Annotated in this window: 407 protein-coding genes and 2 tRNA genes (2 of these 409 running past the window's edge); 173 read left to right on the top strand and 236 right to left on the bottom strand. The window is 71.4% G+C overall.

Annotated elements, in window-relative coordinates; translation table 11 throughout:
• The 5 genes from OHA30_RS25005 to OHA30_RS24985 form a co-directional block, all read right to left on the bottom strand.
• Positions 1-1,227, bottom strand: the 5' portion of a protein-coding gene (locus OHA30_RS25005) for a glycosyl hydrolase 2 galactose-binding domain-containing protein (protein ID WP_328916119.1). It extends 1,332 nt beyond the left edge of the window; 1,227 of the gene's 2,559 nt are visible here — the first part of the coding sequence; it begins with the start codon at positions 1,225-1,227; its stop codon lies off the left edge, out of view.
• Positions 1,224-2,129 (bottom strand): carbohydrate ABC transporter permease, encoded by a 906-nt coding sequence (locus OHA30_RS25000; RefSeq protein ID WP_328916118.1) that lies wholly within the window; start codon positions 2,127-2,129, stop codon positions 1,224-1,226. Before OHA30_RS25000 ends, OHA30_RS25005 begins: the two co-directional genes overlap by 4 nt.
• Positions 2,126-3,088 carry a carbohydrate ABC transporter permease gene (locus tag OHA30_RS24995; protein ID WP_328916117.1) on the bottom strand — a complete coding sequence of 321 codons (963 nt, stop codon included), beginning with the start codon at positions 3,086-3,088 and terminating at the stop codon, positions 2,126-2,128. Before OHA30_RS24995 ends, OHA30_RS25000 begins: the two co-directional genes overlap by 4 nt.
• A gap of 166 nt (positions 3,089-3,254) precedes the next feature.
• Entirely contained in the window at positions 3,255-4,568 is a 1,314-nt protein-coding gene (locus OHA30_RS24990) for an ABC transporter substrate-binding protein (protein WP_328916116.1), read from the bottom strand.
• Positions 4,569-4,796: 228 nt separating this feature from the next.
• Positions 4,797-5,663, bottom strand: coding sequence for a LacI family DNA-binding transcriptional regulator (locus OHA30_RS24985; protein WP_328916115.1), 867 nt, complete (start codon positions 5,661-5,663; stop codon positions 4,797-4,799).
• Positions 5,664-5,741: 78 nt separating this feature from the next.
• On the opposite strand from OHA30_RS24985, the gene OHA30_RS24980 reads away from it, so the two are divergent.
• The 9 genes from OHA30_RS24980 to OHA30_RS24940 all read left to right on the top strand — a co-directional run bounded on the left by OHA30_RS24980 (position 5,742) and on the right by OHA30_RS24940 (position 21,448).
• Positions 5,742-6,968, top strand: a complete 1,227-nt coding sequence (locus tag OHA30_RS24980) for an ROK family transcriptional regulator (RefSeq protein WP_328916114.1) — start codon at positions 5,742-5,744, stop codon at positions 6,966-6,968.
• A gap of 478 nt (positions 6,969-7,446) precedes the next feature.
• On the top strand, positions 7,447-10,377 hold the full coding sequence (locus OHA30_RS24975; protein ID WP_328916113.1) for a discoidin domain-containing protein: 2,931 nt from the start codon (positions 7,447-7,449) through the stop codon (positions 10,375-10,377).
• 43 nt (positions 10,378-10,420) lie between these two features.
• Positions 10,421-13,756 (top strand): glycosyl hydrolase family 95 catalytic domain-containing protein, encoded by a 3,336-nt coding sequence (locus tag OHA30_RS24970; RefSeq protein ID WP_328916112.1) that lies wholly within the window; start codon positions 10,421-10,423, stop codon positions 13,754-13,756.
• Positions 13,757-14,137: 381 nt separating this feature from the next.
• On the top strand, positions 14,138-14,311 hold the full coding sequence (locus tag OHA30_RS24965; RefSeq protein WP_328916111.1) for a hypothetical protein: 174 nt from the start codon (positions 14,138-14,140) through the stop codon (positions 14,309-14,311).
• A 175-nt stretch (positions 14,312-14,486) separates the two neighbouring features.
• Complete coding sequence (locus tag OHA30_RS24960) at positions 14,487-17,324, top strand: class III lanthionine synthetase LanKC N-terminal domain-containing protein (protein WP_328916110.1); 2,838 nt, start codon at positions 14,487-14,489, stop codon at positions 17,322-17,324.
• The gene (locus tag OHA30_RS24955; protein ID WP_328916109.1) at positions 17,321-18,685 is read left to right on the top strand and encodes an MFS transporter; all 1,365 of its coding nucleotides are present in this window, start codon (positions 17,321-17,323) and stop codon (positions 18,683-18,685) included. The genes OHA30_RS24960 and OHA30_RS24955 overlap by 4 nt, the downstream gene beginning before the upstream one ends.
• Positions 18,682-19,749, top strand: coding sequence for an MsnO8 family LLM class oxidoreductase (locus OHA30_RS24950; RefSeq protein ID WP_328916108.1), 1,068 nt, complete (start codon positions 18,682-18,684; stop codon positions 19,747-19,749). Before OHA30_RS24955 ends, OHA30_RS24950 begins: the two co-directional genes overlap by 4 nt.
• Positions 19,746-20,255, top strand: a complete 510-nt coding sequence (locus OHA30_RS24945; RefSeq protein WP_328916107.1) for a flavin reductase family protein — start codon at positions 19,746-19,748, stop codon at positions 20,253-20,255. The genes OHA30_RS24950 and OHA30_RS24945 overlap by 4 nt, the downstream gene beginning before the upstream one ends.
• Before the next feature lie 89 nt (positions 20,256-20,344).
• Complete coding sequence (locus tag OHA30_RS24940; protein ID WP_328917983.1) at positions 20,345-21,448, top strand: MsnO8 family LLM class oxidoreductase; 1,104 nt, start codon at positions 20,345-20,347, stop codon at positions 21,446-21,448.
• An 83-nt stretch (positions 21,449-21,531) separates the two neighbouring features.
• On the opposite strand, the gene OHA30_RS24935 is transcribed toward OHA30_RS24940, so the two are convergent.
• Together OHA30_RS24935 and OHA30_RS24930 are read right to left on the bottom strand one after the other, a co-directional pair.
• Entirely contained in the window at positions 21,532-22,551 is a 1,020-nt protein-coding gene (locus OHA30_RS24935; protein ID WP_328916106.1) for an HNH endonuclease, read from the bottom strand.
• Positions 22,548-23,189 (bottom strand): class I SAM-dependent methyltransferase, encoded by a 642-nt coding sequence (locus OHA30_RS24930; protein ID WP_328916105.1) that lies wholly within the window; start codon positions 23,187-23,189, stop codon positions 22,548-22,550. Before OHA30_RS24930 ends, OHA30_RS24935 begins: the two co-directional genes overlap by 4 nt.
• A 437-nt stretch (positions 23,190-23,626) precedes the next feature.
• Here OHA30_RS24930 and OHA30_RS24925 point away from each other — a divergent pair, with 437 nt between their 5' ends.
• Positions 23,627-25,453, top strand: coding sequence for an ABC transporter ATP-binding protein (locus tag OHA30_RS24925; RefSeq protein ID WP_328917982.1), 1,827 nt, complete (start codon positions 23,627-23,629; stop codon positions 25,451-25,453).
• Positions 25,454-25,486: 33 nt separating this feature from the next.
• Here the strand turns inward: OHA30_RS24925 and OHA30_RS24920 are convergent, their stop codons facing one another.
• Complete coding sequence (locus OHA30_RS24920) at positions 25,487-26,140, bottom strand: NADPH-dependent F420 reductase (RefSeq protein ID WP_328916104.1); 654 nt, start codon at positions 26,138-26,140, stop codon at positions 25,487-25,489.
• Positions 26,137-26,580 carry a MerR family transcriptional regulator gene (locus tag OHA30_RS24915; protein ID WP_328916103.1) on the bottom strand — a complete coding sequence of 148 codons (444 nt, stop codon included), beginning with the start codon at positions 26,578-26,580 and terminating at the stop codon, positions 26,137-26,139. Before OHA30_RS24915 ends, OHA30_RS24920 begins: the two co-directional genes overlap by 4 nt.
• A gap of 65 nt (positions 26,581-26,645) precedes the next feature.
• Here OHA30_RS24915 and OHA30_RS24910 point away from each other — a divergent pair, with 65 nt between their 5' ends.
• Both OHA30_RS24910 and OHA30_RS24905 read left to right on the top strand, forming a co-directional pair.
• Positions 26,646-27,854, top strand: a complete 1,209-nt coding sequence (locus tag OHA30_RS24910) for an MFS transporter (protein ID WP_328916102.1) — start codon at positions 26,646-26,648, stop codon at positions 27,852-27,854.
• Between the two features lie 172 nt (positions 27,855-28,026).
• On the top strand, positions 28,027-28,728 hold the full coding sequence (locus tag OHA30_RS24905; RefSeq protein WP_328916101.1) for an HAD family hydrolase: 702 nt from the start codon (positions 28,027-28,029) through the stop codon (positions 28,726-28,728).
• Positions 28,729-28,836: 108 nt separating this feature from the next.
• Here the strand turns inward: OHA30_RS24905 and OHA30_RS24900 are convergent, their stop codons facing one another.
• The 8 genes from OHA30_RS24900 to OHA30_RS24865 form a co-directional block, all read right to left on the bottom strand.
• Positions 28,837-29,796 carry a tyrosinase family protein gene (locus OHA30_RS24900; protein ID WP_328916100.1) on the bottom strand — a complete coding sequence of 320 codons (960 nt, stop codon included), beginning with the start codon at positions 29,794-29,796 and terminating at the stop codon, positions 28,837-28,839.
• Positions 29,793-30,188, bottom strand: a complete 396-nt coding sequence (locus OHA30_RS24895) for a tyrosinase family oxidase copper chaperone (RefSeq protein WP_328916099.1) — start codon at positions 30,186-30,188, stop codon at positions 29,793-29,795. Before OHA30_RS24895 ends, OHA30_RS24900 begins: the two co-directional genes overlap by 4 nt.
• Before the next feature lie 46 nt (positions 30,189-30,234).
• A complete protein-coding gene (locus tag OHA30_RS24890) occupies positions 30,235-31,665 on the bottom strand; it encodes an aldehyde dehydrogenase family protein (RefSeq protein ID WP_328916098.1) in 1,431 nt (476 codons plus the stop codon).
• Entirely contained in the window at positions 31,665-32,711 is a 1,047-nt protein-coding gene (locus OHA30_RS24885; protein WP_328916097.1) for a phenazine biosynthesis protein, read from the bottom strand. Before OHA30_RS24885 ends, OHA30_RS24890 begins: the two co-directional genes overlap by 1 nt.
• Before the next feature lie 999 nt (positions 32,712-33,710).
• Complete coding sequence (locus OHA30_RS24880; RefSeq protein WP_328916096.1) at positions 33,711-35,087, bottom strand: MFS transporter; 1,377 nt, start codon at positions 35,085-35,087, stop codon at positions 33,711-33,713.
• A complete protein-coding gene (locus OHA30_RS24875; RefSeq protein ID WP_328916095.1) occupies positions 35,077-36,432 on the bottom strand; it encodes an FAD-binding oxidoreductase in 1,356 nt (451 codons plus the stop codon). Before OHA30_RS24875 ends, OHA30_RS24880 begins: the two co-directional genes overlap by 11 nt.
• 316 nt (positions 36,433-36,748) lie before the next feature.
• Positions 36,749-37,651, bottom strand: coding sequence for an AfsR/SARP family transcriptional regulator (locus tag OHA30_RS24870; RefSeq protein ID WP_328916094.1), 903 nt, complete (start codon positions 37,649-37,651; stop codon positions 36,749-36,751).
• 112 nt (positions 37,652-37,763) lie between these two features.
• Complete coding sequence (locus OHA30_RS24865) at positions 37,764-38,414, bottom strand: NADPH-dependent F420 reductase (RefSeq protein WP_328916093.1); 651 nt, start codon at positions 38,412-38,414, stop codon at positions 37,764-37,766.
• Between the two features lie 270 nt (positions 38,415-38,684).
• Here OHA30_RS24865 and OHA30_RS24860 point away from each other — a divergent pair, with 270 nt between their 5' ends.
• The 8 genes from OHA30_RS24860 (at position 38,685) to OHA30_RS24825 (ending at position 48,090) form a co-directional block, all read left to right on the top strand.
• Complete coding sequence (locus OHA30_RS24860; RefSeq protein WP_405786056.1) at positions 38,685-39,731, top strand: LuxR C-terminal-related transcriptional regulator; 1,047 nt, start codon at positions 38,685-38,687, stop codon at positions 39,729-39,731.
• Positions 39,732-39,897: 166 nt separating this feature from the next.
• A complete protein-coding gene (locus OHA30_RS24855; RefSeq protein ID WP_328916091.1) occupies positions 39,898-41,172 on the top strand; it encodes an aspartate kinase in 1,275 nt (424 codons plus the stop codon).
• A gap of 40 nt (positions 41,173-41,212) precedes the next feature.
• Positions 41,213-42,010, top strand: a complete 798-nt coding sequence (locus tag OHA30_RS24850) for a 2-amino-3,7-dideoxy-D-threo-hept-6-ulosonate synthase (RefSeq protein ID WP_328916090.1) — start codon at positions 41,213-41,215, stop codon at positions 42,008-42,010.
• Between the two features lie 195 nt (positions 42,011-42,205).
• Positions 42,206-43,309 (top strand): 3-amino-4-hydroxybenzoic acid synthase, encoded by a 1,104-nt coding sequence (gene griH / locus OHA30_RS24845; RefSeq protein ID WP_328916089.1) that lies wholly within the window; start codon positions 42,206-42,208, stop codon positions 43,307-43,309.
• 257 nt (positions 43,310-43,566) lie between these two features.
• A complete protein-coding gene (locus OHA30_RS24840; protein WP_328916088.1) occupies positions 43,567-43,929 on the top strand; it encodes a hypothetical protein in 363 nt (120 codons plus the stop codon).
• A 240-nt stretch (positions 43,930-44,169) separates the two neighbouring features.
• The gene (locus tag OHA30_RS24835; RefSeq protein WP_328916087.1) at positions 44,170-45,411 is read left to right on the top strand and encodes a DUF4032 domain-containing protein; all 1,242 of its coding nucleotides are present in this window, start codon (positions 44,170-44,172) and stop codon (positions 45,409-45,411) included.
• A gap of 303 nt (positions 45,412-45,714) precedes the next feature.
• Positions 45,715-46,818 (top strand): Gfo/Idh/MocA family protein, encoded by a 1,104-nt coding sequence (locus OHA30_RS24830; protein ID WP_328916086.1) that lies wholly within the window; start codon positions 45,715-45,717, stop codon positions 46,816-46,818.
• 132 nt (positions 46,819-46,950) lie between these two features.
• The gene (locus tag OHA30_RS24825; protein ID WP_328916085.1) at positions 46,951-48,090 is read left to right on the top strand and encodes an LLM class flavin-dependent oxidoreductase; all 1,140 of its coding nucleotides are present in this window, start codon (positions 46,951-46,953) and stop codon (positions 48,088-48,090) included.
• A 45-nt stretch (positions 48,091-48,135) separates the two neighbouring features.
• On the opposite strand, the gene OHA30_RS24820 is transcribed toward OHA30_RS24825, so the two are convergent.
• The 10 genes from OHA30_RS24820 to OHA30_RS24775 all read right to left on the bottom strand — a co-directional run bounded on the left by OHA30_RS24820 (position 48,136) and on the right by OHA30_RS24775 (position 57,794).
• On the bottom strand, positions 48,136-48,900 hold the full coding sequence (locus OHA30_RS24820; RefSeq protein ID WP_328916084.1) for a thioesterase II family protein: 765 nt from the start codon (positions 48,898-48,900) through the stop codon (positions 48,136-48,138).
• Between the two features lie 47 nt (positions 48,901-48,947).
• Positions 48,948-49,994: an AvrD family protein gene (locus OHA30_RS24815; protein WP_328916083.1), complete on the bottom strand. Its 1,047-nt coding sequence runs from the start codon at positions 49,992-49,994 to the stop codon at positions 48,948-48,950.
• 3 nt (positions 49,995-49,997) lie between these two features.
• Positions 49,998-50,261, bottom strand: coding sequence for a phosphopantetheine-binding protein (locus tag OHA30_RS24810; RefSeq protein WP_328916082.1), 264 nt, complete (start codon positions 50,259-50,261; stop codon positions 49,998-50,000).
• Positions 50,255-51,190, bottom strand: a complete 936-nt coding sequence (locus tag OHA30_RS24805) for an SDR family NAD(P)-dependent oxidoreductase (protein ID WP_328916081.1) — start codon at positions 51,188-51,190, stop codon at positions 50,255-50,257. The genes OHA30_RS24810 and OHA30_RS24805 overlap by 7 nt, the downstream gene beginning before the upstream one ends.
• Complete coding sequence (locus OHA30_RS24800) at positions 51,187-52,530, bottom strand: class I adenylate-forming enzyme family protein (protein WP_328916080.1); 1,344 nt, start codon at positions 52,528-52,530, stop codon at positions 51,187-51,189. Before OHA30_RS24800 ends, OHA30_RS24805 begins: the two co-directional genes overlap by 4 nt.
• Positions 52,531-52,550: 20 nt before the next feature.
• The gene (locus OHA30_RS24795) at positions 52,551-53,303 is read right to left on the bottom strand and encodes an HAD family hydrolase (protein WP_328916079.1); all 753 of its coding nucleotides are present in this window, start codon (positions 53,301-53,303) and stop codon (positions 52,551-52,553) included.
• 167 nt (positions 53,304-53,470) lie between these two features.
• Positions 53,471-54,265 carry an AAA family ATPase gene (locus OHA30_RS24790; protein WP_328916078.1) on the bottom strand — a complete coding sequence of 265 codons (795 nt, stop codon included), beginning with the start codon at positions 54,263-54,265 and terminating at the stop codon, positions 53,471-53,473.
• Positions 54,266-54,430: 165 nt separating this feature from the next.
• On the bottom strand, positions 54,431-55,078 hold the full coding sequence (locus OHA30_RS24785; protein WP_328916077.1) for an AAA family ATPase: 648 nt from the start codon (positions 55,076-55,078) through the stop codon (positions 54,431-54,433).
• A 189-nt stretch (positions 55,079-55,267) separates the two neighbouring features.
• Positions 55,268-56,125 carry an MBL fold metallo-hydrolase gene (locus OHA30_RS24780; RefSeq protein WP_328916076.1) on the bottom strand — a complete coding sequence of 286 codons (858 nt, stop codon included), beginning with the start codon at positions 56,123-56,125 and terminating at the stop codon, positions 55,268-55,270.
• A 223-nt stretch (positions 56,126-56,348) separates the two neighbouring features.
• Positions 56,349-57,794 carry an MFS transporter gene (locus OHA30_RS24775; protein WP_328916075.1) on the bottom strand — a complete coding sequence of 482 codons (1,446 nt, stop codon included), beginning with the start codon at positions 57,792-57,794 and terminating at the stop codon, positions 56,349-56,351.
• Positions 57,795-58,012: 218 nt separating this feature from the next.
• On the opposite strand from OHA30_RS24775, the gene OHA30_RS24770 reads away from it, so the two are divergent.
• Positions 58,013-58,435 carry a MarR family winged helix-turn-helix transcriptional regulator gene (locus OHA30_RS24770; protein ID WP_328916074.1) on the top strand — a complete coding sequence of 141 codons (423 nt, stop codon included), beginning with the start codon at positions 58,013-58,015 and terminating at the stop codon, positions 58,433-58,435.
• Positions 58,436-58,504: 69 nt separating this feature from the next.
• On the opposite strand, the gene OHA30_RS24765 is transcribed toward OHA30_RS24770, so the two are convergent.
• Positions 58,505-59,371, bottom strand: coding sequence for a helix-turn-helix transcriptional regulator (locus OHA30_RS24765; RefSeq protein WP_328916073.1), 867 nt, complete (start codon positions 59,369-59,371; stop codon positions 58,505-58,507).
• A gap of 702 nt (positions 59,372-60,073) precedes the next feature.
• Here OHA30_RS24765 and OHA30_RS24760 point away from each other — a divergent pair.
• Positions 60,074-60,691 (top strand): TetR family transcriptional regulator, encoded by a 618-nt coding sequence (locus tag OHA30_RS24760; RefSeq protein WP_328916072.1) that lies wholly within the window; start codon positions 60,074-60,076, stop codon positions 60,689-60,691.
• 69 nt (positions 60,692-60,760) lie between these two features.
• Here the strand turns inward: OHA30_RS24760 and OHA30_RS24755 are convergent, their stop codons facing one another.
• Together OHA30_RS24755 and OHA30_RS24750 are read right to left on the bottom strand one after the other, a co-directional pair.
• Complete coding sequence (locus tag OHA30_RS24755) at positions 60,761-61,735, bottom strand: NAD-dependent epimerase/dehydratase family protein (RefSeq protein WP_328916071.1); 975 nt, start codon at positions 61,733-61,735, stop codon at positions 60,761-60,763.
• 76 nt (positions 61,736-61,811) lie between these two features.
• Entirely contained in the window at positions 61,812-62,435 is a 624-nt protein-coding gene (locus OHA30_RS24750; RefSeq protein WP_328916070.1) for a ScbR family autoregulator-binding transcription factor, read from the bottom strand.
• A 247-nt stretch (positions 62,436-62,682) separates the two neighbouring features.
• Here OHA30_RS24750 and OHA30_RS24745 point away from each other — a divergent pair, with 247 nt between their 5' ends.
• Positions 62,683-63,609 carry a ScbA/BarX family gamma-butyrolactone biosynthesis protein gene (locus OHA30_RS24745; protein ID WP_328916069.1) on the top strand — a complete coding sequence of 309 codons (927 nt, stop codon included), beginning with the start codon at positions 62,683-62,685 and terminating at the stop codon, positions 63,607-63,609.
• Between the two features lie 84 nt (positions 63,610-63,693).
• Here the strand turns inward: OHA30_RS24745 and OHA30_RS24740 are convergent, their stop codons facing one another.
• The 4 genes from OHA30_RS24740 to OHA30_RS24725 all read right to left on the bottom strand — a co-directional run bounded on the left by OHA30_RS24740 (position 63,694) and on the right by OHA30_RS24725 (position 69,579).
• Complete coding sequence (locus OHA30_RS24740; RefSeq protein WP_328916068.1) at positions 63,694-67,137, bottom strand: glycoside hydrolase family 3 C-terminal domain-containing protein; 3,444 nt, start codon at positions 67,135-67,137, stop codon at positions 63,694-63,696.
• A gap of 198 nt (positions 67,138-67,335) precedes the next feature.
• Complete coding sequence (locus tag OHA30_RS24735) at positions 67,336-68,103, bottom strand: carbohydrate-binding domain-containing protein (protein WP_328916067.1); 768 nt, start codon at positions 68,101-68,103, stop codon at positions 67,336-67,338.
• 363 nt (positions 68,104-68,466) lie between these two features.
• Positions 68,467-69,036 carry an isochorismatase family protein gene (locus OHA30_RS24730; RefSeq protein ID WP_328916066.1) on the bottom strand — a complete coding sequence of 190 codons (570 nt, stop codon included), beginning with the start codon at positions 69,034-69,036 and terminating at the stop codon, positions 68,467-68,469.
• A gap of 105 nt (positions 69,037-69,141) precedes the next feature.
• Positions 69,142-69,579: a MarR family winged helix-turn-helix transcriptional regulator gene (locus OHA30_RS24725; protein ID WP_328916065.1), complete on the bottom strand. Its 438-nt coding sequence runs from the start codon at positions 69,577-69,579 to the stop codon at positions 69,142-69,144.
• Positions 69,580-70,241: 662 nt separating this feature from the next.
• On the opposite strand from OHA30_RS24725, the gene OHA30_RS24720 reads away from it, so the two are divergent.
• The gene (locus OHA30_RS24720) at positions 70,242-72,155 is read left to right on the top strand and encodes a M1 family aminopeptidase (RefSeq protein ID WP_328916064.1); all 1,914 of its coding nucleotides are present in this window, start codon (positions 70,242-70,244) and stop codon (positions 72,153-72,155) included.
• A 125-nt stretch (positions 72,156-72,280) separates the two neighbouring features.
• Positions 72,281-74,719, top strand: coding sequence for a helix-turn-helix transcriptional regulator (locus tag OHA30_RS24715; protein WP_328916063.1), 2,439 nt, complete (start codon positions 72,281-72,283; stop codon positions 74,717-74,719).
• A 54-nt stretch (positions 74,720-74,773) separates the two neighbouring features.
• Here OHA30_RS24715 and OHA30_RS24710 read toward each other — a convergent pair whose 3' ends face one another.
• Positions 74,774-75,904: an endo-1,4-beta-xylanase gene (locus OHA30_RS24710; protein ID WP_328916062.1), complete on the bottom strand. Its 1,131-nt coding sequence runs from the start codon at positions 75,902-75,904 to the stop codon at positions 74,774-74,776.
• Positions 75,905-76,138: 234 nt separating this feature from the next.
• Here OHA30_RS24710 and OHA30_RS24705 point away from each other — a divergent pair, with 234 nt between their 5' ends.
• Positions 76,139-77,182, top strand: a complete 1,044-nt coding sequence (locus tag OHA30_RS24705; protein ID WP_328916061.1) for a DUF3626 domain-containing protein — start codon at positions 76,139-76,141, stop codon at positions 77,180-77,182.
• A 24-nt stretch (positions 77,183-77,206) separates the two neighbouring features.
• Here the strand turns inward: OHA30_RS24705 and OHA30_RS24700 are convergent, their stop codons facing one another.
• Positions 77,207-78,049, bottom strand: a complete 843-nt coding sequence (locus OHA30_RS24700) for a PhzF family phenazine biosynthesis protein (protein ID WP_328916060.1) — start codon at positions 78,047-78,049, stop codon at positions 77,207-77,209.
• Between the two features lie 269 nt (positions 78,050-78,318).
• On the opposite strand from OHA30_RS24700, the gene OHA30_RS24695 reads away from it, so the two are divergent.
• The gene (locus tag OHA30_RS24695; RefSeq protein ID WP_328916059.1) at positions 78,319-81,261 is read left to right on the top strand and encodes a P-loop NTPase fold protein; all 2,943 of its coding nucleotides are present in this window, start codon (positions 78,319-78,321) and stop codon (positions 81,259-81,261) included.
• A gap of 48 nt (positions 81,262-81,309) precedes the next feature.
• On the opposite strand, the gene OHA30_RS24690 is transcribed toward OHA30_RS24695, so the two are convergent.
• The 4 genes from OHA30_RS24690 to OHA30_RS24675 all read right to left on the bottom strand — a co-directional run bounded on the left by OHA30_RS24690 (position 81,310) and on the right by OHA30_RS24675 (position 84,610).
• The gene (locus OHA30_RS24690; RefSeq protein WP_328916058.1) at positions 81,310-82,239 is read right to left on the bottom strand and encodes an aminoglycoside phosphotransferase family protein; all 930 of its coding nucleotides are present in this window, start codon (positions 82,237-82,239) and stop codon (positions 81,310-81,312) included.
• A 172-nt stretch (positions 82,240-82,411) separates the two neighbouring features.
• Positions 82,412-82,831 carry a hypothetical protein gene (locus OHA30_RS24685; protein ID WP_328916057.1) on the bottom strand — a complete coding sequence of 140 codons (420 nt, stop codon included), beginning with the start codon at positions 82,829-82,831 and terminating at the stop codon, positions 82,412-82,414.
• A 186-nt stretch (positions 82,832-83,017) separates the two neighbouring features.
• The gene (locus OHA30_RS24680; RefSeq protein ID WP_328916056.1) at positions 83,018-83,257 is read right to left on the bottom strand and encodes a hypothetical protein; all 240 of its coding nucleotides are present in this window, start codon (positions 83,255-83,257) and stop codon (positions 83,018-83,020) included.
• 222 nt (positions 83,258-83,479) lie between these two features.
• Positions 83,480-84,610, bottom strand: a complete 1,131-nt coding sequence (locus OHA30_RS24675; RefSeq protein WP_328916055.1) for a Gfo/Idh/MocA family protein — start codon at positions 84,608-84,610, stop codon at positions 83,480-83,482.
• 405 nt (positions 84,611-85,015) lie between these two features.
• On the opposite strand from OHA30_RS24675, the gene OHA30_RS24670 reads away from it, so the two are divergent.
• Positions 85,016-86,023 (top strand): helix-turn-helix transcriptional regulator, encoded by a 1,008-nt coding sequence (locus OHA30_RS24670; protein WP_328916054.1) that lies wholly within the window; start codon positions 85,016-85,018, stop codon positions 86,021-86,023.
• A gap of 785 nt (positions 86,024-86,808) precedes the next feature.
• Here OHA30_RS24670 and OHA30_RS24665 read toward each other — a convergent pair.
• The 3 genes from OHA30_RS24665 to OHA30_RS24655 all read right to left on the bottom strand — a co-directional run bounded on the left by OHA30_RS24665 (position 86,809) and on the right by OHA30_RS24655 (position 88,814).
• Positions 86,809-87,252, bottom strand: a complete 444-nt coding sequence (locus OHA30_RS24665) for a hypothetical protein (RefSeq protein ID WP_328916053.1) — start codon at positions 87,250-87,252, stop codon at positions 86,809-86,811.
• 331 nt (positions 87,253-87,583) lie between these two features.
• Positions 87,584-88,075 carry a glutathione peroxidase gene (locus tag OHA30_RS24660; RefSeq protein WP_328916052.1) on the bottom strand — a complete coding sequence of 164 codons (492 nt, stop codon included), beginning with the start codon at positions 88,073-88,075 and terminating at the stop codon, positions 87,584-87,586.
• An 82-nt stretch (positions 88,076-88,157) separates the two neighbouring features.
• A complete protein-coding gene (locus OHA30_RS24655; protein WP_328916051.1) occupies positions 88,158-88,814 on the bottom strand; it encodes a pentapeptide repeat-containing protein in 657 nt (218 codons plus the stop codon).
• A 118-nt stretch (positions 88,815-88,932) separates the two neighbouring features.
• Between OHA30_RS24655 and OHA30_RS24650 the strand changes: the two genes are divergently transcribed.
• Both OHA30_RS24650 and OHA30_RS24645 read left to right on the top strand, forming a co-directional pair.
• On the top strand, positions 88,933-90,315 hold the full coding sequence (locus OHA30_RS24650; protein WP_328916050.1) for an FtsW/RodA/SpoVE family cell cycle protein: 1,383 nt from the start codon (positions 88,933-88,935) through the stop codon (positions 90,313-90,315).
• The gene (locus OHA30_RS24645; protein WP_328916049.1) at positions 90,312-91,781 is read left to right on the top strand and encodes a penicillin-binding transpeptidase domain-containing protein; all 1,470 of its coding nucleotides are present in this window, start codon (positions 90,312-90,314) and stop codon (positions 91,779-91,781) included. The genes OHA30_RS24650 and OHA30_RS24645 overlap by 4 nt, the downstream gene beginning before the upstream one ends.
• Positions 91,782-91,910: 129 nt before the next feature.
• Here the strand turns inward: OHA30_RS24645 and OHA30_RS24640 are convergent, their stop codons facing one another.
• The 3 genes from OHA30_RS24640 to OHA30_RS24630 all read right to left on the bottom strand — a co-directional run bounded on the left by OHA30_RS24640 (position 91,911) and on the right by OHA30_RS24630 (position 95,347).
• Positions 91,911-92,708 carry a polysaccharide deacetylase family protein gene (locus tag OHA30_RS24640; RefSeq protein ID WP_405786058.1) on the bottom strand — a complete coding sequence of 266 codons (798 nt, stop codon included), beginning with the start codon at positions 92,706-92,708 and terminating at the stop codon, positions 91,911-91,913.
• A gap of 219 nt (positions 92,709-92,927) precedes the next feature.
• A complete protein-coding gene (locus tag OHA30_RS24635; protein ID WP_328916047.1) occupies positions 92,928-94,112 on the bottom strand; it encodes a CapA family protein in 1,185 nt (394 codons plus the stop codon).
• Positions 94,113-94,237: 125 nt separating this feature from the next.
• A complete protein-coding gene (locus OHA30_RS24630; protein WP_328916046.1) occupies positions 94,238-95,347 on the bottom strand; it encodes a ferritin-like domain-containing protein in 1,110 nt (369 codons plus the stop codon).
• Positions 95,348-95,497: 150 nt separating this feature from the next.
• Here OHA30_RS24630 and OHA30_RS24625 point away from each other — a divergent pair, with 150 nt between their 5' ends.
• Both OHA30_RS24625 and OHA30_RS24620 read left to right on the top strand, forming a co-directional pair.
• The gene (locus OHA30_RS24625) at positions 95,498-96,388 is read left to right on the top strand and encodes an AurF N-oxygenase family protein (protein ID WP_328916045.1); all 891 of its coding nucleotides are present in this window, start codon (positions 95,498-95,500) and stop codon (positions 96,386-96,388) included.
• Between the two features lie 105 nt (positions 96,389-96,493).
• Positions 96,494-97,210, top strand: coding sequence for a DUF6000 family protein (locus OHA30_RS24620; RefSeq protein WP_328916044.1), 717 nt, complete (start codon positions 96,494-96,496; stop codon positions 97,208-97,210).
• A gap of 41 nt (positions 97,211-97,251) precedes the next feature.
• Here OHA30_RS24620 and OHA30_RS24615 read toward each other — a convergent pair whose 3' ends face one another.
• The 3 genes from OHA30_RS24615 to OHA30_RS24605 all read right to left on the bottom strand — a co-directional run bounded on the left by OHA30_RS24615 (position 97,252) and on the right by OHA30_RS24605 (position 98,760).
• Positions 97,252-97,479, bottom strand: coding sequence for a DUF397 domain-containing protein (locus tag OHA30_RS24615; protein WP_328916043.1), 228 nt, complete (start codon positions 97,477-97,479; stop codon positions 97,252-97,254).
• 266 nt (positions 97,480-97,745) lie between these two features.
• Complete coding sequence (locus OHA30_RS24610; protein WP_328916042.1) at positions 97,746-97,973, bottom strand: DUF397 domain-containing protein; 228 nt, start codon at positions 97,971-97,973, stop codon at positions 97,746-97,748.
• A complete protein-coding gene (locus tag OHA30_RS24605) occupies positions 97,960-98,760 on the bottom strand; it encodes a helix-turn-helix domain-containing protein (RefSeq protein ID WP_328916041.1) in 801 nt (266 codons plus the stop codon). Before OHA30_RS24605 ends, OHA30_RS24610 begins: the two co-directional genes overlap by 14 nt.
• Positions 98,761-98,891: 131 nt before the next feature.
• On the opposite strand from OHA30_RS24605, the gene OHA30_RS24600 reads away from it, so the two are divergent.
• The 8 genes from OHA30_RS24600 (at position 98,892) to tmk (ending at position 104,251) form a co-directional block, all read left to right on the top strand.
• Positions 98,892-99,329, top strand: a complete 438-nt coding sequence (locus OHA30_RS24600) for an ATP-binding protein (protein ID WP_328916040.1) — start codon at positions 98,892-98,894, stop codon at positions 99,327-99,329.
• Complete coding sequence (locus OHA30_RS24595; RefSeq protein ID WP_328916039.1) at positions 99,322-99,708, top strand: hypothetical protein; 387 nt, start codon at positions 99,322-99,324, stop codon at positions 99,706-99,708. The genes OHA30_RS24600 and OHA30_RS24595 overlap by 8 nt, the downstream gene beginning before the upstream one ends.
• Positions 99,709-100,128: 420 nt before the next feature.
• Positions 100,129-100,365, top strand: coding sequence for a hypothetical protein (locus tag OHA30_RS24590; protein ID WP_328916038.1), 237 nt, complete (start codon positions 100,129-100,131; stop codon positions 100,363-100,365).
• Positions 100,366-100,370: 5 nt separating this feature from the next.
• Entirely contained in the window at positions 100,371-100,880 is a 510-nt protein-coding gene (locus OHA30_RS24585; protein ID WP_328916037.1) for a DUF6879 family protein, read from the top strand.
• Entirely contained in the window at positions 100,831-101,748 is a 918-nt protein-coding gene (locus tag OHA30_RS24580; protein ID WP_328916036.1) for a helix-turn-helix domain-containing protein, read from the top strand. The genes OHA30_RS24585 and OHA30_RS24580 overlap by 50 nt, the downstream gene beginning before the upstream one ends.
• Positions 101,749-101,897: 149 nt before the next feature.
• Positions 101,898-103,055 carry a radical SAM protein gene (locus OHA30_RS24575; RefSeq protein WP_328916035.1) on the top strand — a complete coding sequence of 386 codons (1,158 nt, stop codon included), beginning with the start codon at positions 101,898-101,900 and terminating at the stop codon, positions 103,053-103,055.
• Positions 103,048-103,632 carry a 3'-5' exonuclease gene (locus OHA30_RS24570; RefSeq protein WP_328916034.1) on the top strand — a complete coding sequence of 195 codons (585 nt, stop codon included), beginning with the start codon at positions 103,048-103,050 and terminating at the stop codon, positions 103,630-103,632. Before OHA30_RS24575 ends, OHA30_RS24570 begins: the two co-directional genes overlap by 8 nt.
• Positions 103,610-104,251, top strand: a complete 642-nt coding sequence (gene tmk, locus OHA30_RS24565) for a dTMP kinase (protein WP_328916033.1) — start codon at positions 103,610-103,612, stop codon at positions 104,249-104,251. Before OHA30_RS24570 ends, tmk begins: the two co-directional genes overlap by 23 nt.
• A gap of 24 nt (positions 104,252-104,275) precedes the next feature.
• Here the strand turns inward: tmk and OHA30_RS24560 are convergent, their stop codons facing one another.
• Positions 104,276-104,980 carry a TetR/AcrR family transcriptional regulator gene (locus OHA30_RS24560; RefSeq protein ID WP_328916032.1) on the bottom strand — a complete coding sequence of 235 codons (705 nt, stop codon included), beginning with the start codon at positions 104,978-104,980 and terminating at the stop codon, positions 104,276-104,278.
• A gap of 97 nt (positions 104,981-105,077) precedes the next feature.
• Between OHA30_RS24560 and OHA30_RS24555 the strand changes: the two genes are divergently transcribed.
• From OHA30_RS24555 to OHA30_RS24545, 3 genes are all read left to right on the top strand, one after another.
• The gene (locus tag OHA30_RS24555; protein ID WP_328916031.1) at positions 105,078-105,344 is read left to right on the top strand and encodes a hypothetical protein; all 267 of its coding nucleotides are present in this window, start codon (positions 105,078-105,080) and stop codon (positions 105,342-105,344) included.
• Between the two features lie 96 nt (positions 105,345-105,440).
• Entirely contained in the window at positions 105,441-107,123 is a 1,683-nt protein-coding gene (locus tag OHA30_RS24550) for a chitinase (protein ID WP_328916030.1), read from the top strand.
• 307 nt (positions 107,124-107,430) lie between these two features.
• Complete coding sequence (locus OHA30_RS24545; RefSeq protein WP_328916029.1) at positions 107,431-108,825, top strand: C40 family peptidase; 1,395 nt, start codon at positions 107,431-107,433, stop codon at positions 108,823-108,825.
• Here the strand turns inward: OHA30_RS24545 and OHA30_RS24540 are convergent.
• The 5 genes from OHA30_RS24540 to OHA30_RS24520 form a co-directional block, all read right to left on the bottom strand.
• On the bottom strand, positions 108,816-110,060 hold the full coding sequence (locus tag OHA30_RS24540; protein WP_328916028.1) for a styrene monooxygenase/indole monooxygenase family protein: 1,245 nt from the start codon (positions 110,058-110,060) through the stop codon (positions 108,816-108,818). The genes OHA30_RS24545 and OHA30_RS24540 overlap by 10 nt on opposite strands.
• Before the next feature lie 70 nt (positions 110,061-110,130).
• On the bottom strand, positions 110,131-110,739 hold the full coding sequence (locus OHA30_RS24535; protein ID WP_328916027.1) for a GTP-binding protein: 609 nt from the start codon (positions 110,737-110,739) through the stop codon (positions 110,131-110,133).
• The gene (locus tag OHA30_RS24530; RefSeq protein ID WP_328916026.1) at positions 110,720-111,115 is read right to left on the bottom strand and encodes a DUF742 domain-containing protein; all 396 of its coding nucleotides are present in this window, start codon (positions 111,113-111,115) and stop codon (positions 110,720-110,722) included. The genes OHA30_RS24535 and OHA30_RS24530 overlap by 20 nt, the downstream gene beginning before the upstream one ends.
• The gene (locus tag OHA30_RS24525; RefSeq protein WP_328916025.1) at positions 111,112-111,606 is read right to left on the bottom strand and encodes a roadblock/LC7 domain-containing protein; all 495 of its coding nucleotides are present in this window, start codon (positions 111,604-111,606) and stop codon (positions 111,112-111,114) included. The genes OHA30_RS24530 and OHA30_RS24525 overlap by 4 nt, the downstream gene beginning before the upstream one ends.
• Entirely contained in the window at positions 111,603-114,593 is a 2,991-nt protein-coding gene (locus tag OHA30_RS24520) for a nitrate- and nitrite sensing domain-containing protein (RefSeq protein ID WP_328916024.1), read from the bottom strand. The genes OHA30_RS24525 and OHA30_RS24520 overlap by 4 nt, the downstream gene beginning before the upstream one ends.
• Before the next feature lie 366 nt (positions 114,594-114,959).
• Between OHA30_RS24520 and OHA30_RS24515 the strand changes: the two genes are divergently transcribed.
• Entirely contained in the window at positions 114,960-115,733 is a 774-nt protein-coding gene (locus tag OHA30_RS24515) for a hypothetical protein (RefSeq protein WP_328916023.1), read from the top strand.
• A 46-nt stretch (positions 115,734-115,779) separates the two neighbouring features.
• Here OHA30_RS24515 and OHA30_RS24510 read toward each other — a convergent pair whose 3' ends face one another.
• Positions 115,780-116,223 (bottom strand): MarR family winged helix-turn-helix transcriptional regulator, encoded by a 444-nt coding sequence (locus OHA30_RS24510; protein ID WP_328916022.1) that lies wholly within the window; start codon positions 116,221-116,223, stop codon positions 115,780-115,782.
• A 291-nt stretch (positions 116,224-116,514) separates the two neighbouring features.
• On the opposite strand from OHA30_RS24510, the gene OHA30_RS24505 reads away from it, so the two are divergent.
• Complete coding sequence (locus OHA30_RS24505; protein WP_405785331.1) at positions 116,515-117,429, top strand: lysozyme; 915 nt, start codon at positions 116,515-116,517, stop codon at positions 117,427-117,429.
• An 80-nt stretch (positions 117,430-117,509) separates the two neighbouring features.
• On the opposite strand, the gene lon is transcribed toward OHA30_RS24505, so the two are convergent.
• A complete protein-coding gene (lon, locus tag OHA30_RS24500; RefSeq protein ID WP_405785332.1) occupies positions 117,510-119,954 on the bottom strand; it encodes an endopeptidase La in 2,445 nt (814 codons plus the stop codon).
• Between the two features lie 103 nt (positions 119,955-120,057).
• Positions 120,058-121,551 (bottom strand): hypothetical protein, encoded by a 1,494-nt coding sequence (locus OHA30_RS24495; RefSeq protein ID WP_328916020.1) that lies wholly within the window; start codon positions 121,549-121,551, stop codon positions 120,058-120,060.
• A gap of 544 nt (positions 121,552-122,095) precedes the next feature.
• On the opposite strand from OHA30_RS24495, the gene OHA30_RS24490 reads away from it, so the two are divergent.
• The 4 genes from OHA30_RS24490 to OHA30_RS24475 all read left to right on the top strand — a co-directional run bounded on the left by OHA30_RS24490 (position 122,096) and on the right by OHA30_RS24475 (position 128,888).
• Complete coding sequence (locus tag OHA30_RS24490; RefSeq protein ID WP_328916019.1) at positions 122,096-122,806, top strand: spermidine synthase; 711 nt, start codon at positions 122,096-122,098, stop codon at positions 122,804-122,806.
• 69 nt (positions 122,807-122,875) lie between these two features.
• Positions 122,876-123,589, top strand: coding sequence for a response regulator transcription factor (locus OHA30_RS24485; RefSeq protein ID WP_328916018.1), 714 nt, complete (start codon positions 122,876-122,878; stop codon positions 123,587-123,589).
• A gap of 153 nt (positions 123,590-123,742) precedes the next feature.
• The gene (locus tag OHA30_RS24480; RefSeq protein ID WP_328917980.1) at positions 123,743-124,771 is read left to right on the top strand and encodes a HAMP domain-containing sensor histidine kinase; all 1,029 of its coding nucleotides are present in this window, start codon (positions 123,743-123,745) and stop codon (positions 124,769-124,771) included.
• A gap of 262 nt (positions 124,772-125,033) precedes the next feature.
• On the top strand, positions 125,034-128,888 hold the full coding sequence (locus tag OHA30_RS24475; RefSeq protein ID WP_328916017.1) for a multifunctional oxoglutarate decarboxylase/oxoglutarate dehydrogenase thiamine pyrophosphate-binding subunit/dihydrolipoyllysine-residue succinyltransferase subunit: 3,855 nt from the start codon (positions 125,034-125,036) through the stop codon (positions 128,886-128,888).
• Between the two features lie 115 nt (positions 128,889-129,003).
• Here the strand turns inward: OHA30_RS24475 and fxsT are convergent, their stop codons facing one another.
• From fxsT to OHA30_RS24440, 7 genes are all read right to left on the bottom strand, one after another.
• Entirely contained in the window at positions 129,004-132,012 is a 3,009-nt protein-coding gene (gene fxsT / locus OHA30_RS24470) for an FxSxx-COOH system tetratricopeptide repeat protein (protein WP_328916016.1), read from the bottom strand.
• Positions 132,013-132,139: 127 nt separating this feature from the next.
• Positions 132,140-133,537 carry an aKG-HExxH-type peptide beta-hydroxylase gene (locus OHA30_RS24465; RefSeq protein WP_328916015.1) on the bottom strand — a complete coding sequence of 466 codons (1,398 nt, stop codon included), beginning with the start codon at positions 133,535-133,537 and terminating at the stop codon, positions 132,140-132,142.
• Entirely contained in the window at positions 133,534-134,697 is a 1,164-nt protein-coding gene (locus OHA30_RS24460; RefSeq protein ID WP_328916014.1) for an FxsB family cyclophane-forming radical SAM/SPASM peptide maturase, read from the bottom strand. Before OHA30_RS24460 ends, OHA30_RS24465 begins: the two co-directional genes overlap by 4 nt.
• 1,081 nt (positions 134,698-135,778) lie before the next feature.
• On the bottom strand, positions 135,779-135,967 hold the full coding sequence (fxsA, locus tag OHA30_RS24455) for an FxSxx-COOH cyclophane-containing RiPP peptide (RefSeq protein WP_328916013.1): 189 nt from the start codon (positions 135,965-135,967) through the stop codon (positions 135,779-135,781).
• Between the two features lie 109 nt (positions 135,968-136,076).
• Positions 136,077-139,550: an SAV_2336 N-terminal domain-related protein gene (locus OHA30_RS24450; RefSeq protein ID WP_328916012.1), complete on the bottom strand. Its 3,474-nt coding sequence runs from the start codon at positions 139,548-139,550 to the stop codon at positions 136,077-136,079.
• A gap of 7 nt (positions 139,551-139,557) precedes the next feature.
• On the bottom strand, positions 139,558-140,571 hold the full coding sequence (locus OHA30_RS24445; RefSeq protein WP_328916011.1) for an AAA family ATPase: 1,014 nt from the start codon (positions 140,569-140,571) through the stop codon (positions 139,558-139,560).
• 76 nt (positions 140,572-140,647) lie between these two features.
• Positions 140,648-142,669: a VMAP-C domain-containing protein gene (locus tag OHA30_RS24440; RefSeq protein ID WP_328916010.1), complete on the bottom strand. Its 2,022-nt coding sequence runs from the start codon at positions 142,667-142,669 to the stop codon at positions 140,648-140,650.
• Positions 142,670-142,910: 241 nt separating this feature from the next.
• On the opposite strand from OHA30_RS24440, the gene OHA30_RS24435 reads away from it, so the two are divergent.
• From OHA30_RS24435 to OHA30_RS24425, 3 genes are all read left to right on the top strand, one after another.
• Positions 142,911-143,093, top strand: a complete 183-nt coding sequence (locus OHA30_RS24435; RefSeq protein ID WP_328916009.1) for a DUF6104 family protein — start codon at positions 142,911-142,913, stop codon at positions 143,091-143,093.
• 193 nt (positions 143,094-143,286) lie between these two features.
• Positions 143,287-144,225, top strand: a complete 939-nt coding sequence (locus OHA30_RS24430) for a DUF4097 family beta strand repeat-containing protein (RefSeq protein WP_328916008.1) — start codon at positions 143,287-143,289, stop codon at positions 144,223-144,225.
• Between the two features lies 1 nt (position 144,226).
• Entirely contained in the window at positions 144,227-145,198 is a 972-nt protein-coding gene (locus tag OHA30_RS24425; protein WP_328916007.1) for a PadR family transcriptional regulator, read from the top strand.
• Positions 145,199-145,395: 197 nt separating this feature from the next.
• On the opposite strand, the gene OHA30_RS24420 is transcribed toward OHA30_RS24425, so the two are convergent.
• The gene (locus tag OHA30_RS24420) at positions 145,396-146,358 is read right to left on the bottom strand and encodes a zinc-binding dehydrogenase (RefSeq protein WP_328916006.1); all 963 of its coding nucleotides are present in this window, start codon (positions 146,356-146,358) and stop codon (positions 145,396-145,398) included.
• A gap of 131 nt (positions 146,359-146,489) precedes the next feature.
• The gene (gene sodN, locus OHA30_RS24415) at positions 146,490-146,885 is read right to left on the bottom strand and encodes a superoxide dismutase, Ni (protein WP_328916005.1); all 396 of its coding nucleotides are present in this window, start codon (positions 146,883-146,885) and stop codon (positions 146,490-146,492) included.
• Between the two features lie 135 nt (positions 146,886-147,020).
• Here sodN and sodX point away from each other — a divergent pair, with 135 nt between their 5' ends.
• Positions 147,021-147,446 (top strand): nickel-type superoxide dismutase maturation protease, encoded by a 426-nt coding sequence (gene sodX, locus OHA30_RS24410; protein WP_328916004.1) that lies wholly within the window; start codon positions 147,021-147,023, stop codon positions 147,444-147,446.
• Here sodX and OHA30_RS24405 read toward each other — a convergent pair.
• From OHA30_RS24405 to OHA30_RS24390, 4 genes are all read right to left on the bottom strand, one after another.
• Positions 147,350-147,979: a CGNR zinc finger domain-containing protein gene (locus OHA30_RS24405; protein WP_328916003.1), complete on the bottom strand. Its 630-nt coding sequence runs from the start codon at positions 147,977-147,979 to the stop codon at positions 147,350-147,352. The two genes, sodX and OHA30_RS24405, sit on opposite strands and share 97 nt — an antisense overlap.
• 173 nt (positions 147,980-148,152) lie before the next feature.
• A complete protein-coding gene (locus OHA30_RS24400; RefSeq protein WP_328916002.1) occupies positions 148,153-148,920 on the bottom strand; it encodes an amino acid ABC transporter ATP-binding protein in 768 nt (255 codons plus the stop codon).
• A complete protein-coding gene (locus OHA30_RS24395) occupies positions 148,920-149,912 on the bottom strand; it encodes an amino acid ABC transporter permease (RefSeq protein ID WP_405785337.1) in 993 nt (330 codons plus the stop codon). Before OHA30_RS24395 ends, OHA30_RS24400 begins: the two co-directional genes overlap by 1 nt.
• A gap of 30 nt (positions 149,913-149,942) precedes the next feature.
• Positions 149,943-150,920, bottom strand: coding sequence for an ABC transporter substrate-binding protein (locus OHA30_RS24390; RefSeq protein WP_328916001.1), 978 nt, complete (start codon positions 150,918-150,920; stop codon positions 149,943-149,945).
• Between the two features lie 410 nt (positions 150,921-151,330).
• Here OHA30_RS24390 and OHA30_RS24385 point away from each other — a divergent pair, with 410 nt between their 5' ends.
• Both OHA30_RS24385 and OHA30_RS24380 read left to right on the top strand, forming a co-directional pair.
• On the top strand, positions 151,331-152,533 hold the full coding sequence (locus OHA30_RS24385) for an NAD(P)-dependent malic enzyme (RefSeq protein WP_328916000.1): 1,203 nt from the start codon (positions 151,331-151,333) through the stop codon (positions 152,531-152,533).
• 148 nt (positions 152,534-152,681) lie between these two features.
• On the top strand, positions 152,682-153,236 hold the full coding sequence (locus OHA30_RS24380; protein ID WP_328915999.1) for a Uma2 family endonuclease: 555 nt from the start codon (positions 152,682-152,684) through the stop codon (positions 153,234-153,236).
• 12 nt (positions 153,237-153,248) lie between these two features.
• On the opposite strand, the gene trxA is transcribed toward OHA30_RS24380, so the two are convergent.
• Entirely contained in the window at positions 153,249-153,596 is a 348-nt protein-coding gene (gene trxA / locus OHA30_RS24375) for a thioredoxin (protein WP_328915998.1), read from the bottom strand.
• Positions 153,593-154,045, bottom strand: coding sequence for a MerR family transcriptional regulator (locus OHA30_RS24370; RefSeq protein WP_328915997.1), 453 nt, complete (start codon positions 154,043-154,045; stop codon positions 153,593-153,595). The genes trxA and OHA30_RS24370 overlap by 4 nt, the downstream gene beginning before the upstream one ends.
• Positions 154,046-154,223: 178 nt before the next feature.
• Between OHA30_RS24370 and OHA30_RS24365 the strand changes: the two genes are divergently transcribed.
• Positions 154,224-156,248, top strand: coding sequence for an N-acetylmuramoyl-L-alanine amidase (locus tag OHA30_RS24365; RefSeq protein ID WP_328915996.1), 2,025 nt, complete (start codon positions 154,224-154,226; stop codon positions 156,246-156,248).
• 58 nt (positions 156,249-156,306) lie between these two features.
• Here the strand turns inward: OHA30_RS24365 and OHA30_RS24360 are convergent, their stop codons facing one another.
• Positions 156,307-157,224: a MurR/RpiR family transcriptional regulator gene (locus OHA30_RS24360; RefSeq protein WP_328915995.1), complete on the bottom strand. Its 918-nt coding sequence runs from the start codon at positions 157,222-157,224 to the stop codon at positions 156,307-156,309.
• 162 nt (positions 157,225-157,386) lie between these two features.
• On the opposite strand from OHA30_RS24360, the gene OHA30_RS24355 reads away from it, so the two are divergent.
• The 4 genes from OHA30_RS24355 to OHA30_RS24340 all read left to right on the top strand — a co-directional run bounded on the left by OHA30_RS24355 (position 157,387) and on the right by OHA30_RS24340 (position 160,637).
• Positions 157,387-158,271, top strand: a complete 885-nt coding sequence (locus tag OHA30_RS24355) for a 1-aminocyclopropane-1-carboxylate deaminase/D-cysteine desulfhydrase (RefSeq protein ID WP_328915994.1) — start codon at positions 157,387-157,389, stop codon at positions 158,269-158,271.
• Between the two features lie 77 nt (positions 158,272-158,348).
• Positions 158,349-158,885, top strand: a complete 537-nt coding sequence (locus tag OHA30_RS24350) for a GNAT family N-acetyltransferase (protein ID WP_328915993.1) — start codon at positions 158,349-158,351, stop codon at positions 158,883-158,885.
• Between the two features lie 155 nt (positions 158,886-159,040).
• Positions 159,041-159,454, top strand: coding sequence for an anti-sigma regulatory factor (locus OHA30_RS24345; RefSeq protein WP_093740726.1), 414 nt, complete (start codon positions 159,041-159,043; stop codon positions 159,452-159,454).
• Between the two features lie 184 nt (positions 159,455-159,638).
• A complete protein-coding gene (locus OHA30_RS24340) occupies positions 159,639-160,637 on the top strand; it encodes an RNA polymerase sigma factor SigF (protein ID WP_328915992.1) in 999 nt (332 codons plus the stop codon).
• A gap of 65 nt (positions 160,638-160,702) precedes the next feature.
• On the opposite strand, the gene OHA30_RS24335 is transcribed toward OHA30_RS24340, so the two are convergent.
• Entirely contained in the window at positions 160,703-161,197 is a 495-nt protein-coding gene (locus tag OHA30_RS24335; RefSeq protein ID WP_405785341.1) for a hypothetical protein, read from the bottom strand.
• Between the two features lie 48 nt (positions 161,198-161,245).
• Here OHA30_RS24335 and OHA30_RS24330 point away from each other — a divergent pair, with 48 nt between their 5' ends.
• Complete coding sequence (locus OHA30_RS24330) at positions 161,246-162,214, top strand: diacylglycerol/lipid kinase family protein (protein WP_328915991.1); 969 nt, start codon at positions 161,246-161,248, stop codon at positions 162,212-162,214.
• A gap of 319 nt (positions 162,215-162,533) precedes the next feature.
• Positions 162,534-162,791 (top strand): WhiB family transcriptional regulator, encoded by a 258-nt coding sequence (locus OHA30_RS24325; protein ID WP_037913060.1) that lies wholly within the window; start codon positions 162,534-162,536, stop codon positions 162,789-162,791.
• A 193-nt stretch (positions 162,792-162,984) separates the two neighbouring features.
• On the opposite strand, the gene OHA30_RS24320 is transcribed toward OHA30_RS24325, so the two are convergent.
• On the bottom strand, positions 162,985-164,433 hold the full coding sequence (locus OHA30_RS24320; RefSeq protein ID WP_328917977.1) for a sensor histidine kinase: 1,449 nt from the start codon (positions 164,431-164,433) through the stop codon (positions 162,985-162,987).
• A 578-nt stretch (positions 164,434-165,011) separates the two neighbouring features.
• Between OHA30_RS24320 and nagB the strand changes: the two genes are divergently transcribed.
• Positions 165,012-165,797, top strand: a complete 786-nt coding sequence (gene nagB / locus OHA30_RS24315) for a glucosamine-6-phosphate deaminase (RefSeq protein ID WP_328915990.1) — start codon at positions 165,012-165,014, stop codon at positions 165,795-165,797.
• 161 nt (positions 165,798-165,958) lie between these two features.
• On the opposite strand, the gene OHA30_RS24310 is transcribed toward nagB, so the two are convergent.
• The 4 genes from OHA30_RS24310 to OHA30_RS24295 all read right to left on the bottom strand — a co-directional run bounded on the left by OHA30_RS24310 (position 165,959) and on the right by OHA30_RS24295 (position 170,757).
• Positions 165,959-167,494: a glycoside hydrolase family 3 protein gene (locus tag OHA30_RS24310; protein ID WP_328915989.1), complete on the bottom strand. Its 1,536-nt coding sequence runs from the start codon at positions 167,492-167,494 to the stop codon at positions 165,959-165,961.
• Positions 167,491-168,363 (bottom strand): carbohydrate ABC transporter permease, encoded by an 873-nt coding sequence (locus OHA30_RS24305; protein WP_328915988.1) that lies wholly within the window; start codon positions 168,361-168,363, stop codon positions 167,491-167,493. The genes OHA30_RS24310 and OHA30_RS24305 overlap by 4 nt, the downstream gene beginning before the upstream one ends.
• A complete protein-coding gene (locus OHA30_RS24300; protein ID WP_328915987.1) occupies positions 168,360-169,367 on the bottom strand; it encodes a carbohydrate ABC transporter permease in 1,008 nt (335 codons plus the stop codon). The genes OHA30_RS24305 and OHA30_RS24300 overlap by 4 nt, the downstream gene beginning before the upstream one ends.
• A 91-nt stretch (positions 169,368-169,458) precedes the next feature.
• On the bottom strand, positions 169,459-170,757 hold the full coding sequence (locus OHA30_RS24295) for an extracellular solute-binding protein (protein ID WP_328915986.1): 1,299 nt from the start codon (positions 170,755-170,757) through the stop codon (positions 169,459-169,461).
• A 317-nt stretch (positions 170,758-171,074) separates the two neighbouring features.
• Between OHA30_RS24295 and OHA30_RS24290 the strand changes: the two genes are divergently transcribed.
• From OHA30_RS24290 to mctP, 3 genes are all read left to right on the top strand, one after another.
• Complete coding sequence (locus OHA30_RS24290) at positions 171,075-171,845, top strand: GntR family transcriptional regulator (protein WP_328917976.1); 771 nt, start codon at positions 171,075-171,077, stop codon at positions 171,843-171,845.
• Positions 171,846-172,007: 162 nt separating this feature from the next.
• On the top strand, positions 172,008-172,265 hold the full coding sequence (locus OHA30_RS24285; RefSeq protein ID WP_328915985.1) for a DUF3311 domain-containing protein: 258 nt from the start codon (positions 172,008-172,010) through the stop codon (positions 172,263-172,265).
• Entirely contained in the window at positions 172,262-173,893 is a 1,632-nt protein-coding gene (mctP, locus tag OHA30_RS24280) for a monocarboxylate uptake permease MctP (RefSeq protein ID WP_328915984.1), read from the top strand. Before OHA30_RS24285 ends, mctP begins: the two co-directional genes overlap by 4 nt.
• On the opposite strand, the gene OHA30_RS24275 is transcribed toward mctP, so the two are convergent.
• Positions 173,830-174,915, bottom strand: a complete 1,086-nt coding sequence (locus OHA30_RS24275) for a GlxA family transcriptional regulator (RefSeq protein ID WP_328917975.1) — start codon at positions 174,913-174,915, stop codon at positions 173,830-173,832. The genes mctP and OHA30_RS24275 overlap by 64 nt on opposite strands.
• 673 nt (positions 174,916-175,588) lie before the next feature.
• Between OHA30_RS24275 and OHA30_RS24270 the strand changes: the two genes are divergently transcribed.
• Together OHA30_RS24270 and OHA30_RS24265 are read left to right on the top strand one after the other, a co-directional pair.
• Positions 175,589-178,015, top strand: coding sequence for a ribonucleoside-diphosphate reductase subunit alpha (locus OHA30_RS24270; protein WP_328915983.1), 2,427 nt, complete (start codon positions 175,589-175,591; stop codon positions 178,013-178,015).
• Positions 178,015-179,067 (top strand): ribonucleotide-diphosphate reductase subunit beta, encoded by a 1,053-nt coding sequence (locus tag OHA30_RS24265; RefSeq protein WP_328915982.1) that lies wholly within the window; start codon positions 178,015-178,017, stop codon positions 179,065-179,067. Before OHA30_RS24270 ends, OHA30_RS24265 begins: the two co-directional genes overlap by 1 nt.
• A gap of 94 nt (positions 179,068-179,161) precedes the next feature.
• Here OHA30_RS24265 and def read toward each other — a convergent pair whose 3' ends face one another.
• The 6 genes from def to OHA30_RS24235 all read right to left on the bottom strand — a co-directional run bounded on the left by def (position 179,162) and on the right by OHA30_RS24235 (position 184,223).
• Positions 179,162-179,785, bottom strand: a complete 624-nt coding sequence (gene def / locus OHA30_RS24260; protein WP_328915981.1) for a peptide deformylase — start codon at positions 179,783-179,785, stop codon at positions 179,162-179,164.
• 137 nt (positions 179,786-179,922) lie between these two features.
• Positions 179,923-180,918, bottom strand: a complete 996-nt coding sequence (locus tag OHA30_RS24255) for a tetratricopeptide repeat protein (protein ID WP_328915980.1) — start codon at positions 180,916-180,918, stop codon at positions 179,923-179,925.
• Between the two features lie 381 nt (positions 180,919-181,299).
• Positions 181,300-181,629, bottom strand: a complete 330-nt coding sequence (gene rsrA / locus OHA30_RS24250) for a mycothiol system anti-sigma-R factor (protein WP_328915979.1) — start codon at positions 181,627-181,629, stop codon at positions 181,300-181,302.
• Positions 181,626-182,291, bottom strand: coding sequence for a sigma-70 family RNA polymerase sigma factor (locus OHA30_RS24245; protein ID WP_405786061.1), 666 nt, complete (start codon positions 182,289-182,291; stop codon positions 181,626-181,628). Before OHA30_RS24245 ends, rsrA begins: the two co-directional genes overlap by 4 nt.
• 380 nt (positions 182,292-182,671) lie before the next feature.
• Positions 182,672-183,346 carry an alpha/beta hydrolase family protein gene (locus OHA30_RS24240; protein ID WP_328915978.1) on the bottom strand — a complete coding sequence of 225 codons (675 nt, stop codon included), beginning with the start codon at positions 183,344-183,346 and terminating at the stop codon, positions 182,672-182,674.
• Positions 183,347-183,407: 61 nt separating this feature from the next.
• A complete protein-coding gene (locus OHA30_RS24235; protein ID WP_328915977.1) occupies positions 183,408-184,223 on the bottom strand; it encodes an SOS response-associated peptidase in 816 nt (271 codons plus the stop codon).
• Between the two features lie 62 nt (positions 184,224-184,285).
• Here OHA30_RS24235 and OHA30_RS24230 point away from each other — a divergent pair, with 62 nt between their 5' ends.
• The 4 genes from OHA30_RS24230 (at position 184,286) to OHA30_RS24215 (ending at position 187,969) form a co-directional block, all read left to right on the top strand.
• A complete protein-coding gene (locus OHA30_RS24230) occupies positions 184,286-184,999 on the top strand; it encodes a M50 family metallopeptidase (RefSeq protein WP_328915976.1) in 714 nt (237 codons plus the stop codon).
• A 174-nt stretch (positions 185,000-185,173) separates the two neighbouring features.
• On the top strand, positions 185,174-186,544 hold the full coding sequence (aroA, locus tag OHA30_RS24225; protein WP_328915975.1) for a 3-phosphoshikimate 1-carboxyvinyltransferase: 1,371 nt from the start codon (positions 185,174-185,176) through the stop codon (positions 186,542-186,544).
• A gap of 9 nt (positions 186,545-186,553) precedes the next feature.
• Positions 186,554-187,555, top strand: coding sequence for a ribosome small subunit-dependent GTPase A (gene rsgA / locus OHA30_RS24220; protein ID WP_328915974.1), 1,002 nt, complete (start codon positions 186,554-186,556; stop codon positions 187,553-187,555).
• 90 nt (positions 187,556-187,645) lie between these two features.
• Entirely contained in the window at positions 187,646-187,969 is a 324-nt protein-coding gene (locus OHA30_RS24215) for a DMT family transporter (protein ID WP_328915973.1), read from the top strand.
• Between the two features lie 72 nt (positions 187,970-188,041).
• Here OHA30_RS24215 and OHA30_RS24210 read toward each other — a convergent pair whose 3' ends face one another.
• Entirely contained in the window at positions 188,042-188,524 is a 483-nt protein-coding gene (locus OHA30_RS24210; RefSeq protein ID WP_328915972.1) for a TetR/AcrR family transcriptional regulator, read from the bottom strand.
• A gap of 279 nt (positions 188,525-188,803) precedes the next feature.
• Here OHA30_RS24210 and hisN point away from each other — a divergent pair, with 279 nt between their 5' ends.
• Entirely contained in the window at positions 188,804-189,601 is a 798-nt protein-coding gene (hisN, locus tag OHA30_RS24205) for a histidinol-phosphatase (protein ID WP_328915971.1), read from the top strand.
• A 149-nt stretch (positions 189,602-189,750) separates the two neighbouring features.
• Positions 189,751-190,143, top strand: coding sequence for a CBS domain-containing protein (locus OHA30_RS24200; RefSeq protein WP_328915970.1), 393 nt, complete (start codon positions 189,751-189,753; stop codon positions 190,141-190,143).
• Between the two features lie 77 nt (positions 190,144-190,220).
• On the opposite strand, the gene OHA30_RS24195 is transcribed toward OHA30_RS24200, so the two are convergent.
• Entirely contained in the window at positions 190,221-191,681 is a 1,461-nt protein-coding gene (locus tag OHA30_RS24195) for a catalase (protein ID WP_328915969.1), read from the bottom strand.
• Positions 191,682-191,817: 136 nt separating this feature from the next.
• On the opposite strand from OHA30_RS24195, the gene OHA30_RS24190 reads away from it, so the two are divergent.
• Complete coding sequence (locus OHA30_RS24190; protein ID WP_328915968.1) at positions 191,818-192,228, top strand: Fur family transcriptional regulator; 411 nt, start codon at positions 191,818-191,820, stop codon at positions 192,226-192,228.
• Here OHA30_RS24190 and OHA30_RS24185 read toward each other — a convergent pair.
• The 5 genes from OHA30_RS24185 to OHA30_RS24165 all read right to left on the bottom strand — a co-directional run bounded on the left by OHA30_RS24185 (position 192,198) and on the right by OHA30_RS24165 (position 199,637).
• On the bottom strand, positions 192,198-193,412 hold the full coding sequence (locus OHA30_RS24185) for a HEAT repeat domain-containing protein (RefSeq protein WP_328915967.1): 1,215 nt from the start codon (positions 193,410-193,412) through the stop codon (positions 192,198-192,200). The genes OHA30_RS24190 and OHA30_RS24185 overlap by 31 nt on opposite strands.
• 148 nt (positions 193,413-193,560) lie before the next feature.
• Positions 193,561-193,637, bottom strand: a tRNA-Met gene (locus tag OHA30_RS24180).
• 906 nt (positions 193,638-194,543) lie between these two features.
• Positions 194,544-196,436 carry a tetratricopeptide repeat protein gene (locus OHA30_RS24175; protein ID WP_405785344.1) on the bottom strand — a complete coding sequence of 631 codons (1,893 nt, stop codon included), beginning with the start codon at positions 196,434-196,436 and terminating at the stop codon, positions 194,544-194,546.
• 167 nt (positions 196,437-196,603) lie between these two features.
• A tRNA-Met gene (locus tag OHA30_RS24170) sits at positions 196,604-196,677 on the bottom strand.
• 53 nt (positions 196,678-196,730) lie between these two features.
• Positions 196,731-199,637 carry a UPF0182 family membrane protein gene (locus OHA30_RS24165; protein WP_328917972.1) on the bottom strand — a complete coding sequence of 969 codons (2,907 nt, stop codon included), beginning with the start codon at positions 199,635-199,637 and terminating at the stop codon, positions 196,731-196,733.
• Positions 199,638-199,770: 133 nt separating this feature from the next.
• On the opposite strand from OHA30_RS24165, the gene OHA30_RS24160 reads away from it, so the two are divergent.
• A complete protein-coding gene (locus OHA30_RS24160) occupies positions 199,771-200,325 on the top strand; it encodes a PPA1309 family protein (protein WP_328915966.1) in 555 nt (184 codons plus the stop codon).
• A 63-nt stretch (positions 200,326-200,388) separates the two neighbouring features.
• Here OHA30_RS24160 and OHA30_RS24155 read toward each other — a convergent pair whose 3' ends face one another.
• The 4 genes from OHA30_RS24155 to OHA30_RS24140 form a co-directional block, all read right to left on the bottom strand.
• A complete protein-coding gene (locus OHA30_RS24155) occupies positions 200,389-201,465 on the bottom strand; it encodes a YlbL family protein (RefSeq protein WP_328915965.1) in 1,077 nt (358 codons plus the stop codon).
• A gap of 9 nt (positions 201,466-201,474) precedes the next feature.
• Positions 201,475-201,822 (bottom strand): hypothetical protein, encoded by a 348-nt coding sequence (locus tag OHA30_RS24150; RefSeq protein ID WP_328915964.1) that lies wholly within the window; start codon positions 201,820-201,822, stop codon positions 201,475-201,477.
• A gap of 333 nt (positions 201,823-202,155) precedes the next feature.
• Positions 202,156-202,614: a molybdenum cofactor biosynthesis protein MoaE gene (locus tag OHA30_RS24145; protein WP_405785346.1), complete on the bottom strand. Its 459-nt coding sequence runs from the start codon at positions 202,612-202,614 to the stop codon at positions 202,156-202,158.
• A 107-nt stretch (positions 202,615-202,721) separates the two neighbouring features.
• The gene (locus OHA30_RS24140) at positions 202,722-203,825 is read right to left on the bottom strand and encodes an SDR family oxidoreductase (RefSeq protein WP_328915962.1); all 1,104 of its coding nucleotides are present in this window, start codon (positions 203,823-203,825) and stop codon (positions 202,722-202,724) included.
• A 180-nt stretch (positions 203,826-204,005) separates the two neighbouring features.
• Between OHA30_RS24140 and OHA30_RS24135 the strand changes: the two genes are divergently transcribed.
• Together OHA30_RS24135 and OHA30_RS24130 are read left to right on the top strand one after the other, a co-directional pair.
• A complete protein-coding gene (locus tag OHA30_RS24135; RefSeq protein ID WP_328915961.1) occupies positions 204,006-205,535 on the top strand; it encodes a zinc-dependent metalloprotease in 1,530 nt (509 codons plus the stop codon).
• Complete coding sequence (locus OHA30_RS24130) at positions 205,532-206,062, top strand: NUDIX hydrolase (RefSeq protein ID WP_405785349.1); 531 nt, start codon at positions 205,532-205,534, stop codon at positions 206,060-206,062. The genes OHA30_RS24135 and OHA30_RS24130 overlap by 4 nt, the downstream gene beginning before the upstream one ends.
• Positions 206,063-206,168: 106 nt before the next feature.
• On the opposite strand, the gene OHA30_RS24125 is transcribed toward OHA30_RS24130, so the two are convergent.
• From OHA30_RS24125 to OHA30_RS24110, 4 genes are all read right to left on the bottom strand, one after another.
• Entirely contained in the window at positions 206,169-206,930 is a 762-nt protein-coding gene (locus OHA30_RS24125; protein ID WP_328915960.1) for an AIM24 family protein, read from the bottom strand.
• 16 nt (positions 206,931-206,946) lie between these two features.
• On the bottom strand, positions 206,947-207,630 hold the full coding sequence (locus OHA30_RS24120; RefSeq protein ID WP_328915959.1) for an AIM24 family protein: 684 nt from the start codon (positions 207,628-207,630) through the stop codon (positions 206,947-206,949).
• Positions 207,631-207,636: 6 nt separating this feature from the next.
• Positions 207,637-209,358 carry a TerD family protein gene (locus OHA30_RS24115; protein ID WP_328915958.1) on the bottom strand — a complete coding sequence of 574 codons (1,722 nt, stop codon included), beginning with the start codon at positions 209,356-209,358 and terminating at the stop codon, positions 207,637-207,639.
• A 139-nt stretch (positions 209,359-209,497) separates the two neighbouring features.
• Positions 209,498-210,079: a M48 metallopeptidase family protein gene (locus tag OHA30_RS24110; protein ID WP_328915957.1), complete on the bottom strand. Its 582-nt coding sequence runs from the start codon at positions 210,077-210,079 to the stop codon at positions 209,498-209,500.
• A gap of 221 nt (positions 210,080-210,300) precedes the next feature.
• On the opposite strand from OHA30_RS24110, the gene OHA30_RS24105 reads away from it, so the two are divergent.
• Together OHA30_RS24105 and OHA30_RS24100 are read left to right on the top strand one after the other, a co-directional pair.
• Complete coding sequence (locus OHA30_RS24105; protein ID WP_328915956.1) at positions 210,301-211,539, top strand: ThiF family adenylyltransferase; 1,239 nt, start codon at positions 210,301-210,303, stop codon at positions 211,537-211,539.
• Between the two features lie 21 nt (positions 211,540-211,560).
• On the top strand, positions 211,561-212,910 hold the full coding sequence (locus OHA30_RS24100) for an ABC1 kinase family protein (protein WP_328915955.1): 1,350 nt from the start codon (positions 211,561-211,563) through the stop codon (positions 212,908-212,910).
• A gap of 43 nt (positions 212,911-212,953) precedes the next feature.
• Here OHA30_RS24100 and OHA30_RS24095 read toward each other — a convergent pair whose 3' ends face one another.
• From OHA30_RS24095 to OHA30_RS24075, 5 genes are all read right to left on the bottom strand, one after another.
• Complete coding sequence (locus OHA30_RS24095; RefSeq protein WP_328915954.1) at positions 212,954-213,133, bottom strand: hypothetical protein; 180 nt, start codon at positions 213,131-213,133, stop codon at positions 212,954-212,956.
• A 156-nt stretch (positions 213,134-213,289) separates the two neighbouring features.
• Entirely contained in the window at positions 213,290-213,625 is a 336-nt protein-coding gene (locus OHA30_RS24090) for a hypothetical protein (RefSeq protein WP_328915953.1), read from the bottom strand.
• Positions 213,622-213,981, bottom strand: coding sequence for a WhiB family transcriptional regulator (locus OHA30_RS24085; RefSeq protein WP_405785353.1), 360 nt, complete (start codon positions 213,979-213,981; stop codon positions 213,622-213,624). Before OHA30_RS24085 ends, OHA30_RS24090 begins: the two co-directional genes overlap by 4 nt.
• 134 nt (positions 213,982-214,115) lie before the next feature.
• The gene (locus OHA30_RS24080; RefSeq protein WP_328915952.1) at positions 214,116-214,454 is read right to left on the bottom strand and encodes a hypothetical protein; all 339 of its coding nucleotides are present in this window, start codon (positions 214,452-214,454) and stop codon (positions 214,116-214,118) included.
• A 137-nt stretch (positions 214,455-214,591) separates the two neighbouring features.
• A complete protein-coding gene (locus OHA30_RS24075; RefSeq protein WP_328915951.1) occupies positions 214,592-216,805 on the bottom strand; it encodes an ATP-dependent DNA helicase UvrD2 in 2,214 nt (737 codons plus the stop codon).
• A gap of 182 nt (positions 216,806-216,987) precedes the next feature.
• On the opposite strand from OHA30_RS24075, the gene OHA30_RS24070 reads away from it, so the two are divergent.
• A complete protein-coding gene (locus OHA30_RS24070) occupies positions 216,988-217,245 on the top strand; it encodes a mycoredoxin (protein WP_328915950.1) in 258 nt (85 codons plus the stop codon).
• Between the two features lie 84 nt (positions 217,246-217,329).
• Here the strand turns inward: OHA30_RS24070 and OHA30_RS24065 are convergent, their stop codons facing one another.
• The 7 genes from OHA30_RS24065 to OHA30_RS24035 form a co-directional block, all read right to left on the bottom strand.
• Positions 217,330-218,565, bottom strand: coding sequence for an IS30 family transposase (locus tag OHA30_RS24065; protein ID WP_443045123.1), 1,236 nt, complete (start codon positions 218,563-218,565; stop codon positions 217,330-217,332).
• A gap of 403 nt (positions 218,566-218,968) precedes the next feature.
• A complete protein-coding gene (gene nudC, locus OHA30_RS24060; RefSeq protein WP_328915949.1) occupies positions 218,969-219,907 on the bottom strand; it encodes an NAD(+) diphosphatase in 939 nt (312 codons plus the stop codon).
• Positions 219,904-221,400 (bottom strand): M20/M25/M40 family metallo-hydrolase, encoded by a 1,497-nt coding sequence (locus OHA30_RS24055; RefSeq protein ID WP_328915948.1) that lies wholly within the window; start codon positions 221,398-221,400, stop codon positions 219,904-219,906. Before OHA30_RS24055 ends, nudC begins: the two co-directional genes overlap by 4 nt.
• 76 nt (positions 221,401-221,476) lie before the next feature.
• Entirely contained in the window at positions 221,477-224,845 is a 3,369-nt protein-coding gene (locus OHA30_RS24050) for an ATP-dependent DNA helicase (RefSeq protein WP_328915947.1), read from the bottom strand.
• A 302-nt stretch (positions 224,846-225,147) separates the two neighbouring features.
• On the bottom strand, positions 225,148-225,939 hold the full coding sequence (locus OHA30_RS24045; RefSeq protein WP_328915946.1) for a hypothetical protein: 792 nt from the start codon (positions 225,937-225,939) through the stop codon (positions 225,148-225,150).
• A gap of 156 nt (positions 225,940-226,095) precedes the next feature.
• Positions 226,096-230,241: a UvrD-helicase domain-containing protein gene (locus OHA30_RS24040; protein ID WP_328917969.1), complete on the bottom strand. Its 4,146-nt coding sequence runs from the start codon at positions 230,239-230,241 to the stop codon at positions 226,096-226,098.
• A 337-nt stretch (positions 230,242-230,578) separates the two neighbouring features.
• Positions 230,579-230,980, bottom strand: coding sequence for an MGMT family protein (locus tag OHA30_RS24035; protein WP_328915945.1), 402 nt, complete (start codon positions 230,978-230,980; stop codon positions 230,579-230,581).
• 89 nt (positions 230,981-231,069) lie between these two features.
• Between OHA30_RS24035 and OHA30_RS24030 the strand changes: the two genes are divergently transcribed.
• The 3 genes from OHA30_RS24030 (at position 231,070) to OHA30_RS24020 (ending at position 235,938) form a co-directional block, all read left to right on the top strand.
• Positions 231,070-233,967: a lysylphosphatidylglycerol synthase domain-containing protein gene (locus OHA30_RS24030; protein ID WP_405785355.1), complete on the top strand. Its 2,898-nt coding sequence runs from the start codon at positions 231,070-231,072 to the stop codon at positions 233,965-233,967.
• A gap of 217 nt (positions 233,968-234,184) precedes the next feature.
• Complete coding sequence (locus tag OHA30_RS24025) at positions 234,185-234,859, top strand: hypothetical protein (RefSeq protein WP_328915944.1); 675 nt, start codon at positions 234,185-234,187, stop codon at positions 234,857-234,859.
• Complete coding sequence (locus OHA30_RS24020) at positions 234,847-235,938, top strand: hypothetical protein (protein ID WP_328915943.1); 1,092 nt, start codon at positions 234,847-234,849, stop codon at positions 235,936-235,938. The genes OHA30_RS24025 and OHA30_RS24020 overlap by 13 nt, the downstream gene beginning before the upstream one ends.
• Before the next feature lie 98 nt (positions 235,939-236,036).
• On the opposite strand, the gene moeZ is transcribed toward OHA30_RS24020, so the two are convergent.
• From moeZ to OHA30_RS24000, 4 genes are all read right to left on the bottom strand, one after another.
• Positions 236,037-237,215, bottom strand: a complete 1,179-nt coding sequence (gene moeZ / locus OHA30_RS24015; protein WP_328915942.1) for an adenylyltransferase/sulfurtransferase MoeZ — start codon at positions 237,213-237,215, stop codon at positions 236,037-236,039.
• A 135-nt stretch (positions 237,216-237,350) separates the two neighbouring features.
• Positions 237,351-238,277 carry a spherulation-specific family 4 protein gene (locus tag OHA30_RS24010; protein WP_328915941.1) on the bottom strand — a complete coding sequence of 309 codons (927 nt, stop codon included), beginning with the start codon at positions 238,275-238,277 and terminating at the stop codon, positions 237,351-237,353.
• Positions 238,265-239,176 (bottom strand): NAD-dependent epimerase/dehydratase family protein, encoded by a 912-nt coding sequence (locus tag OHA30_RS24005; protein WP_328915940.1) that lies wholly within the window; start codon positions 239,174-239,176, stop codon positions 238,265-238,267. The genes OHA30_RS24010 and OHA30_RS24005 overlap by 13 nt, the downstream gene beginning before the upstream one ends.
• Before the next feature lie 93 nt (positions 239,177-239,269).
• The gene (locus OHA30_RS24000; RefSeq protein WP_328915939.1) at positions 239,270-240,208 is read right to left on the bottom strand and encodes a hypothetical protein; all 939 of its coding nucleotides are present in this window, start codon (positions 240,206-240,208) and stop codon (positions 239,270-239,272) included.
• Between the two features lie 6 nt (positions 240,209-240,214).
• Between OHA30_RS24000 and OHA30_RS23995 the strand changes: the two genes are divergently transcribed.
• Complete coding sequence (locus OHA30_RS23995) at positions 240,215-240,502, top strand: hypothetical protein (protein ID WP_328915938.1); 288 nt, start codon at positions 240,215-240,217, stop codon at positions 240,500-240,502.
• A gap of 518 nt (positions 240,503-241,020) precedes the next feature.
• Here OHA30_RS23995 and OHA30_RS23990 read toward each other — a convergent pair.
• The 3 genes from OHA30_RS23990 to OHA30_RS23980 form a co-directional block, all read right to left on the bottom strand.
• A complete protein-coding gene (locus tag OHA30_RS23990) occupies positions 241,021-242,718 on the bottom strand; it encodes a DUF3492 domain-containing protein (RefSeq protein WP_328915937.1) in 1,698 nt (565 codons plus the stop codon).
• A gap of 269 nt (positions 242,719-242,987) precedes the next feature.
• The gene (locus tag OHA30_RS23985; RefSeq protein WP_328915936.1) at positions 242,988-244,301 is read right to left on the bottom strand and encodes a DUF3152 domain-containing protein; all 1,314 of its coding nucleotides are present in this window, start codon (positions 244,299-244,301) and stop codon (positions 242,988-242,990) included.
• A gap of 8 nt (positions 244,302-244,309) precedes the next feature.
• Entirely contained in the window at positions 244,310-245,350 is a 1,041-nt protein-coding gene (locus OHA30_RS23980; RefSeq protein WP_328915935.1) for an alpha/beta fold hydrolase, read from the bottom strand.
• A gap of 168 nt (positions 245,351-245,518) precedes the next feature.
• Between OHA30_RS23980 and OHA30_RS23975 the strand changes: the two genes are divergently transcribed.
• The 4 genes from OHA30_RS23975 (at position 245,519) to OHA30_RS23960 (ending at position 247,336) form a co-directional block, all read left to right on the top strand.
• On the top strand, positions 245,519-245,773 hold the full coding sequence (locus OHA30_RS23975; protein ID WP_328915934.1) for a hypothetical protein: 255 nt from the start codon (positions 245,519-245,521) through the stop codon (positions 245,771-245,773).
• 133 nt (positions 245,774-245,906) lie between these two features.
• Positions 245,907-246,548, top strand: a complete 642-nt coding sequence (locus OHA30_RS23970) for a TetR/AcrR family transcriptional regulator (RefSeq protein WP_328915933.1) — start codon at positions 245,907-245,909, stop codon at positions 246,546-246,548.
• A 133-nt stretch (positions 246,549-246,681) separates the two neighbouring features.
• The gene (locus tag OHA30_RS23965) at positions 246,682-246,912 is read left to right on the top strand and encodes a DUF3107 domain-containing protein (protein WP_328915932.1); all 231 of its coding nucleotides are present in this window, start codon (positions 246,682-246,684) and stop codon (positions 246,910-246,912) included.
• Between the two features lie 145 nt (positions 246,913-247,057).
• Entirely contained in the window at positions 247,058-247,336 is a 279-nt protein-coding gene (locus OHA30_RS23960; RefSeq protein WP_328915931.1) for a hypothetical protein, read from the top strand.
• A gap of 263 nt (positions 247,337-247,599) precedes the next feature.
• Here the strand turns inward: OHA30_RS23960 and OHA30_RS23955 are convergent, their stop codons facing one another.
• Positions 247,600-248,328 (bottom strand): ferritin-like fold-containing protein, encoded by a 729-nt coding sequence (locus OHA30_RS23955; protein WP_328915930.1) that lies wholly within the window; start codon positions 248,326-248,328, stop codon positions 247,600-247,602.
• A 368-nt stretch (positions 248,329-248,696) separates the two neighbouring features.
• Between OHA30_RS23955 and OHA30_RS23950 the strand changes: the two genes are divergently transcribed.
• The 3 genes from OHA30_RS23950 (at position 248,697) to OHA30_RS23940 (ending at position 252,117) form a co-directional block, all read left to right on the top strand.
• Positions 248,697-250,748 carry a DEAD/DEAH box helicase gene (locus OHA30_RS23950; RefSeq protein ID WP_328915929.1) on the top strand — a complete coding sequence of 684 codons (2,052 nt, stop codon included), beginning with the start codon at positions 248,697-248,699 and terminating at the stop codon, positions 250,746-250,748.
• 139 nt (positions 250,749-250,887) lie between these two features.
• A complete protein-coding gene (locus OHA30_RS23945; RefSeq protein ID WP_328915928.1) occupies positions 250,888-251,883 on the top strand; it encodes an alpha/beta fold hydrolase in 996 nt (331 codons plus the stop codon).
• Positions 251,884-251,976: 93 nt separating this feature from the next.
• Positions 251,977-252,117 carry a hypothetical protein gene (locus tag OHA30_RS23940; RefSeq protein ID WP_328915927.1) on the top strand — a complete coding sequence of 47 codons (141 nt, stop codon included), beginning with the start codon at positions 251,977-251,979 and terminating at the stop codon, positions 252,115-252,117.
• Between the two features lie 91 nt (positions 252,118-252,208).
• On the opposite strand, the gene OHA30_RS23935 is transcribed toward OHA30_RS23940, so the two are convergent.
• From OHA30_RS23935 to OHA30_RS23925, 3 genes are all read right to left on the bottom strand, one after another.
• Positions 252,209-252,817, bottom strand: coding sequence for a MarC family protein (locus OHA30_RS23935; protein ID WP_328915926.1), 609 nt, complete (start codon positions 252,815-252,817; stop codon positions 252,209-252,211).
• 124 nt (positions 252,818-252,941) lie between these two features.
• Positions 252,942-253,829, bottom strand: a complete 888-nt coding sequence (locus OHA30_RS23930) for a PHP domain-containing protein (RefSeq protein WP_328915925.1) — start codon at positions 253,827-253,829, stop codon at positions 252,942-252,944.
• 256 nt (positions 253,830-254,085) lie between these two features.
• A complete protein-coding gene (locus tag OHA30_RS23925; protein ID WP_328915924.1) occupies positions 254,086-254,724 on the bottom strand; it encodes a DUF6758 family protein in 639 nt (212 codons plus the stop codon).
• Between the two features lie 150 nt (positions 254,725-254,874).
• Between OHA30_RS23925 and OHA30_RS23920 the strand changes: the two genes are divergently transcribed.
• Positions 254,875-256,167, top strand: a complete 1,293-nt coding sequence (locus OHA30_RS23920) for an MFS transporter (protein ID WP_328915923.1) — start codon at positions 254,875-254,877, stop codon at positions 256,165-256,167.
• Between the two features lie 47 nt (positions 256,168-256,214).
• Here OHA30_RS23920 and OHA30_RS23915 read toward each other — a convergent pair whose 3' ends face one another.
• On the bottom strand, positions 256,215-256,811 hold the full coding sequence (locus OHA30_RS23915; RefSeq protein WP_328915922.1) for a suppressor of fused domain protein: 597 nt from the start codon (positions 256,809-256,811) through the stop codon (positions 256,215-256,217).
• A 401-nt stretch (positions 256,812-257,212) separates the two neighbouring features.
• Here OHA30_RS23915 and OHA30_RS23910 point away from each other — a divergent pair, with 401 nt between their 5' ends.
• Entirely contained in the window at positions 257,213-258,355 is a 1,143-nt protein-coding gene (locus OHA30_RS23910) for a magnesium and cobalt transport protein CorA (RefSeq protein WP_328915921.1), read from the top strand.
• A gap of 57 nt (positions 258,356-258,412) precedes the next feature.
• Here the strand turns inward: OHA30_RS23910 and OHA30_RS23905 are convergent, their stop codons facing one another.
• Positions 258,413-259,318: a DMT family transporter gene (locus tag OHA30_RS23905; RefSeq protein ID WP_328917967.1), complete on the bottom strand. Its 906-nt coding sequence runs from the start codon at positions 259,316-259,318 to the stop codon at positions 258,413-258,415.
• Between the two features lie 285 nt (positions 259,319-259,603).
• On the opposite strand from OHA30_RS23905, the gene OHA30_RS23900 reads away from it, so the two are divergent.
• Positions 259,604-260,119: a hypothetical protein gene (locus OHA30_RS23900; RefSeq protein ID WP_328915920.1), complete on the top strand. Its 516-nt coding sequence runs from the start codon at positions 259,604-259,606 to the stop codon at positions 260,117-260,119.
• Positions 260,120-260,150: 31 nt separating this feature from the next.
• On the opposite strand, the gene OHA30_RS23895 is transcribed toward OHA30_RS23900, so the two are convergent.
• Positions 260,151-260,873 (bottom strand): hypothetical protein, encoded by a 723-nt coding sequence (locus tag OHA30_RS23895; RefSeq protein WP_328915919.1) that lies wholly within the window; start codon positions 260,871-260,873, stop codon positions 260,151-260,153.
• Between the two features lie 176 nt (positions 260,874-261,049).
• On the opposite strand from OHA30_RS23895, the gene OHA30_RS23890 reads away from it, so the two are divergent.
• From OHA30_RS23890 to OHA30_RS23880, 3 genes are read left to right on the top strand one after another with little or no spacing between them, the layout of a single operon-like run.
• Entirely contained in the window at positions 261,050-262,393 is a 1,344-nt protein-coding gene (locus OHA30_RS23890; protein WP_328915918.1) for a magnesium transporter MgtE N-terminal domain-containing protein, read from the top strand.
• On the top strand, positions 262,383-262,943 hold the full coding sequence (locus OHA30_RS23885) for a DUF1003 domain-containing protein (RefSeq protein ID WP_328915917.1): 561 nt from the start codon (positions 262,383-262,385) through the stop codon (positions 262,941-262,943). The genes OHA30_RS23890 and OHA30_RS23885 overlap by 11 nt, the downstream gene beginning before the upstream one ends.
• A gap of 32 nt (positions 262,944-262,975) precedes the next feature.
• The gene (locus OHA30_RS23880; RefSeq protein ID WP_328915916.1) at positions 262,976-264,142 is read left to right on the top strand and encodes an Mrp/NBP35 family ATP-binding protein; all 1,167 of its coding nucleotides are present in this window, start codon (positions 262,976-262,978) and stop codon (positions 264,140-264,142) included.
• Between the two features lie 236 nt (positions 264,143-264,378).
• Here OHA30_RS23880 and OHA30_RS23875 read toward each other — a convergent pair whose 3' ends face one another.
• The 4 genes from OHA30_RS23875 to sigE form a co-directional block, all read right to left on the bottom strand.
• Positions 264,379-264,993, bottom strand: coding sequence for a hypothetical protein (locus OHA30_RS23875; RefSeq protein ID WP_328915915.1), 615 nt, complete (start codon positions 264,991-264,993; stop codon positions 264,379-264,381).
• Positions 264,994-265,138: 145 nt separating this feature from the next.
• Positions 265,139-265,606: a sec-independent translocase gene (locus tag OHA30_RS23870; RefSeq protein ID WP_328915914.1), complete on the bottom strand. Its 468-nt coding sequence runs from the start codon at positions 265,604-265,606 to the stop codon at positions 265,139-265,141.
• A 140-nt stretch (positions 265,607-265,746) separates the two neighbouring features.
• The gene (locus tag OHA30_RS23865) at positions 265,747-266,763 is read right to left on the bottom strand and encodes an anti-sigma factor family protein (protein WP_328915913.1); all 1,017 of its coding nucleotides are present in this window, start codon (positions 266,761-266,763) and stop codon (positions 265,747-265,749) included.
• Positions 266,760-267,524 (bottom strand): RNA polymerase sigma factor SigE, encoded by a 765-nt coding sequence (gene sigE, locus OHA30_RS23860; protein ID WP_328915912.1) that lies wholly within the window; start codon positions 267,522-267,524, stop codon positions 266,760-266,762. Before sigE ends, OHA30_RS23865 begins: the two co-directional genes overlap by 4 nt.
• Before the next feature lie 173 nt (positions 267,525-267,697).
• Between sigE and OHA30_RS23855 the strand changes: the two genes are divergently transcribed.
• A complete protein-coding gene (locus tag OHA30_RS23855) occupies positions 267,698-268,390 on the top strand; it encodes an O-methyltransferase (RefSeq protein ID WP_328917966.1) in 693 nt (230 codons plus the stop codon).
• Between the two features lie 174 nt (positions 268,391-268,564).
• On the opposite strand, the gene OHA30_RS23850 is transcribed toward OHA30_RS23855, so the two are convergent.
• On the bottom strand, positions 268,565-268,732 hold the full coding sequence (locus tag OHA30_RS23850) for a DUF3117 domain-containing protein (RefSeq protein ID WP_069464762.1): 168 nt from the start codon (positions 268,730-268,732) through the stop codon (positions 268,565-268,567).
• Positions 268,733-268,977: 245 nt separating this feature from the next.
• Between OHA30_RS23850 and OHA30_RS23845 the strand changes: the two genes are divergently transcribed.
• Positions 268,978-269,760: an enoyl-CoA hydratase/isomerase family protein gene (locus tag OHA30_RS23845; RefSeq protein ID WP_328915911.1), complete on the top strand. Its 783-nt coding sequence runs from the start codon at positions 268,978-268,980 to the stop codon at positions 269,758-269,760.
• Between the two features lie 191 nt (positions 269,761-269,951).
• Here OHA30_RS23845 and OHA30_RS23840 read toward each other — a convergent pair whose 3' ends face one another.
• Both OHA30_RS23840 and OHA30_RS23835 read right to left on the bottom strand, forming a co-directional pair.
• Positions 269,952-270,539 carry a DNA-3-methyladenine glycosylase I gene (locus OHA30_RS23840; protein ID WP_328915910.1) on the bottom strand — a complete coding sequence of 196 codons (588 nt, stop codon included), beginning with the start codon at positions 270,537-270,539 and terminating at the stop codon, positions 269,952-269,954.
• Entirely contained in the window at positions 270,532-270,966 is a 435-nt protein-coding gene (locus OHA30_RS23835; RefSeq protein WP_328915909.1) for a DivIVA domain-containing protein, read from the bottom strand. The genes OHA30_RS23840 and OHA30_RS23835 overlap by 8 nt, the downstream gene beginning before the upstream one ends.
• Positions 270,967-271,095: 129 nt before the next feature.
• Between OHA30_RS23835 and folP the strand changes: the two genes are divergently transcribed.
• Positions 271,096-271,908 (top strand): dihydropteroate synthase, encoded by an 813-nt coding sequence (folP, locus tag OHA30_RS23830; RefSeq protein WP_328917965.1) that lies wholly within the window; start codon positions 271,096-271,098, stop codon positions 271,906-271,908.
• 30 nt (positions 271,909-271,938) lie between these two features.
• Here the strand turns inward: folP and OHA30_RS23825 are convergent, their stop codons facing one another.
• The 3 genes from OHA30_RS23825 to dapE form a co-directional block, all read right to left on the bottom strand.
• The gene (locus OHA30_RS23825; protein ID WP_328915908.1) at positions 271,939-272,757 is read right to left on the bottom strand and encodes a TIGR00730 family Rossman fold protein; all 819 of its coding nucleotides are present in this window, start codon (positions 272,755-272,757) and stop codon (positions 271,939-271,941) included.
• Positions 272,758-272,773: 16 nt separating this feature from the next.
• Positions 272,774-273,850 carry an alpha/beta hydrolase gene (locus tag OHA30_RS23820; RefSeq protein ID WP_328915907.1) on the bottom strand — a complete coding sequence of 359 codons (1,077 nt, stop codon included), beginning with the start codon at positions 273,848-273,850 and terminating at the stop codon, positions 272,774-272,776.
• 117 nt (positions 273,851-273,967) lie between these two features.
• Positions 273,968-275,035: a succinyl-diaminopimelate desuccinylase gene (gene dapE, locus OHA30_RS23815; RefSeq protein WP_328915906.1), complete on the bottom strand. Its 1,068-nt coding sequence runs from the start codon at positions 275,033-275,035 to the stop codon at positions 273,968-273,970.
• A 249-nt stretch (positions 275,036-275,284) separates the two neighbouring features.
• On the opposite strand from dapE, the gene OHA30_RS23810 reads away from it, so the two are divergent.
• Together OHA30_RS23810 and OHA30_RS23805 are read left to right on the top strand one after the other, a co-directional pair.
• The gene (locus OHA30_RS23810) at positions 275,285-276,226 is read left to right on the top strand and encodes a heavy metal transporter (protein WP_328915905.1); all 942 of its coding nucleotides are present in this window, start codon (positions 275,285-275,287) and stop codon (positions 276,224-276,226) included.
• 259 nt (positions 276,227-276,485) lie between these two features.
• Positions 276,486-276,959, top strand: a complete 474-nt coding sequence (locus OHA30_RS23805; protein WP_328915904.1) for an ATP-binding protein — start codon at positions 276,486-276,488, stop codon at positions 276,957-276,959.
• Positions 276,960-277,413: 454 nt separating this feature from the next.
• Here OHA30_RS23805 and dapC read toward each other — a convergent pair whose 3' ends face one another.
• Together dapC and fdxA are read right to left on the bottom strand one after the other, a co-directional pair.
• Positions 277,414-278,541, bottom strand: a complete 1,128-nt coding sequence (dapC, locus tag OHA30_RS23800; protein WP_328915903.1) for a succinyldiaminopimelate transaminase — start codon at positions 278,539-278,541, stop codon at positions 277,414-277,416.
• A gap of 115 nt (positions 278,542-278,656) precedes the next feature.
• Positions 278,657-278,977, bottom strand: a complete 321-nt coding sequence (gene fdxA / locus OHA30_RS23795) for a ferredoxin (protein ID WP_033319951.1) — start codon at positions 278,975-278,977, stop codon at positions 278,657-278,659.
• 108 nt (positions 278,978-279,085) lie between these two features.
• Between fdxA and OHA30_RS23790 the strand changes: the two genes are divergently transcribed.
• On the top strand, positions 279,086-280,057 hold the full coding sequence (locus tag OHA30_RS23790) for a GNAT family N-acetyltransferase (protein ID WP_328915902.1): 972 nt from the start codon (positions 279,086-279,088) through the stop codon (positions 280,055-280,057).
• Positions 280,054-280,932, top strand: a complete 879-nt coding sequence (locus tag OHA30_RS23785) for a transglutaminase-like domain-containing protein (protein WP_328915901.1) — start codon at positions 280,054-280,056, stop codon at positions 280,930-280,932. Before OHA30_RS23790 ends, OHA30_RS23785 begins: the two co-directional genes overlap by 4 nt.
• A gap of 396 nt (positions 280,933-281,328) precedes the next feature.
• Here OHA30_RS23785 and OHA30_RS23780 read toward each other — a convergent pair whose 3' ends face one another.
• The 3 genes from OHA30_RS23780 to OHA30_RS23770 all read right to left on the bottom strand — a co-directional run bounded on the left by OHA30_RS23780 (position 281,329) and on the right by OHA30_RS23770 (position 282,999).
• Positions 281,329-281,958, bottom strand: a complete 630-nt coding sequence (locus OHA30_RS23780; protein ID WP_328915900.1) for a hypothetical protein — start codon at positions 281,956-281,958, stop codon at positions 281,329-281,331.
• A 229-nt stretch (positions 281,959-282,187) separates the two neighbouring features.
• A complete protein-coding gene (locus OHA30_RS23775) occupies positions 282,188-282,571 on the bottom strand; it encodes a hypothetical protein (RefSeq protein ID WP_328915899.1) in 384 nt (127 codons plus the stop codon).
• Positions 282,568-282,999: an ATP-binding protein gene (locus OHA30_RS23770; RefSeq protein WP_328915898.1), complete on the bottom strand. Its 432-nt coding sequence runs from the start codon at positions 282,997-282,999 to the stop codon at positions 282,568-282,570. Before OHA30_RS23770 ends, OHA30_RS23775 begins: the two co-directional genes overlap by 4 nt.
• A gap of 235 nt (positions 283,000-283,234) precedes the next feature.
• Here OHA30_RS23770 and OHA30_RS23765 point away from each other — a divergent pair, with 235 nt between their 5' ends.
• Both OHA30_RS23765 and OHA30_RS23760 read left to right on the top strand, forming a co-directional pair.
• The gene (locus tag OHA30_RS23765) at positions 283,235-284,074 is read left to right on the top strand and encodes a helix-turn-helix domain-containing protein (RefSeq protein ID WP_328915897.1); all 840 of its coding nucleotides are present in this window, start codon (positions 283,235-283,237) and stop codon (positions 284,072-284,074) included.
• Entirely contained in the window at positions 284,050-284,268 is a 219-nt protein-coding gene (locus tag OHA30_RS23760; protein WP_328915896.1) for a DUF397 domain-containing protein, read from the top strand. The genes OHA30_RS23765 and OHA30_RS23760 overlap by 25 nt, the downstream gene beginning before the upstream one ends.
• A gap of 435 nt (positions 284,269-284,703) precedes the next feature.
• Here the strand turns inward: OHA30_RS23760 and OHA30_RS23755 are convergent, their stop codons facing one another.
• Positions 284,704-284,940, bottom strand: a complete 237-nt coding sequence (locus OHA30_RS23755) for a hypothetical protein (protein WP_328915895.1) — start codon at positions 284,938-284,940, stop codon at positions 284,704-284,706.
• Positions 284,941-285,826: 886 nt separating this feature from the next.
• The gene (locus OHA30_RS23750; RefSeq protein WP_328915894.1) at positions 285,827-286,102 is read right to left on the bottom strand and encodes a hypothetical protein; all 276 of its coding nucleotides are present in this window, start codon (positions 286,100-286,102) and stop codon (positions 285,827-285,829) included.
• 140 nt (positions 286,103-286,242) lie between these two features.
• Here OHA30_RS23750 and murJ point away from each other — a divergent pair, with 140 nt between their 5' ends.
• Complete coding sequence (murJ, locus tag OHA30_RS23745; protein ID WP_328915893.1) at positions 286,243-288,363, top strand: murein biosynthesis integral membrane protein MurJ; 2,121 nt, start codon at positions 286,243-286,245, stop codon at positions 288,361-288,363.
• Between the two features lie 87 nt (positions 288,364-288,450).
• On the opposite strand, the gene OHA30_RS23740 is transcribed toward murJ, so the two are convergent.
• Positions 288,451-289,413, bottom strand: a complete 963-nt coding sequence (locus tag OHA30_RS23740) for a zinc-dependent alcohol dehydrogenase family protein (RefSeq protein WP_328915892.1) — start codon at positions 289,411-289,413, stop codon at positions 288,451-288,453.
• 118 nt (positions 289,414-289,531) lie between these two features.
• Between OHA30_RS23740 and OHA30_RS23735 the strand changes: the two genes are divergently transcribed.
• Both OHA30_RS23735 and OHA30_RS23730 read left to right on the top strand, forming a co-directional pair.
• Complete coding sequence (locus OHA30_RS23735) at positions 289,532-290,176, top strand: TetR/AcrR family transcriptional regulator (protein ID WP_328915891.1); 645 nt, start codon at positions 289,532-289,534, stop codon at positions 290,174-290,176.
• A gap of 114 nt (positions 290,177-290,290) precedes the next feature.
• Positions 290,291-290,452, top strand: coding sequence for a hypothetical protein (locus tag OHA30_RS23730; protein ID WP_328915890.1), 162 nt, complete (start codon positions 290,291-290,293; stop codon positions 290,450-290,452).
• A gap of 67 nt (positions 290,453-290,519) precedes the next feature.
• Here OHA30_RS23730 and OHA30_RS23725 read toward each other — a convergent pair whose 3' ends face one another.
• The 5 genes from OHA30_RS23725 to OHA30_RS23705 form a co-directional block, all read right to left on the bottom strand.
• Positions 290,520-290,756 (bottom strand): helix-turn-helix domain-containing protein, encoded by a 237-nt coding sequence (locus tag OHA30_RS23725; RefSeq protein ID WP_328915889.1) that lies wholly within the window; start codon positions 290,754-290,756, stop codon positions 290,520-290,522.
• A 14-nt stretch (positions 290,757-290,770) separates the two neighbouring features.
• The gene (locus OHA30_RS23720; protein WP_328915888.1) at positions 290,771-291,109 is read right to left on the bottom strand and encodes a helix-turn-helix domain-containing protein; all 339 of its coding nucleotides are present in this window, start codon (positions 291,107-291,109) and stop codon (positions 290,771-290,773) included.
• Entirely contained in the window at positions 291,106-291,489 is a 384-nt protein-coding gene (locus tag OHA30_RS23715; RefSeq protein WP_328915887.1) for a type II toxin-antitoxin system RelE/ParE family toxin, read from the bottom strand. Before OHA30_RS23715 ends, OHA30_RS23720 begins: the two co-directional genes overlap by 4 nt.
• Before the next feature lie 310 nt (positions 291,490-291,799).
• Positions 291,800-292,012, bottom strand: a complete 213-nt coding sequence (locus OHA30_RS23710) for a type II toxin-antitoxin system HicB family antitoxin (RefSeq protein WP_328915886.1) — start codon at positions 292,010-292,012, stop codon at positions 291,800-291,802.
• Positions 292,013-292,138: 126 nt separating this feature from the next.
• The gene (locus tag OHA30_RS23705) at positions 292,139-292,702 is read right to left on the bottom strand and encodes a GNAT family N-acetyltransferase (RefSeq protein WP_328915885.1); all 564 of its coding nucleotides are present in this window, start codon (positions 292,700-292,702) and stop codon (positions 292,139-292,141) included.
• A gap of 70 nt (positions 292,703-292,772) precedes the next feature.
• On the opposite strand from OHA30_RS23705, the gene OHA30_RS23700 reads away from it, so the two are divergent.
• Entirely contained in the window at positions 292,773-293,363 is a 591-nt protein-coding gene (locus OHA30_RS23700; protein ID WP_328915884.1) for a TetR/AcrR family transcriptional regulator, read from the top strand.
• Positions 293,364-293,513: 150 nt separating this feature from the next.
• Positions 293,514-293,750: a hypothetical protein gene (locus OHA30_RS23695; protein WP_328915883.1), complete on the top strand. Its 237-nt coding sequence runs from the start codon at positions 293,514-293,516 to the stop codon at positions 293,748-293,750.
• A 103-nt stretch (positions 293,751-293,853) separates the two neighbouring features.
• On the opposite strand, the gene OHA30_RS23690 is transcribed toward OHA30_RS23695, so the two are convergent.
• From OHA30_RS23690 to OHA30_RS23680, 3 genes are all read right to left on the bottom strand, one after another.
• Positions 293,854-294,234, bottom strand: coding sequence for a hypothetical protein (locus OHA30_RS23690; RefSeq protein ID WP_328915882.1), 381 nt, complete (start codon positions 294,232-294,234; stop codon positions 293,854-293,856).
• A 643-nt stretch (positions 294,235-294,877) separates the two neighbouring features.
• The gene (locus OHA30_RS23685) at positions 294,878-295,204 is read right to left on the bottom strand and encodes a nuclear transport factor 2 family protein (RefSeq protein WP_328915881.1); all 327 of its coding nucleotides are present in this window, start codon (positions 295,202-295,204) and stop codon (positions 294,878-294,880) included.
• Positions 295,205-295,274: 70 nt separating this feature from the next.
• Positions 295,275-296,243 (bottom strand): alpha/beta fold hydrolase, encoded by a 969-nt coding sequence (locus tag OHA30_RS23680; protein WP_328915880.1) that lies wholly within the window; start codon positions 296,241-296,243, stop codon positions 295,275-295,277.
• A gap of 298 nt (positions 296,244-296,541) precedes the next feature.
• Between OHA30_RS23680 and OHA30_RS23675 the strand changes: the two genes are divergently transcribed.
• Positions 296,542-297,882, top strand: coding sequence for an AAA family ATPase (locus OHA30_RS23675; RefSeq protein ID WP_405785370.1), 1,341 nt, complete (start codon positions 296,542-296,544; stop codon positions 297,880-297,882).
• On the top strand, positions 297,879-298,595 hold the full coding sequence (locus OHA30_RS23670) for a hypothetical protein (RefSeq protein ID WP_328915878.1): 717 nt from the start codon (positions 297,879-297,881) through the stop codon (positions 298,593-298,595). Before OHA30_RS23675 ends, OHA30_RS23670 begins: the two co-directional genes overlap by 4 nt.
• A gap of 41 nt (positions 298,596-298,636) precedes the next feature.
• Here OHA30_RS23670 and OHA30_RS23665 read toward each other — a convergent pair whose 3' ends face one another.
• From OHA30_RS23665 to OHA30_RS23645, 5 genes are all read right to left on the bottom strand, one after another.
• Positions 298,637-299,506 carry a hypothetical protein gene (locus OHA30_RS23665; protein WP_328915877.1) on the bottom strand — a complete coding sequence of 290 codons (870 nt, stop codon included), beginning with the start codon at positions 299,504-299,506 and terminating at the stop codon, positions 298,637-298,639.
• 236 nt (positions 299,507-299,742) lie between these two features.
• Positions 299,743-301,923, bottom strand: a complete 2,181-nt coding sequence (locus OHA30_RS23660; RefSeq protein WP_328915876.1) for a hypothetical protein — start codon at positions 301,921-301,923, stop codon at positions 299,743-299,745.
• Between the two features lie 152 nt (positions 301,924-302,075).
• Positions 302,076-302,438, bottom strand: coding sequence for a DUF6113 family protein (locus tag OHA30_RS23655; RefSeq protein ID WP_328915875.1), 363 nt, complete (start codon positions 302,436-302,438; stop codon positions 302,076-302,078).
• A complete protein-coding gene (gene mshB / locus OHA30_RS23650) occupies positions 302,435-303,316 on the bottom strand; it encodes an N-acetyl-1-D-myo-inositol-2-amino-2-deoxy-alpha-D-glucopyranoside deacetylase (protein ID WP_328915874.1) in 882 nt (293 codons plus the stop codon). Before mshB ends, OHA30_RS23655 begins: the two co-directional genes overlap by 4 nt.
• Positions 303,317-303,347: 31 nt before the next feature.
• Positions 303,348-303,542, bottom strand: coding sequence for a hypothetical protein (locus OHA30_RS23645; protein WP_328915873.1), 195 nt, complete (start codon positions 303,540-303,542; stop codon positions 303,348-303,350).
• A gap of 682 nt (positions 303,543-304,224) precedes the next feature.
• Between OHA30_RS23645 and OHA30_RS23640 the strand changes: the two genes are divergently transcribed.
• From OHA30_RS23640 to OHA30_RS23620, 5 genes are all read left to right on the top strand, one after another.
• On the top strand, positions 304,225-305,256 hold the full coding sequence (locus tag OHA30_RS23640) for an ABC transporter permease (protein ID WP_328915872.1): 1,032 nt from the start codon (positions 304,225-304,227) through the stop codon (positions 305,254-305,256).
• Between the two features lie 129 nt (positions 305,257-305,385).
• Positions 305,386-307,167 carry an ABC transporter substrate-binding protein gene (locus OHA30_RS23635; RefSeq protein ID WP_328915871.1) on the top strand — a complete coding sequence of 594 codons (1,782 nt, stop codon included), beginning with the start codon at positions 305,386-305,388 and terminating at the stop codon, positions 307,165-307,167.
• 102 nt (positions 307,168-307,269) lie between these two features.
• Positions 307,270-308,253: an ABC transporter permease gene (locus tag OHA30_RS23630; protein ID WP_328915870.1), complete on the top strand. Its 984-nt coding sequence runs from the start codon at positions 307,270-307,272 to the stop codon at positions 308,251-308,253.
• Between the two features lie 56 nt (positions 308,254-308,309).
• Positions 308,310-309,374 (top strand): ABC transporter ATP-binding protein, encoded by a 1,065-nt coding sequence (locus OHA30_RS23625; protein ID WP_328915869.1) that lies wholly within the window; start codon positions 308,310-308,312, stop codon positions 309,372-309,374.
• Positions 309,375-309,396: 22 nt separating this feature from the next.
• On the top strand, positions 309,397-310,512 hold the full coding sequence (locus OHA30_RS23620; RefSeq protein ID WP_328915868.1) for an ABC transporter ATP-binding protein: 1,116 nt from the start codon (positions 309,397-309,399) through the stop codon (positions 310,510-310,512).
• 163 nt (positions 310,513-310,675) lie between these two features.
• On the opposite strand, the gene OHA30_RS23615 is transcribed toward OHA30_RS23620, so the two are convergent.
• The 12 genes from OHA30_RS23615 to OHA30_RS23560 all read right to left on the bottom strand — a co-directional run bounded on the left by OHA30_RS23615 (position 310,676) and on the right by OHA30_RS23560 (position 326,655).
• Positions 310,676-311,752: an ABC transporter ATP-binding protein gene (locus OHA30_RS23615; protein ID WP_328915867.1), complete on the bottom strand. Its 1,077-nt coding sequence runs from the start codon at positions 311,750-311,752 to the stop codon at positions 310,676-310,678.
• Positions 311,727-312,779 (bottom strand): ABC transporter ATP-binding protein, encoded by a 1,053-nt coding sequence (locus OHA30_RS23610; protein WP_328915866.1) that lies wholly within the window; start codon positions 312,777-312,779, stop codon positions 311,727-311,729. Before OHA30_RS23610 ends, OHA30_RS23615 begins: the two co-directional genes overlap by 26 nt.
• 11 nt (positions 312,780-312,790) lie before the next feature.
• The gene (locus OHA30_RS23605) at positions 312,791-313,783 is read right to left on the bottom strand and encodes an ABC transporter permease (protein ID WP_328915865.1); all 993 of its coding nucleotides are present in this window, start codon (positions 313,781-313,783) and stop codon (positions 312,791-312,793) included.
• Entirely contained in the window at positions 313,776-314,699 is a 924-nt protein-coding gene (locus tag OHA30_RS23600; protein WP_328915864.1) for an ABC transporter permease, read from the bottom strand. The genes OHA30_RS23605 and OHA30_RS23600 overlap by 8 nt, the downstream gene beginning before the upstream one ends.
• A 76-nt stretch (positions 314,700-314,775) precedes the next feature.
• Positions 314,776-316,419, bottom strand: a complete 1,644-nt coding sequence (locus tag OHA30_RS23595) for a peptide ABC transporter substrate-binding protein (RefSeq protein ID WP_328915863.1) — start codon at positions 316,417-316,419, stop codon at positions 314,776-314,778.
• A 255-nt stretch (positions 316,420-316,674) separates the two neighbouring features.
• Entirely contained in the window at positions 316,675-317,748 is a 1,074-nt protein-coding gene (locus tag OHA30_RS23590) for an ABC transporter ATP-binding protein (RefSeq protein WP_328915862.1), read from the bottom strand.
• On the bottom strand, positions 317,741-318,769 hold the full coding sequence (locus OHA30_RS23585) for an ABC transporter ATP-binding protein (protein WP_328915861.1): 1,029 nt from the start codon (positions 318,767-318,769) through the stop codon (positions 317,741-317,743). Before OHA30_RS23585 ends, OHA30_RS23590 begins: the two co-directional genes overlap by 8 nt.
• Before the next feature lie 11 nt (positions 318,770-318,780).
• Complete coding sequence (locus OHA30_RS23580) at positions 318,781-319,707, bottom strand: ABC transporter permease (RefSeq protein ID WP_328915860.1); 927 nt, start codon at positions 319,705-319,707, stop codon at positions 318,781-318,783.
• On the bottom strand, positions 319,700-320,623 hold the full coding sequence (locus OHA30_RS23575; protein ID WP_328915859.1) for an ABC transporter permease: 924 nt from the start codon (positions 320,621-320,623) through the stop codon (positions 319,700-319,702). Before OHA30_RS23575 ends, OHA30_RS23580 begins: the two co-directional genes overlap by 8 nt.
• A 143-nt stretch (positions 320,624-320,766) precedes the next feature.
• Positions 320,767-322,413, bottom strand: a complete 1,647-nt coding sequence (locus tag OHA30_RS23570) for a peptide ABC transporter substrate-binding protein (RefSeq protein WP_328915858.1) — start codon at positions 322,411-322,413, stop codon at positions 320,767-320,769.
• 387 nt (positions 322,414-322,800) lie between these two features.
• Positions 322,801-324,666, bottom strand: a complete 1,866-nt coding sequence (gene typA / locus OHA30_RS23565; RefSeq protein WP_328915857.1) for a translational GTPase TypA — start codon at positions 324,664-324,666, stop codon at positions 322,801-322,803.
• 198 nt (positions 324,667-324,864) lie between these two features.
• Positions 324,865-326,655: an ABC transporter family substrate-binding protein gene (locus OHA30_RS23560; RefSeq protein WP_328915856.1), complete on the bottom strand. Its 1,791-nt coding sequence runs from the start codon at positions 326,653-326,655 to the stop codon at positions 324,865-324,867.
• Positions 326,656-326,995: 340 nt separating this feature from the next.
• On the opposite strand from OHA30_RS23560, the gene OHA30_RS23555 reads away from it, so the two are divergent.
• The 6 genes from OHA30_RS23555 to OHA30_RS23530 all read left to right on the top strand — a co-directional run bounded on the left by OHA30_RS23555 (position 326,996) and on the right by OHA30_RS23530 (position 333,571).
• Complete coding sequence (locus tag OHA30_RS23555; protein WP_328915855.1) at positions 326,996-327,283, top strand: hypothetical protein; 288 nt, start codon at positions 326,996-326,998, stop codon at positions 327,281-327,283.
• A gap of 104 nt (positions 327,284-327,387) precedes the next feature.
• Positions 327,388-328,218 (top strand): hypothetical protein, encoded by an 831-nt coding sequence (locus OHA30_RS23550; RefSeq protein ID WP_328915854.1) that lies wholly within the window; start codon positions 327,388-327,390, stop codon positions 328,216-328,218.
• Position 328,219: 1 nt separating this feature from the next.
• A complete protein-coding gene (locus tag OHA30_RS23545) occupies positions 328,220-330,145 on the top strand; it encodes a fumarate reductase/succinate dehydrogenase flavoprotein subunit (protein ID WP_328915853.1) in 1,926 nt (641 codons plus the stop codon).
• Positions 330,142-330,912: a succinate dehydrogenase/fumarate reductase iron-sulfur subunit gene (locus OHA30_RS23540; protein ID WP_328915852.1), complete on the top strand. Its 771-nt coding sequence runs from the start codon at positions 330,142-330,144 to the stop codon at positions 330,910-330,912. The genes OHA30_RS23545 and OHA30_RS23540 overlap by 4 nt, the downstream gene beginning before the upstream one ends.
• Before the next feature lie 141 nt (positions 330,913-331,053).
• Positions 331,054-332,742, top strand: coding sequence for a TPM domain-containing protein (locus OHA30_RS23535; protein WP_328915851.1), 1,689 nt, complete (start codon positions 331,054-331,056; stop codon positions 332,740-332,742).
• Positions 332,743-332,824: 82 nt separating this feature from the next.
• A complete protein-coding gene (locus OHA30_RS23530; RefSeq protein ID WP_328915850.1) occupies positions 332,825-333,571 on the top strand; it encodes a PspA/IM30 family protein in 747 nt (248 codons plus the stop codon).
• A gap of 91 nt (positions 333,572-333,662) precedes the next feature.
• Here OHA30_RS23530 and OHA30_RS23525 read toward each other — a convergent pair whose 3' ends face one another.
• From OHA30_RS23525 to OHA30_RS23500, 6 genes are all read right to left on the bottom strand, one after another.
• Complete coding sequence (locus tag OHA30_RS23525; RefSeq protein WP_405785377.1) at positions 333,663-336,212, bottom strand: SpoIIE family protein phosphatase; 2,550 nt, start codon at positions 336,210-336,212, stop codon at positions 333,663-333,665.
• A 251-nt stretch (positions 336,213-336,463) separates the two neighbouring features.
• The gene (locus tag OHA30_RS23520; RefSeq protein ID WP_328915849.1) at positions 336,464-339,157 is read right to left on the bottom strand and encodes a SpoIIE family protein phosphatase; all 2,694 of its coding nucleotides are present in this window, start codon (positions 339,155-339,157) and stop codon (positions 336,464-336,466) included.
• Between the two features lie 235 nt (positions 339,158-339,392).
• Positions 339,393-339,782 carry a (deoxy)nucleoside triphosphate pyrophosphohydrolase gene (locus tag OHA30_RS23515; protein WP_328915848.1) on the bottom strand — a complete coding sequence of 130 codons (390 nt, stop codon included), beginning with the start codon at positions 339,780-339,782 and terminating at the stop codon, positions 339,393-339,395.
• A gap of 4 nt (positions 339,783-339,786) precedes the next feature.
• Positions 339,787-339,975, bottom strand: a complete 189-nt coding sequence (locus OHA30_RS23510; protein WP_328915847.1) for an SPOR domain-containing protein — start codon at positions 339,973-339,975, stop codon at positions 339,787-339,789.
• Between the two features lie 186 nt (positions 339,976-340,161).
• Positions 340,162-340,914 (bottom strand): GntR family transcriptional regulator, encoded by a 753-nt coding sequence (locus OHA30_RS23505; protein WP_328915846.1) that lies wholly within the window; start codon positions 340,912-340,914, stop codon positions 340,162-340,164.
• A gap of 106 nt (positions 340,915-341,020) precedes the next feature.
• On the bottom strand, positions 341,021-342,058 hold the full coding sequence (locus OHA30_RS23500; protein WP_328915845.1) for a DUF4190 domain-containing protein: 1,038 nt from the start codon (positions 342,056-342,058) through the stop codon (positions 341,021-341,023).
• Positions 342,059-342,159: 101 nt separating this feature from the next.
• On the opposite strand from OHA30_RS23500, the gene OHA30_RS23495 reads away from it, so the two are divergent.
• The 4 genes from OHA30_RS23495 to OHA30_RS23480 all read left to right on the top strand — a co-directional run bounded on the left by OHA30_RS23495 (position 342,160) and on the right by OHA30_RS23480 (position 345,114).
• Entirely contained in the window at positions 342,160-343,563 is a 1,404-nt protein-coding gene (locus OHA30_RS23495) for a glycoside hydrolase family 18 protein (RefSeq protein ID WP_328915844.1), read from the top strand.
• Positions 343,564-343,807: 244 nt separating this feature from the next.
• Complete coding sequence (locus OHA30_RS23490; RefSeq protein ID WP_328915843.1) at positions 343,808-344,395, top strand: Uma2 family endonuclease; 588 nt, start codon at positions 343,808-343,810, stop codon at positions 344,393-344,395.
• A gap of 75 nt (positions 344,396-344,470) precedes the next feature.
• Positions 344,471-344,722, top strand: coding sequence for a hypothetical protein (locus tag OHA30_RS23485; RefSeq protein ID WP_328915842.1), 252 nt, complete (start codon positions 344,471-344,473; stop codon positions 344,720-344,722).
• Positions 344,722-345,114, top strand: coding sequence for a DNA-binding protein (locus OHA30_RS23480; protein WP_328915841.1), 393 nt, complete (start codon positions 344,722-344,724; stop codon positions 345,112-345,114). Before OHA30_RS23485 ends, OHA30_RS23480 begins: the two co-directional genes overlap by 1 nt.
• Positions 345,115-345,216: 102 nt before the next feature.
• Here OHA30_RS23480 and OHA30_RS23475 read toward each other — a convergent pair whose 3' ends face one another.
• From OHA30_RS23475 to ychF, 6 genes are all read right to left on the bottom strand, one after another.
• Positions 345,217-346,365: an HTTM domain-containing protein gene (locus OHA30_RS23475; RefSeq protein ID WP_405785380.1), complete on the bottom strand. Its 1,149-nt coding sequence runs from the start codon at positions 346,363-346,365 to the stop codon at positions 345,217-345,219.
• Positions 346,355-347,131, bottom strand: a complete 777-nt coding sequence (locus OHA30_RS23470) for a DUF5819 family protein (protein ID WP_328915840.1) — start codon at positions 347,129-347,131, stop codon at positions 346,355-346,357. The genes OHA30_RS23475 and OHA30_RS23470 overlap by 11 nt, the downstream gene beginning before the upstream one ends.
• Before the next feature lie 141 nt (positions 347,132-347,272).
• Positions 347,273-348,562, bottom strand: a complete 1,290-nt coding sequence (locus OHA30_RS23465; RefSeq protein WP_328915839.1) for an ice-binding family protein — start codon at positions 348,560-348,562, stop codon at positions 347,273-347,275.
• 620 nt (positions 348,563-349,182) lie between these two features.
• The gene (locus OHA30_RS23460; RefSeq protein ID WP_328915838.1) at positions 349,183-349,650 is read right to left on the bottom strand and encodes a hypothetical protein; all 468 of its coding nucleotides are present in this window, start codon (positions 349,648-349,650) and stop codon (positions 349,183-349,185) included.
• Positions 349,647-350,237 carry an ArsR family transcriptional regulator gene (locus tag OHA30_RS23455; RefSeq protein ID WP_328915837.1) on the bottom strand — a complete coding sequence of 197 codons (591 nt, stop codon included), beginning with the start codon at positions 350,235-350,237 and terminating at the stop codon, positions 349,647-349,649. The genes OHA30_RS23460 and OHA30_RS23455 overlap by 4 nt, the downstream gene beginning before the upstream one ends.
• Positions 350,238-350,439: 202 nt before the next feature.
• Complete coding sequence (ychF, locus tag OHA30_RS23450) at positions 350,440-351,528, bottom strand: redox-regulated ATPase YchF (RefSeq protein ID WP_328915836.1); 1,089 nt, start codon at positions 351,526-351,528, stop codon at positions 350,440-350,442.
• Positions 351,529-351,746: 218 nt separating this feature from the next.
• Between ychF and OHA30_RS23445 the strand changes: the two genes are divergently transcribed.
• Positions 351,747-352,433 carry a DUF6542 domain-containing protein gene (locus OHA30_RS23445; protein WP_328915835.1) on the top strand — a complete coding sequence of 229 codons (687 nt, stop codon included), beginning with the start codon at positions 351,747-351,749 and terminating at the stop codon, positions 352,431-352,433.
• On the opposite strand, the gene ppgK is transcribed toward OHA30_RS23445, so the two are convergent.
• Both ppgK and OHA30_RS23435 read right to left on the bottom strand, forming a co-directional pair.
• Complete coding sequence (gene ppgK, locus OHA30_RS23440) at positions 352,354-353,091, bottom strand: polyphosphate--glucose phosphotransferase (RefSeq protein WP_328915834.1); 738 nt, start codon at positions 353,089-353,091, stop codon at positions 352,354-352,356. The genes OHA30_RS23445 and ppgK overlap by 80 nt on opposite strands.
• Before the next feature lie 149 nt (positions 353,092-353,240).
• Entirely contained in the window at positions 353,241-354,233 is a 993-nt protein-coding gene (locus tag OHA30_RS23435; RefSeq protein ID WP_328915833.1) for a 4-hydroxy-3-methylbut-2-enyl diphosphate reductase, read from the bottom strand.
• Positions 354,234-354,300: 67 nt separating this feature from the next.
• On the opposite strand from OHA30_RS23435, the gene xseA reads away from it, so the two are divergent.
• The gene (gene xseA, locus OHA30_RS23430; RefSeq protein WP_328915832.1) at positions 354,301-355,530 is read left to right on the top strand and encodes an exodeoxyribonuclease VII large subunit; all 1,230 of its coding nucleotides are present in this window, start codon (positions 354,301-354,303) and stop codon (positions 355,528-355,530) included.
• A gap of 85 nt (positions 355,531-355,615) precedes the next feature.
• Positions 355,616-355,855 carry an exodeoxyribonuclease VII small subunit gene (locus OHA30_RS23425; protein ID WP_328915831.1) on the top strand — a complete coding sequence of 80 codons (240 nt, stop codon included), beginning with the start codon at positions 355,616-355,618 and terminating at the stop codon, positions 355,853-355,855.
• 29 nt (positions 355,856-355,884) lie between these two features.
• On the opposite strand, the gene OHA30_RS23420 is transcribed toward OHA30_RS23425, so the two are convergent.
• Positions 355,885-356,427 (bottom strand): DUF4245 domain-containing protein, encoded by a 543-nt coding sequence (locus OHA30_RS23420; protein WP_328915830.1) that lies wholly within the window; start codon positions 356,425-356,427, stop codon positions 355,885-355,887.
• Positions 356,428-356,594: 167 nt separating this feature from the next.
• Between OHA30_RS23420 and glpX the strand changes: the two genes are divergently transcribed.
• The gene (gene glpX / locus OHA30_RS23415) at positions 356,595-357,626 is read left to right on the top strand and encodes a class II fructose-bisphosphatase (protein WP_328915829.1); all 1,032 of its coding nucleotides are present in this window, start codon (positions 356,595-356,597) and stop codon (positions 357,624-357,626) included.
• A 240-nt stretch (positions 357,627-357,866) separates the two neighbouring features.
• Here the strand turns inward: glpX and OHA30_RS23410 are convergent, their stop codons facing one another.
• Complete coding sequence (locus tag OHA30_RS23410) at positions 357,867-358,220, bottom strand: WhiB family transcriptional regulator (RefSeq protein WP_405785385.1); 354 nt, start codon at positions 358,218-358,220, stop codon at positions 357,867-357,869.
• A gap of 463 nt (positions 358,221-358,683) precedes the next feature.
• On the bottom strand, positions 358,684-359,379 hold the full coding sequence (locus OHA30_RS23405; RefSeq protein ID WP_328915828.1) for a DUF1707 SHOCT-like domain-containing protein: 696 nt from the start codon (positions 359,377-359,379) through the stop codon (positions 358,684-358,686).
• Positions 359,380-359,590: 211 nt separating this feature from the next.
• On the opposite strand from OHA30_RS23405, the gene OHA30_RS23400 reads away from it, so the two are divergent.
• From OHA30_RS23400 to OHA30_RS23310, 19 genes are all read left to right on the top strand, one after another.
• Positions 359,591-361,246, top strand: coding sequence for a fumarate hydratase (locus tag OHA30_RS23400; protein WP_328915827.1), 1,656 nt, complete (start codon positions 359,591-359,593; stop codon positions 361,244-361,246).
• A gap of 261 nt (positions 361,247-361,507) precedes the next feature.
• The gene (locus OHA30_RS23395; RefSeq protein ID WP_328915826.1) at positions 361,508-361,720 is read left to right on the top strand and encodes a hypothetical protein; all 213 of its coding nucleotides are present in this window, start codon (positions 361,508-361,510) and stop codon (positions 361,718-361,720) included.
• Complete coding sequence (locus OHA30_RS23390) at positions 361,704-362,225, top strand: DUF6879 family protein (RefSeq protein ID WP_328915825.1); 522 nt, start codon at positions 361,704-361,706, stop codon at positions 362,223-362,225. Before OHA30_RS23395 ends, OHA30_RS23390 begins: the two co-directional genes overlap by 17 nt.
• Positions 362,226-362,389: 164 nt before the next feature.
• Positions 362,390-362,521 carry a hypothetical protein gene (locus tag OHA30_RS23385; RefSeq protein ID WP_328915824.1) on the top strand — a complete coding sequence of 44 codons (132 nt, stop codon included), beginning with the start codon at positions 362,390-362,392 and terminating at the stop codon, positions 362,519-362,521.
• Between the two features lie 5 nt (positions 362,522-362,526).
• A complete protein-coding gene (locus OHA30_RS23380; protein WP_328915823.1) occupies positions 362,527-363,654 on the top strand; it encodes a protein-L-isoaspartate(D-aspartate) O-methyltransferase in 1,128 nt (375 codons plus the stop codon).
• A gap of 206 nt (positions 363,655-363,860) precedes the next feature.
• Positions 363,861-364,682: a helix-turn-helix domain-containing protein gene (locus OHA30_RS23375; RefSeq protein WP_328915822.1), complete on the top strand. Its 822-nt coding sequence runs from the start codon at positions 363,861-363,863 to the stop codon at positions 364,680-364,682.
• A complete protein-coding gene (locus tag OHA30_RS23370) occupies positions 364,679-364,909 on the top strand; it encodes a DUF397 domain-containing protein (RefSeq protein ID WP_328915821.1) in 231 nt (76 codons plus the stop codon). The genes OHA30_RS23375 and OHA30_RS23370 overlap by 4 nt, the downstream gene beginning before the upstream one ends.
• 141 nt (positions 364,910-365,050) lie before the next feature.
• Complete coding sequence (locus OHA30_RS23365; protein WP_328915820.1) at positions 365,051-365,254, top strand: hypothetical protein; 204 nt, start codon at positions 365,051-365,053, stop codon at positions 365,252-365,254.
• Positions 365,238-365,753, top strand: coding sequence for a DUF6879 family protein (locus OHA30_RS23360; protein WP_328915819.1), 516 nt, complete (start codon positions 365,238-365,240; stop codon positions 365,751-365,753). The genes OHA30_RS23365 and OHA30_RS23360 overlap by 17 nt, the downstream gene beginning before the upstream one ends.
• Positions 365,750-366,589 carry a helix-turn-helix domain-containing protein gene (locus OHA30_RS23355; protein WP_328915818.1) on the top strand — a complete coding sequence of 280 codons (840 nt, stop codon included), beginning with the start codon at positions 365,750-365,752 and terminating at the stop codon, positions 366,587-366,589. The genes OHA30_RS23360 and OHA30_RS23355 overlap by 4 nt, the downstream gene beginning before the upstream one ends.
• Before the next feature lie 282 nt (positions 366,590-366,871).
• Positions 366,872-368,038: a methyltransferase domain-containing protein gene (locus OHA30_RS23350; RefSeq protein WP_328915817.1), complete on the top strand. Its 1,167-nt coding sequence runs from the start codon at positions 366,872-366,874 to the stop codon at positions 368,036-368,038.
• A gap of 313 nt (positions 368,039-368,351) precedes the next feature.
• The gene (locus OHA30_RS23345; protein ID WP_328915816.1) at positions 368,352-369,737 is read left to right on the top strand and encodes a class II fumarate hydratase; all 1,386 of its coding nucleotides are present in this window, start codon (positions 368,352-368,354) and stop codon (positions 369,735-369,737) included.
• Positions 369,738-369,760: 23 nt separating this feature from the next.
• Entirely contained in the window at positions 369,761-370,450 is a 690-nt protein-coding gene (gene fomD, locus OHA30_RS23340; protein ID WP_328915815.1) for a cytidylyl-2-hydroxypropylphosphonate hydrolase, read from the top strand.
• Positions 370,451-370,658: 208 nt separating this feature from the next.
• A complete protein-coding gene (locus OHA30_RS23335) occupies positions 370,659-371,348 on the top strand; it encodes a class I SAM-dependent DNA methyltransferase (RefSeq protein WP_328915814.1) in 690 nt (229 codons plus the stop codon).
• A 141-nt stretch (positions 371,349-371,489) separates the two neighbouring features.
• Complete coding sequence (locus OHA30_RS23330; RefSeq protein WP_405786063.1) at positions 371,490-373,628, top strand: ATP-binding SpoIIE family protein phosphatase; 2,139 nt, start codon at positions 371,490-371,492, stop codon at positions 373,626-373,628.
• 323 nt (positions 373,629-373,951) lie between these two features.
• The gene (locus OHA30_RS23325) at positions 373,952-375,409 is read left to right on the top strand and encodes a catalase (protein WP_328915813.1); all 1,458 of its coding nucleotides are present in this window, start codon (positions 373,952-373,954) and stop codon (positions 375,407-375,409) included.
• Positions 375,410-375,565: 156 nt separating this feature from the next.
• Positions 375,566-376,090, top strand: a complete 525-nt coding sequence (locus OHA30_RS23320) for a PadR family transcriptional regulator (protein ID WP_328915812.1) — start codon at positions 375,566-375,568, stop codon at positions 376,088-376,090.
• Between the two features lie 8 nt (positions 376,091-376,098).
• Positions 376,099-376,788, top strand: coding sequence for an ABC transporter ATP-binding protein (locus OHA30_RS23315; RefSeq protein ID WP_328917960.1), 690 nt, complete (start codon positions 376,099-376,101; stop codon positions 376,786-376,788).
• Entirely contained in the window at positions 376,785-379,232 is a 2,448-nt protein-coding gene (locus OHA30_RS23310; RefSeq protein WP_328915811.1) for an FtsX-like permease family protein, read from the top strand. Before OHA30_RS23315 ends, OHA30_RS23310 begins: the two co-directional genes overlap by 4 nt.
• 123 nt (positions 379,233-379,355) lie before the next feature.
• Here OHA30_RS23310 and OHA30_RS23305 read toward each other — a convergent pair whose 3' ends face one another.
• The 4 genes from OHA30_RS23305 to OHA30_RS23290 form a co-directional block, all read right to left on the bottom strand.
• Entirely contained in the window at positions 379,356-380,849 is a 1,494-nt protein-coding gene (locus OHA30_RS23305; RefSeq protein ID WP_328915810.1) for an AI-2E family transporter, read from the bottom strand.
• Between the two features lie 115 nt (positions 380,850-380,964).
• Positions 380,965-381,633 (bottom strand): transglycosylase SLT domain-containing protein, encoded by a 669-nt coding sequence (locus OHA30_RS23300; protein WP_328915809.1) that lies wholly within the window; start codon positions 381,631-381,633, stop codon positions 380,965-380,967.
• A 453-nt stretch (positions 381,634-382,086) separates the two neighbouring features.
• The gene (locus OHA30_RS23295) at positions 382,087-383,406 is read right to left on the bottom strand and encodes a PhoH family protein (protein WP_328915808.1); all 1,320 of its coding nucleotides are present in this window, start codon (positions 383,404-383,406) and stop codon (positions 382,087-382,089) included.
• A gap of 222 nt (positions 383,407-383,628) precedes the next feature.
• Positions 383,629-384,390: an isoprenyl transferase gene (locus OHA30_RS23290; protein ID WP_328915807.1), complete on the bottom strand. Its 762-nt coding sequence runs from the start codon at positions 384,388-384,390 to the stop codon at positions 383,629-383,631.
• A 135-nt stretch (positions 384,391-384,525) separates the two neighbouring features.
• Here OHA30_RS23290 and mgrA point away from each other — a divergent pair, with 135 nt between their 5' ends.
• Positions 384,526-385,569: an L-glyceraldehyde 3-phosphate reductase gene (gene mgrA / locus OHA30_RS23285; RefSeq protein WP_328915806.1), complete on the top strand. Its 1,044-nt coding sequence runs from the start codon at positions 384,526-384,528 to the stop codon at positions 385,567-385,569.
• A 196-nt stretch (positions 385,570-385,765) separates the two neighbouring features.
• Here the strand turns inward: mgrA and OHA30_RS23280 are convergent, their stop codons facing one another.
• Positions 385,766-386,491, bottom strand: coding sequence for a prepilin peptidase (locus OHA30_RS23280; protein WP_328915805.1), 726 nt, complete (start codon positions 386,489-386,491; stop codon positions 385,766-385,768).
• 41 nt (positions 386,492-386,532) lie between these two features.
• Between OHA30_RS23280 and OHA30_RS23275 the strand changes: the two genes are divergently transcribed.
• The gene (locus OHA30_RS23275) at positions 386,533-386,907 is read left to right on the top strand and encodes a DUF192 domain-containing protein (protein WP_328915804.1); all 375 of its coding nucleotides are present in this window, start codon (positions 386,533-386,535) and stop codon (positions 386,905-386,907) included.
• A gap of 105 nt (positions 386,908-387,012) precedes the next feature.
• Here the strand turns inward: OHA30_RS23275 and OHA30_RS23270 are convergent, their stop codons facing one another.
• The 11 genes from OHA30_RS23270 to OHA30_RS23220 form a co-directional block, all read right to left on the bottom strand.
• Positions 387,013-387,717: an OmpA family protein gene (locus OHA30_RS23270; RefSeq protein WP_405786064.1), complete on the bottom strand. Its 705-nt coding sequence runs from the start codon at positions 387,715-387,717 to the stop codon at positions 387,013-387,015.
• Between the two features lie 70 nt (positions 387,718-387,787).
• Positions 387,788-388,381 (bottom strand): hypothetical protein, encoded by a 594-nt coding sequence (locus OHA30_RS23265; protein WP_328915802.1) that lies wholly within the window; start codon positions 388,379-388,381, stop codon positions 387,788-387,790.
• A 32-nt stretch (positions 388,382-388,413) separates the two neighbouring features.
• Positions 388,414-389,085: a pilus assembly protein TadG-related protein gene (locus OHA30_RS23260; protein ID WP_328915801.1), complete on the bottom strand. Its 672-nt coding sequence runs from the start codon at positions 389,083-389,085 to the stop codon at positions 388,414-388,416.
• Positions 389,082-389,342 carry a hypothetical protein gene (locus OHA30_RS23255; RefSeq protein WP_328915800.1) on the bottom strand — a complete coding sequence of 87 codons (261 nt, stop codon included), beginning with the start codon at positions 389,340-389,342 and terminating at the stop codon, positions 389,082-389,084. Before OHA30_RS23255 ends, OHA30_RS23260 begins: the two co-directional genes overlap by 4 nt.
• Positions 389,343-389,625: 283 nt before the next feature.
• Complete coding sequence (locus OHA30_RS23250; RefSeq protein ID WP_328917959.1) at positions 389,626-390,516, bottom strand: DUF5936 domain-containing protein; 891 nt, start codon at positions 390,514-390,516, stop codon at positions 389,626-389,628.
• A gap of 19 nt (positions 390,517-390,535) precedes the next feature.
• Complete coding sequence (locus OHA30_RS23245) at positions 390,536-391,453, bottom strand: type II secretion system F family protein (RefSeq protein ID WP_405786065.1); 918 nt, start codon at positions 391,451-391,453, stop codon at positions 390,536-390,538.
• A 140-nt stretch (positions 391,454-391,593) separates the two neighbouring features.
• Positions 391,594-392,928: a CpaF family protein gene (locus OHA30_RS23240; RefSeq protein WP_328915799.1), complete on the bottom strand. Its 1,335-nt coding sequence runs from the start codon at positions 392,926-392,928 to the stop codon at positions 391,594-391,596.
• Entirely contained in the window at positions 392,925-393,275 is a 351-nt protein-coding gene (locus OHA30_RS23235; RefSeq protein WP_328915798.1) for a TadE/TadG family type IV pilus assembly protein, read from the bottom strand. Before OHA30_RS23235 ends, OHA30_RS23240 begins: the two co-directional genes overlap by 4 nt.
• Before the next feature lie 50 nt (positions 393,276-393,325).
• Entirely contained in the window at positions 393,326-394,903 is a 1,578-nt protein-coding gene (locus OHA30_RS23230; RefSeq protein WP_328915797.1) for an AAA family ATPase, read from the bottom strand.
• Positions 394,900-395,625: a Flp pilus assembly protein CpaB gene (cpaB, locus tag OHA30_RS23225; protein ID WP_328915796.1), complete on the bottom strand. Its 726-nt coding sequence runs from the start codon at positions 395,623-395,625 to the stop codon at positions 394,900-394,902. Before cpaB ends, OHA30_RS23230 begins: the two co-directional genes overlap by 4 nt.
• 12 nt (positions 395,626-395,637) lie before the next feature.
• The gene (locus tag OHA30_RS23220; protein ID WP_328915795.1) at positions 395,638-396,489 is read right to left on the bottom strand and encodes a hypothetical protein; all 852 of its coding nucleotides are present in this window, start codon (positions 396,487-396,489) and stop codon (positions 395,638-395,640) included.
• Positions 396,490-396,836: 347 nt separating this feature from the next.
• On the opposite strand from OHA30_RS23220, the gene OHA30_RS23215 reads away from it, so the two are divergent.
• The gene (locus OHA30_RS23215) at positions 396,837-398,324 is read left to right on the top strand and encodes a chitinase (RefSeq protein WP_328915794.1); all 1,488 of its coding nucleotides are present in this window, start codon (positions 396,837-396,839) and stop codon (positions 398,322-398,324) included.
• 70 nt (positions 398,325-398,394) lie between these two features.
• Here OHA30_RS23215 and OHA30_RS23210 read toward each other — a convergent pair whose 3' ends face one another.
• From OHA30_RS23210 to OHA30_RS23200, 3 genes are read right to left on the bottom strand one after another with little or no spacing between them, the layout of a single operon-like run.
• A complete protein-coding gene (locus OHA30_RS23210) occupies positions 398,395-398,829 on the bottom strand; it encodes a RidA family protein (RefSeq protein ID WP_328915793.1) in 435 nt (144 codons plus the stop codon).
• Positions 398,826-399,632, bottom strand: a complete 807-nt coding sequence (locus tag OHA30_RS23205) for an IclR family transcriptional regulator (RefSeq protein WP_328915792.1) — start codon at positions 399,630-399,632, stop codon at positions 398,826-398,828. Before OHA30_RS23205 ends, OHA30_RS23210 begins: the two co-directional genes overlap by 4 nt.
• On the bottom strand, positions 399,629-400,672 hold the full coding sequence (locus OHA30_RS23200; RefSeq protein WP_328915791.1) for a sugar kinase: 1,044 nt from the start codon (positions 400,670-400,672) through the stop codon (positions 399,629-399,631). The genes OHA30_RS23205 and OHA30_RS23200 overlap by 4 nt, the downstream gene beginning before the upstream one ends.
• A 123-nt stretch (positions 400,673-400,795) precedes the next feature.
• On the opposite strand from OHA30_RS23200, the gene OHA30_RS23195 reads away from it, so the two are divergent.
• The 3 genes from OHA30_RS23195 to OHA30_RS23185 all read left to right on the top strand — a co-directional run bounded on the left by OHA30_RS23195 (position 400,796) and on the right by OHA30_RS23185 (position 405,358).
• Entirely contained in the window at positions 400,796-402,082 is a 1,287-nt protein-coding gene (locus tag OHA30_RS23195) for an alanine racemase (RefSeq protein ID WP_328915790.1), read from the top strand.
• Positions 402,083-402,431: 349 nt separating this feature from the next.
• On the top strand, positions 402,432-404,102 hold the full coding sequence (locus OHA30_RS23190; RefSeq protein ID WP_328915789.1) for an N-acyl-D-amino-acid deacylase family protein: 1,671 nt from the start codon (positions 402,432-402,434) through the stop codon (positions 404,100-404,102).
• A gap of 44 nt (positions 404,103-404,146) precedes the next feature.
• Positions 404,147-405,358 (top strand): pyridoxal phosphate-dependent aminotransferase, encoded by a 1,212-nt coding sequence (locus tag OHA30_RS23185; RefSeq protein ID WP_328915788.1) that lies wholly within the window; start codon positions 404,147-404,149, stop codon positions 405,356-405,358.
• Between the two features lie 68 nt (positions 405,359-405,426).
• Here OHA30_RS23185 and OHA30_RS23180 read toward each other — a convergent pair whose 3' ends face one another.
• Positions 405,427-407,256 carry a phosphoenolpyruvate carboxykinase (GTP) gene (locus OHA30_RS23180; protein WP_328915787.1) on the bottom strand — a complete coding sequence of 610 codons (1,830 nt, stop codon included), beginning with the start codon at positions 407,254-407,256 and terminating at the stop codon, positions 405,427-405,429.
• A gap of 262 nt (positions 407,257-407,518) precedes the next feature.
• Between OHA30_RS23180 and trhA the strand changes: the two genes are divergently transcribed.
• From trhA to OHA30_RS23165, 3 genes are all read left to right on the top strand, one after another.
• Positions 407,519-408,217, top strand: a complete 699-nt coding sequence (trhA, locus tag OHA30_RS23175) for a PAQR family membrane homeostasis protein TrhA (protein ID WP_328915786.1) — start codon at positions 407,519-407,521, stop codon at positions 408,215-408,217.
• 150 nt (positions 408,218-408,367) lie between these two features.
• Positions 408,368-409,957 carry an MFS transporter gene (locus OHA30_RS23170; protein WP_328915785.1) on the top strand — a complete coding sequence of 530 codons (1,590 nt, stop codon included), beginning with the start codon at positions 408,368-408,370 and terminating at the stop codon, positions 409,955-409,957.
• Positions 409,958-409,961: 4 nt separating this feature from the next.
• Complete coding sequence (locus tag OHA30_RS23165) at positions 409,962-410,579, top strand: TetR/AcrR family transcriptional regulator (RefSeq protein ID WP_328915784.1); 618 nt, start codon at positions 409,962-409,964, stop codon at positions 410,577-410,579.
• A gap of 247 nt (positions 410,580-410,826) precedes the next feature.
• Here the strand turns inward: OHA30_RS23165 and OHA30_RS23160 are convergent, their stop codons facing one another.
• The 14 genes from OHA30_RS23160 to OHA30_RS23095 all read right to left on the bottom strand — a co-directional run bounded on the left by OHA30_RS23160 (position 410,827) and on the right by OHA30_RS23095 (position 432,193).
• Positions 410,827-412,881 (bottom strand): thioredoxin domain-containing protein, encoded by a 2,055-nt coding sequence (locus OHA30_RS23160; protein WP_328915783.1) that lies wholly within the window; start codon positions 412,879-412,881, stop codon positions 410,827-410,829.
• A gap of 382 nt (positions 412,882-413,263) precedes the next feature.
• Positions 413,264-418,624 carry a LamG-like jellyroll fold domain-containing protein gene (locus tag OHA30_RS23155; protein ID WP_328915782.1) on the bottom strand — a complete coding sequence of 1,787 codons (5,361 nt, stop codon included), beginning with the start codon at positions 418,622-418,624 and terminating at the stop codon, positions 413,264-413,266.
• A gap of 71 nt (positions 418,625-418,695) precedes the next feature.
• Positions 418,696-420,837 (bottom strand): alkaline phosphatase family protein, encoded by a 2,142-nt coding sequence (locus tag OHA30_RS23150; RefSeq protein WP_328915781.1) that lies wholly within the window; start codon positions 420,835-420,837, stop codon positions 418,696-418,698.
• A gap of 150 nt (positions 420,838-420,987) precedes the next feature.
• Positions 420,988-421,743, bottom strand: a complete 756-nt coding sequence (locus tag OHA30_RS23145; protein WP_328915780.1) for a GntR family transcriptional regulator — start codon at positions 421,741-421,743, stop codon at positions 420,988-420,990.
• 287 nt (positions 421,744-422,030) lie between these two features.
• Positions 422,031-423,116 (bottom strand): 2-aminoethylphosphonate ABC transporter substrate-binding protein, encoded by a 1,086-nt coding sequence (locus tag OHA30_RS23140; protein WP_328915779.1) that lies wholly within the window; start codon positions 423,114-423,116, stop codon positions 422,031-422,033.
• Between the two features lie 103 nt (positions 423,117-423,219).
• On the bottom strand, positions 423,220-424,017 hold the full coding sequence (locus OHA30_RS23135) for an ABC transporter permease (RefSeq protein ID WP_328915778.1): 798 nt from the start codon (positions 424,015-424,017) through the stop codon (positions 423,220-423,222).
• Positions 424,001-424,966 carry a 2-aminoethylphosphonate ABC transporter permease subunit gene (locus tag OHA30_RS23130; protein WP_328915777.1) on the bottom strand — a complete coding sequence of 322 codons (966 nt, stop codon included), beginning with the start codon at positions 424,964-424,966 and terminating at the stop codon, positions 424,001-424,003. The genes OHA30_RS23135 and OHA30_RS23130 overlap by 17 nt, the downstream gene beginning before the upstream one ends.
• Positions 424,959-426,149, bottom strand: coding sequence for an ABC transporter ATP-binding protein (locus tag OHA30_RS23125; RefSeq protein WP_328915776.1), 1,191 nt, complete (start codon positions 426,147-426,149; stop codon positions 424,959-424,961). The genes OHA30_RS23130 and OHA30_RS23125 overlap by 8 nt, the downstream gene beginning before the upstream one ends.
• Entirely contained in the window at positions 426,146-426,877 is a 732-nt protein-coding gene (locus OHA30_RS23120; RefSeq protein ID WP_328915775.1) for a phosphonatase-like hydrolase, read from the bottom strand. Before OHA30_RS23120 ends, OHA30_RS23125 begins: the two co-directional genes overlap by 4 nt.
• A gap of 5 nt (positions 426,878-426,882) precedes the next feature.
• Positions 426,883-428,001: a TIGR03364 family FAD-dependent oxidoreductase gene (locus OHA30_RS23115; protein WP_328915774.1), complete on the bottom strand. Its 1,119-nt coding sequence runs from the start codon at positions 427,999-428,001 to the stop codon at positions 426,883-426,885.
• Between the two features lie 192 nt (positions 428,002-428,193).
• The gene (locus OHA30_RS23110) at positions 428,194-428,952 is read right to left on the bottom strand and encodes a GntR family transcriptional regulator (RefSeq protein ID WP_328915773.1); all 759 of its coding nucleotides are present in this window, start codon (positions 428,950-428,952) and stop codon (positions 428,194-428,196) included.
• Between the two features lie 26 nt (positions 428,953-428,978).
• Complete coding sequence (locus OHA30_RS23105; protein ID WP_328915772.1) at positions 428,979-429,689, bottom strand: HD domain-containing protein; 711 nt, start codon at positions 429,687-429,689, stop codon at positions 428,979-428,981.
• 320 nt (positions 429,690-430,009) lie between these two features.
• The gene (locus tag OHA30_RS23100) at positions 430,010-431,254 is read right to left on the bottom strand and encodes a DUF6716 putative glycosyltransferase (RefSeq protein ID WP_328915771.1); all 1,245 of its coding nucleotides are present in this window, start codon (positions 431,252-431,254) and stop codon (positions 430,010-430,012) included.
• 372 nt (positions 431,255-431,626) lie between these two features.
• Positions 431,627-432,193, bottom strand: coding sequence for a Uma2 family endonuclease (locus OHA30_RS23095; RefSeq protein ID WP_328915770.1), 567 nt, complete (start codon positions 432,191-432,193; stop codon positions 431,627-431,629).
• Between the two features lie 491 nt (positions 432,194-432,684).
• Between OHA30_RS23095 and OHA30_RS23090 the strand changes: the two genes are divergently transcribed.
• Positions 432,685-436,026, top strand: coding sequence for a tetratricopeptide repeat protein (locus OHA30_RS23090; protein ID WP_328915769.1), 3,342 nt, complete (start codon positions 432,685-432,687; stop codon positions 436,024-436,026).
• 158 nt (positions 436,027-436,184) lie between these two features.
• Here OHA30_RS23090 and OHA30_RS23085 read toward each other — a convergent pair whose 3' ends face one another.
• Both OHA30_RS23085 and mca read right to left on the bottom strand, forming a co-directional pair.
• Positions 436,185-436,406 carry a hypothetical protein gene (locus OHA30_RS23085; protein WP_328915768.1) on the bottom strand — a complete coding sequence of 74 codons (222 nt, stop codon included), beginning with the start codon at positions 436,404-436,406 and terminating at the stop codon, positions 436,185-436,187.
• A gap of 14 nt (positions 436,407-436,420) precedes the next feature.
• Entirely contained in the window at positions 436,421-437,293 is an 873-nt protein-coding gene (gene mca / locus OHA30_RS23080; protein ID WP_328915767.1) for a mycothiol conjugate amidase Mca, read from the bottom strand.
• Positions 437,294-437,412: 119 nt separating this feature from the next.
• Here mca and OHA30_RS23075 point away from each other — a divergent pair, with 119 nt between their 5' ends.
• Entirely contained in the window at positions 437,413-437,856 is a 444-nt protein-coding gene (locus tag OHA30_RS23075) for a DUF4307 domain-containing protein (RefSeq protein ID WP_328915766.1), read from the top strand.
• A gap of 235 nt (positions 437,857-438,091) precedes the next feature.
• A complete protein-coding gene (gene greA, locus OHA30_RS23070) occupies positions 438,092-438,589 on the top strand; it encodes a transcription elongation factor GreA (RefSeq protein ID WP_328915765.1) in 498 nt (165 codons plus the stop codon).
• Positions 438,590-438,672: 83 nt separating this feature from the next.
• On the opposite strand, the gene OHA30_RS23065 is transcribed toward greA, so the two are convergent.
• From OHA30_RS23065 to OHA30_RS23025, 9 genes are all read right to left on the bottom strand, one after another.
• Complete coding sequence (locus OHA30_RS23065) at positions 438,673-439,527, bottom strand: ABC transporter permease (protein WP_328915764.1); 855 nt, start codon at positions 439,525-439,527, stop codon at positions 438,673-438,675.
• Positions 439,524-440,528: an ATP-binding cassette domain-containing protein gene (locus OHA30_RS23060; RefSeq protein ID WP_328915763.1), complete on the bottom strand. Its 1,005-nt coding sequence runs from the start codon at positions 440,526-440,528 to the stop codon at positions 439,524-439,526. Before OHA30_RS23060 ends, OHA30_RS23065 begins: the two co-directional genes overlap by 4 nt.
• Before the next feature lie 238 nt (positions 440,529-440,766).
• Positions 440,767-442,044 (bottom strand): Nramp family divalent metal transporter, encoded by a 1,278-nt coding sequence (locus OHA30_RS23055; protein WP_328915762.1) that lies wholly within the window; start codon positions 442,042-442,044, stop codon positions 440,767-440,769.
• Positions 442,037-442,285: a hypothetical protein gene (locus tag OHA30_RS23050; RefSeq protein WP_328915761.1), complete on the bottom strand. Its 249-nt coding sequence runs from the start codon at positions 442,283-442,285 to the stop codon at positions 442,037-442,039. Before OHA30_RS23050 ends, OHA30_RS23055 begins: the two co-directional genes overlap by 8 nt.
• A gap of 101 nt (positions 442,286-442,386) precedes the next feature.
• Positions 442,387-443,379: a VOC family protein gene (locus tag OHA30_RS23045; protein ID WP_328915760.1), complete on the bottom strand. Its 993-nt coding sequence runs from the start codon at positions 443,377-443,379 to the stop codon at positions 442,387-442,389.
• Between the two features lie 90 nt (positions 443,380-443,469).
• Positions 443,470-443,679 carry a tautomerase family protein gene (locus OHA30_RS23040; protein ID WP_328915759.1) on the bottom strand — a complete coding sequence of 70 codons (210 nt, stop codon included), beginning with the start codon at positions 443,677-443,679 and terminating at the stop codon, positions 443,470-443,472.
• Between the two features lie 2 nt (positions 443,680-443,681).
• Positions 443,682-444,482 (bottom strand): 2-keto-4-pentenoate hydratase, encoded by an 801-nt coding sequence (locus OHA30_RS23035; RefSeq protein ID WP_328915758.1) that lies wholly within the window; start codon positions 444,480-444,482, stop codon positions 443,682-443,684.
• A 252-nt stretch (positions 444,483-444,734) separates the two neighbouring features.
• Complete coding sequence (locus tag OHA30_RS23030; protein ID WP_328915757.1) at positions 444,735-445,520, bottom strand: 2-keto-4-pentenoate hydratase; 786 nt, start codon at positions 445,518-445,520, stop codon at positions 444,735-444,737.
• 34 nt (positions 445,521-445,554) lie between these two features.
• Positions 445,555-447,033, bottom strand: a complete 1,479-nt coding sequence (locus OHA30_RS23025; RefSeq protein WP_328915756.1) for an aldehyde dehydrogenase — start codon at positions 447,031-447,033, stop codon at positions 445,555-445,557.
• Between the two features lie 724 nt (positions 447,034-447,757).
• Here OHA30_RS23025 and OHA30_RS23020 point away from each other — a divergent pair.
• The 8 genes from OHA30_RS23020 (at position 447,758) to OHA30_RS22985 (ending at position 458,025) form a co-directional block, all read left to right on the top strand.
• The gene (locus OHA30_RS23020; RefSeq protein ID WP_328915755.1) at positions 447,758-449,287 is read left to right on the top strand and encodes an FAD/NAD(P)-binding protein; all 1,530 of its coding nucleotides are present in this window, start codon (positions 447,758-447,760) and stop codon (positions 449,285-449,287) included.
• A 61-nt stretch (positions 449,288-449,348) separates the two neighbouring features.
• Entirely contained in the window at positions 449,349-450,914 is a 1,566-nt protein-coding gene (locus OHA30_RS23015; protein ID WP_328915754.1) for a 4-hydroxyphenylacetate 3-hydroxylase N-terminal domain-containing protein, read from the top strand.
• Positions 450,915-450,956: 42 nt separating this feature from the next.
• Positions 450,957-451,502 (top strand): flavin reductase family protein, encoded by a 546-nt coding sequence (locus OHA30_RS23010; RefSeq protein ID WP_328915753.1) that lies wholly within the window; start codon positions 450,957-450,959, stop codon positions 451,500-451,502.
• Complete coding sequence (locus OHA30_RS23005; RefSeq protein WP_328915752.1) at positions 451,492-452,718, top strand: aminotransferase-like domain-containing protein; 1,227 nt, start codon at positions 451,492-451,494, stop codon at positions 452,716-452,718. The genes OHA30_RS23010 and OHA30_RS23005 overlap by 11 nt, the downstream gene beginning before the upstream one ends.
• Before the next feature lie 65 nt (positions 452,719-452,783).
• Entirely contained in the window at positions 452,784-453,461 is a 678-nt protein-coding gene (locus OHA30_RS23000) for an RraA family protein (protein WP_328915751.1), read from the top strand.
• A gap of 264 nt (positions 453,462-453,725) precedes the next feature.
• Complete coding sequence (gene ahcY / locus OHA30_RS22995) at positions 453,726-455,195, top strand: adenosylhomocysteinase (protein ID WP_328915750.1); 1,470 nt, start codon at positions 453,726-453,728, stop codon at positions 455,193-455,195.
• 147 nt (positions 455,196-455,342) lie between these two features.
• Positions 455,343-456,710: an ATP-grasp domain-containing protein gene (locus tag OHA30_RS22990; protein WP_328915749.1), complete on the top strand. Its 1,368-nt coding sequence runs from the start codon at positions 455,343-455,345 to the stop codon at positions 456,708-456,710.
• Between the two features lie 67 nt (positions 456,711-456,777).
• Positions 456,778-458,025, top strand: coding sequence for an MFS transporter (locus tag OHA30_RS22985; protein WP_328915748.1), 1,248 nt, complete (start codon positions 456,778-456,780; stop codon positions 458,023-458,025).
• Positions 458,026-458,206: 181 nt separating this feature from the next.
• Here the strand turns inward: OHA30_RS22985 and OHA30_RS22980 are convergent, their stop codons facing one another.
• From OHA30_RS22980 to ilvA, 3 genes are all read right to left on the bottom strand, one after another.
• A complete protein-coding gene (locus OHA30_RS22980) occupies positions 458,207-458,515 on the bottom strand; it encodes an AzlD domain-containing protein (RefSeq protein WP_328915747.1) in 309 nt (102 codons plus the stop codon).
• Positions 458,515-459,273, bottom strand: coding sequence for an AzlC family ABC transporter permease (locus tag OHA30_RS22975; RefSeq protein ID WP_328915746.1), 759 nt, complete (start codon positions 459,271-459,273; stop codon positions 458,515-458,517). Before OHA30_RS22975 ends, OHA30_RS22980 begins: the two co-directional genes overlap by 1 nt.
• A 215-nt stretch (positions 459,274-459,488) precedes the next feature.
• Positions 459,489-460,709, bottom strand: coding sequence for a threonine ammonia-lyase (ilvA, locus tag OHA30_RS22970; RefSeq protein WP_328915745.1), 1,221 nt, complete (start codon positions 460,707-460,709; stop codon positions 459,489-459,491).
• A 261-nt stretch (positions 460,710-460,970) separates the two neighbouring features.
• On the opposite strand from ilvA, the gene OHA30_RS22965 reads away from it, so the two are divergent.
• Positions 460,971-461,373, top strand: partial view of a MarR family winged helix-turn-helix transcriptional regulator gene (locus OHA30_RS22965; RefSeq protein ID WP_328915744.1) — the 5' portion only. The gene runs 146 nt beyond the window's last position; the window shows 403 of its 549 coding nt (coding positions 1-403); the start codon lies at positions 460,971-460,973; its stop codon lies off the right edge, out of view.

Here is a 461,373-nt window from a genome sequence, read left to right as displayed (position 1 = left end):
CGTCTCGTCGTCCTCGCAGTAGGCGGCGCACGCGAAGAGGAAGTCGTGCCAGACGAGAACCCCGCGTTCGTCGCAGGCGTCGAGGAACTCCTCGGTCGCGAAGTGGCCGCCGCCCCAGACCCGCAGGAGGTTGGCGTTTCCCGCGACGGCCTGGTCGATCCGCCGGGTGACGCGTTCGGGCGTCGCGCGGCTGGCGAGAGTGTCGTCCGGGATCCAGTTGTAGCCGCGTACGCGTACGGTCCGGCCGTTGACGACCAGCGCCCAGCGGGTGCCGAGCGGGTCCGGGGCCTCCTCGACCGCCACCGAGCGCAGCCCGGGCCGGACGGCGGCGGTGTCGAGTACGCCGTCGCCGTGGACGAGTTCGGCCCGCAGTCCGTAGCGGGGCTGCTCGCCGAGGCCGATCGGCCACCACAGGTCGGGGTCGTCGACGGTGAGCGCGAGGGCCGCCTCGCCGTCGGTGACCGGGCCCGTCGCCGATCCGGCGGGCCGCCCGGCCGGATCGGTCAGCTCGACCCGGACATGGGAGCCGGCCGGGGCGTCGACGCGCACATGGGCCGTGAGGTGGGCCACGCTGTGGTCGGGGGTGAGCCGGACGAGCGGCCGTACATGCTCGATCCGCCCGGTGTACGTCTCCAGCCGGATGTCGCGCCAGATGCCCGCGGTGACGTAGTGCGGCCCCCAGTCCCAGCCGAAGTTCGCCGCGGCCTTGCGCACGTGCGCGTACGGCTCGTCGTACGGGCTGGGCAGCGGGCCGTGCGCGCGTTCATGGGCGTGGGCGGCTTCCCAGGCCGAGGCGAAGCGCACCTCGACGAGGTTGTCGCCCGGCCGCATGGCGTCGTCCGCCCGCCACCGGTAGGCCAGGTGCTGGTCCCGCGCGGCGCCGATGTGCTGCCCGTTGACGTACACCTCGGCGACGGTGTCGAGGCCGTCGGCGACGAGGTCGGTGCGGGTGCCGGGGGTCGGTGACCAGGAGAAGTGGCGGCGGTAGGTCCATTGGGAGTGGCCGACCCAGGTCTGTGCCAGTTCGCCCCACCCGGCGTCGGGATCGGCGAGCAGGCCGGCGGCGAGCAGGGCCGTGTGCACCTCGCCGGGCACCTGGGCGCGCACAGCCGCCGTCCGGATGGCGTCGGGGGCGTCGTGCGGGCCGCCCGACCAGGTCAGTTCCCATTCGCCGCCGAGGTCGAGCCGGGTGGCGGCGGGCGTGGTCGTTTGCGTGGTGAGTGTCATCCCTTGACCGCCCCCGCGGTGAGTGCTTCCTGCATACGGCGGCTCGCCAGCGAATAGGCGACGTACACCGGCAGCAGGGTCAGTACCGTGCCGGCGGTGAGCACACCGAAGTCGGTCGAGTCGGAGATCAGCGTGGGCAGTGCCACTTGGACGGTGCGGACATCGGGTCCGGTGCCGGTGATGGTCAGTGAGAAGAGGTACTCGTTCCAGAACGTGAGCAGTTGCAGGATCGCCACGCTCACCACGCCGGGCATGGCGATGGGGATGAACACATTGACCAGCAGCCGCCAGTTGCCCGCGCCGTCGAGCGCCGCGGACTCCACCAGGGCCGTCGGCACGGTCCGCATGAACTGGGTGAGCAGGAGCACCGACAGCGGCAGCGCGCTGGCCGGCAGGAAGAGCATCTGGAACTCACGCGTGTAGAACATGTCCATTTTGATCGCCAGGATGACCGTGGGGATCAGCGCCGCGAACGGCGGGATCAGGAAGCCCACCGAGAAGGCCCCGGTGACCAGCCGCGAGAGCCGGTTGTCCAGCCGGGCGAGCGCGAAGGCCGCGGGCAGCGCGAGACCGAGGGTCAGCACGATCGCGACCGCGGAGATCAGCAGCGAGTTCAGCAGGGCCTGCCCGAGGTCCGCGGTCTGCCAGGAGGTGCGGAAGTTGTGCCACAGCCAGTGCTCGGGCAACGCGAAGGGGTGGTTGAAGATCTCGATGTTGGTCTTGAGGGCGCTGACCACGAGGTAGTAGAGCGGCACCGCGAGCACCAGCGCGTACAGCCAGGACAGCGGAATGGCGAGCAGTCCCGCGCCGCGCCGCCGGGAGCGCCGTACGAGGCGGGCGCGTTGGGGGCTCCGCACGGGGGCGCGGGAGGGCGAGGGGGGCGAGGGGGTGCGGACGGTCATCGGATCTTCTCCAAGGGGCTGCGCATCAGCGCGCGGATCAGCAGCATCCCGGCCACCCCGACCAGCAGCAGGACGACGCCGACGACCTGGCTGTAGCCGAGGTCGCTCTGCGAGAACGCCTTCTCGTACACCAGGTAGGACAAGGTGGTGGACGAGGTGCCGGGACCGCCCTTGGTGAGCAGCAGGATCAGTGCGGCGGAGGTGAACAGCGTCCACAGGAACTGCAGCATCGTCAGAGTGCGGACGTAGTCCTTGACCATCGGGAACGTGATCTGCCACATGATGCGGAAGCGTCCGGCGCCGTCGATCCTGGCCGCCTCGATCACCTCGCCGGGGACGCTCGCCAGTCGGGAGGCGAACAGCACGGCGGTCCAGCCGACGCCGCGCCACAGGTCGATGGCGATCAGGCTGGGCAGGGCGGTGCTGGGATCGGCGAGCCAGGAGCGGGCGAGCGAGTCCAGACCCATCGCGTTCAGCAGGCCGTTGGTACCGCCGTTCGGCGACAGCACCCCGTAGAAGATCATGCCGGTGATGGAGATGGAGATCAGGCCCGGCGAGAAGTACAGCACGGACAGCAGCCGGTAGCCGCGCGGTTTGGTGCTCAGGTGGTAGCCGAGCATGAAGGCCAGCGGGATCATCACCGGGATGACGACGGCGACCTGCACCGCGCTGTTGCGCAGTGCGTCGTGGAAGAGCGGGTCGCCGAAGACATGCCGGATGTTGTCGGTGCCGACATAGGCGGGGTCGTAGATGAGGCCCTTCCACCGCATGGTGGCGATGACGAACATCGCCACCAGCGGCCCTACCGAGAAGACGGCGAACCACACCAGGGACGGGACCGTCAGCCAGAGCAGACGGGGGGTGTTCAGGCCGCCGCGGCGCCGTCCGCGGCGGCGGGCGGCCGGCGGCGCGGGCTCAGGCGCGGCGCGGGTGGCGGCCGGCGTGCTGGTCAATGACATGGAACTGTTTCTTTCGGCCGGAGAAGGACTGGCGGTGCGGGAGAGCGCGGGACGGGCGGGTGCCGGACCGGTGCCGGAGCGGTGCCGGAGCGGTGCTACGGGCACGGGCCGTGCGGGGGCCGCCGTGGTGCGGCGGCCTCCGCACGGGAGCTGCGCGGTCGGCCGCTCAGCTCTTGGTGGCGTCGTCGAGGCCCTTGCAGATCTTGTCGGCGGAGGACTTTCCGTACGCCCCGGTCAGGACCTGGATGATCGGGTCGGACGCGGAGCCGATCCACACGTCGGGCACCACGGCGTAGTCCACCGTGCCGTCGAGCTTGATCGACTGGGACAGCAGCGGGTCTGTGGCGTACTGCGAGAAGTCGCCGGCGGTGGGCGGCAGGATGCTCGCGTCCTTCACGAAGTCACCGACGGCCGCGTCCTTGTAGAAGGAGGTGATGAGCTTGCGCACGTTGTCGATACGGTCCTTCGACGCACCGCGCTTGGTGATCATGAAGCCGACACCGGTGAAGCCCTGGAAGGCGGTGGGGTTCTTGTAGACCGAGCCGGCGGGCAGCGGCAGCCCGCCGAGCGTGGTGTGCGTCTCGACGCCGGTGCCGGACTTCTTGGCGTCGGTGTAGGCCCAGGAGCCCGCGGACATGATCGCGGCCTTGCCGGAGTAGTAGGCCGCGTACATCGCGTCGGCGTTCAGGCCGGCCGCGCTGTCGGCGAAGACCTTGGCGTCACGCAGCTGGGTGAAGAGCTCGATGCCCTGCATCACGGACGGGGTGGCGCAGTAGCCGCCGCTCTGCATGACCTTCTCCATGGTCGCGGCGTCCGTGAAGGACTCGGCGATCTGGTAGAAGAGCTTCTGGCCGGTCCAGTCGTTGCCGCCGACCGTGAGCGGCTGGACGCCCTTGGCGCGCAGCTTCTTGGCGGCGTCGATCAGCTCGTCGGTGGTGGTCGGGATCTTGTCGACGCCGGCCTGCTCGAGCAGGTCGGTGTTGTACCAGAGCGGCCAGCTGAACCCGGAGAACGGCAGGCCCTGGAGCTTGCCGTCGGGCTTGCCGCCGACCCGCCACTCATTGAGCGCGGCGGGCTTCACCTTGTCGGCGAGGCCCCACTCCTTGAGGTAGTCGTCGACCGGGACGGTGACACCGGCGTCCAGCCAGCCGAGCGTCTTGTCGTAGAGGTTGACGATCACCAGGTCGGGGGACTTGCCGGCCGCCACGGCGTTCTCCACCTGGTCGTCGATGGTCTCCAGGCCGTCGGTGGAGTTGACCTTGACGCCGGTCTCCGTGGTGAACGCCTTGAAGACGCCCGCCTGCGCCGCCGCCGCGGTGTTGCCGGCCGACCAGCGGGTGACGACATCGATCGAGTTGCTGCTGCCGGTGCCGTTCGCCGAGTCGCCGCTCGTGCCGCAGCCGCCTACGGCGAGGGCGAGGGCGCTGACGACGGACGCGGCCACTACGCGCACGGCCCGTGACCTGGTGCGGTGGTCCATGGTTTTTCCTTTGTTCTGCTGCTTCGGGGCAGGACGAGGTGACAGCGCGTCGATCTCGACGATCGGCCTGTGGCGGTGTGGGGAACGACGAGCTGAAACGCGCCGGGGAGGGTGTCCCGGGCGGTTGCCGATGGCACACCGGTGTACGTGGGTACGTGGTGCTCGGCACACAGCGTCTACGACGCCAACCCCGAAGTCAATAACAAAGATTAGTAATCTATGAAAGCGCTACCGGACGACAAGCCGGGCGGGCGCGGCCTTGACCGTACGGGGTCCGGCCGGGACCGCGGTGTCCTCCGCCAGGGCCTCGGCCAGTACGTTCCCGGCCAGCTCGCCCAGCTCCTGGACATCGTGGCTGACGGCGCTGAGCGGGGGAACGGCCAGTTGGCACAGCGCCGAGTCGTCCCAGGCGACGAGGAAGAGATCGGCCGGGACCGCCAGCCCGAGGCGGCCCGCCTCGTGCTGGGCGCCGAGCGCCATGACGTCGTTGTCGAAGACCAGCGCGGTCGGCCGGTCCGCCAGCTCCGCGAGGGCGCCGAGGGCGCGCACGCCCGCCGCCTCGGAGTAGTCGCCGTCGAAGGTCGCCGTGCGGACGCCGAGTTCCGCCGCGACCTCCTCGAAGGTGCGGCGCCGGATGATCGTGTGCGCCATCTGCGCCGGGCCGGCGACATGGCCGAGGTGGGTGTGGCCCGCGGCGGCCAGTTCGGTGACGACATCGCGCATGGCGACCTCGTCCTGCGTCCACACCGCCGGCAGCCCGCCCGCGGTGACCGGGTCCCCGATGACGACGGTCGGCATGCCCAACCGCTTGACCAGCTCGACGCGTTCGTCACCGGGGAGCAGATCGATCAGGATCATGCCCTGCACCTGGCCGCGCTGCGCCCAGGCCCGCATCCGGTCGCTCGCCTGCCGTACCGTGGCGACGACCTGGAGCAGCACCGGCACACCGAGCGGCGCGAGCACGCGTTCCATACCCGCGATGAACTCGTGGAAGAAGGGCTCGGTACCGAGGACCTCCGCGTCCCGGACGAGGGCGAGACCGACCGGCGTCCCCTCCTGCGGGCGTGGCGCCGTACGGGTCGGTGCCGCGGCCATGGTGTCCTCCTCGTCGATTAACCTCGTCCCGTGACGTAGTCGTGCGACAGCGTACGGCGAGACGAGAGGTGGTCGAGCGTGGCCCGACGGGAGTCTGCGGCCGCCGGGCCCGGGAGCCGGGCGCTCATCGTGGACCTCATCCGGTCTTCCGGACCGATCAGCCGGGTGGAGCTGGTCAAGGTCACCGGGCTCACCCAGCCGACGATCTCCAACATCGTCCGCCGGCTGATCGACGACGGGGTCGTCCGCGAGACCGGCGACACGGTCGCGACCCGCGGCAAGCCCCGGGCCATGCTGATCATCAACTCCCGCGCGGCGTACGGCGTGGGCATCCATGTGGGCGCGGACACCCTGACCTGCGTGGTGACCGACACCCGGGGCGGTACCGTCGGCCGCCAGCTCGTCGCCGGGACCGCCGACAGCCGGCCGGCGGGCGTGGTGGCGCGGCTCGCCGCGCTCTACCGGGATGTCACCGACGGCCTCGGGCTGCCGCCGCAGAGCGTGGCCGGGATGGCGGTCGTCGGGCCGGGACCGGTCGACATCGCCCGGGGCGGGTTCCTCGCGCCGCCGGGCCTGCGGCAGTGGGCCGGACTCGACCTGGCCCGGGCCCTGACCGGCCGGCTTGACGTGCCGGTGCTCGTGGACAGCGACGCCTCGGCGGCCGCCGTCGGGGAGTTCTGGGGGCGGCGGGTGTCCCGGGAGCGCGTCTTCGGGTGCCTGTACATGAACTCCGGCATCGGTTCCGGCGTGGTGCTGGACGGCGCACTCCACCGCGGCGCCAGTTCGAACGCGGGGAAGATCGGCCATGTCACGGTGGTCCGCGACGGCGAGCGCTGCCACTGCGGCAATCGGGGCTGCCTGGAGCAGTACGCCGCTCCGCGGGTGCTCGTCGCCCGGGCCCGGGCCGTTCCCGGTCTGGCCGACCGGCTGCGGATACGTCCCGACGACCCCGACGCGCGGGCCTTCGACGTGCTCGCGCGCGCCGCGATCTACGGCGACGCGGAGGCCCGCGCGCTTGTCGACGAGTCGGCGGCGCTGCTCGCGGAGGGCGCGGTCACGCTCGCGAACCTGTGGGATCTCGACACACTCGTGCTCGCCGGGCCCGGCTTCGCCGTCGCCGGGTCGATCTACGTCACCGAGATCCGCCGCCGGCTCGCGGAGCGGGCGTTCACCCGGGATGTGCACGGCGTGCGGGTCGATCTGTCGAGCAATCCGCGGGACGCCGCGGCGATCGGCGGGGCGGCCCTGGTGCTCCAGGGTTCGGTCGCGCCGGGCCACGGACCGCAGGTCACGGCCCGCGCCTAGCGCGCCGACCGCGCACGTCTCCCCCTGTCACCCGCGCTCCGGCGCGCAGACGGATTCGCGCACGTCTCTTGATGCGGGCGCGGGGCGCCGGTACGTTACGCGGACCGCCCGGCTCCCGACCGGTTGACGCCAAGGAGTTACATGCATAGATTAATAATGTAACTTACTCGCAAATAGTTGGGTGTTGAGCGGAAGGCCGTCCGGACGTCCCGTCCCGGCGGTGTCCCACCGGTACGCGAGTCCCCGTACCGGCCACGCACGGCGCACCGCGTCCTGAACCGCCCCTCGCACCAAGGGACTTGAGCACCATGGCCGTGCCGCCGGGCCCGGCGGCACGCACTCCTCCGCGCCCTCGCGCGGTGTTTCGGCGTCCGGATCCAGCCGCCCGGCGCCGCCTCGCTCCGATCAACCGCGCCCCGTCGATGCCGGCTGCGACCGGCGCCCACGTCGGGGATCCGCCTCCGCAAAGGAACCCCCCATGAGACATGACAGAACCCGCCGGGCCTCGCGCATCGGCGCCCGGCTCAAAGCGCTCTGCGCCCTCATCGGCGTCGCCGCGCTGATGTCGGTCGCCCTGCCCGCGCTCACGGCGCAGGCGGCCGCCCCTCGCGTCCTTCACGTCGCCAAGAACGGCAATGACGCCAACTCCGGTACGCAGGCGTCCCCTTATCTGTCCGTCAACCGCGCGGCGCAGGAGGCGCAGCCCGGCGACACGGTGATGGTGCACGCCGGGCTCTACCGGGAAACGGTCAAGCCGGCCCGGGGCGGCACCGACGAGTCGCACCGCATCACGTACACCAACGCCGGTGACGGCGAGGTCGTCATCAAGGGCTCGGAGGAGATCAACTCCTGGGTGAAGTCCAGCGGCAACGTCTGGAGCGTCACCCTGCCCAACAGCTGGTTCGGCAGCTGGAACCCGTACGCCCAGGGACAGCCGAACGGCGGTGGCGGAGGCACCTTCGCCGGCTACAACGCCGGTGACGTCTACCTCGACGAGACCGCGTACAACGAGAAGCCCGCGCTCAGCAATGTGCAGAGCACGGCGAACACCTGGTACTCCGAGGTCGGTTCGTCCAACACCACCATCTGGGCCAACTTCAGCGGGGCCGACCCCAACGCCCGGCTCGGCGAGATCAACGTCCGCCGACAGATCTTCGCGCCCGACGTGTGGGGCCTCGGCTACATCACCGTCAACGGCTTCACGATCAAGCACGCGGCCAACACGTACTCCGACTTCCCCGACAGCCCCGACCGCCGGCAGGCCGGCGCGATCAGCGTCTACGGCGGGCTGAAGTGGATCATCCAGAACAACATCGTCGTCAACGCCAGGACGATCGGCATCGACATCGGCCTGAGCAACGACACCTGGGCCGGAAACCGCCCGGGCACACCGCGCACCGACTTCCACGACACGAGCAAGTACGGCTCGCACATCGTCCGCAACAACTACATCGCCAAGTGCGGCCAGTCGGGGATCGCCGGTGTCTTCTCCTGGCACTCGCAGATCCTCTACAACATGATCGAGGACACCAACTACCGCAATGAGTTCAGCGGTGCGGAGACGGCCCCGATCAAGGTCCACTACATGAACGAAGGGCTCATCAAGGGCAATTACGTCAAGAACTCGAAGGGCGGCAACTCCGCAGGTATCTGGACCGACTGGGGCAACCAGAATGTCCGCATCACGGGCAACATCGTGATGAACAGCCCGTGGGGCTACTACGCCGAGGCCGTCCACGGACCCATTCTCGTGGACAACAACGTCTTCATCGGCAACAGCGACATCCGGACCCTGGACGCCACCGGCATCGTCTTCGCCAACAACCTGTTCCTCGACAACGGCCGCGTCAACACGGACGGCTCCGGCAGGGACGCGTACTACTTCCAGCCGGGCACGATGAACGAGACCACCGCGCTCACCTCCCCGCAGAAGTTCTTCTGGTACAACAACCTGGTCCAGGGCACGACTCTTCCCGACAGCGCGACGGACAAGACGCAGGTCAAGGAAGGGAACTTCAGCAACGTCATCTCCAACGCCCGTTACACGGCGACCAATACGCAGATGTCGCTGAGCTTCGATCTGGACGCGTCCGGCATCAAGGGACTGACCCCGGTGACACAGTCCCGGGTGGGCGTCATTCCGCGTGCCAACCAGAGCATCGCGGCCGATGTGACCACCGACTTCTTCGGTGCGGCGGTCAACACCGGCAGTGTCATGGCGGGTCCGTTCGCGGGCGCGCACAACGGCACCAACTCGTTCGCGCTGTGGCCGCCGGCCGGCCAGACCGTGCCGAAGCCGCCGGAGCCTCCGGCGGGCACGCCGGTGAATCTGTCGCTGAACGCCAACGCCAAGGCGACCGCCTCCTACCAGGACGGCACGCTGACCGCCGCCAACGCCATCGACGGCAACCCCTCCACCCGCTGGTCAAGCGACCACAGCAACGACAACAACGCCTGGATCCAGATCGACCTCGGCAGCACGTACACCCTCTCCACGGCCGTACTGTCCTGGGAAGCCGCCTACGCCAAGGGCTACAAGATCCAGGTCTCCGACGACGCCACCCACTGGACCGACGCCTACTCCACCACCACCGGCCAGGGCGGCACCGAAACCGTCACCGTCAACAAATCCGGCCGCTACGTCCGTATGCAGGGCGTCACCCCCGCCACTCAATACGGCTACTCGCTCTACGAGTTCGAGATCTACGGCACCCCGGCCGGCGCCACCGGCAGCGGTCCGACCTTCTACGGCGACGCCAACTACGGCGGCACGGCCGTGACGCTGGGCGCGGGCAACTACGACCTGCCGCAGTTGCAGGCCGCGGGCATCGCCAACGACAGCATCTCCTCGATCAAGGTCCCCGCCGGATACACCGTCACCGCCTACGCCGACGGCGGCTTCACCGGCACCCAGTGGACCTTCACCGCCGACAACCCCAACCTCACCACCACCGGCAACAACGACGCCATCTCCTCCCTGCGCGTCACCGGCGGCGGAACCGGCGGCACGGCCGGCCCGGGCGACAGCGGCGGCAGCGCCCTGCGGTCACGGGCGAACAGCCTCTATGTCACCGCGGGGTCGTCACCGCTGGTCGCCAACGCGAGCACACTGACCGCGGCCCAGCGCTTCGACCTCGTCCATCTCGACACTGACAACGTTGCCATCCGCGCGCACGCCAACAACCAGTACGTCAGCGCCGACAACGCCGGAGCGGCCGCCCTCATCGCCAACCGCCCCACCGCAGGCGCCTGGGAGACCTTCCACCTGGTCACCAACCCGAACGGGACCGTGAGCCTGCAAGCGGCCGTCAACGGCAAGTACGTCACGGCCGAGAACGGCGGCGCGCAGCCGCTCATCGCCAACCGCGACTCGATCGGGCCGTGGGAGCAGTTCGACCTGACCGCGTAGCCCCGACCGTCCCCCCACCGTCCCCCCACCACAAGGGAATCCGATGACACAGGGCATGTTCCGCCCGATATCGCGCTCCGCGCTCGGCAGACGGCTGCTCGCCGTCGCCCTGCCCCTCCTGCTGCTGCTCTCGGCCGCACTCCAGTCAGGCACCGCGCGGGCGGCCGGCACGCCGGTGAATCTGTCGCTGAACGCCAACGCCAGGGCCACCGCCTCCTACCAGGACGGCACGCTGACCGCCGCCAACGCCGTCGACGGCAACCCCTCCACCCGCTGGTCCAGCGACCACAGCAACGACAACAACGCCTGGCTCCAGGTCGACCTCGCCGGCCAGTACAACGTGACCACCGCCGTACTGTCCTGGGAAGCCGCCTACGCCAAGGGCTACAAGATCCAGGTCTCCGACGACGCCACCCACTGGACCGACATCTACTCCACCACCACCGGCCAGGGCGGCACCGAAACCGTCACCGTCAACAGAACCACCCGCTACGTCCGGATGCAGGGCGTCACGCCCGCCACTCAATACGGCTACTCCCTCTGGGAGTTCGCGGTCTACGGCACCGCGGCCGACGGCACGGGCGGCACAGGCGGGACGGGGGCCGGGACCATCGGCTCCGCGACGACGGCACCGTCGACCAGCTATCCGCAGTCGTACGGCGACTGGCAGAACGGCCTTCTCGCCGGCAACGGCAAGCAGGGCATCATCGTCTTCGGCAATCCGCGCAACGACACCGTCGTCTTCGACGACAAGGACTTCTTCATGGCCCGGTCGGAGGCCCATCCGCACCGGACCTTCAACACGGTCAGCCAGGACAACATCAACAAGGTCCGCGACGAGCTGATCGCGGGCCAGTACCAGCAGGCCAACCAGCTCGCCGCCGACGTGCAGGGCTACCAGGGCGGAGGCGAGGGCAGCAAGCACCCCGGCTACAAGATGACCATCGCGATGCCGGACGCCGGAGCGATCAGCAACTACGTCCGTTCCACCGACTACTCGGCGGGCGTCGTCGCGGTCAACTGGACGGACAGCAAGGGCTCATGGGAGCGGGACTCGTTCGTCTCCCGGACCGACGGCGCCACCGTCCAGTACCAGGCGGCGCCCGCGGGCCAGAAGGAGACCATGACCCTGGGCCTGTCCATCGACCCGGGCATGAACCTCCTCAACAAGGGCGTCACCACCACCAACAACTCGACCACCGACTATCTGAATCTGCGCGCCAAGTACCCCAACGGCAGCTACAACGCCGGGTACGAGGGTGTCACCCGCATCGTCACCGACGGCACCAAGAGCCTCAGCAACGGCCAGGTCACCGTCTCCAACGCCAGCTATGTGCTGCTGCTTTCGCTGACCCAGCGCTACAACGGCACCTACAACGGCGGTGTCCCCGCCGAGCAGGAGTGGAACAAGAACCTGCTCCAGCAGAAGCTCGCCGCCCTCAGCGGCGACTACCGGACGCTGCTCAACCGGCACACCGGCGCGCACAGTTCGATCTTCAACCGGGTCTCCCTCGACCTGGGCGCGTCGGCGCAGGACCGCGCCAAGTCCACCGAACAGCTCCTCGCCGAGCAGAAGACGACCTCGACACCGATCCCCGCCCTGTACGAGCGGATGTTCTACGCGGGCCGCTACCACTTGCTCGGCTCCAGCGGGCCCACCCAGGCCCCGGACCTGCTCGGCAACTGGACGGGCGACAGCAATGTCGGCTGGGACGGCTACTACCACCTGGACGCGAATCTCAATCTCCAGATCTCCGGCGGCAACGTCGGCAACATGCCGGAGGCCATGGCCGGCTACTTCTACCTGAACAAGCAGTGGCAGAAGGACTTCGAGACCAACGCCAAGAAGCTGCTCGGCACGAGAGGCATGCTGACCGGAGGCAACACGCCCAACGGCGAAGGGCTGATCTCCAACATCAACTTCGACTACCCGTACCAGTACGTCACCGGCGGGGAGTCCTGGCTGCTCTACCCGTTCTGGGAGTACTACGAGGTCACCGGGGACACCACGTTCCTGGCCGACAAGTACTACCCGCTGATCCGCGACATGGGCGACTTCTACGAGGACTTCCTCACCAAGAAGGACGGCAACGGCAAGTACATCTTCGCGGGCTCCATCTCGCCGGAGAACACCCCGCCGGGCGGTGTGCCGCTGGCCGTCAACTCGGTGTACGACATCTCCGGTGCCAAGTTCGCCCTGACGACGCTGATCCAGACCGCGAAGACCCTCGGCCGTGACGCCGACAAGATCCCGGTCTGGCAGGAGAAGCTGGACCATCTGCCCCCGTACATCATCAACAACGACGGCGCGCTGGCCGAGTGGGCGTGGCCCGACCTGGCGAACAAGAACAACTACCAGCACCGGCACTCCAGCGGGCTGCTGCCCGTCTGGCCCTACCGCGAGATCACCCCGGAGACCAACCCGGCGCAGTACAAGGCCGCCCAGGTGTTCCTGCAGAAGAAGGACACCGGCAACTACGAGAACGCCGGCCACGGTCTGCTGCACGCGGCCCTGATCGCCGCCGACCTGAACAACGCCGACTCGGTGGCCGCGAAGCTGCTGCGGTTCGCCCAGGACGGCTACTACTACAACAGCATGGCCACGTCCCACTACAACAACCACAACACGTTCGCCACGGACGTGGTCAACTCCGTGCCCACGATCATGATGGAGATGCTGGCCGCCACGCAGCCGGGCACGCTGGAGCTGCTGCCCGCCGTGCCGAAGGGCCTGAAGAAGGGGTCCGTCTCCGGGATGCTCGGCAAGGGCCGGTTCACCATCGACAATCTGAGCTGGGACACCGACAACCGCAAGGTCAAGGTGACGCTCACCTCGGGCATCGACCAGAACCTGACGCTGATCCAGCGCAACGGCATCGAGTCGATCACCGGTGACGGTGTCTCGATCCAGAGTTCACCGCTCGGCGGCATCGCGCGTGTCCTGTCGCTCCAGAAGGGCAGGACGGTCACCCTCGACCTGACGCTCAGCGCGGCGAAGTCCAACCTGGCCCAGGGCAAGGCCGCTTCGGCGTCCTCCGAGTCGAACAGCGACCAGAGCGCGGCGAAGGCGTTCGACGGCGATCCGTCCACCCGTTGGAGCGCCGGCCCCGCCGCCGACAGCTGGCTCCAGGTCGACCTCGGCGGCACGTACAACCTGCGGGAGGTCGACCTCCAGTGGGAGGCGTCGTACGCCAAGGGGTACAAGCTCCAGGGCTCCACCGACGGGTCCACGTGGCGGGACCTGTACACCACGGCGAACGGCTCGGGCGGCACCGAGAAAATCCCCGTCGGCGGAACGGCCCGATACGTTCGTATGCAAGGCACAGAGAAATCCGGACAATGGGGCTACTCGCTCTACGAGATGGGGGTGTTCGGCTGACCGACGGGAATCTCCCGCCGGTTTACCGGTTGATGACAGTCTGACCTGCGACACGTAAGGGTGCCGATGCCACTCCACCGCGAGTGGCATCGGCACCCTTCTCGTCGTGAATAAGGCGTGTCACCGGCCCGAGCTGCGGAAATATGGCCGATTCCGATATCAAGAATGGCCGTTCCCGATCGGTCCGCCATTACTTCACAACCGGTAAAACCCCTGATCACAGCAGCTTTCTGCGATCCTCCGACATGCTTTTCATGGGCGTTATCTACGCGCATACCATCCGCATACCAGCGATTCACCGTTTTCCAATGCGCGCTGCCTAGCGTCGGGCCCGTCCATCGGCGACCGCCGGTGGATCGCTGGGAGCGAAGGAGGATCACCATGGCCGACGAAAACGAGCCCGTCACCGAGGAGACCGCGGAGCAGCCGGAAGTCGAGGCGCACGCCGCGGCGGAGGTGCTGGACCTTCAGGGGATCAGCGTCAACGCGACGGAGGCCTTGGACGGTCGTATTCCGGGGAGCTGCAGCTCCTGCGTGGGCTCCTTCTGCATGTGATCCGGATGCGCTAGCGCGCCGGCCGGGCCGGTGGTCATTCCACCGGCCCGGCCGGCCCGTATCCCGGTCGTTCGAGGAAGCCACGACAAGACGAGACAACACCGGTCGACACCGGACGAGACCAGTCGAGACCGGACCAGACCGGACCAGAGCAGTCGAGAGAGGAGCCGACGGCATGGTGCTGACATGGGAGACGATGCTGCGCTACCTGACGTACCACCCCCGGTGGTACGAGGACATCAGCCGGCGCCAACCGGACAGCACCCACCTCGCCGAGTACCGCGCGGCGATGCCGGGAAGCTGGCGGCTGCGGCGGCACAGCTACTGGCTGATCGCGGACCCGCCCGGCGCGGCGGAACTCGGCCAGGGCTGGAAGCTGCATGTCTCCGCCACCTCGCGGACCAGCGCCGACACCCTGCGCCGATGCCTGCCGGTGCTGCGTGACGCGGGCGTGCGGTTCAAGTTCCTGATCGACACCACCGCGATGCGGGAGCTGAACAGCAAGTCCTTCTCCCGTTCGGCGAGCGGGAAGTTCATCACCGTCTACCCGCCGGACGAGCAGTCCTTCCACAGCGTCGCCCGCGCGCTGACCGAAGCGCTCGAAGGGTTCGACGGGCCCTATGTCCTGTCGGACCGCCGCTATCCCGGCTCCCGTGTCGTCTCCTACCGGTACGGCGGCTTCACCAGCAAGTTCCGGCTGCACTCCACCGGTCTGCGGGAGCTGCTGATCGAGGCCCCCGACGGCACGCCGGTGCCCGACGAGCGCACCCCGTACTGGACCGTGCCGGACTGGGCGACCGATCCCGTGACCGGCGAGGGCCGCCGGCCCGCCACCGCGCCGGCGTCCCCGGACAGCACGAAGCCGACGCGGGGCGCCAACTCCTCGCCCGACGCGAAGGCGTCCCCGGACACCGGGCCCGCCCCCGACGCCCAGCCATCACCCCGCCCCAAACCCCTGCTGGACGGCCGTTACGAGGTCACCAGCGCCCTGATGTTCAGCAACCGCGGCGGGATCTACCGCGGTGTCGACACCGTCACCGGGGCGGACGTCGTGCTGCGCGAGGCCCGCCCCGGCGTCGAGGTCGGACCGCACGGCGTCGACGCGGTGGAACTGCTGCGCCACGAGCACCGGCTGCTCACGGAGCTGGCCGACAGCGGACTGTTCGTCCGTCCGCTGTCCTTCTTCACCCGGTGGGAACACTCCTACCTGGTCGAGGAGTTCGTGGAGGGGACGCACTTCGGCACCCTGAGCACCAGCCTCAATCCGCTGTACGAACTCGAACTGACGCCCGGGCACCTGGCCGACTACTACCAGCGCTTCCAGCGGCTGTGGCTCCAGATCGCGGACGCGATCGCCTTCTGCCACGCACGCGGCATCGTCCTCGGCGACCTGTCCATGACCAACATCATGGTGACCCCGGACGACCGGATCCGCATCATCGACCTGGAGTCGGCCTTCCACGAGGACATCGACCGGGGAGCCGGACTCAGCACCCCCGGCATGGTCACCCGCCGCGCGGTCGCCGCCAGGCACGGGGACCGCCGTACCGACTACTACGCGCTGGGCGGCGTGCTGCTGGCCACCGTGCTGGCCTGTCAGCAGAACGACGTGATCGAACACGCCCTGCCGCTGCGGCTGCTGAGCGAGGCTGCCGCGGACCTCGCGCTGCCGGCCGATCTGGTCGCGCTGATCACCGACCTCTACGACGAGGACGCGCCGCTGCCCGACCCCGCGGCCCTGCGCCGGCGGATCGCCGAGCTGCCGTTCGCCACCGCCTGGCTCCAACCGCCGCCGCTGGCCCGGTCCGTGGCGCCCGAGCCCGACCGCAGCGCCCAACTGCACGACCGTATCGCCGCGGTGGTCGAGGGCGTGGTCGACTACATGGAGGGCACGGCGGACACCGCCCGGCAGGACCGCCTCTTCCCCGCCGACGTCCTGGTCTTCGAGACCAACCCCCTGTCGCTGGCCCACGGCGCCTACGGCTGTCTGTACACGATGAGCTGCCTGGACCGGGAGGTCCCCGACGCCTTCCTCGCCTGGGCGCTGCGCGGGTCCACCTCGTACGAGGCGATGCCGCCCGGCCTCTACTACGGCTCGGCGGGCGCGGCCTGGGCGCTGTCCGCCCTCGGCCACCGCGACCAGGCGGTACGGCTGCTGCGCGAGGCCGGCGGCCACCCGCTGCTGTACGACGAGCCCGGGGTGCTGACCGGCGCGGCCGGCCACGGCATGGCCTGTCTGCGGCTGTGGCGGGACAGCGGGCTGCCCGAATTCCTCGACCGCGCCCGCGAGATCGGCGACCGGCTGGCGGCGACCGCCCAGTGGGAGGACGGCCGGGCGCACTGGCCGGACTCGTCGGGCGCGGTCCCGGTCGGCTACGGCAACGGCGCCTCGGGCGTCGCGATGTTCCTGCTCGCGCTGCACGCGGTCACCGGCGACAAGGGCCCGCTCGATCTGGGCCGGGCCGCCGTGGAGTTCGACCTCTCGTGCGTCATCTACTCGACCAGTGGGCTGGCCCAGTTCCCGGCGTTCGTCGCGGGTGACGGCCCCCTGGTCCGGCGCAGCTACTGGGACGAGGGCACAGCCGGCATCCTGACCACCCTGCTGCGCTACGCGGACGTCACCGGCGAGGACGCGCTGCGCAAGCACGTGGAGCGCCTGCTGCCGGACGTGCGCCGCAAGTACACCGCCTTCCCCCAGCTCTTCCACGGGATCAGCGGCATCGGCAACGCCCTGCTGGACGCGTACGAGTTCCTGGGCGACCCGGAGCTGCTCGGCGACGCGGAACGGGCGGCGGAGGCCGTGCTGTGCAGCGCGGTACGGCGGCCCGAGGGCATCGTCTTCCCCGGCGAGCAGACCCTGCGGGAGAGCTGCGACCTGGCGACCGGGTCGGCCGGCGCGGCGCTGTTCCTCGACCGGATCCGGCGCGCCGCCCCGGGCCTGCGCACCAACCGGAACTTCGTACTCGACGACCTGCTGTCCGGCGCGCGGTCCATCCCGGGTGACCGGACGTGACCACCGCGACCCTGGCGACCGAGCGCCGGGCGTCGATGCTGCGCCACAACCGGCAGTTCCGGCTCCTGTGGATGGGCCAGGCGCTGTCGCGCTTCGGCTCCTCGATGTCCGGCGTGGCGTTGCCGCTCGTCCTGCTGACGCAGGGCTATCTCACGACCGATGTCGCGGTCGTCAGCACGGCGGTGGCGATCTCCGGGCTGACGGTCCGGATTCCGGCCGGGCTGCTGGCCGACCGCTACGACCAGCGCGGACTGCTGATCGGCAGCGACCTGGTCCGTCTGGTGGTCGTCGGGGCGGTGGCCCTGTGGGTCGCGGTACGGCCGCTGCCGCTGTGGCTGGCGATCGCCGCGGTCGTGGTGTCGGCGGGTGCGAGCGAGGTGTTCGCGCCGTCCCAGTTCCGGTTGGTCCGGAAGGTCGTCAGCGCCGAGCAGATCCCCGCGGCGATGTCGCTGAACCAGGCGCGCACCTACGCGGCCGACATGGCAGGGCCGGCGGCGGCGGGACTGCTCATCGGTGTGCTCCCGGCGCTGCCGTTCGCGGTGGACGCGCTCACCTTCCTGCTGTCCGCGGTGTGCGTGGCGGCGACGGTACGGGGGTTCCGGGCGGGGGCCGGTGAGACGTCCTCGCGCAAGGATCGGGCCGTACGCGCGGATCGGGCCGTGCGGGCGGATCAGGCCGTGCCGCCGCGGGCCCGTCCGGCCGGGCGCGCGAAACGGTGGGGTCCCCCGCCCGGTTTCTGGGGTCAGGTCACCGCGGGCCTGCGCCACCTGGCGCGCGATCCGTTCCTCCGCCGGTCCACCGTCTTCTTCAGCGGTCTGACCGTGGTCTTCACCATGTTCGGCTCCGCCCTGCTGCTCGGCGTCGGACGGCAGCCCGGCGGCGCGCAGGCCGTCGGCTGGGCGCTGAGCACCGCCGCCCTTGCCGGACTGCTCGGCTCCCTGGCCGCTCCCTACCTCCAGCGTCTGATGCCGCTGGCCGTCCTCGTCGCCACCGGCCCCGCGGTCGCCGCCGGGCTGCTGCTGCTGGCGTGGCTCACCGGCGACACCCTCGCCTTCGTCGCCGCTTTCTCGGCGATGTGTCTGCTCGTCCCGGCGATCAACGCCGCCGTCGTCGCCGTCATGGCGACCTCGATCCCGGAGGAGATCTACGGCCGGGTCACCACGGCCAACGACTTCGCCGTCCAACTGCTGCAACCGTGCGCGCCGCTGGCCGCCGGGGTGCTGCTGGTCAGCTGCTCGCTGCCGACGACCGCCCTGGTCCTGGCGGCCTGCCTCGCGGCGCTGGCGCTCCTGGCCCTGACCCTGCCCACGCCGGCGCCCGCCCGTACCGGCCGTCCAGAACCCTCCCGGAGTGACGCATGACCACCATCTCGGAGACCGCGCAGCCCGTCGGCCCTCCCCCGCTGTCCATCCCCCTGTCGGTGCTCGAACGCGGCGGCCACTCCGCGGAGACGAGCGGCGAACAGGCCCTCCAGGACGTGGTCGAGACGGCCAGGACCGCCGACGCGTACGGCTACCACCGCTTCTGGATCGCCGAGCACCACGCGGCGCAGAAGAGCGCCAGCAGTTTCCCGGCCGTGCTGATCGCGCACATCGCGGCGCTGACCGAGCGGATACGGGTCGGCTCGGGCGGCGTCATGCTGCCCAACCACCCTCCGTTCACGGTCGCCGAGCAGTTCGCCACCCTCCAGGCGCTGCACCCCGGGCGGATCGACCTCGGCATCGGCCGTTCCTCGGGCGGCACCACGGCCGCCCACCGTCTGCTGGAGGCGGCGCTGCGGCGCGACCCCCGCGCGGTCACCGAATTCCCGGCCCAGATCGACGAGTTGCTGGGCTTCCTGCACCACAGGGGACCGGACAGGAACCGCTTCCACGCCCTGCCGCTGACCCCGCACACCGCCACGCCGCCCGAGGTCCATGTCCTGGGCGCGAGCGCGAACAGCGGCCGGATCGCCGCGGAGCGGAGCCTGCCCTTCGTCTACGGCCACCATCTCAGCCGTACGGTGTGCCGCCCGGAGGCCGTGGAACGTTACCGGTCCGCCTTCGAGCCCGGCCCGGACGGCGCACAGCCGTATGTCATCGTCTCCGTCCAGGTGGTCTGCGCCGAGAGCGACGAGCGGGCCGAGTCGCTGGCGCTGGAGACCGCCGTCTATCTGATCGCCCACTCCGGGGACACCGCCCCGGACGCCCCGCTGTCCCCGGTCCGGGAGAAGTACCTGGCGGAGCGGGCGTTGGAGGAGTACCAGGTGGTCCGCGGGGCGCCGGCGACGGTGGCCGCCGAACTGGACCGCCTCGCGGCCGAACTCGGGGCGGACGAACTCATGATCGTCCCCTACGAGCTCAGCGGAGCCGCGCGCGGCCGGACCCTGCGGCTGGCGGCAGGCGCCCCTCGCACCCAGTCCCCGAGAAGGGCCGCCCGCTCATGACGATCGCACCCCAGTCGCTGAACGCACATACCGCCGGGCGCGACAGCCTGCGGACGGTCCTCGGCCGGTTCGCGACCGGGGTGACCGTACTGACCGCGGGACGGGAGGCGCCCCGGGGGATGACGGCGAACTCCTTCACCTCGGTCTCCCTGGACCCGCCGCTCGTCCTCGTCTGCGTGGCGCGCACGGCCTCCGCGCACGGCATGATCCTCGCGGAGGGCCGGTTCGCGGTCTCCATCCTCTCCGCCGAGCAGGCGCACCTGGCCCGGCACTTCGCCGACCACCGACGAGCCGGTGGACGCGGCGAGTTCGACACGGTCGACACATTCGGCGGCCGCGTCACCGGGGCTCCGCTGATCAGCGGGGCGCTGGCCTGGCTCGAATGCGCGGTCGCCGCCGTGTACGACGGAGGCGACCACTCCATCGTGCTCGGCTCGGTGCTCGATCTCTCGTGCGGGGCGGCGGACGAACCGCTGCTGTACTTCCGCGGCGGCTTCCGCTCCTGACCGGCCGCCGGACCGACCTCTGACCGGCTCCCGAGCCTCGTACCACCCCGACTCCCCACTCCCGTATCGCCCCGGAGCGCATCGTGACCATGACTCAGCAGACCGCGCCGAACGCCGTCGACCCCTCCACGCCGTCCTTCCCGGTCTCCGTGCTCGAACTCGGTGCCCGTCTTCTGGAAACCGGTGCCGAACAGGCCCTCCAGGACGTGGTGGAGACGGCCAGGACCGCCGACGCGTACGGCTACCACCGCTTCTGGACCGCCGAGCACCACTCCTCGCGCAAGACCGCGAGCGGCTTTCCCGCCGTACTGATCGCGCACATCGCCGCGCTGACCGAGCGGATACGGGTCGGCTCGGGCGGCGTCATGCTGCCCAACCACGCCCCCTTCACCGTCGCCGAGCAGTTCGCCACCCTCCAGGCGCTGCACCCCGGCCGGATCGACCTCGGCCTCGGCCGCTCGGCCGGCGGAACGGCGGCGACGAACGCGCTGCTTGAGGCGGCGCTGCGCCGCGATCCCCGAGGGGCCGTCGAGTTTCCGGGGCTGATCGACGAACTCATGGGCTTCCTGCACCACCGGGGTCCGGATCAACATCGCTTCCACGCGCTGCCGTTGACCCCGCACGCCGCCACGCCGCCCGAGGTCCATGTCCTCGGTGCGAGCGAGAACAGCGCCCGGATCGCGGCGGACCGGGGACTGCCCTTCGCCTACGGCTACCACCAGGGCAGCTCCAAGTGCCGCCCGGAGGCCGTGGAACGCTACCGCTCCGCCTTCGACCCCGGGCCCGGTGACGCGCGGCCGCATCTCATCGTCGCCGTCAACGTGGTCTGCGCCGAGACCGACGAGGAAGCCGAGGCCGAGGCCCTGCGCACCTCCGCGTACCTGGCCGCGCACCCGGAGGAGAACCCCCTGACCGGCCCGCTCTCCCCGGCCCGCGAGAGGTACTTGGCCCAACGGGCGCTGGAGGAGAACCAGGTCGTTCACGGCACACCGCCGAAGGTGGCCGCCGAACTGGCCCGGCTGCGGGCCTCACTTGGCGCGGACGAGATCATGATCGTCCCGTACGAGCTCACCGGAGCCGCGCGCAGCCGCACGCTGCGGCTGGCGGCGAGTGCCCGGCGCGCTCAGCCGCGCGGGCAGCACCCGGAACCGGCCGCGGAGGTGGCCGCGGAGGTGGCCGGGCCCCGGCGTTGACCCGGGCGGGCGCGTCGTCGGCGGTGCGGTCCTCCGGCGCGCGCGGCGGTCGTCGGCGTCGGCGCACGGCCGTCGTACGCGCCTCAGACCACCGTCTGCACGGCCCTCAGGAACTCCGGCCACGAGGGAACGCGCCGGCCGGGAAGAGCACTGCGCAGGCTGAGCTGCAAGGTGCGGCGCAGCGGGTGGGGCGACTGCATGATCGCCTCGTTGCGGTCGGCGAGGCGCGCGAGTTGGGCCGGGACGGGCAGCCGGTCGCTCTTGGCCCCGTTGCAAGTGGCGTGCGCGGAGGCGAGGTTCCACAGGACGTCCAGATCCGGGCCGTTCCAGGAGCCGACACTCCTGAGCCGGTCCATCAGGGAGTACGGGAAGACATGGTCGACGGCCACGGCCTGGCCCGCGGTCAGGACCTCGCCGCAGATCACACAACGCCCGTGCTGGAAGCCGACCGTGGCCTCGTGCAGTCCGGTCACCGAGCGGCGGCGGCGCTTGTCGGTGATCCTCAGGGTCTCCCGGTCGACCACGACGCCCTCCTCGATCAGGCTGCGGCCGACACCCGCGGCGAAGGAGCTCTCCACGATGCTCCAGCGCGCGTCCAACTCGCCCGCCAGGCCCGCGGCCTGCTCCGACCGTGCCAGCCCGAGCAGGTCGGAGGTCAGCCGTACGACACGCTGCCGTCCGGTCCCGGCCAGCTCGTAGAAGGTGTGGGGGACGGCGCTGTCGCCGCGCAGGTGGTGGAACTTCCGCATCACCATCGCCGGCATCGAGCGCACCGCGGCGGCCAGCAACTGTTCTGAGGGATGCCCGGCGGCCAGCGTGGCGGCGCTCTCCCGGGCGGCGACGGCGAGAAAGTCGTTCTCGCCCAGGTCCGCGGTCTGCGGCGCCTGCGGGCCGAGCGCCAAGTGCCGTACCACGCCCAGGCTGTAGGCGGCGGCGAACTCCGCGAGGGGTACGGCGTCCCGTCCGTCCCGCCCGAACTCCAGCAGGGTCTGACCGAGTGCGAACTTGTACGTACGCGTGTTGGCGCCCATCAGCACGGCCAGCCGCCACGACGCGCGCGCCGAGGCGTCCTGGGCGTAGAACTCCCGTCCCCGCTCGCTCACTTGTCCTCCTTGCGCAGGGCGACGGTCTGCCACCACACGTCGTCGCGGCCGAGCCGGTCGGCGCCCCGCTCCACCAGCCGGACCAGCCGCAGCCCCGCGCGCCCGCCGTCGCGCGCGACCTCCTCGGCCGGCACGTCGAACATCACGCGGTCCGCCGGCGGGGTGCCGCGGCGCAACGAGATCACGAGGAGTCCCGCCGGAGCGAGCAGGGCGGCCAGCCGCTCCATCGCCGCCGGGCGTACGGCCGACGGCAGGTGCATCCACACCGCCGACAGCAGTGCCAGTTCGAACAGCCCTTCCAGCCGGGGCAGTTCGGGCAGGGAGTCCGCCAGCCAGGCGATGTCGTCGCTCACGGGCGGGCGCCGTGCGACCTCGCGCAGTTCGCGCACGGGCTCGACGGCCAGCACCTCGTACCCGCGCCGGGCCAGGGCTTCGGCGTCCCGCCCGGTGCCGGCCCCGATGTCCACGGCCCTCGCCGGGGGCGACGGCAGCAGATCCAGCACTCCGTCGTGCACCTCCTCGAAGGTGAGGCTCCCGTACCGCCGCGCGAGAAGTTCTGCGTTGCGCGCGTAATACGGCGAGCCGCCCGCGGGCGGCTCGCCGAGCCGAGTGAAGTCGTCGTCGCCCCTGCCTGCCATGCGCCCACGCTACGACACCCCTATGACAACGCCCGCGCCCATCCCCGCGCGGGCGGGGAGGCATGCCCGCGTCGGCGGGGAGCGTGCACGCCGGGGAACCCGGCGCGCCCGGGGGCGCGAAGGCCGGCGGCCGCGCCACACTCGCGCTTGTCCAGGAAATTGGCCGGTTCATGCCCGGGGTGAACCGTTACGGTGCCCTGCACCGACCCGTTGTCCCAGGTACCTGTCCGGAACCACCACCGCCCGGGAGGACCCTTGTTGATCATGCCGTTACCCGCCGGCCGCCCGCCCACCGCGTCCCGCTCCCCCAGGGCGCGCGCCGCCCGTCACACGCCGGAGGCGGTACGGTGACCGCCCCGGCCTCCTCCGTCCCCGCCGGCGCCGGGGCCACCGCCACCGACGACGGCGAGCAGCCGCCCCCGCCCCCGCCCGCCGAGATCACCTTCACCGGGCACTGGGGCAAGAACCCCCTCGGCGGCGTCTCGTTCTGGGCCCTGTGCGCCCGGCTGCCCTCCGTACTCGGCAAGACCGCCCGCATGACCTGGCTGATCGATCGCCGCGCGGTCACCCTGCTGCTGTCCTGTCAGATCCTCACCGGCCTCGCCTCCGGCCTGCTGCTGACGGCCACCGCCCACGCCATGCGACCCCTGGTCGGCACCGCGCCCGTCGCCGACCGGCTGCACTCCGCGCTGCCCGCCCTGATCGTGGCCGCGCTGTCGTCCACCGGGGTCCGTATCGCCTCGGCATTCGCCTCCTACGCCGACGACCGGATCACCCCGGGCCTGACCACGGCGGCCGACGCCGCGCTCGTCGAGGCCGTCTGCCGGGTGGAGGCGACCGCCTACGGCGAGGACGGTTTCGCCGACCGTCACGAGGCCGCCGAAATGGGCGTCATCCGGACCCAGATGATGGTGCAGGACGCCCGGACCTTCACCGCCGCCCTGATCCGGATGGTCGCCGCGGCGGGAGTGCTGACCGTGCTCAAGCCGCTGATGCTGCCGCTGCTGCTGCTCGCCGTACTGCCGGCCGGTCTCGGCGCGGTGCTCTCCGCGCGGGTCGACTACGCCACCCACTACGCCAACGTCGGCGACCGCAACGTCCGCGGCATGATGCGCTGGTGGTCCACCGAGGCCCGTTACGGCGACGAGGTCCGCGCCAACGGTATGACCGAGTACCTCCTGTACTGGTACCGCGCGCTGTCCGAGCGCATCGACCGCCGTTCCCTGGCCGTCGCCCCGCGCAAACTCCGTATCGCCCTGGCCTCCTCGGCGCTCGGCGGGTTCTTCCTCGTGGCGACCTGGACGACCCTGGGCTGGCTCGCCGTCTCCGGACGCGTCGAACTCGCCCTCGTCGCCACCGCGATCGTCGCCGTGCAGACCGTACTGGCCGCCCTGTCACAGGTCGTCGTCAGCGGTGCCGCGATGTTCCACAGCAGCCTCTACCTCGCCGACATGCAGTCCTTCCTCGACATGGCCGCCGACCGCGCGCCCGAGCGCGGCGAACTCACCGTCAGCGGGCCGGTGCGCGAAATCCGCCTGGACGACGTGGTCTTCCAGTACCCCGGCAAGGACGAACCCGCAGTCGACCATCTGTCCCTGACCCTGCGCCGCGGCGAGATCGTCGCGATCGTCGGCGAGAACGGCTCGGGCAAGTCCACCTTGAGCCGGCTGGTCACCGGGATCTACCTCTCCGACAAGGGACATGTCACCTGGGACGGGACCGACCTGGCCGACGCCGACCCCCACGACGTGTGGAGCAGATGCGGACTGGTCCCGCAGATCTTCGCCCAGTGGCCGCTGCGCGTCCGCGAGAACGTCACCCTCGGCCAGCCCCGCACCCGCGACGACGAAGCCGTCTGGGCGGCGGTCGACGCGGTCGGCATGCGCGAGGCGATCGAGAAGCTGCCCGGACGTCTGGACGCCCTGCTGGCCCGTGAACTGTGGGGCGGCGCCGAGTTGTCCGGCGGCCAGTGGCAGCGGCTGGCCTGCTCCCGCGCCCTGTACCGCCGCCCCGACCTGCTCATCCTCGACGAACCCACCTCGCAGATGGACGCCCGCGGCGAACACCAGATCTTCGAGGAGCTGAAAGCCGTCTCGGGCGACCGGATCACCCTGGTCGTCACCCATCAGCTGGAGAACACCCGCGTCGCCGACCGGATCGTCGTCATGGACCACGGCCGGATCACCGAGCAGGGCACCTACGACGAACTCGCCGCCGGCAACGGCATCTTCGCCGAACTCCTCGCCCTGTCCAAGGACCGTTGAGCCCGCGCGCAGAGCCGACCGGGGGGTGTCCGCTCAGCGGGCGATCTTGAAGCCGAAGACATCCGTGCCCAGGGCCGCGCTGACGTCCATCCAGGCCCGCAGCATCATCTCGGTGGCCCGGGCGGTACGGATGCCGCCGAGGTCGATGACGTCCCGCCAGCCGAGCGCCCGGAGCAGGTCCGTCACGACCTGCTTGGCCGACGGGTCGTCGCCGCTGACGAACACCGAGTGGTCGCCTCCCGCGACGCTGCCCGGCGCGGTCATCACATAAGCGGCCAGGGTGTTCAGCGTCTTCACGACCCGCGCGCCGGGCAGTGCCCGCTGAAGCTGCTCGCCCAGGCTGTCGGTGTTGACCGGCTCCAGTACGGCGTCCTCGGCGGCGAAGTCGAACGGGCTGGAGACGTCCATGACGACGGCGCCGCGCAGCCGGTCCGCGAGCGGGGCGAGCGCGGCGACGCAGAAGGGCCCGGACACCGCGTTGACCACGAGGTCGGCGCCCTCGACGGCGTCGGCGAACCGTACCGGCCCGGCTCCCGGACGGTCCGCCAGCAGCCGTACGAGCTCCGGGTTGCCCGCCGTCGTCACGGCCGGGTCGCGAGTGCCGACCACCACCTCGTGGCCGAGCCCGGCGAACGCCGGAAGCAGCACCCGGCACACAGCGCCGGTGCCCAGCATCGCGATCCTCATCGAAGGGTTCCTCTCACTCGATCCCGGTCGGCGGCGGAAGTCGGGTCCGGGGCCGGGGCCGGGACGGCCAGGGCGGTCGGGGCGGCGCGGAGTACGGCGTCCAGGTAGCGGGCGATGGCGTCCCTGTTGCGGACCAGGAAGTGGATGCGCTCGGTCATCCGGTCCCGCTCGTGCTCCAGCGTCGCGATCGTCTCCGGTGTGGCGTCCGAGACGTAGAGGGCCCCGGGTCCGTTGAGGCAGGGGAGGATCTGTCTGATGATCCTGGTGGGCAGCCCGGCGTCGAGCAACCCCCTGATCTGGAGCACCCGTTCGACATAGCGCTCGTCGTACTCCCGGTACCCGTTCGGGGCGCGGTCGGAGACGAGCAGCCCCTGCTCCTCGTAGTAGCGCAGCAGCCGGCGGGACGTGCCGGTGCGCTCGGACAGCTGCCCGATCCGCATGTGGCCCACCTCACTTCGGACGACCTTGACCTTCACATCGGTGTGAAGGTCTGAGCATACAAGTCATGACCACTTCTCACCCGGAGACACGGACCGACGCCGGAGCGGCACCGGACGACCGGCAACTCCCCTGGAACGCACTGCTGGCACTGGCCACGGCCGCCTTCATCGCGATCCTCACCGAGGCACTGCCCGCGGGGATGCTGCCCGACATGGGCCGCGGCCTGTCGGTCGGCGACTCCGCGATGGGCCAGGCCCTGACGGTCTACGCCATCGCCTCCGCGATCACGGCCATCCCGCTCTCCGTGGCCACGGCGACCTGGCGGCGCAAACCGCTGCTGATGGCGGCCGTGGCGGCAATCGCCCTCTCCAACACGGTCACCGCCGTCTCCGGCGACTACGCGCTGACCATGGTCTTCCGGTTCGTCGCCGGTGTGGCCGCGGGCTTCATCTGGGCGCTGCTGGTCGAGTACGCCCGCAGGCTGGCCCCCGCCCACCTCCAGGGCCGGGCCATCGCGATCACCATGACCGGCGTACCGCTCGCCCTGTCGCTGGGCATCCCGCTCGGCACCTTCCTGAGCGGGGTCCTCGGCTGGCGGCCGACGTTCTTCCTCGTGACCGTGCTCGGTGTCCTGCTGCTGGGCTGGATTCTGGTGTCGGTGCCCGATCTGACGGGCCACCGGCCGGAGCACCGGGAGCCGGTCCTGCGGGCCTTCGCCCGGCCCGGCGTGGCGGCGGTGCTGTTCGTGGTCGCCGCCTACGTCCTGGCCCACAACATCCTCTACACCTATATCGCCACCTTCCTCGACGCCTACCGTATGAAGGGCTCGACCGACCGGGTGCTGCTGGTCTTCGGTGTCGCGTCCCTGGTGAGCATCTGGGTCGTCGGCGCCCATGTCGACCGGCGGCTGCGCCTGTTGACCCTCGCCAGCACCGTGCTGTTCGCGGCGGGCGCGGTGCTGCTGGCGCTGATGGCGGGCACCGGGCTCGTCGTCTACCTCGCGATGGTGCTGTGGGGGCTCGGCTGGGGAGGTGTCACCACCCTTCTCCAGACCGCAGTGACCGACGCGGGCGGCGCCCCCGGACAGGCCCTGCTGGTCACCGTGTGGAACGCGTTCATGTCGGCCGGCGGGGCCGCCGGCGGAGTCCTGCTCGACACGCTCGGCGCCAAGTCCTTCCCGTGGAGCGTCCTCGCCCTGCTGGGACCGGTGCTGGTGGTCGTAGCGCTGTCCCGTACCCACGGATTCCCGGCCAGACGCGCGGGGACGGTCTGAGTCGGCACCGGCCGGGGCGCCGGTGACACCGGGGGACGTTCACGGCATAGTGGCGGCGACGGTCGGCGGTCACGACGCGGCTCCGGGCCGCGGGAACGGAAAGCGTTGCGATGACACGGGACTTCCCCGAGTGCCCACGAGGCCGGGCAGGCGCGCCCGGCCGGAGCCGGCCGTGACCCGGCTCCACGTGTTCGACATGGACGGCACCCTGCTGCGCGGCACCACCGCCGGTCTGGAGATCGCCCGCCGGCTCGACTGTCTGCCCGAACTGGTCGCGCTGGAGGGGGCCTTCGCGGCGGGGACCCTGGACACCCGCGGTTTCGCGGCGGCGGTGTCCACGCTGTGGCGGGCGCTCACACCCGCGCTCGTGGCGGAGACCTTCGCCGGGAGCCCCTGGATCGGCGGTATGCCCGAGGTCTTCGCGGACATCCGCCGCCGCGGGGAGCGTTCGGTCGTGGTGACCATGTCGCCCGACTTCTTCGCGGACCTGCTGGTCGGTGCCGGCGCGGACGAGGTGATCGCCTCGCGCTTCCCCCCGCTGCCGCTCGCCGGCCCGCCGGACCCCGCGGGCATCCTCGTACCCGAGGACAAGGTGGGCGCGGTGGACCGGCTCCGCGCGGCCCTCGCCCTCGGCCGCGACTCGTGCGTGGCGTACGGCGACTCCGGCTCGGATCTCCCGCTGTTCCGTACGCTGCGGCACACCGTGGCGGTCAACGCCGGGTCCGCTCTGCGTGACCTCGCCCGCTACCGGTACGACGGCGACGACCTGCGGGCCGCGTACCAGCTCGCCCGCGCCGGAATGCGCGAGCGGGACGCACCGACCGCGCGCCCGGGCAACGTACCGCTCCGGCCGGCGGACACCACATCCCGCTGACGAGCGCGGAGACGGCCGCCCGTCATGCCCAGGACCGCCGGCACGGGGGTGCGGCGGTCCTGGGAGTGCGGGCTCCGGCCCGGGCGTCAGGCCGCCCGGGCCGGGGGCTCAGTGGTGCGGCGCGTCGTAGTAGTACCAAGGCGAGTGGTCGATCAGGTCGCCCGGCGTGTGGGTGAACCACGGCGCGAGCTTGGTGTGGATGTCCGGGACATCCGTCGTCGGCACGGTCGGCAGGTAGTGCGGCACGTGCGGGTGCAGCTTCTGCCAGGTGGACCAGCACCGGTCGATGAAGGCGTGGTGGAGGAAGAAGACCGGGTCGTTGGGCGACCCGATGTACATCATGTGGCCGCCGACCCACACGTGACCGGCGCCGTGCAGCTTGCCCAGGGCCGGCTCCCAGGGGAACTTCGCGTACCCCTCCAGGTGGTTGCGGAAGCTGGCGAAGGGCGAGTCGCTGCCCGAGGTGTGGTTCCACGGGTAGGAGTCGTACACCGTCAGCGCGAGGGTGTCCGAAAGCTCCTTGGGGGTCGGCAGGTTGGGCGTCAGGGTGCCCATGTCGCGGACCAGGTAGTCACGGTCGTCCGTGGTGTAGTGGCCGTTGACCGGCGCGGGCTCGGAACCGTCCGACACCACGCTGATGTTGATGACCCAGCCGTTGTCGCGGGCGAACGGCCCGGTCGTCACCCGGCGGTCGCCCTCACGGCCGTTGCCGCCCATGAAGTTCTCGTCCCACAGCGGGGAGTCCACGCCCTGGTCGATCGTCCAGTCCCAGTACGGCAGGGTGACCCGCGGGTCGATCTTCTGGAGCTCCTGCTCGAAGTGGATCAGGTACTGGCGGTGCCACGGGAAGAGGCCGGGGTTGACATGGCCGAGCCGCTTGCCGCCCAGCTTGTTCAGATAGTCCGAGGAGTTCACCTGTATATGCAGGGCCACGAACTTGTCGTAGATACCCCGCCGCTTGATCTCCTTGACCGCGTGGACGAAGCGCGCCTTCTCGGCGGCCGTCATGTCCAGGTGGTTCTTGCGTACGCCGGGCACGTGTCGTCGGTCCTCTCGCCGCGCGCTCATGCGCTGTGGTGGTGTACGGCGGCCGTTCCGGCCGGCACGGGGGTGGTCAGCAGGTTGGCGCCGCGCAGCTCGTCGACGGCCCGGCGGGCCGCGGCCAGCGGGGACTTCTCCAGCCCGTAGTGGCAGAGCGAACTGAGGTAGGCGCCCTCGCCCAGCTTCATGACGTGCAGCGGGCGGTCGTCGATGTAGACCACCTGGTGGTCGCCCTCGGGCTCGGAGACCCTGATGCTGCGGCCCTTGTACGTCTCGGCGTGCGCGTCCTGGGCGGCGGCCTGCGTGCTGTGCCCGCCCGGCAGCAGCTTGTCCTTCAGCGCCTCCGCGCCGATCGCGGCGGGCAGCGCGGTGGCAGCGGCGACGCCCGCCGCGGCCTGGATCATCTGACGACGCTTCATCGCAACTCGTTTCTCTTTTCGCAGGTGGAGTGCTTGATGAGGAGCATCATCCGGCCAGGTCGTGTTGTGCCGATTTCAGATCGATATCACCGGCCGAGGTGCCCACGATGCCCTTGGGCTCCAGCAGGAACTGCGTGTAGTTGTCGTCGTGCGGGATGCCGGGGACCGCGGTCCACGGCAGTACGGTGCCGCGGGTGATCTTCCGTACGGTCGGCTCGCGCAGCGCCCGGTCCACGACCTCCTCGTTCTCGGTGAGCAGGTTGAGCACGAGGGAGTGACGCAGCGGGGCGGTGCCGTCCTGCGGCGTCCAGGGGGCCACGATGACGAAGGGGAACGGGAGTTCGGTGCCGACCGCCGGGTCGTGCGCGCTGTCGGCGGAGAGCACCAGCGGGCGCGGCAGGAACGATCCGTCGGGCAGCTCCACGAGTGGCCCGTTCTCGTCGTACGCGGCCGAGTGGTCGGTGAGCGAGGCGCGCAGCGCGTCGGTCTGGCGGCGCAGCTGGTCGGCCCGCTCTGCGTCGACCACGAGCAGGGACGCCTCGGGGGCGTCGGCCGGGAGCACCGGGAGCGTGCTCAGCCGGCGGGCCAGCGCGTCGGCGACCTCGGCGGGCGGGCGGGTGGTGAGCACCGCGGAGAGGTTGGTGCAGCGGGTGCCGCCGTCGAAGGAGGCCGAGGCGACCAGGTGGTCGAGCAGCCGGTCGTCGAGGTCGGCGTCGAGCAGCGCCTTGGTGCTGCCGGGGCCGCGTACCGCGACCGACTCGTCGCGCTGCCAGGTCTCGACGGCCTTGCGGCCGCCGTAGATGATGCCGCGGTCGGCCTCCCGCAGCAGGAATTCGCCGACCGGGCGCTCGCTGGGCAGGAAGGCGATCCGCTCGGGGTCGAGGCCGGCCCGCAGCAGCGCCGCCACCAGCCGCCGGGCGGTGAACGGGTCACGGCTGCCGGGCCGCACCAGCACGCTGTAGCCGTGGAAGACCGCCTGCACCCAAGTGGCGTTGGGTACGGGGTGGTTGCTGGCCATGACCGCGGCGAAGGTCCGCCCGCGCGGCACCCACCGGGTACGGAATCCGGCGCCGAAGTCGGTGACCGGCAGTTCGGCGGCGGTCGTCTCGGGCAGCGCCTCGATCTCGGCGACGAGGTCGGTGACGGCGAGCCGTCCGGTGGCCGCGGTCAGGCCGGTGGCCTGGGTGACCCGGGCGACGTACTGTCCGACGCTCTCGCCGTCCAGTTCCTCGGTGGCGAAGATCCGGGCCGCGGCGCGGAAGATCGCGGGGGACGGCGGGAGGCCGTCGGCCGCCGCGCGCATCCGGTTCAGGGCGGCCTGGGCGAGCAGCCGCGGGGCCAGGCCGATGTCGGCCAGGTCCGCGCCGTGGACGCCCACGAGGGTGGTGCGGTCCGAACTGGGCACGAGCCGGCCGGAGACGACCGGGTCGACGCGTATCGGCCCGGCGGCCGGTGTGCTGGGGTCCGCGGCGGCCATCAGTAGACCCCTTCTATGACGGCGACGTCGCCGATCCGGGTGTAGGTCTGCACATCGGCGACCCCGTCGGGGCCGCCGGCGACGGCGGGCGCGATCCGTACGGCGCTGTCCCGTTCCAGGATGTTGGGCAGGAACATCTCGTCGGAGACCAGGTGCAGCCGGACCCGGCCGCGCTCGCCGTACTCGACGAGATCGCCCTGCTCGTCGACGAGTTCGAGCCTGGTGGTCGCCGGGAAGGGCTCGAAGACGCAGGGGAAGGTGTCGTCGGCCAGGGACGGGCGCTGCGGGGCCACGCCCATCAGGCTGTTGCCGTAGATCCCGATCACCGCGGTGCCGTCGAAGAAGACCTCCTTGAGCATCCGCAGGCTCTCGGCGCTGATGGAGGTGCCGGCCCAGATGATGGCCCGGACCTTGGTGCGTACGAGGTCGTACAGCTCGCTGCGGGCGCAGATCGCTTCGAGCAGCGGCGGGGTGGTGCTCAGTACGGCGACGTCCTGGCTGCGCAGGACGGTCTCGGCCTGGTCGAGCAGGTGCTGTACGTATTCGTCGGCGAGGTCGCCGCGGCCGGTGGCCAGCAGGCGCTTGACCCAGCGCGGGTCGAGGTCGACGGTGTAGAAGATGCCTTCGCCCAGGGCGGCGTAGCGGGAGACGTCGAAGCCGATGACATGGGGGCCGGTCGGTCCGAGGTGGAGCCAGTTGCCGGTCTCGGGCACGCCCTGGGCGACCAGGCGCCGCTGGGCCCACTCCAGCATCCGTGAACGGTAGGCGCTGTCGACGACGCGCTTGGGCGCGCCCGTCGTGCCGCCCGAGTCGTAGACCCGGAAGGTCCGGTCGGACAGCCCGCGCGGGATCAGCTGCTGGGCGGGTACGTCACGCAACTCCGCGCTGACGTCGGGGAAGCGGCGCAGGTCGTTCGCGTCCCGGATGTCGTTGAGCGGGTCGAAGCCGAGGCTGTCCCGTTTGGCCAGCCAGAACGGGGAGCCGGTCGCGGCGTCGAAGTGCCAGGCGACCAGTTCCCTGACGTGGTTGTCGAATTCTGTCGTCATCACCAACTCCAGGAAAGCGGGGACGGAGCATTGTTGGGCGAAGCGCGTATCGACGGCCTATCGCCCGGATATCCGCCGCCCCGCGGTGCCGGGCGCCCGGCAGCGTCCCCCCACCCCGCGCGGTGCCGGGCGGGGAGACGCCGCCGGGCGGTGCCGGGCGCCTGCCCACGCCGGTCCGTGCCGGGCGCCCGCCCACGCCGAGCCTGCGCGGCCCGGAAGCCGAGGACTCGGCGCGCAAGCGCGCGAGGCCGGGACGAGCGCGCCCCGCGCCCGCTCGGGGTCCCGTGGCCGGAAACCCCTTACGGTCGCCAGGAGTTGGGGCCCACCGCGCCGACCGCAGCCGCCGCCCGCACCCGGCCATGAGGCCGAAGCGCCAGATCTCCACGCCTGGCCCCAGGGGTCGCAGAGCCGGGGACGACCACCTGCTGGCGTCTCCCCCTGCCCACCCCAGGCCCGCCCACAACCGGGCTCGGGGCCGGCGGCCGGAGCTCTCGGGGCCACGCGCGAGAGTTCCGCCGCACGGGCGCATGGGCGGGGAGCGGGGGGGCGCGAGGGCTGCGCCCGGGTCGCGGCCGAGGGGCTATACGGACACGTGCCGGCGCAGAACAGGAGGGTCAGAGTCGGCGTGCTCGTGCCCGGCACCCAAAGGCGGAGGGACCGGCTTCCGGAGAACGCCCCTGCACGGTGCAGGCGCACGCCCGAGTGCGGCCGTGGCATCGGCCACGCGCCGGCCCGGGCAGCGGCCCGCGCCCGCGCGTATACGGGAGAACCAGGGTCGGGCGCCCCCTGCTCGGCTCCGGGGCAGCGGGCCACCTGCCGGGAGTCCCGGAGCCGGGGGTTGGTGAACGCGCGTGCCCGCGCGGGGTTTTCGGGGCCGAGGCCCCGGCGTTGGCGCACGCCCGCGCGTCCGCGCGCCCGCAGACAGGTCCGGGGCAGTCCCCGGGACGGGGGCCTCACCCCCGCGCGCGGGACGCGTGAACGTGGGAGCAGGGCGCGCGCCTAGGCGGCCGGCTTCTGGCGGCCGTTGGACAGCACGAGGGCCAACAGGCCCGAGACCAGCGGCAGCACGGCGACCAGCCCCAACGCACTGGTCAGCTCCATGGACTTCGCCAGCGCGCCCGCCGCGCCCGACCCCATGCCGCCGCCGACGAAGAACGTCAGGTTGAGCAGGCCCATCGCGCCACCCCGCCGCTGCGGAGGGATCCGGACGGACATCAGCCCCGTCGTCACCACCTGCGTGACCGCGAAGGCCGCGAAGCCCAGCGACGCCCCGCTGACCAGCAGCCACGCGCCGCCACCGTTGATGCCCGCGATACCGATCAGCACCGCGGAGGCGACGGCCGCCCCGGCGAGCAGGATGTTCCCGCCCTTGCCGGAGGTCAGCTTGCCCGCGAGCCGGGAGACGATCGCGCCGATCGCCGCGCCGGGCAGCAGCGCGAAGCCGATCTGGAAGACACTCCAGCCGTAGGACTTGACCAGGATCTGCGGCACGGCGTACATCGCGGCGAACAGCCCCGCGTACACCCCGATACCGATCGCGCCCGCCAGCAGGAAGGTCCCGTCGGTGGCGAGCGAGCGCTGCACGAAGCCCTCGGGGCTCTGCCGTACGCGGGCGGTCAGCCCGGCCGCGGCCACGACCACGATCGCGACCAGGGTGAGCACGACCGGCGTGGACAGCGAGAGCGTCGGCGACTGGATCAGTACGAGCAGCGCGCTGACCGTGGCGGTGAGCAGCGCGGCACCGGGGACGTCGATGGACTTGCGCGAGCCGGGCCGGGTGGCCAGCGGCAGGCAGAACGGCACGGCGAGCAGCGACAGCACGGGCAGCACGACGGTGAGCCGCCACGTCATCCACTGGGTGACCACGCCGCCCATCAGGGTGGCGCTCGCCGAGAAGACGGCCATGGTGCCGCCGAATCCGGCGAGCACCTTGGGCCGTTGGGCCGGATCACCCGAGGCGGCCAGCGTCAGCGCGCCGGAGGTCATGGCGCCGGAGCCGGCGGCCAGTACGAAGCGGCCCGCGACCAGCGTGCCGAGGTTGGGCGCCGAGACGCAGATGCCGGTGCCGAGCAGCAGCACCAGCGAGCCGACCAGCAGCGTGGCGCGGACACCGAGCGCGTCGCCGAGCCGGCCGAACAGGGCGGTGCCGACACCGAGTGCGAGCGCGTGCGCGGTGAGCACCCACGCGGCCTGCGCGGGGGTCGCGTGCAGGGCGACCGAGACCTTGGGCAGGGCGACACCCGCGGCGGTGACGCCGAAGACGGCCGGGCCGAACAGCGCGCCGATCCGCATCCCGGCGGACCGGGCGCTGAACGGTGGTGACTCGGCGACGGCCGGGCTGGGAAGCGAATGGACGACGGGCTGTTCAGTGGTCATGACGGATTCCTCGATCGGGGGTGGGCAGGATGTTGTGGTTCGCCCGGAACAGGTTCTGCGGGTCGTAGGCGCGCTTGAGCGCGGTGAGCCGGGCGTGGGTCTCCGGCGGCCAGCAGGCGCGGACCCACTCCTCGTCGGCGGTGTCGGGGCCGCTGAGGAAGTTCAGATAGCGGCCGCCGGTGCCCCACTCGGCCAGCGCGTCCAGCACCCGGGTGGGCCCGGGGGCGAGGGTGGCCAGGGTGAAGGCGGCGTCACGGTTGCCGACGGCGTTCGGTACGGGCGAGGGCCTGCCCAACGCGCCGCCCAGCAGCCGCAGTTCGACCATCAGGTCATCCGCGTCGGCGCCCGGCCCGGCGACCGCGAGCAGCCGGTCGACCGCGGCCTCGTCCAACTCCCGCAGGGTGATGCAGCGTTCGTTGTACGGCATCGGGTCGACCGGGTCGCGGTGGATGTCGGCGACGGAGGTGTACGGCATCTCGCCGACCTCGTCCAGCACGACCGGCGCGGCCGCGCGCATCGGGCGCAGCAGCTCCTCGCCCTCCTCCGCGCTGCCGAGGTGGGCGACCCGGACATGGACCATCAGCCGCGCGCGCAGGAACTCCGGGACCTGGGGCAGGTCGGGCAGACGCAGCAGCGCGATGGAGGTGACCAGTTCCTCGGGGACGTCCGCGGCCCAGCGGCGCCAGGCGTGCAGCACCTCGGCGGCGTCGGCGCCGTCGTAGTACAGGCCGCCGCCGTAGAGCCGGGTGACCGGGACGAGTTCGAACTCCATGGCCGTCACGACGCCGAAGTTGCCCTTGCCGCCGAGCAGTCCCCAGAACAGCTCGGGCAGGTGCTTCTCGGTGACCGACAGCAGCCGGCCGTCGGCGGTGACCACGGCGATCCGGGTGACATGGTCGGCCGCGTAGCCGTACTTCCTGGCCAGCAGGCCCATGCCGCCGCCCAGGGTGTAGCCGACGACGCCGACCAGCGGGGAGGAGCCGTTGAGCGGGGCGAGGCCGTGGGCGGCGGCCGCGGTGATGACCTGCTCCCAGCGGGCGCCGGCCGCCACCCGCGCGGTACGGGCGACCGGGTCGACCGTGACGTGGTCCATCCGCCGGGTGCTGATCAGGACTCCGCCCAGGGTGGGTGCGGCGATGCCGTGGCCGGTGGCCTGGACGGCGACGGGCAGACCGTAGTCGGCGGCGAAGGTGACCGCGGCCCGTACGTCGGCGGCGCCGGCCGCGGCGACGATGAGGGCCGGCTGGTGCTGGGCGACGCGGTTGAAGCCCGCGCGCTCGGCGGCGTAGTCCTCGTCCCAGGGGAGCAGAACGTCGCCGTCGACCTCGGCCGCCAGCGCCGCCACGGCTCCGGGGGGTATGGGCGGAGGGTTCGGCGCACCCCGGGGTCGTTGCAGAGAGTGCGTGGCTTCGGGCATTCCGTCTTCCTTCAGGGTCTGTTCGGTGTCCACAGCGCCAGTGTTGGCCTCGCGGTGGACACGTCCCATCCCTTGAATGAGGGAAGTGCCGCGGGCCCGTATCCCCTGTTCTGGGGGGGTACGGGCCCGCGGTGTGCCGAAGGGCCGGGGTAACCGGCCGGGGGTACGGGGTGATACAGGGCGATTCAGGGTGGTATGCGGTGCTACTGAGGGCTCCGACGCCCGCTGGGGGATCTCGCCCCCGTCAGGAGGTCTCCCCCTCCCACGTGGTCATCCAGAAGGACATCACCCGCTTGAAGACGAGGTGTTCGGCCTTCAGCTCGGCGTTCTCCTGCTCCAGCTTCGCGAGCCGGTCCTCCGTGCGCAGCGCGTCCGTCGCCTGTTCCGGCAGCAGCCGGGGGAAGTTGATGGTGAACCGGAGGTCGTCGGCGGTGTTCCGGCCGTTCGACGGGATCTCGACCCGTCCGGAGTCGCTGGTCAGTATCGCGTACTCCAGGTCGCGCAGCGCGGCTGCCGGTCTTATCCCCAGTTCGTCGTCCAGCCGCGCCCGTAACTTGCGGAAGAACTCCAGGGCCTCGACCTTCCGCCCCGACCTGAAGAGCGCCAGCATGAACTGCGCGGCCAGCCGTTCCCTGAACGGGTGCTCGGTGACCTGCGCGGCCAGTTCGCCGACGATCTGCCGCTCCCGGCCCAGCTTCAGCTCCAGGTCGAAACAGTCCTCGAGCACCGTCAGCCGGGTCTCCTGGAACTTCGCGGAGACCGACTCCAGGATCTTGCTGTCCAGCCCCGCTCCTATCGGACCGAGCCAGACCCCGAGCGCCGACCGGTAGAGGGTCACCGCCTCGACGGTCGACCCGGCCTCGGCCGCCGCGCGGCCCAGGATGCTGTACTCCTCGAACGCCGCCAGGTCCAGTTCCCCCGGGGCCACCTTCAGCAGATAGCCGGCCGGGTGCGTCTCGATCCTGCCGGTGATCCCGTGGTCCGCGAAGAGCCTGCGCAAGCCCGAGACGCAGATGCGCACTTGGCTCTTCGCGGACGCTGGTGGCGCCTCGTTCCATATCACGTCGACCAGCCGCTCCAGCGGGACCACGTGATCGGCCTCCAGCAGCAGCGCGGTGAGCAGGGCCTGCTGCCGTGGACTGCCCAAGCGTACGGTTCTGTCCGAGCCCGTCACCGTCAGTGGTCCGAGGACGCGATACCGGTATCTGTCCGTCATGTGCGCTTCCCCCTCTAGGGTGGTGTCCGCTTGTGATGCTTTTTCACCAGCGAGGCAGGAAGGTAAAACCGGCTTGAACAGTCAGCCCAAGCCGGTCCCGCAGCTCATGTGACAGAGCCGCCAGACTCTCCAACCCCCGTGCATTGCGAAGCCGTCCCATGTCGAATCCTCTCAGGCCCGAGCGGTTCACCAACTCGATTACGGCCAGCTTCGCGTCATCGTCATCCGACGCCACGAAAACATCGACAGGTATACCGTCCAACTCCCCGGCGTACAGAACGGGAGCGAAGGCGGTGTTGAATGCCTTGACCACGATGGACTCCGGAGCCGCCGCGGCCAGTCGTTCGGCCGCGCTCACTCCCCCGGAAGGCGATATTCCGAATTCTTGATCTTCCAGCGAATTCGCCACGTCCACGACCACCTTTCCGGCGAGCGGCCGGTCGGCGGACAGGGCGAGCGCCAGGCAGTCGCGGTGGGCGAGCGCCAGCACCGTCATGTCCACGTTGGCGTCCAAGGCGGCGGACAGGTCGGCGGGCAGGACGATTCCGGGTGCCGCCTCGGCGCTGACCTCGGCCGCGGCCCGCCATGCCTTGGCGGTGTCCCGGTCGGTCAGCAGGACGGTCTCGCCGGCCAGCGCCAGCCGCCGGGCGACCGCCCGGCCCATCGCACCCGCCCCGATGACACTGCACCTCATGCGGTTCTCCTCAATTCCTGCTGCCGTCCGCCGCCGGGAGTGTTGCCGGTGCGGACAGGGGAATCAATCCCGCGTTCAGGGGGTTGGAAGCTGTGCGAGGTCCGGCCCGCGTCCGATTGTCCGGAAGCCGTCTCTCCCCCCAATTGAGGGATGTGTCGGCCGGGTGATGTCCCGGAGGATGACAAGGTGACGAAGCCGACCGCCGTTCAGATCACCCAGAGCCGGGAAGAGCTCCTGGCCCGGGCGGGACACGCGCCCGACGCTTTGACGATGTTCGCCGAGGCCTCCGCGCAGCTGCGCCGGCTCGTGCCGTACGACGCGGCGGTGTGGCGGGCGACCGACCCGGTCACCGGGCTGATGACCTCGCCGATCAGGACCGAGAACCTGGACGACGAGGGCTGCGCGGTCTACTGGGGCTGCGAGCTCTTCACCGAGAACGTCAACCTCTTCCGCGACCTGGCCCGGGCTCCTGTCCCGGTGGTGAGCCTGCGGCAGGCGACCGACGACTCCCCCGCCCGCAGCACGCTGTACCACGACTTCATGCGCCCGCGTGGATTCGGCGACGAGATGCGCGCGGTAATGCGCGTCGCCGGCCGGCCGCGCGGGCACATCAGCCTTTTCCGGGCCCGCGGCCGCGCGGCTTTCGATCAGCGAGAGAACAAAATCGTTGAATCAGTGACCATTCCGCTCGCCCGACGACTGCGGTCTTTCGACGAACCGCGGTCCGAGCCGCTGCCGGACGCCGAACACGGCCCGGGGCTCCTGCTCTTCGACGCCCAGGACCGTCTGCTTTCGGTCAACGACGACGCCCGCAGCTTCCTCGACGAACTGCCCACGGGCCCGGGCGTGGTGACCGCGCTCGGGGTCCGGGTGCCGGCCTGGATCCACAGCACCGCCGCCCAGGCCAGGGCCGTCGCCCAGGACCGCGGCCGCGGTACGGCCAGGGTCCGCGCCCGCACCCGGGCCGGCCGGTGGCTGGTGTGCCACGCGTCCTGCCTGCGCGACGCGAGCGGCATGCTGGGCGCCGCCGCGGTGGTGATCGAGCCCGCGAAGACCTCGGAGATCGTGCCGCTGGTGATGGACGCCTATGAGTTGTCCGAGCGCGAGGTGCAGGTCACCCAGTACATCGCCCGCGGACTGTCCACGGCGGAAATCGCCAAGCAGCTCTTCCTGTCGCCGCACACGGTCAGGGACCACATCAAGGCCATCTTCGAGAAGGTCGGTGTGTCCAGCCGCGGTGAACTTGTGGGACGCATATTCACCCACTTCTACGCGCCCCTCGCCGACGAAAAGATCACACGCGTCCAGGACAGTTGATTCAGGCCACATCCACCTCGGGAGAACGGCCGAAAAAGCACCGCAGGAAAACAGCCCCCGCCAAACACCTGGCGGGGGTTGTTCCGTTTGCGTGTGGCTTTGCGTGTACTTTACCGTAATATCCAACTGAAACGCGTCCGATAGCGTGTTCGCACACGCTTCAAACATGCCGAATGAGATCTTCCAGCGCGAAGTGCTCGTGCAGAAGTACGGCGGGAGCTCGGTGGCTTCCCTGGCTCAGATGCGTGCGGTGGCGGAGCGGGTCGCCGCCCAGCACCGGGCGGGACGGCGGGTCATCGTGGTCGTCTCCGCCAGAGGCGACACGACCGACGAACTTCTCTCATTGGCTCGGGAGTTCAGTGCCTCCCCCGAGAGCCGCGAACTCGATCAGCTGCTGGCCACCGGTGAGACCGCCTCCTCCGCGCTGCTCGCCATGGCGCTGCAGACCGCCGGCGTCCCGGCGGCCGCGCTGAACGGCGCGAAGAGCGGAATCCTGGCCGGCGGCCGGCACGGCGCCGGCGTCATCGCCGCCGTCGACACCGAGCTGATGCTGCGGCTGCTCGACGACGGCAAGGTCGTCGTGGTCGCCGGGTTCCAGGGGACGAACGAGGACGGCGACATCGTCACCCTCGGCCGCGGCGGCTCCGACACCACCGCGGTGGCCGTCGCCGCCGAACTGGGCGCCACCCGCTGCGAGATCTACACCGACGTCGACGGCGTGTACACCGCGGACCCCCGGGTCGTGCCCAGGGCCCGGCGGATGCCCGAGATCGATCTCGCGGTCATGACGGAGATGTCCTTCGCGGGAGCCCGGGTCATGCACTCCCGGGCGGTCGAACTCGCCGCGCTCTGCGGTGTCGACATTCATGTCAAGCATTCGTCGGCGGACGGGCCTGGGACGGTCATCCGCGGAGAGGTCGGAGGAGACATGCTTGAAGGAAGCACCGCGGTCAGTGCGGTGGTGCACGACGCGGACGTGGCCAGAGTGGCCATGCGCGTGGAGCGCATCGACCGCGACTCGGTCGCCGATGTGTTCCGCTTCCTGGCCCGGACGTCGATATCCGTCGACATGGCCAACCTCTCGGAGGGCGACGAGGGCGGCTTCTCGGTGGGCATGACCGTACGCCGGCCCGACGTCCCGGCCGTCCGGCGCTCGATGCGGGAGATGGCCGCCAAGTGGGGCGGCTGGGCCGAGGTGAACGAGGAGGTCGGGATGCTCTCCGTGGTCGGCACCGGCCTGCTCAGCCGTCCCGAGTACGCCGCCCGTATGCTCTCGGCGCTCAGCGGCGCCGCCATCGCCACCAGCGCGGTCTCGGCCTCCCAACTGCGGATCTCGGTGACCGTGCCCGAGACCGAGGTGCTGCGCGGAGTCGGCGTCCTGCACAGCGAGTTCGGCCTCGACGCGCCGACCGGCTCCCGGGAACCGGCGCGCCAGTTCTGATCCGGACCGGATCGAATCGCATCGGAGAAAAGGGCTTCCCATGGTGTACAACAGCTCATTCGCCCGGCGGTTACGACTGCAACGCCTCTACCGGCACGCGCAGCAGCGGCTGTTCATCGTGCCGCTCGACCACTCGATCACCGACGGCCCGGTCACCGGCGGCCGCGCGGTCGACCCGCTGATCGGCCGGCTGGCGGCCAACTCGGTCGACGCGGTGGTGCTCCACAAGGGCAGCCTGCGCTATGTCGACCCCGACTGGTTCACCCGGATCTCGCTCATCGTGCATCTGAGCGCCAGCACGGTGCACGCCCCCGACCCCAACGCCAAGTACCTGGTCGCCAGCGTCGAGGAGAGCCTGCGGCTGGGCGCCGACGCGGTCAGCGTGCACGTCAACCTCGGCTCCGACGAGGAGCGCCGGCAGATCGCCGACATGGCCGCGGTCTCGGACGCCTGCGACCGGTGGAACGTCCCGCTGATGGCGATGGTCTACCCGCGCGGCCCGAAGATCACCCGCCCCAACGACCCGGGCCTGATCGCCCACGCGGTCACCCTCGCCGCCGACCTCGGCGCGGACCTGGTGAAGACGCCCTACGCCGGTTCGGTGGCGGAGATGGCCGACATCACGCGCGAGGCGCCGGTGCCGGTGGTGGTCGTCGGCGGTCCGCGCAACGAGGACGAGGGCCAGGTGCTCGCCTACGTGGAGGACGCGCTGCGCGGTGGGGCCGCGGGGGTCGCCATGGGCCGCAATGTCTTCCAGTCGCCCGACCCGGGTGTGCTGGCCGCCAAGGTCGCCGAGATCGTGCACGGCTACCAGGCACCGGGCCGCGCCGCGGCCTGACCGACCGTACGACCGGCTCACGTCACGGCCGCCGGACCCTACCCGGCTCGCGTCACGGCCGCCGGACCGTACGCCCTGGTCCCGGACCGTACGACCGGCCACCCGATCCCTTCGACCGTCCGACCGTTCCACCACCGCGTCTGCAGGCTTTCCCCTTTCACCTGAACCATCCCTAAGCGATGAGGAGTTCATCTCATGAAGCTCAGCTGGCTGGACATCCGGACTACGGGCTCCGCCAAGCAGGCCATCGTCGAAGAGGCCATCCACGCCAGGGTGGACGGCATCCTCGCCGATGACATCGCGGACCTGGCGGGCCTCCCGCCGACTGTCAAGAAGGTCCTCTTCCCTCAGGGCAAAGCGCTGCCCGAGGACTTCGGCGCGGCCGATGTCGTCATCGTGGACCCGGCCAAGCACGGCGAGCCCGCCGAACTGGCCCTGCTGCACCCGCAGATCGAGTTCGGCCGGTTCGTCGAGATCATCGACGCGGCGACGCTGGAGGACGCGTGCCAGTCGGGGCGCACCGAGAAGTGGAGCCTGCTGCTCTTCCGCGACCCCACGAAGATCCCGCTGGAGATCGTGATCGCGGCGGCCGCCCGTGCCAAGGGCTCGCTGATCACCATCGCGCAGGACGTCGAGGAGGCCGAGATCATCTTCGGTGTGCTCGAACTCGGCTCCGACGGCGTGCTGATGGCGCCGGCCCGGGTCGGTGACGCCACCGCGCTCAAGCTGTCGGCCGAGGCCGGTGTGCCCAACCTCCAGCTCACCGAGCTGACGGTGACCGGGACCGCGCACGTCGGCATGGGCGAGCGGGCCTGCGTGGACACCGCCACACACTTCGGCAAGGACGAGGGCATCCTGGTCGGCTCGCACTCCAAGGGCCTGATCCTGTGCGTCAGCGAGACCCACCCGCTGCCGTACATGCCGACGCGGCCGTTCCGGGTCAACGCGGGCGCGATCCACTCGTACACCATCGGTGCCAACGAACGCACCAACTACCTCAGCGAGTTGAAGGCCGGCTCCAAGGTCACCGCGGTCGACATCCACGGCAACACCCGGCTGGTGACCGTCGGCCGGGTCAAGATCGAGACGCGTCCGCTGCTGTCGATCGACGCGGTGGCGCCCGACGGACGTACCGCCAACCTGATCCTTCAGGACGACTGGCACGTCCGGGTGCTCGGCCCCGGCGGCACGGTGCTCAACAGCACGGAGCTGAAGCCGGGCGACATCGTCCTCGGCTACCTGCCGACCGAGGACCGGCACGTCGGCTACCCGATCAACGAGTTCTGCCTGGAGAAGTAGCCCCGGCATCCCCCACACCCGTCCGGCCCGGGCGAGCCCCCCTCCGCCCGGGCCGGACGTTCCATGTCCGGGGACAGAACGGCCAACACGCCTTGTTGCAGGTGTGGTTACGTAATTTTCTTGCTTTCACTCGCATTATTGCGGGCCTGTGTCGGTGACCCTACGATCAGTGCGCGCGGTGACCCCCGCACCCCCGCCGTACGGCAGCTGCTCCTTGCTCGTCACGACCCTCCTCCTTCCCGAAGGGACAACGACCTGTGAGAAAGCTCCGTCTGCTCGCCGCGTCAAGTGCCGCCGCCCTGGCGGCCGTTCTGATCCCCGGTGCGGCCACCGCGGTCGCCGGCACCGCGGACCTGCCGGGCTCGTGCACGTACTACACGGACTTCGACTTCATCGGCAACCAGCTGTCGATCTACGACACCAAGGTCTGCAACGGCGTCACCCAGCCCGGGTACGCCGTGATCGAGAAGGTCGGCGCCGGCGGCTCGGTGACCGCGGTCGCCTACGGCCTGGGCATCGTGCGCTACACCTGTCAGGGCACGGCGGTGAACACCTACCGCTTCGACGGCGACATCAACCGCCAGGTCACCCTGACCCCGGGCGCGATCCCCTGCGGCTGACCCCACCGGCCGCCCCCCAAGGGGGCGGCCCCCATCCGAACACCCCGCCCCTCCCCCGCGCCCCGCTCACCTCCGGACCCCACGTCCGCCCGGCCGCCATGTCCGGGCCGGCGGACGTCGGGGCGGTGTGAGCGGGCTCATGACGCCGGGGCGGGGGCGCATGGCAGCATCGGGGGCGGGACGGGCCGAGGGGATCGGGCGGCCGACCGCACACCGTACGAGCGAGAACCGAGGCGCGCCATGCCGCTGCAGATCAGGGCCACCGACGCGGAGCACCCGTCGGATCTTCTCGACCTGGAGTGGCACCTGCCGCTCGAACAGTGGCCGGATTCCTCCCTCGTCGCCCTGCCGCGCGGCATCTCCCGGCACGTGGTCCGCTTCGCCAGGGCCGGTGACGAGGTCGTGGCGATCAAGGAGGTCAGCGAGTGGGCGGCGGCCCGCGAGTACGAGCTGCTGCGCGACCTCGACCGGCTGGCGATACCCTCCGTGGACCCGATGGCGGTGGTCACCGGGCGGGTCGCCGCGGACGGTACGCCGCTGGAGCCCGCGCTGATCACCCGCCATCTCAACGGCTCGCTGCCGTACCGTTCGATGTTCGAGACGACGATGCGGCCGGGCACGGTGAACCGCCTCCTGGACGCGCTGGCCGTCCTGCTCGTACGGCTGCATCTGGTCGGCTTCGCGTGGGGCGACTGCTCGCTGTCCAACACGCTCTTCCGCCGGGACGCGGGCGCGTACGCCGCCTATCTGGTGGACGCCGAGACCGGACAGATCCAGCCGGAGCTCACCCGCGGGCAGCGGGAGTACGACATCGACCTGGCCCGGGTGAACATCGCCGGGGAGCTGATGGACCTGGAGGCCGGCGGCTCGCTGCACCCCTCGGTGGACCCGATCACCTTCGGCGAGGCGATCGTCGAGCGGTACGCCGACCTGTGGCACGAGCTGACCCGCGAGTCGGTCTACCCCGCGAGCAAGCGGCACTACATCGACCGGCGCATCCGCAGGCTCAACGACCTGGGCTTCGACGTGGCCGAGATGCAGATCCAGCGCTCCCCCGCCGGGGACGCGGTGACCTTCGTGCCGAAGGTCGTGGACGCGGGCCACCACCAGCGCCAGCTGCTGCGGCTGACCGGTCTGGACACCGAGGAGAACCAGGCGCGCAGCCTCCTCAACGACCTGGAGAGCTGGATGACCACCCAGGACGACTACGCGCCGGGCGATCCGGTCGGCGCGCGGCCGGAGGTGCTGGCGCACCGCTGGGTACGGCAGGTCTTCCGGCCGGCGGTACGGGCGGTGCCGCTGGAGATGCGCGGCAAGATGGACGCGGCGCAGCTCTACCACGAGCTGCTGGAGCACCGCTGGTACCTGTCCGAGCGGGCGCAGCGGGACGTGGGCCTGGAGGCGACCGTGGAAAGCTACATCACCGAGGTGCTCCCGCACATTCCCGACCCGTCGGCCCTCCCCGTCGAAGAAGAGGAATAGCCCCCGGACCGCTGGGCCCCCGGACCGCCGAGCCCCCGGCCGCCGGGCCCCTCAGCGCCGGCCGGCCCACAGCCAGGGATGACGCCCGCCGGGCCGCCGACACCGGGCTCGGCGCCGGCCTGCCGCGCGGCGCCGACTCCCGCCCTTCTCAAGGGCGATCACCCGAACACATGATCGCTGTTGGCACGACCAATAGTGTGAGCAGGCACTTGTTGCCCAGGGACGCCGGGGCCGAACATGGACGCGGGCACGCCTTTCGCCGCTGCCCGACCCCCCGCACCCACTGGAAAAGGAACGTCCTTCGTGACTCTCAGCACCGGACCTGTGAAGACTCTCGGAGTGGGAATCGTCGGGCTCAGCGCCGACGGCGGCTGGGGAGCACGCGGTCATCTGCCCGCGCTGCGCGCCGTGGAGGGCTTCGAGGTACGCGGCCTGACGGCGTCCTCGCCGCAGACGGCCGAGAAGTCGGCCGCCGCCCACGGGATCGCCAAGACCTACCCCGGCGTCGCCGAACTCGCCGCGGACGACGACATCGACCTCGTGGTCGTCACCGTCCGGGTGGCGCGCCACCGCGAGCTGATCATCCCCGCTCTGGAGGCCGGAAAGGCCGTCCTCAGCGAGTGGCCGCTGGCCAACGGCCTCGCGGAGGCGGAGGAGCTGGCGGCGCTCGCCGAGCGGTACGACGTGCGTACGGCGGTCGGTCTGCAAGCCCGCTCGGCGCCGCCGGTCCGCTACCTTCACGACCTGATCGCCGAGGGCTACGTGGGCGAAGTGCTCTCCACGACCCTGGTGGCCTCGGGCGGCGGCTGGGGCCCTGTGGTGCCGGACCGTACCGCGTACACCATCGACAAGAGCAACGGCGCCACCCTGCTGACCGTGCCCTTCGGGCACACCGTGGACGCGCTGACCCTGGTGCTGTCCGACTTCGAGACGCTCAACGCGACCACCGCCACCCGGCGTCCGCAGGTGCGGCACGCCGACACCGGGGCGCTGCTGACGCAGACCGCGGAGGACCAGATCGCGGTGACCGGACGGCTGGAGAGCGGCGCCGTCGCCTCCGTGCACTACCGCGGCGGCTCCACCCGCTCCACCAACCTGCTGTGGGAGATCAACGGCACCGAGGGCGACCTCGTGGTGACCGGCGACAGCGGCCATCTCCAGTTCGGCCAGTTCACCCTGCGCGGCGCCCGCGGCGGGGACACGCTCACCGAGCTGCCGGTGCCCGAACGCTACACCGAGGTCCCCGGGTTGACCGGTCCCGGCACACCGGTCGCGTACGCCTACGCCCAGTTGCGGGCCGACATCGAGAACGGCACCACGACCGTCCCCGACTTCGCGCACGGCGCCCGCCACCACCGGCTGCTCGACCGTATCCAGAAGTCCGCGGAGTCCGGCACCCGCCAGTAGTCCCGAAGGGGCCCCGGCCGGCACGCCGTACGGCCCCACCGCAAGAGCACCCCCACCGCGCCAGGAGGTCACCGCACCGCGCCCTCGACTCCCTCCCCCCTGCTGGACCAGGTCCACACTCAAGGAGACCCCATGCACACCGGCTTCGGCGCCTTCATCTCCCCTCTGCACGCACCCGGTCAGGACCCCCATCTGACCATCAGGCGCGACCTCCAACTGGTCGAGCATCTGGATGAGTTGAACTACGACGAGGCCTGGTTCGGCGAGCACCACTCGCTGGCGTGGCCCTCGATCGGCGCGCCGGAGACGCTGATCGCCGCGGCGGCCGAGCGGACCCGGCAGATCAAGCTGGCCAACGGGGTGGTCACCCTGCCGTTCCACCACCCCTTCAACGTCGCCACCCGCGCGTTACTCCTCGATCACCTCACCCGGGGCCGTTACATCCTGGGCATCGGCCCCGGGGCAACTCCGAACGACGCCCATATGCTCGGGCTGGACCTGGGCGAGCTCAAGCGCATGACGAGCGAGGCGCTGCCCACGATCATCGAGCTGATCAACGGCGAGAACCGGGTGAGCCAGAAGACGGACTGGTACACCCTCCAGGACGCCAAGATGCAGCTCCCGCGCTACAGCAAGCCGGGCATCGAGCTGGCCATCTCCAGCATCGGTACGCCCAACAGCCCCCAGGTCGCGGGCCGTTACGGACTCAGCCTGCTCTCCTTCGGCGCCCCGCCGCCCGGCTTCCCCGCGGTGGACCTGGCCCGGCAGTGGAGTTACGCCGAGGAGTCGGCCGAGGAGCACGGACAGCGGGTGGACCGCGCCAAGTGGCGGATCACCGTACCGCTGCACATCGCCGAGACCCGCGAGCAGGCGTACCGGGACGTACGCGAGGGCTACTCCCGCTGGCTGCACGGCTATTGGGGCGAGGCGGCCGGTTTCGACGTCGCCCAGGACGGCGTCAAGCCGTCGCAGGAACTGGAGGCCGGGATCGAGCAGGGCCTGGCGATCGTCGGGTCCGCCGAGGACGCGGTGGCCGCGATCACCCACCTCCAGGAGCGGTCCGGCGGCTTCGGCACCTTCCTCAACTACTCGGTGAACTGGGCCTCGTTCGACCGGGTCAAGCGCAGCTATGAACTGCTGGCCGAGCAGGTCGTCCCGCACTTCTCCGGGTCCACGGCACGCGGTGACGAGTCCATCCGGTGGAGCGTGGACAACCGGCATGTCTTCCCGCACACCGAACCGCTGCGGGCCCGCGCCGCCCGGGCGGTCTGAGCACGCCGGGGCCGGTGCCGCCCGGGCCGAGCGGCACCGGCCCCCTCAGCCGACCGACTGACCCACGCCGCGCCGGGTGGCCACCAGCCGGGCGCAGACCTCGGCGGCGCGGTCGAAGAGGTAGAAGTGGCCGCCCGGCAGCGTGTGGAAGGCGACCGCGCCCCGCGTGTGCCGCGCCCACCCCGGCATCCGGTCGGCCGGCGCCAGCGGATCGGCGTCGCCGCCGTAGACCTCGATCGCCGTGCGCAGCGGCGGCCGGTCCACGGGCCGGCCGCCGTAGTCGTCCACGATCGCCAGGTCGTTCCGCAGGGTCCGCAGCACCAGTTCCGACAGGCGCGGGTGGTGCCACAACTGCTCCGGCACACCGCCCAGTTCGCGGGCGAACGCGTGCAGCCGCTCGGCCGGCCAGTCGGTACGCCGATCCGCCGCGCCACGGGCCCCGGCCCGGTGGGGCGCGGGGCTCGCGGACACGGCGAGCCAGGACGGCGGGTGCGGAGACGCCTCAAGGACGCGGACCAGCTCGTAACCGAGCAGGGCGCCCATGCTGTGGCCGAAGACGGCGTAGGGGCCGCGCAGTTGGGGCCGCAGCACGGTGTGCAGATGGTCGACGGCCTGCGGGACCGTACGGCACACCGGTCCGGCCGGGGTGGGCAGCCGGCCCGGCAGGTCCACGCCCAACAGCCGCCAGTCGGAGGGGAGATGACCGGCCCAGGGCAGATAGCCGCGGGCCGATCCGCCCGCGTGGTGCAGGACGACCAGGGTGAAGGAGGCATCGGACCCGGGCCGGGAGGTCAGGTCGTACAGGCTCATGGCGGCGGGCACTTCTCTCAGGAGGGCCGGACCCGGGGGCGGCCGGTTCAGCCGACCGCGTGGGCGGCGGCCTCGGCGGGCAGTTCGTGAGCGAAGGAGCTACGCAGCGAGATCCCGGCGAAGTTACCGTCGATCTCGACGCTGCGCCAGATCCCGCCGCGCAGCGGCAGCAGTCGTTTGCTCGCGAGCGCGGTCTCCGCGACCAGCGGCGCCTGCGGGTGCGACGGCAGCGACCTCGGTACGGCCGCGGCCTCCAGTACGGTCCGCATCATCCACAGCGTGTTGCTGGCGGCCCGCGGCACCGCGTCCAGCTCGTACATCAGCACCTGGGCCAGTTGGAGGCTGACCACGAAGGCGTCCACCAGGGAGACCGACGGCTGGAGGGCGCCGTCGATGCCGTCACCGGTGTACGGGCCCGCGCCGTCGGCGGGGAAGTGCACATCGGCCCGCGCGGTGAGCGCGTCCATGTCGACCCGGACATTCCCGATCGCGTGCCGCCGTGCCTTGAACCCATCGCCGTAGAACCGCTGTTCGGCCGGGCCGAGGGCTTCGTCGAAGCTGGCGTAGCGGCGGGTCCCGGTCTCCCGGTCGCTGATGTCGTGCTCGATCCCGCAGCGCAGCCGCAGACTGCCGACGACACAGTCGTACGTGCTCAGACGGCGGCGCGGGGCGCCGGGGACGGGCGGCTCGCTCCTGACCGGCCGGGCCGACAGCGGAATGTCCCGCAGGTCCTCCTGGGGCTCGCCGCCGGCCCGCAGCACGACCTTGCGCAGCCGCATCCGGCGCTGGGCGGAGACGGAGAGCCGGTGGGCGTGGGTCAGATGGAGCTGGGCGAGCTGGACGCCGAGGACCAGGGCGTCGATGGTGCTCAGATGCGGCCGCAGATCGCCGTCGTCGTCCTTGCGCGACCAGTTGGCCGGGTAGTCGACGTCGACCACGGCGTGCGCGCCCGGTTCGGGGCCGTCGGCGGGACCGGCCTCGATGTCGCGGACCCGGTAGACCGCGCGCTGGTAGCCGCGGGCGAAGAAACGGGTCCGGCCGGGACCGAGGTAGTCGTCGATCGAGGGCAGCAGCAACTGCCGGCGGATCGGCATCGCTCACACCCCCGCCGCGGCCGCGAGAGCCCGCTCGTAGACGTCGACCAGGTCGCCGACCGTGCGCACATCGGCGATGGAGAGCGCTCCGGCGAAGGGGTCGACGCCGAGTTCGGCCTCCAGTTGCAGCAGCAACTGGGCGAGCATCAGGGAGTTCAGGCCGCTGTCGAGCAGTGCGTCCTGCGGTGAGATCGGCTCGTCGTCGCTGAGCAGGACCGCGCGGATCTCGCGCTCGACGACCTCCTGGACGTTCTTGCCCTCTAGCATGTGATGCCTCCGTCGATGACGAGTGACTGTCCGGTGATGAAGCGTGCGGCGGGCGAGGCGAGGTAGAGGACCGCGTCGGCCACCTCCTCCGCGGTTCCCAGCCGGCCCAGCGGCGTACGGCGCTGAATCCGCTCGCGGTTGTGCGCGGTGACGGTCGCCGTCATGTCGCTGTCGAAGAAGCCGGGCGTCAGGGTGTTGACGCGGATGTTCATCGGGCCCAGCTCCCTGGCCAGGGTGCGGCTGAGCCCTTCCAGGCCGGCCTTGGCGGCCGCGTAGGGGGCCACCCCCCGGTAGCTGCGGATGGCGTTGATGGACGAGATGTTGACGATGACGCCGCCACCGCCGCGCATCATCAGCCGCGCGCAGGTCTGGCACAGGTGCAGCGGCGCGAGGAGGTTGCTGGCGATCAGGTCGTTGATGCGCTGGGGAGCGGTGGTCAGGAAGAGTTCCTGGTGGAGCACGCCCGCGTTGTTGATCAGCAGGTCGACCCGGCCGAAGGCGCGGTCGACGGAGGCGGCGAACGCCCGTACGGCGTGCACGTCGTTCAGGTCCACGGCGGACCAGTGGAAGGCGTCGGGGTGGGCCGCGGCGGCCGCCTCGGTGAAGTCGTTGGCGGTCCGGCTGAAGGTCGCCACCCGCCAGCCCTGGGCCAGCAGCCGTTCGGTCAGCACCCGGCCGAGGCCGCGGCTGCCGCCGCTGATGACGGCGACCCGGCCGGCGCCGGCGGCCTCCTGGACCGAGCCGCCCACGCCCTCGTGGACCGACCCGCCCGCGCCCTCCTGAACCGAGCCGGGAACCTCCCGGACAGCGCCACCGGAAGCCTCGCGCACCTCACCGCCGCCGACGGCCTCGTGAGCCGTCGGACCGGCGGCGTCCTCGGCGGCCGGGGCCGTGGTACGGCCCGGGCCGGGTTGTGCCGCGGTCGTCATGCGGCGCTCCTGATCTTCTTGAAGCGGTCGGAGTGCTGGTCGTCCTCGGAGATCTCGACCACGACCGGCACCTTGAAGGGCTCAAGACGGCTCCGGCAGTAGGCCCGTACCTGCCGGGCCACCTCGCGCGCGTCGGCGGGCCCGGCGGACCCGTCGGCGGGCGGCTGGAGTTTGAGGGTGGCCATGACGACCTGCCCGGTGACATGGCTGGGCCGGCCGGCGACGGTGACGTCCGCGACGAAGGGCAGTTCGAGCAGGACGTTCTCGACCTCGCTGGGGTAGACCTTCTCCCCCGCGACGTTGATGATCTCGGAGGTACGGCCGAGGATGCGGACCCAGTCGCCGTCGGTCTCCACCTGGTCCTGGGTGTTGAAGTAGCCCTTGTCGTCGAAGGGCGCGGGCGCGTTGAGATAGCCGAGCATCGCCATGTCGGAGCGGATCCACAGGATGCCGTCGCGGATCTCGTAGTCGAAGCCCGCGCCGCCGAGCTTGACCCACAGGCTGTCGTTGTCACGGGACTTGGTGGGCAGGATGCCCAACTCGGAGAGTCCGTAGGTCTGCTTGAGCCGCACCTCGGGCAATTCGGTACTCAGCCGCTGGAGTATCCGCTGCGGCATGGGCTCGGTGCCGTAGGTGACCAGTCGCAGCGAACTGAGGTCGTGGCGGCGGTGGGCGCCCGAGATCAGCAGCATGTTGAGGAAGGTGGGCGTGGTGGGCAGCACCTCGACCCGGTGCCGGGCGACGGCCGCGCACACCGTGTCGGGGGTGCGCTCGGCGAGGGTGATCAGGGCGCCGCCCTGGCTGAAGGTGTGCAGCAGGGTGTTGATGCCGCCGATGTGGTCGAGGTTGAGGAAGCCCGCGGTGCGCCGGGGGCGGCTGGCGGGACCGTAACCGGCCAGAATCCGGGTGAAGTCCAGCACCGTGGCCTTGCTGCGGCCGGTCGTGCCGGAGCTGAAGAGCACCAGGCCGGGGGTTCCGCGCGAGCGCAGGGCGGCGTAGTGCGGGTGTTCTGCGGTACGGCCGGTGGTGGTGAGGGAACGTTCCTGCGTGTCGGTGTCGATGGTGATCACCGTCTCGACCTCGGCCACCTCGTGGAACTCGGCGCGCTTGGCGGCGGGCAGCGGGGTCAGCGGGACGGCGATCGCCGCCCGGCCGATCAGGGCCAGCAGCCCGGCGCAGGCGTCGACGCTGCTCACCCCCTCCAGAGCCACCACCTGGCCGGGGCCCACCTGGTGACGGTCGAGGAAACCCGTCCACCGGGCGGTGCGTTCCAGCAGATCGGCGTAGCTGTAGCCGGTGCCGTTGAAGACGATCGCGTCGGCCGCACCGAAACCGTGCATGCGGTCAAAGAACCAGGCGGTCATGCGCTCTCCGGGACCTCGTCGGGGACAGATCGGAACGAGCTGGGACGACCCCGGTGCGGCAGGGGCAGTGCGGGCGGGGGCGGCAGCACGCCGGGCAGTTGTCGCCAGCCGTGCATCCGCGCCATGGCGCGCAGGGTGGCGTCCCCGCCGACCACCACGGCCGAGCCGGTCGTCTTGAGCATGGGCAGATCGGAGATGTGGTCGCCGTAGGAGACGCAACTGTCGAGGGCGGCCCCGCGCTCCGCGGCGACACCGCGTACGGCGTCGGCCTTCGCGTCGCCGATCATCGGGGGGCCGGTGAGCCGACCGGTGTAGCGGCCGTGCGTGACCTCCGGTTCGGAGCACCACACCTCGTCCACGCCCAGGTCGGCGGCGATCAGATGCAGCGGGGCCGGGAAGGACCCGGACACCAGTACGGTGTGGTCGCCGTCGGCCCGGTGCCGGCGCAGCGCGGCCAGCGCGGGCTCGTGATAGAAGCCGCGGGTGCTCAGCTCCGCGGCGAACCACTGGCCGGCCAGCGCGGCCACCAACCCGGCGGGGGCTCCGGCGAGTTGGGCGTAGTACGCGCGGTTGGTGGTCTCGCGGGAGCAGCCCAGGGCCGTCATCGCCTTGAGCAGCTGCCGCTGTTCCTCGTACTCGCGCGGCGGCCGGCCGGTGGCGGCGAGGTAGTAGCGCAGAAAGCGGAACATGCTCGCCGAGGTGGTCAGGGTGCCGTCCACGTCGAAGAACGCCACACGGGTGCGGTTCATCCGGATACCTCCCGGGCGGATACGGGGATGCGGGCGGCGGTGCGGGGCTGTACGAACAGCGGGCGCACGAGCGGGCCGTACGAACAGCGGCCGTACGAGCGGGCCCTACGAACAGCGGCCGGTTGCCCAGGCGTACGCGCCCTGGGCAACCCGCCGTGCCCGCCCGGTCAGTAGCGCAGCGCGTAGGCCAGCCGCTTGCTGAAGGACTTCTTGCGCCGGGCCTCGTGATAGGCGAGGTTGCTCTGAAGGTCCTCGATGTCGGCCTTGACCCGCCGCTCCGCCTCGGCGATGGCCTCGGGGATGGGGACGACCAGCGGCAGGTCGAAGATCTTGACGATCTGCTCGATCCGGTCGGGGACGGAGCCGCCGACGACGCGGTAGGGGACCTTCATGTCCTCCAGCGCCCCGATGATCAGCTCGTCCGACAGCCGGCGGAACTCCTCGGAGACCGGGCGGTGTCCGTCCCGGTCCATGTCGAACTCGACCGGCAGATGCACATAGGTGTCGTACGTCCGGGCCGCGCGGCTGCGGGTGATCTCGCCCAGGGTGTCGGTGTAGCGCTGGTAGAAGTGCTTGACCGGCAGGCCCATGGCCTTCTTGACCTGCTGGAACCACCACGGCATACCGGGGTTGATGCCGACCCGCATCCGGGCCTCGAAGTAGACCCACTCGTGGAACACGCCGCCGTCGGAGATGAAGGCGCCGCTGCCGGACTCGTTGTGGACGCGCTCCTCGAAGCGGCGCAGACCGAGCTTGACCAGTTCCATCGCGTTGAGCTCCATGACCGTCTTGCCGGGGACGAGGTCGATGAGCAGCTCACGGGAGGTCTTCGCGTGCGTCCGGGGGATGCCCGTCGCGATCGAGAGGGACTCGGTCGTGGTCGACTTCCCCGACGAGTACGTGCCGAGTATGGCCAGCTTCAGGTCGGGCTTGTCACTGAACTTGGGAACTTCCAGTTGCATGGACCTCACCCTTCTGTGCGGCGGCGCTCCGCCGTCTGTGGTCGTGCCTCTTGGCGTGCTTCGGTGCAGCCGATCAGCGTCTTCGGTGCTCGGCTCGTACGTGCGGTCGGCCTCGCGCGGCCGGCCTCGCGCGGTCGGCGGGATGGCGCCGGCCCGGTGCGCCGCTCAGCCCTTGAACGCCGCCGCGACAGCCTTGTCGACGTCGGTGACGGCCGGCAGTCCGGAAATCGCCAGGATCTTTTCCAGCCGCTCTTCCGGCGTCCCGATCACGGTGTGGAAGGGCACTCCGGTTTCCTCGAGTGCCGGGATCAGCACTTCGTCGGAGAGCTTGCGGAAGTTCTCGTTGATCGGCCGGTTGTTCTCGGCCAGGTCGAACTCGATCGGCACGTAGTAGAAAGCGCTGTACGTGTTCTTCGCGTGGTGTTTCGCGAGCCGGCCGATGTTGTCCGCGACGTCTTCGGCGACCAGCGTGGCCTCGCTGCGGAAACGACTGTCGACGGACTGGTCGGTGGCCGGATTCGGCCCCGTCACCAGCCGCAGCTTGGCGAATATCCACTCGTGGATGATGGAGCCGTCGGAGATGAATCCGTCCGGGTGGGCGGCCTCGTTGAGGACCCGCTCGGCGTAGCGCTTGACGGTCAACTGGAGCAGTTCGCCCGCAGTCCAGTCCCAGATGGGCTTGTCCTCGCCTCCGATCGGATTGCGCATGGCCGTTCCCTGCGTGTACGGAAGGCCGGTCAATTCGGAGAGCGCCCTGGAAAGGACGGTCTTCCCTGATCCGTAGGCGCCGACGATGGCGATGTTCTGACTCATGGGGAAAGCATCACAGACTCTGCCGTATTTCCCCAGACTCCGCTGTCACCGCCGTCGGCGGCCCCATCGCCGGGAATACTATTGCTGTCACCACCAAGCGGATGTCCGCGAGGGAAAAGGAAATAGTCCGGCTCCCTGGTTTCGGGGCCGGACCATTTCCTGTTCGATATTCAACCACACGGGCCGAGGTTATGGGGTGGTGTCGAGCGGTTCCCATACGGCGTCGGGCCCCTGCCCGGTGACGCGGCCGAAGTGGACGTCCGCGAAGTGGTTGGCGAAGGCCCAGGTGTCCGGGCGGGTCAGCTCCTCCAGCGTCCGCCGCCGGGCGGCGACGGCCTGCTCGGGCAGCGCGTCGACCGACACCGGCCAGTCGGGGTGGGCGAGTTGGGCCGGGCTGTGGAAGACGTCGCCGAACGCGATGAGCCGTTGACCTCCCGAGGAGAGCACATAGGAGGTGTGCCCGTGGGTGTGTCCCGGGGTGACCCACGCGGTGACGCCGGGGAAGATCTCCTCGCCGGTGGCCGCCCGTACGGTGGGCACGGTGAAGCCGGGCGGCCGGGTCCAGCCGGCCCACTCCTCGCCGGAGGCCACAAAGGTCGCCCCGGTGAACGGGGTGGCCTTGTCCGGGCCCGCGCCGAAGGCCCAGCCGACATGGTCGTCGTGGAGATGGGTGAAGGCGACGGTGTCGATGCTGGAGGGTTCGCGCCCGGCCTCCTTGAGCGAGGTCAGCAGCCGTCCCCCGGTCAGATCGCCGATCGGCGGGATCGTACGGGCGGCGGGGATGTGCTGCGGCCCGAAGCCGGCGTCGATCAGCAGGGCCCGGTCGCCGTGCTCCACGAGCAGGGCGGACACCGATGTGGCGAGGAAGCCTTGACTGTCGAGCAGCGCGCCGCCCTCACCGGTCCAGTGCTCGGGCGGGGAGCCGGGCAGCCACAGGTTCGGGTCGAGCTGGACGGTTCCGTCGGGGATCACGGTGAGGGTGAGGTCCCCGAGCCGCAGGGATCGCGGCGAGGTGGCGGGGGTGTTGAACCGCGTGGCAGGCGGCATGACGTCCTTTCGAGGTCCGGTGGAGCGTACGCGGCGGCGGTCCGGCCGCCACCGCGGGTCGTACGGTCGGGCGCGGGTCGTACGCGCGCCCCCGGGTCACGCCCGGGTCGTACGGTCGGGCGCGGGTCGTACGGGCACGCCCACCCGCCCGTACGGGAAGGCACCGGCGCGGCCCGCGTGGGAGGAACACGGGCCGCGCCGGGGTCGTTCGGTCAGCCGGGGGTCACGCGTCGGACCCGACCGCCGGGACCGGCACCGCTTCCGCCGCGGGGACCGATTCGAGCCGGGCCTTGGGCTGCTTGGGCAGCGCGAGCGCCAGCACGATGGTGAGCAGGATCAGCCCGGCCGAGGTGTACGTGGCCGCCTGGAGGCCGTCCGAGAACTTGACCTTCCCGGAGCCGCCTGCCGAGTTGACCACCGCGACCAGTACTGCGAGGCCGACCGCCGCGCCGACCTGCTGGCCGCTGGTGGCGAGTCCGGAGGCCAGACCCTGGAACTCCGCGTCGACGCCCGCGGTCGCGGCCGCGTACATCGCGGTGAAGACCACGCCCTGGGCGAGGCTGAAGACGATGATGCCGGGGCTCATCTGGAGGAAGCTGTTGTCGCTGTTGAGGAAGAGGGCGAACAGCACGGTGCCCGCGGAGCCCACCACCAGGGAGATGACCAGGGTGGCGCGCACCCCTATGGCGGTGGACATCTTGCCGCCGATGATGACGCCGATCAGCACGCAGGAGCAGGGCAGGATGAACGCCAGACCGGTGGACAGCGCGTCCCAGCCGCGGACCTTCTGGAGCGCCAGGGTGAGGAAGTAGGCGCTCGAACCGAAGGTGGCCATGAACATGAAGGTGACCAGGCTGCCGAAGCGCAGGCTGCGGTAGGAGAAGACACGCAGCGGGACCAGCGGGTCGGGGTTGCGCGACTCGGCGAAGACGAACAGGCCGATCAGCACCACCGCGGCCGCGAAGGCGAGCAGTGTCTCCGCCGAGGTCCAGCCCGAGTCCGGGCCCTGGACCAGGCCGAAGACCAGCAGCAGCGCGCCGCCGGTGACGGTGACCGCGCCCGGCAGGTCGAACCCGCGGCGGCGCTCGGTCGGCTGGTCGGCCGGGACCATGCGCAGCGCGAGCAGGCCGACGCCGACCGCGAGCGGCACGTTGACGAAGAAGATCGCGGCCCAGCCGAACGCCTGGGTCAGCACACCGCCGAGCAGGGAGCCGAGCACCATGCCGCTGCTGCCCGCCGCGCCCCAGACGCTCAGCGCGCGGTTGCGCTCGCGTCCCTCGGCGAACATCGTCGTGATCAGCGACAGTGTCGCCGGGGCGAGGATCGCGCCGCCCAGGCCCTGGACCGCGCGGGCCGCCACCAGCAGCCCGGGGCTCTGCGCAAGACCGCCGGCCACCGACGCGACCGCGTACAGGGCGAGGCCGGACAGGAAGAGCCGGCGGCGGCCGAGCAGGTCGGACAACCGGCCGCCCAGCAGCAGGAATCCGCCGAACGAGACGGCGTAGGCGCCGATCACCCACTGGAGCTGCTGGTCGGAGAAGCCCACGTCACGCCCGATGTCGGGCAGCGCGACGAAGACGATGCTGTAGTCCAGGGCGATGATCAGCTGCGCTAACGCCAGTGCGGCCAGGGTGAGGCCGGGATGGCGTGCGGAACCCGACGATGTCATGGCTGTCCTCTTTCGGATACGACGACGAGGGGTGGGGCCGACCCGGCAACCCGGCCTCGTGGTCCCACACCACTAGCTCACATATTACTAGCTCGAACTATCGGAATCGACGCTAGCGCCTACTGGGACCGGCATGCAAGAGAGGCACGAGTTCGAATATTATGAGTTGATACAAATCTGAACGGCCCCTGCCGTCGACAGCGCAGTAGCATGGCTGTATGGCGCACTCGAACCCCCCGGCGAAGCTGGCAGACGGCGAGGTATGCGGACTGGTCAACGCGCTGTCGCAGGCGATCGACCGGCACACGCGACGCGTCGCGGACCAGTTCGACCTCACGGCGGCTCAGGCGATCGCCCTGCGCGAGCTGCCCCGCCCCCGCACCCTGGGCGAGCTGGCCAAGCAGATGTCCTGCGAGGCACCGAACGCGACCTTCGTCGCCGACCGGCTCGAAGCCCTCGGTCTGCTCGAACGCAGACCGCACCCCACCGACCGGCGGGCCAAGCTGCTGCATCTGACCCCCCAGGGGGCCGCCGTGCGCAAGGAGCTGGTCAAACACCTCACCATCGACTCCCCGCTGGGGAAGCTCACGCAGGAGGAGCAGTTCGCGCTGCGCGACCTGCTGGCCCGCGCCACGGAATGAGCCCGTACGTGCGCACCACGCGAGGCGTACGCACGGCGGGGCGGCCGGGCCGGGCACCGCACACCGGTGTCAGCTCACCAGGGCGGTACGGCAGGCCGGTCGGGCGGTGCGCCGAGGGCGGGCACACTCCGCGGACGCGGCGGCCCAGCGGCTGAGCTTCTCCGCCGCGCACGCCGACTGGGGGCTGAGCAGGACCAGTTGCATACCGGAGCGCGGTGCGAAGTCCAGCGCGACCCGGGTCAGCGACAGCCGCCCCACCTCCGGGTGACACAGCACCTGGCCGACGCTCGACCCGTCGCTGACGTGGTGCTGGTCCCACAGTTGGGCGAAGACCGCGCTGAGATCCCGCAACTCGCCGATCAGCGCCTGGAGTCGGCGGTCCTCCAGGAACTCGCCGGTGGTCGCGCGGAATCGGGCCACCGCGTCGGCTGCCTCCTGGCGCCAGTACGGGAAGCGGTCGGCGGCGTCGGGCTGACCGAAGAGCGCCCTGAGGTAGTTCGGCCGGGCCCCGCCGAGGCCGAGCAGCCGTACCGCGGTGCTGTTGGCCGCGGCGATGTCCCAGTAACGGTCCAGGAAGTAGGCCGGGTTGGGCAGATAGTCCTCGACGATCCGCGAACCGAGCCGGAGGTCGTCCTCCAGCGGGAGACTCGGCCCGCACTGCGCCGCGTACCCGGCCAGCCGCATGACGTACAGCCGCTGGGCGTCGTCGAGGTCGAGCACCCCGGCGATGGCGGTGAGGATCTCCGGGGAGACGTTCTTCGCCCGGCCCTGCTCGATCCACGTGTACCAGGAGGCGCCGATACCCGCGAGCATCGCCACCTCCTCGCGGCGCAGCCCGGACAGCCGGCGCGAGCCGCCGCCGGGCAGCCCGACCTGCTGCGGGGTGACCTCGGCGCGTCGGGCGGCCAGAAAGCTGCCCAGCTCGGCGAACCTCAAGTCGGCGGGCTTCGGGGGCCGTTCCGTGGCCCCCGAAACCACTCTTCGCGCGGGGGATCCTGTGGCCACGCGGCTCTCCCCGCTCTTGTCGATCGACGGTAATGCGACGTCAGACACCGGAGTTCCCGTACCAGTCATCATGGTGCTCCTCCTCCGCGGCCGGCCGAGCGCCGCCCTGCCGGGCGCTGCTCATCGGCCAGCATAGAGAGCGTTCTCTTTTTTTTGAACCCGATAGAGAGTGATCACTATGTTTTTAACGCGGTGTTCACCGCCCGCGTACCTGGGCCGCCGCCCCTGAGCGCCGGCGGTGAACACCCGGGTGCGCACGCGCGAGTCGGCTCGGATACGCTCCCGGGCCAGCACCCGGCGCGCACCTCCGGGGGCTCCCGGAGCAACTGCCCGCCCGAAACCGCCGGTTCACGGCCGGAGCGCCGTTTCGCACCCGTCCGCGCGCCCGCGCGTGCGGAGAGTCGGCGAAACGCCTCAGCTCAACTGTGTACAACGATCGGATCGCGCTAAATAATAGCGAGCACTCTCTTTGTTTAATAGGGTCGAGCGGGTTCCGGTTCCCGCTCCTGGTCCCACCATGCCCGCCGGTCAGGAAGGTCAGAGCGTCTTGTCACATCTGCGCCACACCCCGGAGACACTGCGGGAGAGGCCGCCGCTTCGGCGCCTCTTCCGCATACGCGCGGTGGCGAGGAGGTGCTTTCGCTGAGCCAGGAACGAGCCGAGCGCACCCGGCACCGCCTTGTGCAGGCGGCCGCCACGGAGTTCTCCTGCCACGGCTACCAGGGCACCTCACTCGTCCGCATCAGCAAGGCGGCCGGGGTCACCATGGGGGCGCTGACCTTTCACTTCCCGGCCAAGGTGGATCTGGCGGACGCGGTGTACGCGGACGCCACGACGGCCGCGCGCGCCGCGGTCGAGCACGCCCACGCGAGCGGTGAACCGCCCTTGCAGACCGTCGTCAACATCACCCACGCGCTGTCCCGGCTGTTGCGCGAACAGGACACCGTACGGGCCGCCGTGCGCCTCGGCCGGGAGAACCGGCCGACCAAGGCCGATCTGAGCGACCTGTGGATGCCCCGGGTCCGCGGGCTGCTGCACCAGGCGCACGCGGACAAGGAGTTGCATCCGCACGCCACGCCCGACGTCGTGCTGGCGATGGTCGGCGCGCTCATCGCCGCTTTCGAACTGCTGGACTGCCCGCACCAGGTGGAGGGGTCGAACGGTCCGCCGCTGAGCGACGTGTGGAATCTGCTGATGCCGGCGGTGAGCGCGGGGGGTCACACCGTCCACCCGTACAGCACCACGCCGTAGGGGTGTCGGGCCGCCGCGCCGACGGCCCCCTCCCTCGACTGCCGTTGCCCAGGCGGCCGACGCGGCGCCTCAGTCGTCGTCGCCCGCGCGGCCGTGGACGAACTCCCGGTACCAGTCGGCCGCTTCCGCCACCCGCCGCAGCGCGGAGGGTCCCGGGTCGCACCGCGCGGCCCGCCACACGTCCTCGCTGCGGTACCAGTGGTCGCGGGCCAGGAGCGAGAACTGACGCTCGCTCACCACGCCCGGATTGGCGCGCAGTTGCTCCAGACACCGGTCCCACGGCAGGTCCCCCTCCGTGGGCAGGTCCCCCTCCGTGGGCGGGAGCACCCCGTGCGCCGCAAGCACGTCGAGCAGGTCGCCGGTGCTCACCGGTACGGGGTGGCTCGCGTGGTGCACCCCGGCGACCGGCTCGGCGGAGGTGGCGACGGCCGCGATCAGCCGGGCCAGGTCGTCGACGGCCACCACCGAGTGCAGCCCGGCGCCGCCCTCCCAGCGCGCGGGGACCCGCGCGACCAGCTCGGCCAGCGCCGGGACTACCCACCGGTCCCCGCGCCCGAGGACCAGCCCCGGCCGCAGCACGGTGCCGCCCGCCGCGCGGAACTCCCCCTCGGCCGCCAGCCGGCTGCGGCTGACCGCCGACACGGGCGCGGGCGCCACCTCGTCCACCTCGATACCGCGGTGCGGCCCCTCGCCGTAGACCGCCGCCGTGGAGAGCAGCACCAGCCGCCCGACGCCCGCCTCGGCGGCCTCGCGGACCAGCCGGGCGCTGCCGAGCTGATTGACCGTCCGGCAGCGCTCCTCGTCAGGGCCGATGTACGTGGCCGCGTGCACGACGACGTCCGCGCCCGCGCACACCCCGGCCAGCGAACCGGGCTCGGCCAGGTCGGCGGGTACGAACTCCACGGGCGCGGCGCCCTGTTGGGCGGGCGGTTCGGTACGGCCCACCACCCGTACCCGCAGCTCCGGCCGGGCGGTCAGCTCGCGCAGCACCGCCGAGCCGACGAAGCCGGTCGCGCCCGTCAGCACCACCGGACGCGCGCTCACTCCGCCACCACCGGGCGCGTAGCCGTCCCGGTCCCCGTCCGGCGTTCGCTCACGCCGGTCACGGTCCGGCCCCCGCTCATGTGGTCGCCTTGGGTCCCGCGGTCTCCAGGTCGAGGCGGGAGATCGCCTCGGGTTCCGCTATTCCGGGCAGTACGAACCGCCAGAGCGCGGCGACCTGTTCGGGCAGGTCCTCCCGCCCGGTCATGATCTGCGAGAGCAACTGCGTACCGCTGTAGGCGCCGACCAGCATCCGGGCGCAGGCCGCCTCGTCCACCTGCGGCAGCAGGTCGCCCTGTTCGCGCGCGGCCGTCAACTGCTCGGTGAAGCGGTCGATCCACCACTGGTAGGCCGTGCCGTCCTGCATGCCGAAGGCGCCCTGCTCCACCGCGAGACGTACCCCTGCTCGCAGTAAAACGTCGGTGCGCAGCTGGTGGGCCACGTCCATCGAGATCTCCACCAGCCGCTGGAGGCCGTCGCGGCCGGGCTCGAAGATCATGTCGGCCGCCTGGTCCGCCATGACGGCCTGGGCGAGGGCTTCCTTGGACGGGAAGTGGAAGTACATCGCGCCCATCGTCGTGCCCGCCCGCTGAATGATCTTGCTGATGCTGGCTCCCGCGAACCCGCACTCGTCGAACACCTCAGCCGCCGCACGAACGATCGCCGCCCGCGTCTTGATCGCACGCTCCTGCCGCCGCGCCATCCAGCCTCTCCGACTCTCCCCGGAAACCAAAACCAAACAGAACCCTCTCTACTCTATTGATCCGGCCTCATCACGCCAGGGACCGCACGGAACCGGCCGACGGCGCGGTCTTGACGCTTTACAAAAAAAACGAACACTCTCTATTTTATGAGGGCCGGGTTCTGGCCAGGTCGCAGCACCCGGGTCGCCACCGCACTGAGCACGTCCCCTTGCGCGTCATCCCACGACGTCTTACGGAGACACTCATATGGCTCTCTTCGCTCCTGACCTTCCCGCCGCCCTCCCCGTCGCGGCCGGGCACACCCACAAGGCCGCCCCGGGTGAGATTCTTCTCACCGGCTGGTGCCCGCTCGGCGAGGACACCTTCACCGTGACCGCCCGGTGGCCCGCCGAGCACGCCTACTACGTCAACCGCCGTGGCGCGCACGACCCGTTGCTGGTCGCCGAGACCGTACGCCAGTGCATCCTGCTGCTCTCCCACGCCGCCTACGGCGTCCCCCTCGACCACCGGCAGATCTGGGACCGGCTGTCCCTCACCACCCACCCCGCGGCGCTGGCCGCCGACGGCCGGCCGGCCGTACTGCGGCTGCGGATCGTCTGCCGGGACGTCAGGCGCACCGGCGGCGTACTGCGCTCCGCCGCCCTGCACGCCGAGGCCGTCCGCGTACTCGACGGGTCCGAACAGCGTCTGGCCACCGCGCACACCCGCTTCACCAGCCACTCCCCCACCGTCTACCGGCGGCTGCGCGGCCCCTACGCCGATCTCGGCCCGGCGCTGGAGCGCGCGCTCCCGGTCCCGCTGCCGCTCGCGCCCGTACTCGTCGCCCGCGCCCGGCCCGACGACGTGGTGCTGGCCCCCACCCCCGTGCACCGGCGCTGGCAGCTGCGCTGCGACACCGCCCACCCGGTGCTCTTCGACCACCCGGTCGACCACGTGCCCGGGATGCTGCTGCTCGAAGCCGCCCGGCAGGCCGCGCACGCCTTCACCGGCGCGGCCGCGGCCCCGACCCGTATCGAGTGCGCCTTCGCCCGCTTCACCGAACTCGACACGCCCGCCTGGATCACCGCGGCCCGCCACCCGGACACCGACCGGACCCACCACGTCACCCGGGTCGCCGCCGGGCAGTTCGGCACGGACGTCGTGACCGCGACCGTCGTGAACCCCGCCGCCTGAGCGCTCCCCGGAAGACACGGAAGGGCCGCCGCCGCTCCCGCGCGAGGCGGGAACGGCGGCGGCCCCCTGGGGGTGTACGGGCGCTCAGCCCACGGACAGCGCGAACACGTGGAACCCGCTGTTGACCGGCAGCGTCACCGTGGCGACCGTCCTGGTCGGGTCGAGCGCGCCGCCGGTGGTGTAGAGGCTGACGGCGTGGTTGCCGAGCGTGTCACCGGGCGGACGGTTCCAGTTGGCGGTGGTGACCGCCAACTGGGCGTTGCCGCTGGCCTTGTTGCTGTACCAGTCGGGCAGGTCGACCGTGAGCCGCGCGGTGGTGCCGTCGGTGTACGTCACCGTGACGGTCCCCGACTGCGCGGCCCCGATGCCCGTGCCCAGCAGCCCGAGCCGGGAGCCCTGCCCATGGACGCGGATCACCTGCCCTGCGGCCGCGATGTTGTCCGGGTCGCCGGGCCGGGTGTCGGGCCAGAGGTACGGCAGCCCGTTCGCGGTCACCGTGGCGCCCGGGGTGTAGCCGACCGCCGCGAGCTGCGTCGCGGACAGGCTGTAGCCGCCCGGGTCCAGCTTCCCGGTGGACGGGTCGCTGTCGGCGCTGATGCCCGTGTTGTTGTACGCGGCCGCCGTGGTCGCGTACGGCACGGTGGTCGTCGCGTCGGCGGTACGGCTCTGCCGCCCGTCGAGGACGTAGTCCGCCCGCGCGGTCAGCGTGGCGTCGCCCGCCGGGGCGGACGCGGGGGCCTTGACGGTCCACGACGCGCCGACCGACGTGTGCGCCTTGACGCTCGTGACGGTGGTCCTGCTCCCCGGCGCGGGCGCCGCCGTCCAGCCCTTGGGCACGGTCAGCCCGAGCCGCAGCCCGGTGACGGTGTGGTCGCCGGTGTTGGTGAAGGTGGTCTTCACGGTCTGGGTCGTGCCCGCGTCCGTGGTCGCCGCGGCGGACAGGGCGACGTACTGCGCGCCGACCGTCTTCGTCACGGTCACCGACCCGGCGAGCGCGGTGTCGGCGGCCGACCGGCCGACATAGACGGGGTAACGGCCCTTGAGGACCGTCCAGTCGTGGGCGTCGGTGTCCCACACCCGCAGGTCGTCCTGGGTCAGGGTGAGCCGTACGGTCCTGGTGCGGCCGGGGGCCAACTCCACCTTGGCGAACGCCTTGAGCGCCTTGGGCGGTTCGCCCGAGCCGGCCGGGTGGCCGAGGTAGACCTGCACCACGTCCGTGCCGGTGCGCCGGCCGGTGTTGGTCACGTCGACCGACACGGTGACCTTGGCGCTTCCGCGAGTGGTCGCGTCGATCCGCTCCGGGCTCACCTTGAGGTGGGACTGCCGGAAGGTGGTGTACGACAGGCCGTAGCCGAAGGGGAACAGCGGGGTCTGCCCCTCCTGGTCGTACCAGCGGTAGCCGACGTCCAGGCCCTCGCTGTAGTCGTAGACGCCGTTCACGGCCGGGTAGCGGCCGGGGGCAGCCGCGGTCGCGGTCTGGGTGTCGCTCGCGGGGAAGCTGACCGGCAGCCGGCCGCCCGGTTCCGCGTCCCCGGTGAGCAGGGCGGCGAGCGCGTTGCCGTCCTCCTGGCCCGGGTACCACATGTCGAGCACCGCGGGGACCTGGGAGAGCCACGGCATGAGCACGGGGGCCCCCGCGCGGACCACGACGACGGTCCGGGGGTTGGCCGCGGCGACCGCGCCGATCAGGGCGTCCTCGTTGCCCGGCAGCGCCAGCGTCGTACGGTCCGAGCCCTCGCTCGACGAGTCGCCCACCACGACGACCGCGACATCGGCCTTGGCCGCGGCCTCGGCGGCCGCCGTCAGGCTCGGGTCGGGCACGCCCGGGGCGGTCCAGCCCACGCTGACCGAGGCGTTCTGCGCGTTGTCGTAGAACTCCACCCGCAGGGCGTGCGGTTGGCCTGCGGTCAGCTGGACCGGGGTGCTCTTGACCGTCGAGGCGGCGTGGTCGGACCAGTTGTCGACGATCAGCTTGTCGTCGAGGTAGATCCGGCTGCCGTCGTCACTGGTCGCGGAGAAGGTGTAGGCGGCCGTGGCCGGGGCGGTGACCGTACCGGTCCAGCGCGCCGAGAAGCCGTCCACGGGGATGCTCGGGTCCGGGGAGCCGAGCACCCAGTCGAAGTCGATGTCCGGGTCGTCACGGGTGAGCGCGGGGGTGCCGGAGAGCGTCTTGTTGGCGAAGTACTCGCCCTTGAGACCGCTCAGCGCGGAGGCCGGGATCGCCGGGAAGCCGCTGCCCTGACCGGCCTTGACCGAGGTGACGGCGACCTTGCCGCCCAGCCGGGCCCTGAGCCCCGCCACCGGGTCGACCGTCGTGTACGGGGTGACGGCGGAGCTGCCCCCGCCGCCGGTCACGGCCGTGTCGGCGTTGGGGCCGATGACGGCGACCGAGGTCAGCTTCTTGGTGTCGAGCGGGAGCAGCGACCTGTCGTTCTTGAGCAGGACGCTGCCGTCCTCGGCCGCCTCGCGGGCGAAGGCGCTGTCCTTGCCGTAGTCGGCGGTGTGCGCGGTCCTCGGGTCGAACTGGCCGGTGCGGAACTCCAGTCGGAGGATACGGCGGGCCGCGTCGTCCAGTACGGACTGCGGGACCTGTCCGGCGGCGACCGCGGCAGGGAGTTGCTGGAAGTACGTCGTGCCGCTGAACTCCTGGTCGAGGCCCGCCAGCGCGGAGGCGACCGTGCTGTGGTTGGCGGGGTAGTCGGTGTCGACCACTCCGTCGAACTTCCAGGTGTCGATGAGCACGTCCCGCAGGATCTGCGCGTTCTCGCACGCGTAGGTGCCGTTGACCTTGTTGTACGCGCACATCACGGACCACACGCCGGCGTCCTTGACCGCGGCCTCGAAGGCGGGCAGATAGATCTCGTGCAGGGTCCGCTCGTCGATGTCCGAACTGGACGTCATCCGGGCGTTCTCCTGGTTGTTGCCCGCGTAGTGCTTGACCTGCGCGGCGACTCCCTGGGCCTGGATGCCCCTGATCTCCGAGGCGCCGATCTCCCCGGCCAGCGCCGGGTCCTCGCCGAGCGTCTCGAAGTCGCGGCCGCCCAGCGGGGTGCGCACGATGTTCACCATGGGGCCGTAGACGACCTGGTAGCCGCGGGACCTGGCCTCGGTGCCCAGCACCGTGCCGTAGCGGCGGGCGAGTTCGGTGTCGAAGGACGCGGCCAGCGAGACCGGCGAGGGCAGTGCGGTGGCGGGCTCGCCGTCCCGTACGCCGCCGGGTCCGTCGGTGAAGGCCAGCCCCGGTACGCCGAGCCGGTCGATCCCGGGTATCCAGCCGGTGGCGTGCGAGCCGCTGGGCCGGTCCACCGACGTCATGAGCGACGCCTTCTCGGGGTTGGTCAGCTGCTTGAGCAGCAGGTCGACCCGTTTCTCCAGCGGCAGTCGGGTGTTGAGCCAGGGCCGGGCGGCGGAGCCGCCGCCGTCGCCGCCGGGACTTCCGGAAACGATTCCGGCGGCTGCCGGAACTGCCAGGGGTACGGCCAGAGCGGCGGCTGCGGCCGCGGCGACCGCGAGGCGGGCCATGCGCATACGGGGTTCTCCCATGGGGGTGCGGATGCGGGCGGGACCGAGGAGACGCGGAGGATCTTCTGCGAACAGCGTCTGGCAGTCTCCGCCCGCCCCTCCCGACCGTCAACCACCCGCACACATCGGTCACGGCTGATCCGCGGGTACGGGTGGCCCCGCGCGGCGGACGGCGGGGCCACCTTCGGTCGAGATGACGTGGCGTCAGATCGCCGGGACCTGCACCCAGAAGCGGGTGTCGTTCGTGAGGTTGGCGGAGTTGTTGTTGATCTGGGTCTGAATCCAGTAGACGGCGTTCTTGTAGTTGTTGATGTCGGTCGTGTTCGGGTTGCTCAGGCCCGAGGAGCCGTTGCGGTGACCGGCGAACCAGGTGTTGATGCCGTAGTGGTTCTGGCTCTGGTGGAGGCAGTTGACGTCCGAGCTGAGGTTGCTGTTGAGGGCGGCGCCGTTGTTCCACTGGCTCGCGCTCTGACCGGAGAACTGGCTGCACGCGGCCCGCAGCATCATCCAGTTCTGCTTGAAGATGCCGAAGTTGGCGGCGTCGCCGGTCTTGTTGTCGCCGTAGGCGTAGTTGCTGTTCATGGTGTCGGTCTCCAGCATGGCGACGGCGAGGTCGAGCGAGTTGCCGCCCGCGTTGCGCACCTGCTGCTTGCGGGAGCCGAGGCCGCTGACGGTGTACGAGCCGCAGGTCGCGCCGGAGGGACATGCCGTGGTGCCGCCCGAACCACCGGTCGTGCCACCGGAGTTGGAGCCACCCGTACTGGAGCCGGTGTCCGCGCGGCCGCCGCGTACGACGCAGGACTGGTTGTTCTCCCAGCCCCAGCCGTCCCCGTCGGGGTCACTGGCGCTGCCGTTCGCACAGTACGGGTAGCCGTTCGGCGCGTTCGCCGCGCTGGCCGTCGGGGCGTGCACCAGGGCGGCACCGATGAAGGCGAGCAGTGCGGACATCGCGAACATGAGCAGACGTTTCATGCTGCGGGTTCCCTTCGCGTGGGGGGAGGAACCGGAACACGGCGCGGCAGAATCCGGGCAGGGGCATGACAACGTTGTCGCAAGACTGTCGCCTGGCCCCTGCCCGGATTCCCCACCGCTGCCGTGCGTCGATGGAAGCACTGATCCGGTTCAGTGGTCAACGGTTTCCACACGACTCACCTCCACCACACACCCGCACCCACTCAAGTTAATCGGTTAACTTCCCGCCCCTCACCCGCCGACCCCCGGAGCGGTCAGGCGGGCGGGGTCGGCCGGGGTCGCGGCCGGCGGGACCGTACCGCCGGCCGCCTCGACGGCCCACGGGCCGCCCGTCGGCGACGCGCGGCCCGAACCGGCCCCGGGTCAGCGGGACTTGACGAGAGCGTCGAGGAGTTCCCGGGTCGTGGTGGTCTCGCCGAGCTTCGGGAAGATCCGGTCGACGCTGTTGGCGTGCGCGTCGGCGTCCGTGTCGGTCATCGCGTCCGTGGCCAGCACGACGTGGTAGCCGTGCTCGTACGCCGCGCGGGCGGTGGTCTCGACGCCGACGCTGGTCGAGACCCCGGCCAGCACCACCTGGGTGACGCCGAGTTCGCGCAGCCGCTCGTCCAGCGGCGTGCCGTGGAAGGCACCCCAGCGCTGCTTGGTCACCAGGATGTCGTCGGCCTGGGTGTCCAGTTCGTCGACGAGGTCGGCGAAGTCCGCCGGCGGGGTCTGCCCGGCGGGCCGGGCCCTGCCGGCCTCCGTACGGCCGGGGGCCCCGCCCGTGACGTTGACGAGCACAACGGGCAGCCCGTGCTCGCGGAACGCCCGGGCCAGGCTCGCCGCCTGCGCTACGACACCGTCGAAGGGGTGCACGGTCGGGTAGCCGCGCAGCCCCTTCTGCAGGTCGATGACGACGAGCGCGGGCTTCGGGTCGATCGTGGACAGGGTCATGGTGTGGGTGCCTCATTCTCTGGAACGTCGGAAACATCGGAACATCGGGAACGTGAAAGTCATGAAAGCCGGGACACCCGCGGGAACTTCGGGAGCCCGTGAGGGTCAGACGCTCCGGGCCAGCCGCTCGATCAGCGGTGCGGCCGCCGCCAGCCGGCCCAGCTCCTCGGGCGTGAAGCCGTCGGCCAGCGCCTCGGCCAGCTTCTCCACCCGGGCGTTCCGCCTGGTCCGCAGCACCTCGCGGCCCGCGTCGGTGACCGACAGGACCACCCGTCTGCCGTCCTGGGGATCGGGTTGCCGCGCCACCAGGCCGCGTGCCTCCAGCGCGGCGAACGTCGCCCCCATCGACTGCGGGCTGATCTGCTCAAGCTTCGCCAGCGCGCTCGACGTGGTCGGCCCCGACCGGTCCAGCCGCGCCAGCGCCGAGCTCTCGGGCATGGTCAGCCCGCCCTCGCCCTGCGTCTGCCGCACACGTCGGACCAGCTGCCTGATGCCCTCCAGCAGCAGTTGGGCGACGTCGTCCGGGTCGGGATCTTCGCTCATTTGCTAAGGCTATCTGATAAGGCTGCCTTAATATATCCCGACCCGCCGCCCAGCGGACGGCACCCGGCTCCGGCTCCGGTCCCGCAAGGGCCGCGCCCACCAGCGGGAGGCGACCCTTCTCCTGAACTCGCCTGCCGCAAAAGGGCGTTGAGGAGGTCCGCAGAACTTCCCGCGACCCCTCCGCGCGTTCCGCGCCGTTTCAGCCAGGATGAATGGGTGCCACTGGCTTGTTCACTTCTGTTGACGAACCCGCTGTGCACCCTCCACGATGAAGCACGTCCAACCCGTGGGCCCGCAGCGGCGGGGCCCCCACCGACCGGCCGGGTCGGGTGACCTCCCCCGTGGTCCTCGACCCGGCCGCTCCACGTCCGGACCACGCCCGGACCGCGCTCGCGCCACGCGCCCCCACGCCCAAGCCGCGCCCGGACCGGGGGCACTCCCCCTGCCGCCCCCGAGCACTCCCACCGCACACTCCCGTGTGAGCGAAACAGCCGACCCCGGTGACCGGAGTGACCGTAGGGATTCCCCTACGCCCGGCCGCCGACTCTTACCCCCGTGCCCCGCACGCCGCAGACTCCTGTCGCGTCCGGGACGTACGGCCCGGCGACCGCTCGTCGCCACACCCCGGTGACCGAGCGGGCCCCGACCTCCGAGAGGTTCCGATGAGAAACAGACTTCTCTCCCTGATCGCCGGCGCCGGCGTGGCCGGGCTGATCGTCACGGCGGCCGTCGCGGGCGCGGCACAGGCCGAGAGCTCGGCCCCGGACCAGGTCCGGGCGGCCGGCTGCACCCCCGCCCAGGCCGTGGGCAACGGCGGCTTCGAGAGCGGAAGTTCGCCCTGGACGGCGTCCAGCGGGGTGATCACCAGCGGCGGCGGGCAGAGCGCGCACTCGGGCAGCAGGTTCGCCTGGCTGGACGGATACGGCACGACACACACCGACACCCTCGCGCAGACCGTGACCGTACCGGCCGGGTGCACGGCGGCCACGCTCACCGTATGGCTGCACATCGACACCGCCGAGACGACGGCCTCCACGGCGTACGACAAGCTGACGGCGAAGCTCGGCAGTACGACGCTGGCCACGTACTCGAACCTGGACGCGGCGACCGGATACGTCCAACGGACCTTGGACGTCTCGTCGTTCATCGGGCAGAGCGCGAGCCTGTCCTTCGGCGCGACGGAGGACGCGGGGCTCCAGACGAGCTTCGTCATCGACGACGTGGCCCTGAACACCTCGGGGGACGGTACGACGACGCCGCCCACCACGCCGCCCACGACTCCCCCCACCACGCCGCCGACCACTCCCCCGGCCTCGGACGCGACCCGTACGCCCGCCTCGCCCGGCTACACCGTCTCGCTGACCAGCGACGCGACGGGCGCGACGTGGAACGGGCACGAGAGCGTGACCTTCACCAACGCCTCCGCGGCCCCGCTCGGCGACGTGTATCTGCGGCTGTGGGACAACTACCACGGCAGCTGCCCGAGCACGCCGATCACTGTCACCAACGTCAGCGGCGGCACCCCGTCCGCGCTCTCCGTCGGCTGCACGGCGCTGGACATCACGCTGCCCACACCGCTCCAGCAGGGGCAGAGCGGCACGGTCGGGTTCGACCTCAAGATCGTGGTGCCCAGCGGCGCCGACCGGTTCGGGCGCGACGGGCAGTTCAACTTCATCGGCAACGCACTGCCGCTGCTGGCGATCCGGGACGCGGCCGGCTGGCACCTGGACCCGTACACGAACAACGGCGAGTCCTTCTACTCGCTGGCCGCGGACTTCCAGGTGACCCTGGACCACCCGTCGAGCCTGCTGGTGCCCGCGACCGGCACCTCCGTGGACACCCCGGGCACCTCGGGCCGTACGGTGACCACGGCCACGGCGGGCAAGGTACGGGACTTCGCGTGGGCGGCCGGGCCGTTCAGCAAGGTCTCGGGCACCTCGCCCGGCGGCGTGAAGGTGAATGTGTACGCGGTCAGCGGGATCAGCTCGGCCAACTCCCAGTCGATGCTGACCACTTCGGAATCCGCGCTGGACGCCCACGCGCAGCGCTTCGGCGCCTACCCGTACGGCGAGGCGGACGCCGTGCTCGACAACAACTTCTGGTTCGGCGGCATGGAGTACCCCGGCTTCGTCCTCGACCTGGTCGACTCCACCGCGCTCACCCATGAGTTCGGCCACCAGTGGTGGTACGGGATCGTGGGCGACGACGAGTACAACAGCCCCTGGCTGGACGAGGCGTTCACCGACTACGCGACCGATCTCGCCCAGAACAAGACCGGTTCGAACTGCTGGAACAGCGTCTCCTGGGCGTCCTCCGCCGAGAAGATCACCAACTCCATGGCGTACTGGGACGCGCACTCCTCGCGCTACTCCACCGTGGTCTACGGCTACGGCAAGTGCGCGCTGCACGACCTGCGTCGGCTCATCGGCGACAGCGCGATGACCACGCTGCTGCGGACCTACGCGCAGGCGCACTGGTACGGCGTCTCCACCACCGCGGAGTTCAAGGCGGCGGCGCAGGCGGCGACGTCGACCGATCTGACGTCCTTCTGGAGCCAGCACCGCATCGACGGCTGACGGCTCCCCCTGGTACGGCCCCGCCCGGGGAACGTCCCCACGGACCCGGGCGGGGCTCCCCCACGCACGCGGTCCGGAAGCGGGCGGTGTTGACCCCGATGGGTTGTCAGGTTCACGATCGGCTCGTGGGTGTCGACCGCGAAGCGCTCCTCGCCACGGCCCGGGACGCGTTGCTCTCGGGTACGAGCGTGCAGCTCATGGGCGAGCCGGGGGCCGGCCGCTCCACGTTCCTGGCCGAGCTGGCCGCGGAACGGTCCCGCGACGGCTGGCGGGTACTGCGCTGCGCCCCGGCGGAGGCAGATCAACTCCTGCCGCTGTGCGGGCTGTTCGACCTGCTGTCGGGCGTGGAGGACGAGGTCTTCGCCACGCTCGCCCCGCACGAACGGACGCTGCTCCGGGCGGCGTTGCACCGGGCCCCACCAACGTCCCAGCCGGGCCACGCGGTACTGGCCCTGCGGGTCGCGGTCCTCAAAACCCTCACAGCCTTGTGCGCGCACAGCCCGGTCCTGATAGCGGTGGACGACGCCCAATGGCTCGACACCCCCACATCCGAGGCGCTCACCTTCACAACGCGCCGAACTTCCCACCTCCCCCTCACGACTCTGACCACGTACCGCACGCCGCCGACGGCGGAAGCCTCAACCGCGGACGGGCAGCCGCCGACGGCGGGAAGCCCCCACAGGGAGACGGAAAGCCGCCCAACGCCCCGCACGGACCGGCAGCCGCCGACGGCGGGAAGTCCCCACAGGGGAACGGAAGGCGGACAACGAACTGTCACGGGTGGTGCGGGCGGGAACACGCCGCGCCGCCAGGCGCGGCCACCCCGCACGGACGTGCACCCGGAAACGGCGGAAGCGACCCTCGGCGGCAGCCGACCGCGCACGGACGTGCACCCGGCGACGACGCCAACGCCCAACGGCGCAAGCCGAACCCGCACGGACGTGCACCCACCCACGTCGCAAGCAACCGGCCGCAGCCACCCCGTACGGACACTCACCCTCCCCCCACCCGCCAGCGCAGCGACCCCCGCCGAAGCCGCCGTCGAATCCGGCGACTACGCCCTGGCCAGAACCCTCGCCCACGCCCTCCTCCGCGACCCCGCCGCCCGCCCGGCGGACCGCGTCCGCGCCTGGCTCGTCGTGGTCGACTCCTGCGGCCAGGCGCTGGCCGAGATCGCCGACGTCTTCCCGCAGGCGCTCGAAGACGCCAGGGACGACCCGGCGTCCCTGGCCCGGCTGCATCTGCGGATGGCCTGGCGCGCCTGGATCGTCGAGGGTTCGGCCCCCAAGGCCCATACGCACGCGACCCGTTCGGCCGTCCTGGCCCACCGCGCCGCCGACCGCCGTACCGAACTGCTCGCGCTCACCCAACAGGCCGCGCTGGAGTTCTACCTGGGCCGTACCGAGGCCGAACGCACCCTCGTACGGGCCCTGGCCGCCCCGCAGGACCCGCGCGTGCTGTTCGACCACAACGGCCCGGTCTTCCTCAAGCACCGCCGTCACCTTCTGCACGACCGGCTGGACGACGCCCGTACCGAACTGCGCGCGCTGGTCCACACCGTGCGCCACCGGGGCTCGGCCGAGAGCCTGTGCCAGTGTCTGTCCGGGCTCGCGCAGGTCGAGATCCACCGAGGGCGGTGCGAACGGGCGCTCGAACTGGCCCACCAGAGCCTGCGGGTCACCGAGCAGGCTGGGCTGAGCCAGGGCCCGGCCTGGTACGCGGTCGCGCTCGCGGAGGCGGCCGGCGGCAGTGCGGACCGGGCGCTGACGGCGGCCGAGCGGGCCACCCGGCACAGCGAGGACGACAACGATCTGCTCTTCCTGCCGCGCGCGCTGCACGCCGAGGGCCATGTCCGGCTGCTGCGCGGGGAGTCGGCGGCGGCGCTGCACGCGCTGCAACGGGTGCGGCTGCTCGAACTCGGCCAGGGCCAGGGCGATCCGGCGATGCGGCGCTGGCAGGCCGACCTCGCCGAGGCGCTGGTGGCGGCGGGCCGTCCGGCGGAGGCAGCCGAACTCCTCGCGGAGACCCGGGCGCAGGCCGTACGGCTGGGCAGGCGCGGGGTCCTGGCCGTACTGGAACGCGCGTCGGCCCTGGTCACCGAGGAGCGCGGCGACCCGGAGGCGGCCGCGCACCGGCTCGCCCGCGCGGTGGAACGGCTGACGGAGCTGCCGTACCGGCTGGAGGAGGGCCGGACCCGGCTGGCACTCGGCCGGGTGCACGCCCGGCGCGGCGACCACCGGGCGGCCCGTACGGCGCTCGCCCAGGCGGCCCGGCTCTTCACAAGGATCGGCGCGCGGCCGTGGCTCGCCCTGGCCACGGCCGAGTTGGACCGGCTGGAGGTGAACGCGCCCGTCCCCGCGGGTACGGATCTGGCCGCGCTCAGCACCACCGAACGCCGGGTCGCCCTCCTGGTCGCGCAGGGCGCCACCAACCAGGAGACGGCCTCCACCCTGACCGTGAGCGTCAAGACGGTGGAGGCCGCTCTCACCCGCGCCTACCGCAAACTCGGCGTGCGTTCCCGGGTCTCCCTGACCCGCCTGATCCTGTCCCGCGCCCCGGACTGACCACCGGGACCGTACGACCGGGCCAAGGAGCCCGTACGGTCAGCAGGCGTACAATCAGCGACCGGCCAGCTTCAGGTCCTGGCTGAGCGCGGTGTACGCGGTCTTGGGCTGGTAGTTCTCGTCGAAGATGTTCGCCTGTCCCTCGCCCGTGAAGACGCCCGGTACCCACGAGTACTTGTCGGTGAAGCCCCACACCGTGAAGTCGGTGCAGTGCGCGGTGAGCAGGCACCCTTCCAGCAGCACCTGGTACGCCTCGTTCTGCGCCTCGACCTCGGTGTTGTCGGCGGGCAGCGGGATGCGGACGTCGGCCTCGGTGATCGCCGTCTCGACGCCCAGCTTGTCGAACCTGGCCATGTTGTCGGCGATGTCGTGCGGCGCCGGGTACTGCACGTCCAAGTGGCCCTGGATGCCCACGCCCTGGATCGGCACGCCCTGCTTGCGCAGCTTGGCGACCAGGTTGTAGAGGGCGGTGCTCTTCGCGTTGACGCCCTCGATGTTGTAGTCGTTGATGTACAGCTTCGCCTTGGGGTCGGCCTCGTGGGCCCAGCGGAAGGCGTCGGCGATGTAGTCCGGGCCGAGCTTCTGCAGCCAGATGTCGTCGCGCAGCGTCCCGTCGTCGTTGAACGCCTCGTTCACCACGTCCCACTGCCAGATCTGGCCCTTGAAGTGCGAGACCTCGGCGTTGATGTGCTTGTGCAGGATGTCCTTCAACTGGGCCGAGCTGTAGTTGCCGTCGCTGACCCAGGAGGGCAACTGGCTGTGCCAGACCAGGTTGTGGCCGCGGACGAGCTGTCCGTGCGCCTTGGCGAACTTCACCAGGGCGTCGGCCTGGGTGAACTTGAAGGTGCCTTGGGAAGGCTCGATCGTGTCCCACTTCATCACGTTCTCGGGCGTCACCGAGCTGAACTCGTCGGCGACCTTGGCCGTGTAGGCGGGCTCGGCGGCGAGCGCGTCGGAGTTCACCGCGGTCCCGAACCGGATGCCGGCCTTCTTGGCGAGCGCGCCCAGGCTCTGGCTGCCCGGCTTCGCCTTCCCGTGCGGAGCGGCGCCGGGCAGGGCGTTCCCGTGCCCCGCGTGGCCGCTCCCGTGCGGCGTACCGGCGATCGCGGACGGCACGACGAAGGCGGAGACGATCAGCGCTGTGGCCGCCGCGCCCACGGTGGCGGCGCGAGTCACCTTGATCATGAACTGTCCCTTCAGTGGGGGGAGCGGAGGGATCGTTTCGAAACTTTCGAGACACCATCCGCAAGTTGCGGGAAACCTAGGCCCTGCTCTGCGAGAGGTCAACACTTCGCGCACAGAAGCCGATTCGGGGACTTGCGACGCCCTGACGCACGCTCGGTGACGGGCGCTCGCCGACCGCGGCCGGGCGCCGAAATCCCCGCGACCCGCGGTGGGTACGGACGGCAGACTGCGGGGATGAGCGGTGAGGGGCAGGAGGCGTACCCGCAGCGGGCACCGCGCGCCGGGCGGCCACCGCACGCTGATCAACTGCCGTACGCCAAAAGGCCGGTACGGGCCGAGCAGGTGCCGCACCTGACGCCGTCCGCCGCCCGGTCACCCCACGCCGAGCAGGTGCCGTACACCTCGCCGTACGCCTCGCGGTCCCCGTACGCCTCGCCGTCCCCGTACGCCGACCGGGCGCTGCGGCATGTCGGGAGCCTGTCGGCCGGCGGCCCGCTCGACCCTCGGCTGCGGGTGACGCTGAACTTCCACCCGGACCGTACGGCGGGCGGCAGGACGGTCCTGCGCGCGCTGGCCGAGGACGGCACGTACCACTCGCAGTTCGTCACGGGAACGAGCAACGGCGGGCTCACCGCCCACCCCGGCGGCGACCGCTGGGCGTGGGAGAGCCGGATCTTCGCCGGTGCCTACGACGACGCGCCCGCCCACGCCCGACCGGTGTACGGCGCGCTGAACTTCCGGGGCAGGCCGACCGGTGGCGCGCCGCGCTTCGGCTCCGCGCACTTCCGGCTGACCGCCGCCGTACTTCCCCGGGCCACCTTCTGCTACCCCGACAGCTTCTTCGAGCCGTCGGACTTCGGCGTCGCGGCCGCGATGTCCCTGATCGAACTCGCCCTGGCCGACGGCAAGGACGCCCTCGACGACTACATCGAGGCGCAGGTGCACGGGCCGGTCGCCGTCGACCGCCACCATGTGGAGGCCCTGGTCCTCGACCCCGGCTATCGCGGTACGGAGGTGGAGGCCGACGCCCGGCGCCTCGGCTGCCCGGTGGAGTGGCATCCCGGATTCCGGCTGTCCGTGGAGGAGTTGCGGCGCCATCCGGAGTACCGGGGGCCGGAGTTCGTCGCGTTGGGAGCGGAGATCGCAGTCGACGGGCACCTCGACCCGCGGGTGATCGGCGACGCGGCCCGTACCGGGCGCCACTACGAGCAGGCGCTCAAGCGGGTGTGGCACTGCGTGGCCCGTTACGGGGCTCCGCCGGACCCGGTCTCCGCGTGACGCCGTGCACGTCCCCGGCTGGTCTCAGAGCGGTACGGCCGTCCCGGTGACCGCGATGCCGCTGTCCGCCCCGGCCGGGATCGTCACCGTGATGACGCTCGGACGGCCCATGTCGTCGCCCTGGCGTACGGTGACCGTCGCGGGCGGCGAGACCATGCCGAGTTCGCGCAGGTAGCCGCCCAGTGCCGCGGCGGCCGCGCCCGTGGCGGGGTCCTCCACGACGCCGCCGGGCGGGAAGGGGTTGCGGACGTGGAAGACCGACGCCGACTCCCGCCACACCAGGTCGATCGTGGTCCAGTCGCGCCGCCGCATGAGGTCGGCCAGCGCGTCCATGCCGTAGTCCAGGTCGGCGAGCCGGGCCCGGCTCGCGGCGGCGATCACCGGGTGCCAGGCCCCGGCGTAGGCGGCCCTCGGGGGCAGCGCCGGGTCCAGATCGTCGGCCGACCAGCGCAGCGCGGCGAGGAGTTCCGCCAGGTCGGCGTCCGCGAGCGGCACCGAGCGGGGCGGCACGCTCACCAGCGTGGCCGTCACAGAGCCGTCCTCGGCCGCGCTGGTCGACACCGCGACCGGGCCGGCCTGGGTGTGGAAGGTCAGCTCGCCCACGCCGTGCCGCTCGGCGTACGCGACCGCCGTCGCAATGGTCGCGTGGCCGCAGAAGGGCACCTCGGCCCGCGGGCTGAAATACCGCAGGTCCAGATCGCCGTCGGCCCGCGGCGCCGCGAACGCCGTTTCGGAGTAGCCCACTTCGGCCGCTGTGGCCGACATCACGGTTTCGTCGGCGCCTGTGGCGTCGAGCACCACGCCCGCCGGATTGCCGCCTTCCGGATCGGTGCTGAACGCGACATAACGCAGTACTTCGCTCACCATCCGACCAACCTAGCGCCGCTCCCGCCGCCGCCGCGAGGGCGGGTCGGAGCGGCAATCCGGAATTCCGCCCCGCCGAGTGGGCCACGTTCGCCACGTACGCGCCTCCGCACGCGTAACGTAGGGGGTGCGTGGCGGCCCCCCACCCCCCCCGGGGGCCGCCACCACTTACGTGTGCCCCCTCATGGGGCTGGTTCGTACGAGCCGCTGGCGGCTGTCGCGGCGGGCACGTGGGTGCCGGGTCCTGGCTGCCCCGGCCGGGGGGAGTGACGATGCACATACCTGATCCGGACGCGTCACGGCTTGTGGTGATCGGCGCGGGCCTCACCGACGACCCCTCGCTTCCCGAGCTGCCCTCGGTACGCCGGGGCGCCGTCGCCCTGCACGGGCTGCTGACCGACTCGCCGGTCGCGCTGTTCCATGCCGACCGGACGGGATCGCTGCTCATCGACCCGGACGACACCGCCGTGCTCAACGCCATCACCGACGCGTCGGCCAGGGCCACCGACACCCTGATCGTCTACTACGCGGGCCACGGCATCCGCGTCGAGGACGAACTGCGGCTGGCCACACGGTCGGCCGGTCCCGGGACCGGCTCCGCCGACGGGCTGGTCCCGTGGCGTTCCGTCGTGAACATCCTGGCCAGGAGCCGGGCCCGCTACAAGGCCGTGATTCTCGACTGCGCATACGGCCGACGGGCGTTCATCGAGAGCGACTGGGCCGAGGCAGTCACCGGCAGGGGCCGGCTCAGTTCGACGCTCGGTCTCACGACGACGTCGGAGGACTATTGGACCATCGCTCCGGTCGGGGCGGAGTTCCCTGTCCTCACCGGCGGACTTGTCTCCCTGCTGCGCGAGGGCCGGGCCGATGCTCCGGGGTATTTCGTCTTCGACGGGACGCTCCGCCGCAACCTCCGAGACCCCGAGGCGTCCCACGAGAATTCGGCCGTCACGTTCGACACGGGTGGCACATCGATGGAGCTGGCCTTCGCCAGGAACATCGCCCACGAAGGCCCGCCGTCCGATCGGGCCGCGCCCCCACCCATCCGGCGCCCCCGCGTGCCGCAGTGGACCGTGCCGGGGTTCGCCGGTGAGGTCTCGACCGGGCCGGATCTGCTGGGAATATCCGAGGACACGCTCGCCCTGGCCGTGCTGATCTCCTCGCGGGCGCTGCAACCGCCGCTCGCGCTGGGCCTGTTCGGCGACTGGGGCAGCGGCAAGACCTTCTTCATGCGCCGGCTGGAGAGCGACATCCGCCGGCTCACCTCGGGGACGGTCGTCCACCGGTACGGCCCGGCCGGGGAGCCCCTGGAGCCGGCCTTCTGCCGCCGGGTGGTCAGCGTGTGGTTCAACGCCTGGCACTACGCCGAGGCCAATCTGTGGGCCAGCCTCATCCACCACATCTTCGACTCGCTCAACGGCCACGCCGACGCGCCCGAGCAGCTGCTCGAAGAGGCGATGGAGCAGATCCACGGCATCCAGGAGACCAGGGCGGCGGCCGTGGCGGACACACGCACCGCCGAACACCTCGCCGAAGAGGCCCGGTTGGCGGTCGTAAGGATCAGCGACGAGCACCGCGAGGCGCGGGAGGCCGCGGCCGGTCTGCGGGCACGGGACCTGCTGTCCGGCCTGCGGGTGGACGGGCCGGCGCTGGCCGCCTTCAACGAGGCGTCCCGGGCCGTGGGCCTAGCCCCCGTCGGCGCGGGCGCCCAGGAGGTGGCCGCGGCGGTCACGGAGACCCGTGAACTGGCCGACAGCACACGCCGCTTGTCCACGGCCGGGCCGTGGTACCGGACACCGCTCTTCCTCGGGCTCGGCACCGCGGCCGTGCTCACGACCGGCGGTTTCCTCGCGAGCGCGCTGATCGACTGGTCCACGGGCTGGGCCGCCGCCGCGACGGCCGCGGGCGCGCAGGCGGTGGGCCTGTGCTCGGGTGCGGTGGCCTGGGTACGCCGACAGACCGGCCTCGCCCGTACGCTGCTCGGCCCGGCCACCGCGCTGCAACGGCAACTCGACGCGCGGCTGGCCGAATTGTCGGCCGCCCAGGAACGGGAGGCCGGCGCCGCGCAGGAACGCCTCGACCTCGCGACGGCCGAACTCGCTTCAGCCCGCGAAGCGTTGACCCGGGCCAGGGAGCGGGAACGGGCCGCGCGGGACGCCCTCGCCCGGCTCACCGGGGAACGGCTGCTGGAGCGCTATCTCGCCGACCGGGTCGCCAGCGCGGACTACGGCCGCTATCTCGGCGTGGTCGCGCTGGCCCACCGCGATCTGCGGGACCTGGAGAGCTTCCTCCGTAAAGCGGCCGCCGAGGACGGTGGGGGCATCGACCGTATCGTCCTGTACATCGACGACCTGGACCGCTGTCCGCCGAAGGTGGTGGCGACCGTGCTGGAGGCGGTCCATCTGCTGCTGGCGCTGCCGCTGTTCGTGGTCGTCGTGGGGGTCGACTCGCGGTGGCTGAGCCGTTCGCTGCTCCATCAGCATCCGCTGCTGCTGAGCGGGACCGACCCGCAGGGGGGCGCCGATCCGCAGGGCGGCCCCGGCGGCCACGCCGACCCCGCGGACTACCTCGACAAGATCTTCCAGCTCAGCTACACCCTGCCCGCGATGACCCGGGAGAGCTCGGTCGAACTGCTCCGGCAGACGGCGCTCGCGGGTCAGCCGGACGACACAGCGGCGGCGGAGCCCGCGTCTGTCGGCCCCGCCGCCGCTGTGTCGCCGTCGTCCGACGCGGCTCGGGGTGCCGTCGCGGCCCCGGCGCAGGCCGACTTCCGAGGCTTCGCGGAGGTCACCCTCGCGGCCGCGTCCCTCGCCCTCACGCCCGAGGACCTGCGGCTGCTCGAAGTGGTCGCCCCGCTGGTCGGCAGCTCGCCGCAGCGGGCCAAGCGGTTCCTCAATCTGTACCGGGTGATGAAGGCCAGGTCCGTGGGGGAGGCCGCGCCCCACGACCCCGCACTCATGGTGGTGACCGCGCTGGTCGTCGGCTTCCCGACCGTCGTCCCCGCCGCTCTGGCCGCGGCGGAGGAGGCCACGCCGATACGCGAGTGGCTGGAGACAGCGGTGCGCGGGCAGGCCGATCCGGCAAGGGTCGACGGCTTCCTGGCGGGACTCACGGGGGTGCCGGACGTCGGAACGCTCACCGTCGCCGCCCTGCGGCAGCACTTGCCCCTGGTCCGCCGCTTCGCCTGGCCCGTCCCCACCCTCCCCTCGCCATGACGCCCATAACGCGAGCCCGGCCGGGCCGGCGGGATGCGGACGTGTAGGTCAGCGTTCCGTGGTGTCCGCCACGATCGCGGCGAGTCGGCGCAGGGCCAGGGCGATTCGTTCGGGGTGGTCATGGAAGTACGGGTCCGACGGTGCCGGGAGGGCAGAGGCCAGGGCCCAGCCGCGGCCCCTCGCCCACGTCGCGTCGTCCACCCCGAGGGCGGAACGGAAGACCTCCCGGCCGGGCGCGTCCAGCAGGCCCCACGCCGGGAGCAGGTCCACCGCCGGGTCCCCCACCGCGACCGTGCCGAAGTCGATGACCGCGCTCAGCCGGCCCTCCCTCGTCAGCATGTTCGCCGGCGCGAGGTCGCCGTGGACCCACACCGGGTCCCCGGCCCACGGGGGAGCCGCGAGCGCCGCCTCCCAGGCCGCCGTCACGGCCCCGGTGTCGATCAGCCCGGAGAGATCCGCGATCTTCGGCCGGACCCGCGCCTCGGTGGCGATCGAGTCGCGTTCGTCCCCGAGCGGCACGCCGCGGAACGCGTTGCTCCACTGCGGCGCGGGCCCGCCGGCCGGGTCGATCCGCTGGAGGGCGCGGACGAACTCGGCGAGATCCCGCGCGGTCCGCACGTCATCGGTGAAACCGTCCGCCGTACCGGGTGTTCCGTCGATCCAGCGGTAGACCGACCACGGGTACGGGTACCCCTCCCCCGGCTCGCCCTTGGCCAGGGGGACCGGGATCGGCAGCGGCAGGTGCGGGGCCAGCCGAGGCAGCCACTCGTGCTCGCGCTCGACCTGACCCACCCACCGCGGGAAGCGCGGCAGCCGTACGGACATGGCCCCGCCGAGCCGGAACGTGGCGTTGTCCACTCCCGGCAACGGAACCAGTGAGATCGGCAGTTCGGCCCACTGCGGGAACTGCGCGGCCAACAGCCGCCGTACGAGGGCCTCGTCGATCGGCGGCGGACCGTTCGTACCTGCGTCGGACACGCGTACTCCTCGGGGTGGGCGTGTGTTCATCCCACCGCGAGGAGTCCCGCGTGTCCAAAGGTTTTCACCGCGAACGGTCCGGCCCCGAGTCCGGACCGTGGCTCCGACGCGATGCCGGGCCCGAGTCGGGCACGACCCACGCACGGGCCGGTCACGGCCTTCGCCTGGTGGCCTAGTGGCCGAACAGGTGCGGCGTGTGGTGCCTTCGCGGCTTGTCCGCGCGTGCGGAGCCCGTCGCTCCGGCGTAACCTCGGTCCCCGGCACCCTCACCGGTGGTCCTACGGTCGTCGTCCACTCGGGCGGCCAGCGAGTCGCGCTCCCTCGCGTTGACGGCCGCGTCGCGCCGAGCCGAGTGCAGCATGTGGCTCTTGCGACGGTGCATCGCCAGGCCGGTCATCGCCAGCATGGCCGAGAGGCCGAACAGCAGCGCCAGCCCGAGTCCGGCGCAGAAGATCGCCAGCGAGTTCATGGTCGCGATGTGGTTGCCGAGTATGGTCACGTGGTAGTCCGGGCCGCCCGACACGTTGTCGGCGAGGGCCAGACCGGTGAACGCCGCTATACAAGCAAGGAGCAGCAGTCCCAGGATCAGCATTCCGGTCACCTCCGTAAGATGGGCTCCTTGCCTCGCGGCTACCCACCCGCACAGCTCACACACAATGTCGCCCTCGGATCCGACAGGCCGTCCAGGACTGCCCAGGACTGCCCCACGACCGGGCCCCGCCGCCCGCGCCGGAGCGGCGGACGACGGGGCCCGGGACGACGAGCGGGCGGTCACCCGTCAGTGCATCCAGAGGGCGTACAGCCCGTTGGTGAGCGGCTCACAGATGTAGACCGGGCCGTGGACCGGGTAGTTCGCCTGCGCCGCGTCGACGCACTGCGCCTCGGTGCGGAAGTACCCCAGCACGAAGAACCCGGAGCCGGGCGGGGGCGAGGCTTGCGCCGAGGACGAGAGCACTCCCATGCCGAGCAGGGCGGTGCCGAGGACCAAGCCGGTACGGGCCATGAAGCGTGTGGCCATGGTGCACAACTCCTTTCCGGGGCAGGCCGGAGGGCCCGCCGGGTGGGGGAAGGTGGTGCCTGGCTGCGCGCGCAGCTAGAAGTTAGCGGGCGAGTACACACAGCAGCAATAGGTCTAGGCCAATATGTGACGCAGGGCGACTCCCGGCCCTGATGGGTCGGGTGGGGCTCAACCGAACAGGCCGCAGCCCACGCACCGCCGAGCCGGCCGAAAGCCGCTCGCTCAGCCCAGCCGCAGCGCGGCCTCCCGCACCACCCCGGCGTCCCGCCGCACCTCCGCCAGCCCCGGCAGCGGCCCGGCCGCCGCCACGCCCGCCCCGGCCCCGACGCCCGCCCCCAGACTCCGCGCCCACGCGACCAGTTGCCCCCGGAACCCGGTCCGCCCCGGCTCCGCCGTATGGATCCGCCGCGTCCCGACCCCCGTCCGCGCGTCCCATGTCTCGACGTTCAGCGTCGCCGACTCGTCACGGGCGTACGGCGAGGGCAGCGTCAGCGTGGCCACACCGTCCTCGGCGGTGAATTCGAGGACTTCCCGGTAACGGCGGTGCGCGGGCAGCCGCGCGTGGGTGAGGTCGACCGCGAAGCCGTCGTCCGGCCGCCACCGGCAGCTCACCGCGCTCCCGCCCGCCCACTGGTCGGCGTGCAGCAGCTTCCCGTACAGCCCCGGGCCGCCGTCCGCGAGCACCGCGTGCACCAGATTGACCTGGTGGATCAGCGAACCGCCGAGCCCCCGCGCGTACACCTCACGCCGCAGGTCGCCGGCCCCCTCCCCCAGCGCCCGGACCAGGGCGGCCACCGCGGGCGGGGGCTGGGGGCCGTACGGCGGCGGGTCGTACGGCAGCAGGTGCGCGACCTGGTGGGGCGCGTTGGGGTCGTGGATGTCGGCGGTGAACCGGCGGGCGACGGCCAGGCGCTCCCGGCAGTGGTCGAGGAAGAGGCGCACCACCGGGTCGTGGCGCTTCATGTACCCGGCGGCGACCGGCACCCCGGCCGCGCGCTCGGCCGCGATCAGCTCGTCGATCTCGGCGAGGTCCAGGCTCACCGGCTTCTCGCACAGCACGGGCAGCCCGAGCTCCAGGCAGGCGAGCACGATCTCGCGGTGCGTCCACCAGGGTGTGCAGCACAGCGCGGCGCGCGCCCCCGCCCGTACGGCCTCGTCGAGCGTCGCGCACGCGGCGGCGTCCGGGAAACCGGCGGCCCGTACGGCGGCGAGGCGGCCGGGGTCGCTCTCCACGACGGCCACGAGCCGCAGGGCGTGCGGAAGGTCGCGGATCTCCCGCAGGTGCGCCGCGTGGGCCACCTTGCCCGCGCCGATCAGTACGACCGGCAGGGGCGCCGCGTCCAGCGGTCCCATCGGCTCACCTCACCGCCCCTCGCGCCCCTCGCACACCACCACTGCCCCGATCCGGCCCCCGGAGCACCCCCGGACCGACCCCTCACAGGCCCCGCACAGCTCCCCGCACCCCCGTACCGACCCGGAATCGGACCGAAATCGGCGCCGGACCAGAGCGGAACCGGACCAGAACCGGAGGATATCCGGAGCCCCTACCCGGCCCCCGGAGCGTGTACGCACAGTGAGAACCGCTGCGTGGCACGGGTGATCCACACCACACCGGCCCAGGCCCGGGGCCGCTCGCCTGGCAAGGTCGGACTTCACCCGATGGCACGGGGACGATCCATTGCTAGAGTCACATCGGGTGCAGTCGCCACGTCGTGCAGGAACCGCACGTTCGGCACGCGGTGATGAAAGGGGGATACCGTGGCCAATTCCGTTCGCAGCGGTGGACCGGATGCCGGTGACATCGGTCTCGCCCTTTACCAGACGCTGCGCGTCAATGGCTCTTCCGTTCCGGCGAAGGCCGCGGCCGGCATCGGGCTGACCGACGCCGAGGCCGCCGCCGGCTGGTCGGAGCTGCGGGAGCTGGGGCTGATACGCGCCGGGCGGATGCCCGAGGAGGTCGACCCGGTCGAGCCGGACACCGCGCTGATCGAACTGCTCGCGCGGCAGCGGGAGGCGCTTCGCACGCAGCGCGACGAGCTGTCGGCGATCGTCCGGGCCGCGGAGTCCCTGATGGACCGCTACCGGCCCGCCGTGATGCGCGAGACCGCGGAGATCGAGGTCGAGCTGGTGACGCGGGACAGCCGCGGTCGGCAGTTCGTCCGTGACTTCGGCGCCGCGATCAGCGAGTCGGTGGGCTCCATGCACCCCGGCCCACTGCCGCCGAGCGAAGTTCTCGCGAGTTCTCTGGCGACGGACAGCGCGATGATCGCGCGCGGGGTGAAAGTCCGGGCCATTTATGGCCAGAGTATTAATTCCGCACCACGTCAGCGGAAATACCTCGCGGATCTCGCGGCGACCGGTGCGGAAGTCCGGCTGACCGGACAGGTTCCTTTCGATCTGATTGTCGCGGATTCGCATTCCGCAATGGTTTCCACCGACCCGGACGACCCCCGCGGCCCCGCCGTCATCGTCCGCGGGCCGGCTCTGGTCCGGTCGTACGTGGCGCTGTACGAGGACTGCTGGCTCCGGTCCACCCCTTACTCTGCGAAACCGGCCGACACCCTTGAAACCGACGGGGAGTTGACGGACCAACACCGCACCGCGCTACGACTTTTGGCGAACGGGCTGACAGACGAGCGGATCGCCCGCAAACTAGGGGTGTCCCTGCGCACGGTGAGCCGCCTGGTGTCTGAGATCATGAGATATCTTCAGGCGGACAGTCGGTTCCAGGCGGGCGTACTCGCCGCGACCCACGGGCTTATTTGAGACGCCTCTGAGCTGCGTACTTACGCAATGGCGCGAGTACGCAGTACCGGAATCTGGCCTTCTACTGTCTGATTTTGGCACCATTGGCAGAGTTACGTGTACCTGTACACGTTATAGCGAGTGCCCCGCCCTCCTGCCTCGAAGGATGCCACAACGATGTCGCGTAACCGGCACACGATACGCACTACCACTGTCGCGGCTTTGGTGCTCGTTCTGACGTCAGCGGCCGGCTCAGCCGTCGCGGTCACGGACGGTGACTCCGGTCCTTCCGTACCCAACCGCCCCACCGCCCCGGGCGACCCGCTCGGCCCCACCATCTGGTGGCCCGAGAAGGTTCAGACCACCACGGTCTCACCCGCGATCTGGTGGCCGGGAGCGATTAAGGCCGCTCCTGCCACGACCGCCCCTGCCGCTCCCGCGATCTGGTGGCCGGAGACGATCAGAAGCGTCACCCTTTCTCCTGCCATCTGGTGGCCGGAAACGGTATCGGTGCCCGTGCAGGCCCCCACCGTCACTGTGTAATTCACTGTCTCTCTCGCACCGTCGCTGTCGCTTTTCGTTTTTGTCCACAGTTGTTTGTCGCCCCTGACGCTGTACGGCCCGTGATGATTCGCGGGCCGTACAGCGTTTGTGCGGTGTGGGGGGAAATCAGGGGCCCGGCGGGGTGCGGCCGGAGGTCTCGGTGTGGGGGGACCGGGGGTTCCGGGTAGGGGTGTTCCGGGTGGGGGGTCGTGGGGGTCCGGTGGCGGTGGGTGGGGGGAGAGTCCGGTGAGTGGGGTTCAGGTTCAGCAGATGTTCTCGAAGTGGTCGCGGCCCAGGGTCTCCAGGACGTCCTCCTGGGCGTAGTAGACCTGACGGCCGTCCCCGCGACGGCGCCACTGGTGTTCGTCGGCGAGCCTCTGGACCCGGCCCGCCGGAATACGCCAGGCGCAGGAGATCTGCTTGGCGCTCAGAATCCGCCGCTCGGGGCGCGGCCGGGCGATCTCCAGGCACCGCCGCAGCAGTGCGTCGATCTCCGTCGCCGCGTCGTCGGCGGCCGGGTGTACGGCCAGCCAGGCGAGGTGACGCCGGAGGAAGGCTGCGAGGGCCGGCACCGTCCGCAGGGGGAGGCGGACGGTGCGGCCCTCGACAATCAGATCGGCCCAGGAGGCGAGAGTGCCTCGTATCTCGGCGCGCGCCTCGACAGCCGGCCCGTTCAGGGGGATGCCGGGCCGGGCAGTGCCGGTCACTCGGTCGCCGGAGTTCGGCGCCGTTACGAGCGCAACCTCCAACTCGCCGTATACCCGGGGAAGCAAGGCGAGTTGCCGATCCAACCGCTCCTGGCAAGGAACGCACAGGGCAGGGTCCGTGTCGACACAAAGGTGTCCGCTACGGAACTCGATGTCCTGCACTGCCACTGTCCCTTCCTCGCTGAGGCGGTAAGAAGAGCCAACCAGCAGGGGGAGATCCGGACAATGTCCACCGATCGTCCGGATTCTGCCATGGCGCATTCGCGCATCTAGGGCAGTGCCGCCGACCGTCCCCCGTGCCGCCCCGGGCGTCCCGCGACCCCCTTGTCGATCATCGCGGCAGCTGCGCCTCGATCGCCCCAATGACCTCGTCGGCCTCGGGCTGAACGGTGGGCCGGAACCGTCCGACGACCTCGCCCGTGGCGCTGACCAGGAACTTCTCAAAGTTCCAGGTCACGTCACCGGCCTCGCCCGCCGTGTCGGCGACCTGGGTCAGCTCGGCGTAGAGCGGGTGCCGGTCCGGACCGTTGACGTCCGCTTTCGCCAGCAGCGGGAAGCTGACGCCGTAGGTGGTGGAGCAGAAGGTGCTGATCTCCTCGGCGGTGCCGGGCTCCTGGCCGCCGAACTGGTTGCAGGGCATGCCGAGCACGGTGAAGCCCCGGTCGGCGTACTTCTCCTGGAGCCGCTCCAGGCCCTCGTACTGCGGGGTGAGGCCGCACTTGGAGGCCACGTTCACCACCAGGAGGGCCTTGCCGCGGTGCTCGCCGAGGGTGGTGGGCGTGCCGTCGAGGGTGTGCAGCGCGATGTCGTAGAGGGTGCTCACGGATGTCTCCTGATCAAGAGGGTCGAGGATGGAAGAGGACTGTTGCGTACAGGCGCCAGGCCGTTGAGGAACGTCGGCGGAGTCAGCGGTCCAGGACCGTGATGCCGAGGGTCTGCGCCAGCGCCGGGGCCAGGTCGAGCAGTTGGCTGGAGCTGATGACCGCGCCGCGCAGCGACTCGTAGCCGTCGGCGAGGTCGATGGCGACCGCGCCGCGCAGATCGGCCTTCTTCAGCGTCGCGCGGCCGAAGCGGGCCCGCTCGATCCGGCTGCCGGGGAAGGTCACGCCGTCGAGCTTGGCCTCGGCGAAGTCCACTTCACGCAGCACGCAGTCCTCGAAGGCCACGTCGTACAGCGCCGCCGAGCGCAGATTCACCGAGTCCAGCTTGCAGCGGCGGAAGACCACCCGGCGCAGGACGGAACCGAAGGCTTCGACGCCGGCCAGCGAGCAGCCGGTCAGCGAGGAGTCCAGCCAGTCGCTCTCGGCCAGGGTGACGCCGGTGAAGCGGGTGCCGGACACCCACAGGTCGTTGATCCGCGTGCGGCGCAGATTCGTCCCCGACAGCACGCAGTCGGTGACCGCCGATTCGAGGAAGCGCGCGCCGTTGGCACGGTCGCCGTCCTCGAAGGCGAGCCGGTCGAAGTGCACGGTGTCGTAGTCGCCCTCGGACTCCAGGGGTCCGGTGTGCGGGCGCAGCAGATCGGCGTACGGGAGGTCGGCGAGTTCGTCGGGCACGGTCACACCGTTCACCCTACGCGCGGCCACTGACAGCCCGGGGGCCCCGCACGGCCCAATCAGGGGCCGGGCCGAGCGCTCACCTAACGGACATAACGCCCGTCGATTGCTAGCGTGACCGCCCATGAGCGCAACGTCGGCGACCGCGCCCACCCTTGCTCCCCCGTCGGCCCCGGCGGCGCCCGCCCGCCGCGGTGTCGAACTCTCGCTGATCGTCGCCGCCGTCGGGATCTGCGTGTACGGCTACGCGGAGGTCGGCCTCGCCAGGAGCGGCGCGGTCCCGCCGGACGCGGGGGCGTACGGCGCCGGCCTCGGCCTGCTCGCGCTGCTCGCCCACCTCGCGGTCCGGGCCCGCGCCCGGTACGCCGATCCGCTGCTGCTGCCCATCGCGGTGCTGCTCAACGGGATCGGTCTGGTGCTGATCTACCGGCTGGACCTGGAACCGTCGCTGGGCCCGCGGGCCGCCCCCGCGCAGATGCTGTGGTCGGCGGTCGGCGTCGCGCTGTTCGTCGCGGTGGTGCTCGTGCTGCCCGACCACCGGGTGCTGGCCCGCTATGTGTACGTCAGCGGTACGGCCGCGCTGGCGCTGATGGTGGTGCCGATCTTCTTCCCCGCGGTCAACGGCGCCCGGATCTGGATCAGGGCGGCCGGATTCTCCTTCCAGCCCGGCGAGTTCGCGAAGGTACTGCTGGCGGTGTTCTTCGCCGGTTACCTGTCGGCGAACCGCGCGGCGCTGGCGTACACCGGCCGCCGGGTGCCGGGGCTGCGACGGCTGCAACTGCCCACCGGCCGGGTGCTCGGCCCGGTGCTGGTGATCTGGCTCACGAGCGCCGGGATGCTGGTGCTCGAACACGACCTGGGCACCTCGCTGCTGTTCTTCTGCCTGTTCGTGGTGATGCTCTACGTGGCCACCGGCCGCCGGGGCTGGACCGCCGTGGGGCTGCTGATGGCCGCCGCGGGCGCCACCGCCGCGAGCCGGACCGAGCCGTATGTGCACGGCAGGGTGCAGGACTGGCTGCACCCGTTCGCGACGGCCGACGCCGGGCTCGGGCCCGGCCAGCTCGCCCAGTCGCTCTACGCGTTCGCCGACGGCGGTCTGCTCGGCACCGGGCTCGGCCAGGGCTATTCGTATCTGATCGGCTTCGCCACCAAGTCGGACTTCGTGCTGGCCACCGTGGGCGAGGAGTGCGGACTCGCCGGGCTGTGCGGGCTCTTCGGGCTGTACGCGCTGCTGGCCTGCTGCGGTTTCCGGGCGGCGCTGGCGACCCGCGACCCGTTCGGGCGGCTGCTCGCGGTGGGCCTGACCTCGATCCTGGCGCTTCAGGTGTTCGTGATCGCGGGCGGGGTGATGGACCTGATCCCGCTGACCGGTCTGGCGATGCCGTTCCTGGCGCAGGGCGGCTCGTCGGTCGTCACCAACTGGATCATCGTGGCCCTGCTGATCCGGATCAGCGACCGGGCCCGCCGCCCGGAACCGGCTGTCGAGCCCCTGGAGGCGATCGCGTGAACAGGTGCGTCCGGCACGCCGCCGCCTTCTGCGCCCTGCTGCTGGCCGCCCTGCTGCTCAACGCGGGCCGGGTGCAGCTCGTACGGGCGAGCGCCTTTGACGCGAGCCCGGCCAACCGCCGCACCCTGGTGGCCCTTTACGCCCAGCCGCGCGGCGACATCCTGGTCGCCGGGGTGCCGGTCACCGGATCGCGGGCCACCGGCGGCCAGTTGCGGTACGTGCGTACGTACGCCGAAGGCCCGCTGTACGCGCCGGTGACCGGCTTCGCCTCGCAGACGTACGGCGCGACCCTGCTGGAGGGCACCGAGGACGGTCTGCTGGACGGCTCCGACCCGGCGCTCCACGAGACCCCGCTGTGGAGCGAGATCACCGGGGCCCGGCCGCGCGGCGGCGCGGTGTTCACCACCGTCGACCCGGCGGCGCAGCGGGCCGCGTACGACGGGCTGGCCGGGCGCAGGGGGGCGGTGGCCGCGCTCGACCCGGTCACCGGCCGCATCCTGGCGCTGGTCTCCTCGCCGTCCTACGACCCGGCTCTGGTGGCCGGCACCGGCCGGGCGGCGACCGAGGCGTGGACCCGCCTGACCGCCGACGGCGAGCAGCCGATGCTGGACCGGGCGATCCGGCAGACGTACCCGCCGGGTTCGACGTTCAAGGTGGTCACGGCCGCGGCGGCGCTGGAGAGCGGGATGGTGACGGATCTGCGGGCGCGTACCGACTCCCCGGACCCGTACCGGCTGCCGGGCACGACCGTGGACCTGGCCAACGAGGGCGACGAGGAGTGCCGTGACGCCAGTGTCTACGACGCCTTCCGGGTCTCGTGCAACACGGTCTTCGCCAAGCTGGGCGCGGATCTGGGGCCGAGCGGGGTGCTGACGCAGGCCGAGCGGTTCGGCTTCAACGACACCCGGCTGCGGATTCCGCCGAGCGTCGCCAAGAGCAATGTGGACACCCTGATGGGCCGGGACCAGGTGGCGCTGTCCTCGATCGGGCAGTTCGACACGACCGCGACCCCGCTCCAGATGGCGATGGTCGCGGCGGCGGTCGGCAACGGCGGCCGGCTGATGACGCCGTATCTCGTGGACCGGGTCACCAACCACAGCGGCGTCACCGTCGCCACCACCCGGCCGCGTCTGCTCCACCAGGCGGTCAGCGCCCGGACGGCCGCGCGGCTCCAGGAGCTGATGGAGGCGGTGGTGACCCGGGGCACCGGCACGAACGCGGCCCTCCCGGACGCGGTCGTCGGCGGCAAGACCGGCACCGCGCAGCACGGCCTCGCCAACACCGGCACGCCCTACGCCTGGTTCATCTCCTACGCCAAGCCCGCCGGCTCCACGCGCGCCTCGGTGGCAGTGGCCGTGGTCGTGGAGGACGCCGACGCCGTCCGCGCGGACATCTCCGGCGGCGGCAACGCGGCCCCGATCGCCCGCGCGGTCATGCGGGCAGTTCTGACCCCACCCGACAACTGAGCGCACCCAAGCCCGCGCGGCGCTTGAGCGCAAAAAAGCCCGCCCGGCGCTTGAGGGCAGAAGCGTTCACGAAGCCACGCGCGTCACCCACCCCAGCCCGCCCGGCGTTTGAGGGCACAGGCGTCACCATTACTCGACCTCCGGAAAGCTGAACGCGTACCCCTGCTGCGCCAGCCAACTCAGCGTCTGGCCAAGCGCCGCGACCGTCTGAGAACGGTCACCCCCACCGTCGTGGAAGAGAATCGTCGGCCCGTTGGATATCTCGTACTTGACCGTGTGCACGATGGTGGCGACACCCGGCCGCGAGAAGTCCTTCGTGTCGACGTTCCACCCGAGCGGCCGCATCCCGTGCTGCGCGGCCACCGCCCGGCTGCCGGGCGTGAAAGCGCCGCCGGGCGCGCGGTAGTAGTAGACGCGGGCGCCGCCGGACGCGTCCTCGATCATCGCGAGCGCGTCCAGGATCTCCGACTGCTGGTACGCCAACGACTTGTGGTCCATCGACTCGTCGTGGTGGACGGTGTGGTCGCACAGCCGGTGCCCCTCGGCGACGACCCGCCGTACGAGGTCCGGGTGGGCCTGCGCCTGCGGGCCGATCATGCAGAAGGTGGCGTGCGCGTGGTGCTGCTTGAGCAGTTCCAGGATCTGCGGGGTCCACCGCGGGTCGGGGCCGTCGTCGATGGTGATGTTGACGGCCTTGCCGGGGGCCTCGGCCGCGTGCTGGATCGACTCGGGCACGACAGGGTACGTCCTGCCGGTCGGCGGGTGGGACGTCGGGCGCTTCGCCGGCTGGGAGGGGGCGCCCGGACTCGCCGGGGCCTGGCTGCCGCCCTTGGCGTCGTCCCTGCCGCTCCTGCCGCCCTTGCCGCCGGCCGTCAGGACCGCCGAGACCACCGCCGCGATCACCACCACCAGGACCGCCACCGTGATGGCCGCCACCGGCGCCGACCTCAGCCGTTCCGGAGAGAATCGCCGTCCTGTCATGGTGTGTACCCACCCGCCTCTTCGTCGCTCGGTGCCCGACACGAAAAACCGGCCGTTTTTCGTATCTGTGCACGAATCTGCGCACGAATAGATGCCTCCGTCCGGGCTCCGGTTCCCGCCCGGTGGCCCGGGCGGCGTGCCGTTACAGAATCCGGACGCACAGGTCTACGGGGCCTCGGTCAGTCCGGTGCACTGGTGCAACTGCCCGTAACGGTCGGTGATCTGCCGGGCCGCCGCGCCCGACTGCGGTTCGGGTATGCCCTGGCCGTCCACCACGGCAGGGGTGAAGACGGCGTGCGCGACCTTGCCGTGGGTGACGGTGAGGGTGGTCACCCCGGTCTCGTCGGAGTGCGGATAGGGCGAGGTGCCGTACCAGAGGAAGTTGCCGAAGCCGTAGCCGACATAGGTCGGGCCGAGCATGCCGGAGCCGAGCATCACATGGGCGTGGGTGCCGACCACGGCGGTCGCGCCGGCCGCGGACAGGTCGGCGGCGATGGACTTCTGGTCGGCGGTCGGGCAGCTCTCGCCCTCGATCCCCCAGTGCAGATAGACGACGACCACATCGGCCTCGGTCTTGGCCTGCCGCACGACGGACAGGAGCTTGGCGCGGTCGAGCGCGGAGGCTATGCCCGGACGGCCGGGGCCGGCCCGGAAGTTCGCGTTGGTGAGGTCGTAGATCTGGCTGGCCCCGACGACCGCGAGCCGCACCCCGTTGATCTTCGTGGTGTACGGGCGGTACGCCTCGGTGTCGTCGGCGCCGATGCCGACCACGGGGATGGGCGAGGCGCGCTTGGCGGCGATGCTGTCGGCCAGGCCCTGCGGGCCGTAGTCCACGGAGTGGTTGTTGGCCATGGTGACGGCGTCGATGCCCGAGTGCTGGAGGGCGGTGAGAGCGGCCGGGGTGGTGCGGAAGTGGTAGAGCTTCGCCTCCTCGGTGCCGCGGGTGGTGATCGCGGACTCCAGGTTGACCATGGCGAAGTCGGCGGCGGACAGCGTCTTGGCCATCGGGCCGAGCGCGGGGTCGGCGGTGAGGCGTCCGGCGGTACGGCCGGTGAAGTGGACGTCACCGGCGAAGGCGAGGGTGAGGGTGCCGGAGGGCTCGGCGGGCGCGGTGCTGCGGACCGGCTTCTTCGGCTGGTCCGACGCATGGCCGGCGGCTGCCGGGCCGGTCGCCGTCGGGTGCGCGGGACCGGCCGCGTCGGCCGCCGAACCGCCGCGGCCGTAGACCACGTAGAGCGAGCCCGCGACGGCCAGCAGCACCACCGTGACGCTCAGCACGGCGGTTCTGCGGCGGCGGCGCGCCCGGGCACGGCGGACGGCACGCCGCTGCGATCTCGCTCCCTCGTTCATCGGACAAGCGTACGAGCTGTGCGTCCGCGATCATGCAGAGGGTCCGTATTATCCGAAAATCGCCCTGGCGAAGGGCTGGTGAGGGGATCGCTCGCCGTGCCTCAGGCGCCGTCGCGGGTCGGCTCTCAGCTGCCGCCCGCCGCGATGGCCTCCTCCACCTCCGCGACCCGGGCGTTCTCCTCGGCGGCGAAGCGCTGCGCGTCCAGGCGTTCGGCGATCTCCTCGTCCTGGGTCATCAGCTGGTCGAGGTTGGAGTCACCGAGTTCGAGCACGCCCATGTCGACATACGCCTGCTGGAGCCGCGGCCCCCACAGCCCGATGTCCTTCACACACGGCACGATCCGGCTGAAGAGCAGCTTCCGGAACAGATGCAGAAAGGGCGAGCGCTCGGTGAACTCGGCGGCCTCCTTCGCGGGCACGCCGAAGTTCTCCAGCACCTCCACCCCGCCCAGGCGGTTGCGCATCAGATAGCAGCCCTCGATCACGAACTCCTCGCGCTCGCGCAGTTCGGCGTCCGTGAGCTGCTTGTAGTAGTCGCGCAGCGCCATCCGCCCGAAGGCGACATGCCGGGCCTCGTCCTGCATGACGTAGGCGAGGATCTGCTGCGGCAGCGGCTTGGTGGCGGTGTCGCGGATCAGCCCGAAGGCGGCCAGCGCCAGCCCCTCGATGAGCACCTGCATCCCGAGGTACGGCATGTCCCAGCGCGAGTCCCGCAGGGTGTCGCCCAGCAGCGCCTGGAGGTTGTCGTTGACCGGGTAGAGCATCCCGATCTTCTCCTGGAGGAACCGGCCGTAGATCTCCGCGTGCCGGGCCTCGTCCATGGTCTGGGTGGCCGAGTAGAACTTCGCGTCCAAATCGGGCGCGGACTCCACGATCCGGGCCGCGCACACCATCGCGCCCTGCTCGCCGTGCAGGAACTGGCTGAACTGCCAGGCGGTGGAGTGCTGTCGCAGCACCCCCCGGTCGCGCTCGCTCATCGCGTCCCAGTAACGGGTGCCGTACAGCGCCAACGCCTCGTCGGGCGTGCCCAGCGGGTCGAACGGGTCGACGGGCAGCCCCCAGTCGATCCGCCTGACCGCGTCCCACTGCTTGTCCTTGCCCTTCTGGTACAGCGCGAGCAGCCGGGCGCGGCCGTCGCCGTAGTCCCAGGAGAAACGGGCGGCGCCCTGGGCCGGCACCTGCCAGCTCCACTCGCTGGGAGGCTGCGTGTAGAGCTTGCGGCCTTCCGTCGACATCGGCGGCTCCTTCGTGCGCGAGGTCTTGACGGCCTTGTTGACACAGAGTCTCATAACACCTGTACCGCAGGTAACCCCTCATGTTCCGGAGGCCGTTCACCCATGGACACACCTATCGACACACGCATGGGCACACGTATGGACACGCGCATGGACACGCGCATGTCCGACCGCGAGAGGACAGCGGAGCGGCTGCTCGCGGCGTCCGCGAAGCACTCGTTCGACCCCGACACCGAGCTGGACTGGGACGCGCCCTTCGAGGAGGGCATGTGGTTCTGGCCGCCGGAGCTGGTCTCGCTCTACGACACGGAGTTGTGGCGGCGGATGCCGCAGGAGCAGCGGATCGAGCTGTCGCGGCACGAGGTCGCCTCGCTCTGCTCGATCGGGATCTGGTTCGAGACGATCCTGATGCAGTTGCTGCTGCGGCACACCTACGACCTCGACCCGACCAGCGGGCACGTCCGTTACGCGCTCACCGAGATAGCCGACGAGTGCCGGCACTCCAAGATGTTCGCCCGCGCGGTGACGAAGATGGGTACGCCGGCGTACCGGCCGAGCCGTACGGACCACGCGCTGGGCCGCGTGCTCAAGACCGTCTCCACGACGCCGGGCGCGTTCACCGGCACGCTGCTGGCCGAGGAGATCCTCGACTGGATGCAGCGGCTGACCTTCCCCGACGAGCGGGTGCAGCCGCTGATACGCGGGGTCACGCGGATCCACGTCGTGGAGGAGTCGCGCCACATCCGGTACGCCCGCGAGGAGTTGCGGCGGCAGATGGAGACCGCGCCGCGGTGGGAGGTGGGGCTGACCCGGGTCACTTCCGCGGAGGCCGCGCGGGTGATCGCGCGGTCGCTGATCAGTCCTCGCGTGTACGCGGAGGTGGGGCTCGATCCGGTCCGCGCGGTGGAGGAGGCGCGGAACAGTCCGCACCGGCGGGACGTGCTGCGGCAGTCCGCGAAGCGGTTGATGGACTTCTTCGAGGAGGTCGACCTGCTGCGCGGCGCCACGGCCCCCCTCTGGCGCAGCTCCGGCCTCCTCTGAGACGTTCCCTCCGGGGTTGGCCCCGCGTACCGTTGCTCGACGCAGCGACGTCATCGCGTACGCCTCGGGGGGTCCCGCGTCCTGCGGCGGGGGAGGCAGGGGCCGATGAGCTGGAGATCCATCCGCAAGGACGTCGGCGTGGGGCGAGCGGAGGGCGATCCTTCCGACGCGCGGCTGAATCGCCTGACCAGGCGCTGGGTCACTCCCGGTCGGCGCTACGACAAGCTGATGGGTCGCGCGTTCCTGATGCCGCGCCCGCAACAGCGGTGGTTCCAGTGGCGTTTGCGTCGAGCGGCACGGCGGGCTCCCGCCGAGGATCTTGTCCTGCTGCTGGACAGCGGCGGATGGCGGCAATGCCTGGCGGTGACCTGGATCATCGCGGCGGGGCGCCGGGCCGATCTGCGCGAGCGGATCGAGCGGGACCTGCTCGGCGGCACTGTCGGGGGCTACCGGTGGAGCTACTGTCCCGCTCTGGCCCGGCTGGGCACGGAACGGGACGCCCAACTCCTCAGCGCGTTCCTGGACCGGGCGCTGGCCCTGCCTCCGGATCCGGACGACGAATACCGCGAAGCCTGGTGGCCGCACGCCATGGCGACCCTCCTGTACCTCGACGGCCGGCTCGGCACCGACCACGCCCGCCGACTGCTCGCCTCGAACGGCCCGTGGTCCCACTGGCCAGGCTCCACGAGCGCGTCCTTGGACGCGCTGAAGCAAGCCATCACCGAGGACGTCGCCTTCGCGTCGGGCCACAACCCCGGCCTCCGCCGCACCCTCCGCCAGCACCGCCGCGCCTCGAACTCACCCTCCGGTCGGCGCGCCTAGCGCCCGGGGGCTCCGAAGGCGGCCCGTACGCGGGCGCGGGGTCAGGTTGTCGGGAAAAGGTCGGCCTTCACGGCGGTGATGAACGCGGACCAACTCGACGCCGGGAAGGACAGCGCGGGGCCGTGCGGGTCCTTCGAATCCCGGACGGGAACAACCCCGTACCCGTCCGCGACCTCCACACAACTGCCCTCGTCCGAGCCGCTGTAACTGGACTTCCGCCACCCAACGAGCGCGGAAGCCACCGGGATTACGGTCTCAGTCGTCTTCATGCCCGAAGTCTCGCGCCGTCGCCCGCAGCAAAACAAGCAGCCCCGCCAGAGCAACCTGTCGCCCGACGGCCGGTCCCGAAGGTGGCGATCACTCCAGATCGCCGAAGCGCTCGCGCATACGCTCGCGAACGTGGTCGTCGTGCCGCTCGCCCAGGTCCGCTGGGCCGTCGATACTGCCGGTCAGGGCCAGCGGCCCGTCGGGAACCGCCTCGCGCGCGGGCGAAGCGGCTGCGGGCCGCGACTGGCAACGTGCGGTGGGCGCGGGGTCAGGTTGTCGGGAAATGGTCGGCCTTCACGGCGGTGATGAACGCGGACCAGCTTGACACCGGGAAGGCCAGCGCGGGGCCGTGCGGGTCCTTCGAGTCCCGGACGGGCACGATCCCGTACCCGTCCGCGACCTCGACACAACTGCCCTCGTCCGGGCCGCTGTAACTGGACTTCCGCCACCCAACGAGCGCGGAAGCCACCGGGATTACGGTCTCAGTCGTCTTCATGCCCGAAGTCTTGCGCCGTCGCCCGCAGCATGGCAAGTGACTCCCTCAGCGGCAACGCATCGCCCAACGCCAGGTCGTAGGCGCCCTGGAAGCGTTCCACGAGCTCCGGCGAGTCGTGCAGACGGCCCGTGTGCAGCCCCTCGACGTAGGCGACGGGCGGCTGGTCCTCGAACCACATGAGGGTCAGCATGTTCTGCAACAGCGGGTGTGCTCCCACCGCGAACGGCACCACGTGGACGCGGATGCGCTCGCACTCCACCAGGTCCGCCAGGTGCGTCAGTTGCTCGGCCATGGCGGCCGGCCCGCCGATCGGCCGCCGCAGTACGGCCTCGTCGAGCATCGCCCACACCATCGGCGTCGCGGGGTCGTCCAGCAGGAGGGAGCGCTCAAGCCGAGTGACCGCCGCTTGGTCACGCTCCTTCTCTCCCAGTGGCGGGAATCCGACTTTCAGCACCGCGTTCGCGTAGGACTTCGTCTGGAGAATTCCGGGCACGTACGAGAGTGCGAATTCACGCAGCATGCAAGCCTGCTGTTCGAGCTGACGAGCCGCCTCGAAGTGGCTGCCGACCGGCCGACCGTGCGTGGCCGGCAAGAAGCTGGACAGCACGTTTCCCGTGTTCAGCGCGATGTCCAGCCGCTTCGCGTCGTCCTCCGAGGGCCAGCGTCGGCCCGCCTCAATGTGGGCGATGTGCGAACGCGTCATGATCGCCGAGTTCGCCAACTCCTGCTGCGTGAGGCCCTGCCTCTTCCGCTGCTCCCGGAGCCATTCACCGTATGCCATGGCCATGCTGCAACTCCCTTTTGTGCTTTGCCGTACGTCACTTGCCACCCCCTTTTGATCGTAGGACTACGCGCGCAGTCTTGTGAACAGAACGTCAGAACCCGACTACGGCGTGGTACCAAGGAAAGGCCCGGCCCATGGAAACACCAGTAGTGACAACGCCCCCGGAACCGCTGGTGGCCTCGTACTGGGCGAGCACGCCTCGCTCGGTGAGCCGGTCGCGGCACTGCCTGCGGGCGGTGCTGTGGAAGTGGGGTCTGAGCGACCTCGCCGAGGTGGCCGAACTCGTCCTGACCGAGCTGGTGACCAACAGCGTCCAGCACGCCCGGGTACGGGGCCGGCTGATCGAGACCAGGTTCGTACGCGAGGGCGACGGCGTACGGCTTGAGGTGCACGACGCCAGTTCCCGGCAGCCGGAGGTCCACCGGGCGGGCGCCGACGACGAGCGGGGGCGCGGCCTCGCGCTGGTGGACGCGCTGGTCGGGCCGGGGAGTTGGGGCGTGAGCGAGCGCGACGGCGTCGGCAAGCTGATCTGGGCGCATGTGTCGCCGCCGCGCGGTAACGACTGTGAATAGCGCGGACCTCCACTGGCACACGGCGGTGGTCACGGGGATGGCGGTGCCGGTCGGGCTGGTGGGCGGGTCGCCGCTGGTCGTAAAGGAGTGGCGGTTCGCGCCGCGGAGCGTGCTGGCGGCGACGTTCGGGCACCCGGAGGACGCGTTGGCCTGGCTGGAGGGCACGTTGTGCAACGCCCCTACCGGGCCCGGCGACTTGGGGCCGGTGGAACGGATCACGCACGTCAGGGAACGGCTGGCCCAGTACCCGCCGGACGGCATCCCCCGCTATGCCGCGAGCGGCTATCTGGTGCAGGACCTGATCAGCTGCCGTACGGCCCACGGGCCGGTCATCAACTCCTCACCGCGGCGGGAACCGAGGTTCGCCCCGCCGCGGTGAGGCGGGCTGCTCCGGCTTGACGCGGCGTACGCGCCCCCGCGTACGCCGTGCGGACCAGCCCCGCCCGGGCCCGCGCGTCCTCCCCCGACGCCCGGGCCCGGGTCGTACATCCCCCGCCCGCGGCAGCGTCGAGAGCTTCGTTCATCGGCCACCAGGTGAGCGTGAAGTCCTGCCCGGTGGGGGTGAGTTCCGGGGAACCACAGGTGAGGCCCCGGGCCCCGTAGAGGTGCACGCGAGCGGGCCAGCCGAGAGTGATCGCGTACAACCCGAGCAGCCGAAACTAGCGCGCACCAGCGCACCTTCACGGACACACGCCACATTCCCCACCCGCGGCTGCTCATCCCGTCTGTTGACGTCCCCCGTTCTCTGCAGCACGATGACCGAGAATGGTTCGCCAAGTTCCTCGCAATGGAGGGCACCATGCGCGCACAGTTCCTCGGCAAGGACCCGAAGTCACAGGAGGGGCAGTCCCCCACCCTGTTCGCCACCGACCGCACGGACCGCGTGACCTACATCGCGCAGGGCTGGAAGGTCACGGACCCGCAGGCGCTCGCCGACGTCGGTGAGGTGCCCGACCACGAGACCCTGATCGAGATCCCGGAAGACGTGCTCAGGATGTACGCCCGCCGCTACCTGGACCAGGAGGGCCGGAGCTGAGCCGCATGATCGAACCCGGCCCCGAGTTCGGCAGGCTCTTCCACAGCTTCGAGCACACGGCGTTCCGGCTGGAGACGCGTGACCACTACCGGTCAGCGAACGAGTCCGAGGCGCTTCGTCAGTTCGTCGCGGGCGAGCCCGTGGACATGGGCTGGTTCCAGAACTGGCTGACCATGATTCGTGGGGCAACGGCCGAGGGCCGCCGTTTCTCGCGTGTGCGGGTCGTGACGGTCCCGCTCACGGACTACAGCCGCTTCGGCGTCTTCTGTTCGGCGCACACCAACGCCGCGGGCGAGGACATTCGCTATCTCGCCCGTCATGACGCGGTCGGCCTGCCGGACTACGACTACTGGTTGTTCGACTCGGCCAAGCTCGTACGGATGCATTTCGACGACGACGAGAACTTCCTGGGCGGCGAACTCGTCGACGACCCCGCTGCGATCGTGGCGCACAACCACTGGCGAGATGCCGCCTGGCACCGCGCCGTACGACGGGACGACTTTGCCATCGAATAGAACGACCGGCGTCACCAGCGTGCACGAGGCTCGTGACGCACTGGGCAAAAGGCTCCGCGAGCTACGCACGGCCGCAGGACTCAGCGGCCGCGCGCTCGCGGAGTCTTTGTCGTGGCCACCTTCCAAGGTGTCCAAGCTGGAGAACAGCCGGCAGACGCCCACCGACGACGACATTCGCGGCTGGACGCGGGCAACCGCCGGCGAGGACGAGACAGAAGCGCTCCTCGCCTCTCTGCACACGCTCGAAATTCAGCACGCCGAGTGGCGGCGGCAACTCAAGGTGGGGTTGAAGCCTCACCAACAGGAGATAGCCGGCCTGGACGCCAGGACACGGCTCTTTCGGGCCTTCGAGTCGACGTTCATCCCCGGTCTGCTCCAGACCGCCCAGTACGCCCGCTTCCGCTTCGCCCAGAGCATCACCGTGTTCAAGGTGAGGAACGACATCGACGAAGCCGTGGCAGCACGGGTGCGACGCCAGGACATCCTGTACCAGCCGGAAAAACGCTTCCATTTCGTTCTCACGGAAGCGGCCTTGCGCTACCGGCTGTGTCCGCCCGAGATCATGTTGGGGCAACTCGACCGGCTGATCTCGTTCTCAGCACTGCCGAATGTCAGGCTCGGCATCATCGGATTCGAGACAGCGTACGTGGTCGCACCCGCTCATGGATTCTGGCTCCTCGACAGCGACCGCGTCATGGTCGAGACCTTCTCGGCGGAGTTGAACCTCGCCCAGCCGCAGGAGGTGGCCCTGTACACGGGAGTCTTCGACTCACTGGCGGCCACGGCCGGTTACGGCCGGAGCGCACGAGCGATCATCAACCGGGTCATCGACGATCTCGCCTCGGGAAGGGCGGACGAGAGCGAGTAAGCGTGGAGTCCCGGATTTTCCCGCACCCTCACTCATTCTTGAGATTGCGAGAAATCTCAAGAAATATTCTTCTCACTGCCGTTCCTTCTCCCTACTCTCTCGTCAGGGACGCCGAATCGCGTCCGTTCTCAAGGGACTTGGGAGTTGAGGTGGCCACCCGCGTAATCCTGCTGAGCGGGAATCAGATCGACAAGCTGCCGGAACGTGCACGGGAGGTTGTCGAGTACCGCAAGAGCGGTCTCAGTCTGAACCACATCCAGGGGTGCCCCCTGGACTGCGCGTACTGCATCCGCCACACCTACGGCTTATGGGATCAACGGGTACCGCGTGCGCTCATGTCCGACGCCGAGGCGGTGGAGGAACTGGTCAACCACCGTTACTTCCAGCCGCACGTAACCCCCGTGCAGGTGTTCAACCGGGCCACCGACCCGTTCCTCCCGGTCGTCCGGCCGCACACCTTCGCCGTGCTGGAGAACCTGGACGAGCGCGGGTTGACCAATCACGTCCTGGTCATCACACGCCACCGGATGAAGCCCGAGGACATCGAACGGCTCAACGCGCTCGAACACCTGAAGGTGACACTGCTGTTCACCTACTCCGGCATCGACAACAAGGACATCGAGCCCTATCCGTCGAGTGTGGCCGCCGCGTCGCTGAAGCTCATGAGCGCGCCGCAGCGCCGGAAGTACCGCACCATCCTCTACTGGCGTCCGCTGGTACCGGGCCTGAACGACTCGGAAGATCACCTCGACCGGGCGTACCGGCTGGCTCAGCACGCCGACGCCACAGTGTTCACCGGCCTGTTCTACCGCGGCGAGATCGCGGCGTACTACAGGGCCAACGGACTGCCCGAGCCGTACGACGAATCGGCCCGCCGGAAGATCGTGCCCGAGACGCTGGAGCAGCGCGTCCTGACCGCGTTCGACAACTCCACGCCGCTGTTCCGCAAGACCTCCTGCGCTGTCGCCCACGCTCATGGCCTGCCCGACTACAACGGTCACTACGGTATCCCCGAGCTGTGCGACATCTGCCCGTTGAGTCAGCTCGCACTGTGCGCGGGAGCACACAAGGTGCCGTCGTCCGATCGGCTGCGGGAGATCGCCGGTGCTCTGCCGGAAACGCGTGGTCTCGTGGTCGTGGACATCACCGACCGCGCGGCCGTGGTGTCCGGCCTGGAGACCGAGCAACCGCGCTACTACCTGCAACACGCGCTCGGCTTCCAAGTGCACGACGTACGGCACCCGCACGTCGAGCGGCGGCATGGGCGGGCCGGCATCGGGTGGAAGGGCGAGAAGCGGGATGACTGACTGGACGAGTCTGAACTTCGTGGTCGTCGACGTGGAGGGCAACGGTCAGCAGCCGCCCGACCTTGTCGAGTTGGCCGCCGTCCCGATCGTCGACGGCATCATCGGGGAGCCGCTGAGCTGGCTGGTGAAGCCCGAGACGCCCATCAAGCACTTCGCCACCCGCATTCACGGTCTGACCAACAAGGACGTGGCCGGCTGCCCGTCGTTCGGCGACGTCAAGGCCGACGTGCTGCGGGTGTTGTCGCGCCCTGCCTTGGTCGCCCACAACGCGCACGTGGATGTCCGCGCTCTGGAGCGCAAGCTCCCCGGCTGGGAGTGCCCCGAGGTGTTCGACACGCTGAGTCTCGCTCGCCGGTTGGTGCCGGGCCAGGGCAGCTATCGGCTGGGCAGCCTGGTCGAAGCCTTCCACCTGGCCGAGGGGCTGCCGGACGGGCTCTCGCCGCACCGCGCGACGTATGACGCGCTGGTGGAGGCCCGGCTGTTCGTGATGCTGGCGAACAAGGCGAGCACCAGCCTCGAAGACCTCCGCGGCGAACCGCCGAAGGGGGGCGCGTATGAGACTCCGGCCCTCTTCTGACCGCAAGCGCGGCTTGTTCGTCAGCGTCGACGGGCCGAGTGGCGCCGGTAAGTCGACCGTCGTCCACCACCTGGCGCAACTGCTCGTCGCCTCCGGCGAAGACGTCCATATGACAGCCGAGCCGTCCTCCGGCCCGATCGGGGCGTTGTGCCGCGAGCTGACCGAGACGACCACCGGGCACGCGCTGGCCTGCCTGTACGCCGCGGACCGCTATCACCACCTCGAGGTGGAGGTTCGTCCCAACACCGAGGCCGGCCGGGTGGTGCTGTCCGATCGCTACATCCCGTCGGGTCTGGTGATGCAGCGCTTCGACGGCGTCACCCCCGCCTTCCTCTGGCACCTCAACGCCCAGGCCGACCGGCCCGACCTGGCCGTCATTCTGGAAGCCGACCCCGAGGTCGTCGCGGAGCGGCTGCGTGAGCGCGGGCCGCACAACCGCTTCCAGCTCTCGCCCGGCAGCAGTCACGCCGAAGTGCGCTTCTACAGGCAGGCCGCCGAGCGGTTGGTCCAAGCGGGCTTCGCCGTGCTGCGGGTGGACGTGAACCACCGCCCGCCTGAGCAGGCCGCCGTGCTGATTCGGGACTCGCTGCCGGGCTTCTTCGCGGCGGGGGCCGGGTGAACGGGGCCGGGTCCGGGCCTGGCCCTACGGGAGGAGGGGGGTGAGGCGGGAGGCGAGGCGGGCGGCCGGGCCGTTGGGGGATTCCAGCGCGAGGACGCGCCCCAGCGCCTCGCCGCCCTGCGCGTCCCCCACCCCCGTCACCACCAGCAACGCGACAAAGTGATCCACCAGCCACCCCCGCAGCTCCGCCCTCGGCGGCTCCTTCCCCTCGTCCAGCCAGATCAGCGACACCGCCTCGACGCACGCGATCCACGACCGCACCATCAGCGACAGCCGCGGCCCCGGCTCGGCCACCCCGAGGTGCCGCATCACCTGTTCGGCGGCCCGCCGCCGCACCTCGTCGACGATCGCCTCGGTCCGGCTCGTACCGGCCACGCTCCCGCCGCGCAGCAGCGCCCCGTACGCGGCGTCGTGCTCGTCGACGTACGCGAGGTACCCGTCGAGCGCGGCGGCCAGCCGCTGCGTGGGCGGGCCCTCGGTCGGTACGGCGAACCGCCCGGTCAGCTCGGCCGCGGCGCCCCGCACCGCGGCCTCGTACAGCTGCGCCTTGCCCCCGGGGAAGTAGCGGTAGACCAGCGGCCGGGAGACGCCCGCCGCCGCGGCCACGTCGTCGATCGACACGTCCTCGGGCCGCCGGTGCCCGAAGAGGTCCACCGCCGCAGCGAGCAACTGCCCGCGCCGCTGTTCGACGCTCATCCTGCGGTACGCGGGCACCGCGCCACCGGTCATACGAGCACCGCGCTGCTGGTCGGTCGGCTCATACGGCTCATTCGGCCACCGCGCTGCTGGTCATACCGTCAGCCTATCCGCGTGCCATCCTGAGCAGGTGAGACATGAGGACGCGGAATTCGTCGGAGGGCCGCTGGACGGCCGGGTGCTGTCGGTGGTGACCGGGGCGACCGGCCAGCCGCCGCGCGTCTACCGCGTACCGGTGCCGCGGCCGGAGGGCGGCCCGGAGACGGTGTACGTCTACCACCGCGAGCCGAGTCCGGGGCCGCGCGGCTCCCGCCGTACCCGATGGGTGTTCGTGTACGACCCCGAGGGCCGTCCGCACCCCGACCGGCCCAAGTGGCCGTGGTCCAAAGGCGCCTGAAGCGGACGAATATTGGTCCGGACCATTGACACGATTGGTCTAAACCTGTTTGCTGCGCGGTGACATGCGCCTCCCTGAACGAAGGAGCATCCCCCCATGCTCACCTCCTCGCGCAAGAGATCCGCACTGCGCACACGATCGTTCGTCGCCGCCTCCACCGCCCTCGCGGGCGCCCTGGCCGTCGGCGGCCTGGTCGCGCTCGCCCCGACGGCCAGCGCCGGCGAGTTCCTGACCAACGGCGGCTTCGAGAACGGCCTGTCCGGCTGGACCTGCGACGCGGGCAGCACCGTGGTCAACGGGCAGGCGCACAGCGGTACGTACGCCCTCCAGGGCGTGCCGAGCGCGAGCGTGACCGGCCAGTGCAAGCAGACCGTCGCCGTCGCGCCCAACACCACGTACACCCTGACCGCCCAGGTCAAGGGCTCGTACGTGTACATCGGTGTGGACGCCGGCGCCAGCACCTGGACGCCCGCCACGGGCAGCGGCTACGCGCAGCTGAGCGTGTCCTTCACCACCGGCGCGAGCCAGACCAGCGCGGCCGTCTACGTGCACGGCTGGTACGGGCAGCCCACGTACTACGCGGACGACATCTCGCTCCAGGGCCCCGGCGGCGGCACCACGACCCCGCCCACCACCCCGCCGACCACTCCCCCGACCACCAAGCCCCCCACCACACCACCGACGACGCCGCCGACCACTCCCCCGACGACGCCGCCCACGACGCCTCCGACCACACCGCCGACCAGCCCGCCGCCCTCCCAGGGGCTGCCCACCCACGCCCTGGTCGGCTACCTGCACGAGACCTTCGCCAACGGCTCCGGCTACACCAAGCTCGCCGACGTCCCCGACAGCTGGGACATCATCGACCTGGCCTTCGGCGAGACCGACTCCCCGACCTCGGGCAACATCCACTTCAACCGCTGCTCGGTCAGCGAGTGCCCGTCCGTGGAGTCCGACGCCGACTTCAAGGCCGCGATCAAGGCCAAGCAGGCCAAGGGCAAGAAGGTGCTGCTGTCCATCGGCGGCGCCAACGGCGAGGTGCAGCTGACCACCGCCGCGGCCCGCGACACCTTCGTCTCCACCGTGACCGGCATCATCGACAAGTGGGGCCTGGACGGCGTCGACATCGACTTCGAGGGCCACTCGCTGTCGCTGAACACCGGTGACACCGACTTCAAGAACCCGACCACCCCGGTGATCGTCAATCTGATCTCGGCGCTGAAGACCCTCAAGGCGCACTACGGCAGCGGCTTCGTGCTGACCATGGCCCCGGAGACGTTCTTCGTGCAGATGGGCTACCAGTACTACGGCACGGGCCAGTGGGGCGGCCAGGACCCGCGCTGCGGCGCCTACCTGCCGGTGATCTACGCCCTGCGCAACGACCTCACCCTGCTGCACGTCCAGGACTACAACTCCGGGTCGATCATGGGCCTGGACAACCAGTACCACTCGATGGGCGGCGCGGACTTCCACATCGCGATGACCGACATGCTGCTCACCGGCTTCCCGGTCGCGGGCAACACGGCCAATGTCTTCCCGGCCCTGGCGCCCTCCCAGGTGGCCATCGGCCTGCCCGCCTCGACCAACGCGGGCAACGGCTACACCTCGCCCTCCCAGGTGAACCAGGCGCTGGACTGCCTGACCAAGAAGACCAACTGCGGCTCCTACGCCACCCACGGCACCTGGCCCGCGCTGCGCGGTCTGATGACGTGGTCGGTCAACTGGGACAAGTTCAGCAACTGGGAGTTCTCCAAGAACTTCCACAGCTACTTCGGCTGAGCCCGGCCCCTGAACGCAGGGGTCCCCCATACGCGTACGGCCTGGTCTCCGAGGGCGGTGACCGGGTCGTACGCTTTTTCGCGCGCGCGGCAACCCGCTTTTTCGCGTGCGGCGTCCCCGCCCGCCGGACGCGCCCCCGCACGTACCCCCGGCCCGGGCCCGCACCCCGCCCCCGACGCGCCGCAGCGCCACCCCACCGGGTGACCGCCTTGAGCGAAATCGCCCAGTCCCCCTGTCGAAGATATGACTTGACGTGACAACATCCTGAGCGAACGCCTGTTAACTCCGGTCTAGGGGAGATGTACGGATGTCAGTGGCCCGAAGGCACGCAGGCTGGTTCCGTTCCGCTGTGGTGTGCGGCACGCTGCTCGCCGCGGCGGCGCTCTCGCTGCCCGCCGCCCAGCGGGCCGCCGCCCGGCCGTACGACGATCCGGCCACCCCCACCGTGCCGCTGTCCGACATGCTCACCCAGCTGCACACGCTCTACCTGGGCACCGAGACGGCCACCGAGGCGTACAACCAGGCCAAGGAGACCGCCGGCAAGCAGCGGGCGCAGGCCGAGCGGATCGACCGGCAGCTCGCCGACCAGCGGGCCGCCGTCGCCGCGAGCAAGGACCAGCTCGGGGTGATGGCCCGCCAGATGTACCGGGACGGCGGTGTGTCGCCGTATCTGTCGCTGCTCTCCGGGCAGACCCCGCAGGACTTCTTCGGGCAGCGGCACGTCCTGGGCATGCTCGCCGGGCACCAGAAGGACCTGGTCGGCGAGCTGAGCAGCGGCGAGACCCGGCTCGACGAGCTCAACACACAGGCGCAGCGGGCGCTGGACCGGGCCCAGCACGCGCAGAACGTGGCCGCCGCCCACAAGAAGGACGTCGAGACGCGTCTGCGGGACGTCGAGGCCATGCTCGCCGGGCTGACCGGGGTGCAGATCGCCGAGTTGCAGTCGCTGGAGCAGAAGGACGCCGACCAGGCGCAGAAGGACTTCCTCGACTCCAAGGCGCTCGGCTCCGACCCCGCCCTGCGCGCGCCCTCCACGGTCGGCGACCGGGCCATCGAGTACGCCTTCCAGCAGCTCGGCAAGCCGTACGTGTGGGGTGCCCAGGGGCCCGGCTCGTTCGACTGCTCCGGGCTGACCTCGCAGGCGTGGGCGCACGCCGGGGTGACCGTGCCGCGCACCAGCCAGGAGCAGTGGGCGCGGCTGCCGCACGTACCGCTGTCGCTGCTGCGCCCGGGTGACCTGGTGGTGTACTTCTCCGGCGCCACCCATGTGGCGATCTACATCGGCGACGGGCTGGTCATCCAGGCGCCGCGCCCCGGCTCGTACGTCAAGGTCTCGCCCATCGCGGCGAACCCGATCCTCGGCGCGGTCCGGCCGGACCTCGGACAGCAGGCGCTGAGCGACTACCAGCCGAGGCCCGTGCCGAAGCAGGCGCAGGCCCCGACCCCGATCGGGGTGGAGGTGCAGGCGCCCGCCGACGGGAAGGCCGCCAAGGGCGCGAAGGCCGGGGACGACGCCAAGGACGCGAAGGACGCCGAGGGCAAGGACGACGCCAAGGGCGCGAAGTCCCCCGGGAAAACGCCCGGCAAGCCCCCCGGCAAGACGCCCGGCAAAGAGCCCGGCAAGCCGCCTGCGAAGGACGACGCGCCCAAGGACCCGACGTCCACCCCGACCCCCGAGGAGTCCGGCGCCGGTCAGCCCTGACCGGCGGCCCGCACCTCGGCGAGATAGTCCCCCGCGGCCTGCGGCTCGTAGAACCACGGCTCGAAGTCGGCCGGGTCGTCGAAGCCGTTGGCGATCCGGTCGGCGACCGCCGGAAGCGCGCCGCCCGCGCCGATCAGACCGAGTACGTGCTCGGGCGGCGGGGCGAGCATCGCGTTGGTCCACTTGGTGACGGGCTCGGCGACCGTCCAGTAGCGGTCGAAGGCGCTCCGCATCCAGGCCGCGTCGAAAGGCTCGCCGCCGCGCTCCACGATGCTCGCCAGGTACGAGGCCGCGCACTTGGACGCGTTGTTGGAACCCTGGCCGGTGATCGGGTCGTTGGCGACCACCACATCGGCGACGCCCAGCACCAGCCCGCCCGACGGCAGTTCGGCGACGGGCTCGCGCACGGTCGGCGCGAACCGCCCGGCGAGCGTGCCGCCCGCGTCCGTCAGCTCCACGGCGCCGGCCCGGTCCGCCTCCCAGGGGGTGAAGCGCCGCATCAGCTCCAGGGTGAGCCGCAGATGCTCGGCGGGGTCCTTGACGCCGTGGAAGACATCCAGCGGGCCGCCGGGAACGCCCTCCCAGAAGAGGATGTCGCAGGGCCCGGTGGTGGTCAGCGCGGGGATGACGATCAGCTCGCCGACGCCCGGCACCAGATTGCAGCGCACGGCCCGCAGATCGGGGTGCTCGGGGCGCGGCCCGAGGCCGTTGACATAGGCGACGGCCAGCGCGCGCTGCGGGGCGTCGTAGGGCGAACGGGCGGCGTCCCGGCGGAACATGGAGACGATCTCGCCCTTGCCCGCGGCGACCAGCGTGAGGTCGTAGGCCCGCGAGAAGTAGTCCAGGTCGGAGACGGCCACGCCGTGCACGACGACCTTGCCGCCGCGCTCGGCGAAGGTCTCCAGCCAGCCGGCCATCTTCACCCGCTGGTCGACGGACTGGGCGTGGCCGCGCAGCCGGCCGAGCCAGTCGATCGGCCGGGAGGCGTCCGGCGCGGCGACGGAGACCCCGAGCCCGCCGATGTCGGGGGTCTGCTCCTCCCAAAAGTTCAGCCCGAGATCGCGCTCGTGGCCGAGCGCGAGGGCGAACATGCACTGGGTGGACATCACCCGGCCGCCGCGTATCTCGTCGGCCGTGCGGTTGGTCATCACGGTCACGTCGTAGCCCTGGGACTGGAGTCCCAGGGCGAGTTGGAGACCGGCCTGACCGGCTCCCACGATGAGTATCTTGCGCACAGCGGCTCGCTTCTCACGGACGTAAGGGCGTAAGGGACGGGCCGTAACCTATCGGGCCCAACTGCCGCTGTTACAGGGGCTGTTCGGTCATCGCGTGGGAGACGAGCGAGAGCAGCGCCTCTATCACCGAATACCGTTTGCGGGCATCGATGACCAGCACCGGGATGTGCGAGGGGACGGCGAGCGCGTCGCGCACGTCGTCCGCGGTGTACTCCGGTGTGCCCTCGAACTGGTTGACCGCCACCGTGTACGGCAGGCCGGTGCTCTCGAAGTAGTCGAGCGCGGGAAAGCACTCGGCCAGCCGACGGGTGTCGGCGAGTACGACCGCGCCTATCGCGCCGCGTACCAGGTCGTCCCACATGAACCAGAACCGCTGCTGGCCCGGCGTGCCGAACACATAGAGCACCAGGTCCTGTTCGAGCGTGATGCGCCCGAAGTCCATGGCGACCGTGGTGGTCGTCTTCTCCGGGGTGGCCGCGAGGTCGTCCAGCGCCTCACTGGCCTGCGTCATCACCGCTTCCGTGGTCAGCGGAGTGATCTCCGACACCGCACCCACGAATGTGGTCTTGCCCACACCGAAGCCGCCGGCCACGACGATCTTCGTGGAGACCGGCGCGCGTCCGCGTTCGGTCTGCCAGTCCTGCAGGCCGTCCTGCTGGTCAAAGCCTGCGAAGTCCACTGAGCACCCTTTCGAGCAGCGCGCGGTCGGGGCTGCCGGGCCCGTGCCCGGTGCCGTACACGCGAATTCTTCCCTGGTCGGCCAGGTCGCTGACAAGGACCCGGACGACACCGAGCGGAATGCGCAGCAACGCGGAGATCTCGGCCACCGACCGCAGTCTGCGGCACAGTTCGACGATCGCCCGCAGCTCGGGCATGACGCGCTCGGCCCAACTCCCCCTGGTGAGGGCGAGATGTTCCTCCGGACGGTCGATCGTAGCCACGAACGTCTCGACCAGCAGCACGTGTCCGAATTGCGTTCGGCCACCGGTCAGGGCGTACGGGCGTACGCGCAGAGTCTTGCGGTCCGCGCCGCGATGGGGAAGCGACCGCGTCAACGGGCACTCTCCATCGCCTGGCGCAGCTCGCCCCGGAGCGCGGGCGTCAGGACGTGTCCGGCCCTGCCGACGAACATCGCCATGTGGTAGGCGATCACGCTCACATCGCACTCGGCGGTGGCGTGCACGCCCAGCAGCGAACCGTCGCTGATCGACATCACGAAGAGCATGCCCTCGGCCATCGCGACCGTGGTCTGCCGCACCTTGCCGCCGTCCATCAGCTTGGCGGCCCCGACGGTGAGCGAGGCCACACCCGAGACGACCGCCGCCAGGTCCATCCGGGCCTCGGCGGGCCGGGCGGGGACGCCGAACTCGGCGTCCGACGGCTTCTGTTCGGCCGCGGGCTGCGAGGTGAGCAGCAGCAGACCGTCCGAGGAGACGACGGCGACCGAGCGGACGCCGGGCACCTCCTCGACGAAATTCCGCAGCAACCACTGGAGGTTGCGGGCCTCGTGGCTCAGATCACCGGTATGTGTGCGGACCGCGTTCAACGGGGTGCCTCCTCGGCGGTTGCTGCTGGCTGTGCGGCTGCGTTCCCTGTGTCCCCCTGGGTCCCCGGTATCCCCTGCGATCCCTGCGGTCCCTGTGTTTCGCCTGCTTGCCGTGCCCGGTGCTGGTCGTGCGTGTCGTACATGAGGTGTGGGTCGTACGTGCTCTGCGGGTCGTGCGCCTCGTACGTCGCCGGCAGCGGCGTCTGGTCCTGCGGGTCGTACGTGACGTCCGGACCGTACGTGCCCTGAGACCCGTACGTGCGCTGCGGCTCGTGCGCGCCCCGCGCGTCGGACGCCCCGGGCGTCTCCCGCAGCGGTGTCCGGTCCCGCGGGTAGGCGGCGCCGGGCGCGCGGTGGGTGCCGGGCGGGACGGCGCCCGCGCCGATCTCGGCGGCGGAGTCCCGGCGGCCGGCCAGCAGCCCCCGCTGCAACCCGTCCAGCCTGCGCCGCAGTTCCCGCGCGTCGACGCCTCCGCCGCCGTCCTGTCCCCGCTCACGGGCGGCGGGCTCCCCGGACAGCCCGGTGGCCCGGGGGACGCGCTGCGGCAGCCCCTTGACCGTGATGCCCTCACCGGGCCGCGCCACGGGCACGGCGGGCGCGACCCCGCGTGCGGACGGCGGCGGTCCGGCCGGGGTCCCCGGCGACTGCGCCCCCGGCGGCGCGGGCTCCCCGACCGGCGGCACGGGCTCGGCCCGCGCGTGCTCCGGCGGTACGGGATCGGCGGAGAGGTACTCGGGTGGCACGGCGTCAACGGGCCCATACCCGGGCGGCACGGCCCCCGGCGGTACGGCGTCGGCGGGCCGGTACTCCCCCGATACGGCGTCGGCGGGCACAGGCTCCACCGGCCCGAGCCCGTCCGGCAGGGGCTCAGTCAGCCCGTACCCATCCGGTACGGGCCCGTCCGGTACGGGCTCGGCCGGTGTGCGGTGATCCCGTCCGTACCGCTCCGGTACGCGCCCGTTGGGTACGGCCGGCGCCGGTACCTGCCCGGCTCCCGCGTACGGCGACCCCTCGCGCTGCGCGGGCAGCACCGCCGTGGTAGCGGCCGCCGCCGGGTCGCCCGCCAGGGCGGCCTCCAGCGGCGTCACCGGCGGCTCCTCGGGGTGCACGGCGGGCAGCAGCAGCTGCGGCAGCACGACGACCGCCGTGGTGCCGCCGGACTGCTTCGGGCGCAACTGCACCCGTACGCCGTGCCGGTGGGCCAGCCGCGCGACCACGTACAGGCCCATGCCGGAGACGGCGCCGGGCGGCGCGGGGTCGGGGTCGGCGAGCAACGCGTTGAGTTCTTCGAGGCGTTGGGGCGCCACCCCGATGCCGGTGTCCTCGACCGAGAGCATCACCTCGCCGGTCTCCAGCAGCCAGCCCGAGAGCAGGATCTCGTCGGTGGGCGAGGAGAACCCGGCGGCGTTGTCCAGGAGTTCGGCCACCAGGTGGCTGATGTCGTCGGCCGCCCGGCCGGCCACCCGCGCGTCGGGGACGGACTCGATCCGTACCCGCTCGTACCGCTCGATCTCGGAGATCGCGGCGCGGGCCACGTCGATCAGCGGGACGGGACGGGCGTTGGCGCCGTGGCTGTGCTCGGTGCCCGCGAGGACCAGCAGATTCTCGCTGTTGCGGCGCATCCGGGTGGCGAGGTGGTCGAGCTTGAAGAGGGTCTCCAGATGGTCCGGGTCCTCCTCGCGGTCCTCCAGGCCCTCGATGAGGGCGAGTTGGCGCTCGACCAGGCCCAGCGTGCGCAGCCCGAGGTTCACATAGGTCAGGTGTGCGGCGTTGCGGACGGTGGCCTCGGTGAGCCGGCCGGCCAGTTCGTCGCGGGAGCGAAGCAGGTCGTCCTGGGTCCGCAGCAGATCGCTCTGGGTGCGCAGCAGGGCCTCGCGCTCGGCGGCCATGGCGCTCTGGGCACCGAGCGAGGTGGTGCGCTCGGCGGCGAGTTCCTGGGAACGGGTGCGCAGCGCCTGGGCCTCGTGGGTGAGGGCGTTGACCCTGCGGGCGACGGCGGCGAACTCGTCGTGGCCGATCACCCGGGCGCCCTGGCCGCTCTCGGGGTCGGCGCGCGACCACAGGTGGAGTGCGGCCAGCGGGCGGGTGAGACCGCGGAAGTGGGTGACGAGCACGCCGACCAGCAGCAGGAGGCACAACGCGGCGAAGGCGGCCCGCAGTTCGAGGACGGTGACCTCGTGGTCGCGGTGGTCGGCGGCGGCCTGGGCCTCGTCGGTGGCCGCGGACGCCTCGACGCTGCGCATGAGCCCGATCCTGGCGGTCAGCGCGGACTTGACCGGATTCGCGCCCAGTTGGCGGTCCGTGTCGGTGAGTTGGGGCCCGGCGAGCAGTTCGGCGAGGTCGCGGTCGGCCTGCGCGGTGTCGGCTCCGGTGACAGTGGCGTCGTAGCCGTCGCGCAGGTCGGCGGGGGCGGCGGACCGGAAGTCGGCGAGCGCGGCCTGCTCCTGGACGTGGGCGGCCTGCGCGGCGGCCAGCAGGTCGGGCTGGGGGCCGTCCGCGGTGAGCGCGCCGACCAGCAGACCACGCTGCACGGCCGCGGCGCCCACCGCCCGGCCCAGGGGCGCGGTGACCGGTCCCGAGACGCGGCCGAGCGTGTCGATCAGCGGCTGGTACACGGCGACGACGGCCCGCGGGCCGCCCTTCGCGGCGAGCGCGGTCCGCCGTACGCCGGGCAGACCGGCCAGCGCGGTGCGCAGCCCGGCGGGCGCGGCGGCGCTGACGTCCTGGGCCTGGCGGTCGGTGCGGGCGCGGTCGGCGGCGGGCAGCGCGGACGCGGGCAGCCCGTCGGCGGCGGTGGGCGCCGCGGCGGCCGCGGCGAGGTCGTCGCGCTCGTCGGCGAGGTCATGGGCCAGCAGGGTGGCGGCGGTGGCGAGGCGGGCGGTGTCGGCCCGGTGCTGGGCGGCGGACAGATCGCGCACGGCGAGCGCGACGCCGGGCGCGGCGGCGGCGAGGACGGTGACGGCGCAGATCAGCAGGGTGGCGAACATGCGCCGCCTGACCCGCCGTTCGCGGCGCGGGTGACGTCGTTCACGCAATGTCGGTGCTCGCAATCACGTATCGCCTGGGCCCGGAGTGTCCCCCGGGAATATGCAGAAGCCTCTCGACCCTTGCAGTCCTGTCCGGGAGGGGGCCAGACGTCCCTCCCTCGGACACCCGAACGAGTGAATCGCACAGGTGAGTTGACCGACAAGTCGGGCACGGAGGGACAGGCTCCGCTCGTTTTGGACACCCCCTGGCGTCACCGTGCGGGCTTTGGGAGGATGCCCGCCCGCACATGGGCGATCTTCCGGTACGGACCAATCGGGGCGGTCGGCGCTGGTCGGGGGCTCGGACCGGTGTTGCACACTGGCCCCATGCGTATCGAGACGGCGAGCGAGCCGGGCACCGCGGACGTACCGAACGAGGACTTCGTGTCGGTGGCGCTGCCCGCTTCCGGTACAGGTGGCGTGGTGGTACTCCTTGACGGGGTGACTCCTCCGCCGGACAACGGCGGGTGCGCGCACTCGGTGCCGTGGTTCACCGCGCGGCTCGGCGGCGCCCTGCTCGAACTGTCCGTTTCACGACCGGACATGCCGCTTACGGCGTGTCTGTCCGCCGCCATCACCCGAACGGCCGACACGCACAGGAACACCTGTGATCTTTCTCACCCACTGACCCCACAGGCCACGGTGGTCGTCGCGCGCTGGGACACGGCGACCGTCGAGCATCTGGTGCTCTCCGACTCGGCGCTGCTGCTCGAAGGTCCGGGCGGCGCGGTGACCGCGGTGCTCGACGACCGGATCGACCGGCTGCGGGCCCGGGGCCTGCGGGTGGCGCCGCTGCGCAACGTGGAGGGCGGCTTCTTCACGGCGGCGGCCGACCCGGCGGTGGCCGCGCGGGCGGTCACCGGCCGGGTGCCGCGCGCGGAGGTACGGGCGCTGGCCGCGCTCACCGACGGGGCCGCCCGGGGCGTCGAGGTCTTCGGGGCGGACGACTGGACCGAGACCTTCGCGCTACTGCGCAAGGCCGGACCCGAGGCGCTGATCGCCCGCGTGCGGGGCCTGGAGGCCGCGGCCGCCGCGACGCCGGGCGAGCGGGCGTACGGGAAGGCGTACGACGACGCCACGGCCGTCCTGGTGGAGTTCTAGGGCCCGCGCACACGCCGGCCCCCGACCGGGACGCGGGGAAGGGCCGTCAGGGGCCGCTGTCGCCGCCCTGGAGCTCGTTGAAGCGGTGCAGCAGCCGGGACAGCTCGGCCACCTCCCCGCGGTCCCACGCCTGGAGCTGACGCAGATACAGCTCACGGCGGGCGGTCCGCACCCGCGAGAAGCGCTCCCGGCCCTCCCCGGTGAGCCGCATCAGAAAGGCCCGCCCGTCGGCGGGGTCCGACTCGCGGGCGACCAGGCCCAGCTCCTCCAGGGCCCGCAGCTGACGGCTCATGGTCGCCTTGCCGACCCCGAAGTACCCGGCCAGCTCGGTAGCCCGTTCGGGTTCGACCTCCGCCAGCCGGACCAGCAGCCCGTACGCCGCCGGCTCCAGCTCCGGGTGCACCGCCCGGGCCAACTCGCCGGAAACGGCCCGCGCCCGCCGGAACAGCACCGACAGCTCCCGCTCCAGCGCGTCGGTCTCACCCGTCACATCAGCAGCTCCGCGCGCGTCGCTCACACCATTCCCGCTTTCAACGCCTGAAACTTTTCTTCACCCACGGTGGTTTCCGCAGCACGTCAAGTATTTCGCAGGCGTAGACCAACGGCGGTTCCTGGCCCCTCTATCCACGCGCGTAGCGCCCGACGTACCGTCAGATCTGTCATGACCATCCCAAGTGTCATGCCGACTCCCCCACCTGCTCAATGACCTGATCACCCATCCGGTCCCCCTTCTCTCCCCCTGGTTCCACTTGGTTCCATCCGCTCCCCACTGGAGGCACGCATGTCCCACGGAGTTCACTCCGTCGTGCAAGGCGCCCGATCGGCCCGCACCCGGCTCGCCCTGACGGCGGGTCTGTTCGTCACCTCTCTCGCCCTCGTCTTCGCCCTGCCCGGCTCGGCCCTCGCGGCCTGCCCGGACGGCGGCGCGGCCGCCCCCGGCGATGTGTCCGGCGCCTCGGCCGGCCGTACCCACGTGAGCCACCCCGAGCTGGACTGGATGGGCTCCACCATCCGGGCGCACGAGGGCTCCGGCCGCTCCGGCGCCCCCGGTACGGTCACCCCGCTGGTCACCCAGACCCCCGGCCTCGATGTCTCCGGCTACCAGGGCAACGTCGACTGGGGCACGGTCTGGGCCAACGGAGCGAAATTCGCCTACGTCAAGGCCACCGAGGGCACCACGTACACCAACCCCTACTTCACCCAGCAGTACAACGGTTCCTACAACGCCGGCCTGATCCGCGGCTCCTACCACTTCGCGCTCCCCGACGTGTCGACCGGCTCGGCGCAGGCGGACTACTTCATCGCCCACGGCGGCGGCTGGTCGGCCGACGGCAAGACCCTGCCGGGCGCGCTCGACATCGAGTACAACCCTTACGGCGCCACCTGCTACGGGCTGAGCGCGAGCGGGATGGTCAGCTGGATCCAGTCGTTCTCGAGCGAGTACCAGGCGCGGACCGGCCGCTACCCGACCATCTACACCTCGACCACCTGGTGGTCTCAGTGCACCGGCAACAGCAGCGCCTTCGGCACGACCAACGCGCTGTGGATCGCCCGCTACAACACCTCGGTCGGCGACCTGCCGGCCGGCTGGGGCGTGCAGACCTTCTGGCAGTTCTCCGACTCCGGCACCTTCCCGGGTGACCAGGACCGCTTCAACGGCGCGCTGGACCGCGTCCAGGCGTACGCCAAGGGCTGACCGCGCGCCGACGGCCCCCTTCCCACGGGGGAAGGGGGCCGTTCGCCGTACCGTGCCGTTCGCCGCTGCGGCTGCCGGTCTCACGCCGCCAGCGGCACCCGCTCCGCGTCCGAGGCGTCCGTCGCGTCCGCGGCGTCTGCGGACGCCGGTTCCAGCGCCAGCGCCAGCACCTGGCGGACGTCGCCGACCGGGTGCACGTCCAGCGCGTCCAGGATCTCGGCCGGGACGTCGTCCAGATCCGGTTCGTTCCGCTTCGGGATCACGATCGTGGTGATCCCGGCCTGGTGCGCGGCCAGCAGCTTCTGCTTGACGCCGCCGATGGGCAGCACCCGCCCGGTCAGCGACACCTCGCCGGTCATCGCCACATCGGTGCGCACCCGGCGGCCGGACAGCAGCGAGGCCAGCGCGGTCGTCATCGTCACACCGGCGCTCGGGCCGTCCTTGGGCACCGCGCCCGCGGGGACGTGGATGTGCACCCCGCGCTCGTTGAGATCGCCGACCGGCAGCTCCAGCTCGGCGCCGTGCGACCGCAGGAAGGACAGCGCGATCTGCGCCGACTCCTTCATCACGTCACCCAGCTGACCGGTGAGCTGGAGCCCCGAGCCCCCGGTCTCCGGATCGGCCAGCGACGCCTCGATATAGAGGACGTCACCGCCCGCGCCGGTGACCGCGAGCCCGGTGGCCACGCCCGGCACCGCCGTACGCCGCTCCTCCGGGTCCTGCGCGGACTCCGGTACGTGGTGCGGCCGGCCGATCAGCGCGCGCAGATCGCCCGCGCCGACGGTGAACGGCAGCTCCTGGTCGCCCAGCTCGTGCCGGGCCGCGATCTTCCGCAGGATCCTGGCGATGGTCCGCTCCAGGGTCCGCACGCCCGCCTCCCGGGTGTACTCCCCGGACAGCTTGCGCAGCGCGTCCTCCTCCAGGCCCACCTCGTCCGTGTTCAGCCCCGCGCGCTCCAGCTGGCGCGGCAGCAGGTGGTCACGGGCGATGACGACCTTCTCGTCCTGGGTGTAGCCGTCCAGCGTGACCAGCTCCATCCGGTCGAGCAACGGCTCGGGGATGGCCTCCAGCACGTTGGCGGTGGCCAGGAACACCACGTCGGACAGATCGAGCTCGACTTCCAGATAGTGGTCGCGGAAGGTGTGGTTCTGCGCCGGGTCGAGGACTTCGAGCAGCGCGGCGGCCGGGTCGCCCCGGTAGTCCGAGCCGACCTTGTCGACCTCGTCGAGCAGCACCACCGGGTTCATGGACCCGGCCTCCTTGATCGCCCGCACGATCCGGCCGGGCAGCGCGCCCACGTACGTCCTGCGGTGGCCGCGGATCTCCGCCTCGTCCCGGACACCGCCGAGCGCCACGCGGACGAACTTGCGGCCCATCGCGCGCGCCACGGACTCGCCGAGCGAGGTCTTGCCGACGCCGGGCGGGCCGACGAGGGCGAGTACGGCGCCACCGCGGCGGCCGCCGACGACGCCCAGGCCGCGATCGGCCCGGCGCTTGCGCACGGCCAGGTACTCGGTGATGCGCTCCTTCACGTCGTCCAGGCCCGCGTGGTCGGCGTCCAGCACCGCCCGCGCGCCCGCCACGTCGTAGGTGTCCTCGGTCGTGGTGTTCCACGGCAGTTCGAGCACGGTGTCCAGCCAGGTGCGGATCCAGCTGCCCTCCGGGGAGGCGTCCGAGGAGCGCTCCAGCTTCTCGACCTCCTTCAGGGCGGCCTCCCTGACCTTCTCCGGCAGGTCGGCGGCCTCCACCCGGGCCCGGTAGTCACCGGCTTCGTCCTCCGGGTCGCCGTTCAGCTCCGCCAGCTCCTTGCGCACGGCTTCGAGCTGCTGGCGCAGCAGGAACTCCCGCTGCTGCTTCTCCATGCCCTCCTGGACGTCCTTGCGGATGGTGTCCGCCACGTCCTGCTCGGCGAGGTGGTCGCGCAGCCGCTGGATGGACAGCTTCAGCCGGGCCACCGGGTCGGCGGTCTCCAGCAGCTCGATCCGCTGCTCGGTGGTCAGGAAGGGGGAATAGCCGGAGTTGTCGGCGAGCTGACTCAGGTCGTCGATCTGCTGGACCCGGTCCACCACCTGCCAGGCGCCGCGCTTGCGCAGCCAGGCCGTGGCCAGTGCCTTGTACTCCTTCATCAGCTCCGCGACCGTGCCCGGCGACTCGGCCGGGGTGGGCTCCTCCACCACGGTGCCCTCGACCCACAGCGCCGCGCCGGGGCCGGTGGTGCCCGCGCCGATCCGCACCCGGGAACGGCCCCGGATGACGGCTCCGGGGTCGCCGTCCGACAGCCGGCCGACCTGCTCGACGGTGCCGAGCGTGCCCACCGCGGCGTAGTTCCCGTCCACCCTGGGCACCAGCAGCACCTGCGGCTTGCCGGTCCCCGTGCCCGGGTGCGCGGCCTGCGCGGCTTCCACCGCGCCCCTGGCCTCGGCGTCGGTCAGGTCGAGCGGGACGACCATGCCGGGCAGCACCACTTCGTCGTCGAGCGGCAGCACGGGCAGAGTGAGATGGGAAGTCTGGGGCTCAATCGCCATGATCTCTCCCTAGGCAAGCAAGTTGAGTACACCCCACTCAATGCACGAAGGGTCCCCGGTGTTCCCGGCGCCGTGTTCGCCCTGAGCGATCACCTCGCGCCCCTCAAAGGACCTGGTCGGACACCCCCACGCCGGCGGCCGGGACGATCAGTACGTCGTCGGGCGCCACGCCGGGGCCGGTCGTGGTGATCCCGCCCGCCGGGGTGATCACCGTGAGGGAACCCCGCTCGGCGCCTGTGTCGCCGTTCACGTTCACCACGTACGCCCAGCCCGCGTTCGGGCCGCCCGCCGGCGCGACCGTGATGCCCGTCTTGCCGTCGGGCAGATCGACCACGCTGCCCCCGCCCGACGGCGGGATCACGTGCACCCGCATCCCGTTCGCCGCATAGGCGACGACATAGAGCGTGCCCGCGCCCGGGGTGCCCGCGGGGGCCACCTCGACCTCAAGGGTGTCGACGCCGTCCACCTGCGCGATCAGCGTTTGGGTCGCCCCCGAGGGGGCCACCGCGACCAGCTTGTCGTGCGTGGCGTCCACGTTCTGCTCGACATACAGCGTCCCGGCGGCCGGGGTGCCCGCGGGCGCGACCGCCTTGACGTAACCGGCCACCAGGGTGCGGATCTTCCCCGTGGGGCCATAGGCGACGACAGGCGGTGCGGACCCGGCGGAGGGCGTGCCCGAGACGTACACCGTGCCGGCGTCCGGGGTGCCCGCCGGGGCGACGAGCGCCAGCAGGGGTGCGGCAGGAAGCGGCACGGTCGCCGTCGTGCCGTCCGGGCGCAGTACGGTCATCACCCGGTCGGCGGTTTCCTCGCCGGTGAGGAGCGCGTACACGGTCCCGGCGTTCGGTGTGCCCGCAGGGGCGACCACCAGCGCGCCGACGGACTGCCCGGCCGCCGGGAGCTGCCGTACGGTCCCCTGCGGGGTGATGACGGTGAAGGAGCCGCCGGTCCTCGTCTCCGGGTGGTCGACCGTCGGCGTGCCGCAGTTGGTGACGTACACCGTGCCCGCGTTCGGCGCGCCCGCCGGGGCGACGACCACCGAGCAGGGCTCCACGCCGGCGTCGTACTTCCGTACCGTCCCGTCCGGTCCGACCGCCTCGATCCACCCGGGCTCGCCGGGGCCGGGCCGCACCCCCGCGTAGAGCGTGCCGGCGCCGGGGGCATCGGCGGGCGCGACGGCCGCGGTGGTCACGGCGCCCGGCATCGGGATGTCGGCCAGCTCCCCCGCGGGGGTGATCCGGCTGACCTTGTGCTCGTCCGCGGGCTCGATCCCGGGCTGGGCGAAGCCGGGCAGCACGTAGACGGTGCCGGCGCCCCGCGCGCCCGCGGGGACCGTGTACATGGCCCCGGGCCACGCGGACAACCGGACCGTGGCCGTCGTACCGTCCGGGTGGGTGATCGTCACGGACTTGTCGTCGCTCCCCACGACGACGTCCCCCACGTTCGGGGGCGGGGCCGCAGCCTTGGCCGGGGCGGACGCCGACCCCCCGGCCCCGCGTCCCCCGGCCTTGGGCACGTCCCCCGTCCCGCCGCCCGAGCCGGACGTCGCCACGACCGCGGCGACCACCCCCGCGGCCACCACCACCGCGACGCCCACCCCGATCGCCAGTCCCTTCCGCCGCCGGGGCCGCACACCCGTGGCGGCCGGCGGCCCGGCAGGTACGAGCGGCGCCGCGAACCCGGGCGCCCCCGGAGCCCCTATGGTCGGCGCGGCCGACGGAGGCGGGGGCGGCGCGGCAGGCGCGTCCCCCTCGGCGGCCCGGGCCGGAGGCGCCGAGGGCACCGGCGGCGGCGCGGGCACGGGGGCCTGCGGGGTGCCGCACTTCGTGCAGGACGGCGTGCCGTCCACCTCTTGCCCACAGTTCGTACAGCGCTTCACCCGGACCCCGACTCTCGTGTCACCTGCGTGTGCCCACACCCGCGGCCGGATCGCCCAACGCCGTACGCCCGGCCGGCCCGCACGTCCCCCTGCGCGCGCCGCCGTCCCCCGAGTGGCCTCAGCCAACGGGACACCGCCGCCCGACCTCGTGGTTCCCTCCCGGCGGCACCGATGTCAACCCGATGCCAACCGGCCCGGGGACGGCGGACCCCACACACCCCAGTGGCGTTCACCGGTCGCGCCGGAAAACTAGGCTGGCCGCATGCTCCAGCCGCACGCCCACCGGGAAGCCGTCACCGTCGACCGCCGCGAGGGCCCCTACGGGGAGATCGTCCTGCGCCGCCGCGACACGCACTTCGAGATCATCGCCAACGGCACCTTCCTCATGGACACCTCGGACGGCCGGTCCGAGCGCTTACTCGTGGACGCCGCCCTCCAGGCCCTCGACCCGGCGATCGCCGCCCCGCATCTGCTGATCGGCGGCCTCGGCGTCGGCTTCTCGCTGGCCCGGGCGGCCGCCCGGCCGCGCTGGCACCGGATCAGCGTCGTCGAGCGCGACCCCGCCGTCGTGGACTGGCACCGGCAGGGCCACCTCGCGCCGTACTCCGAAGGCGCCCTGGACGACCCGCGGGTGGCCCTCGTCGCGGAAGACCTCGTCGCCCACCTCCTGCGGACGGCGGACACGCCCGGGAGCGGGCCGGCGCCGGAGCCGTACGACGCGCTGTGCCTGGACATCGACAACGGGCCGGACTGGACAGTCACCGAGAACAACGGCAGTCTCTACAGTCCCAGCGGCCTGGCCGCCTGCCGGGGCCGGCTGAACCCGGGCGGTGTCCTCGCCGTATGGTCGGCGCAGCCTTCGGCGGCGTTCGAGACGGCGCTGCGGGACGCGGGGTTCACCCGGGTGTGCACGCTGGAGGTTCCGGTGAGGCGCGGGGTGCCGGACGTGGTGCATGTAGCTGTCAAGGCGTAAAGGCGTCATAGTCAGGGCGACGGCCCGCCCCGTAGTCTGCCGGTATCAGGACGACGTTGTGGGGCGGAAGTGGACAGCACGCAGACGACGGGCACGCAGCGCCGGGTGCTGGTGGTCGAGGACGACCAGACGATCACGCAGGCGATCGCGGCCCGGCTGCAGGCGGAGGGGTTTCAGGTACGCACCGCGGGTGACGGCCCTTCGGCTGTGGACGCGGCGCACTCCTGGCAGCCCGATCTGCTGGTGCTGGACGTGATGCTGCCCGGATACGACGGGCTGGAGGTCTGCCGGCGGGTGCAGGCCGACCGGCCGGTGTCCGTACTCATGCTGACCGCGCGCGACGACGAGACCGACATGCTGGTCGGTCTGGGCGTCGGGGCCGACGACTACATGACCAAGCCGTTCTCGATGCGCGAGCTGGCCGCCCGGGTGCACGTACTGCTGCGCAGGGTCGAGCGGGCCGCGACGGCCGCGCAGAGCGCCCGCGGCGCCAGCATCCACCTCGGCGACCTGGAGATCGACCACGCGCAGCGGCGGGTCCGGGTGCGCGGCGGGGACGTGCACCTGACGCCGACCGAGTTCGAGCTGCTGGTGTGCCTGGCGCAGCAGCCGCGCGCGGTGCTCTCCCGGGAGCAGTTGCTCGCCGAGGTGTGGGACTGGGCCGACGCGTCCGGCACCCGTACCGTCGACAGCCATGTCAAGGCGCTGCGCCGGAAGATCGGCGCCGAGCGCATCCGTACGGTCCACGGCGTGGGCTACGCGCTGGAGACCCCCGTCTCATGATCCGGAGCGCGCACTCCCGGCGCCCCAGGACCGTGAGCGCGGTGGCCCGGCGTCCGCGGACCGCGCACCCTAAGCCCGCGCCGTGAGGCCCGCGTGAGACGCCTGGCCCGGCTCGGCCGCCGGGTGTGGGCCGCGCTGCGCCCCTGGGACCCGATGCGGTCGATCAAGGCCGCCCTGCAAGGGCTCGTCCTGCTCTCCGTGGGTATCACCACGCTGCTGGTGATCGTCGCCATCCACTCGGCGACCGAGATCCGGGTGATCACGATCTTCTCGATCATCGCCTCGCTGCTGATCACCCAGATCATGGCCACCGGGCTGACCGCGCCGCTGCGCGAGATGACGGCGGTGGCCCGGGCGATGGCGGCGGGCGACTACAGCCGCCGGGTGGCCCGGGTGCGCAGGGACGAGGTCGGTGAACTGGCCGAGACCTTCAACCGGATGGCCGCCGACCTGGCCGCGGCCGACCGCCACCGCAAGGAACTCGTGGCAAATGTCTCACATGAGCTGCGGACCCCGATCGCCGCGCTGCGGGCGGTGCTGGAGAACGTGGTGGACGGGGTGTCCGCCGCCGACCCCGAGACCATGCGCCTGGCCCTCCAGCAGACGGAACGGCTCGGCAAGCTGGTCAGCCAGCTGCTCGACCTGTCCCGGCTGGACAGCGGGGCCGTACGGCTCGACACCAAGCGGTTCGAGGTCTGGCCGTATCTCTCGGCGGTGATCAGGACCGCGAGCCTGGGCATGGAGAGCACCAAGGCCACCGGCTCCCGCTCCCGGCCGCGCGCCGACGTCCATCTGCATCTGGACGTCTCCCCGCCGGAGCTGATCGCCTACGCCGACGGCGAGCGGCTGCACCAGGTGGTGGCCAATCTGGTCGACAACGCCGTCAAGCACAGCCCTCCGGGCGGCCGGGTCACCGTACGGGCCCGCTCCGGCCCCACGCCCGGCAGCCTGGATCTGGAGGTGCGCGACGAGGGCCCCGGCATCCCCGAGGCCGACCGGGTACGGGTCTTCGACCGCTTCCACCGCGGCTCGCACCCGGGCGGCGACGGCGGTACGGGGCTGGGTCTGGCCATCGCGCGCTGGGCGGTGGATCTGCACGGCGGACGAATAGAAGTGGCCGAATCTCCGCGTGGCTGCCGCATTCACGTCACTCTTCCGGGTGCCGCGGCGGCCGCACGTTGACGCCGCCCGAACGGCGGCGGCCCGAGACGGCGGCTGCCGGTGGCCTCCAGCGCGTCGCGGACCGTACCCGTACGGCTACGCGGAGGGTTTGCCCACAACCCTCAAGAGGGACCGCTTTCCCGCCAGGAACCGCTCCGAAACCAGACTTCGGGTGTGACTTGCACGACGAGTGGGCCCCGCGACTGCAAGAGACCTCCCGGTAGGCGTAGCCTTAATTTCCGCTGTCCACCATCTTGTGAAGCGGAAGAGGGCGGTTGCCGCCGTGTCGCCACAGTCCCCCAATAGCTCTAGTGTCTCGACCGACCACGAAGCGCAGGGCGATGGCCCAGCTGCGAGTTTCGGGCCGAACGAGTGGCTTGTCGATGAGATTTACCAGCAGTACCTCCAGGACCCGAACTCGGTAGACCGAGCCTGGTGGGACTTCTTTGCCGACTACAAGCCGGACGGCTCCGCCGCTTCGGCCGCGCCCGCCGGGCAGGGTGGTGCCTCCGGCGCCGCCGCGCGCGCCACCGACGTCGCTCCCGCGGCGCCCGTGCCACCGGCCCCGGTCGCACCCGCCGCACCGGCGAGTTCCGGCCAGGCCGCGGCGGCTGCCGCCGCGACCGCCCCGGCCACCCCGGCGCCGCAGGCCGTCCCGCCGGTGGCGCCCGCCCCGCCTGCCCAGCCCGCCGCCCCGCGGCCGGCGGCCACGCCCACCCCGCGGCCGATCGCCCCGGCGGCCAAGGCCGCCGAGAACGGCGCCCCGGCGTCCGCGATCGAGTACGTCACGCTGCGCGGCCCCTCCGCCGCCGTCGCGAAGAACATGCACGCGTCGCTGGAGCTGCCGACCGCCACCTCGGTCCGCGCCCTGCCGGTGAAGCTGCTCTTCGACAACCGCATCGTCATCAACAACCACCTCAAGCGCGCCCGCGGCGGCAAGGTCTCCTTCACGCACCTGATCGGGTACGCGATGGTGCAGGCGCTCAAGGCGATGCCGTCGATGAACTGGTCCTACGCGGAGCGGGACGGCAAGCCGACGCTGGTCAAGCCGGACCACGTCAACCTGGGTCTGGCCATCGACCTGGTGAAGTCCAACGGCGACCGTCAGCTCGTCGTCGCGGCCATCAAGAAGGCCGAGACGCTGAACTTCTTCGAGTTCTGGCAGGCCTACGAGGACATCGTCCGCCGGGCCCGCACCGGCAAGCTGACGATGGACGACTTCACCGGCGTCACCGCCTCGCTGACCAACCCCGGCGGCCTGGGCACCGTGCACTCCGTGCCGCGGCTGATGCCCGGTCAGAGCATGATCCTCGGCGTCGGCTCGATGGACTACCCGGCCGAGTTCCAGGGCACCTCCCAGGACACCCTGAACAAGCTGGGCATCTCCAAGGTCATGACGCTGACCAGCACCTACGACCACCGGGTGATCCAGGGCGCCGCCTCCGGCGAGTTCCTGCGCATCATGAACCAACTGCTGCTGGGCGAGAACGACTTCTACGACGACGTCTTCGCCGCGCTGCGCATCCCGTACGAGCCGGTCCGCTGGCGCACCGACATCGACACCGGTCACGACGACGACGTCACCAAGGCCGCCCGGGTCTTCGAGCTGATCCACTCCTACCGGGTCCGCGGCCATGTGATGGCCGACACCGACCCGTTGGAGTACCGCCAGCGCAAGCACCCCGACCTGGACGTGCTGGAGCACGGGCTGACGCTGTGGGACCTGGAGCGCGAGTTCGCGGTCGGCGGTTTCGCGGGCAAGTCCGTGATGAAGCTGCGCGACATCCTCGGGGTGCTGCGCGACTCCTACTGCCGCACGGTCGGCGTGGAGTTCATGCACATCCAGGACCCCAAGCAGCGCAAGTGGATCCAGGACCGCATCGAGCGCCCGGCGGCCAAGCCCGAGCGCGAGGAGCAGCTGCGCATCCTGCGCCGGCTGAACGCGGCCGAGGCGTTCGAGACCTTCCTGCAGACCAAGTACGTCGGCCAGAAGCGCTTCTCGCTGGAGGGCGGCGAGTCCGTCATCCCGCTGCTGGACGCGGTCATCGACGCCGCCGCCGAGTCGCGCCTGGACGAGGCCGTGATCGGCATGTCCCACCGCGGCCGGCTGAATGTGCTGGCGAACATCGTCGGCAAGTCGTACGCCCAGATCTTCCGGGAGTTCGAGGGCAACCTCGACCCGAAGTCGATGCACGGCTCCGGCGACGTGAAGTACCACCTGGGCGCCAACGGCACCTTCGAGGGGCTGGACGGCGAGCAGATCAAGGTCTCGCTGGCCGCGAACCCCTCGCACCTGGAGGCGGTCGACCCGGTCCTTGAGGGCATCGCCCGGGCCAAGCAGGACATCATCAACAAGGCGGGCACCGACTTCACCGTGCTGCCGATCGCGCTGCACGGCGACGCGGCCTTCGCGGGCCAGGGCGTGGTCGCGGAGACGCTCAACATGTCGCAGCTGCGCGGCTACCGCACCGGCGGCACCGTGCACGTGGTGATCAACAACCAGGTCGGCTTCACCGCCGCCCCCGAGTCCGCGCGCTCGTCGATGTACTGCACCGACGTGGCCCGGATGATCGAGGCGCCGATCTTCCACGTCAACGGCGACGACCCGGAGGCCGTGGTCCGGGTGGCCCGGCTGGCCTTCGAGTTCCGGCAGGTGTTCAACAAGGACGTCGTGATCGACCTGATCTGCTACCGCCGCCGCGGTCACAACGAGTCGGACAACCCGGCCTTCACCCAGCCGCTGATGTACGACCTGATCGACAAGAAGCGCTCGGTGCGCAAGCTCTACACCGAGTCGCTGATCGGCCGGGGCGACATCACCCTGGAAGAGGCCGAGCAGGCGCTCCAGGACTACCAGGGGCAGCTGGAGAAGGTCTTCACCGAGGTCCGCGAGGCGGCCGCGGCTCCGTCGCCCTCCCACCAGGGCGACAACCAGTCGGAGTTCCCGGTGGCCGTGCCGACCGCGGTGTCCGCCGAGGTCGTCAAGCGGATCGCCGCCTCCCAGGTCAACATCCCCGAGCACGTCACCGTGCACCCCCGGCTGCTGCCGCAGCTCCAGCGGCGCGCGGTGATGGTCGAGGACGGCACGATCGACTGGGGCATGGGCGAGACGCTGGCCATCGGTTCGCTGCTGCTCGAAGGCACCCCGGTCCGGCTGGCCGGCCAGGACTCGCGCCGCGGCACCTTCGGCCAGCGGCACGCGGTGCTCATCGACCGGGAGACCGGCGAGGACTACACCCCGCTGCTCTACCTGTCCGAGGACCAGGCCCGTTACAACGTCTACGACTCGCTGCTGAGCGAGTACGCGGCGATGGGCTTCGAGTACGGCTACTCGCTGGCCCGCCCGGACGCGCTGGTGCTGTGGGAGGCGCAGTTCGGCGACTTCTCCAACGGCGCCGCGACGATCATCGACGAGTTCATCTCGTCGGCCGAGCAGAAGTGGGGCCAGACCTCTGGCGTCACCCTGCTGCTGCCGCACGGCTACGAGGGCCAGGGCCCGGACCACTCCTCGGCCCGGATCGAGCGCTTCCTCCAGCTGTGCGCGCAGAACAACATGACGGTCGCGCTGCCGACGACCCCGGCCAACTACTTCCACCTGCTGCGCTGGCAGGTGCACAACCCGCACCACAAGCCGCTGATCGTCTTCACCCCGAAGTCGATGCTCCGGCTCAAGGCGGCGGCGTCGAAGGCCGAGGACTTCACCGACGGCGTCTTCCAGCCGGTGATCGGCGACAGCTCGGTGGAGCCCGAGGCGGTCCGCAAGGTCGTCTTCTGCTCCGGCAAGGTCTACTACGACCTGATCGCCGAGCGGGACCGGCGCGGGGTGACCGACATCGCGTTCATCCGCATCGAGCGGCTGTACCCGCTGCCGGGCGCCGAACTCCAGGAGGCCATGGCGCCGTACACCAAGGCGCAGAAGTTCGTGTGGGCGCAGGACGAGCCCGCGAACCAGGGTGCCTGGCCGTTCATCGCGCTCAACCTGATCGACCACCTGGATCTGGTCCTGGGCGCGGCCCCGGACAACGCGGACCGGCTGCGCCGGGTGTCCCGCCCGGCGTCGTCCTCGCCGGCGGTGGGCTCTGCCAAGCGGCACCAGGCCCAGCAGGAGGAGCTGATCAACGAGGTCTTCGAGATCTGACGGTCCCGATGGCTTCCCGTGCCTGACGGCACGGCGAACGGCCGGGTCCCCGTACCGCGCAGGTACGGGGACCCGGCCGTTCGCCGTTCACGTGTTCTTCGTCCGCGACCGCGGCTCAGGAGCTGAACGGCTCGAAGTCCCAGTACGGCCGGGTGCGGGAGCGGGCCGAGACCGTGTGGTGGTGCTGCGGGCCGAGTGTCCTGGTGAGCGCGGACAGCGCCTCTTCCTCGATCTTGTCCGCCTCCTGACGTCTGCGCAGATTGCGCAGGTCGGTGGCGAGCGCGATCCGGCAGGACAGGGTGAGCGGATGGTTTCTGCCGAGCCGCGCGGCCGCCCGGTCGGCGGTGGTCCGGCTCAGCTCGGCGGCGCTCTCCGGGTCGCCCCCGAGGTTGCGGGCGGCGGCGACATTGAGCGCGCAGGCCAGCGTCCAGGGGTGGAGCTCGCCCACCGCCCTGGTCATCGCGATCAGGGCGTCCTCGGCCTCGATCTGCGACTGCTGCCGCTCGCCCGCCGACCGCAGCAGCAGCGCGTGGTTGGCGAGCGTGCCCGCGGTGTACGGGTGCTGCTCGCCCAACTGCTCGCGGTAGTGCCGCAGCGAGGACTCGCCCAGCTCACGGGCCCGGTCGAGGTCGCCGTGCTCCCGCTCGAAGGTGGAGTAGGTGACCGCGACCCGCAGCGTCAGCGGCTCGCGGTCGCCGATCACCCGCTCGCTGCGTTCCAGCAGCCGGGCCATCAGATTGGCCGCGCGGGGGCGGTCGCCGCCGCGGTAGTAGCACAGCGCCAGATTGTGCTCGGCCCGCAGGGTCTGCGGGTTGTCGGCGCCGAGCACGCTGCGGTGGATCTCGGCGTTGCGTTCCTGCACCGAGGTGGCCTGCTCGTAGCGGCCGAGCAGCCGCAGGTCGGTGGCGTAGGAATTCTCCGAGGAGAGCGTCCAGTTGTGGCGGTCGCGCAACTGCTCGCGCAGCGCCTCCATGGTCTCCTGGTCGAGGTTGAGCGCGTCCTCGTAGCGGCCGAGCAGCCGGTAGGTGAGGGCGATGTTGTTCTGGGCGATCAGGGTGCGGGAGTCGTCGGGCCCGACGAGCGCGCGGTAGCCGTCGCCGACGTACCGGGACAGCTCCAGTGCCTCGTCGTAGTGGCCGAGGTTGCGCACATCGGCCGCGAGACCGCTGGCGGCCCGCAGGGTGAGCAGGTCGTCCGGGCCCCGCTCGGCCTTCAGTTCCTCGTACGCCCGCCGGTCGATGGCCTCGGTCTCGGCGTTGGCGCCGGTGGCCCGCATCAGGTTGGACTGGTGGTGGATCAGCTCCCACAGCCGGGGGTGGCCGGGCTCCAGGACGTTCGGCCAGCGCTCGTGGGTGAGCTGGGCGATCCGCAGCCCGACCCGGTACTCACCGGAAAGGTAGAGATAGCGCAGGCAGTTGAGGACCATCTGCTGGATCTCGGGGTTGGTGCTGTCCAGCGCGCCGGACGCCCGCAGATGCGGGACGATCTCGGCGTAGCGCGGCCACAGCCGGGTGTCGGCGGGCCGGGCGGGGTCGGCGGCGGCCAGGATCTTGCGGACCACCCGGGAGTAGGTGTCCTGCTCCTCCTCGGGCATGTCGGCGCGCACGGCCTGGTAGACCAGCCGGTGCATCTGGATGACCTCGGTGGAGCCGACCGACTCCTCGGCGCCGGTCTCCTGCGGATCGGACTGGATGACCGACCACTGGGCCAGCTTGCTGATCGCGGAGTTCCACAGCAGCGGGTCCTCCATCAGCCCGGTCAGCTGCTCGGGCAGATCGCGGACGGTGAGGTCGCGCAGCAGCCGTACCGGGATCGGGCCCGGTGCGAAGAACACACACAGCCGCAGCAGGTCGACCGCTTCCGGTTTGTCCTCGCGGAGCCGGTTGAGCAGTATCGAGAAGGCCGTGTAGTAGGTCATCTGGAAGTCGGCGGCGACCTTGAGGCCGGGTTCGACGTCGGCGCCGTGCCGCAGCAGGTCCAGATACTCGTCGACCTGCATGGTGGAGTCGTTGAGCGCGCCCGCGTTCTGGTCCAGGGCGAGCGCGAGGTCGCCGAGGGCGTCGGCGAGGCGGTCGGCGTCGGCGTCGTCGAGCCGGGGGGCGCGGCGGCGGACGAACGCGACCGACTCCCCCCGGTCGTAGACCGGCACCTCGATCAGGGCGCTGTTGTGCTCGCCCCACTCGCGGTTCTGCGAGGTGATCAGGACATGGCCGGGGCCGCTGGGCACCAGGTCGTGGATCTCCTCGGGCTGGTCGGCGCCGTCCAGCACCACCAGCCAGCGGAAGTACGGGTCGCCGCGGCGCAGCGCGTCGCGCACCGCGCGCAGCCGCTCGCCGTACTCACGGCCGGTGACCAGGCCGAGGGCGGGGGCGAGGCCGGCCAGTTTCTCGCGCAGGGTGCCGCGTTCGCTGGCCCTCACCCACCACACCACGTCGTACTCGGGGCCGAAGCGGTAGACGTACTCCGTGGCGATGTGCGTCTTCCCGACGCCGGACAGGCCGTGCAGGGTGGCGACGGCGGCGCCGGGTTCGGCCTGGCTGAGCTGCTGGTGGAGTTCGTAGAGCAGTTGCTCGCGGCCGGTGAAGCGGGTGTTGCGGCGCGGTACGCCGCCCCAGACGGCGGGCTGTTCCAGCGGGAAGCGGGGGCCGTTGGAGCCGCCGAGGGTGTCGCCGACGGAGCCGCGGGAGGGGGTGATGCCCAGGCGGGCGAGCAGCCGGCGCTCGGCCTCGGCGGCGCCCAGGCCCCACAGGTCGGCGGCGCCGAGCGAGGCGACCGCGCCGGGCAGTGCGGCGGAGGTGACCGCGACGGCGGCGAAGCGGTCGCCGTGCGGCGGGACGACGGCGCGCAGCGCGGTGTTCCACTCGTCGTGGGTGCGCGGCCCGAGCCGGAAGTACCACTCGCTGAGCACGATCAGCACACGGCCCTCGGACAGCAGCAGATCGCGTAACCCCTGCTCGATGGAGTCACCGGGGTTGATGTTCCAGCGCTGCATCACCACCTGCTGGCCGTGCCGCTCCAGCCGGCTCGCGATCCACGCCGCCCAGGCCCGGTTGTACCCCGCGAAGCTGATCGTGACGGGCTTGCGCCCGACCGCAGCTGAGGCGGTGTGCCGCACTCCGGTCATACGACCGACTCCCTCGTTGTACGTGCGTAGTGTTCTGACGGGCCATGAGGTTGGCTGAGCCAGAAACTACACTGAATACTCCCCCGTTGACCGGTACTCATACCGTTTCGTACCCGTTCCTGACGGTTCATGCGCGTTGGCGGCGCCAGATGACCCGGGTTGTCTCCACGTAGGCGGCCGCGCGGGCCAGATGGTCGTCCGGCGGCGCGTGTTCTTTCAGCCGAGTGTGATGCGCCGCCATGGCGTTGACCAGGGTGCGTCCCTGGGGGGTCAGCGCCCGCGAACCGAGGAGTTGCGGAAGGGCCGCCTCCACCTGCTGGCGGCAGCGGCAGTGGTCGGCCCAGGCCGTGTCGCGGCGGGCCGGGGAGGTGAGGGTGAGCGCCAGCCGCAGATGGAAGTCGGCGAGCGCGAGGTGTGCGAACGCGCCCTGGAACAAGCCCTCGAAGGGCCGCGAATCGGTCCGCCAGGGAGCCCAGTAGCGCGGGGTGCCGTCCGCGGTGTGCAGCACGGTCAGCTGGGACAGGGCGAGCAGCTTGGTGTGCTGGAGTTCATGGACGAGGGTGGCGGCGAGTTCCAGGCCGCCGTGCGGGGTGCTGCTGAGCAGCGCGCCGAACGCCTCGCCGCGGGTGGCGCTGCACTGGGCGCCGGTGCCGCCGGCCAGCGGCACGAAACAGTCGAGCAGCGCGTCCACTTCGCGGGCCCGGCTGCCGTCGCCCAGCCGCAGCCAGGGCTGGGCCTCCCGCCACGCGGCCCGCCACCTGGCGTGCTCGTCGGTGGTCAGTTCGTCGGTGGCGTCCAGGCCGTAGGGATTGGTACGGCGCTCCTCGTCGCGGTACGGGTCCACGTCGTCGATCAGCACCGGGCGGCCGTGGGCCGAGTGCAGCGCGCGCAGCGGGCGCCAACCGGGCGCCGGGGAGCGCCAGATGCCGTCGTGGCCTCGGTGCACCTCGACGGTGTCAACGTCGCCGTACCCTCTCCCATCGCCGGGGGCCGCCAGGCGCAGCAGGAGCCGGTCGCCGTCGCCCTCCACCCGGGCGGTGGCGGCCTGGTCCTTCGGTACGTGGTGGCCGCCGAGGGTCGGCAGGGTCAGCACACCGTCGGTGACCGGCACTTCGGCGGTGAAGCGCAGACCCGCGCGGGCGGCGGCGGCCGCGGCGAGGGCGCCCAGGTGGGGCAGATCGGCGGCGGCGGGCGTACGGTCCCGGCGGTTCAGGGCGCGCAGGGTGCGTTCGGCCCAGGCGCCGGTGAGCGGGTAGTGCACGATCCGGCGGGCGGCGGCCGGGTCGGCGCGTTCGGCGGCCTCCAGCAGCCGCCAGTCGCGCAGCGTCCGCTCGGCGGCGCCCTCCGGCAGGCTCCCGGCGGGGGCGGTCCGCACGCTGTCGAGCAGTCCGCGCAGCAGGAGCAGCCGGGTGCCGCGCTGGTGGGCGACGAGCGTGTCGAGGGCGGCCGGGTCGCTGCCGGTCGTGCCGAGGGCGGGCAGCAGCGTGTCGGGGTCGGGCACGAACGTGGGGCGGGGCTGGTTCACCGTACGTTCTCCCGGGGTGCGGCGGCGCGGCCCGGTCCGGTGCCGGCCGCCGCGGCGAGCCGGGTGCCGATGTGACGGATGAGCAGGGCGAGGTCGGCACAGTACACCGACGGGTGGCGGAAGCCGGAGGGCGCGCGGTAGCGGTGGGCGTAGTGGCCGCCGCCGCACACGGTCACCAGTGGGCAGGCCCGGCAGGTGTCGCTCAGCGCGGCGAGCCCGGCCTGCCGGGCGGCGACGCCGGGGTGGGCGAGAGCGTCGTCGAAGCTGTGCCGGAAGACGTCGAGGCCGGTGGCGGCGGCGCCCTCGTAGGCGGACTTGAGCGAGTCGACCTGTTCGATGCTGCCGTCGGTCTCCACCACGACGGCGGTGAACGGCTGGAGGCCGAGCCGTTCGCCCGCGGCGGGCAGGCCGAGCAGCAGCGCGACGCACTCCTCGAAGAGCCGCACCCGGGTACGGCGGCGGTCGGCGTCCCACCAGCGGTCGAACACGGCGGTCAGCCAACGGCCGTACGGCGCCGGGTCGCCGGCCGGCGCGGGCAGTCCGGGGGGCGGGGAGGTCCAGTTGCCGTGCGGCAGCAGCAGGTCGATGGCCGGCGGCCGGAAGGAGAGCAGCGAGTCGTACACCTCGACAGGGTCCTGCCGCAGGTCGACGACGCAGAGCACTCCGGCGTACGTGTCGGGCGCGGTGTCGGCGAGGCGGCGCAGTCCGGCCGCGGCGGCGGGCCAGGAGGGGCGGCCGGCGTGGTCGACGCGTTCGCGGTTGTGCGCGGGCAGGCCGCCGTCGAGGCTGACGCCGATCCGGATGCCGGCGTCGCGCAGGGCGGCGATCCGGTCGTGGGTGAGGAGGGTGCCGTTGGTCTGGACGCTCGCGTGGACGGTGCAGCCCGGGGGGACCAGGCGCCTGATCCGCTCGGCGTCGGCGGCGAGGCCGGCGGCGCCGTGAAGCAGCGGCTCGCCGCCGTGGAAGACGACGGAGAGGTCGGAGAGGCGGTGGGCGGCGGCGTGTTCGGCGATGCGGTGCGCGGTGCGGAGCGCCACGGCGTCGGTGGGCGCGCGCGGCCGGTCCCGCCAGCCCTGGTCGGGCCCGGCGTAGAGATAGCAATACGTGCACGCGAGATTGCACCGACTGTGCGCCTTGACCACGAACTGCCGCACGGCCACGCCCGGTTCCGCCCGCGGCCTTGGCAACTCGCCGTCCCCGCGCCGGGCGGCCGCGGCGGGCGCGCGGACCCCCGCGCCGACAGCCCCGGGCGCGGGCAACGCGGAGTTCTCCGGACCGGCAGGTCCAGGCGCGGGCAACGCAGCGTCCCCCGCCTCCGGCGCCCCGAACGCGGGCTGCGCCGCGGTGCCGGGGCCGTCCGGCAACCGTGGTACAGAAACGGGCTGTTCTGCTCCAGGGCCGTCGGACCCGGCAGTCGCGGGTAGCGCCGAGGTTTCGGGCCCCAAGGACCCGCGCGCCGCCGCGCGTTCCGAACCGGGCGCCCCGGAAAGCAACCGCCGTATCGGCAGCGGCTGTTCCGGCTCCGGGCCGGCGAAGGCGGCCGACGCGGGTGGTGGCGGGGATTCCGGCCCTCCGGGAGGAGGTGGCGCCGGGCGCGCCGAGCCCAGTGGGCCGTCCGGCAACCGCCTTATCCGCACCGGCTGTTCCGGCTCGGGGTCGTCGGACACAGCGGGTCCGGGCCCCGGGGGCGGCGCGGGGGTTTCCACCTTGGCAGGTCCAGGCGCGGGCAACGCGGAGTTTCCCACCTCCGGCGCCCCAATCGCGGGTGACGCGGCGGGGCCGGGGCCGTCTGGCAACCGCCCTATCGGAACCGGCTGTTCCGGCCCCGGGCCGGCGGGCATGGCAGACCCGGGGGCCGGAGGCCCTGAGGCATCCCATCCGCCAGGCGCGGGCGCCGCCGCACGGACCGGTTCGGGCGGCCCGGACGGCAATCGTCGTATCGGCAGCGGCTGTTCCGGGTCGGGGCTGGCGGACACAGTGGGGGCGGGGGGTTCCGGGTGGGCAGGGCCGGGCGGGGGCGGGGCGGAGGGGTTGGGCCGCGAGGCCCGGGGGTGGGTGGTGTCCGGGCGCAGCCCTGTCCCTTTCGGCTGCTGTACCACGTGGCCTCCCCCGTTCCGGCCGCCTCGCCAGCCCCAGGGTTGTTCCCGCCCGCGGCCACGGAGCAAACGCCGCAGGTGGGGATTGGCCGTATCCCCCCGGGCGCGCGGCCAAAAGAAAACCGGCGCGCTCAGGGGCTCACTCTCACATACTGTTGTCGAAGCCCCACAGCGCCTCCGCACCCGGCGCGGTGACACGTTCGCGCAGGTCACTGACCAGCGCGGCCAGCACCGGGTGATCCGCGGTACGCAGCGACTCCAGGTCCATGCCGAGCAGGTCGAGGTCCTGCCCGCCCGGGCTGTCGCCCGCGCCGCCGTGCGGTTGCTCTGCCATCACGCGCCTCCGGTCTCGTACGGTCGGGCCCTGCCCGGGCCCCACTCACTTCGTGCTCGCTCCGGCCCCGGCGGGGGCCCGTAACACCAACCCCCCGCGGAGCGGCCCCTCACCCCTCCCCCGTCAACGCCTCCAGCCGCGCCGCCGTCAGCCGCGCGGCCTCCCCGCCCTCCTCCGGCAGCCGCCGCCACCCGGCCAGCGCCGCCCGGTACGCCTCCGCGGCTGCCCGGGGCCGGCGCGCGGACTCGTAGACGACGCCCCGCCGGTGGTGGGCCTGGGCCGCCAGCCGGATCATCGGCCCGGGCTCCGGCAGATCGCGGGCCGCGGTCGTCGCGGCGTCGGCCGCCCTGCGGTAGGCGTCGGCGGCCTGGTCGAGGCGTTCCGACCGGCCCGCGTGCTGATGGCCGAGCCAGTGCGACTCCCCCAGCTCGAACCAGATCCTGGCCACCTGCCCGGGGTCCTCCGCGGGCTGCGCGGCCAGCCCCAGGACGTATTCGGCCTCGCGCAGGTCGACCAGGTCGCGTTCCGCCTTGTAGCGCAGCACCAGCGCGCTGCCGAGCATCAACAGCCGCTCGGGCAGCTGCGGATCGCTCTCGGGCGTCTCCATCCGGCAGTCGCGCAGCACCAACACGGCACGGTTGACGAAGAGTTCACCGCCGACCAGCGCGGATCGGTCGAGCAGGGCGGCGCCCCACTCGGCCACCAGGTCCCGGTACTCGACCCGGTCGCGCGGGGTGAGCCGGCACGCCTCCTCGAACCGGCCCGCCGCGGCCTCCAGTTCACCGGGCGGGCCGCCCTCCGCGTGCCGGGCCACCCTGATCCGCCCCGCCCGCACCAGAATGCCGGCCCGCAGCAGCCGGTCCCGGGTCTCGGCCAGCGCCCGGTCCACCAGCCGCTGGGCCTCGACCAGCCGCCCGCCGACCAGGAGTTGGGCGTCGACCAGGGCGAGGGCGGCGTCCGTACGCGCCTCCGGCCCGGCCCCCTCCCGCTCCAGCGCGGCCAGCCCGGCGGTGAAGGAGGCGGCGGCCTGCTCGGCGTAGACCTGCTCGCGCTCCCGCTCGCGGGCCGCGCCCGACAGCCGCAGCAGCGCCCGGCCGTGGGCCATCGGCAGCGCGCTGGGGCGCCGGGCCGTCGGCGGCCAGGAGTCGGAGAACGCCTCCAGCATGCCGACGGTCTCCTGGAGCAGCCCGGCGTCGCCGCTCAACTCCCACTGGACCTCCAGCACTTGGACGCGCTCCAGGGTCGCGCCGAGGACCTGCTGCGTGTCGAGGCCGGGCGCGGCGCACACCGCGGTGAACTCCCGGTCGGCGCGGCGCAGCAGTTCGAGCGCGCCCCGGGTGTCGCCGACCGCCGCCCGGTCCTCCGCGGCCGCCTGGAACACCCGGGCCCGTACCGCGCGGGCCGGTACGGAACCGGGGTGCGCGACGGCGGTCTCGGCCGCCTCCTGCGCCTCGCGCAGCAGATCGGCGCCGCCGCGCAGCCGCCACAACGTGATGAGCTGCTGGGCCAGTTCGCTCCACAGCTCCGGGTCCAGGCCGCGCACCCGCTCCTGTTCCGCGGCCCGGCGCAGCAACTGCACGGCGTCCAGCAGGTTCTGGACCATGCCGTCATCGGCGAACAGGGCGGCGAGGTCACGGGCCCGCTGCACGACTGTCGAGGGCCGGGCGGCGGCCGCGGCCGCGAGTGCCGCGCGCGTACCGTCCTCGGGCAGCGGCATGAAGCGCTCCAGCACCCGGGCGGCGACCTCGGCGAAGGGCTGCGGCGACTCCGCGGCCAGCGACGCCGGGTCGTCGTAGCGCCCGAAGTCGCGGCCCGCCGAGGCCCGCGCCGCCTCCTGGACGGCGGTGCGCACGGCCGCGTCCGCTATCAGGTCGCCGGGGCCCTGGGTGAGCTGGGTTATGGCCAGGGCGGGGAAGTTGGGGCCGCTCTTGCCGAAGCGCTGCTCGACGTACTCCGAACAGTGCTTGAGCACCAGCAGCGCCTCGTCCCGGCCGAGCGGCCCGAGCAGCGCGTCCCGTACCCCGTCGGCGAACTCGTACCAGCGGTGGTCGTCGCCCTGGGCGCGGACCACCAGGCCGCTGAGCAGGACCTCGGCCAGTTCGGCGGGGCCGGAGTCGGGCAGCATCGTGCGCTGGACGAGCTGCATCACGGGCAGGAAGAGCGGCGCCGCGGCGAGGTAGACGGCGAGCTGGGCAGCCGCGGGCGAGGCGGCGGCCCGGAAGCGGCCGACGAGCGCGGGAACCGGCACGGTGGTGTGCCGGGGCGGCACATGGGTGGCGGGCTGGTCGGCCCGCACCCAGCCGACGGCCGCCGGTACCTGCCCGGCGCCCATCCCGGCCAGCAGCCGCGCCCAGGCCCCCAACGCCTCGGCGGTGGGCGGCAGTACGGGCACCGGCAGCGCGTCGGGCGCGGCGGCGGCCCCGGTGGCGCCGGCCGAGAAGCGCAGCGGCGAGGAGAGCACGAGCCCTTCGGCGCGGTGCAGTGTCCCGTACGACACGGGCAGCCGGGTGCGCGCCCACAGCCGGGCGGGCAGCGGCTGGAGTACGGCCACGGGTCCGTGCCTGGCCAGCCGGTGCAGCAGCCGGTGCGCCCGGCCGGACCGCCACAGGGGTCCCACGCAGTCGCTGACCAGCAGGGTGATCCGGCGTCCCGTGGGGTCGCTGAGCTGTTCGGCGGAGCGCAGCCCGGCCGGTTCCGGGTCGAAGCGGCCGCTGACCGCGAGGTTGCCGTCGGGGGTGCCGTGCAGATAGCGGACCAGCACCTCGTGGAAGGCGCCGAGCCGTTCGAAGACCCCGCTGAGTTCGCGGAGCATCCGGTCCCACACGTACATCGAGGAGGAGGCGTCCATCAGCAGCTGCATGGAGGCGTCGCCGCGCGAGACCGGGCGGAAGACGGGCAGCAACAAGCCTGCCGCGCGCGCGGTGCGTTCGGCGGTGGCGGTCTCGTCGAGGACCTGGCGCAACGGACGGGCCGGGCTGCGGTAGCGCTGCAACGGCCGCAGCGCGGATTGGAGTTCGAGGAGTCGGGGGAGGGCGGCGGCCTCGGGGATGGCGACACCGAGCGCCGCGGCGCCGGGCAGCAGCCGGCCGCCGCCCCGGACGCCGTCGCCCGGGTAGAGGCTGACCATCCGGTCGTCGGGCAGTTCCTTCGGCGGCGGAACCAGCCGGTTGCCGGTGCCGTCCGTACTGTCGGAGCGGGCCGGGCGGGCGTAGTCGGGGACGGGCGCGGTGCGGCCGCCGTCCCCGGCGGAGCCGTCGGCCGGGCCGGGCTCCTCGGGGAGGGGCACGGTCGGGCGGGACCAGCGGGCGAGCCAGAGGGCGTCGGCGAGTTCGGTGTCGGCGGGGTCGAGTCCGGCCCGGCTCAGCGCGCCGACGACCTCCGCGAGCAGGTCGGGAGGCGGCTCGGCGGCCAACGACGGCTCCACGGGCGACGGCTCGGCGGCCGGCGACGGCTCCACAGGCGGCGGTGGCGGCTCGGCGGCCGGTGGGGACGCGGCAGGGGCCGCCGGTGGGCCCAGGCCGGTGCCGGGTCCCTGGTCCGGCGGGTCCGCCGCGGAACGCGGACCGGGGATCTGCTCGGCCATGACCGCCTCACCTGGGCCGGTCGAGCCGCTGGATGAGCATCTCGGCCAGCCGGGTACGGGACGGCGGAGCCGCGTGGTGGGTCAGATAGATCGCGTTCAACAGCTGGTCCGTGGCGAGGAGTTCGCTGCGCGACCGTTCCAGGAACCGCTTCACCAGGTCGTCGCCGACGGTCGCCGCCTCGTCGCCGAGGTGCGCCCGTACCACCGTGGACAGCCGCTTGTGGTCGGGGCGGCCCAGCTCCAGGTGGATACAGCGGCGCAGCAGCGGCGGCGGGAAGTCCCGCTCCCCGTTGCTGGTGAGGATGACGAACGGGAAGGCCCGGCAGCGGATCCGGCCGTCCTGGAGGGTGACCCGGGCGCCGTCGTCCGTCAACACCTCGACCTGCGGCTCGCGTTCGGCCAGCCGCTCCAGCTCGGGGATGCCGAACTCGCCCTCCTCCATCACGTTCAGCAGGTCGTTGGGGAGGTCTATGTCGCTCTTGTCCAGCTCGTCGATGAGCAGCACCCGGGGCTTGGCGGTGGGCAGCAGCGCGGTGCCCAGCGGGCCCAGCCGGATGTAGCTGCCGATGCCGCCGGGCGGGGCGGTGCCGGAGTTCGCGGCGATCTGGGTGTCCTGGAGACGGGCGATGGCGTCGTAGCGGTAGAGGCCGTCCTGCAGGGCGCTGCGGCTGACGATCGGCCAGTGCAGTACCCGGCCGAGGCCGAGTTCGTACGCGACCGCGTGGGCCAGCGTGCTCTTGCCCGTGCCGGGGCTGCCGGTGACCAGCAGCGGGCGGCGCAGATAGAGCGCCGCGTTGACCATCTCCAGCTCCTCCGGGCTGGGCCGGTGCATCTCGGCCATGTGCCGGTAGGCGCCCAGCCGGCGGGCCGAGGAGCTGTCGGGGCCCGGGCCCTGCTCGACCAGCGGGCCGCCGTCGAAGTCCCGCCAGGGCGGGGGCTCGGGCAGTCCGTCCATCCCGGTGTGGGGCTCCCCGGTGCCGCGGTAGATGAGCCATTCGCCGTCCGGGGCGGGTTCGGTCACATCACTCACCTCGATACCTCGTCGTCCCTCGTCACGGACGTCACGCAGGGCAGTAACAGCACGGACGTCTCGGACGTCATGGGGTCTCCAGCAGCTCGTCGGAACCCGGCAGCGGACGGGTCGGGTCGTCGTACAGCAGCGTGAGGCCGCTGGACCAGTACGCCTCCGGTACGCCGTCGGCCACCGCCGCGCGCAACCGCGCCAGCGCGCCCGGCAGCCCGGCGGCGGTGCGCGCGTCCCGTACGGTCCGGACCGTGCCGCGGTGGAAGTCCGCGCAGACGTGCTCGGCGGCGACCGGCTCGCGGCGCCACAGCGCGACCGCGTACCCGCTGCGGGTCAGCCGGTGCAGCGCCTCGGGGGCTGCCGGGCCGCTGCGGCACAGCACGGGCAGTGTCTCGCGCGGCAGGGCCCGCAGCTCCTCCTCGGCCGGGACCGGATTCTCGGCCGCCTCGTCGCAGTCCAGGACGACCGGGGCGGGCGGACGGTGGTGGAGGGTGCGCCAGCGGCCGTGCCGCTCCTCGGCGAGGTCGGGGTCCTCGTCGGGCGGCGGGTCGGTACGGCGGACCGCCATCGGGCGCGCGGCGCCCAGCGCACGGGCTCCGGTCCCCAGGTACCAGCCGTCGGCGGCGAACGCCACCAGGGCCCCGGGGACGGCGAGTTGGAGCGCCGCGACATAGCCCGGCTCGTCGCAGCGGCGGAACGCCTCGGCCAGCGGTTCGGCCAGCCGCCGCGGCAGGTCGGCCAGGCCGGTGCCGTGGAAGTCCTCCTCCACGCAGTCCACTTCGCCGTTCTCCGGCACGACGCAGACCCGCCAGTCGTAGCGCCCGGGCTCCCAGCCGCGCGGGATGATCTCCAACTGCGCCTCGGCCCTGGGCCGCGGGGCGGCCGCGGCGCCGGCCGGGACCGACAGCGCGACCGGGGAGATCAGCCGGCGGGCCCGCAGCCGGGCCCGGCTCTGGGTGTCCAGGCTGTTGCGGAACATCCGGTTGAGGCTCTCGGCCGCGGCGGCGGTCTGCCGGGCCCAGTCGGTCAGCGCCCGCTCCACCTGCTCCTCGGCGCCGTCGGCCCGGTCGGCGATCGCGGCCAGTACGGCGTACCGCAGCACCGCCTCCAGCTCGACGGTGCCGCGCCGCAGGTCGTAGAGCAGTCCGAGGCCGTCGCGCCAGGCGCGGGGGGCGAGCGGGAGGCCCTGGGCGGGGCTGCCGCGCACCTCGGTGACGACGTCCAGCAGGCCGCGGGTGCCGGCCGGGGGCGGCAACTGGGCCAGCATGCCGAGCAGATGGGTGCGCTGGCCGGGGGTGAGCGCGCGGCCGGTGGCGGCGCCGATCTCGCTGTGCGCGTCGGTCCAGGTGAACTCGTGGTTGGGGACCAGCCGGTGGCGGTCCGCGTGGTGGAGGTCGTGGGCGGTCATCACCCGGTGGTAGAGGTCGCCGGCCGGGCCGGGATCGGCCGGCAGCCGCCGTAACTGCTGGATGGCGACCGCGAGTCCGCCGTCCCGCGCCGGACGCCTGGCCTTGAGCACGCCGATCACCTCGCCGCGCACCAGGTCCACCACGGGCCCGCCGGACATGCCCTGGGGCATCTCGTCGTCGTTGCTCAGCCGCAGTATCCCGCCGCTGCCGACGCCGAGCTGGCCGCTGACCGTGCAGTGGCCGTTGTACGGCACGACCTGGCCCTCGCCCGCCACCCAGCCGAAGTACACCACCTGATTGGTGGAGTACGCCTTGGCGGTGCGCTCGGTGAGCCACACACAGGGGTGGTCGACGTGGTCGAGCAGCCGGATCAGGGCCAGATCGGGGGCCGGCCAGTTGCCGGTGACCGCGCGCGCGGCGGGCTCCGCCCACTCCACGACGCCCTTGAGCAGCTTCTCGCCGTAGCCGACCGACACCCTGCGGGCCGCCGCCTCCACGGGCTCCTCCCCTTCGGCCAGGACCACATGGGCGCAGGTGAGCACCCAGTTGGGAGCGACGAAGAAGCCGCTGCCCAGGAAAGGATTCCCGGCTTCCACCCCGTGAATGCGTACCGTCGCCTCGGCGACCAGGGGCACCAGGATCTCGGTGGCGTCGACGTGCTCCTCCTGTGCGCCCCCGGGGATCACAGCGCACCGCCCGGGCGCGCGGTGGCGGGGAACGCTCCGGTTGCCGCCGTCCGCACGCCGATCGTCCCCCCACTGGCCAGGTCGTCTCCGAAGGCTAGCGCCCTCCCGCTCCGGCGCGGGGCGCTTCCCGGACACTGCCTATCCTTGCCGTGTACGTCCGTCCGACCCCGCGTTTCTGCGCTGTTTCTGCCCGTCCGTTCCCTGTCCCATCCCTGTCCCATCCCTGTTTCCGGAGCAGATCTTGTACTTCACCGACCGCGGCATCGAGGAGCTGGCCGACCGGCGAGGCGAGGAGGAGGTCAGCTTCGACTGGCTCTCCGACCGGCTGCGTGAATTCGTCGACCTCAACCCGGAGTTCGAGATTCCGGTCGAGCGGCTGGCCACCTGGCTGGCCCGGCTGGACGACGAGGACGAAGAGGAGTGAGCGGAGGGTGACCGCGAGGGGTGGCGCTCGGGAGCGGCGGGGATCGGGAGCAGCGGGGGTCGGGAGCGGCGGGGGGCGGGAGCGGCGGGGGGCGGGAGCCGTACCGACCGCTTGACTTCCCCGGTACGCGATATATCGTGTCTTCTGGAAGACGCGATATGTTGCGTTGCTGGCGCACCCGAGGAGGGGCACGATGAGCGACACGTCGGAGCGGACGGTCACACAGCCGGAGAAGTTCGTCTTCGACGAGCGGGTGGACGCCCTGAGCGTGCGGATCGTCGGCGGCGCGGTCAATGTCGTCGGCATCGAGGAGGGCCCCTCCCGGGTCGAGATCACCGAGTTGGAGGGACCGCCGCTCAAGGTCCAGCTGCACGGCTCCACCCTCACCGTCACCTATGACGACCTGCCGTGGAAGGGCCTGCTGAAATGGCTCGACCGCAAGGGCTGGAAGCGGCACGCGGTGGTCTCCCTCGCGGTGCCGCAGGGCACCTCGGTGGAGGTCGGCGTGGTCGGCGCGGGCGCGGTGATCTCCGGCATCTCCGGGCCCACCAGCGTCCAGGGCGTCAACGGCGACACCACCCTGGTCGGCCTCACCGGCTCGGTGAAGGCATCCACCGTGGCGGGCAACGTGGAGGCGCAGTCCGTCTCGGGCGATCTGCGGGTCAACACCGTCTCCGGTGATCTGACCGTCGTGGAGGGCAGCGGATCGCACGTCAAGGCCGACTCGGTGAGCGGCAGCATCGTGCTCGACCTGGACCCCTCGGCGGGCGCCGACGTCCGGCTGACCACGGTCTCCGGCGAGATCGCCATCCGTATCCCCGAGCCCGGCGACGCCCGGGTGGAGGCCAGCACCACCAGCGGCCCGGTCTCCTGCGCCTTCGACGAACTCCAGGTCGGCGGCCAGTGGGGCGCCAAGCGCATCACCGGCCGGATCGGCCGCGGCGGCGCCCGGCTGAAGGCCACCACCGTCTCGGGCGGCATCGCGCTGCTGCGCAGGCCGCCGCTGGACGACATGCGGGGGGACACCGCTGAGGACGCTGCGGACGTGCCCGAAGGCCCCCGGGGGGAAGCGCAGGGGGACACGCCGGGGGGCTCGCCGGGGGACACGCCCTCGTTCCGGAAGGACATCTGACATGGCGCCCGTCTTCGCCCACGGCCGGCTGCGGCTCTACCTGCTCAAGCTGCTCGACGAGGCGCCGCGCCACGGCTACGAGGTGATCCGCCTGCTGGAGGAGCGCTTCCAGGGGCTGTACGCGCCCTCGGCCGGCACGGTCTACCCGCGGCTGGCCAAGCTGGAGAAGGAGGGGCTGGTCAGCCACTCCACCGAGGGCGGCCGCAAGATCTACTCCCTCACCGACGACGGCCGGGCCGAACTCGCCTCCCGCGCCGACGAGATCGCCGGGCTCGAAGCGGAGATCCGCGAGTCCGTCTCCACGCTGGCCGCCGAGATCCGCGAGGACGTGCGCGGCGCCGCGGGCGATCTGCGCCGCGAGGTGCGCGCCGCGGCCCAGCAGGCCCGTACGCCCACGGGCGACGGCCAGGACGCCCGGCAGGAGTGGAGGGAACAGGCCAAGCAGGCCAAGGAGGAGAGCCGCCGGGCGAAGGAGGAGGCCCGCGACGCGCGACGCCAGGCCAAGGCGGCCCACGAGGCCATGGACAGCGCGCGGGACGAGGTGCAGCGGATCGCCCGGCAGGTGCAGGAGCAGGTCCAGTCGCGGGCCAGGACCGGCGACTGGCAGGCCGGGCTGCGCGAGGGCCTGGCCGAACTCACCCGGGAGCTGGGCCAGTTCGGCTCGCCCTCGAAGTCCGGCCCGTTCGGCACACCCGGCCCCTTCGGCGGCGGGGCGGACACGCCGGCCGGCACCCCGTGGGGGTACGCGACGACGCCCGCCGGTGACGGCGGCCCGGCTCCCGACGACGGTGTCCCGCCCTCCGCGGACCCCTTCCGCGACCTGGAACGGCTGCTCGACCGCTTCCGCGACGACATCCGCGACGCGGCCCGCGACCAGGGCGTGGACGACGCCCGGCTGCGCGAGGTGCGCCGCCATCTGTCCTCGGCGGCGGCCGCGATCGTGGCGGCGCTGCACGGCCCGGCCAAGCCGTAGGGCGGGCCCGCGCGCGGCGGGCCCGGCCGGATGTCGGCCGCTCCGGCACTCGGCGGCGGGCCGGGCGGGCGGCCGCCGGACGCGGGCCCGCGCGGGGGCGGGTACGTGCCGGTGCCGTACGTGCGGTCGCGTACCGGCCCCGTACGCACCGGGCGGCCCAGGCCGCCCGAGCCGCCCGAGCCGCCCCTGCGGCGCCGCTACGCGGTCAGCACGATCTTGCCGAACGCCTCGCCCGCCGCGAGGCGTTCGAAGCCCTCACGGGCCCGGTCCAGCGGCAGCACCGAGTCGATCACCGGCCGTACTCCGGTCGCCGCGCAGAAGCCGAGCAGGTCCTCCAGCTCGTCCTTGGAGCCCATCGTGGAGCCGACGACCTTGAGTTCGAGGAAGAAGATCCGGTTCAGCTCGGTGGCCGGCGGGTTGACGCCGCTGGTGGCACCGGAGATCACCAGGGTGCCGCCGGGCCGCAGCGACTTGATCGAGTGCGACCAGGTGGCCGCGCCCACGGTCTCGATCACCGCGTCGACCCGCTCGGGCAGCCGGGCGCCCGGCTCGAACACCCCGTGCGCGCCCAGCTCTTCGGCCCGCTTGCGCTTCCCCGCGTCCCGGCTGGTCGCGTAGACCCGCAGCCCGGCGGCCTTCGCCAGCACGATCACGGCCGTCGCGACCCCGCCGCCCGCGCCCTGCACCAGCACCGAGTCCCCGGGCCGGACGCCGGAGTTGGTGAAGAGCATCCGATAGGCCGTCAGCCACGCGGTGGGCAGGCAGGCGGCCTCCTCGAAGGACAGCTCCTTCGGCTTCGGCAGGACATTCCACGCCGGTACGGTCACCCGCTCGGCGAACGTCCCCTGGTACACCTCGGTGAGGATCGAGCGGCGTTCCTTGGGGCTCACCCCGTAACCGGTCTGGCCGATCACCGAGTGCACCACCACCTCGTTGCCGTCCTCGTCCACCCCGGCCGCGTCGCAGCCGAGGATCATCGGCAGGCTCTCCTGCCCGAGGCCGACCCCCTTGAGCGACCACAGGTCGTGGTGGTTCAGCGAGGCGGCCCTGACCCGGATCGTGGTCCACCCGGCCCGCTGCTCCGGCTCGGGTCGCTCCCCCAGCTCAAGCCCGCCCAGCGGCTGTTCGGCGTCGATACGCGCGGCATACACAGCAAACATGGCTCGACCCTAGGCCCGTGCCGCCCGTTCAGGAACCGCCCCGCGGTGTGACACGGACCGCTCGGGCCGGACACGACCGTGCCCGGCGGGCCGGGATCGGCACGCCGGGCACGGGGGTGACCCGGAAGGGGTCAGGCCTGCTTGGTCTCCCAGAAGATCTTGTCGATCTCCGCGATCAGGTCAAGGGCCTTCTGGCCCGTGGCCGGGTCGTTGGAGGCCTTGGCGGCACTCAGGGCCTTGAGGGTGTCGTTCACCAGCTGGTGCAGCTGCGGGTACTTCTCGAAGTGCGGAGGCTTGAAGTAGTCGCTCCACAGCACCGAGACGTGGTGCTTGGCGAGCTCCGCGCGCTGCTCCTTGATGATGATGGCACGCGTACGGAAGTCCGCGTCCTCGTTGGCCTGGTACTTGTCCTGGACCGCCTTGACGGACTCGGCCTCGATACGGGCCTGGGCCGGGTCATAGACACCGCAGGGCAGGTCGCAGTGGGCGCTGACCTTCACCTTGGGCGCGAACAGGCGAGTGAACATGGCTGTCCTTCCTCGTGATCGTCTTTCAGGTGGGACATTACTCCCTGGAGGACTCGTTTTCTCGGCTGCCCCGGGTGGCTTAGGACAAAAGTCTGGTGTCACTCTGGGAGCGGGAAACGAACCAGGAGGCGGAGGATGCGGGAGCAGGGGGCCAGGCTGTCATGGCAGCTGGTCGAGGTCACTGGTCCGTCGATGGCACCCACGCTGCTGCACGGGGACTGGCTGCTGATCCAGAAGATCCGCAGCGGCGCCGAGCTGGTGCGCGCGGGAGATGTGGTGGTGCTCCGGCACCCACTGCAACAGGATCTGCTGATCGTCAAACGGGCCGTGGAACGCCGCGAGGGCGGCTGGTGGGTGCTGGGCGACAACACGTTCGTGGAGAACGACAGCCGGGAGTTCGGCACCGTGCCGGACGAGATGGTGCTGGCCCGGGCGAGAGGGCGGTTCCGGCCACCGCGTGAGCTTCAGCGCTCGGTGACGGGGGTGGCCTCCTGGGCGGCCTCCTGCGTACGGCCGCTGCGCGCGGACCGGTCGTTCTCCAGGCGCTTGCGCGCCCGGTAGGCCGCCACGTTCGCTCGCGTGGCACAGCGGTCGGAGCAGTACCGGCGTGAACGGTTTGTCGATGTGTCGACGTACGCGTTGCGGCAGGGGGCGGCCTCGCAGATGCCGAGGCGGTCCGCGCCCAGGCTGGTGAGCTGGAAGGCCAGGCCCATGCAGGCGGTGGCCGAGAAGCCCGCGCCCGCGTTCGCCGCCTGGTCGGCGAGATGCATGTGCCAGTCGGGGCGCCCGGTGGCGGCCGGCAGGTCGTGTCCGGAGATCTGCGGGCTGACCGGGAACTCCAGCATCAGCGCGTTGAGCAGGTCCACCGCCCTGACCTCGTCGCCCTCGTCGGCGGCCTCGAAGACACCGCGCAGCCGGGTGCGTACGGCACGCAGCCGCGCCACGTCCGCGTCGACCACCCGGGTGCCGGACTGTCCACCGGCGCCGATGAGTTCCCGTACCGCCTCGACGGAGGTCAGTGTGTCGGTGCCGCGCTTGGGCTCCTCGCTGTTGACGAGGCGCACCGCGTAGTCCGAGTAATAAGCCAGTTCCACTTGTGGTCCTTACTAGGCGCGGTCCGGGAGCGGGGACAGCCGAATCGGTAATGACCAAACAAGCTATCAGGGTATTACAGTTCGCGGACCGGTGGAACCCCAAGGCGGCCGGACGCCCCGGGGCACGGGCAGCGCACCCGTGCCCCAGGGCGGAGGGCGAAGCGTCCGAGGTGTCACAGCACCTTGGAAAGGAACGCCTTCGTACGGTCGTGCCGGGGGTTGCCCAGCACATCGCGCGGATGGCCCGACTCCACGACCACACCGTCGTCCATGAAGACCAGCGCGTCGCCCACCTCCCGGGCGAAGCCCATCTCATGGGTGACCACGATCATGGTCATGCCGTCCTCGGCGAGCCCGCGCATGACGTCGAGCACATCGCCGACCAGCTCGGGGTCGAGCGCCGAGGTCGGCTCGTCGAAGAGCATCAGCTTGGGCTCCATGGCCAGCGCCCGGGCGATGGCCACCCGCTGCTGCTGCCCGCCGGACAGCTGCGCGGGGTAGTGGGCCGCCTTGTCGGCCAGCCCCACCCGGTCGAGCAGCCGCCCGGCGCGCTCCCTGGCCACCGCCCTGGCCTCCCGCTTGACCTGGACCGGCCCCTCCATGACGTTCTCCAGCGCGGTCATGTGCGGGAAGAGGTTGAAGCGCTGGAAGACCATCCCGATGTCACGGCGCTTGGCGGCGACCTCACGGTCCTTCAGCTCGTGCAGCTTGTCGCCGCGCTGCCGGTAGCCGACCAGTTCGCCGTCGACCCACAGCCGGCCGGCGTTGATCTGCTCCAGGTGGTTGATGCACCGCAGGAAGGTCGACTTGCCCGACCCCGAGGGGCCGATCAGGCAGAACACCTCGCGCGGCGCGACCTCCAGATCGATGCCCTTGAGGATGTGCGCGGCCCCGAAGGACTTGTGGACGGCCTCGGCCCGCACCATCGGTTCGACACTCATCAGGCCACCTTCGGTCGGCGCAGGGTGGTCAGATTGGACTTGACCTTCTGCCACGGGGTCAGCGGCAGCGACCGCAGCGAACCGCGGGCGTAACGGCGCTCCAGATAGAACTGGCCGACGCTGAACACACTGGTCAGCGCCAGATACCAGATGGACGCGACAAAGAGCATCTCCATCACCGCGGTGGTGTCGCTGCCGATGTCGGAGGTCGCCCGCAACAGCTCCTGGTACTGGACCACCGACACCAGCGAGGACGTCTTGAGCATGTTGATGAACTCGTTGCCGGTCGGCGGGATGATCACCCGCATCGCCTGCGGGAGAACGATCCGCCGCATGGTCCGGGCGCCGGTCATGCCCAGCGCCTGCGACGCCTCGGTCTGCCCCTCGTCCACCGACTGGATGCCGGCCCGGACGATCTCCGCCATGTAGGCGCCCTCGTTGAGGCCCAGGCCCAGCAGGGCGGCCACGAAGGGGGTCATGATGGCGACGGTGTCGTTCTTGTACAGCGGCATCAGGTTGATCACGGGGAAGATCAACGAGAGGTTGAACCACATCAGCAGCTGCACGTACACCGGGGTGCCGCGGAAGAACCAGATGTACAGCCAGGCGACCCCGCCGGTGACCGGGTTCTTCGACAGCCGCATCACCGCGAAGAGCACACCGAGCACCAGGCCGAGCGCCATCGAGCAGACCGAGATCAGCACGGTGTGCCAGGCGCCCTTGACCACGGTGTCGTCGAGGAGCTTGCCGCGCACCGCGCCCCAGAGGATGTCGCCCTGGGAGAAGGCGTAGGCCAGCCACGCCAGCAGGGCGAGCACCACGACCGCGCTGACCCAGCGGCCGTAGTGCCGTACCGGTATCGCCCGGATCGGCTCGTACGGCACCGCGGCCGGCCCCTCCGGCAGGACGGCGGCCGCGGGGTCGGCGGGCGGGTCGGCGGGCGGGTCCGCGGGCGGGGTGTCCGCGGGCCCCTTGTCCAGCTTGTCAGTCACGCCGACCGCCCTTCATCCGTCGGGGCACGGTCAGGAACCGCCGTTGACGGCCGCCTGGCTGATGGCACCGGTCGCCGCGTTCCACTTCTCCAGCACCTTGGCGTAGGAGCCGTCCGCGATGATCGCGTCCACGGCCTCCTTGAGCACGTCCCGCAGCTGGCTGTTGCTCTTGTCCAGCGCGATGCCGAAGGGGCCCGCGTCGGCCGGGGAGCCGGCGATCTCGAAATCGTTGCCGTTGCCGGACTTCTGGGCGATGTACGCGGCCACCGGGGTGTCGTTGAGGTCGGCGACCGCGCCGCCGGCCTTGACCCGGGTCTGCGCCTCGGCGTCGGTGTCGAAGGGCTGGATGGTCAGGCCCTTGCTGCCGCAGGCGGTCTTCTGCGCCTTGAACGCGTCCTGGTAGATCGTGCCGCGCTGGACGGCGACGGTCTGGCCGCACAGATCGGCCAGGGACTTGATGCCCTTGGGGTTGCCCTTCTTCACGAGCAGCGACGAACCCGAGGTGTAGTAGTCGACGAAGTCGACGCCCTTGCCGGTCTTCTTGCCCTTGTCGTCCAGGCCCTCCTGGCGGGCCTTGGTGTCGCTCATAGCGGACATCACGACGTCGGAACGGCCGGTGTAGAGCGAAGTGATCAGGCCGTCGAACTTGCCGTTGGTGAACTCGAACCTCACGCCCAGCTGCTGGGACAGCGCGTCCGCCAGATCGGGGTCGATACCGACGATCTTGCCGTTCTCGGTCTGTTCCATCGGCGCGTACGACGCGTCCGTGCCGACCTTGATGACGCCGCTGTCCTGGTATTTCTGGGGCAGCTTGGCGAAGAGCGGCGCGGCGGAGGTACTGGTCGCCGCCGGTTTGCCGGTGTCATTGCCCTTGGGGTTGCCCGAGGAATCGTCCTTCTTGGTCTGGTCGCCGCACCCGGTGATCACCAGGGTGCCGGCGACCGCGAGTGCGGCGACCGCGGTGAAACGTGAAAGGACGGCCGTGCGCCTGGCAGTGCCTGCGGTCATCGCTGTGTCCTCCTGCGAGGTGATGGAGATCCTCCGGAGCGGTGGCACACGCCTTCGAGTACCGCCACCCTGTGTGATCTGTGCATCTTGCCATCCGGACAGCCCCGCCCAGGGTGCCCGTTGTGTCAAAATCGGATAACGGGCGATCCCCGGGCGCCCATCGGGCCGGTACACCAAGGCCGGACCGCGATGGGGCCGTGCCGATCAATTTGTACTCGTCACCGGAATCGGCTTCCGGTAGAACGGGTCATCACCCCTCATCCGGGGCCTTTGGCACGCGTGCGGCGTGCCGGGCGTCGTCATGCCTCCACAGCTCACTCGTTCGTGGCGGCAATCGACGCCGAGCCCGACTCCCCCGTGCACTGTCCGGGCGGAGCACTCTCCCTCAACATTCGACAAAGGGGTCACAAGTGGCAGCGGAGATCGTTAATCCCCCGGCCGGCACCGATACGGAGGACTTCCCTATCGATCCGGTCTTCGCCCTGCACCGGGGCGGCAAGATGGCGGTGACCTCCACCGTGCCGATGCGCGACGCCGACGACCTGTCGCTCGCCTACACACCGGGCGTCGCCGAGGTCTGCACGGCCATCGCCAACACACCGGAGCTGGTGCACGACTACACGTGGAAGTCCCAGGTGGTCGCCGTCGTCACGGACGGCACGGCGGTGCTCGGACTCGGTGACATCGGTCCCGAGGCGTCGCTGCCGGTGATGGAGGGCAAGGCGATCCTCTTCAAGCAGTTCGGCGGGGTGGACGCGGTCCCGATCGCCCTCGCCTGCACCGACGTGGACGAGATCGTGGAGACCGTGGTCCGGCTCGCGCCGTCCTTCGGTGGGGTGAATCTTGAGGACATCTCCGCGCCGCGCTGCTTCGAGATCGAGCGGCGGCTCCAGGAGCGGCTGGACATCCCGGTCTTCCACGACGACCAGCACGGCACCGCCGTGGTGACACTGGCCGCGCTGCGCAATGCCGCGAAGCTCACCGGGCGTTCGCTGGGCGAGCTGCGGGCGGTGGTCTCCGGGGCCGGGGCCGCCGGGGTCGCCATCGCGAAGATCCTGGTCGGGGCGGGCATCGGCGATGTCGCGGTGACCGACCGCAAGGGCGTGGTGCACGCCGGCCGGGACGACCTCAACCCGGTCAAGCGGGAGCTGGCGTCGTATACGAACAAGGCCGGACGCACCGGTTCGCTGGAGTCGGCGCTCGACGGCGCCGATGTCTTCATCGGGGTGTCCGGCGGTACGGTCCCGGAGTCCGCGGTGGCCACGATGGCGAAGGGGGCGTTCATCTTCGCGATGGCCAACCCGACGCCGGAGATCCACCCGGAGGTCGCCCGCGCGTACGCGGCGGTCGTGGCGACCGGGCGCAGCGACTTCCCGAACCAGATCAACAATGTGCTGGCCTTCCCGGGGATCTTCGCCGGGGCCCTCCAGGTGCGGGCCTCGGCCATCACCGAGGGGATGAAGCTCGCCGCCGCGGACGCCCTCGCCGCGGTCGTCGCCGATGAGCTGTCCGCCGAGTGCGTGATCCCGTCCCCCTTCGACCCCCGGGTGGCCCCGGCGGTCACCGCCGCCGTCGCCGCGGCCGCCCGCGCCGAAGGCGTCGCCCGCCGCTGACGCCTTCCCGCCGCGCCACGCGCCCCTGCCCCTGTGGGGCAGGGGCGCGTTCGACCCCGGATGAGTGAATCGGGTGAGTGGGCGCGGCCGACCGGGTGGTGGATGCGGTAGACCGGAGGCAGTCGTCGTCAGTCCGCAGGGAGGACCGTTGAGCGCGCAGCCGCACTCGTACGCAGCCGGCGACCCGGAGGCCGCGTTGAAGTACGCGATCCAGCACATCCGGGGGGACCGGGTGCAGATCATCGAGGGTGTGATCGAACCGGTGTCACCGAGCTGGGACCACGAAGCCGTGGCCGACTCCGTACGGGAGCAGATCGCACCCGTGCTGCGACGGCTGGAGTGCGTGGCGGGGTCGGGCAATCTGGACCTGCCGGGGAGCAGCAACTGGTACGTGCCCGATGTCGCCGTGGTGCCGAGGGCCCTGGCGAAGGGGGCCGGGGCACTGCTGCCCGACCAGACGCTGCTGGTGGTGGAGGTCACCTCCGAGTCGAACGGCAACACGGATCGCACCGTCAAGCGCAGGCGCTACGCGGAGTACGGCGCGCCGCTTTACCTACTGATCGACCGGCGGGAGCGCACCTGCACGCTCTTCGCCGAGCCGGGGCCGCTCGGCTACACGGAGGTGCACGGCCCGCACCCGTTCGGGACCCCGGTGCGGCTGCCGGCTCCGTTCGACACGGAGTTGGCGACCGACGGATTCTGAGCAGCGGCCTCGTCAGAGCGCGTCCGCGAGGTCCTGGAGGAGGCGGCGCTTGGGGCGGGCGCCGACCAGGGCCCTGACCGGCTCCCCCGCACGGAAAAGCATCAGCGTCGGCATCGACAGCACCCCGTAGGCCGCCGGGGTGGCCGGCTGCGCGTCCACGTCCAGCTCCACGATCCGCAGCCGCCCGGCCTCCTCCGCGGCGATCTCCGCGAGCACCGGCGCGATCATCCGGCACGGCCCGCACCACGAAGCGGTGAACTCCACCAGCACGGGCAGCTCGGACTCCAGCACCTGTGCGGCGAAGGTCTCGTCCGTCACGACGGTGACACGTCCGTCGGCGGCAATGGTCTCGGTGGTCATGGTGAGGGTTTCCTCTCGGTCGGTCCGTCGGCGGAAGCAGCGGCGCCCGCCCCCGCGGACGCCAGCTCGCACATCGGCTCGGCGGGCCCGGCCGCCGCCAGCTCCGCGCGGGCCAGTTGGCCCGCGACCTGGTCCCGTACCAACCGCAGCCGGTCGACGCAGGCGTCCAGCTCCGCGAGCTTGCGGCGGTAGACCGCGAGCGAGGCCGCGCAGGTGTCCCCGGCCGGATGGCCGGCCCGCAGGCAGTCCACGAACGGGCGGGTCTCCTCCAGCCCGAAGCCGAAGTCCTGGAGCGTGCGGATCTGTTCGAGCAGCCGCACATGCTCGTCGCCGTAGGAGCGATAGCCGTTGCCCGTACGGTCGGCGGGCGGCAGCAGTCCCAGGGACTCGTAGTAGCGGAGGGTACGGGTCGTGGTGCCGGCCCGTTCCGCGAGTTCGCCGATGCGCATACGGACGACCGTAGACCTTGACGTGCGCGTCAACGCCAGCCGCTTTTCACGAGCGCCGACCGCCGACCGCTGGCAAAAAGTTCCAGGATTTACGTCCGGGTGGTTGCTTGTTGCCATCCGCACTCGACAGGCTGCCCTCCAGCAACATCCCCGCACACCCGCCACGTGAGGAGCCTGGATGCACCGCCCCCTCAGATCCCGCCGCCCCTTCGGCCCCCGCCGTACGCTCACCCTCGCCACCGTCGTGTCCCTGCTGGCCGGCCTCTCCCTGACCGCCGTCACCACGACCGCCGCGCGCGCGGGCGACCCGCAGTCCGCGCGGCAGGCCGAATTCACCGCGGCGGCCCACGAGTTCGGCGTACCGCTGCCCGTACTCGAAGCGGTGTCGTACTACGAGACCCGGTGGGAGGCGCACGCCGGGCAGGAGAACGCCGAGGCGGGCTACGGCCCGATGAACCTCACCGATCTGACGGCCAGGGAGCTGGACGCCGACGGGCTGACGACCCGGTCCCCGCGCTACGCCGACCTGTTGACGGCCCCCGCCGAGCACACCGCGGCAGCCGCCGCCGCGCTCCTGGGCACGGACACCGCGTCGGTGCTCGCCGACGAGACGCGGAACATCCGCGGCGGCGCCGCGCTGCTCGCCTCGTACGCGAAGAGCTACGGCCACGGGAAGCTGCCCAGGACCACCGACGGCTGGTACGCGGCCGCCGCCCGCTACAGCCAGTCGACCGAGGAGAAGGTCGCCCAGACCTTCGCCGACGGCGTGTGGGACACCCTGCGCTCGGGCGTGACCCGCACCACGCAGGACGGCCAGCGGATCGTGCTCGCCCCGGTCAAGCGTCTGCGTCCGGACCGCGGCGACGTCCGCAAGCTCGGTCTGAAAGAGGTCACCCCGCCGAAGAGCGACCGCAAGCCCGAGTGCCCCAAGTCGCTGGACTGCGACTTCATACCGGGCGCGTACACCCTGCTCAACCCGTCGAACCTCGCGGACTACGGCAGCCACGACCTCGCCGACCGCCCCCACGGCGACCTCGACATCCGCTACATCACGCTGCACACCACCGACGAGACCTACGACGGCACCCTCGACCTCTTCCGCGACCCGACCTACGCGGCGGGCGCGCACTACGTCGTACGGTCGCAGGACGGCCATGTCACCCAGATGATCCCGACCAAGGACATCGCCTGGGACAGCGCCAACCGCTCCTTCTACCAGCACTCGATCGGCATCGAGCAGGAGGGCTGGGCGACCCACGGCGGCGCCTGGTTCAGCGAGAACCTCTACCGTTCGACGGCCGGACTGGTCCGCTACCTGGCCGCGAAGTACGACATCCCGCTGGACCGCGCCCACATCCTCGGGCACGACAACGTCCCCGGCGGCACCGAGAGCGGCGTCGCCACCCAGCACTGGGACCCCGGACCCGGCTGGGACTGGGAGCACTTCTTCGACCTGCTGGGCGCCCCCATTCACGCCACGGCCGGCAAGGGCAGCGCGGTCGTCGCGATCAAGCCGGGCTTCGCGCGCAACGAGCAGACCACGACGTACTGCGACGACGTCCAGGGCTACAAGCAGTTCCCCGGCCCCTACCGCAGCTTCGACTGCCCGGTGACCTCCGCGGCCGCGCCGTCGAGCTTCGTACCGCTGTACACCGCGCCGAGCACCACCGCGCCGCTGCTCGCCGACCCGTATCTGCACCCGTCGGGCGCCGGGACCACCGCGATGAACGACTGGGGCGACAAGGCGCCGACCGGTGAGCAGTACGTGGTCGCCGAGCGGCAACCGGGCTGGACGGCCGTCTGGTTCGGCGGTCAGAAGGCGTGGCTCCAGGACACGGCCAGGCACCCGGCGACCGTCCCGGTCACGGCGTCCCGGATCGTGCCGAAGGCGGGGAGGACCTCGATCCCCGTCTACACCACGGCCTACCCGGAGGCGTCCGTCTACCCGGCGGACTTCATCGCCTTCGAGGGCGGCGCCCCGCGCGCCCAGCTCGCCCGCGCCAAGTACACGATCCCGGCCGGGCAGTCGTACGTGGCGGCGGGCCCGGCGGTGCCCACGGACTCGTACTTCGCGATCTACTACGACGGCTCGGCGCCTTACGACCAGCACGACTTCGTCGGGCAGACCAAGGTGTACGAGATCGTCTACAACCACCGGATGGCGTTCGTGAACGCGGCCGACGTCGACGTGCTGCCGCGCTGACGGCCGCCGGTACGCGCCGGCGGCCGCCGCGCGTACCGGCCTGACCGCCTAGGTACGGTCAGCGCGGCCGGTCGCTCTCCAGCGCCTGGTGGGTGATCCGCAGCGCACGGCTCGACAGGTCGAACGTGCGCTGCGCCACGCACACGAACAGACAGTCCACCACGACCAGTTGACTGATCCGGCTGGCCATCGCGCCCGGCCGGAAGGTGGTCTCCCGGCCCGCCGACACCAGGACGAAGTCGGCGAGCCGGGCGGCCGTGGACATCGGGTGGTTGGTGATCACCACGGTGGTCGCGCCCTCGGCGGCGGCCCGGCGCAGCGGTTCGAGCACGTCCCGGCTCTCGCCGGAGTGCGAGACGGCGAGGAACACATCGCCGGGGCCCAGCAGGACGGCGCTGGTCAGCGCGGACTGCGAGTCGCCGTGCGCGTGGCAGGGACGGCCGATCCTGGCCAGCTTCTGCTGGAGGTCCTGGGCGACAAGCCCGGACGCGCCGACCCCGGCGATGTGCAACTGCCCGCCGCCGCAGACCGCCTTGACCGCGCCGGTCAGCTGCTCGGGGTCGAGCTGGGTCGCGGTCTCCCGTACCGCCTGGGCCTCGGTGTGCACCAGCTTGGCGATGACCTCGCCCGCCGAGTCGTCCTGGGTGATGCCCGAGGTCAGGGTGGAGCGGGGCTCCTGGCGGGCGGCGGAGGCGGCGAGCGCGAGCCGCAGCTCCGGATAGCCCGCGAAGCCCAGCGCCCGGGCGGTACGGACGATGGAGGACTCGCTGGTGCCGGCCAGCACGCTCAGTTCGGAGATCGTGCTGCGGGCCACCTGGGCGGGGTCCTGCACGATGAGGGTGGCGATCCGGGCGGCGGCCGGGGTGAGGGAGGGCAGCAGTCCGCGCACGGTGGCGGTGAGCGCGTCTCCCGCGTCACTGGCCGCAGTGGCGTTCGCTGCTCTGGACCCTCGGGGTCTCGGGGCGTTTTCGTGCACGGGAGAAGGATGCACCGTGAATCCTCCTCATGGGACCCGGTGCGACCGATAATCCCGTCGCAGGTCCGGCAGCCGCGCGCCCGCGTCGACTGTCACCCGTGCGGGTGACAATGTGCGCGGACGGCGGGCCCTCGGACGCGGGCGGCGGGGGAGAATGCCGGAGTGGACGAGATACGGACCGCGGCCGCGCTGCCGACCCCGCTGCTCGCGGTCGAGGACGCGGAACTGGCCCGGTACGGGGTGCGGCTGCTGCTCAAGCGCGACGACCTGATCCACCCCGAGCTGCCGGGCAACAAGTACCGCAAGCTGCGGCTCAATCTGGCGGCCGCGGCCGACGCGGGCCACGACACGCTGCTGACCTTCGGCGGCGCCTGGTCCAACCATCTGCGGGCCACCGCCGCCGCGGGCCGGCTGCTCGGCCTGCGCACGGTCGGTGTCGTCCGCGGCGACGAACTCGCCCACCGCCCGCTGAACCCGTCCCTGGCCAGGGCCGCCGCCGACGGCATGCGGCTGGAGTTCATGGACCGGGCCACGTACCGCCGCAAGGACGAGCCGGACGTGCTCGCGGCCCTGCTGGAGCGGCACGGCCCGGCCTTCGTCCTCCCGGAGGGCGGCTCCAACGCGCTGGCCGCGCGCGGCTGCGCGGACCTCGGCCGGGAGATCGGCGACGCGGCGGACGTGGTGGTGGTCGCCTGCGGCACCGGCGGCACCCTGGCCGGGCTCGCGGCAGGACTGCCGCCCTCGGCCGAGGCGATCGGCGTCGCGGTGCTGCGCGGCGGCGGCTTCCTCACCGAGGACGTACGGCGGCTCCAGAGCGAGGCGTTCGGCGGCCCGCGCGGCCGCTGGCGGGTCGAGGACCGCTTCCACCACGGCGGTTACGCCCGTACGACCCCGCGGCTCGACGCCTTCGCCGACGACTTCGCCGCACGTCACGGCCTCGCGCTCGACCGCGTGTACGTCGCCAAGACGCTGTACGCGGTCCACGCGCTCGCCGCCGAGGGCGCCTTCGCGGCCGGCGCCCGGGTGGCCGCCGTGATCACCGGGTGAACCGGCCGCCGGCCGTGGCGGCCACGACCGAGGAGCGCCCTTACGCCGGTCACATCGGACACCCGTAATCTGGTCGCATGATCCGTACAGCGACGGCCGCCGACATCCCGGTCATCCACGCCATGATCCGTGAACTCGCCGAGTACGAGCGCGCGCTGGATCAGGCGGAGGCGACCGAGGAGCAGCTGCACGAGGCGCTGTTCGGCCCCGAGGCAGTCGCCCACGCGCTGATGGCGGAGGACGATCCGGAGCCCGCCGGCCCGGGTGGGACCCCGGCTGGGTCCCCCGGTGAGGTCGCCGGATTCGCGCTGTGGTTCCGCAACTTCTCCACCTGGACCGGCACCCCCGGGCTGTATCTGGAGGATCTCTACGTACGGCCGGAGCGGCGCGGCGCCGGTCACGGCAAGGCGCTGCTGGCCGCGCTGGCGGAGATCTGCGTCGAGCGCGGATACCGCCGTTTCGAGTGGTCGGTGCTGGACTGGAACGAGAAGGCGCTGGACGTCTACCGTTCGATCGGCGCGCTGCCGCAGGACGAGTGGACCGTGCAGCGGCTGTCCGGTGACGCCCTGCGGGCCCTGGCCGCACAGAACCGGACCGGCGCCCATGCGAATTGAGATCTCGTATCACGACCCACGGTCCGTACCCGTGTGCTTACCATGGGTGACAGGGACAGCGGTGCCCGTGGTCCGTCCGGGCGACAGCCGGGTACGGATCGCGGTAGCGTCGCTGCGAACCAGAGCAATCACTGTGTGCCACCTTGGAGGTGTGGGTGTCCCAGATCGCAGGCGAGCCCGGGTCGAAGGACTTCGTCGAGGTCCGGTTGCCCGCTGCGGGGGCGTATCTGTCGGTGTTGCGTACGGCCACGGCCGGACTCGCGGCGCGGCTGGACTTCACCCTCGACGAGATCGAGGATCTGCGGATCGCCGTGGACGAGGCGTGCGCGATCCTCTTGCAACAGGCCGTGCCGGGATCGGTGCTGAGCTGCGTCTTCCGCCTGGTCGGGGATTCGCTGTGGGTCACCGTCTCGGCGCCGACCACCGACGGCCGGGCCCCGGAGCGCGACACCTTCGCGTGGACCGTGCTGTCCGCGCTGGCCGGCGAGGTGGACTCGACGGTCGCGGAGGACCGGACGGTCAGCATCAGTCTGCACAAGAAGCGCGGCGCCGTACCAGGTCTGTCGTGAGGCAGCCGTCGTGAGGCCGGGAGAGCAGCCCGTCCCGCCCGCGGAGCACGATGTGCCCGCGGCGCGCGGTCGCGCCTCCGTCCCGGCACAGCAGCCGGACCCCGTCGGGTCCGGGCCCACCGGGAGCGGGGACGCGGCACGGCCGCATCCCGACCCTGGCGGGACGGCCCTTGGGGAGGTCGGTATGGAACTGTTGGACGCGTCGGAGCGGGCGGAGCAGGCGGACCCGATGGATCAGCACGAGCACCCGGCGCGGCCGGGCGCCGAGGAGGAGGCTCCGGCCGGCGCGGTATCTCCACAGGCGGCGCCCGCGCCGGAGGGCCCGGAGACACCGGAGGGCGCGGGGGACGTGCCGCTGCCCTCGCCCGCGCCTTCGGCGGAGGGCCCGCTGCCGCAGGCCGCCGCCGGGCCGCCGCAGCGGCCCGACCCGCACGACCGTTCCGGGGCGCGCGCGCTCTTCGTGGAGCTGAACAAGCTGCCCGAGGGCTCCCCCGAGCGTGCCGAGCTGCGCAATCAGCTCGTACGGATGCATCTGCCGCTGGTCGAGCACCTGGCCCGGCGGTTCCGCAACCGCGGCGAGCCGCTGGACGATCTCACCCAGGTCGCCACGATCGGGCTGATCAAGTCGGTCGACCGGTTCGACGTCGACCGCGGGGTGGAGTTCTCCACCTACGCGACGCCGACGGTGGTCGGCGAGATCAAGCGGCACTTCCGGGACAAGGGCTGGGCGGTACGGGTGCCGCGCCGCCTCCAGGAGCTGCGGCTCGCGCTCACCTCCGCGACGGGCGAGCTGTCCCAGCGGTACGGGCGGGCGCCGACCGTGCACGAGCTGGCCGAGCACCTCAAGATCTCCGAGGAGGAGGTGCTGGAGGGCCTGGAGTCGGCCAACGCGTACAGCACGCTCTCGCTGGACGTGCCCGACACCGACGACGAGTCCCCGGCGGTCGCCGACACGCTCGGCTCGGAGGACGAGGCGCTGGAGGGCGTGGAGTACCGCGAATCGCTCAAGCCGCTGCTGGAGCAACTGCCGCCACGTGAGAAGACGATTCTGCTGCTGCGGTTCTTCGGCAACATGACCCAGTCCCAGATCGCCCAGGAGGTCGGCATCTCCCAGATGCACGTCTCCCGGCTGCTGGCCCGCACCCTGGCCCAGCTCCGGGACAAGCTGCTGATCGAGGAGTAGCCGGCGCCCACGGAGCCGTCACAAGGGCCCTCACGGGCGCGCGGACGGCTCCCTGCGGCTCCCCCTCAGGAGGACGCCGTCCTGTTGATCCCCAGCGCGTCGGTGGTCGCCGGGTGCACCAGCAGGACGACAGCGGTGAGGGCGAGCGCGCCCAGCACCGCCCCGCCCGCGATCACCGCGGCGATGTCGCTGTGCAGCATCGTCCAGGCGACCGGCAGCGACAGCAGCTGCATGATCAGCGCCGGGCCCCGGCTCCAGCGGCGGACGGCGCGCAGCCCGTGCGCGGCGGCCAGCGGCAGCGCGGCGAACACCAGCAGGAGCAGCCCGGCAAGTACGGCGTTGTCGCCGCCGGTGAAGCACATCGCGACGCCCCAGAAGGCGACGGTGAGCCCTTCGAGGGCCGCGATGGCGGCGGCCGCGGTCAGCCGCAGGGGGCGCGGTACGGGGGTCTCGGCGGGACCGGCCGCGGATTTCTCGGCGGCGGCTTCCGCACGGCCGCCACGGGCCTTGGGGCCACTGGTCTGCCCGGTCTGCTGCCGGCGCTCAGGCGTCTTGCTCACACCGGTCAGCGTAGCCCGGCGTGAAAATCCGTAGGTACGCTGTCGAGCATGCGTGCTCTCCTCGTGGTCAACCCCGCCGCCACCACCACCAGCGCGCGGGTCCGCGATGTGATCAGCACCGCGCTGTCCAGCGATCTCAAGCTGGAGGTGGCGACCACGGAGTACCGCGGGCACGCCCGGGACCTGGCGCGGAAGGCGGCGGAGAGCGGCGAGGTGGAGCTGGTGGTGTCGCTCGGCGGCGACGGCACCGTCAACGAGATCGTCAACGGACTGCTGCACCACGGCCCCGACCCGGAGGCACTGCCGAAGCTCGCGGTGGTCCCCGGCGGCTCCACGAATGTCTTCGCGCGCGCCCTGGGGCTGCCCAACGACGCGGTGGAGGCCACCGGCGCCCTGCTGGACGCGCTGCGCGCGGGCACCTCGCGCACGGTCGGTCTCGGTCTGGTGAGCGGCACCCGGGGAACCGAGGACGAGGGCGTGCCGGCCCGGTGGTTCACCTTCTGCGCGGGAATGGGCTTCGACGCGGGGGTGGTCGGACGGGTCGAACAACAGCGGGAGTTGGGCAAACGTTCGACACACGCGCTCTATCTGCGGCAAGTGGCACGGCAGTTCATGGCCGATCCGCACCGAAGGCACGGAACGATCACTCTGGAACGCCCGGACGAGAATCCCGTCCCCGGACTGACCACGGCGATAATCTGCAACACCGCGCCTTGGACGTATCTCGGCAACAAGCCGGTGTACGCCTCTCCGGAAGCGTCCTTCGACACCGCCCTTGACCTGCTCGGTGTCACGAAGATGTCCACCGTCGCGGGGGCGCGTTACGCGGCGCAACTGCTCCGTTCCACGCCGGAGCGCGGGCCCCGGGGCAAGTACGCGGTGGCGCTGCACGATCTGACGGACTTCACCTTGCATTCGCAGGCGCCACTGCCCTTCCAGGTGGACGGTGACCACCTGGGACTGCGAACGAGTGCGACCTTCACAGGCGTACGCCGTGCACTGCGCGTGATTGTGTAAGTCGAAGAGCCTAAAGTCCTTTTACTCGAACGTTTAGGCTGCCCCACACCCCATGGAAGTACGGCTGTGATGGAGGCGACACCGAGGAATCCAAAAAAACTTTCCTGAAGGGGTTGTATCTCCAGCCGAGGTTTGCGAGTCTCTTACTGGCGATCGGGACGGCCGAGCAAGCGGCCCCCTTGAGAGCCCGAATCCTCTACCTCACACCTGCGGGCCCAACCGGCGAAGGCCGGGTGGCGTCCCGTTGCCTGTGAGGGGATTCGTGAAAGCGTTCACATTCACAAGCAACGTGCTTGTCACACAAGGAGTTGGAGCAGCCATGGACTGGCGTCACCGCGCCGTTTGCCGCGAGGAAGACCCCGAGCTCTTCTTCCCCATCGGCAACACCGGTCCTGCGCTGCTGCAGATCGAGGAAGCCAAGGCCGTCTGCCGCCGCTGCCCCGTCATGGACCAGTGTCTGCAGTGGGCCCTTGAGAGCGGCCAGGACGCCGGTGTATGGGGTGGCCTCAGCGAGGACGAGCGCCGTGCGATGAAGCGCCGCGCCGCTCGCAACCGGGCCCGTAACGCCAGCGCCTGACGAACCGCCTTCCCCCCGAGCCGCAGCGCGCAGCACCTGTACACACGCGCAGCACACAGCATCGAGAAGGGCCCCGTACCAACGACGGTACGGGGCCCTTCTCTTTGTCTTTTCCGGGGCTCCGGGTTTCCGGTCCCTGGTCTCCGCGGTCCCTGGTCTCCGCGATCTCTGCGTCTCTGGACGCGGTGAACTCTCAGCCGTCCAGGGGGAGTTCAAGAACCACCCGGGTGCCGCGCCCGGGAGCCGGGACCATGTCGAACGTGCCGCCCAACTCCCCCACCACCAGGGTGCGGACGATCTGGAGGCCGAGGTTGCCGGCGAGTTGGGCGTCGAAGCCCTCCGGCAGTCCGCGCCCGTCGTCCTGCACGGCGACGGTGATCAACTCCCGCCCCCGGGTGACCGTGACATCGACCGTCCCCGACTCCGTGGGCCCGAAGCCGTGTTCGAGGGCGTTCTGCACGAGTTCGGTGAGCACCATGGACAGCGGGGTGGCCGTCTCGGCGGTGAGGATGCCGAACTTGCCGTTTCTGCGGGTGGCGACCCGGCCGGGCGAGATCTCCGCGACCATCGCCAGCACCCGGTCGGCGATCTCGTCGAACTCGACCCGCTCGTCCAGGGTCTGGGAGAGCGTCTCGTGCACGATGGCGATCGACCCGACCCGGCGGACCGCCTCCTCCAGGGCCTCCCTGGCGCTCTGGGAGTCCATCCGGCGGGCCTGGAGCCGCAGCAGCGCGGCGACCGTCTGGAGGTTGTTCTTCACCCGGTGGTGGATCTCCCGGATGGTGGCGTCCTTGGTGATCAGCTCCCGCTCGCGGCGGCGCAGTTCCGTGACGTCCCGGAGCAGGACCAGGGAACCGGTGTGCACGCCCTTGGGTTTGAGCGGAATGGCCCGCAGCTGGATGACACCGTCGCCGGCCTCGACCTCGAACTCCCGGGGCGCCCAGCCGCTCGCCAGCTTGACCAGGGCCTCGTCCACCGGGCCGCGCTCCGGGGCGAGTTCGGCGGTGGCCTTGCCGAGGTGGTGGCCGACCAGATCGGCGGCCAGGCCCAGCCGGTGGTAGGCCGACAGCGCGTTCGGGCTGGCGTACTGGACGATGCCGTCGGCGTCCAGCCGGATCAGCCCGTCCCCGGCCCGCGGCGAGGCGTCCATGTCGACCTGCTCGGCCGGGAACGGGAAGGACCCGGCGGCGATCATCTGCGCGAGGTCGGACGCGCTCTGGAGGTAAGTGAGTTCGAGCCGGCTGGGGGTGCGTACGGTCAGCAGGTTGGTGTTGCGGGCGATCACCCCGAGCACCCGGCCGTCCCGCCGTACCGGAATGGACTCGACCCGCACCGGCACCTCCTCGCGCCACTCCGGGTCGCCCTCCCGGACGATCCGGCCCTCGTCGAGCGCCGCGTCCAGCAGCGGGCGCCGGCCGCGGGGAACGAGATGGCCCACCATGTCGTCCTGGTAGGAGGTGGGGCCGGTGTTCGGCCGCATCTGGGCGACGGAGACATAGCGGGTGCCGTCGCGGGTGGGGACCCACAGCACGAGGTCGGCGAAGGACAGGTCGGAGAGCAGCTGCCACTCCGAGACAAGCAGATGAAGCCATTCGAGGTCGGAGTCGTCGAGGGCGGTCTGCTCGCGCACGAGGTCGTTCATGGAGGGCACGTCTGCGAGCGTACCGCCCGGCGGGAGCGGCGCACGGCGGGGCGTTCGGCGAGGTGGCCGGGGGTGCGACGCGGATGTTGACGGAGGGGTGCCCGGGGACGCCCGCCGGAGAACGGGTGCATGCCCCGGCGGAACGTTTGGCCGGGCCGCGTACGGGGAATTCACCGACGGAATCCGTGGCACGCCCATGGACAAGGGCCAATGGTCTAGTCCACAATTGCGGATGACAGACCTCCGCCCTCCCCGCACAGGAGAGCGGACGAGGCAAGGCGTTCTCTGCCCTGACTACGCCCTGGCCTCCAGGTCGGCCCTATCGGGCCGGAGGGGACCGCACACCCCGCCGGCCACGGCGCCGACAGCAGCTCCGGGCTGCGGTGCTGGAGAGGTTGAGGGTCCTCTCCCGGCACCGCGGCCCGAAGTGCTTTCCGGGCCCGGCCGGCGCCCCCGGACCTCCGTGTCCCCGGCAGCCGCCCCCGGCTTTCACCGGCCCCCGCGAACCGCCGGGGCGGGGCCCGCTCTGGTAGATTGGTCTATACCACACTTATCCTCTCCAGAACGGCAGGCCCAGCGTGGAAGTTGTCATCGTCCCCGACGCCGCGACAGGCGGCGAACTCATCGCGGAGGCCATGGCCGCCCTGCTTCGCCGCAAGCCCGACGCCCTGCTCGGCGTGGCGACCGGCTCCACCCCGCTGCCCATCTACCAGGCGCTGGCCGCCAAGGTGCGGTCCGGCGCGGTGGACGCCTCGCGGGCCCGGGTGTGCCAGCTCGACGAGTACGTGGGGCTGCCCGCCGGGCACCCGGAGTCGTACCGCTCGGTGGTGCTGCGGGAGGTCGTGGAGCCGCTCGGGCTGTCCGCCGACTCCTTCATGGGACCCGACGGCACGGCCGAGGACGTCCAGGCCGCCTGCGAGGCGTACGACGCCGCTCTGGCCAAGGCGGGCGGGGTGGACCTCCAGCTGCTCGGCATCGGCACGGACGGCCACATAGGGTTCAACGAGCCGTGTTCCTCGCTCGCGTCCCGGACCCGGATCAAGACGCTGACGGAGCAGACGCGGGTGGACAACGCGCGATTCTTCGACGGCGAGATCGAGGCCGTGCCGAACCACGTGATCACCCAAGGGATCGGCACGATCCTGGAGGCCCGCCACCTGGTGCTGCTCGCCACCGGCGAGGGCAAGGCCGAAGCGGTCGCCCAAACCGTCGAAGGCCCGGTCGCGGCCGTCGTCCCGGCCTCGGCCCTCCAGCTCCACCCCCACGCCACCGTCGTGGTCGACGAGGCCGCAGCCTCCAAACTCAAACTGGCCCCGTACTTCCGCGCCACATACTCGGCGAAGCCCGCCTGGCAAGGCATCTGACCACAGCGTCTGAGGGCAGCCCGCCCGGACGTTACGTATCCCCAGCCCGCCCGGCGTTTGAGGGCAGATACGCCAACGCCGGGCGAGCGCGGACCACATCCGAGCCCGCCCGGCGATTGAGGGCAGATCAAGCCCGCCCGGCGATTGAGGGCAGCGGCAACTCAACTCGACGCGGCAGAGCGCAGCGTCACCGCGGAGGTCAACGCCTCAGCCGCGGCCTCGCCGCAAACACGGGCGGCCCCGTGCGTGGCCACGTGCAGCGCCCCCACAGGCGCGGCCTGTGGAACCCCCATCTCGACCACCACAGTGTCCGGCCTCGCCGCGAGCAACGCGCCCAACGCCTCCCCCATCCACCCGTGCCGATGCACATCCCGCACAACCGCCACCACCCGCCGCTCCCCTGCGGCGGCCAGTATTTCCGTGACGTCCGCGGAGCGATACGTCCCGGTGAGCGTCCCCGGCAGCAGCCGCTCCAGCTCCGCCGCCACCCCCCACGGCGTGTCGGAACCGACCGCGATGTTCGCCACCGGCGTGAACGCGGCCACGTACGGCGCCTCGTCGAGCGGTGAGAAACCCTCCGTACGGGTGATCCGCAGGGCCCGCCTGGCGGCCTCAAGGCCGATGTCCGAGGCCCCTGCCGGGGCCCCCTCGGCCTCGGCCGCCCGCTCCCGCGCCCACGCGGCCAGCGCCCGTACCCGGGTCGCCGCGTCCGCCAGCCGCTCGGCCGGCAGCGAGCCGTCCCGTACGGCGGCGACGATCGCGTCCCGCAGGGTCAGTACGGTCTGCTCGTCGGAGAGCCCGCCGCCCACGCAGATCGCGTCCGCGCCCGCCGCCAGCGCCATGACGGAGCCGCGCTCGATGCCGTACGTGGCCGCGATCGCCTCCATCTCGATGCCGTCGGTGACGATCAGCCCGTCGTAGCCGAGGCCGCCCTGCTCGCGCGGGGCGCGCAGCAGGCCGGTGAGCACGGCCGGGCTGAGGGTCGCGGGCAGCTCGGGGTCGAGCGAGGGCACCAGGATGTGCGCGCTCATCACGACCTTGCTGCCGGCGGCGAGCGCGGCCCGGAAGGGCACCAGCTCACGGGCCTCAAGCGTCGCGCGGTCGACGTCTATCCGCGGCATCGCCAGGTGCGAGTCGGTCGCGGTGTCGCCGTGCCCGGGGAAGTGCTTGACACAGGCGGCCACTCCGGCCGACTGGAGCCCTTCGACATAGGCGGCGGTGTTGCGGGCCACCAGCTCCGGGTCCGCGCCGAAGGACCGTACGCCGATCACCGGGTTGCCCGGGTCGGAGTTGACGTCGGCCGAGGGCGCCCAGTTGAAGTTGACCCCGCAGGCGGCCAGCCGCCGGCCCAGCTCGGCGGCGACCGCGCGGGTCAGCTTGAGGTCGTCCACCGCGCCGAGCGCGAGGTTGCCGGGGAAGGAGGAGCCGCCGCGCGCTTCGAGCCGGGTGACGTCGCCGCCCTCCTCGTCGGCGGCGACCAGCACCTCCGGCCGTACGGCACGCAGCTGCGCGGTGAGCGCGGCCAGCTGTTCGGGCGACTCGATGTTGCGGGCGAACAGCCCCACCGAGCCCAGCCCTTCGCCGAGCAGCCGCAGCAGCCACTCGGGGGCGGTGGTGCCGACGAAGCCCGGCTGGAGGACGGTGAGCGCGTCGCGGGTCAGGACATCCGCAGGCATGTCGATGGAAATGACGGTCATCCCTTCACCGCCCCGGCCGTCAGGCCGGAGGCAACCTTGCGCTGAACGAACAGGAAGAAGATCACCACGGGCAGGGCGATGAGGATCGAGCCGGCCATCAGGGCGCCGTAGTCCGTACCGCGCTGCGTGGTGAAGTCCAGCAGCCAGACGCTCAGGGTGTACTTGTCGTTGTCCTGGAGGAGGACATAGGCGAACAGGTACTCGTTCCAGGCGGTCATCAGCGCGTAGATCGACGCGGCGACCAGGCCGGGGGCGAGCAGCGGCAGGATGACCCGGCGGAAGGCGGTCATCTGGCTGCAGCCGTCGACCATGGCCGACTCCTCCAGCTCCTTGGGGATGTTGATGATGAAGCCGCGCAGCATCCACACCGAGAACGGCAGGGTGGTGGCCGCGTAGACGACGATGACACCCCAGTACTCGTTCAGGCCGCCCGCCTTGTTGAGCTGGATGTAGATCGGGATCAGCATCGAGGTGGCGGGGATCAGCTGGATCACCAGCAGGGCGATGATCAGCCCGCGGCGGCCCCAGAACCGGAACCGGCCGATGGCGTACGCGGCGAGCAGTCCGATACCGATGGCGATGATCACACTGAACGCCGAGATGATCACGCTGCTCTTGACGTTGTCCCAGAAGTTGGGCATGTCCATCGCGCGCTTGAACTGGTTCAGGGTGACCGAGCTGGGATAGAGCTTCTGGTGGTAGCTGAGGATCTCCTGGCTCGGCCGGAGCGCGGTGATGATCATCCAGTACACCGGGAAGCCCATGATCACGACGGTGATCCCGCCGAGTATGTTCCAGCCCGCGCGGCGCTTCTTCGGGGTGTGGTAGGTGACTCCGGCAGCGGAGCCGGGCTTGACCGCGGCGCTCACTCGACCTCTCCGATCTTCAGCAGCTGACGCAGGTAGTAGACGGAGACGCCGGACAGCAGCAGCACGGTGATGACCGAGATGGCCGCGCCGCGGCTGAAGGAGTTGACGGTGAACGCCTGGGTGTACGAGTAGAGGCCGAGCACCTGGTAGTCCTGCTCCGGGTGGCCGTTGCGCATCAGCAGGATCTGGCCGAGCACACCGAAGTCCCAGATCACCGACAGGGTGCTGGTCATCACGAACACCGGCTTGATCACCGGGAAGGTCACGAAGCGGAAGATCCCGATACCCCGGGCGCCGTCGATCCGCGCGGCCTCCTCCAGCTCCTTGGGCACCTGGGTGAGGGCCGCGTGGAGGCTGATGGCGATGAAGGGGATGGCACCCCAGATCACCAGGCCGGCGATGATCGCCATGCCGGAGGTCCCGTTGAGGAACCAGTTGTGGCGGGTGTAGTCGACGCCGGGCAGCCGGGTGAGCAGCTGGTTCACCAGGCCGTAGTCCGAGTCGAACATAAACTTGAAGACCGAGGTGGCGACCAGCAGCGGCATCGCCCACACGGCGATCATCACGCTGCTCATGGTGATCCGCATCCAGTTGGACACCCGCTGCATCAGCAGGGCGAGCAGCAGGCCGAGCGACATCGTCAGAAGCACACAGACCACGACGAAGACCACCGTGCGGACGACCACGCCCCAGAACTCGCCGTCGCCGAGCACCGAGGTGTACTGGTCGAGGCCCACCCATGGCGGGGCGGTGCCCGACCAGAGGTTGTTGCGGCGCTCGTCCTGGAAGGACAGCACGATGGTGTCGACGAGCGGATAGCCGAGCACGCCCGCCATGATCAGCAGCGCCGGGGTGATCAGCAGATAGGGCAGGGTTCTGCTCTGCCGGTTCCGGGGGGTGGTACGGCCGGAGCCTTTGGTGGCTGACCGGTGCGAGGCGGGCGGCGGCCCGATCGGGCGTCCTCCCGTCACCTGCCCGGAGGCATGCGTGTCGGCGGCACTCATCTGCGCTGACCTTTCTTCGGTGTCCATGCCGGGATACCGGGGCGGGCGGCCCGCATCGGCGGACCGCCCACCCCTGTTGCCAACCTCTGGGTCAGGAGGCGTTGTTGATCAGCGAGTTGATCTTGTCGTCGGCGGTCTTGGTGGCATCCGCGACGCTCTTGCCCTTGATGATGTCGAGCAGCATCGTCTTGAGGATGCCCTGCTTCTCGATCGCGGCCCAGCCGGGGGCGATCGGGGTGAACCAGGCGTCCGGCACCGCGTTGGCGGCGGCGGCCGTGGCCGGGTCGGCCTTCATCGGCTCAAGCTGCTTGGTGTTGTTCGGGAGGGTCTGCTTCGAGACCAGGATGGCCTCGTTCTTCTCGCTGGTGAAGTCGGCGATCCACTCCTTGGCCAGGTCCTGGACCTTGGACTTGCTGATCACCGCGAGGTCCGAGCCGCCGATGAAGGACGGCAGTGCCTTGCCGTTCGGGCCGGGCATGGTGGCCGTCTTGATGGCGTCCTTGAGCTTGGCGTTGCCGTTCGGCGGGGTGATGACGCTGCCCGCCTCCCAGCCGTTGCCGTAGATCAGGCCGGCCTTCTCGTGGGCCATGACGTTGGCGTGGTCCGCCTCGTCCTTGGTCTGGTCGCCGTGGTTGTACTTCTTCACCAGGTCGATGAAGTGCTGGATGCCCTGCTGGGCCGCCGGGCTCTCCAGGTCGGCGGTCCACGTGGTGCCGTCGGTCTTGGCGATCTGACCGCCGTACGCGGCGACGTACGACATGGCGGCGTACCAGTACTGGCCGGGCAGGTACAGCGGCGAGTAGGTCTTGTCGCTGCCCTTCTTCGCCTCGATCTTGTCCAGGGCGGCGGTCAGCGCGTCCTCGGTGGCCGGCAGGTCGGCGGAGCCGGTGGCGGCCTTGAAGTCGTCGGAGTTGTAGATCGCCACGCGGGCACCGGCGTAGTAGGGCACGCAGTAGAGCTTGCCCTGGTAGGAGCAGGTGTCCTCAAGACCCTTGATCCAGGTGTCCGAGTTCGCGAACTGCTTCTTGTCCACATCGGCGAGTGCGCCGTTGAGGATGTACGTCTGCGTCTCGGTGTTGCCCAGTTCCACGATGTCCGGCGCGCTGGAGCCGGAGAGCGCGGCGTCCAGCTTCTGGATCTTGTCGCTCCACTGCTGGTACTGGACCTTGACCTTGACGTTCGGGTACTTCGCGGCGAAGGCGTCGTTGGCGTTCTTCACGGCGTCGGGCCAGGTGCTCTGGGCCTCCGACATGAGCCAGACCGTCACGGTGCCGGAGCGGTCGGCCGGCTTGGCGGCCGCCTTGTCGTCCTTCTTGTCCGAACCGCCACACGCCGCGACACCAGCGATCATGGTTGCGACGCCGACCGCCGCGATGAGCTTGCGCTTCATGCCACCCTCCTCAGGATGCCCGAAACTCCCCCCACCGCCCGAAATGCCGGCTGTCGCGAGACACGCTGCAGCCGCGTCCTGCTCGTGGGTCTGGGATTGGTGATGAATGGTTTAGACCAGTAACGGGAGCTTGGCCTAGACCTTTAGGGGTGTCAAGGGTGTATAAGAACACCCGTCGGGTCTGTTATCGGACCGACACCTGGGAGAGATCCAGCCACCACCGCCTCCCTTCGCGGGGGGCGCTCGTGCCACCATGTGAGCCGCGATCAACGGAGGAGCCGGTGACGGCAGCACGACAGCAGTCGGGAGTAGACCTCATGCAGAGCGACGCGGGCACCAGCGCGGACACCACGGGGAACGGCACCGCGGGCCGCACCGCCCGTGTGCCCAAGTACTACCGGCTCAAGCGCCATCTCCTGGACATCACCCAGACGATGCCGCCGGGCACCCCGGTGCCCCCGGAACGCACCCTGGCCACCGAGTTCGACACCTCCCGCACGACCGTGCGGCAGGCACTCCAGGAACTCGTGGTCGAGGGCAGGCTCGAACGCATCCAGGGCAAGGGCACCTTCGTCGCCAAGCCCAAGGTCTCCCAGGCGCTCCAGCTGACCTCCTACACCGAGGACATGCGGGCCCAGGGTCTGGAGCCGACCTCCCAACTGCTCGACATCGGTTACATCACGGCCGACGACCGGCTGGCCGGACTGCTGGACATGAAGACCGGCGGCCGGGTGCTCCGGATCGAGCGACTGCGCCTGGCCAACAGCGAGCCGATGGCGATCGAGACCACCCACCTGTCCGCGAAGCGCTTCCCCGCGCTGCGCCGCAGCCTGGCGAAGTACACCTCGCTCTACACCGCCCTGGCCGAGGTCTACGACGTCCGGCTGGCCGAGGCCGAGGAGACCATCGAGACCTCGCTCGCCACCCCGCGCGAAGCCGGACTGCTCAGCACCGACGTCGGTCTGCCGATGCTGATGCTCTCCCGGCACTCGATCGACACCACCGGGGAGCCGGTCGAGTGGGTCCGTTCGGTCTACCGAGGCGACCGCTACAAGTTCGTCGCCCGCCTCAAACGTCCGACGGACTGAACCTTACCCGATAGTGGCCGCAACCGGACAAATGGTCGGCCGTTCACCCCCGTTAGTGACAGAAATGAACTGGAGTGGTGACGGCCGTCACTCGCCTCCCATAGATTCCCCTAGGTTTTCACGACGCCTCACAGGTCGCTCTAGGGGACGGGAGCAACACCCATGTCGGACGAACAACCCGAGACACCGCCGCCCGTCATCAGCCGGTTACGGGTGCTGGCCGGTCTCTGCCTGGCCATTCCGCTCGTCGCGCTGCTGTGGGTGGACTCCTACGCGCGGCTGACGCCCGCCTTCATCGGGATTCCGTTCTTCTACTGGTACCAGATGGCCTGGGTGCCGGTGGCGGCCCTGCTGACGTACGCCGCGTACGTGCTGGTCCGCCGTGAGGAGCGGGCGCGCAAGGGGGGTGCGGCCAAGTGAAGGACGGTGTGAACGGCGTCGCACTCGGCGTCTTCATCTTCTTCTTCGTCGCCGTCACGGTGCTCGGCTTCCTCGCCGCCCGCTGGCGACGCGCGGAGAACGCCCTCCACCTCGACGAATGGGGCCTGGGCGGCCGGAGCTTCGGCACCTGGGTCACCTGGTTCCTGCTGGGCGGCGACCTCTACACCGCGTACACCTTCATCGCCGTCCCGGCGGCGATCTACGGCGCGGGCGCGGCCGGCTTCTTCGCCGTGCCGTACACGATCATCACCTACCCGCTGGTCTTCCTCTTCCTGCCGCGGCTGTGGTCGGTCTCGCACAAGCACGGCTACGTCACCTCGTCGGACTTCATCCGCGGGCGGTTCGGCTCCAAGAGCCTGTCGGTGGCGATGGCGCTCACCGGCATCCTGGCGACCATGCCGTACATCGCGCTCCAGCTGGTCGGCATCCAGGCCGTGCTGGACGTGATGGGCGTGGGCGGCGGCGACTCGACCAACTGGTTCGTCAAGGACCTCCCGCTGCTGATCGCGTTCGGTGTGCTGGCCGCGTACACGTACTCCTCCGGGCTGCGGGCGCCCGCGCTGATCGCCTTCGTCAAGGACGCGCTGATCTACATCGTGATAGTGGTGGCGATCATCTACATCCCGTACAAGCTGGGCGGCTTCGACGACATCTTCGGCAAGGCGAGCCAGGCGTACGCGGTGAAGAACCCGGTCACCGGGGCGCCGCGCGGCTCGCTGGTGACCGGGCCGCAGGCGCAGTGGGCGTACGCCACGCTCGCGCTGGGCTCGGCGATGGCGCTCTTCCTGTACCCGCACTCGGTGACGGCCGTGCTCTCCGGCAAGAGCCGTGACGTGATACGGCGCAACACCGCGATCCTGCCGCTGTACTCGCTGATGCTGGGCCTGCTGGCGCTGCTCGGCTTCATGGCCCTCGCGGACGGCGTCGGCAAGGGCGTCAAGGGCTACAACGCCCAGCTGGCCATCCCGCAGCTCTTCGAGAACATGTTCCCGTCCTGGTTCGCGGGGGTGGCCTTCGCGGCGGTCGGCATCGGCGCGCTGGTCCCGGCGGCGATCATGTCCATCGCGGCGGCGAACCTCTTCACCCGCAACATCTACAAGGACCTGATCCGGCCGGACGCCACCCCCGAGGAGGAGACCCGGGTCTCCAAGCTGGCCTCGCTGGTGGTCAAGGTCGGCGCGCTGGCCTTCGTGCTGACCATGGACAAGACCGTCGCGATCAACTTCCAGCTGCTCGGCGGGATCTGGATCCTCCAGACCGTGCCCACCATCGTCAGCGGACTGTTCACCCGCTGGTTCCACCGCTGGGCACTGCTCGCGGGCTGGCTGGCCGGCATGGGATACGGCACCTGGAAGGCGTACGAGCAGTCCAGCCCCGCCCAGGCGCACTTCGGCGGCAGCTCGGACATGATCCCGGCGATCGGCGAGAAGGGCTACATCGGGCTGACCGCCATCGTGCTCAACGTGGGGGTCGCGGTCGTGCTCACCTTCGTGCTGCGCGCGCTCAAGGCGCCCGCGGGCTCCGACGAGACCACCCGGTCCGACTACACCGCCGAGGCCGGGGAGCGCGATGTGACGCCCGAACTGCCCGCCCCCGCGGGAGCCTGACCCCCGGCTCCTTCCGCCGCGTCCTGGGCCCCCTGGGCGGCCCGCGCGGACCCGCCTTCCGCGACCCTGTCGGGGTCGCGGAAGGTGCGGCGGTAGGACTGCGGGGTGGTGCCCGTCCAGCGGCTGAAGTGGTGCCGCATCGTGGCCGCGTTGCCGAACCCGGCGCGGGCCGCCACCGCGTCCACCGTGTCGTCGGTGCCCTCCAGCAGCTCCCTGGCCAGCAGCACCCGCTGGCCCAGCAGCCAGCGGTACGGCGTGGTGCCGGTCTCCTGCTGGAAGCGGCGGGCGAAGGTGCGCGGCGACATATGGGCCCTGGCCGCCAACTCCTCGACCGTCACCTCGCGGTCGAGATGCCGCTCCATCCACGACAGCACCCCGGTCACCGTGTCGCTGGTGGCCCTGGGCAGCGGCCGGTCGACGTACTGCGCCTGGCCGCCCTCCCGGTGCGGCGGCACGACCATCCGGCGGGCGATGCCGTTGGCCACCGCGCTGCCCTGCTCCTTGCGCACCAGGTGCAGACAGGCGTCGATCCCGGCCGCCGTGCCCGCCGAGGTGATCACCCCGGAGTCGTCCACGTACAGCACGTCCGGCTCGACCCGGGCCTCGGGGTAGCGGCCGGCCAGCAGTTCGGTGTGCCGCCAGTGCGCGGCGCAGCGCCGGCCGTCGAGCAGCCCGGCCGCGCCCAGCACGAAGACGCCCGAGCAGACGCTGAGCACCTTCGCGCCGCGCTCCACCGCCCGGCCCAGCGCCCGCAGCAGCTCGGGCGGGAAGCCGCGCCGGGCGTAGGCGTCGCCGGAGGGTACGGCGATCAGATCGGCCTCCTCCAGCCGGTCCAGGTCGACCGAGGTGACGAGGCCGAACCCGGCGTGCGTGCCCAGCAGCGGGCCTTCGGCCGAGACGACCGCGAAGTCGTACACCGGCAGCCCGTCGTCACGCCGGTCCAGGCCGAAGACCTCGCAGACCACCCCGAGTTCGAAGGGGTGGACGCCGTCCAGGAGCGCGACCGCCACATTCTTGAGCATGGCGTCGAGCATGCCACGTGGCAGGATGTTGTGGGAGTACGTCAGTGCTGCCACTGTCCGCGGGTAAGCGGTCAAGCCACGCTTGACCCATGACCGTACTCCTGGATGTCGCCGCCCTGTTCTTCCTGCTCTTCGTCCTCTCCCTCGTCCCCGTCCTCGGCCTCCGCCACGAATCCCGCATCACCCGCGCCCTCCGCGCCGCCTCGGCCGAGCCCCCAAACCCAGCCCGCCCGGCGCCTGAGGACAGCCCGCCCGCCCGGCCGAATCCAGCCCGTCCGGCGTTTGAGGACCGCCCGCGCGAGCGAGCAAATCCAGCCCGTCCGGCGTTTGAGGACTAGCCCGAGCGGCAATGAGCGCACCGACGCCGACACAACATGTGGGCCTGCCTGATACCCACGCCACAACATGTATGCTCAACTCCGCTGCCCGCAGGGGAAGCCGGTGCGAATCCGGCGCTGCCCCGCAACGGTGAGCGGCCGCGCGCCCAAGCGCCCCGCACAGCCCGATCGCCTGCCGGCCGCCGCGCTCGCCCGTCCGCGGGCGCGTTCTGTCCGGGCCTCGCGGATTGGGCCGGCGGACACGGTTCGGCATGCCCGCCCCCGCACGGCGACGCACGCCCCCGTCGCCGTCAACTCCCCGCGCGGCCGCCGCCGTACGAGGGAGAACAGCCACCGTGACCATCGCCCCCGCAGATCCCGCCACAGCCGACCTCGGCATCGCGCGCCCCCGGGCGCCGCACTCCGACGACGGCCCCGGCGCCGAACTGCTCCGTCACCTCGTACGGCTCACCGCCGATCTCCCCGACACCGACCCCGGCCGGGTCGCCGCGTCCGCGCTGCGCGGCCGCAACGCCGCCTCCGACGCGGCCGAGCTGCGCTCCCTGGCCACCGAGGCCGCCGCCGGGCTGATCTCCGAGGACCCGGCGTACTCCCGGCTGGCCGCCCGGCTGCTGACCGAGACCATCGCCGAGGAGGCGGCCGGCCAGGGCGCGGTGTCCTTCTCCGCCTCGATCGCCGTCGGCCACCGCGAGGGCCTGATCGCCGACCGCACGGCCGACTTCGTCACCCTGCACGCGGCCCGGCTCGACGCCCTGGTGGACGACGCGCTCGACGCGGGCGCCGACGACCGCTTCGGCTACTTCGGCCTGCGCACCCTGCACAGCCGCTATCTGCTGCGCCACCCGATCACCCGGCAGGTCATCGAGACCCCGCAGCACTTCATGCTCCGGGTCGCGGCCGGTCTCGCCGAGGACGACACCTCCCGCGCGCTGGACGAGGTCGCCGCGCTCTACCGGCTGATGAGCGCCCTGGACTACCTGCCCAGCTCCCCCACCCTCTTCAACTCCGGCACCCGGCACCCGCAGATGTCCTCGTGCTATCTGCTGGACTCCCCGCTGGACGAGCTGGACTCGATCTACGACCGCTACCACCAGGTGGCCCGGCTCTCCAAGCACGCGGGCGGCATCGGCCTGCCCTACTCCCGGGTCCGCTCGCGCGGTTCGCTGATCCGCGGCACCAACGGGCACTCCAACGGCATCGTGCCCTTCCTCAAGACGCTGGACGCCTCGGTCGCGGCGGTCAACCAGGGCGGCCGCCGCAAGGGCGCGGCCGCGGTCTACCTGGAGACCTGGCACTCCGACATCGAGGAGTTCCTCGAACTGCGGGACAACACCGGCGAGGACGCCCGCCGCACCCACAACCTCAACCTCGCGCACTGGGTGCCGGACGAGTTCATGCGCCGGGTCGAGGCGGACGGCCCCTGGTCGCTCTTCTCGCCGGCCGACGTGCCCGAGCTGGTCGACCTGTGGGGCGACGACTTCGACGCCGCCTACCGGGCCGCCGAGGCCGCCGGACTGGCCCAGCGCACGGTCCAGGCCCGCGAGCTGTACGGACGGATGATGCGCACCCTGGCGCAGACCGGCCAGGGCTGGATGACCTTCAAGGACGCCTCGAACCGTACGGCCAACCAGACCGCGCTGCCCGGCCGTACCGTGCACTCCTCGAATCTGTGCACCGAGATCCTGGAGGTCACCGACGACTCCGAGACGGCCGTCTGCAACCTCGGCTCGGTCAGTCTGAGCGCCTTCGTCACGCGGGAGGGGGCACCGGACGAGGCCGGGGACCGGATCGACTGGGCGCGGCTGGACGCGACCGTGCGCACCGCGGTGACCTTCCTCGACCGTGTGGTGGACATCAACTTCTACCCGACCGAGCAGGCCGGCCGCTCCAACTCCCGCTGGCGTCCGGTGGGTCTGGGCGTGATGGGCCTCCAGGACGTGTTCTTCAAGCTGGGGCTGCCCTTCGACTCCCCCGAGGCGAAGGCGCTGTCCACCCGGATCGCCGAGCGGATCATGCTCGCCGCGTACGAGGCGTCGGCCGACCTCGCCGAGCGCGGCGGCCCGCTGCCCGCGTGGCAGGAGACCCGCGCGGCCGCCGGGGTGCTGCACCCCGACCACTACGGCGTGGAGTTCCACTGGCCGGAGCGCTGGGCGGCGCTGCGCGCCCGGATCGCGGCCACCGGTATGCGCAACTCGCTGCTGCTGGCCATCGCCCCGACCGCGACCATCGCGTCCATCGCGGGCGTCTACGAGTGCATCGAGCCGCAGGTCTCCAACCTCTTCAAGCGCGAGACGCTGTCCGGTGAGTTCCTCCAGGTCAACTCCTACCTGGTGGCCGAGCTGAAGCGGCTGGGCGTGTGGGACGCGCAGTCCCGGGAGGCGCTGCGCGACGCCAACGGCTCGGTGCAGGGCTTCAGCTGGATTCCGGCGGAGGTGCGGGCGCTGTACCGCACGGCGTGGGAGATCCCGCAGCGCGGCCTGATCGACATGGCGGCGGCCCGCACCCCGTATCTCGACCAGAGCCAGTCGCTGAACCTGTTCCTGGAGACGCCGACGATCGGCAAGCTCAGCTCGATGTACGCCTACGCGTGGAAGCAGGGCCTCAAGACCACATACTACCTGCGGTCACGACCCGCGACCCGGATCGCCCGCGCGGCCCAGGCGCAGACCGCGCCCGCCAAGACCCCCGTACCCGTGATCGCCGACCCCGACGCGGTCGCGTGCTCTCTCGAAAACCCCGAGTCCTGCGAGGCCTGCCAGTAATGTCCACCGTCACCCCCGCCACACCGGCCGAACCGGCGGCAGCCGCCGTCACCAAGAACCTGCTCGACCCGGGCTTCGAACTCACCCTGCGTCCGATGCGCTACCCGGACTTCTACGAGCGCTACCGCGACGCGATCAAGAACACCTGGACCGTCGAGGAGGTCGACCTCCACTCCGACGTCACCGACCTGGCCAAGCTGAGCCCGGCCGAGCAGCATCTGATCGGCCGCCTGGTGGCGTTCTTCGCCACGGGCGACTCGATCGTCTCCAACAACCTGGTGCTGACCCTCTACAAGCACATCAACTCCCCGGAGGCGCGGCTGTATCTGAGCCGTCAGCTCTTCGAGGAGGCCGTGCACGTCCAGTTCTATCTGACCCTGCTCGACACCTATCTGCCCGACCACGAGGACCGCAACGCGGCCTTCGCGGCGGTCGAGAACATCCCGTCGATCCGTGAGAAGGCGCAGTTCTGCTTCCGCTGGATGGACTCGGTGGAGAAGATCGACCGCCTGGAGTCGCAGGCCGACCGGCGCCGCTTCCTGCTCAATCTGATCTGCTTCGCGGCGTGCATCGAGGGCCTGTTCTTCTACGGCGCCTTCGCGTACGTCTACTGGTTCCGCTCCCGAGGGCTGCTGCACGGCCTGGCGACGGGCACCAACTGGGTGTTCCGTGACGAGACGATGCACATGAGCTTCGCCTTCGACGTGGTGGACACCGTGCGCAAGGAGGAGCCGGAGCTCTTCGACGACGCCCTCCAGCAGCAGGTCACCGACATGCTGCGGGAAGCGGTCGAGGCGGAGCTGCAGTTCGGCAAGGACTTGTGCGGGGACGGGCTGCCGGGTATGAACACCGAGTCGATGCGCGAGTATCTGGAGTGCGTGGCCGACCAGCGGCTCACCCGGCTCGGCTTCGCGCCCGTCTACGGCTCGGCGAACCCGTTCTCCTTCATGGAGTTGCAGGGTGTGCAGGAGCTGACGAACTTCTTCGAGCGGCGCCCGTCGGCGTACCAGATCGCCGTCGAGGGCACGGTGGACCTGGACGAGGACTTCTGAGTCCGGTTCTGACATCCGGCTCTGACATCTGAACCAGCACTGAGCTGAGGGGTTCCGTCCCGGGCCGGCCGCGCGCCGCCCGGGACGGGGCCCTTCAGTCGTTGGGGACGGTCTCGAACCTCGGGGTGGCCTCGGCCATCTGCCGCAGGGCGTCCTTGCGGTCGCGCTTGGAGAGGCGGTCGAGGTAGAGGCGGCCGTAGACGTGGTCGGTCTCGTGCTGGAGGCAGCGGGCGAAGTAGCCGCGGCCGTGCACCCGCACCGGGTTGCCCTGGATGTCCTGGCCGCGCACGATCGCGTAGTCCGGGCGCGGCACCTCCATGTAGGCGCCGGGGACGGACAGGCAGCCCTCGTTGGAGTCGTCCAGCCGGCGGCTGTCCGCGGGCAGTTCCTCCAGCACCGGGTTGCACACCGCGCCGACGTGCCGGTCGCCGTCGTCGTCGGGGCAGTCGTAGACGAAGAGCTTGAGGTCGACGCCGATCTGGTTGGCGGCCAGGCCCACGCCCTCGGCGGCGCGCTGGCTGGCGAACATGTCGTCGACGAGCGCGGCCAGCTCCTCGTCGAAGGAGGTGACGTCCTGGCACTCGCGGTGCAGCACCGGGTTGCCGACCACGGTGATCGGACGGACGGCGCCGCGCTCCCGGTACGCCTGCTCGCGCGCCTCGGCGTCCGTCACGTCGTCGACGAATTCGAGGTCTTGCTCAGTGTGCTGCTGGGACATCTCCGACGTACGCCTTCCCGGAACCCTGTGGCTGACCCGTCAAGGGTACGGGGCCGCGGCGGCGGCCGTCCCGGGTATCCCGGCGCTCCGGGCCGGTACGCGGCGGCGCAGCGGCCCGTGGGGGGCCGTACCGGGCCTCAGCAGACCTCTTCCAGGTCCCGCCAGTCGCGGGTGTCCGGGCTGTCGGCGACCCAGCTCTCCAGCAGTCCGCGGACCAGGTCGGCGGGCGCGGCGATCCCGCACTCGCGCTCGGGGGTCCACCGCAGGCCCTCGCTGTGCTGGCTGAGATGGCTGAGGTGGCCCGGGTGTCCTGGTTCGCCGTGGTCGTGCGGGTCGCGGGTGGCCGAGGAGCCGTCGTCGGTGGGCATCCGGCTCTCCGAGCAGGTGCGGCACAGCAGGCGTACGGACGCCGACCAGTCCTCCGCCGCGTAACCGGCCTCGGCGGCCAGCCGTTCCAGGGCGTCGCGGTCGGACTCGGTGGCCGCCTCCAGCAGGACCAGCCAGGTCGGCACCGGGGACGGCGCCCACAGCTCGATCTCGTCGAAGACCGGGTAGACCGCGCCCGCGGCGGTGGTCCGCTCGCCGTGCGGCACACCGTCGTGAAGTACGACCTCGCCCCAGCGGCGGCCGGAGGACGGCAGCGGGATGGAGAGCACCTCGATGCGCGCCGGGTCGAGCCTTCGGCCCCACACCACCTCGGCCTCGCCCTCGGGCGACAGCCGTACGGCGGCGCTGCCCAGCGGCAGGCGCACCGACTCCTCACCGGTGCGGTCGGCGGTGCCCGCGGGCATCCGCAGCCCGTACGCCTGCCAGGCGCGGCGGGCCAGCGGCCAGTCCTGGAGGGCGGTGGCGGCGATGCCGAGGTTCCACCAGTCGGGGGCGCCGACCGAGCGGTCGAGCAGCGCGACGGCCCGCAGCCCGGCGATCCGGGCCTGCGCCCAGTCGTGCCGGAACTTGTGCAGCAGCGCGAGGTTGTACCAGGACTCCGAGAGCCACGGCTCCAGGTCGGCGGCCCGGGTGAGGAGAGCGCCCGCGTCCTCGTAGCGGCCGTCGTCGATCAGCGTGAACGCCCGGTCGGTGGCCTGGCGCCACGTGGGCGACGGCCGGTGCCGCACTCTGCCGAAGATCTTCAACGTCGTTTCCCGCCTGCCCGCTCAGTCCGTCGCTGCCAGGACGTCGCCTTCCCGCACCACGTTCACGTCCCCCCGTACGACACCAACCTTGCACATTTTGGCCGTGGTCTCAGCCCGACCCCGGACGGTCCGCCGCTCACCGTTGAGCGGGCGTCCTCACCCGACCTCCTTGCCATCCGCACCGGCATCCAACCATGCGCAGGTCGCGGGCGTGCGGGCAGCCCGGACGGGCGGGTGCTCCGGGGCACAAAGCGCGGCGGAGGGCGAACAGCGGAACAAGCAGACGCCCTGTGTCATCCGTACGGGTGACACAGGGCGTCGCGAGTGGACATGAGGCGGGACTGTACGGCCGTCCGGGCAGCCGGACGGCTCAAGGACGGCTCAGGCGGAGGACGCCTCGGCGGCCCCGGCCCCGGTCTCGGCGGAGGTGATGACCTCCGGGTCGGCGTCGACCTCGCCGGTACGGATCAGCTCGATCCGCATCATCACCTTCGAGCGCAGATCGGCCGGTACGTCGTCCGATCCGCAGCAGCGTTTCACCAGTTTCTTCACGGCCTGTTCGAGCCCGTACTTCTCCAGGCACGGGTGGCACTCCTCGAAGTGCTCCCGGAACTTGGCGCAGGAGTCGGCGGACATCTCGTCGTCGAGATACTCGTAGAGGTGGTCCAGCACCTCGGAGCAGTCCGTCTCGTGTGCGTGGCCACAGCTCATGACTCCGCGCCCTTCTCATCCGCCGCGCCCGCGGGAACGAGCCCGCGGTCCCGGGCGTAGTCCTCCAGCAGTTCGCGCAACTGGCGACGTCCGCGGTGCAGTCGGGACATCACCGTGCCGATGGGTGTTCCCATGATGTCCGCGATCTCCTTGTAGGCAAAGCCCTCGACATCCGCGAGGTAGACCGCGATGCGGAACTCCTCGGGGATGGTCTGGAGCGCCGACTTCACATCGGAGTCGGGCAGATGGTCGAGCGCCTGTGCCTCGGCGGACCGCAGACCGGTCGACATGTGCGACTCGGCCCTGGCCAGCTGCCAGTCCTCGATCTCCTCCGAGCCGCTGCGCAGCGGTTCACGCTGCTTCTTGCGGTAGGAGTTGATGAAGCTGTTGGTGAGAATGCGGTAGAGCCATGCCTTGAGGTTGGTGCCCTCACGGAACTGGTGGAAGGACGCGTACGCCTTCGCGTACGTCTCCTGCACCAGGTCCTCCGCGTCGGCCGGATTGCGGGTCATCCGCAGCGCGGCCGAGTACATCTGGTCGAGGAAGCCCAGGGCGTCCCGCTCGAAGCGCTCGCTGCGCTCGGCGTCGCTCTCGTGTGCCGCCTGACCGGACGCACCCGCGGTTTCCGCCGTGCTGTCGTCGGTGCCGGTGACCGGACCCACCTCCTCAGAAACTCCAGCGCGCCCGAGAGTGGACACGCTCGTTTCGGAGGATATTGCACGGGGCATCGACGTGCCGGGTCCGCCCTTGCCGTCGTCCTTGGGGGACCACTCGCTCCAGTTCAGGTACGGCGCGGTGAGATCCGGCTGTGGAGTGGCGTGCCCGGCCGCCTCGGCGGTGGCCTGCGCTGTCGCCTGCTCGCGTGGCCGGCATGCGGCTGAAACCATGCGGCTGCTGCCTCTCTCACCGTGCTCCGAGACCGCTCTCGCGGCCCTGTCGCCTGGCACAACACCGTCACCACTGTCGTCATTCCCGGGGACGAGAAGGGCGCACGGGCCGTGGCCGGGCGCCCGCGCGCGGACCGGGGGGTGCGAGCGGGCGGTCAGCTCCCGCCGGAGCGCGCGCGGGCGTGTCCGAGCCCGGTGAGCCAATCGGTGACGGCCGAGGTCAGAACGGCCAGCGCCGCCTCCTGGGTGAGCGCGGCCCGCTTGGGCACCGCGAAGCCGTGGTCGCCGTACGGCACCTCCACCGGGGTGTGTCCCCCGGGGAACTCGTCGGGCCGCCCGAAGGGGTCGTTGCCGCCCTGCACGGTGAGCAGCGGCAGTACGCCGGCCGCGCCGGTCAGCTCCTCGGCCCGGCTCCGCTCCGGCCGGCCCGGCGGGTGCAGCGGGAAGGCCAGCGCGAGTACGGCCGCGGCGCCCAGCTCCCCTGCCGTACGGCAGGCCACCCGCGCTCCGGCGCTGCGCCCGCCCGCGACGACCGGCGGTCCGGGCGCGGTGAGCGCGGGCCACAGCGCGGCCCACGCGGCGTCCAGTGTCTTCGGGGCGGGCGCGAGCTTCTTGCCCGCCACCCGCCAGGGCTGCTCGACCAGCGCCACGGTCACCCCGTGCGGAGGCAGGGCGGCGGCCAGCGCCACCAGGTCGCGCGCCTCGACCCCGCCGCCGGCGCCGTGCCCGAGCGCCAGGACCGCGCGGGGGCGTACGGCCGGGTGCCAGATGATCCGGGCGTCGCGGTGCGGGGTGGGGACGAGGGCGGCGGTCCGTTCGGGTCGTGCCATCAGGGTCGTTCCGCCAGTCGTTCCGCCGGTCGCTCTGTCAGTCGCTCTGTCAGTCGTGCCATCAGAAAAGCGTCTCTTCCTCCGGCGCCGGCAGTTCGTCCACCAGCTCGGGGCCGTTGTTCTGCACGCTGCTGACCGCCGTGCCCACCGGGTAGGCCCGGACGAGTCCGGGCGGGGGCGGGGTCAGCAGCGGGAGCAGGTCGTCGGGTTCGGTGCGGGCCGGGTCGAGCCAGGCGTCCCAGCGGTCGGGCGTCAGCATCAGCGGCATCCGGGGGTGGATGTCGGAGAGCGAGCGCGGGCCGCTGCCCTCGTACCCGGCCAGCGGGTTGCTCTCGGCGTCGGTGGTGAGCACCGTGCAGGTAACCCACCAGGCGCGCGGGTGGTCGTCGGGCAGGGTGCGGTCGCGCCAGAACTCGTAGAGCCCGGCCAGCGCCATCACCGAGCCGTCCGCGGGCGTCACGAAGTACGGCTGCTTGCGGGTCCGCTTCTTCTTGCCCTGCTCCTCCAACTGCCGTTCCTGCGCGCCCGTCAGCCACTCGAAGTAGCCGTCGGCGGGTATCAGGCAGCGCCGGGCGCTCAGGGCCCGGCTGAAGGACGGCTTCTCGTGGGCGGTCTCGGCCCGCGCGTTGATCATCCGGGCGGCGCCGTCCGGGGTCTTGGCCCAGGAGGGGACCAGGCCCCAGCGCAGCACCCGCAGTTGTCTGACCGGCTCACGGGAACCGGAGTCCCGCACCGGACGGTCGAGTACGGCATAGACGTCTTTCGTCGGCGCGACGTTCCAGTCGGGTGCCAGGGACTCGGTGGGGTCCCACTGGCGGACCTCGAAGAGGCCCACGAGATCCTCGGGTTTCCGGCTCGCGGCGTATCGACCACACATAACTGCCACACTGCCACGACCGCGGCCCGAACCGCCAAGGACCGTAAAGGAATGAGCGCCCCATGAACGTCGCGAGCATCACCGAGATGTGGGACCGGCTGACCGGCACCCAGCCCGACCCGTCGCGCTGGCTGGTCGGGGCGACGGCGCTGCTCGCGCTCGCCGCGGTGCTGACGCGTGGCGTGTGGCACATCACCCGCAACGCCGTGACCATCGCGCACGAGGGCGGCCACGGACTGCTCGCGCTGCTGACCGGCCGCCGGCTGGACGGCATACGACTGCACTCCGACACCTCGGGCCTGACCGTCTCGCGGGGCAAGCCGCACGGTCTCGGCATGGTGCTGACGGCCGCCGCCGGCTACACCGCGCCCCCGCTGCTCGGCCTGGCCGGTGCGGCGCTGCTGGCGGCCGGGCACATCACCGCGCTGCTGTGGGGGGCGACCGCGCTGCTGCTGGCGATGCTGGTGATGATCCGCAACGCGTACGGCGCCCTGACCGTGGTGGTCACCGGCGCGCTCTTCCTGCTGGTGTCCTGGCTGACCGGGGCGCAGGTGCAGGCCGCCTTCGCCTATCTCGTGGTGTGGTTCCTGCTGGTCGGGGGCGTCCGCCCGGTCGCCGAACTCCAGCGCACCCGCCGCCGGGACCGCCGCGGCTCCTCCGACGCCGACCAGCTCGCCCGGCTCACCCGCACCCCGGCGGCGCTGTGGCTGCTCCTCTTCTACGCGGTCGCGCTGTGCTCGCTGATCGGCGGCGCCCGCTGGCTGCTGCTGCGGTGATTCGCGGGGTACGGCGGCGGCCCCTGCGGTGAGCATTCCGGCCCGTCAACACACGGCCGTGACTGTAGGCCCGGCCCAGGGGGCAGGTTCGCGGTCGGAGCGGCCCGTTAACAGTGGGTTTCGCCGCATACGTCGACTTATCTCCCCGTACCCGAGCCACTACGCTTGGGCCCCATGACCGACAGCACCGCGCAGACCGACCTGTGGCCGGCCCCGACCGCGCCCGGTGCCGTGCACGCGACCGTCACGGTGCCGGGCTCGAAGTCGGTGACCAATCGCGCCCTGGTGCTGGCCGCGCACTCCAGTGAACCCGGATGGGTGCGCCGCCCGCTGCGCAGCCGCGACACCGTGCTGATGGCAGAGGCGCTGCGCGCGATGGGCGTGCAGATCGACGAGACGGTGAATCCGGACGGCGGCGAGGCGTGGCGGATCATCCCCGCCGGGCTGCACGGCCCGGCCACGGTCGACGTCGGCAACGCGGGCACGGTGATGCGCTTCCTGCCCCCGGTGGCCGCGCTCGCCGACGGCCCCGTCCGCTTCGAGGGCGACGCGCGGGCGTACGAGCGGCCGCTGCACGGGGTGATCGACGCGCTGCGCACACTGGGCGCCCGGGTCGACGACGAGGGCCGCGGCTCGCTGCCGCTGACCGTGTTGGGCGCCGGGTCGCTGACCGGCGGCGCGGTGGACGTGGACGCGTCGTCCTCGTCGCAGTTCGTCAGCGCCCTGCTGCTGTCGGGGCCGCGCTTCAACAAGGGCCTCGAACTGCGGCACACCGGCCGTACGCTGCCCTCGCTGCCGCACATCCGGATGACCGTGGACATGCTGCGCAAGGCCGGCGCCAGGGTCGACACCCCGCAGGACGGCGGCGCCCGGGACGTCTGGCGGGTCGCGGCGGGCGCGCTGCTCGGCCGGGATCTGACCGTCGAGCCCGACCTGTCGAACGCGGCGCCCTTCCTGGCCGCCGCCGTGGTGACCGGCGGCCGGGTCACCGTCCCCGACTGGCCGGCCCGTACCACCCAGCCGGGCGACGCGCTGCGGGAGATCTTCACCCGGATGGGCGGGTCGTATGAACTGACCGACCGCGGGCTGACGTTCACCGGCAGCGGCCGGGTCCGGGGCATCACCGTAGATCTGCACGACGTCGGCGAGCTGACCCCGGTGATCGCCGCGGTCGCCGCGCTGGCCGAGGAGGAGTCCGTACTGTCCGGTATCGCCCATCTGAGGCTGCACGAGACCGACCGGCTGGCCGCGCTGGCCGCCGAGATCAACGCCCTGGGCGGTGATGTCACCGACACCGGGGACGGGCTGCGCATCCGCCCGCGGCCGCTGCGCGGCGGGCCCTTCCGCACCTACGAGGACCACCGGCTGGCGACCGCCGCGGCCGTTCTGGGCCTGGTGGTGCCGGGCATCGAGGTGGAGAACGTGGCGACGACCGCCAAGACGCTGCCGGACTTCCCCGAACTGTGGGCGGCGATGCTCGGCGGCATCGGCGGCCGGGCGGCCGGCGACGCCGTCGCCGACTCCTCCGGTCCGGGACGGGGCTGAGGGTCCGCCATGCGCCGCTACGGAAAGAACCCCGACGAGGACGACATCCGCGTCCGCCCCAACACCAAGGGCAACCGCCCGCGTACCAGCATCCGCCCCAAGCACGAGGACGCCTCCGAGGGCATGGTCCTCACCGTCGACCGGGGCCGCCTCACCGTTCTGGTCGAGGACCGCGAGATCACCGCGATGAAGGCCCGTGAGCTGGGCCGCAAGTCCGCGGTGGTCGGCGACCGGGTGGCCGTCGTCGGCGACCTGTCCGGCGTCAAGGACACCCTCGCCCGCATAGTGCGGGTCGAGGAGCGCACCTCGGTGCTGCGCCGTACGGCCGACGACGACGACCCGTACGAACGGGTGGTCGTCGCCAACGCCGACCAGCTGGCCATCGTCACCGCGCTGGCCGACCCCGAGCCGCGCCCGCGCATGATCGACCGCTGTCTGGTCGCCGCCTACGACGCCGGGCTCACCCCGCTGCTGGTGCTCACCAAGTCCGACCTGGCACCCGCGGAACCGCTGCTGGAGACCTACGGCGCCCTGGACGTGCCCTATGTGGTCACCAACCGGGACGACTTCCTGACCGGCGGCGTGGACCAGATCCGCGCGCGGCTCGAAGGCAAGGTCACCGCCTTCGTCGGCCACAGCGGCGTCGGCAAGACCACGCTGGTGAACGCGCTGGTCACCCGGCAGCGGACCACCGGCCGGGTCAACGCCGTCACCGGCCGCGGCCGCCACACCACCACCTCGGCGCTCGCCCTGCCACTGCCCGGCGACGGGGGCTGGGTGATCGACACCCCCGGGGTGCGCTCCTTCGGGCTCCACCACATCGACCCCTCGCGCGTCCTGCACGCCTTCCCCGACCTGGAACCGGGCACCGAGGAGTGCCCGCGCGGGTGCTCGCACGACGAGCCGGAGTGCGCGCTGGACGCCTGGGTGGCCGCCGGCCACGCGGAGCCCGCGCGGCTGGACTCGCTGCGGCGACTGCTGGCCACCCGGGAGCGGCGCGAAGGCGACTGACGCCAGTCCGCCCCCTTACCGGGCATGCTGTGTGATGATCGACAGCGCACAGCGCGGCGGACGCGGAACGAACGAAAACGGAGGCACCCGATGGCCTGGCTTCTCGTGGTGGTCGCGGGGTTCTTCGAAACCGGGTTCGCGGTCTGCCTCAAGCTCTCGCACGGCTTCACCCGGCTGTGGCCGACCATCGCCTTCTGCCTCTTCGCCCTCGGCTCCTTCGGCCTGCTCACCCTGTCGCTGAAGAAGCTCGACGTCGGCCCCGCGTACGCCGTCTGGACCGGCATCGGCGCGGCGGGCACGGCGATCTACGGCATGGCCTTCCTCGGCGACATCGTCTCGGCGCTCAAACTGGCGTCGATCTCGTTCGTCATCATCGGTGTGATCGGTCTGCAGATCTCCGGCTCCTCGCACTGACCGCCCCCGGCGCGGCGGACACACCGTCAGCCGGGGAACGGTCGGGCCGTCACCCGGAGGACCGACGGACCGTCACCCGGAGGGCCACGACAGCAGGCTGCGGACCAGCTGCGCCACCCGTAGACAGGCGTCCTCATCGCTGGGCGCCGGGGCGATGACGTAGGACAGGGTCAGCCGCAGCGCGGCCTCGCAGGCCCACACGATGTCCTCGGGATGCAGCCGGGGGAAGCCGCGGACCAGCGCGTCGACCGTCCGCAGATGCAGCCCGTTGACCAGGTCGACCGGCGGCGGGCGGTCGCCGCGCCCGCCACTGATCAGCCCGGCCCGTACCAGCGGGCTGCGACGGGCGCTGCGCAGCGTCCAGCCGGCCGCCGCGGCGAAGCACTCCCCCGCGTCGCAGCCCCCGCGCTCGGCGTGCGCCAGCACGCGTTCCACGCCGAGGAGGTACGCGTCGGTCTCGCGCCGGAACAGCGCGCGGGCCAGCCCCTCCTTGCTGCTGAACTCGTTGTAGAGGGTCTGTCGTGACACCCCGGCCGCCGCGGCCACTTCGACCATGCGAACGGCCGTCCAGGGTCGGTCTCCGAGTGCGGCGAAAGCCGCTTCCAGTAGCGATTCCCGTGCGGTAGGCATCATTGCCTCCCCAACACCGCATATGACGCGGACAGGCCGTGTCCGAAAGAATCGACGCGGGCACAGGACACTGTCAAGGTCCCGCGCAAGGACCGGGCGGGCCCGTGGGCCGTCTCGGCAGGTCCGGGCGGGCGCGGGCACCGACGGCCGCCCGGCGGGGGGCGTGAATGGTCGCGCGGAGGCCGGGTCGCTACTGTTCGCGTCATGCCCGACTACAACGACGACCTGCGTCTGGCCCATGTACTGGCCGACGCCGCCGACGCCGCGACCATGGCCCGCTTCAAGGCGCTCGACCTGAAGGTCGAGACCAAGCCCGATCTGACCCCGGTCACCGAGGCGGACCGGGCCGCGGAGGAGCTGATCCGCGGTCAGCTCAGCCGGGCCAGGCCGCGGGACGCGGTGCTGGGCGAGGAGTACGGCAGCCAGGGCGGCGGGCCGCGGCGCTGGATCGTCGACCCGATCGACGGCACCAAGAACTATGTGCGCGGGGTGCCGGTCTGGGCCACGCTGATCGCCCTGATGGTGCGGGGCGAGGGCGGCGACGAGGGCGTGGTCGGCGTGGTCTCCGCGCCCGCGCTCGGCCGGCGCTGGTGGGCGGCGAAGGGCGGCGGCGCGTACACCGGCCGCAGTCTGTCCTCGGCGACCCGGCTGCACGTGTCGCGGGTGAGCCGGCTGGAGGACTCGTCCTTCGCGTACTCCTCGCTGAGCGGCTGGGAGGAGCAGGGACGGCTCGACGGCTTTCTGCACCTGTCCCGCAACTGCTGGCGGACCCGCGGCTACGGCGACTTCTGGCCGTACATGATGGTCGCCGAGGGGTCGGTGGACATCTGCGCGGAGCCCGAGCTGAGCATGTGGGACATGGCGGCGAACGATGTGATCGTCCGCGAGGCGGGCGGCCGCTTCACCTCGCTGGAGGGCGAGCCGGGGCCGTTCGGCGGGAACGCGGCGGCGTCCAACGGACTGCTGCACGAGGAACTGCTGGGGTACCTCGGCCGGGCGTAGTGCGTCCGAGTGCACCTTCACGCGCCGGTCGGTTACTGTGCGCGCCCCCTTGCATTGACGGTGGTGAGCATGTGAACATGAGAAAACCCCCGCTTGTGCACTTGTGAACCCGTTCACGGACGGGTTCACCAAGGAGGTGCCACGTTCCCATGCTGGTCAGCGACGCGATGAGCACGGTGGTTCTCACCATCGGCCCCGCACACACCCTCCGTCAGGCCGCCCGGCTGATGTCCGCCCGCCGGGTGGGCGCGGCGATCGTCTTCGACCCCGACACCTTCGGCCTCGGAATCCTCACCGAGCGTGATGTTCTCGACGCCATCGGTGCGGGTCTCGATCCCGACCACGAATGCGCCCACGACCACACCACGACCGATGTCGTCTTCGCCGCCCCGCAGTGGACCCTGGAGGACGCGGCGGCCGCCATGCTGCGCGGCAGCTTCCGCCACCTCATCGTGCTGGACGGCCACGACCCGGCCGGGGTCGTCTCCGTCCGCGACATCCTGCGCTGCTGGGCGCCGGTGAAGACCGCGGTCTCCGTCTAGGAGCCGCCTGACACCAGGACGAAGGGACCGGAGCCCAGTGGCGTCCGGTCCCTTCGGCCTTACGGTCAAGCGGCGGGTCAGGCGCGGAGGGCCTGGACCGCGACCTCCAGCCGCTTGCCGTAGTCGGCGTCCGCCTGGCGGAAGTTGTCGATCGCGCGCTCCACGATGTCCTCGCGCGTGACCTGGGCGATGAAGCCCGCGAGGTTGTCGACCAGGCGCGCCTTCTCGCTCTCCGACATCAGCCGGTAGAGGTCGCCGGCCTGCACGAAGTCGTTGTCCTCGGCGTGCGAGGGCGCCTCGCTGTAGCCGGTCGCGCCGGTCACCGCGACGGACTCCCACAGCGGACGGCCGATCTCGTTCGGGCCGCCGAAGCTGTTGGGCTCGTAGTTCTTCGCGCCCTTGTGCCGGCCGTCGTACAGGAAGCCGTCACGGGAGTGGGTGCGCGCCTCGGTGGCGTGCGGGCGGTTCACCGGCAGGTGGTCGGCGTTGATGCCGACGCGGTAGCGGTGGGCGTCGCCGTAGGCGAAGAGCCGGCCCTGGAGCATCTTGTCCGGGGACGGGCCGATGCCGGGCACGAAGTGCGCCGGGGAGAAGATGGACTGCTCGACCTCGGCGAAGATGTTCTCCGGGTTGCGGTTGAGCTCCAGCTTGCCGATCTCGTGCAGCGGGTAGTCCGCGTGCGGCCACACCTTGGTGAGGTCGAACGGGTTGAAGCGGTAGGTCGCCGCCTCGGCCACCGGCATCACCTGCACCGACACCGTCCAGCTCGGGAAGTCACCGCCCTCGATGGCCTGGCGCAGGTCGCGCTGGTGCGAGTCCGGGTCGGTGCCGGCCAGCAGCGCGGCCTCCTCGGAGGTCAGGTTCCTGATGCCCTGGTCGGTCGAGAAGTGGTACTTGACCCAGAACGCCTCGCCCGCCTCGTTGCTCCACTGGTACGTGTGCGAGCCGAAGCCGTGCATGTGGCGGTAGGACGCGGGGATGCCGCGGTCGCCGAACAGCCAGGTGACCTGGTGGGTCGCCTCGGGGCTCAGGCCCCAGAAGTCCCAGACGTTGTCGGCCTCCTGCGAGCCGGTGTACGGGTCGCGCTTCTGGGTGTGGATGAAGTCGGGGAACTTCAGGGCGTCCTTGATGAAGAACACCGGGGTGTTGTTGCCGACGAGGTCGTAATTGCCCTCCTCGGTGTAGAACTTGAGCGCGAAACCGCGGGGGTCGCGCACCGCGTCGGCCGAGCCGAGGTTGCCCGCCACCGTGGAGAAACGCGCGAACGTCTCGGTCTCCTTGCCGACCTGCGAGAGGAACTTCGCCCGGGTCCACCGCGACACGTCGTGCGTGACGGTGAACGTGCCGTACGCACCGGCGCCGCGGGCGTGCACGATGCGCTCCGGGATGCGCTCACGGTTGAAGTGGGCGAGCTTCTCCAGCAGGTGCTGGCTCTGAACGAGAACCGGACCGCCGAGCCCAGCTGTCTCGCTGTTCTGGTTGTCCGCGACCGGCGCGCCGGCCTCCGTCGTCAGCGGACCCGTTTCCTGAACAGTCACGTGCTTCTCCCTGGGATTCGACCTGACCCTTGGCTGTCGCCAGACTCGATCCTACGATAGACAGTGTCTAAGTCAAGAAGAGAGCCATACACGGACTTATTCCTGTGCCGGACCCCCCACTGTTAGGCTGGTACACATGAGCGACCTGCTGGAACGACTGCGCGGACGAGGCTGGCGACTGACCGCCCAGCGACGTGTCGTGGCCGAGGTCCTCGACGGCGACCATGTACATCTCACCGCCGACGAGGTGCATGCGCGAGCCATCGAACGGCTCCCGGAGATCTCCCGGGCGACCGTGTACAACACCCTGGGCGAGATGGTCACCATCGGGGAGATCATCGAGGTCGCCACCGACGGCCGCGCCAAGCGGTACGACCCCAACGCCCATCATCCGCACCAGCACTTGGTCTGCTCCCGCTGCGGCACGATCCGCGATGTGCACCCGCACGGGGACCCGCTGGCCGCGCTCCCGCCGGGCGAGCGGTTCGGCTTCTCCGTCTCCGCGGTGGAGGTCACCTACCGCGGTCTGTGCCCGGACTGTACGTAGTCCCGCGGCCCCCGCGCCCGGGACAGTGCCTCGATCACCTCACGGGCCACGCCCCGGTCCGGGTCGCCCGCCAACGGGCCGAGCAGCGCGGCCAGTTCCTCCGGCCGCGCCAGCCGGCCCACCGCGCGGGCGGCCGCCCGGCGCACCTCCGTACACGGATCGCGCAGCAGCCGGGCCAGCAGCGCCGTATCGGCCGCGTCACCGCACTCCCCCAGCCCCACCGCCAGCCCGGCCAGTAATCGGGGCGGTACGGCCCGGCCCTTGCGTATCTGCCTGCGGTAGACCTCGGCGGGCGGCTCGGCCCGCTCGTACAGCTTCCAACGGGCCTGCGCCCGTACCATCCTGGCCCGGTCGGCGAGCGGGCCGACCAGCCGGGTGGCGGGCACATCCCTGGGCAGGGCCGAGACCGCCAGCTCCCGTATGCCCGCGCCGCGCGCCCGCAGCAGTCCGGCCGCCTGGCCCGGGTCCAGTTCGAGCAGCCGTTCCGCGCATAGCCGCCGGCATACCTGGTCGCGGTCGCACAGCGCGGCCCGCAGCAGATCACCGGGGGCGTACACGCCCAGGTCCAGGGCGAGTTGGACCCCGAAGCGGCGGGTGGCCGGATCGTCGGCGGCAGCCAGCGCCCGTACGGTGCGGCGGTACGGGGGCGCGCCCAGTACGGCCCGGTACGAGGCGAGCAGGCCACCGGCCCGGCTGCGGCCGGTGAGCCGGAGCAGTACGCCGACGGCGACGGCCGCCTCGTCCGGGGCGCGGCGGGCCAGCAGCGCGGCGGCGGCCTTGACGCGGACCGGGTGCACCCGGTCGACGGTACGCAGCGCCAGCGCGGCGGCGGCGAGCGGCCCGGGGCGGGCGGCCAGGCCCTCGACGGCGGCTTCGCGGACCCGGCCGTCGGGGTCGAGGGAGGCGAGGAGCAGCCGCAGGGGGTCGCGCTGCCTGCCGCGCGCCGGAGCGGGTGAGGCGCCCGGCTGCCGGGCGTGGCGGTCCAGGAGCAGCAGCAGCGGGGCGGGGGCGCGTCCCAGGGCTGCCAGGGCGGCGGCCCGTTCGTACGGGGGTCCGGCGTCGCGGGCCGCGCGGAGCCTGGCGAGCAGGGTGAGGGCGTCCTCCCGGCGGTTGCCTTCGTACGCGGCGGCACACCATTCGGTCCAGCGTGCCGTGGTCTGCCGATTTCGCCGTCCGCGCAGCAAGCCGGTCTCCCCTCGCCGATCTTCCTTTTCTCAGGATCGCGCGGGGGCCGGCGGCGGGCGGCGGGCATCGCCCGATCTTCGCCCGATCTTTGCCGGAACAAGAAGAAGGCCCGGAAGCGTGCGCTTCCGGGCCTTACTCCGTTTTACGTGGTAGCGGGGACAGGATTTGAACCTGCGACCTCTGGGTTATGAGCCCAGCGAGCTACCGAGCTGCTCCACCCCGCGTCGTTGTGATCCCCACTGTATCCCACCCCCCACCCCCCACCAAATCGCTTCCAGCGCGGGCCCCCCACAATCCCCCGCTGCAACGGCGGGACGCGAAACGCCGCACCCCGGCGGCGCCAAACCGAGCGGCCCCGCCGCCGGGCGAGCCGCGCAGCCTCACGGAACGCCCGCCGTGACGCGAGACGTGCCGCGCCCAGCGCGGACGGCTGGCGCCTGCCAAAACGGGCCGAGGGCAACGCCCCAACCAAATCCCGCCGCGACGGCGAGACGCGGAACGAAGCAGTCCGGCGGTGCCAAACCGCCCCGGCCCCGCCGCCAGGCGAGCCGCGCGGCGCCGCCTCACGGAACGCCCGCTGTCAGGCGGGCGCGCGTCAAAACAGACCCGGGCCGACGCCCGAACCAAATCCCGCCGCGACGGTGGGACGCGAAACGACGCGGACCGGCGTGCCAAACCGCCCCCGGCCCCGCCGCCAGGCGAGACGTGCCGCGCCCAGCGCGGACCTCTGGCGCCTGCCAAAACGGGCCGGGGCAGCACCCCCCAACCAAATCCCGCCGCGACGGCGAGACGCGGGACGACGCGGACCGGCGGTGCCAAACTGAGCGCACCCACGCCGCCAGGCGGACATGTCGGCCCCGGCACGGCGCAGCGCGCAGCGCCTGAACGGCCGACGCACGTCAAACAGGCCGAGGGGGCCAACGCCCCCAGAAAAAACCCGCCGCCGCGGCGGGACGCGGGACGACGCGGACCGGCGGTGCCAAACCGCGTCCGGCGCACGGCTGGCGCGTGTCAGGACGGGCCCGGGGCAACGTTCCGGAAACCCTCCGTCGCGGCGGGACGCGGGCCCGACGTCAAGGCGAGCCGCGCGCAGCGGGGCCTCAGGGAACGTCAGCCGTAAACCCAACGCCTCACGCAGTGAGCTCGTGGGAGACCGCCGCCGTAAGCCGCGCGGCCCGCTCCGCGACCTCCGCGGGCCCGCACGAGATGGCCCGCGCACACCACGACTGCGCCGACGGCAGATCACCCCGCCGGGCCGACAGCAACGCCATCCGCAGCGCCGCCCGCCCGTGCCCCGCGTCAGCGGCCCGCGTCCACCACAGCGCGGCCTCCGGCTCACTGCCCTCGCGCGCGAGCAGCAGCCCGAGGTTGAACGCCCCGTTCCGCGACCCCGCCTCCGCGGCCAGCCGGTACCAGTGCGCCGCGTCCACGACGTCCCCCCGCTTGGCCGCGCACATACCGAGCCGCACCTGCGCCCGCCGGTGCCCCTGGTGGGCGGCCCGCTCGTACCACTCCTCCGCCTCGTCGCAGACGGCCTCGCCGTCCTCCCGGTCCCGCCGGTCCAGCAGCGCCCCGAGCCGGAAGGCCGCCTCGGGGCTGCCGCCGCCCGCGGCGCACCGCAGGTGCCGCTCGGCGCCGTGCACGTCCCCCTCCTGCTGGAGGGCGATCGCCACCTGGAGCGCCGCCTCCGAGTGCCCGGCCGCGGCGGCCCGCTCGTACCACCGCCGCGCGATGTCCGCGTCGCCGCGCCCGGCGTACAGGATGCCGAGATTGAAGGCCGCGTCGATGCTGCCTGCCTCGGCCGCCTTGGAGAACCAGGGCTCCGCGCCCGCCGCGTCCCCCCGCTGGAGCAGCAGGACGGCGACCGCGTTCGCGGCCTCGCGGTGCCCGGCGTACGCGGCCTTGCGGTACCACTGCTCGGCCTGCGGCGTACGCCCCTGGCCGGCGCAGAGCAGCCCGAGGTTGTACGCCCCGTTGACGTCCCCGGCCTCCATGGCCGTGCGGTACCAGCGCTCGGCCGTCTGCGTCTCGCCCTCCTGGGCGTGCAGCGCGCCGAGCGCGTTGGCGGCGTTGCCGTCGCCGGCCTGGGCGGCCCGCCGCCACCACGTGGCGGCCTGGTCGATGTCACCGGCGTCCCGCAGCAGAAAGGCCAGCGCGCAGGCGGCCCGCGCCTCGCCGTCCCGCGCGGCCGTCAGATACCAGTGCCCGGCCTCCTTGGTCTCGCCGCGCTCCTCGAGCAGCGTGCCGAGGCGCAGCGCGGCCCGGCGGTGGCGGCGGGCCGCGGCCTGCCGGTACCACTGCTCGGCCTCGTGGTCCTCGCCGCGCCCCGCGCAGATCCGGGCCAGCCGGTACGACGCCTCTCGGTGCCCGTGTTCGGCGGCGGCGCGGAACCACCGCTCGGCCCCGACGTCCCGCCGGTGGTCGAGCAGGTCGGCCAGCGCGTAGGCGCCCAGCGTGTGCCCGGACTCGGCGGCCTGCCGCAGCCAGTATTCGGCGCCGGGCTCGTCACCGCGCTCCCGGAAGTGCCGGCCGAGCGCGTGCGCGGCGGGCGCGGACCCGGCGACGGCCGCGATCCGCCACCAGCCGGCCGCCTCGTCGGCGTACCCGCGCTGGTGGAGCAGCAGCGCCAGATTGTTCGCGGCGGCCCGGTCCCCGTGCTGCACGGCCTGCCGCAGAAACGGCTCCGCGCCGTCGAGGTCCCCGCGCCGCAGCAGCAGCGTGCCGAGCGCGCTCATCGCCCCCGGGTCGCCCTGCTCGGCGGCCCGGCGGTGCCGCGCCTCGATCTCCGCTTCCTCGCGCAGCGCGAGGGTGTCCTCGTCGGGCAGCTCGGTGAGCAGCGCCGGTACGGCGACCGGTTCGGCGGAGTCCCCGTGTCCGGCCCGCGGCCCGGGCAGCAACGCCGCCACGCTGACGGCCGCGGCCCCGGAGGCGTCCGCACGCGCGGCCGACTCCCCCGTCGGCCCACCTTGTCCATGGATCTGACGAGTATTCAGCAGTCTTGCACCATCCCCCATGAGCACCATCGTCGCACCACCCGCTACCGGCGTACACCTGGTATACCGCAACCCGATTGGTCACTACAGCGTTTTGTCGACTTCCCGATAAGGCGTCACCCAAACGCCTCAAACCGGGGGTACCTCAAACGAGTGAAGAGGCCCGAAGTCACTTGACTTCGAGCCTCTTCATCGAGTAGCGGGGACAGGATTTGAACCTGCGACCTCTGGGTTATGAGCCCAGCGAGCTACCGAGCTGCTCCACCCCGCGTCGTTGTGTCTTAACCGTACCACGACGCGGGGTGTCGCCCGATCAGCCCTCGATCACCCGGTCTTCGCCCCCTTCTTCCCCTTCTCGGCGTCCTGCGCCTGCTGGAGCGCGGCGGCCAGCCGGTCCTGCGCCTCGCCGTACGCCTTCCAGTCGCCGTTCTTGAGCGCGGTCTGCCCGTCGTCGAGGGCCTTCTGCGCGTTCGCGAGGGCCTTGTCGAGCGTCGGGTTGTCCGTGGTGCCCGTCGTCGGCGGCGGCTCGGTCGTCGTACCGCCACCGGTCCCGGTTCCGGTCCCGCCGTCGGCCGGCGGTGGCGCCGCCTCCCCGCCGAAGACCTCGGACAGCGCCTCCCCGAGGGTGTCCCGGAAGGCCATCGTGCCGCCGAAGTTCACCAGCACCTTGCGCAGCAGCGGGTAGTTGGTGTCCGCGCCGCGCACGTACACCGGCTCCACGTACAGCAGACCGCCGTCCAGCGGGAAGGTGAGCAGGTTGCCGTACTCGACCGTGGAGTCGCCCTTCTTCAACAGGTTGAGGTCGGTGGCGAAGCCCGGATAGGAGTTGAACTTGCTCTGCACCTGCTGCGGTCCGTCGACCTGGGCGTCGGGCGGCAGTTTGAGCAGCCGCATCTTGCCGTAGTCCGGACTCGTCGCGTTCGCGTCCACCGCCATGAAGGCCGAGAGGTTGTCACGTTTGGTGGGCGTGAAGGTCGTGGTGAGCGAGAACTCCTGGCTGTTCTGGTCGGGCATCTGCATGCTCAGGTAGTACGGCGGCACCGCCTTGCCCGACTTCGACGCCGGGTCGTCCGGCACCTGCCACACCTCGCTGCCGCTGTAGAACTGCGCGGCCTTGGTGACGTGGTACTTGGTGAGCAGCTGCCGCTGGACCTTGAACAGGTCCTGCGGATACCGCAGGTGCGTCATCAGGTCCTTCGAGATCGCGCTCTTGGGCTGCACGGTGTGCGGGAACGCCTTCATCCAGGTCTTGAGCACCGGGTCCTGGGTGTCCCACTGGTAGAGCGTGACCGTGCCGTCGTACGCGTCCACGGTCGCCTTGACCGAGTTGCGGATGTAGTTGACCCGGTTCTGCTGCGCGACCACCGAACGCTGGTCGTCGGTCAGCGAGTCCGCGGTGGTGTCACCGAGCGTCGTGCTGGAGGCGTACGGATAGCCGTTGGTGGTCGTGTACGCGTCCACGATCCACTGCACATGGCCGTCCACCACCGCCGGGTACGGGTCGCCGTCGATGGTCAGCCAGGGCGCGACCGCCTCCACCCGCTCCTTGGGGGTGCGGTTGTAGAGGATCTTCGAACCGTCGCCGATCGCCCCGGAGTAGAGGATCTGCGGCTCCCCGAAGGACACCGCGTACGCGGCCCGGGTCACCGGGTTGCTCAGGCTGACCCCGCCCTTGCCCTGGTACGAGGACGACTTCTCCCCGGTCTTGTCGGCGTAGTCCAGCTCCTTGGTGGGGCCGCCGACGATCGAGTACTGCTTGGTCTGCTCGCCGAAGTAGATCTCCTGCCGGTAGTCGCCGATGTCACCGACGGTCGGCAGGTTCTTCTCGGTGTAGACCGGCTGGCCCTTGGGGTCGGTGTCGGTCGCCGTGGTGCCCTTGGCGGCGATGAGCCCGTAGCCGTGGGTGTACTTGAAGTGGTCGTTGATCCAGTTGTTCTCGGGGATGCCCTTGATGTTCAGCTCGCGCAGCCCCACCACGGTGTCCTGCTCCTTGCCGTCGATCGTGTACCGGTCGACGTCGAGCGTGGAGGGGAAGGAGTAGTAGCTGCGGGACTGCTGCATCTGCTGGAAGGTCGGCGAGACCACGTTCGGGTCCAGGACACGTATGGAGGCCGCGGTGGCGGTGTCGGCGAGCAGCTTGGCATTGGACTCCGTGCTCGTCCCCGCGTACTCCGAGACCTCGCTGTCCGCGATGCCGTACGCCGCCCGTGTCGCGTCGATGTTCCGCTGGATGTACGGCGCCTCCTTGGCCGCCTCGTTCGGCTGCACCTGGAACTTCTGCACGATCGCCGGGTAGAGCCCGCCGATGAGGATCGCCGAGAGCACCATCAGCCCGAAGCCGATGGTCGGCAGCGACCACGTACGCCGCCACAGCGTCGCGAAGAACAGCAGCGCGCAGATGACCGCGATGCAGAACAGGATCGTTTTGGCAGGCAGATACGCGTTGGCGTCGACGTACCGCAGACCCGTCCAGTTCTCGGTGGCCTTGAAGCCGCTGGACTTGACCGCGAGACCGTAACGGTCCAGCCAGTACGCGACCGCCTTGAGCGACACGAACAGGCCCAGCAGCACCGACAGATGGCCGGTGGCCGCCGCGGTGGCCCGGCCGCCGGGCGAGGTGATCCGCAGCCCGCCGTACAGGTAGTGCACCAGCGCGGCGGCGATCAGCGAGAGCACCACGGTGGCGAAGCCGAAGCTCAGCAGGAAGCGGTACCAGGGCAGGTCGAAGGCGTAGAAGGACACGTCCTTGTGGAACTGCGGGTCCTTGACGTGGAAGGGCGTGGCGTTGGTGGTGAGCAGCCACAGCCGCCATTGACCCGAGGCCGATCCGCCGGCGATGAGCCCGACCACCGCGCAGATCCCGAGCAGCACCCACTTCTTGTACGGCGCGATCCCCATCCGGTACCGGTCGAGGCTCTGCTGCTCCGTCGACATCGCGCTCAGCGGCGGACGCAGCCGGTGCGCCAGGTAGATGTTCACCCCGACCGCGAGGGCCATCAACAGGCCGAAGACGCAGAAGAGGCCGACCTTGGTCCACAGCGTGGTGGTGAAGACCGACGAGTAGTGAACCGACCGATACCAGAGCAAATCCGTCCAGAACCCGGCGAACATCACGAACGCGATCATCAGGACGGCGAGCACGCCGATCGTGATGAGCAGGGTTCGGGTCCGCCGGGACGGACGGCCCATTCTGATCCGGGCTCCCGACGGCCCTCCGCCGCGGTCCGGCATCTGGAATACCAAGGTGCGCACCTCGAAATGTCAGTGTTTCGCGGGTGTCCCGGGTCGGACCCCCCACAGGTGCAACTTACTCACGCTTTGGCCGGTTCCCGATTCCGGGCGGGGAAGAGGCAGGATACTGACCATGTCCAACATTGCGACCGATGGTGCACCGCTCGCGGGGAATCCGCTGACCCGTGCCGTGCTGGAGATCGACACCTATGCCTCGGGCCTCGGCTGGGACCAGCCCGCGCGGCTCTTCGCCCTCGTCGACACCGTTCAACTGCGGTCCCAGGAGCCCGGCCTGGCCGAGCAGCTGGGGCTCGGTGAGGAGACCGCCGGGGGCCTGACCCCCATCGAGCAGGACGAGTTGCCGGCCGGGCAGCAGCTGGACGAGTTCCTGGCCACCATCGCCTGGCCCGAGGTGATCGCGGGCTGCGCGCTCACCGTGGAGCGGCTGATGCTGCCGCCGTCCGCGGAGGCCGCGATCCCCGAGGACCTGGACGACGCCGCGCTCGCCGCATGGGTCGCCGCGCACCCCGAGCGGCAGGAGGTACGGATGACGGTCGGGGTCCTGCGGGACGGCGCGCGCGAGTCGGCGCTGCGGCTGCGGTCCAAGGACTCGCCGACCGAGGTGCTCACCGGGTCGGAGCTGGTGCCGGGGCTGGCCGAGGCGCTGGCGGCGACCTTCGAGGCGTGATTCGAAGCCTGGGCGGCCGACTGCTGCTCGGCCGCCGGCTCGGCCCTCGGCTCAGCTATCGGCTCAGCTCTTGGAGCAGCTGGGCAGCGCCGAGGTCTTGCCGGCCTTGATGTTCGCCAGGGCCGCCATGGCGTCGTCCAGCGTCTTCACCTTGACCAGGGTGAGGCCGTGGGGGATGTCCTTGGCGGCTTCCCCGCAGTTGTCGGCCGGGGTGAGGAAGTACTGCGCGCCCTTGTCGCGGGCGCCGATCGTCTTGAGACCGATGCCGCCGATCGGGCCGACGTTCCCGCTGTCGTCTATGGTGCCGGTGCCCGCGACGAAGTGCCCGCCGGTCAGATTGCCCGGGGTGAGCTTGTCCACGATGCCCAGGGCGAACATCATGCCCGCGCTCGGGCCGCCCACGTCCGCGAGCCGGATGTCGATGGTGAACGGGAAGATGTGCTCGATGCCCGCCTGAATCCCGACGACCGCGCGCTTGGGGCCGGTGTCGTCGGAGGCCCGGGTGGTGATCGTCACGTCGTGGGTCACCGTGGACTTCTTCTTGGCGTCGGCGGCCTTGATGACGGTGAAGACGACCGGCTGGCCCGGCTTGTGCTCGGTGACGAGCTTGGCGACGTCGTCGGCCTGCTTGACCTCGGTGCCGTCCACCGCCTTGATGACGTCGCCCGCGTGCAGCAGCCCCTGGGAGGCGCCGCCCTTGACCACGGCGGAAACGATCACCCGGGACGGGACGGGGATGTGCAGCACCTTGAGCGCGGCGACCTTGGCGCTGTCCTGGGACTGGCTGAACTCCTCGGCGTTCTCCTGGTCGGCCTCCTGCGCGCTCTGCCCGTTCGGGTAGAGCGTGTCGTGCTCGACCACCCGGTCGTCGTGCTGGGCCCAGCCGAACATGGCCTCGATCAGGTTCATCGAGTAGTCGGCGCCCGTGACCCGGACCGTGGTCATGTTCAGATGCCCGTCGGCCGGGTACGTCTTGCGGCCGGTGATCTGGATGACCTGCTCGCCCTGGTAGTCCCCGAGGGTGTTCACGGTCGGCCCCGGCGACATCTCCGAGTACGGCGTCGGCGCCAGGAGGGCCACGCACAGCAGCACGATCAGCGTCAGTGTCGAAGCGAGCAGCGTCGCGGTGCGGCGTGGCATGCCCCGACCCTACGGGACCGGTCCGACAACCGGTCCGCGGGGTGAGTCCTCTTCGCCGGGGGCGTTCGCGGGGGCCGTACCGAGGCCGCGTGCCGCGTTCTTCCCGGCGCCCGCACCGGCGGTACGGGCGGCCCTGCGGCCCTTGTCACGGGCCGTCCCGGCGGCGGGTCCGGCGACCGGCGCGCGCTCCCGGGAGGCGTCCACCGGGGCCACCCGCTGCATCGCCTGGCGGAAGCGTTCGTAGTCGGCGAGCGAGGCACCGTCCCCGGTCGTACGTCGCCGCGCGGCCCACCGGGCCCAGCAGGCGGCGACGACCGCGGCGGCCAGCGGAATGAGCAACCATACGAGTGCTGCCACTGCGAACTCCCCGAGACCCTGTGCGCCAAATCGGACCTATGAGCAGATTAACCACTCATCGGGTCAAACGCTGGGCAGGGGCACGGGGTTCCGGCGGGAATTCCGCCGGAGTCCCACGAACGGAGGGTGGGCGCGGTACGGGCGGCGCGGGTCGACGCCTGTCGACGCCTTGGGAGACGAGGGCGCGAGGACGGCGCCCAGGACGCGAGGAGGCGGCGCATGAGGAGGCGCGGGATCGCCGCCCAGGACGCGAGGGCGCGGACGCCGGGTCTGTTGTCCAGGGCGCCTGTACGCGGGCCTTCGGTCGGCACCCAGGGTGCGAAAACGCACGGGTCAGTGCGCGCCCACCCACTCCTCCGTACCGTCCGTGAACGTCTGATGCTTCCAGATCGGCACCTGGCTCTTGAGTTCGTCGATCAGACGGCGGCTCGCCTCGAACGCCTCGCCTCGGTGGGGGCAGGCGACCGCCACGACCACCGCGATGTCGCCCACCCTCAGGTCGCCGACGCGGTGGACGGCCGCGAGCGCCCGTACCGGGAAGTCCGCGGCGACCTTCTCCGCGACCCGGCGCAGTTCCCGCTCCGCCAGGGGGTGCGCGGAGTACGACAGACCGGTCACCTCCGCGTCCGGCCGCCCGTCGTGGTCGCGCACGGTGCCGACGAAGAGCGCCGTGCCACCGGCCGCGTCGTCACCGACCGCGGCGAAGACCTCGTCCACGGACAGCGGGGTGTCGCGGATCGCCAGCAGCCGGATCGGGTCGTCGCGGTCGTCCGTCCGTGCCATGCCGCCCATGCTCCCTCGCCTGCCCGGAATACCGAAAGAAGATCCTGTCATCGCACCGGCACGTCACCGCGCGTCGTCGCGCGCCCCGGGCGCTTCCCGGTGCTTACCCGATGGGCTCAGAGGCCCCGGCGCTTGCGGGCCCTGCGCACCACGGCGGCCGCGCCGACCAGGGCGACCGTGGCCCCGGCCGCGCCGAGGGTGGTCGCGTCCTTGCGGCCCAGGCGGCGCCCGGCGACGGAGTTGCGGCCCTCGACCTCTTCCAGGAGCACGGCCAGCACCTCCTCGTTCGACCACTTCGGCCGCCAGCCCGCTTCGTAGAGCTTGCTGCCGCTGACCACCCAGGGGTGCATGGTGTAGGCGAGGTCGCCGGCGGGTGAGGGCGTCAGACCGAGGCGGTGCAGCCGGGAGGCGGCGCCGAAGGCGATGGCGGGCGGCAGTTCCATCCGCCGGATGCCCGAAAGCTCCTCGACCTCTTCCTGCTCCAGCCAGCCGTCACAGCCGACGGCGATCTCGCCGTCGACCTTCTCCAGCACGGCGAACTCCAGCGCCGAGACCAGGTCCTCCACATGGCAGAACTGCCAGCAGGGCCGGCTGCCCGCCACGACCAGCAGCCGCGGCGACTCGAAGTACCTGGTCAGCGCGGTGTCCGTACCCCCGACCAGGACGGCGGGGCGCAGGATCGTCACATTGAGGCCGGGATGGGCCCGCGGGGCGCGGCGGCCGAGTCGTTCGATCTCCAGCAGGTCGTCCACGAAGCTGGCCTCGGAGGTGGCCCGCAGCGGCGCGTCCTCGGCGAGGGGCACGTCGTTGTCCGCCTGGGCGCCGTAGACCATCGCCGAGGTGCACAGCACGACCCGGTGCACTCCGGCGGCTGCGGCCGCGGTGAGCACGGTCTGCGTACCGCGGACGTTGAAAGCCGAACGGGCCTTCGCGTCGGACTCCAGATCGAGGTCGAGCGCGAGATGCACGACCACGTCCGCGCCACGCAGTTTCTCGGCGATCGCGGGGTCGCGTACGTCCAGCACCCGCCAGGTCGCCCCGGGCACGTCACCGCGCCGCTCGTCGATCGCCACGACCTTCCTGACCTGGTCGGACTCGACGAGCCGCAGCGCCAGCGCGTGGCCGACGCCCGTCGCCGCGCCGGTGATCGCCACCACCGGACCGGCGGCCCCCCGAGTGGGGCTCCGCTCTGGGCGAACGTGTGCTTCTGGGGAACTCACCGGGTGTCTCCCACGGTTGTCTCAGATACGTACGCAGCCATCCTGCCGGACACGTGTCTAGGCTGGAGGTACAGCTCATCACAGTGAGTCGTACGCGACACAGGCTCACCTCCGCACAATCGGCCCGCGCGGCCGCCTCACCACCAGCCAGCCCATCACGACACAGAGCCGAGGAATCCCGTGAGTGACATCCCATTCGGATTCGGCGTCCCTCCCGAGGAGCCCGACGACGGGGGCGAGGGAAATGAGGGCAAGGGAGGCGGCGGCCAGGGCGGCGGCCAGCCGCCGAACCCGTTCGGCTTCGGCGGGGGCGGTCCCTTCGGCGGGGGCGGCGACAACCCGTTCGCGGCGATGTTCGGCTCCCTGAACCCCAATGACCTCGGCGCCGCCTTCCAGCAGCTCGGCCAGATGCTCTCCTACGAGGGCGGGCCGGTGAACTGGGACATGGCCAAGGACATCGCCCGCCAGACCGTCGCCCAGGGCACCCCGGACGGCGTCAAGGACACGAGCGTGGGCCGTTCTGACACCGCATGGGTCCAGGAGGCGGTCCGGCTGGCCGACCTGTGGCTCGACGGCGTCACCTCGCTGCCTTCGGGCGCGAACACCGCGGTGGCGTGGAGCCGCGCGGAGTGGGTCGAGGCGACCCTGCCGGTGTGGAAGGACCTGGTCGACCCGGTCGCCGAGCGGGTGGCCGGGGCGATGGGCGATGTGCTGCCCGAGGAGATGCAGGCCATGACCGGGCCGCTGCTCGGCATGATGCGGTCCATGGGCGGCGCGATGTTCGGCTCCCAGATCGGGCAGGCGCTCGGCACCCTGGCGGGCGAGGTGGTGGGCTCCACCGACGTCGGGCTGCCGCTCGGCCCGTCCGGCAAGGCCGCGCTGCTCCCGGCGAACATCACGGCCTTCGGCGAGGGCCTGGGCGTGCCGCAGGAGGAGGTGCGGCTGTATCTGGCGCTGCGCGAGGCCGCCCACCAGCGGCTCTTCGCTCATGTGCCGTGGCTGCGGGCCCACCTGTTCGGCACTGTCGAGGGATACGCGCGCGGGATCAAGGTGGACACCACACGTCTGGAGGAGGCTGTCGGGCAGCTCGACCCTTCGCAGCCCGAGCAGCTTCAGGAAGCGTTGCAGCAGGGCATGTTCCAGCCCGAGGACACGCCGGAGCAGAAGGCGGCGCTGGCCCGGCTGGAGACCGCGCTCGCGCTGGTCGAGGGCTGGGTCGACGCGGTCGTGCACGAGGCCGCGGCCCCGCATCTGCCGTCGGCGGGCGCGCTGCGGGAGACACTGCGCCGCCGCCGGGCGACCGGTGGGCCGGCCGAGCAGACCTTCGCGACCCTGATCGGCCTTGAGCTGCGGCCGAGGCGACTGCGGGACGCCGCCCGGCTGTGGGCGTCGCTGACCGACGCGCGCGGGGTGGACGGCCGGGACGGGGTGTGGGCGCACCCGGACATGCTGCCGACGGCCGCGGACCTGGACGACCCGGACGGCTTTGTGCACCGCGAGTCCTTCGACTTCTCCGAGCTGGACAAGCTGCTGGGCGAGGCCGCGAACGGCGGCCCGGGCGGTGCCGAAGGGGACGCGGGCCCGGACCTCACGAAGGGCCCGGACCTCACGAAGGGTGCGGGCGACGCGAAGGGTGCGGGCGACGCGAAGCCCGAGCCCGGCGCGGACCCTGAGGGCGACGGCGGCGAGGACGGCGACTCCGAGAAGTGAGCACACTGCACGCGGACGCCGTGCGCGTCCTTGAGAACTGGCACACCCCCGACCCGGAGCAGGACAAGCTCCGCGGCGAGTATCTGGCCCATCTGGCCGCGCACCCGGACGGGGTGTGGAAACCGTGCAAGGCCGGGCACATCACGGCGAGCGTGCTGGTGCTCGACCCGCCGCGAGAACGTGTCCTGCTCACCTTGCACGCCAAGCTGAAAATGTGGCTACAGACCGGCGGCCACTGCGAACCCGAGGACACGGCGCTCGACGCCTCGGCGCTGCGCGAGGGCACCGAGGAGTCCGGGATCGCGGGGCTGCGGCTGCTGGTGCCCGGGCCGGTCCAGTTGGACCGGCATCTGACCCCGTGCGCCTGGCATCTCGACGTGCAGTACGCCGCTGTGGCGCCCGAGGGCGCGGTCGAGTCGATCAGCGACGAATCACTCGACCTGCGCTGGTTCACCTTCGACGAGGCCGTCGCGGTCTCGGACAGCTCGGTGGCGAGCCTGGTGACCAGGACCCGCACACTGCTGTGAGCGCGCGGCCGCCGGAGCGCTTGTGACCGCGCGGCCGGTGCGGCCGGCAGGGCCGCCGGGGTGCGGGCGTCGACCGCCCGCACCCCGGCGGTAGTTCACGCGTGGGCTACCGCCCCGACCAGGCGTTGCCCTGGTTCTGGCCGTGCCCGCCCGCTCCCAGGCCGTACTGCCCGCGCAGGCCCTGGAGCACCACGTTCTGCGGCGGCATCAGCTCGCTGGGCTGGACCAGGACATAGCCCTGCCCGACGAAGTTCAGCTCCCAGCCCTCGCCGGTGTTTCCGCGCCTGCGGAAGACCGACGAGCTGCTGGTCTGCGCCTGCATCTGGACCCGCAGGCTGCTGGACCAGGCGACGACCGCGTCCGCGTCACAGGAGACGTACTTGTCCGGGGTCACCGGCATCATCAGCGGCTTGCCCGAGGTCATCAGGGCGACCTTGCCGTTGCCCGCGATGTTCAGGTTGTACGCGCCGGTGCCGGACAGGCCGAACTCGCTGTCGACGGCGATCACGTCCCAGTGCAGCCCCGAGTCAAGGGCGAGCACATAGGCGCTGTCAACGGTCAGCCCGTCGTGGTCCACGTCGAGGATGTGGATCTGCTGGGCGAGATTGGCAAGGTAGACGGTGCCCTGACCCGAGCAGCGCATCAGGTCCAGGCCCTCACCGGTCTGCCGGCGGGCCCTGCCCTGGTGGTGGGACTGGTACTCGCCGTCGAATTCGATCATGCCCTGATAGGCGACCATCGAACCCTTCTTGGCCAGACAGTCCGGGCCGGTGTTCCCGTCCAGGCGGACCCGGAGCAGATAGGAGTTCTGCAGGGTGTAGTGGTCCTCGTTCTGGACCTCGGTGAATGCGAAAAGCGGGCTCTGCATGATGTGTCGCTCCCCCTCAGCCCCGGGCCCGGAGCCGGTCAGTGCTGTCCTCGCTGGGCTGTACGACCACGAAGCCCTGCCCCGAGAAGGCGATCTGGAAGGCTTCGCCGCTGCCGCGCCCGATCAGCGCCGACGCCTTGAAGCTCCGCTTCGCCTTCATCTTCAGCCCCGACGACCAGGCGACGAGCGCGTCCGGGTCGACATAGGTCTCGTCCGCGCCGCTGCCGCAGTCGACGACGATCGGCGTGCCGCGTGAGGTGACGGCCACCCAGCCGGTGCCGGACACCGCCACGTTGAACAGGCCCTGCCCGGCGAACTTGGCGAGGCCCTTGACCCGCTCGACGCCCCACTGGAGGTGCGCGTCGAAGGCGAGCAGATTCGTGCCGTTGACGGACACCGACTCGTTGTTGAGGTTCAGGCACACCACGTCGGCGCCGTAGTCGGCGAGGTAGAGCAGGCCGTCACCGCTGCACTTCATGAGAGGCGTGCTCTCGCCGGTCAGCCAGGCCGAGGCCATCTGCCGTACGGCGGGCGGGTTCGGCTCGTACTGCACAAAGCCCTCGTAGGCGACCATGGAGCCGCTGCGGGCGAAGAGGTCCTGGCCGGTCTGCATGGCGACCTTGAGCATGGCCGACCCGTGGTTCTCCATCCGGGCGGCCACCGGGGTGGGTGCGTAGCCCGCGATCATCTGCTGGTCCATGGCGGGTCACACCTCGTAGGGCTGAACGACGATGAAGTTGCCGGGAGCGCCGCGGAACTGGAGGTTCACGGTCTCGCCGCTGTGGCCGGGGAAGGCGGTCCTGCGCAGCCTGACCTGGCTGGAGACGATCACCTGGGCGGCGGCCGACCAGGCGACGATCGCGTTGCTGTCCGCGTACGTGGTGGGGGTGACCGGGAGGACCACGGGGGTACCGTGCGTCTTGACGATCACGGTCCCGGTGCCGTGGAACTGCATGGTGTAGAGGGCGCCGCCGGGGATGCCGTGGCCCTCGATGCGCCGCACCTCGTGCTGAAGGGTCTCGTCGAAGGCGAGCACGTTCTCGGCGGAGACGCAGATGGCGTCGCCCTGGAGCTCAATGGGGTGCAGATAGGCCGCGTTCTCGGCGAAGAAGACCTGGCCGCCGCCCGTACAGCGCATCAGCTGCATCTCCTGGCCGGTGACGTTGCCGACGATCCGGCCGGTGAATCCGGCGCCTTTGTAGCCGAAGTCGACTTTCCCCTGGTAGAGCACCATGCTGCCCTGGCGGGCGAGCACGGGCTGGCCGCCGGCCTGGCTGAGGTCGGCGCGCATCATCTTCGGGTTCTGCTGCGTCCAGCGCTGACCGGTGGGCAGTTCGCGGTACTTCTGCATGGCGACGGCGAGCCCGGCGCCCTGGGCGGGTACGGCGGGGTGGCCGTAACCGGCCGCGGGGCCGCCCGCGGGCTGGGCGCCGAAGGCGGGCTGCGGGAAGGGCGGCGGGACCGGCTGGCCGGGGATCTGCCCGGGAGGCGCGACGGGCGGCGGGACCTGCCCGAAGGGCGGCGGACCGGGTGGAGCCTGGCCGGGCGGGGCGGCCAGCGGCGCGATCATCGTGGGCGCCTGATGCACCGACGGGTCGCCCGGCGGGGTGAACCCCTGGCCCTGCGCGTACTGCGGCGGTGGGCCGGGCTGCGCGAACTGCTGCGCGGCGGCGGGCTGCGGAGGGCCGGCGGGGGCGCCGAAGGAGGGAGCCGGGAGCGGCGGGGGAACGGGAGCGGGCGGCGGGACCGGCGGTGCGCCGAAGGAGGGAGCCGGGGCGGGGGGTGCGGGCGGTGGTCCGCCGGGCGGCGGGGCGAAGCCGGGCACGGGGGCGGGCGCCTGGCCGCCAGGAGGCGGGGCGAAGCCGGGGACCGCGGCCTGCTGCGGAGGCTCGGGCTCCTCCTCGGCGACCTCTCCGCCGAAGTTCTCCAGCAGCGCGGCGAGTCCTCCGTCGAAGCCCTGGCCGACGGCGGCGAACCGCCATACGTCCTTGAGGTAGATGTCGGCGAGCATCACCGCGCGCTCGGTGCTGAACTCCGAGCCGCTGAACGCGTACCGCGCGACCTCCTCGCCACCGGCCACGACCCGGATGTAGCCGGGCGAGATATGCGACATCCGCCCGTCGCCGTCAATGGTCGCGGTGAACGACAGCTTGCGAATGGCCGCCGGAATGCGCTCAAGGGTGACACGGAAGGACTCGGTGTCACCGGCCTGCGCGCCGAGCAGCTGAATGGACTCCTCGGGCGACTTCGGCTGGTTGAAAAAGATGAAGTAACGGTCGTCCGACAGCTGTTCCTTGTCGTCGAGCCCGAAACAACTGATGTCGAACGTCAGCCCGGGAGCGTTGATCTGCACGCCGATGTACAGGTCCGTCCCGGGTGTCAGATCACTGATCTTGGCCTTGTGGCCACGCTGGAATTCCCTGGCCATACTGCGACCGTCCCCCATCCCCTCGTTGCGCTTCGCTGCGTTGCGACAGGCTAACCGCTCCGTCCCACAGCGGCCATCTCCGGCCTGTACCGGACCTGCTACAACTCGCGGGCGCGCAGCGTCTGCCGACGACGGGCGGCTATGCCTCGCGGGAGCCGGGCGGGTGGGGCAGTCGGTCGGCCGCGACCACGCCCTCCAGGAAACCGCGGGCGCGCTCGGTGCGCGGATAGCCCTCAAGCAGCTTCCAGAAGCTCGGACCGTGCCCGGGGACGAGAAGGTGGGCGAGCTCGTGCAGCAGGACGTAGTCGATGACGTACTCGGGCATGCCCTGGAGCCGGTGGGAGAGGCGGATGCTGCCCTCGGCGGGGGTGCAGGAGCCCCACCGGGCGTTCTGGTTGGTGACCCAGCGGACCGTGTCGGGGACGGCCCGGCCGAGCAGATATTGTTCCGCCAGCCGTTCGGCGCGCGTGGCCAGCTCGTCGTCGCCGGGCATCCGGCGGCTCTCCTGCGCGGCGAGCTTGTCGAGCATCACCGTCACCCAGCGTTGCTCCTCGGCCGCGGACATCCGGGCCGGGATCAGCACGACCGTGCGATCCCCGTCCCGGTACGCGGACACGGTTCGCCGCCGGCGGGCGCTGCGACGCACTTCGACAGCGCTCGTCCGGAGGCCGCGAGCGGGCTCGGGCCGGCTGGTGAGGTTACGCGCGGGATCGGCGGACACATTTCGACGTTACCCGCTGCGCCTGTGGGAAGTCCCGTCTCCGGGCCGGATGCCGTGTGAATCACCTCGCTTCATACGCATATTGAACGACTATCCCCCACAGCCTGTGGATAACTTTCCGTGCGGGCACTGGCCTATCGGGCATTCTGGCGCTATCGCTCACACAGAGTGATGAATCGGCGGCCCGATGGTGGCGGGCGGGAAAAGAAAGGAGCGGAGTGATGCGTCCGATGCTGAAAGGTGCCCTGCGGCGCAGCTGGCGGGACCGGGAAAGCGTGCAGTTCGGAGTCGATCCGGTACACGCGGTGGTGCTGGAGCCGGTGGACGGACCGGCGGCCGGCTTTCTCGATTTGCTGGACGGCACGCGCAGTACGGAAACGGTGACGCGGGACGCGGCCGCACTGGGGCTGACGCCCGACCGGGTCAGACGGCTGCTGGGGCTGCTCGCGGAGGGCGGGGTGCTGGACGACGCGTCGGCCCACGCGGCGCTGTCGGGGGCCCTGCGGCACCGCACCGCCGTGCTGGACCGGCTCCGCCCCGATCTGGCCGCGCTGTCGGTGGTGCACCCGGAAGCGGGCGGGGCGGCGGCCCGGATACGGCACCGCACGGCCTCGCGGGTGCGGGTGCACGGAGCGGGCCGGGTGGGCGCCGCGCTGGCGGCGGTGCTGTCGGCGGCCGGCGTGGGCGCGGTGGACCTGGTCGACGCCGGGCGGGTCGAGCCGTGGGACGTGGGGCCCGCGGGCATCCCGGCCGAGCACATCGGCGACCGTCGGGACGCCGCAGGTCGCGGTGCGGTGCGGCGGGCGGGTCCGGGGGTGAGTCCCCGGTACGGTCCCGGGGAGCGGGCCGCGCCCGGGACGTCCGTGGTGGTGCTCGCGCCCCGGGACGGGCTGCTCGCCTACGCGCCGGACCCGGACGAGGCCCGCGAGCTGGTCGCGGCGGCCGTGCCGCACCTCTATACGGGCGTACTGGAGGGCACGGGCCTGGTGGGCCCGCTGGTGCTGCCCGGACGGACGGCCTGCGGGGAGTGCCTGGGGCTGCTGCTGGCCGACGGCGACCCGGCGTGGCCGCGGATGCTGGCGCAGCTCGGATCGGGTCGGCAGTCGGCGGTCCCGGCCTGCGACATCGCGCTGGCCACCGCCGTCGCCGGGCTGGCGGCGGCCCATGTGCTGGCGCTGCTGGACGGGCGGCTGCCGCCGAGCGCGGGAGCGCGGGTGGAGCTGTCGCTCGGCCGGCTCTCCACCCGGGTGCGGCCGCTGCCGGGGGACGGGCGCTGCGGGTGCGGCGCGAGGGCCCGGCCCGGGCGGCGGGACCTGCGGGAGTCGGTGGTACGTCCGGGCGCGGGCCGTGGGGGCGCGGGGACGGGTGGGGTCGCGGGGGCGGCCAAAGTGCGGGAGCCGGCGACTACCGGCGCTCTGCTCCACGGGCCGCGGGTGGGGAGGGGCACAATGGCCATGTGACCGACGGGAAATGAGGGGCGCATGTCTGATCTTCCGCGCAAGGCGGTGACCCGGACCGCGAAGCTGGCCGCGCTCCCGCTGGGATTCGCCGGGCGGGCCACGCTCGGGCTCGGCAAGCGGCTCGGCGGCCGTCCCGCCGACGAGGTCGCCTCCGAGTTGCAGGAGCGCACCGCGGAACAGCTCTTCAAGGTGCTCGGGGAGCTGAAGGGCGGCGCGATGAAGTTCGGGCAGGCCCTGTCGGTCTTCGAATCCGCGCTGCCGGAGGACGTGGCCGGGCCCTACCGGGCCGCGCTCACCAAACTCCAGGAGGCCGCCCCGCCGCTGCCGGCCCGCACCGTCCACCGGGTGCTGTCCGAGCGGATGGGCAAGGACTGGCGCTCGCTGTTCGCCGAGTTCGACGACACCCCGGCCGCGGCGGCGTCGATCGGGCAGGTGCACCGGGCGGTGTGGAGCGACGGGCGCAAGGTCGCGGTGAAGGTCCAGTATCCGGGGGCCGGGGACGCGCTCCTGTCCGACCTGTCCCAACTGGGCCGGGTGGCACGGATGTTCGGTCCGCTGGTGCCCGGGATGGACGTCAAGCCGCTGCTGGCCGAGCTGCGCGAGCGCGTCGCGGAGGAGCTGGACTACGCCCTGGAGGCGCGGGCCCAGCATGTCCACGCCGTGGAGTTCGCCGGGGACCCGGACATCGAGGTGCCGGACGTGGTGCACCAGGCGGACCAGGTGCTGGTCACCGAGTGGATGGACGGGGTGCCGCTGTCCGAGGTGATCTCGGGCGGCAGCCAGGAGATGCGCGACCGGGCCGGGCAGTTGCTGTCACACTTCCTATTCGCCGGGCCGGCCCGCACCGGGCTGCTGCACGCCGACCCGCACCCGGGCAACTTCCGGCTGCTGACGGACGACGGACCGGCCTCGGGGTGGCGGCTGGGCGTGCTGGACTTCGGCACGGTCGACCGGCTACCCGAGGGTCTGCCGCTGCCGATCGGCACCGCGCTGCGGCTCGCCCTGGAGGACGACGCCGATCAGGTCTACGCGATGCTCCGCAAGGAGGGCTTCGTCAAGCCGACGATTAACCTTGACGCGGAGGCCGTGCTCGACTATCTGCGGCCGATCATCGAACCGGCCGGGCGGGAGGAGTTCCCCTTCGACCGGGCGTGGATGCGGGCGCAGGCGGCCCGGATCGCCGATCCGCGGTCACCCGCCCACCAGTTGGGCAAGCAGTTGAACCTGCCGCCGTCCTATCTGCTGATTCACCGGGTGACGCTGAGCACCGTCGGTGTGCTGTGCCAGCTGGGCGCGACCGTGCGGCTGCGCGACGAGCTGCGCGCGTGGCTGCCCGGTTTCGACCCGGAGGGCACGGCGGAGTCCGCGTAGGGCGTCCGGGCCGGAACCGGACGGCTGTCGTGGGGTCCGGCCGCTACCACCAGTCGGAGTCCAGGCGGCCTTCGATGCTGCGCAGATGCTCGCGCGCGCACGTGTCGCAGAAATAGACGCGCCGGCCGTTCTCGACGGAGCAGGTCCACGTCAGCGGCAGACCTTCGTGAACGGCTCCGCAACGGGCACACGTGGTCGTGGTCTGAGAGGTCTTCTGATCCACTGGGTGACGATACCTCCGCCGACGCCGGGTTTGTCGTCCAACGCACCGCGGGACCGGCCCTTCCGGACCGGTCCCGCGAGATCGTACGAGGTCAGTGGCGCCGAGCGGTTTTCTGTTCGCACCGGATCATATGGGTGACACGGGTGAGCCTTTCGGCTACTGCATCACGGCCATGGCCAGTGCGCGCCGGGCGCGCAGCGAGGCCCTTTCCGCACGGCGCTGGAGCCGACGGGCGGCGAGCAGACGCACGGACCTTCGTTCGTGTTCGGCCTCGCGCAGTCGCTGTTGCATTTGGGCACGGGCCAGGGCTTCTGGCATGAGTTGCATTTCAAGGGTCCTGTTCTGGGACGACGCGCAGGCGTCGGAAGCACGTGCGGGCAGCTCGTTGAGGGTGGGTGTCATCGGGGCCTGATTCTTGGGGTCGTGATTCCTGGGGTCGTGCGTCAGTGGGCGGTCGAGGGTGCCGGGCGTCCGGATCTTCCTGGTGTTCATGCCGCGACAGCGTTCTTGCGCGGACGGCCACGCGGCCGCTTGCGGGGCACCACGACCCCCTGGATGAACAGCTCGCCGCCCCAGACACCCCAGGGCTCGCGGCGGTCCTTGGCACCGGCGAGGCAGGCCTCGCGGACCGGACAGGTCTGGCACAGGGACTTGGCGTACTCCACGTCGGCCGGGGACTCCGCGAAGAAGACCTCCGGGTCGAAGGTCCGGCAGGGGACGGGTACGCCGAGTCGCTCGATCTCGTCGTCAAGCTCGGTCAGGGGAAGCAAGGTGGTCTCCGGGGGCTCAGCCGGCGGGCGGTTCAGGTCGGGCTTGGGTACGGACGATGCGTGCGGGGCGGTATGCACGGTGAGTTCGTTCCTCGTCTGTCGGTCCGGCCGGTGAGCCGGTCTTCGGTTGTGTCTGTCTGGAGGGAAAACAAAAGGGCCGCGGATTCCCGGTGTGGGATTCCGCGGCCCTGAGGTGCCGACCTGATGCGCTATCAGGCTGGATCACTCCAGGGTTCGAGCCCGCGGAAGGCCCACTTCATGCCGTGCTGCGTCTTCTGCCGTCCATTCGCGTGACCATTGGCGGCTGTCGCGCCCTTGGCGGTACCAGCGCCGGCGCCGTAGGCCGCCGCCGCAAAGGCATAGGCCTGCGCCTGTGCCGCTGCTGCCGCTACCGCGGGCGCCTGGGTCGGTCGCTCATCGCGCTCACTGACCGGCATGACCGGAAGGAGAGCGGACAGAACGGACAGACCCGTGCCACGCAGCGAAATGCCGAATGCAGAGGCGGCGATCACCGAACGATCGGTCAGTTTGGTGTTCATCAGGCTGGTCATTGGGCTCGCCTCCTCTCGGCGTCTCGTAAGGGCAGTGGAACGGACTTGCCTAGTACATCACAGTCCTGGCGGCTCTTGGAAGACCCGCTCCCGACCGTGCTCACGCAGGCTATGAGGACTTCCTCGCGATGCGCAAACTATTTTTCGGCTTCTTCTTGAGAAGATTCCCCGAGGTCTTCCGGGGCCTCAACCGGAGCCCCTGGTTCCTCCCCCGCGCACAGCGCCAGCACATCCGCGCCGAACTTGTCGAGCTTGCGCGCGCCCACCCCCGCGATCGAGGTCAGCTCCCCCTCCCCCGACGGCCTGACCTCGGCGATCGCCAGCAGAGTCTTGTCGGTGAACACGCAATACGCGGGCTGTCCCAGCGCCTTGGCCTGCTCGGCGCGCCAGGCGCGCAACCGCTCGTACAGCGCCTCGTCGAGATCCGAGGGGCAGTCCTCGCACCGCATCAGTTTGATCTCGCCGGCCTCGGACAGTGTGCGCCCGCACACCCGGCACAGCACAGGACCGCGCCGCTTGCGCCCTCCCGAGCCGCGCTCGCCACCTCCCGCGCCCCCCGCGCCCGCGCCCCGGGCGCCGCGGGCCGCGGAACCCGGCCGCAGCCCGTCCAGGAAGCGCGAGGGCCGCCGGCCGCCGCGCCCGCCCGGCGAGCGCGACAGCGCCCACGACAGCGCCAGATGGAAACGGGCCCGGGTCACCCCGACGTACAGCAGCCGCCGCTCCTCCTCGACCTGTTCGTCGGTCTTGGCGTAGGTGATCGGCAGCGTGCCCTCGGTCAGGCCCACGAGGAACACCGCGTCCCACTCCAGGCCCTTCGCCGCGTGCAGCGAGGCCAGGGTGACGCCCTCGACGGTCGGGGCGTGCTGGGCGTTGGCCCGCTCGTCGAGCTCCGCCACGAAGTCCCCGAGGTCCGCCTCCGGCCGGGCCGCCGCGAAGTCCTCCGACAGCCGTACGAGCGCCGCCAGCGACTCCCACCGGTCCCGGACCGCCCCCGAGCCCGCGGGCGGCTCCGAGGCCCAGCCGCGCGAGCTGAGCACCGCGCGCACCTGATGCGGGATCGTGCCGTCGCCCTCCTCGTCCGAGGAACCGCCCGCCCGCGCCGCGCCGCGCAGCAGCAGCCCGGCCTCACGCACCTCGGGCCGCTCGAAGAACCGCTCGGCGCCGCGCAGCTGATACGGCACCCCGGCGTCGGCCAGCGCCTGCTCGTACACCTCAGACTGGGCGTTGATCCGGTACAGCACCGCGATCTCGCTCGGCCGCACCCCGGAGGCGATCAGTTCCTTGATCCGCCGCGCGGCGCCCTCGGCCTCGGCCGGCTCGTCCGGGTACTCCGTGTACGTCGGCTCGGGCCCCGGCTCTCGCTGCGAGATCAGCTCCAGCCGGTGCGCGGCGGCCTGGCCGCGGGCCTTGCCCAGCAGTCCGTTGGCCAGCCCGACGACCTGCGGGGTCGACCGGTAGTCGCGGACCAGCTTCACCACGGTGGCGTCCGGGTGGCGGCTGCGGAAGCCCAGCAGGAAGTCCGGGGTGGCGCCGGTGAAGGAGTAGATCGTCTGCGAGGCGTCGCCGACCACGCACAGATTCTCCCGGCCGCCGAGCCACAGCTCCAGCAGCCGCTGCTGCAACGGGCTGACGTCCTGATACTCGTCCACCACGAAGTGCTGATACTGCGAGCGCACGGTCTCGGCCACGTCCGGCCGGTCCTGGAGCACACCGACGGTCAGCAGCAGCACGTCCTCGAAGTCGATCACCTCGCGGTCCCGCTTGAGCTGCTCGTACGTGGTGTAGATCTTCGCGATCTCGGCCGGGTCGCGCGGCACGTCACGCCCGGTCTTGGCGGCCGCCGCCGCGTACTCCTCCGGCACGGTCTGGGTGACCTTGCACCACTCGATCTCCCCCGTGACGTCCCGCAGCTCATTGCGGTCCAGCCGGATACGGCAGCGCGCGCCCGCCTCCGCGACCAGCTGCACCTTGCGCTCCACCAGCCGCGGGATTTCGCCGCCGATCGCCCGCGGCCAGAAGTACTGCAACTGCCGCAGGGCCGCGGAGTGGAACGTACGGGCCTGCACCCCGCCCGCGCCCAGCTGGCGCAGCCTGCCGCGCATCTCGCCCGCCGCCCGCGCGGTGAAGGTGACCGCGAGCACGCTCGCGGGCGGCAGTATCCCCGCGCGCACCCCGTAGGCGATCCGGTGGGTGATCGCGCGGGTCTTGCCGGTGCCGGCCCCGGCCAGTACGCACACCGGACCGTGCAGGGCCGTGGCGACGGCGCGCTGCTCGGGGTCGAGGCCGGCGAGCACCGCGTCCGGCGAGTCGGGCACCGCGGGGAAGAGCGAGTCGTGGGTTGTCGCAGTCACCCCGCCACTCTGCCAGGTCCGGCCGACAGCCCGGAGAAGTTATCCACAGCCCGGGCGGAACGCCCGCCCCGCCGCGCTTCGACCGGGCCGGAATTCCGACCCCGGCTGTGACGTTCTCCAGGTGCAGCACCCCCAGACCCCCTGCCTCGGGCGGGGACCCCAGCGACGAGGAGCGAACACCGATGTCGGGCACCGTGACCATGTACAGCACCACCTGGTGCGGCTACTGCCGCCGGTTGAAGACGCAGCTTGACCGCGAGGGCATCGCCTACAACGAGATCAACATCGAGGAGGACCCGGCCTCCGCGGAGTTCGTCGAGAAGGCCAACGGCGGCAACCAGACGGTGCCGACCGTCCTGGTGGTCCCCGTCAGCGGCAACGGCGAGGTCGTCATGACGAACCCGAGCCTCGCCCAGGTCAAGCAGGCCCTCAGCGCCTGAGCCCGCCCCGGACGAGCCCGCCCGGCGAAGAAGGCCCCTGTCTTTCCTCTTGGGTTCATGGGGTCGTCGCAACACCGCCTGGTTTCAGGTGGTGAGTAGATCACGTAGGCGCTCGGCTGGGGTATCCCAGTCGAGTGTCTTGCGTGGGCGGCCGTTGAGTTCCTGGGCGACGTGTTCGAGGTCTTCGGGGCTGTGGATGCTGAGGTCGGTTCCCTTCGGGAAGTACTGGCGGAGCAGGCCGTTGGTGTTTTCGTTGGAGCCGCGTTGCCAGGGTGAGGCGGGGTCGCAGAAGTAGACGGGCATGCCTGTGGCCATGGTGAACTGCTGGTGGCGTGCCATCTCGCTGCCCTGGTCCCAGGTGAGGGAGCCGCGCAGGTGGGCGGGCAGGGTCTGGATCGTGGCGACGAGGCCGTCGCGGACGGTTTCGGCGTCGTGGGCTGCGCCGGGCAGGTGGACCAGCATGGTGTAGCGGGTGGTCCGCTCGACCAGGGTGGCGATCGCGGAGCGCCCGCCCGCGCCGATGATCAGATCGCCTTCCCAGTGGCCGGGCACCGCCCGGTCCTCGATATCGGCGGGGCGGTCGCTGATCATCACCATCGGGTCGGTGAACCGTGGTGTGCGCCGCTGCGGGTCGCGGCGTGGTTTGCGGCGGGTCCGGCCGGAACGGACGGCGGCCTGCACTTCCCGCCTCAGGCCGCCACGGGCCTGGAAGTACAGTGCCTGGTAGATCGTTTCCACGCTCACCCGCATGCTCCGGTCGTCGGGATGCTCCTTGAACAGAGCGTGGCAGATCTGCTCCGGTGACCACCGCCTGCGCAGTCCGTCCTGGACGAAGCGGCGCAGCCGTCCCTCGCGCAGTAGTTTGCGGTCCTTGGGCCGGGGCCTGCGCGCGGCAGCGGCGCGGTGGGCGGCGTAGGGCTGGTAGCCCCCGGTGCCGGAGTTCGTGTCGATCTCCCGCTTGACCGTGCTCGCCGGCCGCCCCAGGGCACGCCCGATCGCCCGCAGCGACCAGCCCAGCGCACGCAGATCGCGGATCTGTTCGCGCTCGGCCAGTGTCAGAAATCGCGGATGCAGTTGCTTTTCCAGGGCTGGCAGGCCCACCGGTACTGTGGTCACACCGCCCATCGTGACGGTCCCGGTGGTGTAGTCGACACGGCGGCCGTCGGCATAGGTGCGTGTGGTGCCGCTCTTCTTGACGCCCCAGTCCCAGTCCTTGGCCGTGCGCTCGTTCACACCGACCTGCCGGGCCGCCACCCGGCGTGCGACACCGGCGGCCCGAAGCCGCTCGTACTCATCCCGCCCGGGATGCCGCCGCGGCAGGCGCACCGAGCCCTGTCCGGCCTTCCGGGCCCAGCCGAAAGCAGTGTTCCGGTTCACCCCCAGCTCACGGGCCACCACCGTCACGTTCCCCACAGCATCCAGCCGCGCAAGGAAACGCTCCCGCAACCCCACACGATCCCCACACTCAACGCCCACAGTCCCCGCAACTCCCACAGATCGCAGGTGTTGCGAGGACCGTTAGAACCCAAGCCTGGCAGGGGCCTTCCGTATGCCGCCGGCGGTTCACCCTCGGCCGATTTCCATCGACGAAGCCCCGGAAAAGGATTCCGCCGAATCGCGCCGGCCCAATAAGGCTTGGGAAGGACACGTCACCGCCGTCGAAACCGGCCGCTTCCCCGTCCGAGCCGCACCAGGGGCCCCGGGTCAACCCCGGGCCCGGGTCTTACGGGTTCGCGCCCTGGCGTGGGAGGGGTTCGCCGTACCAGAGTTCGATGAGGCGGGCCGCGATCGAGATGCCGAACGGGGGCAGCACCTCGCCTGAGGCGAACGCCGCCCGCAGGTCGTCGCGCGAGAACCAGCGGGCCTCGTGGATCTCCTCGCCGTCGACGTTGATCTCGGACGACGTGGCCTGTGCGTTGAAGCCCAGCATCAGGCTGGACGGGAACGGCCACGGCTGGCTCGCCACGTACTGGACGTCGCCGATCACGACGCCGGCCTCCTCCAGCACCTCACGCCGTACCGACTGCTCGATCGACTCGCCGGGCTCGACAAAGCCCGCGAGCGTCGAGAAACGGCCCTCGGGCCAGTGCACCTGGCGGCCGAGCAGCGCGCGGTCCTTGTCGTCGGTGACCAGCATGATCACCGCCGGGTCGGTCCGCGGATAGTGCTCGGCGCCGCAGGCCGGGCAGCGGCGGATGTGGCCCGCGGCGGCGATGACGGTACGTTCGCCGCAGCGGGAGCAGAAGCGGTGCATACGCTGCCAGTTCTCCAGCGCCACCGCGTGCACCATCAGCCCGGCCTCAAGGGGGGACAGCAGCCCGCCGACCTCGCGCAGCCCGGCCGGCCGCGCCTCCTCGTCCATCCGTCCGGGCAGCGCGTCCTTCTGGAGCGCGAAGTAGCGCACGCCGTCGGGGTCGATGCCCAGGAAGTAGCGGTGCGTCTCGGTCTCGGGCGCGTCGAAGGCCGGGGTCATGACGAGTTCCGTACGGCCTTCGGGCGTGTCCTCGACCAGCACCTGCCCGCCGGAGACCACGAACACCCTGGTCGTCGGGTGGCTCCAGGCCGCGGCCAACCACGCCTCGTCCAGGCGGTGGTGCGCGGCGCGGTCCACGCCCTCGTACGTGAGGGCCAGCGGGCGCGATGTCGTGTCGAGTCCGGTCAAAGCTGCTTCCCACTCCCCGTAGCTGTCTTCGCTGAAGTCGTCGTCGAGGCCGGCGTCGAGGTCGCCGGCGTCGCCGTGGTGCGCTGCCAGGATTCCGTACGCCAGTCCGCGGCGAGGTCTTCCCACAGATAGGCGGCGGTCTCCACTCCCTTGAAGAGAAGGTCCAGATCGACCTTCTCGTTCACCGAGTGCCAACCGTCGGACGGCACGGAAATTCCCAGGAACAGCACGGGAACCCCCAGCACGTCCTGGAGATCGGCGGCCGGCCCCGAACCACCCTCGCGGGTGTAGCGGATCTCCTGGCCGAACGCCCGGCCCATCGCCCGTACGAGCGAACGCAGCGCGGGGTGGTCGAGCGGGGTCAGACACGGCCGGGTGCCGCCGCCCCAGAAGGAGATCTCATGCCGGATACCGGCGGGCAGCCGCTCGGCGACCCAGTCGGTGAACAGTCGCTGAATCCTCGCCGTGTCCTGCCCCGCGACCAGCCGGAAGGAGAACTTCAGCTGCGCGGTCGACGGCACGATGGTCTTGCCGCCGGGGCCGCCGTAACCGCTGTGGATGCCGTTGACCTCGGCGGTCGGCCGGGCCCAGATACGTTCCAGCGTGGAGTGGCCGCTCTCGCCGAGGGCGGCGTGCGACCTGGCCGTACGCAGCCAGGCCGCTTCGTCGAACGGCAGCTCGGCGAGGAGGGCTCGTTCACGGTCGGTGAGCTCGACGACGCCGTCGTAGAAGCCGGGGATCGTCACCCGGCGGTCGTCGTCGTGCAGCGCGGCCGCCAGGCGGGCGACCTCCGTGGCGGGGTTGGGGACGGCGCCGCCGAAGGAGCCGGAGTGGATGTCCTGGTCGGGGCCGTACAGGTCGATCTGGCCGTCGACCAGGCCGCGCATGCCCGTGCAGACGGTCGGGGTGTCCTCGGACCACATGCCGGTGTCCGAGACGATCACCGTGTCGCAGGCCAGAGCCTCCGCGCGGGCGCGGATCAGCTCGGGGAAGTGCGGGGAGCCGGACTCCTCCTCGCCCTCGATCAGGAGCTTGACGTTCACCGCCGGGGCGCTACGGCCGGTCGCGGCGAGGTGGGCGCGCAGGCCGAGGGTGTGCAGGAAGACCTGGCCCTTGTCGTCCGCGGCGCCGCGGGCGTACAGCCGGCCGTCCTTCTCGACGGGTTCGAACGGTTCGGTGTCCCAGCCGTCCGCCGCGGCCGCGGGCTGGACGTCGTGGTGGCCGTAGACCAGCACGGTCGGGGCGTCGGGCTCACCGCTGGGCCACTCCGCGAAGACGGCGGGGGCGCCGGGCGTCTCCCACACCTCGGCCACCGGGAAGCCGGTGTCCTTGAGCGCGGCGACCAGCCAGGCGGCGCTGCGGTGGAGGTCGGGCGCGCGGTCCGGGTCCGCGGAGACCGAGGGGATACGCAGCCACTCCGTGAGGGCGGTGAGGAAGGGTTCGCGGTGGGTCTGGAGGTACGTGCGGACGTCGTTGTCCGAGGTGGAGCTCATGGCTTGCAGCCTAGGCCCTCCCGGCGGGCCGCGTTCGAGTGGGCCCGGCGGCCCCGGGACGTCAGCTGCGGCACGCTCAGTTCTCCGCCGTCTCGCCGCTCAGCAGGCGTTCCAGTGCCTCGCGGCCCGGGAGGTCGCGGGGGCGGACGATGTCGCCCGTGCGGACGTACAGGAAGGCGGCCCGGACGGCGCTCAGCGGGACGCCCTGCTGCTCGGCCCAGGCCAGCCGGTAGATGGCCAGTTGGAGCGGGTCCGCGCCAAAGGTGGTGGACGCCGGGTGCCCGGTCTTCCAGTCGAGGATCTCGTAGGTGCCGCCGTCCCGGTAGACCGCGTCGATCCGCCCCCGGATGAGCCGCCCGGCGAGCGTGAGGTGGAAGGCCGCCTCGACCCGGTACGGCGGCCGGTCCGCGTACGGCGTACGGAGGAACGCGTCCTTGAGCGCCGCGAGATCCGCCTCGTCGGCGATGTCGTTCTCGTCGCCCGGATCGGTGCCCGGCAGGTCTTCCGGGCCGAACAGCGGTCGTACGTCGAAGCGCGACTCGACCCAGGCGTGGAACCGTGTGCCCCGGCGCGCGGCGGGCGCCGGCGGGCGCGGCAGGGGGCGGGCGAGGTCACGGGCGAGGCCGTCGGGGTCGGCTGCGAGCCGCATGAGCTGTGTCGCCGTGAGGGAGACCGGCAGCGGCACGTCCCGTACGGTCGCCCGGGCCCGGCGCAGTTCGCCCGTGAGGGCGTCCAGGTCGCGGTCCCAGGAGGCGACCAGCCGCGTCTCCTCGGGCACGAGGCCGTCGGAGCCCCCGTGGCCGTCGAAAGCCCCGGTCCTGTCCGAGCCCCCGGGCTCGCCGTCCCCCTCCGGATCCCCAGGCCCGCCGTCCTCGTCCACGTGCGCCAGCACGGACTTCGCGGCCTGGCGGCGCCACGCCAGAGCCGTCGGGTCCAGCGGCAGCGGCCACGGCAGCTCGGGCGACTCCGCCAGCGACGGATTCTGCGCGTCCGGCTCGGGCGGCTCGGCCCACGCCTCGATCTCGCCGTGGCCCGCCTCGCAGTGCTCCCGCAGCGCGTCGAGGAAGGCGGAGGGTCCGAAGGGCTTCTTCTGCGTCGGGCCCCACCAGTGGCCCGAGCCGAGCAGCAGGGAGCGGGGTCGGGTGAAGGTGACGTAGCCGAGGCGGAGTTCCTCGATCCGCTGGTGCTCCTTCATCGCGTCACGGAAGCCGTCCAGCCCGGCGCGGGTCCATTCGGCCACGTCCGGGAGGGTCGCCGCGTCGCCGCGCAGCCCGTGCGGCAGCACCTTGGCGTTGGCAGGCCACAGTTCGCGGCCGCGTTCGCTGGGGAAACCCTTGGCGACGAGGCCGGGTACGGCCACCACGTCCCACTCCAGGCCCTTGGACTTGTGGGCGGTGAGCACCTTGACCGTGTTCTCGCCTCCTGGAAGCGAACTGTCCAGCCCCTTCTCGTACTGCGCCGCGGTGTGCAGAAAGCCCAGGAAGGCCAGCAGGGTGACTTCGCCGTCCAAGGACGCGAAGCCCGCCGCGATGTCGAGGAAGGCGTGCAGGGTCTCGCGGCGGCGGGCGGCGAGCGCGTGCGGGGACGCGGCGAGTTCGACTTCGAGCCCGGTGACGGCCAGCACCCGGTGCAGTACGTCCATCAGCGGGTCGGCCAGCGCCCGCCGCAGATCCCGTATCTCGGCGGCGAGCCGGGCGAAACGGACCCGGGCCTCGGGCGAGAACGGCAGGTCGTCGCCCGGATCGGCGTCGAGGAAGGTCTCCAGGGCGTCGGCCAGCGAGACGACCTCGGCCGGGTCGACGCCCTCGACGGCCGCCGCGAGCCGGTCCGCGCCCTCGGCGTGCGCCCCGGGCCCGTACCGGACGAGCAGGCGGGCGCGGCGGCCGAGCAGGGCCAGGTCACGGGGGCCGATCCGCCAGCGCGGGCCGGTGAGGACACGGACCAGCGAGGCGTTCGCGGTGGGGTCGTGCAGCACCTCGCAGACCGCGACCAGGTCGGCGACCTCGGGCAGGTGCAGCAGCCCGGACAGGCCGACGACCTCCACGGGCACGTCGCGGGCGACCAGCGCGGCGTGGATCTCGGCGAAGTGCGCGGCCGTACGGCACAGGACGGCGATCTCGCCGGGCGGGGTGCCGGTGCGGACCAGGTGGGCGAGGGAGTCGGCCAGCCACGCGGTCTCGTCGTCCTGGGTGGGCAGCAGGGCGCAGCGCACCAGGCCGTCGTGCTCGGCGCCAGGGGCGGGACGCAGGGCCTCGACGCCTTGGTGACGAGCCCGCAGTTCGGCGGCGAGGGTGTTGGCGAGGTCGAGCAGCCGGCCGCCCGAGCGGCGGTTCTCGCTGAGCGCGTAACGGTCGGCGGGCCGCCCGTCGGCGTACGGGAAGTGCCGGGGGAAGTCGTCCAGGTTGGCCACCGAGGCGCCGCGCCAGCCGTAGATCGCCTGACAGGGGTCGCCGACGGCGGTGACGGGGTGCCCGGTGCCGCCGCCGAAGAGCCCGGCGAGCAGCAGCCGCTGGGCGACGGAGGTGTCCTGGTACTCGTCGAGCAGCACCACCCGGTACTGGTCGCGCAGGATCGCGCCGACCTCGGGTCTGCTCTGCGCGAGGGTCGCGGACATCGCGATCTGGTCGCCGAAGTCCAGCAGGTCGCGGCCCGCCTTCTCCTGGCGGTACGCGGCGGCCAGCCCGGCCAGGTCACGGCGGGCGGCCACGGTCTGCGCCACGTCCCTGACCCACGCGAAGCCGCGCTTGGCCGGGTCGAGTCCGGCCAGTTCCTCGGCGAGCCGCGCGTCGTGGGCCCGCAGACGTTCGGCGGGCACCAGGTGCTCGGACAGCTCGCCGGACAGCGCGAGAAGGTCGCCGACGAGGGTGGGCAGGCCCTTGGTCAGCGCCGGGTACGGGCCCGGCGCGGCCCGCAGCACCTTCGCGGCCAGCTGATAGCGGGTGGCGTCGGCGAGCAGCCGGGCGGTGGGCTCCAGGCCGATCCGCATGCCGTGGTCCTTGAGCAGTTGCCCGGCGAAGGCGTGGTAGGTCGAGATCTGCGGGTCGCCGTCGGCGAGGGCGGCGCCGGGCTCGTACGGGTCGCGGTCCCGGTCCTGGTCCCGGTCGCGGGGGTCGCCCGGGCTGCGGCCGGCACCGTCGTACGGGTCCCGGTCGGCCGGGTCCGTGCCGGTGATGCCCGCCTGGACCAGCGCTCTGCGGACCCGCTCGGACAGCTCCCCGGCCGCCTTGTTGGTGAACGTCAGCCCCAGTACCTGTTCGGGCGCGACCTGCCCGGTGCCGACCAGCCACACCACGCGCGCGGCCATCACCGTCGTCTTGCCCGACCCGGCTCCGGCCACGATCACGCCCGGCGCGAGGGGTGCGGTGACGCACGCCAGCTGCTCCGGGGTGAAGGGGATGCCCAGCAGCTCTTTCAGCTGCTCGGGTCGGGTGATGCGGGGGGCCACCCTGGTGAGGCTATCCCCCCGGCCGACAGGTGTCGGCGGGGCCCGGCCCGCGCCGAGCTCCAGGAGGCGACGGCGCCACCCCAAACCCCGCCGCGACGGCGGGACGCGGGTCGTACCGTCTCGGCGGTGCCGAACGACCGCACGCTCCCCACCCCCGGCCGGGGCGGGTCTGACACCGCCGGTCCGCCCGAGTCCGCTTCCCGCCGCTGCGGCGGAGGATAGTTCGGCGCCCGCCCCGAACCCCGGCCGGGAATTCGGCGAGGGTCACACCGGGGCCCTGGTCGCGCCGAGGCGCGCCCGCGTCAGACGCCGAGTTTGCTCGCGTCCACGGTCTGGGAGGCGGGCGGGGCGACCGCGTTCAGCGGCTTGTCGAAGTCGGTGAAGGTCACGCTCCCCGCGTCGTCACCGGTGTGCTTGACCTTGAGGACGTACGGCGCGCCCTGCGCGGCGACGTACATCGTGGTGGTGCCACCGTCCTCGGAGCCGGAAATCGGCACGGCCTGCTGACCGGCCACCTCCACGGGGCTGCCCTGGGTCTTCTTCCCCCCGCTGCCCTCGGTGAAGGACTTCGTGAAGGTGTTCAGGTCGCAGAAAGCCTTGAAGCTCTCCTCCTGTTGCGACCCCGCGGGCATCTTCAGCCAGCGGCCCTTGAGCACGTCGTTGATCGCGGCGCCGTCGCCCCCGCTCTGCACGTCCCAGAACTTCGTGTCGCCCTTGGCGTACATCTCCTTGCCCACGCCGATGAGCTCCAGGTTGCCGCCGCTGAGCACGATGTGGCTGACGCACTTGCCGTCGTTGGTCAACGCCGCCCGTATCCGCATCGTCTCGCCGCTGTCCTTGCCGTTGAAGTCGACGGTGACGGACGACAGACCCTTCATGGCTTCGACGGCCTTGTCCGAGATCTGCTGCGGGGTCAGACCGGCGAAGGGCGCCGCGGACGGGGGCGCGGCGGTGGTCGTCGCAGACGCGGTGGGGGTGGCCGGCTTGTCGTCGGCCTTCGTGTCCTTGTCCTTGCTGACGCCGCAGCCGGTCAGTACGCCGGCCGCGGTGACGCAGATCAGGGCGGCGGTCCGTACGGTCCGCTTGGCTGCCACGGGAGATTCCTCTCGTTGTCGGTCCCATGAGCATATGAATCTTCTGTGCGCCGCCTATGCCCGGGGGTCTCCGCTCACCGACGCGGGCTCGGCATCGGCCCAGCTCAGGCTGCGGATCAGAGGGAGAAGCCGTCCCCGCCGGAGAACGGGCCGCTCCTACTCCACGACGTGGCGGCCCTCCGGGCGGGCCGTGCACGAGGAGCGGAAGGCGCAGTGGGTGCAGTGCTGGCCCGTGGCGGGGGTGAAGCGTTCGTCCAGCACCCGGCCCGCCGCCTCGGCCAGCAACTCCTCGGCCCACTCCCCCGCCAGCGGTTCCTGGCGCTGTACGGCGGGCAGCGCGTCGCCGCCTTCCTTCTTCGCCGCTCCCAACCGCAGCTGGACGAGTTCGGCGCCGCCGGCCGCCGGGGGACGGCCGCCGAAGAGGGCGTCGACGGCGCCTTCGCGTACGGCCAGCTGGTAGACGGCGAGCTGCGGGTGATGGGCGACCTCGGCGGCGGTCGGCTTGTTGCGGCCGGTCTTGAAGTCGACGACGTACGCGCGGCCCTCGGCGTCGGTCTCGACGCGGTCCATGCTGCCGCGGATCCGCACCCTGGCGTCGCCCGCCTCCAGGGTCACGTCGAAGTCGTGCTCGGTCGCCACGGCGGTGCGGCCGCGTTCGATGACGTGCCAGCGCAGGAAGCGTTCCAGGGCGGCGCGGGCGTTCTCCTTCTCCTGACGGGACTTCCAGGGCGCGTCGAAGGCGAGCGCGTCCCATACGGAGTCCAGGCGGGCCATGAGCACGTCGAGGTCGGCGGGCGCGCGGCCCGAGGCGACCTCGTCGGCGAGTACGTGCACGACGTTGCCGAAACCCTGGGCGGCGGTGGACGGGGGCTCGGCCTTGACCTCGCGGCCGAGGAACCACTGAAGGGCGCAGGTGCGCGCGAGCTGGTCGAGCGCGCTGCCGGACAGTGCGACCGGCTGGTCGCGGTCGCGCAGCGGCGTGGCGGAACGGGTCGGCTCGTACAGGCCCCACCACCGGTCGGGGTGTGCGGCCGGGATCAGCGGGTGGCCCTCGTCGGTGAGCGCCGCCATCCGGGCCAGCCGCCGGGCGGCGGCCTCGCGCAGGGCCGGGGAGGCGGCCGGGTCCACGGTGGTCGCCCGCAGTTCGGCGACCAGCGCGGCCACGGCCAGCGGGCGGCGCGGGCGATGGGTGACGTCCTGCGGTTCGACACCGAGTTCGGTGAGGAAACGGGAGGGCTGGTCGCCGTCGTCGGCCGCGGCCTTGACCGCGGTGACCAGGAGGCGTTCGCGGGCGCGGGTCACCGCCACGTAGAACAGCCGGCGTTCCTCCGCGAGCAGCGCGCCCGGGGTGAGCGGCGGGGCGAGGCCGTCGCGCCCGATCCGGTCCGCCTCCAGCAGGGAGCCGCGGCGGCGCAGGTCGGGCCAGGCGCCCTCCTGGACCCCGGCGACCACGACGAGCCGCCACTCCAGGCCCTTGGCGCGGTGGGCGGTCATCAGGCGTACGGCGTCGGGCCGTACGGTGCGGCCGCCGAGGGTGTCGGCGGCGATGTCGTAGCCGGACAGCTCCTCGATGAGGTTGAGGGCGCCGCGGCCGCCGGTGCGTTCCTCCGCGCGGGCGGCGGTCTCGAACAGCGCGCAGACCGCGTCGAGGTCGCGGTCGGCGTTACGGCCCGCGGGGCCGCCGCGCAGCGCCGCGCGTTCCAGCCGGGCGGGCCAGGGGGAGCCGTCCCACAGGCTCCACAGGGCGGCTTCGGCGGTGCCGCCCGTCGCGAGGATGTCGCGGGCGCGGGCAAGGAGCCGGCCCAGCCGGAGGGCGCCGCGCGCGTACGCGGGGTCGTGCGCGACCAGGCGCTCCGGCTCGGCGAGGGCTTCGGCGATCAGTACATCGGAGGGGCGCGGTACGGGGTGGCCTGCGGCCCGCTCCTCCTCCCTCAACGCGCGCCCCAGCCGCCTCATATCGGCGGCGTCCAGCCCCCCGAGCGGAGACGCGAGCAACGCGACAGCGTCTTCGACGCTGACAACAACCTTCCCCCGCCCCCCCGCCGCGGCGTGCTCGAATCCCGGCCGCCCGGAAGCCTCCGGCGCCGCCGACTCGGCGGGAGCCCCACCGGCTGAGGGCTTGGGGTCCGGGTGGCCGGCCCGCGCCGAAGCCTCCGACGACGCCGAGTCCTCGGACCCGTCCAGCGCGGACGAGACGCGCGGCGACCCGCCTTGCCGCGCCACCGAGCCCACGCCCACGCGAGGGGCCCCGGCGACCGAAGGACCGGACGGTACGGAAGCCTCCGGCGAAGCCGCACCCCCGGGGGACGCGGGGCTCTCCGCCGAGGCCGACTCGGCGGGAGACCCACCGGCCGGGGGCTTGGGGTCCGGCCGATCGGACCTCGCCAAAGCCTCCGGCGACACCGAGTCCTCGGACGCGTCAAGCGCGGACAAGACGCGCGGCGACCCGCCTTGCCGCGCCACCGAGCCCACGCCCACGCGAGGGGTCTCAGGGTGCGGCTCGGCGGGAGCCCCACCAGCTGAGGGCTTGGGGTCCGGCCGATCGGACCTCGCCGAAGCCTCCGGCGACGCCGAGTCCTCGGACCCGTCCAGCGCGGACGAGACGCGCGGCGATGCGCTTTGCCGCGCCGCCGAGGCCGAACCCGCGCGAAGGGGCTCGGGGTCCGAAGGACCGGACGGTACGGAAGCCTCGGCCGAGGCCGCACCCCCGGGGGCTTCGGGGGACGCGGAACTTTCCGGCGAGGCCGGCTCGGCGGGAGCGCCTGCGGTCAGGAGGTCGGGCGGAGGCGGAAGGTGCCGTGTGGGGGTGTCCGCGGCGAGTGGGACCTCCGGCGAGGGGGCATCTGCCCGGGTCGGGGCCGAGGCGGGCCCGTCCAGGTCCGCGGCACGCGGGGAGGCGTTCGCCCCACGAGGGGCCGGATCCGCGTCGGGCGCGGCCGCCGGAGATACGGCAAGCGGGGAAGCGACTGCCCGAGGGGGAGCCGATTCCGCGGAGACGCGCAGGGCGAGGAGGAGGGGGGCGACCGCGGGCTCCGCGTGGAGGGGGAGGTCGGCCGTGTCGAGGTCCACGGGGACCCCCGCGCTCGTGAAGGCCCGCCGCAGCGCCGGCAGCGGTGTCGCCGAGCGGACCAGCACCGCCATGTCCCGCCACGCGATCCCCTCCTCCAGGTGGGCCCGCCGCAGCGTGTCCGCGATGGAGTCGAGCTCCGCCCCCGGCGTGGGGTACGTGCGTACGGCGACCGCGCCGCCCCCCCGCGCGGCCCGCAGCGACCGGTGCGCGCGGGCCGCCGCCGAGGGCAGCCGGGGCAGCGGCATCCGCTCGGTGAACCGCCGGGTCGCCGCCAGCAGCACCGCCCCCGCCCGCCGCGACTCCGTCAGGACCCGCACGGGCGCGGGCCCCCCGTCACGGCTCGGGAACTGGCGCGGGAAGTCCAGGATGCCGTTCACGTCGGCCCCCCGGAACGCGTAGATCGACTGGTCCGGATCGCCGAAGGCGACCAGCGTCCTGCCCTGCCCGGCCAGCGCGCCCAGCAGCCGTACCTGCGCCGCGTCGGTGTCCTGGTACTCGTCCACGAACACCGCGTCGTACCGCCCCGCCAGCTCCGCGTGGACCTCCGGCCGCCGCACGAGCCGTACGGCGCGGTGGACCAGTTCGGCGTAGTCGATGACGCCCTGGAGGTCGGTGACGTCGAGGTACTCCTCCAGGAAGGCCGCCGCCGCGAGCCAGTCGGGGCGCCCGATCCGGCGGGCGAAGTCGCCGAGGGCGCGCGGCCCGAGGCCCAGTTCGCGGCTGCGCGCGAGCACCGCGCGGACCTCGTCGGCGAAGCCCCTCGTGGTGAGCGCGGCCCGCAGGTCGTCGGGCCAGCGCACCCGGGCCCGCCCCTCGCGGGCCAGTTCGCCCTGCCCGGCGAGCAGTTCGCGTACGACGAGGTCCTGCTCGGGGCCCGACATCAGCCGGATCGGCTCGGCGAAGAGCTCGGGCTCCTGGTGGGCCCGGACCAGCGCGTAGCAGAAGGAGTGGAACGTGGCGGCCTGCGGGCTGCCGTGCGCCGTGCCGGCCGCGCGGGCGGCCATCCGGTCGCGCAGTTCGGCGGCGGCCTTGCGGCTGAAGGTCAGTACGAGGATCCGCTCGGGCGCGGTGCCCGCCCGCACCCGGGCGAGTACGGCCTCGACCAGCGTGGTCGTCTTCCCCGTACCGGGCCCGGCCAGCACGAGCAGCGGTCCGTCCCTGTGCTCAACCACCGCCCGCTGTGTCGCGTCCAGGTCAGGGGGCGCGGCGGATACGACGGGCGTGCGTACCAGCCGGTAGCCTCCGACGCCCGGGCTCGTTCGGTACGCCGGACTGTGCGCCGGCGTGCGCTCCGGGGCGCGCGGAGGCGTGACCTGGGCGCGGATGTCCTGGGCACGGACGTCCGCGGAACGCGGCACGTCCGCCGAGCGCGACGCGTCCGCCGAGCGCGACGCGTCCGAGGCACGCGGCACATCCGAGGCGCGCGCCGCGTCAGGAGAGCGGGAAGAAGGAGAGGGGTTCACGTGGTTCGCCGGTTTCGTGAGGAAAAGGGAATGTACTCCGTGCGGCCGGCCGTCGGCGTGGCCGGCCCCCGGATGGCGGAAGCTGGTTGACATGACCTTCCGGCCGTCACCCGTCGCCGCCGGCGGCGCCACCCCCTTCGGCGCTGTCGCCCTCCGGCGCGCCCGGCGTGCGCCCGTCCCAGCGGGCCCGGCGCATGTCGACCCGCGGGACGTGCCCCTCGGTGGCCCGGCCGGCCTCCCGCAGCGGCGTCCCCTCGGCCCGGTACGCGTCCAGGGCGCGCAGCTCGTGCCCGGACAGCAGCACCCCGTCGGACCGTACGACCCGCCACCACGGCACCCCGCCGCCGTACAGCGCCAGCACCCGGCCGACCTGCCGGGGGCCGCCCTCGCCCAGCCACTCGGCGATGTCGCCGTACGTCATGACCCGCCCGGCCGGGATCAGGTCCACCGTGTCGAGCACCCGTTCCGCGTACGGGCTCGGCTCGCCCGGGTCGTACTCCTCGCTCATTCGGCCAATCCTGCCCCAGACCGCCGACACCGGGGGGTTCCGGTGCCATCCGCCCGTCGCTCATGCCACCATCGTCCGGGCGGTGACTGGTGATACGAGATCAAGAAGAGACAACAGGGGACGAGACGGGCGTCGGGGAGGCCGGAGAGGCCGCCCGCGCCCGCGGAGCACTGCGCGGGTCCGGTGCCACCCGCGTCCCCGACCCGAACGACCCCAAGACTCCCCAGACCTCAAAGCAGACCCCCGAGACCTCAAAGCACCCCGAATCACCCGAGCACCCCGACCAGCACCCCGACCAGCACCCCGCCCGCCCGGCGTCCGGCGGCGCCCACCTCGCCCCTGACGACATCCCCGCCGAGTGCGCCGAGCCGGGCGGCGCCACCCGCGTCCCCGTCTCCGTCGACGAACCGCTGCTCGCCGCCCGCGTGCACCGCCCCGCCGACCTGGTCCGCTTCTTCCTCGGCCTGCTCGGCATCGCGGTCGTCCTGGCCATCGCCGGTTTCGCGCACGCGACCACCAACGGCCTGGACACCGACATCACCAAGGGCGCCGACCACGCGCCCGACTTCCTGTCCTCCTTCGCGGGCCTGACCGCGAGCGTCGCCGTCCTGATCGTCCCGGTCGCCTTCGCCGTCGAGCGGCTGATCAAGCGCGACGGTCTGCGGATCGCCGACGGCGTCCTGGCCGCCGTGCTCGCCCACGGCGCCGCGCTCGCCACCGACCTGTGGGTGACCAGCTCCGCGCCCGGCCCGATCCGTGAGGCGCTCTCCCACCACGCGCCCACGGGCTCGGGCATGACCGACCCGGTGCACGGCTATCTCGCCCCCGTCATCGCCTACGTCACGGCGGTCGGCATGGCCCGCAGGCCGCGCTGGCGGGTGGCGGTGTGGATTGTGCTGCTGCTCGACGGCTTCGCGGTGCTGGTCGGCGGCTACACCACGCCGTTCTCGATCGCGCTGACCGTACTGATCGGCTGGACGGTCGCCTACGGCACGCTCTACGCCGTCGGCTCGCCGAACGTCCGCCCCACCGGCCGGCAGCTGCTCGCGGGCCTGCGCCGGGTCGGCTTCGCGCCGCTGACCGCCCGCCGGGTCCAGGAGAACGGCCCGGAGAGCGCCGACGCCGACCGCGGCCGGGGCTATCTCGTCACCTTGGAGGACGGACCACCACTGGACGTCACGGTGGTGGACCGCGAACAGCAGGCGCACGGCTTCTTCTACCGCACCTGGCGGCGGCTCGCCCTGGTCGGCGGGATCACCCAGCGCCGCAGCCTGCTCTCACTGCGGCAGGCGCTGGAGCAGGAGGCGCTGCTGGCCTACGCGGCCATCGCGGCGGGCGCCAACGCGCCGAAGCTGATCGCCACCTCGGAGCTGGGCCCCGACGCGGTGATGCTGGTCTACGAGCACATCGGCGGCCGCCGCCTCGACGCCCTCGCCGACGAGGAGATCACCGACGCGCTGATGCGCGAGACCTGGACCCAGGTACGCGCCCTTCAATCGCGGCGACTGGCCCACCGGCGGCTGGTCGGCCAGTCGCTGCTGGTGGACCGGGGCAGCCGGGTCTTCCTGACCGATCTGCGCGGCGGCGAGATCGCGGCGGGCGACATCGTGCTGCGGATGGACATCGCCCAGCTGCTGACCACGCTGGCGCTGCGGATCGGCCCCGAGCGCGCGGTGGCCTCCGCCCTCTCCGTGCTCGGCCCCGACGCGGTCGCCGACTCGCTGCCGCTGCTCCAGCCGATCGCGCTGAGCCGCGCCACCCGGGGACAGCTCAAGCTGCTCGCCCGGGCCCGCGCCCAGCGGGAACGCGAGGCCGTGCTCGCCGCGTCGGCCGCCGAGAAGGAGGCCCGCGAGCAGAAGCGGGCGCAGGAGGCGCGGGACGCCCTCGACCCGGCGGCCCGGGTCAAGATCCTGACGAAGGCCGAGCGGAAGGCGGAGGACAAGGCGGAGAAGCGGGCGATGGAGAACGCGCTCGACGTGGTCCGCGAGGAGGACCTGCTCTCCCGTATCCGCCAGCAGGTGCTGCTGATCCGCCCGCAGGCCCCGGTCGAGCCGGTCAGGCTGGAACGCATCAAGCCGCGCACCCTCATCACCGTGATCGCGGGCGCCTTCGCCGCGTACTTCCTGCTGACCCAGCTCAGTTCGGTGCCGTTCGGCTACGCCATTTCCAACGCCGACTGGCGGTGGGCGTTGGTCGCGGTGATCGGTTCTGCGGCCAGTTACTTCGCCGCGGCGGGCGCGCTCTCCGGCTTCGTACCGGAACGGCTGTCGCTGGTGCGTACCGTGCAGGCGCAGGTCGCCGGGTCCTTCGTGAAGCTGGTGGCGCCGGCCGCGGTGGGCGGGGTGGCGCTCAACACCCGCTATCTGCAGAAGGCCGGGGTACGGCCGGGGCTCGCAGTGGCGAGCGTCGGCGCCTCGCAACTGGTGGGCCTGGGCTCGCACATCGTGCTGCTGATGACGTTCGGCTTCATCACGGGCACGGAGAAGACGCCGTCGCTCTCGCCGTCCCGTACGGTCATGGCGGGCCTGCTGACCGCGGGTGTGCTGGTGCTGGTCGTCACGGCGGTGCCGGCGCTGCGGAAGTTCGTCTCGACCCGGGTACGGGCGCTGTTCGCGGGCGTCGTACCGCGCATGCTGGACGTGCTCCAGCGGCCCGCGAAGCTGCTCACCGGCATCGGCGGCACCCTGATGGTGACGGTCACCTTCGTGGTCTGCCTGGACGGCTGCGTAAGGGCCTTCGGCGGGCACCTGAGCTACGCGGCCATCGCCGTGGTCTTCCTCGCGGGCAACGCGCTGGGCTCGGCGGCGCCCACCCCCGGCGGCGTCGGCGCGGTCGAACTGGCCCTGACCGGCGGTCTGATCGCGGCCGGGCTGCCCAAGGAGATCGCCACGCCCGCGGTGCTCTTCTTCCGGCTGCTGACCTTCTGGCTGCCGGTGCTGCCGGGCTGGCTGTACTTCACCCATCTGACCCGCAAGGGCGCGCTGTGACGGCACGTCAGCCCGGGCGGCGGGCTGCCCGCGTATGACACGCACGCCGCCCCGCGTGTGACATGTCCGTGACCAAACGCGCACAGAACGGGCCTCGGCGGCCATAGGCGCCTTCGGTAGGGTGGAAGTCTGGATACGGGGACCAGGGTTGGGTGTACGGCATGCGTGGACGCGGCCCGATCGGTGCCCTCTGACGACCGATCGGGAGCCTTTCACGATGCGAGCCCGCACCGCAGTGACCGCCGCCGCGCTGGCGGCGAGCGCCGCTCTGACCCTGACGGCTTGCGGTGGCGGCGGTTCGGGGGACGGCGACAAGATCTCGGCTCCGCCGACCGTGACGGGGGCGGCGGCGCCGAGCGCGTCCCCCACGACGGCCGCGCCGACGGGCGCGGCCCTGCGGATCGACCCGTCCCTGGCGCTGCCGGCCGACCTGACCCTGACCTTCGACTGGCCCCTCCCACCGGACCACACGAAGGCGGTGGCCCTGACCGCGGCCGCCAATTTCATTCAGGCCATGAACCATGCCGTGGTGAAGCAGACCACCGAGGACCCGGGCCTGACGACCTACGCGGCCGGTGACGCCCTTGCCTTCGGGCGGAGTTACGTCCAGCAGTACGTCTCTCACAGCTGGACGCTCACGGGAGCCGACCGCTTCTACGGGCCGAAGGTCGAGATCTCCTCCGACAAGGCTTCGGGTCAGGTCACCTTCTGCGAGAACCAGTCCAAGGTGTACGGCAAGGAAGTCAAGACCGGAAAGGTCCTCACCACCCAGGAGAGCGACAACAGTTACGTGTCCTACGAGATCGTCCTCGCCAAGCTTCCGACACAGACGGAGGTGTGGCAGGCGCAGTCGATCACGGTCAAGGAGAAGGCGTCGCAATGCAAGCAATGATCAGCGGGGCTCTGTTGCGCCGGGGACTCGGACTCGCGGCGGTCGTCGTTCTGGCCTCGGCGGGCCCCGGCTTCGCCGACAGACCGGTCACCAACCCGCCACCGACCACGTCGACGGAGCAGCAGGGCACCAACGACAACGGCGATCTGGGCGCGGTCGCCAAGGGTGTCACCCTCACCTATCCGTCCGGTAGCCCCGGTTCGTCCTCCAAGCGCATCACGTCCGTCGATGTGAGCTGGACTCCGCCGCCGTGCTGGATCGGCCCCGTCATGGACCCTGAGACGTTCAAGAAGAACGTGCTCGCGGCTGTGGACGCCACCGACGTGCCCGGGCAGCCGAGCTACGCCATGCAGGCCATGGACGAGTACCGGCGCCACTACGAGGAGGGGTACACCTGGAACGGCTCCGGGGACGGGTACAAGGACTTCAACGTCGACCAGCAGGGTAAGGGCATGTTCTGGGGCGCGGTGGTCAACCCCGAGTCCACCGACTACCACCGCTTCGACTGCAACTCCACCATCCCGTTCTACGTACCGAACGGTGAACTCCCACCCCCCGGAACACCCCACGTCATCACGCCCGAGATGCTCTCGAAGCTCGCCTACGCCCATACCCAAGTGCCCGGCGTCACCATAGAGACCAATCCCAGGGGCACGCAGACCGTCAACCTGCCCACCTGGGTGACGTTGCGTCAGACGTACACCCCCGTACGGGTGCGCGCGTCGGTCGACCTCGGGGGCGGGCGGGAGATCTGGGCCGAGACCCTGGCGAAGCCGACCAGCGTGCACATCGAGCCCGGCACCCCGGAGGCGACCGTCCACCCGGCCTCGGGCGAGTGCCCGATCGCCGCGGACGGCACGGTCGGCGCCGACTACAACGGCGACCCGAAGGCCGACCCGCCGTGCGGGGTGACGTACCGCAGGTCGACGCTGAACACCGGGCCGTTCCGGCTGAACGTCACGGCCACCTGGTCCGTGAGCTGGACCGGTTCGAACGGCGGGCCGTTCGCCCTGCCCGACGGCACGGTCGACGACCCGCACCCGGTCACCGTCCAGGAGTACCAGTCCGTCAACCGCTGACACAGGGCCCCGGCCGCCCGGGGCACGCGTAAGGGGCGGCACCCTGAGGTGCCGCCCCTTACCGCACGCGGAAGATCACCCGCCGAAGATCAGCGGAATCAGTAGATCGGCTTGTCGGGCTCGATCGTGTTGACCCACCCGATCACACCGCCGCCGACGTGGACCGCGTCGGCGAAGCCCGCCGACTTCAGCACGGCCAGCACCTCGGCGCTGCGGACGCCGGTCTTGCAGTGCAGCACGATCCGCTTGTCCTGCGGGAGCGAGGACAGGGCGTTGCCCATGATGAACTCGTTCTTCGGGATGAGCTTCGCGCCCGGGATGGACACGATCTCGTACTCGTTCGGCTCGCGGACATCGATGATCTCGATGTTCTCGCCGTCGTCGATCCACTCCTTGAGCTGCTTGGGAGTGATCGTGGAGCCGGCCGCCGCCTCCTGGGCCTCCTCGGACACGACGCCGCAGAAGGCCTCGTAGTCGATCAGCTCGGTGACGGTCGGGTGCTCACCGCAGACCGCGCAGTCCGGGTCCTTGCGGACCTTGACCGTGCGGTACTGCATCTCCAGGGCGTCGTAGATCATCAGCCGGCCGAGCAGCGGCTCGCCGATGCCCGCGAGGAGCTTGATGGCCTCGTTGACCTGGATGGCCCCGATGGAGCCGCACAGCACGCCGAGGACGCCGCCCTCGGCGCAGGAGGGGACCATGCCCGGCGGCGGGGGCTCCGGGTACAGGCAGCGGTAGCAGGGACCGTGCTCGGACCAGAAGACCGACGCCTGGCCGTCGAAACGGTAGATGGAGCCCCAGACGTACGGCTTGTTCAGGAAGACACACGCGTCGTTGACGAGATAGCGGGTGGCGAAGTTGTCCGTGCCGTCCACGATCAGGTCGTACTGCGCGAAGATGTCCAGCACGTTCTCGGCTTCGAGCCGCTCCTCGTGCAGGACGACCTTCACCAGCGGGTTGATCCCCAGGATCGAGTCCCGCGCGGACGCGGCCTTCGAGCGGCCGATGTCGGCCTGGCTGTGGATGATCTGACGCTGCAGGTTCGACTCGTCGACCTCGTCGAACTCCACGATGCCGAGCGTGCCGACACCGGCGGCGGCCAGGTACATCAGGGCCGGCGAGCCGAGGCCGCCGGCGCCGACACACAGCACCTTGGCGTTCTTCAGCCGCTTCTGCCCGTCCATGCCCACATCGGGGATGATCAGGTGACGCGAGTACCTGCGGACCTCGTCAACGGTGAGCTCGGCGGCCGGCTCGACCAGGGGTGGCAGCGACACAGGGACCTCAGCAATACGGTTGGTCGGTCATCAGACAGTTCATACGGACAGGTGTCCGCACACGCTGTCCCTGCAACACTGCCACGCCCGTCTTCATTCCAAGACACCCGGTCCGAGGACCGAGACACCGACCGGTCACATGCTGGGCGACGGCTGTCCGCACACCTTCCGTACCGCTTCGTGCCAATAGGAGGGCAGGCCCGCCCACGGATCGGCGCCGTCCCGGTCGGTGCGGTCGGTCGGGCACACCGTGGCAGCGCCCTGCCAGCGGGCGATCCGCAGGGCCGTGTCCAGGTGCGGGGCGGCCAGTCCGTGCACCAGGTGCGCGAAGCGGGTGGGCGGATAACCGGCCGTCCACTGCGGCGCCTCCGACCAGCGGTAACGGGTCCACGGGCCGTGGAAGACGACGAGCTGGTCGGCGAACTCGGCGTAGCCGGGGTGCGGGTGCGCGCCGGGCGCCAGGACGACCGTCCCGGCACCGTCCAGCTGCGCCCGCAGCGCGGCGACCGTACGGCGGCACTCGGCGGTCTCGGCCCCCAGGGTCGGCGGCCGGTCCAGGTAGAAGCCGTCGACCCGGTACCAGTCGCGGTAGCGGGCCGCCTCGGCGAGCAGTTCGCCGCGCGGCCGGGTGCCGTGGACGGCGTCCAGCCGTCCGAGCAGCGGGACGCCGTTCTCACGCACCCGGGCGACGGCCTCACCGTAGAGCGGATCGGGCCGCGCGCCGGGACCACGGGCGACATCGAAGGCCACCCAGTCCAGCGGCGCCCCCGGCCGGGCCAGTTCGGCCCACTCGGCGGGCGCGACCAGCGGGTGCGCGAAGGCCGGCACGCCGAAGCCGGTACGGGCGGCCCCGTCCGCGCCCCCGCGCGCGGACGGCGGCGTACCGGAGGACGTACGGGCCGAGGTCCGGGACGGGGTACGGGACGAGGTGGCGGTGGGCTCGCGCGACCCCTCACGGGCGGTGTCGCGCGAGCCCGTACAGGACTCCTCGGACGAGCCCTCGCGGGCGGCGTCGGCCCGGCGGGCGCGCGAGCGGATGCGCAACGGAATCAGACGCGGCATGCCGCCTCCATCCACACGTCGGCCAGCGACTCCTCAAGGCCGATCCGCGGCCGCCAGCCGAGCCGGTCCCTCGCGGTACGGACGTCCGCCTGCTGCCACTGCCCGCAGCCGTCGGGGTACGGCGGCTGGGCGGCGCCCGTCACCTGTTCGTCGACCTCGCGCAGCACACCGTCGAAGCCGGCGACGTGTGCAAGGGCGGCGGCCATGTCCCGCATGCGTACCGCCCGGCCGCTGCCGATGTTCACCACGCCCTGCGCGGCCGACAGCGACGCGGCGTGCACGGCCCTGGCCACGTCCCGCACGTCGATGAAGTCGCGGTGCACACCCAGGCCGCCGAGTTTCAGCTCGCCGTCGCCGTGCTGCATCGCGCGGCGCAGCGTCTCGGCGATCCTGCCGAGCGGCGCTCCGGTGGGTGTGCCGGGCCCGACCGGGCTGAACACCCGCAGCACGACGGCGTCCAGGCCCGAGCCCAGTACGAGTTCGCTGGCGGCGAGCTTGCTGACGCCGTACGGGTTGCCCGGGCGCGGGGGCGCGTCCTCGCCGGTGGAGGCGCCCGCCGGGGAGGGGCCGTACTCCGCGCCGCAGCCCACCTGGACCAGGCGCGCGCCGACCGCGCTGCGGCGCATCGCCTCGCAGACGGTGGCGACGGCGACGGTGTTCTGCCGGGTCAGATCGCGGGCGTTGCCTCGGGTGGCGCCCGCGCAGTTGACGACGACGCCGGGGTGCACGGCGTTCACGAACCGGGCCAGCACGCCCGGCGCGCCGGTCGCGAGGTCGAACCGGACGTCCGCGTCGTCGTTCCTCCCCAGCGCGGTGAGCTGGACGGCGGGGTCGGCGAGGAGCCGTTCCGCGACGTGCCGTCCGATGAATCCGTCGGCTCCGAGCAGCAGGACTCTCATCGGGAGCCTCCTCGCGCGAGGCGGGCGGTGGGTGACGTGCGGTGCGTGTTCATGGGTCTTTCTCCTGGGTTGTCGCGTGCGGAAGGTCGGTCGTCAGGTACGGCGGTGCGCCGAGGCGCGGGGCAGGACGCGGAAGGCCCGCGTGGTGAGGACGAGGGCGGCGCAGCCGCAGATCGCCGCTTCGGCGGTGGCGCCGTCGAGGGCGAGGCCCGCGAGGGCCGCTGCGAGGTACAGCGCCTCGGCGGCGCAGGCCGCGGCGAGGCCGCCGGCGGCGGTACGTCCCCGGCCGTGCACGGCCAGCAGCCGCGCGGTGAACAGCAGCAGGCCGAGCGCGGCCGGGCCCGCGACGGGCTCGTCGCCGACGACCGCGCCGGTCGCGGCCAGCAGGGCGAGCAGCGCGGCGGCGTAACCGGCGAGGGCGGCGGCCAGCCGGGGGCGTACGGCGTCGGCGAAGTCGGACAGGCCGTGGCTCGGCGCGAGTTGGGCGCGGGCGCCGACCGCGAACCAGCGGGCGCAGTACGCGGCGGGCAGCAGGCTCAGCGCGAGCGCGGTGAAGGCGCCGGTGCTCGCGACCGGGTCGAAGGGGCCGTCCCCGGCCAGGGCGGCGCCGGCCTGGGGGCCGTAGAGCGCGAAGCCGAGCAGTCCGTACGACCAGGTGGCGCCGGTTTCGTGGCCTGCCGCCCGCAGTGGGCCCTGGCGCAGCGCGGCCCAGGTCGCGGCGGCGGCGAGTACGGCGAGCAGCGCGCCGAGCAGGGGCAGGTGGACGGGCCTGGCCGTGGCGACGGCGAGGGCGCAGCCCGCGCCGGGGAGCAGGTGCAGGGCCGCGCTCCGCGCGGGGAGCCGTACGGGTTCGCGTCCCGCGGTGGGGACGGCCGGGGCGTGGCGGGGGATGGACCTCGGCACCCTCGCGCGCAGCTCCTCGGCGAGGCCGAAGACGTCACGGTGCCGCAGCCTGCGGGCGTCGGCGTCGGTGACGCCGCGTGCCTCCAGGCCGGCGGCGATCTCCCACACGTCGACGGACCCGGCGATCATCGCCTGATGCCGCTGCGCAACCCCCCGCAACGGATCTCCCACCCCCCGCCCTGCGGCCACCGCCCCAACCCCGCCGACGGACGGCCCCCCGAGCCCCACAACGCCGGGCTGATCACGCCTCGCCACCACACCGACAGCGGCCGGGTCGACCCCTCTGCGGCCAGGCCCACCGCCCGCCCCTCCGCCCGAGTCAGCGCCCGACACCACGCCGACCCCGCCGAGCACGGAGGGGCCGCTCCCCCGCCCCCCGACCCCAAGCCCGTCCGCTGGGACAACAGGCGCGCCCGTTCCTGACAACACGTCGAAGCCATCACCCCAACGCTCCGAGGGCTCCCCACCGGCGGCGGAGTTGGCCTCGTCCTCGGACGGCCCTCCAGGGACGGCCGAGCGGGTGCCCCGGCCGGTGGACCAAGCGCCGTCCCCGAACTCGCCGAGCGCATCGGCGGCCGGCGGCGAGGCGCTCGCAGCGGCGGCAGGCTCGTAGCTGGTCACACGTGTGGCCGGGCCTCCGGGCAGGCCGGGGTTGTCCCCGGGACCACCGGTACCGGCCGAGGGCATCTCGCCCACGACGAGGGCCGGGCCGGCGGACGGGTCGGCAGCGGTGTCGGGGGCGGCCGCGCCAGGGACGGAGCCGGTACCGGCCGAGGACACCTCACCCGCGACGGGGGCCGGGCCGGCGGACGGGTCGGCGCCGTCGGCAGGGGCGGCCGCGTCGGGGTCGGGCGACGGGGGGGCCATATGCCCGTGGCAAATCGATTCCGCAGGCAGAGGCGGTCGCGGCGCCGGGGAATCGCTGCCGGGCGGGACGGAATTCATCGGCGCGGACCTCCCGGCACCGCGGGCGTCGGGGACAGCCGCGCGGGCGCGAGCGACTCCGCGGGCGTGGTGAACGGCCGCGGCCGCCCCGCCGCGTCCCGCAGCGGCTCGCGCCGCGCGGGATACCGCGCGACCACGTCGAGATAGCTCTCGCGGAAGGCCCCCACACACGTCTCGACCGTGAACCGCCCCAGCGCCCGTTCCCGCGCGGCGGCCCCGAGCCGCGCGGCCCGTTCCGGCCCGCGCAGCAGGACGAGCGCCGCTTCGGCCAGCGCGCGCGGATTGCGCGGCGGCACGACAAGGCCCGTACCGCCGACGACCTCCCGCACCGCCCCCACGTCCGTGGACACCGTGGGCCGCCCGCAGAGCATCGCCTCGACCAGGCTCAGCGGAAAGCCCTCCGCACCGCTGCTGAGCAGGACGACGTCCCCGGCGGCGTACGCGTCCGCCAGCTCAGGGACGCCCGGAGCGCCGATCTCCTCGAAGGTGACCCCGCCGACGGGCGCGTCGTCCCCCGGGAAGAGCCGAGCGGCGAGCGCCCGGCAGTGGCCGAGATAGGCCGCCGCCCGCTCCCCCGTGGCCGGCGGGTGGAAGATCCGCAGCCGCGCCCGCGGCTCACCCGCGCGTATCGCGCGGAAGGCGTGCAGCAGCGCGACGAGATCCTTCGCGGGGTCGACCCGGCCGACCCACACGACCGTCGGGTCGACGCGTGCGACGGGCAGCGCGAGCACGGAAGCCCCCGCCGCCTCCGACGCCGCGCGGGCGAACCGCGCCGCGTCGATCCCCGGGTACACCGTCCGCATCCGCTCCGGCCGGGCCCCGCACCGCTCCTGCCAGCGCCGCACATGCGCGGAACCGGGTGTGATCAGCGCGGCCCGGCGGTAGCTCTCCCCGGCGAGCAGCCGGTGGTAGTCGCCGAGCAGCGCCCGTACGGCCGGGGGCAGCCCGGCCGCCCGGTGCACGAGCAGCGCCTCCCGCGCCCGGACCGTGTACTCGGTGACGATGAGCGGTGTCCCGCAGAACCGTTTGGCCAGCAGCCCCGGAAGCGCGGCCGGACCCCCGGAGACCGCGTGGCACAGATCGGCGGCGCCCAGCTCCCCGGGCCCGTACCAGGGCAGCGACAGCGGCCGCAGCTGGTGTTCGAGCAGCGCGACCACGGCGAGGAGTTCGGTGACGACGATGTCCTTGAGCAGGGGGCGTACGCCGGGCGCGTGACAGGCCGCCTCCAGTGCGCCGAGCGCATCCTCGCCGCGTAACAGCTCCGGCAGGCCCCCGTGGTCGACGGCGACCTCGGCGAGACCGTAGAGCCCGGCGGCGAAACGATCCGCCCGCTCATGGGGTTCCAGCGTGCTCCCGCCGGCCAGCGCGGCGGCCAAATCCGCGAAGTGACCGCGGAAGGCGACGCGTCCGGCCCGCCCCCCGCCGGCCCGCCGGGCGGCCGCCCGGCCCGGACCGAACCGCCCGATCTGCCGAGCGGCCCGGTCCGGCGGCTCGCCGTACAGACGCGCGGTCAGCACCCGGCGCACATGCGCCGGCGGAGGAACCCTCCCCCCGGCGTCCGTGCGGGGCGAACGGCTCAGCGCGTACACCTCGAACTCGTGCTGAGTGAGCCCGCGCACAAGCCGGTCGGTCCACGCGCCCCCCTCACCTCGCGCGTACGGATAGCCACCCTCGGTGAGTAGTGCGATGCGCACGGGTGCGCCCCCTCTCGGCATGCCGGGCTTTCGGTCAGTGCCGGGACGGGGTGGGTGTCGCGGTGGTGCGACGCCGCTGCGTCCGCCCGGCGCGAAGACGGTATGCCGGTATACCGGTGGCGCGACGGACGGTTGTCCGTCGCGCCACCAAAAGGGGTGAAGCGGCGTAACTTATCCCGCCGCCGCGCGTTGAAGGGACCTGAAGTGCCGTTGTGACGGCCGGCGGAAGGTCCGGAGGACGCCCGCCGGAGGGTCCGCGCGGCCTGGCGCTACGGGAACGGCCAGGCGTTGGGCTTGCAGGTCGGACCGCCGTCCAGGGACAGGAACTTGGTCTGCTGCATCATCACCGGAGCGGGCATCCCCTCCTTGGGACAGCCCACATGGTTGTGCCCGAGCCGGTGCCCGACCTCGTGGTTGATCAGCATCTGCCGGTACTCGTGCATCCGCGTCGGGCCGTAGGTCACGGCCCCCTGTGCCCACCGGTAGGCGTTGATCATCGTACGAGGGGTGGACGCCGAGTCGCAGGAGACATTCTCGATCGAGGTGTCGAGACCGGACTTCGCGCACCACTTGTCGGTGGTCCCGGGGCTGGCGAGCGTGATGACGATGTCGGCGGGGCCGCTGGAGACCCGCTCGAAGGTCATCGTGCCGCCGTGGCCCCAACTGCGGGGGTCGTTGAGGGTCCGGAACACCGTCTCGGTGAAGAGGTCCGCGTCCAGCGGCAGACCCTTCTCCACGTCGATCCGGTACTTCATGACCTTGCCCTTGCCGGGCGCCGCCTGGTGCCCGGGCACCGTCTCGAAGGCGCCGGACAGGCTCAGCTTCGCCGCGAGCGGATACTGCTTCGCCATCAGCTCGTCGTACGTGGGGACCGCGGGGGTGTTCGCCACAGCCGCCGGAGCCGCGGACGGACGGGGCTGCGAGCGCGACGCCTCGTCGGCGGCGGACCGCTTGCCGGTGTCCGTGGCACGCTCCTCGTCGAGCTTCTTGTCGTGCGCGACCTGCCCGCTCACCACCACGGCGAGCACGGCGACCACGGCCGCCGCCGCGACGCCGCTGAGCGTGCGGCCCTTGCCGCCGCTCCGCTTCTCCGCCTCGGGCGCGGGCTCCTCGGGGGTCTCGGGCGCCACCGGCTGCGGCGGCGCGGGAGGCGCGTCGAAGGCGTCGACGAAATCCTGCCGCGGATGCGGGATCAGCCGCTCCTGGGTCTGTGTGTGCCGCGGCAGCGCGGCCCCGGAGACCGGCGAGCTGAGCGCGGAGGCCGTGTCGTACGGCGCCCAGTCCGCGGCCCACTCCTCCACCGGGTCCATCGGCAGGTCCCGGGACCGCCCGGGCGGCGCGGGCCAGCCGCCCGCGCCCCAGGCCGCGTGCTCGCGGTGCTCGGGGTGGGTCGGCGGCGGGCCGTCCAGGTCCTGCGGGCGGATCGCCGTGAAGTAGCCGCTCTCCTCGGCCGGGCCGCGCCGCCGCCGGCCGGTGCCGGGCGCGGCAGGGGGCACCGGCCGGCCGGCGAAGACCCCTTCGGTGCCGCCGTGTATCCGGTTCTCGCGGCCGTCCTGGCCGTCCGTCGCGCTGTGTCTGCCCACGCCCTCGATCAGCTCCCGCTCGCCGCAGCGCTCGTCGGACTCGTATCCGTCCCCGTACCTGTGTCCTGGCCCGTGTCGGCGCCCGTACGGCCCTCGACCTCGTACAGCAGGTCGCGGAAGGCCCGGTTCACCAGCTCCGGGTGTTCCATCATCGCCACATGGCCGCTGTCGGGGACGATCAGCAGCCGGTTGTCCCGGAATGCCCGGGCCGCCCGGCGGGCCCTCTTCACCGACACCAGCTTGTCCCGCCCTCCGTACACCAGCAGCGTCGGCGCCAGCACCCGCTCGGCCTGCCGCCACAGCGCGTGCTGCCCGCCGAGGGTGTACGCGTTCACGATGCCGCGGGTGGAACGGATCATCGCATCCCAGAAGTACGGCAGCTCCATCCGGCGCCGGTACTCGGCCACCGCCTCGGCGCGCGCCGGCGCGCCGATGACCGACGGGTCGCCGTAGCAGAGCGTGAACAGCTCCTGGGCGCGGCGCTCGACCGGCCAGTCCCGGGTGGCGCGCAGATAGAGCCGGGGCAGACCCGGGACGGAGGCGAGCGCCGTGGGCAGGGCGGTGCGCTGGGGCGGCACCTCGGGCAGCGCCGGCGAGACCAGGGTGAGGGTACGGACCAGGTCGGGCCGGGCCGCCGCGACCTTCACGGTGACCGCGCCGCCCATGGAATTGCCGAAGAGGTGGACGGGCCCCCGGGGCCGCGCGTCCAGCAGCCGGATCACCGCCCTGGCGTGCCCGGCGATCGAGTAGTCGCCGTCGTCCGGCGGCGGTGAATGGCCGAAACCCGGCAGGTCCAGGGCCTCCCCCGCCACCCGGTCGGCGAGCCGGTCCATCAGCGCGGTCCAGTTCTGCGAGGAGCCGCCGAGGCCGTGCACGAACAGCGCGGGCTCGCCTTCCGCCCGCTCCGCGCCCCCGTCGTGCGCCCGCACCACCAGAGTGAGCCCCGAAAGCTCGACCGTACGCACCGATTCCCCGTCCGCGGGCACCGGTCCCGCCGGGGGCACGGACGCCGGTGCGACGGCCGCGTGAGGAGAGTCGGTCGAGGGCATGGGTTGATGTTACGAGAGGATCACGTCCGCCCTGGTGTGTTCGGCGCCACAAACGGTCAGAAGAGTCGGTGAAGGGTCCGGAAGCCGCCACCCGCGCCGCGCCGCCGATCGCCTGGGCCTACGCTCGGACAGGAGCGGGGGCGTGGGGGCGCGAGGAAAGAAGGCGTCATGTCCCAGGAGATCGACGACATCGACCGCTTCGAGCGGGAAGCCGACCGGTCCGACGACGAGGCCGGGACCGAGCCGGACGCGGATCTGGATCTGGAGACCCCCGAGGCCGACGCCGCCGAGCAGCACGTCGAACTGCTCCAGCACGACGACGAACCGGTCACCGGGCGCCCGGCCGAGGACAGCGAGGCCGACCCCGCCGACGCCGCCGAGCAGCGGCGGGTGGTCGATCTGGACGAGGACGACTACCGCTGAACCGTCGTCCGACTGTCGCCGGCGGGTCTTACCACGTGAGAATGTCCGTCCGCACAGCGCACAGTGTCGTTACTGAAAAGTACGATGGGCATCGCAGTGTTCGTTCGTTCCTTCACCAGAACTGGGAGGCGGCGTGACAGCCATCGAGCAGACTCAGGCCCGGCCGCGCGGCACCCGCCTGCCCCGCAGGGCCCGACGTGAACAACTGCTGGGGGCGGCCCAGGAGGTGTTCGTCGCCCAGGGCTACCACTCGGCGGCGATGGACGACATCGCCGAGCGCGCCGGGGTCAGCAAGCCCGTGCTCTACCAGCACTTTCCCGGCAAGCTGGAGCTCTATCTGGCGCTGCTCGACCAGCACTGCGAGTCACTGCTGCATTCGGTGCGCACCGCGCTGGCGTCCACCACGGACAACAAGCTGCGCGTCGAGGCCACGATGGACGCGTACTTCGCCTACGTCGAGGACGAGGGCGGCGCCTTCCGGCTGGTCTTCGAGTCCGACCTGACGAACGAGCCCGCCGTCCGCGAGCGGGTCGACAAGGTCTCCCTCCAGTGCGCCGAGGCGATCAGCGAGGTCATCGCCGAGGACACCGGCCTGGCCCGCGAGCAGTCGATGCTGCTGGCCGTCGGCCTCGGCGGCGTCTCCCAGGTGGTGGCCCGCTACTGGCTGGCCAGCCGCAGCGAGGTGCCGAGGGACACGGCGGTGCAGTTGCTCACCTCCCTGGCCTGGCGCGGCATCGCGGGCTTCCCGCTGCACGGCGCCGAGGGCCACCACTGACGGCACGCCGCCCGCGCTGTTCGCTCACGGCGTTCCCCGACTACGGATTGCCGCCGGTCGTGCCGGGCTAGTCTTTGCTGCGTACGGCGCGAATCGACCGCGCACCCCGTGGACCATCGGAGGTATCCAAGCCGTGGAGGTCAAGATCGGCGTGCAGCACGCGCCGCGCGAGATCAACATCGAGAGCGCGCAGTCGGCGGCCGAGGTGGAGAAGGCCGTGGCCGAGGCTCTTTCCGGTGAGGCGAAGCTGCTGAGCCTGGTGGACGAGCACGGCCGCAAGGTCCTGATCCCCGCCGACCGTCTCGCCTACGTCGAGATCGGTGAGCCGGCCGCCCGCCGGGTCGGGTTCGGCGCCGCGCTCTGAGAGCACCAAGGGGTGGCAACCGGTCGTGACCGGTTGCCACCCCTCTGTTTTGGCCGACGCCGTTTTGTCCGGCTGCCTCCTGGGGTAGGACCCCCGTACTGACCGGTCCGTACGCCCGTACCGCCTGTCCACGGGAGGACTCACGATGCTGTGGGAAGCCGTCGCCTACGCCCTGCTCGGGCTGCTCGCCGCCGTCTCGGTGAGCCGGCTGCTCCCGCAGCGCTTCCCGCCCGGCCCGCTGCTGCTGGCCACGGGTCCGGTCGCCTCGCTCACCGGCGGCCTCGTCACGTACACGGTCTTCGGCGGCGGCCACCTCGAAGCGACCTTCCCGGCCGCGCTCCTCACCTCGGCCGCCCTCCTCAGCCTCCTCGCCCGCCCCGCACGCCCACCCCGCCACGCCAAAACCCCCGCCCCCGACGCCTGAGGGCTGCGCCAGCCGGGGCGTCTGAGGGCGGCGAAGCCCGCCCAGCCACACCCAAGCCCGCCCGGCGCTTGAGGGCAGCGAAGCCCGCCCGGCGTTTGAGGGCAGAGGCGTGACGAGGGCGAGAAGGTCGGCCAAACCCAGCCCGCCCGGCGTTTGAGGGCAAAGGGAAGCCCGGCCGGCGCTTGAGGCCAGAGCCGGCCCGGCGCGGAGGGCAAGTCAGCCCGGGGCGAGCCCACCGCGCCAAAGCCCGCGCGGCACGAGCGCTACGCGGCCAACCCCAGCGCAGCCATCCGCTTCGTATGCGCCTCCGTGATCCGCGAGAACATCCGCCCGACCTCCGCGAGGTCGAACCCGTCCGCCACACCCCCCACCAGCATCGTGGACAGCGCGTCCCGATCGGCCACCACCCGCTGCGCCTGCGACAGCGCCTCCCCCATCAGCCGCCGCGCCCACAGCGCCAGCCGCCCCCCGACCCGCGGCTCCGCCGCGATCGCGGCCCGTACCTTCTCCACCGCGAAGCTCGCGTGCCCGGTGTCGTCCAGCACGGCCAGCACCAGCGTCCGCGTGTCGGAGTCGAGCCGTACCGCGACCTCGCGGTAGAAGTCGGACGCGATCGAGTCGCCGACGTACGCCTTGACCAGGCCCTCCAGCCAGTCCGAGGGAGCGGTCAGCCGGTGGAACTCGTCCAGCGCCGCGCCGAAGGGCGCCATCGCCCCGTTCGGCGCCTCGCCGATCTCGGAGAGCCGGTCCCGCAGCCGCTCGAAGTGATGGAACTCGGCTGCCGCCATCGCCGCCAGCTCCGCCTTGTCCTCCAGCGTCGGCGCGAGCTTCGCGTCGTCCGCGAGCCGCTCGAAGGCGGCCAGCTCGCCGTAGGCCAGCGCGCCGAGCAGGTCGACGACGGCGGCCCGGTACTGCGGGGCGGCCGACGCGGCGGCCCAGTCCTGGGCGGCGATTCCGGTGGCGGGCGGGATGGTCTCGTCAGGCGTCTCCATGCTGCGCACAATAGCCAAGTCGGGACCTCCCGTAGGACGCGTGACCACCCGCCCGCGCACCCGTGCGGTCCCGAACGAAACATTTGATCGGGTGCAGCTACGTGTTTCCGGGGTAGAGTGGTATTGCACCCGTCGGCAGTCGGCTCACTTTCCCGACGTCCGGCGGGCGACGTACGCAACACCAGGATGCCCGGTCGGTGGCCCGATCGGCTCCGAACCGACCGCCTTCCCGACATCGGGAGGGGCCCACTCGCGGCTTGAGCGAGGGCAGCGGTCCCGCGCTTCACGGCCGCCTGTGGCCGTATGACACCTCTGCGCGGTCAGTGACCGGCACTGTGCGATTCCGTGTGCCGGCTGCTCGACCCCCCTTGCCGCACAGTGCCGCGTCTCACAGAAGAGGCAACATCCTGACCACCACCACTTTCCGCAGCCTCGGCATTCTCGCCGAGACCGCCGAGGCCCTTGAGGCCGTCGGCATCATGACTCCCTTCCCCATCCAGGAGATGACGCTCCCGGTCGCCCTCGCGGGCAACGACGTCATCGGCCAGGCGAAGACCGGTACGGGCAAGACCCTCGGTTTCGGACTGCCGCTGCTGGAGCGCGTCACCGTCCCCGCCGATGTCGAGGCGGGCCGCGCGACCCCCGAGCAGCTCACCGACGCGCCGCAGGCGCTCGTCGTCGTACCGACCCGTGAGCTGTGCCAGCAGGTCACCAACGATCTGCTGACCGCCGGCAAGGTCCGTGCCGTCCGGGTCCTGGCGATCTACGGCGGCCGTGCCTACGAGCCGCAGGTCGAGGCCCTCAAGAAGGGCGTCGACGTGATCGTCGGTACCCCGGGCCGTCTGCTGGACCTGGCGGGACAGAAGAAGCTCGACCTCAAGCACGTCCGGGCGCTTGTGCTCGACGAGGCCGACGAGATGCTCGACCTGGGCTTCCTGCCCGACGTCGAGAAGATCATGGGCATGCTGCCGGCCAAGCGCCAGACCATGCTGTTCTCGGCCACCATGCCGGGCGCGGTCATCAATCTGGCCCGCCGCTACATGTCGCAGCCCACGCACATCAGCGCCACCTCGCCCGACGACGAGAACGCGACGGTGGCCAACACCACCCAGCACGTCTTCCGGGCCCACTCGCTGGACAAGGTCGAGCTGGTCTCGCGCATCCTCCAGGCCGACGGCCGGGGTCTCGCGATGATCTTCTGCCGGACCAAGCGGACGGCGGCCGATGTCGCCGAGCAGTTGGAGAAGCGCGGCTTCGCCTCCGGCGCGGTCCACGGCGACCTCGGCCAGGGCGCCCGCGAGCAGGCGCTGCGCGCGTTCCGCAACGGCAAGGTCGACGTCCTGGTCTGCACCGACGTGGCCGCCCGCGGTATCGACGTCGAGGGCGTCACGCACGTCGTCAACTACCAGACGCCCGAGGACGAGAAGACGTATCTGCACCGCATCGGCCGCACCGGCCGCGCGGGCGCCTCGGGTACGGCGATCACGCTGGTCGACTGGGACGACATCCCGCGCTGGCAGCTGATCAACAAGGCGCTCGACCTGTCCTTCAACGACCCGGAGGAGACCTACTCCACCTCCGCGCACCTCTACGAGCTGCTGGGGATTCCCGAGGGCACCAAGGGAATACTGCCCCGGGCCGAGCGCACCCGCGCGGGTCTGGACGCGGAAGAGGTCGAGGACCTGGGCGAGACGGGCGGCCGCGGAGCGCGCGGCCGGCGTCCCGCCGGCGGTTCGGGCTCCGGCCGTCAGGCCGCCGCTCCCGTCGAGGAGCGTCCCGCCCGCACCCGCACCCCGCGTCAGCGGCGGCGCACCCGTGGCGGGGAGACACTGACCGCCGAGCAGAGCGCCGCGGCCGAGTCTGCGGTCGCGGTCTCGGCCCCCGCCGAGGCGGCCGAGGGCGAGCAGGGTGTACGCACCCCGCGCCGCCGTCGCCGTACCCGCACGTCGGCGGCGGTCACGCCGGAGACGGTCACGCCGGAAGCCGTGACCGAAGCCGTCGTGGAAGCGGCGGCCCCGGCTCCGGTCGCGCCCGTGGACGAGGCACCGAAGGCGCCCCGCCGCAGGACCCGCAAGAGCGCGGCGGCCGCACCGGCCGACGCGCCTGTGACGCCGGTCGCGGACGTGAAGCCGGTCGCCGACGAGGCCCCGGCCGTGGAGGAGTCGCCCAAGCGCCGCCGTACCCGCAAGGCCGCGGCCCCGGTGGAGACCGTCGAGGCGGCTGTCCCGGCCCCGGCCGTCCCCGCGGACACCGAGGAGGCCCCCAAGGCTCCCCGGCGCAGGACCCGCAAGGCCGCCGCCGAGGTGCCCGCCCCGGCCGCCGAGCCCGTCGCCGAAGCGGCCGCCGAGGCCGCTCCCAAGACGCCTCGCCGCCGCACCCGCAAGGTCGCCGCTCCGGCGGAGACCGTGGACGCGGGCTGAGCCCCGCGCCTACCGGATTCGTACCGATGAACGCCCCCGGCCCCGCAGCCGGGGGCGTTCTTTCGGTCGCGGGGAACGCCGGGCGGCCGGAACAGCGGTGTGCAACGTCAACGACATACGCGACGCGTAATCTCGGTTCATGAGCCGACCGACCACCCTTGACCTGCCGGAGAACGTGTCCGCCCGTCGGCTGGAGACGGACCGCGGGTCGTTCGCGGTGCTGGACGCCGCCCCCGACCGTGACGCTCCCGCGCGGGGCACCGCGCTGCTGGTACCCGGGTTCACCGGCAGCAAGGAGGACTTCCTCAATCTGCTGGTCCCGCTGACGGCCGCCGGTTTCCGCGCGGTCTGCGTGGACGGCCGCGGGCAGTACGAGTCCGGTGGTCCGAGCGGCGAGGAGGCGTACGCCCAGCGCGAGTTGGCGGCCGACGTGATCGCGCAGCGCGACGCGCTCGCGGCGGCGTACGGGGCCGAACGGGTGCATGTGCTGGGACACTCGATGGGCGGCCATGTCGTACGGGCCGCGGTGCTGGCCACCGGCGCCGGACCCTGGGCGTCGCTGACGCTGATGAGTTCGGGCCCGGCGGCGATCAGCGATGAACTGCGGCCCCGTACGCAGCTGCTGATCGACTTCCTGCCGACCACCGACATGGAGACGGCCTGGCAGGCGATGCGCGCGACGGACGCGGAGAACAGCGTGCGGGCGGACACCCCGGCCTGGCTCGACGAGTTTCTGCACCGACGCTGGGTGACCACCGTCCCCGGCCAACTCATCGCCACAGCACGTCAGTTGATGAGCGAAACCGATCGCGTGGACGAACTGGCCGCCGTACGGTTGCCCAAGCTCGTCCTGTCCGGCGAGGTGGACTACGCCTGGCCGGTGCCGTGGCTGGACGCGATGGCCGTACGGCTGGACGCCAGGCGTGTGGTGATCAAGGGCGCCGAGCACTCCCCCAACGCGGAGCGGCCGGCCGAGACGGCGGCGGCGCTCATCGGATTCTGGACGACCGGCGCGGCCGACGACGCGACCGGCATCGGCGTCGGCACGGGCGACGCCGGCAGTGGGCACGACGGCAATCGGCACGGCGGCAGGGCCGGACAGGGAAGCGACGTGAACTCCCTCACCGGCGAGTAGTTCGGTCCGGAAAGTTTTTCATTAGCCTGAGGAATGTTTCGAAGGGGGTGTTCGTTGACCACACATGTAACGCGCGACGAAGGGAGAAGCCCCATGCGCTTTGAGATCATGCGACTCGACGACAGTAACGGCGACGCCGTGGACAGCACCGTCGTGGACGCCGACAGCGTCGACAAGATCGTGCAGCAGGCTGCTGCTCTCGGGCAACGCATCTACATCCGCCCCGCGGACTGATCGCAGGCCCACCGCAACAGCGCCCCGTACACATGTACGGGGCGCTTTGGCATCTCCGGGCACACTCGCCCGGCCCGGCCGCGTACGGCGCTCAGCCCTCGCCGTGGATGAAGCCGAAGATGCCGTTCGCCACCGACTGCACGGCGATCGCCGACAGCAGCATTCCGGACAGCCGGGTCACCAGCACGACCCCGCCCTCCTTGATCAGCCGGATGATCGCGAGCGAGTAGCGCATGGTCAGCCACAGCACGACGTGCATCGCCACGATGGCCAGCCACACCGACGCCTGAGCGCCGAAGCCGTCCGCGTGCTGCACGGCGAGGATCACCGTGACGATCGCTCCGGGCCCGGCGAGCAGCGGCATGCCCAGCGGTACGAGGGCGACATTGACGTCCTTGGTCTGCGTCGGCTCGTCGGCCTTGCCGGTGAGCAGGTCGAGCGCGATGAGCAGGAGCAGCAGTCCGCCGGCCACCCGCAGCGCGGGCACCGAGACATGCAGATAGTCGAGGATCTGCTGCCCGCAGATACCGAAGACGGTGATGACGCCGAGTGCGACGGAGGTGGCCTGCCAGGCCATTCTGCGCTGCACCTTGCCGGCGCGGCCGGAGGTCAGGGCGAGGAAGATCGGGGTGATTCCGGGCGGGTCCATGATCACGAAGAGCGTGACAAAGACCGACCCGAACAGGGTGACGTCGAACATGGCGGAGCTTTCGGCTGGTGTGCGTGGGGGCGGCCCGGGACAGAACACGGGCCCGCCCGGAGTACGGGGGCAGGTTGGGGGGTTGCGGAGTGGCCCCGGTCGGGGCGGAGGTGCGGCGGCCTTGCTAGACGGCGCTGATCGGCACCGCGCCCGTCGCCCTGCGGGCGATCTCCCGGTAGACCTCGGGGTCGGTGGTGTACTCGCCCAGGACACAGGTCTTGCGGCTGCCGTGGTAGTCGCTCGATCCGGTGGCGAGCAGCCCGTGTTCGGCGGCGAAGGTGCGCAGCCTGGCCCGGGTCGGGACGTCGTGGTCCATGTGGTCGACCTCGATGCCGTCGAGTCCGGCGGCGGCGAGCCGGGCGATCACGCCGTCGGGCACGGTCCGGCCGCGCTTGTGCGCGCCGGGGTGCGCGAAGACCGTGACACCGCCGGCCGCCTTGACCAGCCGTACGGCGTCGAAGGGGTCGAGTTCGTGCTTGGCCACGTAGGCGCGGCCGCCGTCGGCGAGCCACTGGTCGGTGAACGCGTCGGAGACGCTGTCCACGACCCCCAGCTCCACCATCGCGGCGGCGACATGCGGCCGCCCGACGGAGACTCCCCCGGGCGGACCGGGCGTGTCCTCCGCGACGCCGGCGATCCGCGCGACCTGCTCCCAGGTCACGGGCACGCCGAGCTCCTGGAGCTTGGCGACCATGCCGCGGGCCCTGGGCACGCGGTCGTCGCGTACGAGTTCGCGCTCGCGGTACAGCTCGGGCTCGTCGGGGTCGAAGAGGTACGCCAGCATGTGCATGCTGATGCCGTCGACCCGGCAGGACAGCTCGGCGCCGGGCACGAGGGTCAGCGGGGTGTCGAGCGCGCGCAGTGCGGCGCCGGCCTCGGCGTGGCCGCTGACGGTGTCGTGGTCGGTGAGGGCGACGACGTCGAGCCCGGAGGCGGCGGCGTTGCGTATGAGGTCGGCGGGGGTGTCCGTACCGTCGGAGGCGGCGGAGTGGGTGTGCAGGTCGATTCGCACGACGCGCTCCGCGGGGACGTAGGGACGGGGTGGGCGCGAGGCTTTGGCCTTGCGCCCACTCAGCATAACGTGCGTCCGCACGGGCTTGATTTGGTCGACCTTCTCGCCCACGTCACGCCGCTGCCCTCAAACGCCGGGCGGGCTCTCTGCGCTCAAACGCCGCGCGGGCTTGGTTGGACGTAGCGTCCCGGCGGGCTTGGAATCGTAACGTCCGGGCGGGCTGCCTGCGCTCAAACGCCGGGCGGGCTGGAATTGCTCAGGAGAGGAGGCGGGGGGAGAGGGCGCCGCAGGGGAGGAGGTCGACCTCGGCGCCCGCGTCGCGCAGGTCGGTCAGGACGAGCTCGTCGTACATCAGCAGCCCGGTCTCCTCGGGCCAGACGATGGCCCACAGCCACAGCCCGAGGGCCTCGCCCGCGAAGACGACGCGGTCCTCGGGCGCACCCGAGACGTGCCACAGCGCGGTGGGCCGCCCGGCGGCGAGCACCTTGGCGTGGGCGGGCCGGTCGACGCACATGTTGGGGCCGGGGTCGGGGCCGGGGATACCGGCGTAACGCGCGCCGAGGCCGACCCCCAGCTCCTCGGCGATCAGCATCAGCTCGCCGGGGCCGCCGAGCGGTCCGGGGCCGGAGCAGGTCACAGCGGTGGCCCGGCCGCCGCTGCGGTCGTCACCGGCGGCGGCGATCCCGGAGAACAGCCACCCCACGGGCAGCGGCCACGGCATCCACACCGGCACATGGGCGTGGTGCACGACAACGCCGAGCGCCTCGACGCTGGGCGGTACGACCGGTTGCAGTGGGTACACGGTCCCGTGCACATCGCACTGCCAGGAGTCGGCGAAGAGGCCGGGCGCTCTGACCCTGCCACCGCACTTCGGGCAACTGGGTTCGCCCCTCATAAAGTCCCACGGTCCTCCTGGCCTGTGCCCGCGTCAAGGACGATCACCCGTCCGGGCCCGGTGGAGCGCGTCGGAATGTAGGTGCATCTTGCATTAGTTGCTATAGCCAACCTAATATGTGTATATACCAACTAGAAGGGAGCGGTGGGTATGCACACCCCTCAGGAGGCCGGCACGACGCCGCAACGGACGACCGCCGAGCCGCACGGAACCACGGCGGGGCCGCACGGGACCCGGGCGAAGCCGGCCGGCATCCTGCGTCAGCCGACCGCCGTCTGGGCCACGGCGGGCGCGGCCGTCGTCGCCTTCATGGGCATCGGACTGGTCGACCCGATCCTGCCGTCCATCGCCAAGGGCCTGGACGCCACTCCGAGTCAGGTCTCCCTGCTGTTCACCAGCTATTTCCTGATCACCGCCGTGGCGATGCTGGTCACCGGCTTCGTCTCCAGCCGGATCGGCGGCCGCAAGACGCTGCTGGCCGGCCTCGCGCTCGTCGTGGTCTTCGCCGGTCTGGCCGGCACCTCGGACTCCGTCTCCCAGCTCGTCGGCTTCCGGGCCGGCTGGGGCCTGGGCAACGCGCTGTTCGTCTCCACCTCGCTCGCCGTCATCGTCGGCGCGGCCAGCGGCGGCGCGGCGTCCGCGATCCTGCTCTACGAGTCGGCGCTCGGCCTCGGCATGGCCTGCGGCCCGCTGCTGGGCGCGGTGCTCGGCGACATGAAGTGGCGCTACCCGTTCTTCGGCACGGCCGTGCTGATGGCGATCGGCTTCCTGGCGATCTCGCTCTTCCTCAAGGAGCAGCCGAGGCCCGCCCGCCGCACCTCGCTGCTCGACCCGATCAAGGCGCTCGGCCACGGCGGTCTCGCCTCGGTCGCGGCCTCGGCGTTCTTCTACAACTACGCGTTCTTCACGGTGCTGGCCTTCACACCGTTCGTGCTGAACATGTCGCCGTACCGCTCGGGCGCGGTCTTCTTCGCCTGGGGTCTGCTGCTCGCGGTCTTCTCCGTGCTGGTCGCGCCCCGGCTCCAGGCCCGGCTGGGCTCGCTGAGGGTGCTCGGCGGCTCGCTGGTGCTGCTCGCCGCCGACCTGGTGATCCTCGGGTACGGCGACCACACCACGGCGATCGCCTGCACGATCGCGTCGGGCGCGCTGATCGGTCTGAACAACACCGTCTACACCGAACTGGCGCTGGGCGTCTCGGACGCGCCGCGCCCGGTGGCGAGCGCGGGCTACAACTTCGTCCGCTGGTTCGCGGCGGCCGCGGCCCCGTATCTCGCGCCGAAGATCGAGGAGTGGACGGACATCCGGATGCCGTTCGTGGTCGCCGCGCTGGCCGCTCTCGCGGGCGCCGGTGTGATCGCGGTACGGCGCCGCCATCTGACCGTGGTCCACGGCGAGGACGTCATCGCCGAGGCCGGGCCGGTGCCCGCGGCGCAGCCCGCCTGACCGACGCCGGGACCGTACGCCGATCAGCCGGTCAGCCGGCCAGCCGGTCAGTCGGTCAGCGGGACCGGGCCGCGCAGCGGGTCGCGCAGGTCGGTGCCGCGCGCGAGCCAGCGTTCCTGGAGGGCGGCGGCGCCGTGGACCCGCTTCCAGGCCGCCTCATTGGCCGTCATCGGCAGCAGGGGGAAGAAACGCACCGGGTCGAGGGGCTCGTCGAGGTCGAGATCCTCGACGAGCCCGCCGCCCTCGGCGACCAGCACCGCGGAGAAGGGCGCGCCGGGCCAGAGCGGTTCGCCCACGTCGAGTGAGTTGCCGGGCGCCACGATCACGCCCTCGACCTGCGGCGACGCCGCCAGGACGGCCAGCGGGCGCAGCACCTTGTCGGTGTCGGCGACGCCGGCCCGGACCGAGAGCACGAGTTCGGCGCGCGGGCCGCGTACCGGATCGGCGACGGTGGCCAGCGGGTCGTTCATCGGCCGGGCGGACATACCGAGCGTGACGTAGCGCAGCAGACCGTCGTCGGAGAAACGCAGCACCTCGATGCGATCCGTACCGAGAAAAGTGACCGCCGCGCGCGCGTCCGGCGGGCCGAAACGGGAGTGCAGCCGAGCCTCCACCAACGCTGTGACGTCCGCTTCCTTGCCCATACGCCGAGCATAGGGCCCGTCCGAATCCGGCTCGCGGGTCGGCCCCGGCAGCGCCCCCGGAGGGCTCGAAGCCGACGGGTGTGACCTCGAAGTCATCCGGGCTTGCTAAGGTGGAGCGTTCGCGTACGTCATCCCCCAGCGGGGAACGGCCGGAGGAGGTGGGACTGACATGGATCCTAGTCGACCGTGCAGTACCGGCAGCTCTTCCACGTGCCGTCCCGCGATCTGAGCCTCCGCGTTCCTTACCCGGCCTTTCGGCCGTGAAACGCGTGATTGCCCGGCCTCCCGTGGGTTCTGCCCGTGCCGGAAGAGCGCCCTGAACTGCTTTTCGATCATCCAGCCCTGATCTGCATTTCAGTGCGGCGCCTTGTGCCGTCGGCCAGTCCGTGAAGGAGCTTGCCATGTCGATGATCCGTGATCTGCGCGCAGTCGTTCGCCCCGCTCTGCGCAAGCCCGCAGCCGGTTACGACTACGGCCCGGCCACGCGTACGCCGGACCCCACGGCCACCAGCGCGGTGGTGGACTGCGCCGTCTACCGCGACGGGGTGCGGTGCAGCGACGCCATCGGGCTGCGCGACGCGCTCGACGCCGTGCGCGACGGCCGGCCCGGCGACCAGTGCGACGGCAGCAACGGCTTCGTCTGGATCGGGCTGCACGAGCCGACCCAGCAGGAGTTCGCCGGTATCGCCGAGGAGTTCGGGCTGCACCCGCTGGCCGTGGAGGACGCGGTCCACGCCCACCAGCGGCCCAAGCTGGAGCGCTACGACAACTCGCTGTTCACCGTCTTCAAGACCATCCGCTATGTCGAGCACGCCGAACTCACCGCCACCAGCGAGGTCGTGGAGAGCGGCGAGGTGATGGTCTTCACCGGCCAGTACTTCGTCATCACGGTCCGGCACGGCGGCCACGGCTCGCTGCGCGCCCTGCGGCTCCGCCTTGAGGGCGACCCCGAACTGCTCGCCAAAGGGCCCTCGGCCGTGCTGCACGCCATCGCCGACCAGGTGGTGGACGACTATCTGGCCGTCTCGGAGGCCGTGCAGGACGACATCGACGAGGTCGAGATCGATGTCTTCTCGGCGGGCAACGGCAAGACCTCGCGCGGCGGCGACGCGGGCCGGATCTACCAGCTCAAGCGCGAGGTGCTGGAGTTCAAGCGGGCGGTCTCCCCGCTGCTGCGGCCGATGCAGACGCTCGGCGAACGGCCCATGCGGCTGATCGACCCGGAGATCCAGAAGTACTTCCGGGACGTCGCCGACCATGTCGCCCGGGTCCACGAGCAGGTCGTGGGCTTCGACGACCTGCTCAACTCCATCCTTCAGGCCAATCTCGCGCAGGCCACCGTGGTGCAGAACGAGGACATGCGCAAGATCACCGCCTGGGCGGCGATCCTGGCGGTGCCCACGATGATCACGGGTGTCTACGGGATGAACTTCGACGTCATGCCCGAGCTGCGCTGGAAGTTCGGCTACCCGACGGTGATCGTGGCGATGGTGGCGGTCTGTTTCATGATCCACCGCGGCTTCCGGCGCAACGGCTGGCTCTGACCCCTCCCGCACGGCTCCCCGTACGGCTTCCGTGCGGGGGTCAGGGGGCAGGGGAGGTCAGGCCGTCGCCACCGGTACGGGCTTGCGGCGGTCGGCGAGGATCACCAGGGCCAGGCCCGCGAGGATCACCACGAGCGCCGGATACGCGGCGGCCGGCGGCGTCTGACCGAGCCACAGCGCGGCGATCAGCGCCGCGCCCGGGGTCTCCAGCAGGATCGCCGTCGAGGTCGTGGACGGACCCAGCCCGCGAACCACCCGGTTGAACAGCGAGTGCCCGAGCAGCTGCGCGGCCACCGTCAGGACGACGATCTTCAGCCACGTACGGCCGTCGTAGCCGCCGAGCGCCGAGCCGGACACCAGGCACGTGAGGAGCAGCACCACGGAGGTCGTCGAGTAGCAGACATAGGTGTACGCGGTCGTCGTCGCCGTCCGCCGCACCTCCGAGCCCAGCAGCATGTACACGGCGGCGGCCAGACCCGCGGCCAGTGCCAGCGCGTCGCCCGCAAGCGCCCGGGTGTCGGCGGACAGGTCGATGCCGGTGAGGATGAGCACACCGACCACCGCGAGCGCCGTACCCGCCCACACCAGGCCGGGCGGGCGGTGACCGCGCATCCGCAGAATGATCGTGGTCCAGATCGGGGTCGTGGTGACCAGCGCGGTCGAGGTGGCGACCGAGGTCATGTTCAGGCTCGGCAGCCACAGCCCGAAGTGCAGCGCGAGCACGACCCCGGAGAGCGCGGACAGCGACAGCGCCCTGCGGCCCATCCGGCGCAGCTCGCCGCGGTGCCGCCACAGCGCGACCGGGCTGAGCACACCGACCGCCATGGCGTTGCGCCAGAAGGCGATGGCCAGGGCGGGGGCCGCGGTCGAGGCGATCAGCGGCGCGGACAGCGAGACGCCCGCGATGGCGACACCGAGCAGCGTGAAGTCCAGGCCCCGCCCAGCGGTGGCACCGGCCGCCAGGTCCGCGGGGGTACGGGGCTCGCCCGGCGGCAGGGCCGTCCCCGCGTCCGCGGTGACGGCGGCGGGGCGTTGCGGGGCGGTCACGGGACTCCTCGGTCGTACGGGTGCGGGCCGGCACCCAGCGTAAGGCCCATGGCAGGGCTGAGCACCTGTCATTCCGGCGGGCGGACACCCGTGGAGACGCGGCGGAACGCCTGGGATACGTGCGTCCGGTGGGCCCGCCTGCCCGCCGCCGGGCGGCTGAGCGCCCGGGGCCGGGCCGTACGGAGAAGTTAGGGTGTGCGCATGACGACTCCTGCCGACGCCGCCGAGCTGACCGCCCTCGTCGAGGAGGCCACGAAGAAGTCGGGGCTGGTCTGGGTCGACGGCCGGGCGCTGTGGCACGCGTGGGTGGACGGCGCGATGTGTCTCGTCGGCGGGCCCGGCGAGCAGCCGCTGCCGTCCGGCGCGGTGGACGGCGGGACGGTGACGGTGGTCGTCCGCAGCAAGGACAAGTGGGGACGGCTGGTGACCTGGACCGGCCGGGTCTCGCTGCTCGCGCCGCACGGCGAGGAGTGGACGGCGGCGGTGGGCGAGCTGAAGGGCAAGCGGCTCAACTCCGTCGACGGCGAAGGCGTGGCCGAGCGGTGGGCGCGGGAGTGCCAGATCTTCCGGGTCGTGCCCGAGGGCGGTCCTGCCGAGTACCCGGGGGCCATGCCGGACGCCTCCGGCGCCGCGGTCCCCGCCGTGAGCCCGGCCACGACCCGCCACCCGATGCCCGCGGGCCTCCCCCGCCTCCTCGCCCGCCGCCGCAAGGTCTGACCCGCGGCCCCTGCGGCAGTACGGCTCGGGGCTACTTCGGGGCCACCACCGTGCCGTAGTCGACCACTTCGGACTTGGCGGGCGCGGCCAGCGTGAAGTCCTCCGACCAGTCGGAGAGGGTGAGGGTGCCCGCGTCGCCCGCGCGCTGGTAGCGCAGCGGGTACGGCTTGCCCTTGAGGGAGATGTCGAGAGAGCCGCCCTTGGAGCCGTTGAGGGCGATCGTCCTGACCCCGTCGACCTTGCGGTGGTCGCCGACGGCGAGCGTGCCGCTGAGCACGAAGAGGTCGGCGATCAGTACCTTCTTGTCGGTGAACCCGCTGAACTGCTGATACGCCGGATCGCCGCTGGGCACCTTGACGTACTTCCCGTTGAGCTTGGCGGCCGCCGCCCTGCTCTCCTTGTCGTCGCCCGCGTCGCCGTAGAAGGCCGCGCCCGCCTTGAGGTAGAGGGCGTCGTCGACCCGGAGCAGTTGGAAGGTGTCACCCTTGGTGGTGACCTCGCCGACCCCGCCGTTGTCGCGCAGCCGCATGTCCAGGCGGTACGTCCGCCCGTCGCTGACCACCGTGCCGGCCAGCCGTACGGTCGGGGCGGCCGCGGCGGCGTCCTTGGCCTGCTGGGCGATGGTCCCCGGGGGGAGCTTGGCCACGCCGTTGGTGCCCGAGTCGGGGTCCTCGCCGAAGCCGAGGCACCCGCTGAGCAGGCCCCCCGCGCAGAGCACTCCGAGGACGGCGGCGGTCCGGCGGCCGGCATACACGTGTTCTCGTCCTCCTGCGGGCGGTGCTGCGTGCGGTTGCTGGGGGCGTGGCAGAAGCTACCGCACCGTACCCCCGGGGAGCACCCCGGACGGCGGGCAAGATCCACCCGGAGTAGCCTGGCGACGGACGACGAGTGGACCGGAGCAGCCCTCCGCGGACCGGCAGGAGGCCCCGCATGGCCGCAGGCGCCCCCCGGGTCTTCGTCTCGCATCTGTCGGGCGTGGCCGTCTTCGACCCCAACGGCGACCAGGTGGGCCGGGTCCGCGACGTCGTGGTGATGCTGCGGGTCGGCGGACGTCCGCCGCGGGTGCTGGGCCTGGTCGTGGAGGTGGTCAGCCGCCGCCGGATCTTCCTGCCGATGACCCGGGTGACCGGTGTCGAGTCCGGCCAGGTGATCACCACCGGCGTGGTCAACATGCGGCGCTTCGAGCAGCGGCCGACCGAGACCCTGGTCCTCGGCGAACTGCTCGACCGCCGGGTCCGGCTGGTCTCCGCCCAGAGGCGCGAGGAGCCGGGCGCGGCCGGCGGGGAGGCCGCCGTCGGCGAAGAGGTCACCGTGCTCGACGTGTCCATGGTCCAGTTGACCGCGCGCAGGGACTGGGAGATCGACAAGGTCTTCGTCCGCCGCGGCAAGGCCGGGGCGCTGCGCCGCAAGGGCGCGACGCTGACCGTCGACTGGTCGGCGGTGACCGGCTTCCGGCTGGCCGAGGACAGCCAGGGCGCCGAGAATCTGGTGGCGACCTTCGAGCAGCTGCGCCCGGCCGACCTGGCGAACGTCCTGCACCATCTGTCGCCCAAGCGCCGCGGCGAGGTCGCCGCCGCCCTGGACGACGACCGGCTCGCCGACGTCCTGGAGGAGCTGCCGGACGACGACCAGGTGGAGATCATCGGCAACCTCAAGAAGGAGCGGGCCGCCGACGTCCTGGAGGCGATGGACCCCGACGACGCCGCCGACCTGCTGGCCGAGCTGCCGGTCGAGGAGCAGGAACGTCTCCTCACCCTGATGCGCCCCCAGGAGGCCGCGGGCGTACGGCGGCTGCTGTCGTACGAGGAACGGACCGCGGGCGGGCTGATGACCACCGAGCCGATCGTGCTGCGCCCCGACGCGACCGTCGCCGACGCGCTCGCCCGGATCCGCAACCCCGATCTGTCGCCCGCGCTGGCCGCCCAGGTGTACGTGTGCCGGCCGCCCGACGAGACGCCGACCGGCAAGTACCTGGGCCTGGTGCACTTCCAGCGGCTGCTGCGCGACCCGCCGTTCACCCTGCTCGGCGCGATCGTGGACACCGACCTCCAGCCGCTGGCGCCCGACACCGCGCTGCCGTCGGTGACCAGCTTCCTGGCCACGTACAACATGATCTCCGCGCCCGTGGTGGACGAGAGCGGCTCGCTGCTCGGGGCGGTCACCGTGGACGACGTGCTGGACCATCTGCTGCCCGACGACTGGCGGGAGACCGAACTGCACGGTGCGGTCGGCACCCACGCCCACCAGGCGACGGAGGCCGCGGATGACCGCTGACGAGCGCCACGTCCGCCACCCGGCCGGGGCGACCGCCACCTCGCGCAACAGGCCCCGGCTCGACCAGCCGAAGCCGCCGCGGCGCAATCTGCTGCCCACCTACGACCCGGAGGCGTTCGGGAACTTCTCCGAGCGGATCGCACGCTTCCTGGGCACCGGGCGGTTCATCGTATGGATGACCGTCCTGATCATCCTGTGGGTGCTCTGGAACGTCTTCGCTCCCCGGCAGATGCAGTTCGACCACTACCCCTTCATCTTCCTGACGCTGATGCTCTCGCTCCAGGCGTCGTACGCGGCCCCGCTGATCCTGCTCGCGCAGAACCGGCAGGACGACCGGGACCGGGTCAACCTCGAACAGGACCGCAAGATGGGCGAGCGCAGCATCGCCGACACCGAGTACCTGACCCGCGAGATCGCCTCGCTGCGGGTCAATCTCGGCGAGGTCGCCACCCGCGACTGGATGCGCTCGGAACTGCAGGACCTGCTCAAGGAGATCGACGACCGGCGGCGCGCGCACCGTGGTGACAAAGGCGACGGCCGGGGCCGCTGAAGCCGCGCGCGGGACCGCCGTACCATCGTCCTATGGCTACCGCTACGTACGGCACCACGCCGACCACACCGACCGACGACGCCGTCCGCGCCGCGCTCGCCACGGTGAACGACCCGGAGATCCACAAACCGATCACCGAACTCGGCATGGTGAAGTCCGTCGACATCGCCGCCGACGGCGCGGTCGCCGTGACCGTCTACCTCACCGTCTCCGGCTGCCCGATGCGGGACGAGATCACCAGCCTGGTCACCGACGCGGTGGGCCGGGTCCCCGGGGTCACCTCGGTACGGGTCACGCTCGACGTGATGAGCGACGAGCAGCGGCGCGACCTGGCGTCGTCGCTGCGCGGCGGGCAGGCGGAGCGCGAGATCCCGTTCGCGCAACCGGGCTCGCTCACCCGGGTGTACGCGGTCGCGTCCGGCAAGGGCGGCGTCGGCAAGTCCTCCGTGACGGTGAACCTGGCCGCCGCGATGGCCGCCGACGGGCTCAAGGTCGGCGTCGTGGACGCGGACATCTACGGCCACAGCGTGCCCCGCATGCTGGGCGTCGAAGGGCGACCCACCCAGGTCGAGAACATGATCATGCCGCCCGCGGCCAACGGGGTGAAGGTCATCTCGATCGGGATGTTCACCCCGGGGAACGCGCCGGTCGTGTGGCGCGGGCCGATGCTGCACCGGGCGCTCCAGCAGTTCCTGGCGGACGTGTACTGGGGTGACCTGGACGTGCTGCTGCTCGACCTGCCGCCCGGCACCGGGGACATCGCGATCTCCGTGGCGCAGCTCGTGCCCAACGCGGAGATCCTGGTGGTCACCACCCCGCAGCAGGCCGCCGCGGAGGTCGCGGAGCGGGCCGGGTCGATCGCCGTGCAGACGCATCAGAAGATCGTCGGCGTGGTGGAGAACATGGCGGGCATGCCGTGCCCGCACTGCGACGAGGTCGTCGAGGTCTTCGGCAGCGGCGGCGGCGACCGGGTCGCGGAGGGCCTGTCCCGTACGACCGGGACGACCGTGCCGGTGCTCGGGCGCATCCCCATCGACGTACGCCTGCGCGAGGGCGGCGACGACGGCCGCCCGGTCGCCGTGGCCCACCCCGACTCCCCCGCGGGCATCGCGCTGCGCTCCATCGCCACCGCCCTGGGCACCCGCGCCCGCGGCCTCGCCGGCCTCTCCCTGGGCATCACCCCACGCAACAAGTTCTGACCACCCCAAACGCCGGGCGAGCCCAAGCCCGCCCGGCGTTTGAGCGCACAATCAGCCCGCCTGAGGGTCAAACCCAGCCCGCCCGGCGTTTGAGGGCAGAAAAGCCCGCGCGGCGTCTGAGCGCACAATCAGCCCGCGCGGCGTCTGAGCGCAGAGCCCGCCCGGCGCCTGAGGGCACAATCAGCCCGGCCGGCGTCTGAGGCCAGAAGCCCGCCCGGCGCTTGAGGGCAGCGCGCCTACTCCTCGTAAGCCGTCAGGCTAGGAATCACGGCCAGCCCAAGCCCATACGGACTCATCCCCCGCCCGTACGCCCCAAGGTGAACCCCCCGCGCCGACCCGGCCATCACCCACCCGTACTCCGACTCACGGTAGTGAAACGGCGTCGGCTCCCCGTCCACGGGAAGCGTCAGCGCCGACCACCCGGGCCCGGCCAGATCGTCCGCCAGCTCCCACGCCGCGGCCGTCTGCTGGTCCATCCACTCCTGCCGCAGCACCCGCTCCATATGCGTCGGCCATGTGCACGACAGCAGTCCGGAGCCGGCCAGCCAGGCCGCCGACGACACCGAGGTCGCCTCCAGCACGCCCGTACCGTCCGCGCTGCGCCGCCCGGGCCGCCGGGCCACGGTCACCACGACCGCGAACCGCAACGCGTCCGCGTCGGCCGGGTCCGCCTTGAGCGACGGCTCGTCCCCGTGCCCTGTCGAGCCGTGCTCGACCGTTCCGTCCGCGCTGGCCCCCACCGAGCCGAGCCATCGGCTCCCGGTGAATGCCTCGTCGAGCCCGTACCACGGGAAATCGGCGAGCAGATAAGCGTCTACCGCCCCCTGCGCCGTGCCGGTCCTCGTCTCCATACGGTCGCGCCTCCTCATTGCCCTTCTGGGCAACTCGCCATCTTGCCCGACCTTGGGTGGGTCCGGGTGCTGAAACAGCGCGGGGTGACGGCGAACACACGACGAAAAGCCACTCGATGGGGTGAAACCGTGACGCCGTGCTGACTCAGGTGGCGTCGGAGTCGAAGGGCGGCGGCTCACCCGGGTCGAGGCGGTCGCGCTTGCGCAGCCGGTCCGGTGTGGCGGAGGAGGCGTCACCGGCGGCGGCGCTCGCGGCGGAGGACCTGGCGATCGGCTCGACGCCGTTGACCGCGTCGGTCACCTCGACCATTTCCTTGCGGAGGTCGAAGCTGTCGCGCAGGTCCTTGAGCTCGCTCAGCCCGTAGTCGTCGTCGCCGTTCATCAGGTTCTTGCGGATGAACGTCTTCGGGTTGAGATCCTCGAACTCGAAGTCCTTGAACTCCGGCCCCAGCTCCCTGCGGATGTCGTCCTTCGCACTGTCGGAGAACTCCCGCACCTTCCGGATGAAGGCCATCGTGTCCTGAATGACCTTCGGGAGTTTGTCCGGGCCGAAGACGAGCACGGCAAGGACTACGATCGCGACCAGCTCCAGCGGGCCTATGTCGAAGAACACCTTGCAGCTCCTTGGGACGTCCAGAGCCGGTTGGGCAGGGTCCGGCGGACTTACGGTACCCGCCCTCGCCCGCGATACGGGAGTGCGGCTCCGGACAACCCTACGTCCCGGCAAGGCAAACGGTCAGTCTCCGCCACCCCTCAGTGGCGCGCGGCGGGGGCCTTCGCCGAGAGGATGAACGGGTTCGCGGTCGGCGCAGGGGTCACGGCGGCCGTCACCAGCGGTACGGCGCCGGGGCCCAGCATCGGCCGGGTCACCGCGATCAGGCCGGCCGAGGCCGATCCGGGTGACCGCAGCAACTGCCGCTCCTCGGCGTCGAGTACACCCCTGGGGGTGACCCCCCTGGTGTCGGAGACCGAGTTGGCGCCGAGCGGGCTCACCGCGGGTCCGTCGTCCGGCCGGGCGCCGCCGTCGACCGCGGCCTCCATCGGCAGGGCGCTGCCCAGCGCTATGGCGGCCAGCGAGAAGGCACCGGCGGCGGCGAAGGCGAACCGCCGACCGCGCGAGGCGCCCGAGCCCGGACCGGCCGGGGGGACGGCGGCCGCGGCCGGTGCGACCACGCTCGGCGGCTGCTCGACCGGCCCCGGCCGCTCGGGGTTCGCGGACTGCCCACGCGTCCCGGACTGATCGTTTATCCGGGGCTGCTCGTGTATGCGGAAACCGCGCGAGCGCGAGCCGAGCGGCGCCAGCAGATCGCGGGCCGGGCCGAGATACGAGAACTCCTCGTGTCTCGCGGACGCGGAGCCGAACACCCCTGACCCCGCCGACCCCGGTCCCAGCAGCCCGCCGTCGAACGGCCCACGCCTCGCCTCACGGCTCAGGGACTCCACCGGGTCCTCGCCCTCGCCGGGGCCGCCGGGACCCCCGGAGAAGCCGTCCCTGCCGTCTCCGCCGCCCATGCCGGGCAGCCCTTGCAGCCTGGCCAGCAGCCCGGCCGATATGGCGGGCAGCTCCGAGGCCGCGACCACGCTCTTGAGCCGACGCTGCTCGGCGGCGGCGGTCTTGCACTGCGGACACGTCGCCAGGTGCGCCAGCACCCGGTCACGGCCGTCGTCGGTCAGCTCTCCGTCGACGAACGCCGACAGCCGGTCGCCGAGGTGCTGCTCGGCGGGCGCCGCACGGTGGGGACGCTGCTCGCCAGAACCGGTACTGCTCACGCTCTCCCGCCCTCCAGGCCAGGTTTGGGTGCGGTGGCAGCGAGCGCGGGGGCCGGCCGGACGCCGGGCGCCCGGTGTTCCAGAGCCTTGCGCAGGTGGGAGCGGCCGCGGTGGATCCTGCTCCGTACCGTGCCCAGCTTCACGCCCAGCGTCGCCGCGATCTCCTCGTACGACAGCCCCTCGATGTCGCAGAGCACCACGGCGGCGCGGAACTCCGGGGCGAGGGTGTCCAGCGCCTGCTGGACGTCCGCGTCGAAGTGCGTGTCGTTGAAGTGCTGCGCCGGGGACGGCTCGCGGCTGGGCAGCCGCTCCGCCGCGTCGTCGCCGAGAGCGTCGAAGCGGATGCGCTGACGGCGGCGGACCATGTCCAGGAAGAGATTCGTGGTGATGCGGTGCAGCCAGCCCTCGAAGGTGCCGGGCGTGTACGTGGACAGGGAGCGGAAGACCCGCACGAAGACCTCCTGGGTGAGGTCTTCCGCGTCGTGCTGGTTGCCGGTCAGCCGATAGGCCAGCCGGTACACCCGCGCACTGTGCGTACTGACGATCTCCTCCCAGGAAGGAGGCGTCCACGTCTGAGCATCCCCGTCGGTGGCGAAGGTCGCGGTGGCGGAGTCGTTTGCGCGTGAACGGTCATCAGCGGTGTTGGTCACGGATTTCGGCTGTCCGGCCGACCTGCGAAAGCGCGTGAGCACTCCCCGGTCACCGGCCGCAGCCGCACCTCCCCTGTCGGCTCTGGTGGTGTCCAGTAGAGCCCCTACCATATCCACCTCGCCCGTTAGCTCCGGATAAGTGCGCTGTTGCCAAGGGCGGGAGGGCTTCCGTCCTCTCGCCCGTCGCCGTTCACCTACATCGTTCACATCGTTCATCCACACCGTTCTTCACGGTTCTTCCTGACTAACGCCCGGTCCCATCCGCGGGTTCCCGGGCCCAGCGGATACAGTCGCCGGGCAGGAAGTACCGCCGAGGAGCACGCGGGACCAGGGAGAGGGCCATTACCGGCAACCGGCAGGCGAGCTGGGCGTTCGCCGACGCGTTCGTCGCCGAGGACGATGCCGTCATACGCGCTCGCGCCCGTTCCCGGCTGGCGGGGGTGCGACCGGTCTCCCCCGGCACCGGCGCGGCCCTGCGGCTGCTGGCCGCGGCGGGCGACGCGAAGTCCGTGGTCGAGGTCGGTACGGGCACCGGGGTCTCCGGCATCCACCTGCTGCGCGGCATGCGGCCCGACGGCGTACTGACCACCGTCGACACCGAGCCGGACCGCCAGCAGCTGGCCCGTGAGGCGTACCGCGAGGCCGGCTTCGCCGCGAACCGCGCGCGCTTCATCTGCGGCCGCGCGCTGGACGTACTGCCCCGGCTCACCGACGGCGGCTACGACCTGGTGCTGTGCGACGCCGACCGGCTGGAGTACATGGACTACCTCGACGAGGCGCTGCGGCTGCTGCGGCCGGGCGGTGTGGTCTGCTTCGAGGGCGCCTTCGCCCGGGGCCGGGCGCTGGACGCGGCCCACCAGGACCAGGAGTCGCTGCGGCTGCGCGAGCTGATGCGCGAGGTCCGCGACGACCCGGGACTGGCCCCCGTGCTGCTCCCCACCGACGACGGGCTGCTCTGCGCGGTACGGCTCCGCTGAGGGCCCGTCGGCGTCGGGCCCCCCGGCGTCGGGCCCGCCCATCGGGCTTTGGGCGCCGGGCGCCGGGTGCCGGGAAATCCGAACGACCGGCTTCGGGGGCTCGGCAATACACGCAGCGCGGCCACGTACAGCGTGCTGTACGTGGCCGCGACGACTTTCTGGGGACCGCTGGTTTCAGGCGATGGCCTTCTTCAGCGCATCGCCGAGGGCATCCGCCTCGTCCGGGGTCAGCTCGACAACAAGCCGCCCGCCGCCCTCAAGCGGAACGCGCATAATGATGCTCCGCCCCTCCTTGGTCACCTCGAGCGGGCCGTCACCCGTCCGCGGCTTCATGGCCGCCATGCTCGTTCCCCTTCCTGAAACCAGCTCGGACTCGAACACATTGGTTCTCGGCCATTATCCCGCATCCCGCGACCCGATGACCAACATCAGGGTCATGGGGTTACCCAATCGGCACCCGCAAACCAGGCCAATTCGCCGAGTGGGGTGCCAGGGAAGGGTTCGGGCTTTGACATTCGTCACATGCGCGCCGGTGTTCGGGTCCGGCATTCTGGCCAGGACACTTGCCGCGACGAAGGGGTTCTGGCATGGCCGACAGCGTGCTGTACGAGGTTGCCGAGGGGCTGGCGACCGTCACCTTGAACCGGCCCGAGGCGATGAACGCGCTCGACACCGCGACCAAGAACGCGTTGCGCGACGCGTTGGGCGCGGCGGGCGCCGACCCCGCGGTACGGGCGGTGCTGCTGGCCGCGAACGGGCGGGCCTTCTGCGTCGGCCAGGACCTCAAGGAGCATGTACGGGTGCTCGCCGAGGGCGGTGGGATGACCACGGTGGCCGAGCACTACAACCCGATCGCGACGGCCATCGCGACCATGCCCAAGCCGGTCGTGGCCGCCGTCAACGGGCCCGCCGCCGGCGCGGGCGCGGGCTTCGCCTTCGCGGCGGACTACCGGATCGCGGCGGACACGGCGTCGTTCAACACGTCGTTCGCCGCGGTGGCGCTCTCCGCGGACTCGGGGATGTCCTGGACGCTGTCCCGGCTGGCCGGCTACGGGAAGGCCGCCGACCTGCTGCTCTTCCCTCGGTCGGTGCCTGCGGACGAGGCGCTGGCGCTGGGGCTCGTACATCGTGTCGTGCCGACGGCCGAGCTGGCCGGGGAGGCGCTGGGGGTCGCGCGGCGGTTGGCCGCCGGGCCGACGGTCGCCTACGCGGCGATCAAGGAGTCGCTGGCGTTCGGGGCGGAGCATTCGCTTGTGGCGACGCTGGGCAAGGAGGACGAGCTTCAGGCTCGGGCCGGGGGTTCTGAGGACCACCGGATCGCGGTGGACGCGTTTCTCCGCAAGGAGGCGCCGAGGTACGTGGGGCGCTGACGCTGCCCTCAGTCGCCGGGCGGGCTCTGGCCTCAAGCGCCGGCCGGGCTGATTTGTGCCCTCGAACGCCGGGCGGGCGCTCTGCGCTCAAACGCCGCGCGGGCTGACTGTGCCCTCAGACGCCGGGCGGGCTGAATTCTGCCCTCAAGCGCCGGGCGGGCTGGGAGTGCTCGCCCGGCGTTTTGGGGGGGTCAGCGGGCGGTGCAGTCGGCGAGGTGGTCGTTGACCAGGCCGCACGCCTGCATGAGCGCGTAGGCCGTCGTGGGCCCGACGAAGCGGAAGCCCCGCTTCTTGAGGTCCTTGGCCAGCGCGGTCGACTCCGGTGTCGTGGCGGGCACGTCCCCGAGCGCGCGCGGCACCGGGCGGGTCGCGGCGTCCGGGGCGAAGGACCAGATCAGCCCGTCCAGACCCCCGTCGTACGTCTCCCTGACCTCCCGCGCCGCGACGGCGTTGAGCACCGAGGCGTCGATCTTGGCGCGGTTGCGGATGATCCCGGCGTCGCCGAGCAGCCGTTCCCGGTCCGCCGCAGTGAACGCGGCCACCGCGTCGATCTTGAAGCCGTCGAACGCGGTCCTGAAGCTCTCCCGCCGCCGCAGGATCGTCAGCCAGGAAAGCCCGGACTGGAACGCCTCCAGGCAGATCCGCTCGAAGAGCGCGTCGTCGCCGTGGACCGGCCGCCCCCACTCCTCGTCGTGGTAGGCGACGTACTCCGGCGCGGACAGCCCCCACGGACAGCGGGCGGGGCCGTCCTCGCCGATGACGACACCGGACTCACTCACCCGGGTCGCCGTCCTCCTGCGCGGGCGCGGGGGCCTGCGACGGCGGCGGGACCGGTGCGGCGGACTCGACCGGGGTCGGGATCTCGGCCTGCGCCGGGGTCCCCTCCTCCTTGACCAGCGACGCGCCTCCCGCGTACGCGTGCTCCCCGGCCGGCGACGCCTCCAGCTCGGCGATCCGCGCGTCCCGCTCGGACAGCTCCGCGCCGAGCCGGTCGAGCACCTCGTCGACGTCGACCATGCGGTAGCCGCGTACGGCGACCGGCAGCCGCAGCGCGTCGATGTCGGAGCGGATCAGCGGGCGGTCCGGGGGCAGCCGGTACTGGAGGCGGTCGGGGTCGGAGTCCTTGAGCGCTCCGCCGTCGCCGAGCACGGCCATTGCCACGGCGGCGACCACCGCGACGAGCGCGATGAGCATGAACCAGAACAAGTCGATCTCCCGAAGGTGCGGCCTACATGACAGGCACGATCGTGCCACGATCGCATGAGTCTGAGATGAGGAGCGGCAGTGGTACTTCGGCTGGGCACCCGGGAATTCGGTGAGCGGGAACCGGTGATCATGGCGATCGTGAACCGTACGCCGGATTCGTTCTACGACCAGGGCGCCACGTTCACGGACGAACCGGCCCTGGAACGGGTCGCGGCGGCGGTGGCGGACGGCGCCGCGATCGTGGACATCGGCGGGGTGAAGGCGGGCCCCGGCGAGGAGGTGACGGCGGCCGAGGAGATCCGCCGTACGGTCGCCTTCGTCGCCGAGGTGCGCCGCCGTCACCCGGACGTGGTGATCAGCGTCGACACCTGGCGGCACGAGGTCGGGGAGGAGGTCTGCGCGGCCGGCGCCGACCTGCTCAACGACGCGTGGGGCGGGGTGGACCCCAAGCTCGCGGAGGTCGCCGCCCGCCACGGCGTGGGCCTGGTCTGCACCCACGCGGGCGGTGCCCAGCCGCGTACCCGCCCGCACCGGGTCGGCTACGACGACGTGATGGCCGACATTCTGCGGGTGACCGTCGGCCTGGCCGAGCGGGCGGTGGAGCTGGGGGTACGGCGGGACGCGATCCTGATCGACCCCGGGCACGACTTCGGCAAGAACACCCGGCATTCGCTGGAGGCGACCCGGCGGCTGCCGGAGATGACGGAGACCGGGTGGCCGGTGCTGGTCTCCCTGTCCAACAAGGACTTCGTCGGCGAGACGCTGGACCTGCCGGTGAAGGAGCGGCTGATCGGCACGCTGGCCACCACCGCGGTGTCGGCGTGGCTGGGGGCGCGGGTGTACCGGGTGCACGAGGTGGCCGAGACCCGGCAGGTCCTGGAGATGGTGGCGGCCATCTCCGGGGACCGGCCGCCGCGGGTGGCCCGGCGCGGGCTGGCGTAGGCCGTTCCGCGCCACCGTGGCCTTCAGCGGCTACGCGCTCTCCTTGGTGACGCGCTCCACCGCGTCGTCCACGTCGTCCGTGATGTGGAACAGCTCCAGGTCGGCCGGGGACGCCTTGCCCTCGGCGACCAGGGTCTGGCGCACCCAGGAGGCCAGCCCGCCCCAGTACTCGGTGCCGAACAGGACGATCGGGAAGCGGGTGACCTTCTTGGTCTGGACGAGGGTCAGCGCCTCGAAGAGCTCGTCGAGCGTGCCGAATCCGCCGGGAAGCACCACGAACCCGCGCGCATACTTCACAAACATTGTTTTTCGGACAAAGAAGTAACGGAAGTTGACGCCGATGTCGACATAGGGGTTCAGGCCCTGTTCGAAGGGCAGCTCGATGCCGAGTCCGACCGAGACGCCGCCGGCCTCCAGGGCGCCCTTGTTGGCCGCTTCCATCACGCCGGGGCCGCCGCCGGTGATCACCGCGAAGCCCGCGTCCGCGAGCGCGCGGCCGATCCGTACCCCCGCCGCGTACTCGGGCGAGTCCACCGGGGTGCGGGCCGAGCCGAAGACGCTGACGGCCGGGCCGAGTTCGGCGAGCGCGCCGAAGCCCTCCACGAACTCCGACTGGATGCGCAGCACCCGCCAGGGGTCGCCGTGCACCCACTCCGACGGGCCCCGGCTGTCCAGCAGCCGCTGATCGGTCGTGCCCGACTGCACCTGCCCGCGCCGCCGGATCACCGGTCCGGTGTGCCGCTCGGGCCAGCCTTTGCCCTGCGGTACGGCTTCGGCCGCCTCGTTGGCCGCCGCGGCCGCCTCCTGCCGCCTGTCGGCGTGCTCACCTGTGTCTTTCGCGTCAGTCATACCGGAAGCCTACGCATCAGGGAGCCGCCGAAGGGGCCAACGGGACGGCTCGCGGCGCCTCTATTCGCCCGCTCACCCAGGTGAACGCGTCGGGGAACATCCGGCCCCAGGTCTTCCAGTTGTGCCCGCCGTTGCTGAGCTGGAGCGTGGTCACCGTGCCGGGCGGCCGTACGGCGCCGGTGATCTGGTCGGCGTACCGCGGCGGACTCTCCGGGTCCTGAAGGCTGGACTCGACGAGCAGCTGGACATCCGGCCGGGTGTTGCGGGCCAGCCACAGCGGGGACCGTACGCCCCGCGCCGGGTCGTCGGGGGCCAGGGCGGCGCCCGCGGCGAAGGTGTCGGGGTACTCCAGCGCGAGGCGGGCCGCGCAGTAGCCGCCGGTGGAGATGCCCATCACGGCCCAGCCCCGGGGGGCGGGCAGGGTACGGAAGTTGGCGGAGATGGTCTTGACGACGTCCTGGGAGAGCCAGGTACCGACCCTGCTCTTGCCCGGCACGTCCGCGCAGCCGGTGTTGACCCGGTCAGGGGTGATCGTCGGCAGGACGAGAATGGCGGGTTCGGCGCGGCCGGCGGTGATCTGCTCCTGCATGATCTGGCCGAGCCGCATGCCGCGCAGAAAGCTGTGCGGGGTGCCGGGTATGCCGTGCAGCACCTCGATCACCGGGAACCGGGTGTGCGCGAATTCGCTCTTGTCGTACTGCGGCGGCAGCCAGACGATCACATCGCCCTTCGTCCCCGACTTCCAGCCGTGCACGGTGGCCCGGCGGAAGCCTTGTGAGTACGAGGTGAAATTCACGTGATAATCCGGTGTCGTGGGGGTCGGGGTGTCCTCCGGGTCCGCTACGGTCTTCCCCCCGGAGTTGGCGCTCCCGAGCAGATCGTCCCAGGAGGCGTAGAAGCCGTACTCATTGTTCACGGCGACCATCACCAGGACTATCGCGGTGACCTGGCAGAGCACGATCATCCCGACCCGCGCTACTGTGCGGACCGGGCGCGGGCCTCTGACCCGTTGCCAGAGGACCAGTGCGGCCGCGATCGCGGCCAGCGCCGAGACGAAGAGCAGTATCGCGAACCATTTACTGGTCAGTCCCACGACGCGCCTTCCCCCATCCCGGACCGGACGTGCCCGATGACACCATGCCGGGAAGGGAGACCTTCGCGCACCCCGATTCGGTTGCTCCGGGGTGCTGTGACGTACGTCGTCGAACCGTCAGGCGGTCAGCCAGCGGCGCAGCTTCTCTTCCGCCTCCAGGACGGCGGCGACCGCCACGTTCTCCTCGCGGGTGTGCGCGAGAGTCGGGTCGCCGGGGCCGTAGTTCACCGCGGGGACACCGAGCGCGGAGAAGCGCGCCACGTCTGTCCAGGCTTCCTTCGCCGCGGGGGGAGTTCCGATCGCCTCGACGAAGGAGGCGGCGGCCGGGTGGGAGAGCCCGGGCAGCGCGCCCGGGGCGCTGTCGGTGAGCACGACCTCGAAGCCTTCGAAGACCGACTCCACCCGGGCCAGGGCTTCCGCTTCGCTCTGGTCGGGTGAGAAGCGGTAGTTGACGGTGACCGCGCACGTGTCGGGAATCACATTGCCCGCGTGGCCGCCCTCGATCAGCACGGCGTTCAGACCCTCGGGGTAGACCAGCCCGTCGATCTCGACCCGCCGGGGCTCGTACGACGCCAGGCGGGCGAGGATCGGCGCGGCCTTGTGGATGGCGTTCTCACCGAGCCAGCTGCGGGCGGAGTGCGCGCGGCGCCCGGTGGTCTGGACGCGGACCCGCAGGGTGCCCTGGCAGCCGCCGTCGACCCGGCCGTTGGTGGGTTCGAGGAGTACGGCGAAGTCACCGGCCAGCCACTCGGGGTGGTGCTCGACCAGGCGCTTGAGGCCGTTGAACTCGGCGGCGATCTCCTCGGCGTCGTAGAAGACGAAGGTCAGGTCGCGGGCGGGATCGGTGAGGTGGGCGGCGAGCCTGAGCTGAACAGCCACGCCGGACTTCATGTCCGTGGTGCCGCAGCCCCACAGCAGCCCGTCGTCGTCGAGCCTGGACGGCAGGTTGTCGGCGATCGGCACGGTGTCCAGATGCCCGGCGAGCACGACCCGCTCACGCCGGCCCAGATTCGTCCGCGCGACCACGGCGTCCCCGTCCCGGTCCACACTCAAATGCGGCAACCCCCGCAGCGCCTCCTCCACCAGATCCGCGAGCACTTTCTCCTCCCGGCTGACCGACGGCACATCCACCAGCTGCGCGGTAACCCCGGCGGCGTCCTGACTGAGATCAAGTACGGTACCCATACGCCGACCTTATGCCGGGTGGCGCCTCCTCTAAGCCCGCGCGGCGTTTGAGCGCAGTTTCGTTGCCAAGACCGCACGCGCACCAAACCCAGCCCGCCCGGCGTTTGAGCGCAGGAAGCCCGCGCGGCGTTTGAGCGCAGAACCAGCCCGCCCGGCGTTTGAGGGCAGGGAAGCCCGGCCGGCGTTTGAGGCCAAAGCCCGCCCGGCGAGGGCAGAAGCGGGCGCGCCCGATTTCGATAGGGTGCGCACGTGCCCACCTCATCCAGCCCACCCAGGAAGACCCGCGGCTGCGGACTCCGCTTCATCGCCGCCACCCTCTTCCTCCTCGGCGGAGCCGGATACCTCACGTACCACTTCACCGGCCATGGCCCACCCATGGCCGGCTGCACCGTCACCGCCGACGGCGACACCCTGGACCTCAACCCGGAACAGGCGTCCAACGCCGCCACGATCGCCGCCGTCGCCACTTCCCGCGGCCTGCCCGAGCGCGCGCTGACGATAGCGCTGGCCACCTCCCTCCAGGAGTCCCGGCTGGAGAACCTGGACCACGGCGACCGCGACTCCCTCGGCCTGTTCCAGCAGCGCCCGTCCCAGGGCTGGGGCACCGCGCGGCAGATCCTCGACCCGGTCTACTCGTCCAACGAGTTCTTCGACAGCCTGGTGAAGATCGACGGCTACACCCGCCTGCCGCTGACCGTCGCCGCCCAGAAGGTGCAGAAGAGCGGCTACCCGCAGGCGTACGCCAAGCACGAGGCCGACGCCACCCTGCTCTCCTCGGCCCTGACCGGCCGCAAAGCGGGGGCGCTGAGCTGTACGACGGGGGCGAACACCCCGTACAGCGCGGGCGGCAAACTGGGCGACACCACCAAGGTGACGTCCCGGCTGACCCGGGAGTTCGGCAAGCAGGTACGGCCGCGCGAGGACGGGGAGCCGCGTACGGTCGCGGTCCCGGCGGCGCTCTCGGGCGGCGCGGCGGAGGGCGACGGGCGGCGGCGCGGCTGGGAGTTGGCCCAGTGGGCGGTCGCGCACGCGCACGATCTCAAGGTCGAGCAGGTGTCCTTCGACGGCATGCGCTGGGAGGCCGCGCGGTCCGGCAAGGGCTGGCAGAAGCAGAAGCCGGCCGACGCGAAGGGCACGTCGGGGAAGGGCTCCGATGCGGCCGCCCTCGTACGGATCACCGTCGCCCGGTAAACGCGCCGATTTTTCCGCGGCTTCACTCGTCCGGGCCTTTTCCCGCCATGGCGTCCGTCGCACGCACGGCCTATCCGGTGGGCGTCAATTCCCTTGTGCCGTCAGGGATATGACGTTCTCTCACCGCCATTGTGACACCGACTGATTATGCGACGCATTACCCACTCTTTGCCCTGGGCACCCGCAACCTTCGCGCGGGTTCACGCGGTAGTCACGGCGTCCTCGCCATGAAATCCGTGGAACCTGTAAAAGGAGCGTCATGTCCCTCCCCCTCTCGCGCCGGATCGCCCGGGCCGCGCTGCTGCTCGGCGCCGCCGCCGCTCCCCTGATCGGGGCCGGAGCCGCGCACGCCGCTGTCCTGCCCCAGCGGGGCACGGGCGCGCTGACCAACCTCGAAGGCGCCGACTTCGGCGACGCGGTCGACAGCATGTCGCACCAGACGACCGTACTGGTCGCCGAGGCCGGCACCGACGCGATGAAGGCCACGCTGCCGACGACCGACCACATCCTCGGCACGGCGGGGACCAAGGGCCTGCCCGCCGTGCAGAAGGCCGCGGGCCGGGGGGTGGACACGGCCGGGCGTTTCGTCGGAGGGGCCGCGGAGTCCGCGAGCGGTTCGCTGCCCGGCGCGGAGGCGCTGCCGAACGCGGGCGCGCTCCCCGTGGCGAGCGCGCTCCCGACCACGGGCGTGGTCACGGAACGCCTCCCGCTGAAGGGCATCCCCGTAACCTGACCCGCCGGGCCCGCCGGGCGGGGCCGACCGGGAGGGCGGGCCCTGGCCCGGGGGCCGACCGGGGTTGCCGGGGCAAAGCCCGAAGGCGGGGCCCCAACTGCCCCGCAACCTCCTGGGCGAGAGCCCAGAACCGCCCGGGGCCAACCCGACCACCACCGGGCAAAGGCCCGAGCAGGCCCGGGGCCGACCGCAGGGCCCCAATTGCCCCGAAACCCCCGGGCGAGAGCCCGGGGCCGACCCGGGGCCCGAGCCCGCGGTCCGGGCGGTCGGAGACGGAGGGGTTCGGCGGGGTGTGCGTCCGACCGCCGGGCCCCTCCTTCCGCGTCGCGCGGGGGCGTACGCGGGCGCGCTCGCCCGGCTCGACCGCCGTACCGGCGCGGCATCCCCCGAACCCCGCGCCCGGCGCGCGGCCGCCGGACCGGAACTCCTCCGCAGCCGCGCCGGCTCGCGGGCGTCAGTCCGCGAGACGCCGGACCGCCGCCTCGACGCGCTCGTCGGTCGCCGTGAACGCGATCCGGACGAACCGCTCGCCCGCCGCGCCGTAGAACTCGCCAGGCGCCACGAGGATGCCGCGCTTGGACAGGTCGCCGACCGTCTCCCAGCAGTCCTCGCCACGGGTCGCCCACAGATAGAGGCTCGCCTCGCTGTGCTCGATCCGGAAGCCCGCGCCCTCGAAGGCGGCGCGCAGGGCCGCGCGCCGGCGCGCGTACCGCTCCTTCTGTTCCACCGCGTGCGCGCGGTCGCCCAGCGCGGCGACCATCGCGGCCTGGACGGGCTGCGGCACGATCATGCCCGCGTGCTTGCGTACGGCGAGCAGTTCGGCGACGACCGCCGGATCGCCGGCCAGGAACGCGCCGCGGTAGCCCGCGAAGTTGGAGCGCTTGGAGAGCGAGTGGACGGCGATCAGCCCGTCGTGGCTGTCCCCGCAGACGTCCGGGTGCAGCACCGAGACCGGCTCGGCGCCCTCCCAGCCCAGCTCGATGTAGCACTCGTCGGACACCACGAGAATCCCGTGTGCCCGCGCCCAGTCCACGATCCGCCGCAGCTCGGCGGCCGGGAGCACCCGACCGGTGGGGTTGGAGGGGCTGTTGAGCCAGAGCAGCTTGGTCGCCGCCGGGTCGAGGTCCGCGACCGGGTCGTCGTACGTCACCGGCTGCGCGCGGGCGATCAGCGCGCCGACCTCGTAGGTCGGGTAGGCGAGCTGCGGGTAGCCGATCAGGTCACCCTCGCGCAGGTCGAGCAGGGTGGGCAGCCAGGCGACGAGTTCCTTGGAGCCGATCAGCGCCAGTACGTGCGCCGGGTCGGCCCCGGTGACGCCGTGCCACTGGCGCAGATAGCCGGCGGCGGCCTCGCGCAGGGCGGCGGTGCCGTAGGTCAGCGGGTAGCCCGGACTGTCGGCGGCGGCGGTGAGCGCCTGGCGGATCACGGCCGGGACCGGGTCCACCGGGGTGCCCACCGAGAGGTCGACCACGCCGTCGGGGTGTGCGGTGGCCGCGGCCTTGTACGGCTCCAGGCGGTCCCAGGGGAACACCGGGAGGCGGGCGGAGATGCTCACGTGCTCACTCTCGCTTGCTTCGGTCATGGGTACGCCGCGGCCCCGTACGGCGGTGAAGGCCGTACGGGGCCCGGCGGAGTGCGCCCTTGCAGGTCTCGCGTCGGCGAGACGCCCTCTCAACCGTGAGAGGCTCTAACTTCCGCTACTGGTTCTGCGGAGGCAGCTCGGCGATGAAGGGGTGGTCGCGCTCGATGAGTCCGAGCTTCGAGGCGCCGCCGGGCGAGCCCAGCTCGTCGAAGAACTCCACGTTCGCCTTGTAGTAGTCCTTCCACTCCTCCGGGGTGTCGTCCTCGTAGAAGATGGCCTCGACCGGGCAGACCGGCTCACACGCGCCGCAGTCGACACACTCGTCCGGGTGGATGTACAAGGACCGTGAGCCCTCGTAGATGCAGTCGACCGGGCACTCTTCGATGCACGCCTTGTCCTTGACGTCGACACAAGGCTGCGCGATGACGTAGGTCACGCTGTCGTTCCTCCTCGATAGGGCTCATCTCGCGCGGGAGCGCGGCGTCGTCGATGCCCGCACCTAGTATCTCCGTTCCGGGGCACGATCCGAACAGGAGGGGCACGCATGCCAGGGGAATTCTCGTCCGGCGCTCGGCTGGAAATCCGGATCACCCCCGCTGACGTGGGAAAACGCGTGTCGGTGCGGCAGTTGGTCGAGATCACCGACGGGCATCCTACGTTCACCGATACGGTCGGTCTTCTCGCATCCTGGGATGCGGGCGTGGTCTGCGTCACGCGTCGGAACGGGGAGAGCGTCCGGATCGTGGAATCCGTACTGGTGGCGGGGAAGGTGGTACCGCCCGCGCCTGTGAGGCGTGGGGCCGGTGTGCCGGTGGTGACGGCCGAGGAACTTGAGCGGATCGCGTCGCGTTCGTGGCCCGCCACGGAGACGGCTTCGCTGGGCGGATGGACGCTGCGGGCCTCCGGGGGGTTCACTCGGCGGGCCAACTCGGTGCTGGTGGGCGGCGATCCGGAGTTGCCTTTGCTAGAGGCTGTAACGTACGTGAAGCGGTGGTACGAAGAGAGGAACCTCTCACCTCAGTTTCAGGTTCCCGACGGCTCACCGTACTCCGCGCGGCTGGCCGAACTCGGCTGGACGCGCGAGTCGGACACGCTGACCCGTACGGCCCCACTAGCCCCGCTCACCTCCCTCCCGGGCGAGGGCGTCGAGCTGTCCCGTACGCCCGGCCCCGGCTGGCTCTCGTCATACGGTCGTACCGGCGACTTCGCCGACGCCGCGCTCAAGGTGGTCAGCGGCGGCCCCTCCGTCTGGTTCGCCACCACGCCGGGCGCCATCGGCCGGGTCGCGGTGGACGGCCCCTGGGCCCTGTTCGGCGCGGTCGAGGTCGCACCGGCCCACCGGCGTCAGGGGCTCGCGACGGCGGTCATGGCCGCCCTCGCCCGCCAGGCGTACGCCGAAGGAGCCACCGCCGCGTACCTCCAGGTCGGCGTCGACAACTCCGCGGCCCGCGCGCTCTACGACCGGCTCGGATTTGTGGACCACCACGGCTGCCACTACCGTCGCTCCTCGGCATGACGGATTCCGTACGCGAGCGTTTCGGGGCCGCGGCCCGCGAGGAGCGGCCCGACCTCGCCGAACTGTGCCTGCTCATCGGCGCCGAGGCCGATCCCGCGCTGGACGGCGTACCGACCGACCTCGCGCAGATCGAGCTGGACCGCCTCGCGGGGCTGCTCCCGTACGGCCTGGTGACCCCCGCACAGTGGGCGCAGGGGCTGCGGCGCGTGCTGGGAACGCCGGAGGCGGACGAGTCGGGGCCGGACGGCCCGGCGGCCGGCGGCTCGGGCGCCCACGCCGGTTTCCACGGCTCGCCAGGGGACTACCAGCGGCTGACCTCCTCCCTCCTCCAGGAGGTGCTGCGGCGCCGCCGAGGGCTGCCGATCCTGCTGTCGGTGGTCTGGATCGAGGTCGCCCGCCGGGCCGGCGCGCCGGTCTACGGGGTCGCGCTGCCCGGCCACTTCGTCGTCGGCTTCGGCGATCCGGAGGGCGAACACGTCCTGGTCGACCCCTTCGCCGGGGGCCGCGTACTGACCCCGGAGGACACCGAACTCCTCGTCACGAGCACCACGGGGACCGCGCTCGCGCCCGGCATGCTCACCCCGGCCGACCCCCTCGACATCGTCCAGCGCATCCTGAACAACATCCGCGCCTGGGCCTCTCCGCGCCCCGAACGTCGGCCCGTTCAGCTCTGGGCCCTCGATCTGACCCTGCTGCTCCCCCGCCACCCCGCGAAGTTGCGCTACGAGCGCGCCCAACTCCTCGTCCAGATGGGTGACTTCCTCGGCGGCGCGGCGGAACTGGAGGAGTACGCCAAGGTGATCGCGGCCTTCGACCCCGAGTCGGCGGAGCCGATCCGGCGGCAGGCACGGGCGGCACGGGCACTGCTGAACTGAGGCGGCGGACGCCTGCGGGACGGCTCCGCCGGGGGGCGGACGGTCACGGGGGGCGCGGCCGACGCGGACGCGATCCGTACGGCGGCGCGGGCCGGCATGGACGCCATCCGTACGGCGCGCGCCTCCGAGCCCGGCCCCGTACGGCGGCCCGTGACGCGAGATCCCCGGCAGCGCCACGTCCAGGGCGTGCGCCCGTGCCGCGGCCATGACCTCGTCCCCTCGCACGGCGGCGTCGGCAGCGCTCGCGGCGCGCGGGGGCTTCGCGGAGCCGTACGGCCGGGAACCGCCGAGTTCGGCGCACACGATCACGAACTCGGCGGTCCACGCACAGGTGTGGGAGTGGAGGAACGTCAGGCCCACGGTTGCGCCCGTCCGCGAGCCGCGGCGGCGGGGCTGCTACTCGTGGTACTCGAAACGCCAGGTCTGGCCCTGGTTGGTGGGCTCGATCGGCCGCAGGGCGGTGCGCGGCGGGTAGATCAGCAGCAGGCTGAGGTCGAGGACCAGTTCGACGCCGTCGACCGGGCCGCCGGGGACCACCACGTGGAACGCGAAGGGCACCGCGCTCTGCCGCAGGGCCCACTCGGTGGGCGTGCGCCGGCCGATGACCGGCCTGTTGGGGTAGGGGTCGCCCTCGTAGCCCGCGAACGTGCCCTCCCGGAGGTTCCGGAGGGTGACGTTGCCGTTGGGGAGGGAACGGACCTCCCATTCCTGGACGCCCGGCTGTCCGACGGGCGGCAGGACGATGACGGGGCCGTCCGGATTGTCCAGGGTGAGGAGTTGGTCGCGGGGCCTGGTGATCGCGTAGACGCCCGAGGGGACGGCCGCGCGCTGGGCGGAGGCGGAACGGGTGGCCTCGGCCGTACCCGTCTTGGCGGCCCCGGCCGCTTCCGTCGTCGTGGACCCGGTCGTCGCGGACCTGGTCATTCCCGCGGTCGCGGCCTTGGCCGTGCCCGCTGTGAAGAGGGCCGCGGCACCGGCTGCCGCGACCGTGCCGAGCGCTTTGCGTCGGCTCAGAGGTTCAGTCATAGAAGAATTGTGTGCGTATGCACCCCTCGTCCAGAATAGCCGATCGGGCATTTCACTCGCTTGAGTGACGGTGTGTCAGAAACCGACGTGCCCCCGGCCCCGCTCGCACGGAAAGCGGGGCCGGGGAGTGTCGTCGGGAGCCGCACGTCCGGACGGGCGGCTCCCGCGGGTCTGTCCGCAATGCGTCTCTCAGTCGACGAGCGCAGAGTCAAGCCGGAATCAGACCCCCTCACCCGTGCGGGGCGAACCTCTTCTCCCGCACCGGCAAGGAACTTCGAAAGACCTCGTGGTCCACCCGGCACGCCACCAGGTCCTGTACGAGATAGCCGCTCGCGGAGTACGCGGGGTCGGCCTGTGCCGGGTGGACGGCGAGGTGTTCGCGGGCGTACGCGACCCGGTCGTCCGGCGACAGATCCCCCGGCATGGGCGCGATGCCGTCAAGCGTCACCCCCAGCCACGACAACGCGTCCTCCGGCCGGTCGAACGTCCCCGCGTACACACCCCGCGGCCGGAACACCCACTCCCGCGCCACCAGCGCCGACGCCACCGACACCCCCACCGGCCATGCCGCCCCCGTCATCACCGCCGTGTGCCAGTGCACGTCCGGGCTCACGTACCGCCACCGCCCAGGGCCACGTACGCCCAGACCAGCTTGCCCACCCCGTCGCGCTCGCTCACACCCCAACTCCCCGACCCGACCAGCGCGTCCACCAACGCCAGCCCCCGCCCCCGCTCGTCCTCCGCACCCGCCCGGTGGACCTCCGGCCGCCGGGAACTCGCGTCGTGCACCTCAAGCCGTACGCCCTCCCCCTCGCGTACGAACCGCGTCTCGATCAGCCGGCCACGCACCCGCGCGTGCTGCACGCTGTTCGTCACCAGCTCGGTCAGGACGAGTTCGGCGACCTCAGCGAGATCACCCAGACCCCACTTCCACAACGTTTCGCGCAACGAGTGCCGCGACCGGCTCACCGAACGAGGCGTACACGCCCAGTACGAAGCCACCAGCGGTTCGGGAGGCATGGTCACTGCCGGTGCTTCCATGGGCCGGACCTTTCCTTGGTATCACGCCGTAATCGAGTTCTGACCTTCTGCACACAAGACTGCGCGCGTAGTCCTACGATGAAAAGGGGATGGCCCCTGCCGCTCGACCTGGGCAAGAGGACAGGCTGAGCGAGAGCGGTTACCCATGGAAACGTGCAGGTAGGTGCGCTCAACTGCCCTATGCGGAGGGGCCGCTGCCTGCCAGTGAGGCAAGCGGAAAGGCACGGATGATCTGATGATCGACAACGGCGACGGCGAACTCTCGGCACGCGGAGTACTGCGGGCCGAGCTGACGAGACAGCGCGAGCAGACGGGGTGGACCCTCGCGGAACTCGCCGACCGTTCCAGGTACGACGCCTCCTATCTCCAACGCCTGGAGAAGGGCGACCGACTCGGCTCCCTCGACGCCATCGGCGTCCTGGACCGCGTGTACGAGACGGGCGAGCACCTGAGCGATCTGTGGCGGTTGGCCAAGAAGGAGGACAAACAGAACCGCTTTCAGGGCTTTGCCGACCTGGAAACCGAGGCGACGGGCATCGAGCAGTTCAGCATCAGTACGGTGCCGGGCCTGTTGCAGACCGAGCGGTACGCCGAGGAGTTGCTGCGCACGTACGCGCCGGACAGCGAAGAAGTGCTCGCGGAACAGGTGCGCGCGCGCATCAACCGCCAGGACCGCCTGACAAGACCCAAAGCCCTGCGCTACCGGGGGTTGCTGGACGAGTCGGTACTCCGCCGCAAGGCGCTGGACCCGGACGTGTGGACCGAGCAGTTGGAGCGGTTGATCTCGGCGGCTCAGGAGCCGAACATCAGCCTCCAGGTGGTGCCGTTCGGGGTCGGCCTGCACACTCTGCTGGGCAATTCGTTGCAGTTGCTGTGGCTCCCCAGCGGGCGGACCGTGGCGTACGTGGAAAGCACGTGGAGTGGCCAACTCGTGGCGGAAACCGAGGAGATGGAGCATCTCCGGTTCGCCTACGATCGACTCAGGGACGCCGCGCTGTCACCATCGAAGTCCCTCGAACTGCTGCGAACCGTGCTGGAGGACCACACATCATGTCGAACCCCAGGCCAGACCTGAGCGCTGCCACGTGGCGCAAGTCGTCGTACAGCGACAACGCGAACCCCGACAGCTGTGTCGAGGTCGCCGACGGCTTCGAGGGCGTGCTGCCGGTCCGCGACTCCAAGGACCCGCAGATCCCGGCCCTGGTCTTCCCGACGCCGAGTTGGACCGCCTTCGTCACCGCCGTAAAGTCCGGCCACTTCACCCCCTGATCCGGGTACGACCGCTGACCCGCCCCCGGGAACCGGCCTTTGAGGGCCCCGGCGGGCGGGACAGGGCGTGGTGAAGGTCCTCACGACTGGACCAGATCAGGGCTGCCGTGCGGCCAGGGCAAGGGAGGGGACTGCGAAGCCTGCTCGCGTGCCGCCCGGACCTTCGTACGCCAGCGGGGTGTGTCGGCGGTACCGCCCATAAGCCGGTCCGGTGAGCAGGCTTGCGCGCACTCCGCCTGGCCGGAGAGCGTCTCGTCAAAGCCAACCACGCCCTCCTGCACGCCCTGCCGTAACCAGCCTCTTTGGCAGGACGTGCAGGCGGCAGGCGGTGCAGGCATGGCTATCCGTTGAAGGCCGGCGCCTTTTGCGGACTCCTGCCCGCACGGCGGGGCTCAAGCGCCGCCATGCGCCAATGCATCCGCAGAGAACAGGCTCTCAGCATCCTTCGGTGATGCCCGTCACCCCGGCATTGAAGATCGCGCTGGACTTGCCTGTCGGGGTGAGCCAACACGAACTGGACGAGCCGACGTGCACCCTGACGTAAATCCCGCTGGCGCAGTGGTTGTTGTAGTAGATCGTGGTGGAGGTGATTCCGTCGCCGTACGAGTAGTTGGCGTAGTTCCCCTGCGGCAAGGTGCAAGCGAAGCTGTAGCGCACCACTAGGGGGCTCACGACTTCCTTGTGGGTTACGGAGCCGGTGGGCGTTGCTGCCCCGCTGACACCTGTCCCGAGTGCGAGCACGAAACCTGTCGCTGCGATTGTTGTCATTAATCGACGCACTTGTTGTCCTCTCGTGGAGAGACGGTTCGCTTGGGCTGATCTCGCGTGCAGTCGCCCACTATCCACGGTGTGTACAAGGACTTCGAGAGAGCGTTTTCGGCTAAGACGGCCAAGAATTGGCCAGAGCCGATTTTTCGACCCTGCCTTTCATTCACAGTTGTCGCAATAAAAATGGACATATACGACGGAAGATCAAGTGCGACAACGAGAAGGACGGGGTGATTTGTATAAATTTGGCGGTCGCTCGCGCCGGACCTGCAATTCAGGCCATAGCAAAAATCATCAGAATGTCACCTTTGGGGATCTTCGCCGCAAATATCGCCATGGCAAAGCATCCAGGGCTCGGTGAGCCGGCCAGGGGTGCGGCGGCAGGGCGGTTTCAAGTTCGGGTGTCGTGCGGCGACCGGAAGATGACCGGTTGAGGCGCTTAACAGGGCAGGCACAGGGCCGACGCCGGTCAGTACCGCCTTCGCCCGGGTCCCGTTGCACGAGCACCGCAACCAACTGCTCGTCACTCGCCGCCATGGCCTCCGCCGCCGGCTCGTCATCCGGTATCTGCTCGATGGGCGTGTCTCTCATCTGGCGTCTCCTTGATCATCGGATCCGCCGATCTTGAACACTCCCGGGGAGGGTAGGCTCTTCGAATGGTCTTATGCGCGGAGGGCGCCGCCGACGCCCCGTCAGCAAGAGCGTGGTGTCGTCGCCCTGGTGAAGGGGCTCCCCGTACGTCTCGCAGGGCTGTCGGCACGGCCGGCTCAAGGCCCATTGTCGCGCGGGGTCATGCATGCCCCCAGCGTCCTCGCTCTTTCTGCTGCCGGAGCGGGCCGGCCTGATGCATGAGAATCGCCCCGAGGAACAGCGGAAAGTTCGCCAACTGGCCCGCGAGATAGCTGAACTGAAGCTGGAAGTGGCGCTGCACAACCCCCCAGCGGATCTGCGACGCCACCTCGCCGTCCTGGAAGCACGTTATCGAAACAGCGCACTTGACATCCGACGGCGCAAGCGGCTTGAGAAGGAGATGCTCCTCGACCAGCGAAGCCGTCACCGTGAGCACCCGGAAGCCCCATGGCTCAAATGCACGTGCGCGACGTGCCGTGTGTTTGAACTTGCCACTGTTACCATCGAGCGGGCGCGAAAGCTCTTCGGTGGTGTGCGCAGGATATTCGGTTGAGCAGGGCAGGACAGGGGAACACCGTGGAATATCCCGATGATTGGAACAATCGCTCAGCCGAACAAGACGGATCGTCGCGCCCCTGGGGGGGATATCCGTCCGAACACGGGAATTACAAAGACAACGCGGAATCCCCTGAGCAGGCGGACAGCCAATTCACGTACGACACCGGCACGCTGTGGTGGTACGACTCGGCCGCCGCTGCCGCGCCGCCCCCGGATACGACGCTGTTCAGGGAGGGCGAATACGGTACCGGTTACGGTGCCCAGCCCGGCTACGGGTCAGCGGAGACGCCCCCGGCGTCGGGCACCGCGGAAGCCGCCTACGACCATGGCGGGCAGTGGCCGGAGGGCGGGGAGAGTGCCGGCAACGCGCCTGGCTACGCGACCGGTTACAGTTCTGCGGCGACCACCGCAGAGCCGGTGTCCGGACTCGGCGCCAACGACCCCCCGGCGCCCGGCCCACCGGCTGCGCCCGCCCGCCCGCGCGGGAAAGTCGACCGGCGGAAACCCAAGGGCCTGGCCCGTTCGGGCGCGCTCATGGCAGCCGGTACCCTCGCTTCCCGCATCACCGGATTCCTGCGCAGCGTCATCATCGCCGCCGCCATCGGAATGAGCGGACTCGGAGACGCGTACCAGGTCGCCAACACCATTCCGACCATGGTCTACATCCTGGTCGGCGGAGGTGCGCTCAACGCCGTGTTCCTTCCGCAACTCGTCCAGTCGATGCGCAACGACGACGACGGCGGGGAGGCGTATGCCAACCGGTTGATCACACTGGTGGTCTGCGGCCTGGGCGCCATCACCCTTCTCGCCGTCCTCGGCGCACCCCTGCTGGTACGGGCGATGTCGACCTCCCTGACGTCGAACCCGGAATCGGCCCGGGCCACCGTCGAACTCGCCCGCTACTGTCTCCCCACCATTTTCTTCTCGGGCGTATTCGTCGTTTTCGGTCAAATCCTCAACGCGCGTGAGCTTTTCGGCGCGATGATGTGGACGCCGGTTCTCAACAACATCATTATCATTTTCACTTTTGGCTGCTACATTTACGTCTTCGGAACGTTCCGCACATCGGGAGTGTCCGCGACAACCGTCGATCACCAGGGCATCCGGCTCCTCGGCGTAGGCACCCTGCTCGGTCTCGTGGTGCAAGCGGGTTCCATGGTTCCGTATCTGCGGGCCACCGGATTCCGATTCCGCCTGCGATTCGACTGGCGGGGGCACGGGCTCGGCAAAGCGGCCAGCCTCGCCAAATGGACCTTCCTGTTCGTCCTGGCCAACCAGGCGGGACTGATCGTGGTGACCCAGCTCGCCACCGCTGCGGGCGCGCACGCCGAGCGCGCCGGCGTACAGGGCGCCGGCATCAACACCTACCTGAACGCCCAGCTCATCTGGGGCCTCCCACAGGCCGTCATCACCGTCTCGATCATCACGGCGATCCTCCCCAGGATGGCGCGAGCCGCAGCCGAGCACGACCGGCGAACCATTGTCCAGGACCTCTCCTACGGCCTGCGCACCACAGCCGTGGCCATCGTTCCCGCAGCCTTCCTCTTCCTCGCGCTGGGAAGGGATATCGGCGTGGTCCTCTTCGGCATCGGTGTCGGCGCCGGCGGAGGCGCGGTCATGGTCGGCAACATGCTGATGGCCTTCTCCCTGGGGCTCATCCCGTTCTCCGTGCAGTACGTCCTGCTGCGCGTCTTCTACGCGTTCGAAGACACCCGTACGCCGTTCCTCAACACGCTATGGGTCGCCGGATCCTCAGCGCTCCTGTCGCTGCTGTGCTACAAAACGCTGCCGGCCCGCTGGGCGGTCGTCGGCATGGCGGCGTGCTACGGCGTTTCCTACGCAGTCGGAACCGTCGTCGCCCTCCGTCGGCTAAAGCAAAGGCTCGGCTCCCTCGACGGCGGCCGGATCGTCAAGACGTACACGAGGCTGGTCCTGGCCGGCGGCGTCTCGGCGGTCGCCGGCTACGCCACCAGCCATGTCCTCCACAGCTTCCTCGGCCACGGCATCGGCGCGGCTTCAGCCGCCGGCATCCTGGGCTGCCTGGTCCTGCTCGGCGTCTTCTTCACCTGCGCCACGCTGCTGCGGGTCCAGGAGGTGACCACGCTTCTGGGGGGCTTGCGCGGGCGCCTGGGTGGGTGACCTTCATTTCTGCTGCTGGCTCCCGGCTGCCGCCAGGCTCGTGGCGGCAGGCGTCACCCCCTCGGCCGTACTGGCCCCCTGCCTGGTTCAGGGGGTCAGTACGACCCTGCCGAACACCGTGCCCGCGTCCATCTCGTCGTGGGCCAACGCCGCCTGGTCCAGCGGCAGTACGTCGTGCACGACCGTACGCAGGTCCCCGCGTGCGGCGTCGGCGAACTGCGACGCCCGTACGGCCTGCCTGTCGGGGCCGGGCACGGTGTCGGAGCTGAAAGTGGTAAACGACAGCGACTTGCGGAAAGCGTCCATCAGCCGCGTGCCGAAGTCCGCCGGCGGCTGCCCGCCGACGACGCCGACGGCCACGTACCGCCCGTTGGCGTTCAACCTGTCCAGGAACAGGGGGAGTTCGGGACCCCCGACGATGTCGATCACCACGTCGTAGCCCGATGGCGTATCCGCTTCGCCCTCGCCGGAGCGGTCGAGGACGTGGGTCGCGCCCAAGTCTCGTAGCCGGGAGCCGCGTTCCGCCGACGAGGTGGTGACCGCCACCGCGCCCGCGCCGCCCCTGGCCGCCAGTTGGACCGCCGTGATCCCGATGCTGCCCGCCGCGCCGCGCAGAAGCACCGTCTCGCCGGGCGCGAACCGGGCGCGTTCCAGGGCGAAGTGGGCGACCACGCCGGAGCCGCCGAGGGTCACCGCGTCGGCGGCGGTCAGACCGTCGGGCAGCGGCAGGATGTCCTCAACCGAGGCGACGGCCTGCTCGGCGTACCCGCCGGACAGGCCGGTGAAGGCCCACACCCGCTGCCCTGTCCACGAGTTGTCCACGCCCTCTCCCACCGTGGTGATTCTTCCGGCGACTTCGCTGCCGAGGAGATGGCCCTCGCGGAATCCGTAGGCGGCGAGCGCGCCCCGGCGGATCACGGCGTCCACGCCGCCCACGCCGATCGCCTCGGTGGCGATCCGCACCTGCCCCGGCGCGGGGACGGGCACGGGCAGGTCGACGACCTCCAGGCCGTCGGGGCTTCCGAACGTCCTGATCACAACAGCTTTCATCTCGGCTCCTCGGGTCCGTGGCGGGCGGGAAGGCGCCGCCGTCCGTGGGCGGGCGGGAAGCGCCCCTGCCGTCGGACCGTAACGGACGCACCCGTCCGTTTGGCTAAAGTGAGAAGCGATGACCAGCCATTTGCCTCACCTCACGCGCTCCGATGCCCGCGACAACCGGGCCCGCATCCTGGACGCCGCCTTCGCGGTGTTCGGCGAGGAGGGCCTGAGCGCGCCCATGCGGGAGGTCGCCCGGCACGCGGGCATCGGCCCCGCCACGCTGTACCGCCACTTTCCGACCAAGCGGGACCTGGTCGTGGAGACCTTCGCGGAGCAGCGGCGAGCCTGTCACGCCATCGTCCGTGACGCGCTGGCGGACGCGGACCCGTGGCACGGGTTCCGGAGCCTGGTCGAGCAGATCTGCGAGCTTCACGCCTGTAGCCGGGGGTTCGCCGACGCCTTCATGACGGCCTTCCCCGAGGCCGTGGACTTCGCCGCCGACCGTGAGCGGACTCTGCGCGCGGTCGCCGAGCTGGCCCGCCGCGCCCAGGAGGCCGGCCGGCTGCGGCCCGGCTTCGTGGTCGACGATCTGATCCTGATGCTCATGGCCCACCGCGGCGTCCAGGACGCCCCGCGCGCCGCCCGACTCGCGGCCTCCCGCCGCTTCGCCGCGTACGTGATCGAAGCATTCCGCGCGGCCCCGGAGCCCACGACGCCGAAGCCCTTCCCCCCACCCCCACCCCTCCACCTCGCGCCCACCCCAATGACGCCGTAACCCTGGCCGTCCGCCCCTACACGGGCCGGAGAACGGGATCAATCCCGCCCAACATCCCGACCAGCCCCAAGTCCCTCAGCACCCCGCGCCGCACCCGCGATCCGCTCTTTCGTGGTGGCGGTAGCACTCGACGTCACCGCCACCGTCCACGTCAGGCTCCGCCTCCAGCGAGACGCCCTCGGCGCCCTCGGCCCTGCGCTCGCCTGCCTGGCGACCGCCGAGACGCCCAGTGCGCCCGGTGATGAACCGCCGTCCTGCACGGTCCTCGTCCGCTGACGTTGCCGTCACTACTGCCGCCAACGGTCTAGATCACTCAGGGAACTCTTGGGATTTGAGATCCACGTCAAGCGGCCTTGTCGTGCGGAGTGAGACTGATGCTCAAGTCGGCTCCAAGGGCGCGGGCCAGGCGGCGCAGCATCGGAAGGGTGGGCATCGTTCCGCCGGCTTCGAAGCGGGAGATCTGCGGCTGTTTCATTCCGCATCGCTCAGCCAGGTCGGCCTGGGACAGTCCGAGTTCAGTGCGCCGGTCGTGGACGAGTCTGCCCAGCTCGCGGGCGAGTGCTGTGGAGGCGTCGTGCATGGCTTCTCCCGGGTTCAGGCGGCCGGGGTGACGATGGTGACGGTGGGCTCGTCCCCGGGGGCGAGGTGCATGTCGACGGTGAGGTCCAGGGCGCGGGCCAGGCGCATGATGACAGCGATGGGCGGCAGTTCGGTGGCTGTCTCGATGCCTTCGATCTCGTCGGTGGTGGTGTGCAGGCGCTCGGCCAGGTCGGCCTCGCTCAGCCCGAGTTGCTTGCGTCGGTCGTAGACGGCCTTGCCCAGTGTCATGGCGAGGCTGGCTTCTTCGTAGACGCGGTCGTACTCGGGGTCGGCGTCGAGGTGTTCACCGACCATCTGGCGGTGGCGGCGGGTCCTCCATTCGCTGTGATTCATCGGTCCTCCTTGAGGTCACGGCTGTAGAGGTCGTGTTCAGCGGCTGCCTGGTGCTCGGCTTCGCACAGCCGTTGAGCGGCGTGCGCGCGGTCCACTTCGGCCTGCTCGCGCATCTTGCTCTTGCGGAACACGGTGAGCAGCACGATACGACGGTCGGGTGCGAGCCAGTAGGTAATGCGCTGATGGGCGTCGCCGAGGCGGAAGCGCAGCTCGCGGAGCTTGCCGCCCAGGTGGCGGGAGTGCGGTTCGTCGAGCGTGGTGGGCTGCTCGGCGAGCAGGTCGGCGACGCGTTCGGCCTGCTTGTAGTGATGGGCGGGAATGTTCTCCAGCCACAGCCGCACCTCCGGCTCGATCTCGATCGAGTACCGCCCACTGTCCATAGCATCGATGATATACGGCACGGGGTGCGAGAGCGCGACTTCGTAGCTCAGGTCCTGTGCCATCGCCGCGACCGCCGCCACTCCAACGTCGCACACCCCAATACTCCCCCCTTGGTCCTGATGCCACGGAGCCGCCGCAAACCAGCGGCAACCGGCCGAAGCGCGGGCACCTATTCGCCGCGAAGCTCGACGGGATCCGGTGCGGACCCGTGCGATTACTTGAGATGTTCGGTGAGGTCGTCCACCGTCCAGTCGGCCTGGCGGAGGATGGAGCGCAGGGTGCCGGACAGGCCGTTGGGGACAGCGGGGCTCATGCGACGCGGACCTCGACCGGTGCCGTGATCATGTCGGTGACCTCGAGGGCGGGGGCGTCCTCGAAGTACAGCTCCAGTGCCTCACGGAGGTTGGACAGGGCCTCCTCGACGGTCTCCCCCTGGCTGGCGACCTCGGCCGGGAGGCAGCGGGCCACGTACCACTCGCCCTCGTGGGTGACCGCGGCGGTCAGATGCGGTGCGTGCGTCATGGGCAAAGCCTTGCACGCCCCCGGCGGCCCGGGGACGCCTTGTCAATGGGCCCCGGTGGGCGGACGCCCGGACGCGGCGGCCGCTGGCCGACGCCGGAGAACGCCGCGTCGGTCGGGGCGACGGGCTCAGGGGTGGCGGGGGATGGTGGTCCATTCGTCGGCGAGGAGGGACCAGACCTCCTTGTCGTGGCGGACGCCGTTGTGCGGGAAGTACGAGCGCAGCACCCCGTCGAGGGTCATGCCAAGCCGTTCGGCCACCGCCCGGCTGCGGGCGTTGCGCGTGCTGGTGAGCCATTCGACGCGCTGGAGCCCGCGCTCCACCAGCGCGTACTCGACGAGGTGCCGTACCGCCGCCGTCACCAGGCCGCGGCCCTCGCCCGCCGACTCCGTCCAGACGCCGATCTCGCAGTTGCCGAAGGCCACGTCGAAGTGCACGAACATCACGCCGCCGACGAGCGTCCCGTCGAGCCAGATCCCGTAGATACGGCCCGCGTCGGCCGCCTGCTTGTCGGCGTAGCCCTGGAGCGTCGCGCGGGCCGAGTCGAGGTCCGTGGAGCGGGAGGCCCACGGTATCCAGGGGTCGGTGTTGGGGCGGGCGCGGTCGATGTGGGCCAGGAACTCGGCCGCCTGCCAGGGCTCCAGCGGGCGGAGTTCGGCGGACGGGGAGTCGGAGAGCGGGACGGCGTACACGGGTTCCTCCGGGGTCGCTGCGGCGGCGGGCGCCTATACATAACAAACGTTTGGTAGGTACCATAACCCCATGCCGCCCGCCCGTGGAGACCATGACGCCCGCCGCCGAGACGTCTCCGAGGCGGTCTGGCGGGTACTCGTCGCGCGCGGCTTCGGCGGCCTGACGCTACGGGCGGTCGCGGCCGAGATGGGCGCGTCGACCGGGCTGCTCACCCACTACTTCCCGAGCAAGCGCGCGCTGCTGCGGTCCGCGCTCGACGTACTGGCGCAGCGCTCGGACGAACGGCCGCGCCGTACCGCGCCCGCCGAGGGGCTGCCGGCGCTACGGGCCGCGCTGCTCGACATCCTGCCGCTGACCGAGGAGAGCGCCGCCGCCAACCGGATCTGGGTCGCCTCCTGGGACGTCGCCCTCGCGGACCCCGAACTCGCCGCCGAGCACAACGCGCGCTACCGGCGGTCGCGCGAGAAGCTGGCCGCGCATGTCGCCGCCGCGCAGGCGCTCGGCGAGCTGCCGGCCGACCGCTCGGCGGACGAACTGGGCGCGGCGGCGCTGTCGTTCGCACTCGGGCTGGTCGTCCAGGCGCTCTTCGCACCGGACGAGTTCCCGGCGGAACGCCAAGTGGCCGTCCTGGACGGGTGGTTGCTGGGGTGGGGCGGGTAGGGCCCGAGCCGTACGGGGGCCGGTCAGGGGTGACGAGGCCGGGCCCGCGGAGGGCCAGGCGCGCGCGGAACCGCCCCCACCGCCGCCCCTACGTCCACCGCAAGGGTGACGCACCGTAACTCTCAGCACCGCCCCGTCGTTGGACCGTGCATGAAGAAGCGAATGATGATGGCCGTCGCCACGATGGCCGTCGGGACCGTGACCGCCCTCGTCACCCCCAGCGCGCACGCCGCGACGCTCGACGGAAGCCTCGACAACGCCCACCTGCTGTCGAACGTCTCCGCGCTCATGACCGCCGTCAGCAGCAACGCTCAGCAGGCGCTGCCGGACAACGCCAACTCCCGTGCCGACAACGCCGGTCACAACGCCACGACCCACCACCGCTGAGCCGAGCGCCGCCCGCCCACCCCGGGCCCCACGCCGAGGCCGCGCCGACGCGCACCGAGTCAACGCGCACCGAGCCGACGCGAGCCCCGCCGGCCCGGCTGCCTCACTCCCGGCGCGTGCCCGCCACCGCCGGGAACAGCGTCCAGCCGTCGACCTCCTCCGCCGCGTCTCCGCCGACCCGGCCGCCGCGAGCCCTCACCGCGTCGAGCAGCGCCCGCGCCGAGCCGGGCTCGTGGAGGTTCAGCCAGGCGCCGTCCGGCGTACCGACCGCGCCCGAGGAGGCGTGACCGTCGGGGAGGAGATGGCCCGGGCCCCTTTCGAAGACGACCGTCAGGCGCCCCAACGCGCCCGGGCGCCTGAACGTGAGGACCTCCCGGCAGCCCTCGTACCGACCCTGCTCGCCATGGTGCTCGTGCCGCACCGACCAGAGAAACGTCTCACCGTCGACGACAAGCCGCCGCGGGGTTCTGCTGCTGCGGGTCATTCATCGATGCTAGGGCCGCTCCGCGGCGGGGTGGGCGGGCCAAACCGGCCAGGCTGCCGGGGGTTGAGCGCGGCCCCGGCCGCCCCCGTAACCGCCCACCGGGCGGACACCAGGCATCGCCCGTACCGTCCAGAGCCCGCGCCGGGCCGGCCCGCGTACGGAAACCACCCCCACCGCCGCCGGACGGACGCCGGGCCACCGCCCGTACGGTCCCAGGCCCGGCCCGCGCCCGACAGGCGGAACCCACCCGGCTCACACCCCCCGCCGGACGGACGCCAGGCACCGCCCATACGGTCCCAGGCCCGGCCCACGCCCGACAGGCGGAACCCACCCGGCTCACACCCACCACCGGACGGACGCCAGGCACCGCCCATACGGTCCCAGGCCCGGCCCACGCCCGACAGGCGGAACCCACCCGGCTCACACCCACCACCGGACGGACGCCAGGCACCGCCCGTACCGCCCCAGGCCCGGCCCACGCCGGACAGGCGCGCACGGAAACCACCCGGCGCACACCCACCGCCGCCGGACGGACGCCGGGCCACCGCCCGTACGGTCCCAGGCCCGGCCCGCGTACGGAAACCCGGGGCGCACCCGCGCGTGCGACCCCCGCCGACCCGCCGGCCCGTCGCTCGCCCCCGGTTCAGCCGGTGATCCGCATGAGCGCGATGTGCTCGCCCGCGACCGTGAAGACGAAGTCCGACGGGCCGTTGAAGCCGTTGCCGCCGACCTCCGCGCTGACCGTGGTCGTGTCGCCCTGCGTACGGTAGCCGGTGACCCGGAGCGTCACCTGCTTGCCGATGAACTCCCCGTCGCTCCACTCCCGGATGGCCTCGTGCCCGCGGAACACCCGTCCCCAGTCGTCGACGGCGCCGTCCTCCGCGAAGGTCGCGAGGAAGTCCTCGATGGCCCAGGCGCTGGCCGCTTCCAGCGCGGCGGCGACGGGGATGGGCATCGGAGAGCTCAGCATGCCTGCTCCAACGACCCGCCCACCCCCGGGTCACGCTCGGGGGCCGAACGCGCCCACCACCGTACGGGCGCTACCGCAGCCAGTCAGTCAGGAGTTCGTTCAGCTCGGCGGGCCGTTCCTGCTGGAGCCAGTGGCCGCAGCCCTTGAGGATGTGGGACCCGGTCAGGCCGGGGAGGGTGACCGGGTAGGCGTCGATCGCCTCGGCCATCCAGGTGGTGGAGGGGTCGAGTTCACCGCCGACGAAGAGCGAACGCTGAGTGATCGAAGCCCCGTCCCAGGCCGCGAGATCCGCCCAGTCGCGGTCGACGTTGCGGTAACGGTTGAGCGCGCCGGTCAGCCCCGTCCGCTCGAACTCCCCCGCGTAGAAGTCGAGATCGGCCTCGCTCAGCCAGCCGGGCAGCGCGCCGCCGGGGACGAAGCGGTCGGAGAGCTTTCCGCCCCGGGGGATGAAGTGCAGCGTGGGGGCGCCGGGCGGCGGCATCGTGTCGGCCGACAGCCCGCCGTACACACCGGCGAGCCAGCCCCGTACATCGGGCTCGATCTCCGCCTCCGCGCGGCCGGGGGTCTGGAAGTAGCTGACGTAGAACTCCTCCTCGCCGCCGATCCGGGCGAAGGCATCGGTCGGCCGCAAGCCGTTGCGGGGCGCGTACGGGACGCTCAGCAGCGCGACGGCCGTGAAGACGTCCGGCCTGAGCAGGGCGCTGTTCGCGGCGATGGGCGAGCCCCAGTCGTGGCCGACGACCGTCGCGGTCTCCTCACCGAGGGCCCGCACGACGGCGACGTTGTCGGCGACATGCGCGAGCATCCCGTACGCCTCCACCTCGCGCGGCTTGGCCGAACGCCCGTAGCCGCGTACGTCGATGGCGACCGCGCGGTAACCGGCGGCGGCGAGCACGGGCAACTGGTGGCGCCAGGAGTACCAGGACTCGGGGAAGCCGTGGACCAGCAGGACGAGGGGGCCGCGGCCCTGCTCCACGAGGTGGATACGGCCGGCCGGGCCGTCCACGAGCCGGTGCGTGAGGGGGGCGGGCTGCGGCATGTCTCCTCCAGGCGACGAGCGGAATACGCGTCCCCCGCCGACGGGCGGACACGCGGCTCCCCCGATCATCCGACCCCCCACCCACCCCCGCACCCTTCCTTGCCGTTCCGGCAAACCCGGCCCCGGCCGCAGAACGGCCTGTCGCCCGGGCAACCCGACGCCCTGCGGCCACCGTGTCCGCCGCCCCGCTCATGAGAAGCTGAGTCCCCGGGGCGGCACCCCGTTCGGCGGTCCCGGACAGCGGGACGCAGAGCCGGACAGCGGCCGGCAGAGGAACACGAAGGGAAGTCGGGCACGGGTGTACGTCGCAAAAGTCGAGCTCTCGGGCATTCGGGGCTTCGTCGGAAAGCGTTCCGTGAACCTCACGCTGCCCGCGCGCGGCAGCTGGACCGTCCTGGCGGGCCGCAACGGCTCGGGCAAGACCACGCTGCTTCAGGCGCTCGCGCTGACCCTCGCCGGCCCCTCGGTGGCCCGCAGCCTGGTGGCCGACTTCGGCGGTTGGCTCACCTCCCGCGCCTCCTCAGGCTGGGTGGCAGCCGAAGCACACCGCGACGAGACGGCGGATGTCTTCTCCGGCCCCGGCCGAACGCCGCAGGGCCCTGTCCTGCTCGGTCTGGAGTGGCAGCGGCCTCCAGTCCAGAGCGGTGCGACGCCGGAGACCCAGCGGCCCTCGATGGTGACCTTCGGGGAGGGACTGGGCCCGGAGCGCGGCCCGTGGGCCGAGAACCCGCGCGGGTGGTTCTGCGCCGGGTACGGGCCCTTCCGGCGGCTGGTCGGCGGGTCGGGAGAGGCCCAGCGGCTGATGCTCGCGGCCGGCCCCGCCGGGCGGCTGGCGACGCTCTTCCACGAGGACGCCTCGCTGGCGGAAGGCGTGTCCTGGCTGACCGACCTGCATCTGCGGCGACTGGAGAGGCGCCCGGGCGCCGCCGCCCTGCTCAAGGCGGTCACCGCCCTGCTGTCCGACGGTCTGCTGCCGGACGGCTTCGAGGCCCGGCGGGTGGACTCGCAGGGGCTCTGGGTGGCGAAGAAGGGCCTCAAACGGACCTATCCGCTGCGGGAGATGAGCGACGGCTACCGTACGGTCGCCGCCCTGGTGCTGGACCTGGCCCGGCAGATCCAGGGCGCCTACGGCTCGCTCACCACGGCGCCGACCGATGACGGCGGAGTCGCCGTCACCGCGCCCGGTGTCGTACTGATCGACGAGGTGGACGCCCATCTGCATGTCACCTGGCAGCGGAACATCGGCGGCTGGCTGCGGCGGCACTTCCCGAACGTGCAGTTCATCGTGTCCAGCCACAGCCCGTACATCTGTCAGGCCGCCGACCCCGGCGGCCTGATCAGACTGCCGGGACCCGACGAGCAGCGGCCGCCGGAGGTCGTGGACGACGAGCTGTACCAGCGCATCGTGTACGGCACCGGGGACGACGCGGCGCTGTCCGCGCTGTTCGGGCTGGAGACGCCGTACTCCGAACGGGGCGAGCAGAAGCGGCAGCGCCTTGTGGAGCTGGAGCGGAAGGTCTACGCGGGGACGGCGAGCGAGGCCGAGGCCGCCGAGTACGGGAAGCTGAGCGCGCTGCTGGCCAGTTCGCTGGAGACCCGGGTGACCGAGGTGGCGGCCCGGCTGGGCGGCGAGGGTTGATTCCGGTCCAGCGGATCGCCGCACCGGCCGCGACCCAACGGCTGCTCACCCGGCGTCTCGACAACGTCAGGGATCAGGGCGGCACCGCGGCCGCGGCCCGCGACGAGTGGGGTCGCGCCCGCGCGGCCAAGCAGCATGTACAGGAGCTGCTCCACCGGATGGCCCACGGCGTACGGCGGTGCATGTACTGCGAGGACAGCCTCGGCACGGACATCGACCACTTCCAGCCGATCGCGACGGCCCCTTTGCGCGCCTTCGACTGGCCCAACCACCTGCTGGCCTGCTCCCACTGCAACAGCAACCAGAAACGGGACACGTTCCCCTGCGACGCGGACGGGAACTGTCTGCTGGTGGACCCCAGCGCCGAGGACCCCGCGGATCATCTGACCCTGCTGCTCGCGTCCGGCACGTACCTGGCCAGGACGCCCAAGGGCGAGGAGACGATCCGGGTGTTCGCGCTCAACCGGGCCGACCTCGTCCAGGGCCGCAGAGCCGCCTTCCGTATGGCGTGCGCCGCGCTGTGCCAGTGGCGGCTGCTCGGCGGAAACGGCGAGTCCGCCGAGGCCGGGCAGTTGGCCGACGCGCTCCGTGTGTCCCCGTTCTCCGGTGTCATGCGGTCCATGGCCCTGCTCCCGGACACCGTCGCCCTCGGCGTCCTGGGCGCGACGACAGCCGAGGCGCTTGACGCATGGCTCCGCGCCCACGGGACCTGACGGTCAGCGGCGGCAGTCTCGCGGCTACGGACGCTGGAGGGCTACGGGCGCTGGGGGCGCTGCCACCAGTGGCGTTTGCGGGGCGGGGCCAGGGCGTGGATCGCCGGGCGGAGGGTGTCGAAGGTGACGACGGTCGCGGGGTCGCCCGGGAGGGCCACGCCGAGGCAGAGCAGTTTGAGCTGGTCGTCGTCCATCGGGAGGGCCGCGAAGACGGGGGCGCCCTCGAAGCCGAGCGGGAGCGGGCCGGTCCATTGCAGGGGCGCGTCCGGGCCCGAGCGGGTGACCGTACCGGTCAGCAGACGCTGCGGACGGTCCACCTGGCCCCCGCTCCCCTCCACGACCTCGTGGCCGAGGACGTACGCGGTCAGTTCGGCGCCGACGGGCCCGGAAGCCTCTGCGGCACCTTCCGAATCGTCGGACCCCTCAGCCCCGTCAGCCCCGCCGGACTCGTCGGACTCCTCCGCCCCCGCCGGAGCCGGGCCGATCGCCGCGATGTCCGCCGACTGGGCCGCCAGCCCGGAGGTGATCTCCTGCGTGGCCCAGCTCCACCCCTTCTTCTCGGCGTGCAGATGCAGCTCGACCGTCGGCATCACCGCGACCCCGAGGTCCCCCAGCGCGGTCCACATCTTGGCGAAGCCCGCCATGACCAGCTCGTCGGCGGGCAGCTCGGCCTCGACCAGTTCCTCGCGCAGCGTCCACTGGCCGATCTCGTAGCGCGTGCGGGGCTGCGACGCGATCAGATACTGCCGGATGATCTCGCGGCCGGGGGTGACGTCGATGAGGTCGTTGTACCAGAAGGCCGTACCGAAGCTCCGGTCCGCGCGGGCCGCCTGGAACGGCAGGGTCGCACGGCCGGCGAGTTCCAGTACGGCGTCGGTGATCAGCGCGTCGGGCGCGGGAGTCTCGGGCACAGCCCGGACCCTACTACCCGCGGGACCGCGCCCCGCGCCCGGACCGCCCCACGCGCCGCGTCCGGCGGTCGCACAAGCCGGGCCGCAAGCCCGGCCCGGCCCCACCCACCGGCCCCACGCGCCGCGTCCACCCGCCGCACCCGCACCCGGACACGCACCCGCACCCGCACCCGCACCCGGATACGACGCGGGCCCCGGCTCAGGAAAGAGCGGGGCCCGGCGTCGGTGGCGCGTCCTCAGGGTGTGACGCCCGGGATCAGCACCGTACGGTCGGTCGCGGCGGCCCCCTTGAGCGCCGTGATCAGCGAGTTCGCCACGTCCTGCGCGGTGATCGCGGTCTTGGAGCCGTCGGCCCGCTTGATCAGCACGCCGTCGAAGGTGCCGCCGTACAGGCCCTGGAGCACCTTGAGGTCGATGTGCGGCGCGAGCCGCCCGTCGTCGCCCGCGACCATCGTCAGGAACTTCGGCACCGAGGTGTACGGGCCGAAGGTGATGCTGTGGAACGTGTTGGCCCGCACGGTGACGAAGCCGGACATAGCCGTCTTGCCGAAGCCGTTGACGGCCGCGTCGAGGTCGGTCCTGCTGACCTTCGGCGGGACGACGGTGACCCGCAGCCCGATCGGCTGGTTCACACCGGTCGCCGCGCGGGTGCGGTAGGCGGCGGCGACCTGGGTCGCGGCGGCGTCCACGTCGAAGGACTGGCCGGGCTTGCCCGGGACCGCGATGGCCTTGCCCTGCGAGAAGCGGACCATGCCCTCGCTGCCCGAACTGTTCTTGCCCGCGACCGTCTTGAGTGCGGCCTTGAGCTTGTCCGAGTCCACGAGTATCACCGGGTCGGCCTTGCGGGTGCCGCCGAGGAGCGTGCCGATCACGGAGACCGGGTTGTAGTCGGTGTGCGCGACCTTGCGGACCGTGGCGTCGGTGTCGATGGACAGCCCCGCCACGGACGGCTTGAGGGTCTGCTTGCGGTCGCCGAAGGTGAGGGTCAGCTCGGCGGTCTCCCGGTTGCCGAGCGCCTTGTCGAGCGTCTTGACCGCCTGGGTCTGGGTCTGGTTGCCGATGTCGACGCCGAGCACGGTGGTGCCCTTGGGTACGTCGGCGTGGTTCATCAGCAGCCCGGCGCCGTACGCGACGACGGCCACGAAGCCGGCGGCGACCACGAGCAGGGCGAGTTTGGAACGGCCCTTCTTCGGCGCGCTCTTCGCCGGGGCGGGAGCGCTCTTCGCCGGTCCCGGCGCCGGAGTCGATGTCGGTGCCGGTGTCGGTACGGGACGCGGCCCCGTCACGGGCCCCTGGGCGCCGGCCGGACGCGGCGGGCGGGCCTCGGAGGACGGGACGGCCGGGATGCCGCCGACCAGCGTGTCGGCGAAGACCCGGTCGTCCGGCGGCGTGGGCGGGCCCTGTGCCGAAGGTGGCCGAAAACCGCCGGAGGTGGTGGAGCCGTCGACCGGGGGAATTGGCATGTCCCCGGTGACGGGCCCGGTGGTGGGGGCCGACGGCGACTGATAGCCCGCGAACGGGTCGTCGGGGCGCGGCGCGTGCAGGTCGTCGAAGGGCGCGGTGGCGTCGAAGGGGTCGATCGGGCCGGGGAAGGGCTCGGCGGGACGCGGGACGCCGGGCGGGAAGTCCTCGGTGCCGAACGGGCGGGGCGCGTCGCCGCCGGGGCCGGAGCCGCCGAAGGGGGCCGGGAAGCCGCCCGCCGGGGTGCCGTGCGCGCCCGGGGCAGCCGGGCCGCCGTCGATCGGGGTGCCGCCCGCCGTGGGGTGGAAGGGGCCGGGGGCCGAACCGGTGTCGGTGAAGGGGTCGACGTACGCGCCCGCGAAGGGGTCGCCCGCGTCGGCCGGCGCGGTCGGTTGTATGGGACCGCCGCCTGTACGGCCGGGCGCCGCAGGAGCGCCGCCCACCGGGCCGGGGCCCGGGAAACCGCCGCCCGTGGGAGCGCTCTGCGGCCCGGCGCCCTGAGGGCCGCCCTCGCCGCCCTGCGGCCCCACCGGCTTGCGCGGCGCGAACCAGTCGCTCGCCTTCTTTTCCTTCTTCTCCGGCTCCGCCTCGGGCGGCGCCGCGGCCGCGAGTTCGGCCGCCGACTCCTCCGCCGCCTTGGCCGCGGCCTCGGCGGCCGCCGCGGCGGCGTTCTCGTCGACCGGGGTGCGGACGACCACGGGCGGGATCGGCCGGGACCCGGGGATGTTGATCCGGATCCGGGTGGTCAGCGTCGTCTCCGTCTTCGGCTCGTCGGCCGAAGGTACGGCGGCGGGGTCGGGCTCCGTGGCAGGCTCGGGAGCGCCTTCGGGCCGCTGCCGCTCCTGCGGATGCAGTGAGGGGAACGGGCGCGTGCCGTAGGGCTGGGTCCCCGACGGGTACGCGGCACCGCCACGTCCCTGGGAACCGGAGGACGAACTGTCAGTTTCACGAGTCAAAGCAGGCTCTCCCGGATAGCTACGCCGTCCGTCACGTCTCTTGGCGGGCGGCTCGCCGGCGCGACCACCTTACCGACCTGCGCGCAGCGGCGGCCCTGGTCCGGCGGAACGCTCGCGCTCACCCAACCACGACCCGGCCCCTGCTCGCCAAGTCAGGCGGCATTCGCCCTGGATACGGGCAGTTGGGGCAGAGTGGCACAGATCACCGCGGACATGGCGCCGCCCAGCAGATAGATGTACGGCCCGACGCCCGCCGCGAAGAGAAAATCGCCCTCGGGGCGCGCGGAGCTGAGCAGTATGACGCCGATGACCCACACCACGCCGGGCACGACTGCCCCGAGCCGGGTGCCGGTGGCCTTGGCGCCCCCGTAGAAGAGCGCCACGCACCCGGCCAGTGCCAGCAGCAGCCCGCCGGGGAACCAGCCGGCCTGCACCAGCGCTCCGGCGCACGCGACGAGGACGGCGAGCACGGCGAGCAGGACATAGACCAGGAGGCGGGTGCGCTGGGAGGTCATCGCGCGTCCTCCCCGTACGGGGGCTCGGCGCCGAACAGGTCGCCGTCGCATCCCTCGGGCAGGGCGTCGCCGCGTACCTGCCGGTAGTACTCGGTGGAGAAGAAGGGCTGCCCCAGGTCGTTGGACAGCGCGAAGAAGGGGCCGTCCACGGCGATCTGGCTGGCGTGCGCGCGCATCGCGGCCGTCTTGTGGTCGGCGTAGTCGCTGCCGTCGATGGTGACGGTGACCAGGGAGTCGTCCAGCACGCCGGGGACGTCGTCCACGCTCGCGATGCCTTCGAAGGGGAAGTCCTTGCCCGCCGCGGCCAGCCGCTCGAAGCCCGCCTCGACGACCGAGCGCGGGGTGCAGATCTCGTAGACCCGGGCGATCCGGTGGCCCTGGTCGGCGGCGAGTTCATACCCGCGCAGGGCGACCCGGTGGGCCTGGATGTGATCGGGGTGGCCGTAGCCGCCGTTGCTGTCATAGGTGACCAGCGCCTGCGGGCGTACGTCGAGGATGACCTCGGCCAGATGGCCGGCCGCCTCGTCCAGGTCGGCCTGCCAGAAGCAGCCGGGCTCCTCGTTCTGCGCGACGCCCATCATTCCGGAGTCGCGGAAGCGGCCGGGGCCGCCGAGGAAACGGTGGTCGGTGACGCCGAGCTCGGCCATGGCGGAAGCCAGTTCGCCGATCCGGTACTGGCCGAGCGTGTTGTCCCGGTCGGCCGCCAGGTGGGACAGCCCGGCCGGGATGACTTCACCCTCCTCGCCGAGGGTGCAGGTGACGAGGGTGACGAGCGCGCCCTCGGCCGCATACTTGGCCATGGTCGCGCCGTTGTTGATCGTCTCGTCGTCCGGGTGGGCGTGGACGAGCAGCAGACGCCTGGCGGGTAGATCGCTCATGGAGGAAGCCTAAGGCTCCCGTCGTGGCCGGTCAGAACTTGATGTCCGAGATCATCCCCGCGACATTGCTCGTGAACTCGCTGATCGTCGGCGCGACGGTGGAACTGGCCAGGTAGAAACCCAGCAGCGTGCACGCCACGGCGTGTCCGGCTTTGAGCCCGGACCGACGGATCAGCAGGACCACGACGACCAGCAGCAGCAGCACCGCCGAAATCGAGAGTGCCACAGCGGCTCACCTCCCAAGGTACGCAGGGTTCATGTCAGTTGCCACATGGTTATTACCCACCCACGGCTACGGATCATAACCTTCCGTGGCTCCGCATATCTCGGGGCACGGAAGCACGCGGGGGCGCATGAGGGTTTCCGGCCACACAACGCGCAGTGTTGACGCGTTTCCTGCAGGTCACACTATGACGCAGGTCACTCCCGACGGCCGGGAACGAGCGCCTCGGGGGTACGTATGTATACGGCCATCCCGCTCACCGGACGGACCGCCTCCACCGACCCCTTCCGCCCGGTATGCGACGCGGCGATCAGGGGGACACAGGAGACGAGCGGGGGACGCGGGACGGCCGGCCGGGGCCCTGTGTGCCCCGGCCGGCCCAACGGCACCCGCACGGCCGTACGTTGTTCAGACTGCCCGGTCCGTATATCGGAGTTGCGACAGCCAAGTTGCACGCAGGTAAACGCGATTCGTACCTTGGTATCCGCTATGCCCGTTACAAATGATCATTGTCAAGCACGTAAGGAGGACGATCTGCAAAATCTTCGCTCAAGATGCCATACAACAAGGTTTCTTCCCTCCTTCCCCCCTTGACTGGAAGTTGATTCCATTGCGAAAGTCCGCTCAACCCGCGACGCGCGTCACGCGTCGCAACGCACGCTCTCGGTCCCGGGGGATGTAACCAATGACGAGTCCAAGCCAGGCTGCCGCTGACGGCGACAGCCTCACCCTCGAGCCCGAGGGCGGGTCCGGCACGCCGGGCGCCAAGGGCACCCCGGAGCTCGCCGGACGTACGCCCAGACAGCTCGCCTGGCTCCGCTTCAAACGCGACCGGACGGGCGTCGTCTGCGCGGGCGTCGTGATCTTCTTCATCGTCATCGCGCTCGCCGCTCCCCTGATCTCCAAGCTGTACGGGAAGAACGCGTACGACCTCTACGGCCAGGACGACGGGCTGCTCAACAGCTACGCCCTGCCGATCGGGGCCAACGGCGGTATGAGCGCCGCCCACTGGTTCGGTGTCGAACCCCAGCTGGGCCGCGATGTGTTCATGCTGCTGATCTACGGCATCAGGACGTCGCTGCTGATCGCGCTGGCGGTCACCGTGATCTCGGTGGCCACCGGGGTGCTGTTCGGCCTCACCCAGGGCTATCTGGCCGGGAAGACGGACTACTTCATGGGCCGGCTCTCGGACTTCATGCTGTCCTTCCCCCAGCAGCTCTTCTTCATCGCCTTCTCCCCGGTCGCCATCTCGCTGTTCGTCGGTGTCGGCGACGCGGAGCCCTGGTGGGTGCGCCCGCTGGTGCTGATCGGCGTGCAGTTCCTGCTCGGCTGGATGAGCATCGGCCGACTGGTCCGCGCCCAGGTGCTGTCGCTGCGGGAACGCGAGTTCGTGGAGGCGGCCAGGATCAGCGGCGCCTCGTCCTGGCGGATCATCCGCAAGGAGCTGCTGCCGAACATCTGGAGCACCATCCTGGTGCAGTCCACCCTCATGCTGCCGGTCTTCGTGACGGCCGAGGCCGGTCTGTCCTACCTCGGCGTCGGCATCCTCCCGCCGACCCCGGACTGGGGTCTGATGTTCCAGACCGGTGCCACGTTCTACAAGAGCGACATCACCTTCATGTTCTTCCCCGGTATCGCGATGGTGATCTTCGTGGTCGCCTTCAACCTGCTCGGGGACTCGGTCAGGGACGCTCTCGACCCCAAGACCCTTCGCTAGCCGGGCAGTTCCGCTCGTACCAGTACGCTCGTCCGTTTAAGTTGTCCAGGTCGTCGGACCGGTTTTCGCCCACCCGCGGGCACCGGGCGTCGGCATCAGTGGCAGTTCAGTCCAGACAGGCAGGATTTCATGAGACACAGCAAAGCTCGCTTGGCGGCCGCCATCGTGGCCGCCGGGGCGCTGTCGCTGACCGCCGCGTGCAGCAGCGGCGGCGGCACGACCACGGGTACGAAGAACACCACGAAGTCCACCCCGCCGCCGGTCCCGAACTACGGTCTCGGCACCGCCGCCGACTCCAACGGCCCCGCCCCGGCCGTGCCGGGCGCGGTCAAGGGCGGTACCGTCCAGGACCTGGACCAGGCCGGCTTCGACTACCTGGACCCCGCCCAGCAGTATGTGAGCGACCAGCTGTCGGTCTCGGTTCTCTACGCGCGTACGCTCACCGGGTACAAGATCGACCCGACCTCCGGGAAGACCGTCCTGGTCGGCGACCTGGCCACCGACACCGGCAAGATCTCGGACGGCGGCGCGACCTGGACGTACACCCTCAAGGACGGCCTGAAGTTCGAGGACGGCACGCCGATCACCTCGAAGGACATCAAGTACAGCATCGAGCGGCTCTACGCCGACTACGAGACCCAGGGCCCGCAGTACATCCAGAGCTGGCTCTACGGCCCGGACTACCGCAAGCTCTACAAGGGCCCGTACACCGGCCAGGAGATCCCGGACGACATCCTGGCGACCCCGGACGACAAGACCATCGTCTTCCACTTCAAGGAGGCGCACCCGGACGCGCCTTACGCGATGGCCATGCCGGTCACCGCCCCGGTCGAGAAGTCCAAGGACGACAAGGCCGCGTACAACAACCACCCGGTCTCCTCCGGCCCGTACAAGATCGCCTCGTACAAGCCCGGCAAGTCGCTGGTCTTCGAGCGCAACCAGTACTGGGACCCGAAGACCGACCCGATCCGGAACGCGTACCCGGACTCGTGGAACTTCCAGCTGGGCATCCAGCAGCCGAACCTGACCCAGCGCCTGATGGCCGAGTCGGGCACGGACAAGAACGGCATCGACCTGTCCGGTGTCTCCGACCCGTCGCAGATGCAGTCCCTGGTCACCGACCCGCAGTACAAGTCGCGGACGGTCAACGAGTACCAGCCGTACGTCGAGACCCTGGACATCAACACCAAGCGCATCACGGACCCGAAGGTCCGCCAGGCGATCGCCTACGCCTTCCCGATGAGCCAGGTGCAGCAGGCGTTCGGCGGCGCGGCCCAGGGTGACCTCGGCACCACGCTGCTCAGCCCGACCATCGCGGGCTGGAAGTCCTTCGACCCGTTCGGCAAGCTCGCCAAGCCGACCGGTGACATCGACAAGGCCAAGGAGCTGCTGAAGGAGGCCGGCCAGGAGCACCCGAAGCTGGTCTACGCGTACGCCAACACCCCGCGCTGGCAGAACATCTCGCTGACCGTCGCCAACGCGCTGGAGAAGGCGGGCTTCCAGGTCGTCCGCAAGGCGATCGACCCGACCTCGTACTACACGGTCGTCGGCAAGGTGAACAACCAGTACGACATCTACCGCACCGGCTGGGGCGCCGACTGGCCGAACGCCTCGACCGTGGTCCCGCCGACCATGGACGGCCGCGACCTGAGCGACGGAACGAACAACTACTCGTTCCTGAACGACGACCACATCAACTCCGAGATCGACCGCATCAAGAAGATCACCGACCTGACCAAGCAGGCCGATGAGTGGCGGACCCTCTCGGAGTACTCGCTGCAGCACGACACCGCCCAGGTGCCGTTCCTGTTCGACAAGTTCTTCGGTGTCCACGGTTCCGGGCTGGGTGGTGTCACCTACAACTCGGTCATCGGCACGATCAACGCAAGCACTGTGTTCGTCAAGCAGTAGTCCGAGCGCAGGGCGGTCGGCCCCGGGCACCACGCCGGGGCCGGCCGCCCCCGGATCTGACCGCGCGGCCGCCGCCCGCGCCCCCACGGAAGAGCCTCACCGATGCTCCGTTTCCTCGCACGACGCGTTCTGGGCGCGATCGTCATCGTCCTGGCCATCAGCGCCGTCACGTACTTCCTATTCTTCGTGCTGCCGTCGGATCCGGCAAAGCTTGCGTGTGGCAAGAACTGCTCCAACGTCGACCTTGTCGCCGCCATTCACCACCGCATGGGTCTCGACCAGCCCGTCTACGCCCAGTACTGGCACTACATGACGGGCATCTTCACCGGCCGCACCATGCCGGATGGCCAGAACTGCCCGGCCCCCTGCTTCGGCTTCTCCTTCGTCAACGACCAGCCGATCTGGCCGACGCTCGCCGACCGCTACCCGACCACGCTCTCGCTGGCCATCGGCGGTTCCGCGGTCTTCCTGGTCATCGGTGTCACCCTGGGCATGCTCTCGGCCTGGCAGCAGGGCAAGACCTTCGACCGCGTCGCCAGCTCCATCTCGCTGATCGGCAACTCGGTCCAGATCTACTTCATCGGCCCGCTGGCCATCGCGCTGTTCGTCGACAACCTCGGCTGGCTCGACGGCAGCCACGACCCGACCTGGAGCTCCGATCCCGCCGGCTCGTTCGCCGGCCTGGTGCTGCCCTGTCTGGTGATGTCGGTCATCTTCTGGTCGAACTACAGCCGGCAGACCCGCTCGCTGATGGTCGAGCAGCTGTCCGAGGACCACATCCGTACCGCCCGGGCCAAGGGCATGGGCTCGAAGTACGTGTTCTACCGGTACGCGCTGCGCGGCGCCGCCGCCTCCATCATCACCATCTTCGGCATCGACCTCGGCAGTGTCTTCGGCGGCGCGATCATCACCGAGGCCACCTTCAGCCTGCACGGTCTCGGTACGCTCGCCGTCAACTCGGTGCAGACCGTGGACCTGCCGATGGAGATGGCCGTCATGCTCATCAGCGCCAGCGCGATCGTCCTCTTCAACATCGTCGTCGACGCCGCCTACGCCCTCATCGACCCGCGGATTCGGCTCGCGTGAGCGCGGCACCGCACCCCCGCCGCGAACAGCGCACCACCCGGTAGGAGAACCCGCCCGTGACCACTCTGACGAAGCCCGAGGCCGAGCCCACGCCTCAGGGATCCGAGCACTTCCTCTCCGTGCGCGACCTGTATGTCCAGTTCGCCACCGAGGACGGCACCGTGAAGGCCGTCGACGGGCTTTCCTTCGACCTCGACCGGGGGAAGACCCTGGGCATCGTGGGCGAGTCCGGGTCCGGCAAGTCGGTCACCAACCTGGCGATTCTGGGCCTGCACAACCCCCGCAACACCACCATCAGCGGTGAGATCACCCTCGACGGCCAGAAGCTGACCGGCGCGAGCCCCCGCACGCTGGAGCGGCTGCGCGGCAAGAAGATGTCCATGGTCTTCCAGGACTCGCTGACCGCCCTGTCGCCGTACTACACGGTCGGGCGGCAGATCGCCGAGCCGTATGTGAAGCACATGGGCGCCTCCAAGAAGGAGGGCCGCGCGCGGGCGATCGAGATGCTGGGCAAGGTCGGCATCCCGCAGCCGCACACCCGGGTGGACGACTACCCGCACCAGTTCTCCGGCGGTATGCGGCAGCGCGCGATGATCGCGATGGCACTGGTCTGCGACCCCGACCTGGTGATCGCGGACGAGCCGACCACCGCGCTCGACGTCACCGTGCAGGCCCAGATCCTGGACCTGCTCAAGGACCTCCAGCAGGAGACCGGCACCGCGATCATCCTGATCACCCACGACCTCGGCGTGATCGCCAACACCGCCGACGACGTGGTCGTGATGTACGCCGGCCGGGCCGTCGAGCGCGGTACGGTCCGGGACATCCTCAAGAAGCCCGAGCACCCCTACGCCTGGGGCCTGCTGGGCTCCATTCCGCGGCTGACGGCGGCGGTGGACGTACCCCTGCTGCCGATCCCGGGATCGCCGCCCAGCCTGCTGAACCCGCCGTCGGGCTGCCCGTTCCACACACGCTGCGCCTTCACCGACCAGGTGGAAGGGGAGGACCGTTGCAGCACCGAACGGCCTCACCTGCCGTCCGGGCGCGGTTCGGCCTGTCACCTGACGGCGGACCAGAAGCGTGACATCTTCATCGAGCAGATCCAGCCGCGGCTGCGCTGACCAGGAGTCGAGGGAACCAGCAATGAGTGAACAGCAGACCCTGGACCAGGTCCCGGCACCTCGTCCCGACTCGGCAGACAAGCTCCTCGAGGTCTCGGGGTTGCAGAAGTACTTCCCGATCAACGGCGGCTTCGTCTTCCAGCGGCGCGTGGGGGACGTCCGGGCGGTCGACGGGATCGACTTCCACATCAACTCCGGCGAGGCGCTGGGCATGGTCGGCGAGTCCGGCTGCGGCAAGTCCACCACCGGCCGGCTGGTGACGCGGCTGCTGGAGCCGACCGCCGGGCAGGTCACGTACGCCGGGCAGGACATCACGCACCTGAGCCGCAAGCAGCTGGCCCCGGTCAGGTCCGAGATCCAGATGATCTTCCAGGACCCCTATGCCTCGCTGAACCCGCGGCAGACGGTCGGCTCGATCATCTCCGCCCCCATGGAGATCAACAACGTCATTCCGCAGGGCGGCCAGGAGCGGCGGGTCCGCGAGCTGCTGGAGATCGTCGGTCTCAACCCCGAGCACTACAACCGCTTCCCGCACGAGTTCTCCGGCGGCCAGCGGCAGCGCATCGGGGTGGCCAGGGCGCTGGCGCTCAACCCGAAGCTGATCGTCGCCGACGAGCCGGTCTCGGCGCTGGACGTGTCGATCCAGGCGCAGGTCGTCAACCTGTTGCAGAAGGTCCAGCGCGAGCTGGGCATCGCGTTCCTGTTCATCGCGCACGACCTGGCGATCGTGCGGCACTTCTCGCAGCGCGTCGCGGTCATGTACCTGGGCAAGATCGTGGAGATCGGCGACCGCGACTCGATCTACAACGGGCCCCGGCACCCGTACACCCACGCGCTGCTCAGCGCGGCGCCGGAGGCCGACCCGGACAACGGCGGCTCCCAGCGCATCCGGCTGGCCGGTGACGTGCCCTCGCCGATCAACCCGCCCTCGGGCTGCCGCTTCCGCACCCGGTGCTGGAAGGCACAGGACAAGTGCGCCACGGAGGAACCGCCGCTGGTGCAGATCCAGGGGAACGCGCAGGGCCATCTGACGGCCTGCCACTTCCCCGAGGAGCCGACGACCGCGGGCCGGGCAGAGGACATCGTCCTCGACCCGGCGCTGGCCGCGATCGAGGAGGCAGCCGACAAGACCCTTTGACCCGGGCTCGGTCCACCCTCCGCTCGGAAACGGCCCGTACCCGGGCACCCCAGATCCACTCCGGGTACGGGCCGTCTGACATACCGGAGGGACCGTCAGGGGCCCGCGGGAGCCGCCCTCACATCCGCCCTCACGCGGGCCTCACGTCCGCCCTCGCGCCCGCTCAGTCGTTCGGCACGACCTGCTTCTCCTCCGCGAAGTGGCACGCCGAGGGGTGCTCGGCCGACCCCGCGGTACCGCGGAAGTACGGCGGCACGGTCAGCAGCGGCTCCTCGACCACACAGCGCTCCTGCGCCTTCCAGCAGCGCGTGCGGAAGCGGCAGCCCGACGGCGGATGGGCCGGCGAGGGCACGTCCCCGGTGAGGATGATCCGCTCCCGGTGCTCCCGCGCGGTGGGATCGGGCACGGGCACTGCCGACAGCAGCGCCTGGGTGTACGGATGCGTGGGGTGCTCGTAGATCGCCTCGTCCGGGCCGATCTCCACGATCTTGCCCAGGTACATCACGCCGACCCGGTCCGAGATGTGCCGGACGATCGACAGGTCGTGCGCGATGATCATGTACGACAGCCCGAACTCGTTCTGGAGCCGCTCCAGCAGGTTGACCACCTGCGCCTGCACGGACACGTCAAGCGCGGAGACCGGTTCGTCGGCGACGATCACCTCGGGCCGCAGGGCGAGCCCCCGGGCGATGCCGATGCGCTGCCGTTGGCCGCCGGAGAACTGGTGCGGATACCGGTTGATGTACTCCGGGTTGAGCCCGACGACGTCCAGCAGCTCCTGCACCCGCTTGCGCCGGTCGCCCTTGGGCGCGACCTCCGGATGGATCTCGTACGGCTCCCCGATGATGTCGCCGACCGTCATCCTCGGATTGAGCGAGGTGTACGGGTCCTGGAAGACCATCTGGATATTGCGCCGCACGGCCTTCAGCGCCCGCCCGGAGAGCTTGGTGACGTCCTCGCCCCGGTAGAGGATCTCGCCGGACGTGGGCTGCTCCAGATTGACCATCAGCCGGGCCACGGTGGACTTCCCGCAGCCGGACTCGCCGACGATGCCCAGCGTCTCGCCCGCGAAGAGGTCGAAGGTGACCCCGTCGACCGCCTGGACCGCGCCGACCTGCTTTCTGAAGACGATGCCCCGGGTGAGCGGGAAGTGCTTGACCAGGTTGCGGACCTGGAGGATCGGCTCCCGCTCACGGGCCCCGGGCCCGGCTGCCTCAGGCACGATCGGCGGGTACGTCATCGAGCGTCTCCTTCCAGAAGTGGCAGGCGCTCGCCCGGTCCCGGCTGACCCGGTACAGCGGGGGCACATCGGTACGGCAGACGTCCTGGGCGCGCGGGCAGCGGGGGTTGAAGGCGCAGCCGGGCGGGATGTGCAGCAGGTTCGGCGGCAGCCCCTTGATCGCGTAGAGCTCCCGGCCCTTCTGGTCCAGCCGCGGAATGGAGTCCAGCAGGCCCTTGGTGTACGGGTGGGCCGGGGCGCGGTAGATGTCGTGGACCGGTGAGGTCTCGACGATCCGGCCGGCGTACATCACGGCGATCTTGTCGGCCACGTCGGCGACCACCCCGAGGTCGTGGGTGATCAGGATCAGACCCATGTTGAACTCGCGCTGGAGTTCCGCGAGCAGATCCATCACCTGCGCCTGCACGGTCACGTCCAGCGCGGTGGTCGGTTCGTCGGCGATGATCAGATCGGGTTCGAGCGCCATCGCCATGGCGATCATCACGCGCTGCCGCATACCGCCGGAGAACTGGTGCGGATACTGCTTGATCCGCTCGCGGGCGGCCGGGATACGGACCCGTTCCATCAGCTCGATCGCCTGGGCGCGGGCCTGCTTGCGCGACATGCCGCGGTGCACGGTGAACATCTCGCCGAGCTGTTCGCCCACGCTGAGCACGGGGTTGAGGGACGACAAAGCGTCCTGGAAGATCATCGCCATCTTCGCGCCGCGCACCTTGCGGCGCTCCTCGCCGGACAGCGTGAGCAGGTCCCGGCCCTGGAAGACGACCTGACCGCCGGTGACGAACCCGGGCGGGGAGTCCAGGATGCCCATGACCGCCTGGGCGGTGACGGACTTGCCGGACCCGGACTCGCCGAGCACCGCCAGCGTCTGTCCGGCGTCCACGGAGTACGCGACGCCGTTCACCGCGCGGGCCACGCCCTCGCGGGTGCGGAACTCGACGTGCAGATCGCGTACGTCGAGCAGCGGTACGCCGTCGGCACCTTCCGGGGACGGGGGGACGTCGGTCGGCTCCAGGCTCGTGGCCATCGGCGGGCTCCTCAGCGCAGCTTGGGGTCGAGGGCGTCGCGTACGGCGTCGCCGAGCATGATGAACGCCAGCACGGTCAGGCTGAGCGCGCCGGCCGGCCACAGCAGCATGTGCGGGGCGTTGCGGATCTGGTTGGACGCGTCGGAGATGTCGATGCCCCAGGAGACGGTGGGCGGTTTGAGGCCGACCCCGAGGTACGACAGGGTCGCCTCCAGGGCGATGTACGTGCCCAGCGCGATGGTGCCGACGACGATGACGGGCGCGACCGCGTTGGGCGTGATGTGCCGCAGCAGCATCCGGGAGTTGCCGGCGCCGAGCGCCCGGGCGGCCTGGACGTAGTCGTTTTGCCGGGCGGTGATCACCGAGCCGCGGGCGATACGGGCGATCTGCGGCCAGCCGAGCAGCACCATGAAGCCGACCACCGGCCAGACCGTGCTGTTGGTGACCACGGACAGGAAGACCAGGCCGCCGAGGATGACCGGGATGCCGAAGAAGACATCGCTGATCCGGGAGAGGATCGCGTCCCACCAGCCGCCGAAGAAGCCGGCGAGGCCGCCCAGGACGCTGCCGAGGATGACCACTCCGGCGGTCGCGCACACGCCGACGGTGACCGAGGCGCGGGCGCCGTAGACGACCCGGGTGTAGACGTCGCGGCCCTGGTTGTCGAAGCCGAAGGGATGGCCGGGCTCCGGACCCGCCTGGGACTTGGAGAGATCGGCCTTGAGCGGATTGCCGCTGGCGATGGTGCCGGGCCAGATCGAGATGAAGACCAGGAAGAGGATGATCAGCGCGGAGACGATGAAGACGGGGTTGCGCCGCAGATCGCGCCAGGCGTCGGACCACAGGCTGCGCGGTTTGCCGGTCGGCCCGCCGGGCGACTGGCCGGTGCCCGGGCCCTTCTCCAACTCCCCGGCCTCCGCGGCGGCCAGGTCCATGCCGCCGCCGTAGCCGCCGCCGGCCGCGATCGCCTGGTCCGGGTCCATCGGGTCGCTGGGTTCAGGCATAACGAATCCTCGGGTCAAGGACCGCGTAGAGCAGGTCGACGAGCAGATTGGCGATCAGGAAGACCAGCACCAGGATGGTGACGAAGCCGACCACGGTCGGCGAGTTGTTGCGGAGGATGCCCTGGTAGAGCTGGTATCCGACGCCGTGGATGTTGAAGATCCGCTCGGTGACGATGGCGCCTCCCATCAGCGCGCCGATGTCGGTGCCGATGAAGGTCACCACGGGGATCAGGGAGTTGCGCAGCAGATGCCGGACGATGACCCGGCGCCGCGGCAGGCCCTTGGCGACGGCGGTGCGTACGTAGTCGGCGCGGGTGTTCTCGGCGATGGAGGTACGGGTCAGCCGGGTGACGTACGCCAGCGAGACCAGGGCGAGCACCAGGCCCGGCAGGATCAGCTCGTTGAAGGGCGCCGCCGGGGAGACCGAGGGGCTGACCCATCCCAGCTGGACGCCGAAGACGTACTGGAGCACATAGCCGGTGACGAAGGTCGGCACGGAGATGACCACCAGGGTCAGCAGCAGCACCCCGGTGTCGACGGGCTTGCCGCGCTTCATACCGGTGATCACCCCGAGGATGATGCCGATGATGATCTCGAAGATGATGGCGACGACGGTGAGCCGGATGGTCACCGGGAAGGCGCTGCCCATCAGGTCGGTGACCTTCTGACCGTTGAAGGCGGTGCCGAAGTCCCCGGTGAAGATGTTCTTCATGTAGATCAGGTATTGCTTCCACAGCGGGTCGTCGAGGTGGAGGTCGTGTCTGATCTGGGCGGCGGTGGCCGGGTCGGGCGCGCGGTCCCCGAAGAGCGCGGCGACCGGGTCGCCGAGCGCGTAGACCATGAAGAAGATCAGGAATGTGCTGCCGATGAACACCGGGATCATCTGGAGCAGCCGCCGGATCACATAACGTCCCATGCGGAGCCTTCCCGTGGAGTGCGGAGCGGCCGTCGAAGGCCGCACCGGATGTGCCCGGTGCGGCCTCCAGGGGGTGTCACTTCACCTTGATCTCGTTGTAGACCGGGACGCTGAAGGGGTTGAGGGCCACATCGGTGATCCGGTCCGAGTAGCCCGCGCTGCCGTTCTGGTACCACAGCGGGATCGCCGGCATATCGGTGACCAGCAGCTTCTCGGCGTCCTGGAACTTGGCGACGGCGGCCGGGGTGCTGGTCTCGGCGTTGGCCTCGTTGACCAGCTTGTCGAACTGCGGGTTGCTGTAGTGCGAGTCGTTGGACGACGCGTCGGTGTAGTACAGCGGCTGAAGGAAGTCCTGGATCAGCGGGTAGTCCATCTGCCAGCCGGACCGGAACGGGTTGTCCATCTGCTTGCTGGTGATCTTGTTCCGGAAGTCGGCGAAGGTGCCGGTGGGGGCGCCGACGCAGGCGGTGTTGTTGCCCAGCACGTTGTTGATGCTGTTGCAGACCGCGTCCACCCACTCCTTGTGGGAGCCGGTGTCGGCGTTGTACCCGATGGTCATCTTGCCGCCCGGGATGCCGCCGCCCTCCTGGATCAGCTTCTTGGCCTTGGCCGGGTCGTAGGTGCACTCGGCGCCGCACAGCCCGGCCTTGTAGCCGCCCGCGTCGCCGAGCACCGGCGAGGTCCAGTCGGTGGCGGGGGTGCGGGTCTTCTGGAAGATCTGCTCGGTGATCTGCTTGCGGTTGATCGCCATCGACAGGCCCTGCCGGACCTTCGCGGACTGCGCGGACGACCACCGCTTGTTGTACAGCGGGAAGGAGATGGTCTGGATGATGCCGGCCGGCTCGTTGATGTAGCGGCTGCCGAGGTCGGACTTGACGTTCTTGAGCTGCGAGGCGGGGATGTCGTCGACGAGGTCGAGGTTGCCTGCCTGCAGATCGGTGTACGCGGTGTTGTTGTCGGTGTAGACCCGCAGGTCCACGCCCTTGTTCTGGGCCGGGTCCGGGCCCTTGTAGCCGTCCCACTTGCGCAGGCTCATCTTGGAGCCCTTGGTGTACGACTGGATCGCGTACGGCCCGTTGCCGATGGGCTTGTTCAGCCAGGCGGCGTGGTTGCTGAAGAACGCCTTGGGCAGCGGGTAGAAGGCCGCGTAGCCCAGGGTGTCCGGCCACAGCGAGAACTTCTGGTTGAGCTTGACCTTGAACTCGGTGTCGGAGACCTTCTTCAGCCCGGACATCGTGGTGGCGGAGGACTTGGCGCCCGTGGCGTCGGGGTGCACCTTGGAGTAGCCGTCGATGTAGCTGAAGAAGGACGCGTTGAGCTGGGCGTTCTTCAGCAGCGCGTCGTAGTTCCAGGCGTTGATGAAGGAGTCGGCGTCGACCGGCTCGCCGTTGCTGAAGGTCCAGCCCGGCTTGAGCTTGATGTCGAAGTTCTGCGAGTCGCCGCTGGTGATCGAGGAGGCGATCATGTTCTCGGCCTTGGCGGTCTTCGGGTTGTACTTCTTCAGACCGCGGAAGATCATGTCGAGGACCTTGCCGCCCTGCACCTCATTGGTGTTCGCCGGCTCCAGCGGGTTCTGCGGGTCACCCCAGGAGGCGCGGACGACGCCGCCACTGCCGCTTCCGCTGCCGCCGCCGTTGTCGCTGCTGCTGCCGCAGGCTGCGGCAGTCAGAGCGACCGCCGTCACGCCGACGGCCCACTTCACGCGCGTGGCTCCGCGCATCGCGTGCCTCCTCATGGGTAACAAATGACACTTGACTCCCCATGACACATCAATACCGGCAAACCCGCACTTATTATCCCTCGTGTCGCAGCCCCCAATGTGTTGGCCACGACTGGACACGGCGTCAGAAACCGATCCCCGCGTGGGCGTACACAGCGGCGTCCGGCCGATGGTCGTACAAAAAGGGGCGCCCCTCGCCCGGCGGTGCCGGATCGGGGAGCGCCCCTTTTTGTACGACAGGTGTGCGACGGTGTGTCAGGCGGCGCCGACCACGTCCCGCTCTGCGGCGAAGTGGCACGCCGACTCGTGCGCGGCCGGGGTGCCGGCGTCCGCGTACCGCGCCGGGACCGCCAGCAGCGGGATCTCCTCGGCGCACCGGGCCTCCGCCTTCCAGCAGCGGGTCCGGAAGCGGCAGCCCGACGGCGGGTTCGCCGGCGAGGGCACGTCCCCGGTGAGGATGATCCGCTCCCGGTGCTCCCGCGCGGTGGGGTCGGGCACGGGCACGGCCGACAGCAGCGCCTGGGTGTACGGGTGGGTGGGGTGCTCGTAGATCTCGGCGTCGGTGCCGATCTCCGCCATCTTGCCCAGGTACATCACGCCGACCCGGTCCGAGATGTGCCGGACGATCGACAGGTCGTGCGCGATGAAGAGGTAGGACAGGCCGAACTCGTCCTGGAGCTTCCCCATCAGATTGACGACCTGCGCCTGCACCGACACGTCCAGCGCCGAGACCGGCTCGTCGCAGATGATGATCTCCGGGTTGAGCGCGAGACCGCGGGCGATGCCGATGCGCTGGCGCTGGCCGCCGGAGAACTGGTGCGGATACCGGTTGATGTACTCCGGGTTGAGCCCGACGACGTCCAGCAGTTCCTGGACCCGCTTGCGCCGGTCGCCCTTGGGCGCGACCTCCGGATGGATGTCGTACGGCTCCCCGATGATGTCGCCGACCGTCATCCTCGGGTTGAGCGAGGTGTACGGGTCCTGGAAGACCATCTGGATATTGCGCCGCACGGCCTTCAGCGCCCGCCCGGTCAGCCGGGTGATGTCCTCGCCCTTGTAGAACACCTCGCCGGAGGTGGCCTGTTCGAGGTTCATCAGCAGCTTGGCGACCGTGGACTTGCCGCAGCCGGACTCGCCGACGATGCCCAGCGTCTCGCCCGGGTACAGGTCGAAGGAGATGTCGTCGACGGCCTTGACCGCGCCGATCTGCTTCCTGAAGACGATGCCCTGGGTGAGCGGGAAGTGCTTGACCAGATTGCGGACCCGCAGGATCGGCTCGCGCGCGGAGTCCGCGGCCCCGCCCGACTTGGAGAGGTTCAGCTCACTCACCGAGGGTCTCCTTCCAGAAGTGGCAGGCGCTGCCGCGTCCCGCGCCGACCGTGTGCAGCGGCGGCTCGTCGGTGCGGCAGATGTCCCGCGCCATCGGGCAGCGCGGGTTGAAGGCGCAGCCCGAGGGGACGTGCAGCAGGTTCGGCGGCAGCCCCTTGATCGCGTACAGCTCCTGGCCCTTCTGGTCCAGCCGCGGGATCGACTGGAGCAGGCCCTTGGTGTACGGGTGGGCGGGCGAGCGGTAGATCTCGTGCACGGGCGCGGTCTCGACGATCCGGCCGGCGTACATCACGGCGATCTTGTCGGCCACGTCGGCGACCACCCCGAGGTCGTGGGTGATCAGGATCAGGCCCATGTTGAACTCGCGCTGGAGTTCGGCGAGCAGATCCATCACCTGCGCCTGCACGGTCACGTCGAGGGCCGTGGTCGGCTCGTCGGCGATGATCAGATCGGGTTCGAGGGCGAGCGCCATCGCGATCATGATGCGCTGGCGCATACCGCCGGAGAACTGGTGCGGGTAGTCGCTCACCCGCTGGGCGGCGGCCGGGATGCGCACCCGGTCCATCAGCTCGATGGACTTGGCCTTGGCCGCCTTGCGGGACAGCCCCTCGTGCACCCGGAACATCTCGCCGAGCTGGTAGCCGACCGAGAGCACCGGGTTGAGCGAGGAGAGCGCGTCCTGGAAGATCATGGCGATCTTCCGGCCGCGGATCTTCCGGCGCTCCTCGCCGGACATCTTGAGCATGTCCCGGCCCTGGAAAAGGATCTCGCCGTGCGGGATACGGCCGGGCGGCATGTCGAGGATGCCCATGACCGCCTGCGCGGTGACGGACTTGCCGGACCCGGACTCACCGAGCACCGCCAGCGTCTCCCCGGCGTTCACCGAGTAGTTCACGCCGTTCACGGCACGGGCCACACCGTCACGGGTGTGGAACTCGACGTGCAGATCCCGTACGTCCAGCAGCGGAGCGGTGTGCGATGCGGGCGCGGAGGCGCCCGCGGTCTCGTCGATGACAGTCAACGTACGCCCTCCTAGCGCAGCTTGGGGTCGAGGGCGTCGCGTACCGCGTCGCCCAGCATGATGAACGCCAGCACGGTCAGGCTGAGCGCTCCCGCGGGCCACAGCAGCATGTGCGGGGCGTTGCGGATCTGGTTGGACGCCTGCGAGATGTCGATGCCCCAGGAGACCGCCGGCGGCTTGAGCCCGACGCCGAGGAACGACAGCGTCGCCTCAAGGGAGATGTACGTGCCCAGCGCGATCGTGGCGACCACGATGATCGGGGCGAGCGCGTTGGGCGCGATGTGCCGCAGCAGCATCCGGGCGTTGCCGGCGCCGAGCGCCCGCGCGGCCTGCACGTAGTCCTGCTCCTTGGCGGTGATCACCGCGCCGCGGGCGATACGGGCGATCTGTGGCCAGCCCAGCAGCACCATGAAGGTGGTGACGGTGGTGATCGAGCCGCCCTTGACGACGGAGAGGAAGACCACGCCGCCGAGCAGGATCGGGATGCCGAAGAAGATGTTGCTCAGCATCGAGATGAGGGTGTCCCACACCCCGCCGAAGAACCCGGCCAGACCGCCGAGGAACGAGCCGATGAGGGTCGCGCCCAGCGTGGTGAGGATGCCGACGCTGACCGAGGCGCGGGCGCCGTACACCGTGCGGGTGTAGACGTCGCAGCCCTGGGTGTCGTAGCCGAAGGGATGGCCGCCGGTCGGGCCCATCTGCGACTTGGCCAGGTTGCAGGACAGCGGGTTGCCGCTGGCGATCACGCTCGGCCAGATCGAGATGACGATCAGGAAGAGGATCAGCAGCCCGGCGATGTAGAACATCGGCTTGCGGCTGAGGTCGTGCCAGGCGTCGCCCGCCAGGCTGCGGGCCTTCTCGCGCCGCACCGCGTCGGCCGGACCCGCGGGCCTGGCCGCGGACGCCTCCACGGGGCCATTGTCGGTCAGTTCAGGCATAGCGAATCCTCGGGTCCAGGACCGCGTAGAGCAGGTCGACGAGCAGGTTGGCGGCCAGGAAGATGATCACGAGGATCGTCACGAAGCCGACCACGGTCGGCGGGTTCTGCCGCAGGATGCCCTGGTAGAGCTGGTATCCGACGCCGTGGATGTTGAAGATCCGCTCGGTGACGACGGCGCCGGCCATCAGGCCGCCGATGTCCGTGCCGAGGAAGGTGACCACGGGTATCAGCGAGTTGCGCAGCAGGTGGACGGTGACCACCCGGCGCCGGGGCAGGCCCTTGGCGACGGCCGTGCGCAGATAGTCCGCGCGGGAGTTCTCCGCGACGGAGGTACGGGTCAGCCGGGCCACATAGGCGAGCGAGACGCCCGCGAGCACCACGGCGGGCATGATCAGGTCACCGAAGGGCGCGCCCTCGGCGACCGCCGGATTGGCCACGTGCCACTTGACGCCCAGGAAGTACTGGAGCAGATAGCCGGTGACGAAGGTGGGGATGGCGACGACGAGCAGGGTGAAGGCGAGCACGCTGCTGTCGGCGAACCGGCCGCGCCGCAGGCCCGCGAGCAGGCCCAGACCGATGCCGACGACGGCCTCGATCGCGAAGGCCACCATGGTCAGCCGCAGGGTGACCGGGAAGGCGGTGCCCATGAGTTCGGTGACCGGCTGTCCGGTGGCGGCGGTCCCGAAGTTCCCGGTGAAGATCTGCCCCATGTAGTGGATGTACTGGGCGACCAGCGAGTGATCGAGATACAGGTCGTGCCTGATCTGGGCCGCGGTGGCCGGGTCGGGGGCCCGGTCGCCGAACATGGCGGCCACGGGGTCGCCGAGCGCGTAGACCATGACGAAGATCAAAAACGTGGTGCCGATGAACACCGGAACCATCTGGAGCAGTCGCCTGATGACGTAGCGCCCCATGTGTCCTCCAGGGATCGGGGCAGACGTCGGCCGGGGCTCGTGGCCCCGGCCGACACCCACACCGCGAGCGGTTGCTGTCAGTTCCCCCCTGCGGCGCCCGTCCCGGCCGTGGTACGGCGGGGACGGGCGCTTACGGCATCAGGTCAGCTGTTGTTGACCGTGATGTCGGTGTAGACGGGGTAGCTGAAGGCGTTCTCCGTCACGTGGGACACACGCGAGGACCAGCCGGCCATGCCGTTCTGGTACCAGAGCGGGATGACGGGCATGTCCTTGAAGAGCAGCTTCTCCGCGTCCTGGTACAGCGCCGTCGCCTTGGCGGTGTCCGGCTCCGCGTTCGCCTGCTTGATCAGCGAGTCGAACTTCGGGTTGCTGTAGTGCGAGTCGTTCGAGCTGCCGCCGGTCGCGTAGAGCGGCGTCAGGAAGTCGTCGATCAGCGGGTAGTCCATCTGCCAGCCGGAGCGGAACGGCTGGGTCATCTCACCCTTGGTGATCTGGTTGCGGAAGTCCGCGAAGGTGCCGGTGGGGGCGCCCACGCAGGCCTTGTCGTTGCCCAGCACGTTGTTGATGCTGTTGCAGACCGCGTCGACCCACTGCTTGTGCGAGCCGGAGTCGGCGTTGTAGCCGATGGTCAGCCGGCCGCCGGGGATGCCGCCGCCCTCCTGGATCAGCTGCTTGGCCTTCGTCGGGTTGTACGCGACGGACTCGCCCGCGATGGAGTTGCTGTAGCCGCCGGCCTCGCCCAGCACCGGGGAGGTGAGGTCGTTGGCCGGGGTACGGGTGCCCTGGAAGATCTTCTCGGTGATGGTCTTCCGGTCGATCGCCATCGACAGGCCGAGCCGGACCTTGTCCATGCCGGGCTTGCTCCACGCCTTCTGGTTCAGCGGGAAGGAGACCGTCTGGATGATGCCGGCCGGCTGGTTGAGGAAGCGGCCGTCCAGGTCGGACTTGACGTGGCTGAGCTGCTCGGCCGGAACGTCGTCCAGCACGTCCAGGTTGCCCGCCTGCAGGTCGGCGTACGCGGTGTTGGAGTCCGTGTAGACCTTGAGCAGCACGCCCTTGTTCTTCGGCTTGCTCGGGCCGGTGTAGTACTCGTTCGGGACCAGCTTCATGCTGCTGCCCTTGGTGTACGACACGATCTTGTACGGGCCGTCGCCGACCGGCTTGTTCAGGTACGCCGCGTGGTCGGTGAAGAACGACTTCGGCAGCGGCGCGAACGCCTTGTAGCCGAGCCGGTCCGGCCAGGTGGAGAACTTCTGGTTGAGCTTGACCGTGAAGGTGCTGTCGTCGACGACCTTGAGACCGGACATGGTCTTGGCGGTCGGCGCGGCGCCCTCGGCGTCCGGGTGGACGGCGTCGTAGCCGTCGATGTCGGCGAAGAAGTACGCGTTCAGCTGCTTGTTGGTGAGCAGCGCGCCGTAGTTCCAGGCGTCCACGAAGGAGTCGGCGGTCACCGGGGTGCCGTCGGAGAACTTCAGCCCGGACTTCAGCTTGATGGTGAAGTTCTGCTGGTCGGTGGTGGTGATCGAGTCGGCCGCCTCAAGGTTGGCCTTACCCGTCTGGGGGTCGTACTCCTTGAGGTTCATGAAGATCATGTCCAGGACCTTGCCGCCCTGCACCTCATTGGTGTTCGCCGGCTCCAGCGGGTTCTGGGGGTCGCCCCACCACGCCCGGACTATGCCGTCGTTCGATCCGCCCGCCTTGGTGTCCGAACTGTTCGAACCGCAGGCGGTTGCCGCGAGGGCGACGACTGCCGCACCTATGACCCACTTGGCGCTCTTGGCACCGCGCATGGGTTTGCCTCCTCAGGAGTCACTGTCGCTACGTGAAAGGAAGGCCAAACGCCTGCTGACACCCCTGACAGCGGCTGCGGCCTTCCGTGCTCGTGAGTCGCGCTCCCATTCAGCGCGTGACCCATTGACCCGAGCTCAACTCATTCCACTATCCGACACGATCGAGGTCGGAATGAACGCTCCGTGGTCACACTTGGGTCACGCCAGCCCCAGAACAGTCCTGAAATTCGGACATTCCGGAACGTAGACAGACAGGATCGAATCGGACGATGTGAGCTATCCAACACCGGATACAGATCAGGCCGTCCGAATATCGGACGGCCCGAGTCCATGAGGAAGGGGTCCGAGGACACCCCCCGGACCCCTTTCGTCACACAGCGTGCACGGTCAGCGCTTGGCGCGCGAGGCGGCGCGGCCGCGCTCGCGCTGGTCGAGCACCACCTTGCGGATGCGAACCGTCTCCGGGGTCACCTCGATGCACTCGTCGTCGCGGCAGAACTCCAGCGACTGCTCCAGGGAGAGCTTGCGCGGCGGCACGATCGACTCGGCGACGTCGGCGTTCGACGACCGCATGTTGGTGAGCTTCTTCTCCTTGGTGATGTTCACGTCCATGTCGTCGGCGCGGGAGTTCTCGCCGACGATCATGCCCTCGTAGACCTCGGTGCCCGGGTCGCAGAAGAGCACCCCGCGCTCCTGGAGGTTGGTCATCGCGAAGGCGGTGACGGCCCCGGAGCGGTCCGCGACCAGCGAGCCGTTGTTACGGGTGCGCAGCTCGCCGAACCACGGCTCGTGGCCCTCGAAGATCGAGTGCGCGATGCCGGTGCCGCGGGTCTGGGTCAGGAACTCCGTCCGGAATCCGATCAGACCGCGCGACGGCACGATCCACTCCATCCGGATCCAGCCGGAGCCGTGGTTGGTCATGGTCTCCATCCGGCCCTTGCGGGAGGCCATCAGCTGGGTGATCGCGCCCAGGTGCTCCTCGGGCGAGTCGATCGTCATCCGCTCGATCGGCTCGTGCACCTTGCCGTTGATCTCCTTGGTGACCACCTCGGGCTTGCCGACGGTCAGCTCGAAGCCCTCCCGGCGCATGGTCTCCACCAGGATGGCGAGCGCCAGCTCACCGCGGCCCTGCACCTCCCAGGTGTCGGGACGCTCGGTCGGCAGCACCCGCAGCGACACGTTGCCGACCAGCTCGCGCTCCAGCCGGGTCTGCACCAGCCGGGCGGTGACCTTGTGGCCCTTGCCGCCCTTGCCGACCAGCGGCGAGGTGTTCGTACCGATGGTCATCGAGATCGCGGGCTCGTCCACGGTGATCAGCGGCAGCGCGATCGGGTTCTCCGGGTCGGCCAGCGTCTCGCCGATCATGATGTCCGGGATGCCGGCCACCGCGCAGATGTCGCCGGGACCGGCGCTCTCGGCGGGCTTGCGGGTCAGCGCCTCGGTCATCATCAGCTCGCTGATCCGGACGCTGGAGACCGTGCCGTCGCGCTTGATCCAGGCGACGGTCTGCCCCTTCTTCAGGTGGCCCTGCTCGACCCGCAGCAGTGCGATACGGCCGAGGAAGTTGTCCGCGTCCAGGTTGGTGACATGCGCCTGGAGGGGGGCGTCCTCGTCGTAGGTCGGAGCCGGGACGGTCGACAGGATCGTCGAGAAGAACGGCTCCAGGCTGTCGCTGTCCGCGGGGACCGTGCCGTTCTCCGGCTTGGTCAGCGAGGCGATGCCGTCACGGGCGCAGGCGTAGACGATCGGGAACTCGATCTGGTCCTCGTCCGCGTCCAGGTCCAGGAACAGGTCGTAGGTCTCGTTGACGACCTCGTCGATCCTGGAGTCGGGGCGGTCGGTCTTGTTGATGCACAGGATCACCGGCAGCCGGGCGGTCAGCGCCTTGCGCAGCACGAACCGGGTCTGCGGCAGCGGGCCCTCGGAGGCGTCCACCAGCAGCACCACCGCGTCCACCATCGACAGGCCGCGCTCGACCTCACCGCCGAAGTCGGCGTGGCCGGGGGTGTCGATGATGTTGATCGTGACGGGCTCGCCGCCGTCCTTCGGGTGGTACTTGACCGCGGTGTTCTTCGCGAGAATGGTGATGCCCTTCTCGCGCTCCAGGTCGTTGGAGTCCATCATCCGGTCGTCGAGGTGCTGGTGGGCGGCGAAGGCACCGGCCTGCTTCAGCATGGCGTCGACGAGGGTCGTCTTGCCGTGGTCGACGTGGGCGACGATGGCTACGTTACGAATATCGTGGCGCGTGGACATGCGGCGGCGCTTCTCCCGGAATCGTGGATGGCGTCGCGTTCCTCGTTGACGCGCTCGCCTGCCGGGCAAGGTCACGCCGCGGCCTTACCCCATGGTACGGGCCCCGGCGCTCCCCGCCCGCCCGCCGGGGCCCGTATGGGCCCGGCGCACGGCGCGGCGGAGGGATCGGCGGGGCCCGCGGAGGGGTCGGGGCGGCGGTTACTTGCGGAAGCCGAGGTTCTGGTAGACGGGCGTCTGGAAGCCGAAGGCGCCCGCGTTGGCGACCGTGCCGCGCAGCGCGACGACCTCCGGGCGCTGGTAGAGCGGGATGGACCCGGCGGCGGCCCAGATCCGCGCGTCGGCCTGCGCGGTCAGGGAGCGGGCCTGCGCGGAGTCCAGCTCGGAGCCGGCCCTGGCCAGCAGCTGGTCGATCTCGTCGGTGCCGACCCGGGTGTAGTTCTGGGCGACGGTCAGCGAGCCGTCGGGGGCCGGGACGGGCTTGGCGTAGATCGGGGTGTCGTCGGTGGCGGGGTAGGCGCTGCCCGGCCACGAGTAGAGCGCCAGGTCGAAGTCGCCGGAGGCGATGTGGTCCTGGAAGTAGCTGCTGCCGTCGACCTTGCTGATCTCCGTGCGGATGCCGATCCCCGAGAGCATGTGGGCGATCCGGTCGCCGACGTCGTCCAGCGTCGGGGAGTCGGCGGGGAGCACGAACCGCAGCGTGAGGGCCTTGCCGTTCTTGGCCACGGCCTTGTCCGGCTCGACCACGGTGAGCGCGCCGGAGGCGACCGTACGGCCGGGCCCGGCGGCCTTCTCACCGGTCTTCACCGTCGACCGCTGCCAGCCGGCGTCGCCGAGCAGCAGCTGTGCCTGCTGCACATCGGTCCTGCCGAGCGCGGAGCTGTGGTCGGCGTAGCCGTTCTGGGACGGCAGCACCAGGTGGTTGCCGAGCGGCACGGCGGGCAGTCCGAGCGGCCCGAGCACCGCCTCGGCGATCTTCTTGCGGTCGACGGCCCGGGCCACCGCGTGCCGCACCCGCTCGTCGGCCAGCGGTCCCGAGCTGCCGTTGAGGGCGAGCTGCGCGTAGGCGGCGTCCGGGGCCTTGCGCACGGTCAGGCCCGAGGTGCGCTTGACCGCGGCCAGCGAGGCGGGCTCGATCTCGGCGACGTCCAGCTTGTCCGCGGCCAGCTCGGCGGCCCGCTTGCCGGTCGGCGCGGCGGTCAGCACCAGCTGGTCGAGCTTGGCCCGGTCCCCCCACCAGGAGGGATTGCGGACCAGGGTGACCGTACCGGCCTTGGCGTCGACCGCCTTGACCGCGAACGGGCCCGCGACGACCGGCAGCGAGGTGCGCACCCCGTCGTTGAAGGTGTCGGCGCTGCCCGTGACGGACTTGGGGTAGAGCGGGGTGAACAGCGAGCGCCAGTCCGCGTACGGGGTGGCGAAGGTGACCTTGACCTGCTGCGGGGTCGCGCCCTGGGAGATGGACGAGATCCGGTCGTACCCGGCGTTGCGGGCCGTCCAGTAGGCGGAGTCGTTGCCGCCGAGCGCCTTCCACTGCGAGATGAAGTCCGCGGCGCCGACCGCGCGGCCGTCGCTCCACTTGGCCGCCGGGTTCAGGTCGTAGGTGACGACCTGGCGGGGGGCCTGGGAGGTGACGGCGGCCTTGGTGAGGAAGTCCGGGTCGATGTGCGGGGTGCCGTGCCGGTCGAGGCGGAACATCGTCGGCAGGGTGGCGCCCGCCACGGTCGCGGTCCCGGCGTCGGCGTCGGCCTGGAAGTCGTTCAGGGTGGGCGGCGTCTCGTCGACGGCCCAGCGCAGGGTGCCGCCGTCGCGCATCCCGGCCCTGGCGACGTTCGCCAGGTCGGTGGCGGCGGCGGCCGAGGCGTGCGCCCCGCCGTCGGAGGAGCAGCCGGTGAGGGTGAGCGCGGCCCCCGCCGTGAGGGCCGCGGCGGCGCGCACCGCGCGACACCGGGACACCGGGGGGACAGCGGTCGGATTCGCGCTGCGGTTCATGGGTCGGACACCTCCGCGACCTCGACGGCCGCCGCTCGTCCGGCAGGGGCCGGAGACGTACTCGCTTGAGCTGGGTCTGCGGGTGATCGGGCTCCACTCCAGACGAACCGCGGGCCGTTGCGGCGGCGACACGGCGGCCGGGGGCCGCGGATCACCCGCCCGGCCCACCTGGCACGGGACCGGCCGGCGGCAGGTCCGCGGCGACGAGCCGCCCTACCACCGGTGGCGGCAATCCATGCAGCCGTCTTCACAAGGGGCGGTGTGACGCGCAACACTCGCAGCGCGGCAGCGAGTCCACCGCGTCACCCACCGCACGGCGGCAGATGGTGAGGGCACCTCCATGTCCCTGCACGACGACCTGACCTCGGTCCAACGACGACTCGACGACCTGATGCGCTGCGTGGCCCGGCTCGACGAGCACGCGGGCGACAGCCTGGACATGCGCCGGGTCCGCGCCGACGCCGGTCACCTGCGCGAAAGCCTCGGCCTGCTCCAGGACGCGGTGCCGGCCGCCGCGAGCAGCCGGCCGGTCGACATGGTCACGGTCCCGGACACCCCGTACGACCGGGGGCTGTGGGCGGACGCGGACGACGAGGGCCTGGGTTCGCCGCGCCGGCACGCGCCCTGAGCCAGGGGCGTCCGCCCGTTCCCGCCCGTCACCCACAGCGGCGTCCGTCCCGTCCCGACCCGTCGTCCGCCGCGACCCCTCGACCCGCTCCTTCGGAGTCCCCTTTGGCCACCGGAACCACTCCCACCACGCCACCGAAAGCCGCGCGCGGCGTCCGTACGCCCGGCCGCGCCGCGATCTCCGTCCCGCATCTGCGGACCGACCGGTGGTGGGTGCCACCGCTGGTCACCGCGCTCGGCCTGGCCGCCTTCGTCGTCTACTCGACCTGGCGGGCCTTCGCCAACACCCACTACTACGCGGCGCCTTATGTCTCGCCGTTCTACTCGCCCTGTCTGGCGGCCAACTGCGCCGACATGAAGGGCGGCGCCGACTGGGCGCTCTTCGGCGGCTGGTGGACCCTGTCCCCCGCGCTGCTGGTGCTGATCTTCCCGCTCGGCTTCCGGCTGACCTGCTACTACTACCGCAAGGCCTACTACCGGGGCTTCTGGGCGTCCCCGCCGGCCTGCGCGGTCGCCGAGCCGCACGCGAAGTACACCGGTGAGACCCGGCTGCCGCTGATCCTGCAGAACGCGCACCGGTACTTCTTCTATCTCGCGCTCCCGGTGGCGGGCATCCTCACGTACGACACCGCGCTCGGCTTCCGCGACCGGAACGGCCACTGGGGCCACGCCGGGCTCGGCACCCTGGTGCTGCTGGTGAACATCGCGCTGATCTGGGCGTACACCCTGTCCTGCCACTCCTGCCGGCATGTCATCGGCGGCAAGCTCCGGCACTTCTCCGCCCACCCGGTGCGCTACCGGCTGTGGGGCTGGGTCGGGGTGCTCAACGCCCGCCACATGCTGCTCGCCTGGTCCTCGCTGATCAGCGTGGGCGTCGCGGACTTCTATGTGTACCTGGTGTCCAGCGGCGTATTCGACGATCCGAGGTTCTTCTGAGATGACGAATGTGGAACGGCACGCGTACGACGTGGTCGTGGTCGGCGCGGGCGGCGCGGGGCTGCGGGCCGCGATCGAGGCCCGGGAGCGGGGCATGCGGACCGCGGTGATCTGCAAGTCCCTCTTCGGCAAAGCCCATACGGTGATGGCCGAGGGCGGCATCGCGGCCAGCATGGGCAATGTCAACTCCGGCGACAACTGGCAGGTGCACTTCCGCGACACCATGCGCGGCGGGAAGTTCCTCAACCAGTGGCGGATGGCCGAGCTGCACGCCAAGGAGGCGCCCGACCGGGTGTGGGAGCTGGAGACCTGGGGCGCGCTGTTCGACCGCACCCCGGACGGCCGGATATCCCAGCGCAACTTCGGCGGCCACGAGTTCCCCCGGCTCGCGCACGTCGGCGACCGTACCGGCCTTGAGCTGATCCGCACCCTCCAGCAGAAGATCGTCTCGCTCCAGCAGGAGGACTTCGCCGAGACCGGCGACTACGAGGCCCGGCTGAAGGTCTTCCAGGAGTGCACGGTCACCCGGGTCCTCAAGGACGACGGTGGCCGGGTCGCGGGCGTCTTCGGATACGTACGCGAGTCCGGCCGGCTGTTCGTGATCGACACGCCCGCGGTGGTGCTGGCCACCGGCGGCATCGGCAAGTCCTTCAAGGTGACCTCCAACTCGTGGGAGTACACCGGCGACGGGCACGCGCTGGCGCTGCTGGCCGGGGCGCCGCTGATCAACATGGAGTTCATCCAGTTCCACCCCACCGGGATGGTCTGGCCGCCGTCGGTCAAGGGCATCCTCGTCACCGAGTCGGTGCGCGGCGACGGCGGGGTGCTGCGCAACAGCGACGGCGAGCGCTTCATGTTCGGCTACGTGCCGGAGGTGTTCAAGGCGCAGTACGCGCAGAGCGAGGAGGAGGCCGACGGCTGGTACACCGACCCGGAGCACCACCGCCGCCCGCCGGAGCTGCTGCCCCGCGACGAGGTGGCCCGCGCGATCAACTCCGAGGTCAAGGCCGGGCGCGGCACCCCGCACGGCGGGGTCTTCCTGGACGTCTCCACCCGGCTGAGCGCCGAGGAGATCCGGCGGCGGCTGCCGTCGATGCACCACCAGTTCAAGGAACTCGCCGACGTCGACATCACCGCCGAGGCGATGGAGGTCGGCCCGACCTGCCACTACATGATGGGCGGCGTCGACGTGGAGCCGGACACCGCGGCGGCCCGCGGAGTGCCCGGTCTGTTCGCGGCGGGCGAGGTCGCGGGCGGGATGCACGGCTCCAACCGGCTCGGCGGCAACTCCCTGTCCGACCTGCTGGTCTTCGGCCGCCGGGCCGGGCTGTCCGCGGCGCGATACGCGGCCGGGCTCGGCGAGGCGCGGCCTGCCGTGGACGACGGGCAGGTCGACGCGGCCGCCGAGGAGGCGCTGCGCCCGTTCGCCGCCGGCGAGGGGACCACCGACGAGGGGCCGGCCGAGAACCCGTACACCCTCCACCAGGAGCTCCAGCAGGTGATGAACGACCTGGTGGGGATCATCCGGCGCGGCCCGGAGATGGAACAGGCGCTCGGGCGGCTGGACGCGCTGCGGGAGCGGGCGCGGCGGGTGGGGGTCGAGGGACACCGGCAGTTCAACCCGGGCTGGCACCTGGCGATCGACCTGCGGAACATGCTGCTGGTCAGCGAGTGCGTGGCCCGTGCCGCGCTGGAACGCACCGAGAGCCGCGGCGGCCACACCCGCGACGACCACCCCGGCATGGACCGCGTCTGGCGGCAGGTCAATCTGGTGTGCGAGCTGCCCGACGCCGGGGACGCCGCTTCGGCGCCGGGGCCGGTGGCGCTGCGCCGCCGCCCGACCGACCCGATCCGGGCCGATCTGCTCGCCCTGTTCGAACGGGACGAACTGCTCAAATACCTGACGGACGAGGAGCTCGACGGGTGAGTACCTACACGGCGCATTTCCGGGTCTGGCGCGGTGACGCGGACGGCGGTGAGCTGCGCGACTACGACGTCGAGGTCAACGACGGCGAGGTCGTGCTCGACATCATCCACCGCCTCCAGGCCACCCAGGCGTCCGACCTCGCGGTCCGCTGGAACTGCAAGGCGGGCAAGTGCGGTTCGTGCGGCGCGGAGGTCAACGGCAGACCGCGGCTGATGTGCATGACCCGGATGTCGGTCTTCGGCCCGGACGAGACGGTCACGGTCACCCCGATGCGGGCCTTCCCGGTGGTGCGGGACCTGGTGACGGATGTGTCCTTCAACTACGACAAGGCCCGGGAGATCCCGGCGTTCGCCCCGCCGAAGGGGGTGGCCGCGGGCGAGTACCGGATGGCGCAGGTGGACGTGGAGCGGTCGCAGGAGTTCCGCAAGTGCATCGAGTGCTTTCTGTGTCAGGACACCTGTCATGTGGTGCGGGACCACGAGGAGAACAAGCCGTCGTTCGCCGGCCCGCGCTTTCTGATGCGGATCGCCGAGCTCGACATGCACCCGCTGGACGCGGCGGCCGAGGGCGGCGTCACCCGGGCGCAGGCGGCCCAGGAGGAGCACGGGCTCGGGCTCTGCAACATCACCAAGTGCTGCACCGAGGTGTGCCCCGAGCACATCCGGATCACGGACAACGCGCTCATCCCGCTCAAGGAGCGGGCCGCCGACCGCAAGTACGACCCGCTGGTCTGGCTGGGCAGCAAGATCCGCCGCCGCACCCCGTAGCCCCCGCTCCCGGCCCGCCCCGGTCGGCGGGGGCGGGCCGGGAGCGGGCCGGCCGTCCCGGTCGCGGGGCGGGCGGAGGCGGCATAGCCTCCGGGGGGAGCCACGCTTAGGGCCGTGGCCCGGAGAGCGGGAGGCGGCACGGTGCGCAGAAGACGTCGTACGGCCGCTGCCGTGCTCGCCGCCGCCATCGCCGCACTGGCGCTCTGCGCCGCCGCCCGGCCGGTCGCCGGCCCGGCCGGGGACGGGGCCGGCGAGCTGTGGATCCCGGTGGTCGCGGTCCTCGCCGCCGCCGGAGTCGCCCTCCTCGCGTTCCGCGGCCGCCGCCCCCAGCGGCAGCCCGTGCGCACCTCGGCGGGGCGCGGCGCCACCACCTGGCCGGGTAAGCCCAAACAGCCGACCCCCCTCACCCCGCTGCCGGAACTGGACGCCCAGGCCGGGCGGCTGCTGGCCGAGACCGACGACGCCGTGCGCACCAGCCGGGAGGACGTCGGCTTCGCGGCGGCCCAGGTGGGCGACGAGGCCGCGAAACCGTTCGGGGAGGCCGTCGAGTACGCCAGGAGCGAGCTGACCTCGGCCTTCCGGCTGCGGCAGAAGCTGGACGACGCCTACCCCGAGGACGACGAGACCCGCCGCCAGATGCTCGACGAGATCCTGTCGCGCTGCACGCAGGCCAACCGGCGGCTGGACGCCGAGTCGGAGGCGTTCGACCGGCTGCGGGCACTGGAGGCCGACACGGCGCGCGTACTGGAGTCGGCCGAGGCCACGGCGGCGGCGCTGCCCGGCCGGATCGGCGCCGCCGAGAACGCCCTCACCCTCATGGCCCAGCGGTACGCGCAGGTCGCGCTCGAACCCGTCGCGGATCACCCGGCCGAGGCCCGTGACCGGCTGCTGTTCGCCCGGACCTGCCTGGACCGGGCCCGCGCGGCGATCGGCTCGGACCACGGCAGGGCCGCCGTCTGCGTACGGGCGGCCGAGGGCGCGCTCGACCAGGCGGCGATCCTCGCGGACTCCGTCACCCGCAGGGAGCGCGAGCTGCGGGCGGCCGACGCCGCCCTGCCGGTGGCGCTCGCGGAGGCCGAGGCCGACCTCGCCGAGGCCCGCGGGCGGCTGGCCGAGGGAGCGTCCGAGGCCACCGACGCGCAGGCCGGTACGCGGCCCGCCGCGGAGGGCGCCGCGGACGGCGCCGTCGACACCGAGGCGGTCGACCTGCGGGCCCGGATCGCCCACGCCGACACGGAGCTGGCCGCCGTACGCGAGCAGCTGGCCGTGGGCCGGCCCGACCCGGTGGCCGCGCTGCGCCGGGTGCGGGAGGCGGGCTCGGCCCTGGACGCCTCGCCGGAGGAGGCCGAGGGGCAGCGGGCCCGCGCCCGGCTCGACCAGACGCTGCTGGTGGCCCGCAGCGAGGTCGCGGCGGCCGGGGACGTGGTGACCACCCACCGGGGCGCGATCGGCAGCCGGGCCCGTACCCGGCTGACCGAGGCCGAGCGCCGGCTGCGGCAGGCCGAGTCCCGGGCCGCGACGGACCTGCCCGCCGCGCTGGCGCACGCCCGTGAGGCGGACCGGCTGGCCCGTGAGTCGCTGGAGTACGCCCGCCAGGACGTCCGCGTCTTCGAAGGCCACGCGCCGGCCACGGACAGCGGTACGGACGGCGGTACGGACGGCGCGGTGCTCGGCGGCATCATCTTCGGCGAGCTGCTGGGCGGCGGCCCGAACGGCGGCTACGGCTTCGGCGGCTACGGCGGCGGCCTGGGAGGCGGGGACCTCGGCGGCGGCCCTGGCAGCTTCGGGGGCGGCGAGACCCGGGGCCGGATGGGCGGCGGCCGGTCGTAGCGCCGCCGCCCCGGACGCGGGCGACGGCGGGCACAGGGAATCCAGGCAGACCGGGCGGATCGAGCGGACCGAGGGAGTACGGATGACCAAGCAGACCATCGTCGGCCGGGTGGCGCAGCTCGCCAAGGCGGACATCGACGCGCTCCTGGACCAGGCCGAGGACCCGCAGAAGACGGTCGACCAGCTGATCCACGACTACACCGGCCATATCTCCGAGGCCGAGGACGTGGTGGAGGGCATGGTCCGCGATCTGCGGCTGCTGGAACAGGACCACGCCCAGGACGCGGGCGCGGTGGCCGAGTGGGGCGGCTGGGCGCTGTCGGCCAGCCGGAGCGCGGAGGCGCTGCGGGCCGCGGGCGACCGCCCGACGGAGGCCGAACGGTTCGACACCCTCGCCCGGATCGCGCTCGGCCATCAGTGGGAGTCCGAGCAGGAGGCCGCCTTCATGGAGCCGACGATCGCGGCGCAGAAGAACGTGGTCGACCGGCTCAGGGCGGGCCTGACCCAGATGCGGAGCCGGCTGGACCGGCTGAAGGAGACCCGCGAGCGGCTGATCACCAGCTCCCGTACCGCGCACGGCCACGGTCACGGTCACCATCTGCACGGCCACGGCCGGAAGGCGGACTCGGTGGCGACCGTCGACGTACTGGACCCGACCCACGATCTGAACAGGTTCGAGCTGAAGCTGCGGCGCGAGGAGGCCAGGGTCCGGGGCACCGCGGAGGAGGGCCCGTCCTCGCTGGACACGCAGTTCGAGTCGCTGGACCCGGTGTCGGGCTCCGCCGAGATCGACGCGCGGCTGGCCCGGCTCAAGTCCGGGGCGGTGTGACGCGGGCGATGCAGGACCGGGGGGCGCGGGATGGGGGCGACGATCGGGCGAAGGCCCGGTGACCGGCTCGGGCGGGCGCCCGGCGGTCAGATCAGAACATGCTCAGCAGATCGTCCACCGACGGCCCGCTGGAGTCGGATCCGCCTCGCAGGGCGAGTTCGAACCAGACCGTCTTGCCCCGGTGGGTGCGCCGGCTGCCCCAGCTCTGGCTGAGCATCGCGACCAGTTGCAGCCCGCGGCCGCCCTCGTCGGTGTCCCGGGCCCGGCGGCGGCGCGGCTGCATCAGCGCGCTGTCCCACACCTCGCACACCAGGGTGCGGTCGAGCAGCAGCCGTAGCCTTATGTCGCCGTAGCCGTGCCGCAGCGCGTTGGTGACCAGCTCACTGACCAGCAGCTCGGTGGTGTCGACCAGCTCGTCCAGGCCCCAGGCGAGCAGCTGGTCGCGGGCCAGCTCACGGGCCCTGGCCACCGAGGTGGGCTGCGAGTCCAGCGTCCAGTCGCCGACCGACTCGTCGGCCAGACCGCGCACCCGGGCCATCAGCAGCGCGATGTCGTCCTCGCCGTGCCCGGTGTCCAGCGTGGCCAGCACATGGTCGCAGACGTCCTCCAGCGGCTGGGCGGGACCGTCGAGGGAGGACCGGAAGGCCTCCAGGCCCTCGTCCAGCGGGAGGTTGCGGGACTCCACGAGGCCGTCGGTGTAGAGGGCCAGCAGCGCGCCGTCCTCCAACTGGACCTCGATCTCCTCGAACGGCTCGCCGCCGACCCCGAGCGGTACGCCCCTGGGCAGCTCAAGCAGCAGCGGGGTCTCGTCGGGCTCGACCACGACCGGCGGCAGATGGCCGGCGTTGGCGATCGTGCAGCGGCGGGTGACCGCGTCGTAGACCACGTAGATACAGGTGGCCAGATAGACCTCGGCGAGGTCGGCGTCCGCCGGGTCCACCGCGCGGCGGCCGCGCGCGGGGGCGCCCAGGCCGCTGGCGACCTCGTCCAACGCGGTGAGCACTTCGGCGGGTTCGAGGTCGAGCATGGCCAGGGTCCGTACGGCGGTGCGCAGTTCACCCATCGCGACGGCCGCCCGCAGCCCCCGGCCCATCACGTCGCCGACCACCAACGCCGTACGGTGGCCCGGCAGTTCGATGACGTCGAACCAGTCGCCGCCGACCTCGGTCTCCATGCTGCCGGGCAGATAGCGGCAGGCGATGTCCAAGCCTGCCGCCTCCGGGTCGTCCGGAGGGAGCAGGCTGCGTTGCAGGATCAGGGCGCGTTCGTGTTCTCGGCGGTAGAGGCGGGCGTTGTCGAGGAAGATGGCGGCCCGGGCGGCCAGCTCCTCGGCGAGCATCCGGTCCCGCTCGGTGAACGGCTCGCTGCCCTTGGCCCGGGAGAACTGCACCAGGCCGAGCACCACGTCGCGGGCCACCATCGGCACCACCAGCGTGGACTGCACCAGGGCGCCGCCGAGGTCGTGCCCGCCGTCGCCCTCGATGACCTGCGGCTGGGCGGTGCGCAGCGCGCGGGCGCTGGCGGAGCTGAACCGGTAGCGGTGCACCGAGCCGACCGAGACCGGGCCGTCGCCGGGGGACACGTCGTCGTCCCCCGGCATCGCGACCGGCGCGTCGGACACCGCGCTGGCGAACGCGACCCGGCGCACCTCCCCGCTGCCGTCCGTGGTCCCGGCCAGATCCTCCTGGCCGGACAGCAGCGCCTGGTAGAGGTCGACGGAGGCCAGGTCGCAGAAGTGCGGCACCGCCACGTCCAGCAGCTCGCGCGCGGTGGTCTCCAGGTCGAGCGAGGTGCCGATACGGGACCCCGCCTCGTTGAGCAGCGCGAGGTTGCGGCGGGCGTGCGCGGCCTCCCGCTCGGCGCGCTGCCGTCCGGTGACGTCCATCGCCAGGCCCGCCACGCCGATCGGCCGCCCGGAGCCGCTGTGCAGCCGGTACAGCGACATCGACCACCGGCGGCGGGAGGGATGGCCGGGCACGGTGCCGATCAGCGGCATGTCGAGGACCGGGTCGCCGGTCTCCAGCACCTGCCGCAGCGCGGCCGTGAGCCGGTCGGCCTCCACCCGGGACAGGAAGTCGTGCGGGCCGCGGCCGCGGTATCCGTCGGAGGCGCGCCCGAAGACCGTGGCGAAGCGGTCGTTGACCCGGATCAGCCGCAGCTCGGTGTCGAAGAGCACGAAGCCCATCGGCGACTGGCCGAAAACCGCCTGCGAGGCGGCCAGGTCGGTCTCGATCTGGCGCAGTGTGGCCACGTCGACGGCGATGCACAGGGCGCCGTGGTCGGCGGGCATCACATACAGCTCGGCCTGTCCCTCGCCGCCGGCCGCGTCCGTGTACGGCACGAGGCCGATCCACTCCCGGCCGTCGAGGATCTGCGCGAGCCGTTCATGGGCGCGGTCCCGGATCTCCGGCGGCGCGAAGGCGGTCACCGGGTCCCGGCCGAGCGCGTCGGAGGCGGAGATGCCGAAGAACTCCTCGGCCCGCTCACTCCACTGGTCGATCCGGCCGTGGTTGTCCAGCGAGAAGGCGGCGACGCGAATGTAGTCGTACAGGGTGCCGGGCGGGCTCGACTGCCAGACCCCGGTCCGCGCCGTGTCCGTGTCGTCGCCGGGCGGAATCGCCCTTGCTGGCCTGTCGCTCACTCGCCCGACCCCTCCAGCTCAGCACACATGGACCGGTTGGAGCCGAGTATTCAGCATGTCGACCGTCCAGGACACGGTCTTGTCGATCACAGCATCATCTCGGCTCCCGGGGCACGGGGGCCGTCCCCGGAACACCACGGTCGCACCTTTCGCTCCCGCCTCTTCGGCATACCCGGCACAGTGCCGTCGAATCATTCCGGCCGCCCCGGCGGCGGGGCCGGACGGTGCCTCCGGAAGGCCCTGGCGCGCCCTCACGGCAGAGCCAGTTCGAACCACACGGTCTTGCCCAGCGGACCGTGCCGTGTCCCCCACCGCCGTGAGGCCCTGGCCACCAGTTGCAGGCCCCGGCCGCCCTCGTCGTCGTCGGCCGCGACCCGCTCCCTGGGCGGGTCGGGCAGCGGGTCGGAGACCTCCACCAGCAGCGAGGTGCCGCGGACCATCCGGACCCCGATCGGCCCGTGCGCGTACCGCAGCGAATTGGTCACCAGCTCGCTGACCAGCAGCACCGTGACGTCCGACAGCGGGGTCAGCTCCCACCGGACCAGCGTGTCGCGGACCCTGCGGCGGGCCAGCCGTACGGCGCTCGCCTCGGCGGGGAAGGTCCAGTGCGCGGTGGACCCGGCGGGCAGACCGCCGAGCCTGGCCATCAGCAGCGCCACGTCGTCGGGCTCGCGGCCGGGCTCCAGGGTGGCGAGCAGTTCGTCGCAAGCGTCCTCCAGGGAGTCCAGCCGGCGGCACAGCGTGTCGCGCAGCCGCTCCAGACCGATCCCCAGGTCCTCGCCGCGGGACTCCACCAGACCGTCGGTGTAGAAGACCAGCACCGAGCCGTCGGGCACGTCGATCTCGGTGGTCTCGAAGCGCACCCCGCCCACGCCGAGCGGTACGCCGGTCGGCAGGTCGAGCAGCCGCGCGTCGCACTGGCGGGCGTCGTCGTGGTACTCCACCAGCACCGGCGGCAGATGCCCGGCCTGGGCGATGGAGCAGCGGTGGGTCGACGGGTCGTACACCGCGTACACGGCGGTGGCCATCCAGCCCTCGGACCGGTTCTGGGCGAGGTCGTCGCCGAGTTCGTTGACCCGGCGCAGCAGCTCGTCGGGGGCCATGTCGAGGCCGGCCAGGGTGCGTACGGCGGTCCTGAGCCGGCCCATGGTGGCGGCGGCGCCCAGGCCGTGGCCCATCACGTCGCCGACCACGAACGCCACCCGCCCGCCCGCGAGTTGGATGACGTCGAACCAGTCGCCGCCGACCTCCGTACCGCTGCTGCCCGGCACATAGCGGTAGGCGATCCGCACGCCCGGCGGCTGCGGCAGGGTGACCGGCAGCAGGCTGCGCTGGAGCATCAGGGCGCCCTCGCGCTCGCGTACGTACAGCCGCGCGTTGTCCAGGGCCGAGCCCGCGCGGTCGGCCAGCTCCACGGCCAGCGCGACATCGTCCTCGTCGAAGGGCTCACGGCCGCCGCCCCGGCTGATCACCAGCAGGCCGAGCACCAGCCCGCGGGCCCGCAGCGGCAGCACCAGCATGGACGTGATGCCCAGCTCCACCGCGGCGCCCACCTTGGGGTCGTCGGGGAAGGTCGTCTCCCGCAGCTCCTCCTCCGAGGCGACCAGCCGGGGCTCGCCGGTGGCCAGCACCGTGCCGAAGACCGAGTCCCGGGTGAAGCCGATCGGCTGTCCGCGGCGCAGCATCCGCTCCACCGCGGGCACCCAGCGCACCGCGCCCACGCCGAGCTGCCGCATCGGGGTGTTCTCGCTGTAGGGCGCGGTGGGCAGTTCGCCGCCCTCGGCGACCTCCGCGTGCAGGATCACCCCGGAGTAGTCGCTGAAGGCCGGCACCAGTGCCTCCGCCAGCCGCTCCGCGACCCTGCGCACGTCCAGCACTCCGCCGATCCGGACGCCGACGTCGTTGAGCAGCGCGAGCCGGCGGCGGCTGCGCTCGGCCCGGGCAGCGGCCTCGACCCGCTCGGTGACGTCGATGACGGTGGCGCTGATGCCCAGCACTCGCCCGGCCCGGTCGGCGAGCCGGTGGTACGACAGCGAGCGGTGGCCACGGCCGCCGGGCCCGGTGGCGACCAGGTCGATCACCGGTCGGCCGGTGGTCAGCACCTTGCGCTGCAACTCGGCCAGCTCGTCGGCGTCCGGGATGTCGATGACCTCGGCGACCGTACGGCCGAGGTGGGCGGCGCGGTCCACGCCGTTCATCCGGGCCAGGGCCTCGTTGACCCGTACGTAGCGCAGATCGCGGTCGAAGATGGCGACGCCGAGCGGCGAGGCGTCGAAGAGCGAGTCCAGGGCGGCCAGGTCGTGCTCCAGCGTGCGCAGCCGACTGATCTCCACCATCGACGCCAGCACGAACGGGCGGCCGTCGCCGTCCACCAGCAGGCTCGCGCGGGTCTCCACCTGGACGATGTGGCCGTCACGGTGCCGCAGCGCCAGCAGTCCGTTCCAGCGGCCGAATCTGAGCAGGTCGCCGAGGATCTGCTCGGCCCGGCCCGGCGGGGGGACGGAGTGCGGACGCGGGGGCCGGCCGGCGGGGTCCTCGTCGTACGGGTCCGGCTCGTAGGGCTCCGACTCGTACGCCTCCAGGCCGTGGTCGCCGCCGAGGGGCGGGTCGTCGGCGGGTCCGAACAGGCCGGCCACCCGGTGGCCGACGACGCGCTCACCGGTCCAGCCCAGCACCTCTTCCGCCAGCGGACTCCACAGCAGGACGCGGGCGGAGGTGTCCAGCATCACGACGGCGACGCGGAGGGTGTCGAGGAGGGTGCCGGTGCCGCTCTTCCGGCTGCTTCCGCCGTCCGGCTGGAGCCCGGGTCTGCGCGGGGGGCCGGCGGGGGCGTCGGGCGGCCCGTCGGCGAGGGCTTTGTGCGGCGGGTCGGCGGGGGCGTCGTGCGGCGGGTCCACGGGGGCGCGGCTGGGCGGCACCTCCGGGTCGTCGCCGCTGGCGCTCATTCCTTGCACCCCCGACCGGGTAGGGCCGGGCGTCCACGCGCCCGGCCTGCGACAGCAGGTATATGCCCTCTTACCCGATATTGCCCCCATCCCGGCGGTGCCGCCCACCGGCGCGGGGGTGCGTGCCGCCCCGCGCGGGGGCGGGCGTGAGGCCGACGTGCCGCGCGGACGGGTCGGGGGCGCCGGGCCCCGCGTCGCGTTTCAGGCGGCGCCGTACGGAACCGGCCGGGCGGAGCTAGCCGAGCCGGGAGGCGAGCCAGGCGACCGCCGGGCGGTCGGGGTCGAGCCAGTCCAGCTCACGGGCCTGCGCGGGACCGACCCACCGCACCTCGTCATGGTCCTGCAAGGTCCGCGGCTCCCCGCCGACCAGCCGGGCCGTCCAGACGTGCAGCACCCGCCCGCCGGCCAACTGCCACTCCCCCGGCACCCGTTCGAGAGGCCGCACCTCGACGCCCAGCTCCTCGCGCAGCTCGCGCACCAGGGCCTCCGGCGCGCTCTCGCCGGGCTCCACCTTGCCGCCGGGCAGCTCCCAGCGCCCGGCCAGTTCCACGGGCGCGGTCCGTCGCGCCGCGAGCAGCCGGCCTCCGCGCAGCAGCGCCCCGGCGACCACGACGCCCGTACTCATGTGCTCACCCCTGTGTCGGGCGCGGTGCGACCCGCTCTATGACGTACAACCTCTGCTGGGGGACTCTGGGCCCGGCCACGCCGAGTGCGTCGGCGACCCGCTCGGCCTCCGCCCGGGTGGCGTAACGCCCGACCCGGTACCGATTACCGCCGTCGTCCTGCCGTATCAGGACCCAGACGAGCTCGGACGTCACTACGCAGCCCCCTCATGCGGAATCTCACGCGTTCAGCGCCCGCGCGGATGGGCGAAGCGCATATGCCCGACCCTACGCCCGAGGTTCACAGCGCGGGTACGGGATACCACGAAGAGGTACCGAATCGGCCAGCCGTTCGACCAGATGTTGACGGGGTGTCACAATGCCGCCGAGCATGGCCGGTTGTCAGCGTACGGGCAGGTGGTAGACCGCCCGGTAGCGCTCCGCGGGGATCACCACGTCGGCCGTCTCCACCGGCCTTCCGGAGGCGAAGTAGGTGCGCCGGATGACCAGGACGATATGGCCCGGCACCCCGCCGAGCGCGGCCGTCTCCTCGGCCAGGCCCGGCCGGGCGGCGACCTCCTCGGCCATGTGGTCGACCAGGACGTCGATCGCCTCCATCCGCGGTACGACCCCCTGTCCGCCGACCGGCCCCTCCTCGGGCAGCAGCACCGGGGTGCGGGCGGTGAGGGCCAGCGGCTCCCACGACGTGGAGAGCATCGACGCCTCGCCCTCGGTACGGAACAGGTAGTGCGTCCGCATCACCCGGTCGCCGACCCCGATCCCGAGCCGCTGGGCCACCTCGACGCTCGCCACGTCCTGGACGCTCTGCGCCTCCCAGGTGCCCTTGCTGCTCTCGTCCGCCTGCTCCTGCCGGTACGGGCTGGGCACGCCCGACGGCTTGTAGCCGCTGCGGATGATCAGGCGCTGCCGGGGCCGCTCCCGCACATAGGTGCCGGAGCCGGACCGGCCCTCGACATACCCCTCGGCCATCAGCACCTTGCGCGCTTCGAGGGCGACGGTGTCCGAGACGCCGTACTCGGTGCGGATCCGGGCCTGCGACGGCAGCCGGGCGTGCGGCGGCAGCGTGCCGTCGAGGATCTTCCGTCGCAGATCCTCGGCGACGCGAAGGTAGGCGGGCTGCTCACCGAAGGCCACGTGCCACTCCCAGGAGTTGACTTTCTGCGACAGCTTGGCAACGGTCGGTACTCGACCGCAAGCCTTCCCCTGAGCATCACCCTTCGCCGTGGCCCCACCCCGGGCCTCAGACCCCGAAGCCCGGACCCTGCCCGCCCGACTTCACCGAACCGCTCACCTTGCCGTCCTGGCTGCCGAAGAAGCAGGTCACACCGCGGTCGCCGTGATTCCAGCCCGCCCGGGGCGGCATGTAGTAGTAGATGCTCAGATCAGGAACGAGCGACTCGTCGTCGAGGTAATCGTCCGCATAGGTGGCGCATTTCGAGCCCGCGATGTCCGAAATGCGATCCACGCCCGGGTAACCGCCGCTGAACTCCTCGTCGACCGAGAAGATCGCGAACGCCTCCGCGTCGTGCTCCTTGTCGCAGGACACCACGTCCACGGTGGTGGAGATCTTGCCGCCGCCGTCGTAGTCCGCCAGCGAACTGCCCACCGTGTTGAAGCACTCGCCGACCCTGATGTCGTCCACCCGGGTGTTGCCCTCGTCGAAGTCCGCGAGCGCGCCGAGCGCGATGAGCGCCGCCAGGCACACCACCCACACCCCGGACACCGTCACCCCGGCGATGGCCAGCCCCCTGCCGCGCTGGCCGTTCCGCCTGATCTGCCGCAGCCCGACGATGCCGAGGATCGCGCCGAGGAGCGGGACGCAGGTGAGGGAGGTCACCAGGGAGGCGATGGCCATGCCGTTGGTGGTCCGCTCGACCGCGTACCAGCCCTGCGGGGGCGGGGGGTAGCCGGGGCCGTAGGGCCCGCCGGGATAGGGCGCGCCGGCGTACGGGCCGGGAGCGCCGTAGGGGACCTGGCCGTACGGGGCCTGGCCGTAGGGGGGTTGACCGTACGGGGGCTGGCCGTAGGGCTGCTGGGCGTACTGGCCGCCGTACGGGGGCGGGGGCGGTGCCTGACCCGGGAACGTCTGGCCGTACGACTGCTGCGGGTAGACCGGCAGGCCGCCGCCGTACGACGAGCCGCCGGTCCCGTACGGATCGCCCGGCGCGGGCGGCGGCGGGGGCGGGCCCTCGGGGGCGGTCTTGTGCAGGCTCGGGCCGGGGGGTGGCGGTGGCGCGTCTTCGGGGGACGGCGGGGGCGGGGGCGGAGGTATGTCCACCAGGGGAGTTTACGGGGCGCGTGCATGCCAGATCCGGCGGGCGGCCCGCGAGTTCCGCCGTTCCCCTTGCTTCATTGGTCTAGGCCAAATACTTTCACGCCATGCGTCGACGAATCCTCGGCCGTATGGCCGCGACGGCAGCCGCTCTCTCCATGGTCGCCGTCCTGCCCGCCCTCACCGGCGGCAGCTCCGCACAGGCCCACAGCGGGCACGGACCCGGGCAGGGGCACGGGCACAGCAGCCCGGCCCGGGCCAACACGTCGTACAAGAGCGTCGGTTACTTCACCCAGTGGGGCATCTACGGGCGCGACTACCAGGTGAAGAACGTCGAGACGTCCGGCACCGCCGCCCAACTCACCCACCTCAACTACGCGTTCGCCAACATCGGCGCCGACGGCAAGTGCTTCGAGGCGAACGTCGCGGGCGAGGGTGACGCCTGGGCCGACTACCAGCGGCCGCTGGACGCCGCGACTTCGGTCAACGGCACAGCGGACACCGCGGAACAGCGGCTGGCCGGCAACTTCAACCAGCTGCGCGAACTCAAGGCCGCCCACCCGAAGTTGAAGGTGCTGATCTCGATCGGCGGCTGGGGCTGGTCCACGCACTTCTCGGACGCGGCCAGAACCGCCGCTTCCCGCAAGGCACTTGTCGCCTCCTGCCTGGACATCTTCATCAAGGGCAACTTGCCGCTGCTCGACGGCAAGGGCGGCCCGGGCTCCGCGGCCGGGCTCTTCGACGGCGTCGACATCGACTGGGAGTGGCCCGGCTCGTCGGGTGACGTGGACACCGTCTACCGGCCGCAGGACAAGCAGAACTTCACCGCGCTGGCCGCCGAGTTCCGCAAGCAACTCGACGCCTACGGCCGTACGACCCACAAGCACTACGACCTGAGCGCCTTCCTCCCGGCCGCCCCGGCGAAGATCGACGCGGGCTTCGAGGTGCGGAAGATCTTCGGCTACCTCGACTTCGGCACGGTCCAGGGCTATGACTTCCACGGCCCGTACGAGACCACCACCAACCAGCAGTCCGCGCTCAAGGCCCCGCGCGACACCCCGGTCGCGCACGACTTCAGCGACACCCAGGCGATCAACGACTGGCTGCGGCGGGGCGCCCCCGCCCGTCAGCTCGTGCTCGGGGTGCCGTTCTACGGACAGGGGTGGACCGGCGTGCCCGACGGGGGCAAGGCGGGGCTCTTCCAGCCCTCCACCGGCCCGGCGCCCGCGACCTGGCAGGCCGGCAACGAGGACTACCACGCGCTCAAGGCCCTCGCCGCCTCGGGCACATACGCCGTCCATCGCGACACGCGCAACGGCTTCGCCTGGCTCTACGACGGTACGAACTTCTGGACGTACGACGATCCGCAGGTCCTCACCGCGAAGACGTCGTACATCCGGGAGCAGCATCTCGGCGGTGTGATGATGTGGTCGCTCGACGGTGACACATCGAACGGGGAGCTGGTCAGCGCGCTGCACAAGGGGCTGAGCGGGCCGGTCCGGCACCGCTGAGCGCGCGCGACGCCCTCGGCGGCATCCTCCGAGCGCGGGGCCCGTACGCCGTTACTCCGGCGTACGGGCTCCGCCCGTTTGTCCGGTGCGCCCGGGGCGGGGCTGGGAAGGTGTGTCGTCGACCGAACCGGGCCGCGTCCCCCTCGTCCGACCGGCACCGTCGCCCCCTCGCCACCAGCCACGACGCCCCGGCGCGAGCGCCTGGACACCCACGCCGGACGGGCGGCGTCGCTAGGATTGCTCCATGACCGCACTGCCCGACTGGATGCGCCCGCCGCGCGAGGAAGGCTGGTTCGCGGAGGATCTGGACCGCCTCCCCGAGGCGCCACGGCATACCGAGTTGATCGACGGAGCGCTCGTCTTCATGATGTCCCCGCAGAGGTGGTGGCACGGTCACCTCGTCACGATGCTCACGGTCGCCCTCATGGAGCAGGCACCCGCTGACGTCAGAGTCGGGCGCGAGATGACCATCAGGCTCGACAAGCGCAACCGGCCCGAGCCGGATCTGCTGGTGACGACGGCCGGTTTCGACGGCGACCGCACATGGTTCGCACCGGACGAGGTACGGCTGACCGTCGAGGTGGTCTCCCCCGAGTCGGCCCACCAGGACCGTACGGTGAAGCTGCGCAAGTACGCGGAGGCCGGCATTCCGCACTACTGGTGCATCGAGGACGAGGACGGAGCACCCGTCGTCCACGTCTACGAACTCGACAAGCCGACGGCGTCCTACGCACCCGCCGGCATCTTCCGTGACACCCTCCACCGCCCTGTGCCGTTCGAGATCAACCTCGACCTCCGCAAACTCACCCCACCCCGCCACCCCCACCCCTAGGACACCCCGACCCGAAGGGGATCGACGACTCCTACCCACGTCGCGCGAATTGCTACCGATGGTAGGATCGCCTCCATGAGCGGTAGCAAAAAGTACTCGATCAGCCTGCCTGAAGAGCTCGCCGAGGCCGCACGCACGCACGTAGGGCCCGGCGGCTTCTCCGCCTATGTCGCCGAAGCGCTCGAACAGCGGGTGGCCATGGACAAGCTCCGGGAGATCGTCGCCGATTTCGAGACCGACAACGACGAGCTGACGCGCGAGGAAGTCGAGGCGGCCCGCGCCCTGCTGCGTCATGATCACTTCCAGGCGGGCGGAGCCGCCGCCTGATGCCCGGCACCCTGCTGCTCGACAGCGAAGGGCTCTCCAAGCTGTACCGCAAGGACCGCACCGTCATGGCCCTGGTCCAGGCAGCATCGGAAGAGGGCGTCCGCGTGGCCACAAGCGCCATGACCACCCTTGAGGCCGACTACGAACGCATCCACCCCGCCCGCGTCAAGTGGGTCCTCTCGCGTGTCGACGTCCACGATGTCACCAGGGAGGTCACCGACCGGGCGGCAGCCCTCCTTCGCTTCCACCGGCTCCACGGCCACAAGTACGCCATCGACGCCGCTTTTGCCGCTGTCGCCCACAGCTCGCCAGGGCCGGTCACCGTTCTCACGTCCGGCCCCGAAGACCTGACGCTCCTCTGCGGCCCCGCCGTGCAGGTCGTCAAGGTATAAGGCCCCACCACACCTGACGCCGAACGTATTCGGCGCCGGACCGGCCGCGGCCCCGCTGCCGACGTGATCGGTCGGCAGCGGGGGTGCGGCGGTTGCTCGGGGTCAGCGGTGGTGTGCGGGCTCTGCGTCGCCCTGTTGCGACGGTACGAGCGGAGCACGCGGCGCCGGGGGCGTCGGCCTCTCGCCCCTGAGGGAGGCCGTGGCACGGCGGCACAGCGACGCCGCGGACCGGTAGAAGCGGTCCGGAAGGAAAGCCGCGTCGGCAACGATCATGGCGCCGGAGAAGAGCGGAAGCCCCATGAGCACGGCGATGCCGATGTGCATCCCCAGCAGCATGACCAGGAGAACGAACTTGAGCCGGCTGAACAGGGCGAAGGGAAAGGCCACCTGGATCAGCACGGTGAGGTAGCAGGCTGCGGCGATGAACAGGGGGTGGCTGTCCACCAGCGCCGACAGCGCGGGCCACGGCCGGAAGAGGTCCAGGTTCACGACGTAGTGCAGCGCGGTTCCCGACTGCCACGACGAGCCCTGCACCTTGTACAGCCCCGCTGACCCGTAGAGAAGGCAGACCTGGGCCGCGATGACGAACATCGCGCAGTTGTGGAGGGCGTTGACCAGGCTCGTACGGGCCAGGTCGAGCTGGGACCACACATCGCTCGTCGCCCGCCACATGGCCTGGCGGCCCGGTCCGGCCTTGCCCGCCCGGCGTGCTTCCCGGCGGGCGTCCAGCGACCAGTGGCGTCCGCTCGCGGTGAAGGCGAGATAGATGGCCATCAGGAGCATCAGGTTGTCGCCGCCGTCGGTCATGAAGATCGCCCGCGCGTGGAACGACACCACGACGAGGGCGAACAGCACGGACATCACCCGGGTCCGCCAGCCGAGCATGACCAGTGCGCAGACGACGAGGGCCAGCGCGTAACAGAGGTCGAAGTACACCTTGCTGTCCGACAGGGTGAGAAGGCTGAACCACCCTGTCTGACGGAACAGTTCGTCGGCCAGGGCCGGGGTCCACGGGGAGTCCGGGCCCCAGATCTGATCGCGGTGCGGCAACTCACGCACCAGGAAGGCGAAATAGCACAGCCCGTAGCCGATGCGCAGCACCGACGCCGCGTAGAGCGAGATCGGGCGGTGGGTGAGCAGGCCGATCATGCCGCCGAAGCCGGCGCGGGCCAGCCACGCGGGGCCGATGGCGTCCGTTCGCGGAGCGCCACCCGTGGGGGGCACGGGAGTCGCGGTCTGTTCAGTGGCCATGTGCGGTCACCTTCCACCAGGGCAGATCGCGGGTGTCGACCGCCGAGGGCGAAACCCGGTGCACGCGGCCGGCCGCGTCGTATCCGGGTACCGGGGTTGTGCGGACGCGGAGTTGAATCCCGTCGATGTCACCGGTCCGAGCGGCGGGGACCCGGTCCACGGCGATGTTCCGCAGGTACTCCTGCCACATCACCGCACGGTCCGAGTAGGACACGTCGCTGTTGCCATGGGACTGGAGATAACCCGCCCACGCCCGCCGGAGCATGTTCTGCGCGGTGTGGCTCGGGAAAGGGTCGTGCCTGACCGCGGCGTTGTCGACCGCGGTGAGATCGAACCAGCCGCTGATCCGCTGTGAGCCGCCGGCGGAAGCGCTGACCGTCCGGGCCGAGATCTGCGGGACGGACGACTCCGGTTCAGGGGCGAAGAGAAGCCAGTTCTGTTCGAAGAACGGATAGATCCAGCCCTGGATCTGCCGTGCGTAGCGTTGGGAGACGGGGTTCGTGGGAGCCACGTGCAGGAACACGAAGAGCACATGAAGGAGGGACACCACCACGATCAGGGCGGCGGCGGCTCTCGTCGCGACGCGCAGCGGAAGCGGCAGTGCCGCCAGCCTGTCGTGGTCGTCCGGAGGCGTGAACAGAGCCTGTCTGCCGGGCGGTTCACGGCGAATGACGTGCGGCTGCTTGCCGAGCCGGATTCCCTCCGGTGTTCTCACACCCACCGGTTCACCGGTGTCCTGTACGTCTCCTGGGCCAGTAGATGCCATCCCGGCCCTCCTCTCGCGACTTCTCTGCTGGACGTGCTGTGCCCGCGGGCCCACGTGGCCCAGCCCGGCGAGCGCGTACGCACTCGCCGGGCCGGGCTGAGCCGTCAGGCGTCAGTACTGCTTGACCGGCTTCCCGTGGTCCTACTCGGTGTGCCAGTTCTCCTGCGGCTGCCCGTACTCCGGCTGCTGCTCCGGCTTCCCGTACTCCGGCGGCTGCTGCCCGGACTGGCCGTAACCCGGCTGCTGTTCGGGGGCCCCGTAACCCGGCTGCTGCTGCTCCGGCCGGCCGTATCCGGGCTGCTCTTCCGGCTTCCCGTAACCCGGCTGCTGCTCCGGCTGCCCGTAACCCGGCTTGTTGTGCTCCGGCTTGTGCTCGTACGGGGGCTTCCCGTGCTGCGGCGGACGGCCCTGGCCGCCTCCGGTGTTGCCCGCCGTGTTGCCCGCGGTGTTCCCGGCGGTGTTGCCCGCCGTGTTACCGGCGGAGCCGCCGCCGACCGTGTTGCCGGCGATCGAACTGCCGCCGATCAGGCCGCCGGTGGTGACACCGCCCAGAAGCCCGCCGGTGGTGACGCCACCCAGGAGCCCACCGGTGGTGACGCCGCCCAGAAGGCCGCCCGATGTGCCGCCCGACGTGGTGCCGCCCGTGGTGCCGCCCGTGGTCCCCCCGGTGGTCGTCCCGCCGGTGGTCGTGCCGCCCGTCGTCGTACCCCCTGTGGTCGTACCGCACGAGGGCCGGGTGATGGTGTTGGTGTCCAGCGTCACGGAGCCGTTACGGGCCAGGGCGCGGCCGCTGACGGTCGCGCCGGTGTTCAGGCCCGTGGAGGTCAGCGACATGATGGTGCCGACGAAGGTGGTGTCGGTGCCGAGCGTGGTCGAACTGCCCACCTGCCAGAAGACATTGCAGGGCGAGGCTCCGTTGATCAGGAGCACCCGGCTGTTCGAGGCGGTGATCAGCGTGGAGCCGATCTGGAAGACCCACACCGCGTTGGGGTCGCCCGCGGCGTCCAGGGTGAGCGTGCCGGTGAGTCCGATGGAGGACGACGCGTTGTAGACACCGGGAGCCAGGGTCAGACCACCCAGGTCACCGGAGATGCTCGCGTCCGGCGCCTGGCCGGCCGCGTTGTTGTACGCCGTCGTCAGGTCGCTCTGGGCCTGGAGGGCGACAGCGTCGGCGGAGTGGGTGGCACCGTTCACCAGACCCGGCGGGAAACCGCTGATCGCCGTGCCCGGGCTCACCCCCAGGTCACCGGTGACCGTCGTGGGACCCGTGTTGGTGACCGACTGGCCGCCCAGCACCGCGAAGCTGTCGACCGTGCCCAGCGGCACGGCTGTCGCGATGGCGGAGGCGGACGTCGGCAGCAACGCCACCGAGGCGCCGGCGACGAGCACCACCACGGCGACCGACGAGGACAGGGCACGCCTGCCGGGCATACCCAGGACTTTCAGCAATTTCATCGATGAGCCTACTCCCTATGGGGAAACGAAAGTTCGAGGGCGGTTCACCGGGTGCCGGTGAATCACCGACCCCCTCTTTCCCACAGCAGACGGCAATTCCCTCGAACGGCAGAATCGCGACAACATGAGGAAAGAGTCGGCATCAGCGTAGGGATCTCAGCGATTCACACGACGAGCCCTCATGCGCGCCGGACCGCCATCTCTCCCGTAATGGCCCAATCCGAACCCTCATATCCCCTGGTCACAGGAGTTCTCCGGGAAAGGTAAAAACTTTCCCCCGCCACGCCCGACATTCCGAAGTAGCGCCGGATGGCCCAATATTCGACAATCGTGACGGAACCCCGCGGGGTCGGTTCCTCTTCACACGGGCACAACAAAAGGGGCCGCTCCCGGAGGAGTCGACCCCTTCTGATCCGCCTGCCGGGGCACATCACCCGGCGAAAGGCGATAAACCGCTCAGACGTTGAAACGAAATGCACGCGACAGCTCTCCCACCTGTGGAAACGCGGTTCTGCGAGGCTCAAGTCAGCACAGAATCAGCACGGGAAGACAAGGCCGCCGCTCAAGCCCTGCGGTCGATCAGGCGGATCAGAGCTTCAGTAACGCGGCATGTTCGGAATCGCTTTCTCCGCGAGTTCGATGAGCGCTTCCACCTTCGCCAAGTCGGCCGCGACCTCCTCCGATGTCACAGCGGGGGCCTCCGACGACCGGTACTCGACCTCGTTGCGTCGGGCTCGCATGCGGTTGAAGGGACGCAGCATGGTCCCGAGCGGCGGGTCGAGCTGCGCCCGCACAGCCTCATAGATGACGGTATGACCACCGCGACTGGTCGCGCGCAGTCCCTGGTTCTGCAATACCGCGGCAAGCGCCCTGCGCGCGGCATCATAGGCCAGCGTGTACGCGCCTTCCGGGTCCGTGGCCGCCAACTGCCGTGCGGAGCCGACATGCACACGCGCCCGGACCAGTTCCGCTTCGGCGGCCTCCTGAGAAGCGGGGACTCGTTCAAGTCCGCCGCCGGCGATGAGCGCGTCAACTGTCGACCGCCCTTGATTCCAGCGCGTCATTGCGCCTCCAAGTCAAGGTCCAGCTGTACCAGGGGACGTTCGCGAACGCTGGCGAGGAACGGATCGTCCGTCCGGGCCTCCCACGCCGCGGCGGAGACCCGATGCACGTTGACCTCACGACGCAAGCGCCGTGACGCCTCCTCGGCAAGGTCGAAGAGCGCGTCGGCATCGGGGGCACCCACAACGAGGACGTCCACATCAGCAGGCGGCAGCCCCGGCTCACCGTTGTACCGAGCGGCCCACGAGCCGTAGATGTAGGCCCGCTCCACGCCTTCGAGTCCAGCGAGCGCATCAGTGAGCACGGGCACGGGGCCGAAGGAGACGGACATGAGCTCGCTCAGCGGACGGTACAGCGGAGTGTCCGTGCGGGCCTTGACGAGGCGACTGCGCCCCACGCGCCGATCAGCCAGGATGCCACCACCAGCCAACCGGTCAACCTCCCGCAGGACAGCGGTGGGGGTCACGCCGACCTCGGCCGCGAGCTCGGTGATGCTGTACTCGCGGTCCGGATGCAGGAGCACCAACGCGAGGAGCTCCCCTTGCATGCGAGACCGGAGGATGGGGAGCAGGCTCGGCGATACTTTCATTGGACGCAGAATATCAGGCGTCCAATGAAAGTAACAGTCCGCATTCGCACGTTCACCCGAACGGTTGGAGCGGCCGCTGCGAGGCGCCCAAGAGTGAGCACCAAGCCGGCACCGGAATGCGGAAGGGGTCGGACTCGCCGGAGTCCGACCCCTTCTGATCCGCCTGCCGGGGCACATCACCCGGCGAAAGGCGATAAACCGCTCAGACGTTAAATCGGAATTCCACTACGTCGCCGTCCTGCATGACGTAGTCCTTGCCCTCCATGCGGGCCTTGCCCTTCGCGCGGGCCTCGGCGACCGAGCCGGTCGCCACCAGGTCCGCGAAGGAGATGACCTCCGCCTTGATGAAGCCCTTCTGGAAGTCCGTGTGGATGACCCCCGCCGCCTCGGGCGCGGTGGCCCCGCGCTTGATCGTCCAGGCCCGGGACTCCTTGGGGCCGGCCGTCAGATACGTCTGGAGGCCGAGCGTCTCGAAGCCCACCCGGGCCAGCGTGGCCAGCCCCGGCTCCTGCTGGCCGACCGACTGGAGCAGTTCCAGCGCCTCCGCGTCGTCCAGCTCCGCGAGGTCGGACTCCAGCTTGGCGTTGAGGAAGATCGCCTCGGCGGGCGCGACCAGGGCGCGCTGCTCGTCCTTGAACGCCTCGTCGGTCAGCTCGTCCTCGTCGACGTTGAAGACGTAGAGGAAGGGCTTGGTGGTGAGCAGGTGCAGCTCGTGCAGGAGAGTGCCCTGCTCGGTGCCCTTGGTGATGCCCGCCGAGAAGAGCGTGTCGCCGGCCGCGAGGATCTTCTGCGCGGCCTCGGCGGCGGCCAGCACCGCCGCCTTCTCCTTCTGGAGGCGCGCTTCCTTCGTCAGGCGCGGGATCGCCTTCTCGACCGACTGGAGGTCGGCGAGGATCAGCTCGGTGTTGATGGTCTCGATGTCGTCCTTGGGCGAGACCTTGCCGTCGACATGGACGACGTTCTCGTCCTTGAAGGCCCGGATGACCTGGCAGATCGCGTCGGACTCACGGATGTTCGCGAGGAACTTGTTGCCCAGCCCCTCGCCCACCGAGGCGCCGCGCACGATGCCCGCGATGTCCACGAAGTCGACCGTGGCGGGCAGCACCCGTACCGAACTGAAGATCCCGGCGAGCGTGGTGAGCCGGGGGTCGGGGACGCCCACCACCCCGACGTTCGGCTCGATCGTGGCGAACGGGTAGTTGGCCGCCAGCACGTCGTTCTTGGTCAGGGCGTTGAAGAGCGTCGACTTGCCGACATTCGGCAGACCGACGATTCCGATGGAGAGCGACACGTGGCGACTTCCCGTGAGCGAGGCCGAAGGCCGGGACAAGAGCCGGGGAACGGGCACAGCGCACAGCGCGCCCGGTCCACGAAGACCCACCCAGTCTACGGGCCCCCGCGCCGGCCCCCGGCCCCACTCGAACGGAGCATTTCGAACACCGCACCCAGCCGAGCGAATCAGCGTGTCCCGCTCCTGCGGGATCGCCAGAACGTGCCTACGTTGAGTGGGTGGACCAACACAGTGCGCGCACAGGCCCCGGCCAGACGCCCGCGCCGGGGCCCGGCGGCGGAGCGGCCCCCAGGGTTCGCGCCTCCCGCCCAGCGGCGGCCGCCGCCCGCCCCACGCCGTCCGCCCCGCGGACCACCGGTGCCCCGCGGCCGACCGCCCCCAAGGCCCCGCGCCCCCTGCCGATGGGCGCCCGGACGGCGGGCCGGCCCAAGCCCTCGGCCGCCTCCCGGACCGCCGGGATCTCCGGGGCCACCCGTTCCAGCCGCTGGCCCAGGCCCCGTCTGACCGGCCTGGGCACCGGCGCCCTCACCACCGTCGTCACCGTGCTGGGCGGCTCACTCGACGCCCTGCTCTTCCACGGCCCCGGCGTCCTCTTCGGCCTGGTCTTCGTGGCCGTCAGCGTCGCGGGCGCGGTCTGCGTACGCCCGTACGACCTGGTGGCGGCCCCGGTCGCCGCGCCCATCGCCTTCGCCGTCGGGATCATCCTGACGGCCGACGACGGGGGCGGCGGTCTGGTCGGCCGGGCGCTGGGCGTCTTCACCGGCCTGGCCGTGCTGACCGGCTGGCTCTACACCGGTACGGTGCTGGCCGCGCTGATCGTCGGGGTCAGAGCTTTGCGGCGGCCATCGCGGCGCCGACGATCCCCGCGTTGTTCTGAAGCTCCGCGGGGACGATCTCCGCGCTGATTCCCTCGATCAGCGGAAGGAACTTCTCCGACTTCCGGCTGATCCCACCGCCGATCACGAAGAGGTCGGGCGAGAAGAGCATCTCCAGGTGCGCGAGGTACTTCTTCAGCCGCCGCGCCCAGTGCTCCCAGCTCAGATCGTGGTCCTCGCGGGCCTTGACCGAGGCGCGCTTCTCCGCGTCGTGGCCTTCCAGCTCCAGGTGGCCCAGCTCGGTGTTGGGCACGAGCCGGCCGTCCACGAACAGGGCGCTGCCGATGCCCGTACCGAGGGTCAGCATGATGATCGTGCCGCCCCGGCCGCGGCCCACGCCGAAGGTCATCTCGGCGACCCCGGCGGCGTCCGCGTCGTTCATGATCACCACGGGCTGGCCGAGCGCGTCGCTGATCCGGTCGCGGGCCTCGTAGCCGACCCAGCCGCCGTCCACATTGGCCGCGGTACGGGTCACGCCGTCCACCACGACGCCGGGGAAGGTCACGCCGAGCGGGCCGGTCCAGCCGAAGTGGCGGACGACCTCGCGCACTCCCCCGATCACCGCGTCCGGCGTCGCCGGCTGCGGGGTGGGGACCTTGAAACGCTCGTCGGAGAGGTCGCCCTTGTCGAGGTCGACCGGAGCGCCCTTGATGCCCGTACCGCCGATGTCCACACCGAACACGTTCATGGCCTCCACGTTAGGGGGGAGCGGAAAGCCTCACCCGTTGGCAGTCCTCACGCACGGTGAATCCGGCGAGCCCCGGTGGCCCCCGGGCCCCGCCGGCCTTCCGTGAAACGCCGACGCGTCCCGGGGACCGCGCGTCCCCGCGAACCTCACTACTTGGCCGATTCCCCGGCGGCCAGCTCCGCACGCAGATCGCGCCGCAGTTCCTTGGGAAGCGAGAACTGGATCGACTCCTTGGCCGACGTGACGACCTCGACGTCCGCGAAGCCGCGCGCGGCAAGCCACTCCAGCACACCGTCGACCAGGATCTCGGGGACGGAGGCGCCGGAGGTCACCCCGACCGTGCGCACCCCCTCAAGCCAGCCGTCCTCGCACTCCTCGGCGAAGTCCACCAGGTACGAGGCCCCGGCGCCGGACTGGAGCGCGACCTCGACCAGCCGGATGGAGTTGGAGGAGTTGCGGGAGCCGACGACGATGACCAGATCGGCCTCCCCGGCGATCTCCTTGACGGCGACCTGACGGTTCTGGGTGGCGTAGCAGATGTCGTCGCTGGGCGGGCTGATCAGCTGCGGGAAGCGCTCCTTGAGGGCGTCGACCGTCTCCATCGTCTCGTCCACGGACAGGGTGGTCTGGGAGAGCCAGACGACCTTGGACTCGTCGCGGACCTCGACCTTGGCGGCGTCGGCGGGCCCGTCCACGAGGTGCATCCGCTCGGGGGCCTCGCCCATGGTGCCGACGACCTCTTCGTGGCCCTCGTGGCCGATGAGCAGGATGTCGTAGTCGGAGTCGGCGAACCGCACGGCCTCCTTGTGCACCTTGGTGACGAGCGGGCAGGTCGCGTCAATGGAGGCGAGACTGCGCTGTGCGGCCTCCTCGTGGACGACCGGGGCCACACCGTGCGCGGAGAAGATCACGATGGCGTTCTCGGGCACCTCCTCCGTCTCGTCGACGAAGACGGCGCCCTTCTTCTCCAGGGTCTGCACGACGTACTTGTTGTGCACGATCTGCTTGCGCACGTAGACCGGCGCGCCGTACTGCTCAAGCGCCTTCTCGACGGTGATCACGGCCCGGTCCACACCCGCGCAGTACCCCCGGGGGGCGGCGAGGAGGACGCGGCGGGGAGTCGTTGCAGTCATGCGGTCCATCGTACGGGGGCGCCCGGGGCCCGTGGTGGGGCGCACGGTGTCGGAGCCAGGCTCTAATGTGCCGGGTATGGCTCTGAACACCTCGGCGGACGCGCCGATCCCGGTCGGCGAGGTGTCGCGGCTGATCGGCGGATGGATCGACCGGCTCGGCGCGGTGTGGGTGGAGGGGCAGATCACCCAGCTGTCGCGGCGGCCGGGCGCGGGTGTGGTGTTCCTGACGCTGCGCGACCCCTCGCACGACGTCTCGCTGTCCGTCACCTGCTTCCGCGCGGTCTTCGAGCAGGTCGCGGACGTGGTCGGCGAGGGCGCCCGGGTCGTGGTGCACGCCAAGCCGGAGTGGTACGGGCCTCGGGGCACGCTGTCGCTGCGCGCGGTGGAGATCCGGCCGGTGGGGGTGGGAGAACTGCTCGCGCGGCTGGAGCAGTTGAAGAAGAAGCTGGCCGCCGAGGGGCTCTTCGCGCTGGACCGCAAGCTCCCGCTGCCCTTCCTTCCGCAGCTGATCGGCCTGGTCACCGGCCGCGCCTCGGCCGCCGAGCGGGACGTACGGGAGAACGCGCGGCTGCGCTGGCCCGCCGTCCGCTTCGAGGTGCGCAATGTGCCGGTGCAGGGCGCGGCCGCGGTGCCGCGGGTGATCGAGGCGATCCACGAACTGGACGCGCACCCCGAGGTCGATGTGATCGTGGTGGCCCGCGGCGGCGGCAGCGTGGAGGACCTGCTGCCCTTCTCCGACGAGCAGTTGGTCCGTACGGTCGCCGCGTGCGGCACACCGGTGGTCTCGGCGATCGGCCACGAGCCGGACTCGCCGCTGCTCGACCTGGTCGCGGATCTGCGGGCGTCCACCCCGACGGACGCCGCCAAGCGCGTCGTGCCGGACGTCCGCGAGGAGCTGGCCCGGGTGCGGCTGGTACGGGACCGGGCGCTGCGGGTGGTGCGGGGGCTGCTGGACCGGGAGGAACGGGGGCTGGACGCGGCGCTGAGCCGGCCGTCGATGGCGGCGCCGTACCGGATGGTCGACGAGCGCGAGGCGCAGCTCGCGGACCGGCTGGACCGGGCGCGGCGCACGCTCGGGCATCTGCTGGACCGCGCGGACGCGGACCTGACGCACACCCTGGCCCGGGTGGTCGCCCTCTCCCCCGCGCAGACCCTGCGGCGCGGCTACGCGGTGCTCCAGCGCGCGGACGGCTCGGTGGTACGGGAAGCGGGCGAGGTGGCGGCGGGGGACGCGCTGCGGGCGCGGGTCGCCGAGGGGGAGTTCGCGGTGCGGGTGACCGGGGACCGGTCCCCGGCCCGGGAGTGAGAGCGGCCGGGTTCCCGGCGAAACGGACGGCGGGTGACGCGGGGCCTGGCGGGGCCTGTCGTACCCCCGGCCTAGGCTTGCCCCCATGGCAGACCAGGACACCACCGCGGCACTCGGCTACGAGCAGGCGCGCGACGAGCTGATCGACGTCGTCCGCCGGCTTGAGGCGGGCGGCGCCACCTTGGAGGAGTCCCTCGCGCTGTGGGAGCGGGGCGAGGAGCTGGCGAAGATCTGCCGTCGCTGGCTGGAGGGGGCCAGGGCCCGGCTCGACGCGGCGCTGGCCGCGGAAGAAGAAGCCACGGCCGGGGACTCCCCCGAGGACTGAGGGGGAGCTGCGGGCCGCGACTGAGCGGGCTACTGCTCGCCGCGGCGCTCCTGGAGGGCGGCGGCCAGCTTACGGAGCTGGGATTCGCCGTCAGTACCCAGGACGACGGTGGTGAAACCGGTCTCCTCGCGGACCAGAGCGGCGTAGCGGCCGCCCGTCCAGCGGTCCCAGGTCTTCCCGGCGACCTCGACCGTACGGTTCCCGTCGCGGTGGGCGCCGAGCGTGACCTTGCGGACGAAGGCTGCGGCCGGGCCGTTGGTCTGCTCGACGGACACGTACTGCTGCGCGGGGTCGATGAAGCCGAGGTGCCAGGTGACGTTCTTGGCGTCGGAGGCGTCGTAGGTGACGCTGTTCGCCCGCCAGCCCGCGCCCAGGCCCTCGGGACCGGCCACCGGATAGGGCGCGTCACGCCTGGCCTGCTGCAACTCCACGGTGTAGCTGACCGCCTTGACCGGGGACGCCTTGGAGTCGTGCGGGATGAACAGATAGATCAGGTAGACGACGACGCCGAGCACGAGCATCGACAGCACCAGGTCCCGGACCGTCTTGTTACCACGCTTGTCTGCTGCCACGCCCCTATCGTCCCCCATGCCCGGAAGCGCCCCGACCCCCGGGGTCCGGTGGCTCTCCGCAACCCTCCGTGCGCTCATGTGACAGGCGTACTGCTCATATAAGCGGGCAGGCGATAGGGTCACAGCACCCTCATTTCCGGCCGTCCTCGTACAGAAAGGTGCGCGTGATGACCGAACAGCACTTGCCCCCGCAACTCGAAGTGAGCCCGGAGGCCCCCGATCGCAACCTCGCCCTGGAGTTGGTCCGGGTCACCGAGGCCGCCGCGATGGCCGCCGGGCGGTGGGTCGGCCGCGGAGACAAGAACGGCGCCGACGGCGCCGCGGTCAACGCGATGCGGACGCTGGTGCACACCGTCTCGATGAACGGCGTCGTGGTCATCGGCGAAGGCGAGAAGGACGAAGCGCCGATGCTCTACAACGGGGAGCGGGTGGGTGACGGCACCGGTGCGGAGTGCGACGTCGCCGTGGACCCCGTGGACGGTACGACGCTGACCGCCAAGGGCATGCCGAACGCCGTCTCGGTGCTCGCGGTCGCCGACCGGGGCACGATGTTCGACCCCTCGGCGGTCTTCTACATGGACAAGCTGGTGGCGGGCCCCGAAGCGGCGGAGTTCGTGGACATCGAGGCGCCGGCCGCGGTGAACATCCGCCGGGTGGCGAAGGCCAAGGGCGGTGCCCCCGAGGACGTCACGGTCGTGCTGCTCGACCGGCCGCGCCACAACACACTGGCCCGGGAGATCCGCGAGACGGGCGCCCGGATCAAGTTCATCTCGGACGGCGACGTGGCGGGCGCGATCATGGCCGTACGCGAAGGGACCGGTGTCGACCTGCTGTTGGGGATCGGCGGCACTCCCGAGGGCATCATCGCGGCCTGCGCGATCACCTGTCTGGGCGGCACGATCCAGGGAAAGCTGTGGCCCAAGGACGATGCCGAGCGGCGGCGTGCGCTGGACGCCGGGCACGACCTGGACCGGGTGCTGCACACCAAGGACCTGGTCAGCGGCGACAACGTCTTCTTCGTGGCGACCGGCATCACGGACGGCGAACTGCTGCGCGGGGTCCGCTACCGCGCGGAGACCGCGACCACCTCGTCACTGGTGATGCGCTCCAGGTCGGGCACGATCAGGCAGATCGACTCGGTGCACCGGCTGTCGAAGCTGCGGGCGTACAGCGCGATCGACTTCGACCGGGCGCGCTGAGCACGGCCCCGCCGGACTGGGCGCGGTCGTACGGCTGAGCACGGTCGAACAGCCGGATGTCGTACAGCCGGACGTCGTACAGCCGGACGTCGTACAGCCGGACGTCGTATGTCCGAGCGCGGTCGTACGGCCGGGCACGGCCGCGTGACACCGTGCCGCGTCGCATCTCCTGCCCCGGCCGCCCCTGCCCGGGCCCCGTGCTCCCTGGGCCGCGGCCGGTGGGCGGGAGATGCGACGCGGTCAACCGGCGGCGGCTATCCGGGCGGCGGGGCGCTGGAGTTCGACCTCGCGGCGGCGCCTGCGGGCCAGCACCACCCGGCGCTCGGCGGCGGTCATCCCGCCCCACACGCCGTACGGCTCGGGCTGCAGCAGGGCGTGTTCGCGGCATTCGAGCATCACCGGGCAGCGGGCGCAGACCCGCTTGGCGGCCTCCTCGCGGGACAGCCGGGCCGCGGTCGGCTCCTTGGAGGGGGCGAAGAACAGCCCCGCCTCATCGCTGCGACACGCGGCCTCCGAGTGCCAGGGGCCGCCCAGGTCCCGCGGGTGACCTGGCGGGAACGCGGGGTCCGTGACGGGCTCGATCGGTTGAAGCACGGGTAACTCCTGACGACGGCTCGGCGATTGCCACGCTTGCCCGTCGCCGGCCGGCGTCCCGGGCAAGGGGATGCCGGGGCAGCCGTGCGGCGGCGTGCCGTTCCCCTACCCGCTGTGCGCGACTTCATGCGCACCGTGTTCATCACTGGTGTCACAGCGGTGACGTCCCGACCTGCGAATTGGCATGAACACGCACGATCGGTGGCGTACACACGCACCAGGCGCTCGCGCCTGGTGCGTGATTGGCCGCGCGTCAGCGCGGCGCGGGCCCGCTTCCGGCGGGCGCCGGAGGCCGGGCGAGGTCCGGGCGCGGGCGCGATCCGGCCGCCCGGACGCGCACCGGCCGTGCGCGCGGATGCCCGCGGACCGGCCCGAACACCGAGCAACGCAGCGCCAGACGCTGAGTACCGGGCACCGAAAAGCCAACCGCCGAAAAGCCGAGCGCCAAGCGCCAAGCGAATCCTCAGCCGTCGAGCCGCTTCTTCACCCAGTCCTTGACCTTCTTGCCGCGCTTGGCCTTGGCCTCCACGCCGCCCCAGAAGGCGAGTCCGTCGACCCGGACCACCGGCGCGCCCGGCTCCGGCGACTCGAACGCCTTGATGTCGGAGCCGCCCATGATGCCGACCACCCCGCCGCCGCGCAGCGTCACGTTCTCCGGCAGCCGGATGCTGACGCCGCCCATGATCGCCGTGCAGTGGATGACCAACTCCGGTGCGGTGAAGGTCGCTTCGGACAGGTCGATCTCGACGCCGCCCATGATGGCCACGGCGGTGATCCGGTGGCCGACGCGCCAGCGCCCCTTGCGTTCGGCGCCGCCTAGGATGCCGACGAGGTTCGGGTTCTCGCCGCTGGGGTCGGGGGTGTACACGCGGGGGACGGCCGCCGGCGCCTGGACGGCCGTCGGGCCGACCGGCAGGTCCCGTACCAGCGGCTCCAGTTCGCCGAGGGTCTTGGCGGCGTAGACCTTCTCGACGCGCTCGGAGTGCTCGGTGGCGTCGAGGCGGCCCTCGGCCAGGGCTTCGCGCAGGATGTCGGCGATACGGTCGCGGTCCGCGTCCGAGGCTCGCAGCTCGGCCTGGGCGACCGGGGCCGCGGGGGTTGCCGGGGCTGTCGGGGCCGCCGGGGATTGCGGGCGCTTCTGGAGCGGCGATTCATCCACGCGTCCACCGTACACAGACGCGATAGATCGCGACTACCCCGAGGTTTGCGGGCGGGTCCCCTAGGGGGAGCGCCCAGCGGGGTGCGGGGCCCGGGCTCCCGCCGCCGGACCCGGGGAGCAGGTGAGGGGGACCTCACAAGGGTGGCGGCCCCGGGACGCTCTAACCTGAATGGGCTTCAGCGTCGACGCAGCCGAGTGAGGAATACCCCCTATGCCCGAGTTCTCCTATACGGATCTGCTCCCCCTCGGCGAGGACACCACCGCGTACCGCCTCGTCACCTCCGAAGGAGTCAGCACCTTCGAGGCCGACGGCCGGACCTTCCTCAAGGTCGAGCCCGAGGCGCTGCGCCGGCTCGCGGCCGAGGCGATGCACGACATCTCGCACTACCTGCGGCCCACCCACCTCGCCCAGCTGCGCCGTATCCTCGACGACCCGCAGGCCAGCGCCAACGACCGCTTCGTCGCGCTCGACCTGCTCAAGAACGCGAACATCGCCGCCGCGGGCGTGCTCCCGATGTGCCAGGACACCGGCACCGCGATCGTCATGGGCAAGCGCGGCCAGCAGGTGCTGACCTCCGGCGGCGACGAGGAGGCACTGTCCCGCGGCATCTTCGACGCGTACACCAAGCTCAATCTGCGCTACTCCCAGATGGCCCCGCTGACCATGTGGGACGAGAAGAACACCGGCTCCAACCTGCCCGCCCAGATCGAGCTGTACGCGACCGACGGCGGCGCGTACAAGTTCCTGTTCATGGCCAAGGGCGGGGGCAGCGCCAACAAGTCGTTCCTCTACCAGGAGACGAAGGCCGTACTGAACGAGACCTCCATGATGAAGTTCCTGGAGGAGAAGATCCGTTCGCTCGGTACGGCCGCCTGCCCGCCCTACCACCTCGCGATCGTCGTCGGCGGCACGAGCGCGGAGTTCGCGCTCAAGACCGCGAAGTACGCCTCCGCGCACTATCTGGACGAGCTGCCCGCCGCCGGGTCGCCCGAGGGGAACGGCTTCCGGGACAAGGAGCTGGAGGAGAAGGTCTTCGAGCTGACCCAGCGCATCGGTATCGGGGCGCAGTTCGGCGGCAAGTACTTCTGCCACGACGTGCGGGTGGTACGGCTCCCCCGGCACGGCGCGTCCTGCCCGGTGGCCATCGCGGTCTCCTGCTCGGCCGACCGGCAGGCGCTGGCGAAGATCACCGCCGAGGGCGTCTTCCTTGAGCAGTTGGAGACCGACCCGGCGCGCTTCCTGCCCGAGACCACGGATGAGCATCTGGCCGACGACGTGGTCCGGATCGACCTCAACCGGCCGATGTCCGAGATCCGCGCGGAGCTGACCAAGTACCCGGTCAAGACCCGGCTCTCGCTGTCCGGACCGCTGGTCGTGGCGCGGGACATCGCCCACGCCAAGATCAAGGAACGGCTGGACGCGGGCGAGGAGATGCCGCAGTACCTGCGGGACCACGCGGTCTACTACGCCGGGCCCGCGAAGACGCCCGAGGGCTACGCGTCAGGGTCCTTCGGGCCGACCACGGCGGGGCGGATGGACGCGTACGTCGAGCAGTTCCAGGCGGCGGGCGGGTCGCTGGTGATGCTGGCGAAGGGCAACCGCAGCAAGCAGGTCACCGACGCGTGTGCCGCGCACGGCGGCTTCTATCTCGGGTCGATCGGCGGCCCGGCGGCGCGGCTCGCGCAGGACTGCATCAAGAAGGTCGAGGTCGTCGAGTACGCCGAACTCGGTATGGAGGCGGTCTGGAAGATCGAGGTCGAGGACTTCCCGGCGTTCGTCGTCGTGGACGACAAGGGCAACGACTTCTTCCAGGACCCGACCCCCTCCCCCACCTTCACCACCATCCCCGTCCGCCGCGAGGCGTGACCAGGCTGTAGCGGTCGTACGCGGAGCCCTCCGGCGGATGCCGGGGGCTCCGCTGCGTCCAGCTGACCGCCCCGGAGCCTCCGGGTTGACGCGTAGTGGAGGGCCCCGTGGACCGGTCCCGGCTGGTCTGCCCTCCAAGCACCGAAGATCAACAACCCGACAACGCGAATATCGGCGTTGCCGCATGGACGACCCCGGCACACCACTCGTACCGTCATAGTCATTGCCCCCAACAGGGGTCGGCGACAAGGGGGGTTCGACATGGCACACGAGGAACTGACCCGCCTTACCGGAAACGGTAACGGCAACGGTGAGTGCAATCAGAATGATTGCCCGAACGTGTACCGGACTGAGAACGGCTCTTTCGTGATCCAAGGGACCCTGTCCGACGCCTTCACTCCGCCCACGGGTGAGGGCCTGGTGGAAATCCCCGAGGTAATCCTCAAGGAGGCTGTCCGTGCTCTTGGATGGTGAGGAATGGCAAGCCAAGTTTCGGAGTTTCCACGCGGAAGCGTGGCGACTTGAGACGCTTCCCTTCTATAACGTCCCTCAGGAAGAGGAGGAGATTCGGGCATTTCTCACGGGTGAGCGGATCGATCCTTACACGCACGCGAACGAGTACACCGAGGACTTGAAGAGGGTCCGTCGGGAGGGGAAGGCCAAGGGGCGCGTACATGTCGTGACCCGCCCGCTCTCGGACTACCTCCGGTACGAGTTCATGTACTACCTGCCGCATGTCTGGGCCGGCGAGGACATCCGTATCATGGACGTGACGGATCGCGACAACCCGCTGGCCGGAGTTCAGGACTTCTGGATGTTCGACAAGTCCGAAGTCATCCTCATGAACTATGAGAGCGACGGCACGCAGACAAGCAGAGAAGTCTACAAGGGAGACGTGACCCCCTACGTGGAGTACCAGCGAATCGCACTTGCCGAGGCGGTCCCCTTCGAGGAGTACGTGAAGGGCCTTGACGCTTAACCCTGATGAACTGGGCCAGTCGAGAAGCGACCTGGCCGATCGCGTCTGTCGGAGTGGGCTAGCGGCTTCCGCTCATGATCTTTACCCGAGCACGGAAATAATGCCCGCTCACTGTGGCCAAGCGCCTATCTTGGATTTGCTCCGATCGACACTGGGAGGAATTCATGGGTAGGCACGACGACGGCAAAGGCGGCTCGGAAGGCGATCAGCAGCAGTCGCCGCGCGAGTCGGACGGGCAGTGGGAGAGGCCCATTCCGGCCGCGGACCCGGCCGAACAGGACGATGACCGGGAGTGAGGTCCGTGAACGACTCGGCGTACGGGAAACTCGTCGCTCGGCTCGGCGAGTCCGGCGCTCTGGGAGTGGGCTGGCGGGGTGCGTTCCTGCGCACCCCGCGCAGTCCGTTCGTCCCCGAGCGCATCTGGATCGAAGACGGTCCCGGCGGATACCGGCCGATCACCAGGCAGGACAGCCCCGAGGAGTGGTGGGCCAAGGTCCACGCCGATGACGTGGTCGTCACGCAGCTCGACGACGGGGACGACAACGGCCCCGGCGTCGCGACGAGTTCCGTGAGTATGCCGACCCTCGTCGCCCGCATGATGGCGGAATTGGACCTCCGGCCCACCCATTCCGTACTGGAGATCGGGTCCGGGTGGTCGACCGGACTGCTCTGCGAACGGGTCGGACAGGATCGCGTCGTATCCGTCGAGATCGACGCGGAAGTGGCCGCGCGGGCCGGAAGCGCGCTGGAGTCGGCCGGCCACCGCCCTCTGCTCATCACGGGCGACGGAACTCAGGGATTCCCCGGGAAGGCGCCGTACGACCGAGTGAGTTCCACCGCCGCGGTCACCCGCGTACCCCGCGCCTGGGTGGAACAGTGTGCTCCCGGCGGGGTCGCCGTCACCCCCTGGGGCACGCCCTTTTGCAACGCCGGCCTGCTGAAGCTGCACGTCCACGGGGAGCACCGGGCGGTCGGCCGATTCACGGGCAGCGTGAACTTCATGTGGGTCCGCGGCCAACGTCCCCCTGCCGCCGCCCCCATGAGCGACCGGACCGGATCACGGTACGGCCCCTCCCCCATTGAACCCGGACTGGCCCTCGAATCCGTTCACTGCGCCTTCGCCATCGGCCTCCGCGTCCCCGCCGTTCGTTACCGGGAAGCGTGGAACGTCAGCGACCCGGAGGCCACACGGCGACTCGTGCTGTGGGACGGGAACGGCTCGGAGGCCGTCGTGTTCTACGACAACTGGCAAGGAAGCGACGCGGTACGGCAGACCGGTCCCCGGAATCTGTGGGGCGAGGTAACGGCCGCTCGGGCTTGGTGGGAAGCCCAGGGCCGACCGGAGTTCACCCGGTTCGGGGTCTCGGTGCTGCCCGACGTCCAGACCGTGTGGCTGGATCACCCTGGAAACGCCGTGACGACGATGTAGCCCCCGCGACTGCCCGAGCGGAGCCCGCCCCTCGTCGGCTATTACCCTTTCGTGGGGTTTTCTTAGGTTTTGATGGCAAATATCTCTATGTGCTCGTACGCTCACAGACGGAGGTCGGCCTCGGCCAGGCTCTCGCCCGTCGTGGGCTTTCGGCCAGAGGCGGGTGGGTTCCGGACGGATTGGAACGATGGGGAGTTGGGGAGCGGATGAGTGATCAGCAGCGGGACGAGCGGCGGGACGGCGCGGCCTACTTCGGCCGGGAGGTGAGATTCGCCCGCGAGCACAAGGGCCTGACGCAGCAGCAACTGGCCGACGAGGCACGGTACGAACGGCCGTACGTCACCCGGGTCGAAAGCGGAAAGCTCCTGGGGTCCGGGCAGTTCGCGGACGCGTGCGACCGGGTCTTCGAGACGTCGGGCTTCTTCGTCCGGCTGCGGGAGCGGGTGAGTGAACGCGGGCACCCGGGCTGGTTCATCCCGTACGTGAAGCTGGAGGAGGAGGCCAAGGAGATCTGCGACTACTCGAACGCGCTCATCATGGGCATGTTGCAGACTCCGGCGTACGCGGAAGCCACCTTCCGGGCCGCCAACCCGCGTGAGGACGACGAACAGATCCAGGCCCGGGTCGATGCGCGGCGACACCGTCGCGGCGCCATGGAGCGAGGCAAGCCGCCGCTGCTGTGGGTCATCCTCCACGAGTCCGTGCTACGCACGGTGGTCGGCAGCCGAGCGGTGATGGTGGAGCAGTTGGAGCACCTCATCGCGGAGGCGTCCACCCCGCACATCACGGTCCAGGTACTCCCGTTCAGCGCGGGCGCCCCGGCTTCATCACTTCCGTTTATCCTGCTTACGTCAGGGGATGGGACACGGGTCCTGTACTCGGAGACCAGGGAATCGGGGCACGTGAACGACTCGGCTGCCGTGGTGGAGAACGCCCAGGCCACGTACGACCGGCTCCGCGCCGCCTCCACGTCACCGGAGGAGTCCCTGTCCCTCATCCGGAACATCGCGGAGGAGCACGCCAGATGAGCAACAGCCCCGACCTCGCCGGTACACCTTCGGTATGGGTCAAGAGCACCTACAGCGGCGGCGAGGGCGGCAACTGCGTCGAGTGGGCGCCCACACACGCGGCCACCCACGGCCTGGTCCCCGTACGCGACTCCAAAACCCCCGACGGCCCCGCCCTCACCTTCACCCCCACCGCCTGGGCAACCTTCGTCACCGCCCTCCGCGCCGACGAACTCCCCGGCGCCTGACCCACCCCGACAAGCCGAGGGTCCCAAGGCACACGGGGCCCTCGGCTTTGCCATTTTCCTGTCCTGGAAAGCCGTAACCCTTGCCCCCGCCCTGTTCGGATCGGCAACATCGGACACGACACGTCGATCGAAGGAGCGGCAATGGCACTTGAGAAGTTGGCAAGCGACTGTCGAGAGGGCCCGTGCCCCACTCTGTGGCGTACGGAGCAGGGCAGCTACATCATCCAGGGCTTCAAAGTGCTGGACGCTGAACGCCTGGCGCAAATCGACTTACCGGAGAACGAAACGGCAGTCGAGGTCACGGCCGAACTCCTGGAGGGTTTCTTCAATGCTCCTCGTGGGTGAGGATTTCCATCGACTTTTCCGTGACTTCACGTCCTCCGCCTTCAAGATGGAGACAAAAGACCGCTACGACGTGGACGGGGAGCGCGCGGAGTACGCCAGTTTCCTGGCCGGCGAGGAAATGCCCGCCGCCTGGCAGGACAACCCCTGGGTCCGTTCCATGACCGGTGCGGGGAAGACGCTGCGGCGCGTACACATCGTCCGCTCTCCCCTCAGCGACTATCTACGGTTCGAACTCGACTGGGGATACGTCGGCAATGCGGCGGCTGGGGAAGAGATTCGCATCGTCGATCTGGCCACACAGGCGGTGGACGGGCTGCCCGATCACGATTTCTGGCTGTTCGATGACACAAGCGTCTACAAAATGCACTACAACGACGCCGACGAGTTCGTGGGCGCCGAACCGCTTGGGGAAGAAGCACTGCCCGTGTACCGCGCCTACCGGGATATCTCGTGGGCCAACGCCATCCCGTACACAGAATACTGGCAGCACCGAGTTTGAGTAGCGAGCGGAAAGATCTCGGAATCGCCCTGCGGGCACTGCGGACGGCATCCGGCCTCACCGGTGCCACCGTCGCGCGCAGGGCATGCATGTCCGCCGGGAAACTGTCCAAAATCGAAAACGGTCGAGTCCTTCCCACAGTGGCGGACGTCGACTTGATCCTTACCGCTCTTGACCTCTCCGGCAGCGCGAAGGACGAACTTCTCAGGGCCGCACGCTTCTCGGCCACAGAGGCCACAGCCTGGCGGGTACTCCGCCGAATGGGACCGTGGAAGCACCAGCAGTCCATTCAGGCAGTGGAAGCTCAAACGACCACCCTGCGACTGTTCCAAGGGCAACTGATCCCCGGCCTCCTCCAGATACCTGAGTACATTGCTGCCGTATTCACTCTGCTTCCCGAGCAGTCGGAAGAAACCAGAAGCAAGGCAGCATCAGCGCGCCTTGAAAGACAGCGGGCCCTGTACGACCAGACTCGACGGTTCGAATTCCTGATCTGCGAGCACGTCCTTCGCTGGCTGATCTCAGATCGCGCGATCATGGCAATGCAACTGGACCGCCTGGTCTCACTTTCACGACTGCCCAACGTGAACATTGGCGTCATTCCACTCGGTCGAAAGATGCCGGACTTCCCGATGACGTGCTACAGCGTTTACGACGAACGCCTGGTGATCGTGGAAACCTTTCACTCGCAGATCACCACCAGAGACCCGGCAGACATCCGGATCTACCTGTCAACTTTCGACCAATTTTCTGCGGTAGCGCTCTACGGGGACGAAATGCGGTCTGCGGTGGAGTGCATCCGGGACGAATACCTCCGGGAACAAGAAACCGGATAGCCCCCGAATGCGCCCGGCCGCGCGTGAGGTGCGGGGCCCGCACGAGTTCTTGCCCGAACAGGAAACACCATGGGCCCCTTCGCTTCGGCCGCCTACCGTGAAGTCGAAAGGGCAGCACCAGACTCAGCGAAGGAGACACCTCGTGGACATCGCGAAGGCAATCACAACCGCCAACGGCGGAGAGGGCGAGGGGGACGGGCACCCCGGGACGCCGTGGACTCCGCCGCAGGAGCCGCCGAACCCGGACGGCAGCACACCTCCCGGTGACGGAACGCACCGCAGGTGACGGCGGTCGATGACGAGAAGGGCCGGTCCGCGTCGGGCCGGCGTCTTCTCGGGCCGGAGGACGTGCCGGCGCCATGGGCGTCGGCCTTCGCCGCGGTGCCACGCGCGGCGTTCCTGCCGGACCTGATGTGGCCCTTCGACCTGGACCGGCAGACGAGTGTGCCGGTCTCCAGGGCCGAGGACCCGGCCGCCTGGCGGGAGTTCGCCGAAGCGGACGTACCGATCGTCACGCAGTGGGACGACGGCGACCACGAAGGGCGCGCACCGGGCCGGGTGTCGACGTCCTCCGTCTCCATGCCGTCCGTCGTCCTCGCCATGCTGGACGAGTTGAGCGCGGGCCCCGGCGACAGCGTGCTGGAGATCGGGACGGGCGCCGGGTGGAACGCCGCGTTGCTCTCCCACGTGCTGGGCGACGCCCACGTGACCACGGTCGAAGTGGACGCGGCCGTCGCGGCGACGGCACGGGCCGCGCTGGAGCGCGCCGGGTTCCGTCCCACCGTGATCACGGGCGACGGTTTCGCCGGTCACGCGCCCCGGGCACCGTACAGCCGGATCATCGCGACGTGCGGCCTGCGCGAGATCCCTTACGCGTGGGTGGAGCAGACCGCGCCGGGCGGGACCATCGTGGTCCCGTGGGGCACGCACTTCGGCAACGGTGACGCGCTGGTCCGCCTGGAGGTCGCGGACGGGGTCGCGTCGGGGCGGTTCACGCGCCTGGTGGAGTTCATGAAGATGCGCGGGCAGCGGACGACCGTACGGCACGGTGACGTCGTCCCGGCAGAGGGTACGGCCGGGGCCGACGAGTCCACGACGACGCTCGCCGCGGAGGAGATCCTCACCGGGCGGTACGCGTCAGCCCCCTTCGTCCTCGGGCTCCTCGTACCCGGCTGTGTGCGGGCGCTCGCCGAGCGGCGCGGGGACGTGCAGCCGGTCTGGTTCTACGGTCTGACAGACCGGTCCTGGGCCGTCGCCGTCTTCCGTGAGGGCCGACCGACCTCTACGGTCTGGCAGGCCGGGCCCCGCAGGTTGTGGGACGAGGTCGAGGGCGCCGTTCGCTGGTGGCAGTCCCGGGGCTGCCCGGCCTTCGACCGTTTCGGGCTGACGGTCGGCCCCGCCGGGCAGCGGGTGTGGCTGGACGAGCCGGGGAATCGCGTAGGGCCGTGAGGGGGTCTGCCGGGGGTGGGGGCGGGGCTGGGCGGCCCTGCGGGGCTTCTTCCCCACCCCGCCCCTTCCCGAAGTCCTCAAACGCCGGACGGGCTGAAATAACGCGCGCCCCGGCCACACCGACGCCGGACGGGCTGAAATAACGCGCGTCCCAACCCTGGGCGACGCCGGACGGACCGAGATACGCGCGCCCACCCGGCCCCGCCGACACCGGACGGGCTGAACATTGCGCGCGGGCCGGCCACATGCGGGTGCTCGTCCCGCTGGCCCCCCCGGGGGAACAAAAGTGTGTGCTCTGGGCACTCTCATACGTATGGACGACTTCCGGATCGAGCACGACTCCATGGGTGACGTGCGGGTGCCCGCCGCGGCGAAGTGGCGGGCGCAGACTCAGCGGGCCGTGGAGAACTTCCCGATCTCCGGCCGGCCCATCGAGCGCGCGCACATCGCCGCCCTGGCCCGGATCAAGGCCGCCGCCGCCAAGGTGAACGGGGAGCTGGGCGTCCTCGACCGGGACATCGCCGACGCGGTACGGGCCGCCGCCGAGGAGGTCGCCGCCGGGAAGTGGGACGAGCAGTTCCCGATCGACGTGTTCCAGACCGGCTCGGGCACGTCCTCGAACATGAACGCCAACGAGGTGATCGCCACCCTGGCCACCGAGCGGCTGGGCCGCGACGTGCACCCGAACGACCATGTGAACGCCTCCCAGTCGTCCAACGACGTCTTCCCCTCCTCCATCCACATCGCCGCCACCGCCGCGGTCATCGGCGACCTGATTCCGGCCCTCACCCGTTTGGCGGAATCCCTGGAGGCGAAGTCCGCGGAGTTCGCCACCGTCGTGAAGGCCGGCCGCACCCATCTGATGGACGCGACACCGGTCACTCTCGGCCAGGAATTCGGAGGCTACGCGGCCCAGTGCCGCTACGGCGTCGAGCGGCTGCGCTCCTCGCTCCCCCGGCTGGCCGAACTGCCGCTGGGCGGCACCGCCGTGGGCACCGGCATCAACACCCCGCCGGGCTTCTCGGCCGCCGTGATCGCCGAGGTCGCCGGGACCACCGGCCTGCCGCTGACCGAGGCCCGCGACCACTTCGAGGCCCAGGGCGCCCGCGACGGCATCGTGGAGACCTCCGGCCAGCTCCGTACGATCGCGGTCGGCCTCACCAAGATCGCCAACGATCTGCGCTGGATGTCCTCCGGCCCCCGTACCGGCCTCGCCGAGATCAGCCTGCCCGACCTCCAGCCGGGCTCCTCGATCATGCCGGGCAAGGTCAACCCGGTGCTCCCGGAGGCCGTGCTGATGGTCGCCGCGCAGGTCACCGGCAACGACACGGCGATCTCGGTGGCGGGCGCGGCCGGCAACTTCGAGCTGAACGTGATGCTGCCGGTGATCGCCCGCAACATCCTGGAGTCGATCCGGCTGCTGGCCAACGTCACCAGGCTGCTCGCGGACCGCACGGTCGACGGGATCACCGCGCACGTGGAGCGGGCCAGGGAGTACGCCGAGTCGTCCCCGTCCGTGGTCACGCCGCTGAACCGCTGGATCGGCTACGAGGAGGCCGCGAAGGTGGCCAAGAAGGCGCTCGCCGAGCGCAAGACGATCCGTCAGGTGGTGGTCGAGGGCGGCTATGTCGAACGCGGTCTGCTGTCCGAAACACAACTGGACGAAGCACTCGACGTGCTGCGTATGACCCATCCGTGACGCCTGATCCGTAAGCTCTGTTCATGACAGCGGAAGTCGACACTTCGATCCCGGACGGACCCGGTGGACAGCGGCGGCCCTACTGGGCCCCCGGTGACCAGGTGCTGTGGCGCTACCGCGGCAACGGCACGGACGAGGTGCACCTGTGCCGGCCGGTGACCGTGGTGCGCGACGACGCCGAACTGCTCGCGGTGTGGCTGGCACCGGACACTCCCTGTGTGCGGCCGGTTCTCGCCGACGGCACCCCCGTCCACCGCGAGCCGCTGGCCAGCAGATACGTCAAGCCGCGGGTCCCCCGGGTGGAGCAGTGGTGGGGCACGGGTGTGCTCAAGCTCGCCCGCCCGGGTGAACCGTGGTCGGTGTGGCTGTTCTGGGACCAGGGGTGGCGGTTCCGCAGCTGGTACGTGAATCTGGAGGAGCCGCTGCGCCGCTGGTCGGGCGGGGTGGACTCGGAGGACCACTTCCTGGACATCTCGGTGCACCCGGACCGCAGCTGGCACTGGCGGGACGAGGACGAGTTCGCGCAGGCCCAGACCGACGGTCTGATGCCCGCCGAGCTGGCCGTCCGGGTCCGGCAGGCGGGCCGCCGGGCGGTCGAGGTGATCCGGGCCTGGGGCTCGCCCTTCCGTGACCGCTGGCAGGACTGGCGGCCGGATCCGGCCTGGCCGGTGCCCGCGCTCCCGGCGGACTGGGACCGTCCGGCGGTCCAGTAGGGCCGATCCCCGAGCCCCTTGTTGCGCCCCTGGCCGTCGACCGTAGGATCGTGCTCCGGAACACTGCACAATTGCCGAACACGGCCTAGAGTTTGACGCCCTGTCACATCGGGTGTCGGCGTACCCGCCTCGGCGCTTGCCCAGCCCCGTCACAGCCGACGCCTTCCGACGGCGTCATCGACCCAATCAGTCAGGGAGGCCCTGAGCAGTGGGAACCGACGGCACAGAGTTCGATGGGGATCCCCATGCCGTAGGCCAGGGGAGGGACCGTACCGGCCAGTCGGAGGCGTTCGACGCCATCGGCGACCGTTACGACGAGGCGTTCCCGCACAAGGAGGGTCAGGTGGCGGCCGGAGGCTGGCTCACCGCCTCGCTCCCGCCGGGCGCCCGGGTGCTCGACCTCGGCTGCGGTACGGGGGTGCCGACCGCGCGCCAGCTCACCGACGCCGGGCTGCGGGTCACCGGGGTGGACCTGTCCCCCGGGATGCTGGCCAAGGCCCGGGCGAACGTGCCGGAGGCGGAGTTCATCCACGCCGACATCGCCGACCTGGGCGAGGGCGGGCCGCTGGACGGACAGGGCTTCGAGGCTGCCGCGGCCTTCTTCACGCTGCTGATGCTGCCCCGGGAGGAGATCCCGGAGTCCCTGCGGCTCATCCACGGTCTGCTGCGCCCCGGCGGGCTGCTGGCGCTGTCGATGGTCGAGGCCGATGTGGACGACGTGCCGATTCCGTTCCTCGGCAACATGATCCGGGTATCGGGTTATCTACGGGACGAACTGCGCCATGTCGTGGCGGACGCGGGCTTCGAGGTGATCAAGGAGGAGTCGTACGCCTACGCGCCGGCGAGCATCGAGGTGCCGCCGGAGGAGCAGATCTTCCTCTACTGCCGACGCGCCTGACCTGACCAGGCCCGAGCCCCGCCGCGCGCTGGCCGCGGCGGAGCACCGACGGATGGAACGACTCGCGTGACCACCGACCCGCCCCGCCCCTCACGGCACTCCGCCGCGCCGCTCCCCACGGACCCGCGCGGCGGATTCGGCCTGCCCCCGGATACGGTTCCGGACCGCGCTCCGGCCCCGCCGCCGGGTCCCGTCGGCCCCGCCCACGCCGGCCCGGCGGACACCGCGGCGGCCGGTGAGGCACGGTCGCACGACGAGGAGTACGAGCCGGACGGGCCGCTGCCCGACGGCCAAAAGCCGCAGAACATGCCGCAAGCACCGCCCGTCCCGCACGCCGACCCGGCTTCCGACCCGCAAGCGGGACACGAGGAGCCCGGCGGGCCGTACGGTGGTGCAGAGGACGAAGGGGCACCGTTGCCGCCCTTTCCGGCGCACGGGACCGGATGGGCGCCGACAGTCACGGAGGGGAGCGAGGCGTTGGGAGCGTTTGTGAGCACTCCGCCACGGGGTACGCCGCTGGACGCGGCCGGACACCCCGGGGACGAGGACTCGGTGGGCATGCGCATCCCGGTGCCCGTACAGACCGGGCCGGAGGCCGACCGGCTGCGGTACGTCGGGGCGGCCACCCGGCGGATCGCGCGCGGCCTTGACCTGGACGAGATCCTGCTCGGACTGTGCCGCTCGGCCGTGCCGGCCTTCGCCGACGCGATCCTGGTCTATCTGCGCGACCCGCTGCCGGTCGGCGACGAGCGGCCCTCGGGACCGCTGCGGCTGCGGCTGCGCCGCGCGGACGGCGGCCTGGACGGGCCGGGCGACCCGCCCGAGGACGTACCGGTCGGCGCGCTGCCCGCCCTGGAGACGCCGTACGGCGGCGCCGCCGAGACCATCGGGGTGCTGCTCGACGGGCCGCTCGCGGAGGTGCTGCGCGGGGTCCGGCCGGTCTTCGCGGAGTCGCCGCGGGCCGCCGACGCGCTGGCCGAACTGCTCGGCCACCCGGAGAGCGCGCTGCCGACCGGCCGCCGGGCCCTGCTCGCCCCGCTGCGGGGGCGGCGGCGGGTGATCGGCGCCGCGGTGCTGCTGCGCCGCGCGGACCGGCCCGCCTTCGAGGCCGACGACCTGCTGGTGGCGGCCCAGCTCGCCACCCACACCGCGCTCGGCGTGGACAAGGCCGTGCTCTACGGCCGTGAGGCGTACATCGCCGACGCCCTCCAGCGCGAGATGCTGCCCGACTCGCTGCCGCAGCCCACCGGGGTCCAGCTGGCCAGCCGCTATCTGCCGGCCGCCGAGTCCGCCCGGGTCGGCGGCGACTGGTACGACGCGATCCCGCTGCCCGGCAGCCGGGTGGCGCTCGTGGTCGGCGACGTGATGGGCCACTCGATGACGTCCGCGGCGATCATGGGCCAGCTGCGGACGACCGTACAGACCCTGGCCGGGCTCGACCTGGCACCGCAGGAAGTGCTCTACCACCTGGACGAGCAGGCCCAGCGGCTCGGCCAGGACCGGATGGCGACCTGTGTCTACGCCGTCTACGACCCGATCGCCCACCGGCTGGTCGTGGCCAACGCGGGCCACCCGCCGCCGATCCTGCTGCACGCCGACGGCCTGGCCGAGGTGCTGCGGGTACCGCCGGGCGCCCCGATCGGGGTGGGCGGGGTGCCCTTCGAGGCCGTGGAGCTGCCCGCGCCCGCCGGGGCCACGCTGCTGCTCTACACCGACGGCCTGGTGGAGTCCCGTACCCGCGACGTGTGGGGCGGCATCGAGCTGCTGCGCGAACGCCTGCACGACGCGGCGACGGTGGTCTCCCCGCCGCCGCTGGAGCCGCTGTGCGACGAGGTGCTGGAGATCCTGGGTCCTGGCGACCGGGACGACGACATCGCCCTGCTGGCCGCCCGCTTCGACGGGATCGCGCCGAGCGACGTCGCGTACTGGTTCCTGGAGCCGCAGGCGCAGACCGCGGGCCGGGCCCGCCGGCTGGTCCGGCAGGCGCTGCGCCGCTGGGACCTGGAGGACCAGGTCGACGCGGCCGAGCTGCTGGTCAGCGAGATCGTCACCAACGCCGTGCGGTACGCCGAACGGCCGATCACGCTGCGGCTGCTGCGCACCGACGTGCTGCGCTGCGAGGTCGGCGACGACGCGCCGCTGCTGCCCCGGATGCGGCACGCCGCGCCGGAGGAGGAGGGCGGCCGGGGTCTGTACCTGGTCAACCGGATGGCCCAGCGCTGGGGAGCGACCCGGCTGGGCGCCGGAAAGGTGGTCTGGTTCGAGCTGCCGATTTCTTAAGCCGCCCTCTCGCCTCCGGTCGCTTACATCCGGTGTGGGGGTACCCCCGGACGGAGTCTGGGGGAAGTCGACCGTGCTCGGTCCCTCGTTCCTCGGGACCTCCGCGCGCTCTCCCTTTCGACACCGGCGCGCCCTTTGGCTCGATGGCTACATGGGGCAACCCCAAGAGGAGCCGACGGGCGAAGACGGGGTACGTCCGGAGGCGAGAGGGCGGCAAAGGAGAAGGTGCCGTGACGGGGGTTCGGTGCGAGTGTGGGGAGCAGCCCCGCGACGCGACCCGAACCCCGGTGTCCCGACTCGGCATCGACGGGAGGACACATCCCATGAGCACGCCGAACTTCCAGTACACCACCAACAACGCCGGCATCCCGGTGGAGAGCGACGAGCACTCGCTCACGGTGGGTCCCGACGGCCCGATCCTGCTCCAGGACCACTACACGATCGAGAAGATGGCCCAGTTCAACCGTGAACGGGTGCCCGAGCGGGTGGTGCACGCCAAGGGGAGCGGCGCGTACGGCCGGTTCGAAGTGACCAACGACGTCAGCCAGTTCACCAAGGCCGACCTCTTCCAGCCGGGCCGCACCACGAAGATGCTGGCCCGCTTCTCGACCGTGGCCGGTGAGCAGGGCAGCCCGGACACCTGGCGCGACCCGCGCGGCTTCGCGCTGAAGTTCTACACCGACCACGGCAACTACGACCTGGTCGGCAACAACACCCCGGTGTTCTTCGTCCGGGACACCATCAAGTTCCAGGACTTCATCCGCAGCCAGAAGCGCCGCCCCGACAACGGGCTGCGCGACAACGACATGCAGTGGGACTTCTGGACGCTCTCCCCGGAGAGCGCCCACCAGGTCACGTGGCTGATGGGCGACCGCGGCATCCCCAAGTCGTACCGGAACATGAACGGGTACGGCTCGCACACGTACATGTGGATCAACGGGAACGGCACCAAGGTCTGGGTGAAGTACCACTTCAAGACCGACCAGGGCATCGACTTCTACACCCAGGCGCAGGCCGACGAGACGGCCGGGCAGAACGCGGACGTGCACCGGCAGGACCTGTGGGAGGCGATCGAGCGCGGTGACCACCCCTCGTGGACGCTGTGGGTGCAGATCATGCCGTTCGAGGACGCGGCGAACTACCGGTTCAACCCGTTCGACCTGACGAAGGTGTGGCCGCACAGCGACTACCCGCTGATCGAGGTCGGCCGGATGACGCTGGACACCAATCCGGAGGACTACTTCGTCCACATCGAGCAGGCCGCGTTCGAGCCGTCCAACATGGTGCCGGGCGTCGCCCCCTCGCCGGACAAGATGCTGCTCGGCCGGCTGTTCTCGTACCCCGACACCCACCGGTACCGGATCGGCCCGAACTACGCGCAATTGCCGCCGAACCGCCCGCACGTGCCGGTGCACTCGTACGCCAAGGACGGCCCGATGCGCTTCGAGCCGAACCGGGTGGGCGCGCCCTACGCGCCGAACTCGTACGGCGGCCCCGCCGCGTCCCCGCGGGCGTACGCCGACATCGCGGGGTGGCGGACGGCCGGTGAGATGGTCCGCGAGGCGTACACGCTGCACCGCGAGGACGACGACTTCGGCCAGCCCGGCACCCTCGTGCGCGAGGTGCTGGACGACGCGGCCCGCGACCGGCTGGTGTCGAACGTGGCCGGTCACCTCAGCGACGGGGTGAGCGCCCCGGTGCTGGCGCGCGCGCTCGAGTACTGGCGCAGGATCGACCGGCAGACCGGCGACCGTATCGCGCAGCTCGTCAAGCCCGGCTGACCACCACCACTGCCCGAAGGACGCAGCCCCGGGGCAGGTGCGGACACCCCGTGCCCCGGGGCTGCATCGCGCTCCGATCCCGCCCTGACCTGCGAATACGCTCTTGTACACCATGGGTATACACGTGATGTATACCCATGGTGTAGTGTGCTCCGCATGTCAATCGGCCACACCCTGCTCGGACTCCTGGAGTCCGGCCCGCGCCACGGTTACGACCTCAAGCGCGCCTTCGACGAACGCTTCGGCCACGACCGGCCGCTGGCCTACGGACAGGTCTACTCGACCATGGCCAGGCTGCTGAAGAACGGCCTGGTCGAGGTCGAGGGGATAGAGCCGGGCGGCGGGCCCGAGCGCAAGCGCTACGCGATCACCGACGCCGGGATCACCGACGTGGCGACCTGGCTCGCGCAGCCCGAGAAGCCCGAGCCGTACCTTCAGACGACCCTCTACACCAAGGTCGTGCTCGCCCTGCTGACCGGCCGCCCGGCGGCCGATCTGCTGGACACCCAGCGCGCGGAGCACCTGCGGCTGATGCGCGAGCTGACCCGGCGCAAGAAGACCGGTGACCTCGCGGACCAGCTGATCTGCGACCACGCCCTGTTCCATCTCGAAGCTGACCTGCGGTGGCTGGAACTCACCGCCGCCCGGCTCGACGAACTCGCCGCGGAGGTGGCCAAGTGACCGGCCGGATGAACGCGGGCCCCGAGCCCCTGCTCGTGGCGACCGACGTACGCAAGACCTACGGCCCCACCCCGGCACTGGACGGCGCGGACCTGACCATCCGCTCCGGCGAGGTCGTCGCGGTGATGGGCCCCTCCGGGTCGGGCAAGTCCACGCTCCTGCACTGCCTGGCCGGCATCGTGCGGCCGGACTCCGGCCAGGTGCGCTACCGCGGGCGGGAGCTGTCGGCGATGTCCGACGGCGAGCGCAGCGCCCTGCGCCGCTCGGACTTCGGCTTCGTCTTCCAGTTCGGCCAGTTGGTGCCCGAGCTGACCTGCCTGGAGAACGTGGCGATGCCGCTGCGGCTGAGCGGCACCAAGCGCCGCGAGGCCGAGGCGAGGGCCGCGGAGTGGCTGGAGCGCCTTGAGGTGACCGAGGTCGCCGGGCAGCGGCCCGGCCAGGTCTCCGGCGGCCAGGGCCAGCGGGTCGCGGTGGCCCGCGCCCTGGTCGGCGGCCCCCGGGTGGTCTTCGCGGACGAGCCGACCGGCGCGCTGGACTCGCTGAACGGCGAGCGGGTGATGCGGCTGCTGACCGACGCCGCCCACGACACCGGCGCCGCGGTCGTCCTGGTCACCCACGAAGCCCGGGTGGCCGCCTACTCCGACCGGGAGATCGTCGTGCGGGACGGGAAGTCGCGCGACATGGAACGGGTGTCATGAGCACGGGATACGAACCGTACGGCACCGTCGAGGCCGACCGCGGCCAGGACGTGCCCCCGGGCCCGCCGCCCGAGGCCCGCGCCTCTCTGCGCACCTGGGCGCGCGACCTCACGCTCGGCGCGCGCTTCGCGGCCGGCGGCGGACGCGAGGGCTGGACCCGTACGGTGCTGACCGCGATCGGCGTCGGGCTGGGTGTGGCGCTGCTGCTGCTTGCGGCCGCCGTCCCGGCCATGATGGACGCGCGCGAACAGCGGCAGGTGGCCCGCGACACGGCCTCCAATGTGTTCGTCGCCGAGCCCACCGCGCACTCCGTGCTGCTGGCCGACCAGAACACCGTCTTCCGAGGCGAGGACATCACCGGCCGGCTGATCCAGCGGGAGGGCGACCAGGCCGCGAAGCCGCCGGGGATCGACCGTGTCCCCGCCCCCGGGCAGATGGTGGTCTCACCGGCGCTGCGGCACCTGCTGGCGTCCGAGCCGCTGCTGCGCGACCGCCTCCCGTACACGATCACCGGCACCATCGGGCACGCCGGGCTGACGGGCCCTGCCGAGCTGTACTACTACGCCGGGAGCGACCGACTCGTCGCCAGGGACGCGGACTACCGGCACGGCAACGCCGAGCGGATCACGTCGTTCGGCTACCACAGCAGCTCCGAGGCGATGGGGCCGACCTTCGACCTGCTGCTGGTGATCATGCTGGTGGTGCTGCTGCTGCCGGTGGCGGTGTTCATCGGCACCGCGGTCCGGCTCGGCGGCGAACGCCGGGACCGGCGGCTGGCCGCGCTGCGGCTGGTGGGCGCCGACATCCGGATGACCCACCGGATCGCGGCGGGTGAGGCGCTGCTGGGCGCGCTGTTCGGGCTGCTGCTCGGCGGGGGCTTCTTCCTCCTCGGCCGGCAGCTCGCTTCGAAGGTCTCCATCCGCGACATCTCCGCCTTCCCGTCCGACATGACGCCGAGCACCGCGCTGACGCTGCTGATCGTGGTCGCGGTACCGCTGGCGTCGGTCGCGGTGACCCTGGTCAGCCTGCGCGGTACGGCGATCGAACCGCTGGGCGTGGTCCGGCAGGCCGTGGGCCGCAGGCGCCGGCTGTGGTGGCGGCTGCTGGTCCCGGTGATCGGCCTCGGCCTGCTGGCACCGCTGTTCGGGACGGTCAAGGGCGGCACGTCGATCAACCAGTACCAGATCGCGACCGGTGCCGTACTGCTGCTCATCGGGGTGACGGCCGTGCTGCCCTGGGCGGTGGAGTCCGTCGTGAGCAGGCTGAGCGGCGGCCCGATCCCCTGGCAGCTGGCCATCCGCAGGCTCCAGTTGAACAGCAGTTCCTCGGCCCGCATGGTCAGCGGGGTGACCGTGGCCGTGGCCGGGGCGATCGCCCTGCAGATGCTCTTCACCGGCGTCAACAGCGACTTCGTCTACGACACCGGCGCCGACACCGCCCGGGCCCAGGCCAGCGTCGGCGCGCCGGTCACCGACGGCCGTCAGACCGCCGCGTACACGGAGAAGATCCGCGCCACCCGCGGGGTCACGCATGTCTTCGGCAACACCGAGGCGAGCGCCACCCAGCCCGACGCGAGCACCCGGCGGACCACGGACAACGACGCCTATCTGCCCATCCAGGTCGGCGACTGCGCGTCGCTGCGGGAAATGGCCCGGATCACCTCGTGCTCCCCCGGCAGCGTCTTCATCGTCTCGCCGCAGGACGGCATGGGTGACGACGAGGCCATGGGCAAGTACGCCAGGCCGGGCGCGCGGATCGACCTCAACACGCCGGACAGCGACAAGTACACCGGCAAGCCCAGGTACTGGACGATTCCCGCCTCGGCCCGCGCCGTCGTCACCCGGGCGGACCCGACGGGCAGCCACCAGTGGGGGATCTTCAGCACCCCGGAGGCGCTCGACGCGGGCCTTCTGAAGTCGGCGACCGCGCACATCACGGTCGGTGTCGACCCCAAGGTGCCCGACGCGATCGAGTACGTGCGCAACACCGTCGCCGGGATGGGCACCGACGTGTACGTCTACGCCCTGCACGACACCAAGGAGAAGACCGGCTACCGGCAGCTGCGCCGCGGGCTGTTCGCCGGCGCCGCCCTGACCATGGGGCTGATCGGCGCGAGCCTGCTGGTGACGATGCTGGAGCAACTGCGGGAGCGCAAGAAGCTGCTGGCGGTGCTGGTCGCCTTCGGCACCCGGCGCACGGCGCTGGCCTGGTCGGTGCTGTGGCAGACCGCGATCCCGGTGGTGCTGGGGCTGCTGCTGGCCTGCGGGGGCGGCATCGGGCTCGGCGCGGCGCTGCTCGCCATGGTCGACCGGCCCATCCGCACCGACTGGAGCAGCGTGCTGACGATGACGTCGATCGGCGCGGCGGTGGTCTTCGCTGTGACCCTGCTGAGCCTGCCGCCGCTGTGGCGCCTGATGCGCGCGGACGGCCTCCGCACGGAATAGCCCACGACACGGGGTGGCGGGAAGGCGCGGCCGGCTCTCACCGACCGCGCTTTTCCGCCACCTTGTTCGTCACGCGACCGCGACCGGCCCGCCCGGTGGCGTCCCGGCGGGTGTGCGGGGGTGTCAGGAGACCGGGAGGTCGCCGGTCTCCGGTTCGGGGCCGGGTTCCGCCGACCGGGCCGGGGTCGGGGAGGGTTCGGGGTCGGCCTCGGACGCGGTGTCCGTGACCGCGGGCGGGGGCTCGTACGCCTCGGCGCCCTCGGGGTCCGGCTCGCCCGTCTCCTGGCGGGCGTGGGCGCGCAGATAGCCGATGGCGGTGTTGAGGACGGCCACGAGCGGCACCGCGCTGATCGCGCCGCCGATCCCGGCGATCATCGAGCCCGCCGCGACCGAGAGCACGACGGCCAGCGGGTGCACCCGTACCGCGCGGCCGAGGATGAACGGCTGGAGGATGTGGCCCTCGATCTGCTGGACGGCCAGCACCACGGCCAGCACCATCAGCGCGGTGAACGGCCCCTCGGTGACGAGCGCGACGACCACCGCGACCGCGCCCGAGGCGACCGCGCCGACCAGCGGCACGAAGGACGACAGGAAGATGACGACGGCCAGCGGCACCGCCATCGGCACGCCCAGGAAGAAGATGCCGATGCCGATGAAGATCGCGTCGATCAGCGCGACGATCACCGTGCCGCGCACATAGAGGGTCAGCGTGCGCCAGGCGCGCGGCCCGGCGCCGGCGAGCCCGTCCCGCGCGGCCTCGGGGAACAGCCGCAGCACCCAGTTCCAGATGTTCGGGCCGTCGAAGAGCAGGAACAGCGTGCTGAACATCGCCAGCAGGATGCCGGTGAGGAGTTCGACGATGACGGTGACGCCTTCGAGCCCGGCGTTCGTCAGCGCCTTGGTGTTGGAGCCGATGGCGTCGCTGAGGTTCTTGGCCACCTGGTTGATCTGATCGTCGGTGACATGGAACGGGCTGTTGAGCAGCCACTTCTTGCCCTCGGCGATACCGTCCTGGAGGCTGCCGGACAGGCTGTCGATGTTGTCCATCACCTGCCAGACCACGAACCAGCCGACCAGGCCCATGACGACGAAGCCGCCGATGAAGACCATCGCGGTGGCCAGCCCCCGCGGCACGCCCATCCGCTTGAGGCGGGCGACGAACGGCTGGAGCAGCGCGGTGATGAGCAGCGCGGCCACGAACGCGAGCACGACCAGCCGCACCGCGCCGATCACCCGCATCAGCACCCACACCGTGCCGGCCAGGATCAGCAGCCGCCAGCCGACCTCGGCGGCGACCCGCATGCTCCACGGCACGGCCTCGGCCGGGTGGGCCTGCGGCGCCGAGCGCTGGGCGGGAAGGGCGGCCCCGGTCCGTACGGCCGTACGGCGGGCGGCACTTCGGCGGGCGGCCTGAAGGGACTCGGCGTGCTTGGCGGCCGCGACGGCGGTGGCGGCCGGCTGCTCACTGTCGGCGGGAACGACCGCGGGGGCCGCGGGTGCGGCCCCCTGGTCGGCCGCGTCCCGCGCGGAGACGACGGCGTGCCGTTCCTCGATGCGCCCGGCGAGCTGAGCCAGCCCTGAGGCGAGCACGGAACTCCAGTGGCGCTTGTCCGGCATGGCTCTCCCCTGACCCGTGGCCGTCTGTGGCATTGCTGTGGAGGACGACGTTACCGGGGACAGGGGTTGCTCGGGCGGCGCGGGGTTGTCCTCGGGGGGACAACCCCGGGTCCGCCTAGTACGAGTGGTACGCCATCCAGTGCTGCCAGGCGCCGCACGGGCTGCCGTAGCGGCTGTTCATGTAGTTGAGGCCCCACTTTATCTGCGTGGCCGGATTGGTCTGCCAGTCGGACGCGACCGAGGCCATCTTGGAGCCGGGGTTCGCCTGCACCAGCCCGTAGGCGGCGGACGAGGGGTTGGCGGCCGTGTAGTTCCAGCTGCTCTCGTGGGACACGATGTTGGAGAAGCAGGCGAACTGGTCGGAGCCGACGATCTGCCGGGCCATGTCCTGGACCTGGGCGATGGTGTACGTCGCCTGGATCGGGAAGCTGGCCCGCGCGTCGCCGCGCGTGGCGGCCAGGGCCCTGGCCTTCTCCGCCTCGTCGGCCGCCGCCTTCTTCTTGGCGGCGTCCTTGGCGGCCTGGACGCGGGCGGCCTGCTCGGCCGACTTCCGCGCTGTCGCGTCGGCGGCGTCGGACTGAGCCTGGACCTGCTCGGTCAACGAAGCCTGCTGAACCTGCTGTCCAGCGGGAATGTCCGCGATGAGGGTCGTCGTACCGGCGGCTTCGACGGGCTCGTTGACGCTGCCCTGGTCGGCACCGGACGCGACGCCCACGACGGCGCCCACAGTGGTGACGGCGGTGGCGGACGCCACCGCGAGTCCCCGGACCGAGATCCGGCTCACACGGTTTCCTTCCGGAATCGCCCGCTTGGTGACCGCACGGACGAAATCGTGCCCCTGGCGCTGTCCCCCTTTCCGGTCCGCCGTACGGGCCGGTCGGTCACGGGGGTACTGGCCCGGTGCGAAGTCCCTTGCGGGTTCCGCGTGGTGCTCGGGCGGCTCATGGCGTCGTTGTGGACTTGTGGGGTGCTGCCGAACCCACACCCCGAGAGGTGTAGGAGTGCCATAAGCGGGGCCTGACAGCCTCACACCCTGCCGTACGCGGACGCCGCGCGGCAATTTCCGGTTGAGTGGCAAAGCTCACACGCTGCGAACGAAGGTAATTCCCGGCGGACTTCCCCGGAAAACGCTAGGCTGCTGCGCCCATCACGCCGGGCGCAGCAGCCTCAACTCATGTGATCCACGGCCAAATAGGGACATCGTATCAATGGATCATGTCCCGTGCCGTTGAGCGCGTCAGGGGCCGGTCTCCTCCAGCATCTCCGTCACGAGCGCGGCGATCGGGGACCGTTCGGACCGGGTGAGCGTCACATGGGCGAACAACGGGTGGCCCTTGAGCTTCTCCACCACCGCCACCACTCCGTCGTACCGCCCGACCCGCAGATTGTCGCGCTGGGCCACGTCGTGGGTCAGCACCACCCGCGAGCCGGCGCCGATCCGCGACAGGACGGTCAGCAGGACGTTCCGCTCCAGGGACTGGGCCTCGTCGACGATCACGAAGGCGTCGTGCAGGGAGCGGCCCCTGATGTGGGTGAGCGGCAGCACCTCCAGCATGCCGCGGGCCACGACCTCCTCGATGACCTCCTTGGACGTCACCGCGGACAGCGTGTCGAAGACGGCCTGAGCCCAGGGGCTCATCTTCTCCGCCTCGCTGCCGGGCAGATAGCCCAACTCCTGGCCGCCCACCGCGTACAGCGGCCGGAAGACCATCACCTTGCGGTGCTGGCGGCGCTCGAGGACCGCCTCGAGTCCCGCGCACAGCGCCAGCGCCGACTTGCCGGTGCCGGCCCGGCCGCCCATCGACACGATGCCGACCTCGGGGTCGAGCAACAGGTCGAGGGCGATCCGCTGTTCGGCGCTGCGGCCGTGGATGCCGAATGCCTCCCGGTCGCCGCGGACCAGCCGTACCCGGCCGTCCTCGGTGACCCGGCCGAGCGCCTTGCCGCGCTCGGACTGGAGCACCAGACCGGTGTGCACCGGCAGGTCCTCGGCCCCGGGCAGCGCGATGGTCTCCTGCGCGAAGAGCGCGTCCACGTCCGCCGCGGCGACCTGGAGTTCCTCCATTCCGGTCCAGCCGGAGGTGATCGCGAGCTCGGCGCGGTACTCCTCGGCCAGCAGGCCGACCGAGGACGCCTTCACCCGCAGCGGCAGGTCCTTGGAGACGACCGTGACGTCGTACCCCTCGGCCTGGAGGTTGCGGGCGACGGCGAGGATGCGCGAGTCGTTGTCCCCCAGCCGGTAGCCCGCGGGCAGTACCCCGGGGTCCGAGTGGTTGAGCTCGACACGGAGCGTGCCGCCGACGTCCCCTATCGGGATCGGAGCGTCGAGCCTGCCGTACCTGATCCGGAACTCGTCGAGCAGCCGCAACGCCTGGCGGGCGAAGTAACCGAGCTCCGGGTGGTGGCGCTTGGCCTCCAACTCCGTCACCACGACGACGGGCAGCACGACCTCGTGCTCGTCGAACCTGGTGATGGCGTTGGGGTCGGCGAGCAGCACGCTGGTGTCGAGTACATATGTGCGCCGGTCGTGAACACGGCGATTCTTGCTGGTCACCACGTGTGGACGAACCCCCTCGGGAGAGGTGAGTCTGCGGTCCGGCAGCCGTGGGCCGGATGCCGGTCTGCCAGTGATATGCCCGGGAAAGCCCATGCCCATGCGGACGCATATGACAGTCGTCCGACCGTCACCGCCCGGTCACCGAGCGCTCACCTGGGATTCGACCCGCAAGCGGACCGCGGGGAACCGCCGATCCGGCGGTGTGCCGCGACTACCGGACGATCACGTTCCGTAGCGGCGGTGCCTGGCGGCGTAGTCGCGCAGCGCGCGCAGGAAGTCGACCTTCCGGAACGCGGGCCAGAAGACCTCGCAGAAGTAGTACTCCGAATGCGCGCTCTGCCACAGCATGAATCCGGACAACCGCTGCTCGCCCGAGGTACGGATCACCAGATCGGGGTCGGGCTGGCCGCGGGTGTAGAGGTGCTCGGCGATGTGTTCGACGTCCAGCAGCTCGGCGAGGTCCTCGATGGAGGTGCCGCGGCCCGCGTGCTCGTGCAGCAGCGACCGTACGGCGTCGGCGATCTCCTGCCTGCCGCCGTAGCCCACCGCCACGTTCACCAGGATGCCGGTGACGCCGTGGGTGGCCTGCTCGGCCTCCTTGAGCACGGACTGGGTGTGCGCGGGCAGCAGGTCCATCGTGCCCACGTGGTGCACCCGCCAGCGGCCGCTGGCGGCCAGCTCGGTCACCGCGTCCTCGATGATGCCCAGCAGCGGCACCAGCTGGTCGGCCGGACGGTCCAGGTTGTCCGTCGACAGCAGCCACAGGGTGACCACCTCGACCCCGGTCTCCTCGCACCAGCCCAGCATCTCGGCGATCTTGTCCGCGCCGGCCCGGTGGCCCTGCTCGGGGCTGCCGCCGGACGCCTTCGCCCAGCGCCTGTTGCCGTCCAGGATCACACCGATGTGCTTGGGGGCCTGCGACACATCGAGGCGGTTTTCCACTCTGCGGGAGTACAGCCCATACACCAGTTCGCGCAGATTCATCGCGTACCAGCCCCTCCTGCGTCGTCGCCCGGGCGCCACACTACTGCGCGAACGGCCGTGCGGACGAACCCGACGGCCGCCGCCCGGCTGTGGCGGGTAGTAAGCGGTTCAACGTCTCGTGATAAGCAAGGTCCCGTGAACATCCGAAACCTTTACCGCGCCTCCGACGAGCGCTACGACTCGATGGAGTACCGACGCACCGGCCGCAGCGGCCTCAAGCTCCCGGCGATCTCGCTCGGCCTGTGGCACAACTTCGGTGACGACCGGACCCTGGACTCGCAGCGCGCGATCCTGCGCCGTGCCTTCGACCTCGGCGTCACGCACTTCGACCTGGCCAACAACTACGGGCCGCCGTTCGGCGCCGCCGAGGCCAACTTCGGCACCCTCTTCGCCCAGGACTTCCGCCCCTACCGCGACGAGCTGGTCATCTCCACGAAGGCCGGTTACGACATGTGGCCGGGGCCGTACGGCGAGTGGGGCTCGCGCAAGTACCTGCTGTCCTCGCTCGACCAGTCGCTGTCCCGGATGGGCCTGGACTACGTGGACATCTTCTACTCCCACCGCTTCGACCCGGACACGCCCCTCGAGGAGACGATGGGCGCGCTGGCGTCCGCGGTCCAGCAGGGCAAGGCGCTGTACGTCGGGATCTCCTCCTACGGCCCGGACCGCACCCGGGAGGCCGCGCGGATCCTGCGCGAGCTGGGGGTGCCCGCGCTCATCCACCAGCCGTCGTACTCCATGATCAACCGCTGGATCGAGGACGAGGGCCTGCTCGACGTCCTCGAAGAGGAGGGCATGGGCTGCATCGGCTTCGTGCCGCTGGCGCAGGGTCTGCTCACCGACCGCTACCTCGGCGGCATCCCCGGGGACTCGCGCGCGGCCCAGGGCAAGTCGCTCAACCCGGCCCTGGTCAACGACGAGACGATCGGGCGGCTGCGCGCCCTCAACGACATCGCGGCGGCCCGCGGCCAGTCGCTGGCGCAGCTCGCCCTGAGCTGGGTGCTGCGCGACCAGCGGGTGACCTCGGCGCTCATCGGCGCGTCCTCGGTCGCGCAGCTGGAGACGAACGTCGCGGCGCTGGGCGCGCCCGCGCTCACCGCGCAGGAGCTGGCGGAGATCGACACGCACGCGGTGGAGCCCGAGGGCGTCAACCTCTGGTCGGTCAGCAGCGAGGCGTAGGCACACGTCCCGCAGGCGCCGGACGGGCTCGGGTGGCCCGTCCGGCGCCTGGCGTCGGCTTGCTGGGCCCGACGGTGTCCGGGGCGGCGCGGGCCGGCTTGGGGCTGGCGGGCCCGGCTCGGGGCTGCGCGGTGTACGGGGGCTGCGCGGGCCGGCTCGCTCGGCGCCTGGGGTCGGCTTGCTCGGCGTGTGCGGACTAGCCCGTCGGCGTCGAGGCCCACAGGACGGCTCCGAGCGCGCCCACCAGCATGAACGGCCCGAACGGTATCGGCGTCTTCCGGTCCGCCCGCCGCGAGACGATGAGCACGACCCCCGCCACCGCCCCGAGCAGGAACCCCAGAAACGTACCGGCGAACACCACCGGCCACCCGTACCAGCCGAGCACGAACCCCAGCGTCGGCGCGAGCTTCACGTCCCCGAACCCCATCCCCGCCGGGTTGACGAGGAAGAGCAGGAGATACAGCGCGCCGACCGCCCCCGCCGCGCACAGCCCCCGCAGCCACGCCCCGCCGTGGTCGGGCACCAGCGCGGCGAGCCCGAGCAGCGCCGCCGTGGCCGCCAGCGCGGGCAGCGTGAGCACATCGGGCAGCCGGAAGACCAGCAGGTCGACCCGGGCGAGTATCAGCGCGACGGGCACCAGCAGCAGCCAGACGGCGAGTTCGGGGCGGGCCCCCACCGTCAGTGCCAGCGCCGTGCAGGCCAACGCGCAGGCGAGCACGGCGCCGTAACCGAGGCCGTAGCGCGGCGCCGGGCAGCCCGGGCAGCGCGCGGGGCCGAACCAGCCGCGCACGGGGTGCCCCGCGGGGCACACGGCGGCCCAGGGCTCGCCCGCGGGCACCGCCAACCGGTAGGCGGCCCGCGGCAGAAGGAGGCCGCTCGCCGTTCCCCAGACGGCGGCACCCACGATCAGATAGACATGCACCGGGCCGACCGTACACGGCAACTCAACCCCGGGGAGGGGCCATGCGCCGACGCTGGCAGGACGGCGAGGGGACGCTGCGCGCGCCCGCCGGGGAGGCACCGCTGCGGATCGCCGCGTCGTACCGCGCCCGTACCCGCGGGCTGCTCGGCCGGGACGGCATCGAGGGCGCGCTGCTGCTGACGCCCGCGTCCAGCGTGCACACCGTGCGGATGCGGTTCGCGATCGATGTCGCCTATCTGGACCGGCGGTTGAAGGTACTGGCGGTACGGACGATGCCGCCGGGCAAGATCGGCCGTCCCCGGCTGCGGGCCCGGCACGTCCTGGAGGCGGAGGCGGGCGCGTTCGCGGCGTGGGGTGTGGTGCGGGGGGTACGGCTGGAGGCGGTCGTCCCGGCCCCGCCGGACCGCCCTGCCTGACGCGGCGCGGGGGAACGGGAAACGGGCCGGTTCGCAGGGGGGGAGAGCGAACCGGCCCGAGGGGGGGAGTTATACCGTACCGCGTCCGGGTGCTCCCTCAGCACGTTATGCGGCAGGTGGCGTGAAAGTGATCTCGACGCGTCGGTTCTGACTGCGGCCGCTTTCGATGGAATTGTCGGCGATCGGGTAGTCCTCGCCGTAGCCGCGGACCTGGAAGGTGTGGCCCGGATCGCCGTCGGCGGCCAGTTCCTGCGCCAGAACCGTGTAGACGGCATCCGCCCGCGCCTTGGAGAGCACGTCTCCGTGCTCGCTGCTGCCGAGGTTGTCCGTGAACCCGAAGACCCGGATGGGTGAGGTGACATGCCGTGTGTTGATGTCGCTCGCGATCGCCTGGATCCGCGAGGTCGCGGTCGGTGAGAGCTTCGCGCTGTCCTTGGTGAACAGCACCTCGGACTGGAGCGCGTAGGTGATCGTGGAGTTGGACGTCTCCTGCCGCTGCTCCGGCTGGCTCGCGGAGACCGTGCCCTGGTCGGTCACGGACACGATGTCGAGCACTTTGGGGGCCGCGAGGGTGGCGCCCTCCGGGAGCTTGAGGTTCGGCGAGGTCGGGTCGACGTTCACGGGTGGCGTGGGGGTGCTCTGCCCGGCCGACGGGGGCGGGTTGGTGTCGGCGACCGCGGTGCCGGCGCAGGTCACCGTGCCGGCGGCGAGGACGAGGACGAGCGCGGTCGCGGTGGCGACGGTCGTGGCGGTCCTGGCGGCGGCGGGCCTGGTGGGGCCGGTTCTGGTCGGGGCGGCGGTCGCGGTCATGGCGGCGGTCGTGGCCGGACCGACGGCTGTGGTCATGGCGGCGGCCCGTTTCACCTTGCCCATCCCTCTCTCACCCCTCCGAGATCTGGATCTTGGCCGGTGGCATGGTCGGCAGCTCGAACTCGACCTCGGTGGTGGCGGCGGGCGGGGCGGGGAACTGGGCGAAGAAGGAGCGGGTCTCCTGGGGCTGGATACCGACCAGACCCATGGTGCACAGGCACCGGCCGTCGGTGTCCCGCAGGACGTAGTAGCGCTTCTTGCCCGCCTCGTCGACGAGCACGGCTCCGGCGACGGAGGCGCCGGAAGCAGACAGGGCGATCTCGGTACCGCGCCAGCCGTTGGCGTTGAAGGTCTTGGAGCCGCCATTGGTGATCGCTCCCTGCACGGTGACGAACCCGTCGGCGTCCCGTACGGCCGAGTTGATCGCGACCTCCACCCCCTCCGGAGACTTCAACTGGGCCAGCACCTGGGTCGGCGTCGCGGACGGCGAGTCGTCGCCGGCACCGGCGTCGCCCTTGGCGGACGGGGTGGCCGATGCCGTCGCGGCCGTCGGCGGCTTGTCGTCCGCCTTCTTGCCACCGCCCCCGCCGCCGCAGCCCGCCAGCGTGATGACGGCGGCTGCGGCGAGTGTGGCCGCGGTCGTCGCTCTGCGCCCGTATCCCATCGTTCCCCGTTCCTTTGTTCCTCGGCCCGCCATCACTTGGTCAGATGCACGGAGTAGAAGGTCGACAGATCAAGTGTGAAGCCCGGCACCGACGGATCGATCGTCAGATCGCCGCCGTGACAGAGGAATTCGACGACATGGTGGTCATCCGCTCCGCCGTCGTCACCCGCATCACCTGTGCCGCCTGCGTCACCCGCGTCGTCCGTGCTGCTCGTACCCCCTGTGCCGGCCATGCTGTCGATGACACATCGAGGTGACACCACCGCCGTCGCCCGGGCCTCCGCGTGCCTGTTCTCGGTACCCTGGACGACCGACTTGCCCACTGTCCCCTTCGTCCGCACGGAAACGGTGTAACCGGGCGGCCCGTTCACCCGGTCGCACGTCAACCGCTCGGCGTCGTTCGCCTCCGCGTACGAGGCCGCGGCGCCACAGGGCCCGTAGTCGTCCGTGCCCCCGTCGGTGAGCAGCCGGCCGAGCGCGTCGAGGTCACCGCTGTTCAGCGCGGCGAGGAACGCGGACTTCGCCTCGTCGCGGTACTCCCGCGCGGCGGCGAGCGCCGCCGCGTCCGCCGCCGTCTGCGCGCTGTTGCGTGTGACGGCGGCCTGCCCGACCGCGAAGTACGCGAAAGCCAGGAACAACAGCGCGGTCATGGCGACGATGTAGATACCGATCGTCTGACCGCGGTCATCACCGCAGTGGATCAACTGCCGCCGGTGATCCTGGTGATGGCCCTCTGAATGCCCGTCATGATCGAGTCGCCGATGTCCGTCGTCCCCGCCAGCACCCCGATGATCACCGCGATCACCACCGCGATCCCGAGGTACTCGAACGACGTCTGCCCGCGGTCCGCGCCGGGAGAGCGCTTGGCGTCCCGCGCGGCCAGCGCGTCGACCAGCCGTTCCGTGCGGCCGCGGAGCCGGATCCCGGCGTCCACGCAGTGCCTGACTACCCACCTGTTCATGATTGTTCGCCCCATTCTCTGTCACCTGGCAGTTACGTACGGCGGCCGCGTGCGGCCCGTCGGGCACGGTGTCCAAGGCGCAGCACCGCCTCTCGCTGGTTGGTACGGGTACGCAGCGGGTCGGACTGGATTGCAGGTGCAAATATGGTTGCGATTGCAAAGGTACACCCGACGCCCTTGCCTCCGCATCCAGTTGAGCCGTACAAGGCTGAATCAAGGCCGTCCCCGTCGGCTCCGCCGCCCTGGTCAGCATGCCGCCTGATCACACTCCGTGTCACCGGAATCACCCATTTCCGAAGACATCGCCGAAGTTGATCTGCGAGCCCATGATCATGCCGGTGATCAACAGGATCATGGTGGCCGGGACCAGCAGCATGGTGATCACCCCGGTCGCCCGCGGGACCATCCGGGCCGCCCGGCGGCGGGCGTTCTGGGCCTCGGTGCGCCGCATGTCCGTGGCGATCTGGAGGAGGGTGCGGGCGATCGGGGCGCCCAGCTCCTCGCCCTGCTGGAGGGCCGTGACGAACTGCCCCACCTGCTCGCTGCGGTTGCGCTTGCGCAGCTGGTCGAAGGCGTCACGGCGGCTGACCCCGATGTCCATCTGCCGCAGCGCGACCCGGATCTCGTCCGACCAGGGGCCCTGGTACACGGCGTTGACCCGCTCCAGCGCCTGGCGGAAGCCCAGGCCCGCGCTGACCACGACCGCCAGCACGTCGAGGAAGTCCGGCAGGGTGCGCTCGATGTCGTCACGGCGGCGGCGCACGGCCAGCCAGATGCCGAGGTCCGCCCACCACCAGCCGTACGCGAGCAGCAGCAGCGCCAGGAACCAGCTGCCCCGGGTGAGCAGCAGCAGCGCCGCGAAGCCGCCGAGGCCGCCGTACACGGCCCGCCGGGCGGCGTAGCGCTCGACGGTGAGGCCGTGCGGATGGCCCGCGTGGTCGATCCTGGCCCGCATCTTCGCGATCCGGGCCGGCCCCATCATCCGCATCACCATCGGGGCCCAGCGGATGCCCAGCCGGTCGATGGCGTTGCCGGTACGGGTGGTGCGGGTGCGGCCCACTTCGAGGGCGAGCGCGAGGTCGTCCGGCAGCCGTACGTCCGCCCGCAGCAGTCCGACCGCGTACACCGCGCCGGCCACGCACACCGCGAGGCCCAGCGCGAGACCGAGTCCCATCAGGGTCATGTCGTGCCCCTCACACGTCGATCCGGGACATCCGGCGGATCAGCACGAAGCCGACCACGTACAGGCCCAGGGAGATCAGTACGCAGATCCGGCCGGTGGTCGAGCCGGTCATCGCGCTCAGCGAGCCCGGCATGATCCGGTCGAGCAGCAGCAGGGAGCCGATACCGATCACCGGGACGGCGTAGGCGGTGACGGTGACCTGGGACATCTGGGTACGGATCTCCCGGCGGGTCTCCTTGCGCTCCTCCAGGGTGACGGTGAGGTTGCGCAGGGAGTCCACCACGGAGCCGCCGGCCCGGCTGGACAGCACGAGGGTGGAGACCAGCACGATCAACTCCCGGCTGGGCAGCCGCTGCTGGAGTTCGCCCAGGGCGTCCTCGACGGAGTGGCCGAGGGCCATCGCGTCGGCGACCTGCCTCAACTCCTCGCCGGCGGGGGCCTCCAGTTCCTCCGCGGCCATGGAGACCGCGGTGCGCAGGGCCAGTCCGGCCTGGGTGGCGTTGGCCAGTACCCGGGCCAGTTCGGGGAGTTGGGCGATGAAGCGCTCGGTGCGCACCCGGCGCCGCCACTCCAGGAAGGAGAAGCCCGCCCATCCGGCGAGCAGCGCCGCGATCGGCCCGAAGAAGGGGGCGAGCACGAACGCCGCGGCGAGCCACGCCCCGGCGATCACCCCGATGACGGCCGCCGTGAACTGGCCGGGAGTGGCGTTCGTACCGGTGGCCGCGAGCCGTCCGGCCAGCCGCTGCCCCCACGCGTACTGCCGCACCCGGCCGTCGAGTCCGGCGAAGGCGACCCGCCGCGGGGCGGCGCCCGTCTCGCCCGCGAGCCGTTCGACCAGCGCGGCCCGGTCCGCCCGGCCGCCCCACCACGCGTGCAGGCCCCACACGCCGAGCGCCAGGGCGAGCGTCGCGGCGCCGAGGACGAGCAGCGGGTAGGGACCGGCGGCGAAGCCGGTACCGGCGGCAAGGTCGAGGCCCCGCCCCTGACCCAGCACGTGACCGAAGAGCACATGCCCCTGCCCCCGGTCGAGCACGACCACGGCCCCGCCGCCCGCTCCGGAGAAGCCCGTCACTTCGCCTCCCGGCTGTCGAGTTCCAGTTCGCTCGCGCCGACCCCGAAGGCGGCGGGCACCTGTTCGCCCGCCAGGTAGAGGCGTTCGCCGATCTCGCGCGGCACCGGCCGGTGCTCGTACCAGCCGCGCACGATGCGGTCCACGCCGAGGGGTTCTGCGCGGAAGCGGGTGGCTGAGGTGAGCCGGAAGACATCGCGGCCGTGCGAGGACAGTACGGCGATCTCGCCGATCCGGCGGGTGCCGTCGAGGTGCCGGTTGAGCTGGACGATCACATCGAGCGCGGAGTTGATCTGGTCGCGCAGCGCCTCGAACGGGATCTTGACCTCGCTCATCGAGGCCAGCGTCTGGAGCCGGAGCACCGCGTCCTCCGCGGAGTTGGCGTGCACGGTGGCCAGCGAGCCGTCGTGGCCGGTGGACATCGCCTGGAGCATGTCCAGGGTCTCCCCGCCGCGGACCTCGCCGACGATGATCCGGTCGGGCCGCATGCGCAGCGAGTTGCGAACCAGGTCGCGGATGGTGATCCGGCCCTCGCCCTCGACGTTGGGCGGGCGGGACTCCAGCCGGATCACATGCTCCTGCTGGAGCTGGAGTTCGGCGGCGTCCTCGACGGTGATGATCCGCTCGCCGTCGGGGATCAGCCCGGACAGCGCGTTGAGCAGCGTGGTCTTCCCCGAGCCCGTGCCGCCGCTGACGATGATGTTGCACTTCGCGCGGACGAACGACGACAGCAGGAGCAGCATGTGCTCGTCCAGCGTGCCGAGTTCGATGAGTTCCTGGAGGGTGTACGCGCGGGGGAAGCGGCGGATGGTGAGGATCGGGCCGGTCAGGGAGAGCGGCGGGATGATGACGTTGACCCGCTCGCCGGACGGCAGGCGGGCGTCGACCATCGGATTGGACTCGTCCACCCGGCGGTTGACGGTGGACACGATGCGCTCGATGGTCTGGAGCAGCTGGTCGGCCGAGGAGAAGCGCGCGGGCACCTGCTCGACCCGGCCGCCGCGTTCGACATAGATCCGGTCGGGGCCGTTGACCATGATCTCGGTGACCGTGGGGTCTTCCAGCAGCGGTTCGAGGATGCCGAGGCCCAGGGCCTCGTCCACCACCCGGCGTATCAGCGCGGCCCGTTCGGCGGTGGACAGCACCGGACCCTCGCGGCTGATGATGTGCCCGAGCACGCGTTCCAGCCGGGCCCTGCGCTCGGCCGCGGTGAGCGTGGACATCTCGGCGAGGTCGATCTCCTGGAGCAGCTTGGCCCGGTAGACGGCCACGAGGTGGCCTTCCTGGGTCTGCGGGGCGGCCTCTTCCACGGCGAGGCGGGCGCGGAGACTCACGGGGTCGTGTCCTCCTTCGGCATGGTCGCGGACCTGCGTACCGGATCGATGAGGCGCAGGCCGGGCAGTACGGAGGGGACCCGTACGGTGGCGGTCGCCTTCACGGTCCACTGGTCGTACTGGGGCCAGGTGATGTCCGGGTTCACCCAGCCGCTCACGGCGTTCACCCCGGCCCTGCGGCCGGCCTCCTCACCGCCGTCGGGAGCGGGCTGCGCGGCCGTACGGGCGGCGGTACGGGCGGCGGTGGCGGCCTGCGACCCGCAGTAGGCGGCTATGCCGAGCTGGATGCCCGCGAGGGCGATGAGCAGCAGGAACGGCAGCATGCCGAGGTATTCCAGGGACGCCACCCCCCGGTCCCGTGTCCCCCGGCGGCGCAGGTGGAGCCGTACGGCGGGCCTCACGGCGCGTCCGCCGTTCCGCGCTCGTCCACCGTGGCGGCGTGGCCGTGGACCGTGATCGGGAAGTCGATCGCGCCGGGGAAGAGGACGGGGACCTTGAGGCCGAGGGTGACCTCGATCTGGCCGCCGTCGGCAGGGCGGACGTCCGGGCCCGTCATGCCGGACGCCCACGCGCCCGGCAGATCGCTCCTCGCCGCCTCCGCCGCGCTGTCCCCCACCGCCGCCGCCCGGGCGGCCTGGTCGGCGGCGTTGCCCGCGAGGGTGAAGGTGTAACCGGCCAGCACCGCCTGCCAGACCAGGATCAGGGTGATGAGGATGACCGGTGTCATCCCGAGCGTCTCCAGCGTGACCTGGCCGCGGTCCCCGCGCATCCGCCGCTTGCCGCGCGCGGCGGGCAGGGTGGCGCCGGTGACCAGCCCCAACTCTCCCGCCAGCGCCCAGATCCCGGCCTTCACGGTGGAGCGGCTGTCGAGGTCCTGGAGCCGGCCCGCGTCGATGACCCCCTGGAGTTCCTTGAAGCCCGCCGGGACGACCGAGGCCGCGACCTTCGTGCCCGCGATCCTGCCGATCAGCGAGGGCTGGATCTCGCTGCCCCGGCTGTGTCGGTTGACGACGGCGGTGGTGTCCTGGGGTTTGCGGATCTGCAGCCGGTCCCACATGCGGACCATCCGCTTGGCCGCGCGTACGGCCACCACATCGGGGGTGGTGACCAGCACGGCGGTGTCCGCGGTCTCCACGGCGACCGCGTTGGCGCCGGTCATCTGGGTGCCGCAGTCCACCACGACGACCTCGTAGCGCTGCCGCAGTGCGGTGAGCACCAGCCGGGCCGCGCGGTCGGTGACGTCCTCACCGCGTTCGCCGTCGGCGGGCGCGAGCAGCAGCGCGGGGCCCGACTCGTGGACGTACATCGCGTCGTGCAGGACCCGCGAGGAGACGTCGGCGATGTCCGCGAGGTCGGCGATCGACCGGCGGAACTGCACATCGAGGTACGACGCGAGGTCGCCGCCCTGGAGGTCGAGGTCGACCAGCGCGGTGGAACGGCCCGACGCGTGTGCGGCAAGGGCGAGTTGGACGGCGATGACGGTCGTACCGACCCCGCCCTTGGCGCCCGCGACGGCCACCAGCGTGCCCCCGGCGACCGCCGGCAGCGCGGCCCGGCCCGGGCTCAGATGTCGGCGCACCCCGACCGCCCAGGACGCGGCGGCCTCCACCCGGGCGCCCAACTCCTCGTAGACCAGCGGCAGTCCGATGACGCCGCGGGCTCCGGAGTTCATCGCGGAGGCCAGCATCAGCGGGCTCGGGTCGGCGGTGAGCAGCACGACACCGACCGCGGGGAAGCGCAGGGCCACCTCGCGGATGACGTCGAGCGCGGGCATCGGCCCGATCCCGTCGTGCACGACGACGACCTCGGGCAGCTCCTCGATCCCGGCCTCGGCGGCCCGGGCGAGGGTGTCGAGCAGCGTGGTGGAGTCGCCGATCGCGGGGGCGGGTTCGGCCCCCGGCAGTTGTCCGAGCAGTCCGAGCAGCGCCCGCGCGGCGTCCGCGTCCCCGGTACCGGCCAGAATCCGTACGCTCACCGGTGCCCGCTTCCGGCCGCTGTGTCCCCGGCCAGGGTGTAGGTGCGGTCGCTGCCCGCGGGGGAGGTGGTGTCGCCGGGGGCGACCAGTGCCAGGCGCACATGGCGGGCGAACGACTCGGCGAAGGCGACGCGTTGGGCGTCCTGGGCGTCCAGCGCGAAGGTGATCGGCACGCCCTGTGCGGACAGCCGCTGGGCGTCGTCGCTCTTGTCGAAGGCCTTGATCTCGCCGACGTCGATGACCTGCGCGCCGGAGACGATGATCTGCGAGATGTCGGGGTCGGTGTCCTTCTTGCCCGCGAAGGTCGCGAAGATGTTCACCCGCGCGCCCGGGGTGATCTTGCCCGCGACACCGGTCTCCGCGTCGATCATGATGGCGATCTCCATCTGCCCGGCCTTGAGTTCGGGCCGGGCGGAGACCATGTCGGACTGGAGCAGCGAGCCCTTCTTCAGCGCCACGGCGGCGATCTTCCCCCGGAGGTCGCCGAGTTCACGTACGGCGGTGTCGGGCAGCCAGCGCCGGGGCACGGCTATGCGACGCACGTCGGAGGCGCTCAGCGCGGTGTACGCGGGGATGTCGGTGGACAGTTCGTACGCCGTGACCTTGGGTCCCACCTGCGAGCGCGCGTCGCTGACGACGGCGAGCACCCCGGCGAAGGCGGCCAGCGCGCAGAGCACGGAGACGACCAGGAGGACGACACCTCGGCGTTGACGTGAGTTCATGTGCGGGCGGACCTATCGCTTGTGGGGTTCGAGTTGGGGGCGGCGCGGTGTCTCGACCTCGCGTCCGGGCGGCGCGGCGGCGGCGTGCTTGGCCGGGGCCGCGCGCTCGCCGATCCGGGTGCCGCAGAACAGGCACTGGTCGCCGATGACTTCGAGTCCGCACCAGGTGCAGGTGTCCCGCCGTACCGAGGTGACGAGTTGGTAGAGCATGCCGACGTCCGCGATGTAGGCGGTGAACTCCACCAGGCGCGAAGTGCCCCACCAGTCGGCCGAGTCGGAGGGCAGCGGCACCTCGCGCACGTGCTGGGCGCGCCACGCGGCGGCGAGCGGGCCGGTGATCCAGCCGGGGTCGAGGCCCTTGCCCGCGACGGCGAGCTGTGTCTGGTAGCCGGGCCCGGGCGGCACGGTGTCCTGGTCGGCCTGGCCGAGATACGGCTCCGGGTGCGCGATCACCGCGAAGTGCCGTCCCGGCACGAGGGACTTGACGTGCGCGCCGACGCCGACCGGCACCCGGTCGAGCTTGGCGACCGAGCCGAGCAGCGCGCCGGAGTGCAGATAGTACGAGAGCAGCCGCGCGGCGCCGGCCAGTGTCCCGGGGCCCAGATCGGTGCCGGACAGCTGCCGAAGCTGCTCGCCGAGCAGGGTGCGGGCCAGCGGCGGCAGGGCGGTCGGCACGATGGCGATCCGGTCGGCCTCCAGCGCGGAGCGCACGGTGTGCATCCGGCGGCGGGCCGGATCGGTGGGGTCGGCGGGGGCCAGGGCCACCAGGTGGCCGTACGCGTCCAGCGCCGCCGATGTCCTCATCACCTGGTCCTCCAGGCTGAGCGCGAGATCGTCCGCGGTGACCGTGATGACACTCGGCATACGGAACCTCCCCTCTCCGCCCGGCGAACCCGGTCGACCTGGCCGATCGCGGTCGTCAGCTTATCGACGTGTAGCGGGCTGGGTGCGGAAAGTCGCGGATCGGAGACGGTGAACAGCGGGTGTCCACAGAGGTCTTGACAACCGGATTGGTCTGGACCAGTTTTCTCCCTGACGGGACTTCCCTGTGTGCATGTCATTTTGCCCGTCCGCAGCCGCCCTCGTCATCCGCACACCCACTACCCCCAACTCCTTGCCCCCAGGAGGCAGTCGTGGAACGTGCATCGCACGCTCAACAAGCGAGCCTTGCCCAGCGCAGGTCAACTCTTCGCCGCCGGTTCATCGCCGGTGTGAGCGCCGCCGCCGTCATCGGCTCAGGCGTCGCCCTCGTCTCCGTCGGCGACGCGAGCGCCGCGACCACCAACCTGATGGCCAACTCCGGCTTCGAGAGCGGCCTTTCCAACTGGTCGTGCACGGCGGGCAGCGGCGTGAACGTCTCCAGCCCGGTGCACTCCGGCTCCTCCGCGCTCAAGGCGACCCCGAGCAGCTCCGACACCGGCCAGTGCTCGCAGACCGTCAGCGTGCAGCCCAACTCGCAGTACACGCTGAGCGCGTACGTGCAGGGCAGCTACGTCTACATCGGCGCGACCGGCACCGGCGGCACCGACCCGTCCACCTGGACGCCGAGCGCCTCCTCGTACACGCAGCTGAGCGTCAACTTCACCACGGGCGCGAGCACCAAGTCGGTGACGATCTACACCCACGGCTGGTACGCGCAGCCCGCGTACTACGCGGACGACATCTCGCTGACGGGCCCGGGCGGCACCACGACCACCCCGCCCACCACCCCGCCCACCACCCCACCGACGACACCTCCGACGACGCCGCCCACCACTCCCCCCACCACCCCGCCGACCACACCGCCCACCACTCCCCCGACCAAGCCCCCGACGGGTGGCCTGCCCAAGCACGTGGTCACCGGCTACTGGCAGAACTTCAACAACGGCGCGACCGTCCAGACCATCGCGCAGGTGCAGAACCAGTACGACATCATCGCGGTGGCCTTCGCGGACGCCACCACCACGCCCGGCGCGGTCTCGTTCACCCTGGACCCGTCGCTCGGCTACAGCGTGGCGCAGTTCAAGGCCGACATCGCGGCCAAGCAGGCGGCGGGCAAGAAGGTGATCATCTCCGTCGGCGGCCAGAACGGCACCATCTCGGTCCGTGACTCCACCTCGGCCACCAACTTCGCCAACAGCGTCTGGTCGCTGATGCAGACCTACGGCTTCAACGGCGTCGACATCGACCTGGAGAACGGCATCGACTCGACGTACATGTCGCAGTCGCTGCGCAGCCTCAGCTCCAAGGCCGGCTCGGGGCTGATCATCACGATGGCCCCGCAGACCATCGACATGCTCTCGGCGGTCAGTGACTACCTCGCCACCGCGCTGAAGATCAAGGACATCCTGACCGTCGTCAACACCCAGTACTACAACAGCGGTTCGATGAACGGCTGCGACGGCGGCGTCTACAGCCAGGGCTCGGTGGACTTCATCACCACCCTGGCCTGCACCGCGATCCAGGCCGGGCTCGACCCGTCCCAGGTCGGCCTCGGCTTCCCCGCGTCCACCAGCGGGGCCGGCTCGGGCTACGTCGACCCGTCGGTCGTCAACAACGCGCTCGACTGCCTCGCCAAGGGCACGGGCTGCGGCAAGTTCCACCCCAGCACCACGTGGCCGACGATCCGCGGCGCGATGGCCTGGTCCACGAACTGGGACGCCAAGAACGGCAACGCCTGGTCCAACTCCGTGGGCGCCCACGTCCACGCGATGCCGTGACCCCGCACCCATGAGAACGCCGGGCGGTCCGCGTGACGCGGTCCGCCCGGCGTCCGTGTCCCGGGGGGCCTCAGCCGAGGACGGCCAGCGCGTCGATCTCCACCAGCAGCCCGGCCGGCAGCCCCACGTACACCGTGGTCCGCGCGGCCGGTGCCTGCGTCAGCCCGGCGAAGTACGCGTTGTAGATCTCGTTCAGCTCGGCGAAGTGGCCCGTGTCGGTGAGATAGACGCGCACCATCACCACGTCCTCCCAGCTCGCCCCGCCCGCTTCGAGGACCGCCCGCACATTGCCGAGCGTGGCCAGCGTCTGCTCGCGCAGGCCGGGCCCGGCGGGCGTCGGCGGCTCCCCCTCGACGGCGGGCAGGAAGCCGACCTGACCGGCGACCTGGAGGATGTTCCCCTTCCGCACGCCGTGCGAGAACTTCGCGGGCGGCACGGTGTGCGTGGGCGGGGTGATCGCGACCTTGCTCAGACGCGTCGGGTCGGTGGCGGGCTGCTCGCTCATGCGGAGGTGTCCTCGTTCGTGGAGTGCGGCGGTACGGGGGCAGATACGGCGGCGGTGACCGGAGCCGCGCCGGACAACTCGGCGCTGACCGCCTCCGCCGTACGGAGCACCAGCGGCCGCAGCCGCAGCAACTCCTCGGCGGTGACGACGACATTGGGCGCGGAGATCGACATGGCCGCGCACACCCGGCCGTCGGGACCCCGCAGCGGGGCCGCGACGCAGTTGATGGACTCCTCGTGACCGCCGAGGTCCGTGGCCCAGCCCTGCTCGCGCACCCGGGCCAGCTCGGCGAGGTACGCGGCCGCGTCCGGGATCGATCTGGCGGTGTACCGCGGATAGTCCAGACCCTCCGCGACCGCCCGCCGCTCCGGCTCCGGAAGGTCGGCGAGCAGCAGTTTGGCGACGGCGGCCACCGTGATGGCCACCGGGCGGCCGATCCGGGAGTACATCCGGACCGGGTAGCGGCTCTCGACCTTGTCGATGTACACAACCTCGCCCTGCTCGTACACCGCCAGATGGACGGTGTGGCCGGTCCGTTCATTGAGCGCGGCCAGATGCGGGTGGGCGATACCGCTGATGTCGAGGGTCTCGATGGCCTGCTGGGCGAGGGCGAACAGCCGGGTGCCGAGCCGGTAGCGCTGGTCCCGCTGACGGTAGACCAGGCCGTGTTCGTGCAGGGTGCGCAGCAGCCGCAGCGCGGTGGACTTGTGGACGTCGAGCCGGGTGGCGACCTGTTCGAGGCCGGCCGGGCCCTCGGCGAGCAGCGGCAGGATGCTCAGCGCGCGGTCGACGGTCTGGCTCACGGTGCCTCCTCTTCCCCAGGCCCGGGAGCAGCCACCGGTCGCGTACCGGTCCAGCCGGGGCCCAGCCGCAGTCTCCCCCACGCCGTGTCGTCGAGTGCGGCGAGGGCGTCGGCGTGCGCGCGGCCGGGCGGTACGGCGAGGTCGCCGGGCACGGTGAGCGCGGCGGCCGCCAGCAGATGGCCGTGCCGCAGCCGGTCCCGTACCGGCAGCCCGCGCAGGGTCGCGGACAGATATCCGGCGGCGAAGGCGTCGCCCGCGCCGACGTGCGCGACCACGTCGACGGCCGGGGCGGGTACGTGCAGCCGCTCGCCCCCGGTGAAGACCGTCGCTCCCGCGGCGCCCTGCTTGACCACGAGGGTCTCGGGTTCGGGCAGCACGGCCCGGATCGCGTCGGCGTCCGGCAGGCCCCAGGCGGCCTCAGCCTCGTCCTCGCCGACGAACACCAGGTCGCAGCCACGGGCGAGTTCGATCAGCAGCCCCGGGTCGGCGCCGCGCCACAGCGCGGGGCGGTGATTGACGTCGAAGGAGACCACCGGACGGCCGGGCTCGCGGTGGGTGAGCCGGCCCATCAGGGCCCGGCAGGTCGCGGACAGCGCGCCCGTGATGCCGGTCAGATGCAGCATCCGGCCCGACCAGGCGTCGTCCCTGCGGACCAGCGCGGGCGAGAGCGCGGAGGCGGCCGAGCCCTTGCGGTAGTAGACGACCTCGGCCTTCTCCGAGTGCGGCACGAGCGTGGTGGCGCGCTCGCCGGCCGTACGGAAGTACACGCCGGTCGGCCGGTGCGGGTCGCGCTGGACGGCGCCGACATCGACGCCGGCCGCGGCGATCGTCTCGACCAGGTGGTCGCCGAAGCCGTCGGCGCCGACCCGGCTGATCCACCGCACGCTGTGCCCGGCGCGGGCGAGCGTGCACGCCACATTGGACTCGGCGCCGCCGATCTCCCGGTGGAAGTCGGGCACGTCGGCGAGCCGCCCGGGGCGCGACGGCACGAAGGTGACCATGGACTCGCCCAGACAGACGAGATCGACACTGGCTTCCAAGGGGGTACGTACCTTCCGCCGTTGACCTGGCTGCACGCAGGATGTTAGACAGCTCGAAGCATCATACGCAATGAACGTTGCATATGATGCAACGCGGGCGACACTTTCGGGAGGCCGGACTTCATGGACATCGACACACGGCGGGTGGCCGCGCTGGACGAGGAGCGGGCCGACCACCGCTTCAAGGGGCTGCCGCCCGACGCGGCGGGCCTCACCTTCGGCGAACTGGCCGCCGAGCGCCGCAGCCTCTTCGACGGCGGCTTCACCACGCCCGTCCTCACGCTCTCGGAGGAAGCCCTCGACCACAATCTGGCGATCCTCGAGCACTACACCGCGGAACACGGCCTCGCGTTCGCCCCGCACGGCAAGACCTCCATGGCCCCGCAGCTCTTCGCCCGCCAACTCGCCCACGGCGCCTGGGGGATCACCCTCGCCGTCCCCCACCAGGTGCGGGTGGCACGGGCGTTCGGGGTCCGCCGGATCTTCCTCGCGAACGAGGTCGTGGACGCGGCGGCACTGCGCTGGCTCGGCGCCGAACTGGACGCCGACCCTTCCTTCGAGCTGATCACCTACGTGGACTCCGTACGCGGGGTCGAGCTGATGGACGCGGCGCTGTCCGCCGCGAACGTACGCCGTCAACTCTCCGTCGTCGTCGAACTCGGCGGCGGCGCGGGGGCCCGTACGGGGGTCCGCACCGAGACGGAGTGCGACGCCGTGGCCGACGCGGTGGCAGCGGCGCCGACTCTGCGGCTGGTCGGCGTCGCGGGCTACGAGGGCGAGGTGCCGTCGGCCGATCCGGCGCGGGTCCAGGCGTATCTGCGCCGACTGGTGGCGCTGGCGGCCTCCTTCGACGCGGCCGGGCGGTTCGCGGGCGTGTCCGAGATCGTGGTGAGCGCGGGCGGTTCCGCGTGGTTCGACGCGGTGGCGGCGACCTTCGCGGAGATCCCGGCACTGTCGGCGCCCGTACTCAAGCTGCTGCGGTCGGGGGCGTACGTCACGCACGACGACGACCACTACCGGCGGATCACGCCGTTCAACCGCGTCCCGGCGGAAGGCGCGCTCCAAGCCGCCTTCCGACTGTGGGCCCAGGTCGTCTCCCGCCCCGAGCCCGGCCAGGCGTTCGTGAACGCGGGCAAGCGCGACGCGCCCTACGACCTGGGCCTCCCCCGGGTGACAGCGATCCGCTCCGCCCGCGACGGCTCGCTGCGCCCACCTCCCCCCGAGATGACGGTCACCGCCCTGTCCGACCAGCACGGCTGGCTGTCCCTCCCCCCGACGGACACCCTGGAGGTCGGCGACTGGGTCGCCTTCGGCGTGTCCCACCCCTGCACCACGTTCGACAAATGGCAAAGCCTCCCGGTCACCCGCAATGACGGCAAGGTCACCTCCTACGTCCGCACCTTCTTCTGACCACCCCGCGACCGTTCGCCGCCAACCGGGCCGGAGGGGACGGGGAGGAGGTGTCCCCGCAGAACTGCGAACGCAACACCGGCGGAAAGCAAGCAACGATGCGTGCACGTTCGCAGTTCGTGGGGGCACCTCCCAGCGGTAGCTGGGGGAGAGTCACCTCCGGACTGGCCCCGGAACCACCCACCGGTTGCACCCGCAGACGGAAACGCACTCGCACGGGCGAGCGAAGCGAGATGGGGGTACCCCCAGGCGAAGCTCTGGGGGAGGGCGGAAAAACAAACCCAGACGCACCCGCAGCCGGGCGCCCGGCACAGCACAGACGGAGCCGACCCGTAAGGAAAATGCCCCCATGGACATGGTGATCCGCGGCGCCACCGTCGTGGACGGAACCGGCACCACCCCCTACCCGGCCGACGTAACCCTCCACGCCGGCCGAATCGCCGGGATCCACCGGAGGGACACCGCCACGATCCACCGGAGGGACGCCACCGGCACCAGCAGCGACAAAGCCGCGAGCAAGCTCGCGGCGCACCGAACCCTGAACGCCCACGGCCTCACCCTCTCCCCCGGCTTCATCGACATGCACGCCCACAGCGACCTCGCCCTCCTCAAGGACCCCTCCCACGAGGCCAAGGCCGCCCAGGGCGTCACCCTGGAAGTGCTGGGCCAGGACGGCCTGTCCTACGCCCCCACCGACGACCGCGTACTCCCCCAGCTCCGCACCCAGATCGCCGGCTGGAACGGCACGGGCGACGACGCCGACTTCACCTGGCGCAGCGTGGGCGAGTATCTGGACCGCCTGGACGAGGGAATCGCCGTCAACGCCGCCTATCTCGTCCCCCAGGGCTCGGTCCGGGCGCTGGTCATGGGCTGGGAGGACCGCGCGCCCACGGCCGCCGAGCTGGCCAGGATGAAGCAGCTGGTCGCCGAGGGCCTGGAGCAGGGCGCCGTGGGGATGTCCTCGGGGCTGACCTACACCCCCGGGATGTACGCCTCGGACGCCGAGCTGACCGAGCTGTGCCGCGTGGTGGCGGAGTACGGCGGCTACTACTGCCCCCACCACCGGTCGTACGGCGCCGGCGCCCTTGAGGCGTACGAGGAGATGATCGCCCTCACCCGGGAAGCGGGCTGCGCGCTCCACCTCGCGCACGCCACGATGAACTTCGGCGTCAACAAGGGCCGCGCCCCCGAGCTGCTGGCCCTGCTGGACCGGGCGCTGGCGGCGGGCGCCGACATCACGCTGGACACCTATCCGTACACCCCGGGTGCTACGACGCTGGTCGCGCTGCTGCCCAGCTGGGCGGCCGAGGGCGGGCCGGAGCGGACGCTCGCGCGGCTGCGGGACGACACCACGGCCGAGCGCGTCCGGTACGCGCTGGAGGTCGAGGGGTCCGACGGCTGCCACGGTGTGCCGATGGACTGGTCGACCATCGAGATCTCGGGGGTGGGCGACAGGGCCCTGGCCGCGTACGTCGGCGCCCGGATCGACGGCTGGCCGACGGCCCGCCGTCTGCTGCTCGCGGACGGCCTCGGTACGTCGATCCTCCAGCACGTGGGCGACGAGGAGAACGTCCGTACGGTGATGCGCCACCGCACCCACACCGCCGGTTCCGACGGCATCCTGCACGGCGACAAGCCGCATCCGCGGGCGTACGGCACCTTCCCGGAGTATCTGGGGCGCTATGTCCGGGAGTTGGGGGTGCTCTCGCTGGAGGAGTGCGTCGCCCGGCTGACCGGCCGGCCCGCCGCCCGGCTGCGGCTGCCCGACCGGGGGCTGATCCGTGAGGGCTACCGCGCCGACCTGGTGCTCTTCGACGCGGACACGGTCGCGGCGGGTGCCACCTTCGACCGCCCGCGTACCCTGCCGACCGGCATTCCGCATGTCCTGATCAACGGCCGCTTCGTCGTCGAGGACGGCCGTCGGACGGGTGAACTGGCGGGCCGCTCGGTGCGCCGTACCCCGCGCCGGGGGCCCGTACGGCCGGGTGGGAGCGGGCCCGCGGCGCCGGGCACGTGGTGAAAAACACCGCGCGGGGGCCGTTACATAGCCGTAAGGTGACCGGCATGCAGGTGATCCAGTCCACGAAACTTGCCAATGTCTGCTACGACATCCGGGGCCCGGTGCTCGAAGAGGCCATGCGGCTGCAGGCGGCGGGTCACCGCATCCTGGAGCTGAACACCGGGAATCCGGCGCCGTTCGGATTCGAGTGTCCGCCGGAGATTCTGGAGGACATGCTCAGGTCGCTGGGAACGGCGCACGGGTATGTGAACTCCAAGGGCATTCTGCCCGCGCGCCGCGCGGTGATGCAGTACTACCAGACCAAGGGCATCGACCTCGATGTCGAGGACATCTACCTCGGCAACGGCGTGTCCGAGCTGATCCAGATGTCCATGACGGCGCTGCTCGACGACGGCGACGAGGTGCTCGTCCCCGCGCCGGACTACCCGCTGTGGACCGCGGCCGTGTCGCTGGCGGGCGGCACCGCGGTGCACTACCGCTGCGACGAGCAGGCCGACTGGTATCCCGACCTCGCCGACATCGAGCGCAAGGTCACCGACCGCACCAAGGCCATCGTCCTGATCAACCCGAACAACCCGACGGGCGCGGTCTACGACGACGAGCTGCTGCGCGGCTTCGCGGACATCGCCCGCAGGCACCGGCTGATGGTCTGCGCCGACGAGATCTACGACAAGATCCTCTACGACGACGCGACGCACACGCCCTTCGCCTCCATCGCCCCCGATCTGCTCACCCTCACCTTCAACGGTCTGTCGAAGGCGTACCGGATCGCGGGCTACCGCAGCGGCTGGCTCGCGGTGTGCGGGCCGAAGGAGCACGCGAACAGCTATATCGAGGGCCTGACCATCCTGGCGAACATGCGGCTGTGCGCGAATGTGCCGGCCCAGCACGCCATCGCCACCGCGCTCGGCGGCCGCCAGTCGATCAAGGACCTGGTGCTGCCCGGTGGCCGGCTGACCGAGCAGCGCGACGCCGCGTACGAGGCGCTGAGCGCGATCCCCGGTGTGACCTGCGTGAAGCCGCGCGGGGCGCTGTACGCGTTCCCCCGGCTCGACCCGAAGGTCTACAAGATCAAGGACGACCAGCAGATGGTGCTCGACCTGCTGCGGGCCGAGCGGATCCTGGTGGTGCAGGGCACGGGCTTCAACTGGCCGGAGCCGGACCACTTCCGTCTGGTGACCCTGCCGGCCAAGGAGGACCTGACCGACGCGGTCACCAGGATCGGTACCTTCCTGGACGGCTACAGCCAGCCGTAACCGCCGTGGGAAAAGCGCCGGGCGGGCTCCGCGGAGCCCGCCCGGCGCTTTCGTGTCCGCGGCCCCGCTCAGCCCAGCCGCGTGACGAGCGCCTTGTACTCGTCCCACAGCTCGTGCGGCGCGTGCTCGCCGAACATCTCCAGGTGCGGCGGGATGAGCGCCGCCTCCTCGCGCCAGACCGCGCGGTCGACCGACAGCAGCAGATCCAGGTCGGCCGCGGAGATGTCGAGCCCGTCGGTGTCGAGGTCCGTCGCCGACGGAAGGATGCCGATCGGGGTCTCGACGCCGCCGGCCTGCCCGTTGAGCCGCTCGACGATCCACTTGAGCACCCGGCTGTTCTCGCCGAACCCGGGCCACACGAACCGGCCGCCCGCGTCCTTGCGGAACCAGTTCACGTAGTAGATCCTCGGCAGCTTCGCCGGGTCGTGGGCCTTGCCGAGCGCGACCCAGTGACCGAAGTAGTCGCCCATGTTGTAGCCGCAGAACGGCAGCATCGCGAACGGGTCGCGGCGCAGCTCGCCCACCTTGCCCTCGGCGGCGGCGGTCTTCTCGCTGGCCACGTTCGCGCCGAGGAAGACGCCGTGCTGCCAGTCGAAGGACTCGGTGACCAGCGGTACGGCCGAGGCGCGGCGCCCGCCGAAGAGGATCGCCGAGATCGGTACGCCCTTGGGGTCCTCCCACTCCGGCGCGATGATCGGGCACTGGCCGGCGGGCACGGTGAAGCGGGCGTTGGGGTGGGCGGCCGGGGTGTCGCTGTCGGGCGTCCAGTCGTTGCCCTTCCAGTCGACGAGGTGGGCCGGGGGCTCCTTGGTCATGCCCTCCCACCACACGTCGCCGTCGTCGGTGAGGGCGACGTTGGTGAAGACGGAGTTGGCGTACATCGCCTTCATCGCGTTGGCGTTGGTGTCCTCGCCGGTGCCGGGGGCGACGCCGAAGAAGCCGGCCTCGGGGTTGATGGCGTAGAGCCGGCCGTCCTCGCCGAAGCGCATCCAGGCGATGTCGTCGCCGATGGTCTCCACCGTCCAGCCGGAGATGGTCGGCTCCAGCATGGCGAGGTTGGTCTTGCCGCACGCGGAGGGGAACGCGGCCGCGATGTACTTGACGGCGTCGGCCCCGCCGCGCGGCGGCGTCAGCTTGAGGATCAGCATGTGCTCGGCGAGCCAGCCCTCGTCACGGGCCATGACCGAGGCGATCCGCAGGGCGTAGCACTTCTTGCCGAGCAGCGCGTTGCCGCCGTAGCCGGAGCCGTAGGACCAGATCTCGCGGTCCTCGGGGAAGTGCGAGATGTACTTGGTGGTGTTGCACGGCCACGGGACGTCCGCCCGGCCCTCGGCGAGGGGGGCGCCGACGGTGTGCACGGCCTTGACGAAGGCGCCGTCGGAGCCCAGCTCGTCGAGTACGGCGCTGCCCATCCGGGTCATCGTGCGCATCGAGACGGCGACGTACGCGGAGTCGGTGATCTCCACGCCCATCGCGGACAGCGGCGAGCCGAGCGGGCCCATGCAGAACGGGACCACGTACATCGTCCGGCCGCGCATCGAGCCGCGGAAGAGGCCGCCCTGCCCCGCCGTGCCGCTGAAGATCTCCCGCATCTCGGCGGGGGCCTTCCAGTGGTTGGTCGGTCCGGCGTCGGCCTCGCGCTGCGAGCAGATGAACGTACGGTCCTCGACGCGCGCCACGTCGGAGGGGTCCGAGGCCGCGTAGTACGAGTTCGGGCGCAGGGTCGGGTCGAGTTTGGTGAAGGTGCCCTTGGCGACGAGTTCCTCGGCGAGGCGGTGGTACTCCTCCTCCGAGCCGTCGCACCACACGATGTCGTCGGGCTGCGTGAGTTCGGCGATCTCGCCGACCCAGGTGATCAGTTGCTGGTGATTGGTGGGAGCCGCAATGCCGCGCGCCACGATCGCTCCGTCCCGCCGGATCCGCACAGACCGGCGTCACATGGTGAGGGTTGGGTGCCTGATCCGCAGAACAGGCTCTCGGCCCCTTGGGGGCTGCGACCCGGACGCGTTCGTGGAGTGCTCATCCGGTGCCGACCGCACTCATATGAGTGTGAGCCCCATCAAATGATTCTGTCCAGGGCGCAACGGGTGAGAGTCGCCACTCGCCGAGGCCCGGTCTTACTTACAGGTAACCTACGGTTGCGTAGGTAAGATTGACGACATGACCGCCGTGGACAAGACTGCCGAGGTGTCCGCAAACGTCGACGGAGTCGACCTGTCACAGCCCGTAAAACCCAAGCTCAGAGGGTGGTTGCACGCCGGAATGTTCCCGGCTGCGCTGATTTCGGGTGTCGTTTTGACCGCCTTCGCGCAGAGCACGAGGGGGCGTATCGCCTGCGCGGTTTTCACCCTGACGGCCTGCGCACTGTTCGGGGTGAGCGCGCTCTACCACCGCGGAAACTGGGGTCCACGGGCCTCCGCGATTTTGCGACGACTTGACCATGCGAACATCTTCCTGATCATCGCGGGCACCTACACACCGCTGGCGATCCTGCTGCTGCCCGGCTCGACCTCGGAGCTGCTGCTGTGGCTGGTGTGGGCCGGCGCGCTGGCCGGAATCGCCTTCCGGGTCTTCTGGGTGAGCGCGCCGCGCTGGCTCTACACGCCGTGCTACATCGCGCTCGGCTGGGTCGCGGTCTTCTTCCTGCCGGACTTCCTGCGGACCGGCGGGGTGGCGGTGATCGTCTGCGTGATCACCGGCGGCCTGCTGTACAGCGCGGGCGCGGCGATCTACGGCTTCAAGCGGCCGAATCCGTCGCCGCGCTGGTTCGGCTTCCACGAGGTCTTCCACTCGCTGACGCTGGCCGCGTTCATCGTCCACTACGTCGGGATCTCCCTGGTGGCCTACCAGCACGCCTGACCCGCGTCCCCCGCCTTCGCGAGCCCCGCCGTCCCCCTCCCGGGACGGCGGGGCTTTCGCATGCCCGGGCGGGGGTTTGCGCACAAGGAAACGCAAGCTACTCTTTTTTGGAAGTCACTCTTATTTGACATGGACTACCGGGAGATCCCGATGACCCGACCCACCCCGGCCACCGCGCCGGAGGCCGACCCGCACGGCGATCCGCGCCGGTGGCTGGCGCTGTGCGCCCTGGTGGCGAGCACCCTCGTCCTCAGCTTCGACATGACGATCCTCAACGTGGCCCTGCCGACCATGGCCGCCCAGATCAACGCCGGCACCGGCGACATGCAGTGGATCGTCGACTCGTACACCGTCGTCTTCGCCGCCGCGATGCTCCCCGCGGGGCTGCTCGGCGACCGCTTCGGCCGCCGCCGGATGCTGGTCACCGGCCTGGCCGTCTTCCTCGCGGGCTCGATGATCGGCACCCTCGCGCACAGCCCCGCGCCCGTCATCGCGGCCCGTACGGTGATGGGCCTGGGCGCGGCCTTCGTGATGCCGCTCGCGCTCTCCGTGATCCCCTCGCTCTTCGGCCCCAAGGACCGGAGCAAGGCGGTCGCCATCACCAGCACCGCGATGGCCTTCGGCATGCCGCTCGGCCCGATCATCGGCGGCGCGCTGCTCGAACACTTCTGGTGGGGCTCGGTCTTCCTGATCAACATCCCGCTGGTCGGCATCAGCATCGTCGCCTGCCTCACGCTGCTGCCCGAGACCCGCGACCCGGCCGCGCCGCGGGTCGGCGTGCTCAGTACGGTGTGCGCCGCCGCGGGCCTGGGCGCGCTGGTCTTCGGCATCATCGAGGCCCCCGACCGGGGCTGGGGCGACCCGCTGGTCCTGGGCACGCTCGCGGTGTCCGTCGCGCTGATCGCCGGTCTCGTGCTGCGCGAGCGCGGCAGTGAACGCCCGATGCTGGACCTGTCCCTGCTGCGCCGGCCGGGCTTCCTGTGGAACGCCGTGGCCGCCACCCTGGTCAGTTTCATCCTCACCGGACTGCTCTTCGTCCTGCCGTCCTATCTGCAGACCGTCCTCGGCAACGACGCGTTCGGCACCGGGGTACGGCTGCTGCCGATGATGGGCGGCCTGATGGTCGCCGCCCGGGTCAGCGGGACGCTCAGCAAGCGGTACGGGCCGCGGCCGGTGATCGCCGCGGGTCTCGTCGTCCTTGCCGCGGCCGCCTTCCTCGGCTCCACGACCGGCGCCGGGGACGGCTACGGCGCCACCGCGACCTGGCTGTCGGTGGCCGGAATCGGCTTCGGCCTGGCGATCGTGCCCTCCATGGACAGCGCGCTCGGCGCACTCCCCCGCGAGCGAGCGGGCAGCGGCGCGGGGCTGCTCCAGACGCTGCGGCAGACCGGTTCCGCGATCGGCGTCGCCATCCTCGGCAGCGTGCTCGCCGCCGGGTACCGGGACCGGCTCGGTACGGACGGGCTGTCGTCGTCCGCCGCGCACACCGCGCGCGAGTCGGTCGTCGGCGCGCACACGGTGGCCGCGAAGCTGGGCGACCGGGCGCTGGCCGTCTCCGCGGACGGCGCGTATCTGCACGGCATGAACGTCACGCTCGTGCTGTGCGGGGTCGCGGCCCTGCTCGCGGCCGGACTGGTGGGGGCGTTCCTGCCGAACCCGCGGAGCCTCACGGCGGAAGGGGGCGGGGAGCCGGTGGCGGCCGCGCCCGTCGCCGCGCGGGGCGCGGATGCCCGACAATGACGCCATGCCCCCTCGCGCCACCGACGCCGCCCCCAAGACCAGCCTGCGGGAACGCAAGAAGGTCAGGACCCGCCAGGCGATCCGCGCGGCCGCCTACCGCCTCTTCGCCGAGCAGGGGTACGACGCCACGACCGTCGACCGGATCGCGGCCGAGTCGGATGTCTCGCCGAGCACGGTCTTCCGGTACTTCCCCACCAAGGAGGACATCGTCCTCACGGACGAGTACGACGACGTCATGGCGGAGGTGCTCCGCAACCGGCCGGCCGAGGAACCTCCGCTGGTCTCCGTCCGGATGGTCATGCACGAGGCACTCGGCCAGGTGCTCAACGACCCCGAGGCCCGGGCCGAGATGGCCCAGCGCGAGGAACTCATCCGCGACGTCCCGGCGATCAGGGCCCGCGCCCACGAGAGCTGGTCGGCGACCGGCCGCCTCCTCGGCGGCGTGATCGCCGAACGCACCGGCCGCCCCGCCGACGACCTGGAGGTCCGCGTCTTCACCGCGGCGGTCTTCGGCGTCCTCCACGAGACGACGCTCTACTGGATCGAGACCAACCGCGAGGGCGACCTCCTCACCCTGATGGACCGCACCCTCCGCATCCTGAACCGCGGCCTGACGATCTAGCGGGGCCCGGGGCGGGGCGCTTCGGCCGGGGTCCGGGAGCCCGGCCGGGGGTTTGGGGCGGAGCCCCGAGGGGGGCCGGGGTCCGGGCGGAGCCCCGGGGGAGGTCGGGAGCCCGGGCGGGGGTCCGGCGGGGTCCGGGGCGGCAGCCCCGAGGGGGGCCGGGGGCTTGCCCCCGGGAAACGGGAAGGGGCGGGGAGGGGAAGGCCCGCCGCAGGCGCACCCCCACCCACCCCACCCACCCGTCGCCCTACGCGGGCCGTGGCCCCGACCAGTCGTCGGACCTCAACTGCACCCGCAAAGCCCGCGGATCCGACGTCGGCGCCTCACACACAAACCGCCGGCACACATAAGCCGCCGCCCTCCCCCCACGCATCCCCCGACGCGCGAGCAGCGGAAACTCCTCCGACCCCTCCTCGCCGACCGCCACCACCGCCCCCGGCGCCACCCCCAGCAGAGCGACCCTGTGCAACTCCCCCGCCAGCGCGTCCCCGACGTCCCCGACCACCGCCACCTCGCGCGGCCCGTCCAGCACCGCCTCCAGCGCCGCCAGCCCCCACCCGATGAACCGCGGCGCCCGCGCCGCCAGCACCCCGACGACCCTCAACGCCCGCTCCGCCGCCTCCCGGTGCGTCTCGGACCCGGTGTGCGCCGCGTACGACAGCAGTGCCCCGGCCGCCGCCGTCCACCCGGACGGCACCGCGTTGTCGGTCGGGTCCTGCGGCCGCCGGATCAGCGCCTCGGCGTCGTCCGCGGTGTCGTACAACGTGCCGTCGTCCGCCGCGAAATGGTGCAGTACGGAGTCCAGCAGCAGCCCGGCGAAGTCCAGCCAGACGCCCTCCCCGGTGACCGAGGCGAGCGCGAGAAAGCCCTCGGCGACGTCGCCGTAGTCCTCCAGCACGCCCGCGTGGCCGCCCGCCACCCCGTCGCGCGAGGTGCGGAAGAGCCGTCCACGGCCGTCCATGTGGACCCGTACCAGCAGATCGGCGGCGTCCACCGCGGCCTGTACGAGGTCGGGCCGGTCGAAGTACGCGCCGGTCTCGGCGAGCGCGGCGATGGCCAGGCCGTTCCAGGCGGCGACCACCTTGTCGTCCCGCCCCGGGCGCGGCCGCCTTGCGCGGGCGGCCAGCAGCCGTTCCCGTACGGAGGCGACCCGGTCGGCGTCCACCACCCCTGCGCCTTGCGGGAGTTGGAGTACGGAGGCGCCCTCCTCGAAGGTGCCCTCGCGGGTCACCCCGAAGTAGGCGGCCGCGAACTGCCCGTCCGTCGAACCGAGTTCGGCGGTCAGTTGCTCCGGCGTCCAGACGTAGAACGCGCCCTCGACATGCCGGCCCGTTCCGTCGTCACTGTCGGCGTCCAGCGCGGAGGCGAACCCGCCTTCCGGCGTGGACAGTTCGGCGATCAGGAAGTCCGCGGTCTCCAGCGCGACCCGGCGGGCCAGATCGGATCCCGTGGACCGCCACAGATGCGCGTAGACCCGGGTGAGCAGCGCGTTGTCGTAGAGCATCTTCTCGAAGTGCGGGACCGTCCAGGTGCTGTCGACGCCGTAACGGGCGAATCCGCCCGCCAGTTGGTCGTAGATCCCGCCGCGGGCCATCGCCTCGCACGTGTCGCGGGCCATCCGCAGCGCGCTCTCCTCGCCGGTGCGGGCGTGGTGGCGCAGCAGGAACTCCAGCGCCATCGACGGTGGGAACTTGGGCGCCCCGCCGAATCCGCCGTGCCGCTCGTCGTAGGTGCGGGTCAGCCCGGCCAGCGCGGCGGCCGCCTCGTCCTCGCCGACCTCGCCCGACGCCTCGCCGTACGCCCCCGCGCGTTCGGTCAACTCCCGTACGATGCGCGCCGCGGCCTCGCCGACCTCGTCGCGGCGGTCCCGCCAGGCCGCGACGACACCCTGGAGGACGTCCGTGAAGCCGGGCAGCCCCTGCCGGCCGCGCGGCGGGAAGTACGTACCGAAGTAGAACGGCTCGCCGTCCGGGGTGAGGAAGACCGTCATCGGCCAGCCGCCCTGGCCGGTGGCCGCCTGCACGGCCTCCATGTACACCGCGTCGACGTCCGGCCGCTCCTCGCGGTCCACCTTCACGGCGACGAAGTGGGCGTTGAGATACGCGGCGGTCGCCTGGTCCTCGAAGGACTCGTGGGCCATCACATGGCACCAGTGGCAACTGCTGTACCCCACGCTGAGCAGCACGGGGACCCCGCGCTTGCGGGCCTCCTCGAACGCCTCCTCCCCCCACGGCCACCAGTCCACGGGGTTGGTCGCGTGCTGCAACAGATAGGGCGAAGTCGCGTCACCGAGTCGGTTCACCCCGGCATCGTTTCACGACCGGCACCGTCCGGCCCACATGACGAAGCCGGGCCCCAGGAGTAGGAAGTCGTAGCACGTAGTGATGGGGGGCCGGTGGCTGCTCGGGGGCTTGATTACGCGTGAGTGGCAGGCGGCAACCAGACCACCTCGTGGCCCTTCGCCGCTCCTCCGACGTCAGCGGAACCGTGTACGGCCGGATCTCCGCGTACCGCACCCGCGACTCCGTGCGCGCGGTACGCCCAGGCTCCGGCCCGGACGGCCACGGCCGTCCGGGGCAGCCTTTGGGACGCGCCGAACAGATGACGGGCCCCAACGGCGTTCGGCCGGGTCCTGAAGGACCCGGCCGAAGTTCCGAACCCGGAGACCGGTCGGCGAACCGCTGCTAGCCGATCAGCTTCCAGGGGCCGTTCGCGGCGCCCGGGGCCTGGTTGCGGGTGTACCACTGGGCCACATAGGTGTCGCCCTGGTAGGTGACCTTGTCACCGGTGTTGTACACCATGCTGGTGGTCCACGGCGCGATCCCGCCGGGGCCGGGGGGCGCCACCTCCAGCCACGGGCCGGTGGGGTCGCCGGGGGCCTGGTTCCGGGTGTACCAGTCGGCCTTGTAGGTGGCGCCGTGGTAGACGACCGTGTCACCGGTGTTGAAGGTCCGGGAGGCGGTCCAGAGGGCGGTGCCGCCCTCCGTCATGGCGATCTCCTGCCAGGGCCCCTGCGGGTCACCCGGCTTCTGGTTCTGGGTGTACCAGGAGGCCGTGAACAACGCGCCCTGGTAGGAGACCTCGTCGCCGCTGTTGTACACCTTCGACGCGCTCCAGGCCGCCGGGAGGACCACGGTCACGGTAACGGTCCGGATCTCCGGGGTGAGCAGGTCGCTGCCCGAGTACGAGGCCAGCAGCACATGGGTGCCCGCGGCGAGGCCGACCGGCAGGGTGAAGCGGGCGGCGCCGTCGGCCAGAGCCGCCGAACCGCGCTGGGTGCTGCCCTCGGTGAGGGTGACCGTGCCGGTGGCCGGCAGACCGGGGGAGCCGACCGACACCGCGACCGTGGCGGCCGTGCCGTACGCCGAGGTCACATCCTCGGCGGTCATCGTCGGGCTGACCGGCACGATCGCGGGGATCACCGACTGCTGACGTTGCTCCACGTTTCCGGCGACGTCCGTCGAGCGGTAGCCGACGGTCTGGTCGGCGTGCCCCGGGGTCACCGTGAACGGCGCGGTGTAGGCCGTCCAGTCGCCGTTCCCGAGCCGGTACTCGGTGCCGGCCACGCCGGAGCCGGCGTCGGCGGCGGTGAGGGTCACCGTCACCGGGGCGACGACGGTCGCACCCGGCCGGGTGTCCGCGGTGGTGCTGGGCGCGGTGCGGTCGACCTTGACCGGCACCGCGACCGGGTCCGAGACATGGCCCGCCTTGTCGGTGGCCCGGAACCAGTAGGTCCGGTCACCGTCCGGCGCCTTCAACGGGGCGGTGTAGGCCGTCCAGTCGCCGTCGCCGACCCGGTACTCCAGCACCGGGGGCAGCCCCGAGTCGTCGGTGGCGGTGGCCGAGACGGTGGGGGCGGAGACGTACCAGCCGCCCTGCCCGTCGGGGGTGCCCGGGGTGACCGTCGGGGTGACGGTCGGCGGCAGGTCGGCCGAGGTGATCACGACGGTGGCCCGCGCGGTCACGGTGAAGCCGTAGTCATCGGTCCCGGTGACGGTGACCGGGTAGCTGCCGGTCGCCGAGGTGTCGACCCGGGAGAGGTCGACGTCGATCGACCCGCTGACGTTGAGTGAGCCGCCCAGGCCGTCCAGCACCTGGGCCTTGGTCAGGCCGAGCCCGTCCAGCGGGACCGAGCTGTTGCCGAGCCTGAGCGTGACGACCGGCACCACCTTCACCGTCACCGCGACCGGGTCGGAGACCGCGCCGTCCTTGCTCGCGGTCACCAGCACGGTGTAGGCGCCCACCGTGCCGGCCTTGACGTTGCCGGAGTCGACGCTGACGGTCGCGTCGGCCGGGTCGGTGCCGATGCCGAGGGCGCTGCTCAGCGCCGCGTCGTCAGCGGGTCCGTGGCCGACCTGGTAGACGAGCGCCTTCTGAGCCACCGTCACCGTGGGGGCCGCCACCGGGGGCAGCGGGGTGCCGAGGGTGAAGGTGCTGACGACGGCGGTGTGGTCGCTGGTCCAGGCGTTGTCGGCGACGTCGGTGGCCGACGGCCAGCCCGCGACCAGGGTATTGGAGCCGAGCAGGTGCAGGTCGGCACCGGCGTAGTCGACGTAGTCGATCCGGTCCTGCGGTTCGTCGCCGCCGGTGACCGGGTCGGTCCCGACGATCGGCGACCAGGTGGTGCCCGGGTCGGCCGCCGGGTCGGGATGGGCCTGCCGGAACGAGTCGGTCAGGCCGGTGCCGGTGATGACGTCGGGGACGGGCCAGTCGACCGCGCCGATCCCGCAGTGGGAGTCCGCCGTCGCCGTGGTCCAGTCGGACGCCGAGGGGGAGGCCAGGTCGCCGAGGAACAGCACCGGGGTGCTGTCGGCGGCGGCGACGTCGGACGTGAGCTCCGCGGCGATCGCGGTGGCCTGGGCGTAGCGGGTGGCGGCCTTCTCGGCGGCGACGATCGCCGACGCGGTGGTGCCGGTGGTGGCACATGCCCGCTCCGGGCCGTAGCCGCTCTCGTCGAGCGCGGCGTTCCAGACCCTGACGTTCTTTCCGGCCACACTGACCGTCACCCCGACGGCGGGTGCGGTCCCGGTCGCGGCGACCACGTCGCTGGAGGAGACCGGGTAGGCCGAGAGGATGCCGAGGCCGCCCGTGCCCTCGTAGTCGTACCAGCCGAGCGCCTGGGCGAGCCGGTGTGCGACGGTGCCGCCGTCCTCCTGGACCGCGACCACGTCGAGGCCGTTGTTGGCGATGACGGTGAGGTCCTTCAGCAGCGAGTCGTTGACATGGCTGCCGGCGTCCCAGAGATTCCAGGTCGCGGCGGCGAGCCGCGGCGCGTCGTCGGCCGCGATGACCGGGATCTCGACGGTGAGCTGCGAGGTGGTGGTCCCGTCGGTCGCCTTCACGGTGATGGTGCCGGGGTGCTGCGGGGCGGTGCCCGGCGCGGTGCCGCTGACCGTGCCGTTGGCGTCGACGCTCAGCCAGGAGTCACCGCCGACCTTCTTGTAGGAGGTGACCGTGCCGCCGTTCCACAGGCCCGCGACCGGCTGGGAGACCGTCGCGTTCACCCGCGCCTGCGGAGCGTGGAAGGTGTCGGTGACGAAGCCCTGCGCCACGGTGGAGACCGGGGTGGTGATGTCCACTGTCGACTCGTCGGGGAGCACGGTGGAGGCGGGCTTGGTGGCCTTGTAGTCGTTGGCGACCTGGGCCGCCGGGATCGCCCGGTTGTAGAAGTCGAAGTCGTCGACCAGGGCGTCGGAGGAGGCGGAGTAGCTGCCGGTGCCGTCCTGTCCGATCGCGAACGGCAGGCCGGAGGCGAGGTTGCTGGCCGAGGTCAGCTGGCCGGACTTGGAGGTGGTGGACAGGGCGCCGTCGACGTAGTAGCTGACGGTCTGTGCGCCGCGGTCCACCACCACCGTGAGGTAGTGCCAGTTGCCTTGCAGCGCGGTGGTGTCGGTGGTCGTGTACTGGCGTCCGCTGCCGGTCGGCTGGCCCCAGCAGACGATGGTGTTCGAGGTACCGGAGGAGTGGTAGAGCGTCAGCCCCGCGTTGTAGCAGGCGCTGGAGTTCTGGTTGCTCACCAGCGGGCTGTCGCCGGTCTCGCCGTACTCGCCCCACCACAGCGAGAACGAGTAGTCGGCCGAGCCGTCGGTCTGCGCGGCGGTCAGCGGAAGCCGGACGAAGTTGCTGCCCGAGCTGACGTGCGCGGCCCGGCCGGAGAAGCTCTTGGCGTAGGTGGCGGTGCCCTTCCAGGAACCGTTGCCGCCCTGGCCCGAACTGTCGGTGACGACGCCGTTCTTGTCGGCGTCGAAGTCGTAGGACACCACCGGGGCGATGGCGTCGCCGGCCGCCCGGACCCGGCCCCACACCGCGTACAGGGTGACCTTTCCGTCGGCCGTCGCGGTCAGGTTGCTGACGCTCTGTCCTTCGGTGTAGGCGGGCTTGCCGGTGGGGCTGGTCGCCCAGCCGAGGAAGGCGTCGCCGCTGCGGGTGAAGCCGTTGGCGGTGAGCGCGGCGGCCTTGTCGTAACTGAAGGACTGCGCGGCGGTGGACCCGCCGGTCGCGCCGTTGCCGTCGAAGGCGACGGTGTAATGGTTCGGCGTGGACACCGCCTTGATGACGACGTTCTGCGACGGCATGGTGAAGCTGCCGTCGGCGGCAACGGTCAGCCCGGCCGGGGAGACCGTCTGCCAGGTGGAGGAGTAGCCGGTGGCCGGGTGGGCGGTCAGCGTCACCTTGGTGCCGGGGGCGGTCCAGCCGCCGGTCGGGTCGGTGGAGGAGCTCACCGTGACGTGGCTGTCGCCGCTGTCGCTGACCTGGAACGAACCGGCCGTGACCCACTGGGCGTAGAGGGTGACCGCGCCGTCGGCGGCGGCGCTGAGGTTCTTGACGGTGGCCTGGTCGGTGTAGGTCAGCGCGCCGTTCGGGCTGGTGCTCCAGCCGACGAACTGCTTGCCGGTGTCGGTGAAGCCGTTCGCGGTGAGCGCGGCGGACTGGTCGTAGGTCAGCTTCTGCGCGGGCGTGGAGCCGCCGTCCGCGCCGTTGCCGTTGTACGTCACCGTGTAGGTGTTCGGCGTGAAGGTGGCCTTGACGGTGACGGCGCTGCCGGGCGCGGTGAAGCCGCCCTTGCTGGTGACCGCCAGCGTGGACGGGATCACCGGGACCCAGGCGTCGAAGCTGTAGCCCGTGTCGGGTGTCGCGGTCAGCGTGTCGGAGGTGCCCGCGGCCGGGGCGAGCACGGAGGCCGTGCCGGTGCCGTGGCCGTCGTTGGTGACCGTCACCGGGAAGTGGGTGGCCGGGTTGGTCGCGGCGTAGTCGGCCGCGATCTGGTCGGCGGTGATGGCCTGGTTGTAGAAGTTGAAGTCGTCGACGAGGGCGTCGTCGGTGCCGGTGTAGGTGCCGGTCCCGTCCTGGCCGATCCTGATCGGTTTGCCCGAGTTGAAGTTCGCCGCGGTGGCGCCGGAGACGGTCGAGGTGGACGAGAACAGCACGCCGTCGACGTAGTAGTCGTAGGTGTGCGCGGTGCTGTCCTCCACCACCGCCAGGTAGTGCCACCCGTTCTGGATCGAGGCGGTACGGGTGGTGGTGTAGGTCTTGGCCCCGTTGACGGCGAAGCAGGAGCGCTGCTGGTAGGTGCCGCTGAGGTGGTAGAAGGTGAAGCCCGGGTTGGCGCAGGAGGCGAAGTCCTGGTTCGCGACCATCGGGGCGTCGGAGGTCTCCGCGTTGTCGTACCACCAGGTCTCGTAGGAGAAGCTGCCCGAGCCGTCGGTCTTCCCCGCCACCTTGGGCAGGCTCACGAAGTTCTTCCCCGCGCTGATGTGCAGGGCCTTGCCGGAGACGCCGGGCGCGTAGCCCGGCGTGCCGCTCCACGCACCGTTGTTGGACTGGCCGGAGCTGTCGACCACGGTCGAGCCGGAGTCGCTGTCGAAGGTGTAGGACACCACCGGTACGACGGCGTCACGCGAGTCGTGGGTCGGGTCGGCCGAGGCCGTCTGGGCCAGCGACAGCGCGAGGCCCGAGCTGATCAGCACGGCCGAGAGGCCGGCGGCGACGGTGCGCGGCAGGGGTCTGCGCGCCGGGGGACGGAAATCTGGGGGCCGAAAGGCCATGGGGACTCCAGGGAGGAGGGGCAGGGTTGGTGCGGGTCCGGAGAGGGTGCGAGTGGGTGGGCGGGACCGGGTCAGGCGGTGAGCTGGGCGATCCGTCCGGCGTAGCGGTGGGTCCAGCCGGTGCCGGTGTCGGCGGTCATGACGACGTCGTAGTAGCCCTCGGAAGTGGGCCAGCTGACCGTCTTGGACGCGCCCGCCGCGACCCAGTAGTCCTGGGTGCCGCCGACGTGGTCGTTGGCGGTCAGGGTGTAGTGGACCTGCTGGAGGCCGTCGTTGTGCAGCGTGATCGTCACGGTCGGGTCGGTCCCGGCCACGAGGGCCACCTCGGCCCGGGGCACCCCGGCGTTGTTCTGCCCGGCGGGCAGGACCGTGCCGGCGTGGGAGCGGACGAAGCCGTCCGGGCCGTAGACCGAGAACGCGTACCGGCCCTGGTAGGCCGCGGCGTTCCAGGCGTAGCTGCGCGGCGCGGCGGCGGTCACCGTGAACGGCGTGTTGGTGAACGCCTTGTACTTGTCCGGGAACACCTGGAAGCTGACGCCCTTGCCGGTGGGGCCGCCGACCAGGCTCATGTTCGCGGTCACCGTGCCGGTGCCGCGGTTCTCGGTGAAGGTGCCGTGCGGGTGGAACGACAGCGGGCGGGGGCGCAGCGGCGGGTAGTCGGTCCACTGGTCGTCGGCCGGCACCTGGGTCTTGATGGTGCCGCCGGCCCTGGCGATCGCGACCAGGGCCGCGGTGTCCGGCAGCGACGGGGTGCCCAGGACCGGGTGGGCGAAGTCGATGGCGCTGGTCAGGTCGCCGCTGATGACGCGCCGCCAGTCGGTGATCACGGTGCTCCTGGCGGGGGTGCCCATCGAGGCGGTCCACACCTCCAGGAAGCGGGTCACCGAGGTGTGGTCGAAGACCTCGGAGTTCACCCAGCCGCCCCGGGTCCACGGCGAGACCAGGGTCATCGGCACCCGCGCGCCGTAGCCGATCGGGGTGCTCCCCGAGTACTCGTTGGCGGTCCCGGCCTCCGGGAACGGCGGCAGGACGTGGTCGAAGTAGCCGTCGTTCTCATCGAAGTTGAGGATCAGCAGGGTGTGGTTCCAGATGTCCGGGTTGCTCTGCAGCGCCTTGATCACCCGGTTCGTGTAGTGGGCGCCGTGCTCCGGGTTGGCGGACGGGTGCTCGGACCACTGGTACGGCGAGACGATGTAGGAGACCTGCGGCAGCGGGTACCGCGCGCCGGGCGCGCAGGCCGCGATGAAGTCGCCGAGGACGCCGTTGAGGTTGGTGTCGCTGTCGTTGTCGGGCAGGCCGTCGGGGGCGTAGGGGAAGGAGTTGGCCCGCCACACCAGGCCGGTGCCGGGGGCGGTCTTGGTGGCGTCGGCGAGGTTGGCCGCGCTGGGGGTGAAGGCGGCGAAGCCGCGGATCGGGCTGTCCTGGTAGTCGCCGCGCCAGCCGTCGCCGTTGTTGTTGTCGACGTAGATGCGCCAGGACACGCCGGCTGCCTGCAACGCCTCGGGGTAGGTCTGCCAGGCCCGGTTGCCCGAGGTCTCGCCGCCGTTGGCGGTGATCCCGTTGGAGGTGCCGGTCCACAGGTGCAGCCGGTTCGGCGTGGTCGGACCGGCTACCGAGCAGTGGTAGTGGTCGCACACGGTGTAGTTGCTGGCCAGCGACCACTGCCAGGGGATCTCGTCCCCTGTGAGGTAGTTCATCGTCGAACTGCCCTTGGCCGGGACCCAGTTGTTGTACCGGCCGCCGTTCCAGGCGGAGATGCCGGTGCCGTAGTCGTGGGCCAGCCCGGTGGTCGTCGCGGAGACGGTGGTGACGTGGTGGGGCTTGACCGTGCTCGATCCGCTGGGCTGCGAGAAGACGTCGGTGCCGTCCTGGAACCGCAGCGCCTGCTTGTCGTTGAAACCGCGGACCCCCGGCATCGCCCCGTAGTAGTGGTCGAAGGCGCGGTTCTCCTGCATCAGGATCACCACGTGCTTGAGGTCCGCCATGGTGCCGGAGTAGCCCTCGGGCAGGACGAAGTTCGCGGGGACGGGTGCCCGGCCGCCGGAGGCCGCCCAGCCGGCCGCGCCGCTGGCGGCCACGGCCGTGGCACCGCCGAACAGGCCCATGGCCTTGAGCATGCCGCGCCGGGAGAGGCCGGACCGCAGAACCGACTGCGGGACGACGACTTCCTGCGGCGAGTCGGTGGAGGGGGAAGGCTCGGGGTGGGTCGTCATCGGACGCTCCTGATACGCGTGAACTGTGAAGTCGGATACAGCTCAGATCAGAAGCGTGGCGAGTGAAGGAATCGTGAACATGACGAGTCCACCCACTGAGGGAATGCCCACCGCGACCGATTGGATCGCCGACTGCGCGCAGTGGGTCACTCACCCGTGCGGCGGCAGGAACGTCCTGGCGATGTCCCCGGCCCTGATGTCGAACGCCACCACGTCGGCCAGATAGCGGTCGACCGCGATCTCGGCCAGCAGCCCGTCCGGGGTCGCCGAGCTCCGGCTCACCTGGAGCAACGGACTCGACCGGCGCAGGCCCAGCAGCCGGGCGTCGTCGCTGGACGCCGCCACCGCCTCGATCCGGTGGTCCCCCAGCACCACCCGCACCCCGGCGGCGTCCAACTCCCCGAAGAGGGACGGCACGTCATCGGGCACCGCGTCCACCGACGGCACCACCCACGGCGCCCAGGTCGACCGTTCGACCATCACCGCCCGGCCGTCCAGGGTGCGCACCCGGGTGGTGCGCAGGAGGTCCTCGCCCAGGCCGATACCGAGCAGCCGTGCCTCGCGCGGGGTCGCGTTGCCGCGCTCCCTGCGCACGATCCGCCCGCCGAACTCGCGCCCGTGCTCGGCGGCCCACCGCGAGAAGGTGCGCATCTCCCCCACGGTCTGCGCCTGCTGCCCGTCCTGGACCAGCCAGCCCGAGTTCGGCCGCGACACCAGCACCCCGCGCCGGGCCAGCGCGGCCAGGGCGGTGCGCACTCTCGTCCGGGTCGTCCCGTACTGGTCGGCCAGCGCCTGCTCGCTGGGCAGCCTGCGACCGGCGCCGTACACCCCCTCGGCGATCCGCAGTTCGATGTCCGCCGCGATGGCCGCATGCTCCCACCTGCGGATTCCGCCGCCGGGCGTCACAGGGACACGTCCTACTCCACCTTCTTGTCGCCGACAGGGGGCCGAAGGCTAACAGCTCTCCGTGACGGGAAACTGTCGTCGTGGCCGGGTGAAGGTGGGAGGTGAAGTTCCTCCCTGAACATGGACAGCGGGCGCTTACGACGTGGTGCGCGGAAGCGGTCGCAGCTCTGTCGTGACATGAAGAGAGCCGTGCGGGTGGGTGTTGCTGTGACGCGACACCTGGCCCGCACGGCCTTGTCCCCTCGTATCCGCACCGGCCTGGTACCGGCTGGTGCGGCGCGGTGTGGTCAGCTGCCGGTCGCGGACTTCCAGGCGTCGACGTACTGGGACAGATTCGTGTCGATGTCCTTCCAGTCCGGGGTGAAGACGTCCACGCCCGACATGATCTTCTGGAGCTCCACCGCGTTGGGGTCGGTCGCGGCGACGTCGGTGCGGGCGGCGAACCCGCCGCCGACGGAGGACACCTCCTGCTGGACGTCCTTGGTCAGCAGGAAGTCGAGCAGCTTCTTGCCGGCGTCCTGGTGCGGGCCGTCCTTGACCAGGCCGGCGGCGTACGGCAGCGCGAAGGTGGTCGGCTTGCCGCCGCTGTCGGCGGCGGGGAAGAAGATGCCCTGGTGGGGCATGGAGGACATGTCGGCGAAGTTCATCTGCACGTCGCCGTTGGCGACCAGGAGTTCGCCCTTGTCGACCTTCGCGGCGAGCTGGCCGGTGGAGGCGGACGGGCCGACATTGTTGGCCTGGAGCTTCTTCAGATAGTCCATGGCCGGTCCCTGGCCGCCGAAGTCGTGCATCGCCTTGACGACCACGGCGGTTCCGTCGCCCGCGATGCCGGGGGTGGAGTACTGCAGCTTGTTCTTGAACTTCCCCGCGAGCAGATCGTTCCAGGTCTTGGGCGGCTCGGGGAGTTCTTTGGTGTTGTAGATGAAGCAGAGGTAGTTGTTGACGACGGACGTCCACTTCCCGGTGGCGTCCTTGTCGGCCGCGGCGACCTGCTCGGAGCCGGCCGGCTTGTACGCCGTCAGCAGGCCCTTGCCGTCCGCCTGCTGGATGAAGGGCGGCAGGGTGACGATCAGGTCGGCCTTGGTGTTCGACTTCTCGCGGACCAGGCGCTGCACCATCTCGCCCGAACCGCCTTCGACGTAGTTGACCTTGATGCCGGTCTTCGCGGTGAAGTCCTTGAACACCTTGTCGTAGAAGCCGTCCCCGGCGTCGGAGTGCAGGCCGTCCGCGCTGTAGACGGTCACCTCGGTGGAGGGCTTGCCGCTGTCGGCGGTGTCGGCGGAGGAGGAGCCGCAGGCGGTGAGGGCGGCTCCCAGCGTGAGGGCTCCCGTGACGGCGGTGAAGGTGATGAGGAAACGGTTGCGCTCGGGCATGGCAGTACGTACTCCTTCGTGTTCCCGGGGGCTTCGCCCGGGCGTTCCGGTGAGGTGAGGTGAGGTGGTGTGAGCGGGACGGAGCGGATGCGGTAAGGGCCGGTCAGCGGTAGGCGGCCCGGGTCCGGATCCGGGCCATCGCGAGCAGGACGGCCAGCGTCGCCGTCATCAGGACGACCGCCAGCGCGGCGCCCTCGAAGAGCGACCCTCTGTTGGTGGCGCCGTAGATCTGTACGGGCAGCGGCGCCCAGTCCGGGGGATAGAGCATGATCGTGGCGCTCAACTCGCCCATCGACAGGGCGAAGCACAGCCCGGCCGCCGCCGTCAGCGACGGCAGCAGCAGCGGGATCCGGATCCGCCACAGCACGTACAGCGGGCGCGCTCCCAGGCTCGCCGCGATCTGCTCGTTCGCCGGGTCGAGCCGGGTGAGCGCCGCACCGACCGACTGGTAGGCGAAGGCCGTGACCAGCACGGTGTGCGCGAGGATCACGATCCGGGCCGTCCCGTTGAGCAGGAACGGCGGCTTCGAGAACGCCACCAGCAGGGAGAGGCCGACGACCACCGAGGGCACCGCGAGCGGCAGCATGAACAGCGTGTCGAGCACGCGTCGGGCGGCGCCGCGCAGCCGCTCGGCCGCCAGCGCGGCCCACCCGCCCGTCAGCAGGGCCAGCAGGCTCGCCGCGAGCGCGGTCAGCAGGCTCGTGGTGAGGGCGTGCGGCGAGTCCCCGCGGCCGATGTCCCGGTAGTGCGCGAGCGTCGGGTGCGAGGGGAAGGGGCCGCTCCAGTGGGTGGCGAACGACGCCGCCACGATCACCAGGAACGGCAGCGCGAACAGCGGCAGGAAGAGGACGAAGAACACCGTCCAGGCCGTCCACCGGCCGGACCTACTGGACACCAGCACGGCGCGCACCTCCCACGGCGCGGCCCGACAGGGCCCGGTAGAGCGTGTACAGCGTCACCGACAGCGCCACCGAGACGATCGCGACCACGCACGCCCCGGGGTAGTCGCCGTCGAGGATCGCCTTGCTGTAGACGAGCATCGGGAGCGTCGTGACGCCTTTGGCGCCGGTGAACAGGACGATGCCGAACTCGTTCAGGCACAGGACGAGGACCAGGCTGCCGCCGGCCGCCAGCGCGGGCATCGCCTCGGGCAGCACGATCTGTCGGACGATCCGCGGCGCCCGCGCGCCCAGCGAGGAGGCCACCTCCAGTTGCGCCGTGTCCACCTGGGAGAACGCGGCCAGCAGCGGACGCATGACGAAGGGCGTGAAGTAGGTGATCTCGGCGAGCAGGACGCCCCACGGGGTCCGCAGGAAGGTGAAGGGGCCGTCCGCCGCGCCGGTCACGTCCGTCCACAGGCCGTTGGCCATGCCCACCGTGCCGTAGACGAAGAGCAGCGCCAGGGTGATCAGGAAGGACGGGAAGGCGAGGAAGATGTCGATGAAGCGGCTCAGTGTCCGGCCGCCGGGAAACGGCACGAAGGCGATCACCAGGGCCAGGACGAAGCCGAGCGCCAGGCAGCCGGCGGTCGAGGTGACCGCGATCCACACGGTGTTCCACAGCGCCCTGCGGAAGGACTCCTCCCGGAACACCCGGGTGTACGGGGTGAGCCGGTGGCCGCCCCCGTCCGGCGAGACCGACTGCCGGGCGACGAGGAACAGCGGATAGAGGAACACCAGCCCGAGCGCGCCGACCGGCGGCAGCGCCCACACCCATCCCGGCACCGCGGGCGTACGGGCGCGGCGCGTGCGCCCGGGGCTCGGGGAGTCGCCTTCGGCAGGTGTGGCCCGAGGCGGCTGCTCCGGGGCACGCACAGGGGCCGGAGCCGCCGGCCCTCCCGGGCTAGCCATGATCCGCCTCCGCCACGAGCCCGCCGGGCAGCAGCACCGCGTCCTGGGCGTCGAAGGCCAGCGCGACCTCGTCGCCGACCTTCGGCGGCTGCCTCAAGTCACCCACGTCGGCGCGTAGTTCGTGCCCGAGGGCGTCGACAAGCAGCCGGTGGGTGTGGCCGCGCCACTGCACTCCGGTGACGGTGCCCCGCAGGACGTTGACCTCGGCGTCCGAGCCCTGAGCCGGATCCGCGCCCCCCGCCCCTTCCGCCGTTTCCGGCCTTCCGGACGGTCCGGCGAGCCTCAGCAGGTGCGGACGTACGCACACGGTGGCCTCGGCCCCCGGCACCGGACGCGCCCGGCCGGACGCGTCCCGTGCCACCCGCAGCGCCGCGTCGCCCAGCCTTAACCCGCCGTCCTCGTGCGCGCGGACGGTCAGCAGATTGGCGTTGCCGACGAAACCGGCCGTGAAGGCGGTCCGCGGAGTGCGGTACAGGTCGTGCGGGGTGCCGCAGTCCTGGAGGCGGGCCTGGTCCAGGACGGCGATCCGGTCGGCGAGCGTCAGCGCCTCGATCTGGTCGTGTGTGACGTAGAGGATGGACATGTGCGGCAACTCGCGGTGCAGCCTGGCGAGTTCGGCGAGCATCCCGGAGCGCAGCCGGGCGTCGAGCGCGGACAGCGGCTCGTCGAGCAGCAGCACGCCCGGCCGGATCGCCAGGGCGCGGGCGATGGCCACCCGCTGCTGCTGGCCGCCGGACAGCTCCCGCGGGTAGCGCCGCGCGTAACCGGCCATGCCGGTCATCTCCAGGGCGTCCACGACCCGCGCCGGGATCTGTGCGCGGGGCGTGCGCCCCGCGCGGAGGCCGAACGCCACATTCTGCTCGACCCGCAGGTGCGGGAAGAGGGCGTACTGCTGCACGACCATGCCGATGCCGCGGAGGTACGGGGGCAGACCGGTGACGTCGCGCCCACCGATCAGCACCCGGCCGGCCGACGGGGCGACGAACCCCGCCACCGCGCGCAGCGCGGTGGTCTTGCCCGAGCCGGACGGCCCGAGCAGCGCCATCACCTCGCCGGGCTCGACGGTCAGGTCGAGCGCGTCGAGCACGGTCGTGCCGCCGTACGCCACGCTGACCCGGTCGAAGCGGATGCCGCTCGCCCCGGTCGCCCCGGTGGTCCCGTCCGTCCTGCCCGGCGCGCTCATCGCGCCACCCCCGCCAGCAGGTCGGGGAGTTCGGCCACCGACCGCAGGACGTGGGTGGCGCCGGCCGCCCGCAGCTCCGGCGCCGTGTGTGCGCCGGTGGTGACGCCCGCCACGACCGCCGCGCCGGACCGTACCCCGCTGAGCATGTCGTACGCCGTGTCGCCGGCCACCGCGATCTGCCGCACCGACTCGGTCCCGGTGCGCAGCAGGGCGGTGAGCACCATGTCCGGGTAGGGCCGGCCGCGGCCGGCGTCGGCCGGGCAGAGTGTGAGGTCGGCGATGTCCTGCCAGCCGAGCGCGCTCAGAATGGCGTCCTGTGTGGTCCGGGAGAAGCCGGTGGTCAGCGCGACCTTGCGGCCCTCGGCGCGCAGCCGCCCGATGGCCTCCTCGGCGCCGGGCAGCGGGGCACAGGCGCCGGAGTCGACCAGGCCGGCGTAGGCCCGCTCGAAGGCGGCGTTGGCCCGCTCGGCGCGTTCCTCGGTCCCGAACAGGGCCCGGAAGACCGTGATCTTCGACTCGCCCATGGTGGCGCGTACGTAGTCCAGGTGTTCCGCATGGAGGGGAGTGCCGGGCTCGACGCCGAGCTCCTCGGCGGCCCGGGAGAAGGCCCGCTCGACCAGGCCGTCGTCGGCCACGGTGGTCCCGGCCATGTCGAGCACGACCAGGGTCACCGGGGCCAGGACCGGGGGATTGGGGGCCGGGGTCCGCGGGGTGGCGGGGTGCGTCATGTGGTTCACCAGCCGATCTCTTGTGCGGTCGCCTCGCCGATCGCCGGGGAGCACGTCATGCCGCGGCCACCGGGTCCGGTGACCAGCCACACCCCGTCCAGCACCTGCTCGCGGTGGACGACCCGGGTGGTGTCCGCGCACTGCGCGTACACCCCGGCCCAGCGGCGGCGGATGCGCGGCAGCGGCCGGCCCAGCAGCTCGGCGGCGCGCTCGCGCAGGTGGTCGTAGGGGTCCTCGGTGACATCGAAGGCGAACGCCTCGTCGTACTCGTGGGTGTCGCCGATGGTCAGGCCGCCGTCGAGGCGCTGGACCATCAGCAGCTGCATCCGGTGGGCGGCGGCCGTGGCCGGCTGCGGCGCGCCCTCGCGCAGCGCGTCCAACGGGCCCCCCTCGTAGGCCGGGTAGTAGCGGAAGCTGTCGGCGTCGGCGACCGAGGTGGTCAGCGGCTCGTCCAGCGGGTCGGTCTGGGCCATCTGGAGCCGTACCCGGCGTACTTGCAGGGCCGGCGCCAGCTCCCTGACCAGCCCGCTCAGCCAGGCCCCGGTGGTCAGCACGACGCTGTCGCAGCGGTACCGGACTCCGTGGTCGTCGCGGACCAGCTCGGGGCCGACCTCGCGCACCTCCCGCCCGGGGACGAAGGTGTAGCGGCCGGTCGCCGCCAGGTGCGCGCGCAGCGCGGGGAGCGCGACCCGGGACTCGACAGCGGCGTCCTTCGCGCAGTACAGCGCGCCGGACAGCTCACCGCGCAACGCCGGGTTGAGGGCACGTGTCCGCTCCGGGGACAGCCAGCGGTAGCCGCGCTCGGCGGCGTCCGGCCGTCCCAGTACGTCCTGCGCCACGGCCTGCTCGGCCGCGGTGCGCACGACGGTCAGCGAGCCGTTGGCGCGGAAGCCGACGCCGGGCACCCGCGCGCCGATCTCCTCCCACAGCTCCCGGGCCCGCAGGGCGGTGTCCAGTTCCGCGCCGGCGGCCCGGCCGCCGACCCACACCAGACCGAAGTTGCGGACCGAGGCACCGCGCGCCTCACGTTCACGTTCCAGATGGACGACCTCGTGGCCGCGCTCGATGGCGTGCCAGGCGTGCATGGTGCCCAGCACCCCGGCTCCGACGACAGTGACTCTCACGGCGACGACGTTCGCCGCGGGAGATGACCGGGCTTCGACCCGCTGCGCAACGCCCAATGAACGGCTCTGCAATTTCGGACTAGACCCGTTATCATTCTGAGATATAGATGAGGAGTTCAGCGCACCGATGCTGAGGGGCCCGGCAGGCGAGGGGACCCACCCGTCGTGCCAGGTGGGGATGCTCGGGGGAACTCAGGTTCCGCGTTCCAGGTGGACGGTGAAGCTGAACCGGTCGCCCCGGTAGAGGGAGCGGACGCGTTCCAGCGGCTCCCCCGCGGCGTCACTGCTGGACCGGAGCAGCAGGAGCATGGGCAGCGCGGGCGGCGTGCCGATCAGCAGGGCCTCGCGCGGGGTGGCCAGCACCGTCTCGATGCGCTCGTCCACCACGACCGGCTCCAGCCCCATCTTCTCGCGCAGAAAGGCGTAGAACGAGGTGTCCGCGGCGAAGTCCGCCGCCAGGTGCGGGAACCGGGCAACGGAGAGGTACGTGCTCTCCAGTCCCACCCGCTCGTCGTCGGCGACCAGCACCCTCTCCATGTGCCAGACCGGGGCGCCGGCGGCCACGCGCAACTCGTCGGCGAGCAAGGGGTCGGCGGAAAGCTGTTCGAGGCCGATGAGGTGCCGGCCCGGGACCCGGCCCTGCCGTCGCACGCCCTCGGTGTAGCTGCCGGTGGACAGCGGCTGCACGAGCTTGGGACCGGCGACCACGGTGCCGCGCCCCTTGCGGCGTACGCGACCCTGGATGAGGAGTTCCCGCAGCGCCTGCCGGACGGTCTCCCGCGCGACGCCGAACCGGGCCGCCAACTCTCGTTCCGTCGGCAGCAGTCCGCCCTCCCCGAGGCGGTCGAGCAGATCTTCGAGGTGCGCCTTCACCGCGAAGTACTTCGGGACCCTGCCATGATCCGGAATGCCCGCGCGGACCGGGGCATGAGGATCAGCCGCTTCACTCACCTGTAGATCCTCTCAGATCAGAGGACCTACACCGGATGTCGGACCGATTCCCCTCCACGTTCAGAAAGCCGCGGAACTTCGCCCGCCGGTCGGTGGGCGCCGCGCCCGCCCGGCTGATCGGGGCGGCCGGAATCGGTGGCTGCCGACAGGCCGGCCGACGCCCGCACCGAGTCCGTGGACCCACCCGGGCGGACCAGGCCGGCAAGCAGTGGCCGGTAGTGGTCGAACCCGTGTACCCGTGCTCGCGGATCCTTCGCACGGTCGTCCCAGCGGCGGACGTCGACAGCGTCTCGGCCGTAGGGCTCCGCCTCGTACGCCCGCACCTCCGGCAGACCCATCGGACCGCCCTGGTAGGCCAGTGTCCGCAGCGACTCCGACGACAAGGTCTCGTGGTAGGAGGGTTCCACCGCGCACAGGTACCGCTTCGCGGCCACGTGCAGGCGCACCGGCTCGGTCACCTCGGGGCCGAACCACTCCCCCAGCAGCGCCGCGCCGTCATCGCTGTGCCGCTCGTCGCCCGCCCCGGGCAGGACGTGCCCGATGTCGTGCAGCAGTGCCGCCGCCACCAGCGCCGGTGCCGCGCCCGACCGCTCCGCGAGAGCCGCGGCCTGGAGCATGTGGTGGGCCTGAGTGATCTCCTCGCCGAGATACCGCTCGGCGGCCGCGCTCGCGAACAGCCCCGCCAGTGCGGCCAACGGCGCTTCCTCGGCCGGCCGGGCGCCGGGGGTGGTCGTCATGTCACCATCCATGAAAGGAACCTCACATACGCTTCCGGACACGCGATGACCTGCGGACGACCTGGAAATGAACGGCGCCGGGGCGCTCAGACCCAGTCGCCGATCCGCGGGACCGTGGTCCACGATCGCCCCGGGCGTGCCCTGTCCGGCCAGGAAGAACGCGCGGGAGTCCGGGACCCGCGCCGCCGGGCTGCCGCCGCAGCCGGTCGGCGACCTCGCGCCCACGACCGTCACCCGATCAGTCGTGGGCGACCTGAGAGCGCTCATTGAGTAGCCGGTCTGCGCCGACGTGAAAGGAAAGGGTGAGGCCAGGACTCGGCTCACAACAGCCGGAGTGCCTTGACCCGCCGCTTGAGCGGCCGCCGCACCAACGGCGGCAGCAGGTTGTACGACACATGGCTCAGGGTGCCCTTGACGCGGCCGTGCTTGTTCATCCGGCGGGCGAGCGCGGACCGGCGCGGATTCTGGACACCGCTGGTGGCGAGGTGGAATTCGGTGACACTGCGGAAATAGTCCGACGCCCAGACCCCCCTCGACGGGCGCTCCCCGGACGCCAGCAGTTCCTCGGCCCGGTCGACGATCAGCTCGATACCAGTGCGCTTGTTGCCGTGGAAGAAGCTGTCCCGCCAGCTGGATTCGGGGGTGCCTATCCGGTCGTCGCTGATCTGCTTGAAGGTCCGCAGCAGGCCGCTGCGCAAGAGGACCTGATTGCCATAGCGCTCATGCACACCGAGATCGAGAACAAGCGCGACCCGGCTACCCTGATCGATCGCTTCGAGGCAGGCCGTCGAGGACATGGTGATCAACAGGTCGACATCCGGCAGTGCTACATCGATCGGCGTGTAGTCGATCAAAAAGTTCGCCGGAAACTCGACGTCTTTGAGGAGATCTTCCGGATGGTGTTTCATTCGGTGGAAGGTGTCCTCGCCGAGCCGGTGTCGGGGTTTCAGTACGACGGACCGGTCGGGATGAGTGCGGGCGTATTCGATCAGCTGGGTGTAGACGTAAGTTCTCTCGACTCGGCTCGATGGAACTGTCGGCTGGTCGGCGAACAATACCCGGCGAATCGGCCCGTCCTTTGCCGGCTTCGGTGTCGAGGAGATGAACGGCAGGCCGGACAGGATGAGATTACGATCCGGCAGCCCCAACTTTTCGGCGCTGTCACGAAAGTGGGCTATGTCGTGCGCCGAATTCACCGCGACCACATCGGTGCCGCACCGGTCCAGATAACCAGCGGTGATCTTCTCGATGATGATGCCCACCCAGCCCGACACCACAACCGGGCCAGGTCCGTCGATGTCCTCGGCGGCGAGGGACAACTCGATGCTCAGTCGCTTGGTGAGAGGACCGGACAAGCCGGTGACGACGATATCCGCAGCCAGCGAAGCGGTGATCACGTCGTCCCAGCTCAAGTTCTCCACGGATTCGAAGCCTGCGTCGAGAACCTGCTGCTCCGAAAGCGCCGTCCGAATCTGCGGAACTACGACTCGGCAGGAAAACCCACGGGCTTCGAGTTCACGGCAGATACCAGCACACCACTTGAGCTGTGAGTCGAACGCGGCCACCAGTAGAGCTGTTCTCATCGGTTCCTTCGCTATCCCCATGTCGTGCGATTCGCCTCGCTGACCCCAGGCCGCAGCGCCTATTAATGGATTCAAAACATTAGCTGTCGGCCATGTCGACTGTCAAGCCCGGGTTTTGTGGGCAGTGCGACTTTCGAGAGGGCTTGTTGTGGAGTCGTCGCCGGTGAACCGGTCGACGTGCTCAGGGACGCATCGTACGGTCCTTCCGTTTTCCATTCAGCCCGAGGTCCCTTTTCCGCCCTCCCCATGAACGGAGAATGACGGCCAGGTAAAATCGACACGGCCGGGAAAAGAAGCTTTTCGCGGGAGCCGGACAGCGGCCCACGCGAGCCGGGCATCCGGGACACGGACGGGTCAGACGGTCCCGAGGTCGACCTCGACCGGGAAGGGGGCCACGGCCTTGACGACGTTGGTGAAGACCTCGCCGTCGCGGTAACGGCCGCTCGCCGCGTCGAGGACATACGTGTAGACGAGCGCGACAGCCGTGGCGGTCTGCTCGACCCGCCAGTAGAAGGGGATGCCCGCCCGCGCGTACTGCTCCACCTTCACCACCCGGTCGGTGGTCTCCGAGCCGGGGGAGACCACCTCGACCACCAGCAGCACATGCTCGGGCCGGGTCGGCGAGACATCGATCGTGTCCGCGCGGTAGACGACGACGTCCGGGCGGCGGTTGGTGAGCGGCACGTCCTGGAGCCGTACGTCGAAGTCGGTGTCCGCGTTCCACTCGGGGCCCGCGGCGGTGTCCAGCGCGTTCGCGAGAACGCGGGCCAGCCGGTTGTGCCGCTTGGACGCGCTCGGGCTCACGACGATCATTCCGTCCATCACTTCGATGCCCGCGCACTGTTCGTCGGACCAGGAGTCGTACTGCTCGGCGGTGATCCGCTCGTGCATCCACGCGGGTGCGACCAACTCGGCACTCATGACGTACCTCCCTGGCTCCGCGTACCGACGACGTTCTCAGCGTACTGTCCCCGCCCCGCCGGCACCCGCGACCGCCCGCCCGGCTGTGGGCAAGCCCTTCCGCCGCGGCGGCGCTCAGCCGGGACGGCGGTGTCCGGCGGTGCCGCGCCGGGGGATCGGCGGGATTGGCACCGCCGGTCCGCGTGAGTGTGGCTGCTCGCCGTCGCGGCGGGTTTTTCCGGGCTGCGCCCGGCCCGGCGGAAGGCACGTCTGTCGCAAGCCGCGCCCCGCCCGCTGCCGCACCGCCCCGAGCGGACCCGCACGCCCTTCCGCCGCAGCGGTGCCCTGCCGCAAGGATCCGGTACCGCCGAGCCGCAGCGTGGTTGCTCGGCGTCGCGGCGGGGCTTCTCGGGCCGCGCGCGGTCGGCCGGCGGGGGGTGGGGGGGTTGGGAGGGGGGCTCGACGGGAATCCCCCTTGTCCCATGGGTTGTCGGCCGTCACGGGGAGGGCATGTGCCGAAGTCAGGGGTCGCGTTGCGGGCGGCCGACCGGGACGAGGTGGAACAGTTGCTGGCGCGCGTCGTGGCCGAGCAGCGCGCCGGGGTGGACGCCGAGGCACTGCTCGCGCGGGCCAGGGAGCGGCTGGACGAGATCGTCGGCACCGTACCGGAGGAGTACGCGGCCTACCGCCGGGCCGTGGAGACGGATGCGCCCGCCTCGACCGGGCGGGCGCCCGCCCTGGTGGCGGGGGTGGCCGCGGTCGTGGCCTTCGGAGTGGACCTCGGGCACGGGCTGTCCGGCGGCGCCGCGCTGGTGACCGGCGCCGCCGCGGGTGCGGCGACGTTCGGCGCGGCCGCCCTGCGCGGACGCGGCGGCGCACGGCAGAGCGGCGCCGAACAGGCCCGGCTGCTGTGGCTGTCGGCGCTGGAAAGGCGCGGCGTACGCCCCTTCGTGGACGAGCAGCGGGCAGTCGTACCCGCGCCCGACCGCGCGACTCGGCAGACCGACCGCGCGACACGCGACCCCGACCGCTCGACTCGGCAGACCGACCCCGCGACGCGCAACGACCGCGGCGCCCAACAGACCGACCCCGCCACCCGCAACGCCGACCGCGCCACCCCGAAGCCCCCGCAGAAGCCGCTCCCCCAGCCCCGCCGCGCGTCCACCGACCGCAGCGCGGCGGCCCGCACCCGCGCCGTGCTCGACCAGTCCTTCGGCCAACTCCCGGCCGCCGAGGGCCCGTTCGCCGGCCGCCGAGGCCACGTCGCCCGGATCGCCCAATGGGTGCACCAGTCCCGCGCGGCCCCGGGCGTACGCCCCACCGTGGTGCTGCTGCACGGACCGGCCGGCGCCGGCCGCACCGCGCTGGCGGTGCGCGCCGCCCAGCAGCTGCGGGACCAGTTCCGCGGCGCCTGCGTCGTGGACCTGCGCGGCGCGGACGACGGCCAGACCCCGCTGCCGGTCAGGGACGGCCTGCTGCACCTGCTCAACCGGCTCGGCGCTCCCCGCGACCAACTCCTCTTCCGTGAACGGCAGGAGCGCCAGAGCCAGGAGCAGCATCTGCGCCGACTGAGCGACCAGTACCAGAAGCATCTGACCGGCGTCCCGGTGGTGATCGTGCTGGACGACGCGACGGACGCGGAGCAGGTACGGGCCCTGGTGCCCGAGCGCTCGGAGTCCCTGGTGCTGGTCACCGCCCGCGAGCCGTTCGACCTGGGGCTGCCCGAGGAGTGGACGCGCACCCTGGAGGTCGGGCCGCTCGACCTCGACGACACCTTCGAACTGCTCGCCGAGGTGGCCGAAGCGGCGGGGACGGCGACCCCGCGCCCGGAGGAGGCCGAGCGCCTGCGCGTCCTGTGCGCGGGTCTGCCGCTGGCGCTGCGGATCGCCGGCGCCGCGCTGCCCGACCACCGGGGGGCCGCTCAACTGGCCGCCGACATCGAGGTGTTCGGCCTGCGTGACCCGGTCGACCGGGTGCTGGCCCTGCGCTATCACGACCAGCCCGAGCCCAACCGCAGGCTGCTGCGGCGGCTCGCGCTCGCCGGCCGGGCCAGCTTCGGCGCCGCTGCGGCGGCCGCGCTGCTGGCCACGGACGAGGCCGAGGCCAACCGCAGGCTCGCCGAACTGGCCACCGCCGGCCTGGTCGACAACGTGCGCGGCAGCCGCTACCGCCCGCACGACCTCGTACGCCGCTTCGCCCGTGAACGGCTGCTGGACGAGGAGGACCCGGCGGAGCGGGCGGCCGCGCACGAGCGGCTGATCCGGTCGTACGCGGACCTGGCGAACACCGTGGTCCGGCTGGTCGAGGGCAAGACCTCGACCCGGGCGGGACGCTTCGGGCAGTACGGCTTCGCGTCGCTGGAGCTGGCCCTGCGCTGGCTGGACGAGGAGTCCAGCTTCATCACCGCCGCCCTGCGCGAGACCGAGGGCGTCGACCCGGCCTCCGTACAGGCGCTGCTCGGCGCGCTGTGCGACTACTGCCTGCTGCGCGGTGACCTCTACCGGCTGGGCGAGATCAGCGAGATGGCCCAGGCACGGCAGGCCGGGCGGGCGCGGTCGGGGTCCGACGAGGACCGCTCGGTGCTGGTCCGCTCGGTGCAGTGGCGTACCGGGATCGCGGCCCGGCAGCTCGGCGAGCTGGACAAGTCGCGCTCCACGCTCACCTCGGTGGTGGATCTGTACTTCGAGGCGCACCACCCGGCCGGCGCCGCCCGCGCGCTGGACAGCCTCGGCATCACGCTGCACCACCAGGGCAATCTGCGGGACGCCGAGCGCAGGCTGCGCGAGGCCCTGGAGATCCAGTCGGCGCCCGGCCTTGAGGAGGACCGGGCGTGGACGCTGCACGCGCTGGCCGCCGTGCTGCGGGACCTGGGCCGGCTCGACCAGGCGCTCGAACTGCTGCGGGAGTCGCTGGCGCTGCACCGCGAGTACGAGAGCGTGCAGGGCGAGGCGTGGGCGCATCTCCAGCTCGGCCAGGTGTATCTGCGGCTGGGCCGGGCGGCCGAGGGCGAGGCGGAGCTGCGCGCGGCCGGGCAGTCGTACGCGCTGGCCCGCGATCCGCGCGGCACCGCCTGGACGGCGACCCAACTGGCCCGGGCCCGGCTGCTGCGCGGCGAGGCGCGGGAGGCGGCCCGTGACCTGGACGAGGCGGTGCAGCGGCACCGCGGCACGGAGGATGCCCGCGGCGAGGCGTGGACGCTGTACTACCTCGGCCACGCGCTGGAGGAGAGCGGCGAGATCGACGCGGCGCTGCGGACGCTGGAGCGCTCGCGGAGCATGTTCTCGCGGATGCGGGACGTGTACGGGCTGGCCTGCGCCCGGCACCACTCCGCGCGGGTGACACGCGACCAGCGGGCGGCCCGTACCGGGAATCTGCGCAACAGCGGGTTCGCGCGGCAGTTGCTCCAGGACGCCCGGCAGGACTTCCGGCGGATCGGGGTGGAGCACGGCGAGGCGTGGTCGTGCGTGGAGCTGGCGGTGATAGACGCGGGCAACGGTCGGCTGCTGGAGGCGCTGACGCTGCTGGAGGAGGGCGCGGAGCTGTTCGCCGGGCTCGGCGACCGGCGCGGGCGGGACTGGGCGGTCTTCCTGCGGGCCACGATCCTGCCGCTGCTGGCCCCGGACGCGCAGGCGCCGGACGGCGCGGAACAGGCCCGGGAGGCGCTGCGCGGGCTGCTCGGCGACGACTACCCGGGCGCCGACCCGGACCTGGGCGAGTACGCGGAGGCGTACGCGCTGCTGCTGGACCGCGGCTCCATCGTCCCGGGCGCCCCCTGGGAGGCGTGGCGGCTGGGCATGACCCCGGGCCGCTCGACCCGTCTGGTCATGGCCGTCCCCCTTCCCGCCCGGTCCTGACGAGCCGGGACCGGGGCCCGGCCAGGCGCGGGCACGGACAGACCAGGCGCGGGCACCGGCAGACCGGGCACGGCCGGCCCCGGACAGGCGCCTCACGACCGGACCCGGGCAGGCGGGCGCCCGCCCCCGGGGCGGCCGGGGGCGGTCAGGGGGAGGCGTCAGGCGTGGGGCGCCGTCTTTTCCGGGCGGCCCGCCGCGGGCGGCGGCTCCTCCTCGAAGTCGATCTTCTTCATCTGCTTGCCCATGTTCTTCATGAGCGCCCACAGCCCGAGGGCGATGGCAGCGAAGATCACGAATCCGAGGAGCCCCGGCGTCACCTTGTTCTCGTCCAGCTCGGCTGCGAGCGGGACGAGCTGACTGAGAGCATGGGAGTGATTCACGCCCCCATTGTCGCTCAGCCCTCCCTGATGCCCGCAAAGAGGTCGTCCTCAGGCAGCGAGACGTCCACCCGTGACTGCGCCAGCTCGTAGTCCTCGGTCGGCCAGACCTCCCGCTGGACATCCATCGGCACCCGGAACCAGCCCCCGTCGGGGTCGATCTGGGTGGCGTGGGCGAGCAGCGCCTTGTCGCGGATCTCGAAGAAGTCCCCGCACGGCACATGCGTGGACAGATTCCGCTCGGGCCGGGCGAACTCGTCCCACCGCTTGAGCCAGTCCTCGTACGGCGACTCCAGGCCGCGGGCGAGCAGCGCCTCGTGCAGGGTGAGCGTGCGCTGCTTGTTGAAGCCCTGGTTGTAGTAGAGCTTCAGCGGGGTCCACGGCTCCCCGGCCTCCGGGAAGCGCTCGGGGTCACCGGCGGCGTCGAACGCCAGCACCGAGATCTTGTGGGTCATGATGTGGTCGGGGTGCGGATAGCCGCCGTTCTCGTCGTACGTGGTGATCACGTGCGGGCGGAACTCGCGGATGAGTTTCACCAGCGCGCCCGCCGCGAACTCCACGTCCTGGAGGGCGAAGCAGCCCTCGGGCAGCGGCGGCAGCGGATCGCCCTCGGGCAGCCCGGAGTCGACGAAGCCCAGCCAGGACTGGCGGACGCCGAGGATCTGGCGGGCCTCGTCCATCTCCTTGGCCCGCACCTCGTGGATGTGTTCCTCGATATAGGGGTCGCCCTGGAGTTTGGGGTTGAGCACCGAGCCGCGCTCGCCTCCGGTGCAGGTCGCCACCAGTACGTCCACCCCCTCGGACACGTACTTGGCCATAGTGGCCGCGCCCTTGCTCGACTCGTCGTCGGGGTGGGCGTGAACGGCCATGAGTCGAAGCTGCTCAGTCAAGGCTGGGTCCTCAAGGTCTTCGGGTGTCCGACCCCCTCCATCGGCCGGGAGGGCGCCTCCTATAGTGACCGAGTGAGGGGGCGAAATAATTCCGCGGTCCCCGAACGGGAGGAACGATCATGACGGCCGTGCACTCAGGCCCGCCGAACTCCCCGCCCGACGGCCGTTACGGACCGGGAGACCGCCGCTTCACGGCGGATGCCGACGCCCGCGCCGACCGCAAACTGAAGATCGCCGCCATCGTACTGGGTGCGTTGACCGTTCTGGGCGTCGGCTGGTACGGCTGGCACTCCCTCACGGGTGACAGGATCAGTGCCCAGGTTGTCGCCTTCAAGGCCGTCTCCGACCAGTCCCTGGAGATCCATCTGGAGGTCCACAAGGGCGCCGGCACCGTCGCGGTGTGCACCGTGCGCTCGGTGGACGAGGACCACAACGAGGTCGGCCGCAAGGACGTGCGCATCGACCGGCACGCCCGGCAGGTCGACACCGTGGTGACGCTGCGCACCACCGCCCGCGGCTCGACCGGCGAACTGCTCGGCTGCCAGGCCGTGTCGCGCGGCTGACCACCGCGGCCCGGAGCTCTCGCTCCCCCTCCCGGCGCTTACTCGCTCCCTTCCACGACCAGTAATTGTTAGGCTCGTGGTTTCGTCCCGGCAGCCGGTGGCAATGCAATTGTTCATCGGGCCCACGCCCGTACCGGCCGCGGGGACGTCCGGCTGCCGCGCACGCGGCGGCACCGTCCGCGGGGAGTCCGCCGGACAGGCACACGGCACGACACAGTACCGACGAGGAGCACCTGTGACCCAGACCAGCGACAACGTCACCTGGCTGACCCAGGCGGCGTACGACCAGCTCAAGGCCGAGCTGGAGCATCTGTCTGGTCCGGCGCGCGCCGAGATCGTCGCAAAGATCGAGGAAGCCCGCCAGGAAGGCGATCTCAAGGAGAACGCCGGCTACCACGCGGCGCGCGAGGACCAGGGCAAGCTGGAGCTGCGCATCCGGCAGCTCAACCAGATCCTGGAGACCGCCAAGGTAGGTGAGGCCCCGGCGGACGACGGTGTGGTGGCACCGGGCATGGTGGTCACGATCGCCTTCGACGGCGACCCGGACGACACGGTGACCTTCCTGCTCGGCTCGCGCGAGGGCGTGGCCGACGATCTGGAGACGTACTCTCCGCAGTCGCCGCTCGGCCGGGGCGTGACCGGCAAGAAGACCGGTGACGACGCCACGTACGAGCTGCCGAACGGGAAGATCGCGTCGGTGCGCGTCCTCGATGTGAAGCCGTACCAGGGCTGAGTGCCCGCCACAACGACAAGGGAGCCCCGGCCGTCGGAACGGCCGGGGCTCCCTTCTGCCGTGGGCACGCAGCCGCGGTACGGCTACACGGTCGCCGAGCGGTACTTGCGGACCGCGAGCGTGCGGAAGACCGCGACGATGATCACCGACCAGATCAGGGACGCCCACACCGGGTGCTGCATCGGCCAGGCGCTGGAGTGGACGACGCCGGGGTTGCCGAAGAGCGTACGGGCCGCCTGAACGGTGGCGCTGAACGGGTTCCACTCGGCGACGTGCCGCAGCCAGGGCGTCATCCCGGCCGGGTTGACGAAGGCGTTGGAGACGAAGGTCACCGGGAAGAGCCAGATCAGGCCGCCGGAGGTGGCCGCCTCCGGGGTGCGCACCGACAGACCGATCAGCGCGCCGATCCAGGAGAACGCGTACCCCAGCAGGAGCAGCAGCGCGAAGGCGGCGAACATCTTCGCGATGCCGTGGTGGATCCGCCAGCCGACCAGCAGGCCGACGCCGGTCAGCACGACCAGGGTCAGCACGGTCTGCACCAGGTCGGCCAGGGTACGGCCGGTGAGCACCGCGCCGCGCGACATCGGCAGCGAACGGAACCGGTCGATCAGACCCTTGTGCATGTCGTCGGCGATGCCCGCGCCGGCGCCCGCGGTGGCGAAGGTGACGGTCTGCGCGAAGATGCCCGCCATCAGGAACTCGCGGTACGCGGCCGCGTCGGAGGTGCCGCCGACGTTGACGGACCCGCCGAAGACATAGCTGAAGAGCACCACGAACATGATCGGCTGGATCAGCCCGAAGATCACGACCTCGGGGATGCGCATCATCCGCAGCAGATTGCGCTTGGCGACCACGAGCGAGTCGTGGGCGGACTGGAGCAGCCCGCCGCGCGGGGTCGGGGCGAGGGTGCCCCCGGGGACGTCGGTCACGGCGCTCACTTGGCGGCCTCCTTCTTGCCCGGGCCGGCTGCCGCGTCGGTGCCCTCGGTGCTCTCGGCCTCCTCGGCCGCGTGGCCGGTGAGCGAGATGAACACGTCGTCGAGGGTGGGGCGGCGCAGCCCGATGTCGTCGATCTCGATGCCGTCGCCGTCCAGGTCGCGGATGACCTCGGCGAGCAGCTTGGCACCGCCGACCACGGGGACGGTGATCTTGCGGGTGTGCTGCTCGACCTTGGCGTCGCTCTTGCCGTAGCGGGCCAGCACCCGGGCGGCGTCCTCGATCCGGTCCCGCTCGTGGACCACGACCTCGACGCGCTCGCCGCCGGTCTGCGCCTTGAGCTGGTCGGAGGTGCCGCGGGCGATCACCAGGCCGCGGTCGATGACGCAGATGTCGTGCGCGAGGTGGTCGGCCTCCTCCAGGTACTGGGTGGTGAGCAGCAAGGTGGTGCCGCCGGCGACCAGTTCCTGGATCACCTCCCACAACTGCTGGCGGTTGCGCGGGTCGAGCCCGGTGGTGGGCTCGTCCATGAACATCACCGGCGGGCTGACCACGAGGGCGGCGGCCAGGTCCAGCCGGCGGCGCATACCGCCGGAGTAGGTCTTGGAGACGCGGTTGGCGGCGTCGGTGAGGTGGAACCGCTCCAGCAGTTCGTCGGCGCGCGCCCGGGCCCTCTTGGGGCTCAGCTGGTAGAGCTGGGCGACCATCGTCAGGTTCTCGCGGCCGGTCAGATACTCGTCCACCGCCGCGAACTGCCCGGACAGGCCGATGTGCCGCCGGACCTCGTTGGGGTGCTTGATGACGTCGATCCCCGCGACGACGGCTTTGCCGCTGTCGGGTTGGAGCAGGGTGGTCAGGACACGGACGGCGGTGGTCTTTCCCGCGCCGTTGGGCCCGAGCAGTCCGAGAACGGTGCCCTCCGGCACGTCCAGATCCACTCCCCCCAGTGCCCTGACGTCGCCGAAGGTCTTCACGAGACCTTCGGCGTAGATGGCGCCCGGCATTGTCTTCGCTCCCGTCCGTTGCTGTGCTCATGTGCTGTGCTGACGTCCGTCACGCGGTTACGGCTGATGCCTAGGACCGGTGTCCCGGCCGAAACTCATCGGCCGGCGGTCGACGGGCGCGCCGCCGTGGCCGTACGGAGGGCGCGCCTACGCGATACGACGCGAGGATGCCAGACGCGATATATCGCGTCAACCGAATAAACCGAACGGCCCCCGCGGAGCACGCGCGCCGGCCCACTCAGCCGGTCAGCGGCTCGATGAGCAGCACGCCGTTGAAGCCTATGACGGCCGCGACCACGGCGATGCCCAGGACGGTGGTCGCGCGGCGGTTCACCAGGTCCCCCATGATGTCGCGGCGGGCGGTGAACGCGATGAGCGGCACGAGCGCGAAGGGGATGCCGAACGAGAGTGCGACCTGGCTGAGTACGAGCGCCTGCGTGGGATCGACACCGGCGGCCAGCAGCCCCAGCGCGGGCAGGACGGTGACCAGGCGGCGTACGAGGAGCGGGACCTGACGGCGCAGAAAGCCCGCCATGACGACCTGGCCCGCGTAGGTGCCGACGCTGGAGGACGCCAGGCCCGCCGCCAGCAGCGCGAGGGCGAACGCCAGGGCCGCGGAAGAGCCGAGCGCGGCCCCGAGGTGGGCGTGCATGGCCGGGAGGCTGCCGGTCGTCATGTCCTGCCCGCCGAAGGCGACGGCGGCCACCACCAGCATGGTCATGTTGACGACCCCGGCCAGGCCGAGCGCCACGCCGATGTCGAGCCGGGTCGCCCGCAGCGCGGTACGCCGCTGGCGGGCGTCGGCCGGGCGGTGCCGCTGGGTGAGCGAGGAGTGCAGATAGATGACGTGCGGCATCACGGTCGCGCCCACGATGCCGGCCGCGAGCAGGGTGCTGTCGGTCCCGTCGAGCCGCGGTACGAAACCGCCCGCCAGCCCGGCCGGGGCGCCCGCGCGGAAGGTCTGGTAGCAGAAGCCGGCGAACACCACGGCGAGCATGGCGACGACGGCGCTCTCGAAGCGGCGTCTGCCGCGCTGGGCCAGCGTCAGCACGCCCATCCCGACCACCGCGGTGAGCAGCGCGGCCGGCAGCATCGGCAGGCCGAACAGCAGGTTGAGCGCGAGGGCGCCGCCGACGAACTCGGCGAGGTCGGTGGCCATGGCCACCAACTCGGCCTGGAACCACAGCCCCCGGCTCATCCACCGCGGACACCGCTCCCGGCACAGCTCGGCCAGGTTGCGGCCGGTGGCGAGTCCGGCCTTGGCCGAGAGGTACTGCACGAACATGGCCAGGACGTTCGCCGCCGCGATGACCCACAGCAGCAGACAGCCGTGGCGGGCGCCGGCGGTCATGTTGGTGGCGAAGTTGCCGGGGTCCACGTAGGCCACGGCGACGACGAACGCCGGACCGCAGAGCCCGGCGAGCGCCGCCGCCCGGGACGCGACCGGACGCGCCCGGCCCGGGTGGAGGCCGCGCGGCGGCCGGGTGGCCCCGGGGTACGGCGTCGCGTCAGGCACCCCGACCGCCGCGGACGGGCGGGGCCGACGGCCGCCGGTGGGACGCCCGCCAACGGCGGCGCAGCGCCGTCCGCGCCGCCCCCGCCGAGGCGACGGCCACCGCCAGCAGCCGGTCGGGCCCCCGGCCGAGCGTCAGTCCGCTGACCAGCGCCACCAGCAGCAGCGCGGTCAGCACCGCGGGCGGGCCGCCCGCGGCGAGCGCGGTACGGCGGCGACGGGACGGTACGGGAATCCGTCTCATCGGCAGGGGCCTCCTCAACAGGTCGGTGCGGGACGGTGGTCCGGTCCTGGCCGCCGCACGGCCCCGGGCGGGGACGGGCCTCGCGCCGACCGCCGCACGGGTCAGCGGGATCCGCGGAGGATGTCGGGGCCGGGGCCGACCGGCGGCGTGCCGTAGACGAAGTAGGTCTCGGTGGGCAGGTTGGTGCCGCCGATGGCGGTGCCCGTGTCGATGTCGGCCATCGTCCAGGTCCGCATCTCGAAGTCCGGTTCGAGCACCAGGAATCCGGGGTCGCCGAAGAGCTCGATCCGGTTGCCGCCGGGTTCGAACACGTAGAGGAACGAGCTCTGCGTGATGCCGTGCCGGTCCGGCCCGGCCTCGATGGTGATGTCGTAGTCCCGGAACATCTCGGCGGCGTCGCTGGTGTGCTGCTGCACGCCGTAGTAGAAGGCGACGTGGTGCAGCCGGCCGCGCGCGCCGCGGGCGTCCCGCATGACGGCGACGTCATGGCTGAGCAGGCTGCTGCTCAGCCAGACGCCGGTCTCGACGTCGCCGTCGACCACCCGTTCACGGGTCCGGAGGCCGAGGTGGCGCTCGAAGACCTGCCGGACCGGCGACACCTCGTTGGCCAGCAGATTGAGGTGGTCGATCCGCTTGATCGGCAGTCCGTGCAGCGGCTTCTTCGAGGCCCGGCTGAGGATCTTGCTCTGGAGTTCGGGCGGGGCCTTGTACTTCTCGACCTCCCAGAGCAGATGCAGATTGTGGCCGTCGGGCGACTCGAACTCGTAGGTCTTGCCGTAGCCGAAGTCGCCGTCGGACCACTGGCCGCCCTGGTTGCCGTCGCGCAGCGACTTGATCCGGCGCTCCAGCGCCTCGGGCGAGGACGTGCGCAGCGCGGCGTGGTCCATTCTGGGCTCGGGGCCCTCGGTGATCTTGAGGCTCCACTGGTACGGGTCCTCGTAGCCGCGCAGATAGACGGACTGGCCCTCCCTGTGGGTCTCGTACATGCCCAGCAGGTCCTTGAAGAACCAGAGCGTGCCGTCCGGATTCGGTGTGTGCAGTTCCACGCGGGCCAGATGGGCGATCTCGTGGCGGTAGAGGTCGTCGTCGGTCATGGTCTGTCCCCTCCTCGGACGGCACGCGCGGTGCCGTCGGTCAACTCGGGTGCCGGCGGCGGCCGGCGGGACCTGCGCTCAGGGGGCCGCTCAGGGGGCCGGGGGCGTTCCGGCGCCGCGCTCCGCGATGGTCACGTCGCCGGCCGCCCAGTGGGTCGGCGGGATCTCGCGGACGACCACGCGGATGTTGGCCAGCGGGGCGCCCACGGCGCGCTGCGCGGCCTCGGTGAGTTCGTGGATGAGCCGGCGGATCTGTTCGGGAGTCCGTCCCGTGCCGAGGGACACGTCGATGAACGGCATTCTCAGCCTCCTGCGATGGTGAGGGATCCGAGGGTGGAGAAGTGCGCCGCGACCCGGGCGCCCGGCCGGACGTGGACCGCGTCGGTCATGCCGCCGGTCAGCACGACCGCGCCGGGTTCGATCGCCAGGCCGCGCTCGCCCAGGCTGTTGGCCGCGAAGGCCAGGGCCTCGGCCGGATGGCCCAGCACGGCCGCGCCGGTCGCGGAGTCGACGATCCGTCCGTCGACCTCCAGCAGGCACGCCTCGTGCAGCAGGTCCATGCCGTCCGGCGACCTGCCGACCGGGCCGAGCACGAACAGCCCGGAGGAGCTGTTGTCCGCGACCGCGTCCTCCATGGTGAATTTGAAGTCGTGATAGCGGCTGTCGATGATCTCGACGCCTCCGTAGACCCGGTCCACCGCGCGCAGCGCGGTCGCCGCGGTCACCCCGGGGCCGGCCAGCCGCTCGCCGAGCACGAAGACGATCTCCGGTTCGGCCCGGGGGTGGATGAGCCGTGCCCGCGGCAGCGGTACGTCGGCGGGCAGCACCATGGCGTCGGTGAGCCAGGCCAGCGAGGGCGCGTCGATGCCCATCCGGATCTGCTTGGCCCGCGAGGTCAGGCCGAGCTTGACGCCGATCAGCGTCTCGCCCCGGCCCAGCCGCTGACGCAGCGCCTCGTACTGCACGGTGTACGCGGTGGGCAGGTCGAGGTCGGGCCAGTGCTCGGTGAGGGGTCCGCGCGCGGTCACCGAGCGCTCGGCCGCGAGCAGGATCTCGGCGGCGCGCCGGACGTCTCCGGATCGGACTTCCAGTGCCTCGGTCATGGCCGGGCCGCCTCCTTCGGGCGTGGGCGAGTGTGCGGGAGCAGGGCGGATCTCCGGCGGGGGGAGCCGCCGGTACGGGCGCAAGGTGCGGGTGCGGGGCCCGGGGGCCCGGGACGGGACGACAGGACGTGGCAGTACGGGTGCGGGACGGACGGGACGTGCCGGTACGGGTGGCGGTACGGGTGGCAGTACGGGCCGTGAGCGGACCGTGCCCGTACCGGGTGGCTCGCGCCGAAGGCGTTCGGCGCGCCCTCAGCGCTCCACCGCGGCGGTCACGGCCCCCACCCCGGCCACGGTCGCGCTCACCGTGTCGCCGGCCCCGACCGGGACCGACGGTGTGACGGACGAGACCAGCACCAGCTGGCCGGCTTCGAGGGCGGAGCCCTCGGCGCCCAGGGCGTTGGCCGCCCAGACCACCGCGTTGAGCGGCGAGCCGAGCGCCATGCCGCCGGCGCCCGTCGCGGCCACGGCCCCGTTGAGGTACAGCACGAAGCCGGCCAGCCGGAGGTCGGTCCCCGCGAGGGCCACCGGGGTGGTGCCGAGGACGACACCGCCGCAACCGGCGTTGTCGGCGACCAGTTCGGGCGCGGAGCGGGCCCCTTCCTCGACCCGCGAGTCGGTGATCTCCAGGGCCGGCAGCACGAACTCCACCGCCCGGGCGGCGTCGGCCACGGTGCTGCCGGGGCCGCGGAGCGCCCCGCCGAGGACGAAGGCCAGCGCCGGTTCGATCCGCGGCTGGTGCAGCCGGGCGGCGTCCAGGGACAGCTGCCCGGCGTGGAACATACCGCCGGTCAGCCGGCCGAGCACCGGTTCCCGTACGTCGAACTCCCGCTGCGCGGGAACGGACGCCAGGCCCACCTTGAAGCCGCGGAGCCGGTCGCCGTCCGCGACACGGTGGCGCACCTGTTCCCGCTGGATCTCATAGGCGTGGGACAGGGTGAGATTCTTGTCGTCGTCAATGACCGACCTGACGGTTCTTCCGGTCCGATAGGCATCGGTCAGAGTGTGGGCAGCGTCACTCAGGACTTCGGGTTTCAATGGGTCCTCTTCCAGCAGCCGCCGTACCCGGCGGTCAACGGACACGGATCATCACGGCCCGGGGTTCGGTGAAGAAATCACGCGAGAACTGCCCGCCTTCGCGCCCGATACCGCTGATTCCCTGACCGCCGAAGGGCAGCCGGAGATCGCGCTCGAAGAAGCAATTGATCCACAGCGTGCCGGCCCGCCAGAGCGGCGCCAGCCGATGGGCGCGGTCGAGATCGGTGGTGAACAGAATCCCGGCCAGTCCGTAAGGGCTGGAATTCGCCAGACGCAGGGCCTCCTCCTCGGTGTCGAACGGAATCACCGTCTCCACCGGGCCGAAAATCTCCTCCTGCGCGGTACGTGATTCATTGGTCAGTCCGGTGATCACCGTCGGCGGGTAGTAGAAACCGTCGGCCAGATCGCCGTCCACCAGCCGCGACCCTCCGGTGATGACCGTTCCGCCCTCTTGTCGGGCGAGTTCGACATAACCGTGCACCTTTTCCAGATGCCGCTGTTCGATCAGCGGTCCCATGAAGGTTTCGTCGTTCCTGGGGTCGCCGACGACGAGTTTTTTCGTTTCCTCGACGAATCTCTCCAGAAACTCGGGGAGGATGCCGCGCTGTACGAAGAGCCGGGAACCGGCCAGACAGACCTGCCCGTTCCCCGCGAAGATCGCGCGGATCGCCTCGGGCACGGCGACGTCCAGATCGGCGTCGTCGAAGACGAGGGTGGCCGACTTCCCGCCCATCTCGGCCGAGACCGGGGTCAGATGGGCGGACGCGGCCGCCATGACCCTGGCCCCCGTGGCGCTGGAGCCGGTGAAGGTGATGCGGTCCACCCGGGGATCGGAGGTCAGCGGGCCCGCGACCTCGTCGCCGCCGAAGCCGTGCACGACGTTCAGCACGCCTTCCGGCAGCCCCGCGGCCAGCGCCAGCTCACCGAAGCGCGACGCGGTCAGCGGTGTCTGCGGTGCGGGCTTGAGCACCACGGTGTTGCCGAACGCCAGCGCCGGCGCGATCTTCCAGGTGGCCAGCATCAGGGGCGCGTTCCACGGGCTGATCGCGCTGACCACGCCCGCGGGCGGGTACAGGGTGTACGAGAGCACCGGCCCGTCCGGGTACGCCTCGTTGGCGGCCATCGCCGCGTAGTCGGCGAAGAACCTGAGGTTGTGGGCGACCCGGGGCACCTCGCCGTGCCGTGCCTGACGGATGATCTTGCCGCTGTCCAGCGTCTCCAGCTCGGCCAGCTCGTCCCGGTGGGCGTCCACGGCGTCGGCCACGGCATGCAGGATCTTCCACCGTTCCTTCGGTGTCATCCTCGGCCAGGGGCCCTCGTCGAACGCCTTTCGCGCCACCGCGACGGCCCGTTCGCCGTCCAGCGCGGTGCCCCGGGCCACCGTTCCGATCACCGAGTTGTCGTGCGGATTCCTCGTCTCGAACGTCTCGGCGTCCGCCGAGTCGACCGCCCTGCCCCCGATGAGATGGCGGACGTGCCGGATGCCGACCGCCGGGTCGATGCCGGCCGTCATCGGGAATTCCTTCCCGTGCGCCGACGGCACCGGAAAACGGGCCGTTCCATCAATAAGAAGTGGGAAATTTCACACGCCGACATATCGCACCCCGATCGATTCCCGGACCACTGAAGAGCGGCTGCGCCTCACGACATCCACGGGGGGAAAATCGGAACCCGGCATTCCGGCGAAACCCGAAAGCGTCCCCCGTGCGGTTCACGGTGCATACGTCCTTCAATCTTCCACACCGATCCACGGGCGTCAACGGCCCCTAAGATCAACGACACCGCACATCCGTAAAAACCCTAGCTCAGCAGGTTTCATAAACCTGAAACCTATCCTTCGCATACATGCACACGAAGGCTCAGCAAACGGACATAAAGTTCGTTCGTGCCCGTGCAATCCCGTGCGATACGGATCATCGGCCCACGACCTGCGTAAACCCGGCGCCGACATATGTTCGTTGACTGTCGTCGGAAATCCGGGGTAGTCTCACATCGGCAGCTCGATACGGGGCGTATCAGCGCTGCCCTGTGAGCGCAGATACGCCGATGCCGAACCATTGCGAATCCGCAGCCCGGCATGTTGCAGCCGGCTCCTCGAAAGCATGCGGAACAGGGCGCGGACATTCCTCTCCACCCATTCCGGGCGTTTGATCTCTCTCTTTGCTCTTGCGGCCGGACTGAGGCGCGAAAACTAGGGGGCGTGCCAAGTCATGGGCTCCAATGAATCGCATCACACCATGGAGATAGGCGTTGTCGGGGGCGGAGCGTCCGCCGTCTGCCTGCTCGACGCCCTGGCCGAGACCGACGCGGCGCCGGGAGGCGTCACCGTCTTCGAAGCGGCCGCGCATCTGTGGCGCGGCCGGCCGTATCAGTCCGACTTACCCACCGTCCGGGTCAACATCCCCCCGGACGGCATGTCCGTACGGTTCGGTGACAAGGGGCACTTCCGGCGCTGGCTGATCGAACGTGATCTGGCCTTCGGCTCGGAAGCGGACTTCGAGGACCCGTTCAGCGGCATGCGCTTCGTCCCGAGGGCCGTCTTCGGGCGCTATCTGGAGCAGTCGGCCCTGGAGGCGCTGGTCCGCCTCCAGGAGCGCGGCTGGCGGGTCCGCGTGGTCCGCGAGGGGGTGAAGAGCGCGACACCGGCCGGCCGCCGGATCGTCCTCGGCACCGACGGGGGACGGCAGTTCACGGTCGACCGCGCGGTGCTGTGCGTCGGCCGCGGCGCGCCCGAGGACTTCTACTCCCTGTCCGGGTCCCCCGGATTCATCAGCGACCCCTATCCCCTGGCCCGTTCGCTCGACTCCATCGACCCCTCCGACGAGGTCGGGGTGATCGGCAGCGGTCTGACCGGGGTCGACGTCGTCGTGTCGCTCGCCGCGCGGGGCCACCGCGGGGGCATCAGGATGCTGTCGCGCAGCGGAGTGCTCCCGCTCGTGCGGCAGAAGGCGAGTCCGTACACGCTCCAGCACTTCACCCCGGAGCGGTTCCGCGCGGCCGCCGCGGAGGGCCGCGTGATGACGCTCGACGACCTGGTCGACGTCATGCGGGCGGAGTTCGAGGCGGCGGGCGAGGACCTGGGCTCGGTGGCCGAGGAGATCGCCGCGTTCCAGGACGGCGATCCGGTGACGTCCCTGCGCCGGCACCTGGCCGCCGTGGGCTCGCCCAGCCGGGCGCTGCGCATCCTCCAGCAGGCGGTCCCGGCCACCGGTCCCGATGTGTGGCCCCTGCTGCCCGAGAGCGAGAAGAGCCGTCTGCTGACCACCCACTACCGCACGGTGATGAGCCTGTGCTGCCCGATGCCGCCGGCCTCGGCCGCCACGCTGCTGGAACTGGTCGACTCGGGACAGCTGGAGATCGTCTCCGGTGTCCGGCACATCGCGCCGACCGCCGACGGCCGGTTCGTCGTCCACACCGCTGGGGGCGGCCCCTCCTACCAGGCGGACACCCTCGTCAACGCGGTGAACACCTCCGCGCAGGGCATCCCGCGCAAGGCCCGCCCCCTGATCGCGTCCCTGACCGGGGCCGGACTCGCCGAGCGCCATCCGCGCGGCGGGCTGCGGGTCGAGCGGGCCACCAGCCGGCTCGTGGTCAAGGGCAAGCCCGAGCCGAGGCTGTACGCGCTGGGCGACCTGGCGGCCGGCAGCCTCTTCTTCACCTTCGGCCTGCCCTCGATCGTGGACCGCGCCCATGACATCGCCGGTGCCGTCACCGGCGGGCCCGGCGCCGTCACCTCCCTGACCGACGACGCCCTGCAAAGCGCCTGACCCCTGCGGCCGCGCCCGTCGCGGCCCGGGTGTTCCCGACCGCCCAGACCCAGGGAGAGTCATGACAACGACAACGCGGACACCCCAGCACTCCGGCACCCACAACGACGTACGGCCGATGACCGGCGACGAGTATCTGGCCTCGCTGCGCGACGGCCGCGAGGTCTACATCTACGGGGAGCGCGTCGAGGACGTCACCACCCACCCCGCCTTCCGCAACAGCGCGCGGTCCGTCGCCCGGCTCTACGACGCCATGCACGCGCCGGAGGCGGAGGGCGTTCTGCGCGTGCCGACCGAGACCGGCAACGGCGGCTTCACCCACCCCTTCTTCAAGACCGCCAGGTCCGCCGACGACCTGGTCGCCTCGCGCGACGCGATCGTGGCCTGGCAGCGGCTGGTCTACGGCTGGCTGGGCCGGACCCCCGACTACAAGGCCGCGTTCCTCGGCACCCTGGGCGCGAACGCCGACTTCTACGGCGAGTTCAAGGGGAACGCGCTGCGCTGGTACAAGCACGCGCAGGAACGCATGCCGTACTACAGCCACGCCCTGGTGCACCCGCCGATCGACCGGGACCGGCCGGCCGACGAGAGCGCGGACGTGTGCGTGCACGTCGAGAAGGAGACCGACGCCGGTCTCATCGTCTCCGGCGCGAAGGTCGTCGCCACCGGCTCCGCGCTGACCAACGCCAACTTCGTGGCCCACTACGGGCTCCCGCTCAAGGACAAGCGCTTCGGCCTGGTGTTCACCGTGCCGATGGACGCCCCCGGGCTGAAGCTCTTCTGCCGCACGTCCTACGAGCTGGCCGCCGCGGTGCTGGGCAGCCCGTTCGACTACCCGCTGTCGAGCAGGCTGGACGAGAACGACGCCATCATGGTGCTGGACAAGGTGCTCATCCCCTGGGAGAGCGTCTTCATGTACAGCGCGGAGGCGGCCAACGCCTTCGCCAACGGCTCGGGCTTCGTGGACCGCTTCACCTTCCACGGGTGCGCCCGCCTCGCGGTGAAGCTCGACTTCATCGCCGGGTGCGCGATGAAGGCCGTGGAGATGACCGGCACGGCCGGCTTCCGCGGTGTGCAGGCGCAGATCGGCGAGATCCTCAACTGGCGGGACCTGTTCTGGGGCCTGTCCGACGCGATGGCCAAGTCGCCGCTGCCGTGGGTGGGCGACGCCGTGCAGCCGAACATCCGCTACGGCATGGCGTACCGCACCTTCATGGGCGTGGGCTACCCGCGGATCAAGGAGATCCTCCAGCAGACGCTGGGCAGCGGGCTGATCTACCTCAACTCGCACGCCAGCGACTGGCGGAACCCGGACATCCGCCCGTACCTCGACACGTATCTGCGCGGCTCGAACGGCATTCAGGCGATCGACCGGGTCAAGCTGCTCAAGCTGCTCTGGGACGCGGTCGGCACCGAGTTCGGCGGCCGGCACGAGCTGTACGAGCGCAACTACGGCGGCGACCACGAGGCCGTCCGCTTCCAGACGCTGTGGGCGCACCAGGCCTCCGGCGAGGCGGACGCCCTCAAGGGCTTCGTGGACCAGTGCCTGTCCGAGTACGACCTCGACGGCTGGACGCAGCCCGACCTGTTCAACCCGGACGACCTGTCCTTCGTCAAGGGCCGTTGACCACCGGCGCGCCGCTCCCCGCGCCCCCACGAAGGGATGCCAGTGACGGTAGGCAGCAGTACCACCACCCATGTCCCCGACGAGGTCGGCCCCGGACAACTGCGCCAGGCGCTCGGCCGGTTCGCGAGCGGAGTCACGGTGGTCACCACCGCGACGGGCACGCCGGAGGAGGCCGATGTGCACGGCATGACGGCCAACGCCTTCACCTCGGTGTCGCTCAGCCCGCCGCTGGTGCTCGTCTCGGTCTCCGCGGGGACCGTCACGCACCGCCGGATCGTCGAGACCGGCCGCTACGGCGTCTCCGTGCTCAGCGGGGACCAACTGCCGCTGTCCGAGCACTTCGCGGGCGGCGCCCAGCGGCCCGACCTGGTCCGTTTCGTATGGCGCAACGCGCTTCCGCTGCTGGCGGGCGCCCTGGCCCATCTGGCCTGCACCGTGCGCCAGTCGCACACCGCGGGCGACCACGTCCTGTACGTGGGCGAGGTGGACGGCCTCTGGTACGGATCGGGGCCGCCGCTCGTCCACTTCCGCAGACGGCTCCACATACTCGACGACACCACGGACGGAGCGACCCCTGATGACCGCTGACCTCGGCAACCGGCCCTGGGACGAGGTGTTCGCCCGGCACGTGGCCGGGGACACCGGAGACGAGATCACGGCGATACTCAACCAGTCGGGCGGCAGCGGGGCCATCGCGCTGTCCGGCGGCTTCCCGCACCCCGACACCTTCCCGCTGCGGGCCCTTGAGGAGAGCTTCTCGCGCGTCGTGGTCTCCCCGGCCGCGCTCCAGTACGGGCCCACGGCCGGCCTGCCCGGGCTCCGGGACTGGTTGGCCGGCTGGCTGGGCACCCACGAGGGCCACCGGCCGGGGGACGACGAACTGATCGTCACCAGCGGCGGCATGGAGGGCCTGGGACTGATCATCAAGTGCCTCCTCGACCCGGGCGACCGGGTCGTGGTGGAGGGGCCGACGTTCTTCGGCGCGCTCGTGGGCTTCCAGCGGGCACTGGTACGGACCGAGGCCGTACCCGTCGACGCCGACGGCCTGGACGTGTCCGCGCTGGAGCGGCTGCTGAGCGGTTCGCCGGGCCCTGCTCCCAAGCTGCTCTACATCATCCCGGACTACCAGAACCCGACGGGCCTGCGGCTGTCCGTCGAGCGCCGGCACGCGCTGGTCGCGCTGGCGCGGCGGTACGGGATGCTGATCGTCGAGGACGTGGCCTACCGGGAGATGGGCTTCGACGGACAGCGCCGGCCGAGCCTGTGGTCGCTGGCCCCCGACGTGGTGGCCCAACTGGGCACGTTCTCCAAGACGTTCACCCCGGGCACCCGGATGGGCTGGATCGCGGCGCCGAGCCGGCTCGTGGCCCAGCTGGTGCGCGCGAAGCAGAACACCGACCAGTGCACGAGCGCGCTGGCGCAGCTCCTGCTGGAGGACTACGGGCGCTCCGGACGGTTCGACCAGGGCATCGCCGCCTCAAGGGCCTTCTACCGCGGCCGGCGCGATCTGATGATGGAGGCCCTGGCCACCCACCTTCCGGCGGGCACCGGGTTCACCCGTCCGGACGGCGGCTTCTTCAGCTGGATCACCGCGCCCGAGGGCGTGGACACCATGGCGCTGCAGAAGCAGGCGCTGGACCACGGGGTCACCTACGTACCCGGCCGCGCGTTCTACCCGGACTTCCGCGGCGGCAACGCACTGCGGCTGGCGTTCAGCCGGGTACCCGACGACGACATCTTCGAGGGCGTGCGCAGGCTCGCGCGGGCGCTGGCGGACGCGGCCGGTCCGGGGGGCGCGCGGTGAGCGCGGCGGCGGACACGACCGACGGCGCGAGGGAAGCGGACACCAGGAACCGAAAGGGACACACCGTGCGGACCGTCTACAACACCCTCGTCCGGCCGCCCGCGGAGAGCCTCGACGCGCTGCGCGAGGTGCTGCTGCCGGAGTACAGCCCGAGCTGCCTGGTCTCCGACGCGCATCCGGAGGTGGGCGCGATCGGCGGCTTCCTCTCCGTCAAGCGGGAGCACCGGGTCATCGGCCCGGCGCTGACCATCGACCTGCCCGAGGACGGCCTGGTCGACATCCTGCCGGTGCTGCCGACCGCGCGACCGGGCGACGTCATCGTGCTCGCCTGCTACGGCAACACCCGGATGGCCATGTGGGGCGGCGTGATGGCGACGCTGGCGCGGATGGCGGGGATCGCCGGCGTGGTGGTCGACGGCGCCGTCCGCGACGTCGACGAACTGCGGGATCTGGACTTCCCGATCTGGTACCGGGCCACCGCGCCGCGCCGCTGCCCGCCGACGGCGCCGGACGCGGACCGTCCGGTACAGGTGAATGTCCCCGTCCGGATAGGGGACGAGATAATCCGCCCCGGCGACATTGTGGTGGCGGAGGAGAACGGGGTCGGTGTCATACCGCCCCCGCTGGCCGGGGAAGTGGTGGCGGAGACAAGGCGGCTTCTCGCCAAAGAGGGCGTGATTCGCGACAAAATCAATAACGGAGCCGGTCTCGCCGAGCTGCTCGCCGAATTCGGGCACCTCTGAGCGGGGGCTTGCCGGGGCTTCCGTCATTCGCCGCGGCCGGCCGTCCGGTCGGCCCGACACGGCACGGCACGGAGGCGGCGGAATCCCGTGGAGTCGTGTGCTCGCAACGCCCCTGACGTGTAACGTGATTGGCCGGGAGAAGCACCGCCTGACGGGGATGTCGTCAGCAGGGGTGGGCGGGGAGAACGCCCACGGGCCCGCCCGGTGTGCAACGCTCCACCGACACCCGGCTCCTCCCTCCCAGCGAATTCTAGGAGATCCAACGTGACGGTCAGCCTCACCGCAGACAGCGCGGGCTCAGTGAGCGACTTCAAGGTCGCCGACATCACGCTCGCCGCAGCCGGACGCAAGGAAATCGAGCTCGCTGAGCACGAGATGCCCGGGCTCATGGCGCTGCGCGAGGAATTCGGTCCGCAACAGCCGCTGGCCGGCAAAAGGATCGCGGGCTCCCTGCACATGACCGTGCAGACGGCGGTCCTCATCGAGACCCTGGTCGCGCTCGGCGCGGATGTCCGCTGGGCGAGCTGCAACATCTTCTCCACCCAGGACCAGGCCGCCGCCGCGGTCGTGGCGGGCCCGGACGGCACGGCCGAGAACCCCAAGGGCAGCTCCGTGTTCGCCTGGAAGGGCGAGACGCTGGAGGAGTACTGGTGGTGCGCGGAGCAGCTGCTGACCTGGCCGGACGGATCGGGCCCGCACTCCATCGTCGACGACGGCGGTGACGCGACGCTGCTGGTGCACCTCGGGGTGGAGTACGAGGCCGCCGGAGCGGTGCCGCAGCCGACCGAGGACGACTCGGAGGAGCACAGGATCGTCCTCGACGTGCTGCGCCGCTCGCTGGTCGAGACCCCCTCGAAGTACACCGCGATGGCCAAGTCCATCGTCGGCGTCACCGAGGAGACCACCAACGGCGTCAACCGGCTGTACCAGCTCGCCAAGGCGGGCAACCTGCTCTTCACCGGTATCAACGTCAACGACTCGGTGACCAAGAGCAAGTTCGACAACAAGTACGGCATCCGGCATTCCCTGGTCGACGGCATCAACCGCGGCACGGACGTCATGATCGCGGGCAAGCTCGCGGTGATCTGCGGTTACGGCGACGTCGGAAAGGGCGCGGTGGAATCGCTGCGCGGCCAGGGCGCGCGCGTGGTGGTCACGGAGATCGACCCGATCTGCGCGTTGCAGGCCGCGATGGACGGTCTGTCGGTCCAGTCGCTGGACAGCGTGATCGCCTCCGGTGACATCTTCATCACCACCACCGGCAACCGGGACATCATCATGGCCGAGCACATGGCCAAGATGAAGCACAACGCGATCGTCGGGAACGTCGGGCACTTCGACAACGAGATCGACATGGCCGGTCTCGCCAAGGTCCCCGGCATCAAGAAGATCGAGATCAAGCCGCAGGTGCACGAGTGGGTGTTCCCCGACGGCAAGTCCATCATCGTGCTGAGCGAGGGCCGGCTGCTCAACCTGGGCAATGCCACGGGCCACCCCAGCTTCGTGATGTCGTGCTCCTTCGCGAACCAGACGATCGCCCAGATCGAGCTGCACACCAAGGGCGAGGCGTACCAGGCCAAGGTCTACACGCTGCCCAAGCACCTGGACGAGAAGGTGGCCAGGCTGCACCTGGACGCCCTCGACGTCGAGCTCACCGTCCTCACCGACAAGCAGGCCGCCTACCTCGGGGTCGATGTCGAGGGACCGTTCAAGCCGGACCACTACCGCTACTGAGCCAACCGGCCGCCTCGCCGCTTCTCCGGGTCCGGCCCGTCCGGGCCCGGAGGGCGACCTCGCCATGGCCTCTTCCGCGCGGGCGGGCGGCTCGGCGGGTCCGGGAATTCATGGGAAACACCGCGTCAGCCGACAAAAAGGATGCAGATGTTCCAGCGTGAGCGAACCAGGTCCCACGACAACCGCTACCTGCTGCTGCTCGGTGCCGACATCCTTCTCCGGGAGCGGGCGATCGTCTCGGCGCTGCGCACCTATCCGGGCGCCGTGATCGGGATGAGCGAGTCCCCGGAGACGGCGAGCGCCAACCGGTTCTTCGACCATGTGCTCAAGGCCGACTACTACGACGCGGAGGAAGCCCTCGCCGCCGTCCAGGCCTTCGAGAAGGAGACCGGGCTGCGGCCCGACGCGGTGGTGCCCGTCATCGAGATGACCGTGCACGTCTCCGTCGCGGTCGCCCGCCACTACGGCCTCCCCACGCTGTCCGACGAGTGCCTGGCCAGGGTCAGGGACAAGCACACGATGAAGGCGGCGTTCGAGGAGCACGGTGTCCCGTGCGCCCGGCACCGCCTGTTCGGCACGCTGCCCGAACTCCAGAAGGCCGCCGCCGAACTGACCTTCCCCCTGGTGCTCAAGCCCAGGGACTTCGCGGGCAATGTGGGCACCGTCATGGTGAACAGCCCGGAGGAACTGCCCGCGGCCTACGACTACTGCCGCGAGGGCCTGCTGGAGATCGCCCCGCTCTACGACTTCTCCGACCACCGCTACCAGGCCGAGGAGTACGTCAGCTCCACCCACGAGGTCTCCGTCGAGGTGGCCAACCACGAGGGGCAGCGGGCCGTGCTCGCCGTGACCGACAAGTCCAAGGCGGGCGCCCCCTACTTCACCGAGCGCGGGCAGATGGTGCCCAGCGCCGACTCCGACAACGCGGCCCTGCGCCAGGTGGCGCTGGACGCCTGCGCGGCCCTGCTGATCGACCACGGTCTCGCCCATGTCGAGGTGCTGGTCGACGGGGACCGGCTCAGCGTGGTCGAGGTCGCGGCCCGGCCGGGCGGCGACGGGATCATGGACCTCATCGACCGGGTCTACGGGTACAGCCCCTACGACATCCACATCGCCTCCTACCGCGGCACGCTGGACGGGCTGCCGGACTTCCCGTCCGTCCCCCTCGGCATCGGGGCCACCGCCTTCCTCAAGGCGCCCGCCGGCACCGTCACCGAGGTCCGCGCGCCCGAGGGCCTGACGCCGGCCGAGGTCGCGCTGTACACGACGGCCAAGGTCGGTGACCGTTCACGGCCGCTGACCTCCTACCTCGCCCGGGACGGAGTGCTGGAGTACTTCACGCCCCTGGAGCCGGAGCGGCAGGACCGGACGGCCTTCCGGGCCGAGGCCGACAGGGCGGCCGCCACCCGCACCGAGCAGATCTTCACCGTGGACCCGTCGACGGAGGATCCCGCCGAAACCGGGACGGCGGCCGAGGCAGCGGCGGACCGGGGCACCGTCCCCTCGGCGCGATGACGGGCCCGGGCCGCCGACCGCGTACCACCCGGCGCCCGGCCGTACCGCCGTACGAGGTCGCGCGCGGATGATCCTCGGCACGTTCCGTACGGTCACGGGGCTCAACCGCGACCTCCGGACACTGTTCGTCACCACCCTGCTGTTCCGGTCGGGCACCATGGCCTTCCCCTTCCTGGCCGCCTATCTGCTGGGCCAGCGCCACTACGGTGGTGCGCAAGTGGGTCTGATCGTGGGCGCGTTCGGCCTGGGAGCGCTGCTCGCCGATCTGTCGGCGAGCGTGTTCCTGGGCCGGGTGCGCCCCACCCAGGTGATACAGGCGGGCTCACTGGTCTACGCGGTGGTGCTGTGCGTGACTCCCCTGCTGTCGGGTGTGACACCGCTGGTGACGGCGACCCTGGTCTGGGGCATGGCGTACGAGATCTGCACTCCTGCGACCTACGCCCAGGTCGTCGCGAGTTCACGGCCCGACGAGCGGAAGATCGCCTTCTCCTGCAACCGGCTGGCGATCAATCTGGGCATGGGTCTGGGCCCGACGGTCGGCGGCTTGCTCTTCCTCGTGGCGCCGGCGGCCCTGTTCTATGTGAACGCCGCCATGGTGCTGGGCGCGACGGCCTTTCTGCGGGCCCGCTCCCCGTCCGGCCTGTCCGCACCGGACGCCGTGCCCGCGCCCTCGGACGGCGCCCCCGCCGTACGTCCCGCTCCGGCGTCGGCCCACGGCTGGACCCGGTTCTGGACGATCTTCTCCCTGGCCGTCCCCGTGCACGTGGTGTACGCCCTGCCGCCGGTGCTGCTGAGCGCCTACGTCGTGGAAGGACTCGGCCTGCCCGCGTACTGGGCGAGTCTGGTGTTCGTGGTCAACGCGGCGGCGATCGTGCTGTTCGAGGTGCCGCTGAACAAGGCGATGGCGGACGTGTCGCACGCGCGGTCCCTGCTGATCGGCTTCGGTCTGGCCGGTACGGGCTTCGCGCTCATGGGCGTCTCGGACAACCGTCTGCTGCTGCCCGTGGCGACCCTGGTGTGGACGGCCGGGGAGATGGTCGTCTTCCCCAGCCTGCTCAGCTACGTCAGCCATCTCTCCGCCCCTTCCGTCGTCAATCGGAACATCAGCCTGTACTCGGCGGGGGTCAACGTCGGCTTCATCGCCGCCCCCCAGATCGGCGCGGCGCTTTCCTCGGGACGTGAGCCGGGGACGCCCTGGCTGGTCACCGGTCTGGCGGTGCTGGCGGCGTCGGCCGTGATGATCGCCGCCCGATTCAGCACGCGGACCTGGTATCCGGACGACCCGCCGGAGCGGCTGGCGCCACAGGCCGGCTGACACGCTTCCGGCCGAATTGCGGCGTCCGCACCGGGAATACGAAAGGGCTGCGGCTCCGGTCGGGGGGAGGCCGTAATTCCGCCGTATTTCGGCACGGAAACCATTCCGCCGGGAAACCCGCGCGGGCCGCGATCCGGAATTGACGGCACCGCGAGGACAGAGTGCCCATTCCCGGCGACGCTCAGCTCACCCCGCACCACCGCAGCAGCGCCGTGGACCCGGCGGCCGCGACGATCACCACGGGGAACGGCACCCGCCGGGCCGCGAGCACACCGCCGACCAGCACACCGGACGGCCGGGCCCAGCCGGCGAAGCCATGCCCTTCGGTGAGGGCGGCGGTGGCCACCAGCGCGCTGAGCAGCACGACCGCCGCGACGGACAGCATCCGGTTCAGCCGGTCGGGCACCCGCAGCCGGTCGCGCAGGGCCGGGCCGGCCAGCCGGAAGGCGTAGGTGCCGGCGGCCATGAGGAGGATCGCCATCAGGGGCATCAGCGGGTCTCCCCGAGCGAGTCGGTCGCCGCGACGGCGCTGACATCGGGCCCGTTCTCGGGGGCGGACCCGGCCCCCGCTTCGGGCCCGTCGGCGGTGACCGGCTCCGGTACCGGTCCGGCCGCCGGCGCCCGGACCGCGACCACGAGGCCGACCAGGGCGAGCAGTACGGGCAGCCCGGCGGGCAGGAACGGCGTCGCCGCGACCGCGACCGCGGCGCCCACGAGAGCGGCACCGCGGGTGCCGCCCTGGGCGAGCGAGGGCAGCGTCAGGGCCAGCAGCACGGCGGGGAAGGCCGCGTCGAGCCCGAACGTGTCCGTGTCGCCCAGCGCTCCCCCGGCGAGCGCGCCGAGCACCACGGCGGCGTTCCAGGACACGAAGAGGGCGGCTCCGCAGATCCAGTAGACCCGGCGGCGGCGTTCCGGATCGCTCTCCCGCAGCGCGAAGGCGACCGACTCGTCCACCATCAGATGCGCGCCCGCCAGCCGCCCGCGCCAGCGCCCGCCGAGCACATCGGCGACGGCGAAACCGAAGGGCAGCAGACGGGCGTTGAGCACCAGCCCGGTCAGCACCGCGGAGAACGGACTGCCTCCGGCGAGAACCACCCCGAGCGCGGCGAACTGCGCGCCGCCCGCGAAGACCAGCAGCGACATGACGATCGGCACCCAGGCGGGCAGACCGCCGGACACGGCGATAGCGCCGAAAGACGCTCCGACGACCAGATCCGCGAAACAGAGCGGGGCAATGTCACGGACCATACCGCGATCGACCGATCGCCGTAAGGAAATCATGAACTCGACGGTACCATCGATGTTCTACGGAATCGAAAGAATAAAACGCGCGGCGAACAATGCGGAATTCATTGCTCCCCGATGTCCGCGGCACGCGCTCGCCTTGGCCCGGAACGGGGAATTCCCCGGCCGGGGGCCCTCCGCACGGCGGCGCACGCCGTGTCTCGGGAGATCACCGTGCCTCAGGAGATCACCGTGTAGCCGGCGCTCTCCAGGGCCGTACCGACCGACGCGCAGTGCTCGGGGCCCTTGGTCTCCAGGTGGAGTTCGACCTCGGCCTCGGTGAGTTCGAGCCGCGGGTCGGTCCGCACATGGCTGATGTCGAGCACATTGGCGTCCACCGCCGACAGCACGCCCAGCAGCGTCGCCAGCGCGCCCGGCCGGTCGGTGAGCCGCAGCCGCAGCGACAGATAGCGCCCGGCCGCCGACATGCCGTGCCGCAGGATGCGCTGCATCAGCAGCGGGTCCACGTTGCCGCCCGACAGCACCGCCACGACCGGCCCCTCGTAGACCTCCGGCCGCGCCAGCAGCGCCGCCACCGGGCTCGCGCCCGCGGGCTCCACGACCAGCTTCGCCCGTTCCAGACAGAGCAGCAGCGCCGAGGAGAGCTGGTCCTCCGAGACCGTCACCACCTCGTCCACCAGGTCCCTGATGATCGCGAAGGGCACATCGCCCGGCCGGCCGACCATGATGCCGTCCGCCATCGTGGCCACCGCGTCCAGCACCACCGGCCGCCCGGCCGTGAGCGAGGGCGGGTACGCCGCCGCGCCCGCCGCCTGCACCCCGACGATCCGCACATCGGGCCGCAGCGCCTTGACCGCGACCGCCACGCCCGCCGCGAGCCCGCCGCCGCCGATGCCGACCAGGATCGTGCGCACCTCGGGGCACTGTTCCAGGATCTCCAGGCCCACCGTGCCCTGCCCGGCGATGATGTCGGGGTGGTCGAAGGGGTGGATGAAGACGGCGCCGGTCTGCTCGGCGTACTCGATGGCCGCACGCAGCGTCTCGTCGACGACGGCGCCGTACAGCCGCACTTCGGCGCCGTACTGCTTGGTCGCGGCGACCTTCGGCAGCGGCGCGCCGACCGGCATGAAGACCGTCGAACGCACCCCGAGCAGCGAGGCGGCGAGCGCGACGCCCTGGGCGTGGTTGCCCGCGCTGGCCGCGACCACCCCGGCCGCGCGCTCCTCGGGCGTCAGCCCGGCGATCCGGACGTACGCGCCGCGGATCTTGAACGAGCCGGTGCGCTGAAGGTTCTCGCATTTGAGGTGCACAGGTGCCCCCACCAGCGACGACAGATGGCGGGAGCCCTCCATGCCGGTGATCCGGGCGACCCCGGAGAGCATTTTGTGCGCCCCGCGCACGTCGTCGAGGGTGATCGTCCGGAGCGGCGCTGTGTCCATGCGCCAAGTCTGGCAGTTCCGCCGCCCGCGCACGTGCGGGGCCCTCACCTGGGGGTCTTCACAACCGGCCGGTACGACAGCGTGCGTGCCCCGGCCCGGGCCCCGATCGCCGCGCCCGCCGCGGCGCCGCCGGGCCGCGCGCTTCGGCGGTCACGGTTTGTACGGGAAGGGTCCCGACACCATCCGGTCCGCGTACTCTTCTCCCAACTTCCCGCCATCCCGCCCCTTTAGCAGGACCGACAGAACGCGAGCTTGAAGGTCATGTCCAACCCCACGGAGACCTCGACCGAACTCCTTGAGCGCCTCCAGCACCAGGTCGCCCTCTTCGCCCGCCGCGCGGAACAGACCCGGCTCGGCGGCGTCGGCAAGGCCCGCAACTCCATGGACCGCGCCGCCTATCTGCTGCTCAACCGGCTCGACCGGGAGGGCCCGATGGGTGTCAAGGCGCTCGCCGAGGCCATGGGCATCGACTCCTCCACGGTGACCCGCCAGGTGGCGCCACTGGTCGACACCGGCCTGGTCAAGCGCACCTCGCACCCCGAGGACGGCCGGGCGGTCGTACTCGCGCTCTCCCCGCGCGGCCGCGGCCGGCTGGACGAGGTGCGCGACTCGCGCCGCCGGCTGATGGCCCAGGTCACCGACGAGTGGTCCGCCGAGGAGCGCG

It is taken from the genome of Streptomyces sp. NBC_00223 (assembly GCF_036199905.1).
Classification (GTDB): Bacteria; Actinomycetota; Actinomycetes; order Streptomycetales; family Streptomycetaceae; genus Actinacidiphila.
The sequence above is the reverse complement of the archived record's forward strand: the minus strand, read 5'-3'. Positions and strand labels throughout refer to the sequence as shown.

Coding starts and splice junctions, on each gene's coding strand:
- OHA30_RS25000 (WP_328916118.1), bottom strand. CDS start 2,129: ATGACCGTCCGCACCCCCTCGCCCCCCTCGCCCTCCCGCGCCCCCGTG.
- OHA30_RS24995 (WP_328916117.1), bottom strand. CDS start 3,088: ATGTCATTGACCAGCACGCCGGCCGCCACCCGCGCCGCGCCTGAGCCC.
- OHA30_RS24990 (WP_328916116.1), bottom strand. CDS start 4,568: ATGGACCACCGCACCAGGTCACGGGCCGTGCGCGTAGTGGCCGCGTCC.
- OHA30_RS24985 (WP_328916115.1), bottom strand. CDS start 5,663: ATGGCCGCGGCACCGACCCGTACGGCGCCACGCCCGCAGGAGGGGACG.
- OHA30_RS24975 (WP_328916113.1), top strand. CDS start 7,447: ATGAGACATGACAGAACCCGCCGGGCCTCGCGCATCGGCGCCCGGCTC.
- OHA30_RS24970 (WP_328916112.1), top strand. CDS start 10,421: ATGACACAGGGCATGTTCCGCCCGATATCGCGCTCCGCGCTCGGCAGA.
- OHA30_RS24965 (WP_328916111.1), top strand. CDS start 14,138: ATGGCCGACGAAAACGAGCCCGTCACCGAGGAGACCGCGGAGCAGCCG.
- OHA30_RS24960 (WP_328916110.1), top strand. CDS start 14,487: ATGGTGCTGACATGGGAGACGATGCTGCGCTACCTGACGTACCACCCC.
- OHA30_RS24950 (WP_328916108.1), top strand. CDS start 18,682: ATGACCACCATCTCGGAGACCGCGCAGCCCGTCGGCCCTCCCCCGCTG.
- OHA30_RS24945 (WP_328916107.1), top strand. CDS start 19,746: ATGACGATCGCACCCCAGTCGCTGAACGCACATACCGCCGGGCGCGAC.
- OHA30_RS24940 (WP_328917983.1), top strand. CDS start 20,345: ATGACTCAGCAGACCGCGCCGAACGCCGTCGACCCCTCCACGCCGTCC.
- OHA30_RS24930 (WP_328916105.1), bottom strand. CDS start 23,189: ATGGCAGGCAGGGGCGACGACGACTTCACTCGGCTCGGCGAGCCGCCC.
- OHA30_RS24920 (WP_328916104.1), bottom strand. CDS start 26,140: ATGAGGATCGCGATGCTGGGCACCGGCGCTGTGTGCCGGGTGCTGCTT.
- OHA30_RS24915 (WP_328916103.1), bottom strand. CDS start 26,580: ATGCGGATCGGGCAGCTGTCCGAGCGCACCGGCACGTCCCGCCGGCTG.
- OHA30_RS24910 (WP_328916102.1), top strand. CDS start 26,646: ATGACCACTTCTCACCCGGAGACACGGACCGACGCCGGAGCGGCACCG.
- OHA30_RS24900 (WP_328916100.1), bottom strand. CDS start 29,796: ATGAGCGCGCGGCGAGAGGACCGACGACACGTGCCCGGCGTACGCAAG.
- OHA30_RS24895 (WP_328916099.1), bottom strand. CDS start 30,188: ATGAAGCGTCGTCAGATGATCCAGGCCGCGGCGGGCGTCGCCGCTGCC.
- OHA30_RS24890 (WP_328916098.1), bottom strand. CDS start 31,665: ATGGCCGCCGCGGACCCCAGCACACCGGCCGCCGGGCCGATACGCGTC.
- OHA30_RS24885 (WP_328916097.1), bottom strand. CDS start 32,711: ATGACGACAGAATTCGACAACCACGTCAGGGAACTGGTCGCCTGGCAC.
- OHA30_RS24880 (WP_328916096.1), bottom strand. CDS start 35,087: ATGACCACTGAACAGCCCGTCGTCCATTCGCTTCCCAGCCCGGCCGTC.
- OHA30_RS24865 (WP_328916093.1), bottom strand. CDS start 38,414: ATGAGGTGCAGTGTCATCGGGGCGGGTGCGATGGGCCGGGCGGTCGCC.
- OHA30_RS24860 (WP_405786056.1), top strand. CDS start 38,685: ATGTTCGCCGAGGCCTCCGCGCAGCTGCGCCGGCTCGTGCCGTACGAC.
- OHA30_RS24855 (WP_328916091.1), top strand. CDS start 39,898: ATGCCGAATGAGATCTTCCAGCGCGAAGTGCTCGTGCAGAAGTACGGC.
- OHA30_RS24850 (WP_328916090.1), top strand. CDS start 41,213: ATGGTGTACAACAGCTCATTCGCCCGGCGGTTACGACTGCAACGCCTC.
- griH (WP_328916089.1), top strand. CDS start 42,206: ATGAAGCTCAGCTGGCTGGACATCCGGACTACGGGCTCCGCCAAGCAG.
- OHA30_RS24835 (WP_328916087.1), top strand. CDS start 44,170: ATGCCGCTGCAGATCAGGGCCACCGACGCGGAGCACCCGTCGGATCTT.
- OHA30_RS24825 (WP_328916085.1), top strand. CDS start 46,951: ATGCACACCGGCTTCGGCGCCTTCATCTCCCCTCTGCACGCACCCGGT.
- OHA30_RS24820 (WP_328916084.1), bottom strand. CDS start 48,900: ATGAGCCTGTACGACCTGACCTCCCGGCCCGGGTCCGATGCCTCCTTC.
- OHA30_RS24815 (WP_328916083.1), bottom strand. CDS start 49,994: ATGCCGATCCGCCGGCAGTTGCTGCTGCCCTCGATCGACGACTACCTC.
- OHA30_RS24810 (WP_328916082.1), bottom strand. CDS start 50,261: ATGCTAGAGGGCAAGAACGTCCAGGAGGTCGTCGAGCGCGAGATCCGC.
- OHA30_RS24805 (WP_328916081.1), bottom strand. CDS start 51,190: ATGACGACCGCGGCACAACCCGGCCCGGGCCGTACCACGGCCCCGGCC.
- OHA30_RS24800 (WP_328916080.1), bottom strand. CDS start 52,530: ATGCACGGTTTCGGTGCGGCCGACGCGATCGTCTTCAACGGCACCGGC.
- OHA30_RS24795 (WP_328916079.1), bottom strand. CDS start 53,303: ATGAACCGCACCCGTGTGGCGTTCTTCGACGTGGACGGCACCCTGACC.
- OHA30_RS24790 (WP_328916078.1), bottom strand. CDS start 54,265: ATGCAACTGGAAGTTCCCAAGTTCAGTGACAAGCCCGACCTGAAGCTG.
- OHA30_RS24785 (WP_328916077.1), bottom strand. CDS start 55,078: ATGAGTCAGAACATCGCCATCGTCGGCGCCTACGGATCAGGGAAGACC.
- OHA30_RS24780 (WP_328916076.1), bottom strand. CDS start 56,125: ATGCCGCCTGCCACGCGGTTCAACACCCCCGCCACCTCGCCGCGATCC.
- OHA30_RS24775 (WP_328916075.1), bottom strand. CDS start 57,794: ATGACATCGTCGGGTTCCGCACGCCATCCCGGCCTCACCCTGGCCGCA.
- OHA30_RS24770 (WP_328916074.1), top strand. CDS start 58,013: ATGGCGCACTCGAACCCCCCGGCGAAGCTGGCAGACGGCGAGGTATGC.
- OHA30_RS24750 (WP_328916070.1), bottom strand. CDS start 62,435: ATGGCGCGGCGGCAGGAGCGTGCGATCAAGACGCGGGCGGCGATCGTT.
- OHA30_RS24745 (WP_328916069.1), top strand. CDS start 62,683: ATGGCTCTCTTCGCTCCTGACCTTCCCGCCGCCCTCCCCGTCGCGGCC.
- OHA30_RS24740 (WP_328916068.1), bottom strand. CDS start 67,137: ATGCGCATGGCCCGCCTCGCGGTCGCCGCGGCCGCAGCCGCCGCTCTG.
- OHA30_RS24735 (WP_328916067.1), bottom strand. CDS start 68,103: ATGAAACGTCTGCTCATGTTCGCGATGTCCGCACTGCTCGCCTTCATC.
- OHA30_RS24730 (WP_328916066.1), bottom strand. CDS start 69,036: ATGACCCTGTCCACGATCGACCCGAAGCCCGCGCTCGTCGTCATCGAC.
- OHA30_RS24725 (WP_328916065.1), bottom strand. CDS start 69,579: ATGAGCGAAGATCCCGACCCGGACGACGTCGCCCAACTGCTGCTGGAG.
- OHA30_RS24720 (WP_328916064.1), top strand. CDS start 70,242: ATGAGAAACAGACTTCTCTCCCTGATCGCCGGCGCCGGCGTGGCCGGG.
- OHA30_RS24710 (WP_328916062.1), bottom strand. CDS start 75,904: ATGATCAAGGTGACTCGCGCCGCCACCGTGGGCGCGGCGGCCACAGCG.
- OHA30_RS24705 (WP_328916061.1), top strand. CDS start 76,139: ATGAGCGGTGAGGGGCAGGAGGCGTACCCGCAGCGGGCACCGCGCGCC.
- OHA30_RS24700 (WP_328916060.1), bottom strand. CDS start 78,049: ATGGTGAGCGAAGTACTGCGTTATGTCGCGTTCAGCACCGATCCGGAA.
- OHA30_RS24695 (WP_328916059.1), top strand. CDS start 78,319: ATGCACATACCTGATCCGGACGCGTCACGGCTTGTGGTGATCGGCGCG.
- OHA30_RS24685 (WP_328916057.1), bottom strand. CDS start 82,831: ATGCTGATCCTGGGACTGCTGCTCCTTGCTTGTATAGCGGCGTTCACC.
- OHA30_RS24680 (WP_328916056.1), bottom strand. CDS start 83,257: ATGGCCACACGCTTCATGGCCCGTACCGGCTTGGTCCTCGGCACCGCC.
- OHA30_RS24675 (WP_328916055.1), bottom strand. CDS start 84,610: ATGGGACCGCTGGACGCGGCGCCCCTGCCGGTCGTACTGATCGGCGCG.
- OHA30_RS24650 (WP_328916050.1), top strand. CDS start 88,933: ATGAGCGCAACGTCGGCGACCGCGCCCACCCTTGCTCCCCCGTCGGCC.
- OHA30_RS24635 (WP_328916047.1), bottom strand. CDS start 94,112: ATGAACGAGGGAGCGAGATCGCAGCGGCGTGCCGTCCGCCGTGCCCGG.
- OHA30_RS24630 (WP_328916046.1), bottom strand. CDS start 95,347: ATGTCGACGGAAGGCCGCAAGCTCTACACGCAGCCTCCCAGCGAGTGG.
- OHA30_RS24625 (WP_328916045.1), top strand. CDS start 95,498: ATGGACACGCGCATGTCCGACCGCGAGAGGACAGCGGAGCGGCTGCTC.
- OHA30_RS24620 (WP_328916044.1), top strand. CDS start 96,494: ATGAGCTGGAGATCCATCCGCAAGGACGTCGGCGTGGGGCGAGCGGAG.
- OHA30_RS24615 (WP_328916043.1), bottom strand. CDS start 97,479: ATGAAGACGACTGAGACCGTAATCCCGGTGGCTTCCGCGCTCGTTGGG.
- OHA30_RS24610 (WP_328916042.1), bottom strand. CDS start 97,973: ATGAAGACGACTGAGACCGTAATCCCGGTGGCTTCCGCGCTCGTTGGG.
- OHA30_RS24605 (WP_328916041.1), bottom strand. CDS start 98,760: ATGGCCATGGCATACGGTGAATGGCTCCGGGAGCAGCGGAAGAGGCAG.
- OHA30_RS24600 (WP_328916040.1), top strand. CDS start 98,892: ATGGAAACACCAGTAGTGACAACGCCCCCGGAACCGCTGGTGGCCTCG.
- OHA30_RS24590 (WP_328916038.1), top strand. CDS start 100,129: ATGCGCGCACAGTTCCTCGGCAAGGACCCGAAGTCACAGGAGGGGCAG.
- OHA30_RS24585 (WP_328916037.1), top strand. CDS start 100,371: ATGATCGAACCCGGCCCCGAGTTCGGCAGGCTCTTCCACAGCTTCGAG.
- OHA30_RS24580 (WP_328916036.1), top strand. CDS start 100,831: ATGCCGCCTGGCACCGCGCCGTACGACGGGACGACTTTGCCATCGAAT.
- OHA30_RS24570 (WP_328916034.1), top strand. CDS start 103,048: ATGACTGACTGGACGAGTCTGAACTTCGTGGTCGTCGACGTGGAGGGC.
- tmk (WP_328916033.1), top strand. CDS start 103,610: ATGAGACTCCGGCCCTCTTCTGACCGCAAGCGCGGCTTGTTCGTCAGC.
- OHA30_RS24560 (WP_328916032.1), bottom strand. CDS start 104,980: ATGACCGGTGGCGCGGTGCCCGCGTACCGCAGGATGAGCGTCGAACAG.
- OHA30_RS24550 (WP_328916030.1), top strand. CDS start 105,441: ATGCTCACCTCCTCGCGCAAGAGATCCGCACTGCGCACACGATCGTTC.
- OHA30_RS24545 (WP_328916029.1), top strand. CDS start 107,431: ATGTCAGTGGCCCGAAGGCACGCAGGCTGGTTCCGTTCCGCTGTGGTG.
- OHA30_RS24520 (WP_328916024.1), bottom strand. CDS start 114,593: ATGTTCGCCACCCTGCTGATCTGCGCCGTCACCGTCCTCGCCGCCGCC.
- OHA30_RS24515 (WP_328916023.1), top strand. CDS start 114,960: ATGCGTATCGAGACGGCGAGCGAGCCGGGCACCGCGGACGTACCGAAC.
- OHA30_RS24505 (WP_405785331.1), top strand. CDS start 116,515: ATGTCCCACGGAGTTCACTCCGTCGTGCAAGGCGCCCGATCGGCCCGC.
- lon (WP_405785332.1), bottom strand. CDS start 119,954: ATGGCGATTGAGCCCCAGACTTCCCATCTCACTCTGCCCGTGCTGCCG.
- OHA30_RS24490 (WP_328916019.1), top strand. CDS start 122,096: ATGCTCCAGCCGCACGCCCACCGGGAAGCCGTCACCGTCGACCGCCGC.
- OHA30_RS24480 (WP_328917980.1), top strand. CDS start 123,743: ATGCGGTCGATCAAGGCCGCCCTGCAAGGGCTCGTCCTGCTCTCCGTG.
- fxsT (WP_328916016.1), bottom strand. CDS start 132,012: ATGACCGGAGTGCGGCACACCGCCTCAGCTGCGGTCGGGCGCAAGCCC.
- fxsA (WP_328916013.1), bottom strand. CDS start 135,967: ATGGCAGAGCAACCGCACGGCGGCGCGGGCGACAGCCCGGGCGGGCAG.
- OHA30_RS24450 (WP_328916012.1), bottom strand. CDS start 139,550: ATGGCCGAGCAGATCCCCGGTCCGCGTTCCGCGGCGGACCCGCCGGAC.
- OHA30_RS24430 (WP_328916008.1), top strand. CDS start 143,287: ATGAGCGACACGTCGGAGCGGACGGTCACACAGCCGGAGAAGTTCGTC.
- OHA30_RS24425 (WP_328916007.1), top strand. CDS start 144,227: ATGGCGCCCGTCTTCGCCCACGGCCGGCTGCGGCTCTACCTGCTCAAG.
- OHA30_RS24420 (WP_328916006.1), bottom strand. CDS start 146,358: ATGTTTGCTGTGTATGCCGCGCGTATCGACGCCGAACAGCCGCTGGGC.
- sodN (WP_328916005.1), bottom strand. CDS start 146,885: ATGTTCACTCGCCTGTTCGCGCCCAAGGTGAAGGTCAGCGCCCACTGC.
- sodX (WP_328916004.1), top strand. CDS start 147,021: ATGCGGGAGCAGGGGGCCAGGCTGTCATGGCAGCTGGTCGAGGTCACT.
- OHA30_RS24400 (WP_328916002.1), bottom strand. CDS start 148,920: ATGAGTGTCGAACCGATGGTGCGGGCCGAGGCCGTCCACAAGTCCTTC.
- OHA30_RS24390 (WP_328916001.1), bottom strand. CDS start 150,920: ATGACCGCAGGCACTGCCAGGCGCACGGCCGTCCTTTCACGTTTCACC.
- trxA (WP_328915998.1), bottom strand. CDS start 153,596: ATGACCACCGAGACCATTGCCGCCGACGGACGTGTCACCGTCGTGACG.
- OHA30_RS24370 (WP_328915997.1), bottom strand. CDS start 154,045: ATGCGCATCGGCGAACTCGCGGAACGGGCCGGCACCACGACCCGTACC.
- OHA30_RS24365 (WP_328915996.1), top strand. CDS start 154,224: ATGCACCGCCCCCTCAGATCCCGCCGCCCCTTCGGCCCCCGCCGTACG.
- OHA30_RS24350 (WP_328915993.1), top strand. CDS start 158,349: ATGATCCGTACAGCGACGGCCGCCGACATCCCGGTCATCCACGCCATG.
- OHA30_RS24340 (WP_328915992.1), top strand. CDS start 159,639: ATGGAACTGTTGGACGCGTCGGAGCGGGCGGAGCAGGCGGACCCGATG.
- OHA30_RS24330 (WP_328915991.1), top strand. CDS start 161,246: ATGCGTGCTCTCCTCGTGGTCAACCCCGCCGCCACCACCACCAGCGCG.
- OHA30_RS24325 (WP_037913060.1), top strand. CDS start 162,534: ATGGACTGGCGTCACCGCGCCGTTTGCCGCGAGGAAGACCCCGAGCTC.
- OHA30_RS24320 (WP_328917977.1), bottom strand. CDS start 164,433: ATGAACGACCTCGTGCGCGAGCAGACCGCCCTCGACGACTCCGACCTC.
- OHA30_RS24310 (WP_328915989.1), bottom strand. CDS start 167,494: ATGACCGTCATTTCCATCGACATGCCTGCGGATGTCCTGACCCGCGAC.
- OHA30_RS24300 (WP_328915987.1), bottom strand. CDS start 169,367: ATGAGTGCCGCCGACACGCATGCCTCCGGGCAGGTGACGGGAGGACGC.
- OHA30_RS24295 (WP_328915986.1), bottom strand. CDS start 170,757: ATGAAGCGCAAGCTCATCGCGGCGGTCGGCGTCGCAACCATGATCGCT.
- OHA30_RS24290 (WP_328917976.1), top strand. CDS start 171,075: ATGCAGAGCGACGCGGGCACCAGCGCGGACACCACGGGGAACGGCACC.
- OHA30_RS24285 (WP_328915985.1), top strand. CDS start 172,008: ATGTCGGACGAACAACCCGAGACACCGCCGCCCGTCATCAGCCGGTTA.
- OHA30_RS24275 (WP_328917975.1), bottom strand. CDS start 174,915: ATGCTCAAGAATGTGGCGGTCGCGCTCCTGGACGGCGTCCACCCCTTC.
- OHA30_RS24265 (WP_328915982.1), top strand. CDS start 178,015: ATGTCCACCGTCACCCCCGCCACACCGGCCGAACCGGCGGCAGCCGCC.
- def (WP_328915981.1), bottom strand. CDS start 179,785: ATGTCCCAGCAGCACACTGAGCAAGACCTCGAATTCGTCGACGACGTG.
- rsrA (WP_328915979.1), bottom strand. CDS start 181,629: ATGAGCTGTGGCCACGCACACGAGACGGACTGCTCCGAGGTGCTGGAC.
- OHA30_RS24240 (WP_328915978.1), bottom strand. CDS start 183,346: ATGGCACGACCCGAACGGACCGCCGCCCTCGTCCCCACCCCGCACCGC.
- OHA30_RS24235 (WP_328915977.1), bottom strand. CDS start 184,223: ATGTGTGGTCGATACGCCGCGAGCCGGAAACCCGAGGATCTCGTGGGC.
- OHA30_RS24230 (WP_328915976.1), top strand. CDS start 184,286: ATGAACGTCGCGAGCATCACCGAGATGTGGGACCGGCTGACCGGCACC.
- aroA (WP_328915975.1), top strand. CDS start 185,174: ATGACCGACAGCACCGCGCAGACCGACCTGTGGCCGGCCCCGACCGCG.
- rsgA (WP_328915974.1), top strand. CDS start 186,554: ATGCGCCGCTACGGAAAGAACCCCGACGAGGACGACATCCGCGTCCGC.
- OHA30_RS24215 (WP_328915973.1), top strand. CDS start 187,646: ATGGCCTGGCTTCTCGTGGTGGTCGCGGGGTTCTTCGAAACCGGGTTC.
- OHA30_RS24210 (WP_328915972.1), bottom strand. CDS start 188,524: ATGGTCGAAGTGGCCGCGGCGGCCGGGGTGTCACGACAGACCCTCTAC.
- hisN (WP_328915971.1), top strand. CDS start 188,804: ATGCCCGACTACAACGACGACCTGCGTCTGGCCCATGTACTGGCCGAC.
- OHA30_RS24200 (WP_328915970.1), top strand. CDS start 189,751: ATGCTGGTCAGCGACGCGATGAGCACGGTGGTTCTCACCATCGGCCCC.
- OHA30_RS24190 (WP_328915968.1), top strand. CDS start 191,818: ATGAGCGACCTGCTGGAACGACTGCGCGGACGAGGCTGGCGACTGACC.
- OHA30_RS24175 (WP_405785344.1), bottom strand. CDS start 196,436: ATGGTGCTCATGGGGGATGGTGCAAGACTGCTGAATACTCGTCAGATC.
- OHA30_RS24165 (WP_328917972.1), bottom strand. CDS start 199,637: ATGCCGGACCGCGGCGGAGGGCCGTCGGGAGCCCGGATCAGAATGGGC.
- OHA30_RS24160 (WP_328915966.1), top strand. CDS start 199,771: ATGTCCAACATTGCGACCGATGGTGCACCGCTCGCGGGGAATCCGCTG.
- OHA30_RS24155 (WP_328915965.1), bottom strand. CDS start 201,465: ATGCCACGCCGCACCGCGACGCTGCTCGCTTCGACACTGACGCTGATC.
- OHA30_RS24145 (WP_405785346.1), bottom strand. CDS start 202,614: ATGGGCGGCATGGCACGGACGGACGACCGCGACGACCCGATCCGGCTG.
- OHA30_RS24125 (WP_328915960.1), bottom strand. CDS start 206,930: ATGCAGAGCCCGCTTTTCGCATTCACCGAGGTCCAGAACGAGGACCAC.
- OHA30_RS24120 (WP_328915959.1), bottom strand. CDS start 207,630: ATGGACCAGCAGATGATCGCGGGCTACGCACCCACCCCGGTGGCCGCC.
- OHA30_RS24115 (WP_328915958.1), bottom strand. CDS start 209,358: ATGGCCAGGGAATTCCAGCGTGGCCACAAGGCCAAGATCAGTGATCTG.
- OHA30_RS24105 (WP_328915956.1), top strand. CDS start 210,301: ATGCGTCCGATGCTGAAAGGTGCCCTGCGGCGCAGCTGGCGGGACCGG.
- OHA30_RS24100 (WP_328915955.1), top strand. CDS start 211,561: ATGTCTGATCTTCCGCGCAAGGCGGTGACCCGGACCGCGAAGCTGGCC.
- OHA30_RS24090 (WP_328915953.1), bottom strand. CDS start 213,625: ATGAACACCAGGAAGATCCGGACGCCCGGCACCCTCGACCGCCCACTG.
- OHA30_RS24080 (WP_328915952.1), bottom strand. CDS start 214,454: ATGACCAGCCTGATGAACACCAAACTGACCGATCGTTCGGTGATCGCC.
- OHA30_RS24070 (WP_328915950.1), top strand. CDS start 216,988: ATGTCGGGCACCGTGACCATGTACAGCACCACCTGGTGCGGCTACTGC.
- OHA30_RS24055 (WP_328915948.1), bottom strand. CDS start 221,400: ATGAGCTCCACCTCGGACAACGACGTCCGCACGTACCTCCAGACCCAC.
- OHA30_RS24035 (WP_328915945.1), bottom strand. CDS start 230,980: ATGAGCGAGGAGTACGACCCGGGCGAGCCGAGCCCGTACGCGGAACGG.
- OHA30_RS24025 (WP_328915944.1), top strand. CDS start 234,185: ATGCGAGCCCGCACCGCAGTGACCGCCGCCGCGCTGGCGGCGAGCGCC.
- OHA30_RS24020 (WP_328915943.1), top strand. CDS start 234,847: ATGCAAGCAATGATCAGCGGGGCTCTGTTGCGCCGGGGACTCGGACTC.
- OHA30_RS24010 (WP_328915941.1), bottom strand. CDS start 238,277: ATGCCGCGTCTGATTCCGTTGCGCATCCGCTCGCGCGCCCGCCGGGCC.
- OHA30_RS24005 (WP_328915940.1), bottom strand. CDS start 239,176: ATGAGAGTCCTGCTGCTCGGAGCCGACGGATTCATCGGACGGCACGTC.
- OHA30_RS24000 (WP_328915939.1), bottom strand. CDS start 240,208: ATGATCGCCGGGTCCGTCGACGTGTGGGAGATCGCCGCCGGCCTGGAG.
- OHA30_RS23995 (WP_328915938.1), top strand. CDS start 240,215: ATGCCGCTGCGCAACCCCCCGCAACGGATCTCCCACCCCCCGCCCTGC.
- OHA30_RS23980 (WP_328915935.1), bottom strand. CDS start 245,350: ATGCCCTCGACCGACTCTCCTCACGCGGCCGTCGCACCGGCGTCCGTG.
- OHA30_RS23975 (WP_328915934.1), top strand. CDS start 245,519: ATGTCCCAGGAGATCGACGACATCGACCGCTTCGAGCGGGAAGCCGAC.
- OHA30_RS23960 (WP_328915931.1), top strand. CDS start 247,058: ATGCTGTGGGAAGCCGTCGCCTACGCCCTGCTCGGGCTGCTCGCCGCC.
- OHA30_RS23955 (WP_328915930.1), bottom strand. CDS start 248,328: ATGGAGACGCCTGACGAGACCATCCCGCCCGCCACCGGAATCGCCGCC.
- OHA30_RS23945 (WP_328915928.1), top strand. CDS start 250,888: ATGAGCCGACCGACCACCCTTGACCTGCCGGAGAACGTGTCCGCCCGT.
- OHA30_RS23940 (WP_328915927.1), top strand. CDS start 251,977: ATGCGCTTTGAGATCATGCGACTCGACGACAGTAACGGCGACGCCGTG.
- OHA30_RS23935 (WP_328915926.1), bottom strand. CDS start 252,817: ATGTTCGACGTCACCCTGTTCGGGTCGGTCTTTGTCACGCTCTTCGTG.
- OHA30_RS23925 (WP_328915924.1), bottom strand. CDS start 254,724: ATGAGGGGCGAACCCAGTTGCCCGAAGTGCGGTGGCAGGGTCAGAGCG.
- OHA30_RS23920 (WP_328915923.1), top strand. CDS start 254,875: ATGCACACCCCTCAGGAGGCCGGCACGACGCCGCAACGGACGACCGCC.
- OHA30_RS23915 (WP_328915922.1), bottom strand. CDS start 256,811: ATGGGCAAGGAAGCGGACGTCACAGCGTTGGTGGAGGCTCGGCTGCAC.
- OHA30_RS23910 (WP_328915921.1), top strand. CDS start 257,213: ATGTCGATGATCCGTGATCTGCGCGCAGTCGTTCGCCCCGCTCTGCGC.
- OHA30_RS23900 (WP_328915920.1), top strand. CDS start 259,604: ATGACGACTCCTGCCGACGCCGCCGAGCTGACCGCCCTCGTCGAGGAG.
- OHA30_RS23890 (WP_328915918.1), top strand. CDS start 261,050: ATGGCCGCAGGCGCCCCCCGGGTCTTCGTCTCGCATCTGTCGGGCGTG.
- OHA30_RS23885 (WP_328915917.1), top strand. CDS start 262,383: ATGACCGCTGACGAGCGCCACGTCCGCCACCCGGCCGGGGCGACCGCC.
- OHA30_RS23880 (WP_328915916.1), top strand. CDS start 262,976: ATGGCTACCGCTACGTACGGCACCACGCCGACCACACCGACCGACGAC.
- OHA30_RS23875 (WP_328915915.1), bottom strand. CDS start 264,993: ATGGAGACGAGGACCGGCACGGCGCAGGGGGCGGTAGACGCTTATCTG.
- sigE (WP_328915912.1), bottom strand. CDS start 267,524: ATGGTAGGGGCTCTACTGGACACCACCAGAGCCGACAGGGGAGGTGCG.
- OHA30_RS23850 (WP_069464762.1), bottom strand. CDS start 268,732: ATGGCGGCCATGAAGCCGCGGACGGGTGACGGCCCGCTCGAGGTGACC.
- OHA30_RS23845 (WP_328915911.1), top strand. CDS start 268,978: ATGGCCGACAGCGTGCTGTACGAGGTTGCCGAGGGGCTGGCGACCGTC.
- folP (WP_328917965.1), top strand. CDS start 271,096: ATGGCGATCGTGAACCGTACGCCGGATTCGTTCTACGACCAGGGCGCC.
- OHA30_RS23825 (WP_328915908.1), bottom strand. CDS start 272,757: ATGACTGACGCGAAAGACACAGGTGAGCACGCCGACAGGCGGCAGGAG.
- dapE (WP_328915906.1), bottom strand. CDS start 275,035: ATGGGTACCGTACTTGATCTCAGTCAGGACGCCGCCGGGGTTACCGCG.
- OHA30_RS23805 (WP_328915904.1), top strand. CDS start 276,486: ATGTCCCTCCCCCTCTCGCGCCGGATCGCCCGGGCCGCGCTGCTGCTC.
- dapC (WP_328915903.1), bottom strand. CDS start 278,541: ATGACCGAAGCAAGCGAGAGTGAGCACGTGAGCATCTCCGCCCGCCTC.
- OHA30_RS23790 (WP_328915902.1), top strand. CDS start 279,086: ATGCCAGGGGAATTCTCGTCCGGCGCTCGGCTGGAAATCCGGATCACC.
- OHA30_RS23785 (WP_328915901.1), top strand. CDS start 280,054: ATGACGGATTCCGTACGCGAGCGTTTCGGGGCCGCGGCCCGCGAGGAG.
- OHA30_RS23780 (WP_328915900.1), bottom strand. CDS start 281,958: ATGACTGAACCTCTGAGCCGACGCAAAGCGCTCGGCACGGTCGCGGCA.
- OHA30_RS23770 (WP_328915898.1), bottom strand. CDS start 282,999: ATGGAAGCACCGGCAGTGACCATGCCTCCCGAACCGCTGGTGGCTTCG.
- OHA30_RS23765 (WP_328915897.1), top strand. CDS start 283,235: ATGATCGACAACGGCGACGGCGAACTCTCGGCACGCGGAGTACTGCGG.
- OHA30_RS23760 (WP_328915896.1), top strand. CDS start 284,050: ATGTCGAACCCCAGGCCAGACCTGAGCGCTGCCACGTGGCGCAAGTCG.
- OHA30_RS23740 (WP_328915892.1), bottom strand. CDS start 289,413: ATGAAAGCTGTTGTGATCAGGACGTTCGGAAGCCCCGACGGCCTGGAG.
- OHA30_RS23735 (WP_328915891.1), top strand. CDS start 289,532: ATGACCAGCCATTTGCCTCACCTCACGCGCTCCGATGCCCGCGACAAC.
- OHA30_RS23725 (WP_328915889.1), bottom strand. CDS start 290,756: ATGCACGACGCCTCCACAGCACTCGCCCGCGAGCTGGGCAGACTCGTC.
- OHA30_RS23720 (WP_328915888.1), bottom strand. CDS start 291,109: ATGAATCACAGCGAATGGAGGACCCGCCGCCACCGCCAGATGGTCGGT.
- OHA30_RS23715 (WP_328915887.1), bottom strand. CDS start 291,489: ATGGACAGTGGGCGGTACTCGATCGAGATCGAGCCGGAGGTGCGGCTG.
- OHA30_RS23710 (WP_328915886.1), bottom strand. CDS start 292,012: ATGACGCACGCACCGCATCTGACCGCCGCGGTCACCCACGAGGGCGAG.
- OHA30_RS23700 (WP_328915884.1), top strand. CDS start 292,773: ATGCCGCCCGCCCGTGGAGACCATGACGCCCGCCGCCGAGACGTCTCC.
- OHA30_RS23695 (WP_328915883.1), top strand. CDS start 293,514: ATGAAGAAGCGAATGATGATGGCCGTCGCCACGATGGCCGTCGGGACC.
- OHA30_RS23690 (WP_328915882.1), bottom strand. CDS start 294,234: ATGACCCGCAGCAGCAGAACCCCGCGGCGGCTTGTCGTCGACGGTGAG.
- OHA30_RS23685 (WP_328915881.1), bottom strand. CDS start 295,204: ATGCTGAGCTCTCCGATGCCCATCCCCGTCGCCGCCGCGCTGGAAGCG.
- OHA30_RS23680 (WP_328915880.1), bottom strand. CDS start 296,243: ATGCCGCAGCCCGCCCCCCTCACGCACCGGCTCGTGGACGGCCCGGCC.
- OHA30_RS23655 (WP_328915875.1), bottom strand. CDS start 302,438: ATGACCTCCCAGCGCACCCGCCTCCTGGTCTATGTCCTGCTCGCCGTG.
- mshB (WP_328915874.1), bottom strand. CDS start 303,316: ATGAGCGATCTACCCGCCAGGCGTCTGCTGCTCGTCCACGCCCACCCG.
- OHA30_RS23640 (WP_328915872.1), top strand. CDS start 304,225: ATGACGAGTCCAAGCCAGGCTGCCGCTGACGGCGACAGCCTCACCCTC.
- OHA30_RS23635 (WP_328915871.1), top strand. CDS start 305,386: ATGAGACACAGCAAAGCTCGCTTGGCGGCCGCCATCGTGGCCGCCGGG.
- OHA30_RS23630 (WP_328915870.1), top strand. CDS start 307,270: ATGCTCCGTTTCCTCGCACGACGCGTTCTGGGCGCGATCGTCATCGTC.
- OHA30_RS23620 (WP_328915868.1), top strand. CDS start 309,397: ATGAGTGAACAGCAGACCCTGGACCAGGTCCCGGCACCTCGTCCCGAC.
- OHA30_RS23615 (WP_328915867.1), bottom strand. CDS start 311,752: ATGACGTACCCGCCGATCGTGCCTGAGGCAGCCGGGCCCGGGGCCCGT.
- OHA30_RS23610 (WP_328915866.1), bottom strand. CDS start 312,779: ATGGCCACGAGCCTGGAGCCGACCGACGTCCCCCCGTCCCCGGAAGGT.
- OHA30_RS23605 (WP_328915865.1), bottom strand. CDS start 313,783: ATGCCTGAACCCAGCGACCCGATGGACCCGGACCAGGCGATCGCGGCC.
- OHA30_RS23600 (WP_328915864.1), bottom strand. CDS start 314,699: ATGGGACGTTATGTGATCCGGCGGCTGCTCCAGATGATCCCGGTGTTC.
- OHA30_RS23595 (WP_328915863.1), bottom strand. CDS start 316,419: ATGCGCGGAGCCACGCGCGTGAAGTGGGCCGTCGGCGTGACGGCGGTC.
- OHA30_RS23580 (WP_328915860.1), bottom strand. CDS start 319,707: ATGCCTGAACTGACCGACAATGGCCCCGTGGAGGCGTCCGCGGCCAGG.
- OHA30_RS23575 (WP_328915859.1), bottom strand. CDS start 320,623: ATGGGGCGCTACGTCATCAGGCGACTGCTCCAGATGGTTCCGGTGTTC.
- OHA30_RS23570 (WP_328915858.1), bottom strand. CDS start 322,413: ATGCGCGGTGCCAAGAGCGCCAAGTGGGTCATAGGTGCGGCAGTCGTC.
- typA (WP_328915857.1), bottom strand. CDS start 324,666: ATGTCCACGCGCCACGATATTCGTAACGTAGCCATCGTCGCCCACGTC.
- OHA30_RS23560 (WP_328915856.1), bottom strand. CDS start 326,655: ATGAACCGCAGCGCGAATCCGACCGCTGTCCCCCCGGTGTCCCGGTGT.
- OHA30_RS23555 (WP_328915855.1), top strand. CDS start 326,996: ATGTCCCTGCACGACGACCTGACCTCGGTCCAACGACGACTCGACGAC.
- OHA30_RS23545 (WP_328915853.1), top strand. CDS start 328,220: ATGACGAATGTGGAACGGCACGCGTACGACGTGGTCGTGGTCGGCGCG.
- OHA30_RS23530 (WP_328915850.1), top strand. CDS start 332,825: ATGACCAAGCAGACCATCGTCGGCCGGGTGGCGCAGCTCGCCAAGGCG.
- OHA30_RS23520 (WP_328915849.1), bottom strand. CDS start 339,157: ATGAGCGCCAGCGGCGACGACCCGGAGGTGCCGCCCAGCCGCGCCCCC.
- OHA30_RS23515 (WP_328915848.1), bottom strand. CDS start 339,782: ATGAGTACGGGCGTCGTGGTCGCCGGGGCGCTGCTGCGCGGAGGCCGG.
- OHA30_RS23495 (WP_328915844.1), top strand. CDS start 342,160: ATGCGTCGACGAATCCTCGGCCGTATGGCCGCGACGGCAGCCGCTCTC.
- OHA30_RS23490 (WP_328915843.1), top strand. CDS start 343,808: ATGACCGCACTGCCCGACTGGATGCGCCCGCCGCGCGAGGAAGGCTGG.
- OHA30_RS23485 (WP_328915842.1), top strand. CDS start 344,471: ATGAGCGGTAGCAAAAAGTACTCGATCAGCCTGCCTGAAGAGCTCGCC.
- OHA30_RS23480 (WP_328915841.1), top strand. CDS start 344,722: ATGCCCGGCACCCTGCTGCTCGACAGCGAAGGGCTCTCCAAGCTGTAC.
- OHA30_RS23475 (WP_405785380.1), bottom strand. CDS start 346,365: ATGGCCACTGAACAGACCGCGACTCCCGTGCCCCCCACGGGTGGCGCT.
- OHA30_RS23470 (WP_328915840.1), bottom strand. CDS start 347,131: ATGGCATCTACTGGCCCAGGAGACGTACAGGACACCGGTGAACCGGTG.
- OHA30_RS23465 (WP_328915839.1), bottom strand. CDS start 348,562: ATGCCCGGCAGGCGTGCCCTGTCCTCGTCGGTCGCCGTGGTGGTGCTC.
- OHA30_RS23460 (WP_328915838.1), bottom strand. CDS start 349,650: ATGACGCGCTGGAATCAAGGGCGGTCGACAGTTGACGCGCTCATCGCC.
- OHA30_RS23455 (WP_328915837.1), bottom strand. CDS start 350,237: ATGAAAGTATCGCCGAGCCTGCTCCCCATCCTCCGGTCTCGCATGCAA.
- ppgK (WP_328915834.1), bottom strand. CDS start 353,091: ATGAACGTGTTCGGTGTGGACATCGGCGGTACGGGCATCAAGGGCGCT.
- OHA30_RS23435 (WP_328915833.1), bottom strand. CDS start 354,233: ATGGACCGCATGACTGCAACGACTCCCCGCCGCGTCCTCCTCGCCGCC.
- xseA (WP_328915832.1), top strand. CDS start 354,301: ATGGCTCTGAACACCTCGGCGGACGCGCCGATCCCGGTCGGCGAGGTG.
- OHA30_RS23425 (WP_328915831.1), top strand. CDS start 355,616: ATGGCAGACCAGGACACCACCGCGGCACTCGGCTACGAGCAGGCGCGC.
- glpX (WP_328915829.1), top strand. CDS start 356,595: ATGACCGAACAGCACTTGCCCCCGCAACTCGAAGTGAGCCCGGAGGCC.
- OHA30_RS23400 (WP_328915827.1), top strand. CDS start 359,591: ATGCCCGAGTTCTCCTATACGGATCTGCTCCCCCTCGGCGAGGACACC.
- OHA30_RS23395 (WP_328915826.1), top strand. CDS start 361,508: ATGGCACACGAGGAACTGACCCGCCTTACCGGAAACGGTAACGGCAAC.
- OHA30_RS23385 (WP_328915824.1), top strand. CDS start 362,390: ATGGGTAGGCACGACGACGGCAAAGGCGGCTCGGAAGGCGATCAGCAG.
- OHA30_RS23375 (WP_328915822.1), top strand. CDS start 363,861: ATGAGTGATCAGCAGCGGGACGAGCGGCGGGACGGCGCGGCCTACTTC.
- OHA30_RS23370 (WP_328915821.1), top strand. CDS start 364,679: ATGAGCAACAGCCCCGACCTCGCCGGTACACCTTCGGTATGGGTCAAG.
- OHA30_RS23365 (WP_328915820.1), top strand. CDS start 365,051: ATGGCACTTGAGAAGTTGGCAAGCGACTGTCGAGAGGGCCCGTGCCCC.
- OHA30_RS23360 (WP_328915819.1), top strand. CDS start 365,238: ATGCTCCTCGTGGGTGAGGATTTCCATCGACTTTTCCGTGACTTCACG.
- OHA30_RS23345 (WP_328915816.1), top strand. CDS start 368,352: ATGGACGACTTCCGGATCGAGCACGACTCCATGGGTGACGTGCGGGTG.
- fomD (WP_328915815.1), top strand. CDS start 369,761: ATGACAGCGGAAGTCGACACTTCGATCCCGGACGGACCCGGTGGACAG.
- OHA30_RS23325 (WP_328915813.1), top strand. CDS start 373,952: ATGAGCACGCCGAACTTCCAGTACACCACCAACAACGCCGGCATCCCG.
- OHA30_RS23320 (WP_328915812.1), top strand. CDS start 375,566: ATGTCAATCGGCCACACCCTGCTCGGACTCCTGGAGTCCGGCCCGCGC.
- OHA30_RS23315 (WP_328917960.1), top strand. CDS start 376,099: ATGAACGCGGGCCCCGAGCCCCTGCTCGTGGCGACCGACGTACGCAAG.
- OHA30_RS23310 (WP_328915811.1), top strand. CDS start 376,785: ATGAGCACGGGATACGAACCGTACGGCACCGTCGAGGCCGACCGCGGC.
- OHA30_RS23305 (WP_328915810.1), bottom strand. CDS start 380,849: ATGCCGGACAAGCGCCACTGGAGTTCCGTGCTCGCCTCAGGGCTGGCT.
- OHA30_RS23290 (WP_328915807.1), bottom strand. CDS start 384,390: ATGAATCTGCGCGAACTGGTGTATGGGCTGTACTCCCGCAGAGTGGAA.
- OHA30_RS23275 (WP_328915804.1), top strand. CDS start 386,533: ATGCGCCGACGCTGGCAGGACGGCGAGGGGACGCTGCGCGCGCCCGCC.
- OHA30_RS23270 (WP_405786064.1), bottom strand. CDS start 387,717: ATGACCGCGACCGCCGCCCCGACCAGAACCGGCCCCACCAGGCCCGCC.
- OHA30_RS23265 (WP_328915802.1), bottom strand. CDS start 388,381: ATGGGATACGGGCGCAGAGCGACGACCGCGGCCACACTCGCCGCAGCC.
- OHA30_RS23255 (WP_328915800.1), bottom strand. CDS start 389,342: ATGAACAGGTGGGTAGTCAGGCACTGCGTGGACGCCGGGATCCGGCTC.
- OHA30_RS23250 (WP_328917959.1), bottom strand. CDS start 390,516: ATGGGACTCGGTCTCGCGCTGGGCCTCGCGGTGTGCGTGGCCGGCGCG.
- cpaB (WP_328915796.1), bottom strand. CDS start 395,625: ATGAACTCACGTCAACGCCGAGGTGTCGTCCTCCTGGTCGTCTCCGTG.
- OHA30_RS23220 (WP_328915795.1), bottom strand. CDS start 396,489: ATGCCGAGTGTCATCACGGTCACCGCGGACGATCTCGCGCTCAGCCTG.
- OHA30_RS23210 (WP_328915793.1), bottom strand. CDS start 398,829: ATGAGCGAGCAGCCCGCCACCGACCCGACGCGTCTGAGCAAGGTCGCG.
- OHA30_RS23195 (WP_328915790.1), top strand. CDS start 400,796: ATGGACATCGACACACGGCGGGTGGCCGCGCTGGACGAGGAGCGGGCC.
- OHA30_RS23190 (WP_328915789.1), top strand. CDS start 402,432: ATGGACATGGTGATCCGCGGCGCCACCGTCGTGGACGGAACCGGCACC.
- OHA30_RS23185 (WP_328915788.1), top strand. CDS start 404,147: ATGCAGGTGATCCAGTCCACGAAACTTGCCAATGTCTGCTACGACATC.
- trhA (WP_328915786.1), top strand. CDS start 407,519: ATGACCGCCGTGGACAAGACTGCCGAGGTGTCCGCAAACGTCGACGGA.
- OHA30_RS23170 (WP_328915785.1), top strand. CDS start 408,368: ATGACCCGACCCACCCCGGCCACCGCGCCGGAGGCCGACCCGCACGGC.
- OHA30_RS23165 (WP_328915784.1), top strand. CDS start 409,962: ATGCCCCCTCGCGCCACCGACGCCGCCCCCAAGACCAGCCTGCGGGAA.
- OHA30_RS23155 (WP_328915782.1), bottom strand. CDS start 418,624: ATGGCCTTTCGGCCCCCAGATTTCCGTCCCCCGGCGCGCAGACCCCTG.
- OHA30_RS23150 (WP_328915781.1), bottom strand. CDS start 420,837: ATGACGACCCACCCCGAGCCTTCCCCCTCCACCGACTCGCCGCAGGAA.
- OHA30_RS23140 (WP_328915779.1), bottom strand. CDS start 423,116: ATGCCCGAGCGCAACCGTTTCCTCATCACCTTCACCGCCGTCACGGGA.
- OHA30_RS23130 (WP_328915777.1), bottom strand. CDS start 424,966: ATGGCTAGCCCGGGAGGGCCGGCGGCTCCGGCCCCTGTGCGTGCCCCG.
- OHA30_RS23125 (WP_328915776.1), bottom strand. CDS start 426,149: ATGAGCGCGCCGGGCAGGACGGACGGGACCACCGGGGCGACCGGGGCG.
- OHA30_RS23120 (WP_328915775.1), bottom strand. CDS start 426,877: ATGACGCACCCCGCCACCCCGCGGACCCCGGCCCCCAATCCCCCGGTC.
- OHA30_RS23105 (WP_328915772.1), bottom strand. CDS start 429,689: ATGACGACCACCCCCGGCGCCCGGCCGGCCGAGGAAGCGCCGTTGGCC.
- OHA30_RS23095 (WP_328915770.1), bottom strand. CDS start 432,193: ATGAGTGCCGAGTTGGTCGCACCCGCGTGGATGCACGAGCGGATCACC.
- OHA30_RS23075 (WP_328915766.1), top strand. CDS start 437,413: ATGACGGCCGTGCACTCAGGCCCGCCGAACTCCCCGCCCGACGGCCGT.
- OHA30_RS23060 (WP_328915763.1), bottom strand. CDS start 440,528: ATGCCGGGCGCCATCTACGCCGAAGGTCTCGTGAAGACCTTCGGCGAC.
- OHA30_RS23050 (WP_328915761.1), bottom strand. CDS start 442,285: ATGAGACGGATTCCCGTACCGTCCCGTCGCCGCCGTACCGCGCTCGCC.
- OHA30_RS23045 (WP_328915760.1), bottom strand. CDS start 443,379: ATGACCGACGACGACCTCTACCGCCACGAGATCGCCCATCTGGCCCGC.
- OHA30_RS23040 (WP_328915759.1), bottom strand. CDS start 443,679: ATGCCGTTCATCGACGTGTCCCTCGGCACGGGACGGACTCCCGAACAG.
- OHA30_RS23035 (WP_328915758.1), bottom strand. CDS start 444,482: ATGACCGAGGCACTGGAAGTCCGATCCGGAGACGTCCGGCGCGCCGCC.
- OHA30_RS23025 (WP_328915756.1), bottom strand. CDS start 447,033: ATGACGGCCGGCATCGACCCGGCGGTCGGCATCCGGCACGTCCGCCAT.
- OHA30_RS23020 (WP_328915755.1), top strand. CDS start 447,758: ATGGAGATAGGCGTTGTCGGGGGCGGAGCGTCCGCCGTCTGCCTGCTC.
- OHA30_RS23015 (WP_328915754.1), top strand. CDS start 449,349: ATGACAACGACAACGCGGACACCCCAGCACTCCGGCACCCACAACGAC.
- OHA30_RS23005 (WP_328915752.1), top strand. CDS start 451,492: ATGACCGCTGACCTCGGCAACCGGCCCTGGGACGAGGTGTTCGCCCGG.
- OHA30_RS22990 (WP_328915749.1), top strand. CDS start 455,343: ATGTTCCAGCGTGAGCGAACCAGGTCCCACGACAACCGCTACCTGCTG.
- OHA30_RS22985 (WP_328915748.1), top strand. CDS start 456,778: ATGATCCTCGGCACGTTCCGTACGGTCACGGGGCTCAACCGCGACCTC.
- OHA30_RS22980 (WP_328915747.1), bottom strand. CDS start 458,515: ATGCCCCTGATGGCGATCCTCCTCATGGCCGCCGGCACCTACGCCTTC.
- OHA30_RS22975 (WP_328915746.1), bottom strand. CDS start 459,273: ATGGTCCGTGACATTGCCCCGCTCTGTTTCGCGGATCTGGTCGTCGGA.
- ilvA (WP_328915745.1), bottom strand. CDS start 460,709: ATGGACACAGCGCCGCTCCGGACGATCACCCTCGACGACGTGCGCGGG.